The organism is Pseudomonas sp. MPDS (assembly GCF_013283895.1).
Classification (GTDB): domain Bacteria; phylum Pseudomonadota; class Gammaproteobacteria; order Pseudomonadales; family Pseudomonadaceae; genus Aquipseudomonas; species Aquipseudomonas rhizophila.
Window position 1 is genome coordinate 229,478 of the sequence record NZ_CP054128.1, and the last position, 461,373, is coordinate 690,850.

Below are 461,373 nucleotides of genomic sequence, written 5' to 3' on the forward strand. Positions count from 1 at the left end.
GCGCTGCAGGTACGCTTCGAATTCATGTTGGCCGGTGTCGGTAATTGCCAGCATGAGTACGGCAAGATCGTCGAGAATTGGCAGTAATTCATACCAGTTCAAGCCATTTTGCAGCCGTTCGCGCATGGCCTCGGCCTGGGGACGGTGACGCTCGGGCAGGGTCAGATCGCCCAGCAGGCCCAACAGGGTGTCTTCTATATGCCTGGCCACCGAACTGTAGGACGGCTCCGGTGAGTCGGGCAGTTCATAATGGTCGTCCTCCGGCTCAGACGCTGCCGGCTCGACCGCGGCCGAGGGTTCGACGGGCTCTTCCGGGAGGGGCAGCGACTCGTCCAGCGCTTGCGGCGGCTCCTCGGGCATCAGCTCATCAGGGTTCCCAAGGGCGGGTACCGGCACCGCCTGTTCCGTGGGAATCGGTGCCGGCTCGGTTGACTCCTCCTGCTCGGTAGCTTCATCTCGCTCCAGAGTCGGCTCGGCAGCTTCGGATACCGGCGACGGAGAGCGTTCTGGATCGGGATCGACCATTGGCGGAATGAACGCGACCGGTTCAGGCGCTTCATCGACTGTTGCCGCGGGTCCGGCTAACACTGCCGGGGCTGGAGTTGGGGTTATGACAGGCGCAGCGTCAGTCGCTAACTGTGCCGGTGCCGGCGGTGTCGTTTCCAAAACCGGTACCGCGCTGCGCTGGGCAGGTTCGTGCGGCTGAGGCGCCGCTTCTTCCTGGCCGTGGCCACCAAACAACCGTTGCAGCAGGCCGGGACGATTCGGTTCAGTGGGTGCTTCCAGCACACTCAGCGCCTGGCCCTGCAAGCTGCTCAGTTCACTGAGCAGCAAAGGAATCTCCCGAGCCTGGTCCACCCGGTCTTCCAACTGCTTGGAAAACTTTTTCAAGGGCCGGCTGACTTCCTTTGGCAGCGGCAAGGTTTGCAACTGAGCGACCAGGGAAGTCAATGCGGCGCTCACCTGTTCGACCCGAGTCTCGCGACGCTGCTCGGAATCAAGCACAGCTTTTTCCAGGCGGGGCAAAAGAGCGGCGAGGGCGGCATCCATGTCATCGCTGCGCACCACTTCGCGCATTTCTTTCATGCACTGATCGACCGCCCGGTCAGTGCCTTCGGCGGCCAGCGTACTGCGCACCAGGCCGCGACGCAGCAAGTCGAGCCGAGCCGCCCAGCGGCGCTCGAGCTTTTCTTGCTGTTCGATGCTCTTGAAGTACTTCTCTCTCCAGCGTTCGGCTTCGTCGCTCATTCATGGGATCCGCGAGGGGCAGGACTCAGTGCGGGGAATGCATCCGCCGTGAGCGAACCCGGCAGACGAATTTCGACCGCGACAGGCAGGTGGTCGGAAATGGGGTGAGCCAGCACCTCGAACCGTTCGAGGGTCAAGGTGGGGCTCAACAGAATATGGTCCAGACAGCGCTGGGGGCGCCAGCTGGGGAATGTGGCTTCGAGTTGGGGGGCGAGCAGCCCAAGATCACGCAACGGCGAATTTTGCAGCAAGTCGTTGGCATGGGTATTCATGTCGCCCATCAATACCTGGTGCTTGTAGTCACCAATCAGCTCGCGGATGTAGGCCAGTTGCATCGTTCGGGTACGAGCCCCAAGGGCCAGGTGCATCATGACCACGATCAACGCCTCCGGACCTTCGCCAAAGCGCGCCAGGATCGCTCCGCGTCCCTTGGGACCGGGTAACGGGTGGTCTTCTATCGCCCACGGCCGCAGGCGGCTCAACACACCATTGCTGTGCTGGCCCAGGCGTCCGAGGTTGCGATTGAGTTGTTGGTACCAGTAGGGGAAAGCACCCAGTTGAGCCAGATGCTCCACCTGATTGACGTAGCCCGATCTCAGGCTCCCACCGTCGGCCTCTTGCAAGGCCACCAGGTCGAAATCTTTCAGCAGGTCGCCGATCTTCTGCAGGTTGACGGCGCGTCCGGTGTGCGGCAGCAGATGTTGCCAGCCACGGGTCAGGTAATGCCGGTAACGCTCTGTGCTGATGCCCACCTGAATATTGAAACTGAGCAGCCGCAGACAGTTGTCGGCAGGCAGGCCCGTGGAGGCGATATGATGCTCATTGACCCGCGGTTCATGCAGGCCAACGACGCGTTCGGTGCTCCAGCGGGCCATGGTCAGCGCCGCGCTTAGTTGGCGGCGGCCTTGGTTGCCGCTCGTTCTTTGGCAATCAGCTGGTCGGCCAGCTCCAGCGCCTGGTTAGCACCACCGGCCGAACCGATATCAAAGCGGTATTTGCCGTTGACGACCATGGTGGGTACGCCAGTGATCTCGTATTTCTTGGCAAGTTCTTTGGCTTTGTTGATCTGGCCCTTGATGGCGAAGGAGTTGAACGTCGCCAGAAACTTGTCCTTGTCCACACCTTGGGTGGCGAGGAATTCAGCCATTTCTTCAGGATCGGTCAGACGCTTCTTCTCAACCTGGATCTCATTGAACACTGCAGCGTGAACCTTGTGCTCGACGCCCATGGCTTCGAGGGTCAGGAACATCTGGCCGTGGGCGTCCCATGGGCCGCCGAACATGGCCGGAATGCGTACGAAATTAACGTCCGAAGGCAGTTTCTCGACCCATGGGTTGATGACCGGCTCGAACGCGTAGCAATGCGGGCAGCCGTACCAGAACAGTTCCACCACTTCGATCTTGCCAGGCACGGCCACCGGAACGGGATTGCTCAATTCGACGTAAGGGGCTTTCGATTCCTCGGCGTTGGCTTGGGCGGCCATGCCGAACAGGCTGACAGCGGCGAGCGCGGCGCTGATGATCAGATTACGCATGCTTTACTCCTGGACAATGAGGTGACCTCGCGAGGCGTGTTTTTCAGACAGGCCGTGACGGGTTCAAGTTCGCTAGTGTAACGGTAGCGGCCACAAAAAAGGGCGGCCAAAGCCACCCTTTTGATGTTCGCATCGACAGATTAATCGAGCGTTAACGTTGCAAGAGATGTAAACCCTCACAACGCCCGGCCAACGGTCTTAGTGCAGGCCCTGGATGTAGCTGGCCACCGCCGCGATCTCTTCGTCGCTCAGCTTGCGGGCAATGGTGCGCATCATCGCCTCGCCATCATTGTTACGACCGTCTGCTTCCTTGCGGAAGTCAGTCAGCTGCTTGGCAATGTACTGAGCGTGCTGGCCCCCAAGGTGCGGGAAGCCGGCCGCTGCGTTACCTTTGCCGTCAGGCGAGTGGCAACCGGTGCAAGCTGGAAGCCCCTTTTCCAGGTTGCCTCCGCGAAACAGCGCTTCACCACGTGCGACCAGTTTTGGATCGGCGGCGCCAACGCTGCCCTTCTGGCTGGCGAAATAAGCCGCCATGTCCGCCAGGTCCTGATCGTTCAGGTTGGTCAGCAGGCCGGTCATTTCCAGCACGACACGCTTGCCGTCCTTGATGTCCTTCAACTGCTTGGTCAGGTAACGCTCGCCCTGGCCCGCCAGTTTTGGAAAGTTTGGTGCCATGCTGTTGCCATCCGGACCATGGCAGGCCCCACATACGGCGGCTTTCGCCTGGCCGGCGGCGGCATCGCCAGCGGCATGGGCTACGCCGGATATCCCCAATGTCAACAGCAGACTCACGATCAGTTTGTTCATCAGCTAATCCAACTACGGCTAAGGGTTAAAGAGTTATGGACCGGGTTTACTCGCTCATCCACTGGATGATGGCTCGGTAATCCTCGGCACTGCAGTCCATGCACAAACCACGCGGCGGCATCGCCTTGAAACCCTGGGTCACGTGTTGCACCAGCGTCTCCATACCTTTCGCCAACCTCGGCGTCCAAGCTTCCTGATCACCCTTGCGGGGTGCCATGGGGAGTTGGCCGGAATGACAGGCACCACAAACACGGTTGTACACAGCTTCCGGATCCTGTGTAGCCTGAGCGCTGTAAAGCGGCATCAAGACACCGGCAGCTAGCAGCCATTTCGTCATAAAACGACCTTTTCAGGGTTGAGAGCGAGCTGCGTTCTAGTGCGCAATTTCAGTCGGTCGCTCCCGTGAGCTTCATCCTACGCTGGGACAAAGCGCACACAAAATCTGCGGCATTATATACTGGCGTCACTGAAACGGAAACGACACAGCTTGCCGCGTCCATTCCCGACGCCACCCACATCGGAAATCCCATGCAACTGAAGAACCCCATCCTTGGCCTGTGCCAACAGTCCACCTTCATGCTCAGCGCCGCCAAAGTCGATCAATGCCCCGACGACGAAGGCTTTGAAGTGGCTTTCGCCGGGCGTTCCAATGCCGGTAAATCCAGCGCGCTGAACACCCTGACCCATGCAAGCCTGGCACGCACCTCGAAAACTCCGGGCCGCACGCAGCTCTTGAACTTCTTCAAGCTAGACGATGAACGCCGTTTGGTCGACCTGCCCGGCTACGGCTACGCGAAAGTACCGATTCCGCTCAAGCAGCATTGGCAGCGCCATTTGGAAGCCTATCTGGGCAGCCGCGAGAGTTTGAAAGGCTTGATTCTGATGATGGACATCCGCCATCCGATGACCGACTTCGATCTGCTGATGCTCGACTGGGCTGTCGCCAGCGGCATGCCGATGCACATCCTGCTGACCAAGGCAGACAAGCTCACCTACGGCGCAGCCAAGAACACCCTGCTCAAAGTGCAGTCGGAAATTCGCAAAGGGTGGGGCGAGACGATCACCATCCAGTTGTTCTCGGCGCCCAAGCGCATGGGCCTGGAAGAGGCCTACACTGTATTGGCCGACTGGATGGAATTGGCAGACAAGGGCAGCGAAGAGGCGGAATAAGCCAAATCGCGGGCAAAAAAAACCCCGGACTTCGTATGGGGAGGGGGAAGTTCGGGGTCCAAGTTCCGGACCGCTAGGGCGGGGTCCAGATATCTGCCAACACTTAACACAACATAGGAGCATTGAAGGGCTTCACCAGCCTTTCAGAAACTCTGAGTAGCAATTCACGGTTTTAGTTCAGATTATTTTTGGAAATAACCTTAGGAATTTTCCGAACTAATGAGGCCAGGATTCGATTTGGCGAGGGGATTTCCCTCGCCACAGGGCCTACCATATCTCCCTGACCCACACAGGTCCCCGCAATTTCAGCAGTTGAGACTCAGTGCGCCTCATCCCAGTTATTGCCCACGCCCACTTCCACCAGGAGCGGCACATCCAGCGTGGCGGCGGCACTCATGTGCTGGCGAATTTCCTCGCGCACCTGGTCGACCAGATCCTCGCGCACCTCCAGCACCAATTCGTCGTGGACCTGCAGGATGACCTTGGCATCCAGCCCCGACGCAGTCAGCCAGCGATCAACCGCCACCATGGCTTTCTTGATGATATCTGCCGCAGTGCCCTGCATCGGCGCGTTGATGGCCGTGCGTTCTGCGCCTTTGCGCAAAGCCGGATTTTTCGCGTTGATATCCGGCAGGTACAACCGACGCCCGAAAATGGTTTCGACGTAACCTTGCTCGGCTGCCTGGGCACGAGTGCGCTCCATGTAGGCCAGTACGCCTGGGTAGCGGGCAAAGTAGCGGTCGATGTAAGCCTGGGACTGCTTGCGATCCACACCGATCTGCTTGGCCAGACCGAAAGCACTCATGCCGTAGATCAGGCCGAAGTTGATCGCCTTGGCGCTGCGGCGCTGGTCATGAGTGACGGCGTCCAGCTCTACGCCGAAAACCTCGGCGGCGGTGGCCCGGTGCACATCCAGATTATTGCGGAAGGCGTGGAGCAGGCCTTCATCCTTGGCCAGGTGCGCCATGATCCGCAGTTCGATCTGCGAGTAGTCCGCCGCCAGCAGCTTGTAGCCTTTCGGCGCAACGAATGCCTGACGAATCCTGCGGCCTTCGGCGGTGCGAATCGGAATGTTCTGCAGGTTGGGGTCGATCGAGGACAGTCGCCCGGTAGCGGCGACCGCTTGCTGATAATTGGTATGGACGCGGCCCGTGCGGCTGTTGATCTGCTCTGGCAGGCGGTCGGTGTAGGTGCTCTTGAGCTTGCTCAGCGAGCGGTACTGCATCAATACCTTGGGCAGCGGATAATCCTGCTCGGCCAGCTCGGCCAGCACCGCTTCGGCGGTAGACGCCTGGCCCTTGGCGGTTTTGCTGAGCACCGGTAAGCCAAGTTTTTCGTAGAGGATCACCCCCAGTTGCTTGGGTGAACCCAGGTTGAATTCCTCCCCGGCGATGGCAAATGCCTCGCGTTCCAGAGCCACGAGCTTCTCGCCCAACTCAACGCTCTGCACCCCCAGCAGGTTGGCATCGACCAGCGCACCCTGGCGCTCAATGCGTGCCAGGACCGGCATCAGCGGCATTTCGATTTCGTTGAGCACCTTGCCCAGACTTGGCGTGGCAGCCAGTTTTTCCTGCAAGGCCTGGTGCAGGCGGAAAGTCACGTCCGCATCTTCGGCGGCGTAAGGGCCGGCCAGTTCCAGGGCAATCTGGTCAAAGGTCAGCTGTTTGACGCCTTTGCCGGCGATGTCCTGGATATCGGTCTTGCTTTGTCCCAGGTACTTGAGCGCCAGGCTGTCCATGTCGTGACGGGTTGCTGTGGAGTCCAGTACGTAGGACTCAAGCATGGTGTCGAAGGCAATGCCTTGCACAAGAATGCCGTTGTTTTGATCACCACCGATGGCGCAGTTGGCCAGGATGTTGGTTTCGAATTTGGCATGCTGGCCGACCTTGAGCTTGTTCGGGTTCTCCAGCAATGGCTTGAGCGCCTTGAGCACCGTGTCGCGATCCAGTTGCTCCGGCACGCCCATGTAGGAATGGGTCAAGGGAACGTAGGCCGCCTCAAAGGGCGCGACGGCAAACGACAACCCTACGAGTTGCGCATGCTGGGCGTCGTTACCATTGGTTTCGGTGACGAAAGCAAACAGCGGCGCCTGTTCAAGCTTGGCGAGCCAGGCGTCGAAACGTGCCTGGTCGAGAATGATCTCGTACTTGGCCTCAGCGGCGCCGGGTTGTTCGTCGGCAGCTTCGACGATCTCCTGACCGGCACGCTTGGCATCGCGCTGGTTTTCTTCGAACCAGCTCTTGAACTCCAGCAACGTATACAGCTCGGCGAGTTTCTCGTGATCCGGCTGGCCCATTTGCAGGTCGTCGAGACCGACATCCAACGGCACGTCGGTCTTGATGGTCGCCAGCTCGTAGGAGAGGAGGGCCATTTCCTTGTGTTCTTCGAGTTTGGCGGCCAGGGTCTTGGCGCCACGAATCGGCAAGGTGGCGACGATGTCCAGTTGCGCATACAGCTCGGTCAGGCCGCCATTGACGCCCACCAGCAGGCCCGAGGCGGTCTTCGGACCGATTCCCGGAACACCGGGAATGTTGTCGGAAGAATCGCCCATCAGTGCCAGATAATCGATGATCTGCTCCGGAGCGACGCCAAACTTCTCCTTCACGCCAGCCACGTCCAGGGCGCTACCGGTCATGGTGTTGACCAAGGTAATGTGCCCGTCAACCAGTTGCGCCATGTCTTTGTCGCCGGTGGAGATCACCACCGGACGGTCGGCTGCGGCGCTGCTGCGGGCCAGGGTGCCGATCACGTCATCGGCTTCGACGTTGTCCACGCACAGCAGCGGGAAGCCCAGGGCCTTGACGCTGGCATGCAGCGGCTCAATCTGCACGCGCATGTCGTCGGGCATGCTGGGGCGGTTGGCCTTGTATTCGGCGTACAGCTCATCGCGAAAGGTCCCACCCTTGGCATCGAACACCACGGCGAACGGGCTGTCCGGATACTGTTTGCGCAGGCTCTTGAGCATGTTCAGCACGCCCTTGACCGCGCCTGTCGGCAGGCCTTTGGAGGTGGTCAACGGTGGTAGCGCGTGAAAGGCGCGATAAAGATAAGAAGAACCGTCCACCAGGACGAGGGGGGCTTGGCTCATGAGCAGGATCAACCTTTTCGGCGGGTCCGGGGCTAGAATAGCGGGACCGTTGACGACAAAGGGACAAGGTTATCATGCGTACACTAAATCGCCTGTTACTGGCTGGCTTGTTTGCAATCACCCCGCTGGCCGTCATGGCGGCGGACGACGCCCCCTCGGCGGACCCGGATGTCACCATCCGCACCGAAGGCGATAGGACCATTCAGGAGTACCGGCAAAACGGCTTTCTGTACGCGATCAAGGTCACGCCCAAGAACGGCAAGCCTTATTTCCTGGTCCGTGCCGATGGCAGCGACGGGAATTTCATCCGCTCGGATCAGCCGGATATGCTGATTCCATCGTGGAAAATCTTTGAGTGGTAATACCGCTCTCGACTTCAACCGGCGCTCGCTGATGGGCGCCCGTACTGGCAGTTTTTAACCATGTCTGTGTTCACTCCCCTGGCTCGGCCCGAGCTGGAAACCTTTCTCGCCCCTTATGGGCTCGGCCGCCTGCTTGATTTCCAGGGGATCGCCGCCGGCAGCGAAAACACCAATTTTTTTATCAGCCTGGAGCAGGGTGAATTTGTCCTGACCCTGGTGGAACGCGGCCCGGTGCAGGAAATGCCCTTCTTCATCGAGCTGTTGGATGTACTGCATGACGCCGACCTGCCGGTGCCTTACGCCTTGCGTACCACCGACGGCGTTGCGCTGCGAGAACTGGCTGGCAAGCCGGCGCTGCTGCAACCGCGCCTGGCCGGCAAGCACATCAAGCAGGCCAACGCACAGCATTGCGCCCAGGTGGGGGAGTTACTGGCCCATCTGCACCTGGCGACCAAGAACAACATGATCAAGCGCAAGACTGATCGCGGCCTGGACTGGATGCAGGAGGAGGGCGCGAAGCTGTTGTCGCACCTGGATGCCGAACCCCGTCGGTTGCTGGAGGCTGCGCTGGATGAAATCGCCCAACAGAAGGAAAAAATTCTGGCGCTGCCCCGGGCCAACATCCACGCGGACCTGTTCCGCGACAATGCGATGTTCGAGGGCACACACCTGACCGGGCTGATCGACTTTTATAACGCCTGCTCCGGGCCAATGCTGTATGACGTTGCCATCGCCCTGAACGACTGGTGTTCGGATGACAACGGTGTGCTCGATGGCCCACGGACGCGGGCCTTGTTGGGGGCTTATGCTGCGCTGCGCCCATTCACCGCTGCCGAGGCCGAGTCATGGCCGACGATGCTGCGCGTGGCATGCGTGCGCTTCTGGCTGTCACGGTTGATCGCCGCCGAGTCTTTTGCCGGGCAGGATGTACTGATCCACGATCCAATGGAGTTTCAGCAGCGCCTGGCGCAGCGGCAGACGGTCAGTGCGATGTTGCCGTTCGCCCTCTGACGCAACTGAATGCCTCTGTGGCGAGGGAGCTTGCTCCCGCTGGGGTGCGCTGCAGCCCTAAGATTTTGCGGTCGCTGCGCAACCGAGCGGGAGCAAGCTCCCTCGCCACAGGGTTTGCGCTCGGCAGTTATAGCGACTCCAGACACCCCGCCAGATCATTCCCCAACTTCTCCAGCAACTGCTCATACCCTTGCGCCGTCGCAGGGGTATAGCCGCCCAGCGCATCCAGCTCCGCCAATTTCACCGGTAACCCGGCCACCAGGGTTTCGGCCAGGCGCGGGCGCAGGGGCGGTTCGCTGAAGACGCACGTCTTGCCCACGGCCTGCAAGCGATTGCGCATCGCCGCCACGTGTTGGGCGCCGGGCTGGACTTCGGTGGCCACGGCAAAAACTCCGGCGTGCTTGAGGCCGTAGTGGTCTTCGAAATAGTCGAACGCTTCGTGGAACACGAAATACGGCTTGCCCGCGACGCCGGCCAGACGGGTCTTCAAACGCGCATCCAGCGCATCGAGACGCTGGTTGAAACCCTTGAGGTTGCTTTGATAGCGGCTGGCATTGGCCGGATCGGCCGCGCTGAGGTCGGCAGCCATCTTGGCGGCAATCACCCGGGCATTGGTTGGCGAGAGCCACAGATGGGCATCGATGGTGCCGGGGCGATGGTCGTGATCATGCTCATCGGCGTCATGCTCATCTTCGGCGTGGGAATGACTGTCCTGGGCGAAGTGACGCAACTTGAGTCCCGGCACATCCTGCACCGCGACGGACGGCAACGTACGACCGTTCAGCACGCGCGGCAGGAAACTTTCCATGTCGGGGCCAATCCAGTAGAGCAAATCCACCGACTGCACCTTCCGTACGTCGGAAGGCCGCAGGGCGTAATGGTGAGGTGAAGCGCCGGGCGGCAGCAGGACCTCAGGAACAGCCACGCCGTCCTGCACCGCGGCGGCAATCAGTTGCAATGGCTTGATGCTGGTAAGCACTTTGACTTCGGCCTGGGCCGGGCCGATCAGCAGAAAACTGGCGACAAAAGCGACAAAGATCGAAAAATTTCGGGACACGATGACCACTCGAAGAGGCGAGAACGGGTAACATAATAACGTCTCTCACTAAAATCGTCGCTGCCCATGCCTATTACGCCCCTTGCCAGTCGTCCCCATGACCATTCTCACTGCGTGCACACCGCGCTGTCCGAGGCCGACGCCATCTGCGCGCGCCAAGGGTTGCGCCTGACCGCTTTGCGTCGACGCGTGCTGGAGCTGGTCTGGCAAAGCCACAAGCCGCTGGGCGCCTACGACATACTCGCGGTGCTCAGTGAGCAGGACGGCCGCCGCGCCGCGCCGCCCACGGTTTATCGGGCGCTGGATTTCCTGCTGGAAAACGGCCTGGTGCATCGCATCTCGTCGTTGAATGCCTTTGTTGGCTGCAATCATCCGGAACACGCGCACCAGGGCCAGTTCCTGATCTGTCGCGAATGCCACGCAGCCATCGAGCTGGAGCAGAAGTCCATCAGCGATGCCATCGTTGCCAGCGCCAAAGAAGTGGGTTTCGTGGTTGATACCCAGACCGTCGAAGTGGTCGGGCTCTGCTCCGGTTGCCAGGGGGCCTGATGAGCAATGCGTTGATCCGTCTCGAGCACGTAGGCGTGACGTTCGCCGGCCAGAGCGTGCTGGATAACATCCACCTGAGCGTCGAGCCGGGGCAGATCGTCACCCTGATCGGCCCCAACGGCGCCGGCAAGACGACCCTGGTGCGTGCCGTGCTGGGGTTGCTCAAACCCGACAGCGGCAGCGTCTGGCGCAAGCCGAAGCTGCGGGTCGGTTACATGCCGCAAAAGCTTCATGTCGACCCGACGCTGCCCCTGTCGGTACTGCGCTTCTTGCGCCTGGTGCCTGGCGTGGATCGCGCACGGGCCCTGGCGGCGCTCAACGAAGTCGGTGCCGAACAGGTGATCGACAGTCCGGTACAAAGTGTTTCCGGCGGTGAAATGCAGCGCGTGTTGCTGGCTCGCGCTCTGCTGCGCGAACCCGAGTTGCTGGTGCTCGACGAGCCCGTGCAAGGGGTCGACGTGGCCGGTCAGGCCGAGCTGTACAGCCTGATCACCCGCCTGCGCGACCGTCACCGCTGCGGCGTGCTGATGGTTTCCCATGACCTTCACCTGGTCATGAGCACCACTGACCAGGTGGTCTGCCTCAATCGCCACGTCTGCTGTTCCGGGCATCCCGAGCAGGTCAGCGGCGATCCGGCATTCGTCGAACTGTTCGGAAAGAACGCACAAAGCCTGGCGATTTATCACCACCATCACGACCACGCCCATGACCTGCATGGTTCGGTGGTCAGCGACTCGTCTGTTTCTACCCATGTTCATGGAGATGGCTGCAAGCATGGCTGATTTTCTGTTGTACGCCCTGCTCGCAGGCTTGGCCCTCGCGATGGTGGCCGGCCCCCTGGGCTCGTTCGTGGTCTGGCGGCGCATGGCCTATTTCGGCGATACCTTGTCCCACGCGGCCTTGCTGGGCGTGGCCCTGGGCTTTTTGCTGGACGTCAGCCCCGCAGTGGCGGTGACCGTCGGCTGCCTGTTGCTGGCGGTGCTACTGGTGACGCTGCAACAGCGTCAACCGCTGGCGTCCGACACGCTGCTGGGCATTCTGGCGCCCAGCACCCTGTCTCTCGGGCTGGTGGTACTAAGCTTCATGCATGACGTGCGGATTGATCTGATGGCCTACCTGTTTGGTGATCTGCTTGCCATCAGCCCCATGGATCTTTCGTGGATCCTGGGTGGCAGCGCGGCCGTCCTGCTGCTGCTGGTAGCGCTCTGGCGCCCGTTGCTGGCGGTTACTGTGCACGAGGAACTGGCGCGGGTCGAAGGCTTGCCCGTGGTGGGTTTGCGGCTGGCGTTGATGCTGTTGATTGCGGTAGTCATTGCCGTGGCGATGAAAATCGTCGGTGTATTGCTGATTACTTCTTTGCTGATTATCCCGGCGGCCGCAGCACAGCGGCACGCCCGCTCCCCGGAGCAGATGGCCCTGGGCGCCAGCCTGCTGGGCATGCTCGCAGTGTGCGGTGGGCTGGCGCTATCGTGGTTCAAGGACACCCCGGCCGGGCCGTCGATTGTGGTCAGCGCCGCCGCGCTATTTCTGCTGAGTTTTGTCCTGCCCCGCCGAGGGGTGTAGACTTGCTCGCTTTTTGCGCAAATAGAGAGTCGCAGGAATGAAGCCGTTCGCCTCCCGTTATCTGCTCCTTGTCGCATTTTCCCTGCTGCTGGGCGCCTGCCAGAGTTCGCCGCCAGTCGCCGAAGCCCCCGACACCCGGGGCCCGGCCCTCGTGCAGTTTGAACAAAGTCTGGCCGGCAATGAGCTGGCCACTGCTGAAGACCAACTGGCCGCTTTGCAGGCCCAGTCGCCGGAAGACCCGGCGCTGGAACCCTACCAACGGCAACTGGCCGAGGCGTATCTGCGCCGCAGCCAAATTGACCTGCAAAAAGGCGATGTAAACGCCGCCGCCACCGCCCTGAGCCGAGCCCGAGCCTTGATGCCCAAGGCGCCGGCGCTCTCCGGTGAGGTCAACAGCGCCATTGCCGAGGCCCGCAAGGTCGAGCTGGAAAAAGCCGAGGCCGCCCTCAAGGCCGCCGAAGCCAAACCGGTCGCCAAAGTGATCGACCCGAGTGCTGAAAGCACGACAGTTGCGCTGAATATCGGCGATATCCAGAAAATGCGTCGACAACTGGATGCCATTGCCGCCGACGTGGTGAATTTTCAATGTGACGTCAGCATCCAGGCGCCGCGCACCGACGATTATCCGTGGTTGGCGACTTTGCTGACCAAGCGGGTCAAGAAACTGGACCCGGGGTTTGATTTGAAACTGCAGAAGCAGATTCTGCGCAACGTGCCGGCGCAAATGGTGCTGACACCGCGCAATCCCTAAAAAGCATCGCGAGCAGGCTCGCTCCCACATGAGGCTTTGTGATCGACACAAAACCACTGTGGGAGCGAGCCTGCTCGCGATAGCGTCCTACCAACAAAAGCTCTGTCAGCCGCCCATCAAGCCGGAATCGCCTTGGCCTTAGGCTCCCGCGCCCACACCCGATGTTGGGCAATAGCGTCGAAGAATGCCGGGAACTGGCTGGCATCCGCGTCAGGAATCAGCCCCGCATCCGCCTCCAGCTTCAACAGCACCAGCAATTGCCGGGCCTCGCCGTTGAGCGCGATGGCTTTCAGGTGCTTGTAGGCTTCCAGTACGTAATGCAACGCCACACCGTCCGCACTCAAGGCTTTGATCGATTCCGCGCCACCTGGGACGAACACCGCATCAAAGGCAATGGACGGCATACCTTCCATGGACGCATCCACCGGCAGCTTTTGCCCAGCGGCTGTGGTGACCGGTGCGGAGGTTGGCCCCAGCACTTTGGCGTGAGCCCCCTTGGCTTCCAGGGCTTGCGTGAGCGCATCGATAATCGCTCCATCGACACCGTTGGCCACCAGCACAGCCACCTTACGGGTCTTGATGTCCCCGGACAGCAGGTTCGCCTGACTCAAGGCGGGGGATTGTTCCAACGAAGGTTTCGGTACGTCCACGGTGCAGGCGGTCGGTGCTGGCAGCCCGAGGTTTATTGCCACCCGCTCGGCCAACTTCAGATCAATGTTGGCGAGGATTTCATTGACCTGTCGTGCCCGAATGAACTCCCGCTCCACCTTGCCCAGTTCGAAACTGTAGGCGGCGATGATGTGTTCCTGCTCGTGGGGGCTCATGCTGTTGTAGAACAGCCGCGCTTGGGAAAAGTGATCGCCAAACGACTCGCTGCGTTGACGAATCTTGTGGGCATCAATGCGCTCTGGATAACTTTCGAAGCCGCCGTCCTGCGGGCCGGGCGGGGTTTCCTTCGGCCAGCCGCCATCGATGGAGTTCGGCTCGTAGGAAGCGCGGCCCTTGTCGATGGTGGTGCGGTGCATGGCGTCACGCTGGCCGTTATGCACCGGAGTAATCGCCCGGTTGATCGGCAGCTCATGAAAATTCGGCCCACCGAGTCGGCTGATTTGCGTATCGGTGTAGGAAAACAGCCGGCCTTGCAGCAGCGGATCATTGGTGAAATCGATGCCCGGCACGATATGCCCAGGGCAGAACGCGACTTGCTCGACCTCGGCAAAGAAGTTATCCGGGTTGCGGTTCAATACCATCTTGCCCAGGGGCGTGATAGGAACGAGCTCTTCGGGAATGAGCTTGGTGGGGTCGAGGAGGTCGAAGTCGAACTTATGCTCGTCTTCCTCGGGGACAATTTGTACGCCAAATTCCCATTCCGGGTAGTCCCCCATCTCGATCGATTCCCAAAGATCGCGACGGTGGTAGTCGGTATCTTTACCGGCGAGCTTCTGCGCTTCGTCCCACACCAGCGAACAGGTGCCGACTGTGGGGCGCCAGTGGAATTTAACGAAGCTGCTCCGGCCCTCGGCGTTGATCATGCGGAAGGTGTGTACGCCGAAACCCTGCATGGACCGCAGGCTTTTGGGAATGGCCCTGTCAGACATGGCCCAAATCACCATATGGGCCGACTCCGGCACCAGCGAGACAAAATCCCAGAAGGTGTCGTGGGCCGAACCGCCCGTGGGAATTTCATTGTGGGGTTCGGGTTTCACCGCATGGACGAAATCTGGAAACTTCACCGCATCCTGGATGAAAAACACCGGCATGTTGTTGCCCACCAGGTCGAAGTTGCCTTCGTCGGTAAAGAACTTCACCGCAAAGCCCCGCACATCTCGCACGGTGTCGCCGGATCCTCGTGGACCTTGCACCGTGGAAAAGCGCACGAATACCGGCGTTTTTTTGCTCGGGTCCTGTAGGAAGCCGGCCTTGGTCAGCGCCGAATGTGCTTCATAGCTCTGAAAGTAGCCATGGGCGCCGGTGCCGCGGGCGTGGACAATGCGCTCCGGAATGCGCTCATGGTCAAAGTGCGTGATCTTCTCACGCATGATGAAGTCTTCCAGCAGGGAAGGCCCGCGCGCCCCGACCCGGAGGGTGTTCTGGTTGTCGGCAATCTTCACGCCCTGATTGGTGCGCAGCGCCTGCTCGGTGGCGTCGGAGCGAAACTGTTCCAGGCTTTCAAGCTTGGCGTTGGTGTTGCCGCGATCCAGCGTGTCGGTCCCGGCCAGTTGGCTTTCGGTGCCGGTGGGCTTGTTGGTACTCATCAGACATAACTCCTCGTTGCGATCCCCGCCGTGGCCAGGACTCTTGAGTTCGATGCCGCAGGCACGGTACCCGGGCATTTTCGAGTTGCTTAGTGAGTGACCGATACCGGTTCGCCGCGTTCCTTTTTTATGTCCTTTGATCGCCTTATTGCCAAATGGCTGGTTCAATCGCAAATAAATGCTAAGAACCTCTATACGGACAGGCTAAAATGCGCGCCCGGCTAACCGCTGATCCTTTTCCAACGCGCCCCACAAGGTTCGCTACGTGATCGAGTTTCAAAACGTCCATAAAACCTACCGGGTCGCCGGTAGGGATATCCCCGCCCTGCACCCGACCAGTCTGACGATTGAGAACGGTCAGGTCTTCGGCCTGATTGGCCATTCCGGTGCGGGAAAAAGTACCCTGTTGCGCCTGATCAATCGCCTGGAAGACTCCAGCGGCGGCAAGATCATCGTCGACGGCGAGGAAGTCACTGCCCTGGACGCCAGCGGCTTGCGGCGTTTCCGTCAGCAGGTCGGGATGATTTTCCAGCACTTCAATTTGCTGGCGTCCAAGACCGTGGCCGACAACGTGGCGCTGCCACTGACGCTGGCGGGCGAATTGTCCCGCAGCGAAATCGACCAGCGCGTCGCCGAATTGCTGGCGCGGGTGGGCTTGTCCGAACACGCCAAAAAATACCCGGCGCAGTTGTCCGGTGGCCAGAAGCAGCGCGTCGGCATCGCCCGCGCTCTGGCGACCAAGCCCAAGATCCTGCTGTGCGACGAAGCCACCAGCGCACTGGACCCACAAACCACCGCATCGGTGTTGCAACTGCTGGCGGAAATCAACCGCGAGCTGAAGCTGACCATCGTGCTGATCACCCATGAAATGGACGTGATCCGCCGCGTCTGCGATGAAGTGGCGGTGATGGACGCCGGCGTGATCGTCGAGCAAGGACCCGTGGCCGAGGTCTTCTTGCATCCCAAGCACCCGACCACCAAGCGTTTCGTCCAGGAAGACGAGCAGATCGACGAAAGCGAACAGCGCGACGACTTTGCCCACGTACCAGGGCGCATCGTGCGTCTGACGTTCCAGGGCGAAGCGACCTACGCGCCATTGCTCGGCACCGTCGCCCGGGAAACCGGCGTGGACTACAGCATTCTGGCCGGTCGTATCGACCGCATCAAAGACACCCCCTACGGGCAACTGACCCTCGCCGTCACCGGCGGTGACATGGAGGCGGCATTCGCCCGCTTCACCGCGGCTGACGTCCACATGGAGGTGCTGCGCTGATGGAACTGTTGAATTCATTCTTCGCCAACATCGATTGGCTGGAAATCTGGCTGGCGACCGGCGACACCCTGCTGATGCTCTTCGGCTCGCTGCTTTTCACCGTGCTACTCGGCCTGCCGCTGGGCGTGTTGTTATTCCTCTGCAGCCCGCGCCAGTTGCTCGAAGCCCGCGGCGTTTATGCGCTGCTGTCGCTGATCGTCAACATCTTGCGCTCGCTGCCGTTCATCATCCTGTTGATCGTGATGATCCCGTTCACGGTATTGATCACCGGCACCTCCCTGGGCGTGGCCGGCGCGATTCCGCCACTGGTGGTCGGCGCAACACCGTTCTTCGCCCGCCTGGTGGAAACCGCCTTGCGCGAAGTCGATCGCGGCATCATCGAAGCGACCCAGGCCATGGGCGCGACCACGCGCCAGATCATCGTCAACGCCTTGCTGCCGGAAGCCCGTCCAGGCATTTTTGCCGCGATTACGGTGACAGCGATTACGCTGGTGTCCTACACGGCCATGGCCGGTGTGGTCGGTGCCGGTGGTTTGGGTGACCTGGCGATCCGTTTCGGTTACCAGCGCTTCCAGACCGATGTGATGGTGGTCACGGTGGTGTTGCTGCTGGTGCTGGTCCAGGTCCTGCAAACCGTGGGCGACAAACTGGTTGTGCATTTCTCTAGAAAGTAAGGCCTCGCGGCCAATAAACCATGAGCCGGCCATTCGCTGGCAGGCGCCAAGAGCGGGCGCCCCACAAGGAGTTAGCTGAATGAAAAAACTACTGGTTGCCTTCGCTGCCGCCGCAGCATTTTCCGTCCACGCCGCCGACACCCTGACCGTCGCGGCGACGCCGGTGCCGCACGCGGAAATCCTCGAATTCGTCAAACCGGCCCTGGCCAAAGAAGGCGTGGACCTCAAGGTCAAAGTCTTCACCGACTACATCCAGCCGAACGTCCAAGTCGCCGAAAAGCGCCTGGACGCCAACTTCTTCCAGCACCAGCCGTACCTGGATGAGTTCAACAAAGCCAAGGGCACCCACCTGGTGAGCGTGACCGGCGTGCACCTGGAACCTTTGGGCGCGTACTCCAGCAAGTTCAAGACACTGGCAGAAGTACCAGGCGGTGCCAACGTGGTCATCCCTAACGACGCCACCAACGGCGGCCGTGCGCTGTTGCTGCTGGCGAAGCACGGGGTGATCACGCTGAAGGATTCCAACAACATCCTGTCGACGACCAAGGACATTGTTGAGAACCCGAAGGATTTGAAGTTCCGTGAGCTGGAAGCCGCGACCATTCCGCGGGTGCTGACTCAGGTGGATCTGGCGTTGATCAATACCAACTATGCGTTGGAGGCCAAGCTTGATCCGTCCAAGGATGCGTTGGTGATTGAAGGGAACGACTCGCCGTATGTGAATATTCTGGTTGCCCGTGAGGACGACAAGAACAGTGAGGCGATGAAGAAGCTGGCGGCGGCGCTGCATACGCCGGAAGTGAAGGCTTTTATTCTTGAGAAGTACAAAGGGGCGGTTTTGCCGGCGTTTTGATCTGATCGGGTGGTAAAAAAAAACGGGGCTGCGTGGGAATGCAGGCCCGTTTTTTGGTTTGGAATGTCGATGGGACGATGGGCAGGAAGTTTACTTCCACTCAGTGAGAGGAATAGATCAAGTAGTTACGCGGGTGGTGGAAAAATTCCATACCAGGCACTTGCAACCCAAAATACGCCTGATGCAAGACCCGTTAGTCCAGCTGTTACTCGGGTGAATTTATCCGGCGCTCGTATATTATCTCCTGGCTTTGGAGGTGAAAAATACTCACTAGCGACACACATAATAGCAAGTATAGCCAATAAGCCTGCCCCGAGATTTAACCAAGCAGCGGTTACACTTGAGAGAGGAAATGATTTAAAACAGACCCAAGTTAAAGCAAAAGAAGATAAAGCAATTGAAAGCAACGCTACTTTTTTTGAGTTTCTCATAAGCGATCCTTGCGACATCGTTTATTGCAGTTCGAATGAGGCAAAGTATAAATACAATTCCCCCACCACAATCTACCTGTTCCATTTTCATCGATAATCAGAAATCGGACAGGCAACATTTTTCCAACTTATTTAATTATCGGCTATAGACCATTTCTCTATTTGCTTGTACCCCACATACATAAGTAGCCCCACAAAGGTCGAAGTGAGAAAAGCAATCCAGATAAACCAAGCTGTCCTTCGTGCAGCCTCATAGAAGCTCATCGTATCTGTGTAGTCGCGCTGGTTCAAAATAATATTTGATAACAGATTAGTCGCAAGACCAGCCGTGAAGAACGGAATAACATAAAGCGCTACTTGATACTCACTTTTTAAATCTCTATCGCTAATTGTGTCCTCTGGCAAAATATTAAAAATAGACTGTACCAAGCCTAAAAAAAGTGCCGCCAATAGCAGTAGGGTAATTGCAACTGCAACATCTAACCACTTCGGTGTTTTTGGATCACGTATAAGAAACATTAAGGATACGGAGCAGATGCCCACACCAACAGTTGCATATATATGAAATGCATTGACTGAACCCCACGACATTTTGTACTCCCTATGTGATTTTTCGTTCGTTATGCAACTATATAAAGCTCACGCAAAATATCGGCTGCTTTGTGTATAGCTTTAGTCCGAAACACCAAAAAGTGCGATAAACTTAACAATACAAACCATCGCGGCTCCGGCTTACTTTATTATGAAGGTAGTACCTGTCGGGACTTACTTGATTTGGACAAGTACTTTGCAAACATGATGGTCTTCGAATTTGGTAGTCATCCTCGGTATTAAAATAATGCTCTACGGATCTTAGAAGAAGTAAACAGTCCTGAGATTATCGAGGCTGCGCGGCTGAGCCTCGGCAACTTTAGGAAAGTTACAGTGCGCTAGTTGCCGGCCCGAAGCGGAACGTAGACCCCCGAGGACAAGGCGCATAAACGGGCGGATGCTGGCGTAGTTGTAGGCAAAGGCGCAAGGTTGGGTAGCCTGGCGGACGGGGAGTGGTGGTTGCTTGTCTTTCGGGTCCGCTTTGCAGTCGCAGGGGTGGAGGGGGCTACGGGCGCGCCGACTTTGGTCGGGACAGTCGCATCGGTGAGGGCGGCGAGAGCTACGCAGCCTTTTTCAGCAATCACTTGCTCCCGACCGCCTAGCAGCATTTGCCCGTTGTTCAGGCCGAATACGCCCTAGGATCTGCTTCATTGTTCTACAACCCTCATGATAAATTCCCCGCCGCGACCTCTAATGAATAGAGGGCATTCAGGGAGTGAAGTGAGTGATCAAGTCTTTGTTGGTTGGGACATTGCTGGCAATGGCATCGGCATCGGCATCTGCGATGAGTTGCGATAACCCTAGAAACGCCTATGACAGGACCTATTGCGCGTCGCTGAAAATGGTTCAGTCGGATCAGGAAATCAACGAGCAATACAAGAAGACGATGAGTGCTCTGAACCCGGAGCAAAAGAAAAAAGTGAAAGCCGCTCAAATCCAGTGGATCAAAATCCGTGACAACGCCTGTTCCAACGATGGCCTGCTCTACCTGGACTGTGCCAATGAGAAGACCGAGGCGCGTATCGTCATACTCAAGGCTGTCGAGCGCGAGTGCCGTGCTGCCGGTTGCGACGACGCTAAGCTGTCGCAAGTCGAGTGACCCGTAAACAAGGCTTGCTCGTGCTCTTTCAAGATTACGCTCCACCCCTTTTCCACCCGTGACTCACTTGCGGGTCGGAATATCCAGGAAAAACCCGACCTAAAGCGTCGGGTTTTTCTTTGGCGGGTTTACCCACTATCGCGGCTCAACGCCACGCTCGACCATGGCACGCCATGTCTGCACGCTGGGACGTTCCTGCATCCTGGCATGCCATGCGCGCAATGCGACACATTCTTCAGGAACGGAGAGCTGCACCAGCGAGGCGAAGATCATGCCGCCCAGCACCGCAATATCGGCCATCGAGAACTTGTCACCCGCTACAAAAGGCCGGTCTTTGAGCAGGTTGTCGAAATAGCGCATGCCTCTGATCGCCTTATCGCCCATTCGGCCGCCCCATTCTGCATTCTGGTACAGCTCGACCTTTGGGCCCAGGCCCGGCGTTGCATGGTGGAAGTACATGCTGACCGCATCGAGAAACTCGATCTCGGCGCGCTTGGTCATCATGTGGATGAGGCCTTTTTCAACAGGTGTTTCGCCCGTCAGCGTCGGTTCGCCGACCAGGCTATCCAGGTATTGGGTAATCGCCGTGCACTCGGCAATCAGCGTCCCATCGCTCAGCTCCAGCACGGGCAGTGTCCCGGAGTAATTGAGGGCCAGGAACTCGGGTTGCTTATGTTCGCCGCTCCAGAGATTCACCGACACGAATTCGATTTTCGAGAGCAATCCCTTCTCCGCCAGCGCTATGCGCACTCGGGCGGGGTAAGGGCCGTTGAACCAATCGTAAATTTTCATCGTAGGAACGGTGTAAACATCAGCGCTCTGTTGTGAAGAAGTCATGATTCGGTTACCTGCCTGTCAATTGGTAGGTAAAAGATTGAGCTGGAGATCGGGCGCTGTCAATCCCCTACCTGACAATTGGCAGGTAAGCAAATCCGGGCGTAGAATCGCGACGACATGAGTGAATCGAATTTCGAAACGAGGCCAAAACGTGAACGAAAATGCTCGAGAAGCCATCTTGGCGGCAGCGAAATCCGCTGCACAACTGCACGGTTACAATGGGATAAATTTCCGTAACATTGCCGAAGAGGTGGGCATCAAGAACGCCAGCATTTATTACCACTTCCCGAGCAAGGCCGGCCTGGCCGCGGCGGTTGCTGAACGCTACTGGCAGGACACGCAGCGGGTGCTTGAAGGGATCCGGGCCGGCAATACCGATCCTAAGGAGTGCGTGCAGCTGTACGCCGCCATTTTTCGAACGTCGCTTCAGGACGGCAACAAACTTTGTCTGTCCAGCTTCATGGCAGCCGAATACGAAGACCTTCCCGATGAGGTGTCACGAGAGATCAGGACCTTTGTGGACGGTAACGTAACGTGGCTTGCCCAGGTATTGGCAGATGCCGGAACTGGCGGCACGCAAGAATGTGAACGCCGAGCCCTCGCTATTTACACCGCTGTGGCGGGTGCTCAGTTAATCGCGCGAACTCGGGCGGATGTGAGCCTGTTCGATGATTTGATATCGAGCTATCAGGAGGCGGGATTGATGCCTGCCTGATCCGGTAAAGCAGACGATGCGATTTGTCTGTAGGAATGGTTGGCGCTGCTTCGCCGCCCAGCGGGAACAAGCTCCCTCGCCACGGGGTTCGGTTTAATCGGGATATCGGGACTGTGGGTGTAATTCAGTTGTTCGCCTTACTGGCAGGGTGCCACAATCGCTCTCTTTCAGTTGCGTCACGATCAGGTGGATCACATGGATTGCCCAGGATCTCGGAATGACCAGGCTTTCTTCATAGCCGAGCAGGTGCGAACTGACCGACTGCAGCAACTGTTTCGCCAATCGGTTTCTGCGGTGTTCGGGAGCTACCTCGCTGCCATCATGCTGTGTTGGCTGTGCTGGGATCGCTTTGAACACAGCGTCATCTTTTGGTGGTTGGCCATCTTGACTGGCTCGACGCTGTTGCGCATTTCGTTGTTCGTTGCCTATGTTCGCAGCGACGAAAGCGAGCGCACCCCCCAACGCTGGGAGCGCAAATACTGGATCACACTGGTATTGTCCGCCAGCATCTGGGGAGGAGGCGCATTAGCGGTCATGCCGGCGGACGATCTGTTGTCCCAGGCATTGGTCATGCTTTTTACTGTCGGCATGTCCGTCAGCGCGGTGTCCTGCTACTCCGCCTACCGTGATATGACCCTCGTCTCCATTGGCCTGGTGCTGTTGCCGTGCACCGCCTGGCTGCTGTTTCAACCGTCGCCGATTCAAGTGGGCATCGCACTCTCGATTTTGGTGTTCGCAGCATTTGCCGCCCGCGCTACACACAAAATGTCCCAGGCACTGGAAACCGCTTTTCGACTCACCCGCGAAATGGAACAGGCCAACAGCATTTCAACTCGCGCAGCCCAAACCGATGAATTGACCGGCCTGAAGAGCCGTCGGGCTTTTTTCGAGCATGCCCAACAGCTCTACGACGAATGCAAGGCCAAGCGGGTAGGGTTGTGCGCCGTCATGCTGGACATGGATCACTTCAAGCACATCAACGACACCTACGGCCATCAGGTGGGGGATCAGGTTCTGCGCCAGATGGGGGCGGTCATCAGTTCGTCGTTTCGGGGAACGGATATTCATGGTCGGCTAGGCGGGGAAGAGTTCGCCATCCTGCTTCCGGACACTTCCATCGAAGTCGCTACCCAAATTGCAGAACAGCTCATCGATACGATTGCGGGTTTGATGATCGAGCCTGTTCACTGCATATCAGCCAGCCTCGGCGTCGCGTCGACGGAGGCTTGTAATAAGGACCTTCACAGCCTGATGAACGATGCGGACAAAGCTCTGTATCGAGCAAAGGCCTTGGGGCGTAATCGAGTGGCTGTTGCTTAGTCGGATTGGCTTACATCATCAGTTGGAATTTGATCGTGTCCACGCTCTGCATCACCTTCCAAAAGCGGAACGCGGAGCGTCCCTGGCGGCATTCCCACGCAGGAGCGTGGGAATGATCGAGAAGCCCATCATTCTACTTTGAACGCCCTTTCTCCGAAGGTCTGCAATTGCGCTGGCCCTGCTGATACCCCCTAGCACCTCCTTCCCCTTGAATCACTTCGCGGCCCACACGCTCTGTCGACACGGCGGCGCTTAAAAATAAATTTCCTTTCGGATCAACTGGTTAATTCAAATTCGGCAAATTTTCAAAAATTTATATTGCGCGCAAACTATTTGTCCGTTAATTTTATCTCAACTGGTTAGCGCACAAACATTTAGCGCAAACAAAATCGGTCAAACCAATCAGCAAGCGAGGAAACACCATGAACGTTCTCTATACCGCAGTCGCAACCTCCACTGGTGGCCGTGATGGCCGTGCTGTTTCCAGCGACAAGATTCTCGACGTGAAACTGGCCACACCAAAAGCCCTGGGCGGCGCCGGTGGTGAAGCCACCAACCCTGAGCAGTTGTTCGCCGCCGGTTACTCGGCCTGCTTCATCGGCGCATTGAAGTTTGTCGCCAGCCAAAGCAAACGCAGCATCCCTGCTGACGCCTCAATCACGGCACACGTCGGCATCGGCCAGATCCCTGGCGGTTTCGGTCTGGACATTGACCTGCACATCAATCTGCCGGGTCTGGATCAAGCCGATGCTCAAGCGCTGGTCGACGCGGCTCACCAGGTCTGCCCGTACTCCAACGCGACACGCGGCAACGTCGACGTCCGTTTGCACGTCACCGTCTAACTCACTTCATCTACGAATAAAAAGGATCAGGACATGAACACTTTCAACAAAACGCTTGTTGGCTCGCTTCTCGCACTGGCGCTCGGCAATGCATTCGCAACTTCTTTTGTTCAACCTACGGTCGCTGAGGGCGGCTCGGACCGGCTGATCGAAAAACGTGTCGCTGAAGGTGGTTCGGATCGGCTGATCGATAAACGTGTCGCCGAAGGCGGTTCGGATCGACTGATCGATAAACGTGTCGCCGAAGGCGGCTCGGACCGGCTGATCGATAAACGTGTCGCCGAAGGCGGCTCGGACCGGCTGATCGATAAACGTGTCGCTGAAGGTGGTTCGGATCGGCTGATCGATAAACGTGTCGCCGAAGGTGGTTCGGATCGGCTGATCGAAAAACGTGTCGCTGAAGGCGGTTCGGATCGGCTGATCGATAAACGTGTCGCTGAAGGTGGTTCGGATCGGCTGATCGATAAACGTGTCGCCGAAGGTGGTTCGGATCGGCTGATCGAAAAACGTGTAGCCGAAGGCGGTTCGGATCGGCTGATCGATAAACGTGTCGCTGAAGGTGGTTCAGATCGGCTGATCGAAAAACGTGTCGCTGAAGGTGGTTCGGATCGACTGATCGAAAAACGTTTAGCCGAAGGCGGCTCGGATCGCTTGATCGAAAACCGGGTAGGCTGAACAAACCCTTCAACGCTCCGAAAACGGGTCAAATCAACCCATGTTGCTTCCAAAAGAAAAAACGCCGCTTATCTCTCATGAGGAAGCGGCGTTTTTTTGCAACGTGTCATAGGGCCCTAAACGATGCTATCCACCACCCCACCATCCACACGCAACGCCGCACCGGTGGTGGCCGAGGCCTGTTCCGAGCTGGCATAGATGATCATGTTGGCGACTTCCTCGACGCGCGCCGCACGCTGGATGATCGAGGTGCTACGGTGCTGGTTGACGAAATCCGCCGCGACCTTTTCCAGGCTTTCCCCGCTACGCTCAACGTCTGCCTGGAGCATCTGGGCAACTCCTTCGGAAAGCGTCGGCCCAGGCAGTACCGAATTCACCGTAACGCCGGTGCCGGCGAGGCGCTTGGCCAGGCCGCGAGCAATGGACAGTTGGGCGGTTTTGGTAAAGCCGTAGTGGATCATGTCGGCGGGGATGTTCAGACCCGATTCCGACGAGACAAACACAATCCGCCCCCAACCGCGCTCGACCATGCCCGGCGCGTAGGCCCTGGAAACCCGCACGCCCGACATCACGTTGGTTTCGAAAAAGCGCTGCCATTCGCTGTCCGGCGTTTCGAAAAAGTCTTCCTGTTTGAAAATGCCCAGGTTGTTGATGACGATATCGAAGCTTGGGTGCTTGGCGATCAGTGCCTGGCAGCCAGCCTCATGACTAAGGTCACCCACAAAGCCAGCGGCATTTGAAGCAAGGTCGCCCAACCGCTGCAACGCGTCCTCCACGCTGCTCTCGCTGCGACCATTGATGACCACGTGGGCGCCGGACTCGAGGAAGCCTTTGGCTGTGGCGAAACCAATGCCGCTGGAGGAGCCGGTGACTAAGACGTGGCGTCCGGTGAAGTCGATTTTCATGAGGGGACTCCTTGATTAATGAACCAGAGGAAGTGCGATATTTCTGAACGGACGGTAATCCGACGGATTTAGAGATGGCTTTGCCATTCCAACGTCACCGATATCGCAGGTCCTTAATCATGGACACGATTGAGGCTTTGCGCCTCCTCGTGATCAATCAGCCATCAGGAAGCCGACCACACCGCCAGCTCATAGCCATCCGGATCGATAAAGTGAAAACGTCGGCCACCGGGGAAATCGAACACTTCACGGCTGATGATCGCCCCAGCGGCCTTGAGTCTGAGTTGGGTGCCTTCAAGGTCATCCGCGTACAGGATGATTAACGGGCCGCCTGGGCGCACAGGTTCACCGGTCGTGAAGCCACCGGTCAGACGACCGTCGCTGAATTCGGTGTAGGTCGGGCCGTAGTCGACGAAACTCCAGCCGAATGCGCTCGCATAGAAGGCTTTGCTTCGGGCGATGTCGCTGACATTGAGCTCGATGTTGTCGATCTGGCGGTCATTACCTCGAATGCCCATTGACGCGTCCTTGGCTGATTGGGGATAGGCGAGCTTAGGACATTCAGCCCGCACTGTGCTTGGAAAAATAGACCTCTGTGCCTGAAAGAATGTGTCAGCTTGGTTGGGGCTGCTGCGCAGCCCAGCGGGAGCTAGCTCCCTCGCCACAGGGTGAGCCGTTCGGTTGGATATGTGTTGTCTGTCAGGCTCGCTCCCACAGTTTTTCCGGGTTGTTCACAGATATCGCATCCATCACAAATCCCCGTGGGAACTGAGCTTGCTCGCCATAGCGGTGGTTCAGCTTGCACTGATGTTGAATGGGCCGCCGTCATCGCGAGCAAGCTCGGCTCCCACATGGGTTCTTGGGTGTTCGCATATCCTGCATTCACCACAAATCCCTGTGTCACTCATATGCAGCAACAGGCCTTCAGTACCACCGCGCCTCGCCTGGCGGGCGTTTTTTGAAGCGTTTCATGCTCCACATGTACTGGCTCGGGTAGGCGCGTACATAACGCTCCACAACCTGGCTCATGGCGGCGCAGGCGGTTTCGGTGTCGGTGCTGTACATGGCGTCTGGGGCGGCTTCGAGGATGACTTTGTAGCCGGAGCCGTCCGGCAGGCGCAGGGCGTGGAGGAATACGCCGACGGCCTTGCCACCGGCGAGCATGTTCGGTACGAACTTGCTGGTCAGGGCCTGGGTGGCGAAGAAGGGGACGAAGATACCGGCAGACTCGGCCGGTTCCGGGTCGGCGGGAATGCCCACTTGACCGCCCTTTCGGACCTCTTTGATGACGCTGAGGATACCTTCCTTAGTCGACGCCGCGACTTTGTTGCCCAGTTGCACGCGCTGTTTGCGCAGCAATTCATCCACCGCTTTGAGCTTGGGCGGACGGTAGAAAATGATCGGTTTGCACTGGCTGCAATAGAAGTGGTTAAGCACTTCCCAGTTGCCCAGGTGGCTGGTGATGCCCACCACGCCTTTGCCGGAAGCGAGCGCTTCTTTTAATACGTCCAGGCCTTCGACTTCCCGCACCAGGTCGATGGAACGCTGGGCCGGCCAGATCCAGGCGCAGGCGCTTTCAGTCAGGGATTTGCCGATGTCCTTGAGGCTTTGGCCCACCAGACGTTCGCGCTCGGCCGGGTCCATCTCGGGGAAACACTTGGCGAGGTTGATCCGCACCACGTCGCGGGAACGATTGGGCAGCTTCCACATGAGCCAGCCGATGGCCGAACCCGACGCCTGCACCGCGCGCCAAGGCAGCATCGCAAACAACCGCAGAGCGCCGACCAGCAAGGCGCCTTTCAACTTATCCACAGGTCACTCCTGAATTCATGGGCGTGTTGCGAGCCGGCTATTCTAACCGCCGTTTGCCAGCTCCGCGTAGCGGTCGCAGTCCTGGGTATGGTCCATGACCATTCCCGAGGCCTGCATCAAGGCGTAACAAATGGTCGGCCCGACAAAGGTGAAGCCGGCTTTTTTCAGGCCCTTGCTCATCTGCACGGCCTGGGGCGTGATGGCCGGCACTTCGGAGCGGTCCTTGAAGTGGTTGATGACCGGCTTGCCGTCCACGAACGACCAGAGGAACGCCACCGGATCCTCCAGGGCCAGCCAGGCTTGGGCATTGCGCCGGGCCGCATTGAGCTTGAGGCGGTTGCGGATGATGCCGGGGTCGAGCATCAGCTCATCGATTTCTGCATCGCTCATCTGCGCCACGCGCTGGACGTCAAAGCCGAACAGCACTTGCCGGTAGCGCTCGCGTTTGCGCAAAACGGTGATCCAGGACAGCCCGGCCTGGAACCCTTCGAGCAAAAGCAACTCGAACAAACCCTGCGCATCGCGCAGCGGCGTGCCCCACTCCTGATCGTGATAAGCCATGTACAAAGGATCGTCAGAACACCAAAAGCAGCGTGGCATAAGGCTCCAGGGGGCGTGCGCACGAACGAATCGGGTATACTCCCGCTCTTTAAATCGCAGCCCAAGAAACAGGTGAATTTCGTGAGCCAGCCTACGCCAGCCGTGCGTACCTTCCAAGACTTGATCCTCGCCCTCCAGCAATACTGGGCCGAGCAAGGTTGCGTGGTACTTCAGCCCTACGATATGGAAGTAGGCGCCGGCACTTTCCACACTGCCACGTTTCTGCGTGCCATCGGCCCGGAAACCTGGAACGCCGCTTATGTGCAGCCCAGCCGCCGCCCGACTGACGGCCGCTACGGCGAAAACCCGAACCGTCTGCAGCACTACTACCAGTTCCAGGTGGTCCTGAAACCGAACCCGGAAAACTTCCAGGAGCTGTACTTGGGCTCGCTCAAGCACGTCGGCCTCGACCCGCTGGTGCACGACATTCGTTTCGTTGAAGACAACTGGGAATCGCCAACCCTGGGCGCCTGGGGCCTGGGCTGGGAAGTCTGGCTCAACGGCATGGAAGTGACCCAGTTCACATATTTCCAGCAAGCGGGTGGCATCGAGTGCTACCCGGTGACCGGCGAAATCACCTATGGCCTGGAACGTCTGGCCATGTACCTGCAAGGCGTGGACTCGGTCTACGACCTGGTATGGGCCGACGGCCCGTTCGGCAAAGTGACCTACGGCGACGTGTTCCACCAGAACGAAGTGGAGCAATCGACCTACAACTTCGAACACGCCAACGTCGACAAGCTGTTCGAGTTGTTCGATTTCTATGAAAGCGAAGCCAAGCGCCTGATCGAACTGGACCAGCCGCTGCCGTTGCCGAGCTATGAAATGGTGTTGAAGGCGTCCCACACCTTCAACCTGCTGGACGCACGCCGGGCGATTTCCGTGACTGCGCGCCAGCAATACATCCTGCGTGTACGCACCCTGGCGCGTTCCGTTGCGCAAGCCTACCTGCTGGCCCGTGCCAAGCTGGGCTTCCCGATGGCGACCCCGGATTTGCGTGATGAAGTGTTGGCTAAGCTGGAGGCTGCACAATGAGTGCTCAAGATTTTCTGGTTGAACTGGGCACCGAAGAACTGCCACCCAAAGCCCTGAACACCCTGGCCGATGCGTTCCTGGCCGGTATCGAGAAGGGCCTGCAAGCCGCTGGCCTGAACTTCGAAGCCAAGCATGTCTACGCCGCACCGCGTCGTTTGGCCGTGCTGATCACCGCCCTGGCGACCCAGCAGCCGGACCGCAGCATCAACCTCGACGGCCCGCCACGCCAGGCCGCGTTCGATGCCGACGGCAACCCAACCCAAGCCGCCCTCGGTTTCGCCAAGAAATGTGGCGTGGACCTGAGCGAAATCGACCAGAGCGGGCCGAAGCTGCGCTACAGCCAGAGCATCAAGGGCAAGCCGACCGCCAGCCTGTTGCCGACCATCATCGAAGATTCCCTGAACGACCTGCCGATTCCCAAGCGCATGCGCTGGGCCGCGCGCAAGGAAGAGTTCGTGCGTCCGACCCAATGGCTGGTGATGCTGCTCGGTGACCAAGTCATCGACTGCACGATCCTGGCCCAGAAGGCCGGTCGCGATTCCCGCGGTCACCGCTTCCATCATCCGCAGAGCGTGCGCATCACCTCGCCGGCCAATTACCTGGCCGACCTGCGTTCCGCCTACGTATTGGCTGACGCCAACGAGCGTCGCGAACTGATCAGCAGGCGCACCGAAGAGTTGGCCACCCAGCAGGAAGGCACCGCCATCGTGCCGCCAAGTCTGCTGGACGAAGTGACCGCGCTGGTGGAATGGCCAGTGCCGCTGGTGTGCTCGTTCGAGGAACGTTTCCTTGAAGTGCCGCAGGAAGCGCTTATCACCACCATGCAGGACAACCAGAAGTATTTCTGCCTGCTGGACGCTGAAGGCAAGTTGCTGCCGCGCTTCATCACCGTCGCCAACATCGAAAGCAAGGACCCGCAGCAGATCATCGCCGGTAACGAGAAAGTCGTTCGCCCGCGCCTGACGGACGCCGAGTTCTTCTTCAAGCAGGACAAGAAGCAACCGCTGGAAAGCTTCAACGAACGCCTGCAGAACGTGGTGTTCCAGGAAAAACTCGGCAGCGTCTACGACAAGGCCGAGCGCGTTTCGAAACTGGCTGCTTTCATCGCTCCACGCATTGGCGGCGACGCCCAGCGCGCCGCCCGTGCCGGCATCCTGTCCAAGTGCGACCTGTCCACAGAAATGGTCGGTGAGTTCCCGGAGATGCAAGGCGTTGCCGGTTACTACTACGCCCTCAACGACGGCGAGCCGCAAGACGTGGCCCTGGCGCTGAACGAGCAGTACATGCCCCGCGGTGCCGGCGCTGAACTGCCGACCACCCTGACCGGTGCGGCCGTGGCCATCGCCGACAAGCTCGACACCCTGGTGGGTATCTTCGGCATCGGCATGTTGCCTACCGGCAGCAAAGACCCGTACGCCCTGCGTCGCGCGGCGTTGGGTGTGCTGCGGATCCTGATCGACAAGCAACTGGACCTGGACCTGAACGACGCTGTGGCGTTCGCCGTCAATGCGTTCGGCAGCAAGGTCAAGTCTGCCGGTCTGGCCGACGCGGTGCTGGAATTCATCTTCGACCGCCTGCGTGCGCGTTATGAAGACGAAGGCGTCGATGTCGCCACCTATCTGTCGGTGCGTGCCCTCAAGCCCGGTTCGGCCCTGGACTTCGACCAGCGCGTCCAAGCGGTGCAGGCTTTCCGCCAACTGCCGGAAGCAGCAGCGCTGGCGGCGGTGAACAAGCGGGTGTCGAATCTGCTGAGCAAGGCCGAGCCTACAATTTTCGCCGTACCTGAGGCGCGGTACTTTGATAACGCCGTGGAGTTCTCACTCAACTCGGCTATCCAGCAGGCGTCTACGTCCGTGCAACCGCTGATGGAAAAGCGCGAGTATGCCGAAGCGCTGGCACGCCTGGCAGCACTGCGCGATCCTGTCGATGCGTTCTTTGAAGCCGTGATGGTGAATGCGGACAACGAAGATGTTCGCAAGAATCGCTATGCACTGCTGGCGCGCCTGCGGGGCCTGTTCCTCAATATTGCCGACATTTCCATGCTGGGTTGAGGGGCTGCTGTTGAAACTGCTGATTCTCGATCGGGACGGAGTGATCAACCACGACTCCGACGCTTATATCAAATCGGTGGAGGAGTGGTTGCCGCTCCCCGGTTCGATCGAAGCCATCGCGCAGTTGAGCAAGGCCGGCTGGACGGTGGCGGTTGCCACCAACCAGTCGGGCATTGCCCGCGGTTACTACGACCTCGCGGTCCTTGAGGCCATGCATGAGCGCTTGCGCGCATTGGTGGCCGAGCAGGGCGGTGAAGTCGGGCTGATCGTCTACTGCCCGCACGGGCCGGACGAAGGTTGTGATTGCCGCAAGCCCAAGCCGGGCATGTTGAAAACCATTGCCGCTCACTACGATGTAACGCTGGCGGGAGTGTGGTTCGTCGGCGACAGCCTGGGTGACCTGGAGGCGGCCAAGGCCGTCGATTGTCAGCCCGTTTTGGTAAAGACCGGCAAAGGCGAGAAGACTCTGGGCAAGACCCTGCCGGTGGGCACCCTGATTTTTGAAGACTTGGCGGCGATTGCCGCTGAACTTATCCACAATTAGAGCTCCCAAGACATCCTGATCAAGGACTGTTCGGGAAGCGCTTAAACAGTCGGGCACTGCCCGCAACGGTAAATGCCGCTATGTCGATATTGCAGGCCATCAGAACCTTTCTCTTTTACCTGCTGCTGGGCACCAGTTCGTTGTTGTGGTGCACGTTGAGTTTTTTTGTAGCGCCTTTCATGTCGTTCAGGACGCGCTACCGTTTTATCAATGTGTACTGGTGCCGTTGCGCGCTGTGGCTGAGCAAGGTTTTTCTGGGGATACGGTATGAAGTAAAAGGCGCCGAAAACGTGCCTGAGCGGCCGTGCGTGATCCAGTCCAACCACCAGAGCACCTGGGAGACTTTCTTCCTTTCGGCTTACTTCGAGCCCCTGAGCCAAGTGCTCAAACGTGAGCTGCTGTTCGTACCTTTCTTCGGCTGGGCCATGGCAATGCTGCGCCCCATCGCCATTGACCGGGACAACCCCAAGGTTGCTCTCAAGCAAGTGGCGAAAAAAGGTGATGAGCTGCTCAAGGACAAGGTTTGGGTTTTGATCTTTCCAGAGGGTACCCGTGTTCCCTACGGGACGATCGGCAAATTCTCCCGCAGTGGCAGCGCATTGGCGGTAAACGCTGACCTGCCGGTGCTGCCGATTGCACACAATGCCGGCAAGTTCTGGCCCAAGGGTGGCTGGCTCCGGACACCGGGCGTCATCACCGTGGTGATCGGCAAGCCCATGTATGCCGAAGGTAGCGGGCCCCGCGCCATTGCCGAGCTCAATGAACGCGTACAAACCTGGAACGAACAGACCCAACGGGAGATGGGTTCGCTTCCACCCGGTCCTGTCGCGGAAGTGCCCACGGAACAAGCCGCTGTTTGATATCTGTGGATAACCTGTGCACCGTTTTTTCGAAATTCGTAACTTTTCTGTTTTATGTCTTTGTTTTTAATACATATTTCATAAAAACATAAAAGCCGCCGACAGGTGCATAAGTTTTTTATAGCACCAAGATCGTCCGAAGGCTCGGGCCCCGTTCGGACGATCTTTACTCCGCCAACAACGGGAATCGCAGGCTGAACGTCGTGCCTTTGCCTACCACGCTATGGCATTCGATTTTCCCCTCATGATGGTCCACCACGGCCTTGACCATCGACAGTCCCAAGCCAATGCCATCCACACCGTGAGCCGAGGAAAACCGTCGATACTGGCTGAACAGGTCCGGTAGTTCTTCGGCGCTGATGCCCTTGCCCTGGTCGGCGACGTTGCAGGTCAACCAACCCGACGTGCAATGAACCTGCAGGGAAATGCAGGCGTCGGGCGGGCTGTACTTGATGGCATTTTCCAGCAGATTGAACAGGGCACGGGTCAGCAATGATTGATCCGCGCTCACCATCGCCTCTTCATCCTCTATTTCATGAATCAACTGGATGCGTTTTGCCTGGGCGATGGGCAGCGCCTGGTCAAGTACATCCAGGACCAACATGGCGAACAGCGTCGGTTGGAATTGATACGCCTCAGACTCGGCCTTGGCCAGTTGCACAAAGCCGTCGGTCAATTCCAAGGCGCGACGCACCTGCCGCTCGATCTGATCGAAGAGCGGATTATTCGCTCCGTTCTGATGCCGCTGCACATCCAGCAGGGCCAGGATCGCCGAGTGGGGCGCGCGCAAATCATGGGACAAAAAACGCAGCATGACGCTGCGCTGCTCTTCGGCTTCGCGCTCCGCGCTCAGGTCGATGAGGCTCAGTAACCAGCCTATCGGCGCCTCACCATCAACCGGCAATAGCGGGGCTCGTTCCAGACGCAGGCTGCGCTCCCGGCTGTCGCGAAACTCCACCAGGGGCAATGTGGATAATCGGTGAGGCACCCCGCGCTCCAGTCCTGGGTAACCCAGCTGCGCGAGATGCTCCAATACATCGCCCCCCGCCAAGCCATGGCCGAAGAGATCACGCGCTTTGCGGTTACCCAGCAATATCTTGCCTTGGGGATCGCTGATCATTGTTGCCACCGGCAGGTATTCGAGGCCATCGGCAATAAAGCGACGGGTGTCCCGGGTTCTCCCCATGGCTTGCTCCAGGGCCATGATCTGGCCCTGCAAGCGGTCGCTGCCCGTGTAGGGCGCACGACGCCGTTCGGGGAACACCTTGGGCTCCGCATCCAGGCGCGCCAGTTCCCAGCCAAAGTAGGCCAGCACCACGCTCAGCCGCCGCCAATTCCAGATCAGATAGCCAAACACGATGCCCAGCACGCTCGCCATGGGCGACCACCACCAACCTTCAGCCGCAAGTACGACACTGATCAGCAGGGCCATGCTCATGCCACCCACTGTCGTCCACAGCGCCAGGCGAGGGCGCAGCAATAGCAACCCCAGCACAACAGCGACCACAAACACCGACAACAACGCCGCTTCTGGCCCGTGGCGTGTTGGCTGGGTACTGAACGACAACAACGCGGTGAGCGGTAATAGAAGAAGACTTATCCACAACCATTCCCGTACCAATTGGCGAAACATGCGTTGGACTTGGGTCGGTTCACGGCTTTCACGACGACGCTGGTTGCTCATAAGCACCCTGACAGAACATAGGAACGGGGGATTTTTTTCATGGGGGGTCGCGTGTCGCACCAGCAGGCTGAAGACCAAAGACTATAGCGGACTCGATAGGTGGCGCGCTGCTACCTTTCCCTGCGCGTCATGAGCCGGTATTGTCACTGCCAGCGACAGGGGACCTGCAACCCGACAACTTATCGGCCCGCCGAGGTTACATCGGGCAAGTGGAATATTTGTTCAGATTGCAGGCCACCCTGATGATGTCCGTTACTCTCGAGATCAAGGAATCGCATCCCATGCGTGTCGCCATACTGGATGACGAACCGGCCGAGCTGCGCCGGGTGGAACAGACACTGCAACAAATCCCCGGCAGGGGCGAGCAAGCCTGGACCTTGCACAGTTTTGAGCGCGGCGAAGACCTGTTGCGGCAGCTGCGCCGGGAAACCTTCGACCTCTTGATCCTCGACTGGCAATTGCCCGACATCAGCGGGTTGTCGCTGCTGCGCTGGACGCGGGAGCACATGGACTCGCCCCCGGCCGCCATCATGCTCACCAGCCGCGACGGCGAGCACGATGTGGTCCAGGCCCTCAACGCCGGGGCCGACGACTACGTGAGCAAACCCTTCAGGCCTAACGAACTCAAGGCCCGGGTCACAGCCGTGTTGCGACGCCATAACCTGCAACGTGCTCCAGCCAGCGACGTGCTGGTATTCAACGACCTGGAATTCGACGACGCCGAACTGACCGTCACCCGCGCCGGTATCCCCATCAGCCTGACCGAACGGGAATACCGCCTGGCCCGCTGCCTGTTCGCCAACCTGGGCCGTCCACTGTCCCGGGAGTATTTCTACGAGCGCTTCTGGACCCACGAGGAAATGACCTCGTCGCGCCCGCTCGACACCCACATCTACCGTCTGCGCAACAAACTCGGGCTGACGGCGGATCGGGGTTGGCAGTTGCTGACGATTTATGGGTATGGGTATCGGTTGGAGAGTGTGGCGGCGGGGAGTGAAGCTTCGGTGGCGAGTTAGGGTTAGGGCCAACGGGCGAAAAAAAAGGCCAACGCATATGCGTTGGCCTTTTTCGTTGGCGCAGGGTGTGTGGATCAGAAATCCAGGTTAGACACCGCCAACGCATTGCTCTCGATGAAGTCACGACGAGGCTCGACCGCATCACCCATCAGGGTGTTGAAGATCTGGTCCGCGCCGATGGCGTCTTCGATGGTGACTTTCAGCATCCGGCGCGAGCCTGGGTCCATGGTGGTTTCCCACAGCTGGTCCGGGTTCATTTCACCCAGACCTTTATAGCGCTGGATGGTGTGGCGCTTGGTGCTTTCGGCCATCAGCCACTCAAGGGCTTCCTTGAACTCGGTAACGGCTTTCTTGCGCTCACCACGCTGGATGTACGCGCCTTCGTCCAGCAGGGTGCTCAGTTGCGCGCCCAGGGAGACGACAGTCTTGTAGTCGTTGCTGCCGAAGAAGTCGCGGTTGAAAGTGACGTAGTTGGACAGGCCGTGGGAGATCAGTTCGACCTCTGGCAGCCAGACGTTACGCTCACGGTCTTCACGCAGGCTGGCTTTGTACACCAGGCCAGACTTCTCTACGGTGCGCAGACGAACTTCGTACTGGGCCAGCCAATCCTGCATTGCAGCGTGATCGGAGAGCTGTTCCATGCTGACAGCCGGCAGGTAGATGAAGTGCTCGGTCAGCTCCTGTGGGTACAGGCGCGACAGGCGCTTGAGAGTCTTCATCACCAGGCGGAAGTCGTTGACCAGGCGCTCAAGGGCTTCGCCGGAAATGCCTGGGGCCTCTTCGTTCAGGTGCAGGCTCGCATCTTCCAGGGCCGACTGCGTCATGTACTCTTCCATGGCGTCGTCGTCTTTGATGTATTGCTCTTGCTTGCCTTTCTTGACCTTGTACAGCGGAGGCTGGGCGATATAGATGTAGCCGCGCTCGATCAGCTCCGGCAACTGACGGAAGAAGAACGTCAGCAACAGGGTGCGGATGTGCGAACCGTCGACGTCGGCGTCGGTCATGATGATGATGTTGTGATAACGCAGCTTGTCGATGTTGTACTCATCGCGGCCGATGCCACAGCCCAGCGCAGTGATGAGCGTGCCGACTTCCTGGGAGGAGATCATCTTGTCGAAGCGCGCCTTCTCGACGTTCAGGATCTTGCCCTTGAGCGGCAGGATGGCCTGGGTGCGGCGGTTGCGGCCCTGCTTGGCGGAACCGCCAGCAGAGTCACCTTCCACGAGGTACAGTTCGGACAAGGCAGGGTCTTTTTCCTGGCAGTCGGCCAGTTTGCCCGGCAAACCGGCGATGTCCAGCGCGCCTTTGCGGCGGGTCATCTCACGGGCCTTGCGCGCTGCTTCACGGGCACGGGCGGCGTCGATCATCTTGCCGACCACCAGCTTGGCTTCGTTGGGGTTTTCCAGCAGGAAGTCGGAGAAGTATTTGCCCATTTCCTGTTCGACTGCGGTCTTCACTTCGGAAGAAACCAGCTTGTCCTTGGTCTGGGAACTGAACTTCGGATCCGGCACTTTCACCGAAATGATCGCCGTCAGGCCTTCACGGGCATCGTCACCGGTGGTGGCGACTTTATGCTTCTTCGCCAGACCTTCCTGTTCGATGTAGTTGTTCAGGTTACGGGTCAGCGCCGAACGGAAACCCACCAGGTGAGTACCGCCATCGCGCTGTGGAATGTTGTTGGTGAAGCACAACAGGTTCTCGTTGAAGCTGTCGTTCCACTGCAGGGCGATTTCCACGCCGATGCCATCTTCGCGCTGGACGTTGAAGTGGAACACCTGGTTGACCGCAGTCTTGTTGGTGTTCAGGTATTCAACGAATGCACGCAGGCCCCCTTCGTACTTGAACAGCTCTTCCTTGCCGCTGCGCTCGTCCTTGAGGACGATACCGACACCGGAGTTGAGGAAGGACAGTTCACGAATCCGCTTGGCCAGGATGTCCCAGCTGAAGTGGATGTTCTTGAAGGTTTCGCTGGAAGCCTTGAAGTGAATCTGGGTGCCGGTGGTTTCGCTGTCGCCTACGATCGCCATTGGCGCCTGAGGCACACCGTGGACGTAGGTTTGTTCCCAGATCTTGCCACTGCGGCGAACGGTAAGAACAAGCTCTTCGGACAGTGCGTTCACGACCGATACACCTACGCCGTGCAGACCGCCGGAAACCTTGTAGGAGTTGTCATCGAACTTACCGCCGGCGTGCAGCACGGTCATGATGACCTCGGCTGCGGAAACGCCTTCTTCCTTGTGTACGTCTACCGGGATGCCACGACCGTTGTCACGAACAGTGATGGACTCATCCGGGTGGATGATGATGCTGATGTCATCGCAATGACCGGCGAGGGCTTCGTCGATGGAGTTGTCGACCACCTCGAACACCATGTGGTGCAGACCGCTGCCATCGTCGGTGTCACCAATGTACATACCGGGACGTTTGCGTACGGCATCCAGGCCTTTCAGCACTTTAATGCTCGTTGAGTCGTACGTATTTTCTTCGCTCAATGCCTTCACTCCCGATGGTCGTGGGTCTGGGTGATACGGCCCTGTTCCACGTGGAACAGAGCGACTGGCGTTTCCGTCTGCCAGCCTTCCCTCAATAATTCGTGATCTACACAGGTGATAAAAACCTGGCAGCGTAAGTCTTCCAGCAAGCGGCAGAGTGCGCGGCGGTGGGCTTCGTCCAATTCGGACGGCAAGTCATCCACCAGATAAATACACTGACCGCGTCGAGCCTGGCTGACCAAATGGCCTTGGGCAATCCGCAATGCACACACCACCAACTTCTGCTGCCCCCGGGACAAGATGTCCGCGGCATTATGTGCGCCCAATCTAAGGCGCAAGTCAGCGCGTTGCGGTCCAGCCTGGGTATGGCCCATCTGCTGGTCCCGCTGCAGCGAGCCAGCCAGTACGGTGCTCAGTTCCCGGTCCTTGTCCCAGCCTCGGTAATAGCTGAGCGTCAGGCCCTCAAGCTCAACCAGTTCGCTCAAGGTCTGCTCGAAGACCGGTTTCAAGGCTTTGATGTAAGCGCGGCGGTATTCATCTATTTCAGCGCTGGCCTGGCACAGTTCCCTGTCCCAAACCGCTTGCGAAACGGCGTCAAGTGTACCATGCCGCAGCCAGGAATTTCGCTGGCGCAGCGCCTTCTGCAAGCGCTGCCAAGTGGCCATGAACCGCGGTTCCACGTGGAACACGCCCCAGTCGAGAAACTGTCGACGAATCTTCGGCGCGCCTTCCAGCAAACGGAAACTGTCCGGGTTGATCAACTGCAACGGCAGGATCTCCGCCAGTTGCGCGGCGCTGCGGGCATTCTGCCCATCGATGCGGATCTGGAATTCGCCTTGCCGGTCCCGTGATATCCCCAAGGCACTGTGACCGCCTTGCGCCAACTCCACCTGTCCGAACACGGTGCAGGCCAACTGATCGTATTGGATGACCGGTAACAGACGGGTGCTACGAAACGAACGAGCAAGCCCCAGCAGGTGAACAGCTTCCAGAACACTGGTTTTGCCGCTGCCGTTAGCGCCGTAAAGGATATTGATGCGGGGGGAAGGGGAGAAGGTCACCGGGTGCAGATTGCGCACCGCGGTGACCGAGACGCGACTTAAGGACATCTAGCTGATTACAGACGCATCGGCATGACAACGTAGGCCGAGTCGTCGTTATCGGATTCCTGCACCAGCGCACTGCTGTTGGAGTCCGACAGGATCAGACGCACTTGCTCAGTGGTCATCACGCCCAGTACGTCGAGCAGGTAGCTGACGTTGAAGCCGATTTCCAGAGAGCCGCCGTTGTATTCAACGCCCACTTCTTCTTCCGCCTCTTCCTGCTCCGGGTTGTTCGCCTGGATTTTCAGCTGACCGTTGGCCAATTGCAGACGAATGCCGCGGTACTTCTCGTTGGACAGGATCGCGGTACGGCTGAACGCCTCGCGCAGCGCCTGGCGGTCACCCAAGACCAGTTTGTCACCGCCTTTGGGCAGCACGCGCTCGTAGTCAGGGAATTTGCCGTCCACCAGCTTCGAGGTGAAGGTGAACTCACCCGTGGTGGCGCGGATATGGTGCTGGCCCAACACGATACTGACATTGCCGTCCGGCTCGGTCAGTAGGCGCGCGAGCTCCAGGATACCTTTGCGCGGGACGATGACTTGGTGGCGGTCTGGCTGACCGATATCGGCCTGCATCGAGCACATGGCCAGACGGTGACCGTCGGTGGCGACGGCGCGGATGATACCGGCGGACACTTCCAGGAGCATGCCGTTGAGGTAGTAACGCACGTCCTGCTGCGCCATGGCGAAGCTGGTGCGTTCGATCAAACGGCGCAATTTGCTTTGCTCGAGGCTGCAGGTCAGCGAGCCTGGGCCTTCTTCCACCGTCGGGAAGTCGTTGGCCGGCAGCGTCGACAAGGTGAAACGGCTGCGACCGGCCTTGACCACGAGCTTCTGCTCATCGACCTTGATGTCGATCAGCGCATCGTTGGGCAGGCTTTTGCAGATGTCCATCAGCTTGCGCGCCGGCACGGTGATGGAACCTGGATCGGCCGGTTCTTCAAGCTGTACACGACCGACCAGCTCGACTTCCAGGTCGGTACCGGTCAGCGACAATTGCTGGCCTTCGACAACCAGCAGCACGTTGGAAAGTACCGGCAAGGTCTGGCGGCGTTCGACGACGCCTGCGACCAGTTGCAGGGGTTTCAACAGGGCTTCGCGTTGAATGGTGAAATGCATGGTCTAGTCCCTTGCCTTAATAAGCTGCGCTGGTGGTCATCAAGTGGTCAGTGTTCGCAGCAGGTTCTTGTAGTCCTCGCGGATGTCCGCGTCGGATTCCTTAAGTTCGTTGATCTTACGACAGGCGTGCAACACCGTGGTGTGGTCGCGTCCGCCAAACACATCGCCAATTTCCGGCAGACTGTGGTTGGTCAGCTCCTTGGACAAGGCCATCGCCACCTGACGCGGGCGAGCCACCGAACGCGATCGGCGTTTGGACAGCAGGTCGGATATCTTGATTTTGTAGTATTCAGCGACAGTGCGCTGAATGTTATCCACAGAAACCAGCTTGTCCTGGAGCGCTAACAAATCCTTCAAGGACTCGCGAATCAACTCGATGGTGATGTCGCGGCCCATGAAGTGCGAATGAGCGATGACCCGCTTGAGGGCGCCTTCGAGCTCACGTACGTTCGAGCGGATACGTTGGGCAATGAAGAATGCGGCGTCGTGAGGCAGTTCGACCTTGGCCTGATCAGCCTTCTTCATCAGGATCGCCACCCGGGTTTCCAGCTCCGGCGGCTCGACGGCAACCGTCAGGCCCCAGCCAAAACGCGACTTGAGACGTTCTTCCAGACCTTCGATTTCTTTCGGGTAGCGGTCACTGGTAAGAATGACCTGCTGCCCGCCTTCAAGCAATGCGTTGAAGGTGTGGAAAAACTCTTCCTGGGAACGCTCCTTGCGGGCGAAGAACTGAATATCGTCGATCAGCAAGGCGTCCACCGAACGGTAGAAGCGCTTGAACTCGTTGATCGCGTTCAGCTGCAGCGCCTTGACCATGTCGGCCACGAAACGCTCGGAATGCAGGTACACGACCTTGGCATTCGGGTTCTTCTTTAATAGGTGGTTACCCACCGCGTGCATCAAGTGGGTTTTACCCAAGCCTACGCCACCATAAAGGAAGAGTGGGTTGTAGCCATGCTTTGGGTTGTCCGCGACCTGCCAGGCTGCCGCTCGCGCCAGTTGGTTGGACTTGCCCTCAACGAAGTTCTCAAAGGTAAAGGTGCGGTTCAGGTAACTGGTGTGCTTGAGCGCGCCTTCGACCTGGACGGTGCGCTGTTCGGCGCGTACCGGAGCTTGTTGGGAGCTGGCGCCGGCCATTGGGTCGAAGCTGTCCCGCGAGGGCTCTTCGCTGACCTCGGCCACTTTTTGTGCATTACGCTTGCTCGGTGCCGGCGTGGGGGCGGGTGCGGCATGGTTAACCGGCGCCGCGACAGCCTGGGCCTGGGAGGCCGCAGCGGCCAACGGGGCGTTGGGGGCGGCGCGCGGCGCAGAGCTGCGTTTGCTGCCTATTAATAAGGACAGCGCAGGCGCCATGCCATTGCCATGCTCATCGAGCAGTTCCATGACCCGTCCCAGGTACTTTTCGTTGACCCAGTCAAGAACGAAACGGTTCGGTGCATAGACGCGCAACTCGTCGCCTTCGGCTTCGACCTGTAGCGGACGGATCCAAGTGTTGAATTGTTGGGCAGGCAGCTCATCGCGCAAAAGCTCCACGCACTGCTGCCAAAGTTCCACTGACACGGATATCCCCTAAGTTGAAAGCCGGTGAGGCAAAAACAAGCGGCCATTGTAGCGAGCGGACGCCCACTTATCCACATGCAGGTTGCTCATCCACCATGATTTATCAATGCCTTAACAACGAGCAAGACGACAGGCGGTCGGTGGATAAGCTCTGTGGATAACCGCCCGTGAGGTCGTTGCACAAGTGGGGATTGAAGTCGGTGGATAACCTCCCTGTGGATAAGTAGCCATTCCACACACAGCTTATCCGACAGCGCAGCACAGGCTGAACACCGCTTTCCCCTGTAGTTGTCATTCTCTGTACATGGCGGACTACAAGGCCTAGGCATGGTTATCCACAGATAGGTGCCAGCCTTGCTTTTATAAGCTTTACAGAAAAGCTTTAAATAATTCCCTTCTTTTTATTTCTATATCTGGAGTCCTGCGATGAAGCCGCTATCCAGGCGCGATATCTATTTGAAGTAAACGCTGGTTGGAAATTGACCTAGAGGCTTGCTTTCTCTAGAATCCCCGGTCTCTTAAAACGGGGGCCATTCCGGCCCGTTGTGGACGAACCCAGGTAACACGACATGAAACGTACTTTCCAACCAAGCACTATCAAACGCGCTCGTACCCACGGTTTCCGTGCTCGCATGGCTACCAAGAACGGTCGTGCCGTCCTGTCGCGTCGTCGCGCCAAAGGTCGTGCGCGTCTGGCAGTTTGATAATCCGGCACTGGAGGTGAGTCAGGACTTCAGTCGGGAAAAGCGTCTGCTTACACCCCGGCATTTCAAGGCAGTCTTTGACTCCCCTACCGGCAAGGTTCCGGGGAAAAATCTCCTGCTCCTTGCGCGCAGCAACGATCTTGATCACCCCCGACTAGGGCTGGTTATCGGGAAAAAGAGCGTCAAGCTCTCCGTTCAGCGCAATCGCCTCAAACGTCTGATGCGCGAATCGTTTCGCCTGAACCAGGATTCTCTGGTCGGTTGGGACATTGTTATCGTCGCGCGCAAAGGTTTGGGTGACGTAGAAAACCCCGAATTGATTCAGCATTTCGGCAAACTCTGGAAGCGCTTGGCTCGTAACAAGCCAGCACCGCCAGCAGTCAACACCGAAACTGTAGGGGTAGACAGTCCCGATGCGTAAACTGGCACTCGTTCCGATCCAGTTTTATCGCTACGCCATTAGTCCCCTGATGGCCAGTCACTGTCGTTTCTACCCCAGTTGTTCTTGCTACGCGTATGAAGCCATAGAAAATCATGGCCTTCTGCGCGGTGGCTGGCTGACCTTTCGTCGTTTAGGTCGCTGTCATCCGTGGAATCCCGGCGGTTATGACCCGGTTCCGCCTATCCCTACCTCCCGTTCTTCTTCGATGGCCGAGTAATCATGGATATCAAACGCACGATCCTGATCGTCGCCCTGGCAATCGTGTCCTACGTAATGGTTCTTAAATGGAACCAGGACTATGGCCAGGCTGCCCTGCCGACTCAGAATGTTGCAGCCAGCAATACCGCACCGAGCTTGCCGGACACCACGACTGGCAATAGCACCGCCAGTAATGACGACATCCCCCGCGCGGCAAACGATACCACTGCTCCTGCCGAAGCCCCTGTGGCTGCAAGCAAGGATCTGATCCAGATCAAGACTGACGTGCTTGAGCTGGCAATCGATCCACAAGGTGGTGACGTCGCTCAGTTGAAGCTGCCGTTGTATCCGCGCCGCCAGGACCATCCGGAAATTCCATTCCAGTTGTTCGATAACGGCAATGAGCGGACCTATCTGGCCCAAAGTGGTCTGATCGGCACCAACGGCCCGGATGCAAACCCGGCCGGCCGCCCGGTTTACTCCTCCGAGAAGAAGACTTATCAACTGGCTGACGGTCAGGACCAATTGGTCGTGGACCTGAAGTTCAGCAAGGACGGCGTCAATTACATCAAGCGTTTCACTTTGAAACGTGGCCTGTATGACGTGACTGTTTCCTATCTGATCGACAACCAGAGCGCACAGCCCTGGTCTGGTGCGATGTTCGCGCAGCTCAAGCGTGACGCCAGCGATGATCCTTCCTCCAGCACCGCCACCGGTACCGCGACTTACCTGGGCGCTGCCCTGTGGACAAGTTCGGAGCCGTACAAGAAAGTGTCCATGAAAGACATGGACAAGGCGCAGCTCAAGGAAACCGTACAAGGTGGCTGGGTTGCCTGGTTGCAGCACTATTTTGTAACCGCCTGGATCCCGCAGAAAGGCGAGAACAACGTCGTCCAGACGCGTAAAGACAGCAAAGGCAACTACATCGTCGGTTATACCGGCCCGGCATTGACCGCTGCACCAGGTGCAAAAGTCGAGACCAGCGCGATTCTGTATGCCGGTCCAAAAAGCCAAGCGGTGTTGAAAGAGTTGTCCCCAGGTCTGGAACTGACCGTGGACTACGGGTTCCTGTGGTTCATTGCCCAGCCAATCTTCTGGCTGCTGCAACATATCCACAGCATCGTCGGTAACTGGGGCTGGTCGATCATCTTCCTGACCATGCTGATCAAGGGGATCTTCTTCCCATTGTCGGCAGCCAGCTACAAATCCATGGCTCGCATGCGCGCAGTGGCACCGAAACTGGCCGCCCTGAAAGAACAACATGGCGATGACCGGCAGAAAATGTCCCAGGCCATGATGGAGCTGTACAAGAAAGAGAAGATCAACCCGTTGGGTGGTTGCTTGCCGATTCTTGTCCAAATGCCTGTGTTCCTGGCGCTGTACTGGGTGCTGCTGGAAAGCGTCGAGATGCGCCAGGCACCGTTCATGCTGTGGATTACCGACCTGTCGATCAAGGATCCGTTCTTCATCCTGCCGATCATCATGGGCGCGACCATGTTCATTCAGCAGCAGCTGAACCCAACGCCTCCGGACCCTATGCAGGCGAAGGTCATGAAGATGATGCCGATCATCTTCACCTTCTTCTTCCTGTGGTTCCCTGCGGGCCTGGTGCTGTACTGGGTTGTGAACAACGTGTTGTCGATTACCCAGCAGTGGTACATCACGCGTAAGATCGAAGCGGCTACGAAAAAAGCCGAGGCGTAACTTGCTCTGTGGATAACCACACAAAACGCCCCCTAGTGGGGCGTTTTGCTATCTGCCACTTTTGTCTGGATACCGGTTTATGAGCGCACCTCGTGAAACCATCGCCGCCGTTGCTACTGCCCAAGGTCGCGGCGGAGTCGGCATCGTCCGTATTTCGGGACCGTTGGCCAGCGTCGCGGCAAAGGCCATCAGCGGTCGAGAACTCAAACCTCGGTTTGCTCACTACGGCCCTTTTTTCAGTGATGACCAGCAGGTGCTCGATGAAGGCCTGGCTTTGTATTTTCCTGGTCCCAACTCGTTCACCGGCGAAGATGTGCTGGAACTGCAAGGCCATGGTGGTCCGATCGTCCTGGACATGTTGCTCAAGCGTTGCCTCGAACTGGGGTGTCGTCTTGCGCGACCAGGCGAGTTCAGCGAACGTGCATTCCTCAATGACAAGCTCGACCTGGCCCAGGCCGAAGCCATTGCTGATCTGATCGAAGCCAGTTCCGCACAGGCCGCGCGCAATGCCTTGCGATCCCTGCAGGGCGCTTTTTCCCAGCGTGTGCATAACCTCACCGAGCAACTGATCGGCCTGCGGATCTACGTCGAGGCCGCGATCGACTTTCCCGAGGAAGAGATCGACTTTCTCGCCGATGGTCACGTGCTCAGCATGCTCGACAAGGTCCGCGATGAGTTATCCACAGTACTGCGCGAAGCCGGGCAGGGTGCTTTGTTGCGCGATGGGATGACGGTGGTGATCGCCGGAAGGCCAAATGCCGGCAAATCCAGCCTCCTCAACGCCTTGGCAGGCCGTGAGGCCGCGATTGTCACCGAGATCGCCGGCACCACCCGGGATATTCTGCGCGAACATATCCACATCGATGGCATGCCCCTGCATGTGGTCGACACGGCCGGCCTGCGGGATACCGACGACCATGTGGAAAAAATCGGCGTGGAGCGTGCGCTCAAAGCCATCGGCGAGGCTGACCGCGTGTTGTTGGTGGTCGATGCCACGGCCCCGGAAGCGGATGATCCTTTCGCTTTGTGGCCAGAGTTTCTGGAAACCCGGCCTGACCCTTCGAAAGTCACGCTGATTCGAAACAAGGCCGACCTGACCGGGGAACCCGTGACCCTGGAGGTCAGCGCTGATGGCCATGTCACCATTAGCCTCAGTGCGAAATCCGCGGATATGGGACTGGAGTTGCTGCGCGAACATTTAAAGGCCTGCATGGGTTACGAGCAGACTTCGGAAAGCAGCTTCAGCGCCCGTCGTCGGCACCTTGAGGCGCTGCGCCATGCCAGCGCGGCGCTTGAGCACGGTCGCGCGCAACTGACCCTTGCCGGAGCCGGTGAGCTACTGGCCGAAGATTTACGTCAGGCCCAGCAAGCTCTCGGGGAAATTACCGGGGCCTTCAGCTCTGATGACCTGCTTGGTCGAATCTTCTCCAGCTTCTGCATCGGTAAATAACCCATTCCTTAAGAACCCGGCCGCTATCGACCCTACAACGAGTCCATGCAGCCGGTTTTTTCCCTTTTCTGGAACGATTGCCCTGCATGGCGGCTTGCCTGTGGGCGGTGTCTGGATCAAAAGCCAGTTTTCCTGTGGATTAAGCCCTGTGAATAACTGGCCCTGAGCTCGGTTGATAAACCCCCTTCAAAACTGAAGATAACCACCTCTGTGGATAACCACCCCATTCATCCACAGGCTTACACCGGTTATCCAAGCCCCTCAGCCGCACCTGACCACAGGGTTTTGAATCTCTGTACATATTGAATATAAAGGCCTTCAGATCTTTATCCACAGAAGTGAGGCTCAGTAAGAATAAACATAAAAACAAAGGTTTTATAAATTTCTTTCTTTTTAATTTCTTTAACCTCGACTTCTCCACAGCTGGTTAAATTTTGTGCAAAGGGTTCTTTAGGAAAGGGGAAGTCCCTATACTTGCCGACCTGGCTCGAAAAACGCCCAAAGCCAGGCTCAAACCTATTTTCCGAATTACCTGAATTAAGCAGGCACGAGGTGCGTGGTGGATTTCCCTTCCCGTTTTGAAGTGATCGTCATCGGCGGCGGTCATGCCGGTACCGAGGCAGCACTTGCATCAGCACGCATGGGGGCTAAAACCCTGTTGCTGACGCATAACGTGGAAACCCTCGGCGCCATGAGCTGCAACCCCGCCATTGGTGGGATTGGCAAAAGCCATCTGGTCAAGGAAATCGATGCCCTCGGTGGCGCGATGGCCATGGCCACGGATAAAGGTGGCATTCAGTTTCGTGTATTGAACAGCCGTAAAGGCCCGGCCGTGCGGGCTACTCGTGCCCAGGCCGACCGTGTCCTGTACAAGGCCGCTGTCCGCGAAATCCTGGAAAACCAGCCGAACCTGTGGATATTTCAACAGGCAGCCGATGACCTGATCGTCGAGCAGGACCAGGTGCGTGGTGTTGTGACCCAGATGGGCCTTCGCTTCTTCGCTGATTCCGTGGTGCTGACCACCGGGACCTTCCTCGGTGGACTTATCCACATCGGCATGCAGAACTATTCCGGCGGTCGCGCAGGTGATCCACCCTCAATCGCACTGGCTCAGCGCCTGCGTGAGTTGCCGTTGCGTGTCGGTCGCTTGAAAACCGGTACGCCACCGCGCATCGATGGCCGCTCTGTGGATTTCTCGGTGATGACCGAGCAGCCGGGCGATACGCCGATTCCGGTCATGTCGTTCATGGGCTCTAAAGCGCAGCACCCGAAACAGGTGAGCTGCTGGATCACCCATACCAATGCCCGCACTCACGAAATCATTGCCGCCAACCTGGATCGCTCGCCCATGTATTCCGGCGTGATCGAAGGTATCGGCCCGCGTTATTGCCCATCGATCGAAGACAAGATCCATCGGTTTGCCGACAAGGAAAGCCATCAGGTCTTCATCGAACCCGAAGGCCTGACGACGCACGAGCTGTACCCGAACGGGATTTCCACTTCCCTGCCGTTCGACGTGCAACTGCAGATCGTCCAATCGATTCGCGGCATGGAAAACGCCCACATCGTTCGTCCGGGCTATGCCATCGAATACGATTACTTCGACCCGCGGGACCTCAAGTACAGCCTGGAAACCAAAGTCATCGGCGGCCTGTTCTTTGCCGGACAAATCAACGGCACCACCGGTTACGAAGAGGCCGGTGCCCAAGGCCTGCTGGCTGGTGCCAACGCAGCGCTGCGCGCCCAGGGCAAAGACGCCTGGTGCCCGCGCCGCGATGAGGCGTATATCGGTGTGCTTGTGGATGATTTGATTACGCTGGGTACCCAGGAACCGTATCGGATGTTCACCTCCCGTGCCGAATATCGTCTGATCCTGCGTGAAGACAACGCTGACCTGCGCCTGACCGAGAAAGGTCGCGAGCTGGGGCTGGTCGATGACGTTCGCTGGGCCGCGTTCTGCAAGAAACGCGAGAGTATCGAGCTGGAAGAACAGCGCCTGAAAAGCACTTGGGTTCGTCCTGGTACCGAGCAGGGCGATGCCATCGCGACCAAATTCGGCACACCGCTGACCCACGAATACAACTTGCTCAACTTGTTGAGCCGCCCGGAAATCGATTATGCCGGGCTGGTGGAAGTGACCGGTCAGGGTGCGGAAGATCCGCAGGTGGCCGAGCAGGTCGAGATCAAGACCAAATACGCCGGTTACATCGACCGTCAGCAAGACGAGATCGCCCGTCTGCGCGCCAGTGAAGACACCAAACTGCCTGTGGATATCGATTACACCGGCATTTCCGGGTTGTCGAAGGAAATCCAGAGCAAGCTCGGTGCAACTCGTCCCGAGACCCTGGGCCAGGCTTCGCGCATTCCCGGTGTGACCCCGGCGGCCATTTCCCTGTTGATGATTCATTTGAAAAAACGCGGCGCGGGCCGTCAGTTGGAGCAAAGCGCTTGAGTTCGATGGTCACCTCGCAACACGCCGAAGAGTTATCCACAGGTGCCCGTCAGCTCGGCGTCAGCCTGACCGAAGCCCAGCACGCGCAGTTGCTGGGCTATCTGGCCCTGTTGATCAAATGGAACAAGGCCTACAACCTGACCGCGGTGCGCGATCCGGATGAAATGGTCTCGCGGCATCTGCTCGACAGCCTCAGCGTCATGTCCTTCATCGAAGACGGCCGCTGGCTCGATGTCGGCAGTGGCGGTGGCATGCCGGGTATCCCGCTGGCGATCCTGTTTCCTGGCTCGCAAGTGACCTGCCTGGACAGCAACGGCAAGAAAACCCGCTTCCTGACGCAGGTCAAACTCGAACTCAAACTGGATAACCTGCAAGTTATCCACAGCCGCGTCGAAGCGTTCCAGCCTGCCCAGCCTTTCAACGGGATCATCTCCCGGGCGTTCAGCAGCATGGAAAACTTCAGCAACTGGACTCGCCACCTGGGCGATGCCGATACGCGCTGGCTGGCAATGAAGGGCGTTCATCCGGCCGATGAGCTGGTAGCATTGCCGGCAGACTTCCACCTCGATAGCGAACACGCCCTGGCCGTACCCGGTTGCCAAGGCCAACGCCATCTGCTGATACTGCGCCGCACGGCATGATTGGGAATACAAGCAACAATGGCTAAGGTATTCGCGATAGCGAACCAGAAGGGTGGTGTGGGTAAAACCACCACCTGCATCAACCTCGCAGCATCCCTGGTCGCGACCAAGCGCCGGGTGTTGCTGATCGATCTCGATCCACAGGGCAACGCCACCATGGGTAGCGGTGTGGATAAACATGGCCTGGAAAACTCCATTTACGATGTCCTGATCGGCGAATGCGATCTGGGCCAGGCCATGCATTTCTCCGAACACGGCGGTTATCAACTGCTGCCGGCCAACCGTGACCTGACGGCGGCCGAAGTGGTTCTGCTGGAAATGCAGATGAAGGAAAGCCGCCTGCGCAGCGCCTTGGCGCCGATTCGGGAAAATTACGATTACATCCTGATCGACTGCCCACCGTCGCTTTCGATGCTGACTCTCAACGCCCTGGTGGCCGCTGATGGGGTGATTATTCCCATGCAGTGCGAGTACTTTGCCCTCGAAGGGTTGAGCGACCTTGTGGATAACATCAAGCGCATTGCCGAACTGCTGAACCCGGAGCTGAAAGTCGAGGGCCTGCTGCGGACCATGTATGACCCGCGCCTGAGCCTGATGAACGACGTATCGGCCCAGCTCAAGGAACACTTCGGCGAGCAGCTCTACGATACGGTCATTCCGCGTAACATCCGTTTGGCCGAAGCACCGAGCTACGGCATGCCGGCCCTGGCCTACGACAAACAATCCCGAGGCGCGCTGGCCTACCTGGCCCTGGCGGGCGAGATGGTTCGCCGCCAGCGCCGAAACCCACGCACCGCTGCTGCCCAGCCAACTTAAGGAAACCCCATGGCCGTCAAGAAACGAGGTCTCGGACGTGGACTGGATGCACTGCTCAGTGGCCCCACTGTCAGTTCGCTGGAAGAGCAGGCCGTACAAGTCGATCAGCGCGAGCTGCAACACTTGCCCCTGGACCTGATCCAGCGCGGCAAGTATCAGCCGCGTCGGGACATGGATCCGCAGGCACTGGAAGAGCTGGCCCAGTCGATCAAGAGCCAGGGCGTGATGCAGCCGATCGTGGTTCGGCCGATCGCCAACGGGCGCTTCGAGATCATCGCCGGCGAACGCCGCTGGCGTGCCAGCCAGCAGGCGGGTCAGGAAACCATTCCGGCGATGGTCCGCGATGTACCGGATGAAACCGCCATCGCCATGGCGCTGATCGAGAATATCCAGCGCGAAGACCTCAACCCGATCGAAGAGGCTGTGGCCCTGCAGCGTTTGCAGCAGGAGTTCCAGTTGACTCAACAGCAGGTCGCCGAAGCGGTGGGCAAGTCCCGCGTGACCGTGGCCAACCTGTTGCGCCTGATTGCGTTGCCGGAAGTCATCAAGACCATGCTGTCCCATGGTGATCTGGAAATGGGGCATGCCCGGGCGTTGCTCGGTTTGCCGGAAAATCAACAGGTTGAAGGGGCGCGACATGTTGTCGCACGAGGCCTGACTGTGCGCCAAACCGAGGCACTGGTTCGTCAGTGGCTCAGTGGTAAACCGGCACCTGTCGAAGCACCGAAAACCGATCCGGATATCGCACGCCTGGAACAGCGCCTGGCCGAGCGCCTAGGCTCTGCGGTGCAGATTCGCCACGGCAAGAAGGGCAAAGGGCAATTGGTGATCGGTTATAACTCCCTCGATGAGCTGCAAGGTGTCCTTGCGCACATTCGCTGAAACAATTGCTCTTGTAGCGCGCAGTCGGAAATCACTACCTGGCAGTTGAATAGGGGCAGAACCGCCCCTATACTCTGCGCGCATTTTGTCGGCACAAATTATGCCAAGTTATTGAATTATGGCGGCCGATCATTGGAGAGCAAAAGCGATGGAAACACGCACGCCAAACCGCTTGCCGTTCCATCGTCTGGCTGTTTTCCCGGTGTTGATGACCCAATTCGTCGTTGTACTGATCGCTGCTTTGGCGCTCTGGCAATGGAAGGGAGTCGTCGCCGGATACTCAGGGCTTTGCGGAGGCCTGATAGCCTTGCTTCCCAATATTTATTTCGCTCACAGGGCATTTCGGTTTTCCGGCGCCCGAGCAGCCCAAGCCATCGTCCGGTCTTTTTATGCCGGTGAGGCGGGGAAACTGATTTTGACGGCAGTGCTGTTTGCATTGACGTTCGCAGGTGTGAAGCCACTGTCGCCGCTGGCTGTATTCAGCGTCTTCGTGCTGACCCAACTGGTTAGCTGGTTCGCTCCCCTGCTAATGAGAACAAGACTTTCGAGACCTTAGGGCGTTTGAGGCAACCATGGCAGAGACAACCGCTTCGGGCTATATCCAGCACCACTTGCAGAACCTGACCTTCGGGCAGCTACCCAATGGCGGCTGGGGCTTTGCTCACACCGCAGCAGAAGCCAAGGAAATGGGCTTCTGGGCCTTCCACGTCGATACGCTCGGCTGGTCGGTCGCACTGGGTCTGATCTTCGTGCTTCTTTTCCGCATGGCGGCGAAGAAGGCGACTTCCGGTCAGCCTGGTGCACTGCAGAACTTCGTTGAAGTATTGGTCGAATTCGTCGATGGCAGCGTGAAAGACAGCTTCCATGGCCGTAGCCCGGTGATCGCACCGCTGGCACTGACCATCTTCGTCTGGGTGTTCCTGATGAACGCCATCGACCTGGTACCGGTCGACTGGATTCCTCAGCTGGCCATCCTGATCTCCGGCGATTCGCACATCCCGTTCCGCGCCGTGTCGACTACCGACCCGAACGCGACCCTGGGCATGGCGTTCTCGGTTTTCGCACTGATCATTTTCTATAGCATCAAGGTCAAGGGCATCGGCGGCTTCATCGGCGAACTGACCCTGCACCCGTTCGGCAGCAAGAACATTCTCGTTCAGGCCCTGCTGATCCCGGTGAACTTCCTTCTGGAGTTCGTGACCCTGATCGCCAAACCGATCTCCCTGGCCCTGCGTCTGTTCGGCAACATGTATGCCGGCGAGCTGGTGTTCATCCTGATCGCCGTGATGTTCGGCAGCGGTCTGCTCTGGCTCAGCGGCCTGGGTGTAGTTCTGCAGTGGGCGTGGGCTGTGTTCCACATCCTGATCATCACCCTGCAGGCGTTCATCTTCATGATGCTGACCATCGTCTACCTGTCGATGGCGCACGAAGAAAACCATTAAGGCCAGTCTCGACTAGTCTGATGTCCTTCCCGGTCACACGGAAAGGGGCCCGAACGGGCTTGATGAAACGATTTGTTTTACCGCTTTAATCTAAAAAACCTAAACCATACGACGTAAAAGTCGGGAGGAAAGATGGAAACTGTAGTTGGTCTAACCGCTATCGCTGTTGCACTGTTGATCGGCCTGGGCGCACTGGGTACCGCAATTGGTTTCGGCCTGCTGGGCGGCAAGTTCCTGGAAGGCGCCGCGCGTCAGCCAGAAATGGTTCCAATGCTGCAAGTTAAAATGTTCATCGTGGCTGGTCTGCTCGACGCCGTGACCATGATCGGTGTTGGTATCGCTCTGTTCTTCACCTTTGCGAACCCGTTCGTTGGTCAAATCGCTGGCTAATTACTCGGATGTCTCGAGTAGATTGGTGTGATGGACAACGTAACTGCGAGGTGTTGGCGTGAACATTAATGCGACCCTGATTGGCCAGTCCGTTGCGTTCCTGATTTTTGTACTGTTCTGCATGAAGTTCGTATGGCCTCCGGTCATTGCGGCATTGCACGAACGTCAAAAGAAGATCGCGGATGGTCTGGACGCTGCCAGCCGTGCAGCTCGCGACCTGGAGTTGGCCCATGAGAAAGTGGGTCAGCAACTGCGCGAAGCGAAAGCTCAGGCAGCTGAAATCATCGAGCAAGCCAAGAAACGCGGTACCCAGATTGTCGACGAAGCCCGTGAACAGGCTCGCGTCGAAGCTGACCGTGTGAAGGCTCAGGCTCAAGCCGAGATCGAACAGGAACTGAACAGTGTCAAAGACGCCCTGCGTGCCCAAGTGGGTGCCCTGGCTGTTGGCGGTGCTTCGAAGATCCTGGGTGCCACAATCGATCAAAACGCGCACGCAGAGCTGGTAAACAAACTGGCTGCTGAAATTTAAGCGAGGGCGATCATGGCAGAACTGACCACGTTGGCCCGACCTTACGCTAAGGCGGCCTTCGAGCACGCTCAGGCCCACCAGCAACTGGCCAATTGGTCAGCCATGCTCGGCCTGGCAGCAGCGGTGTCGCAAGACGACACCATGCAGCGCGTGCTCAAGGCCCCGCGACTGACGAGCGCAGAAAAGGCCGCCACGTTCATTGACGTGTGCGGCGACAAGTTCGATGCCAAGGCACAGAATTTCATTCACGTCGTTGCCGAAAACGACCGTCTCCCGCTTCTGCCGGAGATCGCCGCATTGTTCGACCTGTACAAGGCTGAGCAAGAGAAGTCGGTAGACGTGGAAGTGACCAGTGCTTTTGCATTGAACCAAGAACAGCAAGACAAACTCGCCAAGGTTCTCAGTGCACGACTCAACCGGGAAGTGCGTCTGGACGTTACGGAAGACCCTGCCTTGATTGGTGGTGTCGTTATCCGCGCCGGTGACCTGGTTATCGATGGCTCGATTCGCGGCAAAATCGCGAAACTTGCCGAAGCATTGAAATCTTGAGTTTGAAGGGGCAGCAGAGCAATGCAGCAACTCAATCCTTCCGAAATAAGTGAAATTATCAAGGGCCGCATCGACAAGCTCGATGTGACCTCCCAAGCCCGTAACGAAGGCACTGTCGTCAGCGTATCTGACGGCATCGTGCGGATTCACGGTCTGGCCGACGTCATGTACGGCGAGATGATCGAGTTTCCGGGCGGCGTCTACGGTATGGCCCTCAACCTGGAGCAAGACTCTGTAGGTGCCGTGGTATTGGGCGCGTACACGTCTCTGGCTGAAGGCATGAGCGCCAAGTGCACCGGCCGCATCCTCGAAGTTCCGGTTGGTAAGGAACTGCTGGGTCGCGTAGTCGACGCACTGGGTAACCCAGTTGACGGCAAAGGTCCGCTGAACAACACCGAGACCGATGCGGTCGAGAAAGTTGCTCCAGGCGTGATCTGGCGTAAGTCGGTAGACCAGCCTGTACAGACTGGCTACAAGGCTGTCGATGCCATGATCCCTGTCGGCCGTGGCCAGCGTGAGCTGATCATCGGTGACCGTCAGATCGGTAAAACCGCTCTGGCGATCGACGCGATCATCAACCAGAAGAACAGCGGCATTTTCTGCGTCTACGTGGCAATCGGTCAGAAGCAATCGACCATCGCCAACGTGGTTCGCAAGCTGGAAGAAAACGGCGCCCTGGCCAACACGATCATCGTGGCTGCCAGTGCTTCGGAATCTCCTGCGTTGCAGTTCCTGGCACCGTACTCCGGTTGCACCATGGGCGAATACTTCCGCGACCGCGGTGAAGACGCGCTGATCGTTTATGACGATCTGTCCAAGCAGGCAGTGGCTTACCGCCAGATCTCCCTGCTGCTGCGCCGTCCACCAGGCCGTGAAGCTTACCCAGGCGACGTGTTCTATCTCCACTCCCGTCTGCTGGAGCGCGCATCCCGCGTTTCGGAAGAGTACGTAGAGAAGTTCACCAACGGCGCAGTGACCGGCAAAACCGGTTCCCTGACCGCACTGCCGATCATCGAAACCCAGGCTGGCGACGTTTCCGCGTTCGTTCCGACCAACGTGATTTCCATCACCGACGGTCAGATCTTCCTGGAATCGGCCATGTTCAACTCCGGGATCCGTCCTGCTGTGAACGCCGGTGTTTCGGTATCCCGTGTGGGTGGTGCCGCTCAGACCAAGATCATCAAGAAGCTCTCCGGTGGTATCCGTACCGCTCTGGCTCAGTACCGTGAACTGGCGGCATTCGCCCAATTCGCGTCTGACCTGGACGAAGCGACCCGTAAGCAACTTGAGCATGGTCAGCGCGTTACCGAGCTGATGAAGCAGAAGCAATACGCTCCGATGTCGATCGCTGACATGGCGTTGTCGCTGTATGCCGCTGAACGTGGGTTCCTGACTGACGTCGAAATCGCCAAGGTCGGCAGCTTTGAACAAGCGCTGATTGCTTACTTCAACCGCGATCACGCCGATTTGATGGCGAAGATCAACGTGAAGGGTGACTTCAATGACGAAATCGACGCTGGCATGAAAGCCGGTATCGAGAAGTTCAAGGCCACCCAAACCTGGTAAGCCGCAGCGGGAGTCGCAAGGCTCCCGCTTGCTAACCTGATAGGTGTTACATGGCAGGCGCAAAAGAGATTCGCAGTAAGATTGCGAGCATCAAAAGCACGCAAAAGATTACCAGCGCCATGGAAAAAGTGGCGGTCAGCAAAATGCGCAAGGCACAAATGCGCATGGCTGCTAGCCGTCCCTACGCGGAGCGCATCCGCCAGGTAATTGGTCATCTGGCCAACGCCAACCCGGAATATCGCCACCCGTTCATGATCGACCGCGCCATCAAGCGCGTCGGTTACGTTGTGGTGAGCAGTGACCGTGGTCTGTGCGGTGGCTTGAACACCAACCTGTTCAAGGCCCTGGTCAAGGACATGGCTGTAAACCGTGAACAAGGCGTCGAGATCGATCTGTGCGTGATTGGTAGCAAAGGTGCGGCTTTTTTCCGCAACTTCGGCGGTAACGTCGTCGCTGCTATCAGCCACCTGGGTGAAGAGCCGTCGATCAATGATCTGATCGGCAGCGTCAAGGTGATGCTGGATGCTTACCTGGAAGGCCGTATTGACCGCCTGTCCGTGGTATCCAACAAATTCATCAACACCATGACGCAACAGCCTACCGTGGAGCAGTTGATTCCACTGGTGGCGACCCCGGAACAGGAACTCAAGCACCACTGGGACTACCTCTACGAACCGGATGCCAAAGAGCTGCTTGACGGCTTGATGGTCCGCTACGTGGAATCGCAGGTTTACCAGGCGGTGGTCGAGAACAACGCAGCTGAACAAGCGGCGCGGATGATCGCGATGAAGAACGCTACCGACAACGCCGGTGATCTGATCAGTGATTTGCAACTGATCTACAACAAGGCGCGTCAGGCTGCGATCACCCAAGAGATCTCGGAAATCGTCGGCGGCGCTGCCGCGGTTTAACGGTTCAAATATTCAGAGGATCCAGCTATGAGTAGCGGACGTATCGTTCAAATCATCGGCGCCGTTATCGACGTGGAATTTCCACGCGACAGCGTACCGAGCATCTACAACGCGCTGAAAGTACAAGGCGCGGAAACCACTCTGGAAGTTCAGCAGCAGCTGGGCGACGGCGTGGTACGTACCATTGCGATGGGCTCCACCGAAGGCTTGAAGCGCGGTCTGGATGTTGTCGACTCTGGCGCAGCCATCTCCGTACCGGTCGGTAAAGCGACCCTGGGCCGGATCATGGACGTACTGGGCAACCCGATCGACGAAGCAGGTCCGATCGCCACCGAAGAGCGCTGGGGCATTCACCGTCCTGCGCCATCCTTCGCTGAACAGGCAGGCGGCAACGACCTGCTGGAAACCGGCATCAAGGTTATCGACCTGGTTTGCCCGTTCGCCAAGGGCGGTAAAGTCGGTCTGTTCGGTGGTGCCGGTGTGGGCAAGACCGTAAACATGATGGAACTGATCCGTAACATCGCCATCGAGCACAGCGGTTATTCCGTGTTCGCCGGTGTGGGTGAGCGTACTCGTGAGGGTAACGACTTCTACCACGAGATGAAGGACTCCAACGTTCTGGACAAAGTGGCACTGGTTTACGGTCAGATGAACGAGCCGCCGGGAAACCGTCTGCGCGTAGCCCTGACTGGCCTGACCATGGCCGAGAAGTTCCGTGACGAAGGTAACGACGTACTGTTGTTCGTCGACAACATCTACCGTTACACCCTGGCCGGTACTGAAGTATCCGCACTGCTGGGCCGTATGCCTTCGGCAGTAGGTTACCAGCCGACCCTGGCTGAAGAGATGGGCGTGCTGCAAGAGCGCATCACTTCGACCAAGGAAGGTTCGATCACCTCGATCCAGGCGGTATACGTACCGGCGGACGACTTGACCGACCCGTCGCCAGCGACCACCTTCGCCCACTTGGACGCCACCGTCGTTCTGTCCCGTGACATCGCTTCCCTGGGTATCTACCCAGCGGTAGACCCACTGGACTCGACTTCGCGTCAGCTGGACCCGAACGTGATCGGCCAGGAGCACTACGACACCGCTCGCGGCGTTCAGTACGTGCTGCAGCGTTACAAAGAGCTGAAGGACATCATTGCGATCCTGGGTATGGACGAGCTGTCGGAAACCGACAAGCAGTTGGTATCCCGCGCTCGTAAGATCCAGCGCTTCTTGTCGCAGCCGTTCTTCGTGGCTGAAGTCTTCACCGGTGCCTCGGGTAAATACGTTTCCCTGAAAGACACCATTGCTGGCTTCAAAGGCATCCTCAACGGTGACTACGACCACCTGCCAGAACAAGCGTTCTACATGGTCGGCGGCATCGAAGAAGCGATCGAGAAAGCCAAGAAACTGTAATCCCGGCGCCCGGCAACGGGCGCTAATTTAGGTTGAGGCAATCAGATGGCTATGACAGTCCATTGCGATATCGTCAGTGCGGAAGGGGAAATTTTCTCCGGTCTGGTCGAGATGGTGGTTGCGCATGGTGAGCTGGGCGATCTTGGTATCGCTCTGGGTCACGCACCGCTGATCACTAATCTGAAACCAGGTCCGATCCGCTTGATCAAGCAGGGCGGGGAATCCGAGGTGTATTACATCTCCGGTGGTTTCCTCGAGGTTCAGCCGAACATGGTCAAGGTCCTTGCCGACACCGTGCAACGTGCTGCCGACCTGGACGAAGCCTCCGCTCAGGAAGCCGTCAAGGCTGCTGAGAAGGCCTTGCATGAGCGCGGCGCCGAGTTCGATTACGGCTCTGCTGCTGCACGTCTGGCCGAGGCCGCAGCTCAGCTGCGCACCGTCCAGCAGATCCGCAAGAAGTTCGGCGGTTAAGCCGTCTGCTTTCTGTGCGATTGATTAAAAAGGGTAGCCTCGGCTACCCTTTTTTCTTTTTCCGACACTCATCATCTGGTCGCAGCCGCTGACCACCCAGGATTGGTAGCCAGTCATGTCTCTCGAAATCGTTATCCTCGCGGCGGGTCAAGGCACTCGCATGCGTTCGGCGCTGCCCAAGGTATTGCACCCGGTGGCCGGCAATTCCATGCTCGGTCATGTTATCCACAGCGCCCGGCAACTTGATCCACAGCGCATTCACGTGGTGATCGGCCACGGGGCGGATGCTGTGCGTGAGCGTTTGGCGGCGGATGACCTTAATTTTGTCCTGCAGGATAAACAACTGGGGACCGGCCACGCGGTGGCCCAGGCGGTGCCATTTATTACTGCCGATACGGTACTGATTCTCTACGGCGACGTGCCGCTGATCGAAGTCGATACCTTGCAGCGCCTGCTCAAGCATGCTGCTCCACAGCAATTGGGCCTGCTGACCGTCGAGCTGGATGACCCCACTGGTTACGGCCGCATTGTGCGCAACGCCGACGGCCAGGTGACAGCGATTGTCGAGCAAAAGGACGCCAACGAAGCCCAGCGCGCGATCACCGAAGGCAACACCGGCATTCTTGCCGTACCGGCTGAACGCCTGGGCGACTGGATGAGTCGTTTGTCGAACAACAATGCCCAGGGCGAGTACTACCTGACCGACGTGATTGCCATGGCGGTCAGCGACGGGCTGGTGGTCGCCACTGAGCAGCCGCTGGATGCCATGGAAGTGCAGGGCGCCAACGATCGCCGGCAACTGGCCGAACTGGAGCGTCACTATCAATTGCGCGCCGCCCGCCGCCTGATGGCTCAGGGCGTGACCCTGCGCGACCCGGCCCGTTTCGATGTGCGCGGTGAAGTCAGCGTCGGCCGCGATGTGGTCATCGACATCAACGTTATCCTTGAAGGCAAGGTCATCATCGAAGACGACGTGGTCATCGGCCCGAACTGTGTGATCAAGGACAGCACCCTGCGAAAAGGCGTGGTGATCAAAGCCAACAGTCACCTCGATGGCGCCGTCATGGGCGAAGGCAGCGACGCGGGCCCATTTGCTCGCCTGCGTCCGGGTACCGTGCTGGAAGCCCACGCCCATGTGGGTAACTTCGTCGAGCTCAAGAATGCCCACATGGGCGAAGGCGCCAAGGCCGGTCACCTGACCTATTTGGGTGACGCTGAAATCGGTGCACGCACCAACATTGGCGCCGGTACCATCACCTGCAATTACGACGGCGCCAATAAGTATCAGACGACTATTGGTGAGGACGTGTTCATCGGCTCCAATAATTCGCTGGTTGCACCGGTGACCATTGGTGATGGATCAAACACCGCAGCAGGTTCAACCATCAATCAGGATGTGGATAAGTCTCAACTGGCTGTGGCCCGTGCGCGGCAGCGCAACATCGATGGCTGGAAGCGCCCAGTCAAAATCCAGAAAACCTGAGTTATCCACAACTCCGGTCGCCGCCATCGCGAGCAGGCTCGCTCCCACACTGAATTCTCGGCTGACACGGGCCCCGTGGACGCTGCAATCAATGTGGGAGCGAGCCTGCTCGCGATGGCGTTCATGTTCACCCAGTTTCTGAATTTTTCTGCTCTTGTCTTGACGACATGCTTCCAATAGGTTTTGATTACTTACGTTATCTTTCGAATCGAAACTTATCCTTATGTCCAAGCGCAACACACCACAGCGCCGCCACAACATCCTTGCCTTGCTTCAAGAGCAGGGCGAAGTCAGTGTCGATGAGTTGGCCAAGCGCTTCGAAACCTCGGAAGTTACGATTCGCAAGGATCTCGCCGCGTTGGAAACCAATGGTTTGCTGCTGCGTCGTTACGGTGGAGCGGTCCCCATGCCGCAGGAACTGGTCGCCGATAACGGGCAAGCCGTCTCCAAATACAAACAAGCCATTGCCCGGGCCGCGGTGAAGCGGGTCCGCGAACATGCGCGGATTATCATCGACAGCGGCAGCACCACCGCGGCAATGATTCCTCAGCTCGGACTGCAGCCGGGGTTGGTGGTGATGACCAATTCCCTGCATGTCGCCAGTGCCCTGAGCGAGCTGGAGCATGAACCGGTGCTGTTGATGACCGGCGGTACCTGGGATCCTCATTCCGAGTCGTTCCAGGGCCAAGTCGCGGAGCAGGTCCTGCGCTCCTACGATTTCGACCAGTTGTTTATCGGCGCCGACGGCATCGATCTGGTCCGAGGCACCACCACCTTTAACGAACTGTTGGGCCTGAGCCGTGTGATGGCTGAGGTTGCCCGCGAAGTGATCGTGATGGTGGAGGCCGACAAGATCGGCCGAAAAATTCCCAACCTGGAACTGCCGTGGAGCAGCGTCCATACCCTCATTACCGATGATCGCCTGCCCGTGGAGGCCCGCGATCAGATTCAGGCCCGTGGAATCAATGTGATCTGCGCGTCTGCCAGCCAGGAGAAATAGCATGTGTGGAATTGTCGGCGCCGTTGCTGAGCGCAACATCACTGCAATCTTGCTCGAAGGCCTCAAGCGCCTCGAATACCGTGGTTATGACAGTGCCGGTGTGGCGGTGTTTACCAACGACGAGAAGCTTGAGCGCATGCGACGCCCAGGCAAAGTCAGTGAGCTGGAGCAAGCGCTGGACGCCGAGCCGCTGGTGGGGCGCCTGGGCATCGCCCACACCCGCTGGGCCACTCACGGCGCGCCGTGCGAGCGTAACGCCCACCCGCATTTCTCCGACAACCTGGCGGTTGTGCACAACGGCATTATCGAGAATCACGAAGCGCTACGTGAGCAACTCAAGGCACTCGGCTATGTGTTCACCTCCGACACTGACACCGAAGTCATTGCCCACCTGCTCAATCACAAGCTCAAGGAGTTGATGGACCTGACTGCGGCGCTCAAGGCCACCGTCAAGGAGCTCCACGGTGCCTATGGCTTGGCGGTGATCAGTGCCGAACAGCCGGATCGACTGGTTGCTGCCCGCAGCGGCAGCCCGTTGGTGATCGGTCTGGGCCTGGGGGAAAATTTCCTGGCTTCCGATCAGTTGGCGCTGCGTCAGGTCACTGACCGCTTCATGTACCTGGAAGAGGGCGATATCGCCGAAATTCGCCGCGACAGCGTGCAGATCTGGGACATCGACGGCAAAGCCGTGGAGCGCGAGACCGTTCAATACCGTGACGGCGCCGAAGCCGCCGACAAGGGCGAGTTCCGGCACTTCATGCTCAAGGAGATCCACGAACAACCGGCCGTGGTGCAACGCACCCTGGAAGGCCGCATGAGCCAGAGCCAGGTGCTGGTCCAGGCGTTCGGGCCACAGGCCGCCGAGCTGTTCGCCAAGGTTCGCAACGTGCAGATCGTTGCCTGTGGCACCAGCTACCACGCCGGTATGGTGGCTCGTTACTGGCTGGAAGAGTTGGCCGGTATTCCGTGCCAGGTCGAAGTCGCCAGCGAATTCCGTTACCGCAAAGTGGTGGTGCAACCCGACACCCTGTTCGTGACCATTTCCCAGTCCGGTGAAACCGCCGACACCTTGGCCGCCCTGCGTAACGCCAAGGAGCTGGGTTTCCTCGCCAGCCTGGCGATCTGCAATGTGGGCATCAGCTCGTTGGTGCGCGAATCCGACCTGACCCTGCTGACCCAGGCTGGCCGTGAAATCGGTGTGGCGTCGACCAAGGCGTTCACCACGCAGTTGGTGGGCCTGCTGTTGCTGACCCTGTCTCTGGGACAGGTGCGCGGGACCTTGGGCGAGGGTGTTGAGGCAACATTGGTGGAAGAACTGCGCCGCCTGCCGACCCGTCTGGGCGAAGCCCTGGCGATGGACAGCACCGTGGAAAAAATCGCCGAGTTGTTCGCCGAGAAGAACCACACCCTGTTCCTGGGACGTGGCGCGCAATTCCCGGTGGCGATGGAAGGCGCCCTGAAGCTCAAGGAAATTTCCTATATCCACGCTGAAGCCTATCCGGCCGGTGAACTCAAGCACGGCCCGCTGGCCCTGGTGGATAACGATATGCCCGTGGTCACCGTGGCGCCGAACAACGAGCTGCTGGAAAAGCTCAAGTCCAACCTGCAGGAAGTGCGCGCCCGTGGCGGCCAGCTGATTGTCTTTGCTGATGAGAAGGCCGGCATGACCAATGGTGAAGGTACTCACGTGGTGCACATGCCGCACATCCACGACATCCTGTCGCCGATCCTCTACACGATCCCGCTGCAGTTGTTGTCGTACTATGTCGCCGTACTCAAGGGCACTGACGTCGACCAGCCACGAAACCTGGCCAAGTCCGTGACAGTGGAGTAAGCCTTGGCAGCCGGGGTCGCGGATGGTTTTGAACAATATAGATTGACACTAAACAATAAAGGTTGACACACGGAAACATAGATTGACACAAGGCTTAAACCTCCGTATCTACGGGGGTTTTTTCTTTCCAGGCTTTCCCTTTGGTCTGGATTCATCGCTTCAGTTTTCAGCGGGTGTAGTCTAGGAATGCTCTGAATATGGTCGGTACGGTGGTCATGTTCTTCTACGGCTCTTTCTCGGCGAGAGGTGAAGCGGTCCGCATCAACTGAGGAGGCGTGGGTTGCGAGGTCGTAAGTTTGCATCACAGCAGGACATTGAACGGCACATTGCAAATGGATTTGGCGCAGGCGCCGGGGCAAGCTATGTGCCTTGGTTGCGGGTACAAGATGTCCCTTCGATAGGTCGCTCGCACAAAATCCAAGGTGTGAAGGTCGACAGGATTCATCACCTACTGTCAGATCTCGAGCGTTCGTACTTCCTAGTGTGTGAATTTTCTGAAGACGTCGTGGATATCCGTGAGCAATACCCGCTACTACCCACAGAGCGTGCACGAGCGATAGCGTCGTCAATAGATGTACGTTATCCCAGATACCCAAGAACAACACTGCCTTATGTGATGACGACAGACTTCCTACTAACAGTTAAAGACTTGAACGGAAATTTCAAGTCGGTAGCTAGAACAGTTAAGTATCGTTCGGATTTGTTTGATAAAGGCAGTAAACGCACGCTTGAGAAACTTGAAATTGAAAAGCGCTTTTGGCAAAGCCAAGGTGTCGATTGGAAAATCGTTACAGACGAGTTTTTTACACGAGATCTTATAAAAAACCTTGGATTAATCAGAAAATACTCAGTGTTACATCGTGACTTGATGAAAATGCAGCTGCATTCGAATTTCATCGAGTGTCTGGAAAACAGCCGGGAATATTCATGGACCTTGGCCACATGCCTTAGGAAAATAGCGTCCCATCTTTCAATTTCCTATGTCGACGCACAAGCAGTATTTTTTTATCTCATTTGGAACAAGGTACTGAAAATCGACTTGGCTAGCACTCCTCTCCACCTTACTGGTCTTGTTCCCGAATTCGAAGTTTTTCAAGTCCCCGCCCAAGTATCGTGGAAGGAGAACATGTCATGACCGTTTTCGTTAATGACGTATTTGAGCCAGTCACCGATTTGTCGGTCATTGCTACGATGGTCAGGCTCATTTACCTAGATGAAACGCAAGACTTAGCAGTTGTGATAGACCTAGCTGACCCTCCTCGGCAACCGCACGCGATTGGCCTTGAGGAGCTGCGTCGCTCGTTAGCGTCTGGTCACACGAAACCAGCAACCATCACCACGCCCGAGTTCATGCTGGTGCTTGAGGATCAGTTGGATGAAGCAACCAAGCGGGAGCGAGACAAAAAATGGGACGTCATCGCCCCCCTGCTAGATTCTGACTATCCGGGGCAAATATTCGCACGGGGGGAATCCGGCAAGTTGATCAGCGCTAGAGCGTCAGAGTTAGGGATTCAGCGCAAAACGATTTATCGACTTCTTTACCGTTATTGGTTTTACGGTCAAGTTCGAAACGCATTGCTGAACAATTATTCGGCGGTAGGCGTTGCCGATAGGAAATATGATCCGAGTAGACCACCAGGCCGAAAGCCTAAATTTCAAGGAGTTCTTACCCATACTTCCAAGATGCTCAATACGGTTGATAAACGGTGCATTCGAGTTGGGTACGCCCTTTATGTAAAGGATAAGAAATCCTCTATTTCAAGTGCTTATGATGAGATGTTGAGGAGATTCTATTCGGTTCGAGATATCTCTAAGAACAGCGAAGAAGAGCTGCGTTTACTTCCTAGTTTAGAGATCCCCAGCTTGAGACAATTTAGTTATTGGGGTCGAGTTTTTTTCGACGAAATTGAAACTGAGCGTGGTCGTAAAGGGTTAAGAAGATGGCTCAAAGACTGCCGACCGCTTTCAGGTACCGTTCGCGACTGGCTGCGCGGGCCATGTCACCAGTTCGAAATCGATGCGACCATTGCCGATATTTATTTGGTCAACAGTTATTCCAGACGGATGCTCATAGGTCGGCCCGTAGTTTACATAGTCGTGGATAGTTTTTCCGGAATGATTGTCGGGCTCTATGTAGGGTTGGAAGGCCCCAGCTGGAATGGGGCGAGGCAAGCGCTGTTCAACGCATTTACTTCTAAAGTCGATTTTTGTCGTCAGAACGGCGTCGAACTCAACCCAGATGATTGGAATTGTCACCACTTGTCCCATCAGATTTACGCCGATAGGGGGGAGATGTTGTCACTGGCAGCAGAAGGGCTTTCGTCAGGATTGGGAATTGAAATGGGTACTGCTCCGCCTTACCGGCCAGATTGGAAGCCGATGGTAGAAAGCAGGTTCGGTATTTTGAATGATCTAACGGGGATCAGATGGCTACCTGGCGGGGTCGCTGCTCGCGACAAAGAGCGAGGCGAGCGAGATTACCGGCTCGACGCCACGCTGAACTTAAAAGAGTTCACACAAATCCTCATCAGATGCGTACTTCACTACAACCGGCATCATCGACAGCCTGACCGGCTAACTCAGGCGATGATGAACGATGGTGTTGAACCTACACCCAACGGAATATGGAAGTGGGCTTGCGAGAACGACCTGATCGAGCCCAACAAACGCCCCGACGAGTTGGTTTATCTGCACCTCTTGCCCCGGGAGCGCGCGACCGTTCAAAAGGGAGGAGTGGCATTCCGTGGCATGCACTATGTCTGTGATATGGCTGTAGACAAAGACTGGTTCGCCAAGGCTCGCAAAGGCGGAGCTTGGTCAATAGAGTGTTGGTACGATCCGAACTCTGCGGCGCACATCTGGATACAGGGTGATAACAAGCAATTTGTCCGTTGCGATCTTCGGCAGTCGGATGCCAGTTACGCGGATTATCGCTCGGACGAGATCTTTGATCTGCTCGAAGCCTATCGCCAAAAACCACCTACTCACCGGCGAGCTGAACTGGAGAGCCGTGTGCAGCTTAGCGATGAGGTCCATCAGATCATCACTAATGCCGTCTCTGAAAGAAAACTGGAACCTGCTCCATCCACCAAGGCCGAGGCAACAGGAAACATCCGCGAAAACCGCGCGGAAGAACGTCTCCTCGAGCGTGAAAATTCGGTCGTACCCGAAGGCGTTAGGACAAAGCCAGGTTCACGGCAATCTGAATCAATATCCAAAGCGCCAGACTCATATGCCGGCGAGCGCACTGCGCAGGTTATTGATCTGCTCAAGAGAATTCGACCAGGACGGGCACAATGAAAGGTGCGCAGACGTTTGCAAATTACGTAAAACAGGACATACGCGAGTATGTAGGTAATCCGCTTATCGAAGCTTTACCTCCAATTTTGTCGGACGTGGCGGCTATAGAGCTGATCTCGAATTTTCCTCAGCCGGTAGATCCGGAAGAGCTGGCCCTTGAGGGGGCCACACGAATTCACTGCATCGACCGTTTAAGAACCGTGGTACAGCCGTTTTTGTTGCACTTGGAACTGGAGGCTCTGTTCTCGCTGCTCATCCGTCGGGGGTATGTTGGGCGTAACCCGATGTCGCCCGCTACCGTCCGGCATTTGCATTCTTTATCAGGGGCTCAGCGTTATCACGATGCCTTCAAGTCCACTGCAGAAACGTTCACCGTGGTCGGCCTGAGTGGCATTGGGAAGTCGACGGCACTTCACGCCATTTTGAGCCTTTATCCACAGACAATCCGGCATGAGCGCTATGAGGGGAAGCAATTTGTTCATACCCAAATCACTTGGCTGAAGCTTGATTGCCCACGGGATGGATCGCTGGCTGGATTTTGTCAGCAATTTTTTTATGCAGTTGGAGATGCCCTAGGGGACAAGGATTATCACAAGCGCTACAGACACCGGAACATCAACGATGCGCTGCAACAGATGGAGCAGGTGGCTAGTACGTTTTTCATCGGGGCGTTGTTGATCGACGAGCTGCAAAACCTTCACTTGGCGAAAACCGGTGGTAAGGAGAGCATGCTGAATTTTTTCCTGCACTTGGTGAACAACATTGGTATTCCGGTCGTTTTCAGTGGCACGAACTCGATGATTAGCCTGTTCTCAGAGGTCATGCGAACGGCCCGTCGAGTGTGTGGTGCCGGTACGCTCGAATTCAAACGCTTCGAGAAAGATGATGAGGAGTGGCGGCTGTTAGTTGAAAACCTTTGGAGTTATCAGTGGTGCAAGCAGACTGCGGAGCTGACCGACGAGATTTTCGACACACTGTACGAGCAGACTCAAGGCGTCACAGATTTCCTTGTCAAGCTGCTGGTCTTGAGTCAGCGATATGCTGTCCAAAGTGGATCGGAATGTTTGACCGCTGAGATCATTGTGAAGGTTAGCAACTCGAAAATGCAGATTCTAAAGCCTGCTCTTTCAGCTCTGCGTAGCCGGGATCCGAAGCGGATGCGACAGTTCGACGATTTGCTGCCAATTGAAGAGCAACTGAACGAAATGATGGTGTTCGATGGGTTGGCACGAGCGGATCGCCTCTCTTTACTCCGAGGTGTTTTTTCCCGTGAAAAGCCGACAGACACGTCTCCAGCAGTTTCCGCCAACGAGCACCAATCGCCAATTGCTGTTGCGGTAGAAGAATCAGCGGCTAGAGCGCTGAGTGAACACGATGCCCCACTCGATGCTCTACGGGAGGCAGGTTGGCTCAACGAGGATTTATTTGAGTTTTCACCGATGTATCACAAACAGTGAGACGCGGGTGGTGAAGTGCACCTTAAACTCCATTTCTTTCCCATGGCGTTCCCAGACGAGACGCTGCACAGCGTGATTTCTCGATACGCACGCCTTTGCGGTGTTCGTAGCTGCCAGGCCGCGTTTGCAGGAATGAGATCGGCGGCGGCTTTTTCGCAAAATATGGCCTTCCCGAGCCATATAGGGGATCTCGTCGCGGTACTACCCAGTGGTACTGACCTGTCGGTGGCCACGATCCTTAAGCACCACACGTTATTACCCTACTATGCGACGTTTTTGAGCCAGAGCCAGGTAGAACATGCTCGGGCGATGATGACCTCGGATGCGAAAGGCCTGATGTTGAAGCTGGGGGTCAACGCGAGCCGTATTGGCTTCGCCTCCAGAGTGCGGTTATGCGCAGATTGTATGGCGCAAGATCAGGTGCAATGGGGAGTCGCTTACTGGCATAGGGTTCACATGCTTCCAGGCGTGCTGGTCTGTCCGCATCACGGCACGTCGCTTAGGGTTCTTGATCATCGCTGGTCCAGCCGCAACTCCCGCCAACTCAATCTGCCAAGCGACGAGGATGTGCAAGCACACTCGGTACTTCTTGATATCCCGCCCCTCTGCATGCTGCCCCTCCGCGAAATAGCTTTGCGCTCACTTCAGGTCATCGAATCTGAAGTCAATGCTTTGTCGGCAGATGCGGTGCGCTCCACACTTTTGCAAAGGGCAACACAGCTCAATCTTGCGTCTGGAAACCATCGCTTGCATCTGCAAGTGCTTGCACGTCACATGGCCAACTTTTTTGCAGCACTTCCGCGCAATTGGGAATTTTCTGTACTCGGAGAGGTTCGTGGGGCTACACCTGCCTCATGGGTCACGAAGCTACTTCGTAAGTCGGTCACCTCACACCATCCGCTCAAATACATTTTGTTGGGTGCAGCATTGGACGTCGACATGGCGAGCTTGCTGCGTGTCCATCGCCAATTTGAGCTGGAGCTGGAGGTGGCCTCCGGTCCGAAAGCTCACATCCCGCAAGCCAGGACGGTTCCACCGTTGATGTCCAATGAAGACCTGGACAGTTCGTCTGCCACTGTGTGGAAACATGCTCTGGAGGGAGCTGATGCCAAAGAGATTGCCGTGGTTCTAGGCGTTTCATTGGCGTATGTCTATCGTCACATCCGCAACGTCGCCGGCGGGAAAAATGCTTGGAGGGAGGCCAGGCTCCAAACGGAGCTATGTGCAAGGCGCAGGGCTTTCGAGGCTGATTATCGCATTTACAAAGCCCATGCATGCAGGGGATATGCTTGGTTGTATCGCCACGATAGGCAGTGGCTTTCAAAATCAACTGTAAACCCAAGTATCCATCGTACACCTCGTATAAATAGCTCCCGGATGTTCGCTACCCTCGACGAGAGACTGGCCGGGGAAGTCCGGCAATGTGCTGAAGCCCTTTACGCTTTGCCAGATAAGCCTGTACGTATCTCGCGAACCAAGATTGGTCGGGAGCTTCATGTTCTGTCTCGCTTCGAAAAGCAGCTCTTCAAGCTTCCTCTCTGCGCAGCTGCGCTCAACAAAGTTTGTGAGTCTGTCGAAGGCTTCCACGACCGGCGTTTGCGGTGGGCTAAGCACAAATTGCTCTCGGAGGGTAAGCCTATTTCACGCTCTTCACTCTACAGGGTTGCGAGCATTCGGCCCAAGCCGTAGTCCAGGCAGCAATACCTTTATCTAAAAAGTTCTCCTCAACCCTTCGTGCACATAGTTTCGATGAGTGAAAAAACTGCGCCCCTTCTAATTAGCATTGAGATACGTTTGAAGGCTGATTTCCTAACAATTTGATAGTTTCTAAATGGCGACCAGACCAACACAGTATCTAAGTCGCCACAGCCTGAATTTCCGTTCGGCGGATATCGATACGTGTTTTGGATTGAAGGCGTACCGCCATTATACGGTAAGATGAATTCACTGCCATCCAAGGTAAGTGGCGCCTCAGGGTGTGTAATTTTCAAGATCCTGTCCCCGGTACAGAAATGAATGAGTTAGATATATACTCCACCTCGAACGCGTTCTCTGAGCCTTATTTTGTAAGTCGGTAAATGATGTCTGATCTACTATTTTTCCCCGTGTCGATGCCGGATGAAATGCTTCACTCTCGTATCACCCGCTATCATTATCTGTCAGGCAATAGAACCCCGGCAGAAACCTACCGCGATTTATTCGCATCCAAACCATTTTGCATCGGTGGCATCGTACCCAGGCAGATCGAGAGGCTCGCCGACAGACTGCCTGGGCAGTCGGAGAGCAATCTCACAGAGCTGATCAGTAACAACACTACTTTTCCCGCTTACAGGCCCTTCCTAGGTGTTAAGCAAGGACCGGAGGACAACGTAGGACCGCTCGGGTACGACGGGGTGGTACGGGTGCCCCGCAGAGAAGAGTCGACACATGGCAAAGCCAAGCTTTGCCCAGCCTGCGTTCAGGAGGATTTGATAGACCGGGGTTCTGCTTATTGGCATCGATCACACCAAATACCTGGTGTCGGGGTCTGTTGGCGTCACGGTGACGCTTTGATCCATGCGTGCCCCAAGTGCTCCCACCCCTTCTATCGAAAGTTGAAGCTACTTCCCAATCTGACTGAGCCATGCGCATGCGGCTGGAGCCCATTAAACGAGACAACAAATCAAAAAGGCTCAAATTTAGAAAAGAAAGTCGCGCTATTTGCACACGATATCCTGATACGCAACCTTCCGCCCATAGGCAGTACGGTATTAAGTTCTTGCTACGTGCGCCAGTGCAAGAAACGTGGATTCATTTTTGGAAAAAATGCGGGTATCGCAAAACTATTTTCGAGCATCCAAAATGCTTACGGCGATGAGCTTTTATCAAAGATTGATCCAGCCTATAACACAGGGAAACATGAGCAATGGATCCGGCTAAAATCAGACAAAGGTCAGCTAAATATGCCGCTTGCACGGCATTTGATCATTGCTCAACATTTATTTTCCAGTGCAGATCACTTTGAGGAGGCACTAAAGAATGAGTCCATTCTGCTGAGTGCCTCTAGTTCTCCGTCCACTCCCAAAGGTGAAGAGCCGCATTCAAATAGAAAAACTAGGTACCGCCAAAAAATTGAGTTGCTCTTAGCGCTACGTTCCGACGCCAATGTAGAGTACCTCTGGAAGAAGGCGTATAAGCCTACGCAATGGATTATAGAAAATGATAACGCATGGTTAATGGCAAAACTCCGTGCACCTAAACAGGTTGTAGTTAAAGTCGAAAAGTCTGTCGACTCAAGAGATGCTGCCTATGCAGCCCTTATCGAAGAGGGGGTGAATGAGCTTTATAGGCTTACAAAAGATCCGAAGAGGGTGAACATTCGAAACTTGCAAACGCTGCTCCCAGGATCGCTGCCTCATGAATTAGACCTGCGTAAACAGAGGTTTCCACTCACCTATCAACAGATCAAACTCCATCAAGAGTCTGTGTGGCATTTCCGGTTAAGGAGCTTGGTCTGGACCATCTCCGAACTCATCAGGATGAAGCTACCTGTCAACTACTCGACTGTAAGATTGACCTCAGCGGTAGCAAGCAAGGTTTTCCTAGTTTTTTCCAGTTTTTTTGAATGGGATCTGGATAGCTTGGCAAAAACAGGCGTGGATGCAGAGGCTTTGCTCAAGTCGACAGGCGTAGCGAGGAATTGGGAAGGACCACCGGTTGCGATTAGCTTCTAATGCTATCTTTCTTGCCGGGATGATTGTGTTAATCACGATCAACCGTCATCACTTGGTACGGTCACATCGGGGATATTCTGTAGTGGTCAATGCTCAGCACCGTAGCACGCCCCTAAAATTACAGCGGCAATGGTCATAATCTCCTTGTTGCACGATCATGCACTTTGAGCTCAGAGATTGGATGAGCCTGGTAAGAAGTTGGTCGGATGCTGATGAAGGTGGCGAAAAGATATACGAAAGTCAGCTGGGTCGATTTTCTCCATGATCGCTACCTGCGACGTCTAATGGGACGTGGATTTGCGAACGACACGGGAGTCGTCAGTCCCGTAATTGACTCGATAATAGCGGACCAAACTGAGCAGTAAAAAATCTGGCTTCAGTCAGATTTTCTCGCAGACAAATCTTTATGCCACGTTAACTACGATTCGACAGAGATTCAATGATACGACATTGCTCTATAACACCTCCTTGGCAGCAAACACTCAATCGCGTCAGTTCGGCTTCTAACCCTCGTAAGTCTTGAATACGGATTCGTACCTGTTGTAGCTGCCCTTGCACCTTCGCATCCACCGCAGCGCAGGAAGCATCGCGTCGATCAGCAAGGCCCAACAGGTCACGAATGTCATCCACGCTGAACCCCAGCGCTCGGCTGCGGCGAATAAACAACAACCGATTGCGCTCTTCGTCCGTGTAAAAGCGGTAGCCCGATGAAGACCTTCCAGCAGAAGGCAGCAGCCCCGACTGTTCGTAATAGCGGATGGTTACGGCTTTGGTATCGGTCAGCTTCGCCAAGGCACCGATCGTGTACGTGGGCGCATTCATTTCTCTTGACCTTATAGTTGCTAGAACCCTCATTGTACTCGCGCTAGGCGACAAGCAAATCCATGCTCAGCCTCCGAACGCTACATAGGGCTCTGATTCGATGACAACCACACATCAAGTACGTCGGTCCGAAGTATGGCCGCTTCTGCTCTGCGCATGGCTGCTTGCCCTTATAGCAACGCTGTCAGTGTTGTTCGTTGGGGAGATTATGGGGCAGGTGCCCTGTGTGCTCTGCTGGTTTCAGCGTGCATTCATCTTCCCCCTCGTTCTGGTGCTGGGCGTAGCTTGCTACCAATCGGACGCGGGTGTCTGGCGTTATGCGATGCCATTAGCCGTTATGGGGTGGTTCATCGCGCTGTATCACAATTTGCTGTATTTCGGACTGATTCCTGAAAGCATCAAGCCCTGTGGGGCCGGCCCATCCTGCTCTGGCGCTGACATGACTATCCTCAGTGGGGTTCCGTTGCCACTGTTATCACTCGGCGTGTTCAGCATTCTGATCGTTCTTTTTGCCTTCATCCGTCGGAGATTTACCGTATGAGCAGACGCATCGCTGTTCTCGCCGTCAGCGTGCTAGCCATTGTTGGCTTTGCCGCCGCCGCTTTTTTTTATAACCGCGCCGTTACGGTTCCTCAGGCCACGGCACCGGTGCCGCAAAACAGCGCGCTGGAACGGTTCAACTCGCCAAGTTTCGGCCCAGCCAACGCGCCGGTGACTATTGTCGAGTTCTTCGATCCATCGTGTGAAAGCTGCCGTGCCTTCTACCCTATCGTCAAAAAGATGATGTCTCAGCACCCCGCCGATACCCGCTTGGTGTTGCGCTATGTGAGGCTTCACGTAGGGTCAGAAGAAGCTATTCGTATTCTTGAGACTGCCCGTAAACAAGGCGTATTTGTGCCGGTACTTGAAGCAGTCTTGGCGGCCCAACCGCAGTGGCATGATGATGCGCAAGCTTCAGCCGCATGGGATGCAGCGGCTCAGGCAGGCCTGGACGTAACTAAGGCTCGTGCGGACATGATGTCGTCAGATATCACCGCCACGATAGAAAGAGATGCCGTTGATGCCAAAACTGTAGGCGTAAGCGGAACACCAACATTTTTCGTCAATGGCAAGCCACTGACCAATTTCGGTGCTCAGCAGCTCTATGATCTGATCTGGAGCGAGGTCAATCAGTCACGTTGAACAGGACTGGTCGCGCTGGGAAATGCTTCAGAGCATCGAATCAGCGCTTGACCTTATAGTGGCTATAGGGTGTTCACTCCTCACCATGAATAGTGGAGAGCGTTCTCATGAAAACCTGTTGCGATGACAAGCAAGCACCCGAAAATCACACCGGCGTGGACGTTTTTGATCCTGTCGCGTCCAAGAGCTGCTGTGCGACTTCCGCAACATCGGGTGAGAGCGAGACAGTTCGAGATCAAGCCACCAGTTGCTGTTCTTCAAAGACCTTAGACGTGAATCCGGCGCTTTCAACGACCAAAAGTGCGGACTGCTGCTCTGCTGGTGGGAATCTCAGCAAGACAAGCTGCGCCACTACAGCTCCGACATCTTCTTTACATGCACTTTCCGAACCGACCGAACCCGCCACTTCGGTTGTTAACGATGCGTGCTGTTCGCCGTCTGGAGTGGGTGGCCCAAGCGCGTCCGCACCCAAAGTGTCTTCAGCCGCTGCCAGCGACACGGCTCGCTTCAGTAGTTTCCGGATTGGACAAATGTGCTGTCCTACCGAGCAAGGGATGATTGAAGGCAAGCTTGCGAAGATGGGCGGAATTCAAAAACTGGAATTCAACATGATGAACCGCACTTTAGGCGTCTGGCATGAACTGGCGGACACCTTGGGAATTGAAGCGGCGGTGTCATCGCTTGGTATGCACGCTGAACCGTTGACTGCTGAGGGCAAGGTGGCCAACGCAGATACTCCGCAAGCCCATTCTGACGCTACATCACCGCGTAAAAGCAGTTGGTGGCCACTAGCGGTGTCTGGTGTTGCAGCGGTAGGCGCGGAAGTCTTGCACTTCACCCAGTCAGCCCCAGAATGGGCGGTTGCTGCCGTCGCGTTAATCGGCATCACACTCTGCGGACCCACAACTTACAAGAAAGGTTGGATCTCGCTCAGAAACCTTAATCTGAACATCAATGCCTTGATGAGCATTGCGGTGACGGGCGCAGTTCTGATTGGACAGTGGCCAGAAGCGGCGATGGTCATGTTCTTGTTTACGGTTGCCGAAATGGTCGAGGCCAAGTCGCTGGATCGTGCGCGTAATGCGATCAAGGGATTGATGGACTTGACTCCGGAGCGTGCAACCGTGCGCCAGGCAGACGGTAGTTGGCTGGAGGTCGATGTTAAAGCCATCCAGATCGGCTCCTTGGTTCGAGTACGCCCCGGCGAACGTATTGGTCTGGATGGCGATGTTTCCTCCGGCAACTCTACCGTCAACCAAGCCCCTATCACGGGGGAAAGCCTGCCCATCGAGAAAGCTGTCGATGATCCGGTGTATGCCGGCTCGATCAATGAGTCCGGTTCCTTCGAGTACCACGTGACGGCTGAAGCCAGCAATACGACATTGGCCCGGATCATTCATGCGGTTGAAGAAGCCCAAGGTTCACGCGCCCCGATTCAGCGAGTCGTCGATAAGTTCGCCAAGGTGTATACGCCATCGGTGTTCTTTTTCGCCCTTGCCATTGCGATATTCCCGCCACTGTTTATGGGCGGATTATGGACCGACTGGATCTATCGAGCGTTGGTACTTCTGGTAGTAGCCTGTCCTTGCGCGCTGGTGATCTCGACCCCAGTTACCATTGTAAGTGGCTTGGCGGCAGCGGCGCGAAAGGGCATCCTGATCAAGGGGGGGGTGTACCTGGAAAACGGCCGCAAGATCACCCATCTGGCGCTGGATAAAACCGGGACAATTACTCACGGCAAACCGGTACAAACCGATTTCCTGCCCTTGGCTGATGGAGTTCCCGGAGATTATCGCGTTGCCGCCGCGAGCCTTGCCCAACGCTCGGATCATCCCGTTTCGCAGGCCATTGCCAAACAAACGGCCCAGCAATCGTTGCATTTGCGCGAAGTGGAAAACTTTGAAGCGCTACTGGGTCACGGCGTCCGCGGCGTAATTGAGGGCAAGCGCTACCAATTGGGTAACCACCGTTTGTTGGAAGAGTTGGGGTTCTGCACGCCCGACACCGAGGTAGCCCTGGACCACCTTGAGCGGCAAGGGAAAACTGTCGTCATCCTGTCCGATGACACACGGGCGCTGGCATTGTTTGCAGTCGCCGATACGGTAAAGGACACCAGCCGGGTCGCAATCGAGGAACTTCACGCATTAGGTGTGAAGACGTTGATGTTGACGGGCGACAACCCACACACAGCGCAGGCGATCGCCACGCAGGTAGGCATCGACGAGGCCAAAGGCAACCTCCTGCCGATCGATAAGCTTAAAGCCATCGAAGCCTTGATCGAACATCATGGCACCGTCGGTATGGTGGGCGATGGCATAAACGATGCCCCGGCGCTTGCTCGGTCCGATGTAGGCTTCGCCATGGGCGCTGCAGGCACCGATACGGCGATCGAGACCGCTGACGTGGCAATCATGGACGATGATTTGCGCAAAATTCCTGCCTTTATTCGCCTATCCCGCCAGACCGGAGCGGTACTTACGCAAAATATTGCCCTCGCGCTGGGCATTAAAGTCATTTTCTTAGCCGTCACGCTCACCGGCCATGCCACGATGTGGATGGCGGTGTTCGCGGATATGGGGGTGAGCCTGTTGGTCGTCCTGAACGGCCTGCGCTTACTGCGTAAATGAGACGAACATGAACCACGATTTGCGAGCGGCAATCGACGAGTCCTTCCTGAATGCCAGGCAGGCCCTGGGGGAATAATCCCCTCAGCGGGCTTATCCGTGGCTGGAAAGGGCTCACATCCTTACTCAGCGAATCCCTCCGCTCCATGCTTACAGCCATTGGCTAATATTTCTGGCTGGTTGGGAGGATAGGTATTATCGAGAGATGCTTGGCCAAGCGGCGCGTTTTCCGGCTGCTTTGCTGTTCTTTGGATATGGGTGCCATAGGGCATGCTGGTCGTGCCCGGCTCAGTGCCTTTCAGGTGATGCCACTTTCTCAAGAGCTGGAAACTCTTCTTAATGAAGATTGATCCCTATGCGCGGTCTGAGTCGTTGTCCCATCCGCTAACACATCTTTGGAGAGATATATGAGCGCTGGTCATAGTCACGGTCAAGCACGTGCAGGACACGAGAAAAAACTGTGGATCGCTCTCGCCTTAACAACGAGTTTTATGATCTCAGAGGTCATTGGGGCATTCATTACCGGCAGCTTGGCGTTGTTATCGGACGCAGCTCATATGCTGACCGATTCCACCGCATTAGCTATTTCATTGGTCGCTATTCAGATCGCCAAGCGCGCTGCAGATAAAAAACGGACATTTGGATATGCACGATTTGAGATTCTAGCAGCTGCTTTCAACGCGATTCTGTTGTTCATGGTGGCGGTGTACATCCTGTACGAGGCCTACGAGCGGTTTAAGACTCCGACAGAAATAGAATCGATGGGCATGCTGATCGTGGCAGTGATCGGGCTAGTTGTGAACCTTGTCTCAATGCGCTTGCTGATGTCTGCCAGTGACGAAAGTCTTAACGTCAAAGGTGCTTATCTGGAGGTTTGGAGTGACATGCTAGGCTCCATAGGCGTGATAGGAGCCGCATTGATCATTCGCTTTACCGGATGGACTTGGGTTGACGCGATCGTTGCCGCAGCTATTGGGTTATGGGTCCTTCCCAGAACTTGGATCTTGCTAAAAGAAAGCATGAATATCCTGTTGCAAGGGGTTCCAGAGGGCATCGATATCGCTGAAGTGGAGCTAAGAATAAGGGCGGTTGAAGGCGTTGAAGATATTCATGATTTGCATATCTGGGCTTTGACCAGCGGCAAGAATGTCATGAGTGCACACCTTGTCGTCCAACGTTTCTCCCGCACTGAGCAGGAAATATTGGCTGAAGTGACGCACCTCATGAGCGAAGCGTTCCATATTAGCCATACGACGCTTCAATTAGAAAATTCGCGATTCCATGAAGGGCTCGAAGAAAACGAAGGTATGCAGCACTAGTAAGATACGTCGCGAACAGCCCATGTCAATGGTAGGGCACGTAAGGGGAAGCCCCCTACACCACCAGAGCATTTCTAGAGGTATGGGGGGATTTGAGTGCGGATTATGCAAGCTTGATATTGAAACTCACCCCTGAACCCGTCTTGCCTGCTGCCAGGAAGTTTGTCCTTCGAGGTTTGGAAAATTCAGCCTGAAAACAGTAATGCTACCAGGCATGCTCTGAACCTCCGCTGTTCCCTGATGAAGACTCATGATCGATCTGACAATCGCCAAGCCAAGACCAGTCCCACCTTCCGCACGGGAGCGACTGGTGTCGACTCTATAAAAACGGTCGAACAAGTGCGTCAGATGCTGAGGTTCGATCCCTGCGCCTGGATTGCCTACAAGTAGCGAGACTCGTTCGGCATGGCTTTCAATAACAATTGAAATAGATTGGCCGGCCGGGCAGTGGCGTATAGCGTTCGACAGCAGATTCGATATTGCTCGCTGAATCATCAGCCTGTCGCCAATGGTCTTGCCATTTCCGGCGACGCTTAGGCTGATCCGCTTTTCTTCCGCCGACAGTGAAAACAGATCTACGACCTTCAATGCTTCATCTTCTAAGGTAATTGTCTCGAACGGGACGAGCGCCGCTGGATGACTGACTTGAGCGAGGAAGAGCATATCCGAGACGATCCGGGTGACTCGGCCCAACTCTTCGGTGCAAGACTCCAACACCGCTTTGTACTCTTCTGCAGGTCGCTCCCGAGATAGTGTCACTTGTGCCTTTCCCATCAAATTGGTGATTGGGGAACGTAATTCATGGGCCAAGTCATCGGAAAACTGCGACAGCTGCTGAATACCACTGTCGAGCCGGTGGAGCATGAAATTGATACCATGGGCCAGTTCACTCAGTTCCTGAGGCATTTTTACCACTGAAAGACGATGACTGAGATCTTGGGCAGAGATCATGGCGGCGACCTTTCGAAATTCTCTCAGGGGAGAGAGCCCTCGTTGCACCACGGCCCAAGCGCTAATTCCAATGAGTATCAGTAAAAGCGGTAGAGCAATAATCGTCGACCGAAGATACGCGCTGAGCAATGCTTCATCGTTCGCACTATCCATGGACAGCAATACGGCGACATTTTTACCATTCTTCAATCGGATGAGTTTGGATGCGGTGAGGAAGTGTCGACCATCGCTGTCGGAATTTGAGGAATATGAAAGATTGTCGATGGCGGCGTTAGCAGCTTTCAATTCGATTCGTGGATCCGACAAACCAGTTCCGAATTTTAGTACTGGGGTCCTGAGGTTTGTCAGGTCATAGATGGACAAATTTAAATTATCGTGCCCCATGACTTGATCCAGCAAGGAGTGCGGTTTCGAGTTCACCTCCGCCATATCCTCGTAAAATGAGAGGCTGTGTTCCACCTGCTCCATTTTCTTTTCCAGACTATGTTTCGCCAATTTATCCAGCTCATGTGTTAGCGCGAAAAAGGCCAATATAGCCAGGAACACCACTAACAACGCCCCCAAGATACTCACCGTCAAACCAAGTCGCATTGACAGGCTCGCCGGCTTCATTCGCGTGCCTCCAATACGTAACCAACCCCGCGAAGGGTGTGGATCAATTTGTTATCAAAGGGATCGTCAATTTTGGCCCTCAATCTACGGATTGAAACCTCTACAACGTTGGTGTCGCAATCAAAATTCATGTCCCACACCAAGGAAATGATTTGGGTTCGTGAGAGTACCTCTCCAGTCTGACGCATCAGCAGATGCAGAAGCGCGAACTCCTTGGTCGTCAAATCTATACGCTGCGCGCCACGAAAGGCACGGTGGCGCCCTTGGTCAAGCTCCAGATCGGCTACTTTGAGTACCTGCGGCACAGGAATGTGCTCACTTCGACGCATAAGGGTTCGTACTCGGGCAAGCAGCTCCGGGAACTCAAATGGTTTGACCAGATAGTCATCAGCACCTAAATCGAGCCCGCGAATTTTGTCCGCAAGCCGTCCCCGGGCCGTCAACATCATCACCCTGGTATTGCTGCTTTGGCGCAGATGTTCAAGAACACCCCAGCCATCAAGTTCAGGAAGATTAACGTCGAGTATCACCAAATCATAGACATGTTGACGTGCAAGATGAAGTCCATCTGCTCCGGTTACCGCACGGTCGACTATATAGCCACTTTCTGTCAGCCCTTGATGCAAGTATTCGGCAGTTTTAGGCTCGTCCTCAATTACAAGGATTCGCATGATATTTCGCCCTCTTCAATAGGAAACTAGTTGGGTCAGAAGTGTTGTTGTTTTATTTTCTGAGAAGAATTATATAATTTGAAACCATTTAGTTTTTTGCGCTTACCGATGTCCGGCACTGGTATTAAATAATAATATTAAAGCCTGTAGCTGCTACAGGGTCAAGCTTGAACCCCCGGTCTTGAGCCATCACAGCGACTCCTTGCGACAACGTGTCGCACTTTGGCGTTTGAATCGAACAATGAGGCAAGCGCCACACATGGTTAACCAAAATCGACAAGTGCTGTTGGGCAGATACCAGGTTGGGATTTGTTTCGGCATATTGCTGCCCTTACGCTCGAGTCTTTCATTCCTCCTATGCTAGTGCAAAAAAAATAGCTGCATCGTTGGATAACGTATTTGTAATTTTTCAGTCACCTTGCTGATAAGTGCGAAACTTTACATTTACGTATAGAGAATAGGCGTTGAAGGAACTATGAAATTGCGTCCGCATAGAAAGTTAACTGCACCCTTAAACATAAAAAAGACCTTACTAGTTGTAGGCTTGAGTTGTATGTTCTTAATGGCAGACACCAGTTTTGCCGCAGTTTCGTCTTCTCAGACGCTGACCATGGATCAGGCACTGGAATCGGCCTTTGCTAACAATCCCGAATTGGCGGCAGCACAATGGGAAATTGGTATCAGCCAAGGAGATCGAAAACAAGCGGGTTTGATTCCCAACCCCGAGCTTTCTTGGGAAGCTGAAGATACCCGACGGAGCTCGCGCACTACGACGGTGATGATCAACCAACCGATTGAGCTTGGCGGCAAGCGCGGAGCTAGGATAGAAGTTGCCAGTCGAGCCCAAGACGCGGCTGGTATTGAATTGGAGCGTAAACGCAATATTCTACGTGCAGAGGTCATCCAGGCCTTTTCTAGCGCCTCGACGGCCCAGCAGAGATTGCTCTTATCGCGTCAGTCTCTTGCGCTTGCCGAGCGCGGTGTTCGTGTTGCTCAAGGACGGATTAATAGTGGTAAATCATCCCCCATCGAAGGTACACGAGCAGAGGTCCAGTTATCTGAAGTGCGCCTAGAACTGCGCCGTGCTGAGCGCGACGAAGCAAATGCTTATCAGCAGCTTGCGCGAGTAATGGGCGCACCGTTGCCTTCATTCACATCCGTCGGTGAGTCAGACCGGCCAATGCCCAACGTTCCGGAACCGTCACTGCTGCTCAACCGCATCGGTGAAACTGCTGAATTACGATTGGCAAAACTACAAATTGATCAGCGTGAAGCTTCTCTTGATCTGGAGAAGTCTCAGCGTGTTCCAGATCTCACCGTAAGTGTGGGCAGTCAATACGATGAACGAGAACGCGAGCGCGTGAACGTTGTAGGGCTGTCGATGCCCATTCCGTTGTTCAATCGTAATCAAGGCAATGTACTGGCCGCAGCCCGCCGAGCCGATCAGGCCCGCGACCTTCGCAATTCAAGCGAGTCACGCCTGCGCACAGAAATCCAGATCGCTCTGGATCAGTGGATGACGGCGAACACCGAAGTTACCTCTTTCAATCAAACCATCCTGCCTGCCGCGCAAAATGCCGTCGACACCGCGACCCGAGGTTTCGAAATGGGCAAGTTCAACTTCCTGGATGTGCTCGATGCACAGCGCACGTTGATCAGCGCACGTAACCAATACATCCAGGCCATTGCAGAGGCAACAGACGCCTGGGTGCGCATTGAGCGAGTTTTCGGTGATGTCACTCAGTTAACTCGTTCCCAGTGAATTTCATATAACGCTTTTGTACCGCTGCTCAGCACTGCATTGTCACGCTAATCCGTGACTGCCCGATTGAGCTGCGTAGGGAGTTTTCATGGATAAAAAACAAATTTTTGTGATCGCGCTGACCCTGACGGTGGGCATGGGAATCGGCTCATTCTGGGTTGGTAAAACGTCTGCACCGTCCGCCGAAGCTCCGCCTCATGAGGAGCATGGCCACGATGACGACGGCAACAAGGATGCCGGTGGGTCAAAAGCTGTAGGCGAACATGCCGAGGGCGAAGAGGAAGAAGGTCACCTGACACTTAGCGAGGAGCAGATTAGCGCGGCTGGCATCCAGTTGGTCGAAGCAAAGGCACACAGCATCAGCCTGTCATTGCCCTTCCCAGGAGAAGTCCGGTTCGATGACGACCGGACTTCCCATGTCGTGCCCCGAGTGCCTGGCGTCGTCGAGTCGGTACATGTCAATCTTGGCCAGCCGGTGAAAAAAGGCCAGCTACTAGCCGTCATCGCCAGCCAGCAAATTTCTGATCAGCGTAGTGAGCAAGCCGCAGCGCAACGTCGTCTGGAGTTGGCGCGTACCACCTACGAGCGTGAGCGACAGTTATGGCAAGACAAAATCTCTGCCGAACAAGATTTCCTTCAAGCCCGTCAGGCTCTGCAAGAAGCTGAAATCGCCCTCAGCAATGCCCGTCAAAAAATCAGCGTACTCAGTGGCAGCTCGGTAGCCAGCGGCGGCAACCGGTATGAGCTGCGTGCGCCGTTCGATGGCGTCGTGGTTGAGAAACACTTGGGCCTTGGTGAGGTTGTCAGCGAAACCACCAATGCCTTCACTCTCTCGGACTTGTCGCGTGTGTGGGTAACTTTTGGCGTCTCCCCCAAGGATTTGAACAAGGTGCTGGTGGGCAAGTCCGTCACCGTCAATGCCCCAGAGTTGAGTGCCGAAGTCACCGGCACCGTGGCCTACGTAGGAAGTTTGTTGGGCGAGCAGACCCGTACCGCCACGGTCCGCGTGACCCTACCCAATCCGAAAGGCGCCTGGCGTCCCGGACTGTTCGTTACCGTGCTGGTAGATACCGATACCCGGCAGACGAAAGTCGCGGTGCCAGAAGTGGCGATCCAGACGGTCGAGGATAAACCGACAGTTTTCGTTCGAACTGATGACGGATTTAAGGCGCAGCCGGTGGAAATAGGCAGTCGTGCGGCGGGTCTGGTTGAGATCACAGAGGGCCTGGAGCCCGGTGTTCAAGTCGCTGCTGCCGGCAGCTTCATTCTGAAATCAGAGCTGGGTAAAGCCTCGGCTGAACACTCCCACTGATCCGCCATTTCCACGAGAAGGTTCTTATGTTCGAACGCCTGATCCAATTTGCAATCGAGCAACGCATCATCGTGCTGCTCGCGGTTCTTCTCATGGCTGGCCTCGGCATCGCCAGCTATCAGAAACTTCCGATCGACGCAGTACCCGACATTACAAACGTCCAGGTGCAGATCAACACGGGTGCCGCAGGTTTCTCGCCACTGGAGACAGAACAGCGAATCACCTTCCCCATCGAAACCGCCATGGCCGGCTTGCCAGCTCTTGAGCAAACGCGTTCGCTCTCACGCTCAGGTCTGTCGCAAGTCACCGTGATATTCAAGGAAGGCACCGACCTGTTTTTCGCCCGGCAATTGGTCAATGAGCGACTGCAGGTGGCCAAGGAGCAATTACCCGAGGGCGTGGAAGCGGTCATGGGGCCGATCTCTACCGGCCTGGGTGAGATTTTCCTATGGACAGTCGAGGCAAAAGAAGGCGCCGTTAAAGAGGACGGCAGCCCTTACACCCCGACCGACTTGAGGGTGATCCAGGATTGGATTATCAAACCTCAGTTGCGCAACGTTTCCGGCGTCGCCGAAATCAACACCATTGGTGGTTTCGCCAAAGAATATCAAATTGCTCCCGATCCAAAACGCTTGGCCGCGTACAAGCTAACTCTGACTGATCTTGTGACGGCGCTGGAACGGAATAATGCCAACGTCGGTGCCGGATACATTGAACGCAGTGGTGAACAACTCCTGATTCGTGCTCCCGGGCAGGTGGCAACCACCGACGACATTGCCAACATCGTGATGGCCAACGTCGATGGCACGCCGATCCGCATCAAGAATGTGGCAACAGTTGATATCGGCCGTGAGCTGCGCACGGGGGCCGCTACCGAAAACGGTCGTGAAGTCGTGCTTGGCACTGTGTTCATGTTGATCGGTGAAAATAGCCGAACCGTCTCTCAGGCCGTTGCCGCCAAACTGGAGCAAGTCAATCGGTCACTACCGGAGGGGGTGGTGGCGGTCACGGTATACGACCGTACCAATCTCGTGGACAAGGCGATTGCCACGGTCAAAAAGAACCTGATTGAAGGTGCGATCCTGGTCATCGCAATTCTGTTCCTGTTCTTGGGCAACATTCGCGCCGCATTGATCACTGCCATGGTTATTCCTTTGGCAATGCTGTTCACATTCACCGGTATGTTCACCAACAAAGTCAGCGCCAACCTGATGAGTCTCGGCGCGTTGGACTTCGGCATCATTGTTGACGGAGCGGTGGTGATTGTCGAAAACGCGATCCGGCGCTTGGCTCATGCACAACAGCACCATGGACGTATCCTCACACGTTCCGAACGGATGCATGAAGTGTTTGCAGCGGCAAAGGAAGCGCGCCGCCCACTGATTTTCGGTCAGTTGATCATCATGGTCGTGTATCTCCCGATTTTTGCCCTGACCGGTGTTGAAGGGAAAATGTTCCACCCCATGGCGTTTACAGTCGTAATCGCCCTGCTGGGCGCCATGCTGCTGTCCGTTACCTTTGTTCCTGCGGCGATTGCCATGTTCGTAACTGGCAAGGTCAAGGAAGAAGAGAACGTGATCATGCGTGGCGCGCGTCGGATGTATGCACCTGCGCTGGATTGGGTCATGAACCACCGATCAGTGGCCTTTGTCATGGCACTTGGCCTCATTGCAGTGTGCGGGGTTGTCGCCAGTCGAATGGGAAGTGAGTTTGTACCGAGCCTCAGCGAAGGGGATTTTGCCCTGCAAGCACTACGCGTGCCGGGCACCAGTCTGACGCAATCGGTAGAAATGCAGCAGCGTTTGGAAAAGCTAGTGCTGGCAAAAGTGCCTGAAGTCGAACGAGTTTTTGCTCGTACCGGTACCGCAGAGATTGCCTCCGATCCAATGCCGCCGAATATCTCTGACAGCTATGTGATGCTTAAGCCTAAGGATCAATGGCCTGATCCGAACAAATCCCGGGATGAGTTAGTCGCGGATATTCAAAAGGCTACGGCCGCGATGCCCGGCAGCAACTATGAGCTTTCGCAGCCTATTCAATTGCGTTTCAACGAGCTGATATCAGGCGTGCGCAGTGACGTAGCCGTTAAGGTCTTCGGTGATGACATGGCAGTGCTTAACAGCACAGCTGCGAAAATCGCTGCCTCTATGCAGAAGGTCGAAGGAGCTTCAGAGGTCAAAGTCGAGCAGACCACAGGGCTACCAGTACTTACCATTAACATCGACCGTGACAAGGCCGCGCGTTATGGCCTGAATGTTGGTGATGTACAGGACACCATAGCGGTAGCGGTTGGTGGTCGCCAAGCGGGTACGATGTATGAAGGAGACCGTCGTTTCGATATGGTTGTGCGTTTATCTGATGCCATGCGCAAGGACATTGAAGGGTTGTCTACGTTGCTGATTCCAGTACCGGCGCTGGTCAATGGCAATGCAGAACAGATTGGTTTCATTGCTCTCTCAGAAGTAGCAACTCTCGATCTGGTGCTTGGGCCGAATCAGGTCAGTCGCGAAAATGGTAAGCGTCTGGTAATCGTAAGCGCTAACGTGCGAGGTCGGGATATAGGCTCTTTTGTTCAAGAGGCCAGCAGTGCTATTGATCGAGAGGTACAGGTGCCGGCTGGTTATTGGACTAACTGGGGTGGGCAATTTGAGCAACTCCAGTCGGCTGCGAAACGTCTCCAAATCGTTGTCCCGGTGGCCCTGCTCCTTGTATTTGCCCTGCTTTTCATGATGTTCAACAATCTCAAGGACGGCCTCCTGGTATTCACCGGTATTCCATTCGCGTTGACTGGAGGGGTCATGGCTTTGTGGCTACGTGACATCCCGCTGTCGATCTCGGCGGGTGTTGGTTTCATTGCTTTGTCGGGGGTTGCGGTGCTGAACGGTTTGGTGATGATAGCGTTCATTCGCAATCTTCGAGAGCAGGGGTATTCGTTAAATTCTGCTATCAATGAAGGAGCCCTCACGCGGCTTCGTCCGGTATTGATGACAGCTTTGGTGGCTTCCCTCGGCTTTATACCTATGGCTCTGGCCACTGGCACCGGGGCAGAGGTTCAACGACCACTGGCTACCGTTGTGATTGGGGGCATCCTGTCCTCGACTGCATTAACGCTGTTAATACTGCCTGCGCTCTATCAATGGGTGCACCGCCACGATGAGGATGAACCCGCAGAAGGCAGAATAACAACCCAATAGTTCTTTTGGTTTTGAGCCCGCTGCTGTTGTTCACCAGCGGGTTTTTTACACCAGGAACGATTACGAATATGTAATCTGAGTGCCACCGTGATGATAGGTTCGAATTGATACCCTAATAGCGTTATCTATATGAGGTGTCAGAATGAAACTTACTAAAATCTTTGCTGTTGCGGGTGCTTTGGCCCTTTCTTCATTCGCTATGGCGGAAGGCGGCGGAGACAGAACATTCGAGAAGATGATGGCGGCAAAAGATCTGGCAATGGAGAAGTATGTAGCGAAACAAAATGCCTCAATGGTGTCAAGTGACGAAAAGAATGAGAAGGCTAAGTAAGCGTAGCCATGCAGTCTGGAATCAGCGCCCCTAGGCTCCTAGTGGCGGGTTTTTTTGCCGGTTTGATTACATACTTGTAATTTTAGCGCCACCCGGTCGCAATCATTAGCCTGATATCCTCTTGACTGTATTAGTTAAGGTGCTGAATATGAAATCTATTAACATTTTAGCTTTGTTCGGACTTTTAGCTTTCTCGTCAAGCGTGTTTGCAGAGGGGGGAGGAGATAAGGCTTTTGAAAAAATGATGGCTGCCAACACTAAAGCTATGGAGAAATACGCAGTCAGCCAAGGAAAAAGCGCGCCGGTACCGAAGCAATATGAATATGGAATGAAGGTGGATGTGGTAAAGGTGATCAGTGTGGTGCGCCCTGCGAAAGTCTGCGCAGTAGTGCCGGCCGCAATGACTTATGAAGACTCCGTAGGGCAACTAAACACGATCACTTACACGGTGGCTGGAGACTGCCGTAGGCGAGGCGGTTAATACCTGCGCTGTCATAACAATTAAACGCGCGACCCGCTTCGTTAGTCGAAGGTGTCGGGCGTTTTTGTTTGTTCGAGTTTTGAAAGGCAAAAAAAGACGTCCCGAAGGACGTCTCAAAATTCACCTTACCAAAGGAGCAAAGGAGCTTCCAAAGGTGAATGGATATGACAACTGAACAGCATTGAGTTTGGATTTTCACAATCTAGCTACTCATCCTTAGAACCCCAGCCAGATGCGCTAGCTAAAATTCTATCAACTCACGATAAGTATAAAGAATATAACCTAACGTGAAGATGATTGAAAAATGACATTTCTGTAACTTTTCGGGGGACGGGACGCTCGCAGGGCGAGTCATCCCGTTCGATGTCACAGGACAGCTAATGGATACTCGACAATCACACGTACTTCATCAAGGTCAGATTCAAATGCTGTTGCACGAGTGTTTGCTTGGCGCAGGCGGAAAGACATGTCCTTCAAAGACCCGGTCTGAACTACATATTTCACCTCAATATCGCGTTCCCAGCGTTTCTGATCGGTCAGCGGATTTCCCTCTGCATCCCGTCGCATATAGGTTCCATTAGCGTTGGAGTAATCGGCATCGGTGCCACGGGCGTAACGTGTCATAAACGACAGTCCTGGCACGCCATATGTCGTCATATCCAAGTCGTATCGGACCATCCATGAACGCTCTTTAGGCGAGTTGAAATCGCTGTATTGGATTGAGTTGTCAAGAAAAATGGAATCCGATTGGCGCAGGTAGTCGAAGTCGTCGTTACCATTGTTTCGTTGGTGAGACAACGCGACAGAGTGTGCGCCATACTTCACGCCGACTTTAGCACTCCAAATATTATTGTTGAATTCACCTAGCAGTTTTTTGCCTTCATCGACGGCTTTGTAGTAGTTCAAGCCGCCGAATACGGAGAGTTCGTCCGAAAGCGAGTAGTTTAATCCCGTGCCGGCATAATATTGATTCCAGGCGTCTTTGAGGCGGCTGGAGTAGAGGCTGACAATCACATTCTTGTTTAGATTGTAGTCACCGCCAAAGTAACCGACCCAAGGTGAGTTAACAGGTCCGGCATAGAATGTCGCGAAATTGTCGCGCATATTGCTAGAAGTTGGCTGGCTCATAGCGTGAAGGCGGCCCGCCTGAACAGTCAATCCGTCAAAGCTGGTGTTTGTCGCCGTTACGCCTGTGAAGCTTTCTGGCAGAAGTCTGGAGTCACCGGCGGCAACGACTGGGTTAGCTGGGAATACGTCGCCGATCTTTACTACCGTGTCAAAGGCGCGAATTTTTGCTGCACCTCCAATTTTAGTATATTCGTCTCTAGCCTGCCCATCACTATTGACCGGTAGTACATCGAACGAACTACGGCCACCATTACGCCCGTCACCTGTGTCGAGTTTCAATCCGATCATGGCGAACGCGTCAACACCGACACCCACAGTGCCCTGAGTAAACCCGGATTCGAATTTACTAATGATGGCATGTGCCCAAGCCTCTGAGTAACCGTTGCCCGTTGCACTCGATTCACCGTTGCGATGATCACGATTGAAGTAATAGTTTCGGTTGAGAACAGTAAGGCTGCTGCCTTCTACAAATCCTTCGGCCTTTTCTTCCGCAAATACCGTGGAAGGGCCAGAACTGACAACGATCGCCAACGCGGCCATCGAAAATTTCGTGTTGTTATTCATACATCACTCCTTAGGTTCGGCAGAACTAGAAAGCTCTTCGGCTGGAATTATTGTTTACAGAAAGCAGGATGTGCCTTCCGCATCGTCGCCGAGCTGTATCGTTGCAATCTGGAGATAACGTGGACATGATCAGAAAATTACAATTTTGTAATGTATCTCTGCTTTTTAAGATTGGCTTTATTTGGGGCGTGTCAGCTGATGTGCAGATCTTGTTTGCTACGTTACAGTTTATGAGAGCCTTATGATCCGCAGCTCAAGCGGGGTATTCACACACGATTTGCGCTCAGATCGTATCCGTCCAACGAAACGCCTTTTTTGACGCAACTGCGGAGCTAATGATGTCCACCGAGCCAATACGTGGGTAGCTGTATTCGCGGTGATGGGGAGGCTGTTGGTAATTCAGAATGGCTTACGCTTACTGCGTAGATGAGAGTGAGACGAATCATGGCTTGCCAGCGGCTATCGACGAATACTATCCGAGTGACATTTATCTACTAGAAACGAAATCGTCTAAGGTTATCTATGGCAGGGAACGGCTCAAAAACCTTACTCAGCCCGTGCCTAAGCTCCATTCTTACAGCTATGGCTGATAATTTGGACGGCCGGGAGAGAGCGACTGATGCGTTGATCAAGCGGCGCGTAATACGGCTGCTTTGCTTTTCTCGAATCGTGAGGGAAAAATCGGACGAGCACGAGTCAGCGCCATACAAACGGTGCGGGAAGCGGACGAATGAAAGTTTTATTACGGGGCAGTCAATGATCACGTACCTTACGACCAGGCGGGCTTCCAGGCCTGGGCTTTGGTGGGGAATCGCAGCTGCCTTGGCGTTGCTCGATCAGGGGCTTAAGTTCACTATCGAACACCTCTATGAGCTGGGCTCCTCGGTCGCCGTAAGCTCATTCTTCAACATAGTGCATGCCCGTAATACTGGCGCCTCATTCAGCTTCTTGGCTGACGCCGGAGGCTGGCAGCGTTACTTTTTTGTTGTTATTGCGCTGACCGTAGCATTGACGCTCATCGCGGTACTTCGACGAGAACGTCCCTGGAGCGAAGCCTTGGGCTATTGTCTCGTCTTGGGTGGTGCCGTGGGAAATCTCATCGACCGGTCTGTCCGAGGCTTTGTCGTGGACTATCTGGATTTTCACTATCAAGGCTGGCACTGGCCAGCGTTCAATGCCGCGGATATCGCCATCGTGGGCGGGGTATCGCTTTTATTGATCTCGAGCGTGAAAAGCCCAGCGCCCTTAAGTAAGCGCTGACGATGGAGCGCCACCTTCCAATTGGTTCCGTCAGGTGGTCTGGTCGCGCGTGGCTAACGACTGGGTTGGCGGTCTTCGCTGGCCGTGCTGGTCATCAGGATTGGCATCACCATCAGGCTCATCAGATAACGATAGGTCTGGACGCGCCCATAACAGTTGAGTGCCTGCAAAGTCAGCACACCGAGTTCGCAGTGTTTATTCCTGCCGGAGTTCGGCATCGAATCAGCGGAGCCCTCATTGTTTCAGTCTACTTGGATGTTTTGGCAGAAGAGGCTCAGGTCTTGCCGAAGAGTATGTGGCCGACTTCAATCAAGATTGCTCCGGGTGACGCCGCGGAAATTGCGAATTCCCTGACGGGAGGCCCGGGAGACACTCGGTCCGCAGTGCGAAAAGCTTTACAGATAGGTGATGTACTTCCCGCCGAAGATCAGCGCCTGGCGGTAGTCAGCACGGCCATTTATCAGGGCAAGGTACGACGCGAAGAGTTGGCCGCGTTGGTCCACCTGTCCCCAACTCGATTCTCGCATTGGTTCGTGGAGCAGACGGGTTTGCCGCTGCGTAGTTATGCGAAGTGGCTAAGGCTGACCCAGGCAGTTCGGTATCTGGCGTGCGGGCAACCTATCACCACTGCCGCTCACGAGTCAGGATTCTCCGACTCTGCCCACTTCTCCAGAACCTTTCGCTCGCTGTTGGGTATAGATCCCTCATCGGCACTCGCCGAGGTGAACCTGCACGAAGCGAGTGTCTCGCCAGCTTTGCGGCCTTAGCTACAGGCCGCTTGCCGATTCGAATAGTTATGCTTTCAGCGCCAGGATTCGACGTGCGCCGTTCAGCACGATCAGGCCAACGACCGTACCAATCACCAAGTCTGGGTACGAAGACCCTGTCCACGCGACCAATGCCCCCGCAGCGATTACGCCAACGTTCGCGATCACATCGTTGGCTGAGAAAATCCAACTCGCTTTCATGTGGGCGCCACCTTCGCGGTGGCGATAGATCAGCCATAGGCAAGTGACGTTCGCCACCAGCGCCACGGCGCCTATCCCAATCATCAACATCGATTCAGGTTCGCTGCCATAGAGAAAGCGTCGACCAACTTCAAAAAGCACACCCAAGGCTAAGATGATCTGAAACATACCCGCCAAATGCGCCGCACGTACCTGCATCCCGGCGCTGCGACCGACCGCATAGAGAGCCAGCCCGTAGACGGCCGCATCGGCAAACATGTCCAGCGAGTCGGCAATCAGCCCAGTCGATTGAGCAATGAGGCCAGCACTCATTTCTGCGACAAACATCGCGCCATTGATGCCTAGCAAGATTTTTAGAGTGCTGGCTTCCTTTGAAGCATTCAGCTCTTCACTGGCACTGTTAGCCGATATGGACTCAGGGCTGACTGGCTGCGTACCCAGGAGCGTTGCTCCCAAGCCAAGTGACTCCAGCTTGATAGCAATCTGATCTACGGGCCCTTCGTGAAATACACTTACCTGTCTACCGGGTAGATCAAAAGATAATGAAGCAATCTCCTGCAAGCCATTCAGTGCGAGTCTGATCATCCTTTCTTCGGAAGGACAGTCCATTTTTGGCACCGAAAACTTACTGATCCAGGTCCCTTCATTCAATGGTTTTGCTGCTGCTTCTGGGCCTTTCGAAGCGGGGCCACAGCCACAGGATTTGTCACAAGAACTCATGGACCGCTCCTCCAAATGCATTTAGTCCTTTCGATTACAAACCTTATAGCCATTATAAGGTCAAGCGGAAAAGCTGATTCCTCGATTGTAGCTCTTTCATTCAATTCAAACTCCAGCCGCTGACATATCGTCTTCGCTTCCTTCAGGAGGTGAAAGATGATTATTATTATCCGATACGCCATACGCTGGATGAGCTATCCGCTCATATTTGGTGGCAGCGCTGCCTTTATGATCTGGGCGCTCTACACCGGCATTCCGCCATGGCCGACTACGCTCCTGATCGTCATGGTGAGCTTGTTCGCGATCGCCGGATTGGAACGATTCCAACCTTTTCGTAGGTCTTGGCTCGAAGATCATCAAGACACCACCACCGACGCATTGCATATGCTGGTCAACCTTTCCGTCATTCAGTTCACTGCTGAAGTCCTGGCCAAGCTTGGAGATGCGGTGCCGGCATCAGTTCGCCTTTTTCCCAGCGAGAGTCCCCTCTGGTTACAGCTGGTTCTGGTCGCAACCGTCCTCGATTTAAGCCTGTATGTCATGCATCGCATCAGCCATCGGGTGCATTGGCTGTGGCGTATGCACATGATTCATCACAGCGCAGATAGACTGTATTGGATGAATGGGGAGCGCAGACATCCTCTACATGCGGCGCTAATGGCCGGACCGGGATTAGTGATTCTGCTCGCATCAGGCGCGCCGTCGGCGGTTGTCGCAACTTGGTTCAGCATCTTGACCGTTCACTTGGCCTTTCAGCATTCAAACCTCGATTACTCGCTGGGTTGGCTACGCAACGTGATGGCAGTCGCGGAGTCACATCGCTGGCACCATAAGCGGGAGTTCGAGGATGCCCAGGTAAACTTTGGGGAGTTCTTCCTTTTATGGGATCACCTATTCGGAACCTTCTATGAGGGAGCGGAGAAGCTCGGTGATGCCCAAGTAGGTCTCCAAGAGCGGGACTATCCGACTGGGTATCGAGCGCAACTGATCGCACCGTTTCGGCGCTAGCTTTGGAAACGTACGACTATAATGATCACTCAGCTAATTCTTCTGTTAGCGGCCCTTCGTGAGCGGCTGTAGAGTCGCCTTGAGATCGAATTCATGTGGTTTTGAGCAGATATGTAACGATATTAGCGAGTTTATGTCTTTTGCATAAATTCGCTAATTTCGATACATACGCTGCGGCTAGCGCTCTTACTCAATCGCATTTGCCAGAAAACGACGCCGCCATTATTCCCTTTCGGTTGGTCAAATCGACCTCGGTGTTAAGAATCGATTCAGCATCCGCCACTCTCAGATCTTTCTTGTAATTGGGGTGAATGACCTTAAGATGATTTTATCTGGCCATCATCGGTTTTTTTCATGGATGTTTCTCGGGGGTAGGTCGAAATGGCAGAGCAAGAAGACGCTAAAGTCGCCGGCGGGCGCTTTAACACGAATGATGAGACGAAGCGGATCGTATGGATACAGGCCGCTGGTCATTGTGAACTGTGTGGTACAGATCTAACGTTCGACTATCGTGTCGGCAAACCGATGAAATGGGGCGAAGTGGCGCATATCCTACCCGCCAGTCCGAAGGGGCCTCGGGGCCGCGCAGATCATGACGCTGAGGCTCATACCAACGATACCGCTAACCTGATGCTCCTGTGCCCAGGCTGTCATGACAAAATTGATCGTGACGCAGATGGTTACCCTGAAAATGATTTGAGTGGTTTACACCAAGCGTACCTGGAACGCATCCGACTCGCCGCAACGACCCCCGATGGTGGCAGAGCCATTCCTCTCATCGTCCAAAGTCAGCATTTCCAGACGATCACCGATATTCCCGTTCGCGATCTGTTGACTGCGATGTCTGCTGAGGGATTAACCGCCTTCGATCAAGGCATCAAAATCACCTTCGCTGCGCCCGGACCACGCGGCAGAGACACCACTTATTGGCAGAACGTCAAAGACAATGTGCAGTATGAGCTTGAGCAGCAACTCAAGCGTCGCGGCGGCACCTATGGCGACTCGCCCGCGCTAGCAGTGGTAGGCTTGGCCGACATTCCGGCTTTGATGATGTTGGGCCAGAGTATCGGCGACCGTTCCAAGCGCTTGATCTTCTCCTTTCACCGCGAGCATCTTTTGCGCTGGCCCGATCAGTCCGCTGAGCCGCCCGTTTTTTTGTTTACACCTCCCTCCGACGGCGAAGGGGCACTGGCGCTTGTGCTCTCCATTTCTGCGCAAGTTCCAGTTCGAGACGTGATCGACGCTCTGCCCGGTGCACGTATAGCAGAGCTGTCGATCCCGGAGCCAAGCTATGCGATGGTACAAAACCGTCGGGTGATTCATGCCTTTCGTGACGCACTTCAAATACGACTGAGCCAGCTTGAAGCTCTGACTCCTACCCCTATCCACGTCTTCGCTGCTATTCCTGCGGCATTGGCCATCGAGTTTGGCGCGTTGCTCACAACGCAGCACCAACATACGTACCTGATCTTCGATCGGGACAAAGAAAATCAAGATCGGTTTACGCAAACACTGCAATTGGGCTCGGTGGCCCAGGAGGCTAGGTAAATGCTATTGAACAACGAACATACCAAGCGCAGCAGTTGGGAGTATTTTCTGCTTCGCGCCGCGCGGGAAATCTCGCTGTCGGAAGCGCAGTACGAAAAAATAAATGACCGCTACTCTCAACTGGAAAAAATCCTCTCGGCTTCCGACAACCCGCTGCTCGCTGAGGCACATATCTTTGTTCAAGGCTCGATGCGGCTGAAAACGACCATCAAGCCAATCCCCGGTGCGCCTGCGGATCTGGACACCATTGATGCGGACGCGATTATCTGGCTCCCTCACGCTCAAGGCGCTAGTGCGATCGAAGTTCTAGAAGCGATTGAGCAGCGTTTTAGGGAAGGCTCTCGCGTTCAGGAAGAAGTTAAACAATTACGTCGTGGCATCCGGATCGTTTATGCCGACGAAAATCCGGGTTTCCACATCGATGTCACGCCTGCCCGCGCGATCAATGGAAATGGCGAAGCAAACGGCGAGGGTAAGCTGGAGGTCCCGGATCGGGTCACAGGGTGGAAAGCAAGCAGCCCTATCCCTTACTCGAATTGGTTACAGGTTGCTTCTGCCCAGGAAATCTCTCTGGAAAGCTTGGTGGTTGCCAAAAGCCAGCGGATGCTCGATGCCGCGACACAGGATCCTTTACCGCATTATCAGGATTACATTGAGCAAGATCCGCTGCGTGCGACCATAAAGCTGCTCAAGCGTCATCGCGATGAATGGGCCATCAACACAAGGAGCGCTGATACTCGCCCCATATCTGCGGTCATCACCACCCTGGCCACTCACGCATACCTGGATGTCGTGAAGGAATCGCAGTCGAAGCCTTTGGCTCCGCTCGATGCAATTCTGGAAATCGTTCGCAGAATGCCGCAGCACATCGCGCATAGAGGTAGCGATTGCTTTGTCTGCAACCCTGCCGATAACGGCGAAAACTTTGCAGAGAAATGGAATCGACCGGGCGAGGGGCAAGGCTTTCGCCAAGCGTTTGCCAAGTGGCATGCGGACGCCAGTGCATCCGTCTCCTTGGGTTTGGAAAGTTTTGAATCCAATGATTCTTTTGCCGAGGCAGTGAAAAAGAATTTCGGTATTGCACCGGCATTCATTACGACAGTGAACAATGAGATCCCTGCGAATTGGACGATGCCCGGCCGACCGGATGGCACCACTCGAAACTCTGCTTCGATGGGGTCGCTCTTCGGAGGGGCCAGCGGTGGCGGAACCTCTCAGTCGAGCGTAAAGCCAGTTGGACGCCTTGGTTGATCCTATTAAGACGCCATTGCAGCGCGGAATCGCCGCACTGCGAAATACCTTAGGTCAGGATGCCGCCGATGCATTGCTCCAGCCCGCACCCATGCGGGCTGACGAAGCGGCGTCCTTTCACTTTCCCTTGCCCATCGATTACACGGGGCAGGAGCGGCGACTGCGTATTGGTTTCCCCTCCAACTTTCCCCGTGGCCTCTTGCGGCTGAATGTCGAACCCTCTCCATGGTTGGTTTGGCCGCATGCCACCAAGTCAGGGCTTTGCCTTCATGGCTTTCAGGAACGCCCCATTATGGGCTCCCCGGAGGTCGTGGTAGAGGACAGCCTTGCTCGTTTGGCCCAGATCGTTTCGTTGTCCAAGATGGGATCAAGTCAGGCAACGCGCGATATCGAATTTCAGAATGAGATCACTACCTACTGGTCTTTTCAGCACGGACAGTCGTACCAGAACCTTTTACTTTTGGGTCGACCTCAGGCTGCCTCGCAGTTGTTTGCTCTCAGCGATCCGCGCCGGGCTCTGCCATCCGGACAGGAAACGGTTTGGCTAGCATCGAACATAGCTGCACTCAAAGGGCATTACCGACGGGTTGTCGGGCGCTCCGCTGTCATTCGCGCGGCCGAAACTCCTGGCTTTTACGTCAAGCTTCAGACTTATCCGGATATCCGCACCTCGGATCCAGAAGATTTATTGCTATGGCTCACGCCACACCTTCAACCAGACGATGCCGAGCAATTGCTGGCATGGTTTGAGCTGCATGGAACGTTGGCGAGTCGATGGATTGTCCTGGAGCTTCCCGGGGGGACGGATGCTCCAACTTATTGCCTCAATGTGCGCTCGCTTGGCGTACAGCAAGAGCGGGGGGCAAAGTTTGGCTTGCGCACAGCGCGCCGCCGGCCAGCCAACGCAAATGCACATCCTCCGGCACTTGTCCGCGCAACTCCCCTAGACGTGCTTGATCGTGCGTCTATTCTGTCCCGCGATATAAGCGGCACTGCAAAGCACCTTGAAAATGCTCGGGTCGTTTGTGTTGGCGTTGGCTCGTTAGGCAGTGCGGTGGCAATACAATTGGCACGCTCCGGTGTCGGCCACCTTACCCTCATCGATCCTGACACTCTGGTGTCAGCCAATCTGGGTAGGCACGTTCTGGGAGCGGATAGCCTAGGGAGGCTGAAAGCCTCAGCGTTGAGGGACAAGATTCTGTTAGATCTTCCGACTACAGAATGCACCGCTTATTCGACTTTCGCCGAAGTAGTTATGAGCAGCAAACCAGAAGTGTTCGATAACGCAGATCTTGTGGTGATTACGACAGCAGACTGGCAGTCGGAGGTCACTGTATGGCGAGCCAAATCCAGCGGCGTTTCTTGGGGACTTTTACAAGCCTGGAGCGAACCGTATACCCAGGTAGGCCACGCGCTATTCGCACCAGCCGGTACCTTTGATGGCCGTCATTTATTCACGGAGATCGGCGATTTTCTTCATAAGTTTACAGAGTGGCCGGGAGGAGGTGTGGTTCCACTGCCGGCTTGTGGGGAGAGCTTTATTCCAGGCGGATCACTGGGGATGACCAATATTGCCTCTATGGTGTCGCACACGGCTTTACGCGCATTGACCGGCAACATTGCCACTGCATCTTGGGTCAGCAGTATTTACAGGCCTGAAGATGTGCCGAGCCTAGGAGGCCAATACCACGGGCCCAAACTGCCAGAGGGGGCGCAGCAACTCCTACTCGAGCGCGGATGGCCGGAACCTAAGGATGAAATGGTATGACGGATATCGCTTGGCGCTGGAGATGGGCGGAGGTGGATTCCGAGCTATTGGTGTCGCAAGCTGTCGCGGACATTTTGGATAGTCATCGGCAGGGCCTCTTTGGCGTGGAGCTAGGGGGACAGTTATTCGTCAACCCGGTTAATCCGAAAGGGTTGCTGCTGGCCTTGGCCACGTTGCCTCATCGCGCCGATCAGTCAGGCTGGTCTTGGCTAGAGTTGGATGCGGAGCGGTGCTGCCAGGAGATCCAAGCTGCTAACGAACAAGGGTTACGTCTGGTGGGCTATTGGCATACGCATCCCCAATCTGTTCCGGTGATTTCTCCGGCAGACATAGGAAGTTTCTCCAGATTTGCTGCGCGTTACACGCAGGATCTGCCGCACCCAATAGCCGTTATCGTTGGCAAGTCCGAAAAACCAGAAGGCATCAAGGCGTGGTCGTTCAGGGGCGGCAGATATGTTGAGGCAACCTGGCTCAGATAAGCTTCAAGTCGGTGCCATGGGAGGCACGTCAGAGGTTACCTTTACCCGCCAGCATTAGTGCGAAGAGCTCTGCCTGAAAGCGAGCATCATCCAATGCGTTATGGTTCGGTTCGCTGAGCGGCTTCAGCGCAGCGGTCATCTTGGATGATTTTGTTTCCTGCCAGCTGCAACCTACAGCTCCCATGAAGTAGGCCTTCATGTCGATAGCGGTAAAACCAAAGGGGTTGGTTTCCAAGTATTTATGGAAGTAGTAGTTGACGAATGACCAGTCAAACGGTGCATTGAGTCCTACGAAAATGACCTTCTGCCCCGTTTGGCAGGAAGATTTCAGCCATTCACCAAATGTCAGCATCGCCTGTTGCGGAGTGAGTCCTTCGCGCTCCAGCTTCTCCAGACTCAGCCCCGATACTGCCAGTGCTTCTGGGTCGTGTTTTGGGCTGTCAGGCCGTAGCTCAAGATAGATGGATGTGGCAGGTTGATCTACAAGGCAGGCTCCAATGGAAAGCAGACTGTATTCGCCTGGTATAGGTCCAGAAGTCTCGACGTCGACGGAAACATAAAGCTCAACAGGGTTCATGTCATATCCTTTTCGTGTAGTTGCCAGATCAAGCTCGTAACCATGTGACGGTGGAAAGGCGGCAAAGCCATTGACCCATTTTTTGCTGTTTTACTCGCTATCCGGCGTTCGAGCAGCGGCAGTGCATGTCTACTAGAGGAGTGCACGTTCCTTTGGTCAGCTCTGCGCCCGAGCATAATGATGTGTGTCATTCTCTAATCGCGGATGAGGGCCGGACAATCATGAGCGAGCGTTGGATAGTTAAGTGCCAGAATACTGAGGACGGTACTGGCGACATCATCATTGACCTACCTCCAGAATTGCTTGACCAAATGGGGTTAGGTGTTGGGGACGACCTGGAGCTAACGGTAGCGAATGGCACATTAGTGCTGATGCCCCTGGACAACGCAACATCAGTGCGGCCAATGTTTGCTGGCGTCCTGCGTCATGATGTCTATCATGCTTACCGCACGCGTCTGGAGGCGCTTCTTCATATCTCGGTCAATGCTTCGGATCTGGACATTCACGACGTGATTGTAGCTGGCTTCTCGGCCAGCCTGATCAATGTGCTCTGTGATGATGGAACCCTAAGCGACGAAGAACGCGACAGAATCATTCAACCCAAAACGCTCAAAAAAAAATTGGCAGCCAATCAGCTCTTAACGTTGCATGAGAGCGACCGCCTGTTCCGGTTTGGACACATTACTGCAATGGCCGAGGTGATCTTCGGTGACAAAGAGAAGGCCAAACGATGGCTTTCAAAACCCAAAGCCCGTTTTGTGGGAGAGAGCCCATCGGCGATGCTCACTACAACTATTGGCACACATCTAGTCGAAGAAATGCTGATTCAGGTGGCTGAGGGCATGTCATCGTAATCCAGCCGCAGCCGATTCGTGAGAATCGCTTTTCCCTGAAGATAGGGCGTCTTGCGTCAAAACAAAATAACGCAGGCTTAATGCTGATGGGCTTATATCGCGCGTTATCAAGCGGCTTGCATGCGCTAGCTGAAAGCCTGTGTCTAATTAATTGTTCGCGCCAATTCTGACGGCTACACTCCAACCCCATGAAACGCTACCTGCGGTTTTGTCTTATTTTTGTGATCAGCCTGGCGCTTCCCCTCAGCGGGATGGCGGGGGTGCAGGCACCGACAGAACCGTGCCCGATGAAAGCCACGGGCATGGTGATGATGGACGACATGGGCATGGATTGCGGATTCCATGACCATCCGGACACCCATTCCACCAACATCCGGACACTGATTCCACGCTGATCCGGACACTCATTCCACAAGCATCCGGACACCGATTCCACGGCCATCCGGACACTTTGAGGCAGGCAGCAACGCAGGATTATTCACTACCATCGGCCTCTTTTATCGAAGCGAAGAGGTCGTCGTGGAGCGTTTATCCATGCGTAAAATCCGAGAGGTACTACGCCTAAAGTTCGACGCCGGCCTGTCCGTGCGCAAGATCGCCGCCAGCTTATCCATCGGCCATTCGAGTGCAGGAGATTACCTTTGCCGGTTCGCCGCAAGTGGGCTTCAGTGGCCCATCGATATTTCTGATGCGGAGCTGAATCGACGGCTGTTTCCACCGGCAGTGCCGGTGCCCACCGACCAGCGCCCGATGCCTGACTGGGCGTGGGTACACGCGGAGTTGCGCCGCCCCGGCGTCACTCTGGCCTTGCTCTGGCAGGAATATCGACTCGCTCACCCGCAAGGCTTCCAATACAGCTGGTTCTGCGAGCACTACCGCCTTTGGGCCGCCAAGGTCGACGTGGTCATGCGCCAGGAGCATCGTGCTGGCGAAAAGCTGTTCGTCGATTACTCCGGGCAAACAGCGCCGGTCATCGACCGGCAAACCGGCGAGATCCGCCAGGCGCAGATCTTCGTCGCCGTTCTCGGCGCGTCCAGCTACACCTTTGCCGAGGCCACCTGGTCGCAGAAACTGCCCGACTGGCTGGGCTCGCACGTCCGATGTTTTGCTTTTTTCGGCGGCACAACGCAGATCTTGGTGCCCGATAATCTGCGCAGTGGCGTGACTAAAGCGCACCGTTACGAGCCGGATATCAACCCCAGCTACCGCGATCTGGCCGAGCATTACGGCGTCGCCGTCTTGCCTGCTCGCTCGCGCAAGCCCAAGGACAAAGCCAAGGTCGAAGTCGGCGTGCAAGTGGTCGAACGCTGGATCCTGGCGGTGCTGCGCAACCGGCAGTTCTTCTCGTTGGGCGAACTCAACACAGCCATCGCGCTGCTGCTGGATCGCCTCAACCACAAGCCCTTCAAAAAGCTGCCCGGCTCACGCCGGTCAGCCTTCGAGGCCCTCGACCAACCGGCCCTGCAAGGGCTGCCGGAACACCCTTACGTCTATGCCGAATGGAAAAAAGTGCGCGTCCACATCGACTATCACGTCGAGGTCGATGGCCACTTCTACTCGGTGCCGTACCAACTAGTGAAGCACCAACTCGAAGTACGACTCACCGCCCAGACCGTCGAGTGCTTCCACGCCAACCAGCGCGTGGCCAGCCACCTTCGCTCACAGCACAAAGGCCGCCACACCACCCAAACCGAGCACATGCCCAAGAGCCACCGCGAGCACGCCGAATGGACTCCACAACGGTTGATCCGCTGGGCCGAGCAGACAGGGCCGAACACCGCTGGCGTTATCGCCTACATCCTCGAACGCCGAATCCATCCGCAGCACGGCTTCCGCGCCTGCCTGGGCATCCTGCGCCTGAGCAAACAGCACGGCGAAGAGCGGCTGGAAGCCGCTTGCCAGCGTGCGCTAGCACTGGGAGCGTGCAGTTACAAGAGCCTTGAATCGATCCTGCGCCAAGGGCTGGAGCGGCTGCCGCTGGCCCAGCAAAACCTGCCGCTGCTGCCCGACGAGCACATCAACCTGCGCGGCCCCGGCTACTACCACTGACCTGAAAAAGGAGCATCAAAATGCTACCGAACCCGACCCTGGACAAGCTACAAACCCTGCGCCTGCACGGCATGATCAAGTCGCTGGGCGAGCAACACGCAACGCCCGATATCAATGATCTCAGCTTCGACGAACGCTTCGGTCTGATGGTCGATCGCGAGCTGACCGAGCGCGAAGACGCCCGCCTGACCACTCGCCTCAAAGCAGCGCGGTTGCGCCATAACGCCTGCCTGGAAGACATCGACTACCGCAGCCCTCGTGGCCTGGACAAGGCGCTGATCCTGCAACTGGGCAGCGGCCAGTGGCTGCGCGACGGCCTGAACCTGATCATCGGCGGCCCAACCGGCGTAGGCAAAACCTGGCTCGCCTGCGCGCTGGCCCACAAGGCCTGCCGCGACGGCTACAGCGTGCGCTACCTGCGCCTGCCACGCTTGTTGGAGGAACTGGGCCTGGCCCACGGCGACGGCCGCTTCGCCAAACTGATGGCCGGCTATGCCAAGACTGACCTGCTGATCTTGGACGACTGGGGCCTGGCACCGTTTACCGCCGCGCAACGCCGCGACATGCTTGAGCTGCTGGACGACCGCTACGGCAACCGCTCGACACTGGTGACCAGCCAGATGCCGGTGGACAAATGGCATGCGCTGATCGGTGATCCGACCTTAGGCGATGCGATCCTCGACCGGCTGGTGCACAACGCATATAGGATCGAACTGAAGGGCGAATCGATGCGCAGGCGCGCAACGAAATTGACTGCAACCGGGACTTCAGACTAACAATGCGAACCTGCGTCGCTGCGCTCCGACTGCCTGTCCGAATGAGCGTGGAACGAGTGTCCGGATGTTCGTGGGCTGAGTGTCCGAATGGCGTGGAATCCGCACATGGATTGTTGCAATGACATGAAGAGCCCGACCGAGCATGGGAAACCCTGCAAACCGGGTCAGGAGTGCAAGACGGGCGGGATGCTGCAGGTTTCGATCGTCAAGCCGCCCGTGACTCTGTTCAGCCCCGTCGTGCTGGCCTTTTCCAGCGATTCCGTTCCTTTGCCCACCCCATCCGGGGTATGGCGACCACCCCGCGTCTGATTCTTGTCCGTTATTGAACCTCATCCTGTTTTAACGGGATGGCTTGGCTGTGCGCAGGCCTTTTGACGCGCTCAGCGGATCATCACAGGAATCGCAAACATGAACCCCAAGTGCTTTTGCACAGGTTGGTCCCTAGTGGTCGGCCTGGCGGCAAGCGTACTGGCCTTGCCGAGCTTCGCTACCTCGCTGACGCTCGACGAAGCCTTGCGGCTGGCCGAAAACACCGCGCCGTCGCTGTCTGCACATGACGCAAAGATTCTGGCTGCCAGCAGTGCGGCCATTCCAGCGGGTGAGCTACCTGACCCGAAGTTGCTCGCCGGTCTGCAGAACTATCCCATAGGCGGCCCAGATCGCTGGAGCGTCAATGATGACTTCATGACCATGCAAATGGTCGGGGTCAGGCAAGACATGCCCAATAGTGACAAGCGCAGGGCGCGGATCGAGGTGGCCAAAGCAGGGGTTGAACGTGCCGCTGCCGAGCGTCAGGTCGAACGCCTGAACGTGCGCCAAGCCACCGCGCTGGCCTGGATCAGCAGCTATTCAATCGAACGCAAAGACGCGCTGTTCCAGGACTTCTACAAGGAGAACCGCCTGCTGAGCGACACCGTCCGTGCGCAAATTGCCGGCGGTCGCGCACAACCGGCCGATGCCGTGACACCGAAGCAGGAAGCGGCGCAACTGGCCGAGCAGCAGGACGATCTGATACGCCAGCGTGCTCAGGCGCGCGCGGCGTTGAAACGCTGGATTGGTCCGGCCGCCAACGCAACGCCGGCGGGAAGTCTTCCGCAGTGGCCGATCGATACGCCAGGCTTGCCCCATAAGCTGCAACACCATCCCGAGCTGGCCGCGTACGGGCCGATGACCCGTGAAGCACAAGCCAAGGTGCGCGAGGCGCAGGCGGAGAAAAAGTCCGATTGGAGTTGGGAGGTGGATTATCAGCACCGTGATCGGCAGTTCGGCGACATGGTCAGCGTGCAACTTTCCTGGGATCTGCCGCTTTCTCCGCAGACCCGGCAGAACCCCAAAATTGCCGCCCGGGAAGCCGAAGTCAACCAACTCGAATCCGAGCGCGAAGCCTTGTCACGCGAGCATACCGAACAACTGGAAAGTGAACTGGCTGACTATGAACGGCTCAATCGTGCGGTCCAGCGCAATGCGCAAAGTCTGCTGCCGCTGGCCAAAGAAAAAGTCGAACTCAGCATGGCTAGCTATCGCGCCGGTAAAGGCGATTTGAATGCGGTTGTCGCCGCCCGACGTGAACTCATCGAGGCTCGCCTCAAACAAGTCGAAGTGGAGGAACAGCGAGCACTGACCAATGCACGACTGTATTTTGCGTATGGAGAGGCCAGCCAATGAGCCTTAAAAAGAGTGGGGTGTTGTTGGCAGGCGTTGCCATGGCAGTGGGCATCGCCGGTGGTTACTGGCTGGCGCTTCAACGCGTCAGCGAAGTGAAGGGCGCTTCGCCTGAGCAAAATCTAAACGCACCAAATGAACGCAAAGCACTGTATTGGTATGACCCGATGTATCCCCAACAGAAGTTCGACAAACCGGGTAAATCGCCTTTCATGGACATGCAGCTGGTTCCACAATACGCCAGTGGCGGCAACGATCAAGCGACGGTCAGCATCGATCCGAGCGTGGCGCAGAATCTCGGTCTGCGCTCGGCGATGGTCAGCCGTGGAGTGTTTGCGTCCAGCCTTGATGTGAGTGGCATCCTCGCCTTTAACGAACGGGATGTCGCGGTTATCCAAGCCCGTACTCCAGGCTTTGTAGAGCGGGTCTACGCCCATGCACCCGGTGATCTGCTCAAAGCCAATGCGGCGCTGGCGGATATTCTGGTGCCCGAGTGGGCGGCGGCTCAGACTGAGTTCCTGGCCCTGAAAAACAACGGTGATCGCGACTTGCTCGCCGCCGCGCGGCAGCGCTTACGGCTCAGTGGAATGCCGCCGGGAGTGATTGCCCAGGTCGAACGTAGCGGTAAGATCCAACCTTATCTGACGTTGACCAGCCCGATTGGCGGGGTGCTGCAAGAGCTCAACCTGCGCATAGGCATGACCGTCGCGGCGGGCGAGACGCTGGCGCGAGTCAATGGTCTGAGCAGTATCTGGCTGGCGGTGTCCGTTCCTGAATCCGACGCGGGCACCATCGCCGAGGGGCAAAAGGTCGAGGCGCAGTTGCCGGCCTTCCCTGGGACCAAGGTCAATGGCACTGTCAGCACAATTCTGCCGGACACCAATGCGGACAGCCGTACCCTGCGCGTACGGGTCGAACTACCCAATCCAGACGGCCGCCTAAGGCCCGGTTTGACGGCGCAAGTGCGCTTGAGCAGCTCAACTGAGCAGAGTGTGTTGTGGGTGCCGAGCGAGGCGGTCATTCGCACGGGTCGACGTGCCTTGGTGATGCTAGCCGAAGATGCTGGCCGTTATCGCCCCGTTGAAGTGCAGCTCGGGCAGGAAAGCAGTGGCAAGACAGTAATCGTTAAAGGTCTGGATGAAGGTCAGAAGGTAGTTACCTCGGGGCAATTTCTGCTCGACTCGGAGGCCAGTCTCAAGGGTATCGTGGCCAGTTCAGCAGACGAACCACCTCGTATCGCAGCAGCCTTAAGTTTGCATGAGGCAGATGGGCAGATCGTCGAAATCGACGATAAAGAAGTCACACTCGCCCACGGCCCCTTCAAGACACTGGGCATGCCGGGCATGACGATGACGTTTCCACTTGCCAATCCGACCCTGATTCAGGGTCTGAAAACGGGCGACAAGGTTCGGGTCGCGGTGAGCCAAACCGACGATGGATTGCGTGTCGAGCGTCTAGATAAAACGGGAGGTCAGCCATGATCGCTGCCCTCATCCGTTGGTCTGTTGCCAACCGCTTTTTGGTGCTGTTGGCGACACTTTTCGTCACAGCTTTGGGCATCTGGTCAGTTCAGAATACGCCCATCGATGCCCTACCGGATCTCTCCGATGTACAGGTGATCATCCGTACCCCTTATCCGGGACAAGCACCGCAGATTGTCGAGAATCAGGTCACCTATCCGCTGGCCACTACCATGCTTTCAGTACCTGGAGCCAAGACCGTGCGCGGGTACTCCTTCTTCGGCGACAGCTTTGTTTACGTGCTGTTCGAAGACGGTACGGACTTGTACTGGGCTCGCTCTCGGGTGCTGGAGTATTTGAGTCAAATACAAAGCCGGTTGCCAGCTAGCGCAAAGCCCGCATTGGGGCCGGATGCTACGGGAGTGGGCTGGATCTATCAGTACGCACTGGTGGATCGCACTGGTGGGCACGATCTCGCGCAACTTCGTGCGCTTCAAGATTGGTTCCTGAAATTTGAACTCAAGACGCTGCCCAATGTTGCGGAAGTGGCCACCGTGGGCGGCATGGTCAAGCAATACCAAGTACAGCTCGATCCGCTCAAGATGGCCAATCTCGGGATCACTCAGGCACAGGTGACTGAAGCCATCGGCAAGGCCAATCAGGAAACCGGTGGTGCCGTGCTGGAAATGGCCGAAACCGAGTTTATCGTGCGAGCTTCGGGTTATCTAAAGACGCTCAACGATTTTCGGACGATCCCGCTGAAGTTGGAGTCAGACGGTGTGCCTGTAAGCCTTGGCGATGTCGCCACGATTCAGCTTGGGCCGGAAATGAGACGAGGCATCACTGAACTTGACGGGGAAGGCGAGACCGTCGGTGGGGTGGTGATTTTGCGCAGCGGTAAGAATGCTCGCGAGACCATTACGGCGGTGAAGAGCAAACTGGATGAGCTGAAAAGCAGTCTCCCAGCAGGCGTAGAAATCGTCACAACCTACGATCGCAGCAAGCTGATCGACCGCGCAGTAGACAACCTCAGTTACAAGCTGATGGAAGAGTTCATCGTCGTTGCCCTGGTGTGCGGGATCTTCCTCTGGCACCTGCGCTCATCCTTGGTGGCAATCATTTCGCTACCTGTGGGGGTGTTGATTGCATTCATTGTCATGCGATACCAGGGCATCAACGCCAACATCATGTCCTTGGGTGGGATCGCTATCGCTATCGGTGCCATGGTCGATGCCGCAGTGGTGATGATTGAAAACGCACACAAAAAAATAGAATCCTGGCACACCTCTCATCCTGGGCAGGAGTTGAAGGGTGAGCAGCATTGGCATGTGATGACCGATGCAGCGGCCGAGGTCGGCCCCGCGCTTTTCTTTTGTCTGTTGATCATCACTCTGTCGTTCATTCCGGTGTTCACGTTGGAGGCTCAGGAAGGAAGATTGTTTGGCCCACTGGCGTTTACCAAGACCTACGCCATGGCGGCAGCTGCGGGATTGTCGGTCACGTTGGTGCCGGTGTTGATGGGTTACTGGATTCGGGGACGAATTCCGAGTGAGCAACAGAACCCATTAAACCGCTGGTTGATACGGATCTACCAACCCGCGTTGGACGCAGTTCTGCGTCGTCCGAAAACCACTCTGCTGGTGGCGCTGTTGGTATTTGTCAGTGCGCTATGGCCAATGTTTCGCTTGGGTGGGGAGTTCCTTCCACCACTGGACGAAGGGGATCTGCTCTACATGCCTTCAGCCCTGCCGGGGTTGTCGGCACAGAAGGCTGCACAACTGCTGCAACAGACCGATCGCCTAATCAAAACAGTCCCTGAAGTTGAACACGTTTTCGGTAAGGCCGGTCGTGCTGAGACCGCTACCGATCCAGCGCCGTTGGAAATGTTTGAAACCACAATTCAGTTCAAACCCCAAGAGCAATGGCGCCCAGGCATGACCCAGGAAAAATTGGTGGAGGAGCTGGACCGCGTGGTACGCGTGCCTGGCCTGACCAATATATGGATACCCCCGATTCGCAACCGCATCGACATGCTGGCCACAGGGATCAAAAGTCCCATCGGGGTGAAAGTTGCCGGCACTAACCTGACGGAAATCGATTCGGTCACACAGGCGGTTGAAAAGGCAGCCAAGAATGTGCCGGGTGTCAGCTCCGCGTTGGCCGAGCGCCTGACCGGTGGCCGCTACATCGATGTGGATATCGATCGTAATGCAGCCGCCCGCTACGGCATGAATATCGCTGATGTGCAGTCCATCGTGGCCGGTGCTATCGGAGGCGAAAATATCGGGGAGACCGTTGAGGGGCTCGCACGTTTTCCGATCAGCGTCCGTTATCCGCGAGAGTGGCGTGACTCACCGGGAGCCTTGGAACAATTGCCCATCTACACATCGTCAGGCATCCAGATCACCCTCGGTACTGTGGCAAAAATCAAGATCACTGACGGTCCACCAATGCTCAAGAGCGAGAACGCGCGGCCTTCGGGCTGGGTGTACATCGATGTGCGTGGTCGTGACATTGCCTCCGTGGTCGCCGATCTTCGTCAGGTCGTCAATCAACAGGTCAAGTTGCAGCCTGGTATGAGCCTGAGCTACTCGGGGCAGTTCGAGTTTCTCGAAAGAGCTAACGCACGACTCAAACTGGTCGTACCGGCCACGCTATTGATCATCTTCGTGCTGCTTTACCTGACATTCGCTCGATTCGATGAGGCCTTGTTGATCATGGCCACACTCCCTTTTGCTCTCACCGGAGGGGCATGGTTCCTCTATTTGCTAGGTTTCAATCTGTCGGTGGCAACGGGGGTCGGCTTCATCGCACTAGCCGGAGTTTCTGCGGAGTTTGGCGTGATTATGCTGCTCTACCTGAAGAATGCTTGGGCCGAACGTTTAGACATTGGCGATAACTCTGAACGTGCACTAGTGGCGTCGATTCGTGAAGGCGCTGTGCAGCGGGTGCGTCCCAAAGCTATGACTGTGGCTGTCATCATCGCGGGCCTGTTGCCCATACTGTTGGGCAGTGGGACCGGCAGCGAAGTGATGAGCCGAATTGCCGCGCCAATGGTCGGCGGCATGGTAACCGCGCCCTTGCTTTCCCTGTTTGTCATCCCGGCGGCCTATCGCTTAATGCGTCGTCGAAATCTACCTAGCAAACCCGTAACTCTGAAAGGAAATGTCGTATGAAACTGACCCTTATTACAGTTGCCAGCACTGCGGTTGTGCTCTCTTTCGCTGCCCATGCACAAGATACGTCAGCAATGAAAATGGACGGTATGGAAGGCATGGAAATGAAGCAGGAGTCAAAGCAGATGGCTGTCGCCAATGCCGAGGGCACGATCAAGGCCATTGATCCTGCGAAACATACCGTGACACTCGCTCACGGTGCCGTTCCAGCTGTTCAATGGCCGCCGATGACCATGGCCTTTTCCGTATCGGATGATCAGTTGGCAGGGTTGAAGGTAGGAGATCGTGTGTCATTCACCTTTCGGGTCGAGGGAGGTAAAGGAACGATTGTCTCCATAAAGAAATGAGTTACTAATGCTGTCGGTGACCGGCAAGCATCGTGGTGCCGGTCACCGACCATCATTTCATCAACGTACCCTGAGTGTTTATTTGATAGATGTTTAAATGGAGCGCTGATTTACCCGTTTCGACAGCTCTTCAGCCGACTCTTTGCGTTCCGAGTAACGGTCTACCAAGTAATCCTGACGGTCACGTAATAGCAGGGTGAACTTCATCAGTTCCTCCATTACGTCGACCAGGCGATCATAGTAGGACGAAGGCTTCATACGCCCATCCTCGTCGAATTCGGTAAACGCTTTGGGCACTGAGGACTGATTGGGGATTGTCACCATGCGCATCCAGCGACCCAGTACCCGCAACTGATTCACCACGTTAAAAGACTGAGAGCCGCCGCAAACCTGCATGACTGCCAAGGTTTTACCTTGGGTCGGACGTACCGCGCCCATCGCCAAAGGCACCCAGTCGATCTGAGCTTTAAAGACGGCGCTCATTGACCCATGACGCTCAGGTGAACACCACACCTGTCCTTCCGACCACTGCATCAGCTCGCGGAGTTCCGCGACTTTGGGGTGGGTATCCGGAGCATCATCAGGCAGTGGTAATCCTGACGGGTTGAAGATTCGTGTTTCCGCACCGAAGTGCTCCAGCAATCGAGCTGCTTCTTGGGTAACCAACCGGCTGAACGAACGCTCGCGGGTCGACCCGTAGATCAGAAGGATGCGCGGTTTATGCGTGGACGGCTCACGAGGAGTGAGTCGTTCCATGCTTGGGACGTCGATGAGATCTGCTTCGATGTTTGGGAAATGGTCTTTCATAGTGACTCCTGGCACCAGCGGGACATGGCCTACAACGTGCCGATGCGGGCTAGCTCAGTTTTAAGGTCTTCAGTACTCAAGGTATCGATAGGCAACGAAATGAAGGCGTTTACCCGCTCCTGGATTTTGCTCAGGGTTTGCTGGAATGCCGCCTCGACTTGCGCTTCCGAACCCGTAGCTTCGGATGGATCAGCCAACCCCCAGTGGGCTTTGAGCGCCGGGCCGAAGAAAATCGGGCACGCTTCGCCGGCAGCGCGATCGCAGACGGTGATCACGATGTCTGGTGGCGACCCTTCAAATGCATCGGATGCTTTGCTGCTAAGGCCTTCAGTAGGGATACCAGCAGCTTTGAGCGTTTGAATCGCTCGCGTATTTACCCGGCCACTTGGGAAGCTTCCGGAGCTGACGGCTTCCATTCCTTCAGGGGCAAGGTGATTGAACACCGCCTCGGACAAGATGCTCCGGCAGCTGTTGTGGGTGCACATGAATAGGACTTTCATCGTGATCTCCTGGAATCAAAAGCTGAGGCGCAAAGCCAACGCGCTCAGGGTGGCAATGAGGATTGGAAGCGTGAGCACCACACCGGTCTTGAAGTAGTAACCCCAACTGATGGTGATGTCCTTTTTAGCCAACACGTGTAGCCAGAGCAGTGTGGCTAGGCTACCGATAGGTGTGATTTTCGGACCAAGATCGCAGCCAAGGATGTTCGCGTAGACCATGGCTTGATGAACTACGCCAGTCGCTTCCGTTGCATGGATCGAGAGCGCTCCGATGAGCACTGTTGGCATGTTGTTCATGATCGAAGAAAGCACGGCGGTCAGAAGTCCTGTACCCAGCGATGCCCCCCAAATGCCATATCCAGCGAATACGTTGAGCAATTGAGCAATGTGGTCAGTCAGTCCTGCGTTCTTCAAGCCATACACCACCAGGTACATGCCCAGCGAGAAGATCACGACTTGCCATGGGGCGCCCTTGAGCACCTTGCTGGTGTTGATGGCGTGACCTTTGGCGGCGATGACGTAGAGCACCAATGCGCAGGCGGCGGCGATGGCACTGATGGGGATACCCAGTGGCTCGACAACGAAGAAGCCGACCAATAACGCGAGCAGCACCCACCATCCAGCCACGAAGGTTGCACGATCGCGGATCGCATCCTCTGGGGCATGCAGTTGTGCTAGGTCATAAGTCTTGGGCAAGTCCTTTCGGAAGAACCACAAGAGCATCCCCAACGTTGCAGCGATGCTGACCAGGTTGACCGGCACCATGATTGCGGCGTACTCGCTGAAGCCAATGTTGAAGTAATCGGCCGAAACGATATTCACAAGGTTGGAAACCACCAGCGGCAGACTCGCGGTGTCAGCAATGAATCCTGCGGCCATCACAAATGCCACAGTCGCGGCCGGAGAAAAACGTAAAGCCAGCAGCATCGCAATCACGATGGGAGTAAGGATTAGCGCTGCACCGTCATTGGCGAACAGTGCTGACACAGCAGCTCCCAACAAAATGATGAAGGCAAACAACTTGCGGCTGCTGCCACCTCCCCACCGAGCGACATGCAAGGCGGCCCACTCGAAGAAACCAGCCTCATCGAGCAACAGGCTAATGATGATCACCGCGATGAACGTGGCCGTCGCGTTCCAAACGATATTCCATACCACCGGGATGTCGCCGACGCTGACCACCCCGCTCAACAATGCTAGTGCGGCACCCAATGAAGCACTCCAGCCGACACCCAGCCCTTTGGGCTGCCAGATGACCAGAACGATGGTGACGATGAAAATAAGTAGAGCGATTAGCATGCGAGCGGCTCGTTTCGAAAGGTTGGATCAGCCGCACACGGTCTGATTGACTGGACGATCGTTCATTTCAAAGAGCCGTTTGGTTTCTGTGTCCAACCACTGCTGGTTGGCATCAACAACACCCTTAAGCATTTCGGTGACCCAGGTCGGCAGTTCGGGATGGAGTCGGTAGTAAACCCATTGGCCTTGGCGCCGATCCGCCAGTAACCCTGAGGATCTCAGCAGTGCGAGATGTCGAGATATTTTTGGTTGGCTCTGCTCAAGAGCGGCGGTCAGTTCGCATACACAGAGTTCTCCCTCGCGGGCGATGAGTAGCGTTATTTTGGTTCGAGTGTCATCTGCCAGGCTCTTGAACAAAACGGTAGGAGTGATTGGCTCGTTCATGAGGCCTCCAGGTGTTTGGTTTTCACTAATACAAATAATTTGATGCGTTCGTGGATGTCGTGAAGTGCGTGCTTGAACGCATCGGGATGGGAACTGTTCACCGGATCTTCGAAATCCCATGCAATCAATTCACCGGCCGAGGGCATCGCCCGACATTCACGCGCAGATTTGTCACAGAGGGTGATCACGTAGTCGAAGTGCTCGTCACGAAACTCTTCGATGGACTTACTGCGTAGCCCTTCTGCATCAACGCCGACGTGTTCCAGTGCAGCAAGGGCCCGTGAATCAATTTCAGTGGCTTCGGTACCAGCGCTGAACGCTTGAAAACGCGCGTCGCTGTTTCTCAGCAATGCTTCAGCCAACTGGGATCGAGCTGAATTGGCAACGCAGACAAAAAGTACTTTGATGGGGGCACTCATGATCACATCTCCCGCATATGGGAAATCGAATATATGATAATTCGAATATGCGGTAAAGCGAATGTGTTGGGGAGAGCGCGCTTAACCCTGTCCGCGAGGTTAGCGAGACGCCGGGACCCGCGCACGTCGTCGAGAAAGGCATCCGTAAGCCCGGCCTGCTGACCCACGTCACGCTGGCTAAGTTAGCCTACGCAGTGCGCGATTAAGATTACCGATTTGTTACCGCACAGTAGAATGATCGTTTGATCACACAAAGTATTTTTGGCTAACGCTTAACTACCCATTTAGATTTTGCGCCAGACCAAAGCAGGAATTGCCCGGATGTAAATTAACTCGCTAACTAGCTCAATCAGCGTTTGGTGATGACTGCCGCCGCCGCTAGCCCTCTGATTTCCTCGGGTAAAGCAAGCGCCAAGGGCAGAACGACCAATGAATTGCGCGTCGAGCTACTGAACGCCACTGATCTTGCAGTGATGGCCGGCAATTTGAATGCTCGCGCAACCAGCGCACCAACCAGGGGTGCCAAGATCATGAAACCTATGTAGACGGGAATCACGGGCAACAGCTTGTCCATGTCTCTGACCACCGCTGAAATCTGAGAGCCGATCACTACGACCATCACAGCCGCCATAGCTGGTACAGGCATCCAAGCCCAAGCATTGTTCCAACCCTCAACGACGCGTGACTTTTTTGCACAGGCAACTGTTGCTACCGCTAGGAGCAAGGGCAAAGCGATCAGCACTACGAAGGCCTCGACAAATGGGCCGACAGATATAACCACTGTCGAGTCATTACCTAGCATGAATGCCAGATACAGAGGCAGCAGCACAAGCTGTAGCAAGAGTAGTAATGGCGTTGCAGCTAGAGTCAATTTGGAGTCGCCCTTACCAATATGGGTAAACACCACCACATAGTCGATACAAGGCGTCAGCAAGACCAACAATGCGCCCACCAAAATAGCCGGGTGATCGGTTAGGCCCATGGTCAACGCCCAAACCAGCAGGGGGATGGTGACGAAGTTCGCCGTCAGCAGCGCCGTCATGAAGCGCTTGTTGGAAAGCCCTTCACGGAGATCCAGGAACGGGATCTGTAGAAACATGGCGTACATCAGCACAGCGATGGCCGGTGTCACCAACGCACCTAACACTTGAGAGGCATCAGGTGCGAGCAGACCTCCGACTGCCGCGATAATGACCGCGACGAAGTAAACGGGAATCTGGTTCTTCTCTAGCTGTTCTCTGTCCACGAAATGCCCTTAAAACACGTGAAATCATTTTTCGATTGAGCAGGTTAATATCTGTAGTTACTACAGGTTCAAGAAAATGCTGGGGGAATTCGCATGTCAGGAATCGGGGCGTTGTCTAAATCAACGAGGGGGGGCCACATTGAAACGATTCGCTACTACGAAAAGATAGGTCTTTTACCTCCGGCCCTGCGGTCGACCGGCAGGCACCGAATCTACACGGAAAAGCATCGTTCAAGACTCGTCTTCATACGGCAGAATCGTGAATTAGGCTTCCCGCTTGACGATATCCGAGAACTCATCGCGCTTGCAGCAGATGCTGATCGTCCATGCGCTGACGCTTTGGCGGTGGTCAAGAAGCACTTGGCAGAAGTAGAGTCGAAGGTTGCTCAGCTCCAGCAGATCCGGATAGAGCTGCTCTCGATGGCAGGCACGTGTGAGTCATCATGCTTAGGATCGAACACCCCAGATTGCACGATTGTTGAGTCACTGTTCGAACCCGCTGCTGGGGCTCGCTCCGGTTGCTGCTCTTAGGCCAGTCGGAAAACCATAGTAGAAGCCAACAGCCATCAAAATTGAAGAACACGAAAATCTCACCGAGCTGTGTTGGGCGTCCGCTTAAGGTGATTTTGCTCTGAAACGTCTTCAACGGACAATCGGAAAAAACTTGAGGAAGAGGTGCAGCAATGTACTAATTCAGCAGCATTTTCTTGGTGGTAAAGCCGTCGTCGGGGTTATCCCCCAGCTTGGTCTCCACTAGCAGAAGCTCCCCAGTTCAGTGATGAACGGTGCCCTCCGCGGTTCGTGGATGCGGTGAGGGCTTGATGAGAGCACGCGGATTCGATGCGACCTTTTGAAGGGTGAGTCATAAGTGCCTCAGCCCTTAAAATAATACATTTACGGGGGCAGCAGGGAGGACATGAATTACAGAGTGAGGGTTGCAACGCCCGCGGATGCCTCTGACATCCAGGCAATCTATGCGCCAATGGTTTTGGACACGGTCATCTCTTTTGAGCTGACGCCTCCGACTGTCGATGAGATGACAGCACGAATATCTACGACACTACCGACTTATCCCTATCTGGTAGCCGAGATGGAAAACAAGGTCGTTGGATACGCTTATGCAAGCCAGCATCGAGCGAGAGAGGCCTATCGTTGGTCGGTGGATGTCACCGTGTATGTGGCCCCGGTTGTGCAACGAAAGGGGGTTGGCCGCGCGCTTTATAAGCAGCTTCTATCAGTCTTAGAGAAACAGGGGTTTCATGCAGCCTATGCCGGCATTGCCTTACCCAACGCAGGAAGCATAGGTATCCATGAAGCGCTCGGGTTCACCCACATTGGCACCTACCCGGAGGTTGGGTACAAGCAAGGCCAATGGCACAGCGTGGGTTATTGGCGTAAACCGCTTTGTGCTGTGACGCCGCCAATAGAAATCATCCCGTTCAATGAGATAAAGGGAGAGCAGAGGAATGAGAGTATGAGATGACTCGACTAACTATTCGTCGCCATCAGTACCAGGCTGTTCGCTGAGAGCTATGCTTAGGAATGATTTACGTTCGAGTCGGTTTACCGACCGGCGGGAGGAATGAATGAACCTGGCGGCGTTTACCTCGCTGCTTTCCGCAGGCGAGAATCTAAACGGGTTCCCACTCACTGACTCAGATGCAGTGGCACTCGCAAATCGGCATTTTCCTTCTCGTGCCTATTGCCTTGTTGCTGATTGGGTAATCCTGGACCTGGAAGTTACTACACGTCAGCGAACAGCCATCACCGATAGAGGGCTTATCCCGGCCCTGGTTTACGCATTGACCGTTATTCAAGATAGTAAAGGTCGCTTTGCACCGGGTGATTGGGTTAGATCGACGTTGGAGGTTTCCTTCTCCCAAAACTGCTTATTTGAGACGAAAAACACGGTTTATGTGCTTATGAGAGCCGGCCGTAGGTTGCGCACAGATTTAGGCATCGCACTGAGCTTGTGCTGAGACCGCAGCTCATGTACCACTTCTTCCTGACTGCTTACTCAAGCTGTTCGTGTCAAACTATGTTGTGAAAAATTGGACGCTGCATTTGGAGCGCAGCCCATTTGAGTCAATCTATGTTGCCGTTGTTGTTATCCCGGATCATCCTACAGGCCCCTATTTACGCGAGGGACTGTGTCAAACTATGTTGTTGGTAACCAGCGGAGGTGGTTTCGTCTCCTCTGCACCCTGGCGTCACCGGTTGCTGCCCTCCACCCCCCGGCTCCTGAGCGGCACCGCTGATCGCCGCTCGTCTGATCGTCACCCCCCGCATTTCTCCTCATGAGCGTAAACATGAGGCCACGTCTTCCCTCTCTCACCGATTCAACGAATATCCGCGTTGACAAAAATTATTTTAGGTGACGATAATCGGTCAAGTCGTACGACAACGTATGACATAAAATAATAAAATCGACGCAGGCCCTGCTATGCCATTCGCTCCGACGGCTCATCAGCATCGCTCTCTGCCCTTTCTGCATAACCGTAGAAGGGCGCATCTCTTCTCGCTTATGCATCCCAGCCAAGCGGGCCATGGCTTTCCAGACAGCCATACTTGTTCGACTCAACCAGATTCCTTGCATCGTTCGCTTCCTGCTGCGCCCCAGTACGGCATTGCCACTGCGCGCGGGTTGGCAATACGCCCGATTCATCCTCGCGACACCCATACCCAACTCCCTACCAACACCTTCTACGGCAGCATCTCTGGAGAACAATAATGAGAAAAACACTATGCGCCTCTCTCGTCGCTTCCTTCTTGAGCCTTACCGCCGGAGCGGCCGTTGCCGCTGATGCGAGCGACTGGCCGACACGTCCGGTGCAGGTGGTGGTCATTGCCAACGCCGGCGGCGATACCGACTTCAACGCACGGATGATGGCCAAGTACTTCACCAAGCTGACCGGCAAGTCCATGGTCGTCACCAACATGGCCGGCGGGGGCGGCACCATCGCTGCCGACGCGGTCAAGAGCGCGGCGCCAGATGGCAACACCATTCTGTTCACCCACACCGGTCAGATGATCGTTAACGAAGTGGCAGGGTTGTCCGAAGATCGCTTCGATGCGTTCGATGTCTCCTGCATCGCGGGCGTCGATAAAGGCGCTGTTTTCGTCTCTGCCAAAAGCTCGGGCATCGACACCCTCGATCAGTTGATTTCACAGGCCAAGGCCAAGCCAGGCACCATCACCTACGGCACCGAGATGGGTAACTTCTCGCACCTGCAAGGCTTGATGTTCGAGAAGCTCGCCGGCGTCAAACTGAAGATGGTCGACAGCGGCACCGTTTCGGAAAAAGTGGTGGCCTTGCTGGGCAAGCGCATTGACCTGGGTGCTATCAGCTATGGTTCGGTTCAGGACTACATTGCCAGCGGCAAGATGACCGCTCTGGGGCAGCCTAACGCAGAGCGCAACCCGCTGCTGGGTGACGTCAAGACGTTCAAGGAGCAAGGCGTGGACCTGGTCCTGGACAAGCCTTACATCGTCGCTTTCCCGAAAGGCACAGACCCGGCCATCGTCAAGAAAATGGCTGACACCATGAAGAAAATCACCGAAGAACCTGAATACGCTGAAGAGCTCAAGAAGTCCTTCAAGCAGCCTGTCAGCTTCCAGGGCACCGAAGAAGCCATTGCTACGCTGACCAAGACCCGTGACGACTTCATGCAGTTCAAGGACGAAATGCGTAAAGCCAAGTAAATCCTGGGAAACAGGATGGGGCGCTTACCGAATTGGCCAGCGCCCCTTTGCTCGGCCCTTCAAGTGAAAGAGGATCCTGTATGGATACCTACAAAAGAAATGAATTGTTCGCCGGCCTGGCGATGCTCGGTGCTGGTGTGGCGTACATGTTGTTGACCGCGAATCTGCCGCGTCGCGGTTTTGTCGACGCCGCTTTTGTGCCCTGGATTCTTTCCGGCGCGCTGTGCCTGTTGGGCGTGTTGCAGTTGCTGGCCTGGAGAAAACTGCCCCAGCAACGTGCCGAGCCTGTCGAGCCGGCCGAAGCCGCTGAATCGATCGATTACCCGACGGTTATCAAATCCATCGCCCTGGTGACGCTCTTCACCGCGCTGCTGGAAGTTGTCGGTTTCGTGATCATGACCACGCTTTACCTCTACGCCCAATTCATCGTGTTGACCCCCGCGGATCAGAAGGTCAAGCACGGGCTGTATGCCGTGATCGCGGTCGTTTCAGCAGCGTTGATTTTTGTGATCTTCCGTGAGGGCTTCGATTTGATGCTGCCCACCGGTCTATTGGATTTCTAGGGGACGGTGATGATTGAGCTCCTGCAACAAGGCTTCGGTGCCGTATTCTCGCCCTACGTATTTGTCCTGATCACCCTCGGCGTTGCAGTGGGGATCGTCTTTGGTGCGGTGCCCGGCCTTTCGGCCACCATGGCCATCGCCCTGTGCTTGCCGCTGACCTATTCGATGGGCCCGGCCACGGGTCTGTCACTGCTGGTTGCTCTGTTTGTCGGCGCCACCTCGGGGGGGCTGATTTCAGCGATATTGCTCAACATACCGGGTACGCCGGCCTCCATCGCCACGACGTTCGATGGTTCGCCGATGATGAAAAAGGGCCAGGGCGTCAAAGCCCTGGGCATTGGCGTGGTGTTCTCGTTCCTGGGCACGATTTTCAGCATTGCGGCGTTGATGTTTATCGCCCCGATCCTGGCGGACGTGGCCTTGAGTTTCGGTCCCCATGAATATTTCTCCATTGCCGTTTTTTCGCTGACCCTGATTGCCACACTGTCCACCGGTTCGCTGGTCAAAGGGCTGTTCGCCGGCGCCTTGGGCTTTGCCTTTTCAACCGTCGGGATCGCCCCGGTCGACGCCATTCGGCGTTTCACGTTCGACCTGCCGAGTCTTAACGGTGGCTTCGCCATGCTTACCGTCATGATCGGCATGTTTGCGGTCTCCGAAGTGCTGAAATTCGCCGAGAGCGCCCGCTCAAGCCACCGTGCCAAGCCACAGAACATCAGCATGAAAGGCGTGAAAGGGTTTGGTTTTTCCATCAAGGAGTTCATCAGCCAATTGCCGAACGCGACCCGCTCGGCGTTCATCGGCCTGGGCATCGGGATCCTGCCGGGCATCGGCGCTGGTACCTCGAACATTGTTTCCTACATCGCGGCAAAAAAGCGCTCAAAGCACCCGGAAGAATTCGGTAAAGGCTCCATCGAGGGCGTGGTTGCCAGTGAAACCGCGAACAACGCCGGTATTGGCGGTGCGATGATCCCGCTGCTGACCCTGGGTATTCCCGGAGACACCACCACGGCGGTGATGCTTGGCGGCTTCATGATTCACGGCATCCAGCCTGGCCCGCTGTTGTTCATCAGTCAGGGATCGCTGGTCTACACCATCTTTGCCGCGCTGATTCTGGCTTCGTTGCTGATGTTGGTGCTGGAGTTCTACGGACTGCGCATCTTCATCAAGTTGCTGGCGGTGCCCAAGCACATTCTGTTGCCGATCATCCTGGTGCTCTGCGTAGTCGGTGCGTTCGGCCTCAACAGCCGCATCTTCGACGTCTGGGCGGTGCTGCTGTTCGGCCTGATGGGCTATGGCTTCGTCAAAGGTGGACTGCCGATTGCGCCGTTCATCATTGGCTTCATCCTCGGCCCTATGGCTGAAACCAACCTGCGGCGCGGTCTGATGCTCTCGGATGGCAACTTCAGTGGTTTCCTCACCACGCCGATCTCGGCGGTCTTCCTGGCCCTCGCAGCGGCGTCTGTCTCCTGGCACCTGGTGACGGTGATCCGTCACAAGAAAAGTGCCGCCATTGAGCTGATGCGCAGCTAGTTCATCTCAATCGGTCGCTTCCACTGCTGCAACGCACGATGTGCGCTGCAGCAGCCGAATTCAAACGCCGGAGACAGTCATGCAAAACCTCAATTCTCTCTCTTCGGCCGATCTCGACCCGATGGCCTGGGAGACGTTGATCCAAAGCGTCGAGCAAGTGGTCGGCGCGGCGGGGCTGGTGCGTGATCCTGAACTTATGCACAGCTACCTGACTGACTGGCGTAACGCTTACCAAGGCCGGGCCGCACTGGTGGTGCGCCCGGCCACAACCGAAGAAGTGGCGGCGGTGGTGCGGCTTTGCCATGACGCCGGGGTTGCCTTGGTGCCGCAGGGCGGCAATACCGGATTGTGCGGCGGCTCGATCCCGGATTCGTCTGGTCGTCAGGTGGTGCTGTCCTTGACTCGGATGAAGCGCATCCGCGAAATCGACCTGGCCAATGAAACCATAACGGTCGAGGCCGGGGTGATTCTGCGGCAGTTGCAAGAAGCCGCTAGCCAGGCCGGTCGCTTGTTCCCGCTGTCACTGGGGGCCGAAGGCAGTTGCACGGTGGGCGGCAATCTGGCCACCAATGCCGGCGGCACGGCCGTGCTGCGTTACGGCAACATGCGCGAGCTGACCCTTGGGCTTGAGGTGGTATTGCCGGATGGACGTGTCTGGCACGGCTTGCGAGGTTTGCGCAAAGACAACACCGGCTACGACCTCAAGCATCTATTCATTGGCTCGGAAGGTACGCTTGGGATTATCACGGCGGCGGTACTCAAGTTGTTTCCGGCCACCCATAGCACGGCCACCGCTTGGGTCGCACTGCCCACGCCGCAGGCCGCGGTGGACTTGATCGGGCATGTTCGCAGCCTCTGCGCCGACCGTCTGACGGGCTTTGAGATGATGTCGCGCCAGAGCCTGGAGTTCGTCCTGGATCATGTGGCCGGTTGCAGTGACCCCTTGCAAGGGCCGCACCCGTGGTACGCCCTGATCGAATTGCGCGACACGGTGCCCGACGCACCTTTGGACCTGTTGCTGGAAAGCGGCCTGGGCCATGCATTTGAGACCGGGTGGGTGATCGATGCCGTGATCGCCAGCAACCAGACTCAGGCTGCGGCATTGTGGGCTCTGCGCGAAGGTATTTCCGAGGCGCAGAATCATGAAGGTCCAAGCCTCAAGCATGACATCAGCGTGCCCGTCAGCCAGATTCCGGCGTTCATCGAGCGTACCGATAGCGCCTTGCAACAGGCGTTTCCCGGCGTTCGCATTGTTTCTTACGGTCACATGGGTGATGGCAACCTGCACTACAACATCAGCAAGCCGCTGGGGCATGCCGATGCCCCGTTCAAGGCCCAGGAACAAGCGATCATGCAGGTCATCTACCAGATGACGAGCGCTTTCAATGGCAGCATCAGTGCCGAACATGGTCTGGGGCAAGCCAAGCCGGACGCGGCGGCCCATTTCAAGGATCCGCTGGAGATCGAGTTGATGCGTGCCATCAAGCGCACGCTGGATCCGACCGGGTTGATGAACCCCGGCAAGGTGTTTGCCACCGGGCTGGAGTGATCGATCCTGCCTCTGCTAGCCTGCCTCAACCATGGCAGGCCGTCGGCCTTTAGGGCCACTCTGCCGCTTTCAGACACTGGACATGGAACGGCTGAATGACACAGGCAAACACCAAAGATCGCGTGCGCATCAAGAAAGTCGAAGTGCTCTCGGACAACTGGTACGTGCTGCGCAAAACCACCTACGACTACCTCGGCCGCGATGGCCAGTGGCGCGAACTGGCCCGCGAGACCTACGATCGGGGCAACGGCGCGACCATCCTGCTGTACAGCAAGGCCAAGCAAACCGTGGTGCTGACCCGGCAGTTCCGCTTCCCGGCCTTCGTCAATGACCACGATGGTCTGTTGATCGAAACCTGTGCCGGCCTGCTGGATAACGACGACCCGCACACCTGCATCCGCAAGGAAACCCAAGAGGAAACCGGCTATATCGTCCAGGATGTACGCAAGGTGTTCGAGGCATTCATGAGCCCAGGGTCGGTGACAGAACGCCTGCATTTTTTCGTCGGCGAATACTTCGACGAAGATAAACAGCATGAGGGCGGCGGGCTGGAAGCCGAGGGCGAGGAGATCGAAGTGTTGGAGATGTCTCTCGACAAGGCGCTGGGCATGATCGAAACCGGGGATATCTGCGACGGCAAGACCATCATGCTGTTGCAGTACGCCAAGCTGCATGGGTTGCTGGATTAGCCTGCTTCATTGATCAATTCAGCCCAGGACGATGTAAGGCGCAGCGTAGGTCATTGGCTGCGCGATTTCATTCAACTGGACTGGGCGTCACTGTCTTCCTGGACGAGGTTCAGGTAATCCGAGGGTTCTGTCTGCTCCGGCAGTTCGGTCACGACACTGAAGTCACTGATTTCGATGGCGCCCACCCCGTGCCCCAGCAGATGGAAAGAGAAGGCCTTGCGGGGTTGCGGGTTATCGAAACGGATATTCATCACCAGCGGCTGTTCGGGCGTCACCGCCACTTCCGTCGGCAGGTCGATCGCTACATCCTGCTCGAACTCTTTGGCCTTGAGGGAAATATAGGCCGCATTGTCCGGACCCAGGGCGCGGATGGTCAGGCTGACGCGGGTCTGTGAGCCCTTGGGCATCTCCAGGTATTGGGCACCGATCAGGTTGTCGGTCCAGTCGTTGGTGATCTGGGCCGGAAGCGGGATTTGATCGGCGCTGCCAAACTGATAATGCTGGTTGAGCGGTGTATGGAGCAGGGTGCGGTCCAGGGCCGTGGCCCGTGCGCTGATCAACCTGGCCCGTTGACCGCTGTATTGCCCGCCGTAAGTGGCGCGCTCCGTGATGAAACCTTCGCTGGTGTAATAGCGGCAGCGCTGCAGGAAATCGCATTCGGTGAAAGTGCTCTTGCCATCGTGGTAGCGCAGCTTGCCGTTGGTGAACGACATGATTTCCCGGCCCGTTGCGTAGTCCCGGAACAACGAGCGACCGGACAATGACTTGGGCACTTTGAAACCGAAGTAATCGAGGACCGAGGCGCTCAGGTCCACATGACCGTAGACTCCCGACTTGACCTGGGGCAATGGCTCTGGTGCCAACGTCAGGTTGAAACCCCAGGATGACGCCAGGCGTACATCGTCGATGCCGTGGGATTCGTCCGAGGTGATGATCACCAGGGTGTCTTTCAGCACGCCTTGGCGTTCCAGCCCCGACATGAAGCTGTCCAGTGCGTCATCCAGGTAACCGACGGCCGCCTGCTTGGTGGTGTCGTAGCGTTGCAGGTAGTCATCCGGCGCTGAGTAGGGCTGGTGCGTGCCCACCGTCAGCAGCGTAAGCATCCAGGGCTTCTTTGCCTTTTGCAGTTGCCCGACGTAATCCAGCGCGCCCTCGAAGAATGTCTTGTCGTCCTTGCCCCAAGGGAATTCCAGATAGGCAGGTTTGATGAACCAGTCCATGCCCAGGGTGGTGTCGAAGCCGATGTGCGGCATGATCCGGTCCTTGGCCATGAACCGCAGGCCCGCACCTTGCAGGAAGTGCGTGGAGAACCCGTTGCGGCGCAACTGGGCCGGCAGGCAGGCCTGGTTGCGCCGGCTCAGGTTCAACATCTCGACGCCTTTGGGCGTGCCGTCGTCGAATTTGTCGTAGTCGCCACACAGCATCGAATACAGACCACGAATGGTCTGATGGTTGTGCAGGACGTAATCGGGTGTATTCATGCCGCGCTTGGCCCAGGCACTGAGGTGCGGCATCAGGTCCTCCTGATAGCTGCTTTTCAGGGCCTGACGGTTGACGCCCACGTAGGCGCCAGGAACGCCTTCCAGGGTGATGATCAGGACGTTGCGGGCCCGGCCCGGTGCAGGCAGGATTTTCTGGCCTTCAAGATCGAGCCGGGTAAGACCCTCCATGGGCGGGGCTTGAACCACTGCATCATCTTCAAGCCATAGCTGGGTACGATCCTGCCCGGCGGCAACGGCCGCCGTGACGAGTTGGTGGGGAAGATTGAACAGGTTCCATTGGTCTGCCTCACTGGGGCGCCAGGTTTGCACCACACTGTGGCTCAGCAAAAGCACTACCGGCAGCGCCCAGGCGTGGCGCGGCAAGCGAGGCGCCATATACAACCGGCGGGGCCATTGGACGATCAGCCAGACCATCAACGCGGCCAGTTGCACCCCTGCCAGCCAGGGATGGGCGAAGCCGCCGCTGGTGGAGTTTTCGACGAATTGCGGGTCGGTCAGGTAATGCAGGTCCGATGGGGTGGGCATGCGCCCGACAGCGCTGACCAGTTCGATGCTGGCCAGCGTCAGCATGCTCCAGATCAGCAAAATGGGTAATGCCACCCACCAGGGACGACGGTAAAGCAGCACGATCAGCAACCCGCCCATGCCCAGGTCAGACAGATAGCCCAGCGGATCGGACCATCCCAGCGAGAGGCGCAGGCCCATGGGGATGATTAATACACATCCGGCCAGGGCGATGAGAGGGGCAAGGGGGTGCGTGAAGCCGCGGTAAAAAACATTCACAAAAAGGGGCCTTCCGATGGACGCCAGTCAGGCACGCATCTTGTGGACACGGGCTTGCGAGCAAGCCCGTGTCCACAAGACCTACGCCATGGTTCGAGTCATTAAGTTGTCATGAAAGTATGCTCAATGGTACCAAGCATAGTCGCAATTGACCGGGTCGATGTGCCGATGCCCGATCGCGTTGCGCTGTGGTTCGCTGGCGCAGCCCCCTACAATGGCGGTGCGGCGCTGATTTGAGGTGCGCAGCCAACTTGTATCAAGGTTTCTCATCGGGGGATGAATGGACAGGTTTCAGGAAATGCAGGTTTTTGTCGCCGTGGCCCAGGACTCCGGTTTCTCGGCGGCGGCGCGACGCCTGGGCCTGTCGGCGGCCAGCGTCACACGCGCCGTGGCGGCGTTGGAGCAGCGTATCGGTACGCCCTTGCTGGTGCGCACCACCCGCAACGTATACCTGAGCGAAGCGGGTCAGCGCTTTCTCGAGGACTGCCGCCGAATTCTGGCTGACTTGCAGGAAGCCGAGGATTCAGCGGTCGGCAGTCACGCCCAGCCTCGCGGGCAATTGACGATTACCGCCCCGGTGCTGTTTGGTCAGTTGTTTGTCACGCCGGTGCTGGTCGATTACCTGCAGCAATTCCCCGAGGTGGGCATCAATGCCTTATTGCTGGACCGTATCGTCAGCATGGTCGAGGAGGGCATCGACATTGCCATACGCATTGGCGAGTTGCCCGACAGCAGCCAGCACGCGGTGCGTGTGGGTGAAGTACGACGGGTGGTTTGCGGTTCCCCTGATCTCTTCGCTCGCCATGGCCGACCCGCACACCCGCAGGATCTGGAGCACATGCCGGTAGTCGCCTCATCGGCCACCGGTCAGATCAGAAACTGGACGTTCATCGACGCAGGGCAACCGCTCTCTGTGCGACCCGCGCCCAGACTGGTGGTCACGGCCAACCAGGCCGCAATCACGGCGGCCTGTCAGGGGTTGGGGTTGACTCGGGTCTTGTCTTATCAGGTGGCGGGCAACGTTGCCAACGGGGAACTGGAGATCGTTCTGGCTGACTTCGAACTGCCGCCCCTGCCGATCCATGTGGTGTACCAAGGTGGACGCAAAGCGCCGGCGCGAGTACGCAGTTTTGTTGACTTTACCGTCCGTGCATTGCGTGAGCACCCGGACTTGAAAGGCTGAGACATTGTTTCGCTGTTTGAAACAATGGATTGCATATTCGGGTGATTCTCTAGTCTTCAGTCGAAGCGGAAGATGACCCCATCGACGCCGTTCTGCTGATGGCGTCACTTGCAACGGAGTCGACCATGAATCCCATCAAGCTTTATCACTTTCCGCTTTCCGGCCACGCGCATCGCGTTCAGTTGATGCTTTCCTTGCTCGGGTTGCCCGTCGAGGTGGTTTTTGTTGACCTGGCCAAAGGCGAACAAAAACAGGCAGATTTCCTGGCCATTAATGCCTTTGGCCAAGTCCCGGTCATTGACGATGACGGTATGGTGCTGGCCGATTCCAACGCCATCCTGGTGTACCTGGCAAGCAAGTATGGCAAGGGCCACTGGCTGCCAACGGATCCGGTCGGCGTCGCCCGGGTGCAGCGCTGGTTGTCGGTGGCGGCCGGGCCGCTCCATGCGGGGCCGGCCGCGGCGCGATTGATTACGGTATTCGGCGCGCCTTACAACGCAGAGGAGGTGATCGCCCGTTCCCACAGCCTGCTCAAGGTCATTGATCAACACTTGAGCAGCAGCGCGTATCTGACAGGTGACGTTGCGACGATTGCCGATGTTGCCGGCTACAGCTACATCGCCCATGCCCCGGAGGGCAATGTGTCGCTGGAAGACTACCCCCACGTACGTGCATGGCTGGGGCGGATCGAGGCCTTGCCCGGGTTCGTCGGTATGCCGCGTACGGTTGCCGGGTTGCAACAGCACGTCTGAAATGCACTGAGCCGCCTTGAGGCGAGGGGATTTATCCACTCGCCTCATCGGCGAGTGTTACGCGTAGGAAAGCGCCTTTTGCTCCAGCAACGCCTCATACAGTTGCAGCCATTTGCGGCCCATCTCCTCGGAGGTGAACAACTGCCGGTAACGCTCTTCGGCCCTGATGCCCATTTCCCTGGCCTGTGCCGGGTTGTCCCACAGGGTACGCATCGCTTCCCGGAAAGCTTCGGGGTTGCTGGGGGGCACCACCAGGCCGGTTTCATTGTGGATATTGATGTAGCTGGTGCCGGTGCCGATCTCGCTGGAAATCATCGGTTTACCATACATCGCGCCTTCGAGCAGGGAGATGCCAAACGCTTCAGAGCGCAGGTGTGAAGGGAACACGATGGCGTAGCTCAGCTCCAGCAATGCCACCTTGTCTTCATCGTCCAGGCGTCCGAGGAAGTGCAGGTTGCGCAGGCCCAGCGCCTGTGCCTGGGCATGAAGTTCTTTCTCCAGCGGGCCTGCACCGACGATGACCACCGGATAATCCACGCCTTTGAGGGCGTCGAGCAGAATGTGCAGGCCCTTGTAATAACGCATCACCCCCACGAACAGAAAGAAGCGCTCGCCCAATTTCGCCTTCCACTGCGCGATGCGTTCAGCGTCACGCTGTGGATAACTGGCTTTGTTCAAGCCATAGGTAATGATCTGGGTCTTATCGCGGTACTCCTTGAGCACGTCGCTGGTATGCACATAGTTAGGTGATGCCGCGACGATGCGATCCGCGCCGTTCAAGAAGCGTCGCATAAGGGGGCGATACAGTTTCAGCAGGTGCCGCTGACGCACGATGTCCGAATGGTAGGTGACCACATAGGGTTTTTTCAGGGCGCTGCAAAAATGCACCAGGTCCATGAATGGCCAGGGGAAGTGGTAGTTGATTACGTCTGCTTCGGCAGCCAGCTCGCGGAATTTCTTGAAAACACTGTAGGAAAACCCGGTGGAGGCCAGTTGGAAGTCCATCCGGGCCTGATGAACCTTATGCTGTCGGATGCTGATCGGACCCGGCGCTGGATCGTTGCTCAGCGTCAGCACGGTGTTATCGATGCCCAATCGGTCACTGCTGTCGCACAGCTGGAAAATAACCTGTTCGATGCCGCCCATGGAGTCAGGCAGATAGGTTTTGTAAAAGTGCAGGACTCGCATTCAACCTCCCAGAACCTGGCGATACGCCTGGGCGGTCACCTGTGCACACCGTTGCCAGGAAAAAAGCGCTGCTTGTTGCAACCCGGCTTCACGACACGCCTGCCAATGCAGGCGATCTTCGATCAACTGGCCCATGGCTTCGCGCATGCCTTGGGGATCGTCGGGGTCGCAATAATTGCCGGCCGCCCCGGCCACTTCCGGCATCGCCGAGCAGCGGGTGGTAATCACCGGGGTGCCGCTGGCCATGGCTTCGAGCACCGGCAGGCCAAAGCCTTCATAGCGCGACGGAAAAATCAGTGCACGTGCCCCTGCCAATAGCTGGGCAACCTGTTCGTCGGGCAAGTAGCCCGCGAGACAAACATGACCTCCGGCCAGGGCATTTTTCAACTCGTCGCTGAGTTGTGCGCGCTGCCATCCGCTCATTCCTACGATGAACAAAGGGAAAGTCTGACGGACGGATTCGGGTAGCCTGGCGTGGGCGCGCAGGGCCAGCGACAGGTTCTTGCGTGGCTCCAGGGTGCCGACACACAGAAAATATCGGCCCGCTTCCAGCCCATGGGCTTTGAGAACCCCATCGATGGCTTCGGGTTCGCGTGGATGGAAACGTGCAGCAGCCCCCAGCGGGGCGACTCTCAAGCGTTCCGCGCAAAGGCCGAAGTGTTCTCGGGCTTCATCGGCGATGAACTGCGAGTCCGTCAGAATCAGCTGCGACTGCTCTACCGCACGGCTGAGCCGACGCTCGATTTCCCTCAGTCGTGCCGGTGGTTGCGTCTCGGGGTAGCGCAGGTGCGTCAGGTCATGCAGCGTCATCACCGTCGGCCCTTCGAAGGCCAGGGGCCACAGGCTCGGTTCGTGATACAGGTCGATGGCGCGGGAACGGCCCTGATCGAAGCGTTTCTGTTCCAGCCAGCGCCGCGCCCGATAGGCCCCCGGTACTTGGCGCAGCAAAGGTGTAAGCCGCGAGTAACCTGGCGTGGCCGCTTGCGGCAACTGCGAGCTCCAGCCCCAGCCGTGGAACAATGACAGCTGTACATCCGGCTCCTGGGCCAGGGCAGTAGCCAGTTCCGCCACGTAATGGCCGATGCCGGTGCGTGGCGCCTGGAGAATCCGGGCGTTCAGAGCTATTCGCATGCGGTTTCCCTGTCGAGGATCACTTCATCGATGTGTCGCTCGATTCGCTCCACCAATTGCGCACTGGCCTGGCGCCAGCTCAGCCAGTGCCATTTATCGAGGGGACGACTGGCCGGGAAAACCCCGCTGTTTTCCATACCGGTCACCAGGTCTGCCAGGCTCTGGGGATCTTCGAGATTGAAATAGGCCATGAATTCACCGCCGATTTCTCGAAATACCTCAATGTCGCTGCCCATCGCCGGCAAGCCGCGTTGCATGGCCTCCACCAGCGGCAGACCAAAGCCTTCAACGTAGGAGGGGAACACCAGCGCAGTGGCATTTTGGTAAGCGTGTTCCAGGCTATGGTCCGAAAGATTGTTGAACATAAACAGGCGGCTGTTGAGTTGCGGGTGACGCTTTATGCGCTCGATCAAGTCCTCACATTTCCAGCCAATTTTTCCGACGATGCATAACCTTGCCTTTGAGCCGGCAGCCCAGGCGCGTTCGAACGCATCGAGCAGGTAAGCGTGGTTCTTGCGTGGTTCGATGGTGCTGACCATCAGGAACACTGGTTCGGGCTGGGTGAATACTCGCAGCAGTTTGCTGTCGATGGCGCTGGTGGCATCCACTAAATCCAGTTCACTGCCCAAGTGGAAATAGTCGAACCAACGTTCACTGACCTGCTGTTCGCCAACGCGCTGCTCCATCTCCAGCCGAACCTGATCACGGATGGTGCTGGAGATCGCGATGTAACCGTCAGCGGTGCGGGCAATCCAGTCGAACCAATGATTGAATACCTTGACCAGGCCGGCGTCGCAGAACTGCGGATGGGTCAGGGGAATCAGGTCGTAGATCACCGATACAATCCCGACCCCATCGCGCTTGAGCTGTTCGGCCAGAGGAAAGAAATCGGCGTGCCAGGAAGAGTCCAGCAACACCAGCTGATCGCCGGGCCGGTGCTGCAATGGTACGCAGCGCGTCGGGACGTGCTGGCGTTTGAGCAAGCGATCGAGCACCCGGATCGGAATGCTCAGAAAGCCCAGGGCAAACAACCGGCAGCCGAAGTACAACACCTGGCGCGCCCATCGCGATTGGCTGAAGGGGCGTCGCCGTTCGAGCGTTCGATGCCTGAGCCAGAACAGGCTGGCGAATTGCTCCAGCCGTACCCGCAGGCTGACCAGATCCAGCCCCCTGGAGGGCAACGGGGCGAGGCTCTTCACTTCGTACAACTTGCCCCGCAGTATCACAACGGGGATGCATTCGTGCTCTGCCTCTCTGGCCGGCAGTTCGCGGATAACGTTGCGCACTACTCGCTGAATCCCGGAATTGGCTCTGGGATGTTCATACACGTAGGTGCATTCCATCAGCAGGCGAGTCATGGCAGTTCCTTTTGCGTCAGTTCCTCAACCGCTGGTAATGCCGTGCGCTGGATGCTGGTGCGGGCCTGCAGCCACGAACAGCCAACGAAATCTTCCTGGCGATTGTTGATGACGTGGAACACCAGCCCGTAGTCGCGCCATTCGAAGTTGCGGTCCAGGTGCGAATCCAGTCGGGACAGGCTCAGCGCGACAGAGTAATTGCCCTTGCCCAGGCGCATGTCGAAACTGAAACGGAAGGTGACGTGTTCGCCGGCCTTGAGGTCGGTCACGGCTTTATCCTGGCGATGGGTGTTGATGCCGTACATGGGCTGGCCGAGGCGGTCCTTGATCAGGAAACCCAGCACCAGCCGCTCGATGTCCTGGCGGATTTCGACCCGCACCTGCAACACCATCGGCTGGCCGATTTCGGCCACTTCCACCGGCTGGCCCTGACTGTTCAACAGCTGTACATCAACAATGCCGGCCTCGCCGGTGCCGGAGATGGTACGGACCTGGCCGTTGGCGAGCATTTCCTGGCGGACGATCTGGCCCTCGCGCTGGGCCAGCATTGCGTTGTAATAATCCATCACCTCTTCCGGCTTGCCGCGCATGGCCATGCGCCCGTGCTCCAGCAGGATGGCGGTGTCGCAGATCGACTGAATCGCCGAGCGGTCGTGGGACACGATCAGCAGCGTCGTACCGGCCTTGCGAAAACTGCGGATGCGCTCAAAGCTTTTATGCTGGAAGTAGGCGTCACCCACCGACAGGGCTTCATCGACGATCAGGATATCCGGGCGGCGGGCCGTGGCGACGCTGAAGGCCAGGCGCATTTGCATGCCACTGGAATAGGTGCGTACCGGCTGGTCGATGGCCGCGCCGATTTCGGCAAAACCTTCGATCTGCGGCATCAACGATTCGATTTCCTCCACCTGCATGCCCAGCAACTGCCCGGCCATGAAAGCGTTCTGGCGGCCGGTGAAGTCCGGGTGGAACCCCATGCCCAGCTCCAGCAACGCCGCGACGCGGCCACGCAATTGAATGTGGCCGCAGGTGGGTTGGGTGGTGCCGGTGATCATTTTGAGCAACGTGCTTTTGCCCGCGCCGTTGACCCCGACGATGCCGACGGCTTCACCGGGCTGGATCTCGAAATCGACGCCCTGCAGGACCCAGTGCAATTGATGACGCGGGCGGGAAAAGGGAATCAGCCATTCGAACAACCGGCTCCAACGGTTCGGATACTGCTTGTAGGCCTTGCCCAGGCCACTGACGCGTAAATGCCCCATCAGAGTTCATCCACCATTTCACCGCCGCGGCGTCGAAACATCCGCAAACCGGTGACGCACATCAGTAGGCCGATGACCAACAGCGGTGTCAGCGAACTCCAGACCGGCCACTGGTTGTAGAGAAACAGATTCTGGTAACTCTGCATCAGCGCTGTCATGGGGTTGAGGGCCAGCAGTTGCTGGATCGACGGCGGAAGGATGGTCATCGGGTAAACAATGGGCGTCAGCCAGAACCAGAATTGCAGGCAAATGCCGAACAGTTGCCCGACATCGCGAAAGAACACATTGAGAATCCCCAGCAACATGCCCAGCCCGGCGGCGAACATCACCTGCAGGGCCAGCAATGGCACCAGCGCCAGCAACGTCATCCCTGGCCAGCGGCCGGTGATCAACAGGAAACCGAGAAAAAGGCCGAGGATGATCGCGAAGTTGATCCCGGCGTTGAACAGCACAATCACCGGCAGGCAGATCCTGGGAAAGCTGATCTTCTTCAGCAGATTGGCGTTTTCCAGAAACATGCCCTGACTGCGGGTCGTGATCTCGGCGAAGAACCCCCAGGTCAGCAGCCCAGCGCAGAGGTAAACGCTGTAGGCCATGCCATCGTCCACCCCCGGCAGGCGGGCGCGCATGATGTGGGAAAAAATCACGGTGTAGACGAGGATCATCGACAGCGGGTTGAGCACGGTCCACAACGCGCCGAACAAAGAGTTGCGATAACGCGCCTGGAATTCGCGCTTGACGCTGCCGAGGACAAAACCGCGGTAGCTCCACAGCGCACGGTGCAAGGTCAGCAACATCAGACGGCCCTGCCGTAGTGATCCTCGAAGCGCACGATGTCGTCTTCTCCCAGGTACTCACCGCTCTGGACTTCGATGATCACCAGGTCGATGACACCGGGGTTCTCCAGCCGATGGCGGTGCCCGGCGGGGATGAACGTCGATTCGTTCTTGGCCACCAGATGAGCCTCCGAGCCATTGTTGGTGACCTTGGCCATGCCTTCGACGACCACCCAATGTTCGTTGCGATGATGATGCATTTGCAGGGACAGCGCCGCGCCTGGCTTGACCACGATGCGCTTGATCTTGAAGCGCGGGCCTTGTTCCAGCACGGTGTAGCTGCCCCATGGACGGCTGACCGTGCGATGCAGGCGATAGGCTTCGTGTTCCTTGTCCTTGAGCTGGCGCGCGACGCGGCGCACATCCTGGGCCCGGTCGGAATGGGCGACGAGGATGGCGTCGGCGGTGTCGATGATGATCAGGTTTTCCACACCCAGCGCGGCCACCAACCGTCCCTCACTCTGGACATAGTTGTTCTGGCTGTCGATGAACAACGCCTCACCGCTGACGCGGTTGTTCTGTGCATCGGCGGGCACCAGATCGGCGACGGCACTCCAGGAGCCGATGTCGCTCCAGTCGAATGCGGCAGGGACCACCACCACATTACTGGAGCGCTCCATCAAGGCGTAGTCGATGGAGATGTCCGGCATTTCGGAAAAATGCGCGGCGGACAGTTCCTGTTGTACGCAACCTGATGTCTCCACGGCCGTGCTCGCGGCTATGCAGGCGCGAGCCTGTTCCAGCAACGCCGGGGCGTGGTTCTGCAATTCCGCCAACAGGGTTTTGACTGAAAAACAGAACATGCCCGAGTTCCACAGGAAACGGCCGCTTTCCAGATAGTGTGTTGCGGTTTGCAGGTCGGGTTTTTCGACGAAGCGCACGACCTTGGCAGCGCCCTGGGTATCCAGGGGTTTACCCCGTTCTATATAACCGAAGCCGGTTTCGGGTGTCGTGGGCAGTACACCGAAGGTCACCAGATAACCGCTTTTGGCCAGTTGCGTGGCATGCTCCACGCTAGCCTTGAAGGCCGCCTCGTTCTGGATCAGGTGGTCTGCGGGCATCACCATCAGGATGGCATCGTCACCGTGCAGGGCTTGCACCGCGAGCGTCGCCGTAGCGATGGCCGGCGCGGTGTTGCGGCCTGTCGGTTCAAGTACGAAATGGCCGCGATGGCGTGCCAGATGTGCGCTTTGGTAGTGGTCGCGGCTCTGAAAGTAATACTCGCGATTGGTCACGGTAACGATGTCGCCGCGGCCGTCGAACAACCCGGCGGCGCGTCGGTAGGTCTTGCTCAGCAGCGACTGGCCGTCAGGCAGGATCATGAAGGGTTTGGGATGGCCCTCGCGGGACATCGGCCACAACCTCGTGCCGGCACCGCCGGAGAGAATCATGGGAATCAGCATGGCCTACTCCTTGGCGACGCGTTTCATGTCCGCATCCATCATCATGCGGATCAGGGTGTCGAGGTCGGTCCGGGGTTTCCAGCCAAGAACCCGTTGGGCCTTGGCCGGGTTGCCGAGCAACACGTCCACCTCAGCCGGGCGGAAAAACGCCGGGTCGATCTTCACGAAGTCACGGTAGTCCAGGCCCACATGCTCGAAGGCTATCCTGCACATCTCGCGCACAGTGGTGGTCACGCCTGTGGCAACCACGTAATCGTCGGGTTTGTCCTGTTGCAACATCAGCCACATGGCTTCGACATAATCGCCGGCAAAACCCCAGTCGCGCTTGGTGTCGATATTGCCCAGGCGTAACTCCTGCTGTTTGCCTTGCTTGATGCGCGCAGCAGCGTCGGTGACTTTGCGCGTCACGAATTCGATGCCGCGCAGGGGCGATTCATGATTGAAAAGAATGCCGCTGCTGGCGTGCAGACCGAAGCTTTCGCGGTAATTGACGGTGATCCAGTGGCCGTACAGTTTCGCCACGCCATAGGGGCTGCGTGGGTAGAACGGGGTGTGCTCATCTTGCTGCTCGGCCTGGATAAGGCCAAACATTTCGCTGGTGGACGCCTGGTAGAAACGGGTTTGAGGGCTGAACTGGCGAATGCCTTCGAGCAGGTGGGTCACCCCGAGGCCATCGACGATTCCCGTGGTCACCGGCTGGTTCCAGGAAGCGGCGACGAAACTCTGCGCGGCCAGGTTATACACCTCGTCCGGCGCTGACTTGATCACGGCGCGTTGTACCGAGCAGGCATCGGCCATGTCGCCGTCCAGGTAAACAATGTCGTTCTCGATCCCGGTCTCGCGTAGCCGCCAGCGCGAATCGCTGCTTCGCCGGGCTACCAGGCCATGGACTTTGTAACCCTTGTCGAGCAGTAACTTGGCCAGATACGCGCCGTCCTGGCCGGTGATCCCTGTGATCAATGCACTTTTCATTCTTGTTGTACCCGTATCTCCCAGTCGGACAGGATCGCCCGCAAGGATTGTTGTGTTGTTGTTTCAGGCGTCCATCCCGTGGCCTGGCGTAGCTTGGCAGGGCTACCGCAGACGCGACGCTGTTCTGCGCGGCGAAGACGCGCAGGGTCCTGGATCAATTGCACATCGACCTGGGCGATGTCGCCCAATTGTTCGATCAGGCTGCGAATGCTTTGCTCGTGACCCGAGCAGATGTTGTAGGTCTGCCCCGGCGCGCCGTGATCCAGCAACGCCAGGTAGGCTGAAATCACATCGTCTACGTCAAGAAAGTCGCGGGTGACATCGATATCGCCCACTTGCAACTGGGCCGATTGCAGGCCCAGCTTGATGCGGCTGATCTGCCGGGCCGCGCTGGCGATGACGAAGCTGTCTTTCTGACCGGTGCCGATGTGGTTGAAAGGGCGGGCTACCAGTACCGGCCAGCCTTCGCTCATGCCCCATTGCAGGCTCAGCAGTTCGGCTGACAGCTTGCTGACGGCATAGGGGTTGCGCGGGGCAGGGGCGTGCAGTTCGGTAATGGGGAGCTGGGTTTCATTGACCTGGCCATACACATCACCAGAGCTGACATACAGAAATGTTCCGGTGAACCCCCGGGCCTTGAGGGCCTGGAGAAGATTCAAGGTGCCAAGCAGGTTGATTTGCAGGGTGCGGGCCGGATCTCGAAAGGCTTCGGGAACGAATGTCTGGCCTGCCAGGTGGATCACGGCATCGGGGATCTCGGGCCAGAGACCTTCCAGGGATCTACCGTCTGTCAGGTCATAACGGCTTGGGACGGACATCACCTGCCAACTGGAATTGGGGGCATCCAGGCGAGATTTGATGTGGCGTCCTACGAAACCGCCGAGGCCTGTTACGAACAGACGTTTTTTCAAGCACCAGCCCTCTCGATGCAAACTTCGTCTGGTGCGGATCTGAGTAGGATATTTCCGTAAGTTCGGAGAAACCCAGTTGAAAGTCAGCCCAGATGAAGCGTTTGTTGTAGTTGTTTGGTTGCCAATCTGTGCCAATTTCGAAGCAATTTCAACCATGTAAATCGTGACCGGTCAGTTCTCATATTTATAGCCGGTTTATTCTCATTCGCCTGTTCACGAACCCTTGGTTGATGTGGTTAGAATGCCCCTTGTCACGATCCCTGCGATGTCGATTTCAAGTCGAACCACGGGGCAAGGGCCACTAAAAACAAGAACGAGACGGGTACGCAGACAATCGACGAGCAACGGCCTCCTGGCCGGGCCGGTTCGTGAGTCGACCGTCATGAGGTGGAGTCGCCGGGATGGCCGCTCCATGATGGGATGCCATGAATTTCATTCTTTACTCGGACGTAAACGATCACTCCATCAGCCAGAGCCTCGGCCGCCCTGAGTACAGTTATTACTTCGTGCTCAAGGCTTATCGCCCCGTGCTGGAAAGCCTGGGCCGGGTGCATGTGGTGTCATCGGTCGCCGAGGTCGATCCGCTCTATCAAACGTTGCAGCAGGCGGGGCAGGACTGTCTGTTTCTCTCGTTTTCACCTCCCCACAAGACGCCCGTCGATCTGTTGTGCCCCATGGTCTGCGTGGTGGCCTGGGAGTTCGACTCGATCCCGGCCGAGCACTGGGATGACGACCTGCGCCATGACTGGAGCCGCACGCTGGCGCGCCATGGCCGGGTGATTACCCTGTCCAGCCACACGGCCGAGGCGATCCGTCGTACGTTGGGCGAGGATTTCCCGGTGCTGGTCTTGCCCACGCCGCTGTGGGAACGCTTCGCTGCGGTTCGTGAGCAATATCCCATCACACCGGTCAATCCGGGCACGCTCCTGCAGATCAAGGGCTGCATCATCGACAGCCGCCCCCTTGGGCTGTCGGCAGATGGCTTGATCGCTCCGCTTGCCGAAGGGGCATCGGGGAGGGCGTCCAGCGAACCTGCGGCCCTGACGTGGCGGCGCCGCGCTTTCATCTCCCGGCATTACCTGCGCGAAGTGCTGCGCGCCTTGACCGCAAAGGCTACCCAAGGGCCGTTGTGGCTGATCAAGCACAATCTGTTGTGCTGGTATCGCGAAGCGGTTCGCGACCTGGTGCCAGTGCCGGTGCGCATTTTGGTGAGCCGACTGATGAGAGGCCCGACGCGGCCTGTGCCAGGTGTCGTCGAGTCCACTCCAGAGTCGGCGTCACCGGAACATCCCCAAGCGGTGCTGCCGGATACCCATCGGGTGGTGGAAACCCAAGTCAGCGGGGTGGTCTATGTCAGCGTGTTCAACCCCGATGACGGTCGCAAGAACTGGCATCACTTGATCACGGCATTTTGTTGGGCGCTGCGGGACGTCGAGGACGCCACGCTGGTGCTGAAAATGACCCAGAACGACCTGTCGACCTACTACGTCGAGTTGCTCACGCTGCTGTCCCAGCTATCGCCGTTCAGCTGTCGGGTAGTGGTGATGCATGGCTATTTGGAGGACGAACAATTCGCCCGGTTGTACGGTGCGGCGAGTTTTTACGTCAATGCTTCGCGCTGCGAAGGCTTGTGCCTGCCGCTGATGGAGTTCATGTCTTGCGCGCGCCCGGCCATCGCGCCGGACCACACGGCGATGCGTGACTACATCGATAGCGAGGTGGCCTTTATCGTCAAATCCAGCCATGAACCCACCATCTGGCCGGAAGATTCGCGCATTTTGTACCGCACCCTGCGCCATCGGCCCGACTGGGGATCGCTGAAACTTGCTTACCAACAGAGCTACGCCATGGCCCGGCATCAGCCGCAGGCCTACCAGGCCATGGCGGTGGCGGCGAATGAGCGCATGCGTCGCTATTGCGGTTTTACCCCGGTGCAGCAGCGCCTGGTGGATTTCCTGGCCCCGCAAGGCCGTGCCGAGAATGCGCCGCTGCTGGCCCAGGTGGGCTCCACATCATGCTGATCATCGTTTATTCGGAAACCAATCAGAGCAACATTCTGGCGAACCTCGGCAAACCCGAATACAGCTATTACTTCGTGCTCAAGGAGTTTCGCCCGGTACTGGAGCGGCTGGGACACGTCATTGAAGTGACCCGGCCGGAAGAAGAAGTCGATCAGCTATATGCCGATTGCCTGGGGCGCGGCGAGGATTGTGTCTTCCTGTCCTTTTCCCCGCCCCATCGCACAGATGCCCACTACGCCTGCCCGACGATTCCCGTCTTCGCCTGGGAGTTCAGCACCATTCCAACCGAAAGCTGGCAGGGTGAGCCGCGGCACGACTGGCGAGTGGTCCTTGGCGCGACCGGCATGGCGATTACCCATTCCAGCTTCACCGTCCACGCCGTGCGGGAGGTAATGGGGGCGGACTTCCCCATCGTTGCCATTGCCGCTCCGGTATGGGACCGGTTTTACGCGCGCGGTGCGGTGCTGGCCCAGCGACCTACGGTCGATCACATGCGCCTGCAGTTGCGCGGGCTGTTGATCGACAGCCGCACCGTCGACCTGCGGCCCTACGGCCCGCCAGCGCACCAGGCCGGTACGGCGCTGGTTTTTGATGCGCCGGCCCAGGATTGCGAGCTGCTTCTGGACGGAGTGGTGTATACGTCGGTCTTCAACCCTTACGATGGACGCAAGAACTGGAAGGACATGATAAGCGCATTTTGCGCGACGTTCCGCGACGTTCCTGACGCAACGCTGGTACTCAAGCTGACCCACCACGACGTCACCGCCGCTCTCAACGACATGCTGCACCATGTCTACAAGAACCAGTCATACCGTTGCCGCATCGTGCTGATCCACGGTTACCTGGCGGACGCGGACTACGAGCGGTTGGTGGAGGCCACTCGCTATGTGGTCAACTGCTCTTACGGCGAAGGCCAATGCTTGCCCCTGATGGAGTTCATGTCCTGCGGCCGGCCGGCGATTGCACCCGTGAACACGGCGATGGCCGATTACATCGACCACGACAATGCCTTCGTCGTCGAGTGCACCGAGGAACTGACTGCCTGGCCCCACGACCCGCGTGCAGCGTTTCGAACCCTGCGCTATGTCACCGATTGGGACTCGCTGTGCTCGGCCTATCGCGCCAGCTACGACGTGGCCAAAAACGACCCCGAGCGTTATCGCCGCATGTCGGCCCATGCCGTGCGCAGTCTGGAAACATTCTGCAGCCAGGCCAACGCCGAGCAGCGTCTGCGGGTGTTTTTTGAACAGGTATTGGAGCGTCGCCGGAACGCGCAGCAGCCATGATCGGGCGGTTGCTGGCGTGGCTCAGGCCGCCCGTCGTACCTGCCGCGCTGCCATCGACTGGCGCCGTGTCGCCCCGTGACGTGGGCCTCTACGATGCAATGCTCGACGGCTGGTTTCTCAACGACAGCGGCGAGCTGCTCAAAGGCTTTGCTATCACCGCCCAGGACACCTTGTTGGACGTTGGTTGCGGGGAGGGCGTGGCGACCTTGTTTGCAGTACGCCAAGGCGCTTCAGTGATTTTTACCGACAGCGAGCACGACAAGGTGCGCAGCCTGGCCCGTCAGGTCGAGGCCCAGACCCGCGCGCCGTTTCTGGGTCTGGTCAGCAATAGCCTGCCGCTGCCGCTGGCCGATGGCTGCGCTGACAAAATCGTGTGCATGGAAGTGCTCGAGCATGTCGACCAACCCGAGCCGTTCTTGGCCGAACTGGTGCGCATGGGCCGGCCAGGGGCGCAGTACCTGCTCAGCGTGCCGGCCCCGGTGGGCGAGCATTTACAGCAGGGCATCGCACCGCCGGGTTACTTCCAGTCTCCCAACCATGTGCAGATTTTCAGTGCCGAACGATTCGCTGCATTGGTGGAGGACGCGGGGCTGGTCATCGAGCATCGCCAGGCCAGCGGCTTTTTCTGGGTCATGGGCATGATTTTTTTCTGGGCCAGCGAACGCGCGGCCGGACGAGCCCTCGAGGGGGCGGTGCGTGACCGGATCCAGGCGCCTTATCCGCCGCTGATGGAGAGCTGGGCGAGTCTCTGGCAGGGCGTGCTGACACGACCCGATGGCCTGGCGATCAAGCAGGTCCTCGATCAATTCATGCCCAAGAGCCAAGTCATCATTGCCCGCAAACCTGATCCTGCCACCCGGAGCTCAGCATGAGCAGCAAGCGAATCATGGACATCGAGTTGTTGCGCGCCGTTGCGGTGATGGGCGTGTTGTTTCATCACGTACAAGGCATGCCGTTTCCCGGCGGATGGCCGCGTCTGTCGGCTCTTTCCGGTAGCTTCCAACTATGGTGGGGCGTGGATCTGTTCTTCGCGATATCGGGCTTTGTCATTGGCCGCAGTCTGATCCCGCAACTGCGCGGTTGTGACAATTCTCGGCAGTTCTGGGCCACCGCCCGCGAATTCTGGATTCGCCGGGCGTTTCGCCTGCTGCCGTCGGCGTGGCTCTGGTTGCTGCTGATGCTGCTGGCTGCGTTGTTTTTTAATCGTTCCGGTGCGTTTGGCAGTGTGCAAGCCAACGTACAGGCGACCCTGGCCGGTTTTCTGCAATTCGCCAATTTGCGTTTTGCCGATGCATTCATGCGGTATGAATATGGTGCGAGCTTTGTTTACTGGACGCTCTCGCTGGAAGAGCAGTTCTATTTGATTCTGCCGCTGCTGGTGTTCGTCTCGCGCCGGTATCTGGTCTGGGTGTTGCTGGCGGTGGTGCTGGTACAGTTTTTCACCTGGCGTGCGGTATGGCTCTCGGTGATCCGCACCGACGCCCTGGCCCTCGGCGTGCTGCTGTCGATCTGGAGCTGGCGGCACGGGTACGGGCGGTTCGAGCCCAAGTGGCTGCGCTGGCCCGGAGCGGGGATGTTGCTGATCGTCGTTTTGGGGGGCGTGATGGCGTGGATTGCCACTGAACACTTCAATCTGTCGTTCTACCGTCTTGGGGTCATCGCGCTGCTCAGTGCCGTGCTGGTATGGGTGGCCTCCTATGACCGGGACTATCTGCTGCCTCGCAGCCCTTTGAAAACCGCGTTGACCTGGGTTGGCAGCCGCTCCTACGGGATTTATCTGATCCACATCCCGGTGTTTTTCCTGCTGCGCGAGCTGTGGTTTCGTTTCGCCCCGTTGGGGTCGCCGGACGTGGCGAGTGATCCCTGGCTGGCCCTTGCCTGTGCCTTGACGCTGATCGGGCTGTTGAGCGAACTCAACTACCGGATGGTTGAAATGCCCATGCGCCAGCGCGGAACTCAACTGGTTGAACGCCTGCGTGCCGCCCGTCCCGTCCTTCCCGTCTCTGGAGCCCCTTCATGCTGAGCCTTTTGAAGAAACTCACCACGGGTACGCCCGCGCCCGCAACACCAGCGGCCGACAAGGTCGATCCCTATATGCTCGGGCTGCACGATGCGATGCTCAGCGGCTGGTTCAATCAGCAAACCGGAGAGCTGTTCAGCGGTTTCCCGGTTGCGCCTGAGGACACATTGCTGGACGTTGGCTGCGGCGACGGTGGCAACGTGCATTTTTGTGGCATGCGCGGGGCGAAGATCATCATCGCCGACATCGACGCGGCCAAGGTCGAGGCCACCCGTCAGCGCTTGAGCGACACTCCGGCGCGTGACGTCGAATGCCATGTGACCGACTGCAACCCGCTGCCCATTGCCGATGGTACGGTCACCCGCGTGGTGTCCACGGAAGTTATTGAGCATGTCGACGACCCGGCGCAGTTTCTCGCCGAGCTGGTCCGGGTCGGCCGGCCCGGCGCGCTGTACCTGTTGAGCGTGCCGCACCCCAGCTCCGAAGATCTGCAAAAAGACATCGCCGCGCCGGAGTATTTCCAGAAGCCCAACCACATTCGCATCATCAGTGAAGAGCAGTTCAAGGCGATGGTCAGCGAGGCCGGGCTGGAGGTGTTGAGCCACAGCCAGTACGGTTTCTACTGGTCGATGTGGATGCTGTTGTTCTGGGAAGCGAAAGTCGATTTCAGCAATGCCGACCACCCGTTGCTCAACCATTGGGCCGACACCTGGCAAGCGGTGCTCAATTCGCCACGCGGCGCGCAGATCAAGCAGGCGCTGGACGCGGTGGTGGCCAAGAGTCAGGTGATTATTGCGCGTAAGCCTGGATGACAGGGACTGAGGATGAATTCATTTGTGGCTGGCGCGGGAGGGGTTAATCTGCCAGCCTTTTTTGGGTGCTGAAACTCCATGGCTTTTCTTTTCCGGCTATCGCTGATCCTTGCCGCAGTGCTGTTAAGCGGCTGTGAACAGTCCCCGCCACCGGCTCTCGATCAACAACTCTATGTCTGGCAGCGCCAGTGGACGCCGGCTCACGTGCCGGCGCTGCAACAAAGCCACAGGGATTTTTCCAGCCTGCGCATTCTTGCCTTGCAGGCCTTTCCCCAGGCCGGCTGGAGCCGCGCGCGGATCGATGCGCAACTGCTCAAGGCTGACGGTCGACCGCTGATCGCAGTGATACGCCTGGACGGTCAGCTCAAATTTCTGGATCAGGACGATGTGATCGCGCAGATCCAGCAGCTGCTGAGCGACTGGCAAGCGCAAGGCCTGGCCCCAGTAGGGATCGAGATCGACCACGACGCCGGTAGTGCGCGACTGCCTGCCTATGGCGCATTTTTGAACCGCTTGCGGCAAGCCCTGCCCGCCACGCTGGGGCTGAGCATCACGGCATTACCTGCCTGGCTCGACAGCCCTGCGTTGCCAGGGCTGCTGCGGACGGTGGACAGCAGCGTGTTGCAGGTCCATGCGGTCAGTGATCCCCGGCAGGGGCTGTTCGACCCGAAACAGGCTTTGCGCTGGGCCGAACGCTGGAGCGGTGTTACCACGCGACAGTTCTATCTGGCCCTGCCAGCCTACGGCATGGCGCTGTTGACTCAGGAGAGTGGTGTGCCGGTGGTTGAAAGCGAAGTGCCGATCGATCAAGGCGGCGAGCGTCGTGAGCTGCTGGCTGACCCGCAGCAAGTGGCCGGACTGGTGACAGAACTGCGGGCCGACCCGCCGACACATCTGGCCGGGCTGATCTGGTTTCGTCTGCCGCTGGCGGATGACCGACGTGCCTGGAGCTTGACCACCCTCGGTGCCGTTGCGCGGGGGGAACGCCTGGACAGTCGGTTGGCCTTGCGTGTGCGTGAACAGGACGGGCTTTACGATATTGAGTTGGTTAACCAGGGCAATCTCGACAGCCCCTGGCCCCAACGCCTGACCTTGGTCGTTGGCGCCTGCGACGGTGCCGATGCGCTGGCGGGGTACACGTTGCAACAAACTCCCGGACTGCTTACCTTCACCCGCATTCAGGAAGGCCGCCTGGCCGCCGGCGCCCAGCGTGCCGTTGGCTGGGCGCGCTGTACGAAAATTGACCAAGGAGGTTTCAATGTTCACCCGTAAGTGGCCCAGTCATCTGCTCTGTCTGAGCCTCAGCCTGCCGTTGGGCCAGGTGCTGGCCTGCGGACCGGATTTCCCGATGCGCCTGCTGGATAACCGCAGCCAATCGCTGGCGGATCTGCCCGAAGGCAGCTTTCGCTTCGAGATCAGTCGCCTCGGCCACGCCATAGCCGGGCTCAAGTCGGCCTCCGATGCGACGGCCAACCCGGATCAGCGTTATGGTGATGTGCCTGCCTACGTCGAACAACGCAACAAGGCCGAACGGCTTGGCCTGACCCCGCCGCAGCAAGCGGTGGTGGAGCGGGTGCGGGCGCTGACCGACGTTCAGCAGGTCATCACCGAAGCGGCGAATCTGCCTGCCGAACTGCGGCTGTACGCGATCGGCGCGGCAGCCTTCAACGCCGGCGAGCATGCGCTGGCGGTCGATTCGTTCCGTCAGTTGCTCGCGTTGCCATCGCACGAGCGCCGGTTGCGCAGCACATGGGCCGCGTATTCCCTGGGACGAGCCTTGTTCGCCATGAGCAGCGAGGCGGGCAACGGTGAACCGGCCGTATTGCTGGAGCAGGCTCAAGAGGCGTTCCGTCAGGCTCGTCAGTTGAGCATCAGTGGCTTCAGTGACCCGTTGGAGTTGGGTGTCGCCAGCCTCGGCGAAGAAGCCCGGGTTGCCTACACCCGTGACGATTGGAACAGTGCCATTGAACTCTACGCCAGCCAGAACCTGCTGGGCTCCGAGGTCGGCTACAGTTCGTTGAAACAATTGGTCGGTGACCTGAGCGAGCTGCCGGACGAGCAGTTGATGCGCCAGCTCAAAGGCAAAGCAGTGCAGCAACTGCTCACCGCTTCGTTGCTCAGCCGTATCGGTTGGTCATTCGGTGAGCAACCGGCCGGCGAGAAGCGGCTGGTCAAGTTGCTGCAAGCCAGCACCCGTGACAGCCTCGATAATGCCGACCGTCTGGCGGCGGTGAACTATCAGCAAGGCGATTATGCCGCCGCCAAGGCGTTCCTGGAAAAGGCCGGGGATAGCGGGCTGGCCTGGTGGCTGCGGGCCAAACTGGCGGTGCGCGAGGGTGACAAAGGCGCCGCGGCGGCGGCCTATGCCAAAGCCGCCCAGGCGTTTCCCAAAGACGAGTCGTGGGGCGAGCGACGCACGCCGGATTGGAATTACGAGTCCGTGCAACCCAAGTGCCGGGTCGAAGGCGAAAGCGCGATCCTGGCCTTGCAAAGGGGCGATTACCTTCAAGCCTTCGATCAGCTCTACCGCAGCCAGAGCATTTATTGGTATGACGCCGCTACGGTCGCTGAGCGGGTGCTGACCGTCGACGAGCTCAAGCAGTACGTCGATGCTCAAGTCCCGGCGGTGCCGCCGTTGAGCCAGCAGGATCGCGACAATTACGTGCAACTGCCGGTGGCCGCGAACCTGCGCAATCTGCTGGGGCGTCGCTTGCTGCGAGAAGGACGTTACGACGAGGCGCCGGACTACTTCGACAACGTCGAGCTACAGAACCAGGCCCGAGCGTATGGGCAGTTGCGCCAGGAGGCCGAGTCCAGGTGGTGGCCCACTCGACGGGCCGAGGCGTATTTCAATGCATCCTGGTTCGCGCGTACCCACGGTATGGAACTGCTCGGTTACGAGATGGCGCCGGACTACGCCACCTTTGGCGGCAACTATAGCCTTGAACCCGCCGACCTGAAGGTTGGACCGCTGATCAGCGAAGGCGAGTGGCAACGCCAGCAGGCCAGCGCCGCGCAACCGGACGCGCGTTATCATTACCGTTTTGTCGCCACGGCGTTGGCGAGCCAGGCGGCCGACAACCTGCCCCATACCAGCCATGCGTTTGCGGCGGTGCTGTGCGCCGCGGTGGGGTACAACTCCAACCTGGCGGAGCAACGTGCGTTGTATCAACGTTATGTGCAGCACGGCCCTTACGTGGAGTGGGCCTGGGATTTTGGCCGCCACTGCCCTTATCCTGATTTTCGTAACGCGGACAAACGCTACGTTACCCAGGCGCTGGAGCCGATTCGTTCGGTGTTGCGGCCCTATAAGGTTTGGCTGCAAATAGCCGGTGGCCTGCTGGTGGTGGCGCTGGGGCTGGGATTGATCAGCCGTCGCCAGCGCAAGGCCCGGATTTCGGCTCGTTAAGCTTTGTAGACATCCAGATACGCGGGGAGCAAGCCTTGCTCCCCGCGTGTTGTGGATAAGTTCACGCATTACATCTGTGTCGCCATCCCTTCCACATTCATCGCCGCCTGGCGCAAGGCTTCCGAGCGGGTAGGGTGCGGATGGCAAGTCAGCGCGATGTCCTGGGCTGAGGCGCTGAACTCCATGGCGACGCAGTATTCCCCGATCATCTCGCTGACGCTCGGCCCCACCAGGTGTACGCCGAGGATTTCATCGGTCCGTTCATCGGCCAGTACTTTGGCGAAACCTTCGGTCTGGTGGTTGATCTTCGCCCGGCTGTTGGCCGTGAACGGAAACTTCCCGACCTTGTAGGCGCGGCCTTCAGCCTTGAGCTGTTCTTCGGTCTTGCCGACGCTGGCCAGTTCTGGACGGGTGTAGATAACGTTGGGGATCAGGTCATAGTTGACCTCGCCGGCCTTGCCGACGATCTGTTCGATGCAGGCCATGGCCTCGTCTTCCGCCTTGTGGGCCAGCATCGGACCGGATGTCACGTCGCCGATCACCCACACGCCGGGCGCTTCGGTGCGGTGGCCCTTGTTGGCGAGCAGGCCGCGTTTGTCGGTGCTGAGGCCGACGTTCTCAAGCCCCAGCCCCTGGGTATACGGCCGACGGCCAATGGCGACCAGCACATAATCTGCATCCAAGAGCTGCGTCTCGCCGCCCGCTGCAGGCTCAACCTGCAATTGCACGCCGCTGGCCGAAGACGTGGCGCCGGTGACTTTGGAACTCAGTTTGAACTGGATGCCTTGTTTGCCCAGGGCCCGTTGCAAGGTCTTGCCGGCCTCGCCATCCACGCCAGGACAGACGCGATCGAGGTATTCCACCACCGTGACCTCAGCGCCCAGGCGCCGCCAGACCGAACCCAATTCGAGGCCGATGACGCCTGCGCCGATCACCACCAGATGACGCGGCACTTCACTCAAGGACAATGCACCGGTGGAGTCGAGGATGCGCTGGTTATCGATCGCCACACCCGGCAGGGGAGTGGGCTCGGAACCGGTGGCGATGACGATGTCCTTGGCGCTCAGTGTGGTCTTGCCGCCGTCTTCACCAGTGACCGTCACTTTGCCGGGCCCGTCGATGTGGCCCCAGCCCTTGATCCATTCGACCTTGTTCTTGCGAAACAGGAACTCGATACCCTTGGTCAGGCCTGCCACGCTCTCGTCCTTCTGCTTCATCATTTGAGCGAGGTTGAGGGTGGGGCTGACTTCGATGCCCAGATTGGCGAATGGCGTTCCCATGGCCGCTTCGTACAGCTCCGAGGCGTGGAGCAATGCTTTGGAGGGCATGCAACCGACGTTCAGGCAGGTGCCGCCCAAGGTGGCTCGGCCCTCGACACAGGCGGCCTTCAAGCCCAACTGTCCGGCGCGAATCGCCGCGTTATACCCACCGGGGCCACCGCCCAGAATGATCACGTCGTAGTTGCTCATGGCGCTTCTCCCGCTCTGCTTGAGAAAAATTATGATCGTAATATGTGCGTTCTCGAATATCTCGGTCAAGGGCCAGGGTCGAGAATTTGCGAGAAGGTGCTCAAACATAAATTTCACAAGAGTCGTTATAAGGTAACGATATGTAACAGAGCCGCGTCGGGGTGGTATGCAAATCGATCTTGATGTCGAGGGGGCAGAGGTAGCCCAGTTGCCGCGGTTCCAGCAGGCGCTCTTTCAGGGGCGTCGCTTGAGGCGGATCGCCTTCGGGTTGGGTGGCGTAGCGAGCCTGGGTCTGGTGGTGGCGTTTTTCATCGGGTTGTTCTCGCCGCAGTCGATGTGGCCGCCGCTGCTGGTCAGTCAAAGTGCCGGAGTATGGGTGCTGGTGGCGGGTCTGCAATCGGCCTGGTGGATCACCCAGTGGCGGGGCATGGCGCTGATGCCGGTTATGGATATCCCGGTTTCTGAAACCCCGCCAGTGGATGACCATGGCTGGTATGAGCGCCTGCTGGATCGACTCAGTCTCCGTTGGATCGCCCTGCTCAAGCACATCGGCGGCCCCACATTGTGGCTGCTCGGTTGGGCACTCCTGGTGCTGTTCAGTCTGGAGCAAACCTGGAACCTGGAATTACCTGCGACCGAGCTCGGCGTGTCGGCCAGTGTGGGAGCGGTGCTCTCTTTGCTGCTGGCGTTCGGGTTGTTGGTGTTGGAGCGTCAGTGGGTCCAGCAATCCCCTCAGCAATGGCCGGAGGCCCAGGCGCTGGCTCAGCTGACCCGGGTGGCGATTGTCGTACTGGTGCTGGGCGCCTTGTGCGTGCTGTTCGCCGCACAAACGTCCATCTGGCCAGTGCGCCTGGCCGTGCTGATGGGGGTGCTGCCGGCTCTGGTGGCGGCGGAATTGTTACTGCGCGCATTGCTGTCGTTGTTCAGCCCGCGCCGGGATTCCCAAGAGCCATCATTGCTGGGCCGAAGTGTCATCGCCGAGTTGCTGCGCTGGCCACCACGGCCGTTGTCGGCGCTGCAACATGAGCTGCACAGCCATTTCGGGGTCGACTTGCGTCAGATCTGGGCGTTCAGCTACATGCGTCGCGCCTTTTTGCCGGTGGTGGCGCTAGTGTCCTTGGTGGGGTGGCTGCTGACTGGTGTGCATGAGGTTGCGTTGCAAGGGCGGGGCATCTACGAGCGCTTTGGTAAACCGGTGGAAGTATTCGGCCCTGGCCTGCAAGTCGGCTTGCCGTGGCCGTTGGGCAGGGTGTTGAACGTCGAGAACGGCGTCGTGCATGAACTGGCCACCAGCGTCGGCGGCAACCGGATGGTTACCGAGGCTGATTCAGCGGAAGGACCGGCACCCGCGGCTGCCAATCGATTGTGGGACGCCAGTCATGTGAACGAAAAATCCCAAGTCATTGCCAGCCGCCGAGCCGACCAGCAGAGCTTCCAGATCGTCAATATGGACGTACGTTTCATTTATCGCATCGGCCTTACCGACGCGGCGGCACTGGCGGCCACCTACAACAGTGCCGATGTGCCCGCGCTGATCGGCAGCACCGCCAGCCGCGTTCTGGTGCATGAGTTCGCCTCGCGGACGCTCGATGGTTTGCTGGGTGTCGATCGGGTCAGTCTGGCGGATGAAATCGGCCGTGCAGTACAGGCTGACTTGCAGAGGCTCGACAGCGGTGTGGAAATTCTGGCAACGGTGGTCGAAGCGATTCATCCGCCGGCCGGCGCCGCCAATGCCTATCACGGCGTGCAAGCGGCGCAGATTGGCGCCCAGGCCCTGATCGCCCGGGAGCGTGGTGCCGCAGCGCAGCAGACTAACCAGGCGCAGTTGCAAGCCAGCATCATCCATGACCAGGCTCAAGCCACCGCCCGAGAAATCAATGCGACCGCCCAAGCCGCCGACTTGCGCTTCAACGCCGAACGCCAAGCCTACGCAACGGCTGGCCATGCTTTTGTGCTGGAGCAATACCTCAGCCAGCTAAGCCAGGGACTTGGCAATGCAAAGCTGCTGATTCTCGATCATCGCCTGGGGGCTGGGAGCAACGCGCCCACCCTCGATTTGCGTACGTTCACGCTGCCGGCGGATCCCGCCTCGCCGCCTAACCCGGTCCAGCCAGGAGCTGCCCATTGAGCCAGTCTTCTTCACATGATCACCATGATCATCCCGGTCACGCTCATGCCGGCCACCACCATCACCATGGGCATCATCACCATCATGACGATCCACATGTGGCCGGCCCGTTTCCTTGGGGCCGGGTGGGCTGGGCGGCGCTGCTGGTGGCGTTTGCTATCGCTGCCGCCAGCCTGGTGCAAGTGCGCTCGGGAGAGGCGACGGTCATTACCCGTTTCGGCAATCCGGCGCGGGTGCTGCTGCAACCAGGTTTGAACTGGCACTGGCCGGCACCGTTCGAAGCGGCGATCCCGGTGGACCTGCGATTACGCACCACCTCCAGCGGGCTTCAGGACGTGGGTACCCGCGACGGATTGCGGATCATTGTTCAGGCCTACGTGGCGTGGCAGGTGCAGGGTGACCCGCAAAACGTTCAGCGCTTTATGCGTGCGGTGCAGAATCAACCGGATGAAGCTGCACGGCAGATTCGCACGTTCGTTGGTTCAGCCTTGGAAACCACCGCCGCCAGTTTTGATTTGGCCAGCCTGGTCAACACCGATGCCAGCCAAGTGCGCATCGCCGATTTTGAAGCTCAGTTGCGGCAGCAGATTGATCAACAATTGCTCAGCACCTACGGCGTTCGGGTGCTGCAAGTTGGCATCGAGCGCTTGACCTTACCGTCGGTGACGCTGACTGCGACGGTGGACCGCATGCGCGCTGAGCGTGAAACCATTGCTACTGAGCGCACCGCCATTGGCAAGCGTGAAGCGGCGCAGATTCGTTCTGCCGCAGAGCGTGATGCGAGGATTCTTCAGGCCGATGCAAAGGTGAAAGCGGCTGAGATCGAGGCGCAGTCCCGTGTTGAAGCTGCCGGGATCTATAGCAAGGCATACGCCGGGTCCCCCCAGCTCTACAACCTTCTGCGCTCGCTGGACACCTTGGGAACGATTGTTTCCCCGGGTACGAAACTGATTTTGCGCACCGACGCCGCACCGTTTCGCGCCTTGGTAGAGGGCCCACCATCCGTGGAACGTTTAGGTGGAACACGGCCATGAGTTTGGTTCCACGTGGAACAAATACCTCCGTCAGCCCCTGGATTCAGGCCGGACGGCTAGCCTTTCTGGCGCTCTATGCCGTCACGGTTTTAGCCGCGCTGGCCTGGGCATTTTCAAATGTGCGACAGATTGATCCGCAGAGTCGTGCAGTGATCCTGCGTTTCGGCGCCCTGGATCGAGTCCAGAATGCCGGCCTTTTGCTTGCTTGGCCTCGTCCGGTGGAACACGTGATCTTGCTGCCGGCGGCGGATCGGGTCCTGGAGCGGCGGGTGGAAAACCTGCTGCGTTCGGACGCGGCTCTGCAGGCTGACCGCGTCGCCAGTTTTGCCTCCCCGGTCAGCGATGCACTGGCCGGTTCTGGCTATCTATTGACCGGTGACGCGGGAGTGGTGCAGCTGGATGTGCGGGTGTTCTACAAAGTCAGCGAGCCCTATGCCTTCGTTGTACAGGGCGAGCATGTGTTGCCGGCGCTGGACCGGTTGGTCACCCGCAGCGCCATAAGCCTTACTGCAGCACGGGACCTGGATACGATTCTCGTGGCTCGTCCCGAATTGATCGGCCGCGATAACCAGGCGGCCGAACGTCGTGAACGCTTGCGCAGTGATCTGCTCCAGGGCATCAATCGACGCTTGGCCGATCTTGCCGCGACAGGGCAGGGGCTAGGGATCGAGGTGGTGCGCGTCGATGTGCAATCGAGCCTTCCGGGCCCTGCGGTGAGTGCGTTCAATGCGGTACTGACCGCTAGCCAGCAGGCAGACCAAGCCGTGGCGAACGCCCGCACCGAAGCCGAGAAACTGACCCAGACCGCCCGCGAGGACGCCGACCGTGCCCTTCAGATTGCCCATGCTCAGGCCAGTGAACGGCTCGCCAAAGCCTCGGCTGACACTGCTACGGTCCTCAGCCTGGCGAAGACTCAGGAGAGCGATCCTCAGATGTTGCTACGTCTTTATCGTGAACGTATCCCCGGGATTCTTCGCCAGGCCGGTTCAGTGACAACGGTCGATCCGCAAGACGATTCCCGCCTGATCATTCAGGGAGCTGAGCAATGAACGCCGAAACCCTCACCGCGCCCATGTTGTCTTCCAGTGAACAGCGTACGGTTGCGCGGCAACTGACGCTGGCGATGATTGCCCTCGGTCTGCTCGCGTTGGGTCTGGTATGGCGCGGATGGGCACCAGAGCAGAATGCTGTCAGTCAATTACTGTGGGGATTGGCCTCCGTGCTGGTGGCTGTACCGGTGATGCGTTCGGCCTGGTACAGCCTGCGATATCCGAGCCTGCATGGCGTCACCGATCAACTGATTGCCCTGGCCATGCTCGGCGCTTGGGCCACGGGGGATTTGCTGACGGCTGCGCTGTTGCCGATCATCATGACCTTTGGTCACGTGCTGGAGGAGCGCAGCGTCCTCGGTTCCCAGGAAGCCATCGATGCCCTCGCCCAACTGACCCGAAGCCAGGGGCGCAAGGTTCAGGCCGACGGCTCGATAATCGAAGTCGACAACGCCACGCTCCAACCCGGCGATGTGGTGGAGGTGCGCGCCGGTGATCGGGTGCCGGTGGATGGTCGGGTCCTGTCTGGCCAGGCCAGTCTCGACACCGCGCCCATTACGGGTGAATCGGTGCCGTTGGAGGCGCTGGTGGGCACTGAGGTTTTTGGGGGCGCGATCAACCTCGATGGCCTGCTACGCCTGGAAGTGACTCGCACGGGGGATGAGTCGACGCTGGGCAGAGTCATTGCCCTGATGCAAAACGCCGAGCGTTCCAAGCCGCCCATCACCCGGTTGCTTGAACGGTACGCCGCCAGCTATCTGGTGCTGGTGTTGCTGTTGGCGGCGGTGACCTGGTTCGTTACAAACGACGCCCAGGCGATGCTGGCGGTGTTGGTGGCAGCGTGTCCTTGCGCACTGGTCCTGTCAGCTCCGGCGACGGCGGTTGCCGGCATCGCAGTCGCGGCGCGTCATGGAATCCTGATCCGTAGTGCGGCCTTCCTGGAGGAACTGGCGGACCTGACCTCGCTGGTCGTCGACAAAACGGGCACGCTCACCCACGGCATCCTTCGCCTGCAATCCATCGACAGCGTCCGCGAGCATGAATCCTTTCTGCTGCCATTGGCCGCCAGCCTCGGTTCGGCCAGCAGCCATCCGGTCAGTCGTGCGTTGGCTGGGTTGGTGGCGCCGGAAAAATATCTGCCGCTGACCGAAATCCACGAACACCAAGGGTTGGGTGTGGTGGCGATGACCGACCAAGGTGAGGCGGCTCTTGGTCGGGCTGAGTTGTTCGCCCGGTTGAGGATCGAGACTTCGCCGATCCCTGACCATGACGGACCTATTGCCGGCCTGGCCTTGGGGGGAACGTTCATCGCCTGGCTGTTGTTGGCCGACAGCACCAAGCCGGAAGCGCGCCAGGCCATGGCTGAGTTGCGGGCGCTGGGCCTGGGGCGCCAGTTGTTGCTGACCGGGGACCGCCAGAGCGTAGCCAACAGACTGGCGCGGGAAATCGGTATTGGCGAAGTGCAGGCTCACGCTTTGCCTGAAGACAAACTTAAACGGGTCATGGCCGAGATCGACCACGGCTTGCGACCCATGGTGGTGGGGGATGGCATCAATGATTCCCTGGCGCTCAAGGCCGGAGTAGTGGGCATAGCGATGGGGGCGGGTGGCTCGGACATCGCGCTTGCGTCGGCGGACATTGTATTGATCGGCAGTGACCTGCGCCGCCTCGGCACCTGCGTGCGCCTGAGTCGTCGATGCAGGCGCACGTTGCAGGTCAACGTGATCATCGGGTTGGGCTGGACGCTGGCGATCATCGCTTTCGCCGCGTTTGGTTGGCTTGGCGCGGCTGGGGCGATGATCGCGGCATTGCTGCATAACGTGAGCACGTTGCTGGTCTTGGGTAATGCCGGGCGTCTTTTGCGGTTTCAGGAACCGCTGTTGAAAATCGAGACCCTCGACCAAAGGGGAATTTCGGCGAACTGTAGGCCATACTCATAGTCAGCTACGCAGAGGGTGTACCCCTTCAGGGAGTTACTGGTTAGAACAGTAGATGTGGAAGGCGATAGAAAAAGGCTATAAATTCGATAGCCTGCTATTTTTCTAGGATGGTCTACCCTCATTTCAGTCGTCTGAAACAAGGGGGATATCTCATGCTCGCGCAACTTCCACCGGCCTTACAGAATCTGCATTTACCGCTTCGGCTGCGGCTCTGGGACGGCCATGAGTTTACGTTGGGTGCCGACCCCAGCGTCACGATCGTGGTCAAGGACCCACAAATGGTCGCGCAATTCACCCACCCCAGTCTGAACGCGCTGGGTGCGGCGTTTGTAGAAGGCAAGCTGGAACTCGAAGGTTCGATCAACGAAGTCATTCGCGTCTGTGATGAACTGAGTCAGGCGCTGATGGAAGACGATGGCGCGAATCAACCCGTGCGTTCAGTTCACGACAAGGAAACCGACGCCAAGGCGATTTCCTATCATTACGACCTTTCCAACGCGTTCTATCAGCTGTGGCTCGACAGCGACATGGCTTATTCCTGTGCCTATTTCGAGACCGGTAGCGAAACCCTCGAACAAGCCCAGCAAGCCAAATTCCGCCATCTGTGTCGCAAACTGCGTCTGCAACCCGGTGATTATCTGCTGGATGTGGGGTGCGGATGGGGTGGTTTGGCCCGTTACGCTGCCCGGGAATTCGGCGCCAGGGTCTTCGGCATTACCCTCAGCCAGGCGCAACTGACCCTCGCTCGGGAACGGGTCAAGGCGCAGGGGTTGGAGGATCAAGTGGAGTTGCAGTTGCTCGACTATCGGGACCTGCCCCAGGACGGTCGCTTCGACAAGGTGGTCAGCGTCGGCATGTTCGAGCATGTCGGTCATGCCAATCTCCAGCAGTACTGCAAAACGCTTTTCGGCGCGGTTCGCGAGGGTGGCTTGGTGATGAACCATGGCATCACCGCCAAGCACACTGATGGCCGCCCGGTCGGACGTGGCGCGGGCGAGTTCATTGAGAAGTATGTGTTCCCCAATGGCGAGCTGCCGCACCTGTCGATGATTTCCGCCCAGATCAGCGAAGCGGGGTTGGAGATTGTCGATGTGGAAAGCCTGCGCATGCATTACGCCCGCACGCTCGATCATTGGAGTGAGCGGCTGGAAGACAACCTTGAGGCCGCCGCCAAAGAAGTGCCGGAGCAAGCGCTGCGGATCTGGCGGCTTTATCTGGCCGGATGCGCCTACGCATTCGCCAAGGGGTGGATCAACCTGCACCAGATCCTGGCGGTGAAGACGCACGCCGATGGCAGCCATGAATTGCCCTGGACTCGCGACGACATCTATACCCCTTGATCAGATGTGTGCCACTTAGAGTATCGGGGAAATAAGCCGGGCGATCCGCATGCCGATCTTCTGCAGGCGGTGGGTCTCCCGGCTTTCCTGTTTGTCTATTTCCAGCGCTTGGGCGAAGTCGTCCTCGAGCATCTGCTCGACCTGAGTGGCGAACGAAATATCCACGGTCAGTAGCATCACCTCGAAGTTGAGCCGGAACGAACGATTGTCCAGGTTGGCGCTGCCGATGGCGCTGATTTCCCGGTCAATCAGCACGACTTTCTGGTGCAGGAAGCCCGGCTCATAACGAAACACCCGCACGCCGGCCCGTACGGCTTCGAACGCGTACAGGCTCGACGCCGCGTAGACGACCTTATGGTCCGGGCGTGAGGGCAGCAAGATGCGCACGTCTACCCCGCGCAATACCGCCAGGCGCAACGCAGCGAATACCGCTTCATCAGGAATGAAGTACGGCGTGGTGATCCAGACACGTTCGCTGGCCGCATGGATCGCTTCGACAAAAAACAGTGAACAGGTTTCGTACGCGTCGGCCGGGCCGCTGGCCAGCAACTGGCAGAGTACGCCATCATCCGGGTACGCGTCCGGCAGGATGAGCGGCGGCAATGAGCGGGCCGCCCAGAACCAGTCTTCAGCAAACGACTCTTGCATGCTCGCCACGACGGGCCCGCGTACTTCCACATGGGTATCGCGCCATGGCGCCAAGGGCGGCTTTTCACCCATGTACTCATCGCCCACGTTATGGCCGCCAACGAAACCCAAGACGCCGTCCACCGCGACGATTTTGCGATGGTTGCGAAAATTGACCTGGAATCGGTTGAGCCAGCCGCTACGGGTGGCGAAGGCTTTGACATGGACCCCACCATCACGCAAAGCCTGGACGTAGCGGTGGGGCAGGGAATGGCTGCCAATGCGGTCATACAGCAGATACACCGCAACACCTTCGGCGGCTTTCTTCAGGAGCAGCGTTTTCAGACGTTGACCGAGGCGGTCGTCGTGGATGATGAAAAACTGAATCAGCACGGCTTCCCGGGCACTCTCAATGGCCTCGAAAATCGCCTCGAATGTGGCGAAGCCATTGATGAGCAAGCGCACCTGGTTGTTCGCCAGGCACGGCGTGCGGCCCAGCTTGGGCATCGCCCGTAACGAGGCGTAGGCCTCAGAGGCGCGGGCGGCGAGGGCTTCTTCGACCCATGGCCGCCAGTTCAGCTCGGAAACCGCTTTGCGCATTTCTTCGTTGGCTTGCCGGCGCGCCTTGATATAGCCGTCGAACGTGCTCCGGCCGAAAACCAGGTAGGGAATCAATGTCAGGTAGGGGATAAATACCAACGACAGGGCCCAGGCGATGGAACCCTGAGCGGTACGCACCGTAAGCACCGCGTGAACGGCGGCGATGGAACCCAGAGTGTGAAGCAGTGCGATCAGGTAACCGAAAACATGCGGGCCGAAGTAATCCATGGGGCAGCCTTGCTCCTGAAGTTTCAATGCTTAACAGACCATGTTCCACGACGGATGTCGCTAATTAATTCACTCCTGCCGAGCCTGAACCGAAGCCTGTGGGAGACGTCTAACGGCCACCTGTCCTCTGGAGTGCTTGTGATGAAAGTTTGCCTGCTGGGTTTGGCCCTGACGATTGGTTTGTCGGTTTCTGTGGCGGCTCAGGCGCAGATGCTTCAACCAGGGTTGTGGGAACTGACTACAAGCAATATGAAGGTCGACAACCAGAATCTGCCGGACCTGCAACTGATTCTTGGCCAACTGCAAAACCAGATCACCCCGGAGCAACGGGCGATGCTGGAAAAGCAGGGCATCACCATGGGTGGCAAGGGTATTCGCGTATGCCTGACCCCGGAGCAGGTCCAGACCAATGACATTCCGCTGCAAGACCCGCAATCGGGGTGCAAGCAGCAGATCACCGAGCGCACCGGCAATCAGTGGAAGTTTCGTTTCAGTTGTCCGAAAGCCCAAGGCAATGGGGTGGCAACATTCCAGAGTGATCGGGAATTCACTACGGCGGTGAACGGCACATTCAATGCCACCGGTATCCAGCAGAACGGCAGCCTGGACACTCGCGCCGTGTGGCTGGGGCAGGATTGCGGGACGGTCAAGCCGAGGGCTTGAATCCAGCTCTGGCGTACATGACCTGGTTGATCTGTGGCAGCAAGGCTCGTGCGCGTCGCGAGCAAGCTTTGCTCCCACGGAAGTTCGTTCAAGGGCGCTTGCAAATCATGGCCGGCGCAACGCGTCGTACAACGTATTCAGGTTGTACTCGAACAGCCCGATGAAAGAACTAGCCGGTCCGCTGGCCGCCAGCGCATCGGAGTACAGCGTGCCGCCGATGTGCGCACCGCTTTCAGCCGCTATCTGCTTGAGCAGGCGCGCGTCCTTGATGTTCTCCATGAACACGGCTTTTACTTTTGCTTGGCGTATCTGGGTAATCAGCGCCGCGACATCGGCGGCCGAGGGCTCCCGTTCAGTGGACAGCCCCTGGGGCGCGATAAACTCAATGCCATAGGCCTGTCCCAGGTAGCCGAAGGCATCGTGGGACGTCACGATCCTGCGATTGCCCGGTGGCAAGGCACCAAGCTTGGCCTTGGCATCGGCGAGCAGCGCATAGATCTTTTTCAGATACGCCTGGCTGTTACGTTCGTAGTCGGCCTGGTGGGCCGGGTCGGCGGTCTCCAGCGCCTTGGTGATGTTCCTGACGTACAGCTCGGCGTTTGCCAGGTTATGCCAGGCATGCGGGTCGGGGACGGTCTCGCCCTCTTCATCCAGCGAACGAGGAATAACGCCGCGACTGGCGCTGATCACCGGTGCGCTGGTTTCGGTGCTGGTGACCAGGCGATCCAGCCACGGTTCAAAACCCAGACCATTCTTGATGATCAGTTTGGCGCTGAGCAACGCCTTGGCGTCGTCTGGGGTGGGTTCGTAAGTGTGAGCATCCGCGTCCGGCCCCACCAGGTTGGTGATCTGGATATGCTCGCCGCCGACCTCTTGGGTCATGTCGGCAAGGATGCTGAAGCTGGTCACCACTTGGAGCTTTTCGGCTGCAGACGTGGATAAGGACAGCATCAGACTGAACAGCACGAGCAGAACGCGCATCGGGAAACACCTCATTGGGATGTGAGTAAAGGCGGGCGACGCAGCAAACCGTGCACCGGACCGAACACTACGGACAGCAGATACAACGCGCCCGCCACCAGTACGATGGCCGGCCCGCTGGGTAGCGAGAAGTGGAATGACAACAGCAGTCCGAGCCACACCGACACACATCCAAGCAGCGCCGCGACTCCCATCAGAACCGGCAAACGGCGGCTCCAGAATCGTGAAGCGGCAGCCGGCAACATCATCAAACCGACCACCATCAGTGCACCGATGGCCTGGAAGCCGATGACCAGATTCAGCACGACCAAGGTCAGAAATACGCCATGGGCCAGTGGGCCCAGCCGACTGACGGTTTGCAGGAAAAGAGGGTCCAGGGTGTCGAGCAACAGCGGTCGGTAAATCAGCGCCATCGCGAGCAGGCTGACCCCCGAAACCCAGAGCATGCCGGTAAGTGTCGGGCCATCTACCGCCAGCGCGGAGCCGAACAACAGGTGCAGCAAGTCCAGGCGTTTGCCGGCCATACCAAGAATCAACACACCGGCGGCCAGGGAAATGGGATAGATCGCCGCAAGGCTGGCGTCTTCCCGCAGACCGGTGCGACGGGTAATCCAGGCTGCCACCCCGGCCATGCTCAAGCCTGCACCGAGTCCGCCCAGCGTCAGGGCTGGCAGGCTCAGCCCGGCAAACCAGAAACCCAGTGCGGCTCCGGGCAAGATGCCATGAGCGACGGCGTCGCCTATCAGGCTCATGCGTCGCAGAATCAAAAACACCCCAAGCGGTGCCGTGCTGCACGCCAATACCAGGCCGCCCAGCAGCGCCCGGCGCATGAAGACAAATTCCTGAAAGGGTTGCCAGAGATGGGTGGCCGCGAGCATCAGGCCACCTGCGTGAGGGGTTGTTGGGAAATCAAATCGACACTGCGGCCCAGCGTGCAACCGGCCTGGCTGACCAATAGTGTATGAGGAATATGTTGGCGCACCGCAGCGAGATCATGACAAACCACCACCAGGGTGCGGCCTTCGGCATGCCAGCCGTGAAGGTGTTTCCACAGTAGCGCCTGGCCTTGTTCGTCGAGGGCGGCGTGGGGTTCGTCGAGCAACAGCAGGGGCGCTTCAGCCAAACTCAAACGGGCGAGAAGGGCGCGTTGCAACTCGCCTCCCGACAACGCCATTAACGAGCGATGCTCCAGGCCATCCAACGCCCAGTCTTGCAGTACGGCTTTCAAGCGATGGCGGCGCATCGCTGGCGTGTGCCTGCTCCCCCAGGATCCCGCCGCCACCAGCTCTTGCAAGCTGATTGGAAATTGCCGATCCAGATGTTGCTGTTGCGCCAGAAACGAGACGCTGCCGCGACGTGGAACATCCAGCACGACTTTGCCGGATAGGGGTTTTTGCAGGCCCGCCAGCACTTTCAGCAGGCTGCTTTTGCCCGCACCGTTGGCTCCGACGATGGCCGTCAGGCTTCCCGCCGGCCGCTCTATGTTCAACGGGGGTGTGAGGGGGTGGCCCGGGGCGCCCCAGCGCAATGACTGGCAACGAATCACAGTGCCTCCCTGACCCAACGGCTTTGTGCCACAGCGTCATGGGCATGCAAACTTTCGGCGTGCACCACTCGCACATCGAGGGAGGCGATATCGGGGGATCGCCTCAAAGCCATGCTCAGCCGCCGCGCGGCGTCTTCACAGAACATTAGGTTTTGACCATTGGCGAGGGCGAAGGCTTGTTCGTCTGCCCGTTTCACGGCGGTTTGTACGGCCGTGCCGAGGGCTGCTTCGGCTTCGTTGATGAGCGACAGCAGCGGCAATTCGTCGACGTCGCTGTTCAGTCTCAGCTTCACCGTGGCCGTGCTGCGTTGACTGTGAGGCGTGGCGAGGATGCCTTTTGATGAGCCTAGCCAGGCCAGGACTCCGGCGTGCTCGAGCGCTTTATTGGCAAAGTCGTCTACAAATTGCTGCTGGATTAACTGACGAGCGAGCGCGGCCGAGCAAGGGCAGGTGGACGAGTAGGCAATCTGAATGGTCAGTTCCACGTGGAACACATCATTTTTCAGGTGGGCCTCGATGCTGACCGGATAGCGCTTCCAGCCAGCCAGTGGGCTGACTAGCGCAGGGCGCTTGAACAGTAGATCGGTACAAATGCTCAGCGAGGCGGCGTCGGACAGACCGGCGTGACTGTCGAGGAATTGCTGGAGGATTCGGCGTAACAGCATGGGAGACAGCGCTGCGCTTTCGAGCAGCTCCAGCGCCAGGTACAAGCGTGACATATGGATGCCTCGGGCTTCACCGTCGTCAAGGCTGACACCGGCATCAGCGATCGCGTTAAGACGCTGACCGTCGATCAATACGGGTACCGCGATGCCGCACATGCCTACCCAGTCAAGGGCCAAGGCCTGGCGCGAAGCCTGCGCGGCAACGTCCGGCAGAGTGAACGCATTCATATTCAAGGTCCGTCATAGGTACACAACAAACGTTATACTATAACAGTGTGCTCGACGAGCACTAGTTCATGAACGCAGTTTCATTTTGCTGGGTGTGAGGGCTTTTCGTACCGTTCCACGTGAAACATCAGCGTGGTGCGTCCTGGCAACCGCTTATGCGTCCGCATAAAAATTTCCCAGTGCTTCCACCCGAGCTCGAGAAACGGTTGAGTGTCGTCCAACCTACGCGCCGGCTGTATCCCACCCAGGTCTCTCCGTCAGAAGCTATTCCGGTAAAGAACGTCAGCTGGCCATAGCGGCTAGTGGTTTGTGCCCAATAGCGGCGGCCATTTACTTCAAATCCACGGAGATACAGGGTGTTTCCGGCCGTCATGACGCTGTAGGCATTACCTTGCCCATCGACACAGGCCAGTAAATTCGCGCTGCGAGTGCAGTTTGCCAACATAGGGCTCTGGGCTGAAGCATCTAGCGCCAATAGCAGCATCGGGCTTGCGAATACGAATTTCAGAAAACTGCGCATGTTTTTTACTTCAGACCGGTGGAGCCGAGAGGCTGGTTAAATGTTGTTGTTATACTATAACATTAAAAAGGCTTAGACCTTGAACCGAACCCAAGCCTGAAGAAAAGAGCCGCGACATGCATTCAACCGCATCAGCGCGGCCCGCCCGATGAGGATATACCTGGTGCCCAATCGTCTCCCTGTAACCGTGCTGTCCGGATTTCTCGGCGCCGGTAAAAGCACACTGCTCAATTACGTCCTGCGCAATCGCGACAACCTGCGCGTCGCGGTGATCGTCAACGATATGAGCGAGATCAACATCGATGGCAGCGAAGTCCAGCGAGATGTCACCCTAAGCCGGTCTGAAGAGAAACTGGTGGAGATGAGTAACGGCTGCATTTGCTGCACGTTGCGTGAAGACCTGCTGGAAGAAGTCGGCCAGCTCGCCAGGGAAGGCCGTTTCGACTATCTGCTGATCGAGTCCACGGGGATTTCCGAACCCTTGCCGGTGGCGGAAACCTTTACTTTTCGTGATGAACAAGGCCGCAGCCTGGCGGATGTGGCACGGCTGGACACGATGGTAACGGTGGTCGATGGGGTCAATTTCCTGCTGGATTTCCAGGCGGCCGAAAGCCTCGCTTCACGCGGCGAAACCCTGGGGGAGGAGGATGAGCGTTCCATTACTGATCTGTTGATTGAGCAGATCGAGTTCGCCGATGTGATTCTGATCAGCAAAATCGACCTGATTGGCCGTCACGAACGGGAGGAGTTGATCGCGATTCTGGAACGGCTCAACGCCCAGGCGCAGATCATTCCCATGGTCATGGGCCAAGTACCGCTGGAAAAGATCCTCGACACAGGCCTTTTCGACTTCGAGCGCGCGGCTCAAGCACCGGGCTGGCTGCAGGAGCTGCGCGGTGAGCACGTGCCCGAAACAGAAGAATACGGCATCGCTTCGGCAGCTTACCGGGCGCGCAGGCCGTTTCATCCCCAGCGTTTTTTCAGTTTTATCGACCGTCCGTGGACCAATGGCAAGCTCCTGCGCTCCAAGGGCTTCTTCTGGCTGGCCAGCAAACATGAGGAAGCGGGCAGTTGGTCCCAGGCCGGCGGCTTGATGCGACATGGATTCGCTGGGCGCTGGTGGCGGTTCGTGCCGAAAAGCCAATGGCCGCAAGATGAGGAAAGCACCGCAGCCATCCTGAAAAACTGGCTTCCCGCCACCGGTGATTGCCGGCAGGAGCTGGTATTCATCGGCCAGAATATCGACTTCACGCAACTGACCGCCGAGCTGGACGCTTGCCTGCTCAGTGACGCGGAAATGGCCCTGGGTGTCGACAGTTGGCGTTTGCTGCCGGATCCGTTCGGCCCTTGGCATGACGAGGCCGCAGCGTGATGCTGGCGCCCAGTCCGAAGCGGGAAGTGCCGGTACGCCAGGTTCAGGGCGATACCCCGCGGATCCTGACGCAAATTCTGGACGACGATACCAACCTGGCGGTCTGGCAACGTCAACTGCCGGCGCACATCAGTGATTTTGCGGCAATGGTGCTTTCCATGGATCAGCCTCTGGCCGAATCGCGGGTGCTCGACCTGCCGCACGAGGACGCGCAACCGGCACTGGACGGTCTCGCCGCAGGCTTTGGCGATCTGCACGGCTATGAAGGCTTCATCACCGATGTCTCCTGGCTGGTCAGTGCGTTTGCCTGCCTGCTGGGCGCCAAACGTGTCGGTCTGCGCCTGCGAACGCTGGACAAGGCCATGTGCCCGCGTTTTCACGTCGACCATGTGCCGGTACGGCTGATCACCACGTACGCTGGCGCGGGCAGCCAGTGGCTAAAGGAAGGTGTGATGGATCGTCGATGTCTGGGGCAACCTGACGCTGAACCGGGTGACCCGCATGCGGTTCAGCAGTTTGCCTGTGGCGATGTGGCGCTGCTCAAAGGCGAGAAGTGGCATGGTAATGAGGGCATGGGCATGATCCATCGCTCGCCGCAGCTGGCGCCGGGGGAGCGGCGATTGATCCTGACTCTGGACTGGCTCGCTTAAGGTTTGAGCCAGTTGCCCTGACTTTGTCCTTCACAGAACGGCTGCAAATAGGCCGCATCGCTGGCTACGCCGTAATAGTGAATATCCTGGCGGTAGGGCATATTGGCGACCTGGGCATTGCTGCAGATGCCAAACGCGCCGCCAGGGCATTGATCGACGTACTGTACCTCGACTTTTTGTCCGGCAAGGTTTGGCTGGCAGAAGCCGTCGGCGAACAGTTTCTGCGGAATATTGCGGTTCTGCTGGCAGACTTTTACATCGAGCCGTTCTGCCTGGCTATGCACGACACAAGCCTGGGCCAGCGCCTGGTTCGACGTCAGCGCCAATAAAAAACAGCCAATCAACCGCATGTTCACCTCCCTCGAAAGCCGCCGATTATGTTGCAGAACATTCCCACCCACGTCATCGCAGGCCCTTTGGGGGCTGGCAAGACCAGCCTGATCAAGCAATTGCTGGCGCAGCGCCCGGCGAATGAGCGCTGGGCGGTGCTGATCAACGAGTTTGGTCAAATCGGCCTGGACGCGGCGTTGCTGACCCAGACTGCCGATGGTATCGCACTGGGCGAAGTGGCCGGGGGCTGTTTGTGTTGCGTCAACGGCGCGCCATTTCAGATCGGCCTCGCTCGTTTACTGCGCAAGGCGCGCCCGGATCGACTGTTTATCGAGCCCTCCGGCCTGGGCCATCCGGCGCAGTTGATGCGGCAACTGAACGAAACGCCATGGCTCGGCGTGCTGGCGGTTCAGCCTTGCGTGTTGGTGCTCGATGCCCGAGCGATGGCGGATGGCACGCCGTTGCCCGACGCCCAACGGCAAACTCTGGCCGATGCAGGGTTGGTGGTGCTGAACAAATCCGAGCACTTGAGCGAAACCGAACGCCTGGGCATCACCGCGCAACTGCCGGAGATTGCCCTGTACTGGACCCGACAGGCAGCCTTGCCGATCGATCGACTGCCAGGTCTTGCGGCTCGCGGAAGCGGGGCTGTGGCTAACGTGAGTCTGCCCAGGGAGGTGGGACAGATGCCGGCCGTCTGGACCGACCCGACATCGCCCATCTGCCTGTATCAGCAACAGGAAGGCGGCTGGAGTATTGGCTGGCGCTGGCATCCGAGTCAGCGACTGGACACGGCGACGTTGACGCGCTGGCTGCAAGGCTGGGGCTGGAAGCGGGCGAAGATGGTTATCCACAGCGCCGATGGCTGGGTTTCAGCCAATGCGCTGGAGGGCGCGACGCTGCGGTGGCAGGCCAGCGAGTGGCGCCAGGACTCACGAATCGAATTGATTTTTGATGAGCCTCAAGACGTGGCAGCGCTGCAAGCCGGCCTGGCGAACTGTCGGTGCCCGTGAGTCAGCCTTGCTTCAAGGCTTCCACTTGTTGTGTTCCTGGCGCCACTGACTCAACTCGATGACTTCGGCCCTGGGCCTGGTCTGGACCGGTTCGATCGGTGTCGGCGCTGACTCTTCGAACGGCATTGGGTAAGGCGCCAGCTCGATTTGCGCGCTGTGGGCCCCGAACTGGGTAATGGTGCCCGAGTGGCGCGATTCACCCGTAACGGTGAATTCGAAGTTATAGATACGGGCCAGGCGCCGGCGTCCGCTGGCGTCTTTGACGAACCCAATCTTTTTCAGTGCCACGTTGCCGTCCAGCAGCTCGATCTTGAGGTTGGCGCAATGTTGCATGACCCTCGCCAACGCTCGTTCGCGCAAACCATGGTTGTGCCACAGCCAGGCGCCGGCGGTAGCCAACAGCATCAGCACGAAAATATTTCCAAGGGTCAGCATGAACGAAGTGCTCCTACAAGTTGCTGTCAGCTTAACTGTGTCCCCGGTCTGTCGTACAGGTTGCGTTTAGTCGCATACTGCGCGGCTTGAATTTCATTCGTTTTACGGAAACATCCCGCATGAAACGTACCCCTCATCTGCTTGCCATCCAGTCCCACGTGGTCTTCGGTCACGCCGGTAACAGCGCTTCAGTCTTTCCGATGCAACGGGTGGGGGTGAACGTGTGGCCGCTCAACACCGTACAATTTTCCAATCACACTCAGTACGGACAGTGGACCGGCGACGTGCTTGCCTCTGAGCAGATACCGGCATTGGTAGAGGGGATCGCCGCAATCGGCGAGCTGGGCAATTGTGACGCGGTGTTGTCCGGTTACCTGGGCAGCGCCGCCCAAGGGCAGGCGATTCTGGCGGGCGTGGCGCGAATCAAGGCGTGCAATCCCAAGGCAATTTATTTGTGTGATCCGGTCATGGGGCATCCGGAGAAGGGTTGCATCGTGGCGCCCGAGGTGAGCGATTTTCTCCTGGAGGAAGCGGCTGGTGTGGCGGACATCATGTGCCCGAACCAGCTGGAGCTGGACAGTTTTTCGGGACGCAAGGCGCAGTCGCTGCTGGACTGCCTGGCCATGGCTCGCGCGCTCCTGACCCGCGGACCCAAAGCGATACTCGTCAAACACCTGGCCTATCCGGGCAAGCCCGAGGACAGCTTCGAAATGTTGTTGGTAACCGCCGACGATAGCTGGCACCTGCGTCGTCCATTACTCGCATTCCCTCGTCAGCCGGTGGGGGTGGGAGACTTGACCTCGGGGCTGTTCCTGGCGCGAGTGGTGCTGGGAGACAGCCTGGTGGCGGCGCTCGAATTCACTGCCGCAGCCGTACATGAAGTACTGCTGGAAACCCAGGCGTGTGCCAGTTACGAGCTGGAACTGGTACGCGCCCAGGACCGGATCACCCATCCGAGGGTAGGGTTCGAAGCTGTACCGATCAGCCTCTGATCAACGCGAATCCCTGTGGGTGCGAGCCGGGCGGATCTGTTAAGGGCCGTCGGCTTTGATTTCCTGATAGCGCCTCTCCAGCTCCTGGCGAATTTGCCGACGCTGCTGGGCTTGTTCGTAACGACGTTTTTCTTCGCTGTTCTGCGGTTGCAATGGCGGGACGGCGGCGGGTTTGCGCTGATCGTCCACCGCAACCATGGTGAAGAAGCAGCTGTTGGTGTGGCGCACCGAGCGTTCACGAATGTTTTCGGTCACGACTTTGATGCCCACTTCCATTGACGTGTTACCGGTGTAGTTCACCGACGCCAGAAACGTCACCAGCTCGCCGACATGAATCGGCTCGCGGAAAATCACCTGGTCAACCGACAGCGTCACTACATAGCGCCCGGCGTAGCGGCTGGCGCAGGCGTAGGCGACTTCGTCGAGGTACTTGAGCAGGGTGCCGCCATGCACATTGCCAGAGAAGTTGGCCATATCGGGGGTCATCAGCACCGTCATCGACAGCTGGGCGTTTCCGGGTTCCATAACGTACTCACGGTTCAAGGCAGCAATTTCGGGAGTGCACCTCTGCGGGTGCTGGAAGGTTTTCAAACTACCAGTATCGGGACGCTGCGCCTGTGGCTGCCGTCACGCCCCGGTGGATCTGTTTCCATATATTGCACTGTCTTTTTGTCGGAAGTCGCGGTGGTACCCTTCAAAAGCCCCTTGCGAGGGTATTTCCTACAAAGGAAACGGACTCGTCCAGCTCTGTGATGAGTCATATGAACAGGGAGCCCCACCATGCATGCCATCAGTTTTATTCAAGACCTGGCGATCATCATGATGGCAGCGGGGCTGGTCACGGTACTCTTTCATCGTTTCAAACAACCCGTGGTGCTGGGTTACATCGTTGCAGGCTTCATCATCGGCCCGCATACGCCGCCTTTCGGTTTTATCCACGACGAAGAGACGATCAGGACCCTGGCCGAGTTGGGGGTCATCTTCCTCATGTTTTATCTGGGCCTGGAGTTCAGCCTGCGCAAGTTGTTCAAGGTGGGCGCCACGGCGTTCATCGCGGCGTTTCTCGAAATTGTGTTGATGATCTGGATCGGCTACGAAATCGGGCGCTGGTTCGACTGGAACACCATGGACTCGTTGTTCCTCGGGGCGATCCTGGCTATCTCCTCGACCACCATCATCGTCAAGGCTCTCAATGACCTGAAGATGAAGAACGAGCGCTTTGCGCAACTGATCTTCGGGGTCCTGATCGTCGAAGACATCCTGGGCATCGGCATTATCGCCTTGCTGTCGAGCATCGCTGTCAGCGGGACGGTCAGCTCCGGCGAAGTGTTCTCCACGGTCGGCAAATTGTCGTTATTCATGATTGTCGCCCTGGTGATCGGCATATTGCTGGTGCCCAGGCTGCTGGCTTACGTGGCGAAGTTCGACAGCGACGAGATGTTGCTGATCACCGTGCTGGGCCTGTGTTTCGGCTTTTGCCTGCTGGTGGTCAAGCTGGAATACAGCATGGTGCTGGGAGCGTTTCTGATCGGCGCGATCATGGCCGAGTCGCGGCAGTTGCTGAAAATCGAACGGCTGGTGGAGCCGGTACGCGACTTGTTCAGCGCAATCTTCTTCGTCGCCATCGGCCTGATGCTCGATCCGGTCATATTGCTCCAATACGCTTGGCCGATTGCCGTGATTACCGCCGCAGTGGTGCTGGGCAAGATGCTCTCTTGCGGCCTCGGTGCTTTTATTGCCGGCAACGACGGGAGGACCTCGCTGCGAGTCGGGATGGGCCTTTCGCAGATCGGCGAATTTTCCTTCATCATCGCATCGCTGGGGATGACCTTGCAGGTCACCAGCGATTTCCTTTATCCGGTAGCGGTCGCGGTTTCGGTACTGACCACTCTGCTGACCCCGTACCTGATCCGGGCCGCCGACCCTTTATCGGTCAGGCTGGCTGCCGTTATGCCACAACGGCTGTCGAGGGTACTGGGAATGTATGGCGAGTGGCTTCGCAGCATTCAACCCCAAGGGGAGGGGGCGCTGGTGGCCGCCATGATCCGGCGGATTTTGCTGCAGGTGGGCATCAATCTGGCGCTGGTCATCGCGATTTTTATCGCCGGTGGCTACTTTGCCGAACAGATGTCGGCCTACCTGCAAGCCTGGATCAGCGACCCGAGTTGGCACAAAGCACTGATCTGGGGCGGGGCGTTGTTGTTGTCGCTGCCGTTTTTGATTGCCGCGTATCGCAAGCTCAAGGCGTTGTCGATGCTGCTGGCGGAAATGGGCGTGAAGCCGGAGATGGCCGGCCGTCACACCCAGCGCGTGCGTCGAGTGATCGCAGAAGTGATCCCGATCCTCTCGCTGCTGATGATTTTCCTGCTCTTGGCAGCCTTGTCGGCCAGTATTCTGCCGACCAACAAGTTGCTGGTACTGATCGCGGTGGTGGCCACGGTCGTGGCGGCATTGCTCTGGCGCTGGTTCGTCCGCCTGCATACGCGGATGCAGGTGGCCTTGCTGGAGACCCTGGACAATCACAAGGAATCGTCCGGGCATTGACCGGCGGCGGGCGTGCGGCGGATCAGCTTTCCAGCCAGACGTCCCGGGCCCAGTGCCAGACCGATTCCCAGGTTTCTTCGGCAATCAGCTCTTCTTCGGCCTGCCACAACACCACGGTCCCGTCTTCTTCGACGCAGTAATAGTCGTCGCCGTCCTGGCAGATCGGGATCAGGCTACGGTCGACACCGGCATCCCAGGCGTTGGCGGCCACATCTGGCAGATAGGTGTGGGACTGCGGATCGGTGACGGTCACGGGTTCCAGGCTGCCGTAGACAACATCGCTGACTGTCAGCAAAAACTCTCTGAATACGAACGGAATATCGATGAACAGCTGCTCTTCGATCTCCACCAGCAAGTCTTCGTCAGGTAACTCCAGTGGAACCGGCACGGGTTCGTTGGCTTCACGCAATTGTTCGATGATTTCTTCCACGTCCGGGATCCTCTTTCTCGATGGCGCGGTTTATATGGAGCGGTTTATACAGTAGCTCGCTATAGATGCAACCGCGAAATAGAAAACCCCGGCCTGAGCCGGGGTTCTTTTATTTCAACATGCAAAACGCGCAGAGGTTCAACCGTTCTGGCGGATACCGGCCACCAGCCAAGGCTGGTCATCGCCCTGGGGACGTTCCATGTTCCAGCTTTCGCTGAACGCTTCGCCTTTGTCGAAGCGCGAGTCCTTCGACACACCGCTGAAGGTCAGGGTGGCGATGGTCTTGTCGGCGCGATCATCGACACCGTCCAGCTGTACTTGCAGATTGTCGATGTAGGTCGACTGGAAGCCATCGCCCAGTTCGGCCCGCTCGCGCTTGAGGAATTCCAGCAGTTGCGGGGTCACGAACTCAGAGATCTTGTCCATTTCGTTCGCATCCCAGTGTTGCTGCAGGGACATGAAATGGTTGCGCGCCGCTTCGATGAAGCGCTCTTCGTTGAACCAGGCTGGCGCATTGATCACCGGTCGAGCAGCCACCGGTGCTGCCGAACCGCCGAAGATCGAACCACTGGCCGGTTGCTGGTTGAACACCTCACGTTGCATCGGCGCATGACCGGCCGGAGCCAGTTGCTCCTGCTGCTTGCGACGACGGGCGGCAATGAAGCGGAAGACCAGGAAGGCGATGACCGCCATGATCAGGATGTCGAAGATTTGCATGCCCTGGAAGCCGTCGCCCATGAACATGGAGGCGAGCAGGCCACCGGCGGCGATGCCGGCCAGGGGGCCGAGCCAGCGCGAAGCACCGCTGGCTTTGGTGGCGGCGCCAGCCGCACCGGCCGCGCCCGCAGTAGCCGCGGTAGAGCCGGCCGCAGAGGACGGCGCCATCTGGCTGGTCTGGTGGGTCGGGGCAGCGCCCGAACTTTTACCACCGCCAAAGCGCTTGGCGGCATTGGCGTCGATGGCCATCGTCAGGCCGATGCATAACGCCATGGCGATGCTAAGAAAACGTTTCATATAAGGGCATTCCCATTTGTGGATAGCACGCGCGCCATGTTGCACAGGTGAACTGTTGCTGGCTAGCGGCAGAGTGTTTCGGGCTTTTGCGTGACAGGTTAGGTTCAGCTTCAGCCGCGCAAGAGGGCTTGTTGGCTTTTGGCTGTAGGAAAGGGGGACAAGTTCTATCGGAAAGGCAGCAGGCGTGAGCAATCCGACCTGTGGGAGCGAGCCTGCTCGCGATCGCGGTGGGTCAGTCACTGTCAATGTTGCCTGATCCACTGCTATCGCGAGCAGGCTCGCTCCCACATAAAAAGCTTTCAGAACGCCTAGATCGCTTCCAACTTGGCATACCCCAGCATCAGCCACTTGCTGCCTTCGCTGAAGTTCACCTGAACCCGGGCCTGGGCGCCGGCGCCTTCGAAGTTGAGGATCACGCCATCGCCGAACACCGAATGTCGCACGGTCTGGCCGAGACTGAAGCCGGTTTCCGGGATGTCGCTGCCGCCAAACAGACTGCTGGTGCTTTGCTGCTGGCCGCCGCCGAACGGACGGCTGACGCTGTTGGACAGCCGCACCTCCTGAATCAGGCCTTTGGGCACTTCACGGACGAAGCGCGACACCTTGTTGTAGGTTTCGCTGCCGTACAGGCGTCGGGTCTCGGCGTACGTCAACACCAGGTTCTGCATGGCGCGGGTGATGCCAACGTAGGCCAGGCGTCGTTCCTCTTCCAAGCGTCCCGGCTCTTCCAGGCTCATCTTGTGCGGGAACAGGCCTTCTTCCATTCCCACCAGGAACACGTAGGGGAATTCCAGACCCTTGGCACTGTGCAGGGTCATCAACTGGATGCTGTCTTCATGCTCGTCGGCCTGGGTGTCGCCGGCCTCCAGAGAGGCGTGGCCCAGAAAGGCCGACAGTGGCGAAAGCTCTTCGTCTTCCTCGGTGTTCTCGAAGTTGCGTGCGGCGCTGACCAGTTCCTCGAGGTTTTCCACCCGGGCCTGGCCTTTCTCGCCCTTTTCCGCCTCGTGGTAGGCGATAAGGCCGGACTGCTCGATAACGGTCTGAGTCATCAAATGCAGCGGCATGTCCGTGCACTTGGTGGCCAGGTCGTCGATCAGGTCCATGAACGCCTTCAGCGCACCGGCGGCGCGGCCGGTCATGCCCTTGTTGGTGACCAACTGGCGCATGGCTTCCCACATCGACACATGGCTGTGGCGCGCGTGGTCGCGAATCGCCTCGACGGTTTTCTCGCCAATGCCCCGGGTCGGCACGTTGATCACCCGCTCCAGGGCCGCGTCATTACCGCGTCCTTCGAGCAGGCGCAGGTAGGCCATGGCGTTCTTGATTTCGGCGCGCTCGAAGAAGCGCTGGCCGCCATAGATGCGGTACGGGATACGTTCGCGCAACAGGGCTTCTTCCAACACCCGGGATTGGGCGTTGGAGCGATACAGGATGGCGATGTCGCTGCGGGCCAGACCGGTTTTCAGTGCGCTTTCGATGGTTTCCACCACGTAGCGGGCTTCATCGTGTTCGTTGAAGGCGGCATAGAGGTTGATCGCTTCGCCTTCGCCGCCGTCGGTCCACAGCTCTTTACCCAGGCGCCCGGTATTGTTGGCGATCAGGGCGTTGGCGGCTTTGAGAATGCCGGCGGTGGAGCGGTAGTTCTGTTCCAGGCGGATCACTTGGGCGTCAGGAAAGTCCGCCGAATACTGATGAATATTCTCGATTTTGGCGCCGCGCCAGCCGTAGATCGACTGGTCGTCATCGCCCACCACCATCAGGCTGTCGCCGCCCTTGGCCAGCAGGCGCAACCAGGCGTATTGCACGGCGTTGGTGTCCTGGAACTCGTCCACCAGCACATGCCGGAAGCGCTTCTGATAGTGCGCCAGCAGGCCTGGGTGATCGCGCCACAGGTCCAGTGCGCGCAGCAGCAGCTCGGAGAAGTCGATCACGCCAGCCCGCTGACACGCCGCCTCGTAGGCTTCATAGATGCTGCGCATGGTCGCCAGGAACAGATCGCCGCTGGCCTGGATGTGTTGCGGACGTAGGCCTTCGTCTTTCTGGCCGTTGATGAACCACTGGGCCTGGCGGGCCGGCCAGCGCTGTTCATCCAGGCCCAGCTCACGGATCACCCGCTTGACCAGCCGCTGCTGGTCGTCGCTGTCGAGAATCTGGAAAGTCTGGCTCAGGCCGGCTTCCTGCCAATGCGCCCGCAACAAGCGGTGCGCCAGGCCGTGGAAGGTGCCGACCCACATGCCGGCCGGGTTGATGCCCATCAGTTGCTCGATGCGATGGCGCATCTCGGCAGCGGCCTTGTTGGTGAACGTCACCGACAGGATCGAATGGGGCGAGGCGTTCTCGACCTGGATCAACCAGGCGATACGGTGCACCAGCACCCGGGTTTTACCGGAGCCGGCACCGGCCAGGACTAACTGACGACCCACGGAGGCCGCTACGGCCTGGCGTTGGGCATCGTTGAGGGAGTTCAGCAGAAGGGAGAGATCATCGCGCATCGGGGCATTCTAGGGTGCGGCGGCAGCCCGGGCAAACCGAGCTTTGCCCCAGCCGATAAAAGACCGGTCGGTGATGACCGGTCGGTCATGGGCCACAGGCATTGGCCGGGCTCGCTTGAAGGGCTCGCGACCCAATGAAATAGCGACTTTTTCAGCATTTTTATGAGCTTGGGCAGTGTGGGATGGCCGTTGCCTTGTGTATGCTCGCTGCATGTTTCGGGTTCTCCATGCTCCGCTGAATAAGAACAAGAACAGTGCCTATGACCCTAAATTCCGATCTGGCGGGCCCCTGTGTGGAGCCACGGATCATCTGCAAGCAGTACGCCACGGAAATGGCGGTCGAACGCACAAGGCTGTTGTATCAGGGTTCGCTGCTGCCCACGCTGTTCATGTTGGTCAACGGCCTGGTTTGCGCCGCGTTGTTGTGGGGGCCTTCGCGTCATTTTCAGGTCAGCGTCTGGCTGGTCTGGTTGCTCTCGCTGGTAGCGCTACGAGTCATTCAGGTGGCAGCCTTCGATTCGGCGATACCCAGCCGCCAGGCGCACCCGATATGGTTGCGAATGTTTTTGCTCGGCTCGGCGATGACCGGGCTGACATTGGCCGGAGCAGGTATTGCACTGGTACCGGCCGACAGCTTTCAGCAACAGGCCTGGGTATTCGGCCTGATTGGCGCGGCCACCTTGTCAGCCAGCGTTGCCTATGCCGTGAGCCTTCCGGCGTTTTTGTCCTTTACCTTACCGTGCCTGTTGCCGGCCATCGGTTATCTGTTCTGGGGCGGCGATGAGCAACAGCGCGGATGGGGTTGGCTCGGACTGGTCGTACTCGTCTCGCTCAGCGTGGTGGCCTGGCAGGTCAACCGGTTGATACAAAGTGGCATGCTGCGAAGGTTCCAGAATCAGGCGCTGATCGAGCATTTGCAGCAGGCGCAAGCGCGTAGCGCACAGCTCAACGAGGCACTCGGCCGGGAAGTCGAACAACGCCGCAGCGCCGAGGAAAAACTGCGGTCGGCCCAGGTAGGGCTGGAGGCGCGCGTGGTACAGCGCAGCCTCGAGTTGGAGGCGACCAGCCAGGCCCTGAGCAAGAGCGAAGCCCGTCTTGACCTGGCGCTCAAGGCCAGTGAGTTGGGGCTCTGGGACTGGAACCTGCAAACCGACGAAGTCCATCACACCCAGCTCAAGGAACTGTTCGGCCTGGAGCCTGAGTACATCACAGCGATGCTCAGTCACCTGACCCCGCGTCTGCATCCTCAAGACGTGCCGGCCCTCAAACGCGCCCTCGTTGAGCACCTCAAAGGCCGCAGCGAGGACTACCAGATCGAATACCGCGTACGTCACGGCGATGGCCATTGGGTCTGGATCGAAGACCGCGGTCGGGCCGTGGAGCGCAGCCCGAGTGGCCGCGTGCTGCGCATGGTCGGCACCCGGCGAGACATCAGCACCAGCAAGGAACTCGAGCAACAGCGCCAATTGGCGGCCACGGTTTTCGAGGCCGCCAGCGAAGGCATTGTGATTTTTGACCCGCATTACGCACTGCTGGCCGCCAACCAGGCGTTCACGCGGGTCACCGGTTTTAATATCGATGACATGCTGGGACGCAATGTCGTCGACCTGCCGTGCAGTCGTGATGCCCGCCGGCACTACCCGATTATCCGCCAGGCGCTCAAGCAGCACGGCACCTGGCAAGGTGAACTGGTGGAGGCCCGGGCCAATGGCGAGTTGTATCCCCAGTGGCTGCAACTGAACGTGGTGCGCGATGCGCGGGGAAATGTGAGCCATATCGTGGGCTTCTTCGCCGATCTTTCGGCCCGGCGCGAGTCCGAAGAGCGAATGCGCTACCTGACCCATTACGACGAACTCACCGGGCTGGCGAACCGCTCGTTATTCCGTGAGCGCCTGCACGAAGCCCACCAGCGGGTGCGTCAGGGCGGACGACGCAGCCTGGCACTGCTGCATATCGACCTGGACCGTTTCAAGCTCCTCAACGATAGCCTCGGCCATGATGTTGCTGACCAACTGTTGCAGAAGATGGCCCGCCGCCTGATCAATGCGTTGCCCGAAGCGGACACCATCGCCCGCTTGTCTGGCGATGAGTTCGGGGTGCTGTTCGACGCCTACGGCAACCTTTCCAGCCTGGCGCGGGTGGCGACCCGCCTGTCCGCCAAGCTGCGCCTGCCGCTCACCATCGAGGGCCACGAACTGGTGGTCAGCGCCTCGATCGGCATCAGCATGTTGCCCGACAATGCGAGGGAAATTTCCACGCTGGTCAGTCAGGCGAACATGGCCATGCAACATGCCAAGCATCTGGGCGGCAACAATTTCCAGTTCTATACCGACAGCCTTCAGGCCAGCACGTTGGAGCGCCTGCAACTGGAGAATCAGCTGCGCAAGGCCCTTGAAGAGCAGCAGTTGAAGGTTTTCTATCAACCCAAATTGTGCCTGGCGACCGGCCGCCTTAACGCCGCCGAGGCGTTGGTGCGTTGGGATCATCCGGTCATGGGCCGAGTTCCGCCGGGAGACTTCATCAGCCTGGCCGAAGAGACCGGGCTGATCGGGCCGATCGGCGAGTTCGTGTTGCGCCAGGCCTGTTGGCAGGCGTGCCAATGGCAGCGTGAGGGGCTGGCGCCGATCAGGGTGTCGGTCAACCTGTCGGTTCATCAGTTGCGCCAAGGCAAGCTGGTCAGCCTGGTTCGGCAAGTGCTGGAGGAAACCGGTCTGGCGCCGCAATACCTGGAACTGGAACTGACTGAAAGCCAGTTGCTCGACAGCGTTGAGCACATCATCGCGACGTTCCAGCAATTGCGCGACCTCGGGGTCAAGCTGGCGATCGATGACTTTGGTACCGGCTATTCGTCTCTGAGTTATCTCAAACGCATCCCTGTGGATTACGTGAAAATCGATCAGGCGTTCATTCGTGGGCTGACGGAGGGTAGCGAAGACGCGGCCATTACCCGGGCAATCATTGCAATGGCCCATGGGTTGTCGCTCAAAGTGGTGGCCGAAGGCGTCGAGCGGCCAGAGCAGCTCGAGTTTCTGAAAGCCGAACAATGTGATGAGGTTCAGGGCTATCTCATCAGCCGACCGGTTGAAGCACAAGGGTTGGCCGCGCTGTTATGGGCTAATCGGGATGATTGCTAGCCCGCCGTTGCTACATGGCGTGCATGCGGCATGAAACCGGGAGATTGAGTTACGGATTGGGCGGGCAAAAAGCCGATTCTTGTAGTATAACTACAAGCTTGCTACATCCCGGCTTCTGCCAATAACAAGAGTCCAATCCCTTGAACCTGTTGCAACACATCGCCCAGTCACGCCATCTGCTGCGCAAGTCGGAGCTGAAAGTCGCCGATCACGTATTGCTTGATCCTGCGGCCGTGATGCACAGCTCCATGGCCGATCTTGCCCACAGCGTCGGCATCAGCGAACCGACCATTGTGCGTTTCTGCCGAGCCATCGGTTGTTCGGGTTTCCAGGACCTGAAACTCAAGCTGGCGCAAAGCCTCGCCGCGGGTGCGAGCTTCGGCCAGTTTGCGATCCATGAAGACGATTCGGTCGCCGACTACAGCCTGAAAATCTTCGACACGACCCTGCATACGCTGATGGAGGTTCGCGAGAAGCTTGATCCGGTGGCGTTGCAAAAAGCCGTCACGGCCATGTCCCAGGCCCAGCGTGTCGAGTTCTATGGTTTCGGTGCTTCGGGCGCGGTGGCGGCCGATGCCCAGCACAAGTTCTTCCGGTTGCTGCTGACGGCCGCGGCTTATTCCGACCCGCACATGCAGGCGATGTCGGCGGTCACGCTGAAGCCCACCGACGTGGCGATCTGCATTTCCCAGTCGGGCCGTTCCAAGGATCTGCTGATCACCGCCAACCTGGTGCGCGAAAGCGGCGCCTCGTTGATCACCTTGTGCCCGAGCCAGACGCCATTGGCCGAACTGTCCACGGTGAACCTGGCCATCGACGTGCATGAAGACACGGAGATCTACACGCCGTTGACCTCGCGCATCGCCCATCTGGTGGTGATCGATGTGCTGGCGATGGGCGTCGCCATGGCGCGCGGCCCAAGTTTGGTCAATCACCTCAAGAGCGTGAAACGCAGCCTGCGCAGCTTGCGGTTGTCACCCAAGTCGGTGAAAGCGCTGGACGATTGACCGCTGGTCTTGAAGTTGAGGGCATCTGTGGCGAGGGGATCTGCGAATTCATCGTTCTGTAACGCTCGCGCCGCCAAACCGTCATCGCGCGCCTTCATCGTAAAGCTCCCGTATACGTCTTGGGAGTCTCGACATGACCCAGTCCTACGAAGAACGCAGCGCCGTCAAAACCCGTCGTCAGCAGGAAGACCAGCGCCGCATGGCGTTTCGTCGTGCCATCGAAGACCGCTGTGAGCAGCGCCAGCTGCTGGCCGAAATCAGCGAGTTTCCGGACGCAGCAGAATTCAACTATTGGCAGGCAACATCGGCGGCTTCCCGTCGAAACGCTCAACCAGGCCAATGATCTGAGCACGCTCGCCGCGAACGAACGCCAGGAAGGCGTGAGCCACCGGTGACAGGCGCTTAGCCCTGGCCTGCACCAGGCACCAGCTGCGGTACAGCGGCAGCTCCTCCACCGGCAACTCGATGAGAGCGCCGGACACCATCTCCCGGCTTACGGCGTGGCGCGTCAACAGTGCCACGCCCAGCCCTGCGAGAACGCATTCGCGTTGGGCCTCCGCCGACGCCACTTCCAGTGTCTGGGTGAAATGCACCCGTTTCTCCTTGAAATACTCCTCGCAGGCCAGCCGCGTACCTGACCCCGGCTCGCGCAGCAGCAGCGTATACGGCTCAAGGTCTTGCAAGCGCAACGGGCCCATGTGGCACAGCGGATGGTCGGGCGGCGCCACAGCGACGATTGGATTGTTGAGAAATGGCAGGAATTCCAGGCCCATGTCCTGAGGCACCATGGACATGATCACCAGATCGTCCCGGTTGTCCGAGAGCCTTCGGATCACTTGGCCGCGGTTGACCACCGTGAGGTTCAGGTTGACCTCCGGGTGCTGGCGCTTGAAGGCGGCGAACAGATGCGGCACGAAGTACTTGGCGCTGGATTCCACCGCCAGCTTCAGTTGGCCTTGCAGCGAGCCCTGCATGTCCGACAACTGCATGTCGAGGTTTTCCAGGCGCCCGAAGATGTCCCGGCTGGCGCGTTGAAGGGCTTCGGCGGCTTCGGTCATGTAGAGTTTTTTGCCAACGTACTCAAACAGCGGCTGGCCAATCAGCTCCTCAAGTGATCGAATCTGTAGGCTAACGGCCGGTTGTGTGAGAGACATTTCGTCGGCTGCGCGGCTGTAGGACCTCAGGTCGCACACCTCATTGAAAATCTGCAGTTGACGCAATGTCATACGCATCAATGACTTACGCATTTTCTATAGGCTCTCGAGCGGGGCGGATGAGTCAACTATAAGTCTTTGCTTATGCACGACCCAATAAATATTCATTTTTGTTAATCAACAGCCAGGACTAGTGTGGTGCTGCGACCGATTGTTACATCTGGTCACGCGTCGACCTGAAGCTCCAGGTCGTGGTACCACCGGCTCAAGGGAACCTCCAATTGATAACAAAGATCCTGATCGCCAACCGTGGTGAGATTGCCGTCCGCATCGTGCGCGCTTGCGCCGAGATGGGCATTCGCTCGGTCGCGGTCTATTCCGACGCTGACCGTCATGCGTTGCATGTCAAGCGTGCGGACGAGGCCCACAGCATCGGCGCCGATCCGCTGGCCGGCTATCTCAACCCGCGCAAACTGGTGAACCTGGCCGTGGAAACCGGTTGCGATGCGTTGCATCCCGGTTATGGCTTTCTCTCGGAAAACGCCGAGCTGGCGGACATCTGCGCCGAGCGCGGGATCAAATTCATCGGTCCGTCGGCTGAAGTCATTCGCCGCATGGGCGACAAGACCGAAGCGCGTCGCAGCATGATCAAGGCCGGCGTACCGGTCACGCCGGGCACCGAAGGCAACGTATCGGGCATCGAAGAGGCCCTGACCGAAGGCGACCGCATTGGTTACCCGGTGATGCTCAAGGCTACGTCCGGTGGTGGCGGTCGGGGTATCCGTCGCTGCAACAGCCGCGAAGAACTCGAACAGGCTTTCCCGCGGGTCATTTCCGAAGCCACCAAGGCCTTTGGTTCGGCGGAAGTGTTCCTGGAAAAATGCATCGTCAATCCCAAGCACATCGAAGCGCAGATCCTGGGTGACAGTTTTGGCAACGTGGTGCATCTGTTCGAGCGTGATTGCTCGATCCAGCGTCGCAACCAGAAGCTGATCGAGATCGCCCCCAGCCCGCAACTGACGCCTGAGCAGCGCGCCTACATTGGTGACCTGTCGGTGCGCGCCGCCAAGGCTGTGGGCTACGAGAACGCCGGCACCGTGGAGTTCCTGCTCGCCGAGGGCGAGGTGTACTTCATGGAGATGAACACCCGGGTGCAGGTGGAACACACCATCACCGAAGAAATCACCGGCATCGACATTGTTCGTGAACAGATTCGCATCGCCTCCGGCCTTCCGTTGTCGGTCAAGCAGGAAGACATTCATCACCGTGGCTTCGCGCTGCAGTTTCGGATCAACGCCGAAGACCCGAAAAACAACTTCCTGCCCAGTTTCGGCAAGATCACCCGCTACTACGCCCCGGGCGGCCCGGGCGTGCGCACCGACACAGCGATCTATACCGGCTACACCATTCCGCCCTTCTACGATTCGATGTGCCTGAAGCTGGTGGTCTGGGCGCTGACCTGGGAAGAAGCAATGGACCGTGGCCTGCGGGCCCTGGACGACATGCGTCTGCAAGGGGTCAAGACCACCGCGGCGTATTACCAGGAAATCCTGCGCAACCCGGAATTCCGTAGTGGCCAGTTCAATACCAGCTTCGTTGAAAGCCATCCTGAGCTGACCAACTACTCGATCAAGCGCAAACCCGAAGAGCTGGCCCTGGCCATCGCCGCCGCCATTGCCGCCCACGCAGGCCTGTAAGGAAAATAACAATGTCCAAGAAGATTCACGTAACCGATACGATCCTGCGCGACGCTCACCAATCGCTGCTCGCTACCCGCATGCGCACCGAAGACATGCTGCCGATCTGCGACAAGCTCGACAAAGTCGGCTATTGGTCGTTGGAAGTCTGGGGCGGCGCAACATTCGACGCCTGCGTGCGCTTCCTGAAGGAAGACCCGTGGGAGCGCTTGCGCCAACTGCGTGCGGCGCTGCCCAACACTCGCCTGCAAATGCTGCTGCGTGGTCAGAACCTGCTGGGCTATCGCCATTACAGCGATGACGTGGTCAAGGCGTTCGTGGCCAAGGCTGCGGTCAACGGCATCGATGTGTTCCGTATTTTCGATGCGATGAACGACGTGCGTAACCTGCGGGTCGCCATCGAGGCGGTGAAAGCCGCCGGCAAGCACGCCCAGGGCACCATCGCCTACACCACCAGCCCGGTGCACACCATTGAGGCTTTCGTAGCCCAGGCCAAGCAAATGGAAGCCATGGGTTGCGACTCGGTGGCGATCAAGGACATGGCCGGTTTGCTGACTCCGTACGCCACTGGCGAGCTGGTGAAGGCATTGAAGACCGAGCAGTCGTTGCCGGTATTCATCCATTCCCATGACACCGCTGGCCTGGCCGCGATGTGCCAGCTCAAGGCGATCGAAAACGGCGCCGATCACATCGACACCGCGATCTCCAGCTTCGCCTGGGGCACCAGCCATCCGGGCACCGAATCGATGGTTGCAGCCCTTAAGGGCAGCGAGTTCGACACTGGTCTGAACCTGGAATTGCTGCAGGAAATCGGCCTGTATTTCTATGCGGTGCGCAAAAAATACCACCAGTTCGAAAGCGAGTTCACGGCGGTGGACACCCGGGTCCAGGTCAATCAGGTGCCGGGCGGGATGATTTCCAACCTGGCCAACCAGCTCAAAGAGCAGGGCGCGTTGAATCGCATGAACGAGGTGCTGGCAGAGATTCCACGGGTGCGCGAAGACCTTGGCTTCCCGCCGCTGGTGACCCCGACCTCGCAGATCGTCGGCACCCAGGCGTTCTTCAACGTGCTGGCTGGTGAGCGCTACAAGACCATCACCAACGAAGTGAAGCTCTATTTGCAGGGTGGCTACGGCAAGGCTCCGGGTTCGGTGAATGAGAAGCTGCGCCGCCAGGCCATCGGCAGCGAAGACGTGATCGATGTGCGTCCGGCCGACCTGCTCAAGCCGGAAATGACCAAGCTGCGTGGCGAAATCGGCGCACTGGCCAAATCCGAAGAAGACGTACTGACTTACGCCATGTTCCCGGACATCGGGCGCAAGTTCCTCGAAGAACGCGAAGCCGGCACCCTGACCCCGGAAGTGCTGTTGCCAATCCCTGAGGCGGGCAGTGTGAGCTCGGCGGGTGGTGAAGGCGTGCCGACCGAGTTCGTCATCGATGTTCACGGCGAAACCTACCGCGTCGACATCACCGGCGTGGGCGTCAAGGCTGAAGGCAAGCGTCACTTCTACCTGTCCATCGATGGCATGCCCGAAGAGGTCGTGTTCGAACCGCTCAATGAGTTTGTCGGCGGCGGCAGCAGCAAGCGCAAACAAGCCACTGCGCCGGGCCATGTCAGCACCACCATGCCGGGCAACATCGTCGATGTGCTGGTCAAGGAGGGCGATGTGGTGAAGGCCGGCCAAGCGGTGCTTATTACCGAAGCCATGAAGATGGAAACCGAAGTGCAGGCGGCTATCGCCGGCAAGGTCACCGCCATTCATGTCGCCAAGGGCGACCGGGTCAATCCGGGCGAGATCCTGATCGAGATCGAAGGCTGAGCTAACAGCCTCGATACAACCGTTTAACCTCGGGGGGGCATGTGCTCCCCTTTTTTTTGCCTGTCAGAACATCATTCGCCATTGGCCCATCAACGCCCCGTTACGGTTGTCCTGACCGGTTTCACCCTTATAACTCACCCCCAGGGTATGCCTGGGCGAAACGGCCAGGTCCAGCCCTGTTTCGAAGAGCAGGCTGTCACGGTCCAGTTCGACGCCTTCGACGGTATACGACTTGCCTGCGCCGACCAGGCCCTGGCGGGAAGCGCCTCGGGTCTCGCCGTAGAGATGTTTCCAACCGAGACTCAAGCGCGGCGTCAGTCGTATGCCCTGGTCAAGAGAGAATGACCGGGCGAGGTGCAGGCCCAGGTTGCTGTGGAAATAGTCCTGGGCCTGACCGTTGAACTGCAACGCTGCGTCGCCACCGTTCTCCGAATAGCGATCGCGTTGGTAGCGTTGGTAGCCAAGGTCGATATAAGGCTCGACATCGAAGTGACCGATGTTCAGGTTGTAACCGAGCTGGCCAAAGACCTGCTGCGTATTGGCATCGTAGCGACCTTTGAGGCGATCCCTGAAACCGTTGAAGAGCACATGACGCTTGGTACTGCCGTCATGATTGCCGTAAACGGCGCCCAGGCGCAGCGCCCATGGCCCGTCCTGGCGCAAGGCGTAGGCGCCCAGGTGCCAACTGTCGAGCCGACCATCGAACTGCTGGCCGTCCAGCCGGGTTTGCGTCTTGCCGCCGATTATCCCCAGGCGCCAATCAGGGCTGATGGCCCAGTCGGTTCCCAGCATCACACCTCTGGTCGAGTGTTTCAGGGCATAGCTGCCCAATTGTTTGCCGATACTGCCGCTGTTACCAATGGCCTGGACCCAGACTTGACCGTCAGCATGCACGTTCCCCGGGTTTTTCTGGCCCATGGCCGAAAGCATTCCGCTGCAGATCGGCGCGATGCTGCTCAAGGTGGCGTTGCCCAGATCCGCAGTGTTGTAGCCACTCAGTTGGTCGATGGCGCTGGCGGCGGTCATCATATCGCTGCCGAGCAAGGCGTTGATGGCGGCGTTGGGTTTTGCGACTGGCTGGGTGGTTTGCAATTGGCCGGCGGGTTTGGGAGCGGTGCTGGTGATTTTGGGTGGCTCGACGGGTTTGATTGCTGAGGCTTCGATCCCTGGTCGGGCACCAGCTGCCTGTGCAACGGTAGGCACGTCGATGGGGGCGGGCGTTGTTGGTTTGACCGGTTGCAGCGCTTCGATATGGGCGGCAAATTCTTGCCCGTTTTCGGTAGTTGCTGCTTGCGTGATGGGAACATCGTTGCGCGCGTAAGTCAGGTTGACTTGCGTATCGGTGGGGCTCAGCGTCGCCGTCATGAAGGCCAGATTGCTGGAGACCGTGCCGAACGCTCCTTCGATCTTCCCCGCGCGGATGACCGTGTGCTCGCGCGCCTCAATGTATTCGCCCGGCACGGCAGCGACGGTCAGCGTCGCGTTGTTGAGGAGCGCGGTGCCTTCAACGTTGATCGTGGAGCTACCACCATCTGCATTGACCCCGTAGATCAGTTCGGCACTCTCCGCCAACGAGAAGTCCTGAGTAATGGAGGGTGCGCCTATTTCGGGGCCGACTTCCAACTGGCCCGCGACACTCAAGAACTCCACAGTGCCATTGCCGCTGAAGCTGGCCCTTTCGCGTACATGAACCTGTCCATTGACCACGCCGGAGTTCGTCATGCTGGCACCTGGCTCGACAGTCACGCGATTGGCGACCACGCCCTGGTTGTCCAGCTTGCCGAGAACCCCTACCTGGCCGTCGATTCGGCCAGTATTGAGCAACGTGGCCTCTGGCTCGATCACCCCCCAGCCTGCGAAATGCCCGGTGTGTTGCCATTCACCTTGCGCAACCTGCAAAGCCATGAAGTTTCGGGTTTCAGCCAATATCGGATGCTTGGCGGCGTCCAGGCGCAGAACGTTTTTTCCACCGCCACCATCAATGATCCCGGGGAATTTTGCGTTTGCGCTGATGATGACCCAGTCATTTTTGCCCGTCCATTTCGCGTCGCCTTTACGGGAGGTGTTGGCATTTTGCCGCTTGGTATCCTTAGCTTCGGCGAAGGCCCTGAGGTGCCCTTGTTGCTCGGCGGTTGTGAGAATATCGGCTGATGGCTGAGCCATCGAAACATCGGCGCAGCCGAGCGCCAAGGCGATTGCCAGGGCAAGGTGTTGGGGTGGGTGTAAATGTTGGATAGACATCGAGTGCGGCCTCTCTTGAAAGAAGTCCGCACTTTAAAAATTCCACCCCCGGTCACGCTGCCAGCTAACGCCGCGCCTTGGGCAAGCCACAGCAGATGGAATCTGTAGGCCGGTCGTGTTGCGATCCAGAGATCGTCGTGTTGGCTTCCATGACCTGAAGCGTCGCCCTACAAGATCCTCGGAACTGTCCTGTCAGCTGCGCTTGAGATAAGCCTTCCCATAATGCCGCTCCATCCGCGCCTGGATCAGCTCCAACGCGATGGACATCAACCAGTAAATGATCGCCGCCGTGGTGAGCATTTCGATGTAGCGGTAGCTGGAGCGACCATAGGATTGCGCCAGGAACATCACTTCCCAGACGCCCATCACCGAGATCAGGGACGAGTCCTTGAGCATGGAGATGAATTGGTTGGTGCTCGGTGGAATGATGGTGCGCATGGCCTGGGGCAGGGTGACACGCCAGAAGATCACGGTTTCACCCATGCCCAGCGCAAGGGAGGCTTCGCGCTGGCCATGGGGGACGCCAAGGATGCCGGCGCGGAAGATTTCGCTCAGGTAGGCGCCGTAGTTCAGCGACAGGGCGATGATCCCGGCGGCAATCGCGCCCGGCACCAGCCCCAGTTGTGGCAGGCCCAGGTAGATCAGCAGAATCTGGATCAGCAGCGGTGTGCCGCGAAAGAACGACGCGTAGAAACTGGCAATGCCGAAGGCTACCGCGCTGCTGGACAGCCGCGCCAGGGCGGTGATGAAACCCAGCAAGGACGAAGCGACGATCGAACACAGGCATAGAAACAGCGTCAGCGCCGCGCCCTGCAGAAAGCCGTTGGGTGCCAGGTGCACGCCCAGCAGATTCGGCAGCTTGTCGAGGATGATGGAGAATTTCAGGTCGAAGCTCAGGAAAAAACTCGCGAACAACACCAGCATGGCTGCCCAGGTCAGGTACAACCGTGTGCGAAAACCGAAGATCTTTTTCAGGCGCGACTCGGCCACCGGTTGCGGTGGCCGAGAAGGGGATGGAAAGGAAGTCATTGGCTGATGTCGGCGCCGATCCACTTTTGGGAAAGCTTGCTCAAGGTGCCGTCCTGTTTCAACTGGGCGAACACTTCACGCACCTTGCTGTTCCACTCGGCGTCGCCTTTTTCGATGGCCACCGAGTTCGGCTCGGAATAGAGCGCCTCGCCCGCCAGTTTGAAGCGTTTGTCTTCGCTCAGGCGCGGCTGCGCAGTCACCAGATTGGTTAGCACCGCGTCCAGCCGCACCCCGGCACCCAGCCCCAAATCCTGGAAGGCCACGTTGTCGGTGTCGTACGGGGCGATCTGCACGTCCTCGAAGGGGTAGCTCAAACGGGTGTCTTCGGCGCCTTCGATCACCAGGTTCTTGTTCAGGTAGCTCTCGTAGCTGGAGGCGCTGGTGAGGCCGACTTTCTTGCCGCTCAGGTCACTGGCGCCATGGATGCTGTCGTCCTTGGCGTTGACTACGATCACCGCTGGCGAGGCGTAATACTGGACCGGGAAATCGAACACCTCGGCGCGGGCCTTGCTTGGCGTCATGGAGCAGATACAGATGTCATAGCGCCCGCTCCAGCGCCCGGCGGCAATCACGTCCCAGGAGGGGGTTTCCAGGCGCAGCTTCACGCCCAGTTTTTCAGCGACCGCTTTGGCAACATCCACGTCAAAACCGTCGAGCTGGTTCTGATCGTTGAGGAATGAGAAGGGCGGATAGCTTTCCATCAGCACGCCGACCAGTTCTTTTTTCTGCTCGATGCGATCCAGCGTGGCGCCTGCGAGCGCTTGTGACGAAACGGCCAGTAGAGTCAGGCCGAGGGCCAGCAGCGGTTGAAATTTCACGAGAGATCCCTGGCTGAAAAATAAGTTGTGGTTAACCGATGGGTGCGTATTAAATAGTTATAAGAAGGACTCCGGTAGTGAGTATTTTTCATAAGCTTATGAGTGAATCGCATATGGGCGCAGCAACGATAGTCATCCTTGATGGCGGCATGGGCCGCGAACTGCAACGCCGGGGCGCCCCGTTCCGGCAGCCCGAGTGGTCGGCGCTGGCCTTGAGCGAAGCACCCCAGGCGGTCGAAGCGGTACACGCGGCCTACATCGCCAGCGGCGCCAACGTGATTACCAGCAACAGCTACGCCGTAGTACCGTTTCACATCGGAGAGGAGCGCTTTGCAGCCGAGGGCCAGGCATTGGCGGCGCTGGCTGGGGAGCTGGCGCAGCGGGCGGTACAGGCCTCAGGCAAATCAGTACGGATTGCCGGGTCGCTGCCACCGTTGTTCGGTTCCTATCGACCCGATTTGTTCGATGCTTGCCGTGCCAATGAATTGTTGGCGCCGCTGGTGACAGGCCTGGCGCCTCATGTTGACCTGTGGCTGGCCGAAACCCAAAGCTCGACGGTTGAAGCGCGAGCGATCCACGCCGGGCTGCCGAAGGACGGCAAGCCGTTCTGGCTGTCATTCACCCTGAAAGATGAAGACACCGATGAAGTGCCGCGCCTGCGTTCCGGTGAGCCGGTGGCGGACGCGGCGGCAGTGGCCGCCGAGCTCGGCGTCGAAACGCTGCTGTTCAATTGCAGCCAACCAGAAGTGATCGGCGCAGCAATCGATGCCGCGCGGGACACCTTCGAGCGCCTGGGGGTGAAGATCCACATTGGAGCCTACGCCAACGCGTTCCCACCGCAGCCGAAGGAGGCGACGGCCAACGACGGGTTGGACCCGCTGCGCGAAGACCTTGATCCACCAGGGTACCTTCAGTGGGCGGCTGACTGGCGCAAGCGCGGGGCAAGCCATCTGGGCGGTTGCTGCGGGATTGGGCCGGAGCATATTGCGGTGCTGGCGCAAAAGCTGGTCTGAGCCTGGTTCATCGTTCTGTGGAATAACCCTGTGGCGCGGGGCTGCGCAGCGGCCCTAAGAACTTGCGGTTGCTGCGCAACCGAGCGCAAGCAAGCGCCTTCGCCACGGAGTCGTGAGATTCTGCTGACATTTGGACTTACGCTTTTCCCCGAACCCTCTAACCCCTCCATACATATGTATGTCATTTCCGCTCGAACGGCGCGATAGGGTCCCAGCCCTGATCACAACCGGACACTGAAATGACTGTTTTCTCTGAAAATGAACGTGGTGTGCCTTCTTTCGCGCGCTTGAAACCCATCAGCCTTTTACCCAACGGGAGCCGATTTCAACCCCATACATTTGCCGATCAATGGTTAGCCCAATGGGGCCTTACCGGCGACGCGCAGGTTCAGGTCACTTATCAGGAGGTCGAGACTGTCGATTCGGCCGCTGAACGCAAAACCGCCGCGGTGGCGTTGCGGGACGCCGTGACACAAGGCTTTCTGAGAGCCCATCAAAGCCGGGCTTCCTCCTCCGCCTTGTCCCCGCGAGAGGGCTGGGTTTATCCCCACCGAAGTCAGATGTCCCTGGACTTTTCGTCACTGCGGGCCAACGGTAAAGCACTCTCGCAAGACGTCCTGCAGCAATTGCGAGCCGGCATCGAGCCCGGTTATCAGGGCACTGGACAGCCCCTCATCACCGAGGTGGATGCTCACGGCAATCTGCTCGGCGCCCGTGAAAAAGAGCAGCTCCGGCAATTGGGGCTTCTGGATGCCAATCAGGTGAAGCTGGCCCGGTTGCTCGCCGCGCTTCCAACGTTCGACACGGTACTCAAGAGTCTGCTGGTCGGCAGAATCAAGGCAAAGCTTGCGCAAGGGAAATTCCGTGCCTCGGCGTTTGAGCACCTGGACCCGGATCACTGCTACGTGAACCACTTTAGCGTCGACTCGATGGGTAAGCGTGCGTTGATCTCCTCGCAGCGCTTTACCGACGTCATGTTGAGCTGCCTGACAACGGACACACGGCCCACCTACACGGTCGATGGCGTGGGATTCTTCAGTCGTGCGGATACGGTGGAAGAGGCTGACAGCCTATTTGTCAGCCCATTGGATCGGAAAACTGCAGCGATCATGGAGTCGGCATTCTATGTCGCTCAACCGGCCACCAACGAAAGTCTCAAGCGGCAGTTTCAGGATGACCTCCTTGCGTTTCGCACGGGTAAGTACGTAGCGGACTGGCTCGATACACCAAGCCCATCCACAGCTGAAGCGGCGCTTGCTTTTTTGCTGTCCCGGCGCTTCTTGTATTTGTTCGATCTGTACAAGGCTGATCGGGATCCGGCCCTCCAATTGACTCTGAGTGAGCGCAACCTGCAGAACGATGAGGATCGCCTGCTGGACCTCATCACGACCCATCCTCGCATGACGGACAGAAACCGCCTGTTGCGGGCGCCCATTCCCCATGTTTATGCCGTCATGCTCGACATGGGTGCCGCAGAGCCCCGCAAGTGGCCCGCTGCAATGACCATCAAGCGGGCCGATCAGTCCGCATTGTTCCTGTACTCGCTGGAAGGAGGAATCCAGAAATTCCGTTCCTTCAAGGATCTGGTCAATAAGGTCAGCCCTGTCTATGAGGGACAAAAACGCAGGATTCGGGATATCGCCTCTGAATTGTCTGGACACGCCTTTGAAATCGCCGCAGATGACCTGCTGTGGTTTCAAAGTGCCGCGCTGGAAACGTTTCTGAATGCGCCTGTAAACGAAACACTCGCCTTGCCTGCCTTTGCCCTGAATGTCGAAAATGCGCTGGACCTGCCCATGCTGTCCCTTGCCGGGCCACTGGCTGCGCGCCAGGAAACCCTGGTTGAAGACAATCGCCCTGATTTCTTTAAAACGGCGACCTCTGCGGAAAAATCGCATTATCGCGGTCTGGAGCTGCTGGTATTGGAAGCCGCCTATAAATCGGCAGCCAGTGATATCCAGACGTTGTTGCAGTTCACCCGCCAGAAGATCAGGCAATATCTGCAAAAGGTCGTGCACGCGGACATAGACCCCGATCCGGACCTGTCCATGGTTACGTTTTTCTATGGGAAGAGGGCCAACCCGGGGCAGGCCCGTGTCAGCAGCCTGACCCAGTTGCTATTGGATAACCTGCGACCATCTCAGCACCCGAATGCAATGAGGGAGGTACTGAGCGCTTACCTGATCGATTCCGACGGCGAACGTATCCGCAACCCGGCCAACGGCTATTTCATTACGTTGAGCGGGCGCGAACTGGCCAAGATGGTGACGAGCATCGATGCCGGTGGCAGTTATGAGGCCATGCTCAGGGAGCAAATGAATAAACCGGCCTACAAGAAGGCCTGGCAGACAGCGTACCTGGCCAATCTGAAATTCAAAGGCTATGAGGCCTCGCTCAAGGGCGACACAGTGTTCAAGGCCCTGGTGGTCGATAAGACCTTCAACCCACCCAAATCAACGAAGAAACTCGCCCTCTGGCTGGACGCTGTCCTGAGCTCGCCGTCGGTAGAGGCCCGCGCCTCCGTCATGGGGCGCAGCGTGCATGTGTACGGTCTGATGTTGGGTGGAAGCATGGCCGTCGGCGGCCGACACGCCCATATGGGCAATGCGGTCAGCATCAATGGTGTGCTGGTGTTTTCCGATCAGGAAGGGCCGGATATCAAGGGCACCGTGGGGGTTTATTTTCCCGACAGTCCCGAGGGCGAGGACTTCCACGAGTTTGCCGATCTGAGCGAGGGCGTTGCCGAGCTGTTGTCACGGGAGGATTGGCAGGCGTATTTCCGTTCGCGTATCTCCACGCGTAACCCTTCCGAGATAAAACGCACGCTGGGGCAGCAAGGGGGGCGTCCGCTGATTCGCGGTTCGTTGATCACCGGCGACCTTCTTGAAGCCCTCCACCGGGCGCACATCAACTTTCACAGTGCCCATGCCGATCAACGCTCCAACAGTAACCGCGATGTCCGTCATCAAACCTATGGCAGGTTCGGGCAGATGGCGATCGAGGTTGTCATGGAGTTGGCCGGTATGTTCCTGGCGCCGGGTTTCCAGATGCTCAAGAGCGCCGTCAAGACCGGCTTGCTGGTGTACAGGACCGGGGCTATTCCGCTGAACCTGAAGACTCTGGCGCTTGTGCATGCGGTAGCGAACCATGGCGGATCGCGTCTTGCCCGAGGCACCGTGCCCTCCCGGGGCCAATCTTTTTTCCGCGCGGTGACCGCGCGCCAGAGTCAGGATGAAGCGCTGTCCGGGTTGCCATTGGACATGGCGATCTATGCTCCTTATGCGGTGAAGGATGTCTCGGTGATCCGTGGGCTGACCGCGGACGCGCGAGGCTTTTATCGTGCAACGATCAACAATGTGGCCACCGGCAGTGTGACGGCTCGCCCCGTGTATGTGCGACAACCCGACGGGACGGTGTTCCGTGTGCATGACCACACGAAGCTGGATGCAACCGAAGCCACCCTGGTCAACCCGATGACGGGGCTGGACATCCGCTCCAGTGGGGTGATGCGCAGCACCGTGGCGCGCATGTCCGATGGGCAGTGGCGTGCCGTGGGCTTTGGCCGGGGCGGCGGCAAACGGCCGGCGCAGACGCCTGCCCAACCGGGCCCGTCAAAGAAGCCTGCCCTATCGGTTTCCGCTGTTTCCAATTCGATACGCACGCCGGGCAGTTGGAACAATCGGATCATAGACCTGGTGCCGTCAATCATGACGCGCCTGGCGATCTGGCCACAAAACCGCAGCTTGCTGATCATTGATGAAATATCCGCACAACGTGCCTGGTCGGTGCGTTTTACCCCGGGGCAACATGAAACGATTTATCCGGTGGCCGAGCATCCGGATAGAGCAGATACAGATGTCGTTTTGAGACGAACCGGTCATGACCATTACAGTTTGCTCTTGGGTGAGCGCGTGGTGGATATCGATGCCGATGGTGATTGCCTATTCAAGGCCTTGGCGGCTGGGTTGAATGAAGGGCAGGCCCAGGAGACGTTCACGATGCAGGGGCTGCGTGATGCGGCAGCCGATCATGTCGACCAACATCCGGAGTTGAGTCAATACGTGGCGCCGCCAGTCTCCAGAGTGCAGCAAGCGCTTTTTGAGAATGCGCCATCGCTGGTCAATCTTCTGGACAATGCGGCGATGCTCGATCTCACCCGGATCGTCTACGGAACGCCCAACCCGCAGCGCTTGTTCCAACCGACCTTGGATTACTTGGACCTGCATGCAAACAGAACTGTTCGTATGGCAATTACTGGGGCGCCAGGGACTAAGTTACCCCCTGAGATCCTGCAGGAAGTCGGCCGCATGTTATCGCCCCGGTCTCCGGCGAACCTGACGGCGGGCACCAGCGGCCCTTTTTCCGCGCAGGAAAAAGTCACCATGAAGCAACTGTTCGAGGACATTCTGCTGCCGCCTGTCGATGATCAGAACATTCTCCGGCTGCTCGATGACAAGTACCTGCTGGTTTCCAAAGACGTGGCCCATATCATGTTGGAGTATGGGGTCACCGCCCGGCAGTTGGTCGGTCATCATCCCCGCAATAGCCTGGCCTATGTCAGGCATGAGGAGGCACTGCATAATCATCTGGACCCGGATGAGCTTGAAAGGCTGCTGGACGGTGCCCGTCTCGTGGATCGCAATGATTTGGATGACGTAAAAGACCAGCTGATGCGCGTTCGGGACAAGTTCGTCGATGACGATGCTGAGCTGTTTGATCAGTTCATGTATGCCGACATGGTCGAGCGGACCGTTGATTTATTCAGAACGGCCCTTGGGCGCTTCCCTGATCTGCTGCGGCGGGCCAACATTATCCTGAGATCCCGCGTTATCGCTCACAACCTCGGTGGCATGTTGTCCGTGAGTGACGTCGCGAGGTGGATCCGTAACCCGGCGCTGTCCGACAGGCGCTTTGAACTCATTGCCGCGTATGCAGACGCCCGTTATGCCGAACTGGAGCGTACGGGACGCATCGACCTTGACTGGATGCAGGTGTTCAATGATCAGAACCTGCAAAACATTCTCGTTTATCGACTTAATTTGATGGCGTTCATGAAGTTCCTGGGCGGGGCGCGGAAGAACGTTGAGAGCATAGACGTACCTGCCGTCGCGAAGTTGTTTAGCCCTCCAGGGGAGTCGCCGTCCAATAATCGGGTGGCCATCTTGTTAAATACCCCGGGGTTAGTGGGGAACCTTATGCGTCTGCAAGCCGATTACGCCATGCAGATCTGGCTTGACCTGATTGGGCCGCATTTTAGCGATGCGACTATTCGGCAGGCGCTTGGACGACCGGGGTCGCTGCGTACTGGACTGGAATTTGGATTGGCATTAAGAGAAAGCCTGGGGGCAGAAGAAGCCCGTGCGAATCGAATCATCCAGACCCTGTTCGCCATCGGCCAACGACGGGCCCAGCTCTATCTCTACAACTTTAACTTCCCAACTAACCGCTTGGGGCATAGCCGTCTGGATTTTGCCGTGTACCTGGAAAGTCATCTGAGCATCCCGGAGTGGGCCTGGCAGTATGCACGACGGGGCGTGACCCCTGACTCGCTCAAGCAGTTTGGTGAGGTGAAGAGGTTGGAGTGATTTGACGGTGGGCAGGCGACGAATGTGTCGACTGCCCACTAGCCATCGCGAGCAGGCTCGCTCCCACAAGGGATTGGCGGCGAATACAGATTCTGCATTCGCCCTGGGCTCCTGTGGGAGCGAGCCTGCTCGCGATAGCTGACTGTCAGGCGAAACAATTCAAGAGCGACACTCCACCAACCCAAGCACCTGCCCACCCGCGCTCTGGTTCTCCTCACTCAGCCAGCGCTCGAATCCTGCCCGGATCGCCGGCCACTCCGAATCCAGCATCGAGTACCACGCGGTGTCGCGGTTCTGGCCCTTGACCACCATATGCTGGCGGAACACCCCTTCAAAGGTGAAGCCCAGCCGCTCGGCAGCGTATTTGGAACGGGCATTGGCGTTGTTGCACTTCCATTCCAGACGCCGATAACCCAGAGCGAAAGATTCCTTGGCCAACAGATAAATCGCCTCGGTGCTTTTCGGCGAGCGCTGCATCGGCGCGCCGAAGGTCACATGGCCGATCTCGATGCGGCCTTGTGCTGGCACGATCGACATCAGGCTGAGGATGCCCTGCACCTCGCCACTGGCGCGGTCGATCACGCTGAAGAAATACGGGTCGACGTTGGCGGCGTGATTGGCCAGCCACGCATCGAACGCGCTGCGATCCTTGAACGGGCCGTAGGGCAAGTAATCCCAGAGTTTCGGGTCGGCACCGGGCCCTTCGAGGGCTTGCCACAGGCCGTCGGCGTGACGCGCCGGATCGAGTTTTTCCAGGCGGATGAAGCGCCCTTCGAGCAACTGCGTAGACGGCGCCGGAGCGCCTTTCCAATCGGCGAGGGAAATCGACATGCTGTGCTCCTTACAGGGCTTTGCGAAATTGAATGTAACCCGGGCGCTCGGCGATGCGCTCATAAAGCTGGATCGCCGTCGCGTTGGTTTCGTGGGTCAGCCAATGCACCTTGCAGCAACCATCGGCCTTGGCGGTGGTGTAGACAAATTCGATGAGCTGGCGACCGACCCCGGTGCCGCGGCTGTGCTCTGTCACCAGCAGGTCTTGCAGGTAGCAGGAGTTTTCGATGCTCCAGTTCGACCGGTGATAAATGAAATGCACCAGGCCTACCGCCGTGTCGCCGTTCCAGGCGAGGGCGCCGTGGGTCGGTTCGCGGTCATCGAGCAGACGTTGCCAGGTGCTTTGGCTCACGGCCTGCGGCAGTTCGGTGTTGTAGAAACGCAGGTAGGCCTGCCACAACGGCAACCAGGCGGCGTGATCGTCAGCGCTGACGAGGCGGATCTGGGGATGGCTCATGTTCACTCCTTGGACGATAGGTCATGCATCAGGTGTGCGAGGGCCTGGTCCTGCGGGTCCAGGCTGGCGGCAAGACCGTGACGTACCCCGCTGATGTCCGCGGGGCTGCGGTTCTGGCTGAGTTTGCGTTTGCCTTCCAGGCGCTGGATGGGCAGGGTGAAACCGACGATGGCCTTGAGCATGCTGTCAATGTACTGCGCCGGTGCATCATCGATTTTCCAGGGCTGGGCGCGGCCGGCTTCGTGACGGTCGGTCAGGGCGCCCACCAGGTTACGCAGGCGATGGGGATCGCTGAACACCTCTGCGCGGCCATAGGCGTGTACGGCCAGATAGTTCCAGGTCGGCACGACTTTGCCGTGTTCGGCCTTGCTGGGATAGAAACCGGGACTGGCGTAGGCGTCGGCCCCGGCGAAAACCACCAATGCTTCGGCACCGGCTTCCAGGTCATGCCATTGTGGATTGGCCCGGGCCATGTGGCCGTAGAGGCTGCCATTGGGGCCTTGTTGCGGGTCCAGCAACAGTGGCAAATGACTGGCCTGCAAGCCGTATTCACCGTGAGTGATCAATACAGCCAGGCGGCAATCACCCATCATGGCATGCAGTTGGGGCAGGTCTTCGACGACAAAGGCTTGTGGGTTGTACATGACGATTTTCCTTGGCGAATGCGAGCATCCTAGGCAGGCTATTGGTCTGTTGTAAGAGCCACTTATGACCAATTCGATAGGTCCATTTGCGAGGGCGCTCATGAACAATGCCGTGCCGCCACTGTCGTTCAACCCCGCAGGCATTGAGCTGGACCGCCGCCAGGGGCTCAGTCGCCAGCTTTACCAGGCTTTGCGTATGCGGGTGCTGGATGGGCGGTTGGCCAGCGGTACGCGTCTGCCGGCCAGTCGCGATCTGGCGGCGGCCTTGGCGATTTCCCGCAATAGCGTGGTGCGGGCCTATGACCAGCTCTACGCCGAGGGTTTCATCGAGGGACGGGTCGGTGACGGCACTTATGTGGCAAAACTGTCGTCGACGGCCCTGCCGCTGAAAAACATATCCACAAAAGTATCCACAGGCTTTTCAACAGGCTTATCCACTGGTTTATCCACAGATTGGCTGGATTTACCTGTGGGTCCATCCAGTAAAGTTATCCACAGTGGTGCATGGGAACGGGTCGAAAAGCACCATTTGCCCCAACCACCCCTGGGTCCGCCAAGGGCATTTCGGGTCGGTGTTCCGGCGTTCGATCTGTTTCCTTTCGAGGTTTGGGCCAAGCTGAATGCGGCTTTCTGGCGCAAGCCGGATCTGCAACAACTGTGCTATGGCGATTCCCAAGGGGATATGCGCTTGCGTGGTCTTATCGCAGCGTATCTGCGCAGCTCCCGAGGCCTGCACTGCACAGCTGAACAAATTGTGATCACCAGCGGAGCTCAGCAGGGCATTAGCCTTTGTGCACAGCTACTGGTGGACCCGGGTGACGTCGTGGCTGTGGAAAACCCCGGCTATCGCGCCGCCGGGCATGCGTTCTCTGTCGCCGGTGCCGAGGTCAGAGGGGTGCCCGTGGATGGCGATGGTCTGGATTGCGCGGCGCTGGGTACGTTGAACCACTGTCGGCTGGCTTATGTCACGCCGTCCCATCAATACCCGACCGGGGTCGTCATGAGCCTTGCGCGGCGCTTGGAGCTGCTGACTTGGGCCGAGCGCAATAATGGCTGGATCGTCGAGGATGACTATGACGGCGAGTATCGCTACAGCGGTGCGCCGCTGGCGCCTCTGGCTGCACTGGATCGCCAGGGGCGGGTTCTTTATGTCGGGACGTTCGGCAAAGTCGCGTTCCCGGCCTTGCGCCTGGGTTATCTCGTGTTGCCACCCGGCCTGGTAGACGCCTTCGCCCGACGTCGCGCGGTGGATGTACGCCACTCTGAAGTCAGTACCCAGGCGGTGATGGCCGAATTCATGGCCGCCGGGCATTTCCAGCGGCACATCAGGCGTATGCGCCGGGCCGCCCTGGCCCGGCGTGACGCGCTGCTGGCCGGCTGGCCGAAGGCGGTTCCAGGGGTTGGCGCCATGCCCACGGTGGTGGCGGGCCTGCACGTCACTGTGCCGGTGGACAGCGTCGAGCGTGAGCAAGAGCTAATAGCCCGAGCGACCCATGCCGGTGTCGAAATCAATGGCTTGAGTGGCTATTGGTTGCCCACCACAACGACGCCAGTGCGAGCCGGGCTGGTGCTGGGGTTCGCGGCCGTCCCGCCAGCAGCGATTGGCACCGCGCTGGCGAGCCTGGCCAAGGCCTGGAGAACAGGAGGCTGAGCGCCTGGCACAATCCCTGTGGGAGCGAGCCTGCTCGCGAAGACGTGGGCGCATCCAACATGGCGGCTGGCTGATCCACCGCTTTCGCGAGCAAGCCCGCTCCCACAGATTCAGACCCTGACCGTTATGAGGGCCGCTTTGGAAAGAACACTTCCCTGGCCTGATCCACCGCAATTTCGCTGCGGTAAAGATCGATCAATTGACGCTGGGTGAGATCCTGGGTGGCGTCGGCGCGTGCTCCCTTGTTGACTTGTTCCGGTGTTTTCAAGCGACCGGAAAGGTAGGCGTGGGCGGGGACCCAGTCGGTGGAGTAACGGAAATCGGCAAACCAAAGCGTTTTGTTTTCCTTCACGTCCCTGATCTCATACCGGTCGAGATAGCCGCGAAGAGGGCCTTTGTTTTTTTGTCGGTTCTTTAGTTTGGTGATGGAAATACGGTTGCGGCTTTTAAGCCAAATGACGCCATCCATGGTCGGAGGGCGATGTTTGATGACATTCAGTACGGCATCGAAGGCTTCCTCGTACAGGGCCTTCGCTTGCGTCTTGAGTGCCATGCGCAGGGCTTCGGCGGTACGCTTTTGTTTTACTGACACTTCAACGGTTTCGTTCGAGGCACTGTCCACTGCCTTTTTGATTGCAATGCCGACTTTCTCCATCCTGTTTGCATGGGCGTTCAGGATCATTCCGAGACCGGTGGGCGATCGGCCTGGCGCATTCATGTGCTCCTCGACCTGCGCCTGGAACGCCTCCAGCCCATCGATCAGGGCTTGGCCCTTTGCGAGGCTGGTTGCCAGTGGCGGGACGATCTGCGGCGTGTCGGCGAGCGCATGGGGCACCCACTCACCGGTTCCCTTGCGGTGGAAGGTGGCGATGATCTTGTCCGTGACCGGGTTCTTCACATCGACCCAATCGGTTTCTTCCTGCATTTTCGTTAAACGAGGCTCACCACTGACAAGGCCCCAAAAGCGTGCCCTGATGAACTTCTTCCTGAACCTGGGGCGTGGCTCGTAAGGGTTGCCCATGCTGCGCCGGTTGCTTCTCTCATCCAGGGCCTGGGCCAAATGTTGCAGTGCCCGTTTTTTCAGGCCGCCGATCTGCTTGTTCAGCCGATTGAGTTCGGCCGGCCGGGCGCTGTCCTTGTATTCAGTGCCCACGTATTCGAGTTGTTCTTCAAGGGCGGTGAACTGTTCCGTGAGACTGCCAAATGCATCGATTTGCTCATCCAGCCGGATCACGCTGCGTTCCTCGATGGCGTCGTGCAGGCTTTGGAAGGCGATCGTGGCGCTATCAACCAGTTGGTTAATGACGGCCCAACCTTCGGGCACTGTATTGATGCTGTCGAGCGACAGGCAGAGGTGGCGATACATGTCCAACTGGATAAGACGAATACCGTCGCTCTTGTAGGTCGGCATTCTTCCACGGTGCTGCCGGATAAACTCAAAACCTTCACGCCCCAGTATCTTGAGCCTGGAAAAACGGGTCTCCATGTAATCCAGGCGCTCGTTCATATCCTCGCCGACCCGGATCATGCTTTCGGCTGCATCGACGTGCTGCTGCTCCACGACCGCGACGCCGGTGGTGGCCATGTCCATGGCTGTTCTCAGGGCAGGGGTAAACCGCTCTTTCAGCGCGTCTATCTCTTCGAACGTGAAGTTGATCTGTGCGTTCAGGTAGCCAAGCCTGGCTTTAGGCGCGTCGGGTCTTGATTGGAAGACGGGCCATTGCGTCAGTATGTTCAGCGCTTCTTCATAGCTTTCGCGCTGGGTTTTCAAGGTGCTCAAGTAAACGTTGCGCTTGGTCTCCTTGGCGGAGCCCGAGGCGCTGTTCAATTCTTGCGCATTCATTGTCAGCAGTGCCTGGTGCTCCGGTTTTTTTTCTTCGAAGCGGTTCAGTTCGGCCAGCAGTTGAACGCTGCGGCGGTGAGTGTCGGCGATGACTTTTTCCATCGCACCTTTTGAGCCCGTTCCGCGCAGGCGCAGACGGATGTCGATATGCCAATTGCCGTGTACATCCAGCCTCAGGGGAGGGCCCAGGCGCGAGGGATTCTTCCCGTCGACGACGCAGACCTTATCGCCCACCATCAGCACGTTGAACCATTTTTCTCCCACTTTGGCGTACCACCGCCCCTGTCGTTGATAGAGCCCTTTGGACATGCCATCGGTATGGGCCTGCCCTGGTGTTTCGGGCGCGTCGACACTGAAACTCTCAAGGAGCTTGGCACCCTCTCCCGATTTGCCTGTCAAGGCACCGCTGGAATGGATGGACTCATAGTGTTCGGGGTGCGGTTGCTTAGCGGTGGAGGGCGCGAGTTTTTCGATAATGAGCTTGGGTTTAACCAGCTTGACCGGCTCCTCTAACACCTCCGGCGCCGCTGCCCTGCGACTGCGTGTGCCTTCTCTGGCATGGTCGATAGCGTGGGTGGTGATCGCCATGGCCAGGTTCAGCAGCAGGTCGACGAATGCCTCCCATGTGGCTTGGTCGTTGGCGTGTTCGCTGTCCTGCATCAGCGTTTCAATGTCATCCAGAATTTGCCAGAGCCAGACGGCGGTGCCCACGGCAGCGCCCAGATAAGGCAGGGCCAAGTTGAAAATCAGCCAGCCTGCCTGCTTGAACGTACTCCAGCGGGTTTCGCTGTTCGAGACCGATTGCCGGTCTGCAAGCTCGACCAGGGCATTGGCATTGGCCTTGAACAACAGTGGCAGGAAATCGGGGCCCAGGTTTTTTTCGCTCAAACCGACGGGGGCGCTATCGAGCCATGATGTAAAAGGGTCCGTCGCAAACTCAACGATGACCCAGGGTGAGGGCAGCGGGCCCGAGAAAATGTATCGGCTGTAATTGCTGCGCACCTCATCGGGCAGCCAGGCCAGGACCGATTGGCGCAATTCAGGGATTTGCCTGATCGCATACAACAGGTTGCTGGAGGAGGGGTACTGGCACAACTGCGGCTCAAGCAGCGGTCGATAAAGCAGGCAGGGACCGGCGTCTGGATTCTTCGGACCGATCACGAACATATTGGTCACGATGTCTTCCGAGGGGATCAGTTTCTGTTGGGATATGAAGGCCAGCCTGCGCAAGACGATGGGTTGTCCGTCGACCTTGCGATCGGCTTCCTCCGGCTCCATCAGTGCGGCGACATAACGGTAACCTCGTTCGTCGATGTTCCCACGCCCTCGGATCTTTCCCTCCAGCGCCAGCATGGGCAGTTGAATGCGCAACTGGGAGGTGTACAACTCTTCGCGGCGGGCCGATTCGGTCGGATCGTCGAGCAGTTTGCTCTTCACCAGATCGGGATAGACGCGACCGATATCGATTTTGGTGATCAGGGTTTCGATGTAGTCGGTCGTCATCCAGGTGGGCAACACCTTGCCGGTGAGGGACCTGACGGTTTTGTTGCCCAGGGGCAGTGCAATCAGGTTTTGCAAGGCCAGCTCAACGAGATTGAACCGGGTGGTCTCGAATTTGCCCGGAACGATAAAAGACCCCCAGGCCACGAGGCTGCGAATCTGGATCTCGATTTTTTCCGGATCGAGTGTCGCAGCGTCGGCATGGTCCGCTTGCATCTGCTTCTTGAGGGCGTTCAAGGCAAACTCCTTGATAGGAGCAATATCGTCCAGGTAGGTCTTGCCGGCATGGGAACTGCTCAACGCCGAAAGGTTTTTCATGTGCTGGGCGAACAGAATCTGATCGGATATCGACGCTGCCAGCAGCCAGTCGGGGATCTTTTTATCGAACCACGTCGCGCCAAGACCTTTTTCTGCGTCCAGCCCGCTGGTCACTGGCTGTTCGTCTTCGATGGATGCAATTTTTTTCAGAAAGCTGGGGGAACCGAGGATCTTGACCTGCATGGCGATCAGGCCGCAGGCCTTTTGATCGAAGATGTTGCCGGTGGGCTCATACAGCCGCCACTGGATTTTCTTGCGGAACGTGGTGTCCAGTTGCGTCGGGAGAAATTGCCCCAGCGCTTGCTGTGAATCGAATTTTTTATAGCTGTCGCGCAGCGAGTACGTAAGGATGACCTCTTTGCTGGCGATGGTTCCGATCAGTACCACCAACGAGTTTTCATTCAGGCGGCTCACTTTGGTCCCGTCAACTTCATCGATGTCGATCAGGTACGCGTGAGTGTCGTAGCGATCATGTTGCTTGCGGTCCTCCGGGTTGGGGTAAAGGAACAATTGCCTGGCCATGTCGCACTCAGTCGCGGTCCAGCCATTGACCTCTTTGACGTCCCAGATCTTGCGCAGCGTTCTGGAGAGCTCATGCCAGCGTGGTCCGGATGTGCCCACTGGCGCGTTCCAGTACGCCAGTTGTTGTTCCTGGCAGGCGGACAACATGACGGGCTCCAGTTCGTTGATCAGGGCTCCGATCTGTTCGATACGTACCGGCAGATGCACCTCCGGGGTGCTGATCGGTAGCTGAGTCAAAAAGTGCACGCCTTCGATCAGCATGGTCGAATCGCTCGCGCCTACTCGTTCGGCCACCATATCGCTGAGGGTTTCGTAACGGGTGGGCAGTTCCAGGATTTCGCCGTCGACAATGTCCCAGCGAGGCTCGCCAACGACTGTGTTGAGCGGATCGAGGTCCAGTGTCGGATACATTTTCTTGAGGGCCCTGCGCAGGAGCACGGCGGCAACTTCCGGGGAGGTAGGCCCTGCGAGTAGCTGGTTGAGCACAGCATTCTTGAGGCTGGCTTCAGGTGTAGTGTTCGTGGTTGTAGAGGTTCTGGTCATCTGACGCTCCCTGTCTTGCGATAGGTGGAATCCCCGCCGCTGAATGCTTCGGGGATTCCATGCTAGGGAGGTACAAGACAGGGAAGGTGGTAACTATGTATAGGCCGCCTGACAATGCCCGGTTGGGAATAAACCCCTTGCCGCAGAGCCTTTACTGGCCGGATTTAATCCGGGTCCAGGCCCGCGTCCGCGCGCGCTCGGCGTCCCTGGGCAACGGTTGCAAGGTGTAGAGCGTAGCCATCGCCGCCTCGGTCGGATACAGGTTGGGGTTGCTGCGGATCGCCGGGTCGACCATTTCGGTGGCGTCCTTGTTGGGGTTCGGATAGCCAACGAAATCGCTGACCGGTGCGATTACCTCCGGTTGCAGCAAATAATTGATGAAGGTGTAAGCGTCGTCCGGATTTTTCGCCCCTTTAGGGATGGCGAGCATGTCGAACCAGATCGGCGCGCCTTCCTTGGGCAGGCGCATGTCCACGGTCACGCCGTTCTTGGCATCCTTGGCGCGGTTGGCCGCCTGGGAGAAGCTACCGGAGTAACCGACCGCCACGCAGATATCGCCGTTGGCGATGTCGGCCATGTACTTGGACGAGTGGAAATAGGTGATGTGCGGGCGGATCTTCATCAGCAGCGCTTCGGCCTTGGCATAGTCCGCCGGTTGCTTGCTGTTGGGGTCCAGGCCCAGGTGCTGCAAGGCCAGGGGCAGGATCTCCGACGGTGAGTCGAGCAGCGCCACGCCGCACTGCTTGAGCTTGCTGATGTTCTCTTCCTTGAAGATCAGGTCCCAGCTGTCCACCGGCGCGTTGTCACCCAGGGCAGCTTTGATTTTGTCCGGATTGAAACCGATCAGGATGGTGCCGTACATGTAGGGCACGGCGAATTTGTTGCCGGGGTCGTTGGCTTCGATCAGCTTCATCAGCTTGGGATCGAGGTGGTTCCAGTTTGGCAGTTTGCTGCGGTCCAGGGGCTGGAACACCCCGGCCTCGATCTGCTTGGCCAGGAACACGTTGGACGGCACCACCACGTCGTAGCCGGAATTGCCGGTCAGCAGCTTGGCCTCCAGCGCTTCGTTGGTGTCGAAGATGTCGTAGACCAGCTTGACCTGGCTGTTCTGCGCCTTGAAATCGTCCAGGGCCTTGGGCGTGATGTAGTCGAACCAGTTGTAGACACGCAGGGTGCGCTCTTCGGCCTGGGCAGCGCCGCACAGCAGCGCGGCGCACAGGCTGGGAACCATCAAACGCTTGAGTCTGTTCATGCTGTTATTTCCTCATTGGGCGCTTTGAAAACCTTCGAGAACGTTCACGGCATTGATGCCGATTTCTGCCACCGCGTAGCCGCCTTCCATCACGAACAGCGTCGGCTTGCCGAGCGCCGCGATGCGTTTGCCCATCGCCAGGTAATCCGGGCTGTCGAGCTTGAACTGCGAGATCGGGTCGTCCTTGAAGGTGTCCACGCCCAGGGACACCACGATGACATCGGCGTCGTAGCCTTGGATCTGCCCGCATGCCTGTTCCAGCGCCGCGCTCCATGTGTCCCAGCCTGAACCGGCCGGCAGAGGATAGTTGAAGTTGAAGCCCTCACCGGCGCCTTCACCGTACTCGTCGGCGTAACCGAGGAAGAACGGAAACTCGGCTTCCGGGTGGCCGTGAATTGAAGCGAACAGCACGTCGCTGCGCTCGTAGAAAATCGACTGAGTGCCGTTGCCGTGGTGGTAATCCACATCAAGGATCGCGACCTTCTTATGGCCCTGGTCGAGAAAAGCCTGGGCGGCGATGGCGGCGTTGTTGAGGTAGCAATAGCCGCCCATCAAGTCGCCGGCGGCGTGGTGCCCCGGTGGACGGCACAAGGCAAAGGCACTGCGGGCGCCGCGCTGGATCTCGGCCTGGGCGGTGAGGGCGACTTGCGCGGCGCTGTAGGCTGCCTGCCAAGTGCCGGCGGTAATCGGCGCGCCGGCGTCGAAACTGTAATAACCCAACTGGCCGTGCAGGCTCGTGGGTATGACCGTGCGAAAGGTCCGCGCCGGCCAGGTGAAGGGCAACAAATCGCCCTCGCGGTTGTACTTGGCCCAGCGGTCCCAAGCACCTTTGAAAAATTCCAGATACGCCGCGCTGTGGATGCGCTGGATCGGCCCCAGGCCAAAATCCTGCGGCGCCTCCACCGGCCCCAGTCCCCGCGCCTTGACCCGCTCCAACACATGATCGGCCCGGGACGGCATCTCGAAGCAGGGCATCAATTGCCCGTCCATCAACTCGCAACGCCCGTGGTGCAGGTGGTGATCGTCTGAATAGATCGTCAGCATTTTTTTGTTCTCCGCAAGGCTGGTCGGTTTGAACACAGTCTTGCGGTGTGCGGCGTTTCAGAGAACGGCAGGAGAGGCCAAAAGGGGATCGAAATGGCCAAAAGGTTTGACCGTAAATCGCCCCTTGGTGGCGCGGGTGTGCGCGGGGTTGGGGCATGGAACCCCTGTGGGAGCGAGCTTGCTCGCGATGGCGGCGGCACATTGCAGCCTGGTCTAACGGATGTAAGAGGTCCGTGGCGAGGGAGCTTGCTCCCGCTCGGCGGCGCAGCCGTCGTAGACCGGTTGTTGCGGTCTGCCTGGCGTCAGCCTTTAGGACGCCGGATGTGTCTGAGCGGACGCCATCGCGGGCAAGCCTTGCTCCCACAGGGTTAGGTGTTGTGCGTGAAAGCGGCGATTAACGAAAGCTCAGGACCTGAACTGACTCGGCGCCACCCCACTCCAGCGCACAAAGGCATGTCGAAAACTGGCGGTTTCGCTGAAGCCGAGCATTTCGGCAATCTGATAGATCGGCAATTTATCCTCGCACAGCATCTGCTTGGCCCGTTCGAAGCGCAGTTCGTCGAGCAGTTCTTGATAGCTGCAGCCCATATTTTTGAGGTGACGACGCAAGGTGCGCGACGAGCAGTTCATTTGTTCTGCCAAGCCTTCCAGGCCAGGAGCGGCGTTCAATTGTGCACTGAGCAGTTGGCGAATCCGCCCCAGCCAGGCCTGGCGACCGGTGAACTCGGTGTTCTGCCGACGGCAGCGTTCGGCCATGGCGTGGTGGGTGATGGGGTCGGCCAGGGGCAGCGGTTGTTCCAGCCAGTGACGGTCGAAGGCGAACGCGTTATCGATGCTGTCGAAACGCACCGGGCAGTCGAAAAGCGCTGCGTAGCGCGCCTGGTAATCGGGCGCCGAATGTTCGAAGCGCGCCGCGCGCAGGGGCAGCGTCTGGCCGAGCAGGTCGTTGCAGATGACTTTGAGCGAAACCATGCAGAACTCGGCGTTGAACACCGCCAGGGCCGGGTTCTCCCGATAATCGCTGGCGCTGAGCCAGACCGTTTCATGGCCTTCTTCCAGATGCAGGTCGAAGAGTGTTCCCAATAGCGCCGGATAGCGCAGCGCCAAACGCAAAGCGTCACCCAAAGTGGCACTGCTGAGCAGGGCATACCCCAGCATCCCGTAGGACGACACGTGCATGCGCAAGCCCAGTTCCAGGCCGATGTCGCGCTTGAGGGCCACGGCATTGGCGCAGACCTGCATCTCCTGATTGGTGGTGATGCGCGTGTCGGCCCGGCTCAGATCCGCCGCGCTGATGCCGCTGCCGGTCAGCAATGCATCACTGGGCAGGCCTTCGTGCTTGAAGGTATTGAGTACCAGGGAGACGGCGTTGAGTGTGGTCAGGTGGGAGTGAAGCATGTTCGTTTCCGGCCGGAGGAGGCTGGAAATGGAGCAAGTTGTGTGCCGGGCGGTTTTTCAGCATGAACCACAGCGGCAAAGGAATTTATCTGTGGCGAGGGGGATTTATCCCCGTTGGGCCGCGCAGCGGCCCCCCTGAGTTCTATCTGATAAAGCGCGGCGTTGAGGCAGTGGGGGCGCTCCGCACCCCAGCGGGGATAAATCCCCTCGCCACAAGTTGATGCCCGGCTTGAATTAGGTGAGTTCGCCACACAGATCCAGCTCAACCAGCCGGCGAACCTCATCCACCGGCAGCCCGGCGCCGATCAACGCCTGCAACTTGCCGAGCGCGGCTTCGCGGGTCATGCCGCCGCCGGACAGCACGCCAGCGCCCCGCAAACGGCTGCCGGCCTCGTATATATCCAGCTCGACGCCACCTTCATGGCATTGAGTCACGGCCACGACCACCACGCCGCTGTCCCGCGCCCGCTCGAGGCTGGCGAGGAAGGCCGGGTTGTCGCTCGGGCCGGTGCCGCTGCCGTAGCATTCCAGCACCAGGCCCTGGATGCCGCTGCCCAGCAGGCCATCGAGAATTTCGGCGCTGATGCCGGGAAACAGCGGCAGCGCCGCGACGTTCGCCAGTTGCTTGGGCTGGTCGTAATTGAGCTGTGCCGGCAGCGAGGTTGCCTTGATGCCACCGCCCTGACGCTCCAGGCGTTTGAACGGATGGCGACCGAAGCTGCGCACCTTGGCGCAACGGGTCGGGGCCAATAGCTCGCCGTGGAAATACAGATGCACACCCGGCGCCAGCCCCTGGCCGAGGGCGACCAGCGCGCCACTGAGGTTTTCCCAGGCATCGCTGTCGGTCACGCCGGCGGGCAACATGGAGCCGGTGAAACACACCCGCGCATGCAGGCCGAGTAACTGGAAGCTCATGGCGGCCGCGCTGTAGGCCAGCGTATCGGTGCCGTGCAGGATCAATACGCTGTCGCAGCCCTGTACATCCACGGCGTCGACCACTGCTTCGCGCAGTTGCTGCCAGTAGGCCGGGGTCATGTTGGCGCTGTCGATCAGCGGCGACATTTCCCGAAAACGCCATTGCGGGATGACGAGTTCGGGTTGGCTGTGCAGGTAATCGCGCATCCGTGCTTCGAAACCGGATGCCGGGGCCAGACCATGGGCGCTGGCCTGCATGCCGATGGTGCCACCGGTGTAGAGCACCATGACGTGCTGGGCGGCAGGGTAGGTCGAGAAATTCATGGGTGTTCTCCGAGGACGAAAGCGACAGCTCATCGGGCTGTCACAACATAAGGTCGAGCATGACGCCGACCTTACGCTGTGTCACGCCGGGCGCAGAGGGTGCGCCCGGCTTTTTCCAATCAGCCTACCGATCAGCGTTGCGCGGCGGCCACGCCTGCCGAAGCCTTTCCAGGCGCGGCTACCGGTGCCGAAGGGTTGGCTGGCCAGGCCTTGCGGTCCAGATCCAGGTCCGGGAACTTGCTGGAATCGAAAACCGGAACCTTGATGCCGGCCGAACGCTGGTCATCGTAGTCACGCAGGATGCGCATGCCGACCTTGAACAGCAGGAACAGCGCGATCAGGTTCACGAACGCCAGCAGGGTCATGGTGATGTCGGCGAAGGCGAACACGGTGCCGAGGTTCTCGATGGCACCCCAGAAGATCAACACCAGTACCAGGGTGCGGTAGCCGATCAGCACCTTGCGGTTTTCGCCGACCATGAAGCGCAGGTTGTTCTCGCCCAGGTAGTAGTTGTAGAGGATCGAGGTAAACACGAACAGCGATAGGGCCACGGAGATGAATACCCGCCCCCAGTCACCCACCACGGCGGCGAGGGAGTTCTGGGTCAGGGCAATGCCGTCACCTTCGAAGCCCGGGGTGTAGAAGCCCGACAGCAGGATCAGCAGCGCGGTGCAGGTGCAGATCAGAAAGGTGTCGAGGAACACGCTGAACGCCTGAATCACACCCTGAGCCACCGGGTGCTCGACCGAGGCCACGGCTGCGACGTTTGGCGCACTGCCCAGGCCCGCTTCGTTGGCGAACACGCCACGCTTGACGCCCATGACGATGGCGCTGCCGATCAGGCCGCCAAAGGCCTGGTCAAGGCCGAAGGCGCTTTTGACGATGGTGGTCAGCATGGCCGGCACCTGATCGAACTGCAGCACGATCACGTAGAGGGTGACGCCGATGTACGCCAGGGTTTTGACCGGCACCAGCAGGTCAGCAACCTTGGCGATGCGCTTGATCCCACCGATGAACACCAGGCCCAACAGCACCGCCAGGCCAATGCCTGTGTAGGTGGTGTCGAAACCGAAAGCGTTGTTCAGCGAGTGAGTCACGGCATGGGCCTGCAGGCCGTTGAAGGCGAAGCCGAAGGTGATCAGCAGCAGGAACGCCATGATCATGCCCAGCCAGCGCTTCTGCAGGCCGTGCTGGATGTAATAGGACGGGCCACCACGGAATTGGCCTTCGGCGTCGCAGCGCTTGTAGAGCTGGCCGAGGGAACATTCGAAGAAGCTGCTGGACATGCCGACCAGCGCGGTCACCCACATCCAGAACACCGCGCCGGGCCCGCCGAGGGTGACGGCGATGCCGACACCGGCGATGTTGCCCGCGCCGACACGACCGGCCAGGCTGAGCATCAGGGCCTGAAAGGAACTGAGCTGACCGGCGCTGCTTTTGAGGCTGTCACGGAACACCGCGAACATGTGAAAGAAGTGGCGGAACTGGACGAAACGCGAGCGGATCGTGAAGTAGCTACCGAGCCCGACAATGAGCACGATCAGCACTTTCCCTGAGAGGAAGTCGTTGATGACTTCGAGCATGAGTATTCCTCGCTGTTTTTTGTTTAAGCAAATGCTGGCCATTTGGAAACATCGTGTTACATCGGTCGGCGCGCGGCACAACAGGTGAGGCGATGTTTCGTCCCGGTCCATATTGCGGGTTTGTTATTAGTTCGGTTTTCGCATGTGTTGGGGGTCTCGTTTCTGACGACCGCTCACGCGAAGAGGGGCGGCACTATACCTACCAGTGCGGCGCCCGTCTGCACGATTGTGGTGCGTGCGACGAAACGGACCTTTGAATCACCTGGCCTCGCGGTCAGGTTCTTGCGGGGGCGAGCCTGCTCGCGATGGCTGGCGACGCGGTTTTTTCAAACGGCAGCGCGTCATCGTTTATCGCGAGCAGGCTCGCTCCTACAGGTTCTCTAATCGTTTGTAGCTATCAGTTAAAAAAAAGGGCTTGGGGAATAAATCCCCAAGCCCTCAAAAGGTGAGAGGTGTCTAGTCCCTCGACCTGGTGAGCAGTCATTGCGTCGATCACGCCTTCAGCGGGACGAGACGCGGAGCAATCATGTTTTCGGGGCGCAGGATGTCGTCGAGCATGGCATCGTCGAGCAAGCCTTCTTCGCGCACCAGTTCCAGTACGCCGCGGCCGCTTTCCAGCGCAACACGGGCGATACGGGTGGCATTTTCATAGCCGATGTACGGGTTCAGGGCGGTGACCAGGCCGATCGAGTGCTCGACCAGTTCGCGGCAGCGCGCTTCGTTGGCGGTGATGCCGACGATGCAGTGTTCGCGCAGCATGTCCATGGCCCGTTGCAGCAGGCGGATCGAGTCGAAGATCTTGAAGGCGATCAACGGCTCCATCACGTTCAATTGCAGTTGCCCGCCTTCGGCCGCGATGGTCAGGGCCAGGTCGTTGCCGATGATCTGGAACGCTACCTGGTTGACCGCTTCGGGGATCACCGGGTTGACCTTGCCCGGCATGATCGAGCTGCCTGGCTGGCGAGCCGGCAGGTTGATCTCGTTGATGCCGGTGCGAGGACCGCTGGACAGCAGGCGCAGGTCGTTGCAAATCTTCGACAGCTTGACCGCGGTGCGCTTGAGCATGCCGGAGAACAGTACGAAGGCACCCATGTCGGACGTGGCTTCGATCAGGTCGGCGGCCGGTACCAGCGGCTGGCCGCTGATGGTTGCCAGGCGCTGTACGGCCAGGGCCTGATAGCGCGGATCGGCGTTGATGCCGGTGCCGATGGCGGTGCCGCCCAGGTTTACTTCGGTGAGCAGTTCAGGCGCCAGGGTTTTGAGGCGTGCCAGGTCTTCGCTCAGGGTGGTGGCGAAGGCGCGGAATTCCTGGCCGAGGGTCATCGGCACAGCGTCCTGCAGTTGGGTGCGGCCCATTTTCAGGACGTGGCTGAACTCTTCACCCTTGGCGGCAAAGGCTTGGATCAGGCTGTCGAGGCTGGCCAGCAACGCGTCGTGACCCAACAGCAGACCCAGGCGAATCGCGGTCGGGTAGGCGTCGTTGGTGGACTGCGCCATGTTCACGTCGTTGTTGGGGTGCAGGTACTGGTATTCGCCTTTGTTGTGGCCCATGGCCTCCAACGCAATGTTGGCGATGACTTCGTTGGCATTCATGTTGGTTGAAGTGCCAGCGCCGCCCTGGATCATGTCCACCACGAACTCTTCGTGGAAATCGCCGCGGATCAGTCGTGCACAGGCTTCGCTGATAGCGGCGTGCTTGGCTTCGCTGAGTTGGCCCAGCTCGCGGTTGGCATCAGCGGCGGCCTGTTTGACCATTGCCAGACCGACCACCAGCTTGGGGTAATGCGAGATCGGGACGCCGGAGAGACGGAAGTTATTCACCGCTCGCAGGGTCTGGATGCCGTAATACGCTTGCGCCGGTACTTCAAGTACGCCAAGCAGGTCTTTTTCTGTGCGGAATGATGCAGCGGAAGACATGATAGAAATCATCTCGATAAGGACCCGGTCTGAGCCGGAACGCTGTGAATCCTAGGCTTTCAGAAAAATTAGGGCCAATGCTGTTAAACACTGGCCTATGCACATTCGGCATAATGCGGGTGTGACGCCGACGGTACGGCGAGCGTGTGACCTGTTTTGGTGCGTGCCTTGGGAGGACGTGATGAATCTAGAAAGCAAATGGCTCGAGGACTTCAGTGCCCTGGCCGCGACTCGCAGTTTTTCCCAGGCGGCCGAACGGCGCTTCGTGACGCAACCGGCCTTCAGCCGACGCATCCGCAGCCTCGAAGCGGCGCTGGGGCTGACCCTGGTCAACCGCTCTCGCACACCGATCGAACTGACAGCAGCGGGGCAGTTGTTCCTGGTGACGGCGCGCACCGTGGTCGAGCAACTGGGTGAAGTGCTGCGTCATCTGCACCATCTGGAAGGCGGGCAGGGCGAAGTGATGCAAGTGGCGGCCGCGCACTCCCTGGCGCTGGGCTTCTTCCCGCGCTGGATTGCACAACTGCGCAACGAAGGCTTGAACATCGCCACGCGGCTGGTGGCGACCAACGTCGGCGACGCCGTGCATGCGTTGCGTGAAGGGGGTTGCGATCTGATGCTGGCCTTCTATGACCCGGATTCGGCCATGCAAATGGACCCGGAGATTTTCCCCTCGCTGCACTTGGGTCAGACCGAAATGCTGCCGGTGTGTGCCGCCGATGCTGAGGGCAAACCGCTGTTCGACCTTGAAGGCGAGGCCAGCGTGCCCTTGCTGGCCTACAGCGCCGGTGCATTTCTCGGACGCTCGGTGAACCAGTTGCTGCGCCAGCGTGCCCTGCGTTTCACCACGGTTTACGAAACGGCCATGGCCGACAGCCTCAAAAGCATGGCGCTGGAGGGCCTGGGTATCGCCTGGGTGCCACAACTGAGCGTGCGCGCCGAACTGGCTCGGGGCGAACTGGTGGTCTGCGGCGGCGCGCAATGGCACGTGCCCCTGGAAATCCGCCTGTACCGCTGCGCGCTGGTGCGCAAGGCCAACGTGCGCTTGTTGTGGCGCAAGCTCGAGGGCGGCGCGGCGCAAGGCGTGACTGGCACCTGATACCACGAAGATCTTCTGTGGGAGCGAGCTTGCTCGCGATAGCGGTGTGTCAGGCAACGATGATGTTAAATGTCAGTCCGCTATCGCGAGCAGGCTCGCTCCCACAGGGGAATTGTGGTGCTTTTTCGCTGACCTGAGAGTCAATAAAACCGCCGTTTAACCACAAATGACAGATGGTCGCGACAGGGGCTGTTTATCTATTTCATTGAGGTATACTGCGCGGCCTTCGGCCGGTCCAGATCGGCCATAATTCGTACAACAAGCCACGCCGGTTTCCTGCGTGGCTTGTTGTTTTTTGACGCGCCTGCGGGCGCCCAGAGAGAAGAGGCACGACGATGAGTGCACTGGTTGGCGTGATCATGGGCTCCAAGTCCGATTGGTCCACCCTTAGCCACACCGCCGATATGCTGGAAAAGCTCGGCATCCCTTACGAGGTGAAAGTGGTCTCCGCCCACCGCACCCCGGACCTGCTGTTCCAGTACGCCGAAGAGGCTGAGGCGCGTGGCATCGAGGTGATCATCGCCGGTGCCGGTGGCGCGGCCCACCTGCCAGGCATGTGTGCGGCCAAGACCCACCTGCCGGTGCTGGGCGTGCCGGTGCAGTCGTCGATGCTCTCGGGCGTCGATTCGCTGCTGTCGATCGTGCAGATGCCGGCCGGCATTCCGGTCGCGACCCTGGCCATCGGCAAGGCCGGTGCGATCAACGCGGCGCTGCTGTCGGCGAGCATCCTGGGCGCCAAGCACCCACAATTTCATACCGTGCTGAAAAAATTCCGTGCTGAGCAGACAGACAGCGTCCTGGACAATCCAGACCCACGCATTGCCTGAGGTGGTTGACGAATGAAGATCGGTGTAATCGGTGGCGGCCAGTTGGGTCGCATGTTGGCCCTGGCGGGAACGCCGCTGGGAATGAACTTCGCTTTCCTCGATCCGGCGCCGGACGCCTGCGCCAGCGCGCTGGGTGAACACCTGCGGGCCGACTACGGTGATCAGGACCATTTGCGCCAACTGGCCGATGAAGTCGATCTGGTGACCTTCGAGTTCGAGAGCGTCCCTGCCGAAACCGTTGCCTTCCTGTCCCAGTTCGTCCCGGTCTACCCGAGTGCCGAAGCCTTGCGCATCGCCCGCGACCGCTGGTTCGAAAAGAACATGTTCAAGGACCTGGGCATCCCTACACCCGCGTTCGCCGACATCCAGTCCCAGGCCGACCTGGAAGCCGCCGTTGCTTCCATCGGTCTGCCGGCCGTCCTCAAGACTCGCACCCTGGGCTACGACGGCAAGGGCCAGAAAGTCCTGCGCAATCCTGAGGATGTGGCCGGTACGTTCGCCGAGCTGGGCAGCGTGGCCTGCCTGCTGGAAGGTTTTGTACCGTTCACCGGGGAAGTCTCGTTGATCGCCGTGCGGGCCCGTGACGGGGAAATCCGTTTCTATCCGCTGGTGCACAACACCCACAAGGACGGCATTCTCAAGCTGTCCGTCGCCAGCACCGATCATCCGCTGCAGGCCCTGGCCGAGGACTACTCCAGCCGGGTGCTCAAGCAACTGGACTATGTCGGCGTGATGGCGTTCGAGTTCTTTGAAGTGGACGGCGGCCTCAAGGCCAATGAAATCGCCCCGCGCGTGCACAACTCCGGGCACTGGACCACCGAAGGCGCCGAATGCAGCCAGTTTGAAAACCACCTGCGGGCGGTGGCCGGGCTGCCGCTGGGCTCGACCGCCAAAGTCGGCGAAAGCGCGATGCTCAACTTCATCGGCAAGGTGCCGGACAGCGAGAAAGTCCTGGCGATTGCCGATTGCCACCTGCATCACTATGGCAAGGCGTTCAAGGCCGGGCGCAAGGTCGGTCACGCCAACCTGCGCTGCGCTGACCGGGCCACGCTGGCCCAGCAGATCATCAAGGTCGAGACACTGATCGCCGAACAATAGTCTTCAGTGTCGGTGGAACCATTGGTCGGCTAACTTCTCTGATGGCTAGGTGCCAAAGCCCGAACGGGCTTTGGTCTAGCGACTTACCTCAGAGGGAAATGCCATGGGAATCATTGGAACCATCTTTATCGGCTTGATCGTGGGCCTGCTGGCGCGCTTCCTGAAACCGGGCGATGACAGCATGGGCTGGATCATGACCATCCTGCTCGGTATCGGCGGTTCGTTGGCAGCCACTTACGGCGGCCAGGCCCTGGGCATCTACCAGGCTGGCGAAGGCGCCGGTTTCATCGGTGCCCTGGTGGGCGCGGTGGTGTTGCTGGTGATCTACGGTCTGATCAAAAGAAACTGATTCTGTGACAAAGCCCCCTCTGCGTTGGCGCGCAGGGAGGGCTAGAATGCCCGGCGTCGTACTTCCTACTTATTGCCGAGCTCATTCATGCGCCGTTTAGTCTTGACCCTCCTTCTGCTGGGCAGCGGCCTGGCCCACGCCGCCGAACTGCCGGAAACCGACTGGCTCGAACTGATGCCCAAGTCGGATCAGAAAGCCCTCGAGGCCATGCCCGAGATTGACCACAACACCCCCGAAGCCAGCGGCACCTTCACCGAAAAAGGTGGCTTGAAACAAAGCAAGGGCTTACCGGCGGTGATGTATTCGAGCAAGACCGTGGCGTCGATGAACGACCAGCATATCCGCCTGGGCGGCTACCCGGTGCCGCTGGAGTCCGACGCCAAGGGCCGCAGCACGTTGTTCTTCCTGGTGCCTTACCCCGGCGCCTGCATTCACGTCCCGCCACCACCGCCCAATCAACTGGTGCTGGTGCGCTATCCCAAGGGTTTGAAGCTGGACGACATCTACACACCGCTCTGGGTGACCGGCACGCTGAAGATCGAAAAGGTCGACAACGACCTGGCCAGTGCGGCGTACGCGATGGAAGCGGAAAAGGTGAGGGTGGTGCAGGAGGCGGATCTGTAACGGCCGGCTGGCCTGATACAAATCCCAATGTGGGAGCGAGCCTGCTCGCGAAGCGGTGGGTCAGTCTCAACGATATTGACGGTCAGTCCGCTATCGCGAGCAGGCTCGTTCCACAAAGTTTTGTGGTGTGGCTTAGAGCGGCTTGCTACCGATGCTCACCCCGAGGGTATGACTGGCCTGCGGCAACAGCGTTACCACATCGTCCATCACGTTCGCCGTCTCGATACACAGCATGCGCTGCCAGCCATCGTCGGCCATGTCGCTGAAGGCCTTGGCGCGTTCGGTCCAGGGGTTCCAGATCACCGCCGAGCGTGAACCGCTGCTGGTCAGTTCGATGCGTCGTTCCCAGTGCGGGTCAACGATGCTCAGCTTCGCTGGGGTATCGAGATAGATGCGATCAGTCTCGCCGGCAAAGTGCAGATCGCCGGCCTGGGTCACGGTATTCCAGTCGTCCAGTGTTTCGATATAACGCAAGCCATCCACGCCTTCGACATGCACGTTGCGCACGTCACTGACAGCGAAGTAACTGTGCAGCGCCTGGCTCAGGCTGACGGTTTCGCTGCCGCGGTTATGGCTGGTGAGGTGGATGTGCAACTGCTCGTCCATCACGATAGTCAGCGTCAGGTCCACCTGATGGGGCCAGCCCGAGAGGCCGTTTTCGGGGTAGGGCAGCACGAATTCCACTTTCAGGCTCTCGCCCTGGGCTTCGATGCCCTTGAGCTCCCAATCCATGGCCCGCACCAGGCCGTGAGCGGTGGCCGGATCGTTGCTCACGCGCATGGCCTGCACGCTGTCGGGGTTGCGCGTCAGGTTGCCGAACCACGGCCAGCACACCGGCACCCCGGCACGGATGCTCTTGCCCGCCTTGAACGTTGCCTGGTCGTTGAGCCAGATCAGCGGCGGCTGGCCGTCGACCTGATAGCTGAGGATGTGCGCGCCTTGCTGGGCCACCAGCAACTCGGCCTGACCGTGGCGGATGCGCCAGCCGTTCAGTTCATCCAGTTTGACGGCTTCGACATGGGGCGTAGGCATACTGCAAGTCTCGCTCAGGAACATGAACTGCAATGGACCGCAAAACGGCCCCCGTGTTTAACGGGCGCGCGGCGGAACCGAGCGGGTACGGCCACTGCCATCGATGGCGACGAACACAAACACCGCCTCGGTGACCTTGCGCCATTCGCTGGACAGCGGATCGTCACTCCAGACCTCGACCATCATCTGGATCGAACTGCGGCCGATCTCCAGCGCTTGGGTATAAAAAGACAGCTGGGCACCCACGGCCACCGGCACCAGAAATGCCATGCGGTCGATCGCCACGGTGGCCACGCGTCCACCGGCCACTTTGCTGGCCATGGCCGTGCCGGCCAAGTCCATCTGGGAAACCAGCCAGCCGCCGAAAATATCGCCAAAGCCGTTGGTTTCGCGGGGAAGCGCGGTGATTTGCAGGGCCAGGTCGCCTTGCGGGATTGGATCTTCCTGTTCGAGCTCTATCATGCCGGGGGTGCCTCTGACCCGTAACTCTGTCTTATGTATCAGGTGAATAGCCGTCTTTGAAAAAAACGATTCAGCCCGAACATGCGTTCGTCACGTTTTTCGTAAAGGCGTGCCAAAGGGAAACTCTGCGAAACCGGCTGGCAGGTTACTACGCCACCAACGACGTTTTCGCACAGCAACCCCTTACAGAGTGTTGCAAGGTTGCGAGTATATCGAGCGATAGACGTCGAGACGACCACCCGGTTCCGATTTTGACTGTCAATTACGCACCTCTATGTGCTTTTTTGAACAATTTGCTATCGTGCCGAGCCTGCCCACCGTTGTCCGGGGTTGCAGAACTGACTATAAGAGAAGCCCTTGCCATGACCACTGCGCCTTCGAGCACGGCGACACCCGTTCAATCGGCTCGTCCGTTGACCCGTAACGATTACAAGACCCTGTCGCTTTCTGCCTTGGGCGGTGCGCTGGAGTTCTACGATTTCATCATTTTCGTGTTCTTCGCCACCGTGGTTGGCAAATTGTTCTTCCCCGCCGAAATGCCTGAGTGGCTGCGCTTGATGCAGACGTTCGGCATTTTTGCCGCCGGTTATCTGGCCCGGCCGCTGGGCGGGATCATCATGGCTCACTTCGGTGACCTGCTGGGACGCAAGAAAATGTTCACCTTGAGCATTTTCATGATGGCCGTGCCGACCCTCATCATGGGGTTGCTGCCGACCTATGCCCAGATAGGCATGTGGGCGCCGATTCTGCTGTTGCTGATGCGCGTGATCCAGGGCGCGGCCATTGGTGGTGAGGTGCCGGGAGCCTGGGTGTTCGTTTCCGAGCACGTTCCGGCGCGCCACATCGGCTACGCCTGCGGCACGCTGACGTGTGGCCTGACCGTGGGGATTTTGCTGGGTTCGTTGGTGGCCACGGCCATCAACAGCATCTATACGCCGGTGGAGGTCGCGGATTACGCCTGGCGGATTCCGTTCCTGATGGGGGGTGTGTTCGGCCTGTTCTCGGTGTACCTGCGCCGTTGGCTGCACGAAACCCCGATATTCGCCGAGCTGCAACTGCGCAAGGCCCTGGCTGCGGAAGTACCGTTGCGAGCGGTGCTGCGTGATCATCGTGGCGCCATTGCCCTTTCGATGTTGCTGACCTGGCTGCTGTCGGCCGGCATCATCGTGATCATCCTGATGACCCCGACCGTGCTGCAAACGGTGTATCACTTCAGCCCGACCACCGCGTTGCAGGCCAACAGCCTGGCGATCGTATCCCTGAGCTTTGGCTGCATCGGCTCGGGCGTGCTGGCCGACCGCTTCGGTGCCGGGCGAGTGTTCGTGTTCGGCAGCGCGTTGCTGTTGATCACCTCCTGGACCTTCTACCACAGCCTGTTCAACCACCCCGACTGGCTCTTTCCGCTCTATGCCCTGAGCGGGCTGCTGGTGGGCACCATCGGCGCGGTGCCCTATGTCATGGTCAAGGCGTTTCCGGCCGTGGTGCGCTTCAGCGGCCTGTCGTTCTCCTACAACCTGGCCTATGCAATCTTCGGCGGCCTGACTCCGATGATCGTCACTTTGCTGCTCAAGGAAAGCCCGATGGGGCCGGCCTATTACGTGGCGGTTATCTGCGGTATCGGGATTGCGGTGGGGGCGTATCTCTGGAAGGAAGGTCGTTAAGCAGTTATTGACTGTATTGACTTCATCGCGAGCAGGCTCGCTCCCACACCGGATCTGCGTTCACCGCACATCCCCTGTGGGAGCAAGCCTGCTCGCGATTGGGCCTGCTCGATCGTCTTTTAAATCTCAATAATGGCCTTTCATCCAATTGTCATATTTCAGCCATAGAGTGTTCACACGGCTTACCGATACTTGGCCGACTTAACACACCTATCTGCTAGGAGTAAGGCATGAAACTGAAGCGTTTGATGACGGCAATGACCTTTGTCGCCGCTGGCGTTGCGACCGCCCACGCGGTTGCCGCTGTCGACCCAGCCATCCCGAGCTACACCAAGACCACCGGTGTGTCGGGCAACCTGTCCAGCGTCGGCTCCGATACTCTGGCCAACCTGATGACCCTGTGGGCCGAGAACTACAAGAAAGAATACCCGAACGTAAATATCCAGATTCAGGCCGCCGGTTCTTCCACTGCGCCACCTGCTCTGACCGAAGGCACCTCCAACCTGGGCCCGATGAGCCGCAAGATGAAGGACAACGAGCTGCAGGCCTTCGAAACCAAATACGGTTACAAGCCTACTGCTGTTCCAGTGGCCGTGGACGCCCTGGCTGTGTTCGTACACAAGGACAACCCGATCAAAGGCCTGACCATGGCTCAGGTCGATGCAATTTTCTCGTCGACCCGCCTGTGCGGCGCCAAGGCTGACGTCAAGACCTGGGGTGACCTGGGCGTGACCGGTGACCTGGCCAACAAGCCAATCCAGCTGTTCGGTCGTAACTCGGTATCCGGCACCTACGGCTACTTCAAAGAAGAAGCCCTGTGCAAAGGCGACTACAAGTCCAACGTCAATGAACAGCCTGGTTCGGCGTCGGTTGTACAGTCCATCAGCAGCTCGCTCAACGGCGTTGGCTACTCGGGCATCGGCTACAAGACCGCCAGCGTGAAAACCGTTGCTCTTGCCAAGAAAGAAGGCGGCGAGTTCATCGAAGACACCGAAGAAAACACCCTGAACGGCAAGTACCCACTGTCGCGTTTCCTCTACGTTTACATCAACAAGGCTCCGAACAAGCCTCTGGCCCCGCTGGAAGCCGAGTTCCTGAAGCTGGTTCTGTCCAAGCAAGGTCAGGAAGTTGTGGTCAAGGACGGCTACATCCCACTGCCAGCCAAGGTTGCCGCCAAGGCCCTGGCTGACCTGGGTCTGTCCGAAGGCGAAGGCTCCAACGTCGCCAAGAAGTAATACCTGAGCCCGGGCCACACCCGGGCTTTTGTGGGAGCGAGCTTGCTCGCGATAGCGGTAGGTCAGTCAACATTGAGGTTTGAATGTGATGACCCCATCCCGAGCAAGCCCCCCACACCCCAATTTCTGTCCGCTGCCGGTATTCACGGGCGGCGGATTTGTTGCGTCACTGCATTGTCATCTTTCTGTCATACAGGATCGCTAGGGTGTGCGCATGAATGATCTGGCCAATTCCACAATGACTACGACTTCCCCTCCCAAGCGCATTGACTTCAATACGCCTGAACTGCAACGCAAGCGCCGTATCCGCGCGCTCAAGGATCGCCTGACCCGCTGGTACGTTCTGGTCGGCGGGCTCGCCGTGCTGGCGGCCATTACCCTGATTTTCTTCTTCCTGGCGTATGTGGTCCTCCCGCTGTTCCAGGGCGCGGACCTGACCTCCAAGGACTCGATTACTCCTGCCTGGATGCAGGACGCCGGCAAACCGCTGATGATCGCCATCGAAGAGCAGAACCAGGTGGCGATGCGGATTTCCGACAAGGGCCAGGCGCTGTTCTTTGATGTAGACACCGGGGCAGAGCTGCGTCGTGTCGACCTGCCGGTGCCGGCGGGTGCAAGCGTGACCTCCATCGGCGAAGACCAACCCGGCAGCCCGCTGGTGGTGATCGGTCTGTCCAACGGCCAGGCACTGGTGGTGCGTCATACCTATAAAGTCAGCTATCCGGACGGCAAGAAAACCATTTCGCCGGCCATCGAGTACCCGTACGGCGAAACGCCGATTGTGCTCAACGAGCAGGGCGCGCCGCTGGAGCACGTATCGCTCAACGCCACTGATTCGACCCTGTTGCTCGCCGGTTCCACGGGCGCGCAACTGCAGGTGCTGTCGATCACCAGCGAAGAAAACATGATGACCGGTGAAGTCACCAGCGAGCAGACGCGTATCGAGCTGCCGCAGATGACCGAGCCGGTCAAAAACATCTTCGTCGACCCGCGTCAGCAATGGCTGTATGTAGTCAACGGGCGTGCCCAGGCCGATGTGTTCAGCCTGCGGGACAAGAGCCTCAACGGCCGCTACAAGCTGCTTGAGAACGGCGACGCCCAGGTCACCGCCAGCACCCAGTTGGTAGGCGGGATTTCCCTGATCATTGGTGACTCCACAGGTGGCCTGGCTCAGTGGTTCATGGCCCGCGATGCGGACGGTGAGCAACGCCTGAAACAGATTCGTACGTTCCAGATGGGCACTGCGCCGATCGTTGAGATCACCGCCGAGGAACGGCGTAAAGGTTTCGTGGCCTTGGACGCTTCCGGCAAACTCGGCGTGTTCCACAGTACCGCTCACCGCACCTTGCTGGTGGACCAGGTGGTCGATGGCCAGGGCCTGTTCGGCATGTCGCCCCGGGCCAACCGTCTGATCGTGGAGCAAGGCGGCAAGTTGCAACCGTTGCTGCTGGATAACCCGCACCCGGAAGTCTCGTGGAGCGCGTTGTGGGGCAAGGTCTGGTACGAAAACTACGACGAGCCTAAATACGTCTGGCAATCGACCGCGGCCAACACCGATTTCGAACCCAAGATGAGCCTTTCGCCGCTGACCTTCGGCACCCTGAAAGCGGCGTTCTACGCGATGCTGCTGGCTGCGCCGCTGGCGATTGCTGCCGCGATCTACACCGCGTACTTCATGGCCCCGGGCATGCGCCGCAAGGTCAAGCCGGTGATCGAACTGATGGAAGCGATGCCGACGGTGATCCTCGGTTTCTTCGCCGGCCTGTTCCTGGCGCCCTACGTCGAAGGGCACCTGCCAGGTATCTTCAGCCTGCTGATGTTGTTGCCCGTTGGCATCCTGGTGGCCGGTTTCGTCTTCAGCCGCTTGCCTGAGTCCGTGCGCCTGAAGGTGCCAGAGGGCTGGGAAAGCGCGATGCTGATCCCGGTGATCCTGTTTGTGGGCTGGCTCTCGCTGTACATGAGCCCGTACATGGAAGCCTGGTTCTTCGGTGGCGACATGCGCATGTGGATCTCCCATGATCTGGGCATCACCTACGACCAGCGCAACGCCCTGGTAGTCGGTCTGGCGATGGGTTTTGCGGTCATCCCGAACATCTACTCCATCGCTGAAGACGCCGTGTTCAGTGTGCCGCGTGGCCTGACCCTGGGCTCGCTGGCCCTCGGTGCCACGCCGTGGCAGACCATGACCCGCGTGGTGATTCTCACCGCCAGCCCCGGCATCTTCTCGGCGCTGATGATCGGCATGGGCCGTGCGGTCGGTGAAACCATGATCGTGCTGATGGCCACCGGTAACACGCCGGTCATGGAAATGAACCTGTTCGAAGGTCTGCGCACCCTGGCGGCCAACGTGGCGGTGGAAATGCCTGAGTCGGAAGTCGGCGGCAGCCATTACCGCGTGCTGTTCCTGTCGGCGCTGGTGCTGCTGCTGTTCACCTTCATCATGAACACCCTCGCCGAGCTGATCCGTCAGCGTCTGCGCAAGAAATATTCGTCGCTTTAAGAAAGGTAGAAGTCTGTGAAACAGAACTCCCTGAAAGGATGGTTCAAGAGCGGCGCCCCCGGCGTCTGGATCAGCGGTGGTGCGGTGTCCATCGCGGTCATCATGACCATTGGCCTGCTGGCAGTGATTGCCGTGCGCGGTCTGGGCCATTTCTGGCCGGCGGACCTGATCCACGCCAGCTACAACGTGCCGGGCATGCCCGCGCATCTGGTTGTAGGCGAAGTGGTGCAGAAGGAATCAGTGCCCCGCGAGCGTCTGAAAAGCGCTGGCCTGCCGGTGCCGGACGAAGGCCCCGAGTTCATGACCCGCGAGTTGATCAAGGTCGGCAACCGGGACCTCAACGGAACGGATTTCACCTGGATCGTCGGTGACTGGCTGACCAACCAGACCACGCCGCCGGAGCTGATGGCCATCGAGCGTCGTGAGTGGGGTAATTTCTACGGCTACCTGGTCAACGTCAAAGAGAACGGCAAGGTCATCGCCGAAGGCGAAGCGGCCTGGCCGGAACTGCAAGCTCGCGTGGCCCGGGTCAACAAACTCGCGGCTGAGCTCAAGACCCTGGAAAAATCCGACATCGGCGCAATCAACGCAGGGCTTGAGCGCATTCGTCTCAAAGGCCGCAAGCTGGAGCTGGAAGGCAAGCTGGACGCTGCTGCACAAGCGGACCTGGACGCTGACCGCGCCGAGCTCGATGCCCGCTACAAAGACATCGAAGCGCGTCTGGGCGACCTGCATTCGCAGTTCAACCGCGACAGCCTGACCGCCCGCGATGCCAATGGCAAAGAACTGGAAATCGAGATCGGCAAAGTGGTGCATGCCTACCAGCCGAACGGCATGGGGACTTTCACCAAGATCGGTTTCTATTTCAGCAAGGTCTGGGAATTCCTCAGCGACGATCCTCGTGAAGCCAACACCGAAGGCGGGATCTTCCCGGCGATTTTCGGCACCGTCATGATGACCCTGATCATGGCAATGGTGGTGACGCCATTCGGTGTGCTGGCAGCGGTGTACCTGCGCGAATACGCTCGCCAGGGACCGATGACCCGCCTGATCCGCATCGCGGTGAACAACCTGGCGGGCGTACCGGCCATCGTCTACGGTGTGTTCGGCCTGGGCTTCTTCGTTTATGTGTTAGGTGGTTCGGTTGACCGGTTGTTCTTCCCCGAAGCCCTGCCGGCACCGACATTCGGTACCCCGGGCCTGCTCTGGGCGTCCCTGACCCTGGCGCTGCTGGCGGTGCCGGTGGTGATCGTCGCCACTGAAGAAGGCCTGGCGCGTATCCCGCGTACTGTGCGCGAAGGCTCCCTGGCCCTGGGCGCGACCAAGGCTGAGACACTGTGGAAAATCGTGCTGCCCATGGCGAGCCCGGCGATGATGACCGGCATGATCCTCGCGGTGGCTCGCGCCGCGGGTGAAGTGGCGCCATTGATGCTGGTAGGCGTGGTGAAACTGGCCCCGTCGCTGCCGCTGGACGGCAACTACCCGTACCTGCACTTGGACCAGAAGATCATGCACCTGGGCTTTCACATCTATGACGTAGGCTTCCAGAGCCCGAACGTCGAAGCGGCGCGACCGCTGGTATACGCCACGGCGCTGTTGCTGGTGCTGGTGATTGCCACGCTCAACCTGTCGGCGGTGTGGATCCGTAACCACCTGCGCGAGAAGTACAAAGCACTCGATAGCTGATTTCACACTGATCTTTTGTGGGAGCGAGCCTGCTCGCGATGGCATCACCTCGGTTTTAAAGCCAAACCGAGTTGCCTGAATCGCGAGCAGGCTCGCTCCCAGACAACCGAACCGAATTTGTTAGCACAGGGAGCCTCCCATGCAACACGAGACACAAGCACGCGGCATCAACATGTCGGCCCTGGGCCGCGACAAGCAGAGCCTGGACCTGGCTCAGGAAACCGTCGCCATCGAAGTGCCCGGTCTGAACCTGTTTTACGGCCAGAAGCAGGCGCTGTACGACGTCAGCCTGAACATCCCGAAGCAGCGCGTCACCGCGTTCATCGGTCCGTCGGGCTGTGGCAAGTCGACCTTGTTGCGCACCTTCAACCGTATGAACGATCTGGTGGACGGCTGCCGCGTCGAGGGCGAAATCAACCTCTACGGCAACGACATCTACCGCAAGGGCGAAGATGTGGCCGAGCTGCGTCGTCGTGTGGGCATGGTGTTCCAGAAGCCTAACCCGTTCCCCAAAACCATCTACGAGAACGTGGTCTACGGCCTGCGCATCCAGGGCATCAACAAAAAGCGCATTCTTGACGAAGCCGTGGAATGGGCGCTCAAGGGCGCGGCGCTGTGGGACGAGGTCAAGGATCGTCTGCACGAATCGGCACTGGGCCTGTCCGGTGGTCAACAGCAACGTCTGGTGATTGCCCGTACCATCGCCGTTGAGCCGGAAGTCTTGTTGCTCGACGAACCTTGCTCGGCCCTGGACCCGATTTCGACCCTGAAAGTCGAAGAGCTGATCTACGAGCTCAAATCCAAATTCACCATCGTCATCGTGACCCACAACATGCAACAGGCGGCGCGGGTTTCCGACTACACCGCCTTCATGTACATGGGCAAACTGGTGGAATTCGGCGACACCGACACCCTGTTTACCAACCCGGCCAAGAAGCAGACCGAAGACTACATCACCGGTCGTTATGGCTAGTCGAGGCCGCTGCAAGCCGCACGTTTGACGCGGCGATACAGAAGCGGTGCGGTATCAGGATCAACATTCAACTGCTTGAAGCTTGCAGCTTGAAGCTTGCAACTTTCGCGGAGCGCACAAGATGATTTCGAAGGAAGGCCTTACTCACCACATTTCCGCACAGTTCAACGCCGAGCTGGAGGAAGTACGCAGTCACCTGCTGGCCATGGGCGGGCTGGTGGAAAAGCAGGTCAACGACGCGGTGACCGCGCTGATCGAGGCCGACTCCGGCCTGGCCCAGCAAGTGCGCGAGATCGACGACCAGATCAACCAGATGGAGCGCAACATCGACGAAGAGTGCCTGCGCATCCTGGCCCGTCGTCAACCGGCCGCTTCCGACCTTCGCCTGATCATCAGCATCTCCAAGTCGGTGATCGATCTGGAACGAATCGGCGACGAAAGCACCAAGATCGCCCGTCGCGCCATTCAGCTGTGCGAAGAAGGCGAGGCGCCGCGCGGTTACGTCGAAGTTCGTCACATTGGCGACCAGGTGCGCAACATGGTGCGCGACGCACTGGATGCCTTCGCCCGTTTCGACGCCGACCTGGCACTGTCGGTGGCCCAGTACGACAAGATCATCGACCGCGAATACAAGACCGCGCTGCGTGAGCTGGCGACCTACATGATGGAAGACCCGCGCTCCATCTCCCGGGTGCTGAGCATCATCTGGGTGCTGCGTTCTTTGGAGCGTATCGGCGATCATGCGCGCAACATCTCGGAACTTGTGATCTACCTGGTGCGCGGCACCGACGTGCGGCACTTGGGGCTCAAGCGCATGAAGGCCGAAGTGGAGGGCACCTCGTCCGAAACCGCTAATGTTCCGGGCGAAACTGACGATAAGTAAGATTGCCCAAGAAAAGCGCCCGGCCTTCTGGTCGGGCTTTTTTTTGCGGCTTTTTTAATCGATAGCAGCACCCCGCGAACGAAGAGTCCCGGCGTGACTGAAGGTTTTTTGGCAATATGCCATCAGTAAAAGCGGTATGCTTGCCGGGATTTTTTAGAGGTGTATCTGGATGAGTAAGGTCAGTGTGTTGGTCGTGGACGACGCTTCGTTCATTCGTGACCTGGTGAAGAAGTGCCTGCGCAACTACTTCCCGGGCATCCGCATCGAAGATGCGGTGAACGGTAAGAAAGCCCAATCCCTGCTGGCCCGTGAGGCGTTCGACCTGGTGCTGTGCGATTGGGAAATGCCGGAAATGTCGGGCCTGGAGCTGCTGACCTGGTGCCGCCAGCAGGACAATCTCAAGGGCATGCCGTTTGTGATGGTCACCAGCCGCGGCGACAAGGAAAACGTGGTCCAGGCGATCCAGGCCGGCGTTTCCGGCTACGTCAGCAAGCCGTTCACCAACGAGCAACTGCTGACCAAGGTCAAGCAGGCCCTGCACAAGGTTGGCAAGCTCGACACCCTGATGAACAGCGCTCCGACCAAGATGAACTCGGCGTTCGGCAATGATTCGCTCAGCGCGCTTACCGGCGGCAAGGCGGCTCCAGTTGCTGCGGCGGCTCCGGCGGTCAATCCGTTTGCCAAGCCTGCTGTCGTTGCAGCTGCCGCGCCTGCCGCTGTTGCTGCTCCAGCCCGCGGCATGCTCAACAGCCCGCCGGTCAAGGCGCCTTCAGCCTCCACCGCCCCGGCTGGCGCCAACCGTGGTCAGGGCCAGTTGCGCCTCTCCAGCGGCACCCAGCAATGCGTGATCAAGGCCCTGAGCCTCAAGGAAGCGCTGCTGCTGGTCAAACGCACCGACACCCTGCCACAGGTGCTGGAAAGCGCCGTGCTGGACATGGAGCAGGGCGACAACGCCGAAACCGCTCGCCTCAACGGTTACTTGCACGCCATCGTTGCTCACGAGCAGACCCCCGACAGCGAATGGCTGCAACTGACCTTCCGTTTTGTCGATAAAGACCCACAGAAGCTCGACTACATCTCCCGCCTGATTGCCCGCGGTACAGCGCAGAAGCACTTCGTACCTGGCGCCTGATTCGGCGGCGTCCTTCTGTCAGTCATCGCGAGCAGGCTCGCTCCCACAGTGATCTCTGTTGTTCACAAAATTTGTGTCCACAGCAGATCCAGTGTGGGAGCGAGCCTGCTCGCGATGGGGTCACCAGCGGCACTAGAGCCCTATCGGCCAACCCATTTTGAAACATCCGTCGACTACGCTGGTCCATCCAGCTGCTAGGCTGCTGTACAGGCCTTCATTTCGACAGAATTTTTGCCCATGTTTTTGCCCCTGCTGTTTGCCTGTGGTCTTGTCCTGGCCTCCACCTCGGCCGTGGCCATGACGATCTACAAATCCACCGATGCCAATGGCGTGGTGTCCTACAGCGATCGCCCCAGCAAGGGCGCGCAGGTGTTCGTGTTCCGTGATCGCATGGTCGAACGTCTCGAGCGCCAGGTGTTTCTCGATATCAAGAAACAGAAGGGCGCGGACGCGGTGTTCGTGCGCAACGACTTGTACGCGCCGGTGGAGATCGAATTGAGTTTTGCCGGGCTACGCAACGTCAGTGGGGCGCCGAGCCGGCCGATCCGGCGGGTGCTGCCGGCGCGCAGTAACCTGCGTCTGGCGCTGCTCACGGCCACGCGCCCCGGGAAGCCTTTGGTGTACACCCCACGGTTCGAATACTCCCTGGGCGACCCTGCAGGCACGGCGCAGGCTTATCGCTACCCGCTGCCGTGGCGTGGTGGTCCGTTTCGGCTGAGCCAGGGGGCCAACGGTCAATACAGCCACTATGGCCCCAAAAACCGTTATGCCATGGACATCGCCATGCCCGAGGGCACGCCGATCATCGCGGCGCGCGGCGGCGTGGTGGTCAAGACGGAAAACCACCAGACCGGCCGTGGCACCGACCCGTCGGGCAACTTCGTGCGGGTGCTGCACGATGACGGGACCATGGGCGTGTACCTGCACCTGCAAAAAGGCTCGGTGAGCGTGCGGGAAGGGCAACGGGTGATGGTGGGAACGCCGTTGGCGCTGTCGGGCAATACCGGCAACAGTTCAGGTCCGCACCTGCATTTCGTGGTGCAGCGCAATACCGGGTTGGGGCTGGTGTCGATTCCCTACCAGTTCAATCAACCGGTGGGCGACTTGCCCAACTTTGCGTTGGGCAAGCAGTAAGCGGCTGGCGCCGATCTACTGTGGCGAGGGAGCTTGCTCCCGCTGGGTCGCGAAGCGCCCCCAAAAGCGACGACTGCTTCGCAGCCGAGCGGGAGCAAGCTCCCTCGCCACAGAGATTGTGCATGCCTTGTAGAAAGGTGGGGCTCAATCGAGCATCAACACCTTCGCCAGAATAATCTTCGGTCCTTTCATCTTCTTGATGATGATCCGCAGGCCTTCGACTTCCAGCACTTCTTCCTCTTCCGGCACGCGCTTGAGGGTTTCATAGACCAGCCCGGCGAGGGTCTCGGCCTCGATGTGGTCCAGGTCGATACCCAGCAGGCGCTCGACCTTGAACAACGGCGTGTCACCGCGCACCAGCAGCTTGCCCGGCTGATAGGCCAGGATGCCGCGCTCGGCCTTGCGGTGTTCGTCCTGGATGTCGCCCACCAGCACTTCGAGCACGTCTTCCATGGTCAGATAACCGATGATGTTGCCGTCGGCTTCTTCAACCAGGGCGAAGTGCGAGCCGCCCTTGCGGAACTGCTCCAGCAGCTGCGAGAGCGGCATGTGCCGCGACACGCGCTCCAGTGGGCGGGTGAGTTCGGCCAGGTTGAACGACTCGGGAATGTGATCCAGGGCCGCCAGTTCCAGCAGCAGATCCTTGATGTGCAGCAGGCCGACGAACTCCTGGCGATCGCTGTCGTACACCGGATAGCGGCTGAACTTGTGGCGACGGAACATCGCCAGGATCTCCTTGAGCGGCGCATTGAACTCCAGCGTCACCAGGTCTTCCCGGGAGTTGGCCCAGTCCACCACTTCCAGCTCGCCCATTTCCACAGCCGAGGCCAGCACACGCATGCCCTGGTCGCTTGGGTCCTGGCCACGGCTGGAGTGCAGGATCAGTTTCAGTTCTTCACGGCTGTAATGGTGCTCGTGATGCGGGCCGGGTTCGCCTTGGCCGGCGATACGCAGGATGGCGTTGGCGCTGGCATTGAGCAGGTAGATCGCCGGGTACATGGCCCAGTAGAACAGGTACAGCGGCACGGCGGTCCACAGCGACAGCAGCTCGGGCTTGCGGATCGCCCAGGATTTGGGCGCCAGCTCACCGACCACGATGTGCAGGTACGAAATGATGAAGAACGCGGTGAAGAACGACACGCCCTTGATCACTTCCGGTGACTCGACGCCGACCGCGCCCAGCAGCGGCTCCAGAACGTGGGCGAACGCCGGCTCACCGACCCAGCCCAGGCCCAGGGAGGCCAGGGTGATACCCAGTTGACAGGCCGACAGGTAAGCATCGAGCTGGCTGTGAACGGTACGCAGGATATGCCCGCGCCAGCCGTTTTTCTCAGCGATGGCCTCGACCCGGGTCGAGCGCAGTTTGACCATGGCAAATTCGGCCGCAACGAAAAAGCCGTTGAGCAGAACCAGGATCAGAGCAAAAAGAATCATGCCGAATTCGGCGAAGAGTGTTGCCAGGGACAAGCCAGGGGAAGGGTCCATGATGGAGTTTTGCGGGTTCCGTATATTCGAAAGGATTGGAAATGAGTGCCTGAAAAGGCAGGCACAAGTCAGCCAATGTAGCGGCTGACTGGGCCGTTGCCTAGTGGCGAGTGCTGGCCGGTCTCAATCGGCGGCGCGGGTGAGGCGCGCGCGAACCGTCTGTGCCGGGGCAAAATGGCAGGTAAACGTACTGCCATGGCCGGGCACGCTGCTGATTTCCATGCGCCCGCGATGCCGCAGTAACACGTGCTTGACGATCGCCAGGCCCAGCCCGGTGCCGCCGGTATTGGAGTTGCGGCTGGAATCGACGCGGTAGAAACGTTCGGTCAGGCGCGGCAGGTGTTTGCTGTCGATGCCGATGCCCGAATCCTGCACGCTCAGGTGTGCGCCTTGGCCGTCGCCCCACCAGCGAACGTGAATCCGGCCTTGTTCCGGCGTGTACTTGACGGCATTGAACACCAGATTGGAGAAGGCACTGCGCAATTCGGCCTCGCTGCCCTTGAGCTGCACGTTCGGGTCGGCTTCAAGGGTGATGGTCTGCTGCTTGGGCCCGGAGAGTTCCTGGGCATCCTCAACAATGATTTGCAGCAAGTCGTCGACAGGCACCGGCTGGTTGTCCGAGGGGTAATCGGTGGCTTCAAGTTTGGCCAGCAGCAGCAGGTCATTGAGCAGGGTCTGCATACGCCCGCTTTGCTGGTGCATCTGCTGCAAGGCCCGGCTCCAGCGTGGGTTCACTTCCTCGACATTGTCCAGCAGGGTTTCCAGATACCCGCAGATCACGGTCAACGGCGTGCGCAACTCATGGGAGACATTGGCGACGAAGTCTTTGCGCATCTGTTCCAACTGATGGATGCGCGTCACGTCACGCACCAGCATCAAGTGCTCGTTGTTGCCGTAGCGCGTGAGGTACAGCTGAATGCGCACCCGGTCATTGGTGGGTGAAGGAATCTCCAGCGGCTCGGCGTAGTTTTCCTGTTCGAAGTATTCCTTGAAGCGAGGATGGCGCACCAGGTTGGTCACCGGCTGGCCGCTGTCCTGGGGGGTCTTGAGGCCCAGCAGGGTTTCGGCGGCGCGGTTCCACCATTCCAGGTTGCCATCGCTGTCGAGCATGATCACGGCGTCCTTGAGCGCCGCAGTGGACTCCTGGACCCGGTCGATCACCGCTTGCAAACGGCCACGCACGCGCTGGTCGCGCCGTTGCAGGTGATAGATGCTGTCGAATACCTCACCCCACAGGCCATAGCCGTCAGGCGGGGCCTCGTCGGGTTTATGCAGGCGCAACCACTCATGCATGCGCAGCAATTGCTTGAGCGTCCAGGCCAGGTACAGCGCCAGGCCCGCCGCCAGACTCCAGCCGTAGAAGCCGGTGATCAGGCCCACGACCAGACAGCCGGTCACTAGCAACAACATGTGGCGAATCAGGGTGCCATGCCAGTTTTGATTCAATTGAACGCGCGTCCTTGTCAGCTTGTCGGGCGGTAAGGGCTCGGGTCAGGCCTTGGTCGAAAAACGGTAACCGGTGCCGCGCACAGTTTGTACCAGATTCTCATAGGCATCGCCGAGGGCTTTGCGCAGGCGACGAATGTGCACGTCCACGGTGCGCTCCTCGACATAAACATTACCGCCCCAGACCTGGTCCAGCAGTTGCCCACGGGTATAGGCGCGCTCCTGGTGGGTCATGAAAAATTGCAGCAGGCGGTATTCGGTCGGGCCCATCTCGGCGGGTTTGCCGTCGATGGTCACGCGGTGGCTGATGGGGTCCAGCAGCAGGCCGCCGACTTCAATCGGTGCCTCGCCGTCGGTCGGGCCGGCGCGCCGCAACACGGCCTTCAGGCGTGCCACCAGCTCCCGAGGGGAAAACGGCTTGGTGATGTAGTCGTCGGCGCCGACTTCCAGGCCCTGGATCTTGTTGTCTTCTTCGCCCTTGGCGGTGAGCATGATGATCGGGATATCACCGGTCAGCTCATCGCGCTTGAGGCGTCGCGCCAGTTCAATGCCAGACGTACCGGGAAGCATCCAGTCCAGCAGAATCAAGTCGGGCTTGCGGTCGACGATGATGGCGTGGGCCTGTTGGGAGTTTTCTGCTTCCATGCAGTCATAGCCGGCCATCTCCAACGCAACGGCGATCATCTCGCGGATGGGCGCTTCGTCGTCGACGATCAGAATGCTCCTGCCAACCATGGGGTAATCCTCTTGTCATTTAACTGTCTTGCGCCGCATTAGATAACGGAATTATTGCAGTCGTGTGACACTTGTCTCGGCACCCGGCAGTGTAGAGGATCCTGGACTAAGCTTTTGAGTCCGATTCCTGACAACTGCAAAAGAAGGTTTCCATGACTTACCTTACCCAATCCATCAAGGCTCTGGGCCTGGCGGTTGCCTTGGTGCTGCCGGCGCTGGCGTACGCGGCTGACGAACCGGCGATGATCAAAGATGGCATGCTGACCGACCACAAGGGCATGACGTTGTATACCTTTGAAAAAGACCAAGGCGGCAAGTCAGCGTGCGTTGCCAAATGTGCCGAGAACTGGCCACCGCTCAAGGCTGAAAGCGCTGCCATGCCCATGGGTAAATGGACCGTGATTACGCGCGACGACGGGTCGTCGCAGTGGGCCTACGACGGCAAGCCGCTGTACACCTTCGTGAAGGACAAGAAAGCCGGAGACAAGACCGGTGACGGCGTGATGGGCGGTGCCTGGAAGGTTGCCAAGCCCAAATAGCTGATCGGTGCTAAAACGCTTTTGTGGCAGGGGAGCAATCTCCCCGCCACAAAGACTTTCATGACCGTGGGTTCAGCGTTGGGTCAGCGGTCTCACCGCAACGCGTAATCCAGCACAATCCCCACGAAAATCGCCAAACCGGCCCAATGGTTGTGCAAAAAAGCCTTGAAGCAGCGCATCCGGTCTCTGCTGCGGGTGTACCAGAATTCCCAGGCAAAACACCCGGCAGCGGCCACCAGCCCCAAGTGGAACCAGCCGCCCAAGTGGAATTTCGACCCGGCCAGCAGCAGACAACCCAAGGCCAAGCCCTGCAGCGTCAGGATGATCACGCGGTCGGCATCGCCAAACAGAATGGCCGTGGACTTGACGCCGATCCGCAAGTCATCGTCCCGGTCAGTCATCGCGTAATAGGTGTCGTAGCCCACCGTCCACAGCAGGTTGGCGATGTACAGCAGCCAAGCCGCCGCCGGCAAATGCCCGGTTTCGGCAGTGAACGCCATCGGCATGCCCCAGGAGAACGCTGCCCCCAGCACCACTTGCGGATAGTAGGTGTAGCGCTTCATGAACGGGTAACTGAACGCCAGCGCCAGCCCGCCGAGGGACAGCAAGATGGTCGGTGCATTGGTACACAGCACCAGCAGGAAGCTCACGCCCATCAGCACCGCGAAGAACACCAGCGCCTCTTTCGAACTGATCTTGCCGCTCACCAGCGGGCGCTGTTCGGTGCGTTTGACGTGGCCGTCCACCTTGCGGTCGGCCCAGTCGTTGATCACACAACCACCGGCGCGAGTCAGAACCACGCCAAGCACGAAAATCACGATGTTGGCCAGGGACGGCGAACCTTCCCCGGCAATCCACAAAGCCCACAACGTCGGCCATAACAGCAGATAGATGCCGATGGGCTTGTCCAGGCGCGTCAGTTGCACGAAGTCCCACGCCCGCGGGTTCAGGCGGTTCAAGGATTTGAGCAGTTGCACGTACATCAGCAGTTCTCCGAATAGGCGCGGGCGACGGTCCACAGGCGCGGCAGGAAAATTTCCGCCACCAGCACACTCAACGTTCCGCGATCAAAACGCGAACGGCGGCCCCACAGTTCACGAGCGCGCACCTCAGCCGGCAACCATTGTTCGGGGTAATGGCAAACCTCGATGGCCCGGCGCTGGAACGCCTGGTCGCAAAACAGCAACTCACCCAGAGAGCGACTGCCCAGCTCGTCCATCTGCAAACCGTCGCCCTGCAACGCGCTACGCGCCGCCACACTGCGGGCAAACACCCAGGCCTCGCCATGGCCGCGCAGATACACCTCGCGTACCCAGCCTTCGCTGCCCTCGGCCAGATCCAGCGCGGCACATTCATCGGCACGCAAGGGTTGCCAACCTTCGAACAGCGGCGTCACGCTGAAACGCTCATCCGACAGCCGCGTCAGGCGCCGGGTCAGGGACCCTTCGTCGAACAGCCAGTCGAGCACACAGGCGTCAGGGCGAGGCGACAGCAGGGGCTGGGGCAACCATTGGAGTGTAGGAAATATCGAATTTGTATGCGGCACAGAGGTCTTGAATGGCAGCAAATGAGGCCGCGAGCTTACCATGTCGGTTGGCGAATTTGATTCAGCGGGGCGGTCTTAGCGTCGATCATGCTTGCATCTCTCGCGACCGATCAGTACAAAACGCCCTGAGCCGGAAGGGGCAGCTTTACATCGACCCAACCATACCGGCAAATGCCGACACCTGAGGAAGTACCTGAATGAAAAAGTGGCAATGTATTGTCTGCGGCCTGATCTACGATGAAGCCCTTGGCTGGCCGGATGACGGCATCGCGCCCGGCACTGCCTGGCAAGACGTACCCGAAGACTGGCTCTGCCCGGACTGCGGCGTGGGTAAATCGGATTTCGAAATGATCGCTATCTGATCGTTTCCTGCATGGAGAGCTACATGGAGAGCAACATGAGTGCACCTGTCGTCATCGTCGGTACGGGCCTTGCCGGTTACAACCTGGCCCGGGAGTTTCGCAAACTCGACAGCGAAACTCCGCTGCTGCTGATCAGCGCCGATGACGGTCGCTCCTACTCCAAGCCGATGCTCTCCACAGGCTTTGGCAAAAACAAAGACGCCGACGGCCTGAGCATGGCCGAGCCGGGCGCCATGGCCGAGCAACTGAACGCCGAAGTGCGCACCCACACCCGCATCAGCGGCATCGATCCGGGCCACAAACGCTTGTGGATCGGCGAAGAAACGGTGAACTACCGCGACCTGATCCTGGCCTGGGGCGCAGAAACCGTGCGCGTGCCGGTGCAGGGTGATGCCTCGGACCTGATCTTCCCCATCAACGATCTGGAAGACTACGCACGCTTTCGCGCAGCTGCTGCCGGCAAGCGCCGGGTACTCTTGCTCGGTGCCGGGCTGATTGGCTGCGAATTCGCCAACGACCTGATCCTGGGCGGTTACGAAGTGCAACTGGTCGCGCCGTGCGAGCAAGTCATGCCGACCCTGCTGCACCCTGCGGCCGCTGCGGCGGTACAGGCCGGGCTGGAAAGCCTCGGCGCGCGTTTCCACCTGGGGCCGGTGCTCAATCGCCTGCAACGGGTGGCCGACGGGCTGGAGGCGCACCTGTCCGACGGCCAGGTGATCGCCTGCGACCTGGTGGTCTCGGCCATCGGCCTGCGCCCCCGCATCGACCTGGCCGCCGCTGCCGGCTTGGTGGTCAATCGCGGCGTGGTGGTCGACCGCCACCTGAAAACCTCCCACGCCAACATCTACGCCCTGGGCGACTGCGCCGAGGTCGACGGCCTGAACCTGCTGTACGTCATGCCGCTGATGAGCTGCGCCCGCGCCCTGGCCCAAACCCTGGCCGGCAACCCGACCGCCGTGCGCTACGGTGCCATGCCAATTACCGTGAAAACCCCGGTGTGCCCACTCGTGGTTTCGCCACCACCACGGGGCAGCGAAGGCGTGTGGAGCGTTGAAGGGCAGGGCAGCGACATCAAGGCCCTGTGCCGCGACGCCAACGGCAACCTGCTGGGCTACGCCCTGACCGGCGCGGCGGTGATGGAAAAACTGGCACTGAACAAAGAGCTTCCAGCGCTGCTGGCGTAAATGCCAGTCCTTCTGTCGTAAATACCCTGCTTTCGGCGCGACAAAGGCCACCCTGACACTGGCGCCGCCTGCGGCCCCGTGCCATCCTCACTCCCGTCTGCCGCAGAGTAGAGCCTGCGGCGCCTTAGGGGCTGTTTCCATGAGTACAGCCCAGACATAACAACAAAAAAACCGTCAAAAGGGGCTTCATTCATGCGTAAACCAGAACTCGCCGCCGCCATCGCGGAAAAGGCTGACCTCACTAAAGAGCAAGCCAACCGCGTCCTCAACGCCGTTCTCGAAGAAATCACCGGCGCCCTGCACCGCAAGGACAGCGTCACCCTGGTAGGCTTCGGCACCTTCCTGCAGCGCCACCGCGGCGCGCGTACCGGCAAAAACCCACAGACCGGTGAGCCGGTGAAGATCAAGGCCAGCAACACCGTCGCCTTCAAGCCGGGCAAAATGTTGAAGGCCAGCGTCAATCCATAATCGCCGCGGGTTCCCCGATTAGGGGGCAAGCGGTAGAAAAAAAGGGCATGCCGATTGAGTCGGATGCCCTTTTTTTATGGCTTTTTCCCGAACGTCGAAGGCCCCAAACCGCCAATGTGGGAGCGAGCCTGCTCGCGATAGGCCGCCTGTTGGTTGGGCGAGGGGATTTATCCCCGCTCGGTGGCGCAACCCAGATTAACGCCCGTATACCTTCTGCAACTGCGCCTCTGTCAGCGCATCCTCGAACGGCACCGGCACTGATTTCACCGCGCCGTAGAGGTTGCGATAACGCCAGTAACTGCCGTTGTGGGCCAGTTGATAACCGCGCTCGACCACGCGCTGACCATCGAGCACATAACGCAAGGTTTCCTGGGCGGCTGGCGGTGGGGTCGGCAGCATCAGGTCGGTGGTCAGCACGCGCATCGATTCGTCGATGCACTCGTCCAGCACCGCCGTGACTTGCGTCAGATCCAGGCTGCCATCATCAATGCAGCGGCTGCCGCAACGCCGAATCGGCTGGCTGGTGACTTCGATGCGCATGCGGTACAGCGCCGAACCGGCAATATCCTGGACCTGCACCTGATTGATCAGCACGAAACTGCCGCGATCGGGGGTGAGCATCAGTTTAGGTTCCACCAGTAGGCGCGCGGTCACGGGCCCCATTCCCTGCTTGAGGCCGGCCGCCAGCGAAGCCTGCTGGAAACGCTGTTGCAGACGTTCCTGCAACGGCACGCCCGCCAACAGATCGGCCAGCGGGCGCGACTCCTTGGCGGCAGCGTTTTCCGCATCCCGCTGCAAGCTGCCGCCGCCCATCTGGGTATTGATCAGGCTGGCGACCAGCAAACCGGCAAGACCGGCGGTGTTGCCGGAACTGGCGATCAGATTATGGCTCGACGACGCGGCCTGCTGCGCGGCCTTGGCGTCGACCACAGTGCTGGCCCCCACGAACGCCGGCGGCAGTTGTACATCCACCTTGACCCCATGGGCCTGGACGTAAGTCACCGCCTCTTGCGACTTGAAACCGGCCGGCGGCGCAGGCTTCTGCGCGCAACCGGCCAGCACCAGCAGGGCCAGCGTGCCGGCCGCTAACAGCGCCCGTTTCATTGTTGTTCGAACGGGGTGATCATTTGCTGGCGGCTGGTATCCATCGCCTGGTAGAAGGCGTTGGTCAGATTTGCGTAGTTAGGCTCGTCCCACTCACCTTGAGCGGCCTGCACAACGGCAAAAGGTTTGAACCACAGCAGCTTGTTGTCGGCCAGATCAACCACCATGCCTTGCCCGCCCACCTGCGCCATCGGCACGCTGGTCGGCACGACGCTGTAATAGCTGCGAGTGGCGCCGGTAGCCAGAATGTTGACCAACAACAGGCGATCCACCCCGTAAGTCGCCTTGAGCGGCGTCAGGTCGCGGACCGTGTAGCCTTCGCGGAAACTGACTTCCTTATAGACCTTCAGATCCACCGGCTCGTCGATTCGTTTGGCCTTGTAACCCTTGGCCTGCAACTTGGCGACGATGGCGTCCGGCAGCGTGTTGAGGTCCTTGACTTGCCATTTCTCGACATTGTCGCTGAGCGTGCTGTTAACGCCCTTGTTGATGGCCAAATCCAGAAGGCCCTGATTGCCGGTCAGCGCCAGCACAGGCTCCGGCACCACAGTAATCGCCACGCCGATAGTCGGCTCCTTGGCGTCCCAGAATTGATGATCCAGCGGTACTGGTGGTTGAACGTGGGCGCAGCCGGTGAGGGTGAGGCAGGCGAGTAACGTCAGTGCAGCGAGGGTGCGGAAGGTGTGAAAAGACATGCATCAAGTCCTTATGATTTAAAAACGATGCTGCCTGTGTCGGCAGCATTGGGCAGAACAATAGTGGCATATTGATATTTTTTTCTGCTGGGTTACAAGACGCTCGGCCCCGGCCCTGCACTCTGTAGTTGGGGAACGATAGGGCGATCAAGGCGCGTAGAGGTGATTTGCGTGGATCTATAACGTGCGTACGGACTTGAGCGTTTCATCGCCACAGGCAGCTATCAGCCAGAAGCGGTCTCTTTGGCGCGGCCGCAAATACGTCAGTTCAATTAAGAATTGGATGAAGGAAACTGCGCTCATAGCTCAGGATGAATTTTTGCTCGGTAGCCTGCGCCACCAATTGGATGCACTCAGGATCTACTCCGGCCTCCCTACGATACTGCTCATAATCTGCCAGGCTGGAAAAGCTGAATAGACAGTAAGCTATGTTGTTGGCGCCTTCGGCTGGTAGAAAGTAGCCGTGGTGGTTTCCTCCCATACGGGTCACCACACGAATCCAATGGCGAGAATAGCTTTCGAAAGCCGGGATCTGGTAGGGATCGATTACATACCTGACGTGGCAAGTGATCACTGGTTCATTCCTTTGAAAATGGGGAAACCGCTATTTTACACATGCCATAAGCTGAGTCGGCGATGGCAGTTCTGGGTCGTTTTTTGCTTGTCGTGACCGGCTGAAAACGACCCATAGAAGCCGGTGACGAGTAACTGAACTTAAAGCTGTAGGCTGGTCGTAGACACCGCGTCCGTAACTCCGTAATGTGCGCAAAAGTCATGTCGCTTCTACCTCCCTGCTATATGTCGCGTTTGCTAGCACGCTACTCAAGCTGATCAAGGAGTTATGCATGAACAAGGAACGTTACCAGACACAAATGGCGCAAAACATTACCCCATTTATGTCGCCTACTTAATAGTTAGGGTTAAAATGCAAAGCTACTGGGCACCATCAAGAGTTATCGGTCTTTTCGGTACTGCGTTTATTATCTTGGCGGTAATTACAAGCTATGTAGGCACAAACAATCCAATATTAAAATTGAACGAGAACCAAATTCTTTATCTGTTTTCAACTTCAGCACAAGTGCTAGCTGGGGTCTATGGGTTAACTCTCACAGGTTTCATATTTTTCCGCAATGAGCTTAGTCGTGAAGAACTTGAGGATGAAACTTTAGTCGAGGCTGTAGAGAGCCTTAAAAACAGATATTTTACTTTATTAATATTTGTAACTCTATCTTCCGTTGTTACGTTGTTACTCTCAAACCTGGCTATATCCTACGAGAGCACAGGAACATCGCTTAGTACGATAATTATAAACTCAGCACAATCTGCATTTGTAACCACTTTACTGGCTGTCACCTATTTCATTTTTGAAGTTATATCCCCCAAACGAATTGAAAGAGAAAGCAGGAAGCTTCAAAGCCAGGTGGACCCTGTAAGAGAGGAAACAAACAAAGGAAGCCTTGAAGAATTCTTGAAAAACTACAATCAAATTGAAGAAATCATTGCTAAGTATGGATCAATATATCAAACAACATCTTCGATAGAGCACACCAGTAGACCTCGCCGGCATATTTCCAATGCAAAATTATCCGAAATGCTCTTCCGAAACGAGAAAATTACCGAGTCGCTATATGGTGAGATCAGAGCTTTAATAACTCTTCGCAACTCGATTATTCATGGCGCCGAGCCGGTTGTTAGCGAGCACATTGTGATTAACTCATCCACTATTTTGAGTGAGCTACGGAAAGCACTGGATCTAGGTAATTGACCCCTAACCAATAGCTCAAGTCGTTCGCTTCGCTCACTCGGGGCCGGCTAAAGTCAACCCCTTAACGAAACTTTATATGTCATAGCCGTCACCGAGTTTAATATGCAACCAAAGTACGAAGAAAAAACATTCGAGAGCTATTTCAATACCGAACTTGATCGTAGAGCTTCAATTTACTTCCCATTTGGACAGGTGCAAGAAGGAGGTATTGGTGCAGATGCCTCAGGTTTCTCTCGAAATCGTTGGCTTTGGTGGCGTCTTGGCTATCCTTATTTTTTACGCATGCCATTTGAAGGAGTAGATATCCGTGAAGCTGCCGACGAGATGGAAATCCATATTGGTCGAGAAATTAACAATATCCCCAATATTAAAGCGAATCTTTTCTTTCAATACAAAAGACCAGAATTTATTACCTCAAAACTTGGCTCGGAGTGGCCGCACTGGCACCAAAAATATTTCAGATACGACATTTATCAAGAACAACAAGAGCTACTAGTACATTTAGCATTAAAGTTTGGAGCCAAGGCGCTTGTTCTTTATGCGTCTCCTGCTCTAGAGAATGTGAACGACCTTGTAGATGCTAAGCGGCGTAAATGCCTGATCGAAAATACAAATTTTAGACCCGCAGCTGAATTAACTGGGCATCATCGAAACACCTATATTAAAGCAGGAACATATTCCATTGCTTGTAGCGAGCCAGAGGGTATGGGGCGATTTGATTTGCTACAGCAGCTTGAAGCCCTTAAGGACAATAAAAGTGTTAACGGAAAAGAGAGCGTAATCGAAGCTGCAAATACAGTACGGAATATCGCCAAGCAGGATTCAGTTTTTGGCACAGCATATAGGCGTGAGTTAAATATTTATTCCGAGGCAGGCCTTAATAGATTTCCACTGCTATTTTCTATTGTCTCCATGAGTGTGTTCAGGGAGCTGAGCGGTATTCAATGGGTTCTCGCCATAGATAATCAATGATACATGACAAAGCGCTCAAGCCTCTCGTCTTACTCGCTGGGACTGGCTAGCCGGCCGAAGCTGGCCACCGTCGGCCTAGAAACGTTGTGAACGCTTGCGTTGTTCTAAGGCTTAGGTCGGTCAACCTAAGCGCTGCTTTATAAAGCATGAGATTAAAAAAAGTGGCCGCGAGATTAACAGTTGACACGAGAGCCGCGTCGCTAGGAATACAGCGGGGAAGCTGCATCGTATTCGGGACACGACCTCATCGCGTTCTAGACCTTAGGCTCCGTTAATACGCTTGAGCTCCTGTATCCAATCAAACAGGCTTTCTTGAGCTAAATTTTGCTGGAACTCGAACCCTTCATCGTCAAAATAACCTTCCATCTCGATGGCGTATTCATGTTCTCGAAGTTCATGGGTAACGCTAAGCGCTACACCTTCTAGCGCACAAATGCTGTTGCTAAGGGAGGTTATGAAGACACCGCGAGCCAACACTCCATTGCTGTAGGCTGCCAGCGAGTCCTCCAGCCGACTGAGAATCGATAGGTTTGACATAACTCTCCTTGTGCCTCCTCTAGAGTGAATATAACGCGACCGTCCGCTTCTGGCTGAAAGCTGCCATCCAGAAAGGCCGTTCGCCCAGAAGGGGTCCTTCAACTGAGTCTAAGAGATGACGCGCGACTCATCGCTGGTTTCGAACAGGCTGTTCTTTGTAAAATTACGTGGTCCGCAATGATTATTGCCTTGAGTAAATAGGAATGGCCGAAGGCTGATGGGCGATGGCTTATCGATAAGTGTGAAGTCTAATAAATGAGCCTTCTTCCTTTATAGACGAAATAATATCTCTCCTATCTAGAGACTCTGCAAAGCGTCTATTTCGCTCGGTTCCTTCCAGCTTCGGTCGCTTCTTACTTTGTGATAAATCCGAGTACGGATAGTCCAAGCCTGACAATACTTCAATAATTATCTCGATGGATAATATATCAACAAAGTTATATAAAATATCTTTGCGCTTTGACGTCTCTTTGGAGTGAGTTAGGCAGTGTGAGATTGTCGAAATATCAAATGTTCTATCGCTGAGGTCTTCTCGACCAAGTAAATTTCCGGCGCGCTGAGTGAGCGATGCGCTTGAGTTAAGTTCGTCCATGGTTAAACTCTTCAGCAAAAAGCACTTTTGGTCTAATGGCAGATTAGAAGCCAGAAGTAGCGCTTTTAGTTCGGGGCTTAGAGGGTATTGGTCTATGCAGCTTTTATAAGAGCCAAAGTTTTGGATGATCAAAGCTATTCTGAGTGTTGTTGAGGTTTCGGTTGCGGCAAAAGACTTTTCATTTAGGCGAACAATACCTAAATTTACTAGGATTAATCGCCTCTCCTCAGGAATATCATCTGGAAAGCTCGCGTAATTATAAGGGACGCTTCGACAAAGGTGCTGGTAGCTTGCATCATTAATCGTCGCATTGGAAATTATGAACCTGCTCAGATTATCGGTTTGATCGGCACTTAATTGTGGAATTTTATTTTCAGAAAGAGTGCGAAAAACTGTTTCACGATTAAGAACTTCGTTGAGTAGCTCTTCATCGAGCCCTTCAAGAGTTTGAAAGCATAGGATGTTATCCCACGTGATGGCAATGTGCTCGCTGTAAACGAGGTCATTCCAAAGATAAGCTGGCAACCCATCAAAGGTCGAAAAAATATGATCTTGCTGTAACGTGAATTGAATTGCCAAGCCTTCGTCAACTTTCGGATGATTGACCAAGCTCAGTATCGCCTGGGGAGACTCTTGTACATTGGCCTCTATAGCGCAAGCAACATCACGCAAATAGGTATTGATCTCTCTATCGACGTAAGCCTTTAATGGAGCACTTCCAAAAGTACTGATTGCAGTGTAGTTCGACCTATCAGAGTCGAACCGAGCAGTGATTTCTTCATGTTCAGTGGTGGTTGTAAAAGTATGAGTCAGCAAAAGCTTTACATTGGCTACGGAGAGTCGATATAGATCTTTCTGATGAACATATTCAAATAGCTCGATGAGGCTGGAAACGTCGCTGAGTTGTTCAACTTTTACGTTCAGTAGCCGAAGCGCGTCGAACCCTTTTTCGAAAATCAAGTTCTCAGAAAATATTACTGCGGCGTGGGCGGAGATGTACTTGGTCAGCGCTGAGTCGGCGTTCATTTGGTTAGATATATACGATGGATCTATATAGGCTATGATCCGAGCGACGTGCTGTATTGCTATGGTCGTCTCAATTGCTTTTGCTCCGTAGCCTGACCAATGTGTAGCTATGACCTGAGTTAACGACGATGGGTACTTACCGATGAGCCAATAAGCCTCGAAGAACTGATTGGTTTCCGGGAGGTGTCTGGATAGGTAGTTGATGACTAGCTGAGTCCTTGGGGAAACTGGAAGTGCATCATTGAGTTGGTAATCGATGAGATCGACGTTTAAAGTATTTCCTGTACCAAAATCCTCTTCGCGAAGTTCATCTATTACTTCTGAAGGATTATCGACCGTTAGAGTCGGATCAGATGCCCTGAAGTCGCGGATTGCTAAAATGAAATCCCAATCGTTACGAGACATCCGGCCTTCGTGAAACATGGATATGTAGAGATAATACGTCTCGTCAAGATAACCGTTTCTGACTAAATAGTTCAGTAGGCGGGCATCTACAATCTGGTGTGGCTCCGTTATATCACCTATCTGGAATCCTGCTAGGTTTAGCAGGTGATGCAATGGCTGTCGTGTTAAAGAAGATTTTTCCTCTTTCAATGTCTCGATTTGGGAGTTGATCTCGAGTCTGTTTTTGACAGTCTTGCTGACGATGTTTTTGTGGCGTTCGCTAAAGGTAATGCCGGGTGAGATAATTTCCTCAAGCGCTCTGAATGACATCGACAGAGGGATCTTTTGCTCGTTGCCATAATGGTTATTCCTGATCCTTGCGCGGACAGCTAAATTCTTCTCTTGGAATATCTGCTCAAAATTACTCCATTCAAGTATTTGGTCGGCTGAAAAGTTGGCTCCTCCTGCATAAATGCCTATGATGTCGTATTCAGTGTAAGAACTACACAAGTGCCCCCAAAAAATTTTTACTAACTCTGTGATATTGTTGCAATGTTCTTCGTTAGACTTTGTAATGAGCTCCCTCAAATATTCAATTTCACTATCTATTTTTTTTGCCGACTGAACCAATATGCTTGTCCGTTTCTGAACAATTTCGTGCAGCGCGCCATTTCCATGATGTAGGCTTTCAAAGTCTTTTGGATAAGAGTTTTTGTAAATAATGGCCGCTAGAAGCTTGCTGAAATTCAGCTTGCTTGATCCAATTTTCTTCTCGTAGATTAAAAACTCATTGCTTATATTTTTGATTAAGCGCATGTCATCTAAGTAGAGCGCTACTTCTCCAATGAACCTGTCATTTATTTCCTCGGTATACCCCGCAGCATGAAAGCACTGCTTAAGAATTTCCCTGGAGTTGGAGTTGTTTATTATCGGGATGATGGGGACGATGAAATCGAAAAACTTAGCTCTGTCCTTATTGAAGAATATGTCGTCTTTGATTGCATAAATAAATTTTAGTGGCTGAGTTCTTCTGAGAGAAAGAAATCGGGACGCCCGCTTTGGTCGGTCATTTATTATTTTGTTTATTTCCCGTAGTTTTATAAAAATCTCGGGATTCCCGAATCTATCCAGATCTTCAAAAACCACCAAATCGTAATCATTCTCTTCGAAAAAATAGATAATCTCGTCAAGATGTTTGTTGAGTATCGAACTCTCAGGTATCCCGTCCAGTTCGACCGCTCCACTCTGTAGAGACAACTTTTTTACTGAAAGCGAGTGTGAAGTTTCCAAGGCTTTTGAGATAAGTCTTGCAAGATATAACAAGGTATAGGCAATGGTGAAAATCCAAGGCCAACCCAATGCGTCGGTGCTGAACGCCTTTAGCAACTTGTCATGATGTTGGTACAGTAGGCCTATCGCGACTGCCCAGCCAACAAACAAAATAGCGTTGAGATCGACCCACTGAGGTTTGGAAATTCTTTTGAATCGTGAGTAGGGTAAGGTTCCCGCAGCTGCCCCGTACAGCATTTGTTGGAGAATGCTGCGTTCGACCCTTACAGTCACATCCTTTTCTGGGTCTTGGTCTTTATCCTGAGCGTTCAATTCGTTGGGATCACTAAATGTAGCTAGAGAGACGTTCAGAAAACGGTAGCAAGAGTTTTTTTCGAAGGTCTTGATGACACTGGTCTTGCCTGACCCATAAGGGCCCGTGATGGCGATGTTTCGCACCGATGGATTGCGCAAGGCAAACTCAAGCGCTGCTTGGTAAAGACCACTTTGGTCTGCGGCGTCAATAGGAGCTAAATCAAAAAAACCGGTGCTAAGAGGTCGTTCAGGTTGAAAGCGGCGTGTCATTTTTTTAACAAATGAGGTGCCTTTGAGCAGTGCGAGTATCGATTCCAATAGCTTCATTTCTACCCTCATCGACCCCTGTTGAGTTTCCATCAGATGCCACTTAAGCCATCCGTTTAGTATCTCAGTGGCATTATGCCTTCTGAAATCAGCGTAGCAATGTGCTTTTTGCAGACTGTATCCAATCGTCGAACTATTTGGCCTCTCTAGCCCAGTTTTCATCCTCTGAGGCAGTGAATTAGGCAGAACGGTTGCTTTTGGCCGATACCAGACGAGGGTCAAGAGTCAGTATTCGAACTGTTGGCTTGATGTCGGCACGTGATGCATCGAAACGAAAGCGCAGCTCCGAGTTATCGCCGAATGCGCATGGAGTAAGCTAGCTGGGGAGAGCATAGCCTAGTGATGAATGAGACTCGCTCGTTAGGAAAGTTGCGGTCAGATACAGATACATCAAACCCGACGCAATACGTCGGGTTTGATATCGGATGGTTTGCTATCGCGGATCAACGTTATCCAGCACCCGGTTCGCCAGCAATGAACTCAGTTCGATCAGTTGCTGGACGCCGAGGGCGATGTGGCGGCGTGGGCCTTCGAGGTCGAACGCCAGATTGCTGATCATCGCGTCGGCGGATGCCAGGTTTTCGCTGAGGTTGGCGAGCAGGCATTCGTTGTCGGCGTTTTTTGCCACGGTGAACAGTTGGCCCGGTTTGGATGCATCTTCGGACTTTTCCGGTTTTGGTAGCAGGTAGTGGTCCAAGGCGCGTTTGGCGGCTTCGTCGTGCTTTTTATTTTTGCTACTGGAATGAGTAGAGGTTGCGCCTGTTTCTGGAGGATTCGGAGTTATCTTGAACATATGCATTTTTCCTTCTAGTAGGCCGCAACCATCTCGCTACTAAACGAAGGGGTGGCAGCTGTGCGCAAGTTAGTAGACCGGTGGAAAATACATAAAAGCCCGGCGCGCCCGAAGGCGCCATGCGCACAGCCACCATCAAATGCAGGCGACGCCTGACTGATGAGACTCATGCAACCATTATGTATTTCCAACCAGGGCTACTAAACCCGACCACTGATGGGCAGTGGCAGGAAGACAATAGAACCTGGGGACAAGGCGCACAAGCGGGCGGATTCTGGCGTAGTTGTAGGCAAAGGCGCAAGGATGCGTAGTTTGATGGAAAAGCGGTGCTAAATAGATGGGGAGGGTAGCCATGCCCCGAATTCCGCCTTAGCCAATGCGTCTCCTTCGATGGCATCGGGCGAGTATCGTGTCAGCGACTACCGCAAATACTCGCAGGTCGCTATCGCCTAGAACGCCTGCTCGGAGCAGGAGGTATGGGGGTCGTGTATCGCGTACGGGACCTGCTACACGAACAATACGGTGATCCCGATCCATACGTTGCGTTGAAAATGCTCAGTGAGCAATTCGATGGCTCGCCTGACGCGAGCGCGCTGCTCTACAGTGAGTTCGCCTTGAGTAGGCGATTACATCACCCGAACGTGTTGCGTCCATACACCTTCGAAGTGGACGCTGACCATCGACGGGCTTTTATCACCATGGAACTGATGCGTGGCTTGACCTTGGACCAACTGCTTTGCGAGCGGCCGCTGGGTTTGCCCTGGCATGAACTGCACGCCATCGCCGCGCCTCTGCTCGACGCCTTGGCGTATGCCCACAGCAGGGGCGTGCTGCACGGGGACATGAAGCCGAGCAACGTCATGCTCAGTGAGGAGGGGGTGCGTTTGTTCGATTTCGGCTTGGGTCTGGCGCAAGAGGGCCCGTTGAAGAGCCTGCCAAACCTGAGTCGAGATCGCCTCAACGCCTGGACCCCGAGCTACGCCGCCCCTGAGTTGCTTGACGGCGCACCGTTGTCAGAGGGGACCGATGCCTATGGGGTGGCTTGCTTACTGTATGAACTGGCGAGCGGCAAACACCCGTTCCGCCGTTTACCTTCAACCCAAGCTCGAGACGCCCGCATGGAGCGCGAACTCAAAGCTCCGCGCAATTTGCCCAGGCGTTGCTGGGCGGCGTTGCGCTTGGCGCTGACGTTTGATCCGGGACAGCGCCGCATTACTGCGGCGCAGTTGCGTGACGCCTTGGGTGCTGAGTCGTCCTGGTGGTGAACTGGTTGCGAGCATGGCGCGATCGGGCAATTCCAGAACATGAGAAGCATGGTGGGCGCTCTGACCAACAGAGGTAACTCGGATGTCGAAGGCTTCTACACCGGCCACTTGAGCGGCTTTATCGCCGACGACCTTCGGGCCATTCCGTCCCGTTAGGCATGCTCGCATATTAAAAATCTCGTGGTCGTTAACCCGAACCACAAGTGCCTCGCGTCTGACCCTGTGAACGGATCATTCATTCACGAGGTTCAACCCATGTCCTGTCCTCCTTCATTCCTACGTCCTGCTGCCCAGGGCTTCGCCGTGACCTTGCTGGTGGCATTGGCCGGCTGTGGGTTGTCTTCGTCCCGGGAGGCTGCCAAGCCGGCCGAACCGCCGTCTGCGTCCCCCGCCCCGGTACGGCAAAGCGAAGTTGCTAACGTGCGCGAGCCTCTGGTCAAGCGTATGGCCGCTCCGGCTTCGATGCCCTCGCCAAGGGTGAGGACCGATGCTGTCGCGGGGGATTACCGCGCCGAGCCCCGCGAGCAGTATGAAAAATTGCCGGACAACCCCATTCATAGCGTTGCCCAAACGCCGGTCTCGACCTTCAGCGTCGATGTCGATACCGGCAGCTACGCCAATGTGCGACGTTTCCTCAATCAAGGTAGCCTGCCGCCCGAAGGCGCCGTGCGACTGGAGGAAATGGTCAACTATTTCCCTTACGACTATGCCTTGCCCACCGACGGTTCTCCCTTCGGCGTGACCACTGAAGTGGCCCCGTCGCCATGGAACCCTCACACGCGCCTGTTGCGTATCGGCATCAAGGCGAGCGATCGCGCCGTGGCGGACCTGGCGCCGGCCAACCTGGTGTTTTTGGTGGATGTTTCCGGCTCCATGGACCGACGCGAGGGCCTGCCGCTAGTCAAGAGCACCCTGAAGTTGTTGGTGGAGCAATTGCGCGAGCAGGACCGGGTGTCTCTGGTGGTGTACGCCGGCGAATCCCGGGTGGTGCTCAAGCCGACCTCGGGCCGCGACAAGGTCAAGATCCGCAACGCAATCGATCAGTTGGACGCCGGCGGTTCCACCGCAGGTGCGTCGGGGATCGAGCTGGCCTATCAGATGGCTCAGGAAAGCTTTATCGACAAAGGCATCAATCGCATCCTGCTGGCCACCGATGGCGACTTCAATGTCGGCGTCAGTGACTTCGACAGCCTCAAGCAAATGGCGGTGGACCGGCGTAAAAGCGGTGTATCCCTGACCACGCTGGGCTTCGGTGTGGATAACTACAATGAGCATCTGATGGAGCAATTGGCCGATGCCGGTGACGGCAACTACGCCTACATCGACAACTTGCTTGAAGCGCGCAAGGTATTGGTCGACCAGCTCAGCTCCACCCTGGCGGTGGTGGCGCGGGATGTGAAGTTGCAGGTGGAGTTCAACCCCGCTCAGGTCAGTGAGTATCGGCTGTTGGGGTATGAGAACCGCGCGCTCAAGCGTGAGGATTTCAACAACGACAAGGTTGATGCGGGCGAAATAGGCGCCGGACACACGGTGACCGCCTTGTATGAAATTGTTCCGAAAGGCGAGCAGGGCTGGTTGGAACCGTTGCGTTATGCGAGCACACCCAAGCTGGAGGGCAAGGCAGGGGAGTTGGCGATGCTGCGCGTGCGCTACAAGCCCGTTGAAGGTGGGAGCAGCCGATTGATCGAGCATCCTGTCGGCAGCACGCAAAAAAATGACAAGGCCAGCGATGACTTGCGCTTCTCGGCCGCTGTGGCCGCCTTCGCCCAACAGCTCAAGGGGGATGGCCGCTACACTGGGACGATGAGCTTGAAGGACACCGCGCAATTGGCCCGTTCCGCCCGGGGCGATGATCCGTTTGGGCTGCGTGCCGAATTTGTCCAGTTAGTGGAACTCGCGCAGAGCCTTGAGCGCTGATCCTGACCACGACGAGGATCAAATGTGGGAGCGAGCCTGTTCGCGATAGCGGTGGATCGATCACGATCATTATTGACTGATCCGACGCAATCGCGAGCAGGCTCGCTCCCACGGTACTCTCTTGTCGCCTGCCAGAACTGTGTTAACCGCAAAGGAGTTCGTCACCAACATGCCCGCTCCGCATGATTGTCCCAGCGACGAATCGCTGCTGGCCCGCTACCGCGATGGCGACGGGGCGTGTTTTGAAGTCCTGTACGCCCGCCATCGACAGGGGCTATATCGTTTTCTGGTGTCCTTGAGCAACAAAGCCGAACTGGCCGAGGAAGTCTTCCAGGACACTTGGCTCAGCCTGATCCGCAGCACTACCCAGCCACAAGGACGGGCGAGTTTTCGTACATGGTTGTTCCAGATTGCCCGCAACCGCTTGATTGATCACTGGCGCAAACACGGTGTCCGCAACCCGCTGCACGACAGTTACGACGAACAGGTTCATGTCCAGCCCGACGACACCAGCAACCCCGAACAGCAGTTGAGCCTGAGTCGCGATCAGGCCCGCCTGGACGCCGCGTTGCAAGCCTTGCCCGAAGACCAGAGGGAAGTCTTCCTGCTGCGACTACACGGCGACCTGGAGCTGCCGCAGATCGCCGCCCTGACCGGCGCCCCGCTGGAAACGGTAAAAAGCCGCTTGCGTTACGCCCAGCAGAAATTGCATCGACTGCTGGCCGAGGAGGTACCCGCATGATTGATTCCAAACACACCCCGGACCCCGACGACGAAATGCTGATCGAGCATTTTCGCCAACACACCAGCGGCGAACCGCCCGTGTCCCTGGACGCTTTCATCCTGGCTGCCGCCCGTCGCGAAGCCCCGACGCCTACGCCCAGTCTGTGGAAACGCTGGCTACAGGCCTGCCAATGGCCGCGCTGGCAGATGGCATTCGCCACGGTTGCCGGGGTCGCGTTGATGATCGGTCTGGTGGTTCGCTCGCCAGTACCTCAGAGCGACCTGTCCGCGCCAGCTCCGATGGAGTTTTCCGCCAATCGACAGGAGTCCGCAGTCGCCGCCGCACCGCCGCCCGCCATGTCCGCTCCCGCGCCGATAGCCCGCATGGCAGCACCCCAGGGCGAAATCGCTCAAGCCCCGGCAAGCGCTGACCACGCCTTGGCGGAAAAGCCTGCGGCGAAAATGAGCAAACGCGTGCCCGCTGCACGGCTGTCGCTGGAGCAGGAACTGCTGGAAATCCTGCGCTTGCGCGAGGCGGGTGAGGACAAGGCTGCTGATGAAAAGCTGCTGGCGCTGCATCAGCGCTTTCCCGAGGAGGACTTGCCGGCGCGGTTGGAGGCGTTGCGCAAGCGTTGAGTGAAATCAGCGTCCACAAAAAAGCCCCAGGTCGCAAGACCTGGGGCTTTTGATTCTGCAGATGGTGCACCAGGCGGGATTCGAACCCACGACCCCTGCCTTCGGAGGGCAGTACTCTATCCAGCTGAGCTACTGGTGCGACGCGGGCGCCATGATACTCATATGCAATGCGGGCGTCCATGCTGCTGATTTGCCGGTGTTTTCATAAGCATAGGTGGGTATGGGCTACGCTGATCAGAAAAAGCAGGCAAATTCAGGTTTTTTGTTCTTTTTTTCGAACAGCCTATTGTCCTTCCCCCCCATCGGCCCTAGGATTCGTTTGAGATTTCAAACGCTCTTGTCTGGGTGCTGAACCGCACGTCTGTGCTTATGTGCGTTATTTCTGTGCTTCAGCCCGGTGGATGATTTCCCTGACGGCAGCCCCTGAGGCGCCTTTCTACAAATCTAATTCGCTCCGCGCGCGCGCGGTGCTGTTAAGGAAAGCCGACATGCAGCTTAAAGACACCCAGTTGTTCCGCCAGCAAGCCTTTATCGATGGCGCTTGGGTCGACGCGGACAATGGTCAGACGATCAAGGTTACCAACCCGGCAACGGGTGAAGTGCTGGGCACGGTGCCGAAGATGGGCGCTGCCGAAACCCGGCGGGCGATTGAAGCCGCCGACAAGGCGTTGCCGGCCTGGCGCGCCCTCACCGCCAAAGAGCGCGCCAACAAGCTGCGCCGCTGGTACGAATTGCTGATCGAAAACCAGGACGACCTCGGCCGCCTGATGACGATGGAACAAGGCAAGCCGCTTGCCGAAGCCAAGGGCGAAATTGTTTACGCCGCCTCGTTTATCGAATGGTTCGCCGAAGAAGCCAAGCGCATCTACGGTGATGTGATTCCTGGCCACCAGCCCGACAAGCGCCTGATCGTGATCAAGCAGCCAATCGGTGTGACTGCTGCCATTACCCCATGGAATTTCCCGGCTGCGATGATCACCCGCAAGGCCGGCCCGGCTCTGGCCGCGGGCTGCACCATGGTCATCAAGCCGGCTTCGCAAACCCCGTTCTCGGCGCTGGCGCTGGTTGAACTGGCCCACCGTGCCGGCATCCCGCAGGGCGTGCTGAGCGTGGTTACCGGCAGTGCCGGCGACATCGGCGGCGAGCTGACCAGCAACCCGATCGTGCGCAAGCTGTCGTTCACCGGCTCGACCGAAATCGGTCGTCAGTTGATGGCCGAATGTGCCAAGGACATCAAGAAAGTCTCCCTGGAACTGGGCGGCAACGCGCCGTTCATCGTGTTCGACGACGCGGACCTGGATAAGGCCGTCGAAGGCGCAATCATTTCCAAATACCGCAACAACGGTCAGACCTGCGTCTGCGCCAACCGTCTGTACATCCAGGATTCGGTGTACGACGCCTTCGCTGAAAAACTCAAAGTGGCAGTCGCCAAGCTCAAGATCGGCAATGGTCTGGAAGACGGCACCACCACCGGTCCGTTGATCGACGAGAAAGCGGTTGCCAAGGTGCAAGAGCACATCGCTGATGCGGTCAGCAAAGGCGCGACCGTGCTGGCTGGTGGCAAGGCCATGGAAGGCAACTTCTTCGAGCCGACTATCCTGACCAACGTACCCTCGAGTGCCGCCGTGGCGAAGGAAGAAACCTTCGGCCCGTTGGCGCCGCTGTTCCGCTTCAAAGACGAAGCCGAAGTGATCGCGATGTCCAACGACACCGAGTTCGGCCTGGCCTCGTACTTCTATGCCCGCGACCTGGGCCGTGTGTTCCGCGTGGCCGAAGCCCTGGAATACGGCATGGTTGGCGTCAACACCGGGTTGATTTCCAACGAAGTCGCGCCGTTCGGCGGCATCAAGGCCTCCGGCCTGGGCCGTGAAGGCTCCAAATACGGCATCGAGGATTACCTGGAAATCAAATACCTCTGCCTCGGTATCTGATTCTGCTGCAAGCGCAAAGGGCACGAGAGCGCTGTCCCTTTGCGCGTTTCACCCGTTCTGTTTCTTGTGGCCGGAACGCTGTGACAGTCGATCATCGCATGCTGTCGCAGTTGCCTCCCGTCCATGTACGCCTTGACCCACGCCGACCGATGAGCGGCGAATGAGGACATATTCAATGAGCAACAAGACCAACGCTTCCCTGATGAAACGCCGCGAAGCCGCTGTACCACGCGGTGTTGGCCAGATTCACCCGATCTTCGCCGAATCGGCGAAGAATGCCACGGTAACCGACGTTGAAGGCCGTGAATTCATCGACTTCGCGGGCGGTATCGCGGTGCTGAACACCGGCCACGTACATCCGAAAATCATCGCCGCCGTGACCGAACAGCTGAACAAGCTGACCCACACTTGCTTCCAGGTGCTGGCTTACGAGCCGTATGTGGAGCTGTGCGAAAAAATCAACGCGAAGGTGCCGGGTGATTTCGCCAAGAAAACCCTGCTGGTGACCACCGGTTCCGAAGCGGTGGAGAACGCGGTAAAAATCGCTCGCGCCGCCACGGGTCGCGCCGGTGTAATTGCCTTCACCGGTGCCTACCACGGCCGCACCATGATGACCCTGGGCCTGACCGGTAAAGTCGTGCCGTATTCGGCCGGCATGGGCTTGATGCCCGGCGGCATCTTCCGCGCGCTGTACCCGAACGAACTGCACGGCGTGAGCATCGACGACTCCATTGCCAGCATCGAGCGTATTTTCAAGAACGACGCCGAACCACGTGACATCGCGGCAATCATCATCGAGCCAGTACAGGGCGAGGGTGGTTTCTACGTGGCGCCCAAGGAATTCATGAAGCGCCTGCGCGCCCTCTGTGATCAGCACGGCATTCTGCTGATCGCTGACGAAGTACAGACCGGCGCCGGTCGTACTGGCACCTTCTTCGCCATGGAGCAAATGGGTGTTGCCGCCGACCTGACGACTTTCGCTAAATCCATCGCCGGCGGTTTCCCGTTGGCCGGTGTCTGCGGGAAGGCCGAGTACATGGACGCTATTGCCCCTGGTGGCCTGGGTGGCACCTACGCCGGCAGCCCGATTGCCTGCGCTGCTGCGCTGGCGGTGATGGAGGTGTTTGAGGAAGAGCACTTGCTGGATCGCTGCAAGGCGGTGGGCGAGCGTCTGGTGACTGGCCTCAAGGCCATCCAGAAGAAATACCCGGTCATCGGCGAAGTCCGTGCCCTGGGTGCGATGATCGCCGTGGAGTTGTTCGAAAATGGCGATACCCACAAGCCGAACGCGGCGGCCGTGGCTCAGGTTGTGGCCAAGGCCCGCGACAAGGGCTTGATCCTGCTGTCCTGCGGCACCTACGGCAACGTCCTGCGGGTGCTGGTACCGCTTACCTCGCCAGACGAGCAATTGGACAAAGGCTTGGCAATTATCGAAGAGTGCTTCTCCGAGCTCTGATTTTACGAGCCCTGAGCTGTGCGCTGACCCACAAAAAACCCGCTTCGCAGCGGGTTTTTTCATATTCGGGAACATATTCCCAGGGGTGGAGCTGTCTGCAACGGCCACCATTGGCTAAGGTGCAAGTATTGCGAGGGAGCGATGCTGCATGACTGCCGTGGATTTACCCGCTGTACCCCGTGTGTTGATCGCCGAGGCCGATCCGGTGTCTCGGGAGCTGCTTGAGCAGGTGCTATCGGGCATACGCTGCGATGCCCGGGTGGATACGTGCGGCGAGGGCCAGCAGGCTCTGTATCTGCTTGCGCACAACGCCTATGACCTGGTGATCGCCGATTGGGAATTGCCGGGCGTCGATGGCCTGAGCATCCTGCGGGGCCTTCGCCAGCAGCATCGAAAACCGGTGTTGCCGTTCATTCTCATGAGCCGGCGCAACGACAGCGCCAGCGTACGTGAGGTCTTGCCGCTGGCGCCTGCGGCCTACCTGACCAAACCCTTGAACCGGGAAGACCTGACCCAGCGTTTGCAGGGGCTACTGTTGAGCAGCGCAGAGGATTGCTCCACCGCCGTGTCAGCCCCGGAGCAGACCCTGACAACCTTTCTGGAGCGTCGACGTGATTCTTCCGAAGGCGCGCCGCTGATGACCGATGTGCAAGTGGCAGTCAAGCGCAGCCTCAACCCCGGCGGTCTGGACCTGAAACTGCTGGAAGAAGAAATCCGCACCGACCCGCAAATTACCGCCGTGCTGATTGCTGCGGCCAACAGCGCTGCGCAGCATCAGGGCGGCGGCCTGGTGCAGACGGTCGCGCAGTCGCTGCATCAGCTTGGTACCGGGCAGAGCATGAACCTGATTCTGGGGCTGACCCTCAAGCGCTGTGCCCGACTCAGTGTCCCGTGCCTGGCAGACTATGCCGAGCGTTACTGGGAGTTGTCGCTGCACACCGGTGAGTACGCCCGGATGCTGGCGCGGCTGCTGGATCTGGAGCAGGAGCGCTGCTATTGCGCCGGGTTGTTGCATCGCTTGGGGGACTTGGCGTTGTTGCGATGCCTGGAGGAATGGACGCAGGCCGGCGGCGAGCTCGACGAATCGGAGGAGGTGGGCAATTTGCTCGATCAGTTCGGTGCCAGCTTCGGTTCCGCGCTGCGCACCCGCTGGCGTCTGCCGCTGGAGCTGCGGGAGTTGATTGCGGCGGCCTATGGCCTGGGCGGCGGGGTTTACTCCCGCGAGGCACTGGTGATGAACATGGCGGCGCAAATGGCCCATCTGACCGAGCATGAAGGGCTGGAAGAGCTGGCCCGTGGGCGCACGGCGCGTTTGCTGAAGATCGGATTGCCGGAGTTGATGCGATTGCGCCGCAAGTAAGGCCGCTGACCAACCCTGTGGGAGCGAGCCTGCTCGCGATGAGGGGTGTGCCATTCACCGATGCGCTGGCTGTCAGTCCGCCATCGCGAGCAGGCTCGCTCCCACAGGGGGTATGACTGGAGTTTTGCTGACGCCTTGGCGACGAGATTGCTCAAGCCGCAATGATGCGATTTTTCCCCTGGCGCTTGGCTTCGTACATGGCCGCATCGGCGCGGGAGAACAGGGTGTCGAGGCTCTGATCTTCGGCGGTAAGGCTGGTCAAGCCTTGGCTGACGGTGATGCCGAAGCCTTTCTCCCCGCTGCGGAAAGCCAGGCGCTGAATCTCGCGCTGCAGACGCTCGGCGACTTGCAGTGCCATGTCCGGGGCACAGCCAGGGAACACCGCGGCGAATTCTTCACCACCGATTCGTCCAAACAGATCACCGCGTCTGAGAACGGAACGTCCGCTTTCGGCGATTTTCTGCAGCACGTTATCGCCTTCCTGATGACCGTAGGTGTCGTTGATCACTTTGAAATCATCGATGTCCAGCAACAGGAACGCCATGGGTGTGCCCTGCAGTCGTGCCTGCTCGAATTCACGGTGAGCGCATTCGAAGAAGTGGCGGCGATTGCTGCTCTGGGTCAGCACGTCGGTGGTTGCCAGTCGTTGCAGTTCGCTTTCCAGCAGCTTCTTTTCAGTGATGTCTTCGGCAATGCCCACCACGATCACCGGTTGCCCCGACTCAGCCTTACGGTTGATGAAGCATTTGTCGCTCAGCCAGCGGATCTGGCCATTGGCAGCGATGATGCGGTACTCACGATCCTCCACGGCACCTTTGACCAGCACTTCGGCCAGGCTGCGCTCCGCGTATTCGAGGTCGTCGGGGTAGATTGCGTCGCGCCATTCATTGAAATCAGCCAGCACCAGACCTGCCGGCCGACCGAAGATTCGTTCATAGGCGGGGCTGACATACAGGACCTGTCGGGTTTCCCAGTTGAACGCCCAGAGCACCGCGTTGACGCTGACCAGCAATGAGCTGAATAGCTGCTCACGCTCGCTCAGGCGCGCGACTTCGCCCTGGGCGTGCATCAGCGCCATGAGCGTCTGGGCCGCTTCGGGCCAGTGAGGTTGGGACGAATCCTGTAGGTTCTTGTCGACCATCGGCACAAATCTCAAAGAACGTGCACTGCTGTGGATTGGCACGCGCTTGCTCCAAAGCCCGCCAGTATGGCGAAGTGCTCTTTGAGATAAGGGATTCGGGGCGAAGTTCCTTTTCAGGCGACGAAGGGCGGGGTGCAGTGTCGGAGTTGCCGAAGGCTGCGATCTTTTGATCCTGATCTTTCGTTCACCTGGATGCGCCACCTGCGATCAAGACCACGGCGCAGGTTTGTTGCTGCCGGGTTGCCGTGAAGGCAACGAACTCTTGTTTCAGGCTCATGGCGTCTCTCGTAGGCCAAAGCATGAGGGCTTTCCGGCGAAATTCTTAGGGGGTAGAGGCCATCGCGGGGTGACGTTCTCCAACACGCTACTGGCGTATCAGGGCATGCTCATCAAGGCCATTCTCAGACGCTTGATCAGTTTCGGGGTCTTGAGACAATCGGCCGGGCGTTTGTTACCCAGGGCGGGCACGGTCTGTTCCAGCCACCAGAACCCTTCCTTGAGCCCCCTTTTTCCGTAGAGCACCACTGCCATGTCGAGGTTGTCATCCATGGCCTTGGCCAGCGTGCGGGCGTTGTCGTCGAGGTAGTCCTCTTCGTACAACCGCACGAAAGTTTGCCAATCGGCATCGCCGACGTATTCGTCTTCCAGTCCCATTTTAAAAACCTGCAAAGGAAATCAAGTTGCTGCCGGTCGGGTTTCGCGCCGACGGTGCCAGGATCCCATCATAACCATTGGCCTTGGCCCAGGCGCCTATTTGATGAGTCTGGGTGTATTTGTTGCCGGTAATGCTCTTTAGCGAAACCCCCAGTTGTTTACGCACATCAGCCCGGGTCAGATCCAGAACGTTGTTGAGTTGCACTTTCTTGCTTACCAACACCCGGGTGGAAAGGTCCACACCCCAGTGGTTGACCTCGCCCATGGCGGTCTTGCGTGAGTTGGCGCCATAGACACCACCCAGTCCGGGGGCGGTGTAACGATGTCTGGAGGCAACGTTCCACTTGTGCGCCGTCCAGGTTGTGCTGATCCGTCCTGGCTCTTCAAAGCGATAAACCGTCCGGTTGACCTTGCGGCCCTTAGGTGGCGTCGAGCACTTCATCAGACCCGAGGGGTCGATCCAGCTCACCGGGTTTGGCGCGTACTGGTAGAGGTTCAGCCCACCGGCCAAACCGATGGGGTCCGGTGTGGTAAAGCGACCGATGTCCGGGTCGTAGAAGCGCAAGGTGTTGTAGTGCAGCCCGGTTTCCCGGTCCAGGTATTGGCCCTGGAAACGCAGGTTCTGCTCTTCGATGTAATACGGTTCGCGTAGCTCTTCTACGGTGTTGCCCCACACCTGGTAACGGGCCCGCCAAAGAGTGTGTCCGTCGGCTTCCGAGAGTTGTTCGGGCAGGCCGTTGGAGTCGTTGTGGTAGTAACGGATTTTCTGGTGGTCACCCAGGCCGTCGACCCTTGCCAACGGTTCGTGGCTGTCGTCGGCGTAGATGTACAGGCTGGTTTGGTTGTCGCGGTGTTCCTGCAACAGTTGCAGTGCATCCCAGGTGAAGCGGGTGCGGCTAAGCAGGGTGGCATGGCGGTCGTATTCGGCTTTTTCGATGCGCCGGCCCAGCGGGTCGTAGGTCATTTTCACGACCGAGCCATTATCGTTACTCACCTCCACCAAACGCTGTTCGGCGTCGTAGCGCATGCGCTGGACACCCCGCCGGGCGCTGCGCTTTTCTACCATGCGGCCGAAGCCGTCATAGCGGTAGCGCTTGTCCTGATAGGTCAGCAAACGGTTATGAGCGACCCGTCCGGTGCCCAGGCTATCGAGCAAGTTGGCGGCCGGATCATAGGCGAAGCCTTCACGCTGGCCCTGGAGGTTGTCCTGGCTGGCGAGAATGCGTCCGGTGGCGTCGTAGTGCAGCAGATGGCGATGAGGGGCGTCAGGCTGGCTGTCGAAGCGTTCTACCAGTTGATCACTGCTGTCATAGCCAAACAGTGATTGCGCCGCCGGTGGTAACAGCGCGGACTGGCCCTGTTGCCGACGTTGGCGTGCGCGCAGGCGACCGCTGCGGTCGTATTCGCTGCGGGTGCTGAGGTGCCCTTGGGTGCGCAGCACTTCACGGTGCAGGCGGTCGCGTTCGAAGTCGCTGATGACCTGGCCGTCAAGGTTGATCTGGTGCAGGTGGCCGCTGCCGTAATGCAGTCGGTTTAGCCAGCGACCATCGGGGAGCCGCGTCTGGGTCAGATTGCCCAGCTCATCGTAGCGATGCTCCAGGCGTCCGGCCCAGCCTTGCTCGGCGATCAGTTGCCCAAGAGCGTCGTAGTTCAAGCCGATGCTTTGCTGCTCACCGGTAAGCGCGGTGAAGGTGATGGCGTTGACCTGATCGAGCGCGTCATAGCGGTACTCGGTGCGCCCGTCTGTAGTGACTTTGGCCACCAGCCGACCCATTGCGTCGCGCTCCAGCTCATGGGTGATCGATGCTTGCGGCGCGAGGTCCAGGTCGGTGCTGTCCGCAACCGCGAGCACTTCCATGCGGGTGACGTTGTCCAGTGGGTCGTAGGCGTAGCGTTTGAGGCTGCCGTCCAGGCTGTGCTGGGCGGTCAAACGGTCGCCAGCGTCCCAGGCAAACCGGTAGCATTCACCGTTTTCGTTGGTCAGCGCCAGCAGGCGGCCGTAGTTGTCGTAGCTCAGCTCTACCCGTCGACCATGCGCGTCGGTACGCACGCGCAGTTGCCCATTGAGGGTGTGCTGGAAATGCGTAGTGTGCCCGGCGGGGTCGCTGTAGCCGATCAACTGGCCGCTCGCATCGCGCTGATATTGCTCAGTACGTCCGTCTGGTAATTGCTTGGTCAGCAGCCTGCCTTGGTCGTCATAGCTGAAAAGCGTCCGTTCCCCCAGTGCGTCGGTGCTGCTGAGCAACGTCCCGCGCTCGCAATAACTGAACCGTGTGGTGTAGCCGGAACAATCAGTGTGCTCGCTGAGCTGGCCAAGGGGCGTCCAACGCATGGTTTTGCGTTTGCCGATGGCGTCGACAACTTCCACCACCTGACCGTGGGCGTCATGGCGATAGCGGGTGACGTTGCCCAACGGATCGGTTTCGCGAATGCGGTTGCCACGCGAGTCATAGCGGTACTGCCAGGTATTGCCCGCGGCATCGGTTTCGGTCAGGGGCAGCGCCCAGTGTTCGAGCCACAGTGTTGACTCGCTGCGTCCGAGTGGGTCAGACGTCTGGCAAAGGTTACCCGCCTCGTCATAACTGAATTGATGTTGTCCGCCGTTGGGGGCCGTTGCCGCCACCAACTGGCTTTCGTCGTTCCACTGGAAGACCCAGGTACGGTCCAGGGCATCGGTGGCTTCGGTGATCTGATACCGCCTATCCCAGCGACGGGTGCTGATGCGATTCAAACCGTCGGTGATGCGCGTAGTCCCGGCAGCCAGGTCGTAGTCAAAGGCGTAAGTGTCGCCCGCGTCGGTCCAGTGGCGAACAACCCGCCATTCTCGCTTTTCGATTAAGGCCCATTCGTAAAAGCAGCGCAGCCCGGTGGGCAGTTGGTGCTCTACCATGCGCCGTCCGGCATCGTAGGCGTAGCGGCGTTTCACGTAACCGTTGGATTGACGGACCTCGGTCAGATCACCCCGGGCGTCGTAATCGTAGTGCATCAGCACTTCACGGCGTTGATCGGCGTAAAGCCGGTCTATCCGGCTGACCCGTTGCTGCCAGCGTTTGTGGTACGCCAGCGCGATGCTGGTCAGGTCAAAGGTGTCTCGCAGCTGTACCAACCGACCTGTGTCGTCGTAGTCGAGGTAGATGCGGTTGTCATTGCGGTCGCCCAGCTGACTCAGGCGCAGCAGCGATGCATGGCCCGGGGTGGGTTCGAACAGCCGGTACAGGCCGTCTGAGCTGTCGATCAGCAATTGGCCATTGGCATGCCGTCGTACGCTGAGCCCTTCACCAGGACTGAACACGGCGCCGCCCAGAGGGATGGAACCCATGTCGATGCGCCGGCCCTGTTCATCGGTGTAGACCAGCGTTTCACCGCCCTCGGGGTGAGGCAGGATCTCGACGCGCACCTCGTAGGCCACGCTCCAGCCCGCACCGAACATACCTTCGCGGCGCTCGTCGCGGCTGTTGTAGAAGCGTTGCCAGTCGATTGGCAAGATGCCGGGCAGGACGAAGTCCATCTCCTCGACATCGCCCAGAACTTTGGCCCCGGTGGCGGCATGCACCGGGTTCGACGAACCCATAGTAGCGTTGGCCGCGGCGCCCATCGCGCTGCTGACCGCCATCGACGCCGCGCCGCCCACCAGCATGCACGGCAGGTTACTCAGGAACTTGCCTTTGCCGCCCTTGAGCATCAGCAGCGCGGTGACTGCCAGACCGACGCCCGGAGTCTTGCCGCTGCGAATCTCGCGCACCACCACCGAGCCGCCGCCAATGGTGACATCGGGTGAAATCAGCCCGGATGACACGACCTTGGCATCGCAGGTGCTGCGGTCGCCGCTGCGCACTGCTGGCTGGCCGTTGATGGTGACTTTGTCCGACCCTTCGGCCAAAAGCTGCGGCGGCATCGGCGGATGTTTCATGCACGCGATCATATCCAGCGGCTTGGGTACGGCGCCGGGCGCGGGTGTTGCAACAGTGGGGCGCCACATCTGCGAGAAAAAGTTCTCGGCCATGTCCAGATAGCTGGGCTCGGCTTGCGGCTCAGGTGCCTCAAGCTCGGTGCCTGCTGGTGCGACATGGGATTGAATCGCCCCAGCGGCGCGAGCGGCTGGGATGTTGTTGGTCAGGGTGTTGGTTGAGCCGGTGAGGATGTTCGCTTGCACCGTGGGCGGGAACAGCGCGTTGCCAATGCCTTCGCAGATATTGCTCAGCCCTTCGTCGGCCCCGGTCTTGCTCATGGCAAGGCCAACGACGGCGCCCACCACGGCGCCGAGCAGGAAGCAACCTAACCCGCCTGTGGCGACTGTGATGCCCGTAGCCGCCACCACCGCAGCCGTCGCTAGGGCGGTAATCGCAATGTTGGCTGCTACCTCCAGCACGCCTCCAAGAATGTCAGCCATCATTGAGGTGTGGTCCAGCGCATCGCCCAGCCGGGCGGCCCAGAGAGCGTCAGACATGCAGTTCGCTCATCAAGCCGGAACGTCAAACAACAACGAGCCCTTGATCGTCGCCCAATGCGCTGCTTCAGCATCACCGAGCTTCTCGGCTTTGACGTAGCTCAAGGCAAGCATCTTGCGCGTGCCGGGCAGTACCAGGGCGAGCTGAAACTGGAAGACCTTTTCGTTGCCCTTGTTGAACTGGCTGCGCAGCTCGATGCCTTCGACTTCCTGATTGGCGCCCAGGCGCACGGCGACGCCCGGTTGAGCGCGCAGGTCCTGGACCTGTTTTTCCAGGCGTTTGAGCTGCTCGTCGAGGTTGCTCTGCAGGGTTTCGCCGTCGGCCAGCAAGCTGCGGCTGACGATCAAGGAGGTGCCCAGTTCAGGGAACTTGAGGATGTTGATCGTTGCATCCAGCAACTCGCTGGGCGGCAGCTGGAACTGGAATTCATTGATGCGGTAAGTCATGGCGCATAAATCTCGAGGTTAACCCTTGGGGAACGCGGCAGCGATGTTGGCGTCGATGCTGGCCTTGACGCCCTGGCCGTCGGGCGTGGCACCGGGACCGCCGCCGTTGTTCAGGTGCAGCACGCCGCCGGTGTTGAATTCGGCATCGCCGCTGGCGTAGAAGCTGATTTGCACGCCGGTCAGATTGATCTGGCCGCTGGCGTTGAGCTCCAGAATGCTTTCGCCGCAGACCAGGCGCAGGTTCTCGCCCACTTCAATGACGTAGCTCTGGCTGATGCTGTCGGTCTTGCGCAGGCCCACCGACAGGATGTCTTCCTGCTTGACGATGCGCAGGCGGTTGTTGCCGATGGTCACCGTCTCGTTGTGGCCGATGCTCTTGTTGCGGTCGTGACCCACCGAGTGGCTTTCATCGACCTCCACCACAATGTCCTGGTTGCGCTCGGCATGGATGTACAACTGCTCGGCGCCTTTTTTGTCTTCCATGCGGATTTCGTTGAAATTCGCTGGCGTGCCGCCCTTGCTCGAACGGCTTTTCATGCCGCTCTGGGTGGCGTTTGCGGGCAGGTCATAAGGCACGGTCTGTTCGGCGTTGTAGACACGACCGGTGATGATCGGCCGGTCGGGGTCGCCTTCGAGGAAGCTGACAATCACTTCCTGGCCAATGCGCGGGATCTGCATCGAGCCCCAGTTTTTCCCGGCCCAGGACTGTGACACGCGAATCCAGCACGAGCTGTTTTCGTTGGACTGGTCGTGACGGTCCCAGTAGAAATGCACCTTCACCCGGCCGAACTGATCGGTCCAGATTTCCTCGCCCTTGGGGCCGACCACCAACGCGGTCTGCGGGCCTTTGACGATGGGGCGATGGGTCGTGGGCAGCGGCCGGTAGCTTTGTTGGGCGACGATGCAGGTCAGGCTGCTTTCGAACTGGGCCGAAGGCGCGCCGCCGCCGGTTTCACCGCTTTCCTGGGACACGTAATAGCGGGCGCCGACGATCAGGTATTCGCGGTTCTGGTCCTGGCGGGTGAAGCCGGTGAGGCTGAACAGGTGGCCCGAGCCCAGACCGCGAGCGTTGCCGGCCAGCTCCACTTGCTCGTGCAGGGTTTGCAAGGCTTCGATGCGGGTGCGGGCGTAGTGTTCGCCGTCTTGGCTCTGGACATAGGTGCCGGGGTAGTCGTACAGCGGATAGTCGCCGGCGGTGTGCGGGCGCGGCATGGCCGAACGCACGTCGATGCGCGCGCTGGGGCGCTGGAAGTCGTAGTCGTTGAGTTCCAGCGAGCCGGGCTGCACTTCCTGGGCCAGGTGCCAGTCGTGGATATGGTCGCGCTCGCGCTGCTGTTCGTTCTTGGGGTAGTAGGGCACTGAACCGTAGCCGGGCACCGTGGTGTGGGCGCCATAGGCGTCGGCCAGCACCAATACATGACGGCCCTGTTCGTGACGGAAGAAGTAGTAGATCCCTTCCTGTTCCATCAGGCGACTGACGAAATCGAAGCTGGTTTCGCGATACTGCACGCAGTATTCCCACTCGCGATAGGGGCGACTGAGGGCGTCTTCGAAGTCGGAGAAACCCAGGTCGCGAAACACCTGCTTGATGATCTGCGGGATGGTCAGGTTCTGGAAAATCCGGCAATCGGAGGTACGGGTCAGCAGCCATAGCCAGGGGCGCAAGGTCGCCTGGTAACTGGCGAACTGGCCCTGGTCAACGTTCTGGCTGAAGCGCGAAACGATGCCGTGGAAATGCCGCTCGCCGCCGCCGTCCAGTTGCAGGCTCACGCACATGGGTTTGCCGAGCACCTGGTTGAGGTCGATGGCGTTGTCCAGCGAGTGCAACTGCAACTCGTAGTTGAACAGCCGCCCCAGCTCTTCGCCGCCGCCCATGTCCTTGAGCAACAGCACCTCAGGTCCCAGGGGGCTGGTGATTTTGGCCAGGCGTGAGGCTTGGTTGAATAACATCGAGTGTCCCGTGCAAGTTGTAATAGCTGAAGGAACGCAACCCCCACTGTGGAAGATGCCACTGTGGGAGCGAGCTTGCTCGCGATGGCGGCGTATCAGTCAACATTGATGTTGAAGGTACTTGCGCTATCGCGAGCAAGCTCGCTCCCACAGGGTTTTACGGTGTTCCTTACCGTCAGGCCGCGTCGCTGAAATCGTACTGCAATTCGTTATCCCGGGCGCTGATCCGCACGCCGGCCAGCGCCTTGCCTTCGAGCATGCGGGTCAGGAACTCGCGGCTCATGTCCGGCAGCAGGCTGTTGGTCAGGATGGCGTCAATCATGCGTCCGCCGCTTTCGGTTTCGGTGCAGCGCGAGACGATCAGGTCGATCACCGCGTCGTCGTAGTCGAAGGCGACTTTGTGGGTGTTCTCTACGCGCTTCTTGATGCGGTTGAGTTGCAGGCGGGTGATGGCCTTGAGCATCTCGTCGCTGAGCGGGTAGTACGGAATTGTCACCAGGCGACCCAGCAGGGCCGGCGGGAAAATCTCCAGCAGCGGCTGGCGTAGGGCCTTGGCGATGTCCTCGGGCTCGGGCACGTTCTGCGGGTCTTTGCAGACCTGGGCAATCAGTTCGGTACCGGCGTTGGTGGTCAACAGAATCAAGGTGTTCTTGAAGTCGATCACCCGGCCTTCACCGTCCTCCATCACACCTTTGTCGAACACCTGGAAGAAAATCTCATGCACGTCCGGGTGGGCTTTTTCCACCTCGTCCAGCAGCACCACGCTGTACGGTTTGCGCCGCACGGCTTCGGTCAGTACGCCGCCTTCGCCATAGCCGATGTAGCCCGGTGGCGCGCCCTTGAGGGTGGACACGGTGTGGGCTTCCTGGAACTCGCTCATGTTGATGGTGATGACGTTCTGCTCGCCGCCATACATGGCTTCGGCCAGGGCCAGGGCGGTTTCGGTCTTGCCCACGCCGGAGGTGCCGGCGAGCATGAACACGCCAATGGGTTTGCTCGGATTGTCCAGGCCGGCGCGGGAGGTTTGGATGCGCTTGGCGATCATCTGCAAGGCGTGGTCCTGGCCGATGATGCGTTTTTTCAGGTGCTGGTCGAGGTTGAGCACCGTTTCCAGTTCGTTGCGAGCCATGCGGCCCACCGGGATACCGGTCCAGTCGGCGACCACCGAGGCCACGGCCTGGTAGTCCACGGTCGGCAGAATCAATGGGGTTTCGCCTTGCAGCGCGGTCAGGCGCTGTTGCAGGTCCACCAGTTGCTCGCGCAGGGCGTGGCTTTCGTTGTCGCAAGCTTCGCTGTTGTCTTCGCTGTCCACCACGCCGACGCGCTCGCGCAGGGTGGCGCGGGTGGCGAGCAACTCGTCCACCAGGGCTTTCTCTTCGGCCCAGCGGCCTTCCAGCTCGGCCAGGCGTTCGCGTTCGGCGCTCAGCAGGTTTTCGCTCTGGGTCTGACGGCTGCCAATGGCAATGCCGATGGCGTGTTCACGGGCGATGATTTGCAGCTCGGTTTCCAGCGCTTCGATGCGCCGACGGCTGTCGTCCACTTCGGCCGGCACCGCGTGCAGGCTGATGGCGACACGGGCGCAGGCGGTATCCAGCAGGCTCACGGATTTGTCCGGTAACTGGCGCGCCGGGATGTAGCGGTGGGACAGTTTGACCGAGGCTTCCAGAGCCTCGTCGAGGATCTGCACCTGATGGTGTTTTTCCATGGTCGAGGCCACGCCGCGCATCATCAGCAGCGCCTTGTCTTCGGACGGCTCGGCCACTTGCACCACTTGGAAACGCCGGGTCAGGGCCGGGTCTTTTTCGATGTGTTTCTTGTACTCGGCCCAGGTCGTGGCCGCTACCGTACGCAGGGTGCCGCGGGCCAGGGCCGGCTTGAGCAGGTTGGCCGCGTCACCCGTGCCGGCAGCGCCACCGGCGCCCACCAGGGTGTGGGCTTCGTCGATGAACAAAATGATCGGTTTGGGCGACGCCTGGACATCTTCGATGACCTGGCGCAGGCGCTGTTCGAACTCGCCTTTCATGCTCGCGCCGGCCTGCAACAGGCCGACATCGAGGCTGCGCAGTTCCACGTCCTTGAGCGATGGCGGCACGTCGCCGGCGACGATGCGCAGGGCAAAGCCTTCGACCACGGCGGTCTTGCCCACGCCGGCTTCACCGGTGAGGATCGGGTTGTTCTGCCGGCGGCGCATGAGGATGTCCACCAGTTGGCGGATCTCTTCGTCGCGACCGACGATGGGGTCGAGCTTGCCGCTGCGGGCCTGTTCGGTGAGGTCGACGGTGAAGCGTTTGAGGGCTTCCAGTTTGCCCATGGCGCTGGGGGCCATGGCGCCACTGGCCTCGCCCGGCACGGCACCGGCGTTGAAACCGTCGCTGGCGGTCAGGGCGTTTTCCGGGGAGTCGCCGACGTATTCGTCAAAGCGCTCGCTCAAGGCCTCGACCTTGACCTTGTCGAACTCCGACGACAGCCCCAGCAACGCATGGCGCAGGCTTGGCGTCTTGAGAATACCCAGCACCAGGTAACCGGTGCGCACCTGGCTTTCGCCAAACATCAGGCTGCCGTAGACCCAACCGCGTTCAACGGCTTCTTCCACGTGGGAAGACAGGTCGGTGATGGAGGTCGAGCCCCGTGGCAGGCGGTCCAGGGCTTCGGTCAGGTCGCGGGCCAGGCGTGCCGGCTCGATATTGAACTGGCGGATGATGCGGTGCAGGTCCGAGTCCTGCAGTTGCAGCAACTGATGAAACCAGTGGGCCAGTTCCACGTAGGGGTTACCGCGCAACTTGCAGAACACGGTGGCGGCTTCGATGGCTTTGTAGGCCACGCTGTTGAGTTTGCCGAACAACGCGGCGCGACTGATTTCACCCATGCTCATGGCTCCTTGAGGTCTGTGAGGTGTTGGCCTGTTCGGCGTAATGCCGGGCCAGTATTAAATCCTTGGCATCTGTTTCGGGGCGTCCCAACCAGGTGTTGAACCCCAGGCGCAAACTGCCGTTGAGTTGCAGCGCCGGTACTTCGGGTTGTTCCAGGATCAGGTTCAGGTCCCAGTCCAGTTCATGGCCCAGGTATTCGGCGACCCAGGCCACCAGCTCGTTGAAGGGTTGGCTGCCGGGCAACATGCCCATGTAGTCGTCGAGCTTGAGTGGCCCCAGGCGAATGCGGAATTTGTGCTGGCGATCCCACACGTAGCGGCCCAGGCAAAAGTCCACACCCAACTGATGGGCGCTGACGCCCACGCGGCTGCGTTCTGGCAGTTCCAGCCATTGGCCGACGTATTCTTCGATCTCCACCGGCAGGCCGAAGTACTCGCTGATGATGGCCTTCAGGCCGTCCGGGTAGCGGGTTTGCGCCGACAAGTGGCCGCTGTAATGCAGCTTCGCCGTGTCGGGGATCAGCCCCTGCTTGAGCAGGCTCGGCATGCCCCGACCACTGAGGGCGGCCAGGCGCGCCGACCAGTAGTCATCGTCCGGGCGATCATGGCTGACCGTTGGCCGCGCTTCGGCCCAGGCCCGGTAGAACAGGCTGAGCAGGCGATGGTGGAACACATCCAGGAACCGTTTGCTGGTGCTGTCGGCGTTGTTGCGCTGACGTTCGCGCACGTATTCGGTGATGTGCAGCGGCAGCGGGCCGTTGGGGCCGCCGAGGCCGAAGAAGAACTGCTCCAGGCGTGCCGGCGCACCGTCGAGGCCCGGTTGCACCGAGGCCAGGGTCGCCGGGGCGAAGGTGCATTCGGCCTGTTGCCCCAGGCGCAGCGGGTCATCGGCCAGGCGCAATGAATGGCCCAGGCGCGGCAGCTCGGGGGATTCGCACTCGATACGGCGCAAGGCCTGGAAGAAGTCGTATTCCCAGGGCTCCTGGTGCATCGCGTCCAGGGTACTCAAAGGGTCGGACGACGTCCGGGCTTGGCTTTCCATCGCATGATCTCGCCGCGTTCGGTGGTACGGATCACCGTCTCGGTAAAACTGTTGATCGACACGTAGCGTGCCAGGAAGCGCTCGAACACCGCGCCGAGCAAAAACACCCCGGTGCCGCGAAACGCGTTTTCATCGAATTCCAGGGTGATTTCCAGGCCCCGACCAAACACGATCGGGCCGGGCATCGGCAAGCGTCGGGTGCAGGCCTTGCTGCTGACTTCGCGCAGGCCTTCGATCTGCAACTGCACCGCCGCATCGTTGCTGTCGCCGTACAGGCGCAGCAGTTCGCGCAGGGCGGCGGCGCCCTGGCCTTGCTCGCTCAGGGACAGGTAATTGAGCGAGAGCTGGCTGATCAAACGCCAGGCCTTGGCGTCGTGGGCATGGCTGGCCCGTGGTCGACTGGGGCCGGCGACGCAACGAATTGCGCCGACGGGCGCGCTGTCGGCCAACGTGAAATCAGTCTTGCCGTTGCCCACACTCATGAACAGCGGTAGGTCGCGGTTGGTGCACAGCGCCGTCACGCCCAGTTGGCGCAGGTCGTGGCGATAGGGCGCCTGCTGGCTGTCCACCAGGCTGACGAAGGTTTCGCTGCCCACGTAGGTCGAGCGCGGGCCGTTGCGTCGTTGGTCGCTGGACAATACTCGTGGCTCACGCCGTATTGTGTAATAGGCCTGGTCGCGGCCATAACGGGACGGATCGCGCACGGCATAGAACGGCAGGAACGGCTGCTCCGGCCCGGTGCCGTGGCCGGTGAGGGCGGTCAGCGAATGCACTTCGAAATCCATCGGTCGGGTGCGGTCGGCGATGACGTGATGTTCGTTGACCCGCTCCGAGAGGTGGATGCGATCCAGGCGCTTGGGGAACAGGTTGATCGCCGGGGTGCAGAACGGCAGGAACTGCGCGGCGCCGACGCTGCCCTCCAGGCTCGGGTCGTGCCGGTCGAACAGCACGATCAGCTCCAGCTCCTGACCGTCGCAGCGCTTGACCGCGCGGCTCAATTGGGTGAAGTCGACGAACAGGAACCGATGGGGCAGGGCGAAGTATTCCTGCAACAGGCGATAGCCCTGGAAGGCGCGCGAGACCACGGGCAGCGCGGCATCGGCATCGTCGAAACCCCGCGAGCACAGCGCGTCCTGAGGCAAGCGTTCAACCCAATCGCCGCCGGGCTTGCGGGCGAACACCGCGCAAGCATTGCTCAGCAGTTGTTCGTAGAGACGGAAGGGCTGTTCGTCGGCACCGCTGAGGTACAGCGGCAGGTTGTCCAGGGGCAGGCTGTTGAACGGCAGTTCGGCGCCTGTACGCAGGGTCAGGCGCAGGCCGGCCTTGGCCTTCGGTTCGCTGGCGGCCAGGCGTCCGAGCACGGCGGACGGGTTGCCGAAGTACTCGGCCTGGCTGACCTGCAACGGCCACAACGTCACCGCGTGGGCGGTGCGGTACTCGCAGCAGGTCTGGGTTTCACGCCCCAGGGCGGCGCGCAGGACGGTGTCCCGGGGCAGCGCAAAGCCGCCGCTCAGCGAGCCCTCATCGGGGTCGGTCTGCAGTTGCACCACGGTCATCGACGGCGTGGGCGCCAGATAGTGGGGGTAGGCGATTTCCAGCAGGTTATGGGTGAAGGTCGGGTACTCGGCATCGAGCTTGAGCTGCACCCGCGCCGTCAGGTAGGCGAAGCCTTCCAGCAAACGTTCGACGTACGGGTCGGCGCAGTCCATCCCGGACAGCGTCAGCCGACTGGCGATCTTGGGGTATTCCTTGGCGAACTCCGCCGCGCTTTCGCGCACGTGGTGCAGTTCCTGGTTGTACAGCTCCAGCAGGCGCGGATTCATGGGCGTCTCCGCTGGTCGGCTTGGACCACGCGCACGTGGCCGGTTTCCAGGTCCAGGTCGGTTTGCAGCATCAGGCGCAGCGGCACGGGCTGCGCCCAGAGGTCACCCTCGATCTCGAAACTCAAGGCGTTGTGGTTCATCTCGGCGGTTGCTCGGGCTCGCACCCTCAGGGTGTGGCGCAAGATGCGCGGTTCGAACGTGGCGATGGCTTGGTGGATCAACGCTTCCAAGGCCGGAAGGTCGACGTTCGATGCGCTGTTGCCGGCCAGCGCCGGCAACCCGAAATTGACCACAGACGTGCCTGCCGGGGTGTGCAGCGTGGCGTCGGTATCGAGCAACGATGTGGTGTTGAGCAACCACGCCAGGTCACGCAGCACCGAGGCTTTCAACTGGGTGAGCGACAACACGCGCTTGTCGGCGCTTTCCTTGGGGTTGCTCGGATCGTCGTCGGTCAACCGGTCCAACAGGGACGGTTGCAGGCGATCGCGGGTGGCGATTTCGGTTACCACCGAAAGAGCGCCGTATACATTTTTTGATCCCATTGGCCAGGGCCGCAGGAGGCGAATTGGCTCACATCCGAGACCTCCAATGTTTCCTTGACCAGGCGTACTGCTTGAATTTTGGTCAAGCAATCGCGGCTGGGAGCGGGCATGTGTTCGCTGCGTTCGACCAAGAAAATCGGCACTTGGTTGAAGGTCTCCACACGCAGTTGCTTGTCCGGGCCCAGGCTGAACTGGCAAGGCCATTCCATATCGAGCGTCAGGTGGCTCTGGTCAGGTTTAACGAGCGTGCAGCGACCTTGAACGTCGATCAGGCTCACCGGATGTCCGACGAAAACTGCTTGCGTCAGGGCTGCCGGAGCGACTGTTTCCTGCCCGGCGCACGCGCTTAGACTGACGAGGCTTGCCGCCAGCGCCGAAAGAAACAAAGGGCTGCGCATCACGAAAGCTCCCAGAACCAGATGGCCTTGGATCTTGAGAACAGATCACCGCTCTTGGTCAGGCCACGGTTCCACAGGTCGATGTGATCACCAGTAGGTCGACCGGCAGTGTCGCTGTTCTGTTGGTAGCAGTCTTTGAAGAAGATGATTCCGGTTTTGCCCATCAGTGTTGTGCGGTCTGCCACGCTGGTGGTGTAGACCTTCGGTGGGCCTAGGCGGTTCTTCCTCCATAGCCAGTTGGCCAATGACTCCGCGCCGCGGGCATGTCCATGGGCGCATTTGGGATCCAGCGTATAAGTCGATGAGTTGACCGGTAAGGTCTTTTCTCCGCACAAGGCGATGCTCATACGAATAGCGCACTGGTTGACATAGGGACCGTCGCAAGCCGGACTGGCGGACGGGTAGGGCGGATAGCTGTTCCACAAATTGATAAACGAAGGCTTGGCCATGACTCAGATACCGGGTGGGAAAGGATTGGATTCGAGCAAGCACCAAACACCCCCGGCGCCTGGCACCGGGGGCGTGTTCGATCACACCTTGACGTTCTGACGGATGTTCCAGCCGAACTTGACCGGACCGCCTTCCTTGGTGCCGTCGGCTTTTTGCGGCTGATAGTCGACCATCACCTTGGCGAAGTTCAGGGTGACGTTTTCGGTCAGGCGATCATCGTTGCCCGAGCCACCGGTGCTCAGGGACGTGATCAGCACTTCTTCAAGATTGATGATCATGTACTCGACCTGGCTTTCACCACCGGCCTTGCGCACGGTCAGCTTGACCTTGTCGATGTGCTTGCCGCTGGCGCAATGCATCATCAGGTTGGGCGATGCCTTGTCGACGAACTTGGTCAGCGACAGGTCCTGCACGTTGACCTTGCCCGCGCCACCGCCACTGCCCACGTGCATGTTGCCGGACTGGGACATGCCCCAGCTCCAGTTCAGGACATCGATCTCGTCCTTGTGGGCCTTGTCCATGGACTCGCCCTTGATGTCGCCGATCTTGATGAAAATATCAACAGCCATGTTTTCTCCCTGTGTGGTCTCTACCACATTGTTTGATTGACGCCGACCTTGCGAAATCTGTTCTGCTGAACGCTACGAAGGCGATCTCTAACCCACTGAAGATCCCCTGTGGGAGCGAGCCTGCTCGCGATGACGGCGTGTCAGGCAACGCAGGTGGCGACGGATCCACCGCTATCGCGAGCAGGCTCGCTCCCACATGTTTACCGCGTACCGTTCAGCAGGTTTTTACGCACCCTTGGCCGAAGGCAGTTTCGATACCAGGCGCAGCGACACAGTCAGCCCTTCGAGCTGATAGTGCGGGCGCAGGTAGAACTTGGAGTTGTAGTACCCCGGGTTGCCTTCGACCTCCTCGACGATGACCTCGGCGGCGGCCAGTGGGTGCTGGGCCTTGGTGGTCTCGGTGGAGTGCGCCGGGTCACCGTCGACGTAGTTGAGGATCCAGTCCTGCAACCAGCGCTGCATCTCGTCCTTCTCTTTGAAGGAGCCGATCTTGTCGCGCACGATGCACTTGAGGTAATGGGCGAAACGGCAGGTGGCGAACAGGTACGGCAGGCGCGCGGCCAGGTTGGCGTTGGCGGTGGCGTCCGGGTCGTCGTATTCGGCCGGTTTCTGCAACGACTGGGCGCCGATGAACGCGGCGAAGTCGGTGTTTTTCTTGTGCAGCAGCGGCATGAAACCGTTCTTCGCCAGCTCCGCTTCACGGCGGTCCGAAATGGCGATTTCGGTCGGGCACTTCATGTCCACGCCACCGTCATCGGTAGGGAAGGTGTGGGCTGGCAGGTTTTCCACTTCACCGCCGGATTCCACGCCACGGATGCGCGAGCACCAGCCGAAGTGTTTGAACGAACGGTTGATGTTCACCGCCATCGCATAAGCGGCGTTGGCCCAGGTGTACTTGGAGCTGTCGGCGCCGTCGGTGTTTTCTTCGAAGGCGAAGGCTTCCACCGGGTCGGTCTTGGCGCCGTACGGCAGGCGCGCCAGGAAACGCGGCATGGTCAGGCCGATGTAACGCGAGTCTTCCGATTCACGCAGCGAACGCCAGCCGGCATATTCCGGCGTGGTGAAGATCTTGGTCAGGTCGCGCGGGTTCGACAGTTCCTGCCACGAGCCCATGCCCATCACGGTCGGCGATGCGGCGGCAATGAACGGCGAGTGCATGGCGGCGCAGACCTTCGACAGCTCGCCCAGCAGCTCCACGTCCGGTGGCGACTGGTCGAAGTAGTAGTCGCCCACCAGGCAACCGTACGGTTCACCGCCGAACTGGCCGTATTCTTCTTCGTACATCTTCTTGAAGATCGGGCTCTGGTCCCACGCGGTGCCCTTGAATTTCTTCAGGGTCTTGTGCAGGTCGGTCTTGGAGATGTTGAGCACGCGGATCTTGAGCTGCTCGTCACTCTCGGTGTTGTTGACCAGGTAGTGCAGGCCACGCCAGGCGCTTTCCAGCTGCTGGAAGTCGGGGTGGTGGATGACCTGGTTGACCTGGGCGGTGAGCTTGGCGTCGATGGCGGCGATGATTGATTCGATCGACTTGATGGCGTCGTTGGACACCAGGTCAGTCTGCGCCAGGGCCTGCTCGGCCAGCGTGCGCACGGCGGTTTCGACGGCTTCGCGAGCGCGCTCGGTCTTGGGCTTGAATTCTTGCATCAGCAGCGAGGCGAACTCGCTGGGTACTTCGGTGGTGCCCAGGGCCTGGGACTGATTTTCACGTGCTGATTCGTTCATGATCATTCGTCCTGATTAAGCCTTGGGCTCGTTGTCGGCGGGCTTGGGCGCGCTGGCCAGGGCCTGCAACAGGGCAGGGTCCTTGATCGCTTTCATGATGATTTCTTCGGCGCCAGTCTTGCCGTCCATGTAGGTCAGCAGGTTGGCCAGTTGGGTGCGCGCTTCGAGCAGCTTGTTCAGCGAGTCGACCTTGCGGGCCACGGCCGCCGGGCTGAAGTCGTCCATGCTTTCGAAAGTCAGGTCCAGGCTCAGGTTGCCTTCGCCGGTCAGTTCGTTGGGAACATGGAACGCCACGCGAGGCTGCATGGCCTTGAGGCGCGAGTCGAAATTGTCGACATCGATTTCAAGGAATTTGCGATCGGCCACAGGTGCCAGAGGCTCGGCGGGCTTGCCAGCCAGGTCCGCCATCACCCCCATGACAAAGGGCAACTGGACCTTTTTCTCGGCGCCGTAGAGCTCGACGTCGTACTCGATCTGCACTCGAGGCGCACGGTTGCGCGCGATGAATTTCTGAGAACTTTGCTTCGCCACGTTGCTGCTCCTGGTCGCTTGAGCGACGGTGTTGGCGTCATCGGGGGTGCCGGTGACGTGACTGCGTGATCCGTTCGCTTTTATTCGCTGTCTGGGCCGCGCAGGTTTTCAAATTGACTCATGCCGTCGGGAATCAGGTTGCGCACGATGGTCGCAAAGTCGGCGTTCACCAGAATCTTGGCCCGATTCAACAGCACCGGCAGGGGGCTGGAGGGCTCTTGACGGGCGTAGTACGCGAGAATCCGGTCCAGGCTGCGCAGCACGTCGTCGCGGCTGTTGATTTCGCCAGGGGCGGTGCTGCGTGGCGCGCCCGCGCTCGGCGCGGTGGCGTGTTCAACCGGCGCGGTGTTGTCGTCGCCGCTGCTGATGACTTCGGGCAGGGCGCTGTCGCCGCTCTGTGGGGCGAACTGGCCGAGAATCTGCAGGGCCATCTTGAGCGGTTGCTTCAGCGGGCCAAGGTCCACGCCTTGGGCGGAACCGACTTGATCGCTGACGTGTTGCTCGATGGCTTCGGCGGCGCTGCGGGCTTCCAGCAGGGCGGCGCGGGTGATTTCCAGCTGCTCGGGATCACTGTCGAGCAGGGCTCCGGCGAGCTGTTCAGCGCCGAGGCTTTCATTCGGGAAACTTTGCAGGCCGCTGGCATTGGCGGCGGCGCGCAGGCTCACGGCACCGAAGGTGCGCGAGCGGGCCAGAATGCTTTCGCGCAGCAGGCCAATGGTGATATCGGATGTCAGGCCGGCGAGGGCGTTGATGCGCACGGTGGGATCGTTGTCGTCCTCGGCGTCCAGGCGCGGATGCAGCTCGGCCCAGTACTGCTTGAGCAATTCGCTGGTCAGCGTCAACACACGGGCCAGGCCCGGTATGCCTTCCAGGGCCAGGGAACTTTGCAGCAGGAAATGGGTGATGCGCAGGTCTTTGCTGCGTTGCAGCAGGTCCAGGCTTTGCTGCTGGATGCTGCGCCACTCAGGGGGTTCGGCAGGCAATATCGAATCGCCCATGCTGCGCTCGGGCTGACCTTGGGAATCGCGTTCCAGGCGCAAGAAATCCGCGTCATATTCCAAATCTTCACCGCACGGCGAAGTCGCGGATACGGCGGCGAGCAGCAGAGGCACATCCACTTCGTTCGATCTCCCTATCGCCCGCTGAATAACTCGGGCAGTGCACACGCAAGTTCCGAATGGAACTCCACATGTTCCTTGAGGCTAATGGCTCTTTAGATGCTTAATGATCTTAAAGTGCCATCACGTATATTCAAGAAGTTGTGCATTTTTGGTGTAGTACTTATGGCTTGTCAAGGTAAGCTATTTCCCCTGTGTGACAGTTGTGAGGCGCTTAACAACCTGCGCGACCAGTAGGTCAAGGCAGGCACTGATGCAGGTTTTTTGTCATGCAGGCGGGTTAATATCAGCAATCATGCTGGCAAAAAGCCGTTTCGCAGTCGGTTGCAAAGGTTTGTCGGCGAGTCGTTCGGGCGTAGATCCCGGCACTCGATCGCATGCGCAAGTGTTCAGCAAGGAGGCAAGATGGCGCTGTGTTTGACTATCACTAGTTATCACAAGATTACCCCGGGCCAGTGTTCTGAAAAGTCCATGGACCAGGGAGTGATGGCAATTGGCCGTAATTCCGATAATGACTGGGTATTACCGGACCCTGAGCGCCTGGTTTCCGGCAAACATTGCGTTATTCAATACAAAGACGGGCGTTATTACTTAACCGATAACAGCACTAATGGTGTGGAATTGGTCAAGGCCGGTGTCCGTTTGCGCAAGGGCAACAGTGAGCCGCTGCAAGACGGCGAAGTTATCCGCATTGGCGATTATGAAATCCAGGCGCGGGTGGATTTCAACCTGCCAGTCTCCGACAGCAATCCGTTCGCTGAGGCGCCCAGCAGCTTCGAAGCCTTGATGGGACATCAGGGTGCCGGCTTGAATACACCTACGCCGATGCCCGTGGCTCCCCCGGCCCATTTCCAGGGCGCCTCGGCCATGGACACCTTGCCCGACCTGTTCGACTTCCTGAGCCCGGGCAGTGTCCCGCCGGCCACCCAGCCTGACCATGTGCCGGCCCAACAGCATGATTTCCGTCCACCGACGCCCATTGCTGCTCCCAGCCCGCCGCCGGTGATCGAGCCTGTGGCGCAGGCCTCGGCCTCGGTGATACCGGAGGACTGGGACCCGTTCAGCGACAAGCCCGCGCCCGTGGCAGTTGCTCCGATTCCTGTCGCTGCGCCACCGGTTGCGCCACCGCCCGTTGTCGAGCGGCCTGTCGTAGAGCCGCCTGTCGTAGAGCCGGTGCCGACACCCCCGCCTCAGGTCCACGCCACCGCCGAACCTGCGCCGCTGCGCGAGGCGCCGGTGACCAGCGTTCAAACCCCGGCCACGCCGCCCAAGCCGCTCGACGCCGCCCAGCCCGACCTGTTGCAAGCCTTCCTGCGCGGCGCCGGGCTGGATCAGTTGCGCCTGGACCAGGCCCAGGCCGAGGCGCAGATGGAAAGCATCGGGCGCAGCTATCGGCTGATGGTCGAAGGCTTGATCGATGTCTTGCGTGCCCGCAGCAGCCTCAAGGGCGAGTTCCGCATTCAGCAAACGATGATCCAGCCGGTGGAAAACAACCCGCTGAAGTTCGCCCCCAATGTCGAGGAGGCCATGTTGTTGCTGCTGCGCCATGGCAATCAGGCGTTCATGGCGCCGGATGTGGCGGTGCGTGACAGCTTCGACGACCTGCGCGCTCACCAACTGGCAGTGATGGCCGGCGTGGAAGCGGCCATCAAGCATTTGCTGGCGCGCTTTGAGCCGGCGCAACTGGAAGAGCGCATGGGCAAACCCGCTGGTCTGTCGAGCATTTTCAACGGCTCGCGACAGGCTCAGTACTGGCAGCAATTCACCGAGCTCTACAGCAACATTTCCCGGGAAGCCCAGGAGGATTTCCAGGACCTGTTCGGACGCGAATTCAGTCGCGCCTACGAAGAGCACAGCGCGCGACAGCGCCGCCTATAACACTTTTAAAAGCAATCAACGGATAGCTCAAACGTCATTGAGGACGCAGGATGATTTTCAGGTTTTTACTCGCAGTCGCCACCGTGCTTCTGCTGACGGCATGCGCCAAGGATGCGGCCGATCCACAGTCCGAAGAGGCTGACACCGCCGCCGTCGAACTGCACTTTCACGCCATTGCCGGCCTCAACCCCGGCGCCACCGGCCATCCGGCGCCGGTCCGGGTGCGAATTTTCGAACTGAAAAATGCCGCCACCTTCGCCCGCTCCGATTATTTCGCCCTGGCCGAACGGGCCCAGGCGACCCTCGGTGCCGACCTGATCGATCAGGACGAAGTGCTGGTCCAGCCCGGTCAGCAGTTGAGCCTGCAACGCGATCTCGATCCGGCTACCCGCCATATCGGCGTGCTGGTGGGCTATCGCGAACTGGACCGGTCACTGTGGCGCACGGTGATGAATGTCCCGCCGCGCCAATACACCGAATACCAGATCAGCCTCGACGTGCGCGCCGTGCGCAGCGCCGTCGTCGTTCCCCCATCCAGCCCTGCCCAATAAGCAATCGGAGCCCCCATGTCCTGGAACAATCGCGTGGTCTGGTCGGAAGGCATGTTCATTGGAACGCAGCACTTCCAGCAGCATGACCGTTACCTGGAAAACCTCATCGACGCCCGTAGCCGTCCGCTGTCGGCCGGCGCCTGGGGTTTTTCCCAATTGCTGATCGACCAGGGCCTGCTGGCCCAGGGCAAGCTGGCGATCGTTTCGGCGCGGGGCCTGCTGCCGGACGGCACACCGTTCAACATCCCCGAGGATGACCTGGCGCCGACTCCGCTGAACGTCGATGACAACCTGCGCGATGGTCTGGTGTATCTGGCTTTGCCGCTCAAGCGTGCCGGTGCGCGTGACACCGTTGACGAAGGTGAAGCCCTCGGCGCTGCGCGCTACGTGAGCCAAGTGTGCGAAGTGCGTGACGATAACGCACCGTTCGAGAACCGCGCGCCGGTTGCCTTGGGTTCGCGGGCCTTGCGCCTGTTGACCGCGCAGGACGGCATCAGTGACTACGCCGCCATCGGCCTGGTACGCATCAAGGAGAAACGCGCCGACCGCGCCCTGGTGCTGGACGACAGCTACATCCCGCCGCTGCTGGATGTGGCCGCCTCCAAACCGTTGGCCGCGTTTCGCAGCGAACTGTTGGGCCTGCTCCATCAACGCGGCGAAGCCCTCGCCGGGCGGGTGGTGGCGTCCGGTGCCGGGGGCGCCTCGGAGATCGCCGATTTCATGCTGCTGCAATTGGTCAACCGCGCGCAGCCGCTGATCCAGCACCTGAGCCAGTTGAGCCCGTTGCACCCCGAACGGTTCTACAGCGAGCTGGTCAGCCTGGCCGGTGAGTTCTCGACCTTCACCGCCTCGGGGCGTCGGCCGCAAGAATATCCGCAATACCAGCATGATGACCTGGCGCTCAGCTACGCGCCGGTCATGCAAGCCCTGCGTGAGGCCCTGTCGATGCTGATCGACAGCAAGGCCACGCCGATTCCGATTGTCGAGAAAGCCTACGGCATCCACGTGGCGATGCTGGCCGACAAGACCCTGCTCGAGAGCGCCAGTTTCATCCTGGTGGTGCGTGCCGATGTCCCGGCCGAAACCCTGCGCGGTCGCTTCGGCCAGCAGAGCAAGGTCGGTTCGGTGGAGCACATTCGCGATCTGGTCAACCTGCAGCTGCCGGGCATCGGCCTGCTGCCGTTGCCGGTGGCGCCACGCCAGCTTCCGTACCACGCCGGCTCCACTTACTACGAACTCGACCGCGGTAGCGATCACTGGCAGCAATTGAGCAACTCCGGCGGGTTCGCGTTCCACATCGCCGGCCAGTTCCCGGGGCTGAATCTGGCTTTCTGGGCGATCCGAGGATAAACCGCGATGAGCAACGACGATCGTACTCAGTTCATGCCGACGCCCGGTGGCCGTGGCGCCGACCCATTCCGCCCGGACTCTGGCCGTCCGGACCCTGGTCGTCCACAGCCGGCGCCCGCACCGCTATCGATGCCGGCCGCCCCGGTCCTGACCGGCAAGGCCCAAGGCCTCAACCCGCTGGAAAGCGCGGCCGGTCCGCTGCTGGCGCTGTTGACGCGCCTGCGCAACACCATTGCCCATCCGGCTCCGGCCAGTCTGCGGGCGCAACTGTTGGCGTACCTGCGTCAATTCGAGGAGCGCGCCGAAGCCGCCGGCGTGGTGCGCAATGACGTGCTGCTGGCTCGTTACGCCCTGTGCACCGCCCTGGATGAAGCCGTGTTGAGTACCCCCTGGGGCGGCACCAGCGACTGGGGCAAACAGAGCCTGCTGATCACCGTGCACAACGAAGCCTGGGGCGGTGAGAAGGTGTTCCAGCTTCTGGAGCATTGCCTGCAAAGTCCACGGGAACGCTTGTACCTACTGGAGCTTCTGTACCTGTGCATGTGCCTGGGTTTCGAAGGGCGCTACCGGGTGATGAACGACGGGCGCAGCCAACTGGAAGCCTTGCGCGAGCGCACCAGCGCGGTGATCCGCAGCGCCCGTGGCGACTACGAGCGTGAGCTGTCGCCGCACTGGCGCGGCGTCACCGTGGCCCGGGATCGGCTGGCGCAATTCATGCCGCCGTGGATCGCCGTAGCCATCGGCGCGGCCTTGTTGCTAGCGCTGCTGTTCGGTCTGCGCATGAAACTGGCTTCCGATGCCGAGCCGGTGTTCAAGAACATCCATGCCCTGGGAGAAATCCCGGTGCAGGCCATCGACCGCCCCGTGGTGCAGCCCAATGTAATCGAGCGACCACGCCTGGCCGGTTTCCTGGCCGATGAAATCCGGGCCGGTCGGGTCGCGGTGGAAGATGCCGTGGATCGCTCGGTGGTGACCATCCGTGGCGATGAACTGTTCGCCTCGGGCAGCGCCAGCATCTCCGACGATCTTGAGCCGCTGATGCTGCGCATCGCCGATGCCATTCGCAAGGTCAAGGGCCAGGTCCTGGTGACCGGCCACAGCGACAATCGCCCGATTGCCACCCTCAGGTTCCCATCCAACTGGGCGTTGTCCGAAGCGCGGGCCAAGTCGGTGCTGCAAATCCTTTCGGCCAAGACCGGCCAGGCCGAGCGCTTCAGCGCCGAAGGCCGCAGCGACACCGAGCCGTTGGCTTCCAACGCCACCGCAGGGGGGCGTGCGCGCAATCGTCGGGTTGAAATCACAGTATTGGCGGAGGGGGTCGAGTGAAGGCGTTTTTCAGTTTTATGATCCGCTGGGTCATCCCGCTGCTGGGGCTGATCGCCCTGAGCCTGATCATCTGGTTCGTCGGCCCGTTGCTGGACTGGCTGGTGCCCGAAGGCCGTCGTTGGGCGTTGATCATCCTGGTGTTTGCGGTGTGGATCGCCTACCGGGTGTTTCGCATCATCCAGGCGCGCCGGCAGGCCGCCGAAGTCATGCGCAGCCTGGCCGCACAAACCCCGCCCGACCCTACCAGCATCGCGACGGCCGAAGAACTCGAAACCCTGCGCCAGCGCATGGACGAAGCCTTGGCGCTGTTGAAGAAAGCCAAGCTGGGTGGGGACGAGCGCCGCAACCTCTACGAACTGCCGTGGTACGTGATCATCGGCCCGCCGGGTTCGGGCAAGACCACTGCGCTGGTCAACTCCGGGCTGCATTTCCCGTTGGCCGCGCAACTGGGCGCCGGCGCGGTACGGGGCGTGGGCGGCACGCGCAACTGCGATTGGTGGTTTACTGACCAGGCGGTGCTGCTCGACACCGCTGGCCGCTACACCACTCAGGACAGCGACGCGACTGTCGACAAGGCCGCGTGGCTGGGCTTTCTCGGGCTGCTGAAAAAACAACGCGCCCGTCGCCCGATTGACGGTGCGTTCATTGCCATCAGTCTGTCGGACCTGCTGCTGGGCAGCGACGCCGAGCGCGCGGCTCATGCTGCGGCGATTCGCTTGCGCATCCAGGAGCTGTACACCCAACTGGGCGTACGCTTCCCGATCTACCTGATGCTGACCAAGCTCGACCTGGTGCCCGGGTTCATGGAGTTCTTCGACAGCCTGAGCAAGGAAGAGCGCGCCCAGGTCTGGGGCATGACCTTCGCCCTGGACGATGGCAAGAGCAACGACAGCCCGTTGGCGCATCTGCAAAGCGAATTCGCCGGCCTTGAGCAGCGCCTCAACGACCGCCTGGTGGAACGCTTGCAGCAAGAGCGCGACCCGGCGCGGCGCGACTTGATCTACGGTTTCCCGCAACAGTTCGGCGCGCTGAAAGATTGTCTGCAAAGTTTCCTCGAAGGCGTGTTCAAACCCAATGCCTTCGAAGAGCGTGTGCTGCTGCGCGGGGTGTATTTCACCAGCGGCACCCAGGAAGGCAGCCCGATCGATCGCTTGATCGGCTCCATGGCCCAGAGCATGAATCTGGACCGTCAGCACCTGGCACGCCAGACCGGCACCGGGCGCAGTTACTTCATCGAAAAACTCTTCACCGCCGTGGCGTTCGCCGAGCGTGGGTTGGTGGGCGTCGATCCCAAGGTCGAGCGTCGACGCAAGTGGATCGCCCGGGGCGTATTGGCCTCCACTGTGGCTTTGGTGCTGGTGGTTTCGACGTTGTGGTGGATCAGCTGTCGGGCCAACCAGGCGTACATCACCCAGGTCGATCAGAAAGTCGCGCCGCTGGGTCAGGCCGTGCAGAGCCTCAGTCCGGCACAACGCGATGTCCTCGCCGTATTGCCATTGCTCAACGCCGTGAAGCACCTGGCCGACGACGCGCCCGATTGGGCCGAGGGCCTGGGTCTGTATCAGGGCGACATGCTCGAAGCCGAGTCCGGCAGTGTCTATCGCAAGTTGCTGATCGCCGTGTTCGCGCCACGCTTGCTGACACGTATCGAAGAGCAACTGCACAGCGGCGGCAGTTCGGATTTCCTCTATGAAGGATTGAAGGCCTACCTGATGCTCGCTGACAACGAGCACTACGATGCCGACTTCATCAAGGCCTGGGTTGCTCTGGATTGGGACCGCAGCCTGCCGCGTGACCTGCCGGCCGATCAACGTCTGGCCCTGGGCGAGCATTTACAGGCGCTGTTCGAGCGTCGTCCGCCCACCGCCCGCCTGGACCCGCGCTTGATCGAAGACCTGCGCCGGCAATTGCAGCAACTGCCCGTGGCCCAGCGCGTCTATGACCGGGTCAAGCGCCAGAAACTGCCCGAGGGCATCGCCGATTTTCGCCTCAACGAAGCCGCCGGGCGCGACGCTGCGCTGGTGTTCAGCCGCAAGAGCGGCAAACCCTTGGGCGAGCCACTAAGCGGGTTCTTCACGGTCAAGGGCTACCGTCAGGGCTTTTTGCTCACCAGCTTGAACCAGGCTGGAACGCTGGCTGAAGAGCAATGGGTGTTGGGTCGCGACGAGGCCGGGCAGCAGGACGTCGCCAGCCTGGCCGCCGAAGTGCGCCGCCTGTATTTCCAGGACTATCAGCGCCAATGGGACGCCTTGCTGGCCGACATCGACTTTGTGCCGATCACCAGCGTGGCCCAGGCCGCCGATGTCTTGCGGGTCCTGTCCGGGCCAAGTTCGCCGTTGAAAAAACTGCTGGTGGCGGTGGCGAAAGAGACCGACCTGCAACAGGAGGAACGCTTGCTGGCGGCCCAAGGCGAGCAGGTCGAAGGCGGTGTGGACAAGCTCAAGGAGCGCCTGGGCAGCTTGCTCGGCCAGGAGCAAGCGGCGCAAAACGCACCCCAGGCCAGCGTTGATCCGGTCACTGCGCATTTCGCCGAGCTCAACAGCATCGTCAGCAAAAATGAAGGCGAACCGGCGGCTATCGATGGCCTGCTCGCCGACATGAATGCCTTGTACGTGCAGGTCAGCGCCATGGTCGGCGCCAGCGGCGACGCCCTGCTCGGCGAAGCCAAGAACCAGGCCCAGGCTGCTGCCACACGGGTCAGCCTCAACGCCGAACGCCAGCCGCCGCTGGTGCAAGGCCTGGTCAAATCGGTGGTCAACTCCACCACCAACAGCATGATGGGCGGGGTGCGCAATCAACTGAACGCCGCCTGGACCAGCGAAGTGGTGAACATCTACCGCCAGTCCCTGGCCGGTCGTTATCCCATGTCGCCGGGCAGTGCGCGGGACGCAACCCTGGACGACTTCGGTCAGTTCTTCGGCGTCGGCGGGGTGATGGACAACTACTTCCGCAAATACCTGCAGCCCTACGTCGACACCTCGACCCCGGCCTGGCGCTGGCAGCCGGGTGCGGCACAGAAGCTCGGTATCGCCCCTGGCGTGCTGCAAACCTTCCAGCGTGCGGCCACCATCCGCGATGCGTTTTTCCGTTCCGGCGGCACCCAGCCGATGGTGCGCTTCGAGCTCAAGCCGGTGGCGATGGACTCGACCATCACCCAGTTTTTGCTCGACCTCGACGGCCAGCAACTGAGCTACGACCACGGCCCGAGTCGTCCGACCGCCATGCAGTGGCCCAACCCCGGCAGCATCGGCGTGGTACGGATCTCGATCCTGCCGCCCTCGACCAATGGTCGTTCTGGTATCACTCTGGACGGCCCGTGGGCCTGGTTCCGCCTGTTGGAACAATCGGACCTGACCGCCGGCAACTCGCCAGACCGCTTCAACCTGCGGCTGCGGGTCGACGGCGCCAGCGCCTCTTACGAGCTGCGGGCCAACAGTGCCTTCAACCCGTTCAAGAGCCGCGTGCTCAGCGGCTTCAGCCTGCCGGAGCGTCTATGAGTACACCGGGCTTCTATGGAAAGTTGGCCAGCCGCGGGGACTTCGTCAGCCGGGGCTTGCCCCAGAGTTTTATCGGCCCGTGGGATTCGTGGCTGGCGGCGGGATTGCTCGCCAGCCAGACCGGCCTGGGCGAGCGTTGGCTGGATGCCTATCTGGTCAGCCCGCTGTGGCGCTTCATGGTCGCGCCCGGGGTCTGTGGGCCCGACGCCGCCGTGGGCGTGGTGATGCCGAGTATCGATCGGGTCGGCCGTTATTTTCCGCTGACCGTCGCGGTGTTGCTGGACCCCGACGCGGACCCGGCGTCCGTGGTGGGCGGTGCGGACGAGTGGTTTGAGCGGGTGGAGAACCTGTTGCTGAGCACGTTGAGTGTGGAGGCCAGTTTCGAAGCGTTCAACGAACAGTTGGAGACCCTCGGCAGCCCGATGTATCTGCCGCGCACGCCGGGCAGCCGCTTTGCCAGCCTGCATCGCTTCGACGCCACCGACCCGCAGCGGCGCATGAGCGCCCTGGCCGAAGCGGCCTGCGAAGGCGTGAGCGTGTGGTGGGGCCAGGGTTCGGAACGTATCGCGCCCGGTCTGATGCGCTGCCAGGGTTTGCCGGCCGCCGCTGATTTTGCGCAATTTTTGCTCGGCCAAGAAGGTGTTGTGTAGATGCGTCCAAGTGCTGGGAAAGCCTTCAAGTCTGCAAGCAAGAGCCATGTCGGCATGGTTCGCCAGGTCAACGAAGACGCGTGCCTGGAACTGCCGGAAAACGGCCTGTGGGTGGTCGCCGATGGCATGGGTGGGCACGCGGCGGGCGACTACGTCAGCAGTCTGATCGTCGACAGCCTGCGCGGCATTGCCGCGGGCCGTTCGCTGGACGAATACGTCGCCGCGCTGCACAGCGACTTGCTGCGGGTCAACGCCGCCGTGCGTGAAGAAACCGCCAACCGTGGCGTGACCATGATGGGCAGCACTGTGGTGGTGCTGGTTGCGCGGGACCTGCGCGGCATGTGCCTGTGGGCCGGTGACAGTCGTTTGTATCGCCTGCGCGACGGCAAGCTCGACAGCATCTCCCGCGATCACAGCTACGTCCAGGACCTGCAGGACAGTGGCCTGCTCAGCGAAGCCGAAGCCCGGGTGCATCCACGGGCCAACATCGTTACCCGTGCCATCGGGGTCGAGGCGCAACTGAATCTGGCGATGGTCGAGTTGCTGCTGGTGCCCGGCGACAGCTACCTGCTGTGCAGCGACGGCCTGACCAAGACCGTCGAGGACGATGAAATCCGTGAAGTCCTGAACCACGACGATCCCGGTGAGATCGCCAGCAGCCTGGTGTCCCTGGGCCTGATGCGTGGCGCGCCGGACAACATCACTGTGGTTGTCGTGAAGGTGCCGTCATGAGCTTGACCTTGAACATTGTCATCCCTGGCTACGACATCGAAGGGCCGATCGGTGAAGGCGCGATGGCCAGCGTCTACCTGGCGACCCAGCGCTCGCTGGAGCGCAAGGTGGCGCTGAAAGTCATGGCGGCCGCGTTGGCGGCCGACCCGACGTTCTGCGAGCGCTTCCTGCGCGAAGGCAAGACCCTGGCGCGTCTGTCCCATCCGCACACGGTCACCATCCATGACATCGGCAACGTCGGTGAGCTGTATTACATGGCCATGGAATACCTGCCCAACGGCACGCTCAAGGAGCGCATCGCCGCCGGCCTGTCGCCGGAGCAGGGCCTGATCTACATCCGCCAGATTGCCTCGGCCCTGGGCTACGCCCATGGCTTGGGCCTGGTGCACCGTGACGTCAAGCCGGCCAACATCCTGTTCCGCGCTGACGGTACGGCGGTGCTCTCGGACTTCGGCATCGCCAAGTCCCTGGACGACCGCACCCAATTCACCCAGGCCGGTTTCGCCGTCGGCACGCCCAGCTACATGAGCCCGGAACAGGCCCGTGGGCAAGACATCGACGGTCGGGCCGACCTGTATGCCCTGGGCGTGGTGCTCTACGAAATCCTTGTCGGCAAACTGCCGTATACCGGCAACGACGCGCTGTCCACGGCCCTGGCGCACTTGACCGAACCGCTGCCGGAGTTGCCGGTGCATCACGGTCATTACCAGGACGTACTGCGCAAACTGCTGGCCAAAGACCCGGCGGAGCGTTTCCCGGATGCAGCGGCTCTCTTGCGGGCGCTGGACAATCTGCCCGAGGAGTCGGCGCAAGCGACGCTGATCCGGCCGTTGCCGCTGCCCGTGTCGACGCCACCGAGCGGCGATGACCTGGCTGGATTGACTCCGGTGTCCATCGATATTCCGACAGGGCCGGCACAGCCGCAATCCCAGCCCAAGCCAACCCCGCCGCCGGTGAGCCCGACTCAACGCTCTAGCGTTTCGTCGCAGCCCAAGACCCCGCTATTCGCCCTGGCCGCCGTCGCGGTGGCCGTGGCGCTGGCGTTGGGGGGTGGGGCTTATTGGTGGCTGTCGGGCGATGGTGGAGAAGCCACGAAGCCGCCGATTGTCTCGACGCCGCCGGTAAATCCACCACCGGTGAAAACTCCGGAAGTGCCCCCGGCAAAACCGCCTGTGGCAACGCAGGCCGATGGCGGCCAGCGTCCATTGTTGATGGCTGGCAAGAAAACCCTGTTCCAGCGAGTGCTGAGCAAACCGGGCGCCAAGCTCACTGAAGAAGCGGGCGCTGCGCCGGGCAAGGCGTTGCCGGCGTTTTCCGTGCTGTACGTGTATGAGCGTAAAGACCTCGATGGCAGCCCCTGGTTGCGGGTCGGCGCGGCCACGGACGGGCGCAGCGACGGCTGGTTGCCGGCCACGCAGGTCAGCGACTGGAAGCAAAGCCTGGTGCTCAAGTTCACCGAGCGTTCCGGCCGTGCGCCGGTAATGTTCCTGCGCCAGCCCGGCGAAGTGGAAAAGCTGCTGGCCGACCCTTCGGCGGCCAGGAATGTCTTGCTCAAGGCCCAGCAGAACCGTGAAGACAATCAGCAAGTGCTGGCCCTGGAACCGGCCGCCAGCGCCGTGCCGCAGAATCAGTTCTACCTGTTGCCGATCTTCGATTCCCGCGAAAGCTTCGATGAGACCGGCCAACCGGTGCAGCTGCTGAACGTGGCCTCCATCGATCCCGGCAACACGCCGAAGGCTACCCCCAACACGCCCATCAGCACCGCCAGCGCCGACGCGTTCCGTACCGCCGTGGTGCTGGTGGTGGACACCACCGTGTCGATGCAGCCCTACATCGATCAGGTCCGCGACGTGGTCCACGAGCTGCAAAGCCGCATCGCCGAGCGTGGCGAGCTGGACAGTGTCAGCTTCGGCATGGTGGGTTTTCGCAGCAGCACCCAGAAAACCCCCGGCCTGGAATACGTCGCCAAGACCCTGATCACCTTGGAGCAGGGCCGCGACCCGCAACGCTTCATGGAGATGGCGCGACAGGTCAAGGCGTCCACGGTGTCGAGCCATTCGTTCAACGAGGATGCGTTTGCCGGCGTCATGGAAGCGGTGGAGGGCATGGACTGGTCCGGTTATGGCGGGCGCTTGATTCTGTTGGTCACCGACGCTGGCGCCCTGCGCAAGAACGATCCGTTTGCCGCCACGCAAATGAACGAGGCCGAAGTGCGGCAGGCGGCGCTGGGTAAACAGATCAAGATCTACGCCCTGCACCTGCTCAGCGACGCTGGCAAGAAAACACACGGCGGTGCGCAGAGCCAATATCGCACCCTGACCGCCGACGCCAACCCGCAGATCGGTGACCTGTACATTCCGGTGCCGGGCGCCGATGTGCGCAAGTTGGGTGAGCGCGTCGACGAGATCGGCTCGGTGTTCGCCGACCTGGTGCACCAGGTGCGCAGCAACAAACCGCAAAGCGTGCCGCAGTTGGGCGCGGCGCCGAGCCTGAGCGATAAATCGGCGGCGGTGGGCTACGCGATGCACATGGACTTTTTGGGACGCAAATCCGCCAGCCAGGCCCCGCAATTGGTCAGCGCCTGGACTGCCGACCGTGACCTGACCAACCCGGCGCTGCCGGCGTTCCAGGTGTGCGTGATGCTGACCAAACTGCAACTCAACGACTTGCAGCAGTCGCTGAAGCTGATCGTCGATGCGGCGCGCAAGACCCAGACTTCGCCCAAGGATTTCTTCCAGGAAATCGCCAGCGCCAGTGCCTACATGAGCCGTGATCCTTCGGCGTTGCGCAAGGGCGGCAACCTGGCTGATGGCGGGATTCTCGGTGAGTACCTCGAAGGGCTGCCGTACCGCAGCAAGTCGCTGAACATGACCCAGGATTTGTGGCTGTCCCTGAGCGTGGCCGAGCAGGAAGATTTCATCGACGAGCTGGATTCGAAAATCCGCCTCTACGAGACCTTCCACAACGATCTGGCCAACTGGGTGCGGTTCGGCGATGCCGAGCCGGGCGATGCCCTGTACCGCGTTCCATTGTCGACGCTGCCGTGATGCTGAATATGAGCGCCGTACACAAAAGCCGGGGCGTCGGCAGCCAGCGCTACAGCCTGGTGATTCCACGGCTGCAATTGCGTGCCGGCGAACAACTGGCGGTGGTCGGCCCCAGCGGTTGCGGCAAGAGCACTTTGCTGGATCTGCTGGCCTTGGTGCTGGCGCCGGATCAGGCCGGGCAGTTTGACTTCATACCGGCCAACACGCCGTTGGACATCGCCGCGCTGTGGCGTGCGGGGCAGCAGGGCACCTTGGCGGACCTGCGCAGCCGGCATTTGGGTTATGTGCTGCAAACCGGTGGTTTGCTGGGTTTTCTGGACGTGCGCGGCAACATCGAGTTGTCGCGCAAACTGCTTGGCATGGCGGATGACGGCAGCGTCACGCGCCTGGTCGGTCAACTGGACATCGCCGACCAACTGGGCAAGAAGCCGGCGGATTTGTCCGTCGGCCAGCGCCAGCGGGTCAGTTGCGCCCGCGCCTTGGCGCATGGGCCGCGCCTGTTGCTGGCGGATGAACCCACCGCAGCCCTCGACCCACTGAACGCTGAGCGGGTCATGCAGTTGCTGGTGGCCCAGGCCCGCGATCACGGTGTGTGTTGTGTGGTCGCCACCCACGATGAGTCACTGGCCCGCGCCAGCGGTTTGCAGGTGCGGCGCATCAGTTGTCGTCGCGACGCCGATGGTGGCGTCACCGCAACCCTCGGGGAGGCTTGCTGATGCGCGGCGCGCTGGTGGCTTCCCTGGCCTGGCAGGATTACCGCAACGACGCCTGGCTGTCGGCCTGTTCGGTGCTGGCGCTGGTGGCGGTGGTCGCGCCGTTGCTGGTGTTGTTCGGCCTGAAATTCGGTCTGGTCAGCAGCCTCACCGAGCGCCTCGAGAATGATCCGGCTACCCGGGAAATCATCCCGTTGGGTGGCGGCCGGTTCAGCGCTGAGTTCGTCGAGCAATTGGGCCGGCGCAACGACGTGGCGTTTGCCCTGGCCCGCACGCGGCAGATTGCGGCCACTGCGGATTTGAGCCGCGAGGCTGAGCCCGTCACCGTCGAGATGATCCCCACGGCGGCCAATGATCCTTTGTTTGAGCGCCTGCCGGTGCCGCAAGGCCTGGATCAAGTGGTGCTCAGCCACACCGCCGCCGAAAAACTCGGCGCCAGGGCCGGTGATTGGCTGCAGGCCAGTTTCGGTCGGCAGGTGGCCGGTCGTAGCGAGGCGCAGCGCACGCGCGTGCAGGTGTTGCACGTACTGCCGCTGCAAGCCTTTGCCCGGGATGGTTTGTTCGCGCCGCTGGCGCTGCTGGAAGCGGCCGAGGATTACCGCGACGGTCGCGCCGTGCCCGCGTTCGGCTGGCCGGGCGACGCGGTGGGGCAGAGCGCGCAGCGGGTCTACCCGGCGTTTCGCCTGTACGCCCGCAACCTGGGTGATGTGGAGCCGCTGCGCGAGTATTTCGCGGCGCAGAACCTGCTGGTGTCCACCCAGGCCCAGACCATCGCACAGGTGCAATCGCTGAGCCGCAACCTGTCGATTGTGTTCTGGATCATCGCTGGGTTGGCGTTGGCGGGAGCGTTCGCGGCGATTTTTGCCGGTGCCCTGGCGGCGGTCGAGCGTAAGCGCCGGGAACTGTCGGTGTTGCGCCTGCTGGGGGTTTCTACGGCGGCGCTGTTGTTGTTCGTGGTGTTGCAGGCGCTCTACAGCGCCGCACTGGCGGCCTTGTTGAGTGCCGGACTGTATGGCCTGGCGCAGTCGGGCCTCAATTATTTATTTGCGCAGTTGCCGGGCGAGTACGCCAGCCATCTGTTGCCGCGTCACTACACCTTGGCTCTGGTGGCCGTGCTCGGCGTCAGCGCCGTGGCGGCGGCTTGTGGTGGCTGGCGGGTGGCGCGCATCCAGGCGTGTGAAGGAATTCGCGATGTATAAGTTATTGGGCGCCGCCGTGGCGCTGAGCCTGGCCGGTTTAACCTGGGCCGACGAAAGCACCGACAAACTGGACAACCCCAAACCGCTGCCCGGTGACGTCAGCCTGCCGCTGCCGTGCGAAGGGCAAATGGTGTTCCGTTACGTCTACATCCTCGCCCAAGGCACCCTGGATGATCGGGAGATCAGCCTTGGCTACCCGTTCAGCGAGGGCGAGGCCGGCTATAAGCAGTCGTTCATTTCCGGTTACCGTCGGGACTTCATCAACGGCCAGTTCACCCTCAAGGACCTGCCCAAGGACTGGAACAAAACCATCGCGCCGTTGATGCCCAAGGCTGACGCCAAGACCCCGCTCAAACCGATGCTGTACTTCATCGGCAAATACGAGGTCACCGCTCGCCAATACGTCCAGGTCATGGCCCAGGCGCAGTCGTTGGCCAGCGGCGAACCCGCGCCGGCCTGCGAGACCCTCAAAACCGAGCTGCCCCAAGGCATGGCCGGGCGTTTGCCCAAGGTGAAACTGTCCAAGTTCGAGGCCGAACGTTTTGCGGCGGTGTACAGCGCCTGGCTGATGAAATACCACAAGGATCTGCTGCCGGTGAGCGGTCGCGGCACCTCCGCCGAAGACGGCGGGCTGGGCTTCGTGCGTTTGCCCACCGAAGTCGAGTGGGAATTCGCCGCCCGTGGCGGGCAAGCCGTCAGCCGCCAGGACTTGGAGGGGCGCTTGTTTCCCCGACGTCTGGAAGGCAGTGAAAGCGATGGGCCACTGGCCGACTGGGCGGTGTTCAATCAGGTCGCTGGCGGCACCGGCCAGGCGGCGCGGCTGATGCCCGTCGGGATCAAACTGCCAAATCCCATCGGCTTGTTCGACGTGATCGGCAACGCCGCCGAGATGGTTCAGGAGTCCTTCCAACTGGTGCATGCCGGTCGCCGCCAGGGCGCCTACGGTGGCTTCGTGGTCAAGGGCGGTAACTACCTGGAAGGCGAAGGCACGCTGTTCACCGGAATGCGCCGCGAGTATCCGTTGTTCGCCGCCGACGGCACCGAGCAAAGCAACGAAACCACCGGGTTCCGCGTGGCGGTCGGGGCATTGTCGGCGCCGCGCTCACGTTACAAAGAGCTGTTCGCCCAATGGGAGAAAGAAGGCCGCCTCGCATCCCTGACTGATGCCATCGATGAAGCCGAAGACCCGACCAAGCGCCTGGACAGCATCATCGCCGCCAGCGTCGACCCACGCCTGCAGGCCGAGCTAGGGCTGGTCAACGAAGAGCTCAAGCGCAACGTCTCGCTCATCGCCCAGCAGCGCGAGGAAGCGGCGGGCAACCTGATCCAGTCGGCGGCCCTGGTGGTCGAGACCATCAATAACTACAACATTCGCCTGACCAATTTGCAGAACAGTCGCCAGCAGGCCTTGGACGCCAAGGACGAGGCCAGCGCCAAGCTGTTCGCCACGGCCATCAACAACGGCCGCAGCGCGCTCGAGGGCGCCGTGGCGATTTACATCGACAACCTGGCCACCGGCACGCGTTACACCGATGCCGTGATCCAGGCGCAGTTTCAACGCATCAAGGAGGAATTGGAGCGCAAGCCGGTGCTGGGCAAGAGCCTGGTGGCGCGCGCAACGTTATTCGTTCGCCATGTCGGTCAGTATCGTCAGCAAAAACGAGCCGACCCGGCGGCGATATTGAAGGAACTGCTCGCATCGAGCAGTCAGCGGTCTTGATCGTTGATTGTCAGCGAGCTTGGAAGGGACTCAGACGGCGGTGGGCCGTGCTGAGCTGGTCAACACTTAAAAAGAGAACACAATCATGCTTTTCTCCCGTAAACCTTTTGCTTCGGTTTCCAAGCGTCACCTGCTGATGGTCGCTGTCGGCTTCAGCACCGTCCTGACCGGCTGCGCTACGTCGCCGACTTCCAAGGTCGCGTCGAGCACCAAGGTCGAGTACTACCCTAACTGCTACGAGCCGGTGCAGCACTTGCGCTCCACCGAGGGGAACATGACCAAATCGGTACTCACCGGCGCAGCCGTCGGTGCGGTCGGTGGTGCCCTGTTGGGTGCGCTGACCGATTCGGAAAACCGTGGCCGCAACGCCGCCATCGGCGCCGCCGGTGGTGCCTTGGCCGGTGGCGCAACCGGTTACTACACCGAGCGTCAGAAGCAGATCGCCGATGACAACCAGCGCATCGCCTCCTACGCCGCTGACGTCAACAAAAGCGCCGCCGATATCGATCGCAGCACCGCGTACGCCAAGGCTTCGCAGCAGTGCTACCAGAGCGCGTTCACCAAGCTGGTGGCCGACCGCAAGGCCAAGACCGTCAACGAAACTGAAGGCCGCAAGCGCTTGGCAGAAATCGTCTCCGGCCTGAAAGAGTCCAACGACCTGATCGTCGCAGTCAACGGCAAAGCCGCCGAAGACCTGAACAACTACACCCAGGCCTATGAAAAAGACCTGCAACAAGTGGGTGTGCAGCGTACTGACGTGGTGACCGTAGCGACCGCCGAAACCAAGCCGGTTGTGGCTTCGACCAAGACCAAAAAAGCGGTGAAACCGGCGAAAAAACCGGTGTTGCCAACCGTGCCGAAAGAAGCGGTAACCACCGAGAAAACCCTGCAGACCGCCAAGGCCAAGCAGGATGAAAGCAAGCAGGTCGCCAGCGCCGGCACCAGCCAGGTCAACAGCATGTGCAAAAACCCGGACCTGGGTGACTGGGCACCGGTGCCTTGCCCGAATGTTTGATTGACTGTTGCTGATCATTCCCTCGAGGGAGTGATCAATGCACAAAAACCTGTGGGAGCGAGGCTGCTCGCGATAGCGGTGGTTCAGTTGGCATCAATGTGGACTGATACGCCGCCATCGCGAGCAGGCTCGCTCCCACATTTGTTTTGTGTTGGTTTGAATATCCGCGACTGCTCTCAATCCCCTGTGGGAGCAAAGCTTGCTCGCGAGGCGGCCTGACAGCCGGCCTGGCTCTCTCGGTTGTACGTCGATCAAACTGTGGGAGCGAGCCTGCTCGCGATGGCGGCCTGATAGCCGGCCAGGATTTGGTTGACTGGGTACATATCCGTTGCTGCGGTAGCGGCTGCTGGCGGTTCCGCCCTTACGGCGGGTCACTTTTGGCAAACGCCCCAAAAGTAACCAAAAGGTCTTGCCCCACCACTCGGTGCCTCGCCTAGGCTCGGCATGCCCGAACGCAGGCATTGCTCCGTGGGCCCGCCGCGAAGGGCCATCCATGGCCCAGCGCGGCTATCCCGGCATCCATGCCGGGATGCCCACTACGCAATACCTGCGTTCGGCCAGCGTGGTTAACGGGGCCCCCAGATCAAAATCAAAAGCGAGGCGGCCTGACAGCCGACCTATCTCATGCGGCTGTGCATCAATCGGACCTGTTTGAGCAGGCACTTGTGGGAGCAAAGCTTGCTCGCGAGGCGGCCTGACAGCCGGCCTGGTTCTCCCGGTCGTACTCCAATCCAATTGTGGGAGCGAGCCTGCTCGCGATGGCGTCGGCACAGTTTGCATCAAAGCAAAGCTCTACCCCTTGGTCCCAGGCGCCGCCATCTCCTTCGTTTCCAAATGATCCAACGCCCGTTCAACCAACAACTGAACCCCATCGGCCATGCGGCTGATCGCCAGGGCTACACAGCGGCGTGAGTCATCGACATCGTCAGCCAGGTCGGCGGCGATGGTGCTGATGGAGAGCAGGTCTTCTGAGGCGTTGGCGAGCAGGGTTTCGGTGTCGATGTGGGGGGCGACAATGAAGAGCTGGTTTTTGTCAGGTTCGGACGGTGAGGAAGGCTGGGGTTTGAGGTAGTAATCGAGGGCGCGGGTGGCGGCGTCTTCGAGCTTTTTTTCTTCGAGGGCTTCGACGCGGGATTTATGGCCGCTTTGCGGCGGATTCGGTGTTGCTTTGAACATAATGATTTCCCTGGAGGTGGAGCTGACACCCATCGATTGCACTTCGAAAAAGGTGGCAGCTGTACGTAGGTGTGCAAGACCGGTCCAGGAACCCGGCAGACCCGAAAGTCTCCCACGCGCAGCCGCCATAACAGTCGGCGAGCATAGAAAAATGCTCGGCGAATAGCCATAACGAATGCGTTCCTAGATCGGACTTGCACGTCCGTGTCACCGTTTTTTGCGATGACGGACAAAGGTTAGCGGCGCTCGAAATCGCTGCCTAGTTCATGAACAACGCTGCGTATTGAAGGAAATGTCCGAGGGTTTGGCGGGGAAAAGATCAAAGGATCGCAGTCTTCGGTAGCTCCTACAGAAGTGGATGTAGGAGCTACCGAAGACTGCGATCCTTTGATCTTTCGCTTGGAATTCCATGCCCTGCGCAATTGATCAAGACTTGTTGGGCGACAACTCCGCCATCCCCTTGAGCAACTCGATCGGCAGCGGAAAAACGATGGTGGAGGTCTTGTCCCCGGCAATGGAGCCCAGTGTCTGCATGTAGCGCAGTTGCATGGCGCCAGGCTGGCGACCGAGCATTTCGGCGGCTTGCATGAGTTTTTCCGAGGCTTGCAACTCGCCTTCGGCGTGGATCACCTTGGCCCGTCGTTCCCGCTCTGCTTCGGCTTGCCGGGCGATGGCGCGGATCATCGATTCATTGAGATCCACGTGCTTGATTTCCACGTTGGCCACTTTGATACCCCAGGCGTCGGTCTGGGCGTCCAGCACTTGCTGAATGTCGCTGTTCAGTTGCTCGCGCTCGGCCAGCAATTGGTCCAGGTCATGTTTGCCGAGAACGGCGCGCAAGGTGGTCTGGGCCAGTTGGCTGGTCGCCATGAGGAAGTTTTCGACCTGGATAATCGCCTTCTGTGGATCGAGCACGCGAAAGTACAACACCGCGTTGACCTTCACCGAGACGTTGTCGCGGGTGATCACGTCCTGCGCCGGTACGTCGAGGACAATGGTGCGCAAGTCGACGCGGATCATCTGCTGCACCACGGGAATCAGCAGGATCAGCCCGGGCCCTTTGACCTGCCAGAACCGGCCGAGCTGAAAAACCACCCCGCGTTCGTATTCGCGCAGGATCCGGAACGTTGAAGCCGCCAGTGCTATTAACAGCAACAACAGCATCGTGAAACCGATTTGCATACCCATATCAGGCTCCTTGTGAATCAGCGGCGGCCACTTCCAGTAGCAGACCCTTGCGTGCGATGACCCGCACGGCCTGGCCAGGCCGCAGCGGCATCGCGCTTGTCACCTGCCAGCGTTCGCCTTCCAGCTGGATCCAGCCATGATGGTTATTGCCGGCCTGTAACGCTGTCACCGCCGTGACGCTGCCCAACAACGCGGCATCGCCGCTGACGGGTTGGCGCGGTCGGGTTTTCAATGCGCGGACCAGGAGGGCTATCAGCAAAAAGCCACTGATCAGACCCAGGACGATCATCAGTGGGACCGGTATATCGGCGTTGGTCAGGATGATCGCGCCAATGACGCACAGAATGATGCCGCCCAACCCGGCGACTCCGTAGTTGGGCAGGGCGGCCTCGGCGATCAGCAAGGCCACGCCCGCGGCAATCAGCCAGAAACCCAAGGGATTGGCCGTCAGTAGCGCGAGTCCGTCAGCCGCCAATGCGGGCCCGCTCATGGCCAGCAATGCGACCATCAAACAGCGAATGTTCACTGGATCCTCCGCGATGTGATTGGGAACTCTATCTAGAGTCTAGTTCACGCGTGGTTTGATCGAATTTTGATCAGTCTGGCGGTCGTCAAGAGGCTAGACTGCGGGGAGTAACCCAGCCATCCGATCTATGCTCAGGAGTCCCGCATGCAATCCCCGATCCACAGCCTGCCCGCGCTGTTCAAACAATTGGGCCTGTCTGACGACCCCGTTGATATCGACAAATTCATCACGACCCATTCACCCCTCAAGCCTGAACTGCACTTGGCTGACGCGTTTTTCTGGAGCACAAGCCAGCAGCAGTTACTGCGTGAAGAAATCCTTGAGGACGCGGACTGGGCGGAAGTGGTGGACCAGTTGAATGTGTTGCTGCGCAAGGGACGCAACGAGTGACACGGAAGCAGAACCTGTGGGAGCGGGCTTGCTCGCGAATGCGTCGTATCAGCCAGCATCACCGACAACTGGCCCAGCGCTTTCGCGAGCAAGCCCGCTCCCACAGAGAAAGGTTGTTATTCTTTACTGTTATTAATAAATAGCTTCTTATTCCTTAATCAATCTGGCTCACCTCCCTATACTCGCCTGCAACAGACACGCGGGAGAGCACCCATGCGCAACGAATCGATTCGCTACCTGATTGTGCCGGGCTGGCAAGGATCGCCGCAAAACCACTGGCAAACCCATTGGCAGAACAGCCTGCCCAACAGTGCCCGGGTCGAGCAGGCCGACTGGTTGACCCCTCGGCGTGAAGACTGGGTGGCGGCGCTGGCCCAAGCCATTGCCGCCGACAGCAGGCCGGTGATCCTCATTGCCCATAGCCTGGGTTGCATCACGGTTGCCCATTGGGCGGCCAGCGCGCCGGTGCAGTTTCTGCAGCAGGTGCGCGGGGCGTTACTGGTGGCGCCGGCGGATGTCGAACGGCCGGCCTGCGCGCCTGCGTTGCGCAATTTCGCGCCGATTCCCACCGATCTGCTGCCATTTGCGAGCCAGGTGGTCAGTTCCGACAATGACCCCGCCGTAAGCGTTGAGCGCGCGCTTGAACTGGCGCGTCATTGGGGCGCCGAGGCCGGGATTCTGGCCGGGGCGGGGCATATCAATGTCAAGTCTGGCCATCAGCGTTGGGAGCAGGGGTTCGCCTATCTCTATCGTCTGCAAACCCGCATGGAGCACCACGCCCTGCGTCGCGCCTGAATTTTTTTGCCCTCCCGTCTCCCGGCGGTTGGGGCGGGAGTCTGCCATGAGCTTGCATGAAACACTGGGTCAGCCGTTGCTGACGTTTCCCGACGCACAAAAAAGCCCCCTGAGCATTCGCGCCAAGGCGTTGGTGTTCGTCGACCCGCGTTCGCGGCAACTACGCCACGCATTGGAGCAACTGGCGCCGCGCTCGATCGCGGTACTGATTCGCGGCCAAACCGGTACGGGCAAGGAGTTGCTTGCCCGTTACCTGCATCGTGAAAGCGCTCGCGGTGGGCTGTTCGTTTCGGTCAATTGCGCTGCGATCAGCCCGACTTACGCCGACGCCGAATTGTTCGGTTATGCCGTCGGCAGCCACAACGGCTCGGCCAGTAGCCGCGCCGGCTGGTTCGGCTCGGCCAATGGCGGCACCCTTTATCTGGATGAGATCGGCGATTTACCGCTGCCGATCCAGCTAAAATTGTTGGCGGCTCTGGAGAACCACGAAGTCATCCGCGTCGGCGCCCACCAGCCCAGCCCTGTGGATGTGCGCCTGGTTGCGGCCACCAGCATCGATCTGGCGCAAGCAGTGGCTGCCGGTAAATTCCACCAACGGCTCTATGACTATCTCAGTGAAGGTCAACTCGAGTTGCCGGCTTTGCGCGAGCGGGTGGGCGATATCCTGTCCCTGGCCGAGTACTTCCTGGGCATCTACAGCCAGCGCCTCGGCCTGGCGGTGCCGCTGATCAGCGAAGCCGCGCAGCACGCGCTGGAACGGCACGACTGGCCGGGCAATACCCGCGAGTTGGAGAACGTCATTCATTTTGCGTTGCTGGTGAGCACCGGCGATCAAATATTGCCAGAACATCTCAATTTACCGCATCAACCGACACCCGCAACGGTGATTGAGCAAATGGTTCTTGAGTTGATCAGGCAAGGTGACCGGCAACAACTTGAGCGATTAAAGACATGGATCGCCGGGATCTGATGCCTGCGTCAATAATGTTACTGAATCATTTGAGTACTGATGATTTTTATATTGTCGGCGTTGTTGTTGCGCGGATCCCGTAAATGTTGGGGCTGTTTCATTTTGCGGCCAGTTATAAGTTGTCATTCAAATAATTTGTCTGGGTTTTGATCTTGATTGGTGGCGCCGTAGTGATGGTTAATTAAATGGCGCAAGCAATGTGGCGACAAAACTGGAAGGCTGCCACTTATCAATCAAGTAACGGACTAAGGATTTGAAAATGGAACTTAAGAATAATGAACCTGGCGTGGCGACATGGTCGGACCTGAAAACCTTTAAGATTTTTTCAGTCTCGGGCGGTAATCAGTTGTACCGCAACGGTTATCAGCAATTGAAGGTTAAAGTGGTTGTCGAGGTCGAAGACTGGCTCTGGGGCAGTGTCGCTCTAAGCCAGTCCGAGCTGGACTCCATTGTTCTGGTCGATGCATTGACCGGATTGGCATTGACCAAAGACCGGCACCGCGAAGACATCAAAGACTGGAGGTACACCGAGCGGGAGGACAGCCGTTTTCGCCAGCTTCCTCCGAATGGCCCTATCCAAGGCTCGGTGCCGTCGGGTGAGTTTGTTTACACCAAAGATTTTTATGTCACGACCCGTTCCGACACACCGATAGATTTACAGCTGTGCATCACGCGGGCCGATGGCAAAAGATTTCTATCTTCCAAGGCCAGCGAGTTTGGCTCTCTGGTATTGATTCCACTGGCGCCCGCTGTTTACCGAAGTGAGCAGTACTCTGTTCGCGCCATCCCCGCCTACTATTCCAGCCAATCGCCTGATATCGCGAAAGTCGAGGGTTTTGTCCTGGAGTTGATCGTTGACCAGCAGCGAATGGAATTTGTGGCGGACTTTTATATGAGGACGCATCTTCAGATAGGAAGCTCGGACAATCGATACTCGGGTTATTACGTGGTGGGCTATGGCGATGGCCGCGCAATACGAACGTCAGCCTATTTGAGTTGGGAACGGCCGGATGCGGTAGGAAGGAATTTAAGCGAAAAGGGCGCGGTTGCATTCGTTCTCGCGTTCGGAAAAAAGGGTGGGCCGGTGTGGGTCCGAGAGAATAGAAACAGTGCTGCACTGGAAATGCGTGATGTATTTGGAAATTTCCATCAACTGCGCGTCGGGATAACTGAAGAGACGTTGGCGGTCTGGGTCGCCCGGTAAATCAGAAACCATGTTCAAGGAAGAATAGATGAGTCGCTCAGTTCCATTCAAAGAGCAGTTAACTTCGGCTGCCTTCAGGTTTGATAGTTTCATTCGCTCGGGTGTTGATCCTCGTACCGGTAGTTATAGTTGCAGCGTGGCGCTGGATGCAGCGCCCACTGACGCAGCCGGCGGGTCGAAGGTGCCGCTTACCCTTTCATATGATTCCTTCAATAATCAAAACATGGGTTTAGGCATCGGCTGGTCCCTGCGCACCTGCAGCTATGAGCAACGCCGACGCAAGCTGACACTGTCGAACGGCGTGACCTATCAGCTTCTGGTCAGCGAAGGCCAGGCCACGTTCAAGGATAAAAAGCTCGATAACCTGAACGTTACGGTGCAAGGCGATGAACTTGTCATTGAGCACATCGATGGGCGGACCGAAATACTCTCGCGCCCCTCTGCAACGGCTGAGGAGTGGCTGCTGACGCATGCGTATTGCCCCAATGGCAAGCAAACGCGCTATGCCTACAGGCTCATCTCCGGACAGCGACGTCTGACGGAGGTTTATCACCAACATCACCGCCTGTTGAGTATCGACTATGCCCAGAACGGAGGAACGCCACCGACCATTACCTTGTGGCCGGATATGCCTTCAAAAAGACTCCAATACCGGTTCGCGCTCAACAATGAACTACTCCAGCGCATCATTCTGGTCACGGCCGAAAATAATCAGTTGATGTGGTCCTTTGGTTATCGGCGAATCAATGGTTTTTTGCTGATGACCAACGTCCAACAGCCAAGCGGCGCGCAGGAAACGCTCAGTTACAGGCCTGAGGGACATCGCTTGCCTACGGGGGCGCCGGTCTCTTCGTTGCCGGTTGTCGTCCAGTCGGTCATGTCCCCCGGCGGGGGGCAGCCGGCCATGATGAGCCAATATGAATACTCGCGCAGAAACTTTCTCGGGTTCGATTCGCGCGCGCTCTGGACCGCTGACAGTGATGTGCTTTATGGCTTGAGCGGGCAGTACGAGTACGCTTGCACCCAGATACAGATCGCCCTGGATGAAGGTGGTCAGCGTGAGGCGTCTCGCGTCACGCGTACCTACAACCGCTTTCACTCGATGATTTCGCAAAGAACGATCAGTGGCGGCAAGATGCAACTGCGGGAGATCGAATACCACGATGTCCCCAATAGGGCTTTCGAGGATCAGCCCCCACAGTTCCAGATGCAACGCGTGGTGCGCGACAGCTTCTTTGACAGCAGCGATGCCGCGGATGCGGGGCGCAGTAGAATCAGAAGCGAGGTCACCCGCACGTCCTATGATGAACATGGGAATCTGCTGGAAAAGACCAGTCCGAGCGGAGTGCGTGAAGTCTATGAATACTTCCCCGCACAAGGGGATGCTGACTGCCCTGCCAGTCCATTGGGCGTGCCGTCCTTTCTCAAACAGAAGTCCATTTTCGCTTCCCCTGACTTCGCTGCCGCGCCTACAACGGTGGTCCGTTACACCTACGCTGAGCTGCCCTCGTTACGTCCCGGTGGCGGCCGCTGTGTGCAGCTCGCCAGTGAAACACTGTACGAAGACGGCGTCAGCGAGCCACGGGTGGACTGTCGATTAAAGTACGTCAATGACGTCAATGACGTCTTCCATGCGAGGCTGCAAAGCAAAGTTGAAACGGTAGGCGGTGTGCGGACTGAATACCATTATGCCTACCAGCGTGAAAACGGGCATGTCCGCACCGACCAGACCTTTAGCGCCGAAGGCGTGAGGCACTTGCGACAGAGCTGGCATGACGAGTGTGACTGGCTGATCAAGACCCGTGAATCCGGGGGCAGCAGCGTCAGCATGAAATACGATTCGCTGGGGCAACTGATCCGTGAAACGGTGATGCCAGGCACCGACAGCGCAGCGTCGCGTCAATTCACCTATCAACCGTTCACACCCGAAGATCCGTTTGTCACGGTCATCGTCACGGATTCGCGGGGTGTCCAGACAGCGACCCGCAGTGACGGCGTCGGCCGCACCATCAGCGTCCAGAAGCAGGATGTCGATATGCCTGGCGCGCCCATGCGCCTGATCTATCAGGCCGAATACGACAGCCTCGGGCGCCTGAAGGCGGATGAAGAAACCGACTGGTTCGAGGGCCAGGCGAAATCACTGAAAACCCTGTACGAGTATGACCCGTGGGGACATCAGAGCCGCGTCCGTCGCCGTGGACAGGTGATCGTGCATGATGAGGTCGACCCGGTAGCGCTCACTCGCACACAGTGGATGGAAGGCGCCGGCAAGACGCGTACGTTCACGAACGTTTTTGGCAAACCGTCGCGCATCGAACGGGTGGACCTGTCAGGCGTTATTCGAGAGGTCACCGCCTACGAATACGATGGGCTGGGACGGTGCATCAGGCAAAGGGCTTCTGACGGGGCGGTGACTCGCTTCAGCTACGATCTGGCGGGGAGGGTTCTGAGTACGGTTTTGCCCGACGGTACGGTCATCAAGAAGCAGTACGCGGTACACAGCCAGGGTGACCATCCCACGCAAATCAGCGCCAATGACTACGTGGTGGGTAGCCGAACCTACGATGGGCTGATGCGTATTACGCTCAATCGCTCAGGTGGTCGCACTGAACGATTGGTCTATGAAGGCTCCAGCAGGAACGCTTCGCAGAGGATCACTGCGGCCGGCAAAGTCCTGCGGTTCACCCTTGATCCGTTGCTCGATGATTGTGTCACCGAGCGCGCAGGCAGCCAGGCGCCGGTTTCGACAAGGCATCGTTTTGATCCGCGCACCGGCCTGCTCCAGGAGTCGGCCAACGCGCTGGTGCAGCGACGCATGGAATATTCTGCGTCCGGTCGGCTCAAGCAGGAGAAATGGGTAACTGCGCTCGACCGGTTCGAAAGTTCGCAAACCCACTCGTTGATGGGAAAGCCGATTTGCCATACAGACGTCAACGGCGCGGATCGCACCTGTCTTTATGACGAGACAGGACGGTTGTCGGGCATCACCCAAGGCCGAGTCTGCGTCGCCTACTCGTACAACGCTCAAGAGCAACTCAGTTGTATCACCGTCACCGACGCTCAATCGGGCCTGTCGATGGTCACCGACCTGGTGTACGACGAGTTTGGCCGCGAGGTTCTTCGACGTTCCTCCTCCCAGGAAAAAGACGTCCTGGAGTTGGCCCAGTCGTTCGGCCCCGGCGATAAGCTCAGCCAGCGCACGCTCAAGGTCGGGAACGTTCTCCTGCGCCTGGAATCGTTCACCTATGATCTGCGTGGCCGCTTGGAGCGTTACGCCTGCAAGGGTGAGCAGGCGCCCGTGGATACGCAGGGAAAAGTTATCGTTTCCCAGGATTTCACTTACGACTATCTCGATAACATTCGTCAGGTCACCACCCGTTTCGTAGGTGGCGAGAACATTGCGAACTATCGGTATGACCTGGCTGACAAAACGCAACTCAGTGCCGTCATCCACAGTCATCCCGACTATGTGGCGGGCAATACAACCTTCAGTTATGACGCGGACGGCAATCTGCTCAACGATGGGCAAGGGCGCAGGCTGCTTTATGACGAGTTGGGCCGCCTGGAAAGCGTGACGTCGGCGGACTCCAGATCGACGTTGGCCCGCTATCGGTATGACGCCGCGGATTGGCTCCATGCCTTTGAGCTGACGGGGGAGAAGGCATACCGGCGTTTCCACCATCAAGAGCAGTTGTGCAGCGAAGTGGCGGGTGACGAGAGGCGCAGCATCGTGCGCGAAGGGCGGCAGTTGCTGGCCCTGTTGCAAGGCCAGGAGACGGCGCTGTTTTGCACCGACGCTTACGGCAACGTCCTGCAGGCACTTTCCGGTGCAGACACCACCACGCAGGCTTATTCACCCTATGGGCAACGCCCGGTGTCCGACGGGTTGGGTAGCCTGTTCGGTTTCAATGGCGAGCCGCTGGACCCCGTGACGGGATGTTACCTGCTGGGTAATGGCTACCGGGCTTACGATCCGGTACTGATGCGATTCCACCGGCCCGACAGTTGGAGCCCGTTCGATGGCGGCGGCCTCAATCCTTATGCCTATTGTCTGGGAGACCCGATCAATCTCAGCGACCCGACAGGCCATATTTCTGCCTGGGGTTGGGTCAAGATAGGTCTTACTGCTGCTTTTGCTGTGGCTTCCGTCGCATTGACCCTTGCGACCCTTGGCGCATCCGCACCTTTGGTCGGGGTGTCATTTTCGGCTGCGGCGGCGTTGACGCTGGAAGTGGTGTCAGGCGCGGCATCGATTGCATCGGTGGTGTTGACGGAGGCAGCCCCGGATGCCGTCGCCACGCAGATTCTCAGTTACACCAGTATTGCGCTGGGTGTCGTGTCTGGCGGGGCTTCCCTGGCGGGCAAGGTATTGGGCAAAGGCACAAGCGTCGCGTTGCAGAAAACCGTCGAGGCACTCGGTGATACCGTGACATTGAATCGTGGCAATGCCTTGCGTGCGGTACGTGTTGGGGAATATGCCAAGGCCGCGAGCCGTCTGGTTCCTGAAGGCGGGCGGCGTAACTTCATCGCTGTGCAAAACGACCTGAGGAATGTACTGACAGCCAAGGATGTGGTCGGTTACGTCAAGTATCCGGTTGACGGCGTCAGGTACACGATCGATAGAGACCGGTACATCGAAAAAGCCAAAGAGTATCTCCAGCGCGCGGACGAATTTTTCGGCAGCCAGTCGCTTTGGCAGGCACAGGACGAAATCTATGGTGACGTCAGGAAGCGAAGCGCCGATATCCGATTTGCCTGACGAGGAAATTACGCCTGCTCATTTATGGCTTATGGGTATAAGCACCTCAATAAAAGATATTGTTAAGGCATAAAAAATATCGGTATCGTCCACATCACGCCAGCGATAGCACTTCGCTGGCACTTCCATTGTTTGACCGTGGTCCATGACGACGGTGATCTTCGATAAGGACACTGCATGAAAAAGGTTCTGTTATTCACCGCGTTGGCAGCAGCCCTGACCTCGGGTCTGGCCCAGGCGGCGGAGAAACTCGTCGTGGCGGCCACCCCGGTGCCCCACGCTGAAATCCTTGAGCTGATCAAGCCGGCCCTGGCCAAAGAAGGCGTGGACCTGCAAATCAAGGTGTTCACCGACTACGTTCAACCCAACGTACAGGTTGATCAGAAGCGCCTGGACGCCAACTACTTCCAGACCCTGCCGTATCTCAAGAGCTTCAACGAAGGCAAAGGCACCGATCTGGTGACCGTGATCGGCGTGCATGTGGAACCGTTCGGTGGTTACTCGAAGAAAGTCAAAAGCCTGGCCGAACTCAAGGACGGCGCGACCATCGCCATCCCCAACGAAGGCAGCAACAGTGGTCGTGCCCTGATCCTGTTGCAGAAGGCGGGCCTGATCGAGCTCAAGGACCCGAAAAACGCCCTGGCCACGCCCAAGGACATCGCCAAGAACCCGAAAAACTTTCAGTTCAAGGAGCTGGAATCGGCCATGCTGCCGCGTGTGCTGGATCAGGTCGACCTGGACATGATCAACACCAACTACGCCCTGGAAGCGGGTCTTAACCCGGCCAAGGATGCGCTGGTGATCGAAGGTTCGGATTCGCCCTACGTGAACTTCCTGGTGGCCCGCCCGGACAACAAGGACAGCCCGGCCATGCAGAAACTGGCCAAGGCCCTGACCAGCCCGGAAGTGAAGGCATTTATCGAGAAGAAATACAGCGGCGCGGTACTGCCGGCGTTCTGATCGAACAGCAAGGATTTTAAGTTTCAACGCCGACGGCTTTGCCAGCGTCGGCGTTTTTTTTGTGCCGACGCTCAGAACCCGTCTTGATCGATGTAGCTATGCAGGCGGTTTTTTCAATGCGCGGCGCAGGGCCACGAGCAGTTTGACGATGTCGCGTGGGTCGAGGTGTTGCGGGGCTTTCACGTCAGCCATTGTGATCTTCCTTGTGATGGGGGCCAGGCAGTCTGGCCATAAGCTGCGGTTCCTTGGAGAGGTCCGTCGAGAAATAGACCCGTCCTACAGCCAGTGGAAAAATAGCCTTCTTACTTGGCCCCTGCAAATACCGTCGATCAATCCGGCCAGCTCCAGGCCGGCGCATCCAGTATTCCCTGGCCGACGATCCCGGTCTGGCCCAGATCTTTCTCCAGCACGATGCAATTGCAGTCGTTGTCCTGCTGCAAGGCGGTGATCAAGCGCCGGGCATGGGAGACCACCCAGACCTGACAGTGCGCTGAAGCGCGGATGATCAACCGCGCCAGGGCCGGCAACAGGTCCGGGTGCAGGCTGGTTTCCGGTTCGTTGAGCACCATCAGCGAGGGTGGGCGCGGGGTGAGCAGTGCGGCTATCAGCAGCAGATAGCGCAGGGTCCCGTCGGAAAGTTCGGCAGCCGACAGCGGGCGCAGCAAGCCATGCTGATGAAACTCGATGCCGAAACGCCCGCCTTGCAGTTTCTCGATATGCAGCCGGGCACCGGGGAATGCGTCGCTGATGGACGAGTGCAGGGCTTGATCGTCGCCGATCTCAAGAATGGTTTGCAGGGCAGCGGCCAGGTCACGCCCGTCGTGGTGCAGCACCGGCGTGCGGGTGCCCAGTTGCGGCTGGCGCGCCGGGGCGTCGGCGTCGCTGCGAAAGTGGTCATAGAAGCGCCAGCGACGAATGAACTCGCGCATCTGCAGCACCTCCGGTGAGGTGCGCAGGCTGCCGACCTGGTCGAACAAACTGTCAAAGGTGGGCGTGTACTGAGCCAGGACGTCCCAGGTGCGACCGTCCCGGGCACGGATCATGGGCCCGTTGCGATCCACCAGCAGGCTGGCGGGACGAAACACCGGGCCGGCCCAGATGCATTCGCGCTTGATTTCAGGGTCCAGCGAAAACGCGGACAAACTCGGTTCCGGCAGGCCGAGGGAAATCGAATAGCTGAAATCTTCCCCGGCAAAACCCAGGCGCAGACGTTTCGTGCTGAGCCGCACCGTAGCTCCGATGGGCACCTCGCCGTTGCGCATACGCCGGCTGATCACTTCCGGCCCGGCCCAGAAGGTCGAGTCCAGCCCGCCTTCGCGGGCCAGGGCGTTGACCACGCCACCCTGGGCGGTCTCCGCCAACAGGCGCAGGGCACGATACAGATTGGATTTGCCACTGCCGTTGGGGCCGGTGATCAGGTTCAGCCGGCCCAGGGGGATCACCAGTTTGTTGATCGAGCGGTAGTTGGCCACCGCCAGTGTCTTGAGCATGTGCAAATTTTTCCCGCTGCCGCAAAGGCACTAGTCTGCCTGATGGGTGTATCCATTGTGATCCTGTGGCAGGTGTTGAACCCTGTTCTAAGCTCACAGTCGTATCGTCACTGGTACGTCCGTACAACGCAAAGGAGTCTGCATGGCTGGTCCTCGAAGTAAAGTTCTGGTTGGCCTTGGCTTGTGTGTGGTGTTGGCCGGATGCGGTGATGAAAAAACCGAGGAAAAGGCCCTGCCGAGGGTTTTCGTGCAACAGGCCGTGCCCACCGAATATGCCGCCTCGGTGACCCTCACCGGTGACGTCCAGGCTCGGGTGCAGACCGATCTGTCGTTCCGCGTGGCCGGCAAGATCGTCGAGCGCAAGGTGGATGTCGGTGATCGGGTTTCGGCCCGACAGGTGCTCGCCCGGCTCGACCCCCAGGATCTGCAGACTCGTGTCGACTCCGCCCAGGCTCAGGTGGCTGCCGAACAGGCGCGGGTCAAGCAGAGTGCGGCGGCGTTCGTGCGCCAGCAAAAACTCTTGCCCAAGGGTTATACCAGCCAGAGCGAATATGACACGGCCCAGGCGCAACTGCGCAGCAGCCAGAGTGCGCTGACCGCTGCCCAGGCCCAGTTGGCCAACGCCCGCGAACAACTGAGCTATACCGCGCTGATCGCCGAGGCTCCGGGCATCATCACGGCACGGCAGGCGGAGGTCGGCCAGGTGGTGCAGGCCACGGAACCGATCTTCAGCCTGGCCCAGGACGGAGAGCGCGACGCCGTGTTCAATATCTACGAGTCACTGTTGCGCGAACCGCCCTCGGATCCCGCCATCGTCATCAGCCTGCTGGACAACCCGGCCATCAAGACCACCGGTACGGTGCGCGAGATCACCCCGGCGGTTTCCGCTGAAACCGGCACCGTGCAGGTCAAGGTGACGCTCAGTGAGTTACCCGAAGGCATGCGCCTGGGTTCGGTGGTCAGTGCCACCGCCAAGTCTGCCGGCAAGACCGCCGTGGAACTGCCCTGGTCGGCGCTGACCAAGAACCTTCACGATCCGGCGGTGTGGCTGGTGGACGATGCAGGCAAGGCGCAGTTGCACAATGTCATCGTCGGCCGGTATCTCACCGGAAAGGTCATCATCAGCGACGGGCTCAAGGGGGGTGAGACAGTGGTCACCGCGGGTGGGCAATTGCTGCATCCCGGCGTGCGCGTAGAGATCGCTGAAAATACCCATGAGAAATCCCCGACGGGAGTCCAGCCATGAAGCGTTTATGGATGGTCTCGACTGGCCTGTTGCTGGCGGCGTGCTCGAAGGAAGAGCCGCCACCTGAGCCGGTGCGCCCGGTGTTGTCCATCGAGGTTCGCGCGCTCGACCAGCAAGCCCTTGGGCGCTTCGCGGGCAGCATCCAGGCCCGTTACGAGACCAATGTGGGGTTCCGCGTGCCGGGACGGATCGCCAGCCGCAACGTCGATGTCGGCGCCGAAGTGAAGAAGGGTGATTTGCTCGCTACCCTCGACCCCACCGATCAACAGAACCAGTTGCGCGCCGCCCAGGGCGACCTGGCGCGGATCGAGGCGCAGTACATCAATGCCCAGGCTAATGCCCGTCGCCAGCAGCAGTTGTTCGACCGTGGTGTCGGCGCGCAGGCGCAACTGGACATTGCCCAGACCGATCTGAAAACCACCGCGGCTTCCCTGGAACAGGCCCGTGCATCGGTGGAGCAGGCTCGCGACCAACTCAACTACAGCCAGTTGCACACCGACCACGATGCCGTCGTCACGGCCTGGAATGCCGAGGCCGGGCAGGTGGTCACTGCCGGCCAGCAAGTGGTGACCCTGGCGCGCCCGGACATCAAGGAAGCGGTGATCGACCTGCCGGCCGGCCTGGCTGAGCGCCTGCCCGCCGATGTCGTGTTCGAGGTTGCCGGGGAACTGGACCCGAGCATCCGCACGACCGCCACCGTGCGCGAGATCGAACCCCAGGCCCAAAGCGCCACCCGCACGCGCCGCGCACGGCTGACCCTGGGCGATACACCGCCAGGCTTTCGCCTGGGCACGGCCATCAGCGTGACCCTGAGCTCAACCATCGAGCCGCGCATCGAGCTGCCGCTCAGTGCCTTGCAAGAGGTTGATGGCACAACGCGGATCTGGCTTGTCGATCCGCAGAGTCAGACCGTTTCCCCCCGAGAGGTGAGGATTCTCAGCCGCTCCACCGACTCGGTGCTGGTGGCCAATGGCATCAAGCCCGGCGACCGTGTGGTCAGCGCCGGTGTGAACAGCCTCCAGCCGGGGCAGAAAGTGAAACTCGACGAGGACGTACGATGAAAGGGCCTTTCAACTTATCCGAATGGGCCCTGCGGCATCAGTCGTTTGTTTGGTACTTAATGTTCGTCGCCCTGTTGATGGGGGTGTTTTCCTACATGAACCTGGGGCGCGAAGAAGACCCCTCGTTCACCATCAAGACCATGGTCATCCAGACTCGTTGGCCTGGCGCGACCCAGGAGGAAACCCTCAAGCAGGTCACCGACCGCATCGAGAAAAAACTCGAAGAGCTCGACTCTCTCGACTATGTCAAAAGCTATACCCGACCAGGGGAGTCGACGGTGTTCGTGTACCTGCGCGATACCACCGACGCCGAGGAAATCCCCGGGATCTGGTATCAGGTTCGCAAGAAGATCGACGACATCCGTGGTGACTTCCCCCAGGGCCTGCAGGGCCCGGGATTCAACGACGAATTCGGCGATGTGTACGGGTCGGTCTATGCCTTCACCGGCGACGGGCTTTCGATGCGTCAGTTGCGCGATTATGTGGAGCAAGTGCGCGCCGAAATCCGTGAGGTACCGGGCCTGGGCAAGGTCGAGATGGTGGGCGAGCAGGATGAAGTCCTGTACCTGAATTTTTCGACCCGCAAGCTCGCCGCGCTGGGTATTGATCAGCGCCAGGTGGTGCAGAGCCTGCAATCCCAGAACGCTGTGACTCCCGCCGGGGTGATCGACGCCGGGCCGGAGCGGATTTCCGTACGCACTTCCGGGCAGTTCCAGTCGGAAAAGGACCTGGCCAACGTCAATCTGCGGCTCAATGATCGTTTTTATCGCCTGGCCGACATCGCTGACATCAGTCGCGGTTATGTCGACCCCGCGACCCCAATGTTTCGCTTCAATGGCACGCCGGCCATTGGCCTGGCCATTGCGATGAAGAAGGGCGGCAACATCCAGGAATTCGGCAAGGCACTGCACGCGCGCATGAACGAACTGACCGCCGATCTGCCAGTGGGCGTCGACGTGCATACCGTGTCGGACCAGGCCGAAGTGGTGGAGGAAGCGGTCGGCGGTTTCACCAGCGCGTTGTTCGAGGCGGTGATTATCGTGCTGGTGGTCAGCTTTATCAGCCTTGGCTTACGGGCCGGGCTGGTGGTGGCCTGCTCGATTCCGCTGGTATTGGCGATGGTCTTTGTGTTCATGGAATACAGCGGCATCACCATGCAGCGGATTTCCCTCGGTGCGCTGATCATCGCCCTCGGTCTGCTGGTGGACGACGCGATGATCACCGTGGAAATGATGGTCACGCGCCTGGAGAAAGGTGAAACCAAGGAGCAGGCCGCGACCTTCGCCTACACCTCAACGGCCTTCCCGATGCTCACCGGGACCCTGGTGACCGTGGCCGGGTTCGTGCCCATCGGCCTGAACGCCAGCTCCGCCGGCGAGTACACCTTTACCCTGTTTGCAGTCATTGCCGTGGCGATGCTGGTGTCGTGGATCGTCGCGGTGTTGTTCGCCCCGGTGATCGGCGTGCACATCCTCAGTACCAATGTGAAACCCCACAGCAACGAGCCAGGACGGATCGGCCGGGCTTTCAACGGCGGCTTGCTGTGGGCGATGCGCAATCGCTGGTGGGCCATTGGCATCACCGTGCTGCTGTTTGCGTTGTCGGTGTTTTGCATGCGTTTTGTGCAGAACCAGTTCTTCCCGTCTTCGGACCGCCCGGAAATTCTGGTGGACTTGAACCTGCCGCAGAACGCTTCGATGGACGAGACCCGCAAGGCGGTCGATCGCCTGGAGGCGACGCTCAAGGGCGACCCGGACATCGAGCGCTGGAGCACCTACATCGGTGAGGGCGCGATTCGTTTCTACCTGCCGCTGGACCAGCAGTTGCAGAATCCGTACTACGCGCAACTGGTGATCGTCAGCAAAGGCCTGGAATCGCGCACGGCCCTCACCGAACGCCTGCAAAAGCGTCTGCGCGAGGACTTCGTCGGCATTGGCAGCTACGTGCAGGCCCTGGAAATGGGCCCGCCGGTGGGGCGGCCGATCCAGTACCGGGTCAGCGGCAAGGACATCGACCAGGTGCGCAAGCACGCCATCGAACTTGCCAGCGAACTGGACAAGAACACCCACATTGGCGAAATCATTTATGACTGGAACGAGCCGGGCAAGGTGCTGCGTATCGACATTGCCCAAGACCGGGCGCGGCAACTGGGCTTGTCTTCGGAGGACGTGGCCAGGCTGATGAACAGTATCGTCAGCGGTTCGCCGGTGACCCAGGTCAATGACGACATATACCTGATCAACGTGGTTGGTCGTGCCGAAGACGCCGAGCGCGGTTCGCCGCAGACCCTGCAGAACTTGCAGATCGTCACGCCGAGCGGCACCTCCATCCCGCTGCTGGCGTTCGCCACAGTGCGCTATGAACTGGAACAACCCCTGGTGTGGCGTCGCGACCGCAAGCCCACCATTACCATCAAGGCCGCGGTGCGCGATGAAATCCAGCCCACCGATCTGGTGAAGCAACTGCAACCGGCCATCGATCAATTCGCTGCCGGTCTGCCGGCGGGCTACAAGGTCGCCACCGGGGGGACGGTGGAAGAAAGCAGCAAAGCCCAAGGGCCGATCGCCAGCGTCGTGCCGCTGATGCTGTTTTTGATGGCGACCTTCCTGATGATCCAGCTGCACAGTGTGCAGAAGATGTTCCTGGTGGCCAGCGTCGCGCCCCTTGGGTTGATCGGCGTGGTGCTGGCGCTGGTGCCGACGGGCACGCCCATGGGTTTTGTGGCGATCCTCGGGATACTGGCACTGATCGGCATCATCATCCGCAACTCGGTGATCCTGGTGACCCAGATCGATGAGTATGAACGTGACGGGTACGAGCCCTGGGATGCGGTGGTGCAAGCCACCGAACATCGGCGTCGGCCGATTCTGCTCACCGCGGCCGCCGCGAGCCTGGGGATGATCCCGATTGCCCGGGAAGTGTTCTGGGGGCCGATGGCCTACGCGATGATCGGCGGGATCATCATCGCCACCCTGCTGACGTTGTTGTTCCTGCCGGCGCTGTATGTGGCCTGGTACAAGATTCGCGAGCCCAAGCGCGACTGAACAGGCGGTGAATCATTGGGGCTGCGGTGCAGCCCCATCGCGAGCAGGCTCGCTCCCACAGTAGATCTCAGCGGTCACACGTGGTGTACAACCGAGATCCAATGTGGGAGCGAGCCTGCTCGCGATGCGGGTGCCTCATCACCTCTATTTACGCAACAACCGCAACCCATTGAACACCACCAGCAAACTCACCCCCATGTCGGCAAACACCGCCATCCACATGGTGGCAAACCCGGCAAAGGTGAATCCCAGAAAGATCGCCTTGATGACCAGCGCCAAAGCGATGTTCTGTTTCAGGATGCTCGAAGTCTGCCGCGACAGGCGGATGAACGCCGGGATCTTGCGCAAGTCATCGTCCATCAGGGCGACATCGGCGGTCTCAATGGCGGTGTCGGTGCCCGCCGCCGCCATGGCGAAGCCGATCTCCGAGCGCGCCAGGGCAGGGGCGTCGTTGATGCCGTCGCCCACCATGCCGACCCGGTGACCCAAGGCATACAGATCCTCGATGGCTTGCAGTTTGTCGCCTGGCAACAGATCGCCTCGCGCCTGATCCATGCCCACCTGTGCGGCAATCGCTTCGGCGGTATGGGCGTTGTCGCCGGTGAGCATCAGGGTCTTGATACCCAGCTCATGCAGTTGCTGGATAGCTTCGCGGCTGGAGTCCTTCACCGTGTCGGCGACGGCAAACAGCGCCAAGGGGCCTGAGTGGTCGAGCAACAGCACCACGGACTTGCCTTGTTTTTCCAGGGCGAAGAGCTTCTCTTCCAGCTCGGCAGAGCACAGGCCCAGGTCTTCCACCAGACGGTGATTGCCCAAATGATAGGTCTGGCCGTTGATATCGCCGCGCACCCCGCGTCCCGGCAGCGCTGCAAAGTTATCCACAGCGTGCGGCGCCTGCTGTTTATCCACAGCTGCGTTGGCGATTGCGTGGGAGACCGGATGGTCGGAACGGGCGGCAAGACTGGCGGCCAAAGCGGGTGCCGTCGCTTCCACTGTCGGGTCGAGTGGAACGTAGTCGGTCTGCACCGGCTTGCCATGGGTGATCGTGCCGGTCTTGTCCAGGGCCAGATAGTCGAGCTTGTGGCCGCCCTCCAGATACACGCCGCCCTTGATCAGAATGCCTTTGCGCGCCGCTGCGGCGAGGCCGCTGACAATAGTCACCGGGGTGGAAATCACCAGCGCACACGGGCAGGCCACGACCAGTAACACCAGCGCCCGGTAGATCCAGTCGAACCAGGTTGCCCCCATGAACAGCGGCGGGATCACTGCCACGGCCAACGCCAGGGCGAACACCGCCGGGGTGTAGATTTTCGAGAACTGATCGACGAAGCGTTGGGTCGGGGCGCGGGAGCCCTGGGCCTGTTCCACGGCGTGGATGATTCGCGCCAGGGTGGAGTGGTCGGCTGCGGCGGTCACGGTGTACTCCAGTTCACCGGCCTGGTTGATGGTGCCGGCGAAAACCTTGTCGCCCACGGTTTTTTCCACCGGCAGGCTCTCGCCGGTAATGGGCGCCTGATCGATGGTGGAGCGACCGGCGACGACGTCCCCGTCCAGACCCACCCGTTCGCCTGGGCGAACCCGCACCCGTGCGCCGAGGTTGATGGCCTTGACCGCTTGCACCTGCCAGGTGCCATCGGCCTGTTGCACGGTGGCCTGTTCCGGGGCCATCTGCATCAGGCCGCTGATGGCGTTGCGCGCCCGGTCCAGGGACTTGGCCTCGATCAATTCAGCCACCGTGAACAGGAACATCACCATCGCCGCTTCCGGCCATTGGCCGATCAGCACCGCACCGGTCACCGCGATGCTCATCAGTGCGTTGATGTTCAGGTTGCGGTTTTTCAGAGCGATCCAGCCCTTCTTGTAGGTACCGAGACCGCCGCTGAGGATCGACACCAACGCCATTAGCGCGACCACCCACTCCGGCGCGGCGCTGGTGAAGTGGATCACCTCGGCACCCAGTGCGGTGACACCCGACAGCGCCAGCGGCCACCAGGGCTTGGCCGGGGCGGGCAATTCGCTGGTTTCTTTTTCCTGGCCCGGGGCCAACGGCTCGGCCTGCATGCCCAGGGACTGGATCGCATCAATGATCGGCGAGTCGTTGGGCAAGTCGTGAGTCACGCCCAGCACGCGATTGATCAGGTTGAATTCCAGTTGTTGCACGCCTTCAAGTTTGCCGAGCTTGTTCTGGATCAGCGTCTGTTCGGTGGGGCAGTCCATGGCCTGGATGCGAAAACTGCTCAGCCGAGCGCCGTCCGTCGGCGCCTTGCCGAGGTTGACCACCGACGGTGCCGCTTTGGCTGAGCAGCAGGAATGCCCGTGGTCATGGCCGTGGTCGGGCTTGTGGGTATGAATGGAATCGCTCATCGGGTTACGTCCGTGAAAAGTGCCTGTTGCACAGTAAAGACCCTGTAGCCACTATAGGGTCAAGCACCTGTTTTGGAGGTAACGCCATGAAGATCGGCGAACTGGCAAAAATCACCGACTGCCAGGTCGAAACCATTCGCTACTACGAGCGCGAAGGCTTGCTGCCGGAGCCGGCCCGCAGTGATGGTAATTATCGGGTCTACACCCAGGCTCATGCCGAGCGGCTGACGTTCATCCGCAACTGCCGCACCCTGGACATGACCCTGGAAGAAATCCGCAGCCTCCTGGCCCTGCGCGACAGCCCTCAGGATCAGTGCGAAAACGTCAACGCGCTGATCGACGAACACATCCACCACGTCAAGGCGCGCATCGACGGTCTGCTGGCCTTGCAGACACAACTGATCGACCTGCGCCATCGTTGTGGCGAAGGGCCGGACCCGGATCAATGCGGGATTTTGCAGCGCCTGGAAGTGAGTGGCGCGGTGGCGCCGGAGGTGGAGCATTCACATGTGGGCAGGAGTCATGGGCATTGAGCCGATCTTGAACATATGAAGATCCAATGTGGGAGCGAGCCTGCTCGCGATAGCGCAGTGTCAGTCACATGGATTTCGCATGTGAAGACGCTATCGCGAGCAGGCTCGCTCCCACAGGGGGAGAGGTGGTGTGGCTTAGACCGCCATCGGCGCCGTCATCGGCGCGTGGTGCTGGTAGCCCTCGAGGGAGAAGTCGCTCGGCTCTACTAGCTCCAGCCACTCAGGCTGGTACACACCGGTCTTGGCGAACTCCGGCACGCGCTCGGAAATCACCAGTTTGGGCATCGGGAACGGCTCGCGCTTGAGCTGCTCGTTGAGCATGTCCAGGTGGTTTTCGTAGACGTGGGCGTCGCCGATGAAATAGGTGAACCAGCGTGGCGTGTAGCCGGTCAGGCGACCGATCAGGCTCAGCAGCGCGGCGCCTTCGGTGAGGTTGAACGGTGTGCCCAGGCCCAGGTCGTTGGAACGGATGTAGAGGGTCAGGGAGATTTCCTTGGTCTCGACATTCGGGTGGAACTGGTAGAGCAAATGGCAGGGCGGCAGGGCCATTTCATCGAGCTGGGCGCAGTTCCAGCCGTGGAACAGGATCCGTCGGCTGCCCGGGTCCTTGATGATGGTGTCGACGCACTGGCGCACCTGATCGATGGCTTTGTACAGCACCACGTAGGCCTGACCGTTTTCTTCGCCCTCGGCGATTTGTCGGTAGCCCTGGGCCAGGGTTTGCTCGATGGCGGCCGGGTTGCTCAACGGGATCTGCTTGTAGGCTGGCCACTTGCGCCATTGCACACCATAGATCTCACCCAGGTCATCTTCGCCCTGGCGAAACGGGTTGGCCAGCCATTGGGCGTTTTCGTTGGCGTTCTGATCCCAGACCTTGCAGCCCAGGGCACGGAATTCGGCGGCGTTGTTGACCCCACGGAGGAAACCGCACATCTCACCGATGGCTGACTTGAAGGCCATTTTGCGCGTGGTGATGGCCGGGAATCCGTCCTTCAGGTCATAGCGCAACGTGGCGCCGGGAAAGCTGATGGTGTTTACACCCGTGCGGTTGGCTTGCTTGGTGCCGTTCTTGATGACGTGGGCCACCAGATCGAGATATTGCTTCATGGGTTACCTGTGTCCTTGAACCCGGGGCCAGCGCCCCGGGGTTCGAATTTAAATCTTGGCCGCCGCAGCCGGCGCACGATGATAGGCCAGCCAGATCAGCGCCAGGCCACCAATGATCATTGGCAGGCACAGCAACTGGCCCATGGTCAGCCAGTTCCACGCCAGATAGCCGAGTTGGGCGTCTGGTACGCGGACGAATTCAACGATGAAACGGAAGATCCCGTAGAACAGCGCGAACATGCCCGACACGGCCATGGTCGGCCGTGGCTTGCGCGAGAACAGCCACAGGATGGCAAACAGTGCCACGCCTTCGAGCGCGAACTGGTACAGCTGCGAAGGATGACGGGGCAGCTGCGCCGGGTCGCTGAACGGCGGGAAGACCATCGCCCATGGCACGTCGGTGGCCTTGCCCCACAATTCGGCGTTGATGAAGTTGCCGATGCGCCCGGCCCCCAGGCCAATCGGCACCATTGGCGCGACGAAGTCCATCAGCTCGAAAAACGACTTGTTGTTGCGTTTACCGAACCACAGCGCTGCCAGCATCACGCCGATGAACCCGCCGTGGAACGACATGCCGCCCTTCCAGACTTCGAAGATCAGCGTCGGATTGGCCAGGTACGCGCTCAGGTCGTAGAACAAGACGTAACCCAGGCGTCCGCCAACGATCACGCCCATGGATAGCCAGAACACCAGGTCCGAGAGCTTTTCCTTGTTCCAGGTTGGATCGAAGCGGTTGAGCCGGCGCGACGCCAGCAGCCAGGCGCCGCCGATGCCGATCAGGTACATCAGGCCGTACCAGTGGATTTTCAGCGGGCCGATGGCCAGGGCCACCGGATCGATCTGCGGGTAAGGCAGCATTGATATTCCTCGTAAACGTCAAAAATATCCGGGCGACGCTGCCACCTCGGGATTAAGCCAGGATTGCGTCAGAGCAGAAAACTCAAGCCCACGCTGAACAGCAAAGCGGCGAACAGCCGTTTGAGCAAGCGCGGTGACAGGCGATGGGCCAGTCGCGCGCCGAAGCGGGCGAAGACCATGCTCGTCAGGGCAATGCCCAGTAGCGCCGGCAAATAAACAAAACCGAGACTATGAGCCGGCAGCCGCGGCTCTTGCCAGCCCAGAATCATGAAACTTAATGCACTGACCAGGGCAATCGGCAAACCGCAGGCCGATGACGTCGCCACCGCCTGTTGCATCGGCACGCTGCGCCAGGTCAGGAACGGCACGGTCAGCGAGCCGCCGCCGATGCCGAAAATCGCCGAGGCCCAGCCGATCACCGTCCCCGCCACCGTCAACCCGACCTTGCCCGGAACTGTGCGGCTGGCCTTGGGCCTCAAGTCCAGGCCCAGTTGTACGGCGACAATCAGGGCGAACACGCCGATGATTTTTTGCAGGTTCGGACCGGAAATCGCTTCGGCAGTGACGGCTCCGAAACCGGCACCGATCAGGATTCCAACGGTCATCCAGGCAAAAATCGGCCAGCGCACCGCGCCTTTGCGCTGATGCTCGCGCACGGCATTGACCGAAGTGAAGATGATCGATGCCAGGGACGTGCCGACCGCCAGGTGCGTCAACACCAGTGGGTCGAAGCCCTGCAAGGTAAAACTGAATACCAGCACCGGGACGATGATGATCCCGCCACCCACGCCGAACAGTCCGGCCAGCACGCCGGCACAGGCGCCGAGCAGCAGATAGAGCACAAATTCCACCAGCGTCCCTCGCCCATCCTAGAAACAAGAGCGGCATGGTAACGGATCCATGGCCTTGGGCTCCACTCAAGGCGATGGATGCCGGGGCGATGTCTGGGTAGAGTGAAACCCACAACAGCTGTGCTCGGCTTTATTTTTAATGGGACTATCTGATGTGCCTGATCGTATTTGCCTGGCGCCCCGGCCACGCCCGGCCGCTGATCGTGGCGGCCAACCGCGATGAGTTCTACGCGCGCCCGACCTTGCCCCTGGGGCAATGGCCTGACGCCCCTGATGTCCATGCCGGCCGCGATCTGGAAGCCGGGGGGACCTGGCTTGGCGTCGGCGCCGATGGCCGCTTCGCTGCCCTGACCAACATTCGCGACCCGGCCCAGCCGCCCGGCTTCAAGTCCCGTGGTGAACTGGTGGCGCGATTTTTGAGCGGAAATCTTTCAATTGCCGATTATTTGAGCGAAGTGGTGCCCCGTGCCGGTGAGTACGGCGGGTTCAACTTGCTGTTGGGCGATGGCACCGAACTGTGGCACCACAATGCCCGCGATGCCCGGCCACAGCGACTGGCCGAGGGTGTCTACGGTTTGTCGAACGCCGGGCTGAACACGCCATGGCCCAAGCTGCTCAAGGCCCGGGCGGCGCTGGTCGAGGTACTGGACGACCCGCAGCCCCAGGCCTTGTTGGCGCTGCTGAACGACCCGCAGCCGGCCCCGGTAGCCGAACTGCCGAACACCGGCGTAGGGCTGGCGACCGAGACACTGTTGTCGAGTGTGTTCATCGCCAGCCCTGCTTACGGGACGCGAGCGAGTACGGCGCTGATTGTCCATGCCGATGGGACGCGGCATCTGGTCGAGCGCAGTTATGGGCCGCTTGGGGGGCATTTGGGGGAGGTGGAGTTTAAGGTTTGATTTTGTGCTGTCATTTCTGGCCCCATCGCGAGCAGGCTCGCTCCCACAGTAGATCTTCAGTGAACACAAACGTTGTGAACAACCGAGATCCCCTGTGGGAGCGAGCCTGCTCGCGATGAGGTCGCTAAAGATTCAGAGCGTCTTGTTCGAAGCCGGATTGATCATCCGCGCCAACCCAAGGTTCTTCAGCGCCAGTTGCAAGGAGCTGTGGATCACCTGCGGATTATCGATCGTCATCACTTCGGCCAGCAGTTCCTGGGCCTTGCTGAGGTTGATCTGACGCAGCATCCATTTCACTTTCGGCAGGTTGGTGGCGTTCATCGACAGGCTGTCAAAGCCCATCGCCATCAGCAGCACCGCCGCCGCCGGGTCCCCGGCCATTTCACCGCAGATGCTCACTGGCTTGCCTTCGGCATGGGCGTCGCGGACCACATTCTGCAGGGCTTGCAGCACCGCTGGGTGCAGATAGTCGTACAGGTCGGCGACCCGCGGGTTGTTGCGGTCCACGGCCAGCAAATACTGGGTCAGGTCGTTGGAGCCGACCGACAGGAAGTCAACCTGGCGCGCCAGTTCCTTGGTCTGGTACACCGCCGCCGGAATCTCGATCATCACCCCCACCGGCGGCATCGGCACGTCGGTGCCTTCATCGCGCACTTCGCCCCACGCCCGGTGGATCAGGTGCAAGGCTTCTTCCAGCTCATGGGTGCCGGAAATCATCGGCAACAGGATGCGCAGGTTGTTCAGACCCTCGCTGGCCTTGAGCATGGCGCGGGCCTGGACCAGGAAGATTTCCGGATGGTCGAGCGTCACGCGTATCCCGCGCCAGCCAAGGAAGGGGTTGTCTTCCTTGATGGGGAAGTAGGACAGGGATTTGTCCCCGCCGATGTCCAGGCTGCGCATGGTCACCGGTTGCGGATGGAAAGCGGCCAACTGTTCGCGATAGATCGCCAGCTGTTCCTTTTCGCTGGGGAAGCGCTGGTTGATCATGAAGGGCACTTCGGTGCGGTACAGGCCCACACCCTCGGCGCCGCGTTTCTGCGCCCGGGCCACGTCGGCCAGCAGGCCGGTGTTGACCCACAGCGGCATGCGGTGGCCGTCGAGCGTCACGCAAGGCAGGTCCCGCAGCGCATCCAGGCCCAGGGACAGTTGCTTTTCTTCCTCCACCACATCGGCAAACTGCTTGCGCAGCAATTCGGTGGGGTTGGTGTAGACCTCGCCGTGGTAGCCATCGACGATCATCTGGATGCCGTCGACCTTTGAATACGGCAGGTCCACCACGCCCATGACCGTCGGAATGCCCATGGCGCGGGCCAGGATCGCGACGTGGGAGTTGCCCGAACCCAATACCGAGACCAGCCCCGCGAGCTTGCCTTCAGGCACCTCGCCGAGCATGGCCGGGGTCAGTTCTTCGCTGATCAGGATGGTGTTATCGGGATAGACCAGGGTCTGCTGGCGTTCCTGTTGCAAGTAGGCCAGCAGCCGGCGGCCGAGGTCCTTGACGTCGGAGGCACGCTCGCGCAGGTAGGCGTCGTCCATCAGTTCGAAACGGTTGACGTGGTCGGTCACCACCTGGCGCAACGCACCCTGGGCCCACTGGCCGGTCTTGATGACTGTGGTGACCTCGCTGCCCAGGGAGGCGTCGTCGAGCATCATCAGGTAAACGTCGAACAGCGCGCGCTCTTCGGGGCGCAGTTGCGTCGCCAGTTTCGCCGACAGGGCGCGCATGTCGGCCCGCACGCCCTCGATGGCTGTCTTGAACAGGCCCAGTTCGGCGGGGATGTCGACGATGGTCTTGTCCGGCACTACGTCGAGGTCGGCGGGCGGCAACATGACCACCGCTGTACCCACTGCCGCGCCGGGTGAGCCTGGCACGCCGACGAACTTGGCTTCCTGGATGCCCTTGCCCTGGCGGCCCAGGCCGCTGATCGACCCGGTGGCTTCGGCGTGGGCGATAACCCCGGCCAATTGCGCGCTCATGGTCACGAGGAAGGCTTCTTCACCTTCGTCGAACTGGCGACGCTCCTTCTGCTGGATGACCAACACGCCGACGACACGGCGGTGGTGGATGATCGGCGCGCCGAGGAACGAGGCGTAGCGTTCTTCGCCGGTCTCGGCAAAATAACGATAGCGCGGGTGATCCGCGGCATTTTCGAGGTTCAGCGGTTCTTCGCGCGTGCCGACCAGGCCGACCAGACCTTCATTGGGCGCCATGCTGACCTTGCCGATCGAGCGCTTGTTCAAGCCCTCGGTGGCCATCAGCACAAAACGGTTGGTCTCGGGGTCCAGCAGATAGACCGAGCAGACTTGGCTGCCCATGGCCTCTTTGACGCGCAATACAATAATCCCCAACGCCGCCTTGAGATCCTTGGCGGAGTTAACTTCCTGGACGATCTTGCGCAGCGTATTGAGCATGGCTCGGGGTCGAACTCCGTCGTCAGTCGCGCGTCAGCAGGCGCGGGGCAAGCTCTTTGAGGGCGCGTCGGTATACCTCGCGCTTGAATGTCACCACCTGGCCCAACGGATACCAATAGCTGACCCAGCGCCAGCCATCGAACTCCGGTTTACCGGTCAAATCCATCCGCACCCGCTGCTCGTTGGAGATCAGGCGCAGGAGAAACCATTTCTGCTTCTGGCCGATGCACAGCGGTTGGCTATGCGTTCTGACCAGGCGTTGCGGCAAACGATAGCGCAACCAGCCCCGGGTGCAGGCGAGTATTTCGACATCTTCTCGCTCAAGCCCCACTTCTTCGTTCAACTCGCGGTACAAGGCCTCTTCGGGCGTCTCCTGAGGGTTGATCCCACCCTGGGGAAACTGCCAGGCGTCTTGATTGATACGGCGAGCCCATAGCACCTGCCCTGCATCATTCGTAAGAATGATCCCCACATTGGGTCGGAAACCATCGGGATCGATCACGGCAACAACCTCGCAAACGCATGTCGCCGCATTGTTCCACAAAGGTTGTGAAAGCAGCAACGAGCCTTCCTACCTTATGTGCACTCTTGTGAAAAGTCCGTATTCTGGACGCCTTTCTTCAGATTCTTCAGCGAGTAACTGCAATGCGGCTGGCTTTATTCGACTTGGACAACACCTTGCTGGGCGGCGACAGTGACCACGCCTGGGGCGATTACCTGTGTGAGCGCGGTTTCCTCGACGCCGTTACGTACAAGGCGCGCAATGACGAGTTCTATCAGGATTACCTGGCCGGCAAGCTCGACAACGCCGAGTACCTGAATTTTTGCCTGGAAATCCTTGGCCGCACGGAGATGGAGGTGCTGGCACAGTGGCATCTGGACTACATGCGCGACTGCATCGAACCGATTGTGTTGCCCCAGGCGATCGAGCTGTTGAGTAAACACCGTGAGGCCGGTGACAAGCTGGTGATCATCACCGCTACCAATCGCTTCGTCACCGCACCGATCGCCGAGCGCTTGGGAGTCGAGACCCTGATCGCCACCGAGTGCGAAATGATCGACGGGCGCTACAGCGGGCGCAGTACCGACATTCCGTGTTTTCGTGAGGGCAAGGTGATGCGGCTCAATCGTTGGCTGGAGGAGACCGGCCATTCGCTGGACGGCAGTTACTTCTACAGTGACTCGATGAATGACCTGTCGCTGCTGGAAGTGGTGACCCATCCGGTGGCCGTGGATCCAGACCCGAACCTCAGGGCCGAAGCCCAGAAGCGGGGTTGGCCGGTGATTTCGTTGCGCGGCTGATATCTTCATCGCGAGCAGGCTCGCTCCCACACTGGATGTGCATCGTTCACAAACCCCTGTGGGAGCGAGCCTGCTCGCGATAGGGTCGACGCGGTCTAACGCCTTAAACCGGCTTGGCCCCCATCAACCCCGCAATGGCGATAAAGCAGACAAAACTGAACAGCGCCAAGGCAAACGTAAACTTCCCAGCGCCCGCCGCCGGCAGCTTGCGCAGTTTGTTCAACCGTACCAACAGCCAGAACCCCGCCAGCGCCGCCACGGTGTAGAGCACACTGGAAGCCAGCAACCAGGTCTGCCCCAGTGGCCAGCCGATCTGATGCACCATCCACCACCCCGTGAATGGCAAGCTCACCAGCGCCAGGGCCATCACCAGCCAGACAAACACCCGCGGGCGTTGCAATGTGCGCGCGGCCGCCGTGGCATCGCCGTTGCGGCGCGTCCTCCAGACCCAGATGGCCAGCCCCAAGGCGCCCGCCAAGAGCAATACTGTGGCGACGACATGGGCGATCTTCAGCGCGGTTAACGTTTCCATCGTTGGATTTCCTTGAGTCTTGCCGGGCAGTCTAGCTCTGCTTTAGCCCAGGAACAGCTGATACGCCGGGTTATCGCTTTCATCCCAGTACGGATAGCCGATTTCTTCCAGGGCTGCCGGTACCAGATGACGTTCATCGTGCGGTACCTGCAGGCCCGCAACCACACGACCATCCGCCGCACCATGGTTGCGGTAGTGGAACATCGAGATATTCCAGCGTCCGCCCAGCTTGTTGAGGAAGTTGAACAGCGCCCCCGGACGTTCCGGGAATTCGAAGCGCAGCACGACCTCGTCGATGACGTGGGCCGCATGCCCGCCCACCATGTGGCGAATGTGCAGTTTGGCCAGTTCGTTGTCGGTCAGGTCCACCACCGGGAAGCCTTGCTCGGTCAGGCTGGCGATCAGCGCGCTGCGCGGGTCGTTTTCCGGGTGCGTCTGCACGCCCACGAAGATGTGCGCTTCGCTGCCCGTGTTGTAGCGATAGTTGAATTCGGTGATCTGGCGCTTGCCGACGGCTTCGCAGAAGGCCTTGAAGCTGCCTGGCTTCTCGGGAATGGTCACTGCGATGATCGCCTCGCGGCCTTCGCCCAGCTCGGCACGCTCGGCCACGTGACGCAGACGGTCGAAATTGACGTTGGCGCCGGAGTCGATGGCCACCAGGGTCTGCCCGCTGACGCCGCGCGATTCCACATACTTCTTGATCCCGGCCACGCCCAAGGCGCCGGCAGGTTCGGTGATCGAGCGGGTATCGTCGTAGATATCCTTGATGGCCGCACAGATCTCGTCGGTACTGACGGTGATGACTTCATCCACGTAGTGCTTGCAGATGTCGAACGTGTGCTGGCCGATCTGAGCCACGGCAACGCCGTCGGCAAAGAGCCCCACGGTCGGCAGCACCACCCGCTCGCCAGCGGCCAGGGCGGCTTGCAGGCAATTGGAATCGTCCGGCTCGACGCCGATCACCTTGATGTCAGGCCGCAGGTATTTCACATAGGCCGCGATCCCGGCAATCAGCCCGCCGCCGCCCACCGGGACGAAAATCGCATCCATACGCCCCGGATGTTGGCGCAGGATCTCCATCGCCACCGTGCCCTGCCCGGCAATGGTGTGGGGATCGTCATAGGGGTGAATGTAGACGTAGCCCTTTTCGTCGACCAGTTTCAGCGAATAGGCCAGGGCTTCGGGGAACGAATCACCGTGCAACACCACTTTGCCGCCTCGGGAACGTACGCCTTCGACTTTGATTTCCGGAGTGGTCTTGGGCATCACGATGGTGGCTTTGACGCCCAGCACCTTGGCCGCCAGGGCCAGGCCCTGGGCGTGGTTGCCCGCCGAAGCCGTGACCACGCCGCGTGCGCGCTCTTCGTCGCTGAGCTGGGTCAGCTTGTTGTAGGCGCCGCGAATCTTGAACGAGAACACCGGCTGCAAGTCTTCGCGCTTGAGCCAGATGTTGTTGCCCAGCCGCTCGGAGAGCTGGCGGGCAGTCTGCAATGGGGTTTCCACGGCAACGTCGTAAACGCGCGAGGTGAGGATCTTTTTGACGTACTGTTCAAGCATCGGAAAGCATCACTGAGCGGGTTGGGCAGGGCCAAGGAGTCTAACCCGGCTTTTGGCTGGGCGACCACACGAATCCCAAGGTTTTGTTGGGTTATACTCGCGTCCCTCTTTACTCCCCGTCCGCTTTCGGAGCCCGCATGACCCAGGATCAACTCAAACAGGCCGTGGCCCAGGCCGCTGTCGACCTCATCCTCCCGAAACTGGATGACAAGAGCATCGTTGGGGTCGGCACCGGCTCGACGGCCAATTGCTTCATCGACGCACTGGCGCAGCACAAAGGTGCGTTCGACGGCGCGGTCGCCAGCTCCGAAGCCACCGCCGCGCGCCTGAAGGGCCACGGGATTCCGGTCTATGAGCTCAATACCGTGAGCGACCTGGAGTTCTATATCGACGGCGCCGATGAAAGCGACGCGCACCTGAACCTGATCAAGGGCGGCGGCGCGGCCCTGACCCGCGAGAAGATTGTCGCGGCCGTGGCCAAGACCTTCATCTGCATCGCCGACGCCAGCAAACTGGTGCCAGTCCTCGGCGCGTTCCCGCTGCCGGTGGAAGTCATTCCGATGGCCCGCAGCCATGTGGCCCGCCAACTGGTGAAACTGGGCGGTGACCCGGTGTACCGCGAAGGCGTGCTGACCGATAACGGCAACATCATCCTGGATGTCCATAACCTGCAGATCACCAACCCGGTGGAACTGGAAAGCCAGATCAACGCCATCGTCGGTGTGGTCACCAATGGCTTGTTCGCGGCTCGCCCGGCGGATGTGTTGTTGCTGGGGACGCCTGAAGGGGTGAAGACCCTGCGGGCTGAGTAAGCCGGCCAGATAACCTGCTCTTTCAGTGATTCAGCCCCTGTGGGAGCGAGCCTGCTCGCGATAGCGGTCTACCCGACACATCCATGTTGGCTGACGCACCGCCATCGCGAGCAGGCTCGCTCCCACATCAGGTTTTTTGGGGATCAAGGCTGCGGTTTCTTGAAGACGTAGAACAGGTTCGGTTCGCTCACCACATACAAGTTGCCATCATCGTCCATGGCAACGCCCTCGGCCTGAGGGACGGTTTTTTGCAGCCCTTGACGGCCCTTGCTCAACGACAGCGTGCTCAACGGCCGGCCGTCGATGTCCAGCTCGATAATCAATCGCGACTCATCGGACAGCGCCAGTAAATGGCCGCTGCGCTCGTCGTATTGCAGGCTAGAAAGATCGCGTACGAACAGTCCGGCATCGCGCTTGGGGTTGTTGATTACATGGACAGCGTAGGATTTGTCCGGTTTGTGATGGGGAAAGCCCCGCACTTCATAAATCAGCATCGGATCGCGCTCCTTGGCCACGAACAACCGTTTGCCCACTGAGTCGTAGGCCAACCCTTCAAACCCTTTGTTACCGTTCAGGTGCAGGCCAAGCGTCATTTGCTCTGCGTCGGCGGCGTCGAGGAATTGGGTATCGTCGTCCAAGTGAATCTTGATCAGCCGCTGCTGACGCTCGTCGGTGATGACGTAAATGTCCTCGCTGATGAACTCCACCGCCTCCGGGTCGCCGAAGCCAATCAGGGCGATGCGCCTAAGAATCTTGCCGTCCAATGACAGCTCGATCAGTTCGGCATTCTTGTTGGTAACGGTAAAGAGGCTCTTGCGGATCGGATCGTACGTCAGCGCCGAAACGTCATTGTCCAGGCCTTCAATCACCCGCGCCTCGACCGTCACCCGATAGTGGTCCAGGGCAATGGCCTGTTCGCTGGGGGGCTGCCAGAGAGTGTTGAAGTTGAACCAGGCGCGCTCGAACAGGCGCAGGTATTGAGCTGCTGCGATCAAAGCGATCAGTACGATCATGATCAGCAGCAGGATCAAGGGCTTCGGGCGGGCAAGTCGACGCATGTGGGTGGGCTCGGATGAGAACAGGTGGTTGGAAATACCACGGCTGCCTGAACTGAAGCTTAATGGCCGGATGCCACACCCTACGGCGAAGGATGAATTACCTTACAGAGTTGCGCTATCAGCGTTGTTTTTCGAAACGATAGAACAGGTTCGGCTCGCTGACCATGTACAGGTTGCCGGACTCATCGAGGGCTACGCCTTCTGCGCGGGGGATCGTATCTTTGATGCCGTTGAAACCGCCCAGCAAGGTCATGAAGCTGACCTGTTCCCCTGCATCGTCCAGCTCCAGCAACAGATGGGAGTCGGCCGACAGCAGCAGCGAGTGCCCCGTGCGAGGATCGATCGCCAGCGCCGACAGGTTGCGCAGGTCCAGCTCGTCGCTGGAATGGATCTGTTTGTCGCCCTTGAGCAGTTGGCTGCCGTCGCTTTTCCAGGTGAACAACGCTGGCGGACGCTCTTCACCCAAGGCCAATTGCTGGTTGCGTGGATCCCAGGCGACGCCTTCGAAGCCCTTGTTCTGGTTCTTGGACGGGCCGAGATCGTAGTGGGGGAAATCCGTGCTGTTCAGTTCGCGAGTATCGGCATCGACCTGGATGATCGACAGCGTGTGTTTTCGTTCATCGGTAATAGCCATCAGGCCATTCTCCATGTAGGCCACGCCTTCAGGATTGCTCCAGCCCACCAACGGCATTTTGCGCAGCACGTCACCCTGCAGGGTGAGTTCCACCAGAAACGGATGCTTACCCATGATCGCGAACAGGGTTTTGGTCTGTGGGTTATAGGTCAGGTCGGACGCTTCATCCTCTTCCATTCCTGGCAGGACCTTGGCATCAATCACCGCGTGGTAGTCCGGCAGCCAGATGCTTTCCTGGCGCTGGGCGGGGCTCTCGAGACGTTCCGATGCCCACAGCAGGCCCCGGTCATCCCAGTGCATGGCATACGCCAGCCAGTAAAAGGCCCCGGCTGCTAACAGCGACCAGGCATACCAGGGCAGCGAGAAGCGAGCGCGGCGGACGGGGCTGGAGGAGGGCCGAGCTAGAGGAGTGGCCATCAGGGGATGTGTTCCAGGTATTCGGGTTAGGAAAATGAATGGCTCAGACGCCGTATTCCCTGGAATTATCCGGATGGCATGTGAAAAAAATGGTAAATGGCGAGAGCCGTCCATCCATGTGGACACGAGCCGGCTCGCGCCCACGCGGGACAGCGCCTTGCGGTTAACGAACGCTGCTTTCGAAACGGCTCGCGCCTGGCAATTCCAGTACCAGTTCATCCCCGACGTTCAACGGTCCTACGCCCGCCGGAGTGCCAGTGAGGATTACGTCGCCGGCCTGCAATGAGAAGCAGCCAGCCATGTATTGGATCATCGGCACGATGGGGTTGAGCATCAGGCTGCTGTTGCCGTCCTGGCGCACTTCACCGTTGATGGTCAGGCGAACCGGGATGTCGGTCAGGTCGGCAAAGGTGCCGCTGGACACGAAAGGTGCCAGCACCGCCGCACCGTCGAAGGATTTGGCGACTTCCCAGGGCAAGCCCTTGGCCTTGAGCTCGGCTTGCTTGTCCCGCAGGGTCAGATCCAGGGCCGGGGCGAAGCCGGAGATGGCATCCAGCACTTCCTCGGCACTGGGCCGGGTCGACAGTGGCTTGCCGATCAGCACGGCAATTTCAGCTTCGTAGTGCACCGCACCACGGTCGGCGGGGATGCTGAAACCGCCTTCCAGCGGCACCGCGCAGCTGCCGGGCTTGATGAACAGCAGGGGTTCGGTAGGTACCGGGTTATCCAGTTCCTTGGCGTGTTCGGCGTAGTTGCGGCCAATGCACACGATTTTTCCCACCGGGAAATGAATACGGGTACCGTCGACATACTGGTGCTGATAGCTCATTACCGACTCCTGCTTCTGGGATTCATCAGGTATTTTTTGCATTAAACCGCGAAAATCTTGCCCGGGTTCATGATGCCGTTCGGGTCGAACACTGCCTTGACGGCCTTCATGTATTCAATTTCTACCGGCGAGCGACTGTAGGTCAGGTAATCGCGTTTGGTCATGCCTACGCCGTGTTCGGCGGAGATCGAGCCGTTGTATTTCTCGACGGTTTCAAAGACCCATTTGTTCACGGTCGCGCACTTGGCGAAGAATTCGTCCTTGCTCAGGTTCTCTGGCTTGAGGATGTTCAAGTGCAAGTTGCCGTCGCCGATGTGGCCAAACCAGACGATCTCGAAATCCGGGTAATGTTGGCCGACGATAGTGTCGATGTCGCGCAAGAAGCCCGGGACTTTCGAAACGGTGACCGAGATGTCGTTCTTGTACGGTGTCCAGTGGGAGATGGTTTCCGAGATGTACTCGCGCAACTTCCACAGGTTTTGCAGTTGGGTTTCGCTTTGGCTCATCACCCCATCGAGCACCCAGCCCTGTTCGACACAGTGTTCGAACGTTTCCAGGGCGTGGTTGGCGACTTCTTCGGTGGTGGCTTCGAACTCCAGCAGGGCGTAGAAGGGGCACTCGGTTTCGAATGGCGCCGGTACGTCGCCCCGATCCAGGACCTTGGCCAGGGCCTTGTCGGAGAAGAATTCGAACGCCGTCAGGTCCAGCTTGCCCTGGAAGGCATGCAGTACGGGCATGATCGAATCAAAATCGGCGGTGCCCAGGACCATGGCGGTGAGGTTCTTCGGAGCCCGGTCCAGGCGCATGGTGGCTTCGACCACGAACCCGAGGGTGCCTTCGGCGCCGATGAACAACTGCCGCAGATCGTAGCCAGTGGCGTTCTTGATCAGGTCCTTGTTCAGTTCCAGCAGGTCACCTTTACCGGTGACGACTTTCATGCCGGCTACCCAGTTGCGGGTCATGCCATAACGAATGACCTTGATTCCGCCGGCATTGGTGCCGATGTTGCCGCCAATCTGACTGGAACCGGCCGAGGCGAAGTCCACTGGGTAGTACAGACCGTGCTCTTCAGCCTTGTTCTGCAGTTGTTCAGTGACCACACCTGGCTGGCAGACGGCTGTGCGATCGGTGAGGTTCACGTCGAGAATCTGGTTCATGTAGTCGAATGACACGACCACTTCGCCGTTGGCCGCCACGGCCGCGGCGGAAAGCCCGGTACGCCCGCCCGATGGCACCAGCGCGACCTTGTGCTCATTGGCCCAGCGCACAATGGCCTGAACCTGTTCGGTGGTCTTGGGGAAGACGATGGCGCTCGGCGCCGGGGCGAAGTGCTTGGTCCAATCCTTGCCATAAGCGTTCAGGGAGTCGGCATCGGTCAAGACTTTGCCAGGCTCAACCAGGGTCTTCAGCTCATCTATCACGGCAGGATTGGTCATCGACAGAACTCTCGAACAATTCATGGTCATCCTGAGAACGCTTCACGTCGCAGGAATGAGTGTTTAGCGGGGTGCGTATGCTAGCATACCGACCCCGCAGCGTAGTGCCCATTGGCTGTTCTGCGGCGACGGCTGTCATGCCGGTCGGACCAGCATGCGCTGTCCGATTCCCTGCCATTTTTCTCCGGGACACAGGTTTACGCAGATGAGCAAGACTTCTCTCGATAAGAGCAAGATCAAGTTCCTTCTTCTCGAAGGCGTCCACCAATCGGCTGTCGACGTCCTCAAGTCGGCGGGCTACACCAGCATCGAGTACATCACCAGTTCTCTGCCGGAAGCCCAGCTCAAGGAAAAGATCGCCGATGCTCACTTCATCGGTATTCGCTCCCGTACCCAATTGACCGAAGAGATCTTCGACCACGCCAAGAAACTGGTGGCGGTCGGCTGCTTCTGCATCGGCACCAATCAGGTGGACCTCAATGCGGCGCGCGAGCGCGGTATCGCGGTGTTCAACGCGCCATACTCCAACACCCGTTCCGTTGCTGAACTGGTGCTGGCCGAAGCGATCCTGCTGCTGCGCGGCATTCCCGAGAAGAACGCTTCCTGCCACCGTGGCGGCTGGATCAAGAGCGCGGCCAACTCCTTCGAAATCCGTGGCAAGAAGCTGGGTATCGTCGGTTACGGCTCGATCGGCACGCAGTTGTCGGTGCTGGCTGAAGGCCTTGGCATGCAGGTGTTTTTCTACGACACCGTGACCAAGTTGCCGCTGGGCAATGCCACCCAGGTCAACGACCTGCACGAGCTGTTGGGCATGTCCGACATCGTGACGCTGCACGTTCCGGAAACCGCCGCCACCCAGTGGATGATCGGCGAGAAGGAAATCCGTGCCATCAAGAAAGGCGGGATCCTGATCAACGCCGCTCGTGGCACCGTGGTCAAGCTCGACGCCCTGGCCGAAGCGATCAAGGACAAACACCTGATCGGCGCCGCCATCGACGTATTCCCGGTGGAGCCGCGCTCCAATGACGATATCTTCGAAAGCCCGCTGCGCGGCCTGGACAACGTGATCCTGACCCCGCACATCGGCGGTTCTACTGCCGAAGCCCAGGCCAACATCGGCCTGGAAGTGGCGGAAAAGCTGGTCAAGTACAGCGACAACGGTACTTCGGTATCGTCCGTGAACTTCCCGGAAGTGGCCCTGCCGGCTCACCCTGGCAAGCACCGCCTGTTGCACATCCACGAGAACATCCCGGGTGTGATGAGCGAGATCAACAAGGTCTTCGCCGAAAACGGCATCAACATTTCCGGTCAGTTCCTGCAGACCAACGAGAAAGTCGGCTACGTCGTGATCGACGTCGATGCCGAATACTCCGATCTGGCGCAAGAGAAACTGCAGCACATCAACGGCACTATTCGTAGCCGGGTGTTGTTCTAAGCAGACCTGGCGTGCAACAAAAAAACGGGAGCCTCGCAGGGGGCTCCCGTTTTTTTCTGTCGAACACATAACCTGTGGGAGGGTTTTGTGTTGTGTCGACCTGTGCCGGTTTATTTCACGTTTACCGTGATCTTCTCGGACACGATCGTCGGATCGAACGGCATATGGCCGCTGTCGCCCAGGATCAGCTGCAAGGTGTGCTTGCCCGGTGCCAGTTTGATCGTAGCCTCGGTTTGCGCCTTGCCGAAATGCATGTGGTTGGCATCGGTGGGAATCGGCGCGCCTGCGGCAGGCAGTTTGTCGACATCAATCAGCAAATGATGGTGCCCGGTATTTTTGGTTACATCACCCGCCGGGGCCAGCGCGATGTTCTTGACGCCGAACTTGACCTTGAACTCCTGGCCAACGGTGGCACCGTCTTCCGGGGAAACGATGAATACCTCTGCACCCTGGGGAGCAGGGGTTGCGGCGGATGCCAGCATCGAAGCTCCCAGCAACAGGCCGGCCAAGGCGGCACGTGACATAAAGCTTTTCATTTTTTTCTCCAGTTTTTCCATGAAATCCGCGTGGTCATGACAACTTCATGACCATTCGTTGTCGAAGCCTGCAACAACCATAGCAAAGCGAACCTGAAACGAGCGTCGCTTGTAACAATACAAAGGAGTGACCATGCGTTTTCTGCCTGGGCTGATCTGCCTGCTACCCCTCTTGAGCCCTCTGGCCCATGCCGAACTGATCGACGACATCAACGACCGTGGCGAATTGCGCATCGCTCTGGAAGCCAACACCAGCCCTTTCAACTTCAAGGAAGACGGCAAGCTCACCGGCTTCGAAGTGGAACTGGGTCAGATGCTGGCCGGCGAGCTCGATGTTCGCGCCGACTTTGTGGTCACCGATGCCAGCGATCTGCTGGCCGGCGTGGAAAGTGGCAAGTACGACGTTGCCATCAACCACATAGCAATGACCCCGGAACTGGCCGAACGTTTCGACACAAGCACCGCTTATAGCCAACCGGATGCGCAACTGTTGGCGCGCAAGGACGACTCGCAACGCCCGATGGTCATGGCACAGTCGTTCCAGCCGGAAGAAAAGAGCGGCCCGCCGCCGAGCCTGGTGATTCCGTTCCAGAAGGGCAATCCGGCGTTCAAGGCCAGCCTGGACAACGCTTTGGCGCGTATCAAGGACGACGGGCGGCTTGAGCAGTTGTCACAGAAGTGGTTGGTCAAGCAGGAGTAACAATGGGGCGGTGGGCGACGGCGGTGTGTCAGTCGCATCAATGTTGCTGATCCGCCGTCATCGCGAGCAGGCTCGCTCCCACATTTGGATCATTGATGGTTCGCCATTTATGTTCGCAGTTGACCCGTGTGGGAGCGAGCTTGCTCGCGATGGCGCCCTCAAATCCTAAGCAGGTCTACGCCAGACACTCGCCAACCAAGGCTGCTGCTCTCGCGGCAGCCCAGCCGGTCGGTAGTAATGCTCAAGCTCTACAAAGCCCGCTTCTGTGAGCAAGGTGCGCCAGGCCGCAAGGTCGTGGTAGGCGCCGAAGCGCTGGCCGTTCCAGCCTTCCTGGTTTTCGCCCCGGGGGTTGGAACTGAACAGCACGCCGCCGGGCTTGAGGGTGGCGTGCAATTGCTTGAGCACCCGTGGCAGTTCCTGGACGGGGACATGAAACAGCACCGCGTTGGCGAAAATCCCGTCAAAGCGTTCGACCGGCAGGTCGAGTTCCAGGAAGTCCTGCTGCCACACCTCACAACCGCTGTCCTGGCGCGCCATTCGGGCAAATTCCTCCGAGCCGTCGAGGCCGACCGCGACATGGCCCATGGCCGTGAATGTGCGCAGGTCGCGCCCCGGGCCGCAGCCGAAATCCAGGATGTGCAGCGGTGCCTGGCCCTGGATATGGCGCAGCAGGGCGTCGATGTTCTGGCTGACATCGTGGTCGCGGGTGCCGTCGCGAAAGCTCTCTGCCACGGCGTTGTAATGGCCCAGGGTCGTGGCGGTGATGGCGTGCAGGTCGTCGGTGGTGTGTTTCATGGGTGTGGGTTTGGGTGAGGAGTGTCAGCCGACTATACCGCAAGCCCGCTGATCTGCCTGTGGGAGCAAAGCTTGCTCGCGACTGCAGTCGTCCAGTTGGTATCCATGTTGGATGGAATACTGCTATCGCGAGCAAGCTTTGCTCCCACAGGTCAACTGCTCCCACAGGTCAACTGCTCCCATAGGTCAGCGTTTATTCAAGACGCGCGCCAGGCGGTCACCACCCAATTGGATCACGGCGACCAATGCCACCAGCAACACGATCACCGTGAGCATGATCTGGCTGTCGAAACGTTGGTAGCCGTAGCGGTAGGCGATGTCGCCCAGGCCGCCGGCGCCGATCGCTCCGGCCATGGCCGAGGAGTTGATCATGGTCACCAAGGTGATGGTAAAACCGCCAACGATGCCCGGCAGGGCTTCGGGCAGCAGCACATGCCAGACAATGTGCCAGCGTCGGCAACCCATGGCCTGGGCCGCTTCGATCAGGCCATGGTCGACCTCGCGCAGGCTGACTTCGGCGATGCGGGCAAAGAACGGCGTGGCGGCAATGGTCAGCGGTACTACCGCTGCCCACACGCCATAGGTGGTGCCGACGATCAGCCGGGTGAATGGGATCAACGCCACCATCAGAATCAGGAACGGTATCGAGCGGAACAGGTTCACGAACGCGCCCAGGGCCCGGTTCAAGGCCGGCGCTTCATAAATTCCACCCTTGCCGCTCGTGACCAGGATCACCGCCAGCGGTATGCCCGCCAGCAAGGCGATCAGCGACGACACGCCAACCATCAGGAACGTATCGATAAAACCCTGCAACAACCGGTCAAACCACATAACCCAGCACCTCTACCCGTTGTGCCCAATTGCCCGCCCGTTGACGCAATTCCTCGGCGGCCCATGACGAACCGCTCACGGCCAGCAGCAATTGCCCCAGCCCGTGGCCCTGAATGCGCTCGATGCCGCCGTGCAGCAGCCGCACCCGTCCACCGAGGGCACTGAACAAGGCGGCGAGATCCGGTTCTTCTCGATCTATGCCGCTGAATTGCAGGCGCAGCACGGTAGCCGCATCCGCCGATGCCGGCTGCCCCTGCAAGCGACTTTGCAGCTCTTGCGGTATGGCGTGTTGCAACGGCGCCAGCAGCGTCCGACTGACCTCGTGTTGCGGGTTGCCGAATACTTCCCAGACCGGGCCCTGCTCGACCATGCGTCCTTGCTCGAGCACCACCACCCGGTCGCAGACTTCACGGATCACCGCCATCTCGTGGGTGATCAACACGATGGTCAGGCCCAGTCGCTGATTGATCTCGCGTAGCAAACCGAGGATCGATTGGGTGGTCTCCGGGTCAAGGGCCGATGTGGCTTCATCGCACAACAGGATCTGCGGGTCATGGACCAGTGCCCGGGCAATCCCCACCCGCTGCTTCTGACCGCCCGAAAGTTGCGCCGGATAGGCCTTGTGCTTGCCTTGCAGGCCGACCAGCTCCAGCAGCCCGCGGACTTTGCGCTGGCGCTGTTCCTTGGGCACGCCGGCGACTTTCAGCGGCAGCTCAACGTTCTGCCAGACGGTCTTGGCCGACATCAGGTTGAAGTGCTGGAAGATCATGCCGATGCGCCGGCGCAATTCCACCAGGCGGTCCTCATCGAACTCGCCGATGTCTATCTGATCAATCAACACCCTGCCGCTGGTGGGTTGTTCGAGGCGGTTGATGGTGCGGATCAGCGACGACTTGCCGGCGCCGCTGCGGCCGATGATGCCGAACACCTCGCCGCGCTGGATCGCCAGGTCGATCCCTTGCAGCGCGGCCACCGGACCCTGGGCACCGTTGTAGGTCTTGCCCAGGCCGATGAAGCGCACAAGGGCGCGGTTCAACTCCGGATGCAGCTCGGTCTGGTCGGCGCTTTGGGGCGTGGGAGCTTCGTGTCTGAGTCGAGCATTGACGGCGTTCATGGTCAGCCTTCCCATCCGGCCTGGTAGAGCTTGCCATGGGCCTTGTCCAGGGCAGCGCGCACGACAGGTGAGTGCTGATAGATGTCGACGAATTTGATCAGCCTTGGGTCGGTTTTGCTCTTGGGTTGGATCACGAACTGGATGACGTACTCCTTGTGATCGAGGCCGTCGAACAGCAAGGCAGACGTGGCGTCGAAGGTCTTCGCCAAGCGGATGTAGGCGGGATAGCCCTGTACCAAGTCGGCGTCGTCATAGGCGCGCACCAGTTGCACGGCTTCGACTTGCAGGATTTTGATTTTTTTCGGGTTGGCGACGATATCGTCTTCGGTGGCCTTGTAACCCACTCCCGGCTTGAGGGTGATCAGCCCGGCTTTGGCCAGCAGTTGCAGGCCGCGACCGCTGTTGATCGGGTCGTTGGCAATGGCGACGCTCGCGCCTTCGGGCAGCTCGTCGAAGTTTTTGTATTTTTTCGAATAGAGCCCGACGTTGTTGATGATCCCCGGCGCAAAGGGCACCAGGTCGAACCCGGCGGCGGCCTTGGCATTTTCCAGGAACGGAATGTGCTGGAAGTAATTCACGTCGATATCACCGGAGGCCAGGCTGACGTTGGGCGCGATCCAGTCGCTGAACTCCACCAACTCGACCTTCAAGCCTTGCTTGCCGGCTTCTTCTACGGCGGCTTCCAGGGGAATGGCAAACGCGGCGGTGGTGCCGATCTTCAACGGTGCGTCGGCGGCAAACAGCGTCGAGCTGAACAGGCCGAGGGCCAGGGCCAGTGCTTTGACTGGCAGGGTCAGGAGTTGCTTGGTCATGTCGGATATTCCAGTCATTAATGGGCGGTGCATATTTTTTGTGGCGAACAGAGCTCTGTGGGAGCAAGGCTTGCCCGCGATGAAGTTGATGCGGTCTCTCAAAAACCGAGGTGTCTGCATCTCGAGCAAGCTTTGCTCCCACAGGGTCAGTGTCGGTAGGTCGAACCGGTGTGTCGTTCGGGCAAATGGGCCTCTGCGTGAAACAGCTTTTCGCGCAGGGTGCCGTTGTCGTATTCGGTCTTGTACGAACCGCGTCGCTGCAACTCGGGGATCACCAGGTCGATGAAGTCCACGTAGCTTTGCGGCGTGACGATGCGGGTCAGGTTGAAGCCGTCGAGGCCGGTTTCGGCGATCCACGCCTCCAGTTCATCGGCCACCTGTTCGGGCGAGCCGATCAGGGTGATGTAGCGACCGCCCAGGGCGTGCTGGTCCAGCAATTTGCGCCGGGTCCAGTCGTTGTTCTGCAGGATCTTGGTGGCAGACTGGATGGCGTTGCTCTTCACGTACTGGATCGGTTCGTCCAGTTCGTACGCGGAAAAATCGATTCCTGTCGAGGCGGAAAAATGCGCCACCCCGGCTTCGGCGCTGGCGTAGCTCAGGTACTCGGCATGCTTGGCCCAGGCGGCCGCTTCGGTCTCGCCGACGATCACGTTAAGGCCCATGAACACTTTGATGTCCCCGGGGTTTCGTCCGGCCCGGGCGGCGCTGGCGCGAACCTTGTCCACCTGGGCCTTGGTCGCGGGTTTGTTCTGGCCGCTGATGAACACGCACTCGGCATGCCGCCCGGCAAACAGCAGGCCGCGCTCGGAACTACCGGCCTGGAACAGCACCGGCGTGCGCTGGGGCGAGGGTTCGCAGAGGTGATAGCCCTCGACCTGGTAGAACTCGCCCTGGTGCCGAACCTTGTGCACTTTCTCCGGCCGGGCATAGATCCGCTGCTCGCGGTCGTTGAGCACCGCGTCGTTTTCCCAACTGCCTTCCCACAATTTGTAGAGCACTTGCAGGTATTCATCGGCCTGGTCGTAGCGGCGGTCATGCTCGACCTGCGCGGTAAGCCCCATGGCTTTGGCGGCGCTGTCCAGATAGCCGGTGACGATGTTCCAGCCGACCCGGCCGCGACTCAGATGGTCGAGGGTGCTCATGCGTCGGGCAAACAGGTAGGGTGGTTCGTAGGTCAGGTTGGCGGTGAGCCCGAAGCCGAGGTTTTTCGTCACGGCGGCCATCGCCGAGACCAGCAGCAACGGGTCGTTGACCGGCAGTTGGATCGACTCCTTGAGCGTGACGTCCACCGACTGTTGGTACACGTCGTAGACCCCGACGATGTCGGCGATGAACAGCCCGTCGAACAATCCACGCTCGAGCAACTGCGCCAGGGCGGTCCAGTATTCAATCGTGTTGTACTGGGTCGAGGTGTCCTGGGGATGAGCCCACAAACCATGGTTGATGTGCCCGATGCAGTTCATGTTGAACGCGTTGAGCAGGATCTTTTTCCTGTCGGCCGCCATCAGATAGTCCCCCGCAGCGGCGGTTTTTCATCGTTGAGGTAGAAATTGCCCACCGCGTGGTATTTCCAGCGCACCGGGTCATGCAGGGTGTGCACCCGGGCGTTGCGCCAGTGGCGGTCGAGGCCATGTTCGGCCAGGGTCGCCTGACTGCCGGCCAATTCGAACAGGGTGCTGCCGGCGGCCAGGGAAATCTCGGTGCTGATGGCGCGGGCTTCGGCTACGGCAATCGAGGCGGCGGCGACCGTGTCGGCCTGGGTGTCGGCCTGGGCCCGGTCGAGAAACTCACCGGCACGTTCCAGCAGGGCTTCGGCGGCGTGCAGGCGGATGCTCAGTTGGCCGAAACTCTTGAGGGTGTGCGGGTCTTCGGTGGCGACGTCGCTGGCGGCGTCGATCCAGGGCCGGGTTTTGCTACGGACAAAATGCAAGGCGTCCTCATAGGCGGCGCGAGCGATGCCGGTGTCGATGGCGGCGTGAAGAATCTGCGCCAGCGGCCCCACCGGCGTTGGGCGTTCGAAGGCGCTCTGGAAGGGCACGACGTCTTCGGCGGTGACATAAACGTCCTCGAACACCACCGATCCACTGCCGGTGGTGCGCTGGCCGAAACCGCTCCAGTCGTCGATCACCGTCAGGCCTCGGCTGTTGCGCGGGACGAATGCCAGTTGTTGCACGCCGTTTTCATCCACCACCGACGTGGGGATGCGCTGGGCGTAGATCGCCCCCGTGGCGTAGAACTTGCGACCGCTGATGCGGTAGCTCTCACCGTCGCGGCGCAGTTGCGTGATGCGGTCGTGGGCGGTCTTGGTGCCGAGCTCCGCCAATGCATTACCAAAACGTTGGCCGGCCAGGACTTCGGCATACAGGCGTTGTTTTTGCGCTTGGCTGCCGTTTACCCGTAGCACTTCCAGGGCGTAGAAATGATTTTGCGGAATCTGCCCCAGCGAGCCGTCGGCCTGAGCAATCAGCGCGATGACTTTGGCCAGGGTGACGTTGGACACACCGGCGCCGCCATAGGCCTTGGGCACGCTAATGCCCCACAGGCCAGAGCGGGAGAAGGCCTCCAGTTCCGGGTACGGCAAGCGGCGCTCACGGTCGCGCAGGGCGCTGTCGCGCTTGAAGTCATCGGCCAGGTCGCTGGCCACGATCAGGGCTTGTTCATCGCTGGTGATCACCGCGACGTGTTGAGAAAACGTCATGTACTGCTCCAGAGGTCGGGTCGTCAGATCCAGGAATGCCGGGCCGGCAAGGTGCCGTTCAGGTGGTAGGCGCCTACCGCGTGATACTTCCAGCGCACCGGGTCGTGCAGGGTATGGACCCGTGCGTTGCGCCAGTGGCGGTCGAGATTGAATTCGGCGAGGGTGGCGCGGCTGCCGGCCAGTTCGAACAGTTTTTCGCTGGCTTGCAGGGCGATCTCGGTGGTGAGCACCTTGGCCTCGGCCACGGCAATCGAGGCGCGGGCAGCCGATTGCGCGGTGATGGGCGCGGCGCTGACCTGGTCCAGCACTTGTCCGGCCTTGCGCAACAACGCTTCGGCGGCGTGCAGTTCGATTTTCAGCTTGCCGATGTCGGCGATCACATAGAGGTCGTCACTGGCCCGGTCGACCTTGGCATCGATCCAGGGCCGGGCTCGTTCTCGGACGAAGGCGATGGCATCGTCGATGGCGCCACGGGCGATGCCTGCATCGATGGCGGCTTGGATCAGTTGGGAAATCGCGCCTTGCACGCCGGGCGTTTCGTTGATGCGCCAGTTCTCCAGCACCAAGTCGGCATCCACTCGCACATTGTTCAGCAACACGGTGCCGCTGGCCGTGGTGCGCTGGCCGAACCCTGACCAGTCGTCGACGATCCGCAGGCCCGGGGTGCCGCGCCGCACGAACGCCAGCACCTGCCGACCCTCGTCATTCAGCGCCTTGACCGCGACCCAGTGGGCAAACAGCGCGCCGGTGGAATAGAACTTCTGACCATTGATGACAAACCCGTCACCGTCAGCGGTGATCCGGGCCTTGAGTTCAAGGGTATTGCGAGTGCCACGTTCCGGCCCTGCGTTGCCGATGCGCCAGCCTTCGAGCACGCTCTGCAGCAGGATTTTTTTCTGCCGTTCGGTGCCGGTGCCGAGAATCAGTTGGAGTACGCCGAATTGGTTTTGCGGGATCTGCCCGAGGGCCGGGTCAGCGGCGGAAATGATCGCGAACACCTCGGCCAGGGTGACGAAAGAAACCTGCGGGCCGCCGTATGCCCGGGGAATGGCGATGCTGCCCAGTCCGCTACGGGTGAATTGCTCGATTTCTGCCCAGGGTAGCTTGCGTTGCTGGTCACGACGCGCGGCCTGCTGACGGGCGACCTGCGCCAGTTCATGGGCGGCTTTGATGGCCTCGGCATCGTTGCGCAACACCTGTGCGGGCAACAGCTGCGGTGCGATGTCCAGGTCGCTCTGGATCTTTGCTTGCGCCAAATCCGACATTACAGCCACTCCGTGGCTGCAGGTAGTGCCCTGGCATACTGCGCTGGGGTGATTGTGTTCCGTTCCATACCCACCTCACATCTCAAGAAACGCCGCGATGAATGCGGCGAGCGAAAATCAAGAATGTCCGGTGGTCCGGTTTATATACCCTAAACGTGTGTAATTTATTTTTGAACTAACTTTTAGGAATATCAATAGAGGGCTTTGTGCCGAGCGATGTTGTGGCGAGGGGATTTATCCCCGTTGGGCTGCGCAGCAGCCCCAAAGCAGTCAACACAGCAACCTGCTGCACCGCGATTGCATAGTGGGGGCTGCTTCGCAGCCCAGCGGGGATAAATCCCCTCGCCACAACAGCTTGCTCAGAGTATTCATGTTCGGCGGCGCGTTTCGGCGGCCATGAGCGCCTCTTTCGGTGAAGTGCTCAGGTAGGGGTTGGCGCAACCGATCTTCAACGTTCGCGGCGGCGCCCAGTGGGAGTTGTTGCCCACGCGGTCGAGGATGCAGTAGGTCACTTCCAGGCGCAGGTCTTCTCCCGCCTCCAGAATGATCTGCGGCGGTACCCAGATGTTGATCGGCAGGCCAACCTCGCAGGGCTTGATGCGGGGCAGGTCCATGCGCACGTCGCCCCAGCGCAAGGTAATCGCATCGTCAGCAGCCATGTTCAGATAGGGCTCTATGGTCAGTGGTACACCGCGTTTGACCTGACTCGGGTTCACGCCCTTGCGGCGAATCGCATCAGGAATCCGCACTGGCGCCAGGCCTTGGTTTTCATCACCGCTCAGGGCCGACGGTTGGCCACCCGGACAATCGAGCTTGACCTGCACCCGTTGCGGTGCTGACAGCGCCGGGCCGCGCCCCACTTGCATCACGCGGTAATGGATGCGCGAAGTCCCATTGACGATGAAGCTCTCGGGTACCCGCAACGTAACGCTAGTTTGCACGTCGGCCTGGGACAACAGACGGGAGCCGACGTAGCAGTTGTCCCAGAACAGCTCGATCAGATCGCCCGCGTCCATGCCGGGGTAAGGGGCAATTGCCACTTGCAGGTGCGCAGCGCTGGTGATGTTGATGCGGGTACGCAGAGCGTTGACCAGGGTAGGCGCAGCCAGTTCAGGAATATTCGACGTACATGTCATGGTGTTCTCCTTGATGCTTTAAAACGAAGTCCGTTTCGGGAAGATCAAAAGCGCTTAATCATCGCGATATATTTTTATTGCGCAGCATGGACCCTGTCTGCGGTTCATCGCGCAGAACTAAAATAGTTCGCATCGCCTGTGGGTCACTAGATAAGGGTTCAGCAGTTTCAGTGTCAATAGAGGAACTTGCTTAATAATTAATTGTATAAGGCTTCAGAAATGTCCTACGCATCGAAGTTAAGAATACGTTGCGTTGTGCGCCATTTTCCTCGGGTTCATTGGTTTGGAAGGGAGGTGCGGCAGGAAGTCGGATAAATAGCGTAGCCCAAAGAGAAGTGTTGCCCGAGATATGTATATACCGCACGTCAACGGGGTGGCTGTGTTAAGTCAACTGGAAGTTTCAGTTTGTTACGCTGGGCTGTTAGTTGTTCCACTTCCATCCTTGGAAGTGGGGACAATATCAATAATTTACTGGTCGCCGTGTCCGGCCGAGAGGAACTTGCTGAGGAACTGTCGAGTGCGTTCCTCCCGGGGGGCTGCAAACAAGGCCTTGGCTTCGCCTTGCTCGACGATCACACCTTTGTCGAAAAACACCACGCGGTTCGCTACGTCCCGGGCGAAGCCCATTTCGTGAGTCACAATGACCATGGTGCGCTTTTCTTCGGCCAGGTCACGAATCGTCGCCAGCACCTCGCCCACCAGCTCCGGGTCCAGGGCCGACGTTGGCTCGTCGAACAGAATCACCTCGGGCTCCATCGCCAGCGCCCTGGCAATCGCCACGCGCTGTTGCTGGCCACCGGAAAGACGCCGCGGGTAGGCGTCCTCCTTGCCCGCCAGCCCGACCTTGGCCAGCAGTTTACGGCCTAAAACCTCAGCGTCGGCACGGGGGATCTTCTTCACCACCAGTGGGCCTTCGATGACGTTCTCCAGCGCGGTGCGATGGGGGAACAGATTGAAGTTCTGGAACACAAAACCCACTTGCTGGCGCAAACGACGCACCAGGTTCTGTTGCTGGTTCAGCGGGCGACTGCCATCGATTTCGATGTCGCCGACCTTGATCCGGCCACTGCTGGGTTCTTCGAGGAAGTTCAGGCAGCGCAGGAAGGTGGTCTTGCCCGAACCGCTGGGGCCGATGATCGCCACCACTTCGCCTTCTTCGATCTCCAGGTCGATGCCATTGAGCACCACTTGACCCTTGAACTGCTTTGTCAGTTTTTCCACGACAATCATGGGTCAGGACTCCTGGTCATGCCGATTGACCCGGGCTTCCAGGACGTTCTGCAGGTGCGCCAGCACGCTGGCCAGAATCCAGTAGATCAGCGCGGCGGCAAGGTACATGGTGAAGATTTCGAAAGTGCGGGCAGTGATCAACTGCGCCTGACGGAACAGCTCCGGCACCTGGATGGTCGCCGCCAGTGCGGTGTCCTTGACCAGGGAAATGAAGCTGTTGCCCAGAGGAGGCAAGGCCGTTCGCGCCGCTTGCGGCAGGATGGCCCGGCGCAGGGTCTGGGCGCGGGTCATGCCGATACTGGCCGCGGCTTCCCACTGGCCGCGCTCGATGGAGCTGATGGCGGCCCGCAGGATTTCACACGCATAGGCCGCCATGTTCAGCGAGAAGCCGATCAGCGCCGCCGGCAATGGATCCAGCTCGATGCCCAGTTGGGGCAGCCCGTAATAGATCACGAACAACTGCACCAGCAGCGGCGTGCCGCGAAAAAACGACACGTAGATGCGGGCGATCCAGCTCACCAGTTTGAAGCGCGACAGGCGCATCAACGCCAGGCCGAAGCCCAGCAGCAAGCCGAAGAACATGCCGCCCAAACTGAGGATGACCGTGTAATACGCGCCCTTGAGCAAGAAGGGCGCGGAGTCCAGCGCGAGTTGAAAAGCCTCTTCCATTATTGGGTGACGTCAGCGTTGAAGTACTTCTGCGAGATTTTCGCCAGGGTGCCGTCGGCCCGCAGTTTGTCGATGGCCTTGTTGATTGCGTCCAGCAGCTCAGGCTCGCCTTTGCGCAGGGCGATACCGGCTTCCTGGCGGGAGAACGGCTCGCCGGCTACAGCGGTGTCCTTGGCCTTGGCGGTCAGCTCCAGAGCAGCCAGCCGGTCTACCAGAATGGCGTCGATGCGGCCTACACGCAGGTCCTGGTATTTGGTTGGGTCATCGTCGTAGGTGCGGATAATAGCCTTTGGCTGGTTTTCCTTGAGCCATTGCTCATAGTTGGTGCCCAGGCCAACGCCGACTTTTTTGCCGGCCAGGTCATCGGCGGTCTTGATGGCGTCTTTGTTCTTGGTCAGAACCAGCGCCTGGATGCCGGAAACGGTGTAAGGCTGGGAGAAGTCATACTTCTTCTTGCGCTCCTCGGAGATGGTGACCTGGTTGATCACCGCGTCCAGGCGCTTGGATTCCAGCGCTGCGAGAATGCCGTCCCATTTGGTCGGTTGCAGTTTGACCTTCACGCCCAGCTCCTTGGCCAGGGCTTCGGAAAACTCCACTTCGAAACCGGCCAGCTTGCCGTCGGCGTCCACGAAACTGAACGGTGGGTAAGTGCCTTCCAGGCCGACGTTGATCACGCCCGCGTCCTTGATCTTTTGCAGCTGCTCACCGGCAACGGCCTGGCCCAGCAGGCCGGCGCTCAATGCCAGGCCCAGCGAACCCACCAACAGGTTGCGACGTAATGCGGAAAAATTCATGACAAGCCCCTGTGTTTTCTTATGAAGAGGTTATTTTGGCTGAGATAAGGCGTAGCCGCGATCCGAAAAGATTGCCACATCCTGCCTTAAAGCAGCCTGGGCGTCTCGCAGCAAATGCGCCTGTGGCGAGACTATAGGGTGGTGTTTATAGATTGGAAAATAATATTAAATCATTCAAATATTCGAGTATGGAATGAAAAAAGTCCCCTGTGGGAGCGAGCCTGCTCGCGATAACCAGTCAATATTGTTTTGGCTGACACGGCGCTATCGCGAGCAGGCTCGCTCCCACATCGAGAACTTCACTACGCCTGGAACGCCGCGTTATACGCAAACAACGCCGGTGCGCCGCCGGTATGCAGGAAGATGATCGGGCCCTCGTCGAAGCGGTCGCGACCCACCCCATCGAGCAGGCCGGCCATCGCCTTGCCGGTGTAGACCGGGTCCAGCAACAGGCCCTCCAGGCCAGCCAGCAATTTGACTGCCGCCAACGTACCGGCATTGGGTTCGCCGTAGCGGGGGCCGAAGTATTCGTCCCACAGGTTCACCTTGAAGGCCTCTGGAAGCGATACATCGAGCAACTGGGCGGTGCGTTCGGCCAAGCCCTGGACCTTGGGGCGCTGGTCTTCTTCGCTGCGAGACACAGTTATGCCAATCACGGGAAGTTGCCCCAGCGTTTCACTGAGCGCCAGCGTCAGGCCGCTGTGCGTCCCGGCGCTGCCCGAAGCCAGCACCACGGCAGCGAAATTCAGGCCGGTGTCCTTGATTTGCTCGGCCAGCTCAAGCCCGGCGCGTACATACCCCAGCGCACCCAGAGCGTTCGAACCGCCAATCGGTACCAGATAGGGCTTCTTCCCGTTGCTGCGCAGGCGTGCGGCGAGGGCTTGCAACTGCTCGTCGGCGTTATCCAGGTTTTCTACCAATTCGACCTTGGCGTCGAACAGCTCCAGCAGCAGCCGGTTGCCGTTGCTCAGGTAGTTGCTGTCTTCGGTGCCGATGGGGTTTTCCAGCAGGGCCACACAGCCCAGGCCCAGCTTTGCCGCCAGCGCGGCAGTCTGGCGCACATGATTGGACTGGATCGCCCCGGCGGTGATGAGGGTGTCGGCACCTTGAGCCAGGGCGTCGGCGGCCAGGTATTCGAGCTTGCGCAGCTTGTTGCCGCCCAGCGCCAGAGGCGTCAGGTCATCGCGCTTGATATAGATATCGCGACCGAGCCAGGAGGAAAGACGGTCGAGTTTTTCCAGGGGAGTTGGATGACCGAGCAGGTCGAGACGGTTAAAGCGCGCCAGCTGTTGTTTGATCATGGGGTCGTACTGGTTGCAGGAAATCCATGGACTATAGGCACGCCGATATTGATGGGCAACCGCCAATCGTTTGCCGGGGCGTAAATGGGGACGCATGAGAGATGAGCAGCGAAAACCTGTGGGAGCGAGCCTGCTCGCGATCGCGGTGTGTCAGCGAATGGATGTACCCACTGAACCACCGCGATCGCGAGCAGGCTCGCTCCCACAGGGGCTGTGTTATGTCTGTTGAACACTGAACGAATGCTCTCCAGGCAACGTCATACCCTCCCGTAGGCTAGCGTAGGAAACATGCCATCCAGCCGTGCGATTAGTCCTTAGCTACCTATTCATGTTTAACTTGAACGTTCATTCAAGTTAAACCGTCGGTTTGCTGCCCGCTCACAACAGGAGGCTTGCCTTTGCCGAGTCCGTTTTCGATTTTCACGATTCCGCTTTCCGGGGTACATCGCTCATGAGTGCCTCGTCCCTTCCACCCAGCGGCCTGGTCCGCATGAATCCGCCGGTTTTTTACTTTGCCGCGACCTTCATTCTGCTGTTCGGCCTGGTGGTCATCGCCGTGCCGGAGCAGGCGGGTGCCTGGCTGCTGGCGGCGCAGAACTGGGCGGCCAATACGGTCGGCTGGTATTACATGTTGGCGATGACCCTGTATCTGGTCTTCGTGGTGGTCACCGCCTTGTCCGGCTACGGCAAGATCAAGCTCGGTGCCGACCACGACGAGCCCGAATTCAGTTACCTGTCCTGGGCTGGCATGCTGTTCGCTGCCGGTATCAGCATCACGCTGTTTTTTTTCTGTGTCTCCGAACCGCTGACCCATCTGGTTCAGCCACCGCAAGGCGAGGCCGGTACCGCAGATGCCGCGCGCCAGGCCATGCAGATCCTGTTTCTGCACTGGGGCCTGCACGGCTGGGGCGTGTTTGCTTTCGTCGGCATGGCCCTGGCGTACTTTGCCTACCGGCACAATTTGCCGCTGGCCCTGCGTTCAGCGCTGTACCCGCTGATCGGTAAACGTATTAACGGTCCCATCGGCTACGCGGTGGACGGCTTCGGCATCATCGCGACCGTGTTCGGCCTCGGCGCGGACATGGGGTTTGGGGTGCTGCATCTCAATTCCGGGCTCGATTACCTGTTCGGCATCGCCCATACCCAGTGGATTCAGGTCGGCCTGATCGTGCTGATGATGGGCGCGGCAATCATTGTGGCGGTGGCCGGTGTCGATAAAGGCGTGCGGGTCATGTCCGACATCAACATGCTGCTGGCCTGCGCATTGCTGCTGTTCGTGCTGTTTGCCGGACCTACCCAACATTTGCTCAACACGTTGATCCAGAACATCGGCGATTATCTCGGCGCCCTGCCGATGAAGAGTTTTGACGTGTATGCCTACGACGAGCCCAGCGACTGGCTGGGCGGCTGGACGGTGTTCTACTGGGCCTGGTGGATTGCGTGGTCGCCGTTCGTGGGGTTGTTCATTGCGCGCATTTCCCGTGGGCGCACTATCCGTGAGTTCGTGTTTGGCGTGCTGCTGATTCCCCTTGGCTTCACCCTGGCGTGGATGTCGATCTTCGGTAACAGCGCCATTGACCAAGTGCTGAACCACGGCATGAGTGCCCTGGGTATGTCGGCCCTGGAAAACCCGTCGATGAGCCTTTATTTGCTGCTGGAAACCTATCCATGGAGCAAGACCGTCATCGCGGTCACCGTGTTTATCAGTTTTGTGTTCTTCGTCACGTCAGCCGACTCCGGCACCGTGGTGCTTTCCACGTTGTCGGCCAAGGGCGGCAACCCCGATGAAGACGGGCCCAAATGGCTGCGGGTGTTCTGGGGGGCGATGACTGCCCTGGTGACCAGCGCATTGCTGTTCTCCGGCAGTATCGATGCCTTGAAGTCGGCAGTGGTGCTGACGTCCTTGCCGTTCTCGCTGATTCTGCTGCTGATGATGTGGGGCCTGCACAAGGCGTTTTACCTCGAGTCCCAGAAGCAGATTGCGCAGTTGCATTCGCTGGCGCCGGTGTCAGCTTCTCGACGGGGTACGGGCGGCTGGCGACAGCGCTTGAGTCAGGCGGTGCATTTCCCGTCCCGCGATGAGGTGTACCGTTTTCTCGACACCACGGTGCGCCCGGCCATCGAAGAGGTGAAGGCGGTGTTCGCCGAGAAAGGTCTGACAGTGGTGACCCAGCCAGACCCGGCCAACGACAGCGTCAGCCTGGAAATCGGCCACGGCGAGCAGCATCCGTTCATCTACCAGGTGCAGATGCGCGGCTACTTCACGCCGTCCTTCGCCCGCGGCGGCATGGGCTCCAAGGAACTCAACAACCGCCGTTACTACCGCGCCGAAGTGCACCTGAGCGAAGGCAGCCAGGACTACGATCTGGTGGGTTATACCAAGGAGCAGGTCATCAACGACATCCTCGACCAATACGAGCGGCACATGCAGTTCCTGCATCTGGTGCGCTGATCGGGCGAAACCTCAGACCAGGCCGCCGTTGGCTCGCAGAATTTGCCCGTTCACCCAGCCGGCGGCCGGGCTGACCAGGAAGGATATGATGCTGGCGATGTCCTCCGGCTGGCCGAGGCGTTCCAGGGGCGGCATTTTGGCGAAGTTCTGGATCTGTTCTTCGCTCTTGCCATGCAGGAACAGTTCGGTAGCAACCGGGCCGGGCGCCACGGCGTTGACCGTGATCTGGCGGCCGCGCAGTTCCTTGGCAAACACCTGTGTCAGTGACTCGACGGCGGCCTTGCTGGCGATGTACACCGAATAACCGGGCAGGTTCAGGCCAACGGTGCTGCTGGAAAAATTCACGATCCGGCCACCGTCGTTCAAACGGGTTGCGGCTTCGCGCAGGGTGTTGAAGGTGCCGCGGGTGTTGATGGCGAACGTCTGGTCGAACAACTCGTCACTGTGCTGGGCCAAGGGCATCACTTGCAGGGTACCCGCGTTATTGATCAGCACATCCACCTTGCCCAGTTGCGCTTCGGTTTCATCGAACATCCGCCGGACGTCGACGGCAGAGGACACATCTGCCTTGATCGCTATGGCTTGGTGACCGGCCTGGCGCAATTGCACCACCAGCTTCGAGGCTTCGGCGGCGCTGTTGGCGTAGTTAATGGCGACGGCATAGCCATCGAGAGCCAATTGCTTGGCGATTTCGGCACCGATGCCGCGGGAGGCGCCGGTTACGATGGCAACTTTGGCGGTTGGAGAGGGCATAAGAGGGCTCCTTTTGAAGTGGATGACGCCAGATTCACATGTTTACCCTCAGCGATAAATGCCCGACGGCTGCCTTGACTGTTCAGTAATTACAAACAATAAGCGCGCTGCATGACGCCTCGTTGATTGGCCGATGCGTGGCCAATCTGCGGCAGATCACCTGCGCCGGCATCCAGCCCCCACACCTGATATGCGAACTTTCGGCCTGACGAATGCGTCTGTGAGGTGTTAGCTTGCCCCTTGTACCAGCCACCCGAACAGAGAGCCTTTCGATGACCTACACCGCTGCCGAAAACCGCTACGAGTCCATTCCTTACCGCCGTGTCGGTCGCAGCGGGCTGGTGCTGCCGGCGCTGTCGTTGGGGTTGTGGCACAACTTCGGCGACAGCACGCCGATCGACACGCAGCGTTCGCTGCTGCGTACGGCGTTTGATCTGGGTATCAATCACTTCGACCTGGCCAACAACTACGGCCCGCCCTACGGCAGCGCCGAGATCAATTTTGGTCGGTTGCTGCGCGAAGACTTCAAGCAGTATCGCGATGAGTTGATCATCTCCAGCAAGGCCGGTTGGGACATGTGGCCGGGTCCTTACGGCCAGGGTGGTGGTTCGCGCAAGTACGTGTTGGCCAGTCTGGACCAGAGCCTGCAACGCCTGGGCCTGGACTATGTGGATATCTTCTATTCCCACCGCTTCGACCCCGACACCCCGCTGGAAGAAACCGCTAGCGCGCTGGCCACGGCTGTGCAGCAGGGCAAGGCGTTGTACATTGGCATCTCTTCGTATTCCGGGGTGAAGACTCGAGAAATGGCTGCGCTACTCAAAGAGTGGAAGGTCCCACTGCTGATCCATCAACCGGCCTACAACCTGCTTAATCGCTGGGTGGAAAAGGACCTGCTGGACGCCACCGATGAACTGGGCACGGGTGTGATTGCCTTTACGCCGTTGGCCCAGGGCCTGCTGACCGACAAGTACCTCAAAGGCATTCCGGCCGATGCGCGGGTCAATCGCCCGGGTGGTGGTTCGTTGCAGGCTTCGCACCTGTCGCAGGAGAACATCGCCCATGTACGCGCCCTCAATGAAATTGCCCAGCGTCGCGGGCAAAGCCTGGCGCAAATGGCCCTGGCCTGGACCCTGCGCGACGCACGGGTAACCTCTGCGCTGATCGGCGCCAGTCGGCCGGAGCAGATTATCGAGAACGTCGGGGCGTTGAAGAACCTGAGTTTTAGCGCTGAAGAACTGGCGCAGATCGACCGGTTTGCCCAGGAGGGCGGGATCAATCTGTGGGAGAAGCCTTCGTCGGCGGAGTAGTGACTTGAGCCAATCAGCCGATCCGCCAGAAATGGCCGGCTGTACACAAAACCCTGTGGGAGGGAGCTTGCTCCCTCCCACAGGTGTTCGCTCGTCGGCGAGGTGTGCCTAGTTACTGATCGCCAGGATGCTCGCCTGGTACGCCCCTACAAACACATCGAAATCCCCCACTTCGTTCTGCTCAAGCTCGGCTTGCTGAGCCAGGGATTGACGAGCGTTTTCTTCGAATGCGCTCTGTTCCTGGGCAGGCAACGGCTCGGCGCGGAAGAATTCGGCGTGGGCCTTGCTCTGGCGCAGGGAGAACTGGGCGAAACTTTCCTGGTGTTCTGCCATGGCCGCCAGCACTTGGGCGGAGGGGGTCAGTGACGGGTCCCGCACCTTCGCCAATTGCGCGTCCAGTGCCTGGCGGTGGGCGTCGCCCCCCTGGCTCTCGTCGAGCAGCGAGGCCAATGGCGCGATCTTTTCCAGAAGCTCGATAGCCCAGGCTTGCATGTCCACCGATTGCCCTTGGCGTTGCAATTGCAAACCTGGCCGACGGCCTTCCTTGACCACGGTCAGGAAGTTGTTCGTCGCATTGCTGCATTCGTTGTTTTCCAGGAGCGGACTGTCGTTCAGACCGCAATACAGCAGGAACGCATCGAGGAAGCGCGATTCGGTGAGGTCGATGCCCATCGGCAGGAAGGGGTTGATGTCCAGGCAACGGACTTCGACGTACTGGATGCCTCGAGCCATCAACGCCTGGATCGGGCGCTCGCCGGTATAGGTCACGCGTTTTGGGCGGATGTTGGAGTAGTACTCGTTTTCGATCTGCAAAATATTGGTGTTGAGCTGCACCCACTCACCATTCTTATGCGTGCCGACTTCGACGTAGGGCGCGTACGGTGTCGCCACCGCCTTGCGCAGGCTGTCGGTATAGCTTGCCAGGTCGTTGTAGCAGGGGGTCAGGCCGGCCTGGGCGTTGCTTTGGTAACCCAGGTCGCTCATGCGCAGGCTGGTGGCGTACGGCAGGTACAAGGTGTCCGGATCCAATTGTTCCAACTGGTGCGGACGGCCGCGCAGAAAGCCGGCATCCAGAGCCGGCGAGGCACCGAACAGGTACATCAGCAACCAGCTGTAGCGACGGAAATTACGGATCAGCGCGATGTAGGCCGATGACTGGAAATCACGATCGCTCGCTTCAACGGCTTCGGCCTGACGCAGCAGCGGCCAGAGTTTTTCCGGCAGGGAAAAGTTGTAGTGGATCCCGGCGATGCATTGCATGGTCTTGCCATAGCGCAGGGCCAGACCCTGGCGGTAGACATACTTGAGCCGACCAATGTTCGAGGTGCCGTAATACGCGATCGGGATGTCTTCCTCCGCTGGCAGCGGGCACGGCATCGAAGGGCTCCACAGGTACTCGTTGCCGAGCTTGCTGTAGGCAAACCGGTGGATCTTGTCGAGGCTTCGCAAGGTATCGGCCACGTCAGCCTGGGCCGGGGTGATGAACTCCAGCAGCGACTCGGAATAGTCGGTGGTGATCTGCTCGTTGGTCAGCGCCGAGCCCAGGGCTTCGGGGTGCGGGGTCTGCGCCAGATGCCCTGTGTCCGTGACGCGCAGGCATTCACGTTCGATGCCGTGCAGGCACTGCTCGAGCAGGGAGAGGTTGGCGCGCTCGCCGAGCAGAGCCAGGCGGCGGTTTAAAAGGTCGCTCAAGTTGAATTCCTTCACGCGTCAGTCGCCCCAATATGGGGGTGGTCACGACGGTCTACAAGGGTGAAGTTAAAACTGGCGTTTTCGCCTGGTTTTTGTGTGGCCAAAGACAATTCGTCGCGGCCCCTCTGTGGGAGCGAGCCTGCTCGCGATAGCGGTATGTCGGTCAACTTTACATTGACTGCTCCACCGCTATCGCGAGCAGGCTCGCTCCCACAGGGGATATCGATGCCGCATTCGCAGCGCCGAAATTAACCCAAATCGATGACAGGGAGCTATAGGACTGCGAACGTGCCTTGTGCTTTTGCGACCAGTTTGTCGCCTTGCATCACCTCGGCCTCAACCACCAGCGTGCGCCGACCCGGGTGGATGACCCGGGCCGTCGCACTCTGCTGGTCAAAGCCGTGGACACTGGAACAAGCCAGGCCCATGGCGATGTCCACCAGGCTGAACAGCGCGCCGCCGTGCAGCTTGCCGCCACGGTTGCGCAGCGGTGGCTCAAGGCTCAGGGCGACTTGCGCCACCCCGTCCCCCAGGCTGTGCAGACGGCAGCCGAGCAGCTTGAAAAACGCGCTTTCCACCAACCCGGCTGGCGCGTCCATCAGCGTTTCTTCAACTGCTTGGCGTTGGCGAACAGCGAGGCCATGGCGTTGTTCGCCGGGGCCGCAGTGGCGGTTTCCTTGCGCGGCGCGGTGTTCTGCGACTGGCGCGGTGTCGAGCCCGGACGAGCGCCGCGGGCACCGTCGACCTTCTCGCCCGGTGTGTCACTCATGCGCATCGACAGACCGACGCGTTTGCGCGGGATGTCGACTTCCATGACCTTCACTTTCACCACATCACCGGCCTTCACCGCTTCGCGCGGATCCTTGATGAACTTCTCCGACAAGGCGGAGATGTGCACCAGACCATCCTGATGCACGCCGATGTCGACGAAGGCACCGAAATTGGTGACATTGGTCACCACGCCTTCGAGGATCATGCCCGGCTGCAGGTCCTTGAGGTCTTCGACGCCGTCCTGGAACTCGGCGGTCTTGAACTCGGGGCGTGGGTCGCGGCCGGGTTTCTCCAGTTCCTGAAGAATGTCGGTCACGGTGGGCAGGCCGAAGGTTTCGTCGGTGAATTTTTTCGGGTCCAGGCGCTTGAGAAACGCGGCGTCACCGATCAGCGAACGGATGTCGCGGTCGGTCTGGGCGGCGATGCGTTGCACCAGCGGATAGGCCTCAGGGTGGACAGCCGACGAATCCAGCGGGTTGTCGCCGTTCATGACCCGCAGGAAGCCGGCGGCCTGTTCGAAGGTTTTTTCACCCAGGCGCGGGACTTTCTTCAATGCGGCGCGGGTCTTGAACGCACCGTGTTCGTCGCGGTGGGTGACGATGTTCTGCGCCAGCGTGGCGTTGAGGCCCGAGATGCGCGCCAGCAGCGCTACCGAAGCGGTGTTCACATCCACGCCCACGGCGTTCACGCAATCCTCCACGACGGCGTCCAGGCCCCGGGCCAGTTTCAACTGGGAAACGTCGTGCTGGTACTGGCCGACACCGATGGATTTCGGATCGATCTTCACCAGTTCCGCCAGCGGGTCCTGCAGGCGACGGGCGATGGACACCGCCCCGCGAATCGACACGTCCAGGTCCGGGAACTCCTTGGAGGCCAGTTCCGACGCCGAATAAACCGAAGCGCCGGCCTCGGAAACCATGACCTTGGTCATCTTCATGGTCGGGTATTTCTTGATCAGTTCGGCGGCCAGTTTGTCGGTCTCCCGGCTGGCGGTGCCGTTGCCGATGGCGATCAGGTCCACCGAATGCTTGGCGCATAGCGCGGCGAGCACGGCGAGGGTCTGGTCCCACTTGTTATGCGGCACATGGGGGTAGACCGTGGCATGGTCCAGCAGCTTGCCGGTGGAGTCCACCACGGCCACTTTGCAACCGGTACGCAGGCCCGGGTCCAGGCCCAGGGTGGCGCGCGGCCCGGCCGGTGCGGCCAGCAGCAGGTCGTGCAGGTTGTGAGCGAAGACGTTGATCGCTTCTGTCTCAGCGTTGTCGCGCAGCTCGCCCAGCAGATCGGTTTCCAGGTGGGTGTAGAGCTTGACCTTCCAGGTCCAGCGCACCACTTCGGCCAGCCATTTGTCGGCGGCGCGGTTCTGGTTCTGGATGCCGAACTGCTGGCCGATCATGCCTTCGCACGGGTGCATGGTGCCGGGCAACTCATCGCCCACCTTCAGCGCGGAGCTGAGAATGCCTTCGTTGCGGCCGCGGAAAATTGCCAGGGCGCGGTGGGACGGCATGCTCTTGAGCGGTTCGTCGTGCTCGAAGTAGTCGCGGAACTTGGCGCCTTCCTCTTCCTTGCCGGCGATCACGCGGGCGCTGAGGGTAGCCTCCTGCTTGAGGTAATTGCGCAGTTTTTCCAGCAGGTTGGCGTCTTCGGCGAAGCGTTCCATAAGGATGTACTTGGCACCTTCCAGCGCGGCTTTCACGTCCGCCACACCTTTTTCGGCATCGACGAAACGCGCGGCTTCGGTTTCCGGGGACAGGGTCGGGTCGTTGAACAGGCCGTCGGCCAGCTCGCCGAGGCCGGCCTCCAGGGCGATCTGGCCCTTGGTGCGGCGTTTTTGCTTGTAGGGCAGGTACAGGTCTTCGAGACGGGTCTTGGTGTCGGCCAGCTTGATGTCACGCTCAAGTTGCGGGGTCAGCTTGCCCTGTTCCTGAATGCTGGCCAGGATGCTGACGCGCCGCTCGTCGAGTTCTCGCAAGTAGCGCAGGCGCTCTTCCAGATGACGCAATTGAGTGTCATCGAGGCTGCCGGTCACTTCTTTGCGGTAACGGGCGATAAAGGGCACCGTGGAGCCCTCATCCAGTAGCGCGACGGCCGCTTCGACCTGTTGTGGGCGTACGCCGAGTTCCTCGGCGATGCGGCTGTTGATGCTGTCCATAAAACCACCTGAAAAATTGTGAAATCAGACTCGTCACCGCAGAAACCGGGCTCGGCGAGACTGGTTGAGCGGCCTGGCGTGCGCCGCTGCCTGGGTCAAAAGGCTGCCTGTTGACCCGCGAAATTCAGAAAGTGCTGCCTGGCAAGGGAAAAAACGATGGGTCGGGATCACGATCCGACATTCCCTGGCACAAAAGGCCGCGCATTATAACCAGCGTTGCGTTCTTAGGGGGCGTCGTGGTCTGTAGGCTCGATACCCGGATGACTGGAGATAGAGGAAAAATCTGCTAACAATGCACACGGTGCGTATAACGGCAGCTAGGCCATAATGCGCGCCGAGATCAAAGGAGCTTCCTATGAGCAGCACTGCACAAACTGCTGAAGGCGAAAAAATTCTTATTGTTGACGACGATCCGGGGCTGAGCAGCCTGCTGGAGCGCTTTTTCGTCAGCAAGGGCTACCGTGCCCGCACCGTACCGAACACCGAGCAAATGGATCGGCTGCTGGCCCGTGAGGTCTTCAACCTGGTGGTCCTCGACCTGATGCTGCCAGGTGAAGACGGTTTGACAGCCTGCCGTCGCCTGCGTGGCGCGAACAACCAGATCCCGATCATCATGCTCACGGCCAAGGGCGATGAGCTGAGCCGTATCAAGGGTCTGGAACTGGGCGCTGACGATTACCTGGCCAAGCCGTTCAACCCGGACGAGCTGATGGCCCGGGTCAAGGCGGTGTTGCGTCGTCAGTCGGCCCCGGTGCCTGGCGCCCCGGGCAGCGAAGATGAAAGCGTGACCTTCGGCGACTATGAACTGTCCCTGGCCACTCGCGAGCTCAAGCGCGGCGATGAAATACACATGCTCACCACCGGTGAGTTCGCCGTGCTCAAGGCCCTGGTGATGAACGCCCGTCAGCCGCTGACCCGCGACAAGCTGATGAACCTGGCCCGTGGCCGTGAATGGGATGCGCTGGAGCGATCCATCGACGTGCAGATTTCCCGTCTGCGCCGGATGATCGAGCCTGATCCTTCCAAGCCGCGATATATCCAGACTGTCTGGGGCGTGGGTTATGTATTCGTGCCGGATGGCGCCGCCAGCAAGTGATCGGTGATTTGTAGGAGCGGGTGGCCTGGCGGGTTGAATTTCTTCCTGCAGGCGACTCGCGGTCCGTTATTGTGCGAGCATCGCTCGCTCCTGCAAGTGTGTAGCGGCTATTCATGAAAACCCCCGTTTGGTTCCCCCAGAGCTTCTTCTCCCGCACCCTCTGGCTGGTGCTGATTGTCGTGCTCTTTTCCAAGGCACTGACGCTCGTCTACTTGCTGATGAACGAAGATGTGCTGGTGGACCGGCAGTACAGCCACGGCGTTGCCTTGACCCTTCGAGCCTATTGGGCCGCCGACGAAGCCAACCGGGAGAAGATCGCCGAAGCGGCGACCCTGATCCGGGTGGTTGGCGCTGGCGTGCCGGAAGGCGAACAACACTGGCCTTACAGCGAGATCTATCAACGGCAGATGCAGGACGAACTCGGCGCCGATACCGAAGTGCGCTTGCGTATGCACTCGCCTCCGGCGCTGTGGGTCCGTGCGCCGAGCCTGGGGGATGGCTGGTTGAAGGTACCGTTGTACCCCCACCCGTTGCGCGGCCAGAAAATCTGGAACGTGCTTGGCTGGTTCCTGGCCATCGGCCTGTTGTCGACCGCTTCGGCGTGGATCTTCGTCAGCCAGCTCAATCAGCCGCTCAAGCGTCTGGTCTACGCGGCCCGACAATTGGGCCAGGGCCGTAGCGTGCGATTGCCCATCAGCGACACTCCCAGTGAAATGACCGAGGTGTACCGCGCTTTCAACCAGATGGCCGAGGACGTCGAGCAGGCCGGACGCGAGCGTGAACTGATGCTTGCGGGCGTCTCCCACGACCTGCGCACACCGTTGACCCGTTTACGGCTGTCGCTGGAGTTGATGGGCGAGCACACCGACCTGACCGATGAAATGGTCCGCGATATCGAAGACATGGACGCGATTCTCGATCAGTTCCTGGCGTTCATTCGCGACGGTCGGGACGAGTCCGTGGAAGAAGTCGATCTCAGCGAGCTGGTACGGGAAGTGGCCGCGCCCTATAACCAGAACTGCGAAAAAGTGCACCTGCGCCTGGAGCCGATCCAGCCGTTCCCGCTGCGCCGGGTGTCGATGAAGCGATTGCTGAACAACCTGATCGGCAATGCCTTGAATCACGCCGGCACGGGCGTCGAAGTGGCGGCTTATGTTTCCGGTGATACCAGCGCACCTTATGTGGTGCTCAGCGTCATGGACCGTGGTGCCGGGATCGATCCGTCGGAACTGGAAGCCATTTTCAACCCCTTCACCCGGGGCGACCGTGCCCGGGGCGGAAAAGGCACGGGATTGGGCCTGGCCATTGTCAAGCGCATCGCTTCGATGCACGGCGGCAATGTCGAATTGCGCAACCGCGCCGGCGGTGGTCTGGAAGCGCGGGTGAGGTTGCCGTTGGGGCTGTTGTTGCCTAGGGATGCGGTATAGGGATACACCCGTTTGCTCAAGAACTGATGTGGGAGCGAGCCTGCTCGCGATAGCAGTGGATCAGCAGCATTGATGTTGACTGACACGCCGCCATCGCGAGCAGGCTCGCTCCCACCTATGAGTTAACCCTTACCCTTGGTCCGGGTCATGTTCGGCCCGCCGTTTTTTTCCAGATGCTCGATGATGATCCCCGCCACGTTCTTGCTCGTGGTGGTTTCGATCCCTTCCAGGCCCGGCGAGGAGTTGACCTCCATCACCAGCGGCCCGTGATTGGAACGCAGGATGTCTACACCCGCCACGGCCAGGCCCATGACTTTAGCGGCGCGCAGGGCAGTCATGCGCTCTTGCGGCGTGATCTTGATCAGGCTCGCGCTACCGCCGCGATGCAGGTTGGAGCGAAATTCCCCGGGTTTGGCCTGGCGCTTCATCGAAGCGATCACCTTGTCGCCGACCACGAAGCAGCGAATGTCCGCGCCGCCGGCTTCCTTGATGTATTCCTGGACCATGATGTTCTGCTTCAGGCCCATGAACGCTTCGATCACCGACTCGGCGGCCGTCGCGGTTTCACACAGCACTACGCCGATACCCTGGGTGCCTTCCAGCACCTTGATGACCAGTGGCGCGCCGTTGACCATGGCAATCAGGTCGGGAATGTCGTCGGGAGAGTGGGCAAAACCGGTCACCGGCAAGCCGATCCCACGGCGCGACAACAATTGCAGCGAGCGCAACTTGTCCCGGGAGCGGGCGATGGCCACGGACTCATTGAGGGGAAATACTCCCATCATTTCGAACTGGCGCAACACGGCGCAACCATAGAACGTTACCGACGCACCGATGCGCGGGATCACCGCATCGAACCCTTCCAGCGGCTTGCCACGGTAGTGGATCTGCGGCTTGTGGCTGGCAATGTTCATGTAGGCGCGCAGGGTATCGATCACCACCATTTCATGGCCACGTTCGGTCCCGGCTTCAACCAGGCGACGAGTGGAATACAGACGCGGATTACGCGACAGCACAGCGATCTTCATGCAACACCTGTGGCAGAGGTAGTGGACACCGGGAACACCGGCTTGTCTTGAACGTATTTGATGCCCGGATTGACCACCAACTGGCCGTCGATCAAGGCTTTGGAACCCAATAACAGGCGATATCGCATGGACTTGCGGCAGGCAAGCGTGAACTCGACTCGCCAGATCCGATCCCCCAGTGCCAGCGTCGTGCTGATCACGTAGCGAACCTGGGCGTGGCCGTTGGAGCTTTTTATCGTTTTGCGCGCCACCAATGGGGCTTCGCAGCGACGATGGCGCAACTGCACCACCGTTCCCAGATGCGCGGTGAAGCGCACCCATTTTTCACCGTCGCGCTCGAACGGCTCGATGTCGGTGGCGTGCAGGCTGGAGGTGCTGGCGCCGGTGTCGATTTTTGCCCGCAGGCCCGCGACACCCAGATCCGGGAGCGCCACCCACTCGCGTAGACCGACAACGGTCAGATGGTCAAAAGTCTTCAATAAAAAAACCTGCGATCAGTACATCGGATCGTGGAGCCCGCGAATCGCGGTATTCACGCAGAATAATCACAAAATGGCGACAGTTATCTACACACCTGTTTCCGCTCGTAACCGATACCGGCCCGCATCGTGCCGCAAGTCAGTTCGGCCGACATTCTATCTGTCGGACCGAATTCGTGCGCTCGACAAAAACGGTAGTACAGTTCTGACTATTGGCTGAAAGAGGAATTGCAGTGGCACAAAAAAAGGAAGAAGACGACAAGGTCCGTCTCGATAAATGGTTGTGGGCAGCGCGATTCTATAAAACCCGCGCCCTGGCCAAGACCGCCATCGAAAGCGGCAAGGTCCATCACCGGGGCGAACGTTGCAAGCCGGGCAAGGAGCCTCGCATCGGCGACGAATATGTCATTCGCACCGGGTTCGACGAAAAAACCGTGGTTGTCCAAGCCCTGTCGATCGTGCGCCGCGGCGCGCCGGAAGCGCAGGCGCTGTATCGCGAGACCGAAGCCAGTATCGCCCGGCGCGAAACCGCAGCCGCCCAGCGCAAGGCCGGCGCCTTGGGGGTCAGCACCGATGGCAAGCCCAGCAAGAAGCAGCGTCGGGATCTGTTCAAGTTTCATGGCAGCAATAGCGAATAAAAGATCGGCAATTTGAGGCCGCAGTGCCTGTGGCTCGGATGCGCAGTCAGCCCCATCCCGTCCGACAAACCCTGGCCTTGCTTGGAACCCACCCGGAATGTCCATAAAATGCCCGTCATCCTTTGTCATCACCTCAGATACCAGACCCTATGACTGATTTGCCGGATACCGACTACACCCAACGCTTCATCTTCGATGACAGCGACACTCGTGGCGAACTGGTGGCGTTGGAGCGTAGCTACGCCGAAGTTCTTGCCAAGCATCCCTATCCGGAACCGGTCGCCCAACTGCTCGGTGAACTGATGGCGGCTGCGGCGCTGCTGGTCGGCACCTTGAAATTCGATGGCTTGCTGATTCTCCAGGCCCGTTCCGAAGGCCCGGTGCCATTGTTGATGATCGAATGCTCCAGCGAACGCGAGATCCGTGGCCTGGCCCGTTATCACGCCGAGCAGATCGCCCCCGACGCGACCCTGGCCGACATGATGCCCGATGGCGTGCTGGCGCTGACGGTCGATCCAACCCACGGCAAGCGCTACCAGGGTATTGTCGATCTCGATGGCACGTCTCTGGCTGAATGCTTCACCAACTACTTCGTCATGTCGCAACAGACCAACACTTGCTTCTGGCTCTATGCCGACGGGCGGCGTGCCCGTGGTTTGCTGCTGCAGCAGTTGCCCGCCGATCGCCTTCGCGACCCGCAAGAACGTGACGCCAGCTGGCAGCACATCACCGCTCTGGCCAGCACCCTGAGCGCCGATGAGCTATTGAGCCTGGACAACGAAACCGTGTTGCATCGTCTCTACCATCAAGAGCAGGTCCGCCTGTTCGACGTTCAGCCGTTGCGCTTCCAATGCAGCTGCTCTCGTGAACGTTCCGGCAATGCGCTGGTCAGTCTGGGTCTGGAAGATGCGCAGCAATTGGTGATCGAGCATGGTGGCGCCATCGAGATCGATTGCCAGTTTTGCAACGAGCGCTACCTGTTCGACGCTGCGGACATCGCCCAATTGTTCGCCGGTGCGGGTGTCGACACACCGTCAGATACTCGTCACTAAAACGGTTCAGCGCAGGTAAATCTCCTGGCAAACGCCGGATTTACGCCGTACTGACGGGAGGGCCCTACTTTTTTTGGGCTTTTCTGGCATAATCCGGCCCACTTTTTTCGGGTAGTAGTGCGCGACTTCCTACTACAAAACGTTTGGAGCACTCGGCCACAGGCCGACGGGGAATCTCATGACGCAAGCCAATAACGCCGTGTACACCGATCTGAGTGTCGATGATCTGGTCAAAGAAGCCCTCAGTCGCGGTGAAGGCGAGCTTGCCGATACTGGCGCGCTGGTTGTTCGCACCGGTCATCGTACCGGTCGTTCACCGGTTGACCGTTTCATCGTTGAAGAGCCGACCACCCAGGACGCCATTGCCTGGGGCCCGATCAACCGCAAGTTCCCGGCCGACAAGTTCGACGCCCTGTGGGACCGCGTAGCAGCCTATCTGGGCGAGCGTGAGCGTTTTGTCTCCCATGTTCATGTAGGTTCCGACCCTGCGCACTACCTGCCGGTCAAGATGACCACCGAGACTGCCTGGCACAACCTGTTCGGCCGCTGCCTGTTCATCAACCCCGAGCAGTACAACGCCGGTGGCAAGGATGAATGGCAGATTCTCAACGCGCCGAACTTCGTCTGCGAGCCTGAGCGCGACGGCACCAATTCCGACGGCACCGTGATCATCAACTTCGCGGCCAGGAAAGTACTGATCGCCGGCATGCGTTACGCCGGTGAAATGAAGAAAGCGCTGTTCTCCGTCCAGAACTTCCTGCTGCCAGCGGTTGACGTACTGCCTATGCACTGCGCCGCCAACATGGGCGAAGAGGGCGATGTAACCCTGTTCTTCGGTCTGTCGGGCACGGGCAAAACCACGCTGTCCGCCGATGAAAGCCGTTACCTGATCGGTGATGACGAGCACGGCTGGGGTGTTGGCGTGGTCTTCAACATTGAAGGCGGTTGCTATGCCAAGTGCATCGACCTGTCCGAGAAGAACGAGCCGGTTATCTGGAAAGCCATCCAGCACGGCGCCGTACTGGAAAACGTCGTCCTGGACCCGGTCACCAAGAAAGCCGATTACGCCGACGACAGCCTGACCCAGAACAGCCGCGCCGCGTACCCGCGTGAACTGATCGAAAAACGCGCACCGAAAAACCTTGGTGGCGAGCCAAACGCAGTGATCTTCCTGACTTGCGACCTGACCGGCGTACTGCCGCCGGTGTCGATCCTCAGTGAAGAACAAGCGGCCTACCACTTCCTGTCCGGTTACACCGCACTGGTGGGCTCGACTGAAATGGGTTCGGGCAGCGGCATCAAGTCGACGTTCTCCACCTGCTTCGGCGCTCCATTCTTCCCACGTCCTGCCGGTGAATACGCTGAGCTACTGATCAAGCGTATCCGCGGCTTCGGCTCCAAGGTCTACCTGGTCAACACCGGCTGGACCGGCGGTGGCTACGGCGTCGGCAAGCGCTTCAACATCCCGACCACCCGTGCGGTGATCGCGGCAATTCAGAGCGGCGCGCTGATCGGTGCTGAAACCGAGCACCTGGACATCATCAACCTGGACGTGCCGTTGGCTGTTCCGGGCGTTGAGACTGGCCTGTTGAACCCACGCAACACCTGGACCGACAAGGCTGCCTACGACGAAGCCGCCAAAGCATTGGCTGGCTTGTTCATCGAGAACTTCAAGAAGTTTGAAGTGAGCGACGCGATCAAGGCCGCTGGGCCGCAGCTGTAAGGCTTGGTTCGCGAATGAAAAAAACCGCCCTTTTCAGGGCGGTTTTTTTATGGACGGGTTTTGAGGGGGCGGATGCAATGCTGTGCTGCTCCCGGCTCGAAAGCAGCCATTATTCCACCTGGAATCACGGTAAACAGCCAGAATAATGCCACTTAATGCGTGCCGTTCGGCTACACCCCTTCCACTTCCTGCGTCTCCCAGCGCTGAGCCTTGATTGCCTTGTAGAGCATCCCAATGGTCAGTGGCACCTTGCTGCCACGGCCCTTGGCCCTGCGCTTTTGAAACACATCAAATCCTTCCGGCTGAAAGTAGCGGTACGCGTCGTAGTCAATGAGGTCAAGGGCGAACCGCTCCTCCAATGCTTCCATCAGATGCCGAGCGTCCGCGCCGTCACAGCCCAAGTCGAGATTGATGGCGGTGTCCAGACGGATTGTCTTGCGCTCCGGCAGGCCGATTTCTTCATGGAGCAGTTCCATGAGCTGGCGCATGGCGTGGTCGTCAGGAAAATCTGGGGCGAGGTACATGAAAAAATGTCCGGGGTGAGGGTGGCGTCTGTATAGGTGGAAAGTTTAGGGCGAAATCTTTGCCCGTTGGAAAAAGAAGAAATATCCCACGACCGTCTAGGAACTGTCCGGGAGGCTTCGACAGCCGCGAGCGGTAGCGGCTCCTGATTCAGTCAGCCAGCGGTCCTGGGGCGCGTCGTGAGGCCGCCTCAAGGTCCATCAACCCTCTGCCGTAGGCTTCGCTGTTGGCGTAGATGCCAGTGCGGTTGGCTGTCGCCAGCAGATGTTCGCGCACTTGCTGTGCGTTGAGCTGCGGGTAGAGGCTTTGCAGCGCGGCCAGTGCGCCACTGACCAACGCGGCGGCCGGGGATGTGCCGGCGGTTTGCACGTAACGGCCATCCTTGCCCACGGTAAGCAGGCCTGCCTGTGGACCTGCGTCGCCGCCGGGTACGGCGATGCACCAGGCGGCTGCGACGCCGCAATAGTTGGATTTTCCATTGATGGTACTGCCATCGTTTTTCAACGCCACGACCGCGATCCAGCCTTTCTCCAGTTCCGGCAATGCTGCCGGTAACCCAGGTTCGGCCAAGGGCTCGCGCTTGAGCTCATTGCCGGTCGGGAAGACAAATACGGCGCCGTCTTCCACCAGTTTTCGGGCAGCGGTCAGGGAGTCGGGCATCACCTGGTTGTAACGTGCTTCAGTGATTTCGGTGGCGGGGATGGCGTTGGCCCACGAGTTATTGAACAGGCGCGCGCCCTTGTCGAAACCGCTTTGCCAGGACTGTGCGATTTCGCTGTCGAAAAAAAACGGTTCGTTGTCGTCGCCGAAACGGAAGGGGATCAACCTGGCCTCAAACGCGATGCCATGCATGCCCTGATCGTCCTTGTTGGCGGCGAGGATACCGGCCATTTGCGTGCCGTGCCCGACCCGGTCAAGGGTACCGGGACGGTTTTCGACATGGTCGAATCCGGGGTCACCCAGCCTGCCCTCGAACTCCGTCAGCCTGCTGTTCAGTCCAGAGTCGATCAGCGCCACGGTCACGTTCCGGCCGGTGCCACCCCGGGCATACAGAGCTGAGGCTTTGACGATGGCCAGACCTTGCTGGGCGCGGTATTCCGGTGTTTCGAACACGGTGGTTCGCATGTCGGGTTGTGCTGGGATGGTCAAGCAACCGGCCAGGAGTGAGGCCGACGTTAGCGCCAGGGTGCGTAGCGCGGAAAATGGATGTGACATGGTTCAGTCCTTGAACGGAGTCTTGAGCGCCAGGCTTCCAGGCCTGTAACGCATGAGTGGATGGCGCACCTTACCTTGCAAGCGAAACGGGAACGAGGCATCAAAGTGCCTGGATTTGTATCGCCTCATGGCAAAGCACAAAGGCGCTGAGGCTGTATCATCCGGTATCGCTTTCCCCCCAAACCTTTTCTCGACTCCCTGCGCCGTCCGGCTAGGCTTTTGGCATCGCAGCAGTCAAGGAGTGACCGCCTATGCACAGCACCCTGGAACAGGTTTTCGGTTATCCGCAGTTTCGCCCCGGTCAGGAAGCTGCCGTCAGCGCAGTACTTGCCGGTCGGTCGGCAGCGGCCATTTTTCCTACCGGCTCGGGCAAGTCCCTGTGCTATCAATTGCCGGCCCTGCTATTACCGCATCTGACCCTGGTGGTCTCGCCGCTGCTGGCACTGATGCAGGACCAACTGGCGTTCCTGCATCGCCATGGCATTGCGGCGGCGAGTATCGATTCAGTCCAGCGTCGTGACGAAGCCAGCGAGGTCATGGCACGGGCCCGTTCGGGCGAGTTGAAGATTCTGATGATTTCGGTGGAGCGGCTGAAGAACGAGCGCTTTCGCAATTTCCTGCAGCAGGTACCGATCTCGTTGCTGGTGGTAGATGAAGCCCACTGCATCTCCGAATGGGGGCATAACTTTCGTCCCGACTACCTCAAGCTCCCCGACTACCAGCGTCAGTTCGACATTCCCCAGGTGTTGCTGTTGACGGCCACCGCAACGCCCAAAGTCATCGCGGACATGCAGGCGAAGTTCGCCATCGCCCCCGACGATGTGGTCACCACCGGCTTCTATCGACCTAACCTCAACCTGCTGGTGGAACCGGTGCGCGGCGCGGATAAACGGCGGCGACTGGTGCAATGGCTGGGCGAGCGAGCCGGGCAGCCGAGCATCGTCTATGTCACCTTGCAGCGAACCGCCGAGCAGATTGCCGAGCACCTGAGCCAGCATGGGATTGAGGCCCAGGCTTATCACGCCGGCTTACCTCATGAACAACGCGAAGCCATCCAGCGCCGGTTCATGGGCGGGCAGTGCAATTGCATCGTTGCGACCATCGCCTTCGGCATGGGTATCGACAAGAGTGATATCCGCAACGTGGCGCATTTCGACCTGCCTAAATCCATCGAGAACTACAGCCAGGAGATCGGCCGGGCGGGGCGTGACGGGTTACCGTCCGATTGTCTGGTCCTGGCCAACCGTGACAGCCTCAACGTGCTGGAAAACTTTGTTTATGGCGATACGCCGGAGCTGGCGGGTATTCGGTGCGTGCTTGATGAGTTGAAGGCTGCAGCTGCCGATGGCCAATGGGAGTTTTTGCTGGGGCCGCTGGCGGACAAGAGCAACATCCGGCAACTGCCGCTCAAGACGCTGCTGGTGCAATTGGAACTGCGCCGGCTGATCGCGCCGCGTTATGCCTATTTCGCGGAGTATCGCTTCAAGTTTCTGATCGAGCCGCAGGCATTGCTCGAGCACTTCGAAGGGGAGCGTCAGGCGTTCGTCTCGGCCATCATCCAGACCTCCAGCCGTGCTCGTACCTGGGCCACGGTGGATTTCGACGGGATGTACCAGCTGTATCACGCCGAGCGGAACCGCGTGGTCAAGGCGCTGGATTACTTTCAGGAAAAGGGCTGGATCGAGCTGGAAAGCAAACAGATGACCGAGGTGTATAACGTGCTTGAAGCAGGGTTCGACGTTCAGGCACTGAGTGCAGAGTTGCACGACTATTTCACCCGGCACGAGCGTGGGGAGATCGCGCGGATCCACGCGATGCTCGAACTGTTCGCCACCGATCATTGCCTCGGTTATCGGTTGGCCCAGTATTTCGGCGATGAAAGTGCACCGCAGCGCTGTGGTCATTGTTCGGTGTGCCATGGACACGTTGCCCGTCTGCCGGAGCCACCACCATTACCAGTACTGGTGGACAGAGACTTCAACGCACTGTGTGGCGACTTTATCAACAGGCACGAGCAGCATACCGGCAGTGCACCCTCTGCGGAGCGGGTGACCCGGTTCCTCTGCGGCATCAGCGTGCCGTTGTTCACCAAACTGAAGGCACGGACGATTCCAGGATATGCGCAGCTGGAGGATTACCCGTACGCCGAAGTTCGCCGCTGGGTTCAAGCGGCTTTGTAATCCGCATCCATCCGATGAATGCCCGCCATCACACGAATAAATTTCAAAAATATTCTGCGGCTGACTAAGGTGAGGGCTGTCTTTGGATCGCCAACAAGAGAGCAAACATGAGCCAGACACCCTTCGATATTCAGCGCGCCGCCGTAGTCGGTGCAGGCACTATGGGGCGGGGCATCGTGATGTGCCTGGCCAACGCCGGCGTGACGGTGCAGTGGGTCGACAACAACCCGCAGATGCTGGAACAGGCGTTGGCTGCCGTGGCCGATACTTATGCCCACAACGTGCGCCAGGGCCGTGTCGACCAGGGTGAGGCCGATGCCCGAATCGCCAGGGTGACGCGGGCAGATGACTACGCGGCGATCCGCAATGTGGATCTGGTCATCGAGGCGGTTTACGAGAACCTTGAGCTCAAGCAGAAGATCTTCCGCGAGCTGGACGGCTTGCTCAAGCCGCAAGCCATTCTGGCGAGCAACACCTCGGCGCTGGACATCGATGCGATTGCCGCCGTCACCCGCCGCCCCACCCAGGTGTTGGGTCTGCACTTCTTCAGCCCGGCGCACATCATGAAGTTGCTGGAAATCGTTCGTGGTGCGCAAACCTCCAAAGCGGTGCTGGACGCAGCCCTGGTATTGGGCAAGCGCATGGGCAAGGTCAGCGTGGTGTCGGGCAATTGCCACGGGTTCATCGGCAACCGGATGCTTCATCCCTATGTGCTGGAGGCGCGCAAGATGCTGCTGGAAGGGGCGTTTCCCCATCAGGTTGACGCGGCATTGCAGGGTTTCGGCTTCGCCATGGGGCCGTTTCGCATGTACGACGTCGTCGGCATCGACCTGGAGTGGCGCGCTCGGGAACTGGCGGGCAAAGGTCAGGATGCACCCGAGGTGCAAGTGGACAACCGTTTGTGCGAACTGGGTCGGTTCGGCCAGAAAAGCGGCGACGGGTACTATCACTACGAAGCCGGCAGTCGCCAGGCCGAGCATGATGTAGAGGTCGATGCGCTGGTGCAGCGAGTCAGTGAAACGTTGGGTTTTCAGCGTCGCGAGATCTGCCCCGAGGAAGTCCTCGAGCGTTGCTTGCTGGCGCTGGTCAATGAGGGCGCGAAAATCCTGCAGGAAGGTATTGCCGAGTCGGCTCACGACATCGACCTGGTGTATCTCAACGGCTACGGCTTCCCCGCGGACAAGGGCGGCCCGATGGCCTGGGCCGACCATCAGGGACTTGAAGACATCCATGCACGGCTGCTGGAACTCGAAACGAAGCAGGGGGACCACTGGAAGCCCGCGCGTCTGATCGGGGAGCTGGCGGCCCAGGGCAAGGGATTCGCACAACACCAGGCCTCAAAATCCTGAACAACGCATGAACCATTGAGCAACCGTAAAGGACACCTGATGCCCCAACGTAGCGAATACCCGCACCTGCAACCGATCACCACACGCTGGCACGACAACGACGTGTACGGTCACGTCAACAACGTGACTTATTACAGTTTTTTCGACACGGCGGTGAACACTTATCTGATCGAGGTCGGCGGCCTCGATATCCACGATGGGGAGGTGGTGGGGTTCGTGGTGAGTTCGGCTTGCGACTACTTTGCCTCGATCGCCTTTCCCGACCGGATTGAAATCGGTCTGCGGGTGGGGAAGCTGGGCAGCAGTTCAGTGCAGTATGAGCTGGCGGTGTTCAAGGCGGGGGAGGAGGAGGCCTGCGCGGCGGGGCGCTTTGTGCATGTTTTTGTGGAGCGGTCTTCGAATCGGCCAGTGGCGATTCCGGATCGGTTGCGCGCCGCTTTGGAGCGGCTGGTGATTTAAACGAAAAATCGCAGTCTCCTGTCAGACGCTTGAGAAGCGCTGACGAAGACTGCGATTTTCTATCGACTACTGGTTAGAGCCAGTGATCAATCGTCGTGATAGCGATGTTTGTGCTTGTGCTTGCGATGCCCGTAGGCATGGCCACGACCTGGATGGCCGTCACGGTAGTAGCGGCGATCACCACGGCGACCGTCATAACGACGATCGTCGTCATCGTCCTTGCCCATATAGTTGCCCAGTGCACCGCCAGCGCCGCCGCCTGCTGCTGCACCGATCAGGCTGCCGGTGGTGCCGCCTACGCTACGGCCGACTACGTTACCGCCGGCTGCGCCCAGCGCACCGCCAATCGCTGCTTCGCCGCGGCTGCGTTTGTCCGCACCGACCGCACTGCCACCCGCGCCACCCAAGGCTGCGCCGATGGTGGACCCGGTGTTGCCGCCCAAGGACTGGCCGACCACAGAACCCAGAACCCCGCCCAATGCGCCGCCCACGCCTGCTTCGGTGGTGCCACCGGCAGAGGCTGCGCCACTGATCAGGCCAAGGGACAACAAGAGAATCGAGGAGAACTTCATAGAGGAGCCTCAAAGGGATGACGGCGCGATCCTGAGGCTGGCTTCGCTTGGTTACAATCGAAATCCGACGAGTAACACGACTTGTGCACAATTCGATAAGTTATTGTTTTTTGAGCGGAACTTAACAGATTTTCGCCGGTCTTTAGCTACTTCGGACAGGCCGTTTTCTATGGAAAACGGCCTTTTTTGTGGGCGATTGAAAAGCAGGATTGTGGGGAGCCAAGCCTTGCTCCCACACAACCTAATCGCCTGGCACGTTGTGTCAGGCCGACTTGGCCAGAATCAGCCCATTCTCGCTCGCTGCTTCCAGACGGATCGCCACGAATTTCGAAGTCGGGGTATGGCTGCCGTCGCCGGTGCTCTCCAACGGCACCAACGGATTCACTTCAGGGTAATAGGCGGCGGCCTGTCCGGCGGGAATGTCGAATGCCAACAGGGTAAAGCCTTTGACCCGTCGCTCGCGGCCGTCATCCCAGAGCGAGACGATGTCGGCCTTCTGCCCAGGTTTGAAGCCCAGTCGAATGATGTCCGCTTCGTTGACGAACAACACGTCACGCTGGCCCTTCACGCCGCGATAGCGGTCATCGAGGCCATAGATGGTGGTGTTGTACTGATCGTGGGAGCGCATGGACTGCATGATCAGGTCAGGCAACTGCCCGGTGGCGCGGGTGCGTTCATGCACCAGGTCGGTCGGCAGCCGGTTGGGCTTGAAGTTGGCGCGGCCTGAGGCGGTGTTCCAGCGACGTGCACCGGCGCTGTTGCCCAGATAGAAGCCGCCGGGGTTCTGGAGCTTTTCGTTGAAGTCTTTGAACCCCGGGATGGTATCGGCGATCAGGTCGCGGATGCGGTTGTAGTCCGCCACCAGCCAGTTCCAGTCCACCGGGTGGTGGCCCAGTGTGGCGGCGGCGATGCCGGCAATGATCCAAGGCTCGGAACGCATCTGGTTCGACAGCGGCTGCAATTGGCCATTGGATGCATGGACCATGCTGAAGGAGTCTTCCACGGTCACCGCTTGTGCGCCTTCGACTTGCAGGTCGATATCGGTACGGCCCAGGCACGGTAGGATCAGCGCCTCTTTTCCATGAGCCAGATGGCTGCGGTTGAGCTTGGTGCTGATCTGCACAGTCAGGTCGCAATTGCCCAAGGCCTGGAACGTCCGATCACTGTCCGGGGTGGCCTGGGCGAAGTTGCCGCCCAGAGCGATGAAGACCTTCGCCCGGCCGTCAGCCATGGCGTGGATCGCTTCGACCACGTTGTGGCCATTCTCGCGCGGCACCTTAAACTGGAAGCGACGCTCCAGCGAGTCAAGGAACGCCGCCGGCGGACGCTCGTTGATGCCCATGGTCCGGTCGCCCTGCACGTTACTGTGGCCGCGAACCGGGCACAGACCGGCGCCCGGCCGGCCGATGTTGCCGCGCAGCAGCATCAGGTTGGCGATTTCCTGGATGGTCGCCACCGAATGGCGGTGTTGGGTGATGCCCATCGCCCAGCACATGATCACGTTCTTGCTGATGGCGTACATGCGCGCCGCTTGTTCGATCTCGACCAGGGTCAAGCCCGACTGCTCAACGATCTGCTCCCATGGCGTGTCATCGACCACGGCCAGGTAATCCAGTACGTCGATGCTGTGTTCGTTCAGGAACGCGTGGTCGAACACTGCAGCAGCGCCGGTGTTTTGCGCCTCACGTTCCCATTGCAGCAGGAACTTGGCCATGCCCCGCAGCACGGCCATGTCGCCACCCAGGGCCGGACGGAAATAGGCGGAGTTGGTCGGTTTGTCCCCGTTGGTAAGCATCTCGATCGGGTTTTGTGGGTGCTGGAAACGCTCCAGGCCACGCTCCTTGAGCGGGTTGATGCACACCACCTGGGCGCCGCGTTTCACTGCTTCGCGCAGCGGTTCGAGCATGCGTGGATGGTTGGTGCCCGGGTTCTGGCCCCAGACGAAAATCGCGTCGGCGTGTTCGAAATCGTCGAAAGTCACGGTGCCTTTGCCTACGCCGACACTCTGAGACAGCGCCACGCCACTGGCTTCATGGCACATGTTCGAGCAGTCGGGAAAGTTGTTGGTGCCGTAGGCGCGCACGAACAACTGATAGAGGTAGGCTGCTTCGTTGCTGGCCCGGCCCGAGGTATAGAACTCAGCCTGGTTCGGGCTGGAGAGCCCCTGCAAGTGTTTGCCGATCAGGGCAAATGCCGCTTCCCAACTGATGGGTTTGTAGCGGTCGGTTTCGGCGTCGTAGCTCAGTGGCTCGGTCAGGCGCCCCTGGTATTCCAGCCAATAGTCGCTCTGCTCCAGCAGCGACGTCACACTGTGTTTGGCGAAGAATGCGCCATCGACACGGCGCTTGGTCGCTTCCCAGTTCACCGCTTTGGCGCCGTTCTCGCAGAACTTGACCATGCCGCTTTCCGGCGAGTCGCCCCAGGCACAGCCTGGGCAGTCAAAGCCGCCGTTCTGGTTGGTCTTGAGCATCATGCGCAGGTTCTTCAGCGCATTGTCGCTGGTCAGCCAGGCCTGGGCGACGCTGATCAGCGCGCCCCAACCACCGGCCGGACCCTTGTAGGGCTTGTAGCGCGGTACGGGTTTCTGATCGGCTTGTTGATGATTGCTCACGCTTGATTCTCCATCGCAGGGCTATAGACCCGCGGCGCACTTTTCTGCGGCAGGTGGATGAGATTGAGGTTGTGCTGGCGGGCCCACTGCACGGCAAGGCCGGTGGGTGACGACAGGCTGACCAGGGTCTGGATGCCGGCGCGCAACACTTTCTGGATCAATTCGAGGCTGCAACGACTGGTGACGATCGCCACGCCTCCGTTCACCGGGATCTGTTGCCGGATCAGCGCGCCGATCAGTTTGTCGAGCGCGTTGTGCCGGCCGATATCTTCGCGTCCCAGCAGCAATTGGCCTTGGGCGTTCATGAACAGGGCCGCGTGGACCGCGCCGCAATGCTGGCCCAGGGGCTGGAACTGGCCGATGCGTTGACGCAGGCCTTCGAGCCACTGGGCCGGTGGCAGTGGCGTGCCGGGCAGTGCCTTGAGGTTCGGTAATGCCTGCTCCACCGCTTCCACCCCGCAAAGCCCGCAGCCGCTGGTGCCGGCCAGTTGTCGGCGTTGTTGCTTGAGGTTCCAGAAGGCGCGGTTGGCGATGGTTACCTGGGCGTATTGCGCAGAACCGTCGCCGCTCAGTTGCACGTCATAGATGTCCGCAGGGTCTTCAATGATGCCGCTACCTAGGCTGAAGCCGACGATGAAGTCTTCAAGGTCAGACGGCGTGACCAGCATGACGGCCTGACTGATGCCGTTATAGGCGATCGCCAGCGCCACTTCCTCGGCCAGCGCGGTGCTGTCCGATTGGGAATGGTCCAGGTTGCAGTAGCGATAGCTCTGGCTGGCGGCTGGCGCGGGTATTTTCTCCGCAGGCGCAGAACAGACCGGAGGCTTGTCGTTCATAGGCATCACTGACAGTGGGAATAGTGATAAGACTAAATGCGGCAATCTGCCACGTCTAATCGCTATTACTGATCTATCAATAGATGACGTCGATCAAGATGTCGTTGATGATTTCTGATAGAGGGCGAAACAAGCTTCCGCCAAAGCCGAGCGTGGAGCGCCGCGGCGCATGATCAGACCCAGCGGGACCAGAGTTTGCGCGTCTTCGATGGGCTGGATGCGCAAGTCTCGGGTCAGCATACCCAGGCCACTGTTCAGCGGCATCACGGCGCAACACAGTCCGCCGTGTACGGCTTGTAACAATTGATGCACCGCGTCGGTTTGCAGCAGAGGGCGGGGTGTGAGGCCCCGACTGTGGAAGTTGTGGTCGATGGACTGACGAAAATGCATGCCGCTGGTGAGCATGCCCAGGGGCAACTCGATCAGCGCTTCCCAGCTCAGCGGCTGCTCGCCGAAATAGAAGTATCGCTGGTCAAAGAGCAAGCCCATGCGCGTATGGTTGAAGGGCAGGGCGTCGAAGCGCTCGGTGTCCAGGCGCTCCAGATAGGAAATGCCCAGGTCGATGCGGTTGTTCGCCAGTTGTTCGAGGATGCGTTCGGAGCTTAAGGATGACAATTCGAAATGCAGGTTAGGGTGCTCGCTGTGCAGGCGCTGCATCATCGACAACGGATCGAAGTCCGACAATGGCACCACACCCAGGCGCAGGGTACCCACCAGGTTGCCACGGCAGGCCGCCGCTTCGGCCTGTAGACCGTCATAGGCCGCCATGACCGTGCGTGCCCAGGCCAACACCCGCTCCCCCGGAGCGGTGAAACCTTCAAAGCGCTGGCCTCGATTGACCAGTGGCAGGCCCAGCTCTTCTTCAAGGCTGCGCAGGCGCATTGACAGGGTCGGTTGGGTGATGTGGCAGCGCGCGGCCGCCTGGCCGAAGTGGCGGGTTTCGTCGAGCGCGATGAGAAATTTCAGCTGCTTGATGTCCATCTTCGTTCCAGGGCGCGGGAAGGTTGGGATTCTAGCGCTTTGTGCGCGGCAGGGTCATTGGTCGGCTGGGAACCGGGTTCGTTTGGCTTGGTCTAGGCTTTTGCGTCTGGACACTTAAACCCAAGGAGCGTGCACCATGAGTATTTTTAGTTTTGTGAAGGAGGCCGGCGAAAAACTGATCGATCTGCTGACTCCCGGTAATGCCAACGCCAGTGAGCAACTGAAAGAACACATCAGCAAGGTTGGTCTTGGTAACCCGAATGTTCAGGCGACCATTGAGGGCGATAAAGTTACTGTTATTGGTGAGGTGGGTAGTCAGGAGGAGAAGGAGAAAATCCTGCTGGCGGTAGGCAACATCGCAGGTGTGGGCAGTGTTGATGATCAGATCACGGTAACCGGGCCAGTCGCCCAGGCCGCTCGCTTTGTTACCGTAAAAAAGGGCGACACACTCAGCGCGATCTCCAAAGCCGAATATGGTGATGCGAACAAGTACAACAAGATTTTTGAAGCCAACAAACCGATGCTGTCGCATCCGGACAAGATCTATCCGGGGCAGGTGCTGCGCATTCCCGAATAAAGCTTGAGGACCGCATTGTCTTCATCGCGAGCAGGCTCGCTCCCACACTGGATCTGTGGCGAACAAGGAACCCTTGTGGGAGCGAACCTGCTCGCGGTGCAAACTGCCGGCTATCAAAGCCCGGCAATCAAATCCCGATAATCCCCCAACGCCTCGAACTCCCCCGTATCCTTCGGCCCTTTGCGGCTGTCCGGTACGCTGACCGCCAGCAGGTGTGCCACGCCGAATTCCCGGGCGCTGCGCAGCACTGGCAAGGTGTCGTCGATAAACAGGCCGCGGGCCGGGTCGAAGTTCAGATCGGCTTGCAGGGCATCCCAGAACTGCGGGCTTTCCTTGGGAAAACCGTAGTCGTGAGAGCTGATCAAACGTTCGAAGTAAGGGGCCAGTTCGATGCGTTCCAGCTTCAGGGACAATGAGTCGCGATGGGCGTTGGTGATCATTACCACCCGTTTACCCGCCCGCTGGATCGCCGCCAGGAACGTGTCGGCGTCCGGGCGCAGGGCAATCAGGTGCGCGGTTTCCAGCTTCAGTTCGCGCACCGGCAGTTTCAGCTCGGTGCTCCAGAAGTCCAGGCAATACCACTGCAATTGGCCGGCGTTGCGCTCGAACAGCGGCTGCAACTCCAGCTCCGCCATGGCCCGGCTCACGCCATGCAGTTCGGCGTAGCGTTGGGGCAAGTGTTCCATCCAGAAATGGTTGTCGTAATGCAGGTCCAGCAGGGTGCCGTCCATGTCCAGCAGCACCGTATCGATCTCGTGCCAGGGCAGCAAGGCCATAAAACTTCTCCAGCGGTAATCGGATATCCGACACAAACAATCAGAATAGGCCGGGTATAGTAGCCCGCTATCGCCCAGGGAGCCGTTTATGCGCCAGAAACCCACCATACTCGATCGACGGATCGTCGCCACCAGCCGCCTGTTTTGCGTGGAAGAACTGAAACTGCGGTTTTCCAACGGCGTGGAGCGCACCTATGAGCGTTTGGCGGGCAAGGGCGCAGGTTACGGCGCGGTAATGATCGTGGCGATGCTCGACGCCGATCACGCCGTGTTGGTGGAAGAATACTGCGGCGGCACCGATGCCTACGAATTGTCCCTGCCCAAGGGGTTGATCGAGCCGGGTGAAGACGTGTTGGCGGCGGCTGAGCGGGAGCTTAAAGAAGAGGCCGGCTATGGTGCACGTCAGTTGGAACACCTGACTGAACTGTCCCTGTCCCCCGGCTACATGAGCCAGAAGATCCAGGTGGTGCTGGCGACCGATCTCTATGAAGAGCGGCTGGAAGGCGACGAGCCTGAGCCGATGCGCGTGGACAAGGTCAACCTGCGTGAGTTGTCGGCCTTGGCGCAAAACCCTCAATTCACGGAGGGCCGGGCCTTGGCGGCGCTGTACCTGGCCCGTGACCTGCTGACCCAGCGCGGAGCGTTCCTGTCATGAATTTCCCCCACCCTCTAATGGCCCCTGTGGTCGAGCTGGCGCTCAAGGCCGGTGAGGCGATCCTGCCGTTCTGGCGAGCCAATGTGCAGGTCAACCATAAGGCCGACGCATCGCCGGTGACCGCCGCGGACATGGCCGCTCACGATGTGATCGTGGCCGGGCTGACCGCGTTGGCGCCGGATATTGCAATCCTCTCCGAAGAGGACGCCAATATTGCGCAAAGCGTGCGCGCCGGCTGGCAACGCTGGTGGCTGGTGGACCCGCTGGACGGCACCAAGGAGTTCATTTCCGGCAGCGAAGAGTTCACCGTCAATATCGCACTGATCGAGCAGGGGCGGGTGGTGTTTGGCGTAGTGTCGATGCCCACCAATGGTCGCTTTTACGTCGGTGGCGCGGGGTTCGGCGCCTGGCGTGGCGACAAGGGGGGCGAGCCTTTGCCGATCGAAGTGCGTAACGTGCCGGCGCCGGGTGATGCTTTTACGGTGGTCGCCAGCCGTCGCCATACCAGCCCGGAGCAAGAGCGTCTCTTGGGCGGCTTGAGCGAGAGCCTGGGTGAGTTGCAACTGACCAGCATCGGCAGTTCGTTGAAATTCTGCCTGCTGGCCGAGGGCGCGGCGGATTGCTATCCGCGACTGGCGCCGACGTCCCAGTGGGACACCGCCGCCGCCCAAGGCGTGTTGGAGGGGGCAGGCGGCGAGGTGCTGGACCTACGCGGCGAGCCGTTCTGCTATCCGCCGCGGGAGTCGCTGTTGAATGAATCCTTCCTGGCGTTGCCGGCAAAGGCGGCGTGGCGTGGGAAACTGCTGGAACTGGCCCGCTCCTGAATCGACTGCCCCTTGCTGGACCTGGGACAGTTGTTGTGGCGAGGGAGCTTGCTCCCGCTGGGCTGCGAAGCGGCCCCAATGCGTCTGCTGCGCAGCCGAGCGGGAGCAAGCTCCCTCGCCACAGGGGTTTTTGTGATGCTCGGGGGTCAGCGGTGCAACACGTACTGCCCCACAAATTGCACCGCTGGAGCTTCGCTCCCGGCATTTATCACCTGGGTCTGCAAGGTCAGTCGTGCGCGTCCGTAGCGCCGGTAGGTGGCCAGGAAGCGTTTCCAGACGTTTTCTTCGGGAGCCTGGCAAATGACTGTGGCGTCCCTCGTGACTGGCAGTGGATAGCTGATCTGCCCTTCCTGAATGACGATATGCCCGTCCTCAATGCCCTCTTCGCGCAGGGCCAGGTGCAGCCAGCCCCAGCCACCCAGCACCGCGCCGCAGTACAGGCTGCCGCCGAACATGGTGCTCTTGTGGTTGACGTTGGCCTCCAGCGGTAAAAACAGGCGCAGTTGCCGGGCCTGCCAGTCGAGCACCTTCAGGCCCATGTCCCGCGTCAACGGGATGTCGTGGTGCAGGATCGATTCCAGGTAGCGGCTGTCGCGGTTCATGCTGGGCCTCTTTTGAAAGGGAAGATGGCAATCACTCAAGCAGACTCAATCGGACTCATCGGCATGGCCCTGGCTATCGCCGAAGTTCAGCCCATGCTTGCGTAACTTGTCGTGCAAGGTCTTGCGCGGAATGCCCAGGGCTTCGGCGAGGCTGCGCACCGAGCTGTGAGGGCGGGCCAGTTCGGCGGCGATCAGGGTTTTCTCGAAGTTCTCCACCTGCTCGCTCAAGCCGCCGCTGATCACTTCGACCGGGGCACCGGGGCTACCGTCGGGCGCGCTGTTGTCCAGGGCCAGTTCTAGACCCAGGGCGAACCGTTCGGCGGCGTTCTGCAATTCTCGCACGTTGCCCGGCCAGCTATGGCGCAGCAGCAATGCCCGTTGGGCCGGTTGCAACTCGTGGGGCGGCAGGCCGTGACGGGCGCTGGCTTCGTCGGCGAAATGCTGGAACAGCATCAGGGCATCCTCACCGCGTTCACGCAGCGGGGGGATACGCAACGGCGCGACGTTCAGGCGGTAATACAGGTCGGCGCGAAAACGACCCTGATCAGCGGCCTGACGCAGGTCTTCCTTGGTGGCGGCGATGACGCGGATGTCCAGCGGGATCTGTTGATTGCCCCCCAGTCGTTCCACTACCCGCTCTTGCAGCAGCCGCAGCAGTTTGACCTGAACGTCCAGGCTCATGCTTTCGATTTCATCGAGAAACAGCGTACCGCCGTTGGCGAACTCGAACTTGCCGATGCGGCGCTTCTGCGCGCCGGTGAAAGCGCCGGGCTCATGACCGAACAGCTCGCTCTCCACCACCGACTCGGCCAGGGCTCCGGCGTTGATCGCGACGAAGGGGCCGTTGCGCCGGCCCGACAGATCGTGCAGGGCTCGGGCGACTACCTCCTTGCCGGCCCCGGTTTCTCCGAGGATCAGCACATCGGCGCGGGTCGCCGCTAACGCACCGATCTGCTCGCGCAGGCGCAGTATCGAGGGTGATTGGCCGACGAGCCGGGCGCTGAGTTCATGGCGGTCGCTCAGGGCCAGGCGCAGGCTGCGGTTGTCCAGTACCAGGCGCCGCAAGGCCAGGGCCCGGCGCACGCTGTCGAGCAGGTGATCGCTGGGGAAAGGTTTCTCAAGGAAGTCATAGGCTCCGGCGCGCATGGCCTGGACTGCCAGCGGCACGTCGCCATGGCCGGTGATCAGCAACACCGGCAGCTCCGGGTCCTGGGCATGGAGTTCGCTCAGCAACTCAAGGCCGTCGATGCCCGGCATGCGAATGTCACTGACCACCACACCCGGCCAGTCGCGAGACAGTTGCCCGGCCACGCCTTTGGCCTCGGCCAGGGACAGGACCTTCAGGCCGGCCAGGTCGAGGGTCTGGCTCAAGGCCTGACGCAAGTGGGGATCGTCGTCGATCAACACCACCTCAATCCGGTTATCGATGGTCATACGCTACGGTCCTCGGACGGTTGCAGGCTCACACCGGGCGCGCCAGCGCGCAACTTCAGGGTAATCAGGGCGCCGCCTTCCTTGTGATTGGCGAACGACAGTTCACCGCCGAAGGCGCGCATCAGGGTGTCGCAAATCGCCAGCCCCAGGCCAAGGCCCTGGGTGCGGGTCTTGGTGGTGTAGAAGGGCTCGCCCGCGCGACCAAGGGCTTCCATGCAAAACCCCGGGCCGTTATCGCGGATGTACAGGTTGACGCCGGTTTCGGTGGCTTCGGCACTGAGCCAGAGTTTGCGCGGCGGGCCTTTTTCAGTCAGGGCGTCGAGAGCGTTGGCCAGCAGGTTGCCGAGCACCTGGCGCAAGCGCGTTTCCCCGGCCTCGACCCACAAAGTGGCGGCCGGCAGGTCGCGGATCAGTTCCACTTCCATGCTGCGCCGGCGCTTGGCGAGCAGTGCCAGGGCATCGTCCAGCGCCGGTTGCAGGGCGACACTTTCCGGGGCGTGACGGTCGCGGCGGGCGAAGGCGCGCAAGTGGGCAATGATCGAGGCCATGCGAGCGGTCAGCTCACTGATCAGCTTGAGGTTGCCTCGGGCGTCCTCGGTACGCTGGTGATCGAGCAATATTTCGGCGTTTTCGGCATAGCTGCGGATCGCCGCCAGCGGCTGGTTGAGTTCGTGGCTGATGCTGGCCGACATGGTGCCCAGGGCTGACAGCTTGCCGGCTTGCACCAGGTCATCCTGGGCGCGGACCAGTTCCTGCTGGGCCTGCTCGCGTTCCAGCACCTCTTGCTTGAGTCGCCGGTTCAGGCCTTCCAGGTCACTGGTGCGCTCGGCTACCCGGCCTTCCAGCTCCTGACGGGCCTTGCCTTCGAAGGCGATGCGGTCCAGGTAATGCCGCCGGCGCTGCATCATCAACCCGAGCAACAGCATCAGGACCAGCAAGGCCGCACCGCCGATGACCACCACGGTGCGCACCGGACGGTCGATCAGGGTACGCGGGGCGAGAATGCTCACGCTCCAGCGGGTCTCCTCAATGGACTGGGTCTGGATCAGCCAGGCGTTCGCATCCAGATTCAGCGGCTTGGGGTCGCGGGTCGGGTAGGGCTGTACGGCGCTGATGGACTGGCGCTCCTCGTCACTTAAGGGGCGGGTCGCGCGAAATCGCCATTCTTGTCGCGAAGTGAGGATCACCACGCCGTTGTGGTCGGTCACCAGCAGTTGTTCGGGGGTTTTGCCCCAGAGGCTTTCGGTGTGGTCCAGATCCACCTTGACCACCAGTACGCCGATCACTTTTTCCCGGTCGCGCACGGCAGCGGCGAAGAAGTAGCCGCGCTTGGCCGAGGTGGTGCCCAAGCCGAAGAAGCGTCCCAGCCGCCCGGCCATCGCCTCGATGTAATACGGCCGGAAGGCAAAATTGCGTCCGACGAAACTGTCGTGTTTATCCCAGTTCGATGCCGCGAGGGTCTTGCCGGTGGGGTCCATCAGGTACATGACTTCTGCGCCGGTCTGGGCGCTGATGTTTTTCAGCAGTCGATTGGCATTGCCCTGGATGATGCCGTCGTCCGGTGCCAGTAAAGTGGCGCGCAGGGCCGGCAGCTCACCGAGAATCTGTGGCAGCACTTCATAGCGATGCAGGGTGCCCAACAGGTTGGCGACGTAGAGATCGAGGGTCTGGCGGTTCTGCCCAGCCAGTTCACTGCGGTAGTAACGCTCGGCCAGATGTTCCAGCGGCCACAGCAACGGCGCCAGGCACAGCGCAAGCAAGGCCAGGCTGCGCCAGCGGGGTCTGCGGGGAAGAGTGGAATTCATGAGCATCAGGCGCCTGTGGGGACAGGCGCATTATGCCTAGTGTCCGGCGGCAAGGCACTGGTGCAGCGCGCTTTGCCAGTCTGGCTGACTTACACCCCATTGCTGAAGCAGGCGTGTGCAATCCAGACGCGAGTTCAGCGGGCGTGGGGCCGGGGTCGGGTAAGCACTGGAGGGGATGGGCTCAAGCACCGCGCAGGGTTTGTGCTGCTCGATCAGGTGCTCGCCGATGGCCTGGGCAAAGCCGAACCAGGACGTTTCACCCTGCGCCGTCAGGTGGTAAGTCCCCCAGGCGCCGCACCGGCCGGCCTGCCAACGTTCAATCAAGTGGGCGGTGCTGTCGGCGATAGTCCCGGCCCAGGTCGGTGCGCCGATCTGATCGTCCACCACCCGCAGGTGCGATTTTTCCTGCAGCAGGCGTTGCATGGTCAACAGGAAGTTGCGGCCTTCGTTGGAGTACACCCAACTGGTGCGCAAAATCAGGTGCTGCCCGGCGACGTGGCGAATGGCGTCCTCGCCGGCCAGCTTGCTGCGCCCATAGACACTCAGCGGGTTGGGCGGGTCGGTCTCGGTGTAGGGCTCGGGCTTGCGACCATCGAAGACGTAATCGGTGGAGTAGTGGATCAGCGGGACACCCAACTCGACTGCCACTTGAGCCAGGACGCCCGGCGCCGTGGCATTGATGGCGAAGGCCCGTTCCGGTTCGCTCTCGGCCTGGTCGACGGCGGTGTGGGCGGCGGCGTTGATGATCAGGTCAGGCCGCAGCGCAGTGATGGGCGAACGAAGGTGATCGGGGCGCGCCAGGTCGATTTGGTCGCTGCCGCGCACGATCAACTCAGCCATGCCGGCCAGGCGCGACTGGAGTGCTCGGGAAACCTGGCCGTTCTGGCCGATGATCAGGATGCGCAAGGAGGTACTCATGGGAACAGGTCGGCCTCGTGCAGAGCCTTGCCGGCCTGGTCCTTGGGTGAGAGGAACGGCGCACTCTCCAGTTCCCAGTCGATGGCCAGGTCCGGGTCGTCCCAGCGAATGCAGCGCTCGGCAGAGGGCGCGTAGTAGTCGGTGGTCTTGTAGAGGAAATCAGCGCAATCGCTGAGCACGACGAAGCCATGGGCGAAGCCTGGCGGGACCCACAGTTGCCGATGGTTCTGCGCTGACAGGCGTACGCCCACCCATTGCCCGAAAGTGGCCGAACTGCGACGAATGTCCACCGCCACGTCGAGCACTTCCCCGGCAATGACCCGCACCAGTTTTCCCTGGGCCTGTTCGATTTGATAATGCAGGCCGCGCAACACGCCCCTGGCCGAGCGCGAGTGGTTATCCTGGACGAACTGCAACGCGCAGCCGGTGGCCTCGGCGAACGCCCGAGCGTTGAAACTCTCATAGAAAAAGCCGCGATCATCACCGAAAACCTTCGGTTCGATGATCAGGACTTCAGGCAGGCGGGTGGCGATGACGTTCAACGTGTCTCTCCAGCGATCTGGAACAGGTATTGGCCGTAGCCGGTCTTGCCAAAGTACTGGGCGCGCTCAAGGATGTGCTCGCGGCTGACCCAGCCCTGTTGGTAGGCAATTTCTTCCAGGCACGCGACTTTCAAACCTTGGCGGTGCTCGATGGTTTGCACATATTGCGAAGCCTCCAGCAGGCTGTCGTGGGTGCCGGTGTCCAGCCAGGCGAAACCACGGCCGAAACGCTCGACGTGCAGGTCGCCGCGGTGCAGGTAGGCGTTGTTGACGTCGGTGATTTCCAGTTCGCCTCGTTTGGAGGGTTTGATGGTCTTGGCGATCTGGATCACGTCGTTATCGTAGAAATACAGGCCGGTTACCGCGTAGCTGGATTTGGGCGCGGTAGGTTTTTCTTCAATGGAAATGGCCCGCCCTTGAGCATCGAAATCGATCACGCCAAAACGCTCAGGGTCTTTGACCCAGTAACCGAATACCGTTGCGCCCGTCTGCCGGGTGGCGGCCGTCTGCAGTTGTTCGCCGAAATGCTGCCCGTGAAAAATGTTGTCGCCCAGGATCAGGCACACCGGATCGTTGCCGATAAATTGCTCGCCGATCAGAAACGCCTGGGCCAGGCCATCGGGCGATGGCTGCTCGGCGTAGTGAAATTGCACGCCAAACTGACTGCCGTCGCCCAACAGATTGCGGTATTGCGGCAAGTCCTGAGGGGTGGAAATCACCAGGATGTCCTTGATGCCGGCGAGCATCAGCACCGAAATCGGGTAATAGATCATCGGCTTGTCGTAAACCGGTAGTAACTGCTTGGAAACCCCAAGGGTAATCGGGTGCAGTCGGGTGCCGGAGCCGCCGGCCAGAACAATGCCTTTCATCATGCAATCGCATCCTTGTTGTCGAGCGAGCCCAGGCGCTCGCCCTGATAGCTACCGTCCTGGACACGTCGGCACCACAGCAGGTTTTCGAGGTACCACTGCACGGTTTTACGCAGGCCGGTCTCGAAGGTTTCCTGGGGCGTCCAGCCCAGTTCACGCTCGATCTTGCCGGCATCGATGGCGTAGCGCAGGTCGTGACCGGGGCGGTCTTTGACGAAGGTGATCAGGTCGGCATAGTGCTCCACGCCGTCGGGCTTGTGGGGCGCCAGTTCTTCGAGCAGGGCGCAGATGCCGCGCACCACGTCGATGTTCTTCTGTTCATTATGGCCGCCGATGTTGTAGGTCTCGCCCACGGCACCTTCGGTCACGACCTTGAGCAGCGCCCGGGCATGGTCTTCGACGTACAGCCAGTCGCGCACTTGCTGGCCGTCGCCGTATACCGGCAACGGCTTGCCGGCCAGGGCATTGAGGATCACCAGCGGAATCAGCTTCTCGGGAAAGTGAAACGGCCCATAGTTGTTGGAGCAGTTGGTCAGCAGCACGGGCAAGCCGTAAGTGCGTTGCCAGGCGCGTACCAGATGGTCGGAAGCCGCCTTGCTCGCCGAGTACGGCGAGCTGGGGGCGTAGGCGGTGGTTTCGGTGAACAAATCATCCACGCCGTGCAGGTCGCCATACACTTCGTCGGTGGAAATGTGATGGAAACGAAACGCGCGCTTCTGCGGCTCGGCCAGGGTCTGCCAATAGGCGCGGGTGGCTTCCAGCAGGCTGTAGGTGCCCACGATATTGGTCTGGATGAAGTCCGCCGGGCCGTCGATGGAGCGGTCGACGTGGGACTCGGCCGCCAGATGCATGATGGCCTCAGGTTTGAACCTTGCCAGTATCGCGCTGACCGTCGGTTGATCGACGATATCGGCCTGGACGAACTCGTAGCGGCTGTCGTGCTTGATGCTGCTCAGCGATTCGAGATTGCCGGCATAGGTCAGCTTGTCGAGGTTCAGGACCTGATGTCCGGTATCCAGGATCAAGTGCCGTATAAGCGCCGAGCCGATAAAACCGGCACCGCCAGTGATGAGAATGCGCATCCGATCAAGCCTTTTTCCGTGGAACAACAAAGCATTGGAGCATAGCTTGTCGGCATGGCGAGGGCGGTGCAAGCAGGATATTTCCGGGCACGCTCACGCGCTTGGCAATTCACCTGCGGCAAAGGGGTTGCTTATCCCCCGACTCAATGGCGAGATAGACATCCGATAAAACCACCTCAGGGGTCGTTGTATGCCACTCGCTACGTTGGTTCACCGTGCCAGTTTGCCAAGCCCACAGATCAGTGCCGAACAGGCGCTGGTGCTGCTGCGCTCGAATTACGGACTCAGCGGTGACCTGCGACCCTTGGGCAGCCAGCAGGACCTCAACTATCGCGTCGACAGCGAGCGCGGACGGTTTGTGCTGAAGATTTGCCATGGTGACTATGCCGTCCAGGAACTCCAGGCCCAGCATGCCGCCCTCAAGCACCTGGCCGAGCACGGCGCGGTAAAAGTGCCGCGGGTGATCGCCGCCAATAATGGCCAGGATCTGTTGACCCTGGAGCTCGCAGGGCAAGCGGTTCATGTACGACTGCTGGAGTACATCGACGGCCAGTCGCTCACCCAGCTTAACCATTGGGGACCTGAACTGGTCACGGGGCTGGGGCGCTTGTGCGCACAAATCGACCTGGCGCTGGCCACGTTCGATCACCCTGGCCTGGAGCGCACCCTGCAATGGGACGCCCGCCACGCCAATGCACTGGTCGGCCATCTGCTGCCCGTCATCGACGATGATCAAGAACGCAACCTGATCGCCGAGGCGGCGCAACAGGCCGAACGCCGCTTGCAGCCGCTCAAGGCCAGCCTGCCGGTGCAGGCGATCCACATGGACATCACCGATGACAACGTGGTCTGGCAGCGCGATGCCCAGCGCCAATGGCAATTGCAGGGCGTCATCGACTTCGGCGACCTGATCCGCACCTGGCGCGTTACCGATCTGTCGGTGACCTGTGCAGCCTTGTTGCACCATGCCGACGGCGATCCGTTTTTCATCCTGCCGGCGATCAAGGCTTACAACGCGCTCAACCCGCTGCAATATGAGGAGCTGCTGGCGCTTTGGCCGCTGATCGTTGCCCGCGCTGCCGTGCTGGTGCTCAGCGGTGAACAGCAGGTATCCATTGACCCGGAAAATCAATACAGCCGCGACAACCTGGACCATGAGTGGGAGATTTTCCGGATTGCTCAGTCGGTCCCGTTCGAACTGATGGAAGCGGCGATCCTCACGTCCGTGGGCCACCATCTGCCACCCGTTGCCAGTGAAGGCTTTGTGCCGCTGTTGCCGACCTTGGTGGGCCGCGAGTTCGCCCTGATCGACCTGGGTGTCCTGAGCCCGCATTTCGAAGCCGGTAACTGGGAGCAGGAGGGGATCGACCAGCGTCTGCTGAGCGAAGCCGCCGCGGTCCATGGATTGGCCGCCAGCCGCTACGGGCAGTACCGATTGTCTCGGACCCGGCCGGACAGCGCCGTTGAACCGGATACTTATCCATTACACGTAGAGTTGCAGGTGCCGCGGGGCACGCCGCTGGAATCGCCGTTCGCCGGGGTGGTGCACAAAGCCGCCGACGGCATGTTGCAACTGGACAGCGTGCAACTGAGCATTCGGCTGTGGGGCGTGACATCGCCGCTGCATTCCGGGGCTGCGCTGGTCAAGGGCCAGGTCTTGGGCGAAGTCGATGGACCGTTGCGGGTGCAGTTGTGTCGTGGCGCTCAGCTCAATCCGCCGTTGTTCTGCACGCCATCCAGGGCGCCGGCCTGGCAGGCGCTCTGCCCCTCACCAGCGGTGCTGCTGGGACTGGCCTGCGATGCCGAGCCAGAGATCGACCCCCAGCAGTTGCTGGCCCGTCGCGATGCGAGCTTTGCCCGTTCGCAGAAGCACTACTACGTTGATCCGCCGCGCATTGAGCGCGGCTGGCGCAATCACCTGATCGACATGCAGGGCCGCTCCTACCTGGACATGCTCAACAACGTCGCGGTACTGGGGCACGGGCATCCGCGTATGGCGGCGGTGGCCGCCCGGCAGTGGTCGCTGCTCAACACCAACTCCCGCTTTCACTATGCCGCGATTGCCGAATTTTCCGAGCGCTTGCTGGCGCTGGCGCCGTCCGGCATGGATCGGGTATTTCTGGTCAACAGTGGCACCGAGGCCAACGACCTGGCGATCCGCCTGGCCTGGGCCTACAGCGGCGGCCGGGACATGCTCAGTGTGCTGGAGGCCTATCACGGCTGGTCGGTAGCGGCCGATGCGGTCTCGACGTCCATTGCCGACAACCCTCAGGCCCTGAGCAGTCGCCCGGATTGGGTGCATCCGGTGACCGCGCCAAACACTTATCGCGGTGAATTCCGCGGCCCCAACAGCGCGCCGGACTACCTGCGCAGCGTCGAGCACAACCTGGCAAAAATCGCCGAACACAAGCGCCAGCTCGCCGGCTTCATCTGCGAACCGGTGTACGGCAATGCTGGCGGGATCGCACTGCCGCCGGGGTATCTGAAGCAGGTCTACGCGCTGGTGCGCGAGCGCGGCGGCGTCTGCATCGCTGACGAAGTGCAAGTCGGCTACGGGCGCATGGGAGAATTTTTCTGGGGCTTCGAAGAACAGGATGTAGTACCGGACATCATCACCATGGCCAAGGGCATGGGTAACGGCCAGCCGCTGGGAGCGGTCATCACCCGCCGGGAAATCGCCGAGGCGCTGGAAGCAGAAGGGTATTTTTTCTCGTCAGCCGGCGGCAGCCCGGTCAGTTGCCAGATCGGCATGGCCGTGCTGGACGTCATGGAAGAAGAAAAACTGTGGGAAAACGCCCGGGCAGTGGGTGGGCATTTCAAGGCCCGCCTGCAAGCTTTGATCGACCGATATCCGTTGGTCGGTGCGGTGCATGGCTCCGGTTTTTACCTGGGCGTGGAACTGATCCGCAACCGCGACACCCTCGAGCCGGCCACCGAAGAAACCACGGCGCTGTGCAATCGCCTGCGGGAGCTGGGTATTTTCATGCAACCGACCGGCGACTACCTGAACATCCTCAAGATCAAACCGCCGATGGTCACCACCCGCCAGAGCGTGGATTTCTTTGTCGATATGTTGGCGAAGGTGTTGGACGAGGGGCTTTGACTAACTGAGGCAAACGCTTTCCCTGTGGGAGCGGGCTTGCTCGCGATAGTGGTGAACCCGTCTGCAGCGATGTCAGATGGGGGATCGCATTGCGAGCAGGCTCGCTCCCACAAGGTTTTGCGTGGTTAATAGTTCGATTTTTGTCGGTATTTTTTGCGACTGGCGTGTGGTTTTAAATCTGTATCGCTTCTAAAGTCGATTTTTATCGGTTATAAAGTCGGCACCACACATGCTCTGGAGCTCCCTTCATGAGTCGTATCGTCACCGTTGCCGCCACCCAGATGGCCTGTTCCTGGGATCTGGAGGCCAATATCGAGATCGCTGAACAGCAGGTTCGCGAGGCCGCCGCCAAAGGGGCGCAGATCATCTTGCTCCAGGAGTTGTTCGAGACGCCGTACTTTTGCCAGAAGCCCAACCCGGACTACCTGCAATTGGCGACTCCGGTCGAAGATAACGTCGCCATCAGGCATTTTCAGAAAGTTGCCAGGGAGCTTCAGGTCGTCTTGCCCATCAGCTTTTTTGAACGGGCCGGTCGTGCGCGTTTCAACAGTATTGCGATCATTGATGCCGACGGCCGTAACCTGGGGGTATACCGCAAGAGTCACATCCCGGACGGTCCTGGCTACCATGAGAAGTACTATTTCAACCCTGGCGATACCGGTTTCAAGGTCTGGAATACCCGCTACGCCAGGATCGGCGTGGGCATCTGCTGGGACCAGTGGTTTCCCGAGTGCGCCCGCAGCATGGCGCTGCAAGGTGCGGAAATCCTGTTTTACCCGACCGCCATTGGCAGCGAGCCGCACGACAAGAGCATTTCGTCCCGCGATCACTGGCAGCGCGTGCAACAAGGCCATGCCGGCGCGAACGTAATGCCGCTGGTGGCCAGCAACCGCATCGGCAACGAAGAGCAGGATGGCTACGACATCACGTTCTACGGCTCCTCGTTCATCGCCAATCAGTTCGGTGAAAAGGTCCAGGAATTGAACGAAACCGAAGAAGGCGTGCTGGTGCACAGCTTTGACCTGGACGAGCTGGAACACATTCGCAGTGCCTGGGGCACTTTCCGTGATCGTCGTGCGGACCTGTACGGCTCGATCAAAACCCTCGATGGCTCACTGGAGTCCTGATTTATGACAACGTTGAACAGCACTCCCCGCGCGGATGGTTTCCACATGCCTGCCGAGTGGGCACCCCAGACCCAGGTCTGGATGGTCTGGCCCGAGCGCCCTGACAACTGGCGCCTGGGCGGCAAGCCCGCGCAGGCCGCTCATGTGGCGGTCGCCAAAGCCATCGCCCGCTTCGAACCGGTAACCGTGGCGGTGTCCGCGAACCAATACGAAAATGCCCGGGCTCATCTCGACGTGCCGAATATCCGCGTGGTGGAAATGTCCAGCGACGATGCCTGGGTCCGGGACACCGGCCCGACGTTTGTCATCAATGATAGTGGCGAAGTGCGCGGCGTCGACTGGGATTTCAACGCCTGGGGTGGGTTTGACGGTGGCCTGTATGCGCCGTGGAACCGGGATTCGCAAGTGGCCAGCAAGATTCTCGAGATTGAACGCAGCCCGCGTTACCGCACCGAAGGCTTCGTGCTTGAGGGCGGCTCAATCCACGTCGATGGCGAGGGCACCCTGATCACCACCGAGGAATGCCTGCTCAACCGCAATCGCAACCCGCACTTGAGCCGCGAAGACATCCAGGCTGTGCTCAGCGCGCAGTTGGCGGTGGACAAGATCATCTGGCTGCCGGACGGCCTGTTCAACGACGAAACCGACGGGCATGTGGATAACTTCTGCTGCTACGTGCGCCCTGGCGAAGTATTGCTGGCCTGGACCGATGACCCGCAGGACCCGAACTACGCCCGCTGCCACGCCGCGATGGACGTCCTGCAAAACAGCACTGACGCCAAGGGACGCCCGTTCACAGTGCACAAAATGCCAATTCCGGGGCCGTTGTATGCCACTGAAGAGGAATGCGCCGGCGTGGACGCGGTGCAGGGTTCCCAGGAGCGCAATCCGACCGTGCGGTTGGCCGGTTCCTACGTGAATTTCCTGATCGTCAACGGCGGCATCATCGCACCGAGTTTCGACGATCCACTGGATGGCCCGGCGAAGGCGCTTCTGCAAGGGCTTTTTCCAGAGCACGAAGTGGTCATGGTGCCGGGGCGCGAACTGTTACTGGGGGGCGGAAACATCCACTGCCTTACCCAACAACAGCCTGCGCCGCGCACAAAATGAGTGGTGATGTAACAGCCAGGTAATAGCGCTGGCGGCAGCTCTGCGCCGGGCTTTTTGGATCCATTTTGCTTTGGCCCGCGGCCTGATTGGGGATGCGGGCTTTTTTATGTCTGCAGATCGGCAGTGCAGGCACATTGGCATAGCTCTTGTATCTGTATCCCGGCAGTTCTGGGGAGCGGAGCTGAGTTGTTTTGTCATAAACCTTGGATAAATTGGCCGCTCATCAACCAGGAGAGGGCGCTGGAATGAATATGATAAGCGAGCGCACATACCATCCCTTGGCCGTTGTCAATGGTGAGTCGCTTAAAGCTTTGGCACAGTGGTTGAAGTCCAACGGAACGCGTCAGACCAGAGAACCCGACCCGCGTCGGATGATCATGGAACGCTACCCGGATGGCCTGTTCAGTGAGGCTGAGCTGGAAGCACTGTGGGACGTGATGCAAGGATAGAATTCGACGGATTGAGAAAAGGCGCTGGCCAGGATGGCAGCGCTTTTTTTGTGGCTGATGGTTCTGTGTTGAACACTGAGCCCATTTGAAGGTTGTTTTTAGAAGTTTTTCGCCTGATTACAGACGATTCACGAAATTGACACATCATTGAAGGCGGGACTAGGATTCGTCCACGCCTGTGGCTAACAGCCATGACTCTTAAATAATAAAAAGGCCCGCCACGATCATTCGTGGGCGGGCCTTTTCATTATTTTCAGGAGCAAGAGTCCGAAAAAGAGCGCAAAAGCGCCGTTTCGGCTGCCGTCGCAGTGCGTATCAACCCGTATAAGGAAAATAATCATGTTGAACAAGCGCATTGCTCTGATCGCACTGGGGATTTTAAACACGACATATGCCATGGCCAGCGACCAGGCTGAGTCCAAGGGGTTCGTTGAGGACAGCAGCCTGAACGTGCTGTTACGCAACGCCTATATCAATCGCGACTACAAAAACGGTAATGAAGACAAAGCCGAATGGGGGCAGGCCGCCATCGGAACGTTCTCGTCCGGCTTTACCCAAGGCACTGTCGGTGTAGGGGTGGACGCCTTCGGACTGTACGCGCTGCGTCTGGATGGCGGCAAAGGTCGCAGCGGTGCGGGCGGCATCGACTTCTTCAAGCAAGGCGACAGCGGCAACGCGGCCGATGACCTGTCCAAGTTTGGTGCGGCGGTCAAATTCCGTGTTTCCAATACCGTGTTGGCCTACGGTGACCAGATGCCGGCGTTGCCGGTGCTGAGCTACGACAACTCGCGCCTGCTGCCGGAAAGCTATACCGGCACGCTGATCACCTCCAAAGAGATCAAGGGCCTGGAGCTGAACGCTGGACGTTTCACCGCCGAGTCGCGCAAGAGCGCCGAGGGTCGTGACAGCGGTGGCCTGAAGTCGATCAACGTATTGGGCGGCAGCTATCAGTTCACCGAGCAGTTCAAGGCTTCGCTCTACGCCTCGGATGTCGAGGACGTGTTGAAGAAGCAGTACGTGAACGCCAACTACGTATTCCCGCTGGCCAAGGATCAATCCCTGACCCTGGACTTCAACGGCTATCGCACCAAGCTGGACAACAGCTATGTTCGCGAAAACAACGTTACCGGCGACGACAACAAGATCTGGAGCCTGGCCGCCACCTTCGCCACCGGCCCGCACAGTTTCACCCTCGCTCACCAGCGCAGCACTGGTGACAGCAACCTGGGCTACGCCTATGGCGGTTATCAGCGCGGGCAGAATCGTGTAGGGGACGGCGGCAATACGATCTACCTGGCCAACTCCTACTGGTCCGACTTCAATGCTGAAGACGAGCGCAGCTGGCAACTGGGTTATGGCCTGGATTTCACCACGTTCGGGGTTCCCGGTCTGACGTATAACGTGGCTTATGTGCGTGGCGATAACATCACCACCTCCACCAGCGAAGGTGGCACCGAGCGCGAGATCTTCAACCAGTTCAAGTACGTAGTCCAGAACGGTCCCGCCAAAGACCTGAGCGTGCGGTTGCGCAGTTCCTTCCTGCGTGTTTCGCAGAAATCCAGCGAGTACAACGTCAGCGGCAATGAGCTGCGGGTGTTCGTGGATTATCCGATCAGCGTCTTCTGATGCCTGATCACGTTACAAGCGTCTGATGAAAAACCCCGAGCGCAAACTCGGGGTTTTTTCTTTGGACGGCAAAAAAAACGTTGGAACAGTCTGTTTTCCCGAGAAAAAGTCGTACTAATGAAACATTGTCCACCGTTTCAAGCATGGCTTGAAATGCCTCAAATACTTTCTCATGGACGTAAATCCTGTACCTACTAGATTAGGCTGCTCAATGCAGTGGAGACCTATGAAAAATGATCGTTCTGAACAGGGAAGTAGGCGAAGCGCTGAGGCGTGACAAATACGTCAACGTCCGCGGTGGAGACTTCAATCTCTACGGTCATTTCGGCGACTTTGTCCGGCTGACCAAGAGCTGGGAAAACATGGAGCCCGACAGCTACTACGGCCAGGCCGAGTCAGGCATGCGTTTTCGCCGCTATAGCGACTTCGAATACAACCCCAGGACCCGCGACCTTACGCAGCTCGAGCATCGGGCCTACATTCAGTCCAAGGCCAACAACAGCTATGTCGGTGGACTGGAGCGGCACTTCCAGGACTTTTCCAACGAAGTGATCAACTCACCGGTGATGCGCAGTCTGATCGACACGGACTTTGAGGTGTACAAGAACGTCCTTCCCCAGGAGCTGCACGAGGAAATCTGGCAGTGCCAGATCCACCAGATCCGTATCGAGATCAAGCCGGGCAAGCAACTGGAAATCACCCCTGAAGGGATCCATTGCGACGGGTATCCGTTCAGCGGCGTGCACTTCTGGGGCCGTCATAATGTGGCCGGCGCAGAGAGTCGTCTGTACACCGCCCAGGAAGAACAACTGGCGGCGATTACCTACGAGGACATTCTCGACACCACGTTTTTCCTCGACCGCGACATGCGCCATTACGTCACCCCGGCCCGGAACGTCCACAGCCATGAAATGGCTTTCAGGCAGATCCTGGCGATTTCCTTCTCGCGGCCCGGGACCGCTTTCGACATTGTTCGCTGAACAGCTCGAACCCATGGACGATCTGGAGCAACAGGTTCTGTTGCGCCGGGCAATGGTCAGGGACGCCGAACGACTGGAGCAGTTTTTTCGCGGTTTCGACGAAGTGTCGTTCTGCGAGTGGCAGGATGCCCGATTCTTGCGCGGGGTATTGTTGCAGGACACCACCACCGCGTACCTGGCCGTCGATGTCAGCGGTGAAGTGGTGGGGGCGGTGATTGGCGGCATGCTCGGCACCCGTGGCACCATCAATCACCTGGCCGTCAGCCCGGGGCATAGAACCCGAGGCTTGGGCCAGCGTCTGGTGGAGGCTGCATCGGCCGACATGAAACGGGTCGGCGTACTGCGCATGTTCCTGTTCGTCGACGATGCTAATCTGGCCGGCAAACGGTTTTGGGCAGCCCAAGGCTTTTGTGAGCCTCGGGGTGAAATCACTTTCGAGAGGGATCTATGAGCAAGACTTCCAGCCAGCCGCTGGTGGTCGAACCACAAGCCTCGCGTACCTTTGCTGAAGCCAGTCCGGTGGTAGCGGGTTATTTTACGGTTTCGTTTGTGTTCGGTCTGATGGCGGTCAACGCCGGGTTGCCCTTGTGGCTGCCGGTGGCGATGTGCCTGTTCGTTTACGCGGGCGCTTCGCAATTTGCGGCGCTGGCGTTGATTTCCAGTGGAGCATCGCTGACCACTATCGTGCTCACCACCTTCCTGATCAACGCGCGACACATGCTGATGTCGGTCTACATGGCCAAGGCATTGCGTGCGCTGGGGCTCAGTCGTTTCGAGCGCTGGTGCTACGCGGCGGGGCTCACGGACGAGTCATTCGCTTTCCACAGCGTCAAGCTCGGCACCGGTGCGCCGGTCAGCGTGCGTTACCTGATCGGCTTCAACCTCTTTTGCCACACCTCCTGGGTGCTGGGTGGCCTGTTGGGAGCGGTGTGTGCGCAATACGCGGCGCACCTGATCAAATACCAGCTCGACTACGCCTTGACCGCGATGATGCTCTACGTGCTGGTTTCGCTGTGCAATACCCGTAACAAACTGATCGCTGCCCTGGCGGCGGTCGTCTGCATGGGCGGGCTGAGCCTGCTGGGCAGCTCGCCGTTCAATGTCTTCATTGCCACGTTCGTTGGCTGCGGGGTGGGCGTATGCCTGACCAAACGTTCCTGATCCTGGTCGTGGCCCTGATGATGGCGGTGACCTTTCTGCCACGGGCCCTGCCGCTGCAGGTCAATACTGAAAACTGGCCACCGTTCGTCGCCCGCGCCCTGGAATACCTGCCGGTGGCGATCGTCGCTGCCATCAGCCTCACCCCGTTGTTGATCAAGGATCAGCAGATACAACTCGACCGCCCGGAATTCTATGCCGCGATTCCGACGCTGTTATGTGCGTATTTCAGCCGCAACCTGTTTCTCAGTGTGGCGGTGGGCACGGCGGCGTACATCGCGCTCGGTTCGTTCCTTTAGCGTCAGGTCCACAACATCGTGCAGCGCCTGGCCGGACAACTCTGGATTATTCACCGCCAGGCGGACCTCGAGGAAATCCTCGAAGTCCGGGAAAATCGTCAAGTCGTTACGCAGTGCCGCTTCCCGGGACACCAGCCCCAGGCCATCGAGTTGGGTAATCAACGACAATGTCAGCGTTTCACTGCAGGAATACACCATCCGCTGACTCGAGCCGTACTCGCCCAGGCCGGCATCCAGGAAGCGAAGGAAACTGTGGGAATACGGACATTCCTCGGCCGGACGCACCTGAAACTTATCGCCGAGCAAGCCGAGGGAGTCGTCCTCTTCGCCGCAATGGGCGCCGACCACCTGCACCTGGACGTCCGGCATTGTGATGCTGGAAAAGCCGCTCTGCTGCGGACCGATCAGGATCGCCAGGTCAAAATCTTCGTTCTTGAGCTTGCTCAGGTTCTCCATCGACTCGGCGTAGCTGAACTCCAACTGATACTGGGGAAACACGGCGATCAGCCGATCGATCATCCGCCGGTTGAACTCCGCCGGCAGCGTGGTATTGAGCGCCACTCTCAGCGTGCGCTGCCGAGGCGTCTTCAGCGCCGCGACCTTCTCTTCCAACTGCCGCGTGGCAACCAGCACCTGATCCATGAACGGCGTCAGTTCCGAGCCTTGGCTCGTCAACGTCAGGCCCTTGTTCGACCGCCGGAACAACCGGAAGCCGAACTGCTCCTCAACTTTGTTCAACTGTGCCGCCAATGCCTGCACCGTGAGGCACGAATGTTCCGCCGCCGCCGACAAGGAGCCGGTCTGCACGATGCGCATGAGGTTGCGTAAGGTTCTGCTATCCATGAGGTAATGCCCTCTGCTTAAGTGGGCTCGCTATTGTTGTGCACCTGGCCCGGTCAGGCAGTGCATGCCGGCTATCATCATGTACCTTGCCACGGTTGTCGCGGTTTTGTGGCGAAAAGCTCCGGCAGACGATGGTTGGAGCTTATGCGGGATTTGGGTTTTTTGCCTGATCAACGGTAATCGGGGCGGTCAGCGAGTCCGTAAGTGGCTGGAGCAGAGAAAATTCCTGCACACAGCTTGCTGAATGGTTCAGGTAGAGGGTGGTAAAAATCCGTTTGCGAATAAAAAATAATAATTTATCCGTATTTGTACTACTCTCTAGGTGTCACCCCCTACCAATGGAGCCCAAATTTTATGGCAACCTCCTCCATCACCCTCAACGCGCAGCAACAATTGGACTCCCCGGACGCGGGTCGGGTCGCGTTGAAGTTTTTCTTCAATCTTATGGCGTTGTGGGGCTGCAGTGTCGAGCAGCAGCGCACATTGCTGGGCAAGGTAGGCAACACGACTTTCTATAAGTACAAGCAATTACCGGAAAACGTCAGGCTGCCTCACGACACACTGGAGCGCATTTCCTACCTCATGGGTATTCACAAGGCGCTGAGCATCATCTTCAGCAACAGCCGGGACCGCGCTTACCAGTGGGTCAACAGCCCTAATACCGCTGCGCCCTTCAACGGCCAGTCGGCACTGGCCTACATGCTTGCCGGGCGGGTGGTGGACATTGCCGACGTGCGGCGTTACCTCGACGGAGTGCGCGGTTGATGACGCCACCACTGGCGGACCCGCAATGGAAGCGTGCCTACCGGATCGTCAACAGCAGCTTCCCACCGATTGCGCTGTTCGAAGACGTGCTCGATCCCGAGGACTTGCCCACCGCGTATGCCCTGGAAGCACTGACCAACGATAGGCTCATGGAAGAAGCCGGGGTGCTGTCCCGGGTACGCCCCGAGGACCGCATTTCCGGGCCCGGCTCCTCGCCGGTGATGGCCGCGTTTACCCATATCGGCAAAAGCAGCCGCTTCAGTGACGGCACCTTCGGCGTCTACTACGCCGCCAGCAGCCAGGAAGCGGCCATTGCCGAGACCTGCTACCACCAGGCGCGATTCCTCGGAGCGACCAACGAGCCGGATCTGGAACTGACCATGCGCACTTACGTCAACAAGGTCATTAAGCCGCTGCACGACATCCGCCAGGACTACCCGCACCTGCACGACCCGGACCCCACCGCCTACGGTCCGTCCCAGGTGTTCGCCCGGCAACTGCGCGAAACCTTGTCCTGGGGCTTGCTGTACAACAGCGTCCGCCTGCCCGGCCACGAATGCGTGGCGGCGTTTCGCCCACCGGCGGTTTCGATTCCGGTGCAGGGCAAGCATATCCGTTACGTCTGGAGCGCCCAGAAGCGGGAGATTTCGTTTGTGTTTGAGGTGAGCGAGGTGTGAGTCAGGTTTTTAGCGTGTTTTATGGCTGGGCAATAATTATTGCCCAGCCGAAATTTTCAATAATTCGCGAGTATTGAAAGCACAGGCTGCTACACAGCCGAGCGGGAGCAAGCGGCCTCGCCACAAAAGTGGGTCCGGCCGACTGATCAAATCTTGAACTGCTGCACCGAAGACTGCATCGACCCCGCCGCATCGTTCAATTGATCCGCTGTTTGCGTCAGGTTGTGAATCGAGCGGGTGTTCTCGCGGGACTGCGCGGCAATCGACTCCACCCTCTGAGCCATTTCATCGCTGGCCTTCGATTGTTCGGCAATGGTCTGGGAAATTTCCTCCACCACTTCTGCCGCGTGCCGGGCGCCGGTGCGGATTTCGCTGATGGACACCCCGGCCTGCTGGGCCAGTGAGACGCCTTCGTCCACGCGGCTGACGCAAGCCTGCATGTTCGCCACCGCATCCCGGGCGCTGGTCTGAATGCGCTCGATCATTGCGGTGATTTCCTGAGTGGACTGGGTGGTGCGCGCTGCCAGGTTACGCACCTCATCGGCCACCACCGCAAAGCCCCGCCCCGCCTCACCGGCGCGGGCGGCTTCGATGGCGGCGTTGAGGGCCAGCAGGTTGGTTTGCTCGGCGATGCTCTTGATCACCTGAATGATGGAATGAATGTCTTCGGACGACGCATCCAGCGCGGTGATCTTGCTGGACGACTGATTGACCACCTCGGCGATCCGGCTCATGCCCTCTACCACCCCAAGAATCACTTGCCCGCCGCTGCTGGCCAGTTGTTCGGACTGCGCTGAAATCGTCCGGGCGCTGTCGGCGTGCTGATGGATCTGGCTGATGTTCGCCATCATCTGCTCCATGCTCGCCGCCATGCTGGTGGCGCTCTGAGCCTGCTGATCGGCGCTGGACACAATCTGCCGCGCCGTATCGCCCAATACGCGCGACGTGCCATGCAACTCGTCACTCTGGCTGCGGATCGTGGCGATCATTTGCCGCAGATTGACCTGCATCTGCTCGATCACACCCTGCAACTGACCCAGCTCATCCTTGCTTTGAGCCCCCATCGAGCGCTGCAAATCCCCTTGGGAAATAGCCTGGGTATTGAGGATGATCTTGTTCAGCGGCGTAAGCACCGCCTTGAGCAGGCTCCAGGACAACAGCGCCAACGCCACACAGGTGGCCAGCAATGTGAAAACCAACCAGCGCTCCGACGTTTGAATGCTGTGGTCCTGATGCTCGCGGGTGGCATGGGCCTGGCTCTCGATCAACTCACTCACCGCCTCGTTACGCTCCTCCAGCGCCGAAAACGCCCCGTCGAACTCCGTCCGCAGCGCCCGGCCATCCTGGGCACCCTCCAACGCCTTAGCGATCACCTGCTGAGCCGATGCAATATAGGTTTCCACTTGCGGCTTCAGCTCGGTAATAGCCTGAGCGATCGCTTGCGGCAACTGGGCCTCGGCATTCTCGGCGATGACTTTGCGCATCCGTTGCGCATGCTCATCGAGCGCCTCTCTCACCTCCTTGGCTCCCGCGGCATCCCCCGGCGCCACCAGCAAAGCGGCCAACACATCGCCACGAATGGCGTCGTGCATCATGTCCGCCTCCATGTGCTTGCGCATGGCCGAAATACTGGTCTCGCTACGCGCCAGGGCGCTGGTCATGCTGATATAGCCCCACAACCCGATACCGCCGAGCACGAGGGCAAAGAAAAGGCTGATCAACCCCGAGCCTATGATCTTGGTCCTGATCTTCATCGCCTACTACTCCAGAGGGGGCGGGATTTCAGGGCAAGTGTAGTTGAGGGCCGGCGGAGCGCTCGGAGGTTCGCTTTGATTGCTTCGGGCGCTCACGCCCGCTTGCCGATAACGCCAACGACCTGCGGGCCCGAAGACAAGCGATGGGAGCGATTGCACAATGGATGATCAATGCCAGCAGGTGTTTCTCGACGCCGGGCATCGAAATACCCCGTATGAATAAGGAGATCCTGATGGCCACTGCACATGTTTTCATCGCCACCAGCCTGGATGGCTTCATCGCCAGGCCCGACGGTGACATCGACTGGCTTTTACAGCGCGATGATCAAACCGAGGACCATGGATACTCAGACTTCATCGCTGACAAGGACGTGATCGTGATGGGGCGCGGAACCTATGAGAAGGTCCGGACCTTCGACACCTGGTTCTACGAGCGCCCCGTGGTGGTGCTGTCTGAAAGCCTGTTGGATGCGCCAGTGCCCGAAGCGCTGAAGGGCAAGCTCCGGTTCTCTAGCCTCGCGCCCAAGGACGTGATGGAGGAACTGACGAGACAAGGCGTACGTCGGGTCTATGTCGATGGCGGACAGGTGGTGCAGTCATTCCTGCGCGATGGTTTAATCACCGACATGGTGATTACCACTGTACCTGTGCTGATCGGCTCCGGAAGGCCATTGTTCGGGGCTCTTGGGCAGGACGTAGATCTGAAACTGGTATCCAGCCGCTGGTTTGCTTCGGGGTTGGTGCAGTCTACCTATCGCTTGGCGACATGATGCGCTTGCGTGGGTATTAGGCCCGCAGCGCCAGAGCGTTCTCGTAGGAAAACGGGGGACAGACCATGGTTGATTTAGTGTCCGCCTACTCATTGCAGCCGGTAATCGTGCTCTGTCCGTAGCCCCCGTGGCGAGGGAGCTTGCTCCCGCTGGGCTGCGAAGCTGCCCTTCTTTAATCCGCTCCTGCAAATACAATTCAATGCTGCCCCCTTGGAGCAGCATTGCCCCCGCGGCTCTTAAGCAGAATGACTCCCCGGCGCCTCCAGCACCTTCACCACGTCATCGATGACGGCTTTGCTCATATCCTGCAAATAACACGACGCCCAGGCGTACCGATCCGTGCTGCGAATCATCGCCGCGTCCTCGGCCAAGAGCTTGGCAACGTGGAGCAGGTCGGAGGCGTGGGATAAGGCTTCGCCGATGGGAATGCCGCTGTTGACGCGGAAGAGGGGACGGTCGGAGTGGTAGGAGAAGGGGGTTAGGCCTGGGGTTTTGAGGTCTTGCGGGTTTGGCATTGTCTGGCTCCTTGACTGTGAGAGCCGCAACCTTCCTTTCCTACGGGATTGGGTGGCGGCCATGCACGGGGTAGGAAAACCGGGAATCAAGGCACCCGGCACACCCGAAGGTGTCCCGCGCACAGCCGCCATAACGCATATCGCAGACACAAAAAAAGCGCCTGCAATAGTAAGCGAGGCGCAGCTGATACGCCTTGATTTACTTCGGGTTTCCTACGCCCGGTCGCTGAATTGGCAGCGATAGTTGGAGGGTAGCGGTCGATTGGATAGGGGACAATCGTGGCGCCATGCTGGCGGGGCTAGAAATTATGTGTCTGGGATTAACGCATCTGGGGCGGACGGAGCGAGCTTGCGCATGTATGGCAGAGTGCTAGCTTTACTGGCGTTGCCGTAAACGATCACGCTTAGCGCCGAGCCAACACTCTCCAAGGAAAGCTCGTAATGGACCTACATAACGAATTCGAAAACAGCAAATTCTTCCACCGCGCCCGTATTGATCGACGCGCTGCTGACGCATTGGTCGGGCTGGCTGCCGGGATTGCTGCAGATGGTGTGGTGAATACCACTGAAGCGGTGTTCCTGAAGCAATGGTTGGAAAGCAATCTGGCGCACCTGAACGATCCAGTGATTAATCTGCTGTATTCGCGTTTGGCGTGCATGCTTCAGGACGATGTTCTGGACCCGGATGAGTCTCTTGAGCTGCTTAATATCCTGCATGGTTTTTCTGGATTGGACATAGAGAGGCCAACGGCCGGCGGTGCTGTTGCCGTTGCGCCTACGGATCTTCCATTCAACACGCCGGCTCCTGAATTGGTTTGGGACGGCCGGATGTTTGTGTTTACGGGGGTCATGGCCTTTGGGCCGCGCAAAGATTGCCAGGCGTTAGTCGAGGAACGGGGTGGTTTGATTGGGGGCGGTGTGAGTAAGAAGGTGCATTACCTGGTGGTCGGTAGCGTGGGTAATGAGCAGTGGCGCCACAGTACCTACGGAACGAAGATCATGAAGGCAGTGGAATTGCGGGAGGCGGGCGCTTCGATCGCCATTGTGGGTGAGGATCATTGGCTAAAGGTTTTGTTTGGTTGAGGTTGCTTCGGTCGTGGTGCTTTAGGACGGACAGCTCCCAACCTGGCCAGCTAAGTGTCCGTGATGGCCTCATCGCGAGCAGGCTCGCTCCCACAGTATTCAGTGTGTGGATTGAAAGTGGACGTGCAGAAACAACAAAGCCCTCGCATTTCTGCGAGGGCTTCGTTTTTGTATGGTGCGGCACCAGGAGTAAAACACAATGCGCAGAACCCTTTAAAATAAAGGATCAAGCGTGTTCAGAATAAAAAGAAGGTACTCGAATAGGTCCTGGGTCCCTCCGTCGCGCGGGGGGCGTCTGCCTGGAAGCTCAGGCCGCGATGATCTGAAATTCCGTGGCCTTGGCAATCGGCCTGACGTGATTATTCTCGCGCTTCATTTCAACCAGCCCGTAACCAGACATGGTTTTTAGCGTCCGCGACAGGTTGCTTACCTTTCGCCCAGTAGCCTCGGCCAACGAGGTCAGAGATTCTGGCTGAGTTTCTTTGATGAGCTTGAGCAGCGCCCGGTTTTCGTCACTCAGCACCTCGGCCAGCGACTTCATGGACGGGAACCAAATTTTGGGCTCGGTTGCCTTGGGCTTGTACTCGCCACAGGCAATCGCCAATACACGGGCACGCATCTGCGCTTGCGACATGATGCCAATCTTTAATGTTTTCATTTCTTCACCTGCTCCAACACACGGTCAACGTCTGCGAAAAAATCCTGTAGCAACTGCTGAGCGTCTTTGAATTCATAGGGCACGCCCTTATCCGTACTCGACCGATGCTTATGGTCGTAGGGTAGGACCTGGCCCGCATATTTGAACTTGGCGGGCTTCACCAAGTGGGCATTGTCATAACCAAGCACCCTGGTTCCACCTCGATCATGCAGGGTGAGCGAGTATTTAATCCCATGCGGGATATGCTCAGAAGGCTCAACTTGGTAGGCCTCGATCTTGGCCCAGTAGCCACCCTCCTGAGCTAAAATTTCTTGGTGCAGGCTCAGTAACGTGTCGAGCCCATAGTCCCTTTGCATGTCACAAACCTTATCATCTGTTGATAAAACGTCAAGGGAGGAAGCAGGTTCACTCAGTCCTCTCGTCGCAACCCTCTAGGCTGCCCACGCAGCCTGCCTTGCGGAATCCCTGCATTGGCAGCGCAGGCGCCCCAGGAAGGTAAAACGGGGACAGATCACGATTAATTTGGCGTCTGCATATTCATTTCAGCCAAGAATCGTGGCCTGTCCCCGTACTTGTCCGGGATTGGGTGGCGGCCATGCACGGGGAGGAAAACCGGGAATCAAGGCTCCCGCACACTCGAAGGCGTCCCGCACAAAGCCGCCATAACGCATATCGCAGACACAAAAAAACGCCAGCATTAGTAAGCGAGGCGCAGCTGATACGCCTTGATGTACTTCGGGTTTCTTACGCCCGGTCGCTGAGTTGGCAGCGACAGTTGGAAGGTAGCGGTCGATTGGATAGGGGACAATCGTGGCGCCATGCTGGCGGGGTTAGAAATTGTGTGTCCGGGATTAACGCATCTGGGGCGGACGGAGCGAGCTTGCGTCTGTATGGCAGAGTGTCGGTGGCGGTGATGGCCTCATCGCGAGCAGGCTCGCTCCCACAGAATTCAGTATCTGGACAGAAAGTGGGCGTGCAGAAACAACAAAGCCCTCGCATTTCTGCGAGGGCTTTGTTTTGTATGGTGCGGCACCAGGAGTCAAATCGTATTCCAATATATTGATTTCATTCAATAAATGCTCGTAATAAAAATGACGCTATCTCTAAAAGTACCCTGGTTTCAGTCAAAAGACCTTTATCTGGTGAGTCTGTCAGTCGGACTTATGCGGCTAACTGTAGATGGAGCTTGTAGCGTGAAGTGGTTGCAATGGACTAAGAGCAATATTCGCAATCTACATTTCTCTGGACAGAAAATGCACCAAAATCAAAATCTTTAAGGTTAAATTCTAGACGCTTATTAATCACGCCCATAAATTCTAACGGGACTCCAAAAATTAATTTTATTGCTTCTGTAGCTGTAATCGATGCAGAAATGCTGCACAGAGGCCCCAGACTTCCTATTTTTCTGTACTTCCTGTTAAGCTTTTTGACACCAAATAGCTCTGCGGCATTGATTGGAGTGAGGACCTTATCAAAGCAATGAAAGCAAGCTGTAACTCCGGGGATTACGACTTGGCCGACTAGCGTTAGATGCAGATTATAACCTCCTCCAATGATATGCGATATTCTATTCTTCAGGCAGAAGTCGGAAACAATCTTGGACGTGTGGTCAACGCTTGGATAATCTGCGCAATTTATAATCATGTCAGGTATACATGGAAGTTGCTCCAAGTCTTCAATGGACTGCATTTTTTTGATATGTGTATATAGTCCGGTTCCATACGAGGTTTTTATATTGTTATAAGCGGCGGACACCTTTGGAGTCCCAATATCTGCCTCAAAAAAAAGATCCTGTCTATGGAGGTTGGATTCCTCAACAATATCATCATCCATAACAGTAATGTTCTTTACGCCTGCCTTGACCAAGCTATGTAAAACCCATGTGCCTACTGCACCAAGCCCCACAATTAGCACATTTCCACCCCATCCTTTCCGGAGTGAATTGTTGATGGCTGAAGTAGAGTGGAAATAACTCTCAAGTGTATTTATTAGTCTGGGAAATGAGTGCAGGCTCGACTGTTCATATTCTTCATCAATCTCAATCAGTACATATTTTGAATGAAGAAATTCAACTAGATCACTAAGCTCGTTAAGCAGTACTTCGGGGTATAGAGCACCGATTGACGCCACTGTCATCAAGCCATCAAATTGCTGAAGTAATTCAACGATGTTTGAGTACTTGAGGTCGAGTGAAAATCCAACTCTTAGATTACTATCGAAAAACTCAATAAGCGCACCGCGACGCACTAATGCAATGCAGCTTCTAAGCCTATAAACTTTATTTTCCACAGACATCGCAAACATCCCTAGCTGGAATTTCAATCCATTCAATTTCACCTTTTCCCGTCATAAACTCTCCTCGCTTAGAAAGTCTCGACTTATAGGCATTGCCGCCAGCAATGTAATTCAGTAGTTGCACGCAGCCGTACGACGCTGAAAAGAGAGACATGCTGTAAAGCCCACCACTACCTCCGATAACATGAGTTTTCGTGATGCTAGATTCATGTATCTTATAGGACGGCTTCCAATCCGCTAACGCTACGGTAAAGAAATTAGTAGAGCAATCAACACAATTGGACTCGCCGGGAATATAAAAGTCTCCCGTGCTCATTAGGTGCGCGTCAAAGCCTCCCGCTACATAGAGAGGAATGTTTTTTCTCCACAAATATCGCCCGAGCTTGGCTGATGTATGGCCGATATACGGTTCGTCTGCCGTATTAACAACTAACGAGGCGTCATCTACAAGGCCAGAAAGATCAGTGAGCGGCAGTAGTTTGTCCTGTATGCCAATTACATCAATTTCTGAATTTATTCTGAGAAGGTAGCGTTTTAGGGCATGAACTTTCGGCTGCCCTAATTCCGACTTTGAAAAATACGGATGTCTTTCGGAAGAGTGCTGTTCAAGTTTTTTATCGTCTACAAGCGTGAGCTTTGAAACGCCTGCTCTGGCTAAGCTGATGGCAATTGAAGAGCCAATTGCACCAATCCCAAAAATAACGCAGTGGGTATCCAAAATTCGCTTATGAGCAACTTCTGCAGGCACTCCAAAAATCCAATCCGACAGAAAATTAATCTGCCTTGAGTATCGAGAGTTCTGGTCTATATGAGATGGATGCTCTAGCACGCCATTGTCGATCAAGTATTGCAACGTCGATTTTAATTCGTCGGCATCCAACTCAAAATCAAGGCGTTCTAAATGGGTGGAAAGCGAATGAATTCCATCAAAGACTGACAATAATTCGCTGAAAGCAGGATCAATCTGGATAGATAGCTTTTGCCTAGTGTTAATATGATAAAACTGAATGGTACAAACATCAGTTTCAGTCATAGACACGTAAACATCCACGCTGTCTTTTATCTTTAAGACAGGATTCAGTGTGAAAGCGTCCATTCTTCATCCTACCGAGAGGGAATGGGTGCCAAAATGTTGGCACCACTCCATAATCAATATTGCAGTACGCCAGCATTCGCCTCGAGGTACTCATCCCACGAATCCAAGCTGCCATCGTCGGACCCGATATCTGGGCGAGTGCATACCCTAGTGCAGCAATCGCTTCTGCTGCCGGAACAAGTAGTAGTGTACTTTGTCCCAGCTTCAGGATGTTGATTTACCTCAGAAAACTTTAAACTTACCTTCTTTTTGACCATTGCTAACTCCGTTTACGTTATGGACACAGAGCAAAAACAATACCATAATGGCACAGTCATGTCACTCGCGGATTTTTAATACTGGAGTCACTCATGCACGGAAGTTCAAAAGAGAGGCTATTTGTCGTTAATGGTGCAAAGACCAATAATCTGAAAAGTCTAAATGTGACGATCAGATTGAACTCCATAACAGCTATAACTGGTATTAGCGGAGGGGGGAAATCATCATTAGCGTACGGTACATTGTACTCGATTTGTAAGCAACAGTTTAGCCAGCTTGAGTCCGGGACGTACGATCATGCGGTATACAATGTCGATGAGTTTCATGGTGCGCTTCCAGCAATAGCGCTAACGCAAAACAATTTTAACTCCAATCCCAGATCCACAATTTATTCGTATTTAGATATACCAAGCTATCTTTATTCAATCACTCCTAGTAATGACACGAATATTGACCAGTCAATTCTTCGCTTGAACAAGCCCGGAAATGAGTGCCCTCATTGTGGAGGAAGCCGAGAGACGCTTTCACTGAGTGAGAACCTCTTAATCGACGACTCAAAATCTTTGAAGGATACGCCATTTAAATGCTGGACAGGCGCCAATCTCTCCAAATATGGGGCTCTCCTTAGTGCTTTTTGTGAGGATGAGGGAATCGACATAAGGAAGACCGTGCGAGAGCTACCAGCGGCTCACAAAAAAAAGATATTGGAGGGGGAATCCGCTAAAAAATATAAAATAAGTTTTACCTTTTCCGGCAAGAGAAGAAGTAGAGAGGAACGGTATGTCGGACCAATGAGAACTTTGCAAGAATTCTCTCAAAGCAAAAACATATCTCAATACGATGCTTATAGAAAGTTTTCCACTCCTTCCCCCTGCATGATGTGTGATTCTACGGGAGTTGATCGTGAAAAGTTCAAACGAAGCAAAATTGGCGAAATGTCACTTTTTGATATTTTAAGACTTCCAATTTCAGAATGCCTTGAAATTTTGAAGGTGTCTTGTCAAAATTTTTCTCCCGCTCTCGACTCCCTGATTCATCAACTGGACACGTTGATGCAGCTTGAACTTGGATATCTGACGTTAGCTCGCCAGATCCCAAGCCTGTCCGGTGGAGAATTACAGAAACTCCGGTTCGCCCAAATATGCAACACTCAAATTTCAGGCGTATTATTTGTCCTTGATGAAATATCTTCACAGGTCTCCAAAAACCATCACGAACTTCTCATCCAAAAAATGAAGGAGATTTGTGATCGCGGGAACACGATTGTACTGATTGAGCACAACGATTACTTCATCGCGTCTGCAGATCAGGTAATCTGTGTAGGACCAGGTCCAGGAGAGGAGGGCGGATATATAGTACCGTACCTACCTCCTCAACGCATAGAACCTCGAAATCATAAAGTATTAGAAAAAAGAGATTTTTTTCAACTCCCTAAAGTATCTAATAACAATGTCGTAGGTGTGTCTGCTTCAGTACCGAGGGGCTCTATCACAGGCGTATGTGGTGTTTCAGGTTCAGGTAAGTCTTCATTCGCGTCCGCTATATCCCAATCCTTGCCACAAGTTAATTACGTATCGCAAAAACAAATGCGCGGAAATATTAGATCAACAATTTCAACCGCGTTAGATTTGAGTAGCACGATTGCAAACATTTACTCAAAGAATACGGGTGCGTCCAAAGAGTTATTCCTCCTGCAGCCAGGTAAACCCGGTTGCTGCGATGAGTGTGGAGGCACAGGCGTTATTGAGTTCACGAGAACCTTCGAAAAAACCGTAAAAATTTCATGCCCGACTTGTGAAGGTGCGTTGTTCTCAAATGAAGTTGATGATATCTGTATATCAGGATTGAATATTAAGGATTTCTATTTTAGTGCTCTTCATTCTTTGCCAAAGGAGCTTGTAGGGCAAAGTAAGAAAATTGCAAGCATTGTAGGAATATCCGAAGCGTTAGGAATATCTCATCTAAGCGTAAGCAGAAAAATTGGGAGCTTGTCCGGTGGCGAATCTCGCCGAGTTAAACTATTACAGGCGTTAGTCTCACCAAATAAAGAGAAAACTCTAATTATAGATGAGCCTGGAGCAGGCCTTGACAGGCTATCCGCAATAAATGCTATACGCCATATACATCAGTATGCCGAACGCTTTAAGGCGATTTTGGTCATTGACCATAAGCCTGAAATCCTGAATGAATGTGATTATCTACTGGAATTTGGACCGGGAGCGGGGCCTGATGGCGGAAAAATAGTATATTTTGGGCCTCCGGTGTACAACAGATTAATAGGCGGCCAACAAGACTGAATAAATAGATCTGCGGGGCCTAATCAGCCCCGCAGAGCTCGACTTTCAGTTTCCTGCGCTTTACAGTTTTTGAAAACCCATGAAGCTTTTAGACGCCTTGCGAGCAGCCGAATGGTAAGTAGATAGTAATAACTCGTCGATTCACTACGCCCGTATAGGCGATTGTTGAGAAACCATACCATATGCTTTTTCTGCCAAGCCCAAGGCGTATCTCGCTGCCAGCGCTCTGCGATTTCAGATTGAATCAGTTTCGCCTGACGCAAATGGCGTTTGCGCGTTGCGTGCGATCCGGTCAGGACGCCGGTCAGAAACAATTCCATATCGAAGGGCTTACTCATGTCAGTCCTCCGATGTAGGCAGCGACCACATCAATCCTACCGTGCCCCAGCTCATAGCCGATTTGGCTTCGTGCTTCATAATCAAGACGCGGATCCATCTGGCGGCATTGACCACCGTTGATAGGGGCGCCGTGTTGGGTGATTTGCTCGTAGTGCTCACATGTGTAAGTCGCTCGTAATTCATGGAAGCCTTTGAGGTTGTATGCGTGGAGAATGTCCCGCGCAGGGCGGACTATTTCCTGTAGAACGTTGAAGTAACTTTCGTGTGGCGCAATCAGGTTGCGGCTACCCGCAGGCGACACCTGCTTCGCAAATCCAAGCGATACTCGAACTTGCTCGTCCATCGTAATCCAGCGGGGTGCCGATGCACCGACACGGCCGCCTTTGGTGCCGTCTTGGATGTTGATCTTGCCGAATTCTCTAGCCTCCCGACTTAGCCGTGGTAGATCCGCCAAGATGGCCTCACGCAAGCGCATGCGGTGGCTCGCGCCAATAGAACGATAGCGGCGGCCCTCAGCTGATGATGGCTGCAAAGCGCATCGACGATCTGTTGAACCTGTCCGTGGTCCTGGCCCTGCGGCACCGAGTGTCGAACCCCGGTGCGCTGCATACCCAACGCCTTGCTCGGACTTGGCAATTCACGCACTGATCACCGCGAAGCGCCGCCATGGTCCTGTTAACGCTGGATAGCCGATTTTGCACAGTGCTGATGGCGAGGTCACCGAGTCCAACTAGGTTACGGAGATACGCTGCATAGTTAGCCAACACCTTCCGATCAATCTTCCGCGCATCATTGATACCGGGCCCCTGTTCGGATCGGCACCACTTCACAAATGCCTGCAACCGATCAGAATGCGCCTTGACCGTGCCGTAATGGCCACCGCCGAACATGTCTTTCAATGCCTGCGGCCCTGCGTAGCTCAATTGCCTGCCGTAGCCGAAGTTGCGGCCATCGCGCCTACCCACTAATGCCATGTCGGTTACCTCATCGACTTTTCTCCGATCCTCGCCCCACGTCATCCCGCCAAGAATGTTGAGTGTTATCAGGGATCAAGGCCCCTGCGACCTGTGAGGGTTGTCCACTAACGCGGGACTGACGGCTCTTTACGACCGGGAGCTTGGGCATCTCATGATCTGGCCTCCTGAGCACTTCCGAGGAAGTGGGCGGGTGGAGGCTGCGCTGGCCGACGAGACCTGCGCCGCGGGATCCTGAGTCGGGTGAAGGCAGGGATACGATGACCGGGGCGTGCCTGACTGTCAGTCAGGTGTAGTCCATTCCATGGGCTGCGGCACCATCATCTGCATCGCTGTTGCTGGTGACTTCGGTGTTTGGCACGCCGATTGTCACGAGGGGAAATGCCGCAAAGCCTTGTACGAGGTGGGCTGCAGCAGCGGTAGGAGCGCTCGTCTCTTTCCGGAAGAAGAGACGGGCGCAGGTTGGCGCAAGGAAATGGCCAAGCGGATAGGTTGCTGCAGGGCAGCTATGAAAGGGGGTGAGTTGCCGCAGTGGGCACACTGGTAAAAGTAGGCATCCATCACATCGCTGTGACCGTGCGAGCCGCCGGACGCTAATCGCACTTTGGGAGAGCCACCACTGTGTGGCGTAGCCCTAAAGGTTCTGGGAATTTGTTGGGGCCGACCACGATTTTTGGCTGGAATGATGAAACAGGGAATTAACCGCAGTCTGTTTCTAGTTTCTCTACGCTAGGCGCCATTGCTGTTGATCTTTCCAATCATTTGGAAATCCCATGAGCCTCAAATAATCCAGTTCCTGCTGATCCATGATTTCGGCCAGGCGAAGCTTCCACTGGCTGTCTGGGCTGATCAAGTCGGTTAGGTAGGCCAGCATCGTCAATACGACGTAGAGCCGCTGTTTGGGCTGAGGCTGGTCGGCGGGGGCAGTGGGAATGGCCCATTCTTTAGGTAAGGATGGTCGAATCGAGAGTTCTCGGTTCCATAGCCGTGAGTGGTGGGCACAGCAGTTGCGAATGAAGGTCAGCGTGTGGAGCCAGGAGGCCAATACTTCGAAGGGCAAGCTGAATCTGGTGGCGATAGCTTTCTTGTCGGCGCTTTTGCCTATGGCATTGAAGAGGGTAGATACCGTCCCAAGGCTGAGCTCTTCCAGGACCGCCCAAGCGGGTGGCAGCTCAGGGGAGGCATAGGTTGCACCGTAATATCGGAAGTAGTTGTCACGCATGCGGTTTTCTATCCGCTGTTGTTGGAGCCCATCGGCTTGCCGACCCTTTTTGATGCGGTCGATATCACGTCTGAGTTTGCTGCGTTCCTTAATCAATTGCTCCCGCAACGGACGCAACAGATCGGGGTGTGAGTATGACGAGGAGAAGACTGACGCGTCAGCTATCCAGTCAGGCCCGTACTTAGGGCACATATGATTGCTGATAGTCGCTCGTATGGCGACTTCGACACGTTCGATGGCATCCATGGCGATGCGCCGCAACGAACCATCGAAGCGGTAGATATCGACGATTGCCTTCAGTGTGCTGCCAGGCTTGAAAGTATGTTCAGGGTCTGGCTCCTGAAAGGGGCGCATGTAGGGACTCAGACGAAACAGCGTGACCACTTCGAGAAAACGCATGGCCCGATCATCGTTGGCGATGTGCAAACCTCGTTGCTTTAGCAGTTCCAATTGCTGTTCTACGCTGAGGGCCGGCTTGTCGAAGGGCCTCATGTAGTTTTCTCCAGGCAAAAAAAACCCGCACGATTTGAGCTTGCTGACTGGGTCAACCTAGGCTTGGCGGGTGTGTTGGGGTGCATTATAGGTCGGTGCAAGCGACCGTCAACGTTGTACTGACGTGAAATTGTAACGAGTAGGAGCGCAGGCAAGGTTTGGTCTGTGGATGCTGATAAGGCGATATTGGTCTTATCCAGCTCCTAGGAAGGTTCAACCTCCAGAAACAACAAAGCCCTCGCATTTCTGCGAGGGCTTCGTTTTGTATGGTGCCGGCACCAGGAGTCGAACCCGGGACCTACTGATTACAAGTCAGTTGCTCTACCAACTGAGCTATACCGGCGTGTGGGCGACGATTATAGCGATTGGGTGCGTTCTGTAAACCCCTGAATTCTGACTATTTTTGCAGGGCCTCGGCTCAGGCGCGGCGCACGAGGTTGCGCACTTTCTGCAAGGTTCGCCAGGTACGGCTGTTTTGCAGGGCATGGAGTTGGGCTTCGGCCCGTTCGGCGCGTTGCAGGGCGGCGGTGAGTTGCTGGTCGGGTTCGCTCAGGGGGTGGCTGAATTTGTGGCCTTTGCAGAACTGGAACCCGTCGAGGTTGCACGGGGGGATGTCGAAAGCGGGTTTGAGCGCCAGGTGTTCTTCGGCGAGGTAAAAGGTGTTGAGGCCGTCGAACAGGATGGAGTGGTAGCCGGCGTCGGTGACGAGGGTTTCCCAGGTCTGGTCGCGGGCCCATGGGGTTTCGATGAGGATGATCCAGGGGCGCCAGCGGGTGAAGTCCATGCCGCGCAGCACGGTTTCTTCGTGGCCTTCGACGTCGATTTTCAGAAAGTGGATGGGGCGGTCCTGGGCGTATTGTTCGCAGATCGAAGTCAGGGTGCGGGACTGGACGGTCTGCTTGCTTACCTTCATGCCCGCGTCGCGGTGCTGTTGGGCGACGCTGGCTTCGACGGTGGACAGGCCCGTGTCGGCGATGGTGTAGAAGGTCAGGCTGGCGGCGTTTTCGCCGGCTACGCATTGCAGGTTGATGTCGTTTGGCCGTTCTTGGCAGAGAGCGTCGTAGTAGGCCTGCACCGGTTCGATGTTGATCCCGTGCCAGCCGTGATCGTAGAACGCCCGGGTCACGGAATCATCTGTTGGATGATTGGCGCCTATGTCCAGATAAAAGCCGTTTTCCACCGATTGAAGGGCGCGCCACAGGCGTATGTCTTCGAAGTTCTGTGCGTAGGAAATGAACGTCACGGCCAGTCCTTGTGTGTGTCGGCATTGTGTCAATCACGATACGAAAGGCTGTTGTACTGCACAGGCGCGATGGGCGCAATTGCTGGCGTGTGGGAGCACTGAGTTCGGCGGTTATGTCGTTTTGCTTGAACGCTTATGCACAACGGGCGGGGTGGGGCGACTGCCATCTTGCGATTTTGTGACAGTTTTCTCGTTTGCTCGCAAATGCCTGTTTTAATGGTTTTTTATCCATATGAATAAAAAATGACCAGCCTCGCTTCCAGCAGAAAATCGCGGATTAATTGGATCCAAGACAATTTCATCAACAGAGTTATCCACAGGCTGTTTCATGTCAGCGACGTTCGGCCAGCAGCATCAGATTTCGCGGCGTGAGGGGCGTTTCGCAGAAGGTGCCGAGGCGGACGTGGTAGTTTTTCTGGCTGAGGAAAAGCGCCCGATCCAGCACCAGCCACAGCTCAAGAGGCCGCCGGAAAAGGCCGCGGACCAATTCCAGGTTGCGCACTTGGGCCAGGCGTTGATGGCCGGCCGCTTCCAGTGCCGACCAGTCAGGCGAGCCGACTGTGGATAAGTCTTTCAGGGCTGCCAGATCGGTGCAGTACTCGATGAAGGATTTTTCCAGCCAGGCGCTGGGGAGCGAGAGGGTGGGCAGATAGTCGTCGCGGCCCCGGATCTGTCGTTGCAGCAGGTCAAAGCTCAGGCGCCGAGCCATGGAGTGGTCCCGTTGCCGCCGGATGCGGGCGCCGGCGGTGACGGTTTCGGTCAGTGGCAGGCTGAGATCATCGAGCGTTAGCTGTAGGACCGAACCCTTGGCGGCGTCGGACAGCGGTTGATAGCGTTCAGCACTGATGCGGTTGTAGCAGCACGGGGCGATTGCCAGTTGCGTGCAACCAGCGGCGCTCGCCAATTGCATCAGGCGCACATGCAGGTCGCCGCAGGCGTGCAGGGCTACCGGTGTGTGTTCAGGGCGGATCGCCAGGACTGCCTCTGCCGCCAGCACGTCTTGCTGCAAGTGCGTGGCGGGCAGACGGTTGCGTTGGCTTAGTTGCTGGCCGCTGGCGACCAGGGCTGGGTCGTATTCCAGGCAAGTCAGCTGTTGTTCAGCCTGCAGCAAGCGTCGGCCAAGATGACCTTTGCCGGCGCACCAATCGAGCCAGTGGGTCGGTTTGGTAGCGAAGTGCAGGCGACTGGCGAAGGCTTCGATTTGCTGCCATTTGCGCCCTGGCACGTCGACGCTGAGGCGATGGGCGGCGGTTTCGAGCTCTTTGCCCGGCAGTTCTGCGACGACGCTCAACGCATGGGAAATGCCCGCCAGTTCTGGAAATGGCGCGGGTGCATGTTGAATCAGCCAGGGTTGGTGATGGTCGTTTTCCGCGTCTTCCAGCGAACGCTGGCGTAGCCATTGGGCCAGCTCAGGGTAGGACCGTTCCCATGGCAGCTGCAGATGGGTGAACGGACGCGGTTTCCACAATGCCTGGTGCGTTGTGAGAAAAGCATCCAGCGCGGTGAAACGGGCGAGTAACGCCTCGCCCGTCAACACGCCGCTGTCAGCGTCCTTGGCAGGCATCGACGCGCAACCAGCGTTCCAGCTGTTTGAAGCCCTGCACCAGCACGAACGCCATCAGCAGGTAGAACATGCCGGCCGCGAAGAAGATTTCCACCGGCAGGTAGGTCCGAGCAATGATGGTCCGGGCCATACCGGTCAGCTCCAGCAGGGTCACGGTGCTCGCCAGGGCGCTGGCCTTGAGCATCAGGATCACTTCGTTGCTGTAGGCCGGCAGGCCGATGCGCGCGGCGCGAGGCAGGATGATGTAGAACAACGCCTTGGGTCGGGACATGCCCAGGGCTCGCGCGGCCTCGATTTCACCACGGGGGATGGCCTGGATCGCGCCGCGCAGGATCTCGGCGATGTAGGCGGCGGTGTGCAGGGTCATGGTGGCCGTGGCGCACCAGAACGGATCCCGCAGATAGGGCCACAGCGAACTGCTGCGCACGGCGTCGAACTGCGCCAGACCGTAGTAGACCAGGAACAGCTGAACCAATAACGGCGTGCCACGGAAAAAGAAAATGTAGGCGTAGGGTAACGCCCGCACGTACCACAGGCGTGAGGAGCGGGCGATGCCCAGCGGAATCGCCAGCAGCAGACCGGCGATCACGGCGATGGCGACCAGCTCCAGGGTCAGTGTCGCGCCTTGGGCCAGTTTCGGCAGCCACTTGATGATGACTTCCCAGTTCATTGGGTGCTCCTGGCAAAGCCGCGAGCGGCACGTCGTTCCAGAAAATGCATGCCGATCATGGCCAGCACGGTAAGGCCCAGGTACATGAACGCGGCCACCATATAGAAGGTGAACGGTTGCTTGGACACGGTCACGCCGATTTGCGCGTGCCGCATGATTTCTTCCAGGCCGATCACCGACACCAGCGCGGTGTCTTTCATCAGGATCATGAACAGGTTGCCCAGCCCGGGCAGGGCGATGCGCCACATCTGCGGCATGATCAGCCGAGTGAAGATCCGCCACTTGGACAACCCCAGCGCCACGCCAGCTTCGCGATGGCCCTTGGGAATGGCCAGGATCGCGCCGCGAAATACTTCCGTGGCGTAGGCGCCAAAGCACAGGCCCAGGGCGATGACGCCAGCGGCGAAGGCGTTGAGGGAAAGGTCCGGGTTACCGAAGTATTCGCCCAGGGCACGCATGAGATTGACGGTGCCGAAGTAGATCAGCAGCACCCAGAGCAATTCGGGGATGCCGCGAACCAGTGTCGAATAAGTGCCGCCCAGCCATTGCAGCGGCTTGTACGGGGAAGTCTTGGCCAAGGCGCCGAGCAAGCCGAGCACCAGCCCCAGGCAGAGGGCCGAGAGCGCCAGTTTGACGGTCATCAGCGCGCCAGCGGCGAGCGCCGGGCCGAATCCGTAGAGATCGATCATCATGGGTGTGTGTTCATATCGCGGCAGGCTTTGCTAAGGGCCGGCGCCGCAATGAAGCGGCGCCGGCCAGGCACGTCAGTATCAATAGATGCTGAACGGGAAGTACTTGTCGTTGATCTTTTTATAGGTGCCGTCGGCAACGATTTCCTTGAGCGCGGCGTTCAGCTTGTTGCGCAGTTCGTCGTCACCCTTGCGCACGGCGATACCGATCTTGTCGCTTTCCACCACTGGGTCGCCTTTGAATTCGAAGGCGGCGCCGTCTTTGCTCTTGAGCCATTCGTATTGCACGTATTTGTCCGCCAGGATGGCGTCAACGCGGCCCGAGAGCAGGTCCAGGTAAGCGTTTTCCTGGGTATCGTAGAGCGTGACCTTTACGTTGTAGTCATCTTCCATGTTGCGGTCTTCCAGCCAGGTGCCGGCCAGCGTGGCGCGTTGTGCGCCAATGGTCTTGCCGCTCAGGTAGGCCTTGTCGGTCTTGAAGTCTTCGGTGGCCTTCGGTGCGATGAATTGCAGCTTGTTGGAGTAGTACGGTTCGGTGAAGTCCACGGCCTGCTTGCGTTCCTCGGTAATCGACAGCGAGGAGATCAGGAAGTCGAACTTCTTGGCGTTCAGGGCCGGAATGATGCCGTCCCAGTCGGAGGTCACCACGCTGCATTCGACTTTCATCTTGGCGCACAGGGCGTCGCCAATGTCCTTGTCGAAGCCGACCACGTTGCCGCTGGCATCTTTGTTATTGAACGGCGGGTAGGCCGCTTCGATGCCCATCTTCAGTGTTTCCGCGGCCATGGCGCTGGCCGAGAAGACCAGACTGGCGGCAGCGGCCAGGAGAAATTTCTTGTAGGTCTGCATATGTACTGCTCCGTTAGCGGTTGCTGGACATGAATTGTTTGCAGCGCGCCGAAAGCGGGTTTTCGAAGACCTGCTGTGGCGATCCTTGCTCCTCGACCAAGCCTTGATGAAGGAACACCACTTCGCTGGAAACCTGACGGGCGAAGCCCATTTCGTGAGTCACCAGCAGCATGGTGCGGCCTTCTTCGGCCAGGGCGCGGATCACACTAAGTACTTCCTGGACCATTTCCGGGTCAAGGGCAGAGGTGGGTTCGTCGAACAGAATCACTTTAGGCTGCATCGCCAGAGTGCGGGCGATGGCGGCGCGCTGCTGCTGACCACCGGAAAGCTCGGCAGGGTAGGCATGACGCTTGTCGGCGATGCCGACCTTGGCCAGCAGGGCTTCAGCCACTTCCACGGCCTCGGCCTTGCTCTGGCCGAGCACCCGGCGCGGGGCTTCGATGATGTTGTCGAGCACGCTCATGTGCGGCCAGAGGTTAAAGTTTTGAAACACAAAACCGATTTCGCTGCGCATGCGGTTGATCTGTTTGCCATCGGCGGCCACCAGTTCACCGTTTTTCGCGGCCTTGAGCTTGAGTTCTTCGCCGGCCACCAGGATCTGGCCCTGGTTGGGATTTTCCAGCAGGTTGATGCAGCGCAGGAATGTGGACTTGCCGGAACCGGAGGAACCCAGGATCGAGATCACATCGCCGTCGCGGGCGGTCAGCGAGACGCCTTTGAGCACCTCCAGCTTTCCGTAGCGTTTGTGCAGGTTGCGGATTTCAAGCGCGGGCGTGGCCTGGGCCATGTGCGGTCCTCATGGTGTGTGCTCCCTTGCTGTTGGCGGCCTTCCTGGCGAGGCGGCCAAGCTAGCATAGCGTCCGAATGGCAGCCAACAGCGCTACGGGTGGTAAACCGCGAATGTGCGGCAGGTTGTCGCATCGGCGCAGCAGACTGTCGCGCCATCAACAACCGAACGGCCGTTCGAACTCTGTTTACCGGTAAAAATCCCGGGGAGTCGCGTAAAAAAAGGCGCGATGGTGCCAGCTTTGGCTGGGGGTTGGAAGGGTTAATCGGATGAGTGTTGCCGTTGTGCGTTTTTATCGTCCATAGGAAGTTTTAGCTGGCTGTCCTCTTCTCCGTGAGGCTGATCGCGTTCTATTCGCTGGCGGGCTCTTCCATCAACTGACGATAACGATCCAGCGCCTCGCTGAAGTCCTTGATGAACTCCGGGGTGCTGAGCCAGCGCTGGGCCGTCTCGCGATCCATGTCGTCGGCCCACATGCGGTAGTCGACCAGCATGTCCGCGGCCAGGTTGGTGGCGGCCATGCTTTCGTTCTCGGCGTTTTTCAGGTCCAGCAGGCCGGGGCGTTCGCTGATCATCACGCTCAGGGACGCGAGCAGCGTGTCGAGCATTTCGCTACGGCTGATGGCCTCGGCTTCGCGTAGCTTGGCGAACAGCTCGAGCACGTAGACCGGTGGCTGGGCGGTGGCGTGGGCCGGGTCGCCATACATGGGGATGGATTTACGCCCGCTCATGCGGATTTGCTTGGCTTTGTCTTTGGCACGCTTGGCGCGTTTTTGCTGTTTGTTCAGTGAGGCCATTGGGCTTCGGTTTCCAGTTTGTTAGGGGGCGATGCCCGGCTCAGTTGATTTTCGGCACGGTAAAGCTGAATTCGCTGCCCTTGCCTGGCTGGCTTTCGGCGTGCAGTTTACCGCCATGGGCCTGGACAATCCCCTTGGAAATATACAAACCCAGTCCGGTGCCGTTCGGGTTGCCTTCCTTGACTGTCCAGTAGCGGTCAAACACGTGAGGCAACTGCTCCGGTTTGATTCCTTCGCCGGTATCACGAACGCTGAACACGATCTCGTCACCCACCGACATCGCGCTGATGCCCACGCTACCTTGCTGGGGGGTGAACTTGATGGCGTTTCCGATCAGGTTCGACAGCACCTGGAACAACCGCTCGGGGTCGGCATTGATCTTGAGATTGGGTTCGGCGTGGAACGAAATATCGATGGCCTTGGCGGTTGCCAGCGGCGTCAGCAGCGAGCAGGCGTCTTCGAATATCTGGCTGACGTCCAGCGGCTGGGGATGGATGGTGTAGCGCCCGGCGTCGATGCGCGAAGTGTCCAGCAGGTCTTCGAGCAGAACGTTCATGCGGCTGGCGGCCTGTTGCATGGTGTCGATGGCTGAAGCAATTCGCTTGGAGCTATGGGAGCCGTCGGAGCTGAAGGACTTTTGCATCATGCCGCAGAGCATGGATATGACCGTCATCGGGTTGCGCAGGTCATGGGACACCACCGCCACCAGCTCATCACGCGCCTGCACCGCCTGACGCTCCTTGTGGACTTGCCGGGCCAGATCGTTTTCCAGCGCTGAGCGGCGCAGGTCGTTGGCGGCAAACAGATCGCCGTGGGTCCATTTGGTACTGATGCCGGCCATTTCGACTTTCCAGATTTCGAAAGACGTTCGCGGTCGCAGGCGCAAACCTGTCTCGCTGCTTTCCAGGTCCAGAGGTTTTTGCGGGTCGCCGCTCCACTGGATGGTTTGCTTCACCTCGGGGCGGAACCACAGCACGCCATTTTCCACAGGCTTGGGCAGGTGGATCGCCAGCACACCGCTCGCCACGTCCTGATAGGCCTGGGCTGGAGCGAAAACGCTGCTCAGGTTGTGGTGGGAGAAAACGGGCTGGTCGGTCTCCAGCATCCATTTATGCAGCTCGCGGATCTGCTCCGCTTCCGGGCACTGGCCATGGCGGTGCAGCTTGTTGTCCTCGAGGATCGCGACGCCGGTGGCGCCGGTCAGGTCCATCAGCCTTTGGGGTTCGCGGGACAAGCCGTCAAAGACATTGTCGCTGGACTCGGCCATGGCCGTGGCGAGAACCTTGAGGTCCTCAAGCTTGGCATCCCGTTGACGGGTCAGATCCAGTGCTTCCATGGCGCTGATCTGCAGCGACAGCACTTGGCCGATGGTCTGGCAGGCCATGCGCATTTCATGGGGCACGAGCAGGGGGTGACGGTTGCCGCAGCTGATCAGGCCCCACAGTCGGTCGCCTTCCATCAGGGAAATGCTCATGGACGACAGCACACCCATGTTTTTCATGTATTGGCGGTGGATCGGCGAGACGCTACGCAGGGTGGAAAAGCTCAGGTCCAGGGGTGTCTGAGTGTCGGGGCGCAACTGCGGGACCAGCGGTACCGGCGTGTAGTCAGCGTTGGGGATGATCCGCAGCCAGTTGGTGCGATACAGCTCCCGGGCCTGTTCAGGGATATCCGATGCCGGAAAAAACAGGCCTTTGTAGAGCTCCATCGACGGCGCGCTGGCCTCGGCGATCACCTGGCCATGGCCTTCTTCTTCGAAGCGATAGATCAGCACCCGGTCGTAACCGGTCATGGCCTGAATTTCCCGAACGCTGATTTCGTACAGAGCCTGGAGGCTTTTCGCGCTTTGCAGGCGTTGCAGCATGCGCCCCAGGTTGGCTTCGCCGCTGACACCTTCGGGACGGTAGTCGCTCAGGTGCTGTTCCAGTTCGACGATCAGGGCGCCTTGATGGCGGTGGACCAGGGCGTCAAAACGCAACTGGTTCACGACAATCTCCACGGGCGCGTTGTCCCCGTCCGCATCGGCGCGACAGGCCTTGAGGACGGCTTGGGCCTGCTGCTGCCCGAACAGTGCGTCCAGCGTCTGGCCGGGGAGACCGTGAGAATCGTGCCCCATCAATTGCAATACGTTGGCGCTGACCTGTCGGATGACGAAGTCGGGTTCGGACAGCATCAGTAGCACGCCATGAGGCTGGATGGCCCCGGGGAAGCGAATCGGTTCGTCTGCACAATTGGCCAGCAGTTCTTCGAAGGCTTCCTGGTTTTCCGGGGTCATAACAATACCTTTTGGCTGTCCAGCCAGTGTTCAAAATGAGTAAACGTCGCTTTGGCGGCACGTGTGACTTCGAGCGTTTGGGCGTCGCCAAGGTTCCTGTCGCCCAAATACTGAAGGAAGTCCTTCCAACGCCGACCGGTGAGTTCGCCATACACATTGAGAAACGCCGCGCCGCTGGAGGCATCAAGGCCGAGCTGTTCGGCGACTCTGCGCCGCAGGATCTGCCCCCCGAGGGTTGCACCTTCCAGCACATAGGAAACCCCCAGGGCGGCGGCACGGGAATCGATCTGCGGCAGATCCCGGCAGGTGGGCAGTGCCTCGATAGCGTGGTCATCCAGGCCCAGTGCCGTGAGATCCGCCCGCAGTACGGGAAGCTTGATCCGCAGGGATTGGTCCAACCCCGTCGGTGTCAGCGTCAGGACATGAAGTCGCTGTTCCAGCGGTTTATAAAAACCGTAGTAGGCGGCCATCAGGCGCCGGTACAGGTCGAGGTCCAACTGTTCGGAGAAAAACGGCAAGCGTTTTTCCAGGGCGACGTGCAGCTCAGCGGTTTCGGTCCGCAATGCCTGAATCAGAGAAGGGGGAGGCGCGGCCGGTGACATGCGGGATAGAGCTCGTTGACTGGAGCGTTGCTGGAAAAAAAGCGCATCAATCTTACACAGATTTTTCGGCCAGAGCGGCCATCAGCCGTTGGCTTTCAGTTCGCCCGTCGTCAGGCTTGGTTGTCGAGCCTCAAGGCTTGTTCCAGGTCGGTCTCCAGCAAAGCGCCGGCATTGGGCATTCCGAGGAACTCCAAAACTACGGGATCCCTGACGATGTCCCTCGGGCTGAGATTGAGCCTTTCAATATGGCTGGTCGCTTCCTGTTTCACCGCCGGGCGGTCTTGGCTGGCCAGCGGACGTTCGTAGTAGAGGGTGCCGATCTGACGTTCCAGGGCGCGGGTGGACCAGTTTTGGATGGCTACCTCGTTCATGTACCAATGGCGGGCGTTTGGGGCTTCTACCCGCAGAAGTGTGCGGTAATGGGTCCAGCTCAATTCGGAACGCACTGCGTTCCAAATTGGAAACGATTGATAAAAGTCCCGCATGTGGCGCAGGTTGCGTTCATCAAAGCCTTTCCCAAACGGGAGGACCAAAAGGATGCTCTGGACGACGTTTCGATGATGCAGGGCGAGTCTGATTAGGTGGGAGGAAAGCCGTCCGATTCTTGCAGGACGGGTTTGACGCCGCCTGATCTTGGCTGACCCTGGCTTGTAGGAGCTATCCCGGGATGGCGTCATCCACTGCCGACGTCCTCATAGTGAGGACGATCATCAGATCGGATCTTGGGCTAGCGCCTTGGACGCGGCGACATAATCGGCCTGGAACTGCTCACTCTCCACCCAATCCAGCGCGGTCTGCTCATCGACGCCTTTGGTCAGGCGACGGTATTCGATCAATGCAGTAATGATGAAGTCGGTTGCTTCGTCCTCACCTTCCTGTTCCAGCACCAGCGTCAACAATGGATAGGCCAGGAACGCTTCGCACATCGCCTTCTGGCTGACCTTTTCAGCTGAGCTCATGATTTGGAACAGCTCCGTCAGGTCCACGGATTCCAGATCGATGCGCTCATCGTTCGGGTCCAGGAAATCGTTCGGCGCAGCAGCACGCTGAATGCGGTTCTTCTTGGCTTTCGCCTTGGCGCGCTGGTTTCGTTTCTGCTGTTTGTTTGCCGATGACATGGGGGGGCAGACTCCTGGCATGAAAATAAGGCGATCTATCCTACAGCTTCAGGGCAACCACTTCGAATCTCAATCCACCACAAACAATGTGGCACCCAATGAGGTTGAAGAACTCGCCGCGCTGTCACAGCTCCCGTAAATCCCAGGCAATAAAAAACCCCGATCAATTTCTTGATCGGGGTTTTCGGTATTTGGTGCCCAGAGACGGAATCGAACCGCCGACACGGGGATTTTCAATCCCCTGCTCTACCGACTGAGCTATCTGGGCAACGGGGCGCATTAAACGGGTTTTTCAGGGGGTCGTCAAGCACGTTATCAAAAAATATTTAATTATTACCGTCGCTTACGATCCGCCCCGGTTCTGGGTGGCCTATTCGGACGGCGGCACGTAGCCTTCGGCCTTGGCGTATTCTTCGCCGGAAAAGAACTTTTCCATTTCGCCCTGAAGGTATTTGCGGTCTTCGGCGTTCATCATGTTCAGGCGTTTTTCGTTGATCAGCAGGGTCTGGTGTTTTTGCCAGTCCGCCCAGGCCTTGGCCGAGACATTGTCGTAGATGTCCTGGCCTTTGACGCCCGGGAACGGCGCGCGCTCCAGGCCTTCCAGTTGTTCTTTGTACTTGCGGCACATCACGGTGCGGATCATTGCAACTCTCCTGCGTTCAATACGGCGGCCGCGCGTTCGAGCAAGGTCTTGACCGGGGCGGCGAGGCCCAGGCGCGGCGGGGTGGCGAGGTTATACCAGAGCCAGTCGGCCTCGGCCACGTGATGGCCGGTTTCCCGGACCCGGACCAGCCAGGGGTCGATCGCCAACTGAAAGTGGCTGAAAGTATGCACCAGGCTCGGCATCTGCTGATGATTGCCCAGCTCCAGCGAGTGTTGCAGGGCCAGGTGTTGCAGGTCGTCGAGGTCGTCGAGTTCCGGCAGGCTCCATAAACCGCCCCACAGGCCCGTGGAGGGGCGACGATAAAGCAGAATCGCGCCTTCGCGGTTAGCCAGCATCGGCATCAGGGTGCGTTTTTTGGGCACGTCCTTGCGTGGCTTGGGGATCGGGTAGCGGGTCTCCAGGCCAAGCATGTGGGCTTGGCAGCCTTTTTTAAGCGGGCACAGCAGGCAGCTGGGTTTGCTGCGGGTACAGAGCGTGGCGCCCAGGTCCATCATCGCCTGGGTGTAGGCGTTGACCCGGTCTTGAGGCGTGAAGCGCTCGGCAGTCGCCCACAGTTGCTTCGCGACCTTCGGTTCGCCCGGGTAACCTTCCTGGGCGGTGAAGCGCGCCAGCACCCGCTTGACGTTGCCATCGAGGATCGGTGCCCGCAGGCCCATGCTGATGCTGGCGATGGCGCCGGCTGTGGACAGGCCGATCCCCGGTAATTCGGTGAGTTTTTCCACGTCGCGGGGGAATTCACCGCCATATTGGTCGACTACGATCTTCGCGGTTTTCTGCAGATTACGGGCGCGGGTGTAGTAGCCCAGGCCGGTCCACAGGTGCAGCACTTCGTCTTCCGGCGCGGCGGCCAGGGCTTGCACGGTGGGCAGCGAGGCCATGAACCGGTCGAAATAATTGAGCACGGTGCTGACCTGGGTCTGCTGCAGCATGATTTCCGAGACCCACACCCGATACGCCGTGATGTCTTGCTGCCAAGGCAAGTCGTGGCGCCCGTGGCGGTCGAACCAGTCCAGTACGGCGCTGGAAAACTGCTCGGCTGTCATCGCTTGAACAACCCCTTGAGCGCGTCCTTCAGCTCGGGGCTGACCTTGTCGCCGAGCTTCTCGTCGATCTTCTCATTGAGCTTGTCACCGAGGCGGTCGCCGGCCAGTTTCGCGGCGACTTTGCCCAGACCCTCGTTGTCCAGCCGGCATGCCTTCGCGCCCAGCTCCAGCGGACCGCGGCAGCGTAACGGCCATTCGACATCGACGTAACGTTCGTTGACCTGGCAAGCCGGGTCGGGCATGTCGCTCTTGTCGCCTTCGATGATGATGCCGACGCGGTAGTCCATGCCCAGCACACGCAGGTCGATATCGCCGTTGCCGTTGACGGTCATGCCAGGGATACGGACCTTCAGGTCCGGGTTGCTGGCCACGCCGCTGCGGAAGGTGAGATTGCCGTTGAGTTGCTCGAATGGGGTGTCCTTGCCCCGGGGCTCGCCACTGAGGGTTTTACGATTGAGGGTGGCGATGCCCCTGCACAACTGCTGCTCGAGGTTGGCATTGAGCAGGACGCCGTCGTTGATGACGAACCCGGCAGTACCGTTGAGGCTGTCGATCAGGGCCTTTTGGCTGTTGCCACTGGCGGTCACGGCGCTGTTGAGTGTCACCAGGCCTTTGACGGGCGGATTCTTGCCCTGGCTTTCGATGATTTTCTCGGCCGGTACCCGGTTGATGCGAGTTTGCAGGCTCAACTGCGGCGTGGGCTGGCGCACGTCCAGCGTGCCTTTGACTTCGAAGTTGCCGTTGTACAAATCGCCCCGCAGGTTTTCCAGGGTCAGCAGGCCGCCCTGGCCGGTGGCCTTGAGCGCGGCATTCTGGATCGGCAGTTTATCGAGGGTCAGTTGGCCGAAGGTCAGGTCGGCATCCAGGTCCAGTTTGCCCAGGCGTTCGACCGGAAACAGCCGGTCGTTGCTCCAGGCGCCCTGGGTGGGCGCGCTCGGCAACGGTGTGCTGCCGGCGCCCGCCATGGCACTGGCTTCGGTGTTGCTGACCTCCGCCTCTCGGGCCGCCTTGGAACTGTCGGCCTCGGCGGATTTTGGCGGCAGGTAGCGGTCAACGTTGAAGGTATCGGCCTTGAGCTGCGCACGCAGTGACTGCTTGGCAAAGTCTTCCACGGCGATACGACCGCTGAAGGTGCTGTCGTCGATTTTCAGATTGATACTATTGAATTCGGCGCTGGTCGGCGTGGCCGCAATACGGGTGACCAGTTCGACTTTGCTCAAGCTGCCTTCGGCCATGGCCGGCAGTTTCTGACCGACGCCGTCGACGAATTTCGCCAGGTCGAATTGGGCGATCGACATGCCGCCGCTCAGTTGCGGGGTCTTGTCCAGATCATTGACCTTCAGTTCGCCCAACGCCCGCAGTTGATTGATGGAAAGCTTGATGCCGGTCCATTCGGCGACGTTCGCCGCTTTATCCAGGAGTAGCTGCCCGTGTGCCGCGAACGTCACGGTCTTGCCTTGCAAAGGGTCGCCCGTGGCTTCGCCGGACAGCTTCAGGTCTTCGAACTTGTAGCGCTGCAAGGCGCGCTCGAAGCGCAGCTCGCCCGTGACCTCGGTGCGCACCCGCACGGCTGGCTGGTTGCTGGCCAGGAATGCGGTGAGAGTGACCGGAATGTTGGTGGAATCATGGATCGGGCCAGTGCTCAGTTGGATGCTTTCGGCGGTGAACTGCCGGCCGGCCTGCTCGTCGGTGTATTCGACCCGGGCGTTGTTCACGGTCAGGCTGTCGATGTCCAGGCGGGTTGGCTGGGCCGGTTTCTGGGCCGGGGCGCTGTCCCCAGGGGCAGGCTGTTCGGCCGGTGCCGGGGCGTTTGCCGTGGTTTTAGAGGCGGGTGCCTTGCCGATGTCTTCCCAATTGCCGTGGCCGTTCTTGTCACGGTTGAGTCGCAGGTTCAGGCCTTCGACGCGCACGTCGCTCATCTGCACTTCGCGGCGCAGCAGTGGAATCACGCGCACGGAAAGGCCGAGCATCTGCAGGTCGGCGAACGGTTGTGTCGGGTTTGCCAGGGTGGCGACACTGGCTTCGTGCAATTCCAGACCCAGCCACGGGAAAAGGCTCCAGCCGATGTCGCCATTGAGGGTCAGCTCAATGTGGGCCTTGTCGCGGGCTATCTGGCGGATCTCTTCTTTATAGTCGTTGGGATCGAAGAGGTGGGTCAGGGCAAAGCCCAAGGCCACAATGACCAGCAACAGCCCGAGAAGTACCAGACCCAGGATTTTGCCGAACGCTTTCATGGGCGAGTCCTTGTAGGTTGAGTTCAAAATTTAGCCTGGGAGTATAACGCCCTGACCTGATGGCGCGTTGGGTGATCGTTCTTTCTGACAGGCCTGTGGGCCATGGAACCGTGGCGAGGGCCGCGCTGAGCTCCCGGATCTAGGCCTGCTCCAGTGCCAGTTTCAATTTGGCCGCCAGCGCCTGGGCTTCCAGATGACCGGATGGGGCCAAGAGCTTCAGTTCGGCACCGTGTTGCGTAGCCATTTTCCGGGCTTCGCTGACCAATCGTTCCGCCACCCCACGACGACGGGTGACGTTTCGCACGCACATTTGGGACAAGTGCCAGACGTCCTGGTGCCGTTGCAGCCGTGCGGCACCGAGCAACCGGTCATTGAAGCGGGCTGCGATCAACGCGCCGTCCTCCAGGCATTTGTGTATCAATTGTGTGCCGTCAGTGAACGGCTCGAACAGCCAGGCCGGGGCATCCTGGTAGATTTTGTGCAGGTCCTGCCGGTCCCGACAGGTGGCGTCATTCAACTGCTCGACAACGATGGGCATATAAATTCCTGAAAAATAAACGATTCACGCCCTACAGAAAACGTGCAATGGCGCGATAAGACAGAAGATGTAAAAAAGGTGATAGCACTTTGGCTTTTCTGTCATAAGCAAATGGTAACCTTTACCCGTTCGCCCGTCCTTCTGCGACTCAATGTCGCACCAAAATGAAGCTTCACCAGAAAATACAGTCGCGCTTTGCGTGCAATAAGGCTGAGGGTGATGCATGGCTGGCGAGCCATACCAATAACTGGGGGATACATAATGAGCACGAGCATCACGGCGGACGGCTTTGCCGCCCAGCCTGCGTTCCTCTCCAAGGAACGCATTATCGCCAAGCCCGGATTCAACCGGTGGCTGGTTCCACCGGCCGCACTGGCCATCCACCTTTGCATCGGCATGGCCTACGGCTTTTCGGTGTTCTGGTTGCCGTTGTCCAAGGCACTGGGCGTCACCAAGCCTGTAGCCTGTGCACCGGACATGAGCTTCATCGCACAAGTCTTTTCATCCCAATGTGACTGGCCGATCTCGATGCTCGGCTGGATCTACACCCTGTTCTTCATCTTCCTGGGTTGCTCGGCAGCCATCTGGGGCGGCTGGCTGGAACACGCCGGGCCACGTAAGGCTGGCGTTGTATCGGCCTTGTGCTGGTGCGGCGGTCTGCTGATTTCCGCGCTGGGTATTTACACTCACCAGATATGGCTGATGTGGGTCGGCTCCGGGGTAATCGGTGGTATCGGCTTGGGGCTGGGCTACATCTCCCCGGTTTCGACGCTGATCAAGTGGTTCCCGGACAAGCGTGGCATGGCCACCGGCATGGCGATCATGGGCTTCGGCGGCGGCGCGATGGTAGGTGCACCGCTGGCTGCAGCGCTGATGAGCCATTTCTCTTCGCCGACTGAAGTGGGCGTATGGCAAAGCTTCCTGGTCATGGCCGCGATCTACTTCGTGTTCATGGTCGGTGGCGCCCTGTCGTACCGCGTCCCGCCGACCGGCTGGAAGCCTGAAGGCTGGACCCCTGCACCGAAGAAAGCTGCGAACGCGATGATCACCCATCGTCACGTTCACGTGAACGTGGCCTGGAAAACCCCGCAGTTCCGTCTGGTATGGCTGGTGCTGTGCCTGAACGTATCCGCCGGTATCGGCATCATCGGCATGGCATCGCCACTGTTGCAGGAAGTGTTCGGCGGCAAGTTGCTCGGCAATGACTTGCCTTTCGGTCAGTTGGATGCTGCGCAACTGGGTCAGATCGCGGCCATTGCGGCCGGTTTCACTGGTCTACTGAGCCTGTTCAACATCGGTGGGCGGTTCTTCTGGGCATCCTGCTCGGATTACCTGGGTCGCAAGAACACCTACTTCGTGTTCTTCGCCCTGGGCTTTGCCCTGTACGCGCTGATCCCGAACCTGGGTCATCTGGGCAGCGTCGCGCTGTTCGTGGCGGCGTTCTGCATCATCCTGTCGATGTACGGCGGCGGTTTTGCCACCGTGCCGGCCTACCTGGCGGACCTGTTCGGTACGCAAATGGTCGGCGCGATCCACGGTCGGCTGTTGACCGCCTGGGCCGCGGCAGGCGTGCTGGGTCCGGTACTGGTGAACTACCTGCGTGAATATCAGTTGAGCATCGGCGTTGAACGCGCTGCGGCCTATGACATCACCTTGTACATCCTCGCCGGCCTGCTGGTGCTGGGCTTCCTGTGCAACCTGATGGTTCGTCCGGTCGCCGACAAGTACTTCATGACCGACGCCGAACTGGCCGCCGAACAGGCACTGGGCCATGACAAGGGCGCTGACAGCACCACTTCGCTGGAGTGGAAAGCCGCGCCGGGCACCAAGCCTTTGGCGATCGCCGCCTGGTTGGTGGTGGGCATTCCGTTGGCGTGGGGTGTCTGGGTAACCCTGCAGAAGACGGCGGTGTTGTTCCAGTAATGCGCTAGCCCGAACCCGCTGGGGTGAGGGCGAATCTTGTGGGAGCGAGCCTGCTCGCGATGAGGGAGGGTCAGCCGGCATCATTGTCGGCTGATCCACCGCTATCGCGAGCAGGCTCGCTCCCACATTTGTTTTGGGTGATGGCCACAATTGCTTGTACGGACATGTCTATCGCCGACAACCCGTCAGGGATATCACCTCCCGTGTTTCTGTTTGCCGCTCGCGCCCCTATAATGGCTGCCTTTTTCGCCCAATGATTTTGCGGAGCTGGTGATGGCCGAACGTAAGGCGTCTGTCGAGCGCGACACTCTGGAAACCCAGATCAAAGCCTCGATCAACCTGGATGGCACCGGAAAGGCCCGGTTTGATATCGGCGTGCCTTTTCTTGAGCACATGCTGGACCAGATCGCCCGTCATGGGCTGATCGACCTGGATATCGTCAGCAAGGGCGACCTGCACATCGACGACCACCACACGGTGGAAGACGTCGGTATCACCCTGGGGCAGGCCTTCACCAAAGCCATCGGCGACAAGAAAGGCATCCGTCGCTACGGCCACGCCTACGTGCCGCTCGATGAGGCACTGTCGCGTGTGGTCATCGACTTCTCCGGTCGTCCGGGCCTGCAAATGCATGTGCCGTACACCCGTGCCACCGTTGGCGGCTTCGACGTGGACCTGTTCCAGGAATTTTTCCAGGGCTTCGTCAACCACGCCAATGTGACCCTGCACATCGACAACCTGCGCGGGCACAACACCCACCACCAGATCGAAACCGTGTTCAAGGCTTTCGGCCGCGCGCTGCGCATGGCCGTGGAGCTCGATGACCGCATGGCCGGGCAAATGCCCTCCACCAAGGGCGTCCTGTAATGCAGACGGTCGCGGTTATCGATTACGGCATGGGCAACCTGCACTCGGTGGCCAAGGCCCTCGAGCACGTGGGCGCCGGCAAGGTACTGATCACCAGCGATGCCGACGTGATTCGCGAAGCCGACCGGGTGGTCTTTCCCGGTGTTGGTGCGATTCGTGACTGCATGGCCGAGATCCGTCGCCTGGGCTTCGATTCGCTTGTGCATGAAGTCAGTCAGGATCGTCCGTTCCTTGGCATTTGCGTGGGCATGCAGGCCTTGCTCGAGAGCAGCGAGGAGAACGACGGCGTCGATTGCATCGCGATGTTTCCAGGCCAGGTGAAGTTTTTCGGCAAGGATCTGCACGAAGACGGCGAGCACCTGAAAGTCCCGCACATGGGCTGGAACGAGGTGAAGCAGACGGTGGATCACCCGCTGTGGCACAACATTCCGGACCTGGCGCGCTTCTACTTCGTGCACAGCTACTACATCGCGGCCGGTAACGCCCGGCAGGTGGTGGGCGGCGGTCACTATGGCGTCGACTTCGCCGCGGCCCTGGCCGACGGTTCGCGCTTCGCCGTGCAGTTCCATCCGGAGAAGAGCCATACCCATGGCCTGCAGTTGCTGCAGAACTTCGCCGCGTGGGACGGGCGCTGGTAATGGCCCGCAAGAAACCGCCGATCCTCACCCTCACGCCCGAGCAGGAAAGTGAGGCGAACCTCAAGATCCAACGGTTCATGGAGGATCGTTTCGAACTGGACCTGGGTTCGTTCGAGGCGGCGGAAATTCTTGAGCTGTTTACCCGCGAAATTGCTCCGCACTATTACAACAGGGCGATTTTCGATGTGCAGACGCACCTTAAAGAAAGGTTCGAAAGTATCGAAAGCGACTTGTGGGCGCTCGAGAAAAACTGATTTCCGAGCCAAGCTGAACATTCGAATTTGAAGGTTTGCCAGATGCTGATTATCCCCGCTATCGATCTCAAGGACGGCGCTTGCGTACGTCTGCGTCAGGGCCGGATGGAAGACTCCACGGTGTTCTCCGATGACCCGGTGAGCATGGCCGCCAAGTGGGTGGAGGGTGGCTGCCGTCGCCTGCATCTGGTTGACCTGAACGGTGCCTTCGAAGGGCAGCCGGTGAACGGCGAAGTGGTCACAGCCATTGCCAAGCGCTACCCGAACCTGCCGATCCAGATCGGCGGCGGTATCCGCTCGCTGGAAACCATCGAACACTACGTCAAGGCTGGCGTGAGCTATGTGATCATCGGCACCAAGGCAGTGAAAGACCCGGCGTTTGTCGCTGAAGCTTGCCGCGCCTTCCCGGGCAAGGTCATCGTTGGCCTGGATGCCAAGGACGGTTTCGTCGCCACTGACGGTTGGGCTGAAGTCAGCACCGTGCAGGTGATTGACCTGGCCAAGCGTTTCGAGGCCGACGGGGTGTCTGCCATCGTGTACACCGACATCGCCAAAGACGGCATGATGCAGGGTTGCAACGTTCCGTTCACCGCCGCCCTGGCCGCCGCCACGAAGATTCCGGTGATCGCCTCCGGCGGTATCCATAACCTGGGCGACATCAAGGCGCTGCTCGACGCCAAGGCGCCAGGCATCATCGGCGCGATCACCGGTCGCGCGATCTACGAAGGCACGCTGGATGTCGCTGAGGCCCAGGCCTTCTGCGATTCCTACAAAGGCTGAGGACTGACCATGGCGCTGGCCAAACGCATCATCCCTTGCCTGGACGTGGACAACGGCCGGGTGGTCAAGGGCGTCAAGTTCGAGAACATCCGCGACGCCGGCGACCCGGTGGAAATCGCCCGTCGCTATGACGAGCAGGGCGCGGACGAGATTACCTTCCTCGACATCACGGCCAGCGTCGACGGCCGCGATACCACGCTGCATACCGTCGAGCGCATGGCCAGCCAGGTGTTCATCCCGCTGACCGTGGGCGGTGGCGTGCGCACCGTGCAGGACATCCGCAACCTGCTCAACGCCGGTGCGGACAAGGTGTCGATCAACACCGCCGCGGTGTTCAACCCGGAATTCGTCGGCGAAGCGGCCCAGCGTTTTGGTTCGCAGTGCATTGTCGTGGCCATCGATGCCAAGAAAGTGTCCGGCCCGGGCGAAACCCCGCGCTGGGAGATCTTCACCCACGGTGGGCGCAAACCCACCGGCCTGGACGCCGTGGAATGGGCGAAGAAGATGGAAGGCCTGGGGGCCGGTGAGATCTTGCTGACCAGCATGGACCAGGACGGCATGAAAAACGGTTTCGACCTGGGCGTCACCCGCGCCATCAGCGATGCCTTGGGCATTCCGGTCATCGCCTCCGGCGGCGTCGGCAACCTGCAGCACCTGGCCGATGGCATCCTTGAAGGCCATGCCAGTGCGGTACTGGCGGCGAGCATTTTCCACTTCGGCGAATACACCGTGCCGGAAGCCAAGGCTTACATGGCGCAGCGCGGAATCGTCATTCGATAAGCGCGCACAACCGAGCCCCGATGCTCACCTCAGGGGGCGACGGGGGGTGTGTTCTGCGCCCCTGTCGCAGGGCTCAGTACGTCAATCCTCGGCTCGGATGCCTGGCCTGATTTGTCGTAGGCGATTGTGCAGAATTTCAGCGGCAGTTCTGCATCCGGAAACCAGAAATCCATGTAGGTGTGGGTCAGATACTGCTCATCCCTTGAGCAATCTGTGGTGTCCAGCGGGCCAAATTTGACGGCGTAGGTCCGGTACTCGCTACCGCGTGCCAGCTCCACGCCGACTCCGCTACTGATCGACAAATCAGGCTGCGCCGTCGGCGTGTCATCAAGGACTTCCACCACAAGGGACAGTCCATTCTTGATGAGTCCGACCTGCGCTCCTTGAGTCGCGGAATCAACGCCAAGAATGCAAAGGAAATAGAAACCGGGCTGGGCGCCGATCTCGCTGTTGATAAACGCGTCGTTAGAACTTATTGCGTCGCTGTAATAATGGCCACTTTCGCAGTCCTTCGCAGTGCGCACGGTCTTGTGGCGATAAAAAGCGGTGCTGATGGAGAAATGGTAATCCCATGTCGGAATTTCCATCGTCCCGTCATCCCGTTTTTTGAGCCTCTTGTACCTTGCGGGCTCGTTGGCATCAGCACTCACGGTAAACGCTGGATAAAGCGGACAAGAGGAAGTTGCCTCATTGGCAATGTGGCCTTGTACAAAGCATCCATTGAGAAAGATCGTCGGGTTCCCATAAACGTTTTTGGGAATGGCCTTATAGACATCCCCAACCCGCGTACAGGGTGCATGTTCGTCGCATGGAGCGAAACCGGCCGCCAGGTTACCGGTGCCTATTACGCCTATTATCTCGTTGGAGTAACGATCAAGAATCGGCCCCCCTGAACTGCCGCCGGCTATATCCTGACAGCGCGTCATCACGTTGTTTCGCCACACCCATGGGCCTTCCACTATTTCCCGAGCAGGCTGCAAAGTGCAGGCAGCCATGCGCAATGTGGCTTTGTCGAAACCCTGCGGGGCACTCACGATCAGCACATCAGTCCCGTCGGCAGGCTTTTGTCGGGCCAGCTCCAGGGGCTGTATACCTTCCTCAATGAGTTTCTGAAGGCTGACGTCCAATTCTATGATCGCCAGATCAACGCCTTGCATACTGCGCCATGCCACCTTTTTCAGCGCGTAGGTTTTGAATAACTCGGTGTCGGCGAAGTAATCGAACTGCATGACCCCGCTGACCGGTTTATCCGTCACGATGTTGCCGTTGCCTTTTTCGATACAGTGTCCTGAAGTGAGTACATAGGCGGGTGTTGGTTGGGGTACCGAGGCATCCTGAGTGTCGAGGAGCGTCGCGGTACAAGAGCCGTCGATAAACAGGCGTCCGACGCCCCGCCAGTGGTTGTGTGATCCATCCGCGTTTTCAAGGACCTTAGAGGCCGTAAAATTTTGCATGCCTTCGCCAAAGTCCTGGCTGTGGGCGATACCCTGCAAACTCAGCGAGCAGAGCAGGCCGGTCAGCAGAAAGGAGATCGATTTCATCGAGTAGTACCTTTGGTTAGTTGAATGAAAACCGGCAGTGGCCGGTGTTCTCCAATTAATCAGGTAGGGGCTGACGGTTGGCGGTAAATAGTTACCTCAACGGTGAGAGTGCTGTTTTATATTTTGAGTCGTTGAGCCGCCTGGGCAGCAAAGGGCTGTGGACATGCTCGCAGGCCCGAGGCACTCTTGGGCACGCCATGGATTCGGGTAGCAGACATGTTCAGACGCATTCTTTTGGTTATTGCCAGTGCCTCTTTGTTGTTCGTCAACGGGGCACAAGCTCAAGATCGCCGTGACGTCGGCCTGGTGTTGCTGACGGAAAACTTCCCGCCCTACAACATGGCCAAGAATGGCAAAAACTTCGCTCAGGACGAGAACATCAATGGCATCGCGGTGGATATTGTCCGCGAGATATTCAAACGTGCCGATATCAGCTACAGCCTGACACTGCGTTTCCCGTGGGAGCGAATTTATAAACTGGCCCTGGATAATCCCGGGTACGGCGTGTTTGTCACGGCGCGATTGCCCGAGCGTGAAAAGCTCTTCAAATGGGTCGGCCCGATTGGCCCGGACGACTGGATCATGCTCGCCAAGGCTGACAGCAAGATTTCCCTGGACTCGTTGGAGCAGGCGCGTCAATACAGGATCGGGGCTTACAAGGGTGACGCGATTGCCGAGACCTTGGCCAAGCAAGGGCTGAACCCGATTGTCGTGTTGCGCGATCAGGACAACGCCAGGAAGCTGGTCAATGGTCAAATCGATCTGTGGGCCACCGGGGATCCGGCCGGGCGCTATCTGGCGCGTGAGGAAGGGGTGAGCGATCTCAAGACCGTGCTACGGTTCAACAGTGCCGAGTTGTACCTGGCGTTGAACAAAAACGTGCCCGACGACGTGGTCGCCCGCCTTCAAGCGGCCCTGGATGAACTGCGCAAGGAAGGTGCGGTGGACGCGATCATGGCGCGGTATCTCTGAAGACTGCGCCACCGCCATCGCGAGCAGGCTCGCTCCCACACTGGATCTGCGGTGGGCACATGACTTGCGAACAACCCGAGACCCTGTGGGAGCGAGCCTGCTCGCGATAGCGGCGGCGCGGTTTAACCGCTACCGATAAACCCCATCTTTGCCATGCCCAGCCATCGCCCGATTGCTGCGCAAGCTGATCATCGACTTGATGTCGATCCATTCGATGCCCTGGGCCTTGAGCCTGGGCAGTTCGCGTTCGAGCACGGCCAGGGTCTGCGGATAGGGATGGCCAATCATCACCGCAGAACCCTGCTGGCGAGCCAGCTCTATGGCGACCTGAAGCTGATGGGCGATGGCCGCTTCGGTGCGCTCATCGTCCAGGAACACATCGCGTGACACGCTGGCGAGGCCGATTTTTTGCGCCTCGGCGGCGGCGACTGTCTGGGCGCTGGTGCGGCTGTCGACAAAGAACTTGTGTCGCTGCTGCAAGTTCGCCATCAACCACGCCATGGCCCGCGGCTGGGAAGTCATGCGGCTGCCCATGTGGTTATTGATCCCGCTGGTGAAGGGCACGGCGGCGAATGCGGCGTCGAGGCGTTTTCCCAACTCTTCAAGGGGCAGTTCCGGATGCCAGGCGAACGGCCCGGTGGCCGGGTCCATGGGCATGTGCAGCATGACGACCTTGCCGGCGCGATGGGCTTCGCGGGCGAGTTCGGCAGCGTGTGGCGTGTCGGGCATGATCGCCGCAGTGACCGGGCCGGGCAGGGCCAGCACGCGGCGATCCCGGGGCAGGTTCTGCCCCAGGTCATCGATGATCAGGCTCAGGTAGGCCTTGTGCGGTGCCGGTGCCGGTGTGGCGGGCGCGGCAAAGGCCGCGCCAGCCAGGCAGCACACCAGGCCCACCAGGATGAAGCGCAGGCCCATCTCAGCGGCCGGAGGTGATGTTCAGTCCTTTGAGCAGGCTCAGGGCCTGAGCCAACTGATAATCATCATCCTGCGGCATGGGCTTGGCCTTGGCGCCGGAACCGGTCGGTTTGTCGGCGCCGCCGTTGCCATTGCCCAAGTGACCCTGCAAGTCAGCTTCCTTGAAGTACTCGCTGTCCTGCTCGCTGGTGATCTTGGCCTTGCGCACCTCGATGTCCGGGACGATGCCCTGGGCCTGGATGGATCGGCCGTTAGGGGTGTAGTACAGCGCAGTAGTGATCTTCAGGGCGCGGTCATTGTTGAGCGGCAAGACGGTCTGCACCGAGCCTTTGCCAAAACTGGTGGTGCCCATGACGACACCGCGTTTCTGGTCCTGCAGGGCGCCGGCGACGATTTCCGATGCCGAAGCGCTGCCACCGTTGATCAGTACCACCAGCGGCACGGCTTCGCTCAGGTCGTTGCCGGTGGCCGAAAAGCGCAGCTCGGAATTGGCGATGCGGCCCTTGGTGTAGACGATCAGGCCCTTGGTGATGAAATGGTCCACCACCTCCACGGCCGATTGCAGCACGCCGCCGGGGTTGTTACGCAGGTCCAGGACCATGCCGTTGAGCTTCTTGCCGTTGTCCTTGCGCAGCTTGGCCAGGGCCTTGGCGACTTCTTCGCCGGTCTTGACCTGGAACTGGGTGATGCGGATGTAGCCGTAGCCCGACTCCAGCAACTGGCTCTTCACGCTTTTGACCTGGATGATCGCGCGGGTCAGGGTCACGTCGAACGGCGTGCCGCCATCGCGCACCAGGGTCAGGGTAATCTTCTGGCCGATCTTGCCGCGCATCTTGTCCACGGCTTCGGTCATGCTCTGGCCGCGAGTCGGCTGGCCGTTGATCTTGACGATGAAGTCACCGGCCTGGATGCCGGCCTTGGAAGCAGGCGTGTCGTCGATGGGCGAAACCACTTTGACGAAGCCGTCTTCGCTGCCGACCTCGATGCCCAGGCCGCCGAACTCGCCGCTGGTGCTTTCCTGCAGCTCGGCGAAATCTTCCGGCCCCAGGTAGGCCGAGTGGGGGTCAAGGTTGCTGAGCATGCCCTTGATGGCGTTCTCCAGCAGCAGCTTGTCGTCCACCGGTTCCACGTAGGCGGCCTTGATCCGGTCCATGACTTCGGCAAAGGTGCGCAGTTCGTCCAGCGGCAGCGGGGCCTTGGTGGTCGCGGCCGTAGCGGCGGTCGACGAGGGGGCCGGTTCAGCGGCGAACGCCAGGGGCGCACCGATCACCAGGGCGATCGTCAGGGCCAGCGAGGTGAGGCGGGACAAATGCAGCATGTCGAACGAACTCCTGAGTTGGATGGGCGCGCTTATCCTTGCGCACGACACCATTGGGTCGGGTCACTGGGGCGACCCTGCTGACGAATAGCGAAATACAGCGCTGGCGTATCCTGCCCGCCACTGTTACCAACCGTAGAGATGGACTCGCCGGCCTTGACCACATCGCCGGCCGCCTTGAGCAGCGTCTGGTTATGGCCGTACAGGCTCAAATAGCCGTTACCATGATCCAGGATCACCAGCAGGCCGGCGCCGCGAAGCCAGTCGGCGAACACCACACGACCGCCATGCACGGCATGCACCTGGCTGCCGGCAGTGGCGCTGATCATCACGCCGTCCCATTTGGTGCGGGTATCATCGCCGCGGGTTTGGCCGAAGCGTGCAAGCAATCGACCATTGACCGGCCATGGAAGTTTGCCCCGTGCCGAAGCAAAGGCGCCGCCGAAGGTTTCACCCCCTGCCGAAACCAGGGGGCCAGGGCTTGATCGGGCAGGTTTGCGCGGTGCATCGCTGGCGTCGGCCTGGGCCTCACGCAAGCGCTTTTTTTCGGCTTCCTGCTGGGCGATCAGCGCCTTCTGGCGCGCTTCTTCCGCCTCTCGAGCCTGGCGTGCCAGGGTTTCTTCGATGGTCTTCAAGACTTTTGCCAGTTGAGCCTGGTCCTGCTCGCGAGCCTTGAGCTTGCTGTCGCGGGCCTTCACGTCCTCATTGAGCTTGGCCAGGGCGACCTGACGCTCCTTGCGAACCTTCTCGAGTTCTTCGCGCTGGGTGTCGAGGCTGCTTTTCTGCACCAGCAACTGGGCCTGCTGCAATTCAATCTCTTTTTCGACATTGGCCAGCTGGCGCAGGGTTTCGTTAAAGCTCTTGAGTTGCTCCAGGCGTGCCTGGCTCAGGTAATCGTAGTACGTGAGTGTGCGAGCGAATTTCTCGGGGTTCTGCTGGTTGAGCAACAGCTTGAGGTACTCCTGACGGCCGTTCTGGTAGGCCGCGCGGGCCTGGATGGCGATCAGCTTTTGCTGTTCAGTGCGCGCGCTCTGGAGTTTTTTTTTCTCCGTATCGAGTCGCTGCAACTCGGATTCACTTTTCTTCAGCTCTTGTTGCAGGGCGTCGACCTGCTTTTCCAGCTTGCCCATCTCGGTCTCGGTACCGCGCAGATCTTTCTGCACGCCGGACTTCTCTTCCTGCAACTTGCCCAGCAGCTTTTTCAGCTCGGCAATGTCCTGACGCGTGGCGTCCAACTGCTGTTGGGTTTGTGCGCGCTCGTCAGCGAAGGCCGGTTGGAGCAGGCAGGTCAGAGCGAGGGCTATCAGAACGCGAAGCATAGAGGCGGGCGACACCAGGGAAAGGGACGGCCTAGTATGCCCGCCCCACGCTGCAAAAAAAACGCCCATTTGGGGCTGTGTGATAACTGGCCCAAAAAACACCTTGACCCTGTGGGAGCGAGCCTGCTCGCGATGAGGCCATAACATCCAACATAGATGTTGACTGTAATACCGCTATCGCGAGCAGGCTCGCTCCCACATTGGTAAGTGTTGGGTCAGACCAGGATCGACGTCCCGGTCATCTCCGCCGGCTTCTCCATCCCCAGCAACATCAGCATCGTCGGCGCCACGTCAGCCAGTACGCCGCCATCGCGGACCTTGAAGTCACGCTTGCCGACATAGATAAATGGCACCGGCTCGGTGGTGTGGGCGGTGTGGGCCTGGCCGGTGGACTCGTCGGACATCTGCTCGACATTCCCGTGGTCGGCGGTGATCAGCGCTTCACCGCCGACTTTTTCCAGCGCCTCGACGATGCGCCCGACGCAGGTGTCCAGGCATTCCACCGCTTTGACCGCGGCGTCGAACACCCCGCTGTGGCCGACCATGTCGCCGTTGGCGTAGTTGACCACGATCACGTCGTAGCGCTGGTGCTCGATGGCATCGACGATGCGGTCGGTGACCTCCGGTGCGCTCATCTCCGGTTGCAGGTCATAGGTGGCGACTTTCGGCGACGGGATCAGGATGCGTTCTTCGCCGGGGAAGGGCTCTTCACGGCCACCGGAGAAGAAGAACGTCACGTGGGCATACTTCTCGGTTTCAGCGATGCGCAGTTGGGTCTTGCCGTTCTTCGCCAGGTAGTCGCCCAGCACGTTTTCCAGGCTGCCGGCGGCGAAGGCCGACGGCGCGGGGATGCTGGCGGCGTATTGGGTCAGCATCACGAAGCCGGCCAGTTTCGGCTGGCGGGCGCGTTCGAACTCCTTGAAATCGTCTTCGACAAACACGCGGGTCAGCTCGCGGGCACGGTCGGCGCGGAAGTTCATGAACACCACGGCATCGCCGTCCTCGACTTTGACCGGTTCACCGATGGTGGTGGCCTTGACGAATTCGTCGCTTTCACCCCGCTCGTAGGCGGCTTGCAGGCCTTCCTGGGCCGTGGCGGCGTTGAACTCGGCGTTGCCGTCGACGATCAGGTTGTAGGCCTGGGACACCCGGTCCCAGCGGTTATCGCGGTCCATGGCGTAGTAACGGCCGACGATGCTGGCGATACGGCCCTTGCCGAGAGCCTGGAAGGTGCTGTCGAGCAGTTCGATCGACGAAGTGGCGCTTTTTGGTGGAGTGTCGCGGCCATCGAGGAACGCGTGCAGGTAGATTTTTTCGGCACCGCGCTTGAAGGCCAGTTCGGCCATGGCGATCAGGTGGTCCTGATGGCTGTGCACGCCGCCATCGGACAGCAGACCCATGAAGTGCACGGCTTTGCCAGCAGCTACGGCTTTATCCACAGCAGCGCAGATGGTCGGGTTTTCAAAGAATTCGCCGTCGCGGATCGCTTTGGTCACGCGGGTGAAGTCCTGATACACCACGCGGCCCGCGCCGAGGTTCATGTGGCCGACTTCGGAGTTGCCCATCTGTCCGTCGGGCAGGCCGACGTCCATGCCGCTGCCGGAGATCAGGCCGTTCGGCACGGTGGCCCACAGACGGTCCAGCACAGGCTTGCGGGCCGCGTACACGGCATTGGATTCGTGGCTGTCACTGTGACCGAAGCCGTCGAGAATCATCAGGACCAAAGGTTTAGGCGTGGTAGTCATGGAATCCACTCGTGGCTGATTAAAAGAAGGCGATGGAAAAGGGACGGGCAGTTTAAAGGTAAGTTCCGGTGCCGTCACCGCCGGGCGGGGTTTGGCCGGCCTTGTGTGCTGTGTATACTGGCCGACATTTTAACGCCCTGGAACCTCCTTCGATGGTTGCTCACCTGATTGAATTTGCCACTAACCACTACCTTCTCGTCGGTATCTTCGTCGTACTGCTGGCGTTGCTGGTTGCCCATACGATGCAGGGCGGCGGTCGCAGCCTCAGTACTGGCGAGCTGACGGCACTGGTCAACAAGGACACCGGCGTGGTGGTAGACATCCGCCCGAGCAAGGATTTCGCCGCTGGTCACATTGTCGGCGCGGTGAACATTCCCCAGGACAAACTGATCGCTCGTATCGGTGAACTGGAAAAACACAAGGCCAAGACGCTGATCCTGGTGGATGCTCAGGGCCAGCACGCAGGTACTCATGCCCGCGAGCTGATGAAGTCCGGCTTTACCGCCGCCAAACTGTCCGGTGGCGTTGCAAGCTGGAAAGCCGACAATCTGCCCCTGGTGAAGTGATATGACCCACGTTGTTGTCTATTCCAGCGATTACTGCCCCTATTGCTCCCGAGCCAAGTTCCTGCTCAAGAACAAAGGTGTGGCTTTCGAAGAGATCAAGGTCGACGGCAAGCCGCAACTGCGCGCCGAAATGACTCAAAAGGCCGGACGTACCTCCGTGCCGCAGATCTGGATCGGCAGCACCCACGTGGGCGGTTGCGATGATCTGTTTGCCCTGGATCGCGCCGGCAAGCTCGATGCGATGCTCAAGGCCTGAATTCCCCACTAAGAACCTGAAAGTAAGAAGGATCTGCGATGACTGACCAACAGAACACAGCTGCCAGCGAAGAAGAAACCGCACCGCAATTCTCCTTGCAGCGTATTTATGTGCGTGACCTGTCCTTCGAAGCCCCGAAAAGCCCGGCGATCTTTCGCCAGCAGTGGGAGCCGAGCGTAGGCCTGGACCTGAACACTCGCCAGAAAGCCCTGGAAGATGATTTCCACGAAGTGGTGCTGACCCTGTCGGTGACCGTGAAGAACGGTGACGAAGTGGCGTTCATTGCCGAAGTGCAGCAAGCCGGGATCTTCCTGATCAAGAACCTGGATGCCGCTTCGATGAGCCACACCCTGGGTGCCTTCTGCCCCAACATCCTGTTCCCGTACGCCCGCGAAACTCTGGACAGCCTGGTGACCCGCGGTTCGTTCCCGGCCCTGATGCTGGCCCCGGTGAACTTCGATGCCCTGTACGCGCAAGAACTGCAGCGCATGCAGCAAGAAGGCGCCGCGACCGTTCAGTAAGCGGTATCGCGGCTGTAGCACAAGGTATAAACCTGTGGGAGCGAGCCTGCTCGCGATAGCGTCATGTCAGTCAGTATTGAGTTGACTGGTACAGCGCTATCGCGAGCAGGCTCGCTCCCACAGAAGTTTCTGGCCAGGGTTACCGGAAACCGTTCTGCCGCCAGGCCTCGTAAACGGCCACTGCCACGGTGTTGGACAGGTTCAGGCTGCGACAGCCTTCGCGCATCGGCAGGCGCAGACGCTGGTCGGCGGGCAGGGCGTCCAGTACCTCGGCCGGCAGGCCACGGCTTTCCGGGCCGAACAGGAACGCATCGCCCGCGACGAAGCTGGCATCATGGAATGGCCTCGACCCCTTGGTGGTGAAGGCAAACAAGCGCGGATGCCCCAGGCTCTCCAGACAGCTGGCGAGATCGGCATGGCGTTGCAGGGTGGCATACTCGTGGTAGTCGAGACCGGCACGGCGCAGGCGCTTGTCGTCCATCTCGAAGCCCAGTGGTTCGATCAGATGCAGGTGGCAGCCGCTGTTGGCGCACAGCCTGATGACGTTGCCGGTGTTCGGCGGAATTTCCGGTTGAAAAAGGATGACGTGAAACATGCACGGCTCCGCAGATAAAGATGAGCGGCATTCTACGCCGCAAACCGATCAGCGTTCGAAGCTATTACCTCGAGTGATGGGGTCTTTGGCGATCTTCGGTCTGATGGTCGGCCTGATGATCGGTCGCCTGACCACGCCCGAGCCGAGCGTGCTGCAACAGGTCGAAGTGATCGACGGGACGCTGGTGGCCTGGTTCAACAACGAGCCCAAGCTGCACGGGGAAATCATCGACGGCTCAGTGGCGCTGTTGCTCCAGGCAGAGGGCCGTCCGCAGAAGGGCCAGCTCAAACTCAATGGCAAGGACGTGAACTGGCGGGTGCGTTTGAGTGACAAAGGGTTGTTGCTGACGCTGGTGGCGGCGCGTCCATTGCGGGGGGAGTGGGCCGGTAGCGAGGTCGATGACCGCTGGCGGCTGGAGATCCGTCTCCAAGAGCAATAAAAGAGGGAATCCCCGGCCTGCCTGTACCAAGGTCCCCAAACGGGAGGGGCTTGCGTTAAACGCGCAGCCCAGGTGTAAAGAAGGGAAACCTTGACCTGCCTGTATCAAGGCCCCCAAAACAGTGGGCTCGATGAGCCCGATATAAAATGGGGAATCCCCGGCCTGCCTGTACCAAGGTCCCCGAAACTGGGTAGTGATTGAGTTATTGCAGGGGGCGTGCCAGTTTTAAATGGCTTGTCACAAAAAATCTGCTGATGATGCGCAAAGCCCCGTATTTCGGGGCTTTTGCTTTTGTTTGTGCGGTTTCTTCGAGTTGGGCTGATTGGTTTTGACGGGGGGGCGCATGTGCCATTGCGGTTCTCAGTGCATCGATGCGGTGCATCAAGCCTTCAAAAGCATCGCGAGCAGGCTCGCTCCCACAAGATAGTCGCGACACCGCAAACCTTTGTGGGAGCGAGCCTGCTCGCGATTGGCCTTCAAGATCAGTGAAGGGCTAAAGGCTGCTCAGCCCTCATCCCCCTCATCATCATCCCCGCCATCAACCTTCATCCCCAATTCCTTGATCTTGCGGGTCAAGGTATTGCGGCCCCAGCCCAGCAGCACCGCGGCGTCGCGACGGCGGCCGGCGGTGTGCTTGAGGGCGGTCTCGATCATGATGCGTTCGAAACTCGGTACGGCGCTGTCCAGCAGGTTCGATTGGCCGCGGGCCAGGGCCTGGTCGGCCCACTGGCGCAGGGCCTGTTCCCAGTTGGTCACCGGGGCCGAGTCCTGCGGCAGGCTGAGCAGCTCCGGTGGAAGATCGCTGATGTGCACTTCGCGACCGGACGCCATCACCGTGATCCAGCGGCAGGTGTTCTCCAGCTGGCGCACGTTGCCGGGCCACGGCAGGTTCTTGAGGTATTCCTCGGTTTCGCTCTTGAGCAGTTTGGGCTCTACCGCCAGCTCCTGGGCCGCGCGGCTGAGGAAGTGCCGGGCCAGGGTCGGGATGTCTTCGCGACGGTCCGCCAGGCGCGGGATATGAATGCGGATCACATTCAGGCGATGGAACAAGTCTTCGCGGAATTTGCCCGCGTGGACCAGGGTTTCCAGGTTCTGGTGGGTCGCGGCGATGATGCGTACATCGACCTTGACCGGTGTATGACCGCCCACCCGATAGAACTCGCCGTCCGCCAGCACGCGCAACAGCCGGGTCTGGGTGTCAGCCGGCATGTCGCCGATTTCGTCGAGGAACAAGGTGCCGCCGTCGGCTTGTTCGAAGCGCCCGCGCCGCAGGTTGGCGGCGCCGGTGAACGCGCCTTTCTCGTGACCGAACAGCTCGGACTCCATCAGGTCCTTGGGAATCGCCGCCATGTTCAGCGCAATGAACGGTGAGGCCGCCCGTGGACTGTGGCGGTGCAGGGCATGGGCGACCAGTTCTTTACCGGTGCCCGATTCGCCGTTGATCAGCACGGTAATGTTGGAGTGGCTCAAGCGCCCAATGGCGCGAAACACTTCCTGCATTGCCGGCGCTTCACCGATGATTTCCGGGGTGCGTGCCAGCGCTGGCACCTCTTCCATACCCTGTTGCTCCTGGGCGTGCTGGTTGGCGCGCTTGACCAGTGACACGGCCTCATCGACGTCGAAGGGCTTGGGCAGGTATTCGAAGGCGCCGCCCTGGTAGGACGCCACAGCGCTGTCCAGGTCCGAATGGGCGGTCATGATGATCACCGGCAGCCGTGGGTGCTGCTCGCGAATCCGCGCCAGCAGGTCCAGACCGCTAGCGCCGGGCATGCGGATGTCGGAGATGATGACGTCCGGTTGCTGACGGGCCAGGCGGCTCATCACTCCGTCGGCGCTGTCGAAGCTCTGGGTGGTCATGCCTTCCTGTTGCAAGGCTTTTTCCAGGACCCAACGGATAGAACGGTCGTCATCGACGATCCACACGGTTTCACTACGGCTCATGTCGATGTGGCTCCTTGTTCCAGTGGCAGGAAGATCGAAAAGGTGGTGTGGCCGGGATGGCTCTCACATTCGATCAAGCCCTGATGCTGACTGATGATGTTTTGGGTAATGGACAGGCCCAGCCCGGTACCGTCAGGGCGGCCGCTGACCATGGGAAAGAAGATGGTTTCCTGCAACTCCGCGGGAATGCCTGGTCCGTTGTCGATGATTTCGATCTTGGTCACCAGGCGATGACGCACATGGCCGATGGTGAACTGGCGCATGGCGCGGGTGCGCAGGCTGATGCGGCCCAGGCGCAGCTCGTTCTGGCTGCTGATGGCCTGCATGGCGTTGCGCACGATGTTCAGCACCGCCTGGATCATCTGCTCGCGATCGATCAAAACATCGGGAATGCTCGGGTCGTAGTCGCGCACCAAGGTGATGCACCCCTGGCTCTCGGCTTCCACCAGGCTGCTGACGCGCTCCAGCACTTCGTGAACGTTGCACATCGCCAGGGACGGCAGCTTGTTGGAGCCGAGCATGCGATCCACCAGATTGCGCAAGCGGTCGGCTTCTTCAATGATGACGTTGGTGTAGTCCTTGAGACTTTCTTCGGGCAGCTCCCGGGCCAACAGTTGCGCCGCGCCGCGAATCCCGCCGAGGGGGTTCTTGATCTCATGGGCCAGGCCGCGCACCAGCATCTTGCTGGTTTCCTGCTTGGACAACTGAGCCTCTTCCTTGGTGATGCGCAGCAGGCGATCACGGGGATGCACCTCCAGCAGCAACAGCGTGGCACCGTTGTTCAGGATCGGTGTTACCGCGTAATCCACGGTCAGTGTCTGGCCAGTCAGGGCGGTGAGCATCGCTTCGCGCTTGGTGAACGGGTGCGCCTGTTCCACTGCCTGGCGCAAGGAGTTGAGCGCCTCGGCCGATTCGGTGAACAGCTCGCTGATGAACTGCCCGTGGCTGCGCTGGCCGCTGACGGCCAGCAGCATCTCTGCCGCCGGGTTCATGTACTCGAGCCGCAGTTCGGCATCGAGCAGGATGGTTGCGGTGGTGAGGTTATCGAGTAGCAAGCGGTGTAGTGCGTCGCTAATGGTCATCAGGACCTCTTTTGGAGCGTAAGCAAGCACGCGTATGACGCGCCGATACAAGGAAAATGCAAAAACCAAACCAAGGCTCCGAAAAGAAGCGTTTAGAGCCTCAAACGAACCTTTTTCGCCCGATTGCGTAGCGTTCTGCCAGCTTTTTCGGGTACTTTCGAACCAAAATGGGCTGGAATTTGAGTAGGGTGCAGACACTTGCACCAATATAGTGCGCCATCCAGGCGGGCGTTAGAAGAACGGCAGGATGCTGCTTTGCTCTTCTGCGGGCTTGTCGGTGAGGGGGCATTCGGGACGCTGGCCGTAGTCGGCGGTGGCGCAGGGTTTGATGCGGCGTTTCTGCGCCAGGGAAATGCGCTGCATGTGGAAGGGCTGGTTGGCGGTACGTTCGACGATGCGGCCCTGCTCATCGAGAATCTCTACCGCCAGATGATGGCTGCCCCGATCAATGTTGCTCAGCGCGAACACTGGGCTGGGTCCAGGTTCGCCTGTGGGGTTGCCATCCAGTAGCAGTCGGTAGCGGTGGCCTTTTTGCAAACCGGGTTCGCTGGTGACCGTGACGATCAGTTCCCCCGCTGTGCTGCGTATCGTGGCATCCGGTTCAGGGATCAACAGTCGCAGCATTTCGTAACGGAACATGGGATCGGGCTTTTTTGCAGGCGCCGACGCCGAGGCTGCGCCGGAGGGCGGTGTCGCCATCCGGTTGGCGGGCGGCAGTTGCACTTTCTGTGCGTTACCGGGACGCGGTTGATCGGTGAAGACGCGATTGCCCTGGGCGTCGATGTAGGTATAGACCTGCGCTGCCCCCAGCCCTGGCAGCACGGCCAGGCACAGCACGAGCAGCCAGCGGATCATGGGCGGTGCACCCGTTGCACGGTGAAGATGACGGTTTCGCTCTGTTGCACAAGATGTTCGCCGTCGATGACCTGTACCGCCAGGCTGTGCTCGCCCCGGTCGATATTCACCAATTGCAGGCGCGGCACGTTGCTCGGCTGGCCATAGGGCTGGCCGTCCAGCAACAACCTGAACAGATGGGGGCTTTGCAGACGCGGCCGAGCCAGGACGCCAACGGTGAAGGTGCCGTTGTTGGCGCGCAGGGCCTCTTCGCTGGGGATGTCTGTCAGCTCCAGAGTTTCGTAGGCGTTGCCTGGCTCGTCCCGGTTCGCGGCGGGCGCAGCAGCGTTCGGGTTGGTCGGGGGCTGGGGTTCGACACTGTTGAGTGGCGGCAGCTCCACTGCCTGGGCCGGTATGCCATCGGGCGGCTGGTTGCTATAGGCGGTGTTACCGTCGGCGTCGGTGTATTTGTAGATCTGTGCGGCGGCTGGCAGCGCCAACAGCAACAACAGTATTCCTGGAAAGCCACGACCCATAAAATCAACCGAAAACCGAAAGTGTTGGATTGCAGCATAGGTCAGGGGAGGCGGTTGGCCCAAGTTGTTGCACGCCATCCCTTGTGGGGGCGGTGTTCACAGCCTCCAGGTTCGACACTGGACCCCTGTGGGAGCGAGCCTGCTCGCGATGGCGGAGTGTCAGTCACACAAGTGGTAGATGGGCTGGCCTCATCGCGAGCAGGCTCGCTCCCACAGGGGAAAGATGTGTGGGCTCAGGATTTTGTGAGGACGCACAGCTCTGCGGTCGCCCGAACCAGCGCCATTTGCCGCAACGGGTCGTTACTGACGGTATGGGTGGCCTGGGCCAGCCATTGCGGGCATTGCGGGTCGGTGCGGTAGGGGCTGAAGTCGGCCAGTTGTTGCAGCAGGCGTTTTTGCAGTTGATCCAGCTGCGGGCGGATCTGCCTAACCAGGTCCGGGCGCGGTGCGTCCGGGGCTTTGCCTTGCAGTTGCCAGTCGGACAGATGCGCGTATTGCACCAGTTTGTTGGCTTCTATTTGTGCGGCGAAAAACGCCTCTACCGCTTCACTGCTCAGTTTGTAAGCTGGTGCCTGGGCGACGGCAGCGGCGATCACCTCGCGTTCGCGCTGGCGGTCTTCCACCGGTTTGCGGCTGTCCCACTTGCTCAGGGCGACCTGATCGGCAATGGCCAGGCGCTCGCCTATGGTGCCGAGCAGTGGGGCGAGGGTGGTGGGTGCGGTGGCGGCCTGGGCGGCGGTGCCCAACAACGCGGCAGACAGAGCAAGGCAGAATGAAACGCGCGAAGTCATGGGTGATCTCGTCTTCGAATCGTGGAGGGCGCAGACAATCATGCACGTAACCTGCGCCCATAAAAAAGGCCTCCCGAAGGAGGCCTCTTTTTATTCACGCCCCGTGGGGCGACGCTACCGGATCAGCAGCTGTAGTACAGCTCATATTCCAGTGGGTGTACGAAGGTGCGAACCTTGATTTCTTCTTCGCTTTTCAGTGCGATGTAAGCGTCGATGAAGTCATCGCTGAATACGCCGCCCTTGGTCAGGAACGCACGGCCCTTGTCCAGCTCTTCCAGGGCTTCTTTCAGGCTGCCACAAACCTGTGGGATTTCCTTGGCCTCTTCAGGCGGCAGGTCATACAGGTTTTTGTCGGCGGCATCGCCAGGGTGGATCTTGTTCTGGATACCGTCCAGACCGGCCATCATCAGTGCAGCGAAGGCCAGGTACGGGTTGGCAGCCGGATCCGGGAAGCGAGCTTCGATACGGCGAGCCTTAGGGCTGTTGACGTAAGGAATACGGATCGAGGCGGAACGGTTACGAGCCGAGTAGGCCAGCATGACCGGTGCTTCGAAGCCTGGTACCAGACGCTTGTAGGAGTTGGTCGACGGGTTGGTGAAGCCGTTCAGGGCCTTACCGTGCTTGATGATACCGCCGATGAAGTACAGGGCAGTGTCCGACAGGCCGGCATAACCTTCGCCGGCGAAGGTGTTCTTGCCGTCTTTGGAGATCGACATGTGCACGTGCATGCCCGAACCGTTGTCGCCGTACAGAGGCTTCGGCATGAAGGTCGCGGTGCGGCCGTATGCATCAGCAACGTTGTGTACGCAGTACTTCAGGGTCTGGACTTCGTCAGCCTTCTTGACCAGCGTGTTGAATTTCACGCCGATTTCGTTCTGGCCGGCAGTCGCCACTTCGTGGTGGTGAACTTCGACGGTCTGGCCCATCTCTTCCAGTGCGTTGCACATGGAGGTACGGATCTCGTGGTCGAAGTCGAACGGTGGAACTGGGAAGTAGCCGCCCTTGATACCAGGACGGTGGCCTTTGTTACCGCCTTCCACGTCCTGATCGGACATCCACGAACCTTGTTCGGAGAAGATCTTGAACATGGAACCGGAGATGTCGGACTTGAACTTGACCGAGTCGAAGATGAAGAACTCAGGCTCAGGGCCGAAGAAAGCGGTGTCGCCGATACCGGTGGACTTCAGGTATTCCTCGGCACGGTGGGCGATGGCGCGTGGGTCGCGGTCATAGCCTTGCATGGTCGAAGGTTCGATGATGTCGCAGACCAGGATCAGGGTCGGCTCTTCGGTGAACGGGTCCAGGACGGCAGTTTCGTCGTCCGGCATCAGGATCATGTCGGAGGCTTCGATGCCTTTCCAGCCAGAGATGGAGGAACCGTCGAACATCTTTCCGATTTCAAAGAATTCGTCGTCCAGCGCATCACGGGCCGGCATGGTCACGTGATGTTGAGTGCCTTTGGTGTCAGTGAAGCGCAGATCAATCCACTTGACGTCATGATCTTTGATGAGTTGAACCGACTTCGACATATGTCCTCCGGGTGGCTTCGGGCGGGTAATGGTGTGCCCTTAGATATGGGTGATGCCGGCGCGAATACTCTGCCAAGGCAACCTGCCTCACAAGGGAGCAATTTGCATGCCAGTGCCCCAGCATGGGTTTTTTGCACCAAATCCACGCTTTTATAGCCTGTATTCGCGGATTGTCGAACAATTGCGCACTGCAATGTGGCGTAACTTGCGAGAGATGACCTGTTTTGGTGCGCTGAAAACCGAGTGCACATTAACTGGTTAAACCTTGAGCAATTTCCGCTATAATCCGCGCCCCCCTTTTTCGGCTGGCCGTTCGCGCGCTGTTTTCATGAAACTAATCGTAAAAGTCTTCCCCGAGATCACCATCAAGAGCCGCCCGGTACGGATGCGTTTCATCCGCCAGTTGGCCAAGAACATCCGTGCCGTGCTCCGCGATCTGGACCCGGCTGTGGTGGTGAACGGCGTGTGGGACAACCTCGAGCTGGAAACCCGCGTCAGCGAACCCAAGATTCTCAAGGAAATGACCGAGCGCCTGAGCTGCATGCCGGGCATCGCGCATTTCCTGCAGGTCGACGAATACCCGCTGGGGGATTTCGACGACATCCTCGCCAAGTGCAAGCTGCATTATGGTGATGCCCTGGCCGGCAAGATTTTCTCGGTGCGCTGCAAGCGCGCCGGCAAACACCCGTTCAGCTCGATGGACGTGGAGAGATACGTCGGCAGCCAGTTGCGCAAGCAGTGTGGCGCCGCCGGAATTTCATTGAAAGACCCGCAAATTGAAGTGCGCATCGAAATTCGCGACCAGCGGTTGTTCGTGATCCACAGTCAGCACGACAGCATTGGCGGGTATCCGCTGGGTTCGCTGGAACAGACCCTGGTGCTGATGTCCGGCGGCTTCGATTCCACGGTCGCGGCCTACCAGATCATGCGGCGCGGGCTGATGAGCCATTTCTGCTTCTTCAATCTTGGCGGGCGCGCCCATGAACTGGGCGTAATGGAAGTGGCGCACTTCATCTGGAAGAAGTATGGCAGCTCCCAACGCGTGTTATTTGTGAGCGTACCGTTCGAGGAAGTCCTGGGCGAGATTCTCGGCAAAGTCGATAACAGTCATATGGGCGTCATTTTGAAGCGTATGATGTTGCGTGCCGCATCCAGCATCGCCGATCGGCTGCACATCGATGCGCTGGTCACCGGCGAGGCTATCTCCCAGGTGTCGAGCCAGACGCTGCCGAACCTGTCAGTGATCGACTGCGTGACCGAAAAGCTGGTGCTGCGCCCGCTGATCGCCAGCCACAAGCAGGACATCATCGACACGGCCAACGAGATCGGCACCGCCGATTTTGCCCGGCACATGCCGGAATACTGCGGGGTCATCTCGGTCAATCCGAAGACTGCGGCCAAGCGCGGGCGTGTGGAGCATGAAGAGAAAGAATTCGACATGGCGGTGCTCGAGCGTGCGCTCGAAAACGCCAGGCTGGTGCCAATCGATCGGGTGATCGATGAATTGGGCCAGGACATACAGATTGAAGAAGTCGGCGAAGCGCTGGCCGGTCAGATCATCATCGACATCCGTCACCCGGACGACGCTGAAGACGACCCGCTGAGTATCGCCGGTATCGAGGTACAAACGATGCCGTTCTATGCAGTGAACGCGCGTTTCAAGGAACTGGACCCTACTCGCCAGTACCTGTTGTATTGCGACAAAGGCGTGATGAGTCGCCTGCATGCCCACCATTTGCTCAGTGAGGGGCATGCCAATGTGCGCGTTTATCGACCGAGCTAAGTGCCCGGGGCTGTTTGCCTGTGGCCTGCGTCACCGGCCCCCCGACGCCGCCGACAGGCTGTAACGGCTTTGTCGGACTCAACGTAAATCGCTGCCACGACCTGTCAGCACACCGAATCCTCTGATCGAGATACACAAGTGATCGAAAATCTACGCAACATCGCCATCATTGCTCACGTTGACCATGGTAAGACCACCCTGGTAGACAAACTCTTGCGTCAATCCGGCACTCTGGAGCGCAACGAGCTCAACGACGAGCGCGTGATGGACTCCAACGACCAGGAAAAAGAGCGCGGTATTACCATCCTGGCGAAAAACACCGCCATCAACTGGAATGGCTACCACATCAACATCGTGGACACCCCGGGCCACGCCGACTTCGGTGGTGAAGTAGAGCGCGTAATGTCGATGGTCGACTCCGTGCTGCTGCTGGTCGATGCCCAGGACGGCCCTATGCCGCAAACCCGTTTCGTGACCAAGAAGGCTTTCGAAGCCGGCCTGCGTCCGATCGTGGTCATCAACAAGGTTGACCGTCCAGGCGCGCGTCCGGACTGGGTTCTGGACCAGATTTTCGACCTGTTCGACAACCTGGGCGCCACCGAAGAACAGCTGGACTTCAAAGTCGTCTACGCCTCGGCCCTGAACGGTATTGCCGGTCTGGACCACACCAACATGGCCGAAGACATGACCCCGCTGTACCAGTCGATCGTCGACGACGTACCTGCGCCGAAAGTCGACCGTGACGGTCCGTTCCAGATGCAAATCTCGGCCCTGGACTACAACAGCTTCCTGGGTGTTATCGGTGTTGGCCGTATCGCCCGTGGTCGCATCAAGCCGAACACGCCGGTCGTGGCTATCGACGCCGACGGCAAGAAGCGCAACGGTCGTATTCTCAAGCTGATGGGTCACCACGGCCTGCACCGTATCGACGTTGAAGAAGCAGCTGCCGGCGACATCGTCTGCATCAGCGGCTTCGAGCAACTGTTCATCTCCGACACTCTGTGCGACCCACTGAACGTCGAAGCGATGAAGCCGTTGACCGTCGATGAGCCAACCGTTTCCATGACCTTCCAGGTCAACGACTCGCCATTCTGCGGTAAAGAAGGCAAGTTCGTGACCAGCCGTAACATCAAGGAGCGTCTGGACAAGGAGCTGCTCTACAACGTGGCACTGCGCGTTGAAGAAGGCGACTCGGCCGACAAGTTCAAGGTTTCCGGCCGTGGTGAGCTGCACCTCTCGGTTCTGATCGAAACCATGCGTCGCGAAGGCTTCGAAATGGGCGTAGGTCGTCCTGAAGTGATCATCCGTATGGTTGATGGCGTCAAGCACGAACCGTACGAAAACGTGACCATCGACCTACCGGAAGAATCCCAGGGCGCGATCATGGAACAAATGGGCCTGCGCAAAGGCGACCTGACCAACATGGTTCCGGATGGCAAGGGCCGTGTGCGCCTTGAGTACAACATCCCGGCCCGTGGCCTGATCGGTTTCCGTAACGAGTTCCTGACCCTGACCTCCGGTGGCGGCATCCTGACTTCGATCTTCGATCGTTATGACGTGATGAAGTCCGGCGACATGTCCGGCCGTCAGAACGGTGTTCTGGTATCGGTTGCGACCGGCAAGGCACTGACCTACTCGCTGGAAACCCTGCAAGCGCGCGGCAAGCTGTTCGTCGAGCACGGCCAGGACATCTACGAAGGTCAAATCGTCGGCCTCAACAGCCGTGACAACGACCTGGGCGTGAACCCGACCAAAGGCAAGAAGCTCGACAACATGCGTGCTTCGGGCAAAGACGAAACCATCGCATTGGTTCCGCCGGTCAAGTTCACCCTGGAGCAAGCGCTGGAGTTCGTGCAGGAAGACGAACTGTGCGAAGTGACGCCTAAGTCGATTCGCCTGCGTAAGAAGATCCTTGGCGAAAGCGAGCGTACCCGCGCTGCCAAGAAAAGCGGTAACTGAGTTTCGACTTAGTTAATGGCTGAAAAAAACGCCCCTGATTGTGAGATCAGGGGCGTTAATGAGATGGTCACCCCCACACCCTGCGAGGGCTACGCTTTCGCAGGGTGTTTTGTTTTCGGAGGCCATCATTATGAGCGAGTCAGCGCTGATCGGGATCGATCTCGGTAAACACAGTTTCCACCTGCACGGCCAAGACAAATTGGGCCGAGAGGTGTTTCGCAAGAAGTTCTCGCGTCAACAGATGATGACGCTCTTCGGCAATCTGCCGGCCTGTACCGTGGTGATGGAAGCTTGTGCCGGGGCGCATTTCGTCGCTCGCCAGCTGATGGCCATGGGGCATGAAGCCAAACTGATTTCCCCGCAATTCGTCCGCCCCTTCGTCAAAGGCAACAAAAATGACTTCGTGGATGCCGAAGCCATTTGCGAGGCGGCTTCGCGTCCATCGATGCGCTTCGTTTCGCCTAAAACCGAGGCACAGCAGACGCTTTCCGTTCTGCATCGCCTGCGCGAGTCGCTGGTACGCGATCGCACCAAAACCGCCAATCAAATGCATGGTTTCCTACTGGAGTTCGGCATCAGCCTGCCCAAGGGCCTGGCGATCATGAAGCGGTTGGCGAGTATTTTGGCTGAGCATGAGTTGCCCGTTCGGTTGACAGTGCTGTTACAGCGCTTGCATGAGCATTTCTGTTATCTGGATGAACAGATCAAGGCGCTGGATAAAGAGCTGGCAAGCCAACTGGCCGACGATGATCTCGGCAGCCGCTTGCTGAGCTTGCCGTGTGTCGGGCCGATCACCGCCAGCCTGCTGGCTGTAGAGATGGGGGACGGCAGGCAGTACCGATGCAGCCGTGACTTCGCCGCCTCCGTGGGCTTGGTACCCAGGCAGTACAGCACCGGCGGCAGGGCTAATTTGCTGGGTATCAGCAAGCGCGGCGACAAGCACCTCAGGCAGTTGCTGGTTCAATGTGCTCGGGTCTATATGCAGAGGCTAGAACACCAGAAAGGGGCTCTGGCCGACTGGGTGCGCTCATTGCTTGGGCGACGACACTCGAACGTGGTGGCCTGCGCCCTGGCTAACAAGCTGGCGCGGATCGCGTGGGCGCTAGCGGCTCACCATACGCAATATGAAGCAGGGCCAGACGCGCTGAACGCCTGACCCTGCGGTTGTTGCAGTACCACGAATCACCCTTCAGGTTTTGCGATAGCTGAACAACGGATGACGTGAACGGCCCACCGGCCTGACGAAGAACCTGACATAAAAATCGGCTTCAGAAGCCGCGGCATTTTTCAGGATCGTCAGGCGCGACTCTCATCGTGGCGCGGGGCATGCCCTGGATCGACGCCGGATAGATTTAAGCAAGCCAACCACTTCACCCATTAATCAGTATTGCAAAAATGGGGGTGACCATAGATTTTTTATGCCCGGAATTTGTGCGTCGCTTCTTAGGGCCCTATCGCGAGCAGGCTCGCTCCCACAGTGGATTTTCAGCGGATACAGATGTTGTGTCCGGCATCAATCCAGTGTGGGAGCGAGCCTGCTCGCGATGACAGTGGTTCAGGCACCGCTGAACCATCTGTAGATCAAAACTTGTCCAACGTCCGCGGATTACGCTCGCGCTCCACTTCCTTGGGCTTGTAGGCGCAGTACCCCGGGCGCGGCCCGACCCGCGGATGGTTGCGGCAGGTATCCGGGCGTTTCTCATAAATGGTGCACAACCGGCTCTTGCGATCCAGATAAAGGCAATCATTGTTGCTCATGCGCTGGAGCGTGAAGATTTCGGATTTCTGGTTATAGCGCTCGACGATCCCTTCCTTTTGCAGGCGCTTGGCGATGTTTTTCGGCGGGTCCCCCAGTTCGAATTCATCGACGATACCGATTCGGATCAGGTCCTTGATCTTGACCTCCACCGGCAGTGTGCAGCAGCTCGACACGCAGGAACCGCACATTGGCGCGGAGTACTTGGCCCAGGTATCGATTCGGTCGATCTCCGCGGCGGCGATCAGGTTGGGCTTCATCATCAAGGTTTACCAGCATGCATCAGGGCGCGCGATCATACCGGGACTGGTGAAATTTTGAACGACCATCTGCCGGTTTTTTTTCGAGCCCGGTAAAACTCTCCCAGGACCGGCACGGCCCCTGCATTCATTCGCCCATACGGCAATTCCCTGGCGGCGATTCTCCGTCGCCATGGAAAAACCAACGAACCTGCGCCTGTAGTGCCTGTCAGACCGTCTAGGCTCAGACAATTTCATGCTCGTTCGAGGTCTCATCAATGACTCAAGAACCACTTGTTCGCGAAGCCGAAGTGGCTGCATTTCGCGATGCCGTGTTGACCAAACTCACTTACGCCGTCGGCAAGGACCCGGATCATGCGTTTGATCACGACTGGTTCGAAGCCATTGCCCTGGCCGCCCGCGACCATATGGTCGAGCACTGGATGGACCACACGCGGCAGATTTACCGCAAGGGCCAGAAGCGCGTTTATTACCTCTCCCTGGAATTTCTCATCGGCCGCTTGCTCTATGACAGCCTGAGCAACCTCGGCCTGCTGGACACTGCGCGCGAAGCCTTGACCGAACTGGGCGTGGATCTGGAGCGCATTCGCCTGCTCGAACCCGATGCGGCGTTGGGCAACGGCGGCCTCGGCCGGTTGGCGGCATGTTTCATGGAAAGCATGTCCACCTTGGGCATTGCCGGCCATGGCTACGGCATTCGTTACGAGCACGGCCTGTTTCGCCAGGCCATCGTTGATGGCTGGCAGCAGGAGCAAACCGAACACTGGCTGGATTTCGGCAACCCTTGGGAGTTCGAGCGGCCGGAAGTGGTTTACCCGATCGGCTTCGGCGGCAGCGTCGAGACCGTGACCGACGCCTCCGGCAATACCAAGCAAGTCTGGTCTCCGGGCGAAACCGTGCGAGCCATCGCCTATGACACCCCCGTGGTGGGTTGGCGCGGTGCCAGCGTCAACACCCTGCGTCTGTGGCGCGCCCGTGCCATGGAAGAGCTGCACCTGGAACGCTTCAACGCCGGCGACCATTTGGGTGCCGTGGCGGAAGTGGCCCGGGCCGAGAGTATCTCCCGCGTGCTGTACCCGGCCGACAGCACCGAGGCGGGCCAGGAATTGCGCCTGCGCCAGGAGTATTTCTTCGTCGCCGCCTCGCTGCAGGATTTGTTGCGCCGTCATCGCAACATGCACACCTCGGTATTGACCTTGGGCGATCACGCGGCGATCCAGCTCAACGACACTCACCCGTCGATCGCCGTGGCCGAATTGATGCGCCAATTGGTGGACGTCTACGACGTGGCCTGGGACGCCGCCTGGCAGATCACCCAGGACACGCTCTCCTACACCAACCACACGCTGCTGCCCGAAGCCCTGGAAACCTGGCCAGTGGGGCTGATGGAGCGCATGTTGCCCCGGCACATGCAGATCATTTACCTGATCAACGCCCAGCACATCGATGCTCTGCGGTCCAAGGGGGTGCACGATTTCGACGTGCTGCGCGCGGTGTCGCTGATCGAAGAAGACAATGGCCGCCGGGTGCGCATGGGCAACCTCGCCTTTCTCGGTTCCCACAGCGTCAACGGTGTGTCCGGGTTGCACACGCAACTGATGCGCAGCACGGTGTTCTCCGAGCTGCACAAGCTCTATCCCGAGCGGATCAACAACAAAACCAACGGCATCACGTTCCGCCGCTGGCTGTTTCAGGCCAACGCTGAACTGACCTCGATGATGGTCGATGCCCTGGGCCCGAGCGTGCTCGACAACCCCGAGGAACGCCTGATCGAGCTGGAGCCGTTCGCGGATCAGCCGGCGTTCCGCAAACAGTTCGCCGAACAGCGCCTGCACAGCAAAAAGGCCTTGGCGCATCTGATTCACGAGCGTTTGGGGGTTGCCGTGAACCCGGCGGCGATGTTCGACGTGCAGGTCAAACGGATCCATGAATACAAGCGCCAGTTGCTCAACCTGATGCACACGGTGGCGCTGTACCAGGCGATCCGCGCCGAACCGGAAGTGGACTGGGTGCCACGGGTGAAAATCTTCGCTGGCAAGGCCGCCGCCAGTTATCACCAGGCCAAGTTGATCATCAAGCTGACCAACGATATCGCCCGTGTGGTGAACAACGACCCGACCGTGCGTGGCCTGCTCAAAGTGGTGTTCCTGCCCAACTACAACGTCAGCCTGGCCGAGAGCATCATCCCGGCGGCGGACCTTTCCGAGCAGATATCCACGGCCGGTTTTGAAGCGTCAGGCACCAGTAACATGAAGTTCGGTCTTAACGGTGCGCTGACTATCGGCACCATGGACGGCGCCAACGTGGAGATGCATGAGCGCGTGGGCGGTGAGCACATGTTCATCTTCGGCCTGACGGCCGAGCAGGTGGAGGCCCGCAAGCAGAACGGCGAGTTCAGTGCCGCGCCGGACATTGCCGCGTCCCATCGCCTCAACGATGTGTTGCAGGCTATTCGCGGCGGGGTGTTTTCGCCGGACGATCCGATGCGCTACACCGGGCTTGTCGATTCGCTGGTGGATTACGATCGCTTTCTGGTCTGCGCCGACTTCGACTCTTACTGGGATGCCCAGGCCAGGGTCGAAGAACGTTGGCACGACGCCCAGCACTGGTGGCGTTCGGCGGTGCTCAACACCGCGCGCATGGGCTGGTTTTCCTCCGACCGGACCATTCGGGAATACGCCACCGACATCTGGAAAGCCCTGGAGTAGCAGTTGCAGGAAATGTGAGCGAAGCCCAACGGTGGTTGGGCTTGGTAGATATACTAAGCGCCAGTTTCGCCGGGCTGTGTGGCCGGTTTAGTGCTTGAGGCGCCAGCAATCCATTGTGGGAGCGAGCCTGCTCGCGATAACGGTGTGTCAGCCAACCTGTTTGGTAACTGACGGACCGCTATCGCGAGCAGGCTCGCTCCCACAAGGTTTGTGTGGTTCCACTAGACTGAACCAGACACCGCTTCACCCCGGTTACGCCCGCAAAGGGCCGCTTAGGGATATCGACCATGCAATGGATTTTGATGCTGTTGGGCCTGGCATTTGGCTGGGTGGTGGATGAGTCGTTCGCCGATGCGCTGATAGGCGCGTTACTGGGCCTTGGCATCGCTCAGGGGATTGGTCTGCGTCGCCTCGGCGCCCACGCCGCCGAACAGCAGAACCAGTTGCAAACGGCCCAGCGCACCTTGAGCGCACTGGAGCAGCGGCTGATCGCGCTTGAGCGCAGCACGGTCGCAGCCTCCGAACCGCCGCCATCGCCCGAGATCGTCGTGGCCCAGGCACCGGAATCCGAAATCCCACCTGAGCCGGAGCTGGTTTGGGAACTGCCGCCTGACCTTGAAGCCCTTCCGGCGATGACCACACAAGCCAGTCAGCCGTTGCCCGACGACGTATGGAAGTCTGCGCCGGCCGCCCCCAAACCGGTCCAGCCGGAACCGGCTGCCCCTCGTGGTCCGAATCTGTTCGAGCGTGCCGTCGCGGGGGCGCGTAACTGGCTGTTTGGCGGTAATACCGTATTGCGGGTCGGGGTGGTGCTGTTGTTCCTCGGCCTGGCGTTTCTGCTGCGCTATGCCACTGAAGGCATGGTCGTGCCCATCGAGTTGCGTTATGCCGGCGTCGCGGCCAGTGCGTTGGGCCTGTTAGGCCTAGGCTGGTGGCTGCGCCAGCGCAACAGCAACTACGCGCTGATGTTGCAGGGCACCGGGATCGCCGTGCTGTACCTGACCGTGTTCGCCGCCATGCGCCTGCATCCGCTGCTCGACTCGAAAGCGGCCTTGGGCTTGCTGGTGGCGGTCACGGTGTTCTCGGCGATTCTGGCGGTCACCCAAAATGCCCTCGGCCTGGCTGCGGTGGCAGCGTTGGGCGGGTTTGCCGCGCCGATCCTGACTTCCACCGGCAGCGGTAACCATGTCGCGCTGTTCAGCTACTTCATCCTGCTCAATGCCGGCATTCTGGCGATTGCCTGGTTCAAGGCCTGGCGCCTGCTCAACCTGATTGGTTTTGTCGGCACCTTCGGCATCGGTTTCGCCTGGGGCTTGCGCTCTTATGGGCCGGAACTGCTCTGGAGCACCGAGCCGTTCCTGATTGTTTTCTTCCTGATGTACCTGGCGATCGGCTTGTTGTTTACCCGACGCAAGCTGCTGGAAATGGGCGACGGGCCCGAGGACGAAGGCCGCGATGCGCTATTGCGCTGGTCGGCCCGCAAGGGCGACTACGTGGACGGCACCCTGTTGTTCGGCCCGCCCCTGGTGGGGTTCGGTCTGCAGTTCGCGCTGGTGCAGCATCTGGAGTTCGCCGCAGCGTTCAGCGCCCTGGCCCTGGGCATCATCTACATGGGGCTGGCGCGGGTATTGATGGGGGGGCGCGCCGTCCTGTTGGCCGAAACCTGCCTGGCCTTGGGGGTGATTTTTGCCAGCCTGGCGATTCCCCTGGGCCTCGATGCTCGGTGGACCGCGGCGGCATGGGCCGTGGAAGGGGCGGGGATTTTCTGGCTGGGCCTGCGTCAGCAGCGGCCTTTGGCTCGGGCTTTTGCCTTGCTGCTGCAACTGGGCTCGGCGCTGGCTTTTGTCAGCGAGTTGCGTCAGGGCGACAGCAGCCTGATCGATGGCGCCCCGCTGGGGGCGTTGATGCTGGGTGGCGCCTTGCTGTTCAGTTTCTACCAGTTGCGCAAGACCGCGCCTGAGCACGCCACACGCTGGGAGCGCCAAGGCCTGCCGGTGCTGGCAGTGCTGGGCTTGAGTTTTCTCTATCTGCTGGCGCCGTTGTTCTTCTTCACTCACGGCACTGCCATCGCCTGGGCCTTGGCCGGTCTGGTGACGCTGTTCGCGGGCCTGCGCCTGCAATCGCGCAGCTTCCTGTTTACCGCGTTCGCAGTACAACTGCTGGGTGGCGCGTTGTTTCTGTTGCGTTTGCAGGGGGCCGAAGGGGATTCGACCGCCGTGTTCAGCGCTGGCTGGAGCGGTTTGCTCAGCGCCTCCCTGATCGGCCTGGCGCTGATTGGCGGCATGCTGCTGGCGGCACGCGATGACATGGTGCGCAACGATGTCCGATTGCTGCGCGGGCTGTCGGTGGTGCTGCTGGCAGGGTTGGTGCTGATCAACCTCGCCGTGCTCTTCGTCCTGCCCTGGCAAACGGCGAGCGGTGTATGGGCGGCCAGCGGCCTGTTGATCATCTGGCTGAGCCTGTACCTGAAGCAGCGCGTGAGTTTCGTGTTTGGCCTGTTGTTGCAGTTGATCGGCGGCGCGGCGTTTCTTGCCGCCGGGTCGGCGCTGCTTGGGCCGCTGAGTGCCGAGGATCTGCGGCCCCTGGCTCACAGCGGGTTCTGGACGCCGCTGGTGCTGGGACTGGCGGCGCTGGTAGGCGCCTGGCGATTGCAGCGCGGTCATCCGTCGGTGGTGTTCCAGGCCTTGAGCTTGCAGCGGTTGTCCGAGTTGCTGCTGGTCTGGGGCGCAGGCTGGTGGGCGCTGGCGTGGGGCAGCGAAGTGCTGCGCTTTGCACCGCAGCACCTGCAAGGTCATTTGATGCTGATCGTCGCGGCAATCAGTGTGGCGCTGTGGGCATTGCTGGCGCTGCGTTTGAAATGGCCGGCGATGGGGTTGCTATGCACCTTGCTGATACCTGTGGCCGGCTGTGTGCTGGTCGCGACCGGGCACAACCGTTATCACCCGGCGGCGGATTTCGGCTGGCTGGCCTGGTTGGCCGTGTTCGCCGTGCATTTGCTTTCCCTGAAACGTCTGGCACCGCTGCTACCGGCCCGGGCGCGCAGCACCGCCCATGTGCTCGGTTGCTGGCTGCTGATCGGTGTGCTGGCGCTGGAGGTGCGTTACGGCCTGCTGTTGTTGTCCGAGCAGTACAACGCCTGGCGCTGGCTGGGTTGGGCGATGCTGCCGAGCCTGTACCTGGTGCTGATGGCCGCGCCGCGGGCCTGGCCGTGGCCGGTCTCGGCCCATCCACGCGAATATCGTGTGTACGCGGCGGCACCCCTGGCCCTGTTGATGCTGGGCTGGTTCTGGCTGGCCAACACCTTCAGCGACGGCAGCGCCGAGCCGTTGCCCTATGTGCCGTTGCTCAACCCGTTGGAGCTGGGCTTGCTGTTCGCCTTGTTTGGCGTCTACGCATGGACCCGCAGCGCGGTGGCGCAACTGGCAATCCGATGGGGTCATGCCGGACACGTCGCCCAGTTGATCGCCGGCGTGTCGCTGTTCGCGTTCTTCACCGCCGTGGTGATGCGCAGTGCCCACCACTGGATCGGCGTGCCGTTCGAGCTGGATGCGTTGCTCGAATCCATGTTTGTGCAGGCCGGGCTGTCCATCGTCTGGACCCTGATTGCCCTGGGCCTGATGATCGGCGGGCATCTGCGCCATCGTCGTGAGGTCTGGCTGATCGGTGCGGCGTTGATCGCCGTGGTGGTGGCCAAGCTGTTCTTTGTCGAATTGAGCAACCGTGGCGGTCTGGCGCGGATCGTGTCGTTTATCGGCGTGGGTGTATTGCTGTTGGTGGTGGGCTACTTCGCGCCGCTGCCGCCAAAACGCCCGGAAGGGGGCTCGCGGACCGAGCCGCCAATACCTGTCAGTGAGGGAGTGTCGTCTTGAGTCACAAGTTGAGTCGCATCGGGTTGGGCGTGGTGGGGTTGTGGGTGGCCTTGTCGGTGACGGCCCAGGAACAGCCGGCGGACTTTGCCCATCAGGTGCCATTGGCCTTGAGCGGCGAGGGGCCCTGGTATCGCCTGGCGTTGCCCCTGGAGATTCAGTTGCAAGCGCGCCAGACCGATCTGAGCGACCTGCGGGTGTTCAACGCCGCCGGGCAGGCACAGGCCTACGCATTGGTTCGCGAGACGGCCCGGAGCCGGGAAAACAGCACCACCGACGTGAAGTGGTTCCCGTTGTACAACGCCGCCGATGACAACGAGCGCGCGCCCAGCGTACGGGTGCAATCGAGCGCCAACGGCACGCTGGTGCAGGTGCAACCGTCCAGCCGGCTCGAGGCGGGGGAGGAGGAACTGCGCGGCTGGCTGCTGGATGCCAGTGCGATCAAGGCGCCCTTGCAACAGTTGATCCTCGACTGGACCAGCGAGCGCGACGGCTTCCAGCGCTTCACCATCGAAGCCAGTGACGACCTGCAGCACTGGCAGGCATGGGGCGAAGGCCAGGTGGCGCGGCTGACCTTTGCTGATGAGCGGGTGGAGCAACATGAGGTCAGCTTGCCAGGACAGCCGGCGCGTTATCTGCGGTTGTTGTGGGAATCGCCGTCATCGGCGCCGGTGTTGACCTCGGCCCAGTTGCAGAGCGGCAGTCGCGAGAGCCTGCCGTTGCCGTTGGTCTGGTCGCAGCCTTTGGCCGGTAGCACCACGAAGGCTGGACAATACACCTGGCAGTTGCCCATGGGGTTGAATGTCGAACAGGTGCAGGTCGAACTGAGCCAGGCCAACAGCCTGGCACCAGTGACCCTGGCCGGACGGCGTGAAAGCAGCCAGCCGTGGCAATCGCTGGGCAGCGGCTTGCTGTATCGCCTGACCCAGAACGGCCAGGATGTGTTGCAGAACCAACTGCAGCTGTCGGGGCAGACCGTGCAGCAATTGAAGCTGACGGTGGACGAACGTGGCGGTGGCCTCGGTGCCCAAGCGCCAGCCTTGCGTTTTGCCGTGCGCCCGACCCAAGTGGTGTTCCTGGCGCGGGGCGAGGGGCCCTACAGCCTGGCGCTGGGCAATGCGACGGCGAAAGCGGCCAGCCTGCCACTGGCCACGCTGGTGCCCGATTACAAGCCGTCACGCCTGGCGACCTTGGGTACGGCGACGCTGAGCGGTGCGGCCACCTCGACACCGGTTACCGCCGCCACGCCTGCGACCGTCGAGACCAACTGGAAGAAGATCGGCTTGTGGGCGGTGTTGCTGATCAGCGTACTGGTCCTCGCGGCGATGGCATTGAGCTTGCTGCGCAAGCCGCCGGTCAAAAACTGAGGTGCTGCGCACCCATCGCGAGCAGGCTCGCTCCCACACTGGATTTATGGCGTATACAAAAACTGTGTCCGCAGAAGATCAAATGTGGGAGCGAGCCTGCTCGCGATAGCGTCCTCTCGACAACAGAAATACCCAAGCGAGGCGCGACCCCGTGAACTCAATCCTCCATTCCCCGTCTCATAGGAGGAATTAAGTCCCGACTCGCGCTAAACTGCGCAGGTTTTTCCGCCCCCTATTCTTCGGAGCCGTCCATGTCCCGCGTTACCTTGAGTCGCTATTTGATTGAGCAGACCCGCAGCAACAACACCCCTGCCGATCTGCGCTTTTTGATCGAAGTGGTGGCGCGTGCATGCAAGGAGATCAGCCACGCCGTATCCAAAGGCGCCCTGGGTGGTGTCCTGGGCAGCATGGGCACCGAAAACGTGCAGGGTGAAGTGCAGAAGAAGCTCGACGTGCTCTCTAACGAAATCCTGCTCGAAGCCAACGAATGGGGCGGCCACCTGGCCGGCATGGCGTCCGAGGAAATGGACAACGCCTACCAGATCCCAGGCAAATACCCCAAGGGTGCCTACCTGCTGGTGTTCGACCCACTGGACGGTTCGTCGAACATCGATATCAACGCGCCAGTGGGCACCATCTTCTCGGTACTGCGTTGCCCGAACGAATACCTGAGCCAGAATGAAGCCTTGAATGAAAAGGCGTTCCTGCAGCCAGGCACCGAACAAGTCGCCGCCGGTTATGCCATCTATGGCCCGCAGACCATGCTGGTGCTGACCCTGGGCGACGGCGTCAAGGGCTTCACGCTGGACCGTGAGATGGGCAGCTTCGTCCTGACCCACGAAGACATCACCATTCCTGAAACCACCCAGGAATTCGCCATCAACATGTCCAATCAGCGTCACTGGGAAGCCCCGGTACAACGCTACGTGGGCGAATTGCTGGCCGGTGAAGAAGGTCCGCTGAAAAAGAACTACAACATGCGCTGGGTCGCCGCGATGGTCGCGGACGTACACCGCATCCTGACCCGTGGCGGTCTGTTCATGTACCCGCGCGACAGCCGCGAGCCGTCCAAGCCGGGCAAACTGCGTCTGATGTACGAAGCCAACCCGATGTCGTTCCTGGTGGAACAGGCTGGCGGTGCGTCCACTGACGGTCACCAGCGTATTCTCGACATCCAGCCCGAAGGCCTGCACCAGCGTGTGGCGGTGTTCCTTGGCTCGAAGGAAGAGGTCGCCCGCGCCACGGCCTACCACAAGGAATAAATCATGGCCCCACCTTGGCAGCCGTTGCTCGATTGGTGGTTTGGCTCAGCCAGATCGCCGGACGAAATAGCCGCTGACAAGGGCAAGCTGTGGTTCGGCAAACGGCATGATCGCCAAGCGCAAGAGCGCTTCGGCGATCAGGTCGAGCAGGCACTGGCCGGCGGATTGACCGACTGGGCGCAACGCCCCGAAGGCTGGCTGGCTCTGGTGCTGCTGCTTGATCAGCTCCCGCGGATGATCTTTCGCGACTCTCCCAAGGCTTTTTCCGGTGACCTGCGTGCCCAAGCGCTGGTGGCCCAAGGCATGGCGGCGGGTTTCGACCGGCAACTCGAACCTATCCAGCGGGTGTTCATCTACCTGGTGCTCGAACATTGCGAAAACCTGGCGGTGCAGAATGAAGCGGTGTCCCGTTTCATCGAACTGACCCGCGAGCAGCCCGAGGCGGATCGGGCGGTGTTCGAAGACAACCTGGATTACGCCGAGCGGCATCAGAAGATCATTGCGCGGTTTGGACGTTTCCCCCATCGCAATGCGGTGTTGGGGCGTGAGTCCACGGCTGATGAAATCGAGTTTTTGAACAGGCCTGGGTCCAGGTTCTAGATTGCGTCGCGGCTACTATCGCCATCGCGAGCAGGCTCGCTCCCACAGTTGATCTTTGGTGATCGCGGATTTTGTGTCCGACAGAGATCGGTGTGGGAGCGAGCCTGCTCGCGATGGGCCCGCCCGGGCACTAGATTCGGAAACTACCCACCAACTGCTTCAACCGCGCCGCTTGCTGTTCAAGGTCGGCACAGGCCCGCAATGTCGCTTGCAGGTTTTCCACGCCTTCCTGGTTCAGCGTGTTGATTTCGGTGATGTCGACGTTGATCGATTCCACCACGGCGGTCTGCTCTTCTGTGGCGGTGGCCACGGACTGGTTCATGCCGTCGATTTCACCGATGCGCTGGGTCACGCTGCCCAGGCGTTCGCCGGCCTGGTTGGCGATGCCGACGCTGCTTTCGCTCTGGCGCTGGCTGTCGGTCATGGTCAGGACCGCTTCCCGGGCGCCGACTTGCAGCTCCTCGATCATCTTCTGCACCTGCTGCGCCGAATCCTGGGTGCGATGAGCCAGGTTGCGCACTTCATCGGCCACCACCGCGAAGCCGCGACCGGCTTCACCGGCCCGGGCGGCTTCGATGGCGGCGTTCAGGGCGAGCAGGTTGGTCTGCTGGGAAATGCTGGTAATCACCTCAAGGATCTGGCCGATGTTCACCGTATTGTTGTTCAGGGTTTCGATGTTGCCGCACGAATCGCTGATCTTGGCGGACAATTGCTGCATGGCGGTGATGGTTTTATCCACCACGTGTTGACCGTCTTCGGCCAGGCTGCGGGCATCGCTGGAATGTTGCGAGGCGAGGGCGGCGTTCTGGGCGATTTCCTGGGCGGCGGCACCGAGCTGGTTGATCGCCGCGGCCACGCTGCTGGTGCGTGAAGCCTGCTGATCGGAATTGACCATCGACGAGTTTGACGCGCTGACCACACGCAGCGCGACTTCGTTGACCAGACCGGTGGCCGAGGCCACTTCGCGGATCGACGTGTGAATACGCTCCACGAAACGGTTGAAGGACGTGCCCAGAGCGCCGAATTCGTCCTGGCCATGGATGGTCAGACGGCGTGTCAGGTCGCCTTCGCCTTCGGCGATGTCATGCATGGCGCGGCCCATGGTCAGCAGCGGTTGCATCAGCACGCGGATCAGCATGCCCAGCAGGGCAATGATGAATACCACGGCAATCACCATGGCGATCAGCGCCGAAGTACGGAACTCGCTGAGCATCGCCAGGGCAGTGTTCTTGTCGAGCACCAGCGCCACGTACCAGTCGGCCCCCGGTACGCCATTGACCCGCGTGAAGGAGAGGTATTGAGTCTTGCCGTCGAGCTCGACTTCTTTCATGCCTGGGCTGACGTGCAGTGCACCGTCAGGGTAGGCCTCGGCCAGGGTCTTGAGTACGCGCTTGCTGTCGGGGTGGATGAGGATCTTGCCGTCGGCGCTGACGATGAACGCATGGCCGTGGCCGCCGAAATTCAGCGAGTTGATGATGGCGCTGACGCTGGACAGGTCGATGTCCGCACCGGCCACGCCGATCATCTGGTTCTGATGTTGTACCGGGGTGGCGACGGTTATTACCAGTTTGCCCGACGAGGCGGCGATGTAGGGTTCGGTGACGATGGTTTGTTGGGCGCTGTTGGCGGCCTTGTACCAGCCACGGGCGCGGGGATCGTAGTCGGCCGCACGATTGCCGGCCGGTACCGAGAACATCACGCCGTCGGTGCCACCGAAATAGCTGAGCTGGAAGTTGCCGGTGTAGGCCGGTAGGCCCACGGCGCGCTTGAGACTATCGGCACTGCTGCCGTCCACGGCAATCTGCTGGGCCAACGATTGCAGCAATTGGGTGCGGCCTTCGACCCAGGTTTGAATGTTGCGGCTGGTCAGGCTGCCGAGCTCCTGCATGGAGGTCTCGGTGCTGGCTTGCAAGCCCTGGCGCTGACGGTAGTCGTTGAACAGGATGAAGCAAGCGAATGCAACGGCTACCACGAGCGCAGCAGCCAGCAGGATTTTGTGGCTGAATTTCATGTTTCTGGTCATTAAGAACGCTACCGCAGAGGAGCTGGTCAGGAAGGGGCGTCAATTTGCCATAACACCTGGCATCGCGCTGCTCTTTTTATCGGCTCCACAGCGCTTTGAATCAGGTGCGCGCAGGCTAAACCCGACGAAATACACGACGGCGTCACAAACGGGTTGATTCATCCATGAAACACCTGCCCAAAGCCCAACAAATACTGGGTCTGTCGGGGAACCAGATAGGGGTTTTCTCTTCTAAGGTTCTGGTTGGCACCCTGCCACCCCCTTCCGTTCCAGGAGTTACACCATGTCGCTGCGATCTATCGCCCTGTTGTCCTTGTGCGTCTTGTTGACGGCATGCAGCAAGGTCAACCAGGAAAACTATTCGAAACTGTCTGCCGGCATGCCCAAGGCCGAAGTCGAAGCGTTGTTGGGGAAACCGACCGATTGTTCGGGCGCGCTCGGCATGTCCAGTTGCACCTGGGGCGACCAGAAGAGCTTTATCAGCGTGCAGTACGCCGGTGACAAAGTGTTGATGTTTTCCGGCCAAGGCCTGAAGTAAACCGGGGCCACCGGCCCGCGGGAGAAAAATAATGATGCGGTTATTGTTAGTGCTTTTTGCCGGCCTGGTATTGGCTGGCTGTGCCACTTCTGGCGAAGACCCGTTGGCGCCAAAGACTGTCAACAGCGTCGACCTCAAGCGTTACCAAGGGACCTGGTACGAGTTGGCCCGTCTACCGATGTACTTCCAGCGCAACTGCGCGCAATCCGAAGCCCACTACACCCTCAAGCCTGACGGCAATGTGGATGTGTTCAACCGCTGCCTGACCTCGGACTGGCAGTGGGAAGAAGCCAGGGGCACTGCAACGCCTCAAGTGCCGGGCAAGACCGACAAGCTCTGGGTCGAGTTTGATAACTGGTTTTCGCGGATCGTGCCGGGTGTAGCGAAGGGGCAATACTGGGTCCTGTATGTCAGCGATGATTACAAGACCGCCATCGTCGGTGACCCGAGTCGTCGCTACATGTGGTTGCTGTCCCGAACCCCGACGGTCAATGGCGTTGTGCGCGAAGAACTGCTGAGCAAGGCGCGCCAGCAGGGTTACGACACAACACGGTTGATCTGGCGTGCCTCGGATCGGCAGATGGCCAAGACTTCGGATTGATAGTCACCGATCAAATGTGGGAGCGAGCCTGCTCGCGATGAGGTCGTCACATTCAACACAGATGTTGACTGATAGACCGCCATCGCGAGCAGGCTCGCTCCCACAGTTTTTGTGGTCAACCCAACAGTTCGCGCAAGACTTGAGTAAACGCCCGCGCACTGTCCTCCTCCCCGGCATGATGCCCGTCACGCACGACCCATTGCCCGCCAACCATCACATCCCGCACCTGACGATCTGCGCCGGCAAACAGCCAGCGATTGAGAATCCCATCGCCGTTGGCGCTGGCCAGGTACGGATCGTTGCCATCGAGCACCAGCCAGTCGGCGCGCTTGCCCACTTCGAGGGCGCCGACCGGTTGTCCCAACGCCTGGGCACCCCCTTGCAGCGCGGCATCGAACAAGGTGCGCCCGATCATCGGTTGATCGGTCCGATACAAGCGGTTGCGCCGTTGATCTCGCAGGCGCTGGCCGTATTCCAGCCAGCGCAGCTCTTCCACCACGCTCAACGACACATGGCTGTCGGAACCGATCCCAAGACGTCCGCCCTGGGCGAGGAAATCCACCGCCGGGAAAATCCCATCACCCAGGTTGGCTTCGGTGGTCAGGCACAGGCCGGCAATCGCTTGGCTCCTGGCCATGAGGCTGACTTCGTGAGCATTGGCGTGGGTGGCGTGGACCAGGCACCAGCGCTGATCCACCTCGGTGTTTTCGTACAGCCATTGCAGCGGTCGGGCGCCACTCCAGCTCAGGCAGTCGTCGACTTCCTTTTGCTGCTCGGCAATGTGGATGTGCACCGGGCAATGGCGGTCGCTGGCGGCCAGCACTTCCTGGATTTGCCCGGGGGTCACGGCGCGCAGCGAGTGGAAACACAAACCCAGCGCCTGGGCTGGTTGCCCGGCCAGGATCGGCTGCAAGCGTGACTGAAGTTTCAAGTAGTTTTCGGTGCTGTTGATGAATCGACGTTGCCCGTCATTGGGGGCCTGGCCACCGAAACCGGAATGGCTGTAGAGCACCGGCAGCAGGGTCAGGCCGATGCCGGCGGCGCTGGCGGCCTGGCTGATGCGCAGGGCCAGTTCCGCCGGGTCGGCGTAAGGCGTGCCGTCGGTGTCGTGGTGTACATAATGGAATTCGGCGACCGAGGTGTAACCGGCCTTGAGCATTTCGATGTACAGCTGTCGGGCGATGATGCCGAGCTGATCGGGGCTGATTTTTCCGACGAGGCTGTACATCAGGTCGCGCCAGGTCCAGAAACTGTCGTTGGGGTTGCCCGCCACTTCCGCCAGCCCGGCCATGGCCCGCTGGAAGGCGTGGGAGTGCAGGTTCGGCATGCCAGGCAACAGTGGCCCGCCCAGCCGTTCGGCGCCGTTTGCCTGGGAATCGGCCTGGATATGAGTCAAGACGCCGCTGGCGTCGACTTCAAAACGTACATCATGGGCCCATCCACTAGGCAGCAGCGCGCGTTCGGCAAAGAAGGCGGACATGGTTCAACCTCATCGTGCGTAATTTGTATATACATATACAGACGTTTGCCTGCCCGGTAAACTCCGGCAAGCTAGCACCCTTCTTTTGCAGAACAAGGAACCGCCGTGCCGACTCCGCCTGCCAAACCGCCGCTGGCCGCAAACATGGGCGACAGTCCGGCGCCCTTGTACGCCCGCGTCAAACAGATGATCACCCAGCAGATCGACAGTGGAAACTGGCCGCCGCATTACCGCGTGCCATCGGAAAGCGAACTGGTCAGCCAACTGGGTTTCAGCCGCATGACCATCAACCGTGCCCTGCGTGAGATGACCGCCGACGGCCTGTTGGTGCGCATGCAGGGCGTCGGCACCTTCGTGGCCGAGCCCAAGAGCCAGTCGGCGTTGTTCGAAGTGCATAACATTGCCGACGAGATCGCCTCCCGAGGCCATCGCCATACGTGCAAGGTCATCACACTGGAGGAAGAGGCCGCCGGTTCCGAGCGCGCCCTGGCCCTGGACATGCGCGAAGGCCAGAAGGTATTCCATTCGCTGATCGTTCATTTCGAAAACGACATCCCCGTGCAAATCGAGGACCGTTTCGTCAATGCCCTGGTGGCCCCGGACTACCTCAAGCAGGACTTCACCCTGCAAACGCCCTACGCCTACCTCAATCAGGTTGCGCCGCTGACCGAAGGCGAGCACGTGGTTGAAGCGATTCTCGCTGAGGCGAGCGAGTGCAAGCTGCTGCAGATCGAACGGGGCGAGCCATGCCTGTTGATTCGCCGCCGCACCTGGTCGGGGCGTCAGCCGGTAACCGCCGCGCGCCTGATTCACCCCGGTTCCCGTCATCGTCTGGAAGGACGCTTTCATAAATGATCAAGCAGATGAAAGTTCTGCGCGCCGCCGATTATCCACGCATGCCATGGAAAAACGGCGGCGGCAGCACCGAAGAAATTACCCGTGATGCGGGTACCGGCCTGGACGGTTTCGGCTGGCGCCTGTCGATTGCCGATATTGCTGAGTCGGGTGGCTTTTCCAGCTTCGCCGGTTACGAGCGGGTCATCAGTGTCTTGCAGGGTGACGGCATGACGCTGAACGTCGATGGTCAGGTTACGCGGGCTTTGCATCCGCTGGACCCTTTTGCATTCAACGGCGAGAGCCATGTGCACTGTACGTTGCTGGGCGGGCCGATTCGTGATTTCAACCTGATCTACGCGCCACTGCGTTACCGCGCGCGGTTGCAGTGGATGGGCGGCCAGCAGCGGTTTTTCAGTGAGGCGGGGACGGTGTTGGTGTTCAGTGCGGCTCCGACGCTGAGGGTCAAGATTGATACGGCTGTCGAGGCACTGGGGCTTTACGACTGCCTGCAACTGAGCGGTAACACCGGATTGCTGGAGATATCAACTGCTGGCCAGTGCTGTGTGATCGAGCTGACTGCTCACTGACCTCAGACGTGTAGGCCATTGTGGCGAGGGAGCTTGCTCCCGCTCGACTGCGCAGCAGTCGCAAAAAATATAGGGCTGCTTCGCACCCCAGCGGGAGCAAGCCCCCTCGCCACAAAAGCCTGATCGTTGTTCCTTCTACTCGCACCAACTTGTTACCGAATGCCCCAGCGTGGCGCAACGCCACGCTTTATTGGCCCTTCCTTCCAGTACCAAAAATCCCCTTCAGAAATTTCATTTTCCGCTAGAGCCCTTTAATTACGGGACTCACAACCATGCTCGTCGTTTTCCTTGGGCGCGCATTCATCAAGTTGGCCGCCTGATTGCATATGCTTGTACATACAAGTAAAGACGTATGCGTATGAGTCACCATTGCTCAACGTAACGTGCCTGGAAATCGCGCCCATTGCCTGGGCTGGTCTGGATTGATCGCTGAGGAGTTCTTGCTGTGACCGACGCTACCCGCAAACCCGAAAAATACCGTGACGTTGAAATCCGTGCCCCACGCGGTAACACCCTGACCGCCAAGAGCTGGCTGACCGAAGCGCCGCTGCGCATGTTGATGAACAACCTCGACCCCGAAGTGGCCGAGAACCCCAAGGAACTGGTGGTTTACGGTGGCATCGGCCGTGCGGCGCGTAACTGGGAGTGCTACGACAAGATCGTCGAAAGCCTGACCAACCTCAACGACGACGAAACCCTGCTGGTGCAATCCGGCAAGCCGGTGGGCGTGTTCAAAACCCACAGCAACGCTCCTCGCGTGTTGATCGCCAACTCCAACCTGGTGCCGCACTGGGCCAGTTGGGAACACTTCAACGAACTGGACGCCAAGGGCCTGGCCATGTACGGCCAGATGACCGCCGGCAGCTGGATCTACATCGGCAGCCAGGGCATCGTCCAAG

395 protein-coding genes, 3 tRNA genes and 7 pseudogenes (2 of these 405 only partly in view) are annotated in these 461,373 nt (G+C 59.1%); 214 read left to right on the forward strand and 191 right to left on the reverse strand.

Going from position 1 to position 461,373, the window contains the following annotated elements; translation table 11 throughout:
• The 5 genes from HQ912_RS00965 to HQ912_RS00985 all read right to left on the reverse strand — a co-directional run.
• Window positions 1-1,248: the 5' portion of a GGDEF domain-containing protein gene (locus HQ912_RS00965; protein ID WP_173406350.1), read on the reverse strand. It extends 825 nt beyond the left edge of the window; 1,248 of the gene's 2,073 nt are visible here — the first part of the coding sequence; it begins with the start codon at window positions 1,246-1,248; the stop codon falls past the left edge of the window.
• Entirely contained in the window at window positions 1,245-2,123 is an 879-nt protein-coding gene (locus HQ912_RS00970) for an endonuclease/exonuclease/phosphatase family protein (RefSeq protein WP_047229789.1), read from the reverse strand. The genes HQ912_RS00965 and HQ912_RS00970 overlap by 4 nt, the downstream gene beginning before the upstream one ends.
• A 14-nt stretch (window positions 2,124-2,137) precedes the next feature.
• The gene (locus tag HQ912_RS00975; protein ID WP_047229788.1) at window positions 2,138-2,782 is read right to left on the reverse strand and encodes a thiol:disulfide interchange protein DsbA/DsbL; all 645 of its coding nucleotides are present in this window, start codon (window positions 2,780-2,782) and stop codon (window positions 2,138-2,140) included.
• A gap of 198 nt (window positions 2,783-2,980) precedes the next feature.
• Window positions 2,981-3,589 carry a c-type cytochrome gene (locus HQ912_RS00980; protein ID WP_047229787.1) on the reverse strand — a complete coding sequence of 203 codons (609 nt, stop codon included), beginning with the start codon at window positions 3,587-3,589 and terminating at the stop codon, window positions 2,981-2,983.
• Between the two features lie 46 nt (window positions 3,590-3,635).
• Entirely contained in the window at window positions 3,636-3,926 is a 291-nt protein-coding gene (locus HQ912_RS00985) for a c-type cytochrome (RefSeq protein WP_003196231.1), read from the reverse strand.
• A gap of 191 nt (window positions 3,927-4,117) precedes the next feature.
• Here HQ912_RS00985 and yihA point away from each other — a divergent pair, with 191 nt between their 5' ends.
• Window positions 4,118-4,759 (forward strand): ribosome biogenesis GTP-binding protein YihA/YsxC, encoded by a 642-nt coding sequence (yihA, locus tag HQ912_RS00990; RefSeq protein ID WP_047229786.1) that lies wholly within the window; start codon window positions 4,118-4,120, stop codon window positions 4,757-4,759.
• Between the two features lie 319 nt (window positions 4,760-5,078).
• Here yihA and polA read toward each other — a convergent pair whose 3' ends face one another.
• Window positions 5,079-7,847 carry a DNA polymerase I gene (gene polA / locus HQ912_RS00995; RefSeq protein WP_076383148.1) on the reverse strand — a complete coding sequence of 923 codons (2,769 nt, stop codon included), beginning with the start codon at window positions 7,845-7,847 and terminating at the stop codon, window positions 5,079-5,081.
• A 74-nt stretch (window positions 7,848-7,921) separates the two neighbouring features.
• Between polA and HQ912_RS01000 the strand changes: the two genes are divergently transcribed.
• On the forward strand, window positions 7,922-8,209 hold the full coding sequence (locus HQ912_RS01000) for a DUF2782 domain-containing protein (RefSeq protein WP_047229784.1): 288 nt from the start codon (window positions 7,922-7,924) through the stop codon (window positions 8,207-8,209).
• A 60-nt stretch (window positions 8,210-8,269) separates the two neighbouring features.
• Window positions 8,270-9,220: a homoserine kinase gene (locus tag HQ912_RS01005; RefSeq protein ID WP_076383149.1), complete on the forward strand. Its 951-nt coding sequence runs from the start codon at window positions 8,270-8,272 to the stop codon at window positions 9,218-9,220.
• Window positions 9,221-9,347: 127 nt separating this feature from the next.
• Here HQ912_RS01005 and znuA read toward each other — a convergent pair whose 3' ends face one another.
• Window positions 9,348-10,277 carry a zinc ABC transporter substrate-binding protein ZnuA gene (gene znuA / locus HQ912_RS01010; RefSeq protein ID WP_107323309.1) on the reverse strand — a complete coding sequence of 310 codons (930 nt, stop codon included), beginning with the start codon at window positions 10,275-10,277 and terminating at the stop codon, window positions 9,348-9,350.
• Between the two features lie 66 nt (window positions 10,278-10,343).
• Here znuA and zur point away from each other — a divergent pair, with 66 nt between their 5' ends.
• Genes zur through HQ912_RS01030 form a run of 4 tightly spaced genes read left to right on the forward strand, consistent with a single transcriptional unit; the run spans window position 10,344 to window position 13,140 of the window.
• The gene (gene zur / locus HQ912_RS01015) at window positions 10,344-10,826 is read left to right on the forward strand and encodes a zinc uptake transcriptional repressor Zur (RefSeq protein WP_047229782.1); all 483 of its coding nucleotides are present in this window, start codon (window positions 10,344-10,346) and stop codon (window positions 10,824-10,826) included.
• On the forward strand, window positions 10,826-11,608 hold the full coding sequence (gene znuC, locus HQ912_RS01020) for a zinc ABC transporter ATP-binding protein ZnuC (protein ID WP_173406351.1): 783 nt from the start codon (window positions 10,826-10,828) through the stop codon (window positions 11,606-11,608). Before zur ends, znuC begins: the two co-directional genes overlap by 1 nt.
• The gene (gene znuB, locus HQ912_RS01025) at window positions 11,601-12,389 is read left to right on the forward strand and encodes a zinc ABC transporter permease subunit ZnuB (protein ID WP_047229780.1); all 789 of its coding nucleotides are present in this window, start codon (window positions 11,601-11,603) and stop codon (window positions 12,387-12,389) included. The genes znuC and znuB overlap by 8 nt, the downstream gene beginning before the upstream one ends.
• Before the next feature lie 37 nt (window positions 12,390-12,426).
• Window positions 12,427-13,140 (forward strand): PA5502 family lipoprotein, encoded by a 714-nt coding sequence (locus HQ912_RS01030; RefSeq protein ID WP_160891453.1) that lies wholly within the window; start codon window positions 12,427-12,429, stop codon window positions 13,138-13,140.
• Between the two features lie 116 nt (window positions 13,141-13,256).
• Here HQ912_RS01030 and katE read toward each other — a convergent pair whose 3' ends face one another.
• Window positions 13,257-15,395, reverse strand: a complete 2,139-nt coding sequence (gene katE / locus HQ912_RS01035; protein ID WP_173406352.1) for a catalase HPII — start codon at window positions 15,393-15,395, stop codon at window positions 13,257-13,259.
• Window positions 15,396-15,660: 265 nt separating this feature from the next.
• Between katE and HQ912_RS01040 the strand changes: the two genes are divergently transcribed.
• The 3 genes from HQ912_RS01040 to HQ912_RS01050 all read left to right on the forward strand — a co-directional run bounded on the left by HQ912_RS01040 (window position 15,661) and on the right by HQ912_RS01050 (window position 18,195).
• On the forward strand, window positions 15,661-16,668 hold the full coding sequence (locus tag HQ912_RS01040) for a methionine ABC transporter ATP-binding protein (RefSeq protein ID WP_076383152.1): 1,008 nt from the start codon (window positions 15,661-15,663) through the stop codon (window positions 16,666-16,668).
• Window positions 16,668-17,342 (forward strand): methionine ABC transporter permease, encoded by a 675-nt coding sequence (locus tag HQ912_RS01045; protein ID WP_047229776.1) that lies wholly within the window; start codon window positions 16,668-16,670, stop codon window positions 17,340-17,342. Before HQ912_RS01040 ends, HQ912_RS01045 begins: the two co-directional genes overlap by 1 nt.
• Window positions 17,343-17,421: 79 nt before the next feature.
• On the forward strand, window positions 17,422-18,195 hold the full coding sequence (locus HQ912_RS01050) for a MetQ/NlpA family ABC transporter substrate-binding protein (protein ID WP_076383153.1): 774 nt from the start codon (window positions 17,422-17,424) through the stop codon (window positions 18,193-18,195).
• A 125-nt stretch (window positions 18,196-18,320) separates the two neighbouring features.
• Here HQ912_RS01050 and HQ912_RS01055 read toward each other — a convergent pair whose 3' ends face one another.
• Window positions 18,321-18,626 carry a hypothetical protein gene (locus HQ912_RS01055; RefSeq protein ID WP_156893483.1) on the reverse strand — a complete coding sequence of 102 codons (306 nt, stop codon included), beginning with the start codon at window positions 18,624-18,626 and terminating at the stop codon, window positions 18,321-18,323.
• Window positions 18,627-18,758: 132 nt separating this feature from the next.
• Window positions 18,759-19,217 (reverse strand): hypothetical protein, encoded by a 459-nt coding sequence (locus HQ912_RS01060; RefSeq protein WP_173406353.1) that lies wholly within the window; start codon window positions 19,215-19,217, stop codon window positions 18,759-18,761.
• Between the two features lie 724 nt (window positions 19,218-19,941).
• On the opposite strand from HQ912_RS01060, the gene HQ912_RS01065 reads away from it, so the two are divergent.
• A complete protein-coding gene (locus tag HQ912_RS01065; RefSeq protein ID WP_080962942.1) occupies window positions 19,942-20,316 on the forward strand; it encodes a lysozyme inhibitor LprI family protein in 375 nt (124 codons plus the stop codon).
• Between the two features lie 135 nt (window positions 20,317-20,451).
• Here the strand turns inward: HQ912_RS01065 and HQ912_RS01070 are convergent, their stop codons facing one another.
• Complete coding sequence (locus tag HQ912_RS01070) at window positions 20,452-21,153, reverse strand: glutathione S-transferase (protein ID WP_076383155.1); 702 nt, start codon at window positions 21,151-21,153, stop codon at window positions 20,452-20,454.
• Window positions 21,154-21,304: 151 nt separating this feature from the next.
• On the opposite strand from HQ912_RS01070, the gene HQ912_RS01075 reads away from it, so the two are divergent.
• The 4 genes and pseudogenes from HQ912_RS01075 to HQ912_RS01090 form a co-directional block, all read left to right on the forward strand.
• The gene (locus tag HQ912_RS01075) at window positions 21,305-21,868 is read left to right on the forward strand and encodes a TetR/AcrR family transcriptional regulator (protein WP_173406354.1); all 564 of its coding nucleotides are present in this window, start codon (window positions 21,305-21,307) and stop codon (window positions 21,866-21,868) included.
• A 195-nt stretch (window positions 21,869-22,063) separates the two neighbouring features.
• Window positions 22,064-23,188 (forward strand): sensor domain-containing diguanylate cyclase, encoded by a 1,125-nt coding sequence (locus HQ912_RS01080; RefSeq protein ID WP_047230115.1) that lies wholly within the window; start codon window positions 22,064-22,066, stop codon window positions 23,186-23,188.
• 422 nt (window positions 23,189-23,610) lie between these two features.
• Window positions 23,611-24,030, forward strand: coding sequence for an organic hydroperoxide resistance protein (locus tag HQ912_RS01085; protein ID WP_003196182.1), 420 nt, complete (start codon window positions 23,611-23,613; stop codon window positions 24,028-24,030).
• A gap of 33 nt (window positions 24,031-24,063) precedes the next feature.
• Window positions 24,064-24,546, forward strand: a pseudogene (locus tag HQ912_RS01090) (phage infection protein); the annotation flags it as partial.
• A 275-nt stretch (window positions 24,547-24,821) separates the two neighbouring features.
• Here HQ912_RS01090 and HQ912_RS01095 read toward each other — a convergent pair.
• The 4 genes from HQ912_RS01095 to tag all read right to left on the reverse strand — a co-directional run bounded on the left by HQ912_RS01095 (window position 24,822) and on the right by tag (window position 28,022).
• A complete protein-coding gene (locus tag HQ912_RS01095; RefSeq protein ID WP_076383157.1) occupies window positions 24,822-25,610 on the reverse strand; it encodes an SDR family NAD(P)-dependent oxidoreductase in 789 nt (262 codons plus the stop codon).
• 164 nt (window positions 25,611-25,774) lie between these two features.
• Window positions 25,775-26,128: a VOC family protein gene (locus HQ912_RS01100; RefSeq protein ID WP_076383158.1), complete on the reverse strand. Its 354-nt coding sequence runs from the start codon at window positions 26,126-26,128 to the stop codon at window positions 25,775-25,777.
• Between the two features lie 406 nt (window positions 26,129-26,534).
• On the reverse strand, window positions 26,535-27,422 hold the full coding sequence (locus HQ912_RS01105; RefSeq protein ID WP_047230111.1) for a lysophospholipid acyltransferase: 888 nt from the start codon (window positions 27,420-27,422) through the stop codon (window positions 26,535-26,537).
• A 42-nt stretch (window positions 27,423-27,464) separates the two neighbouring features.
• Window positions 27,465-28,022, reverse strand: a complete 558-nt coding sequence (gene tag / locus HQ912_RS01110) for a DNA-3-methyladenine glycosylase I (RefSeq protein WP_076383159.1) — start codon at window positions 28,020-28,022, stop codon at window positions 27,465-27,467.
• Between the two features lie 81 nt (window positions 28,023-28,103).
• On the opposite strand from tag, the gene glyQ reads away from it, so the two are divergent.
• The 4 genes from glyQ to HQ912_RS01130 all read left to right on the forward strand — a co-directional run bounded on the left by glyQ (window position 28,104) and on the right by HQ912_RS01130 (window position 32,512).
• The gene (gene glyQ, locus HQ912_RS01115) at window positions 28,104-29,057 is read left to right on the forward strand and encodes a glycine--tRNA ligase subunit alpha (protein WP_022641565.1); all 954 of its coding nucleotides are present in this window, start codon (window positions 28,104-28,106) and stop codon (window positions 29,055-29,057) included.
• Complete coding sequence (glyS, locus tag HQ912_RS01120; RefSeq protein WP_173406355.1) at window positions 29,054-31,108, forward strand: glycine--tRNA ligase subunit beta; 2,055 nt, start codon at window positions 29,054-29,056, stop codon at window positions 31,106-31,108. Before glyQ ends, glyS begins: the two co-directional genes overlap by 4 nt.
• A gap of 4 nt (window positions 31,109-31,112) precedes the next feature.
• Window positions 31,113-31,652: a D-glycero-beta-D-manno-heptose 1,7-bisphosphate 7-phosphatase gene (gene gmhB, locus HQ912_RS01125; RefSeq protein WP_171061292.1), complete on the forward strand. Its 540-nt coding sequence runs from the start codon at window positions 31,113-31,115 to the stop codon at window positions 31,650-31,652.
• 80 nt (window positions 31,653-31,732) lie between these two features.
• Complete coding sequence (locus HQ912_RS01130; RefSeq protein ID WP_047230107.1) at window positions 31,733-32,512, forward strand: lysophospholipid acyltransferase family protein; 780 nt, start codon at window positions 31,733-31,735, stop codon at window positions 32,510-32,512.
• A gap of 166 nt (window positions 32,513-32,678) precedes the next feature.
• Here the strand turns inward: HQ912_RS01130 and HQ912_RS01135 are convergent, their stop codons facing one another.
• The gene (locus tag HQ912_RS01135; RefSeq protein ID WP_107323178.1) at window positions 32,679-34,196 is read right to left on the reverse strand and encodes a sensor histidine kinase; all 1,518 of its coding nucleotides are present in this window, start codon (window positions 34,194-34,196) and stop codon (window positions 32,679-32,681) included.
• A 281-nt stretch (window positions 34,197-34,477) separates the two neighbouring features.
• Here HQ912_RS01135 and HQ912_RS01140 point away from each other — a divergent pair, with 281 nt between their 5' ends.
• A complete protein-coding gene (locus HQ912_RS01140) occupies window positions 34,478-35,212 on the forward strand; it encodes a response regulator transcription factor (protein WP_076386511.1) in 735 nt (244 codons plus the stop codon).
• A 74-nt stretch (window positions 35,213-35,286) separates the two neighbouring features.
• Here HQ912_RS01140 and gyrB read toward each other — a convergent pair whose 3' ends face one another.
• From gyrB to dnaA, 4 genes are read right to left on the reverse strand one after another with little or no spacing between them, the layout of a single operon-like run.
• On the reverse strand, window positions 35,287-37,704 hold the full coding sequence (gyrB, locus tag HQ912_RS01145; protein ID WP_047230120.1) for a DNA topoisomerase (ATP-hydrolyzing) subunit B: 2,418 nt from the start codon (window positions 37,702-37,704) through the stop codon (window positions 35,287-35,289).
• 5 nt (window positions 37,705-37,709) lie between these two features.
• Window positions 37,710-38,813, reverse strand: a complete 1,104-nt coding sequence (recF, locus tag HQ912_RS01150) for a DNA replication/repair protein RecF (protein WP_047230105.1) — start codon at window positions 38,811-38,813, stop codon at window positions 37,710-37,712.
• 8 nt (window positions 38,814-38,821) lie between these two features.
• Window positions 38,822-39,925, reverse strand: coding sequence for a DNA polymerase III subunit beta (gene dnaN / locus HQ912_RS01155; protein ID WP_007903001.1), 1,104 nt, complete (start codon window positions 39,923-39,925; stop codon window positions 38,822-38,824).
• Between the two features lie 39 nt (window positions 39,926-39,964).
• On the reverse strand, window positions 39,965-41,485 hold the full coding sequence (gene dnaA, locus HQ912_RS01160; RefSeq protein WP_047230104.1) for a chromosomal replication initiator protein DnaA: 1,521 nt from the start codon (window positions 41,483-41,485) through the stop codon (window positions 39,965-39,967).
• Window positions 41,486-42,054: 569 nt separating this feature from the next.
• Here dnaA and rpmH point away from each other — a divergent pair.
• The 27 genes and pseudogenes from rpmH to HQ912_RS27690 all read left to right on the forward strand — a co-directional run bounded on the left by rpmH (window position 42,055) and on the right by HQ912_RS27690 (window position 70,823).
• On the forward strand, window positions 42,055-42,189 hold the full coding sequence (gene rpmH / locus HQ912_RS01165; protein ID WP_003213577.1) for a 50S ribosomal protein L34: 135 nt from the start codon (window positions 42,055-42,057) through the stop codon (window positions 42,187-42,189).
• Between the two features lie 16 nt (window positions 42,190-42,205).
• Window positions 42,206-42,610: a ribonuclease P protein component gene (rnpA, locus tag HQ912_RS01170; protein WP_047230119.1), complete on the forward strand. Its 405-nt coding sequence runs from the start codon at window positions 42,206-42,208 to the stop codon at window positions 42,608-42,610.
• Window positions 42,603-42,848, forward strand: coding sequence for a membrane protein insertion efficiency factor YidD (gene yidD / locus HQ912_RS01175; RefSeq protein WP_010465488.1), 246 nt, complete (start codon window positions 42,603-42,605; stop codon window positions 42,846-42,848). The genes rnpA and yidD overlap by 8 nt, the downstream gene beginning before the upstream one ends.
• A 2-nt stretch (window positions 42,849-42,850) precedes the next feature.
• Window positions 42,851-44,533, forward strand: a complete 1,683-nt coding sequence (gene yidC, locus HQ912_RS01180) for a membrane protein insertase YidC (RefSeq protein ID WP_047230103.1) — start codon at window positions 42,851-42,853, stop codon at window positions 44,531-44,533.
• 79 nt (window positions 44,534-44,612) lie between these two features.
• A complete protein-coding gene (gene mnmE, locus HQ912_RS01185) occupies window positions 44,613-45,983 on the forward strand; it encodes a tRNA uridine-5-carboxymethylaminomethyl(34) synthesis GTPase MnmE (RefSeq protein WP_107323176.1) in 1,371 nt (456 codons plus the stop codon).
• Window positions 45,984-46,542: 559 nt separating this feature from the next.
• Complete coding sequence (gene mnmG / locus HQ912_RS01190; protein ID WP_160891447.1) at window positions 46,543-48,435, forward strand: tRNA uridine-5-carboxymethylaminomethyl(34) synthesis enzyme MnmG; 1,893 nt, start codon at window positions 46,543-46,545, stop codon at window positions 48,433-48,435.
• 5 nt (window positions 48,436-48,440) lie between these two features.
• On the forward strand, window positions 48,441-49,076 hold the full coding sequence (gene rsmG, locus HQ912_RS01195; RefSeq protein ID WP_171061291.1) for a 16S rRNA (guanine(527)-N(7))-methyltransferase RsmG: 636 nt from the start codon (window positions 48,441-48,443) through the stop codon (window positions 49,074-49,076).
• Between the two features lie 18 nt (window positions 49,077-49,094).
• A complete protein-coding gene (locus HQ912_RS01200) occupies window positions 49,095-49,892 on the forward strand; it encodes a ParA family protein (protein ID WP_003187199.1) in 798 nt (265 codons plus the stop codon).
• Window positions 49,893-49,901: 9 nt separating this feature from the next.
• Window positions 49,902-50,774 carry a ParB/RepB/Spo0J family partition protein gene (locus tag HQ912_RS01205; RefSeq protein WP_003207098.1) on the forward strand — a complete coding sequence of 291 codons (873 nt, stop codon included), beginning with the start codon at window positions 49,902-49,904 and terminating at the stop codon, window positions 50,772-50,774.
• Between the two features lie 148 nt (window positions 50,775-50,922).
• Window positions 50,923-51,330 carry a F0F1 ATP synthase subunit I gene (locus HQ912_RS01210; RefSeq protein ID WP_173406356.1) on the forward strand — a complete coding sequence of 136 codons (408 nt, stop codon included), beginning with the start codon at window positions 50,923-50,925 and terminating at the stop codon, window positions 51,328-51,330.
• 16 nt (window positions 51,331-51,346) lie between these two features.
• Window positions 51,347-52,216 (forward strand): F0F1 ATP synthase subunit A, encoded by an 870-nt coding sequence (gene atpB / locus HQ912_RS01215; protein WP_047230098.1) that lies wholly within the window; start codon window positions 51,347-51,349, stop codon window positions 52,214-52,216.
• Between the two features lie 132 nt (window positions 52,217-52,348).
• Window positions 52,349-52,606 (forward strand): F0F1 ATP synthase subunit C, encoded by a 258-nt coding sequence (atpE, locus tag HQ912_RS01220; protein WP_003097235.1) that lies wholly within the window; start codon window positions 52,349-52,351, stop codon window positions 52,604-52,606.
• Between the two features lie 58 nt (window positions 52,607-52,664).
• A complete protein-coding gene (locus tag HQ912_RS01225; RefSeq protein WP_047230097.1) occupies window positions 52,665-53,135 on the forward strand; it encodes a F0F1 ATP synthase subunit B in 471 nt (156 codons plus the stop codon).
• Between the two features lie 12 nt (window positions 53,136-53,147).
• Window positions 53,148-53,684: a F0F1 ATP synthase subunit delta gene (locus tag HQ912_RS01230; protein ID WP_047230096.1), complete on the forward strand. Its 537-nt coding sequence runs from the start codon at window positions 53,148-53,150 to the stop codon at window positions 53,682-53,684.
• A gap of 21 nt (window positions 53,685-53,705) precedes the next feature.
• Window positions 53,706-55,250 carry a F0F1 ATP synthase subunit alpha gene (gene atpA / locus HQ912_RS01235; protein WP_025216279.1) on the forward strand — a complete coding sequence of 515 codons (1,545 nt, stop codon included), beginning with the start codon at window positions 53,706-53,708 and terminating at the stop codon, window positions 55,248-55,250.
• Window positions 55,251-55,300: 50 nt separating this feature from the next.
• The gene (atpG, locus tag HQ912_RS01240) at window positions 55,301-56,161 is read left to right on the forward strand and encodes a F0F1 ATP synthase subunit gamma (protein ID WP_003207090.1); all 861 of its coding nucleotides are present in this window, start codon (window positions 55,301-55,303) and stop codon (window positions 56,159-56,161) included.
• 27 nt (window positions 56,162-56,188) lie between these two features.
• Window positions 56,189-57,565, forward strand: coding sequence for a F0F1 ATP synthase subunit beta (atpD, locus tag HQ912_RS01245; protein WP_047230095.1), 1,377 nt, complete (start codon window positions 56,189-56,191; stop codon window positions 57,563-57,565).
• Window positions 57,566-57,610: 45 nt separating this feature from the next.
• The gene (locus HQ912_RS01250) at window positions 57,611-58,036 is read left to right on the forward strand and encodes a F0F1 ATP synthase subunit epsilon (protein ID WP_047230094.1); all 426 of its coding nucleotides are present in this window, start codon (window positions 57,611-57,613) and stop codon (window positions 58,034-58,036) included.
• Between the two features lie 115 nt (window positions 58,037-58,151).
• Complete coding sequence (gene glmU / locus HQ912_RS01255; protein WP_107323173.1) at window positions 58,152-59,519, forward strand: bifunctional UDP-N-acetylglucosamine diphosphorylase/glucosamine-1-phosphate N-acetyltransferase GlmU; 1,368 nt, start codon at window positions 58,152-58,154, stop codon at window positions 59,517-59,519.
• A 223-nt stretch (window positions 59,520-59,742) separates the two neighbouring features.
• Window positions 59,743-60,519, forward strand: coding sequence for a DeoR/GlpR family DNA-binding transcription regulator (locus HQ912_RS01260; protein WP_107323172.1), 777 nt, complete (start codon window positions 59,743-59,745; stop codon window positions 60,517-60,519).
• Between the two features lies 1 nt (window position 60,520).
• Window positions 60,521-62,353, forward strand: coding sequence for a glutamine--fructose-6-phosphate transaminase (isomerizing) (glmS, locus tag HQ912_RS01265; RefSeq protein WP_107323171.1), 1,833 nt, complete (start codon window positions 60,521-60,523; stop codon window positions 62,351-62,353).
• A gap of 280 nt (window positions 62,354-62,633) precedes the next feature.
• Window positions 62,634-63,488 (forward strand): TnsA endonuclease N-terminal domain-containing protein, encoded by an 855-nt coding sequence (locus HQ912_RS01270; RefSeq protein WP_122612859.1) that lies wholly within the window; start codon window positions 62,634-62,636, stop codon window positions 63,486-63,488.
• Window positions 63,485-65,653, forward strand: coding sequence for a Mu transposase C-terminal domain-containing protein (locus tag HQ912_RS01275; RefSeq protein WP_173406357.1), 2,169 nt, complete (start codon window positions 63,485-63,487; stop codon window positions 65,651-65,653). Before HQ912_RS01270 ends, HQ912_RS01275 begins: the two co-directional genes overlap by 4 nt.
• Window positions 65,650-67,110, forward strand: a complete 1,461-nt coding sequence (locus HQ912_RS01280; RefSeq protein ID WP_122612857.1) for an ATP-binding protein — start codon at window positions 65,650-65,652, stop codon at window positions 67,108-67,110. The genes HQ912_RS01275 and HQ912_RS01280 overlap by 4 nt, the downstream gene beginning before the upstream one ends.
• A gap of 15 nt (window positions 67,111-67,125) precedes the next feature.
• Window positions 67,126-68,799 carry a TnsD family Tn7-like transposition protein gene (locus tag HQ912_RS01285; RefSeq protein ID WP_173406358.1) on the forward strand — a complete coding sequence of 558 codons (1,674 nt, stop codon included), beginning with the start codon at window positions 67,126-67,128 and terminating at the stop codon, window positions 68,797-68,799.
• A 392-nt stretch (window positions 68,800-69,191) separates the two neighbouring features.
• Window positions 69,192-69,641, forward strand: a pseudogene (locus HQ912_RS27685) (TniQ family protein); the annotation flags it as partial.
• A 234-nt stretch (window positions 69,642-69,875) separates the two neighbouring features.
• Window positions 69,876-70,823 carry a transposase gene (locus HQ912_RS27690; RefSeq protein WP_260990083.1) on the forward strand — a complete coding sequence of 316 codons (948 nt, stop codon included), beginning with the start codon at window positions 69,876-69,878 and terminating at the stop codon, window positions 70,821-70,823.
• Between the two features lie 414 nt (window positions 70,824-71,237).
• Here HQ912_RS27690 and HQ912_RS01295 read toward each other — a convergent pair whose 3' ends face one another.
• Window positions 71,238-71,645: a MerR family transcriptional regulator gene (locus HQ912_RS01295; RefSeq protein ID WP_122612854.1), complete on the reverse strand. Its 408-nt coding sequence runs from the start codon at window positions 71,643-71,645 to the stop codon at window positions 71,238-71,240.
• A 100-nt stretch (window positions 71,646-71,745) separates the two neighbouring features.
• On the opposite strand from HQ912_RS01295, the gene HQ912_RS01300 reads away from it, so the two are divergent.
• Window positions 71,746-72,186, forward strand: a complete 441-nt coding sequence (locus HQ912_RS01300) for a disulfide bond formation protein B (RefSeq protein ID WP_122612853.1) — start codon at window positions 71,746-71,748, stop codon at window positions 72,184-72,186.
• Window positions 72,183-72,827, forward strand: a complete 645-nt coding sequence (locus HQ912_RS01305) for a DsbA family protein (RefSeq protein WP_173406359.1) — start codon at window positions 72,183-72,185, stop codon at window positions 72,825-72,827. Before HQ912_RS01300 ends, HQ912_RS01305 begins: the two co-directional genes overlap by 4 nt.
• A gap of 235 nt (window positions 72,828-73,062) precedes the next feature.
• On the opposite strand, the gene HQ912_RS01310 is transcribed toward HQ912_RS01305, so the two are convergent.
• Window positions 73,063-73,326 (reverse strand): hypothetical protein, encoded by a 264-nt coding sequence (locus HQ912_RS01310; RefSeq protein WP_162999866.1) that lies wholly within the window; start codon window positions 73,324-73,326, stop codon window positions 73,063-73,065.
• Between the two features lie 31 nt (window positions 73,327-73,357).
• Between HQ912_RS01310 and HQ912_RS01315 the strand changes: the two genes are divergently transcribed.
• The 3 genes from HQ912_RS01315 (at window position 73,358) to HQ912_RS01325 (ending at window position 76,770) form a co-directional block, all read left to right on the forward strand.
• The gene (locus tag HQ912_RS01315; RefSeq protein ID WP_173407505.1) at window positions 73,358-75,454 is read left to right on the forward strand and encodes a heavy metal translocating P-type ATPase; all 2,097 of its coding nucleotides are present in this window, start codon (window positions 73,358-73,360) and stop codon (window positions 75,452-75,454) included.
• A gap of 130 nt (window positions 75,455-75,584) precedes the next feature.
• Window positions 75,585-75,791: a DUF3703 domain-containing protein gene (locus tag HQ912_RS27985; protein ID WP_313959891.1), complete on the forward strand. Its 207-nt coding sequence runs from the start codon at window positions 75,585-75,587 to the stop codon at window positions 75,789-75,791.
• 67 nt (window positions 75,792-75,858) lie between these two features.
• Window positions 75,859-76,770 carry a cation diffusion facilitator family transporter gene (locus HQ912_RS01325; RefSeq protein ID WP_122612850.1) on the forward strand — a complete coding sequence of 304 codons (912 nt, stop codon included), beginning with the start codon at window positions 75,859-75,861 and terminating at the stop codon, window positions 76,768-76,770.
• Window positions 76,771-76,896: 126 nt separating this feature from the next.
• Here HQ912_RS01325 and HQ912_RS01330 read toward each other — a convergent pair whose 3' ends face one another.
• Together HQ912_RS01330 and HQ912_RS01335 are read right to left on the reverse strand one after the other, a co-directional pair.
• A complete protein-coding gene (locus HQ912_RS01330) occupies window positions 76,897-78,333 on the reverse strand; it encodes a heavy metal sensor histidine kinase (RefSeq protein ID WP_122612849.1) in 1,437 nt (478 codons plus the stop codon).
• Window positions 78,330-79,004 carry a heavy metal response regulator transcription factor gene (locus HQ912_RS01335; RefSeq protein WP_039593197.1) on the reverse strand — a complete coding sequence of 225 codons (675 nt, stop codon included), beginning with the start codon at window positions 79,002-79,004 and terminating at the stop codon, window positions 78,330-78,332. The genes HQ912_RS01330 and HQ912_RS01335 overlap by 4 nt, the downstream gene beginning before the upstream one ends.
• Window positions 79,005-79,479: 475 nt before the next feature.
• On the opposite strand from HQ912_RS01335, the gene HQ912_RS01340 reads away from it, so the two are divergent.
• From HQ912_RS01340 to HQ912_RS01360, 5 genes are all read left to right on the forward strand, one after another.
• Window positions 79,480-80,766: a TolC family protein gene (locus HQ912_RS01340; RefSeq protein WP_162999870.1), complete on the forward strand. Its 1,287-nt coding sequence runs from the start codon at window positions 79,480-79,482 to the stop codon at window positions 80,764-80,766.
• Window positions 80,767-80,854: 88 nt separating this feature from the next.
• Entirely contained in the window at window positions 80,855-82,078 is a 1,224-nt protein-coding gene (locus HQ912_RS01345; RefSeq protein WP_122612848.1) for an efflux RND transporter periplasmic adaptor subunit, read from the forward strand.
• Window positions 82,079-82,104: 26 nt separating this feature from the next.
• Complete coding sequence (locus tag HQ912_RS01350) at window positions 82,105-85,272, forward strand: CusA/CzcA family heavy metal efflux RND transporter (RefSeq protein WP_122612847.1); 3,168 nt, start codon at window positions 82,105-82,107, stop codon at window positions 85,270-85,272.
• A gap of 142 nt (window positions 85,273-85,414) precedes the next feature.
• Window positions 85,415-85,603, forward strand: a complete 189-nt coding sequence (locus HQ912_RS01355; protein ID WP_122612846.1) for a co-regulatory protein PtrA N-terminal domain-containing protein — start codon at window positions 85,415-85,417, stop codon at window positions 85,601-85,603.
• Between the two features lie 148 nt (window positions 85,604-85,751).
• Window positions 85,752-86,084 carry a DUF2790 domain-containing protein gene (locus HQ912_RS01360; protein WP_122612845.1) on the forward strand — a complete coding sequence of 111 codons (333 nt, stop codon included), beginning with the start codon at window positions 85,752-85,754 and terminating at the stop codon, window positions 86,082-86,084.
• A 366-nt stretch (window positions 86,085-86,450) separates the two neighbouring features.
• Here the strand turns inward: HQ912_RS01360 and HQ912_RS01365 are convergent, their stop codons facing one another.
• On the reverse strand, window positions 86,451-87,776 hold the full coding sequence (locus tag HQ912_RS01365; RefSeq protein ID WP_122612844.1) for an OprD family porin: 1,326 nt from the start codon (window positions 87,774-87,776) through the stop codon (window positions 86,451-86,453).
• Window positions 87,777-88,532: 756 nt separating this feature from the next.
• Here HQ912_RS01365 and lspA point away from each other — a divergent pair.
• Window positions 88,533-89,036, forward strand: a complete 504-nt coding sequence (gene lspA / locus HQ912_RS01370) for a signal peptidase II (RefSeq protein WP_122612916.1) — start codon at window positions 88,533-88,535, stop codon at window positions 89,034-89,036.
• Window positions 89,037-89,089: 53 nt separating this feature from the next.
• On the opposite strand, the gene HQ912_RS27695 is transcribed toward lspA, so the two are convergent.
• Window positions 89,090-89,215, reverse strand: coding sequence for a hypothetical protein (locus HQ912_RS27695; protein ID WP_260990060.1), 126 nt, complete (start codon window positions 89,213-89,215; stop codon window positions 89,090-89,092).
• Window positions 89,216-89,569: 354 nt separating this feature from the next.
• Between HQ912_RS27695 and HQ912_RS27700 the strand changes: the two genes are divergently transcribed.
• Complete coding sequence (locus HQ912_RS27700; RefSeq protein ID WP_260990084.1) at window positions 89,570-89,803, forward strand: helix-turn-helix domain-containing protein; 234 nt, start codon at window positions 89,570-89,572, stop codon at window positions 89,801-89,803.
• Between the two features lie 27 nt (window positions 89,804-89,830).
• Here the strand turns inward: HQ912_RS27700 and HQ912_RS01380 are convergent, their stop codons facing one another.
• The gene (locus HQ912_RS01380; RefSeq protein ID WP_173406360.1) at window positions 89,831-90,724 is read right to left on the reverse strand and encodes a cation transporter; all 894 of its coding nucleotides are present in this window, start codon (window positions 90,722-90,724) and stop codon (window positions 89,831-89,833) included.
• Window positions 90,725-90,880: 156 nt separating this feature from the next.
• Between HQ912_RS01380 and HQ912_RS01385 the strand changes: the two genes are divergently transcribed.
• The 5 genes from HQ912_RS01385 to HQ912_RS01405 all read left to right on the forward strand — a co-directional run bounded on the left by HQ912_RS01385 (window position 90,881) and on the right by HQ912_RS01405 (window position 96,778).
• Window positions 90,881-91,732, forward strand: coding sequence for a sterol desaturase family protein (locus HQ912_RS01385; protein WP_122612842.1), 852 nt, complete (start codon window positions 90,881-90,883; stop codon window positions 91,730-91,732).
• Window positions 91,733-92,113: 381 nt separating this feature from the next.
• A complete protein-coding gene (locus tag HQ912_RS01390; protein WP_122612841.1) occupies window positions 92,114-93,280 on the forward strand; it encodes an HNH endonuclease in 1,167 nt (388 codons plus the stop codon).
• Window positions 93,281-94,531 (forward strand): nucleotidyltransferase, encoded by a 1,251-nt coding sequence (locus HQ912_RS01395; RefSeq protein ID WP_122612840.1) that lies wholly within the window; start codon window positions 93,281-93,283, stop codon window positions 94,529-94,531.
• Window positions 94,515-96,299, forward strand: coding sequence for a ThiF family adenylyltransferase (locus tag HQ912_RS01400; protein ID WP_122612839.1), 1,785 nt, complete (start codon window positions 94,515-94,517; stop codon window positions 96,297-96,299). The genes HQ912_RS01395 and HQ912_RS01400 overlap by 17 nt, the downstream gene beginning before the upstream one ends.
• Window positions 96,296-96,778: a Mov34/MPN/PAD-1 family protein gene (locus HQ912_RS01405; protein WP_122612838.1), complete on the forward strand. Its 483-nt coding sequence runs from the start codon at window positions 96,296-96,298 to the stop codon at window positions 96,776-96,778. The genes HQ912_RS01400 and HQ912_RS01405 overlap by 4 nt, the downstream gene beginning before the upstream one ends.
• A 28-nt stretch (window positions 96,779-96,806) precedes the next feature.
• Here the strand turns inward: HQ912_RS01405 and HQ912_RS01410 are convergent, their stop codons facing one another.
• Window positions 96,807-97,355 carry a 3'-5' exonuclease gene (locus tag HQ912_RS01410; RefSeq protein WP_122612837.1) on the reverse strand — a complete coding sequence of 183 codons (549 nt, stop codon included), beginning with the start codon at window positions 97,353-97,355 and terminating at the stop codon, window positions 96,807-96,809.
• Between the two features lie 221 nt (window positions 97,356-97,576).
• On the opposite strand from HQ912_RS01410, the gene HQ912_RS01415 reads away from it, so the two are divergent.
• From HQ912_RS01415 to HQ912_RS01450, 9 genes and pseudogenes are all read left to right on the forward strand, one after another.
• Window positions 97,577-98,209 carry an antitoxin Xre/MbcA/ParS toxin-binding domain-containing protein gene (locus HQ912_RS01415; protein WP_240997442.1) on the forward strand — a complete coding sequence of 211 codons (633 nt, stop codon included), beginning with the start codon at window positions 97,577-97,579 and terminating at the stop codon, window positions 98,207-98,209.
• Window positions 98,210-98,397: 188 nt separating this feature from the next.
• Window positions 98,398-98,604, forward strand: coding sequence for a hypothetical protein (locus HQ912_RS01420; protein ID WP_173406315.1), 207 nt, complete (start codon window positions 98,398-98,400; stop codon window positions 98,602-98,604).
• Between the two features lie 139 nt (window positions 98,605-98,743).
• Window positions 98,744-100,258, forward strand: a complete 1,515-nt coding sequence (gene istA, locus HQ912_RS01425; RefSeq protein ID WP_173406361.1) for an IS21-like element ISPsy14 family transposase — start codon at window positions 98,744-98,746, stop codon at window positions 100,256-100,258.
• A 20-nt stretch (window positions 100,259-100,278) separates the two neighbouring features.
• A complete protein-coding gene (gene istB, locus HQ912_RS01430) occupies window positions 100,279-101,034 on the forward strand; it encodes an IS21-like element ISPsy14 family helper ATPase IstB (protein WP_173406362.1) in 756 nt (251 codons plus the stop codon).
• 102 nt (window positions 101,035-101,136) lie between these two features.
• A pseudogene (locus tag HQ912_RS27705) lies at window positions 101,137-101,343 on the forward strand (hypothetical protein); the annotation flags it as partial.
• A gap of 99 nt (window positions 101,344-101,442) precedes the next feature.
• Complete coding sequence (locus HQ912_RS01435) at window positions 101,443-102,699, forward strand: TolC family protein (RefSeq protein WP_173406363.1); 1,257 nt, start codon at window positions 101,443-101,445, stop codon at window positions 102,697-102,699.
• Window positions 102,696-104,177 (forward strand): efflux RND transporter periplasmic adaptor subunit, encoded by a 1,482-nt coding sequence (locus HQ912_RS01440; protein WP_122612834.1) that lies wholly within the window; start codon window positions 102,696-102,698, stop codon window positions 104,175-104,177. The genes HQ912_RS01435 and HQ912_RS01440 overlap by 4 nt, the downstream gene beginning before the upstream one ends.
• Window positions 104,174-107,332 (forward strand): efflux RND transporter permease subunit, encoded by a 3,159-nt coding sequence (locus tag HQ912_RS01445; protein ID WP_122612833.1) that lies wholly within the window; start codon window positions 104,174-104,176, stop codon window positions 107,330-107,332. Before HQ912_RS01440 ends, HQ912_RS01445 begins: the two co-directional genes overlap by 4 nt.
• The gene (locus tag HQ912_RS01450; protein WP_122612832.1) at window positions 107,329-107,679 is read left to right on the forward strand and encodes a copper-binding protein; all 351 of its coding nucleotides are present in this window, start codon (window positions 107,329-107,331) and stop codon (window positions 107,677-107,679) included. The genes HQ912_RS01445 and HQ912_RS01450 overlap by 4 nt, the downstream gene beginning before the upstream one ends.
• 93 nt (window positions 107,680-107,772) lie before the next feature.
• Here HQ912_RS01450 and arsH read toward each other — a convergent pair whose 3' ends face one another.
• From arsH to HQ912_RS01480, 6 genes and pseudogenes are all read right to left on the reverse strand, one after another.
• Window positions 107,773-108,486, reverse strand: coding sequence for an arsenical resistance protein ArsH (gene arsH, locus HQ912_RS01455; RefSeq protein WP_122612831.1), 714 nt, complete (start codon window positions 108,484-108,486; stop codon window positions 107,773-107,775).
• A 29-nt stretch (window positions 108,487-108,515) separates the two neighbouring features.
• Complete coding sequence (locus HQ912_RS01460; protein ID WP_122612830.1) at window positions 108,516-108,986, reverse strand: arsenate reductase ArsC; 471 nt, start codon at window positions 108,984-108,986, stop codon at window positions 108,516-108,518.
• A 15-nt stretch (window positions 108,987-109,001) separates the two neighbouring features.
• Window positions 109,002-110,285, reverse strand: a complete 1,284-nt coding sequence (locus HQ912_RS01465) for an arsenic transporter (RefSeq protein WP_173406364.1) — start codon at window positions 110,283-110,285, stop codon at window positions 109,002-109,004.
• Between the two features lie 27 nt (window positions 110,286-110,312).
• Window positions 110,313-110,669 (reverse strand): metalloregulator ArsR/SmtB family transcription factor, encoded by a 357-nt coding sequence (locus HQ912_RS01470; protein WP_122612828.1) that lies wholly within the window; start codon window positions 110,667-110,669, stop codon window positions 110,313-110,315.
• Window positions 110,666-111,088, reverse strand: coding sequence for an arsenate reductase ArsC (locus tag HQ912_RS01475; protein ID WP_122612827.1), 423 nt, complete (start codon window positions 111,086-111,088; stop codon window positions 110,666-110,668). The genes HQ912_RS01470 and HQ912_RS01475 overlap by 4 nt, the downstream gene beginning before the upstream one ends.
• 284 nt (window positions 111,089-111,372) lie before the next feature.
• Window positions 111,373-112,334: pseudogene (locus tag HQ912_RS01480) on the reverse strand (arsenic resistance protein).
• 93 nt (window positions 112,335-112,427) lie between these two features.
• Here HQ912_RS01480 and HQ912_RS28040 point away from each other — a divergent pair.
• The 8 genes from HQ912_RS28040 to nudK all read left to right on the forward strand — a co-directional run bounded on the left by HQ912_RS28040 (window position 112,428) and on the right by nudK (window position 120,367).
• Entirely contained in the window at window positions 112,428-112,865 is a 438-nt protein-coding gene (locus tag HQ912_RS28040; RefSeq protein ID WP_122612825.1) for a MerR family transcriptional regulator, read from the forward strand.
• A gap of 385 nt (window positions 112,866-113,250) precedes the next feature.
• A complete protein-coding gene (locus HQ912_RS01490; protein WP_173406366.1) occupies window positions 113,251-113,817 on the forward strand; it encodes an arsinothricin resistance N-acetyltransferase ArsN1 family B in 567 nt (188 codons plus the stop codon).
• Window positions 113,818-113,920: 103 nt separating this feature from the next.
• A complete protein-coding gene (locus tag HQ912_RS01495) occupies window positions 113,921-114,313 on the forward strand; it encodes a DUF6957 family protein (RefSeq protein ID WP_122612823.1) in 393 nt (130 codons plus the stop codon).
• A 751-nt stretch (window positions 114,314-115,064) separates the two neighbouring features.
• On the forward strand, window positions 115,065-116,036 hold the full coding sequence (locus HQ912_RS01500) for a tripartite tricarboxylate transporter substrate binding protein (RefSeq protein WP_076383165.1): 972 nt from the start codon (window positions 115,065-115,067) through the stop codon (window positions 116,034-116,036).
• An 80-nt stretch (window positions 116,037-116,116) separates the two neighbouring features.
• Window positions 116,117-116,599 (forward strand): tripartite tricarboxylate transporter TctB family protein, encoded by a 483-nt coding sequence (locus HQ912_RS01505; protein ID WP_107323169.1) that lies wholly within the window; start codon window positions 116,117-116,119, stop codon window positions 116,597-116,599.
• Window positions 116,600-116,608: 9 nt separating this feature from the next.
• Entirely contained in the window at window positions 116,609-118,129 is a 1,521-nt protein-coding gene (locus tag HQ912_RS01510) for a tripartite tricarboxylate transporter permease (RefSeq protein ID WP_076383167.1), read from the forward strand.
• 121 nt (window positions 118,130-118,250) lie between these two features.
• Window positions 118,251-119,678 carry an FAD-binding oxidoreductase gene (locus HQ912_RS01515; protein ID WP_107323307.1) on the forward strand — a complete coding sequence of 476 codons (1,428 nt, stop codon included), beginning with the start codon at window positions 118,251-118,253 and terminating at the stop codon, window positions 119,676-119,678.
• A 95-nt stretch (window positions 119,679-119,773) separates the two neighbouring features.
• Window positions 119,774-120,367 carry a GDP-mannose pyrophosphatase NudK gene (nudK, locus tag HQ912_RS01520; RefSeq protein ID WP_076383168.1) on the forward strand — a complete coding sequence of 198 codons (594 nt, stop codon included), beginning with the start codon at window positions 119,774-119,776 and terminating at the stop codon, window positions 120,365-120,367.
• A gap of 71 nt (window positions 120,368-120,438) precedes the next feature.
• Here the strand turns inward: nudK and HQ912_RS01525 are convergent, their stop codons facing one another.
• A complete protein-coding gene (locus HQ912_RS01525; RefSeq protein ID WP_173406367.1) occupies window positions 120,439-122,652 on the reverse strand; it encodes an LTA synthase family protein in 2,214 nt (737 codons plus the stop codon).
• Between the two features lie 280 nt (window positions 122,653-122,932).
• Here HQ912_RS01525 and HQ912_RS01530 point away from each other — a divergent pair, with 280 nt between their 5' ends.
• Complete coding sequence (locus HQ912_RS01530; RefSeq protein ID WP_076383170.1) at window positions 122,933-123,835, forward strand: LysR family transcriptional regulator; 903 nt, start codon at window positions 122,933-122,935, stop codon at window positions 123,833-123,835.
• 125 nt (window positions 123,836-123,960) lie between these two features.
• On the forward strand, window positions 123,961-124,587 hold the full coding sequence (locus tag HQ912_RS01535; protein ID WP_076383171.1) for a glutathione S-transferase family protein: 627 nt from the start codon (window positions 123,961-123,963) through the stop codon (window positions 124,585-124,587).
• A gap of 57 nt (window positions 124,588-124,644) precedes the next feature.
• Here HQ912_RS01535 and HQ912_RS01540 read toward each other — a convergent pair whose 3' ends face one another.
• From HQ912_RS01540 to HQ912_RS01575, 8 genes are read right to left on the reverse strand one after another with little or no spacing between them, the layout of a single operon-like run.
• A complete protein-coding gene (locus tag HQ912_RS01540) occupies window positions 124,645-125,775 on the reverse strand; it encodes a glycosyltransferase family 4 protein (protein ID WP_047226659.1) in 1,131 nt (376 codons plus the stop codon).
• Window positions 125,776-126,906, reverse strand: coding sequence for a glycosyltransferase family 4 protein (locus tag HQ912_RS01545; RefSeq protein ID WP_076383173.1), 1,131 nt, complete (start codon window positions 126,904-126,906; stop codon window positions 125,776-125,778).
• Entirely contained in the window at window positions 126,897-128,264 is a 1,368-nt protein-coding gene (locus HQ912_RS01550) for a glycosyltransferase family 4 protein (protein ID WP_173406368.1), read from the reverse strand. The genes HQ912_RS01545 and HQ912_RS01550 overlap by 10 nt, the downstream gene beginning before the upstream one ends.
• On the reverse strand, window positions 128,261-129,526 hold the full coding sequence (locus HQ912_RS01555) for an ABC transporter ATP-binding protein (RefSeq protein ID WP_173406369.1): 1,266 nt from the start codon (window positions 129,524-129,526) through the stop codon (window positions 128,261-128,263). The genes HQ912_RS01550 and HQ912_RS01555 overlap by 4 nt, the downstream gene beginning before the upstream one ends.
• Window positions 129,526-130,323, reverse strand: coding sequence for an ABC transporter permease (locus HQ912_RS01560; protein ID WP_047226663.1), 798 nt, complete (start codon window positions 130,321-130,323; stop codon window positions 129,526-129,528). The genes HQ912_RS01555 and HQ912_RS01560 overlap by 1 nt, the downstream gene beginning before the upstream one ends.
• Window positions 130,323-131,765 carry a mannose-1-phosphate guanylyltransferase/mannose-6-phosphate isomerase gene (locus HQ912_RS01565; protein ID WP_076383175.1) on the reverse strand — a complete coding sequence of 481 codons (1,443 nt, stop codon included), beginning with the start codon at window positions 131,763-131,765 and terminating at the stop codon, window positions 130,323-130,325. The genes HQ912_RS01560 and HQ912_RS01565 overlap by 1 nt, the downstream gene beginning before the upstream one ends.
• Before the next feature lie 3 nt (window positions 131,766-131,768).
• Window positions 131,769-132,737, reverse strand: a complete 969-nt coding sequence (gmd, locus tag HQ912_RS01570; protein ID WP_047226665.1) for a GDP-mannose 4,6-dehydratase — start codon at window positions 132,735-132,737, stop codon at window positions 131,769-131,771.
• The gene (locus HQ912_RS01575; RefSeq protein WP_173406370.1) at window positions 132,734-133,648 is read right to left on the reverse strand and encodes a GDP-mannose 4,6-dehydratase; all 915 of its coding nucleotides are present in this window, start codon (window positions 133,646-133,648) and stop codon (window positions 132,734-132,736) included. Before HQ912_RS01575 ends, gmd begins: the two co-directional genes overlap by 4 nt.
• A gap of 425 nt (window positions 133,649-134,073) precedes the next feature.
• Between HQ912_RS01575 and HQ912_RS01580 the strand changes: the two genes are divergently transcribed.
• From HQ912_RS01580 to HQ912_RS01610, 7 genes are all read left to right on the forward strand, one after another.
• Window positions 134,074-135,669: a glycosyltransferase gene (locus tag HQ912_RS01580; RefSeq protein WP_076383177.1), complete on the forward strand. Its 1,596-nt coding sequence runs from the start codon at window positions 134,074-134,076 to the stop codon at window positions 135,667-135,669.
• On the forward strand, window positions 135,663-136,955 hold the full coding sequence (locus HQ912_RS01585) for a glycosyltransferase (protein ID WP_107323165.1): 1,293 nt from the start codon (window positions 135,663-135,665) through the stop codon (window positions 136,953-136,955). The genes HQ912_RS01580 and HQ912_RS01585 overlap by 7 nt, the downstream gene beginning before the upstream one ends.
• The gene (locus HQ912_RS01590; protein WP_173406371.1) at window positions 136,952-137,827 is read left to right on the forward strand and encodes a bifunctional 2-polyprenyl-6-hydroxyphenol methylase/3-demethylubiquinol 3-O-methyltransferase UbiG; all 876 of its coding nucleotides are present in this window, start codon (window positions 136,952-136,954) and stop codon (window positions 137,825-137,827) included. Before HQ912_RS01585 ends, HQ912_RS01590 begins: the two co-directional genes overlap by 4 nt.
• Window positions 137,824-138,978, forward strand: a complete 1,155-nt coding sequence (locus HQ912_RS01595; RefSeq protein WP_173406372.1) for an acyltransferase family protein — start codon at window positions 137,824-137,826, stop codon at window positions 138,976-138,978. Before HQ912_RS01590 ends, HQ912_RS01595 begins: the two co-directional genes overlap by 4 nt.
• The gene (locus HQ912_RS01600; RefSeq protein ID WP_076383181.1) at window positions 138,972-139,787 is read left to right on the forward strand and encodes a class I SAM-dependent methyltransferase; all 816 of its coding nucleotides are present in this window, start codon (window positions 138,972-138,974) and stop codon (window positions 139,785-139,787) included. The genes HQ912_RS01595 and HQ912_RS01600 overlap by 7 nt, the downstream gene beginning before the upstream one ends.
• A 78-nt stretch (window positions 139,788-139,865) precedes the next feature.
• Window positions 139,866-141,059: a DUF3142 domain-containing protein gene (locus HQ912_RS01605; protein WP_173406373.1), complete on the forward strand. Its 1,194-nt coding sequence runs from the start codon at window positions 139,866-139,868 to the stop codon at window positions 141,057-141,059.
• Entirely contained in the window at window positions 141,046-143,196 is a 2,151-nt protein-coding gene (locus HQ912_RS01610; protein WP_173406374.1) for a hypothetical protein, read from the forward strand. The genes HQ912_RS01605 and HQ912_RS01610 overlap by 14 nt, the downstream gene beginning before the upstream one ends.
• A gap of 68 nt (window positions 143,197-143,264) precedes the next feature.
• On the opposite strand, the gene lpdA is transcribed toward HQ912_RS01610, so the two are convergent.
• Window positions 143,265-144,665, reverse strand: a complete 1,401-nt coding sequence (lpdA, locus tag HQ912_RS01615; protein ID WP_173406375.1) for a dihydrolipoyl dehydrogenase — start codon at window positions 144,663-144,665, stop codon at window positions 143,265-143,267.
• 166 nt (window positions 144,666-144,831) lie between these two features.
• Between lpdA and hflK (HQ912_RS01620) the strand changes: the two genes are divergently transcribed.
• The 5 genes from hflK (HQ912_RS01620) to cfaB all read left to right on the forward strand — a co-directional run bounded on the left by hflK (HQ912_RS01620) (window position 144,832) and on the right by cfaB (window position 152,156).
• A complete protein-coding gene (gene hflK / locus HQ912_RS01620) occupies window positions 144,832-146,793 on the forward strand; it encodes a protease modulator HflK (RefSeq protein ID WP_173406376.1) in 1,962 nt (653 codons plus the stop codon).
• Window positions 146,790-147,827: a protease modulator HflC gene (gene hflC / locus HQ912_RS01625; RefSeq protein WP_076383186.1), complete on the forward strand. Its 1,038-nt coding sequence runs from the start codon at window positions 146,790-146,792 to the stop codon at window positions 147,825-147,827. The genes hflK (HQ912_RS01620) and hflC overlap by 4 nt, the downstream gene beginning before the upstream one ends.
• A complete protein-coding gene (hflK, locus tag HQ912_RS01630; RefSeq protein ID WP_173406377.1) occupies window positions 147,824-148,876 on the forward strand; it encodes a protease modulator HflK in 1,053 nt (350 codons plus the stop codon). Before hflC ends, hflK (HQ912_RS01630) begins: the two co-directional genes overlap by 4 nt.
• A complete protein-coding gene (locus HQ912_RS01635) occupies window positions 148,873-150,816 on the forward strand; it encodes a cation-translocating P-type ATPase (protein ID WP_173406378.1) in 1,944 nt (647 codons plus the stop codon). The genes hflK (HQ912_RS01630) and HQ912_RS01635 overlap by 4 nt, the downstream gene beginning before the upstream one ends.
• 152 nt (window positions 150,817-150,968) lie before the next feature.
• Entirely contained in the window at window positions 150,969-152,156 is a 1,188-nt protein-coding gene (cfaB, locus tag HQ912_RS01640; RefSeq protein ID WP_047226679.1) for a C17 cyclopropane fatty acid synthase CfaB, read from the forward strand.
• A gap of 15 nt (window positions 152,157-152,171) precedes the next feature.
• Here cfaB and cls read toward each other — a convergent pair whose 3' ends face one another.
• Window positions 152,172-153,611: a cardiolipin synthase gene (cls, locus tag HQ912_RS01645; protein WP_047226680.1), complete on the reverse strand. Its 1,440-nt coding sequence runs from the start codon at window positions 153,609-153,611 to the stop codon at window positions 152,172-152,174.
• A 141-nt stretch (window positions 153,612-153,752) separates the two neighbouring features.
• On the opposite strand from cls, the gene HQ912_RS01650 reads away from it, so the two are divergent.
• Entirely contained in the window at window positions 153,753-154,274 is a 522-nt protein-coding gene (locus tag HQ912_RS01650; protein ID WP_047226681.1) for a DUF3617 domain-containing protein, read from the forward strand.
• A gap of 105 nt (window positions 154,275-154,379) precedes the next feature.
• On the opposite strand, the gene HQ912_RS01655 is transcribed toward HQ912_RS01650, so the two are convergent.
• From HQ912_RS01655 to HQ912_RS27710, 5 genes are all read right to left on the reverse strand, one after another.
• Window positions 154,380-155,255: a metal ABC transporter substrate-binding protein gene (locus tag HQ912_RS01655; protein ID WP_173406379.1), complete on the reverse strand. Its 876-nt coding sequence runs from the start codon at window positions 155,253-155,255 to the stop codon at window positions 154,380-154,382.
• A gap of 11 nt (window positions 155,256-155,266) precedes the next feature.
• Complete coding sequence (locus HQ912_RS01660; RefSeq protein ID WP_047226683.1) at window positions 155,267-156,133, reverse strand: metal ABC transporter permease; 867 nt, start codon at window positions 156,131-156,133, stop codon at window positions 155,267-155,269.
• Complete coding sequence (locus HQ912_RS01665; protein WP_076383190.1) at window positions 156,133-156,801, reverse strand: metal ABC transporter ATP-binding protein; 669 nt, start codon at window positions 156,799-156,801, stop codon at window positions 156,133-156,135. Before HQ912_RS01665 ends, HQ912_RS01660 begins: the two co-directional genes overlap by 1 nt.
• Window positions 156,798-157,694: a GTP cyclohydrolase FolE2 gene (gene folE2 / locus HQ912_RS01670; RefSeq protein WP_076383191.1), complete on the reverse strand. Its 897-nt coding sequence runs from the start codon at window positions 157,692-157,694 to the stop codon at window positions 156,798-156,800. The genes HQ912_RS01665 and folE2 overlap by 4 nt, the downstream gene beginning before the upstream one ends.
• A 127-nt stretch (window positions 157,695-157,821) precedes the next feature.
• Window positions 157,822-158,214: a glutamine synthetase gene (locus HQ912_RS27710; protein ID WP_076383192.1), complete on the reverse strand. Its 393-nt coding sequence runs from the start codon at window positions 158,212-158,214 to the stop codon at window positions 157,822-157,824.
• Window positions 158,215-158,377: 163 nt separating this feature from the next.
• On the opposite strand from HQ912_RS27710, the gene zigA reads away from it, so the two are divergent.
• Together zigA and HQ912_RS01680 are read left to right on the forward strand one after the other, a co-directional pair.
• Window positions 158,378-159,586: a zinc metallochaperone GTPase ZigA gene (gene zigA, locus HQ912_RS01675; RefSeq protein ID WP_076383193.1), complete on the forward strand. Its 1,209-nt coding sequence runs from the start codon at window positions 158,378-158,380 to the stop codon at window positions 159,584-159,586.
• Window positions 159,586-160,236: a DUF1826 domain-containing protein gene (locus HQ912_RS01680; protein WP_173407506.1), complete on the forward strand. Its 651-nt coding sequence runs from the start codon at window positions 159,586-159,588 to the stop codon at window positions 160,234-160,236. Before zigA ends, HQ912_RS01680 begins: the two co-directional genes overlap by 1 nt.
• On the opposite strand, the gene HQ912_RS01685 is transcribed toward HQ912_RS01680, so the two are convergent.
• Window positions 160,233-160,586, reverse strand: a complete 354-nt coding sequence (locus HQ912_RS01685; protein ID WP_047226688.1) for a hypothetical protein — start codon at window positions 160,584-160,586, stop codon at window positions 160,233-160,235. The two genes, HQ912_RS01680 and HQ912_RS01685, sit on opposite strands and share 4 nt — an antisense overlap.
• Before the next feature lie 27 nt (window positions 160,587-160,613).
• On the opposite strand from HQ912_RS01685, the gene HQ912_RS01690 reads away from it, so the two are divergent.
• The gene (locus HQ912_RS01690; protein WP_173406380.1) at window positions 160,614-161,579 is read left to right on the forward strand and encodes a CobW family GTP-binding protein; all 966 of its coding nucleotides are present in this window, start codon (window positions 160,614-160,616) and stop codon (window positions 161,577-161,579) included.
• A 12-nt stretch (window positions 161,580-161,591) separates the two neighbouring features.
• On the opposite strand, the gene HQ912_RS01695 is transcribed toward HQ912_RS01690, so the two are convergent.
• Window positions 161,592-162,014, reverse strand: a complete 423-nt coding sequence (locus HQ912_RS01695; protein WP_047226690.1) for a DUF3301 domain-containing protein — start codon at window positions 162,012-162,014, stop codon at window positions 161,592-161,594.
• 119 nt (window positions 162,015-162,133) lie between these two features.
• Here HQ912_RS01695 and pdxY point away from each other — a divergent pair, with 119 nt between their 5' ends.
• A complete protein-coding gene (gene pdxY / locus HQ912_RS01700; protein ID WP_173406381.1) occupies window positions 162,134-163,006 on the forward strand; it encodes a pyridoxal kinase PdxY in 873 nt (290 codons plus the stop codon).
• Window positions 163,007-163,045: 39 nt separating this feature from the next.
• On the opposite strand, the gene HQ912_RS01705 is transcribed toward pdxY, so the two are convergent.
• On the reverse strand, window positions 163,046-163,531 hold the full coding sequence (locus tag HQ912_RS01705; RefSeq protein WP_047226692.1) for an acyl-CoA thioesterase: 486 nt from the start codon (window positions 163,529-163,531) through the stop codon (window positions 163,046-163,048).
• Window positions 163,532-163,786: 255 nt separating this feature from the next.
• Between HQ912_RS01705 and HQ912_RS01710 the strand changes: the two genes are divergently transcribed.
• A complete protein-coding gene (locus tag HQ912_RS01710) occupies window positions 163,787-165,550 on the forward strand; it encodes a cation:proton antiporter (protein ID WP_173406382.1) in 1,764 nt (587 codons plus the stop codon).
• A 22-nt stretch (window positions 165,551-165,572) separates the two neighbouring features.
• Here HQ912_RS01710 and HQ912_RS01715 read toward each other — a convergent pair whose 3' ends face one another.
• The 3 genes from HQ912_RS01715 to uvrD all read right to left on the reverse strand — a co-directional run bounded on the left by HQ912_RS01715 (window position 165,573) and on the right by uvrD (window position 169,486).
• Window positions 165,573-165,980, reverse strand: coding sequence for an SMI1/KNR4 family protein (locus HQ912_RS01715; protein WP_003187120.1), 408 nt, complete (start codon window positions 165,978-165,980; stop codon window positions 165,573-165,575).
• 138 nt (window positions 165,981-166,118) lie between these two features.
• Window positions 166,119-166,994 (reverse strand): Tim44 domain-containing protein, encoded by an 876-nt coding sequence (locus HQ912_RS01720; protein WP_047226694.1) that lies wholly within the window; start codon window positions 166,992-166,994, stop codon window positions 166,119-166,121.
• 308 nt (window positions 166,995-167,302) lie between these two features.
• Window positions 167,303-169,486, reverse strand: coding sequence for a DNA helicase II (gene uvrD / locus HQ912_RS01725; RefSeq protein WP_047226695.1), 2,184 nt, complete (start codon window positions 169,484-169,486; stop codon window positions 167,303-167,305).
• Between the two features lie 260 nt (window positions 169,487-169,746).
• Between uvrD and HQ912_RS01730 the strand changes: the two genes are divergently transcribed.
• The 3 genes from HQ912_RS01730 (at window position 169,747) to HQ912_RS01740 (ending at window position 173,970) form a co-directional block, all read left to right on the forward strand.
• Window positions 169,747-172,620, forward strand: coding sequence for a bifunctional diguanylate cyclase/phosphodiesterase (locus tag HQ912_RS01730; RefSeq protein ID WP_173406383.1), 2,874 nt, complete (start codon window positions 169,747-169,749; stop codon window positions 172,618-172,620).
• A 140-nt stretch (window positions 172,621-172,760) separates the two neighbouring features.
• Entirely contained in the window at window positions 172,761-173,627 is an 867-nt protein-coding gene (gene hexR, locus HQ912_RS01735; RefSeq protein WP_003187110.1) for a transcriptional regulator HexR, read from the forward strand.
• A gap of 133 nt (window positions 173,628-173,760) precedes the next feature.
• The gene (locus tag HQ912_RS01740; RefSeq protein WP_047226697.1) at window positions 173,761-173,970 is read left to right on the forward strand and encodes a PA3496 family putative envelope integrity protein; all 210 of its coding nucleotides are present in this window, start codon (window positions 173,761-173,763) and stop codon (window positions 173,968-173,970) included.
• On the opposite strand, the gene HQ912_RS01745 is transcribed toward HQ912_RS01740, so the two are convergent.
• Window positions 173,912-174,874, reverse strand: a complete 963-nt coding sequence (locus HQ912_RS01745) for a LysR family transcriptional regulator (RefSeq protein ID WP_047226698.1) — start codon at window positions 174,872-174,874, stop codon at window positions 173,912-173,914. The genes HQ912_RS01740 and HQ912_RS01745 overlap by 59 nt on opposite strands.
• Window positions 174,875-175,062: 188 nt before the next feature.
• Between HQ912_RS01745 and HQ912_RS01750 the strand changes: the two genes are divergently transcribed.
• Complete coding sequence (locus HQ912_RS01750) at window positions 175,063-176,478, forward strand: acetyl-CoA carboxylase biotin carboxylase subunit (RefSeq protein ID WP_047226699.1); 1,416 nt, start codon at window positions 175,063-175,065, stop codon at window positions 176,476-176,478.
• An 11-nt stretch (window positions 176,479-176,489) separates the two neighbouring features.
• Window positions 176,490-178,298, forward strand: a complete 1,809-nt coding sequence (oadA, locus tag HQ912_RS01755; protein ID WP_047226700.1) for a sodium-extruding oxaloacetate decarboxylase subunit alpha — start codon at window positions 176,490-176,492, stop codon at window positions 178,296-178,298.
• Window positions 178,299-178,361: 63 nt separating this feature from the next.
• Here oadA and HQ912_RS01760 read toward each other — a convergent pair whose 3' ends face one another.
• Window positions 178,362-180,203 (reverse strand): autotransporter domain-containing protein, encoded by a 1,842-nt coding sequence (locus HQ912_RS01760; RefSeq protein ID WP_230682606.1) that lies wholly within the window; start codon window positions 180,201-180,203, stop codon window positions 178,362-178,364.
• Here HQ912_RS01760 and HQ912_RS27715 point away from each other — a divergent pair.
• Complete coding sequence (locus tag HQ912_RS27715; RefSeq protein WP_230682607.1) at window positions 180,183-180,449, forward strand: hypothetical protein; 267 nt, start codon at window positions 180,183-180,185, stop codon at window positions 180,447-180,449. The two genes, HQ912_RS01760 and HQ912_RS27715, sit on opposite strands and share 21 nt — an antisense overlap.
• 282 nt (window positions 180,450-180,731) lie before the next feature.
• Here the strand turns inward: HQ912_RS27715 and HQ912_RS01765 are convergent, their stop codons facing one another.
• Window positions 180,732-181,568, reverse strand: coding sequence for an amino acid ABC transporter permease (locus HQ912_RS01765; protein ID WP_173406384.1), 837 nt, complete (start codon window positions 181,566-181,568; stop codon window positions 180,732-180,734).
• Window positions 181,565-182,386, reverse strand: coding sequence for an ABC transporter substrate-binding protein (locus tag HQ912_RS01770; RefSeq protein WP_047226703.1), 822 nt, complete (start codon window positions 182,384-182,386; stop codon window positions 181,565-181,567). The genes HQ912_RS01765 and HQ912_RS01770 overlap by 4 nt, the downstream gene beginning before the upstream one ends.
• Before the next feature lie 113 nt (window positions 182,387-182,499).
• Between HQ912_RS01770 and HQ912_RS01775 the strand changes: the two genes are divergently transcribed.
• Both HQ912_RS01775 and HQ912_RS01780 read left to right on the forward strand, forming a co-directional pair.
• Entirely contained in the window at window positions 182,500-183,399 is a 900-nt protein-coding gene (locus tag HQ912_RS01775) for a homocysteine S-methyltransferase family protein (RefSeq protein ID WP_047226704.1), read from the forward strand.
• Between the two features lie 239 nt (window positions 183,400-183,638).
• The gene (locus HQ912_RS01780) at window positions 183,639-188,984 is read left to right on the forward strand and encodes a dermonecrotic toxin domain-containing protein (RefSeq protein WP_173406385.1); all 5,346 of its coding nucleotides are present in this window, start codon (window positions 183,639-183,641) and stop codon (window positions 188,982-188,984) included.
• Window positions 188,985-189,143: 159 nt separating this feature from the next.
• Here the strand turns inward: HQ912_RS01780 and HQ912_RS01785 are convergent, their stop codons facing one another.
• From HQ912_RS01785 to HQ912_RS01795, 3 genes are read right to left on the reverse strand one after another with little or no spacing between them, the layout of a single operon-like run.
• Window positions 189,144-189,815, reverse strand: coding sequence for a GNAT family N-acetyltransferase (locus HQ912_RS01785; protein ID WP_047226706.1), 672 nt, complete (start codon window positions 189,813-189,815; stop codon window positions 189,144-189,146).
• 10 nt (window positions 189,816-189,825) lie between these two features.
• Window positions 189,826-190,272: a GNAT family N-acetyltransferase gene (locus tag HQ912_RS01790; protein ID WP_047226707.1), complete on the reverse strand. Its 447-nt coding sequence runs from the start codon at window positions 190,270-190,272 to the stop codon at window positions 189,826-189,828.
• 2 nt (window positions 190,273-190,274) lie between these two features.
• Window positions 190,275-190,916, reverse strand: coding sequence for an FMN-binding negative transcriptional regulator (locus HQ912_RS01795; protein ID WP_173406386.1), 642 nt, complete (start codon window positions 190,914-190,916; stop codon window positions 190,275-190,277).
• A 100-nt stretch (window positions 190,917-191,016) separates the two neighbouring features.
• On the opposite strand from HQ912_RS01795, the gene HQ912_RS01800 reads away from it, so the two are divergent.
• The gene (locus HQ912_RS01800) at window positions 191,017-192,567 is read left to right on the forward strand and encodes a PLP-dependent aminotransferase family protein (RefSeq protein WP_173406387.1); all 1,551 of its coding nucleotides are present in this window, start codon (window positions 191,017-191,019) and stop codon (window positions 192,565-192,567) included.
• Window positions 192,568-192,691: 124 nt separating this feature from the next.
• Here HQ912_RS01800 and HQ912_RS01805 read toward each other — a convergent pair whose 3' ends face one another.
• The 7 genes from HQ912_RS01805 to aspA form a co-directional block, all read right to left on the reverse strand.
• The gene (locus tag HQ912_RS01805; RefSeq protein WP_260990061.1) at window positions 192,692-197,011 is read right to left on the reverse strand and encodes a dermonecrotic toxin domain-containing protein; all 4,320 of its coding nucleotides are present in this window, start codon (window positions 197,009-197,011) and stop codon (window positions 192,692-192,694) included.
• A gap of 433 nt (window positions 197,012-197,444) precedes the next feature.
• Window positions 197,445-198,545, reverse strand: a complete 1,101-nt coding sequence (locus tag HQ912_RS01810) for a polyamine ABC transporter substrate-binding protein (RefSeq protein WP_173406389.1) — start codon at window positions 198,543-198,545, stop codon at window positions 197,445-197,447.
• A 12-nt stretch (window positions 198,546-198,557) separates the two neighbouring features.
• Complete coding sequence (locus HQ912_RS01815; RefSeq protein WP_173406390.1) at window positions 198,558-199,589, reverse strand: histone deacetylase family protein; 1,032 nt, start codon at window positions 199,587-199,589, stop codon at window positions 198,558-198,560.
• A 405-nt stretch (window positions 199,590-199,994) separates the two neighbouring features.
• Window positions 199,995-200,987, reverse strand: coding sequence for an AraC family transcriptional regulator (locus HQ912_RS01820; protein ID WP_047226713.1), 993 nt, complete (start codon window positions 200,985-200,987; stop codon window positions 199,995-199,997).
• Window positions 200,988-201,221: 234 nt separating this feature from the next.
• Window positions 201,222-202,226, reverse strand: a complete 1,005-nt coding sequence (locus HQ912_RS01825; RefSeq protein WP_047226714.1) for an asparaginase — start codon at window positions 202,224-202,226, stop codon at window positions 201,222-201,224.
• Between the two features lie 131 nt (window positions 202,227-202,357).
• A complete protein-coding gene (locus tag HQ912_RS01830) occupies window positions 202,358-203,809 on the reverse strand; it encodes an alanine/glycine:cation symporter family protein (protein WP_047226715.1) in 1,452 nt (483 codons plus the stop codon).
• 492 nt (window positions 203,810-204,301) lie between these two features.
• Complete coding sequence (gene aspA, locus HQ912_RS01835; protein ID WP_025216214.1) at window positions 204,302-205,726, reverse strand: aspartate ammonia-lyase; 1,425 nt, start codon at window positions 205,724-205,726, stop codon at window positions 204,302-204,304.
• Window positions 205,727-205,907: 181 nt separating this feature from the next.
• Here aspA and HQ912_RS01840 point away from each other — a divergent pair, with 181 nt between their 5' ends.
• The 5 genes from HQ912_RS01840 (at window position 205,908) to HQ912_RS01860 (ending at window position 209,723) form a co-directional block, all read left to right on the forward strand.
• Window positions 205,908-206,825, forward strand: a complete 918-nt coding sequence (locus tag HQ912_RS01840; protein WP_047226716.1) for a LysR substrate-binding domain-containing protein — start codon at window positions 205,908-205,910, stop codon at window positions 206,823-206,825.
• A gap of 335 nt (window positions 206,826-207,160) precedes the next feature.
• Window positions 207,161-207,652, forward strand: a complete 492-nt coding sequence (purE, locus tag HQ912_RS01845) for a 5-(carboxyamino)imidazole ribonucleotide mutase (protein ID WP_003196369.1) — start codon at window positions 207,161-207,163, stop codon at window positions 207,650-207,652.
• 12 nt (window positions 207,653-207,664) lie between these two features.
• Window positions 207,665-208,750 carry a 5-(carboxyamino)imidazole ribonucleotide synthase gene (locus tag HQ912_RS01850; RefSeq protein WP_047226717.1) on the forward strand — a complete coding sequence of 362 codons (1,086 nt, stop codon included), beginning with the start codon at window positions 207,665-207,667 and terminating at the stop codon, window positions 208,748-208,750.
• A 103-nt stretch (window positions 208,751-208,853) separates the two neighbouring features.
• Window positions 208,854-209,099 (forward strand): GlsB/YeaQ/YmgE family stress response membrane protein, encoded by a 246-nt coding sequence (locus tag HQ912_RS01855; RefSeq protein ID WP_039593587.1) that lies wholly within the window; start codon window positions 208,854-208,856, stop codon window positions 209,097-209,099.
• Between the two features lie 87 nt (window positions 209,100-209,186).
• Complete coding sequence (locus HQ912_RS01860) at window positions 209,187-209,723, forward strand: DUF3299 domain-containing protein (RefSeq protein ID WP_047226718.1); 537 nt, start codon at window positions 209,187-209,189, stop codon at window positions 209,721-209,723.
• Between the two features lie 132 nt (window positions 209,724-209,855).
• On the opposite strand, the gene HQ912_RS01865 is transcribed toward HQ912_RS01860, so the two are convergent.
• A complete protein-coding gene (locus HQ912_RS01865; RefSeq protein WP_047226719.1) occupies window positions 209,856-210,755 on the reverse strand; it encodes a D-hexose-6-phosphate mutarotase in 900 nt (299 codons plus the stop codon).
• A gap of 57 nt (window positions 210,756-210,812) precedes the next feature.
• The gene (locus HQ912_RS01870) at window positions 210,813-211,217 is read right to left on the reverse strand and encodes an acyl-CoA thioesterase (protein WP_003177184.1); all 405 of its coding nucleotides are present in this window, start codon (window positions 211,215-211,217) and stop codon (window positions 210,813-210,815) included.
• 362 nt (window positions 211,218-211,579) lie between these two features.
• Here HQ912_RS01870 and HQ912_RS01875 point away from each other — a divergent pair, with 362 nt between their 5' ends.
• The 8 genes from HQ912_RS01875 to HQ912_RS01910 all read left to right on the forward strand — a co-directional run bounded on the left by HQ912_RS01875 (window position 211,580) and on the right by HQ912_RS01910 (window position 222,421).
• Entirely contained in the window at window positions 211,580-212,878 is a 1,299-nt protein-coding gene (locus HQ912_RS01875; RefSeq protein ID WP_173406391.1) for an MFS transporter, read from the forward strand.
• A 230-nt stretch (window positions 212,879-213,108) separates the two neighbouring features.
• Window positions 213,109-214,113, forward strand: coding sequence for a phosphate ABC transporter substrate-binding protein PstS family protein (locus tag HQ912_RS01880; protein ID WP_047226721.1), 1,005 nt, complete (start codon window positions 213,109-213,111; stop codon window positions 214,111-214,113).
• 466 nt (window positions 214,114-214,579) lie between these two features.
• Window positions 214,580-216,613: an ABC transporter permease subunit gene (locus HQ912_RS01885; RefSeq protein WP_173407507.1), complete on the forward strand. Its 2,034-nt coding sequence runs from the start codon at window positions 214,580-214,582 to the stop codon at window positions 216,611-216,613.
• 15 nt (window positions 216,614-216,628) lie between these two features.
• Window positions 216,629-218,299, forward strand: coding sequence for a phosphate ABC transporter permease PstA (gene pstA / locus HQ912_RS01890; protein ID WP_047226723.1), 1,671 nt, complete (start codon window positions 216,629-216,631; stop codon window positions 218,297-218,299).
• Window positions 218,300-218,438: 139 nt separating this feature from the next.
• Window positions 218,439-219,272 (forward strand): phosphate ABC transporter ATP-binding protein PstB, encoded by an 834-nt coding sequence (gene pstB / locus HQ912_RS01895; protein ID WP_047226724.1) that lies wholly within the window; start codon window positions 218,439-218,441, stop codon window positions 219,270-219,272.
• A gap of 121 nt (window positions 219,273-219,393) precedes the next feature.
• Window positions 219,394-220,155, forward strand: coding sequence for a phosphate signaling complex protein PhoU (gene phoU, locus HQ912_RS01900; RefSeq protein ID WP_047226725.1), 762 nt, complete (start codon window positions 219,394-219,396; stop codon window positions 220,153-220,155).
• A gap of 169 nt (window positions 220,156-220,324) precedes the next feature.
• A complete protein-coding gene (locus tag HQ912_RS01905; RefSeq protein WP_047226726.1) occupies window positions 220,325-221,287 on the forward strand; it encodes a response regulator in 963 nt (320 codons plus the stop codon).
• A gap of 237 nt (window positions 221,288-221,524) precedes the next feature.
• Entirely contained in the window at window positions 221,525-222,421 is an 897-nt protein-coding gene (locus HQ912_RS01910) for a peptidoglycan DD-metalloendopeptidase family protein (RefSeq protein WP_047226727.1), read from the forward strand.
• Window positions 222,422-222,565: 144 nt separating this feature from the next.
• Here the strand turns inward: HQ912_RS01910 and HQ912_RS01915 are convergent, their stop codons facing one another.
• The 3 genes from HQ912_RS01915 to phoB all read right to left on the reverse strand — a co-directional run bounded on the left by HQ912_RS01915 (window position 222,566) and on the right by phoB (window position 226,087).
• Window positions 222,566-223,906, reverse strand: coding sequence for a hemolysin family protein (locus HQ912_RS01915; protein ID WP_076383211.1), 1,341 nt, complete (start codon window positions 223,904-223,906; stop codon window positions 222,566-222,568).
• Between the two features lie 123 nt (window positions 223,907-224,029).
• On the reverse strand, window positions 224,030-225,316 hold the full coding sequence (gene phoR, locus HQ912_RS01920) for a phosphate regulon sensor histidine kinase PhoR (protein ID WP_230682609.1): 1,287 nt from the start codon (window positions 225,314-225,316) through the stop codon (window positions 224,030-224,032).
• Between the two features lie 81 nt (window positions 225,317-225,397).
• Window positions 225,398-226,087, reverse strand: coding sequence for a phosphate regulon transcriptional regulator PhoB (gene phoB, locus HQ912_RS01925; RefSeq protein ID WP_003177195.1), 690 nt, complete (start codon window positions 226,085-226,087; stop codon window positions 225,398-225,400).
• 152 nt (window positions 226,088-226,239) lie between these two features.
• On the opposite strand from phoB, the gene HQ912_RS01930 reads away from it, so the two are divergent.
• Window positions 226,240-226,626 carry a hypothetical protein gene (locus HQ912_RS01930; protein WP_173406392.1) on the forward strand — a complete coding sequence of 129 codons (387 nt, stop codon included), beginning with the start codon at window positions 226,240-226,242 and terminating at the stop codon, window positions 226,624-226,626.
• Between the two features lie 92 nt (window positions 226,627-226,718).
• Here HQ912_RS01930 and ubiA read toward each other — a convergent pair whose 3' ends face one another.
• Together ubiA and HQ912_RS01940 are read right to left on the reverse strand one after the other, a co-directional pair.
• Window positions 226,719-227,609, reverse strand: coding sequence for a 4-hydroxybenzoate octaprenyltransferase (gene ubiA, locus HQ912_RS01935; RefSeq protein WP_173406393.1), 891 nt, complete (start codon window positions 227,607-227,609; stop codon window positions 226,719-226,721).
• A complete protein-coding gene (locus tag HQ912_RS01940) occupies window positions 227,609-228,172 on the reverse strand; it encodes a chorismate--pyruvate lyase family protein (protein WP_047226791.1) in 564 nt (187 codons plus the stop codon). The genes ubiA and HQ912_RS01940 overlap by 1 nt, the downstream gene beginning before the upstream one ends.
• Before the next feature lie 197 nt (window positions 228,173-228,369).
• On the opposite strand from HQ912_RS01940, the gene HQ912_RS01945 reads away from it, so the two are divergent.
• The 3 genes from HQ912_RS01945 (at window position 228,370) to HQ912_RS01955 (ending at window position 230,186) form a co-directional block, all read left to right on the forward strand.
• Window positions 228,370-228,534, forward strand: a complete 165-nt coding sequence (locus HQ912_RS01945; RefSeq protein ID WP_047226732.1) for a rubredoxin — start codon at window positions 228,370-228,372, stop codon at window positions 228,532-228,534.
• A gap of 35 nt (window positions 228,535-228,569) precedes the next feature.
• Window positions 228,570-229,718, forward strand: a complete 1,149-nt coding sequence (locus HQ912_RS01950; RefSeq protein WP_047226792.1) for an NAD(P)/FAD-dependent oxidoreductase — start codon at window positions 228,570-228,572, stop codon at window positions 229,716-229,718.
• Window positions 229,719-229,910: 192 nt separating this feature from the next.
• Window positions 229,911-230,186 carry an HU family DNA-binding protein gene (locus HQ912_RS01955; protein WP_047226733.1) on the forward strand — a complete coding sequence of 92 codons (276 nt, stop codon included), beginning with the start codon at window positions 229,911-229,913 and terminating at the stop codon, window positions 230,184-230,186.
• A 195-nt stretch (window positions 230,187-230,381) separates the two neighbouring features.
• Here HQ912_RS01955 and HQ912_RS01960 read toward each other — a convergent pair whose 3' ends face one another.
• The 3 genes from HQ912_RS01960 to HQ912_RS01970 form a co-directional block, all read right to left on the reverse strand.
• Window positions 230,382-231,290 (reverse strand): hypothetical protein, encoded by a 909-nt coding sequence (locus HQ912_RS01960; protein ID WP_173406394.1) that lies wholly within the window; start codon window positions 231,288-231,290, stop codon window positions 230,382-230,384.
• The gene (locus HQ912_RS01965) at window positions 231,287-231,985 is read right to left on the reverse strand and encodes a hypothetical protein (RefSeq protein WP_047226735.1); all 699 of its coding nucleotides are present in this window, start codon (window positions 231,983-231,985) and stop codon (window positions 231,287-231,289) included. Before HQ912_RS01965 ends, HQ912_RS01960 begins: the two co-directional genes overlap by 4 nt.
• Before the next feature lie 268 nt (window positions 231,986-232,253).
• On the reverse strand, window positions 232,254-232,559 hold the full coding sequence (locus tag HQ912_RS01970) for an NIPSNAP family protein (RefSeq protein WP_173406395.1): 306 nt from the start codon (window positions 232,557-232,559) through the stop codon (window positions 232,254-232,256).
• Between the two features lie 267 nt (window positions 232,560-232,826).
• Between HQ912_RS01970 and HQ912_RS01975 the strand changes: the two genes are divergently transcribed.
• A complete protein-coding gene (locus HQ912_RS01975) occupies window positions 232,827-233,750 on the forward strand; it encodes a hypothetical protein (protein ID WP_173406396.1) in 924 nt (307 codons plus the stop codon).
• 102 nt (window positions 233,751-233,852) lie between these two features.
• The gene (locus HQ912_RS01980) at window positions 233,853-234,722 is read left to right on the forward strand and encodes a hypothetical protein (protein WP_173406397.1); all 870 of its coding nucleotides are present in this window, start codon (window positions 233,853-233,855) and stop codon (window positions 234,720-234,722) included.
• Between the two features lie 261 nt (window positions 234,723-234,983).
• Here the strand turns inward: HQ912_RS01980 and HQ912_RS01985 are convergent, their stop codons facing one another.
• From HQ912_RS01985 to HQ912_RS01995, 3 genes are all read right to left on the reverse strand, one after another.
• The gene (locus tag HQ912_RS01985) at window positions 234,984-235,259 is read right to left on the reverse strand and encodes a hypothetical protein (protein WP_173406398.1); all 276 of its coding nucleotides are present in this window, start codon (window positions 235,257-235,259) and stop codon (window positions 234,984-234,986) included.
• 229 nt (window positions 235,260-235,488) lie between these two features.
• Window positions 235,489-239,172 carry a hypothetical protein gene (locus HQ912_RS01990; RefSeq protein WP_173406399.1) on the reverse strand — a complete coding sequence of 1,228 codons (3,684 nt, stop codon included), beginning with the start codon at window positions 239,170-239,172 and terminating at the stop codon, window positions 235,489-235,491.
• Window positions 239,173-239,605: 433 nt separating this feature from the next.
• Entirely contained in the window at window positions 239,606-239,965 is a 360-nt protein-coding gene (locus tag HQ912_RS01995; protein WP_173406400.1) for a DUF6124 family protein, read from the reverse strand.
• A gap of 419 nt (window positions 239,966-240,384) precedes the next feature.
• On the opposite strand from HQ912_RS01995, the pseudogene HQ912_RS02000 reads away from it, so the two are divergent.
• From HQ912_RS02000 to HQ912_RS02015, 4 genes and pseudogenes are all read left to right on the forward strand, one after another.
• Window positions 240,385-241,230, forward strand: a pseudogene (locus HQ912_RS02000) (serine/threonine-protein kinase); the annotation flags it as partial.
• A 255-nt stretch (window positions 241,231-241,485) separates the two neighbouring features.
• Window positions 241,486-243,147, forward strand: coding sequence for a vWA domain-containing protein (locus tag HQ912_RS02005; RefSeq protein WP_173406402.1), 1,662 nt, complete (start codon window positions 241,486-241,488; stop codon window positions 243,145-243,147).
• A gap of 169 nt (window positions 243,148-243,316) precedes the next feature.
• The gene (locus HQ912_RS02010) at window positions 243,317-243,889 is read left to right on the forward strand and encodes an RNA polymerase sigma factor (protein WP_047226755.1); all 573 of its coding nucleotides are present in this window, start codon (window positions 243,317-243,319) and stop codon (window positions 243,887-243,889) included.
• A complete protein-coding gene (locus HQ912_RS02015; protein WP_173406403.1) occupies window positions 243,886-244,506 on the forward strand; it encodes a hypothetical protein in 621 nt (206 codons plus the stop codon). Before HQ912_RS02010 ends, HQ912_RS02015 begins: the two co-directional genes overlap by 4 nt.
• A 62-nt stretch (window positions 244,507-244,568) precedes the next feature.
• Here HQ912_RS02015 and HQ912_RS02020 read toward each other — a convergent pair.
• Window positions 244,569-244,645, reverse strand: a tRNA-Arg gene (locus HQ912_RS02020).
• A 349-nt stretch (window positions 244,646-244,994) separates the two neighbouring features.
• Here HQ912_RS02020 and gabD point away from each other — a divergent pair.
• The 3 genes from gabD (at window position 244,995) to HQ912_RS02035 (ending at window position 249,253) form a co-directional block, all read left to right on the forward strand.
• Window positions 244,995-246,437 carry an NADP-dependent succinate-semialdehyde dehydrogenase gene (gabD, locus tag HQ912_RS02025; RefSeq protein ID WP_139048765.1) on the forward strand — a complete coding sequence of 481 codons (1,443 nt, stop codon included), beginning with the start codon at window positions 244,995-244,997 and terminating at the stop codon, window positions 246,435-246,437.
• Window positions 246,438-246,612: 175 nt separating this feature from the next.
• Window positions 246,613-247,893 (forward strand): 4-aminobutyrate--2-oxoglutarate transaminase, encoded by a 1,281-nt coding sequence (gene gabT / locus HQ912_RS02030; protein ID WP_047226758.1) that lies wholly within the window; start codon window positions 246,613-246,615, stop codon window positions 247,891-247,893.
• Between the two features lie 148 nt (window positions 247,894-248,041).
• Window positions 248,042-249,253, forward strand: coding sequence for an HDOD domain-containing protein (locus HQ912_RS02035; protein ID WP_107323123.1), 1,212 nt, complete (start codon window positions 248,042-248,044; stop codon window positions 249,251-249,253).
• A gap of 151 nt (window positions 249,254-249,404) precedes the next feature.
• On the opposite strand, the gene HQ912_RS02040 is transcribed toward HQ912_RS02035, so the two are convergent.
• The 15 genes from HQ912_RS02040 to tssA all read right to left on the reverse strand — a co-directional run bounded on the left by HQ912_RS02040 (window position 249,405) and on the right by tssA (window position 268,956).
• Window positions 249,405-250,394, reverse strand: coding sequence for a GGDEF domain-containing protein (locus HQ912_RS02040; protein WP_047226760.1), 990 nt, complete (start codon window positions 250,392-250,394; stop codon window positions 249,405-249,407).
• Window positions 250,395-250,769: 375 nt separating this feature from the next.
• The gene (locus HQ912_RS02045) at window positions 250,770-251,048 is read right to left on the reverse strand and encodes a hypothetical protein (protein ID WP_047226761.1); all 279 of its coding nucleotides are present in this window, start codon (window positions 251,046-251,048) and stop codon (window positions 250,770-250,772) included.
• Window position 251,049: 1 nt separating this feature from the next.
• A complete protein-coding gene (locus HQ912_RS02050; protein WP_047226762.1) occupies window positions 251,050-255,495 on the reverse strand; it encodes an RHS repeat-associated core domain-containing protein in 4,446 nt (1,481 codons plus the stop codon).
• 12 nt (window positions 255,496-255,507) lie between these two features.
• On the reverse strand, window positions 255,508-255,942 hold the full coding sequence (locus HQ912_RS02055; protein ID WP_047226763.1) for a DcrB-related protein: 435 nt from the start codon (window positions 255,940-255,942) through the stop codon (window positions 255,508-255,510).
• An 18-nt stretch (window positions 255,943-255,960) separates the two neighbouring features.
• Window positions 255,961-257,892, reverse strand: coding sequence for a type VI secretion system tip protein TssI/VgrG (gene tssI, locus HQ912_RS02060; protein ID WP_047226764.1), 1,932 nt, complete (start codon window positions 257,890-257,892; stop codon window positions 255,961-255,963).
• Window positions 257,893-258,067: 175 nt separating this feature from the next.
• Entirely contained in the window at window positions 258,068-260,758 is a 2,691-nt protein-coding gene (tssH, locus tag HQ912_RS02065; RefSeq protein WP_047226765.1) for a type VI secretion system ATPase TssH, read from the reverse strand.
• Window positions 260,751-261,803, reverse strand: a complete 1,053-nt coding sequence (gene tssG / locus HQ912_RS02070; protein WP_047226766.1) for a type VI secretion system baseplate subunit TssG — start codon at window positions 261,801-261,803, stop codon at window positions 260,751-260,753. The genes tssH and tssG overlap by 8 nt, the downstream gene beginning before the upstream one ends.
• A complete protein-coding gene (gene tssF / locus HQ912_RS02075) occupies window positions 261,767-263,626 on the reverse strand; it encodes a type VI secretion system baseplate subunit TssF (protein ID WP_173406404.1) in 1,860 nt (619 codons plus the stop codon). Before tssF ends, tssG begins: the two co-directional genes overlap by 37 nt.
• Window positions 263,623-264,135 (reverse strand): type VI secretion system baseplate subunit TssE, encoded by a 513-nt coding sequence (gene tssE / locus HQ912_RS02080; RefSeq protein WP_047226768.1) that lies wholly within the window; start codon window positions 264,133-264,135, stop codon window positions 263,623-263,625. Before tssE ends, tssF begins: the two co-directional genes overlap by 4 nt.
• Window positions 264,129-264,566 (reverse strand): hypothetical protein, encoded by a 438-nt coding sequence (locus HQ912_RS02085; protein WP_047226769.1) that lies wholly within the window; start codon window positions 264,564-264,566, stop codon window positions 264,129-264,131. Before HQ912_RS02085 ends, tssE begins: the two co-directional genes overlap by 7 nt.
• Window positions 264,566-265,015, reverse strand: a complete 450-nt coding sequence (locus HQ912_RS02090) for a type VI secretion system amidase effector protein Tae4 (protein ID WP_047226770.1) — start codon at window positions 265,013-265,015, stop codon at window positions 264,566-264,568. Before HQ912_RS02090 ends, HQ912_RS02085 begins: the two co-directional genes overlap by 1 nt.
• 81 nt (window positions 265,016-265,096) lie before the next feature.
• Window positions 265,097-265,585, reverse strand: coding sequence for an Hcp family type VI secretion system effector (locus HQ912_RS02095; RefSeq protein ID WP_047226771.1), 489 nt, complete (start codon window positions 265,583-265,585; stop codon window positions 265,097-265,099).
• A gap of 225 nt (window positions 265,586-265,810) precedes the next feature.
• Window positions 265,811-267,307, reverse strand: a complete 1,497-nt coding sequence (gene tssC / locus HQ912_RS02100; RefSeq protein ID WP_047226772.1) for a type VI secretion system contractile sheath large subunit — start codon at window positions 267,305-267,307, stop codon at window positions 265,811-265,813.
• A 15-nt stretch (window positions 267,308-267,322) separates the two neighbouring features.
• Window positions 267,323-267,838: a type VI secretion system contractile sheath small subunit gene (gene tssB / locus HQ912_RS02105; RefSeq protein WP_047226773.1), complete on the reverse strand. Its 516-nt coding sequence runs from the start codon at window positions 267,836-267,838 to the stop codon at window positions 267,323-267,325.
• Between the two features lie 80 nt (window positions 267,839-267,918).
• Window positions 267,919-268,956, reverse strand: a complete 1,038-nt coding sequence (gene tssA / locus HQ912_RS02110) for a type VI secretion system protein TssA (protein ID WP_107323118.1) — start codon at window positions 268,954-268,956, stop codon at window positions 267,919-267,921.
• A 405-nt stretch (window positions 268,957-269,361) separates the two neighbouring features.
• Here tssA and tagH point away from each other — a divergent pair, with 405 nt between their 5' ends.
• From tagH to tagQ, 12 genes are all read left to right on the forward strand, one after another.
• Window positions 269,362-270,834, forward strand: a complete 1,473-nt coding sequence (gene tagH, locus HQ912_RS02115; protein WP_173406405.1) for a type VI secretion system-associated FHA domain protein TagH — start codon at window positions 269,362-269,364, stop codon at window positions 270,832-270,834.
• Between the two features lie 50 nt (window positions 270,835-270,884).
• On the forward strand, window positions 270,885-271,385 hold the full coding sequence (gene tssJ / locus HQ912_RS02120) for a type VI secretion system lipoprotein TssJ (protein WP_047226776.1): 501 nt from the start codon (window positions 270,885-270,887) through the stop codon (window positions 271,383-271,385).
• A gap of 15 nt (window positions 271,386-271,400) precedes the next feature.
• Window positions 271,401-272,735 (forward strand): type VI secretion system baseplate subunit TssK, encoded by a 1,335-nt coding sequence (gene tssK, locus HQ912_RS02125; RefSeq protein WP_107323116.1) that lies wholly within the window; start codon window positions 271,401-271,403, stop codon window positions 272,733-272,735.
• A gap of 6 nt (window positions 272,736-272,741) precedes the next feature.
• Entirely contained in the window at window positions 272,742-274,061 is a 1,320-nt protein-coding gene (locus HQ912_RS02130; RefSeq protein ID WP_173406406.1) for a DotU family type VI secretion system protein, read from the forward strand.
• Window positions 274,058-277,558, forward strand: coding sequence for a type VI secretion system membrane subunit TssM (gene tssM / locus HQ912_RS02135; RefSeq protein WP_173406407.1), 3,501 nt, complete (start codon window positions 274,058-274,060; stop codon window positions 277,556-277,558). Before HQ912_RS02130 ends, tssM begins: the two co-directional genes overlap by 4 nt.
• Window positions 277,555-278,208 carry a type VI secretion system-associated protein TagF gene (gene tagF, locus HQ912_RS02140; protein WP_173406408.1) on the forward strand — a complete coding sequence of 218 codons (654 nt, stop codon included), beginning with the start codon at window positions 277,555-277,557 and terminating at the stop codon, window positions 278,206-278,208. The genes tssM and tagF overlap by 4 nt, the downstream gene beginning before the upstream one ends.
• Window positions 278,209-278,940 carry a PP2C family protein-serine/threonine phosphatase gene (locus HQ912_RS02145; protein ID WP_047226781.1) on the forward strand — a complete coding sequence of 244 codons (732 nt, stop codon included), beginning with the start codon at window positions 278,209-278,211 and terminating at the stop codon, window positions 278,938-278,940.
• Window positions 278,937-281,987 carry a serine/threonine-protein kinase gene (locus HQ912_RS02150; protein ID WP_173406409.1) on the forward strand — a complete coding sequence of 1,017 codons (3,051 nt, stop codon included), beginning with the start codon at window positions 278,937-278,939 and terminating at the stop codon, window positions 281,985-281,987. Before HQ912_RS02145 ends, HQ912_RS02150 begins: the two co-directional genes overlap by 4 nt.
• Entirely contained in the window at window positions 281,987-282,703 is a 717-nt protein-coding gene (locus tag HQ912_RS02155) for an ABC transporter ATP-binding protein (protein WP_047226783.1), read from the forward strand. The genes HQ912_RS02150 and HQ912_RS02155 overlap by 1 nt, the downstream gene beginning before the upstream one ends.
• Complete coding sequence (locus HQ912_RS02160) at window positions 282,703-283,899, forward strand: FtsX-like permease family protein (RefSeq protein ID WP_047226784.1); 1,197 nt, start codon at window positions 282,703-282,705, stop codon at window positions 283,897-283,899. The genes HQ912_RS02155 and HQ912_RS02160 overlap by 1 nt, the downstream gene beginning before the upstream one ends.
• On the forward strand, window positions 283,892-285,619 hold the full coding sequence (locus HQ912_RS02165) for a formylglycine-generating enzyme family protein (RefSeq protein ID WP_173406410.1): 1,728 nt from the start codon (window positions 283,892-283,894) through the stop codon (window positions 285,617-285,619). The genes HQ912_RS02160 and HQ912_RS02165 overlap by 8 nt, the downstream gene beginning before the upstream one ends.
• A gap of 85 nt (window positions 285,620-285,704) precedes the next feature.
• Window positions 285,705-286,634: a type VI secretion system-associated lipoprotein TagQ gene (gene tagQ, locus HQ912_RS02170; RefSeq protein ID WP_047226786.1), complete on the forward strand. Its 930-nt coding sequence runs from the start codon at window positions 285,705-285,707 to the stop codon at window positions 286,632-286,634.
• Window positions 286,635-287,426: 792 nt separating this feature from the next.
• Here tagQ and HQ912_RS02175 read toward each other — a convergent pair.
• From HQ912_RS02175 to HQ912_RS02185, 3 genes are all read right to left on the reverse strand, one after another.
• Window positions 287,427-287,810, reverse strand: coding sequence for a DUF6124 family protein (locus tag HQ912_RS02175; RefSeq protein WP_047226795.1), 384 nt, complete (start codon window positions 287,808-287,810; stop codon window positions 287,427-287,429).
• Window positions 287,811-288,236: 426 nt separating this feature from the next.
• A complete protein-coding gene (locus tag HQ912_RS02180) occupies window positions 288,237-288,998 on the reverse strand; it encodes a slipin family protein (protein ID WP_047226796.1) in 762 nt (253 codons plus the stop codon).
• A 1-nt stretch (window position 288,999) separates the two neighbouring features.
• Window positions 289,000-289,524: an NfeD family protein gene (locus HQ912_RS02185; protein WP_047226797.1), complete on the reverse strand. Its 525-nt coding sequence runs from the start codon at window positions 289,522-289,524 to the stop codon at window positions 289,000-289,002.
• Between the two features lie 144 nt (window positions 289,525-289,668).
• On the opposite strand from HQ912_RS02185, the gene HQ912_RS02190 reads away from it, so the two are divergent.
• The 6 genes from HQ912_RS02190 to HQ912_RS02215 all read left to right on the forward strand — a co-directional run bounded on the left by HQ912_RS02190 (window position 289,669) and on the right by HQ912_RS02215 (window position 298,602).
• Complete coding sequence (locus HQ912_RS02190; RefSeq protein ID WP_047226798.1) at window positions 289,669-289,914, forward strand: DUF2789 domain-containing protein; 246 nt, start codon at window positions 289,669-289,671, stop codon at window positions 289,912-289,914.
• A gap of 213 nt (window positions 289,915-290,127) precedes the next feature.
• A complete protein-coding gene (locus tag HQ912_RS02195) occupies window positions 290,128-290,709 on the forward strand; it encodes an alpha/beta hydrolase (protein ID WP_173406411.1) in 582 nt (193 codons plus the stop codon).
• A gap of 46 nt (window positions 290,710-290,755) precedes the next feature.
• Complete coding sequence (locus tag HQ912_RS02200) at window positions 290,756-291,679, forward strand: sigma 54-interacting transcriptional regulator (protein WP_076383250.1); 924 nt, start codon at window positions 290,756-290,758, stop codon at window positions 291,677-291,679.
• Between the two features lie 259 nt (window positions 291,680-291,938).
• Entirely contained in the window at window positions 291,939-292,883 is a 945-nt protein-coding gene (locus HQ912_RS02205) for a hypothetical protein (protein WP_173406412.1), read from the forward strand.
• Window positions 292,884-292,911: 28 nt separating this feature from the next.
• A complete protein-coding gene (locus HQ912_RS02210; protein ID WP_173406413.1) occupies window positions 292,912-297,642 on the forward strand; it encodes an RHS repeat domain-containing protein in 4,731 nt (1,576 codons plus the stop codon).
• A 177-nt stretch (window positions 297,643-297,819) separates the two neighbouring features.
• Window positions 297,820-298,602, forward strand: coding sequence for a MetQ/NlpA family ABC transporter substrate-binding protein (locus HQ912_RS02215; RefSeq protein WP_047226803.1), 783 nt, complete (start codon window positions 297,820-297,822; stop codon window positions 298,600-298,602).
• Window positions 298,603-298,931: 329 nt separating this feature from the next.
• On the opposite strand, the gene HQ912_RS02220 is transcribed toward HQ912_RS02215, so the two are convergent.
• Entirely contained in the window at window positions 298,932-300,092 is a 1,161-nt protein-coding gene (locus tag HQ912_RS02220) for an AAA family ATPase (RefSeq protein ID WP_047226804.1), read from the reverse strand.
• A 142-nt stretch (window positions 300,093-300,234) separates the two neighbouring features.
• Between HQ912_RS02220 and HQ912_RS02225 the strand changes: the two genes are divergently transcribed.
• From HQ912_RS02225 to HQ912_RS02235, 3 genes are read left to right on the forward strand one after another with little or no spacing between them, the layout of a single operon-like run.
• Window positions 300,235-301,338 (forward strand): efflux RND transporter periplasmic adaptor subunit, encoded by a 1,104-nt coding sequence (locus tag HQ912_RS02225; RefSeq protein WP_173406414.1) that lies wholly within the window; start codon window positions 300,235-300,237, stop codon window positions 301,336-301,338.
• Window positions 301,335-302,399 carry an efflux RND transporter periplasmic adaptor subunit gene (locus HQ912_RS02230; protein WP_173406415.1) on the forward strand — a complete coding sequence of 355 codons (1,065 nt, stop codon included), beginning with the start codon at window positions 301,335-301,337 and terminating at the stop codon, window positions 302,397-302,399. The genes HQ912_RS02225 and HQ912_RS02230 overlap by 4 nt, the downstream gene beginning before the upstream one ends.
• Window positions 302,396-305,443 (forward strand): efflux RND transporter permease subunit, encoded by a 3,048-nt coding sequence (locus HQ912_RS02235; protein ID WP_047226807.1) that lies wholly within the window; start codon window positions 302,396-302,398, stop codon window positions 305,441-305,443. Before HQ912_RS02230 ends, HQ912_RS02235 begins: the two co-directional genes overlap by 4 nt.
• Window positions 305,444-305,587: 144 nt before the next feature.
• Here HQ912_RS02235 and HQ912_RS02240 read toward each other — a convergent pair whose 3' ends face one another.
• Window positions 305,588-307,807: a heavy metal translocating P-type ATPase gene (locus tag HQ912_RS02240; protein ID WP_173406416.1), complete on the reverse strand. Its 2,220-nt coding sequence runs from the start codon at window positions 307,805-307,807 to the stop codon at window positions 305,588-305,590.
• An 86-nt stretch (window positions 307,808-307,893) separates the two neighbouring features.
• Here HQ912_RS02240 and cadR point away from each other — a divergent pair, with 86 nt between their 5' ends.
• Window positions 307,894-308,340: a Cd(II)/Pb(II)-responsive transcriptional regulator gene (cadR, locus tag HQ912_RS02245; protein ID WP_173406417.1), complete on the forward strand. Its 447-nt coding sequence runs from the start codon at window positions 307,894-307,896 to the stop codon at window positions 308,338-308,340.
• Window positions 308,341-308,475: 135 nt separating this feature from the next.
• Here cadR and HQ912_RS02250 read toward each other — a convergent pair whose 3' ends face one another.
• The 3 genes from HQ912_RS02250 to HQ912_RS02260 form a co-directional block, all read right to left on the reverse strand.
• On the reverse strand, window positions 308,476-309,447 hold the full coding sequence (locus HQ912_RS02250) for a thymidylate synthase (RefSeq protein ID WP_173406418.1): 972 nt from the start codon (window positions 309,445-309,447) through the stop codon (window positions 308,476-308,478).
• Window positions 309,448-309,495: 48 nt separating this feature from the next.
• On the reverse strand, window positions 309,496-310,305 hold the full coding sequence (lgt, locus tag HQ912_RS02255) for a prolipoprotein diacylglyceryl transferase (RefSeq protein ID WP_076383259.1): 810 nt from the start codon (window positions 310,303-310,305) through the stop codon (window positions 309,496-309,498).
• Window positions 310,306-310,373: 68 nt separating this feature from the next.
• Window positions 310,374-311,156 carry a sulfite exporter TauE/SafE family protein gene (locus HQ912_RS02260; protein WP_047226812.1) on the reverse strand — a complete coding sequence of 261 codons (783 nt, stop codon included), beginning with the start codon at window positions 311,154-311,156 and terminating at the stop codon, window positions 310,374-310,376.
• 152 nt (window positions 311,157-311,308) lie between these two features.
• Here HQ912_RS02260 and HQ912_RS02265 point away from each other — a divergent pair, with 152 nt between their 5' ends.
• Window positions 311,309-312,055, forward strand: a complete 747-nt coding sequence (locus HQ912_RS02265) for an NRDE family protein (protein ID WP_160894066.1) — start codon at window positions 311,309-311,311, stop codon at window positions 312,053-312,055.
• A 132-nt stretch (window positions 312,056-312,187) separates the two neighbouring features.
• Here HQ912_RS02265 and ptsP read toward each other — a convergent pair whose 3' ends face one another.
• Window positions 312,188-314,467: a phosphoenolpyruvate--protein phosphotransferase gene (gene ptsP / locus HQ912_RS02270; protein ID WP_047226814.1), complete on the reverse strand. Its 2,280-nt coding sequence runs from the start codon at window positions 314,465-314,467 to the stop codon at window positions 312,188-312,190.
• A 22-nt stretch (window positions 314,468-314,489) separates the two neighbouring features.
• Entirely contained in the window at window positions 314,490-314,969 is a 480-nt protein-coding gene (locus tag HQ912_RS02275) for an RNA pyrophosphohydrolase (protein WP_003186867.1), read from the reverse strand.
• Window positions 314,970-315,112: 143 nt separating this feature from the next.
• On the opposite strand from HQ912_RS02275, the gene HQ912_RS02280 reads away from it, so the two are divergent.
• Window positions 315,113-315,769, forward strand: coding sequence for an HAD family hydrolase (locus HQ912_RS02280; RefSeq protein WP_076383262.1), 657 nt, complete (start codon window positions 315,113-315,115; stop codon window positions 315,767-315,769).
• Between the two features lie 103 nt (window positions 315,770-315,872).
• Here the strand turns inward: HQ912_RS02280 and HQ912_RS02285 are convergent, their stop codons facing one another.
• Both HQ912_RS02285 and ilvA read right to left on the reverse strand, forming a co-directional pair.
• Window positions 315,873-316,301, reverse strand: coding sequence for a DUF2269 family protein (locus HQ912_RS02285; RefSeq protein WP_173406419.1), 429 nt, complete (start codon window positions 316,299-316,301; stop codon window positions 315,873-315,875).
• A 42-nt stretch (window positions 316,302-316,343) separates the two neighbouring features.
• Window positions 316,344-317,858: a threonine ammonia-lyase, biosynthetic gene (ilvA, locus tag HQ912_RS02290; RefSeq protein ID WP_173406420.1), complete on the reverse strand. Its 1,515-nt coding sequence runs from the start codon at window positions 317,856-317,858 to the stop codon at window positions 316,344-316,346.
• A gap of 137 nt (window positions 317,859-317,995) precedes the next feature.
• Here ilvA and rpiA point away from each other — a divergent pair, with 137 nt between their 5' ends.
• Window positions 317,996-318,670, forward strand: coding sequence for a ribose-5-phosphate isomerase RpiA (gene rpiA, locus HQ912_RS02295; RefSeq protein ID WP_047226818.1), 675 nt, complete (start codon window positions 317,996-317,998; stop codon window positions 318,668-318,670).
• Between the two features lie 143 nt (window positions 318,671-318,813).
• Here the strand turns inward: rpiA and HQ912_RS02300 are convergent, their stop codons facing one another.
• The 4 genes from HQ912_RS02300 to HQ912_RS02315 all read right to left on the reverse strand — a co-directional run bounded on the left by HQ912_RS02300 (window position 318,814) and on the right by HQ912_RS02315 (window position 323,044).
• Entirely contained in the window at window positions 318,814-319,728 is a 915-nt protein-coding gene (locus HQ912_RS02300) for an SdiA-regulated domain-containing protein (RefSeq protein WP_047226819.1), read from the reverse strand.
• A 118-nt stretch (window positions 319,729-319,846) separates the two neighbouring features.
• The gene (locus HQ912_RS02305) at window positions 319,847-320,779 is read right to left on the reverse strand and encodes an SdiA-regulated domain-containing protein (RefSeq protein ID WP_173406421.1); all 933 of its coding nucleotides are present in this window, start codon (window positions 320,777-320,779) and stop codon (window positions 319,847-319,849) included.
• Between the two features lie 163 nt (window positions 320,780-320,942).
• Window positions 320,943-321,608, reverse strand: coding sequence for a fumarylacetoacetate hydrolase family protein (locus HQ912_RS02310; RefSeq protein ID WP_047226821.1), 666 nt, complete (start codon window positions 321,606-321,608; stop codon window positions 320,943-320,945).
• 41 nt (window positions 321,609-321,649) lie between these two features.
• Window positions 321,650-323,044 (reverse strand): FAD-binding oxidoreductase, encoded by a 1,395-nt coding sequence (locus HQ912_RS02315; protein ID WP_107323098.1) that lies wholly within the window; start codon window positions 323,042-323,044, stop codon window positions 321,650-321,652.
• A gap of 205 nt (window positions 323,045-323,249) precedes the next feature.
• On the opposite strand from HQ912_RS02315, the gene serA reads away from it, so the two are divergent.
• Window positions 323,250-324,479 (forward strand): phosphoglycerate dehydrogenase, encoded by a 1,230-nt coding sequence (gene serA, locus HQ912_RS02320; protein WP_047226823.1) that lies wholly within the window; start codon window positions 323,250-323,252, stop codon window positions 324,477-324,479.
• 110 nt (window positions 324,480-324,589) lie between these two features.
• Here serA and HQ912_RS02325 read toward each other — a convergent pair whose 3' ends face one another.
• Window positions 324,590-325,015, reverse strand: coding sequence for a DUF4399 domain-containing protein (locus tag HQ912_RS02325; RefSeq protein WP_173406422.1), 426 nt, complete (start codon window positions 325,013-325,015; stop codon window positions 324,590-324,592).
• A gap of 133 nt (window positions 325,016-325,148) precedes the next feature.
• Here HQ912_RS02325 and HQ912_RS02330 point away from each other — a divergent pair, with 133 nt between their 5' ends.
• Entirely contained in the window at window positions 325,149-325,715 is a 567-nt protein-coding gene (locus HQ912_RS02330; protein WP_047226824.1) for a transporter substrate-binding domain-containing protein, read from the forward strand.
• A gap of 165 nt (window positions 325,716-325,880) precedes the next feature.
• On the opposite strand, the gene HQ912_RS02335 is transcribed toward HQ912_RS02330, so the two are convergent.
• From HQ912_RS02335 to HQ912_RS02390, 12 genes are all read right to left on the reverse strand, one after another.
• Window positions 325,881-326,510, reverse strand: a complete 630-nt coding sequence (locus HQ912_RS02335) for a class I SAM-dependent methyltransferase (protein WP_047226825.1) — start codon at window positions 326,508-326,510, stop codon at window positions 325,881-325,883.
• A gap of 186 nt (window positions 326,511-326,696) precedes the next feature.
• The gene (locus HQ912_RS02340) at window positions 326,697-327,341 is read right to left on the reverse strand and encodes a methionine ABC transporter permease (RefSeq protein WP_173406423.1); all 645 of its coding nucleotides are present in this window, start codon (window positions 327,339-327,341) and stop codon (window positions 326,697-326,699) included.
• Window positions 327,331-328,455 (reverse strand): methionine ABC transporter ATP-binding protein, encoded by a 1,125-nt coding sequence (locus HQ912_RS02345; RefSeq protein ID WP_173406424.1) that lies wholly within the window; start codon window positions 328,453-328,455, stop codon window positions 327,331-327,333. Before HQ912_RS02345 ends, HQ912_RS02340 begins: the two co-directional genes overlap by 11 nt.
• A gap of 2 nt (window positions 328,456-328,457) precedes the next feature.
• Window positions 328,458-329,267, reverse strand: a complete 810-nt coding sequence (locus HQ912_RS02350; protein ID WP_160894048.1) for a MetQ/NlpA family ABC transporter substrate-binding protein — start codon at window positions 329,265-329,267, stop codon at window positions 328,458-328,460.
• Window positions 329,268-329,413: 146 nt separating this feature from the next.
• The gene (locus HQ912_RS02355; protein WP_160894046.1) at window positions 329,414-330,772 is read right to left on the reverse strand and encodes an LLM class flavin-dependent oxidoreductase; all 1,359 of its coding nucleotides are present in this window, start codon (window positions 330,770-330,772) and stop codon (window positions 329,414-329,416) included.
• Entirely contained in the window at window positions 330,772-331,965 is a 1,194-nt protein-coding gene (locus HQ912_RS02360) for an SfnB family sulfur acquisition oxidoreductase (protein WP_173406425.1), read from the reverse strand. Before HQ912_RS02360 ends, HQ912_RS02355 begins: the two co-directional genes overlap by 1 nt.
• A gap of 23 nt (window positions 331,966-331,988) precedes the next feature.
• Complete coding sequence (locus HQ912_RS02365) at window positions 331,989-333,230, reverse strand: SfnB family sulfur acquisition oxidoreductase (protein WP_160894044.1); 1,242 nt, start codon at window positions 333,228-333,230, stop codon at window positions 331,989-331,991.
• A gap of 368 nt (window positions 333,231-333,598) precedes the next feature.
• Entirely contained in the window at window positions 333,599-334,366 is a 768-nt protein-coding gene (locus HQ912_RS02370; RefSeq protein WP_173406426.1) for a hypothetical protein, read from the reverse strand.
• Window positions 334,367-334,834: 468 nt separating this feature from the next.
• Window positions 334,835-335,596, reverse strand: coding sequence for an L-cystine ABC transporter ATP-binding protein TcyN (gene tcyN / locus HQ912_RS02375; protein WP_173406427.1), 762 nt, complete (start codon window positions 335,594-335,596; stop codon window positions 334,835-334,837).
• 3 nt (window positions 335,597-335,599) lie between these two features.
• Window positions 335,600-336,265, reverse strand: coding sequence for a cystine ABC transporter permease (tcyL, locus tag HQ912_RS02380; RefSeq protein WP_047226833.1), 666 nt, complete (start codon window positions 336,263-336,265; stop codon window positions 335,600-335,602).
• On the reverse strand, window positions 336,265-337,059 hold the full coding sequence (tcyJ, locus tag HQ912_RS02385; protein WP_047226834.1) for a cystine ABC transporter substrate-binding protein: 795 nt from the start codon (window positions 337,057-337,059) through the stop codon (window positions 336,265-336,267). Before tcyJ ends, tcyL begins: the two co-directional genes overlap by 1 nt.
• Before the next feature lie 302 nt (window positions 337,060-337,361).
• Entirely contained in the window at window positions 337,362-338,360 is a 999-nt protein-coding gene (locus HQ912_RS02390) for a D-cysteine desulfhydrase (RefSeq protein ID WP_107323094.1), read from the reverse strand.
• Window positions 338,361-338,850: 490 nt separating this feature from the next.
• On the opposite strand from HQ912_RS02390, the gene betT reads away from it, so the two are divergent.
• Window positions 338,851-340,812, forward strand: coding sequence for a choline transporter BetT (gene betT, locus HQ912_RS02395; RefSeq protein WP_171061300.1), 1,962 nt, complete (start codon window positions 338,851-338,853; stop codon window positions 340,810-340,812).
• A gap of 12 nt (window positions 340,813-340,824) precedes the next feature.
• Here betT and HQ912_RS02400 read toward each other — a convergent pair whose 3' ends face one another.
• The gene (locus HQ912_RS02400; RefSeq protein ID WP_047226837.1) at window positions 340,825-341,565 is read right to left on the reverse strand and encodes an SDR family oxidoreductase; all 741 of its coding nucleotides are present in this window, start codon (window positions 341,563-341,565) and stop codon (window positions 340,825-340,827) included.
• A 272-nt stretch (window positions 341,566-341,837) separates the two neighbouring features.
• Here HQ912_RS02400 and mgrA point away from each other — a divergent pair, with 272 nt between their 5' ends.
• Entirely contained in the window at window positions 341,838-342,875 is a 1,038-nt protein-coding gene (gene mgrA, locus HQ912_RS02405) for an L-glyceraldehyde 3-phosphate reductase (protein ID WP_047226838.1), read from the forward strand.
• A gap of 108 nt (window positions 342,876-342,983) precedes the next feature.
• On the opposite strand, the gene gshA is transcribed toward mgrA, so the two are convergent.
• From gshA to HQ912_RS02420, 3 genes are all read right to left on the reverse strand, one after another.
• Window positions 342,984-344,567 (reverse strand): glutamate--cysteine ligase, encoded by a 1,584-nt coding sequence (gene gshA / locus HQ912_RS02410; protein WP_047226839.1) that lies wholly within the window; start codon window positions 344,565-344,567, stop codon window positions 342,984-342,986.
• Between the two features lie 272 nt (window positions 344,568-344,839).
• Window positions 344,840-345,166, reverse strand: coding sequence for a PaaI family thioesterase (locus tag HQ912_RS02415; protein ID WP_173406428.1), 327 nt, complete (start codon window positions 345,164-345,166; stop codon window positions 344,840-344,842).
• The gene (locus tag HQ912_RS02420) at window positions 345,166-347,490 is read right to left on the reverse strand and encodes a Tex family protein (RefSeq protein WP_107323092.1); all 2,325 of its coding nucleotides are present in this window, start codon (window positions 347,488-347,490) and stop codon (window positions 345,166-345,168) included. The genes HQ912_RS02415 and HQ912_RS02420 overlap by 1 nt, the downstream gene beginning before the upstream one ends.
• A gap of 355 nt (window positions 347,491-347,845) precedes the next feature.
• On the opposite strand from HQ912_RS02420, the gene ompR reads away from it, so the two are divergent.
• Window positions 347,846-348,586: a two-component system response regulator OmpR gene (gene ompR, locus HQ912_RS02425; RefSeq protein ID WP_025211284.1), complete on the forward strand. Its 741-nt coding sequence runs from the start codon at window positions 347,846-347,848 to the stop codon at window positions 348,584-348,586.
• A gap of 113 nt (window positions 348,587-348,699) precedes the next feature.
• Window positions 348,700-350,013 (forward strand): ATP-binding protein, encoded by a 1,314-nt coding sequence (locus tag HQ912_RS02430; RefSeq protein WP_047226842.1) that lies wholly within the window; start codon window positions 348,700-348,702, stop codon window positions 350,011-350,013.
• 122 nt (window positions 350,014-350,135) lie between these two features.
• On the opposite strand, the gene rimK is transcribed toward HQ912_RS02430, so the two are convergent.
• On the reverse strand, window positions 350,136-351,041 hold the full coding sequence (rimK, locus tag HQ912_RS02435) for a 30S ribosomal protein S6--L-glutamate ligase (RefSeq protein WP_047226843.1): 906 nt from the start codon (window positions 351,039-351,041) through the stop codon (window positions 350,136-350,138).
• A complete protein-coding gene (locus HQ912_RS02440; RefSeq protein ID WP_171061301.1) occupies window positions 351,038-351,502 on the reverse strand; it encodes an ATP-dependent zinc protease in 465 nt (154 codons plus the stop codon). Before HQ912_RS02440 ends, rimK begins: the two co-directional genes overlap by 4 nt.
• Window positions 351,503-351,753: 251 nt before the next feature.
• Between HQ912_RS02440 and HQ912_RS02445 the strand changes: the two genes are divergently transcribed.
• The 3 genes from HQ912_RS02445 to HQ912_RS02455 all read left to right on the forward strand — a co-directional run bounded on the left by HQ912_RS02445 (window position 351,754) and on the right by HQ912_RS02455 (window position 354,933).
• Window positions 351,754-352,158 carry an RNA-binding S4 domain-containing protein gene (locus HQ912_RS02445; protein WP_047226844.1) on the forward strand — a complete coding sequence of 135 codons (405 nt, stop codon included), beginning with the start codon at window positions 351,754-351,756 and terminating at the stop codon, window positions 352,156-352,158.
• 149 nt (window positions 352,159-352,307) lie between these two features.
• Window positions 352,308-353,210: an Hsp33 family molecular chaperone HslO gene (hslO, locus tag HQ912_RS02450; RefSeq protein ID WP_173406429.1), complete on the forward strand. Its 903-nt coding sequence runs from the start codon at window positions 352,308-352,310 to the stop codon at window positions 353,208-353,210.
• 178 nt (window positions 353,211-353,388) lie between these two features.
• Complete coding sequence (locus tag HQ912_RS02455) at window positions 353,389-354,933, forward strand: phosphoenolpyruvate carboxykinase (protein WP_047226846.1); 1,545 nt, start codon at window positions 353,389-353,391, stop codon at window positions 354,931-354,933.
• 170 nt (window positions 354,934-355,103) lie between these two features.
• On the opposite strand, the gene HQ912_RS02460 is transcribed toward HQ912_RS02455, so the two are convergent.
• Window positions 355,104-355,457, reverse strand: a complete 354-nt coding sequence (locus HQ912_RS02460; RefSeq protein ID WP_047226847.1) for a DUF1493 family protein — start codon at window positions 355,455-355,457, stop codon at window positions 355,104-355,106.
• A gap of 148 nt (window positions 355,458-355,605) precedes the next feature.
• On the reverse strand, window positions 355,606-356,670 hold the full coding sequence (locus HQ912_RS02465) for a S8 family peptidase (RefSeq protein WP_173406430.1): 1,065 nt from the start codon (window positions 356,668-356,670) through the stop codon (window positions 355,606-355,608).
• Between the two features lie 251 nt (window positions 356,671-356,921).
• Between HQ912_RS02465 and HQ912_RS02470 the strand changes: the two genes are divergently transcribed.
• The 3 genes from HQ912_RS02470 (at window position 356,922) to HQ912_RS02480 (ending at window position 360,658) form a co-directional block, all read left to right on the forward strand.
• Window positions 356,922-358,850, forward strand: a complete 1,929-nt coding sequence (locus HQ912_RS02470; RefSeq protein WP_173406431.1) for an ATP-dependent DNA helicase RecQ — start codon at window positions 356,922-356,924, stop codon at window positions 358,848-358,850.
• A gap of 107 nt (window positions 358,851-358,957) precedes the next feature.
• A complete protein-coding gene (locus HQ912_RS02475; RefSeq protein WP_173406432.1) occupies window positions 358,958-360,199 on the forward strand; it encodes a 3-hydroxyacyl-CoA dehydrogenase in 1,242 nt (413 codons plus the stop codon).
• A 39-nt stretch (window positions 360,200-360,238) separates the two neighbouring features.
• Window positions 360,239-360,658 carry an acyl-CoA thioesterase gene (locus tag HQ912_RS02480; RefSeq protein WP_047226851.1) on the forward strand — a complete coding sequence of 140 codons (420 nt, stop codon included), beginning with the start codon at window positions 360,239-360,241 and terminating at the stop codon, window positions 360,656-360,658.
• A gap of 86 nt (window positions 360,659-360,744) precedes the next feature.
• Here HQ912_RS02480 and HQ912_RS02485 read toward each other — a convergent pair whose 3' ends face one another.
• From HQ912_RS02485 to HQ912_RS02500, 4 genes are all read right to left on the reverse strand, one after another.
• Window positions 360,745-361,230: a glycine zipper domain-containing protein gene (locus HQ912_RS02485; protein ID WP_047226852.1), complete on the reverse strand. Its 486-nt coding sequence runs from the start codon at window positions 361,228-361,230 to the stop codon at window positions 360,745-360,747.
• Between the two features lie 262 nt (window positions 361,231-361,492).
• Window positions 361,493-363,841: an FdhF/YdeP family oxidoreductase gene (locus tag HQ912_RS02490; protein WP_047226853.1), complete on the reverse strand. Its 2,349-nt coding sequence runs from the start codon at window positions 363,839-363,841 to the stop codon at window positions 361,493-361,495.
• Window positions 363,838-364,677, reverse strand: coding sequence for a formate dehydrogenase accessory sulfurtransferase FdhD (fdhD, locus tag HQ912_RS02495; RefSeq protein ID WP_173406433.1), 840 nt, complete (start codon window positions 364,675-364,677; stop codon window positions 363,838-363,840). The genes HQ912_RS02490 and fdhD overlap by 4 nt, the downstream gene beginning before the upstream one ends.
• Before the next feature lie 93 nt (window positions 364,678-364,770).
• Window positions 364,771-365,658: a LysR family transcriptional regulator gene (locus HQ912_RS02500; RefSeq protein WP_076383281.1), complete on the reverse strand. Its 888-nt coding sequence runs from the start codon at window positions 365,656-365,658 to the stop codon at window positions 364,771-364,773.
• A gap of 136 nt (window positions 365,659-365,794) precedes the next feature.
• Between HQ912_RS02500 and lysM the strand changes: the two genes are divergently transcribed.
• Window positions 365,795-366,235: a peptidoglycan-binding protein LysM gene (gene lysM, locus HQ912_RS02505; protein WP_107323084.1), complete on the forward strand. Its 441-nt coding sequence runs from the start codon at window positions 365,795-365,797 to the stop codon at window positions 366,233-366,235.
• A 113-nt stretch (window positions 366,236-366,348) separates the two neighbouring features.
• Here lysM and yrfG read toward each other — a convergent pair whose 3' ends face one another.
• Window positions 366,349-367,011: a GMP/IMP nucleotidase gene (yrfG, locus tag HQ912_RS02510; RefSeq protein ID WP_173406434.1), complete on the reverse strand. Its 663-nt coding sequence runs from the start codon at window positions 367,009-367,011 to the stop codon at window positions 366,349-366,351.
• Between the two features lie 88 nt (window positions 367,012-367,099).
• On the opposite strand from yrfG, the gene nudE reads away from it, so the two are divergent.
• Window positions 367,100-367,666: an ADP compounds hydrolase NudE gene (nudE, locus tag HQ912_RS02515; protein WP_047226858.1), complete on the forward strand. Its 567-nt coding sequence runs from the start codon at window positions 367,100-367,102 to the stop codon at window positions 367,664-367,666.
• Window positions 367,663-368,490: a 3'(2'),5'-bisphosphate nucleotidase CysQ gene (cysQ, locus tag HQ912_RS02520; RefSeq protein WP_173406435.1), complete on the forward strand. Its 828-nt coding sequence runs from the start codon at window positions 367,663-367,665 to the stop codon at window positions 368,488-368,490. Before nudE ends, cysQ begins: the two co-directional genes overlap by 4 nt.
• A gap of 146 nt (window positions 368,491-368,636) precedes the next feature.
• On the opposite strand, the gene HQ912_RS02525 is transcribed toward cysQ, so the two are convergent.
• The 7 genes from HQ912_RS02525 to rfbB are packed head-to-tail and all read right to left on the reverse strand — an operon-like array spanning window position 368,637 to window position 375,742.
• Window positions 368,637-369,092, reverse strand: a complete 456-nt coding sequence (locus HQ912_RS02525) for a YiiD C-terminal domain-containing protein (RefSeq protein WP_173406436.1) — start codon at window positions 369,090-369,092, stop codon at window positions 368,637-368,639.
• Window positions 369,093-369,137: 45 nt separating this feature from the next.
• Window positions 369,138-370,526 carry a sigma-54-dependent transcriptional regulator gene (locus tag HQ912_RS02530; RefSeq protein ID WP_047226861.1) on the reverse strand — a complete coding sequence of 463 codons (1,389 nt, stop codon included), beginning with the start codon at window positions 370,524-370,526 and terminating at the stop codon, window positions 369,138-369,140.
• Window positions 370,523-372,331 (reverse strand): ATP-binding protein, encoded by a 1,809-nt coding sequence (locus tag HQ912_RS02535; RefSeq protein ID WP_047226961.1) that lies wholly within the window; start codon window positions 372,329-372,331, stop codon window positions 370,523-370,525. Before HQ912_RS02535 ends, HQ912_RS02530 begins: the two co-directional genes overlap by 4 nt.
• Window positions 372,332-372,367: 36 nt before the next feature.
• The gene (rfbD, locus tag HQ912_RS02540; RefSeq protein ID WP_173406437.1) at window positions 372,368-373,249 is read right to left on the reverse strand and encodes a dTDP-4-dehydrorhamnose reductase; all 882 of its coding nucleotides are present in this window, start codon (window positions 373,247-373,249) and stop codon (window positions 372,368-372,370) included.
• Window positions 373,246-373,791 carry a dTDP-4-dehydrorhamnose 3,5-epimerase gene (gene rfbC / locus HQ912_RS02545; protein ID WP_173406438.1) on the reverse strand — a complete coding sequence of 182 codons (546 nt, stop codon included), beginning with the start codon at window positions 373,789-373,791 and terminating at the stop codon, window positions 373,246-373,248. The genes rfbD and rfbC overlap by 4 nt, the downstream gene beginning before the upstream one ends.
• On the reverse strand, window positions 373,788-374,663 hold the full coding sequence (gene rfbA, locus HQ912_RS02550) for a glucose-1-phosphate thymidylyltransferase RfbA (protein WP_047226864.1): 876 nt from the start codon (window positions 374,661-374,663) through the stop codon (window positions 373,788-373,790). Before rfbA ends, rfbC begins: the two co-directional genes overlap by 4 nt.
• Window positions 374,660-375,742, reverse strand: a complete 1,083-nt coding sequence (rfbB, locus tag HQ912_RS02555; RefSeq protein WP_173406439.1) for a dTDP-glucose 4,6-dehydratase — start codon at window positions 375,740-375,742, stop codon at window positions 374,660-374,662. The genes rfbA and rfbB overlap by 4 nt, the downstream gene beginning before the upstream one ends.
• Before the next feature lie 190 nt (window positions 375,743-375,932).
• On the opposite strand from rfbB, the gene HQ912_RS02560 reads away from it, so the two are divergent.
• From HQ912_RS02560 to HQ912_RS02600, 9 genes are all read left to right on the forward strand, one after another.
• Window positions 375,933-378,845, forward strand: coding sequence for an aminotransferase (locus tag HQ912_RS02560; RefSeq protein ID WP_047226866.1), 2,913 nt, complete (start codon window positions 375,933-375,935; stop codon window positions 378,843-378,845).
• A gap of 248 nt (window positions 378,846-379,093) precedes the next feature.
• Complete coding sequence (gene aguB / locus HQ912_RS02565) at window positions 379,094-379,972, forward strand: N-carbamoylputrescine amidase (protein ID WP_076383287.1); 879 nt, start codon at window positions 379,094-379,096, stop codon at window positions 379,970-379,972.
• A 3-nt stretch (window positions 379,973-379,975) separates the two neighbouring features.
• A complete protein-coding gene (gene aguA / locus HQ912_RS02570; protein ID WP_173406440.1) occupies window positions 379,976-381,082 on the forward strand; it encodes an agmatine deiminase in 1,107 nt (368 codons plus the stop codon).
• Between the two features lie 245 nt (window positions 381,083-381,327).
• Window positions 381,328-381,531, forward strand: a complete 204-nt coding sequence (locus HQ912_RS02575) for a hypothetical protein (protein ID WP_047226869.1) — start codon at window positions 381,328-381,330, stop codon at window positions 381,529-381,531.
• Window positions 381,532-381,870: 339 nt separating this feature from the next.
• Window positions 381,871-383,157 (forward strand): OprD family porin, encoded by a 1,287-nt coding sequence (locus HQ912_RS02580; protein ID WP_047226870.1) that lies wholly within the window; start codon window positions 381,871-381,873, stop codon window positions 383,155-383,157.
• A gap of 233 nt (window positions 383,158-383,390) precedes the next feature.
• Complete coding sequence (locus HQ912_RS02585; protein ID WP_047226871.1) at window positions 383,391-384,137, forward strand: 2OG-Fe dioxygenase family protein; 747 nt, start codon at window positions 383,391-383,393, stop codon at window positions 384,135-384,137.
• Window positions 384,138-384,150: 13 nt separating this feature from the next.
• Window positions 384,151-384,588 carry a GNAT family N-acetyltransferase gene (locus HQ912_RS02590; protein WP_171061302.1) on the forward strand — a complete coding sequence of 146 codons (438 nt, stop codon included), beginning with the start codon at window positions 384,151-384,153 and terminating at the stop codon, window positions 384,586-384,588.
• Entirely contained in the window at window positions 384,585-385,298 is a 714-nt protein-coding gene (locus HQ912_RS02595; protein WP_047226872.1) for an AzlC family ABC transporter permease, read from the forward strand. Before HQ912_RS02590 ends, HQ912_RS02595 begins: the two co-directional genes overlap by 4 nt.
• Window positions 385,277-385,594, forward strand: a complete 318-nt coding sequence (locus tag HQ912_RS02600) for an AzlD domain-containing protein (RefSeq protein ID WP_047226873.1) — start codon at window positions 385,277-385,279, stop codon at window positions 385,592-385,594. The genes HQ912_RS02595 and HQ912_RS02600 overlap by 22 nt, the downstream gene beginning before the upstream one ends.
• On the opposite strand, the gene HQ912_RS02605 is transcribed toward HQ912_RS02600, so the two are convergent.
• Window positions 385,511-386,437, reverse strand: coding sequence for a LysR family transcriptional regulator (locus tag HQ912_RS02605; RefSeq protein WP_047226874.1), 927 nt, complete (start codon window positions 386,435-386,437; stop codon window positions 385,511-385,513). The genes HQ912_RS02600 and HQ912_RS02605 overlap by 84 nt on opposite strands.
• 354 nt (window positions 386,438-386,791) lie before the next feature.
• On the opposite strand from HQ912_RS02605, the gene HQ912_RS02610 reads away from it, so the two are divergent.
• Window positions 386,792-387,202 carry an MbcA/ParS/Xre antitoxin family protein gene (locus HQ912_RS02610; RefSeq protein ID WP_047226875.1) on the forward strand — a complete coding sequence of 137 codons (411 nt, stop codon included), beginning with the start codon at window positions 386,792-386,794 and terminating at the stop codon, window positions 387,200-387,202.
• Entirely contained in the window at window positions 387,202-387,879 is a 678-nt protein-coding gene (locus HQ912_RS02615; protein WP_047226876.1) for an RES family NAD+ phosphorylase, read from the forward strand. Before HQ912_RS02610 ends, HQ912_RS02615 begins: the two co-directional genes overlap by 1 nt.
• A 146-nt stretch (window positions 387,880-388,025) precedes the next feature.
• On the opposite strand, the gene HQ912_RS02620 is transcribed toward HQ912_RS02615, so the two are convergent.
• Complete coding sequence (locus tag HQ912_RS02620; protein ID WP_107323073.1) at window positions 388,026-389,633, reverse strand: methyl-accepting chemotaxis protein; 1,608 nt, start codon at window positions 389,631-389,633, stop codon at window positions 388,026-388,028.
• A gap of 233 nt (window positions 389,634-389,866) precedes the next feature.
• On the opposite strand from HQ912_RS02620, the gene HQ912_RS02625 reads away from it, so the two are divergent.
• Entirely contained in the window at window positions 389,867-390,403 is a 537-nt protein-coding gene (locus HQ912_RS02625; RefSeq protein ID WP_047226878.1) for a dihydrofolate reductase family protein, read from the forward strand.
• Window positions 390,404-390,639: 236 nt separating this feature from the next.
• Here HQ912_RS02625 and HQ912_RS02630 read toward each other — a convergent pair whose 3' ends face one another.
• Entirely contained in the window at window positions 390,640-390,918 is a 279-nt protein-coding gene (locus HQ912_RS02630) for a DUF3077 domain-containing protein (protein WP_047226879.1), read from the reverse strand.
• Window positions 390,919-391,359: 441 nt separating this feature from the next.
• Between HQ912_RS02630 and HQ912_RS02635 the strand changes: the two genes are divergently transcribed.
• Complete coding sequence (locus tag HQ912_RS02635) at window positions 391,360-392,001, forward strand: BRCT domain-containing protein (protein ID WP_047226880.1); 642 nt, start codon at window positions 391,360-391,362, stop codon at window positions 391,999-392,001.
• A 307-nt stretch (window positions 392,002-392,308) separates the two neighbouring features.
• Here HQ912_RS02635 and HQ912_RS27720 read toward each other — a convergent pair whose 3' ends face one another.
• From HQ912_RS27720 to HQ912_RS02655, 4 genes are all read right to left on the reverse strand, one after another.
• Entirely contained in the window at window positions 392,309-392,659 is a 351-nt protein-coding gene (locus HQ912_RS27720) for a transcriptional regulator (RefSeq protein ID WP_047226881.1), read from the reverse strand.
• Window positions 392,656-393,015, reverse strand: a complete 360-nt coding sequence (locus HQ912_RS02645; protein WP_173406441.1) for a DUF6516 family protein — start codon at window positions 393,013-393,015, stop codon at window positions 392,656-392,658. The genes HQ912_RS27720 and HQ912_RS02645 overlap by 4 nt, the downstream gene beginning before the upstream one ends.
• 856 nt (window positions 393,016-393,871) lie before the next feature.
• Window positions 393,872-394,954, reverse strand: coding sequence for a ThiF family adenylyltransferase (locus HQ912_RS02650; RefSeq protein ID WP_173406442.1), 1,083 nt, complete (start codon window positions 394,952-394,954; stop codon window positions 393,872-393,874).
• Window positions 394,938-396,050: a ThiF family adenylyltransferase gene (locus tag HQ912_RS02655; protein WP_173406443.1), complete on the reverse strand. Its 1,113-nt coding sequence runs from the start codon at window positions 396,048-396,050 to the stop codon at window positions 394,938-394,940. The genes HQ912_RS02650 and HQ912_RS02655 overlap by 17 nt, the downstream gene beginning before the upstream one ends.
• Before the next feature lie 350 nt (window positions 396,051-396,400).
• On the opposite strand from HQ912_RS02655, the gene HQ912_RS02660 reads away from it, so the two are divergent.
• Window positions 396,401-398,605 (forward strand): ATP-binding cassette domain-containing protein, encoded by a 2,205-nt coding sequence (locus HQ912_RS02660; RefSeq protein ID WP_173406444.1) that lies wholly within the window; start codon window positions 396,401-396,403, stop codon window positions 398,603-398,605.
• A 23-nt stretch (window positions 398,606-398,628) separates the two neighbouring features.
• On the opposite strand, the gene HQ912_RS02665 is transcribed toward HQ912_RS02660, so the two are convergent.
• The 20 genes and pseudogenes from HQ912_RS02665 to panM form a co-directional block, all read right to left on the reverse strand.
• Window positions 398,629-398,943, reverse strand: coding sequence for a hypothetical protein (locus HQ912_RS02665; protein ID WP_173406445.1), 315 nt, complete (start codon window positions 398,941-398,943; stop codon window positions 398,629-398,631).
• Window positions 398,940-399,918 (reverse strand): annotated as a pseudogene (locus HQ912_RS02670) (integrase). The gene HQ912_RS02665 and the pseudogene HQ912_RS02670 overlap by 4 nt, the downstream one beginning before the upstream one ends.
• A gap of 724 nt (window positions 399,919-400,642) precedes the next feature.
• Window positions 400,643-401,632, reverse strand: a complete 990-nt coding sequence (locus HQ912_RS02675) for an Abi family protein (RefSeq protein ID WP_173406446.1) — start codon at window positions 401,630-401,632, stop codon at window positions 400,643-400,645.
• A 267-nt stretch (window positions 401,633-401,899) separates the two neighbouring features.
• A tRNA-Thr gene (locus HQ912_RS02680) sits at window positions 401,900-401,975 on the reverse strand.
• A 75-nt stretch (window positions 401,976-402,050) separates the two neighbouring features.
• On the reverse strand, window positions 402,051-402,875 hold the full coding sequence (locus HQ912_RS02685; protein WP_047226883.1) for an FkbM family methyltransferase: 825 nt from the start codon (window positions 402,873-402,875) through the stop codon (window positions 402,051-402,053).
• A gap of 331 nt (window positions 402,876-403,206) precedes the next feature.
• Window positions 403,207-404,439, reverse strand: coding sequence for a methyltransferase (locus tag HQ912_RS02690; RefSeq protein WP_173406447.1), 1,233 nt, complete (start codon window positions 404,437-404,439; stop codon window positions 403,207-403,209).
• Complete coding sequence (locus tag HQ912_RS02695) at window positions 404,420-405,109, reverse strand: ABC transporter permease (protein WP_047226885.1); 690 nt, start codon at window positions 405,107-405,109, stop codon at window positions 404,420-404,422. Before HQ912_RS02695 ends, HQ912_RS02690 begins: the two co-directional genes overlap by 20 nt.
• Entirely contained in the window at window positions 405,106-405,801 is a 696-nt protein-coding gene (locus HQ912_RS02700; protein ID WP_076383342.1) for an ABC transporter permease, read from the reverse strand. Before HQ912_RS02700 ends, HQ912_RS02695 begins: the two co-directional genes overlap by 4 nt.
• A 78-nt stretch (window positions 405,802-405,879) precedes the next feature.
• Complete coding sequence (locus tag HQ912_RS02705) at window positions 405,880-406,647, reverse strand: ABC transporter substrate-binding protein (RefSeq protein WP_047226887.1); 768 nt, start codon at window positions 406,645-406,647, stop codon at window positions 405,880-405,882.
• A 13-nt stretch (window positions 406,648-406,660) separates the two neighbouring features.
• The gene (locus HQ912_RS02710) at window positions 406,661-407,434 is read right to left on the reverse strand and encodes an ABC transporter ATP-binding protein (RefSeq protein WP_047226888.1); all 774 of its coding nucleotides are present in this window, start codon (window positions 407,432-407,434) and stop codon (window positions 406,661-406,663) included.
• Window positions 407,435-407,784: 350 nt separating this feature from the next.
• Window positions 407,785-408,231, reverse strand: a complete 447-nt coding sequence (locus HQ912_RS02715) for a hypothetical protein (RefSeq protein WP_047226889.1) — start codon at window positions 408,229-408,231, stop codon at window positions 407,785-407,787.
• Window positions 408,232-408,271: 40 nt separating this feature from the next.
• Complete coding sequence (locus HQ912_RS02720) at window positions 408,272-410,506, reverse strand: ATP-binding protein (RefSeq protein ID WP_047226890.1); 2,235 nt, start codon at window positions 410,504-410,506, stop codon at window positions 408,272-408,274.
• Window positions 410,503-411,108 carry a biliverdin-producing heme oxygenase gene (locus HQ912_RS02725; protein ID WP_047226891.1) on the reverse strand — a complete coding sequence of 202 codons (606 nt, stop codon included), beginning with the start codon at window positions 411,106-411,108 and terminating at the stop codon, window positions 410,503-410,505. The genes HQ912_RS02720 and HQ912_RS02725 overlap by 4 nt, the downstream gene beginning before the upstream one ends.
• A 131-nt stretch (window positions 411,109-411,239) precedes the next feature.
• A pseudogene (locus tag HQ912_RS02730) lies at window positions 411,240-411,638 on the reverse strand (DUF1016 N-terminal domain-containing protein); the annotation flags it as partial.
• A gap of 180 nt (window positions 411,639-411,818) precedes the next feature.
• Window positions 411,819-412,226, reverse strand: coding sequence for a hypothetical protein (locus HQ912_RS02735; RefSeq protein ID WP_047226892.1), 408 nt, complete (start codon window positions 412,224-412,226; stop codon window positions 411,819-411,821).
• A 192-nt stretch (window positions 412,227-412,418) separates the two neighbouring features.
• Window positions 412,419-412,494: transfer RNA gene (locus tag HQ912_RS02740), tRNA-Phe, on the reverse strand.
• Between the two features lie 102 nt (window positions 412,495-412,596).
• On the reverse strand, window positions 412,597-412,869 hold the full coding sequence (locus HQ912_RS02745) for an oxidative damage protection protein (protein ID WP_047226893.1): 273 nt from the start codon (window positions 412,867-412,869) through the stop codon (window positions 412,597-412,599).
• Window positions 412,866-413,933 carry an A/G-specific adenine glycosylase gene (mutY, locus tag HQ912_RS02750; protein WP_173406448.1) on the reverse strand — a complete coding sequence of 356 codons (1,068 nt, stop codon included), beginning with the start codon at window positions 413,931-413,933 and terminating at the stop codon, window positions 412,866-412,868. Before mutY ends, HQ912_RS02745 begins: the two co-directional genes overlap by 4 nt.
• On the reverse strand, window positions 413,930-416,167 hold the full coding sequence (locus HQ912_RS02755) for an AsmA family protein (protein WP_139048845.1): 2,238 nt from the start codon (window positions 416,165-416,167) through the stop codon (window positions 413,930-413,932). Before HQ912_RS02755 ends, mutY begins: the two co-directional genes overlap by 4 nt.
• 139 nt (window positions 416,168-416,306) lie before the next feature.
• The gene (gene panM, locus HQ912_RS02760) at window positions 416,307-416,705 is read right to left on the reverse strand and encodes an aspartate 1-decarboxylase autocleavage activator PanM (protein ID WP_047226896.1); all 399 of its coding nucleotides are present in this window, start codon (window positions 416,703-416,705) and stop codon (window positions 416,307-416,309) included.
• A gap of 261 nt (window positions 416,706-416,966) precedes the next feature.
• On the opposite strand from panM, the gene HQ912_RS02765 reads away from it, so the two are divergent.
• The 6 genes from HQ912_RS02765 (at window position 416,967) to hisF (ending at window position 421,947) form a co-directional block, all read left to right on the forward strand.
• On the forward strand, window positions 416,967-418,628 hold the full coding sequence (locus HQ912_RS02765) for an OFA family MFS transporter (protein ID WP_047226897.1): 1,662 nt from the start codon (window positions 416,967-416,969) through the stop codon (window positions 418,626-418,628).
• A gap of 273 nt (window positions 418,629-418,901) precedes the next feature.
• The gene (hisB, locus tag HQ912_RS02770; RefSeq protein WP_003186751.1) at window positions 418,902-419,495 is read left to right on the forward strand and encodes an imidazoleglycerol-phosphate dehydratase HisB; all 594 of its coding nucleotides are present in this window, start codon (window positions 418,902-418,904) and stop codon (window positions 419,493-419,495) included.
• The gene (gene hisH / locus HQ912_RS02775; RefSeq protein WP_047226898.1) at window positions 419,495-420,133 is read left to right on the forward strand and encodes an imidazole glycerol phosphate synthase subunit HisH; all 639 of its coding nucleotides are present in this window, start codon (window positions 419,495-419,497) and stop codon (window positions 420,131-420,133) included. The genes hisB and hisH overlap by 1 nt, the downstream gene beginning before the upstream one ends.
• Window positions 420,133-420,387, forward strand: a complete 255-nt coding sequence (locus HQ912_RS02780; RefSeq protein WP_047226899.1) for a DUF2164 domain-containing protein — start codon at window positions 420,133-420,135, stop codon at window positions 420,385-420,387. The genes hisH and HQ912_RS02780 overlap by 1 nt, the downstream gene beginning before the upstream one ends.
• Window positions 420,388-420,429: 42 nt before the next feature.
• A complete protein-coding gene (hisA, locus tag HQ912_RS02785; RefSeq protein ID WP_047226900.1) occupies window positions 420,430-421,167 on the forward strand; it encodes a 1-(5-phosphoribosyl)-5-[(5-phosphoribosylamino)methylideneamino]imidazole-4-carboxamide isomerase in 738 nt (245 codons plus the stop codon).
• A gap of 9 nt (window positions 421,168-421,176) precedes the next feature.
• Window positions 421,177-421,947 (forward strand): imidazole glycerol phosphate synthase subunit HisF, encoded by a 771-nt coding sequence (gene hisF, locus HQ912_RS02790; protein WP_047226901.1) that lies wholly within the window; start codon window positions 421,177-421,179, stop codon window positions 421,945-421,947.
• Window positions 421,948-421,976: 29 nt separating this feature from the next.
• Here hisF and HQ912_RS02795 read toward each other — a convergent pair whose 3' ends face one another.
• Complete coding sequence (locus tag HQ912_RS02795; protein ID WP_173406449.1) at window positions 421,977-423,488, reverse strand: trypsin-like serine peptidase; 1,512 nt, start codon at window positions 423,486-423,488, stop codon at window positions 421,977-421,979.
• Window positions 423,489-423,704: 216 nt separating this feature from the next.
• Between HQ912_RS02795 and HQ912_RS02800 the strand changes: the two genes are divergently transcribed.
• Complete coding sequence (locus tag HQ912_RS02800) at window positions 423,705-424,460, forward strand: substrate-binding periplasmic protein (protein ID WP_076383350.1); 756 nt, start codon at window positions 423,705-423,707, stop codon at window positions 424,458-424,460.
• A 129-nt stretch (window positions 424,461-424,589) separates the two neighbouring features.
• On the opposite strand, the gene HQ912_RS02805 is transcribed toward HQ912_RS02800, so the two are convergent.
• The 4 genes from HQ912_RS02805 to gpmI form a co-directional block, all read right to left on the reverse strand.
• On the reverse strand, window positions 424,590-425,375 hold the full coding sequence (locus HQ912_RS02805; RefSeq protein WP_047226904.1) for a divergent polysaccharide deacetylase family protein: 786 nt from the start codon (window positions 425,373-425,375) through the stop codon (window positions 424,590-424,592).
• Window position 425,376: 1 nt separating this feature from the next.
• Window positions 425,377-426,693: a S41 family peptidase gene (locus HQ912_RS02810; RefSeq protein WP_047226905.1), complete on the reverse strand. Its 1,317-nt coding sequence runs from the start codon at window positions 426,691-426,693 to the stop codon at window positions 425,377-425,379.
• Window positions 426,694-426,725: 32 nt separating this feature from the next.
• Window positions 426,726-428,012, reverse strand: a complete 1,287-nt coding sequence (locus HQ912_RS02815) for a murein hydrolase activator EnvC family protein (RefSeq protein WP_047226906.1) — start codon at window positions 428,010-428,012, stop codon at window positions 426,726-426,728.
• A 215-nt stretch (window positions 428,013-428,227) separates the two neighbouring features.
• Window positions 428,228-429,757 carry a 2,3-bisphosphoglycerate-independent phosphoglycerate mutase gene (gene gpmI, locus HQ912_RS02820; protein WP_076383352.1) on the reverse strand — a complete coding sequence of 510 codons (1,530 nt, stop codon included), beginning with the start codon at window positions 429,755-429,757 and terminating at the stop codon, window positions 428,228-428,230.
• Window positions 429,758-429,909: 152 nt separating this feature from the next.
• Between gpmI and HQ912_RS02825 the strand changes: the two genes are divergently transcribed.
• From HQ912_RS02825 to secB, 3 genes are read left to right on the forward strand one after another with little or no spacing between them, the layout of a single operon-like run.
• Window positions 429,910-430,323 (forward strand): rhodanese-like domain-containing protein, encoded by a 414-nt coding sequence (locus HQ912_RS02825; RefSeq protein WP_047226908.1) that lies wholly within the window; start codon window positions 429,910-429,912, stop codon window positions 430,321-430,323.
• A 1-nt stretch (window position 430,324) separates the two neighbouring features.
• Window positions 430,325-430,579: a glutaredoxin 3 gene (grxC, locus tag HQ912_RS02830; RefSeq protein WP_047226909.1), complete on the forward strand. Its 255-nt coding sequence runs from the start codon at window positions 430,325-430,327 to the stop codon at window positions 430,577-430,579.
• Window positions 430,580-430,617: 38 nt separating this feature from the next.
• Window positions 430,618-431,100 (forward strand): protein-export chaperone SecB, encoded by a 483-nt coding sequence (gene secB, locus HQ912_RS02835; RefSeq protein ID WP_047226910.1) that lies wholly within the window; start codon window positions 430,618-430,620, stop codon window positions 431,098-431,100.
• 139 nt (window positions 431,101-431,239) lie between these two features.
• Here secB and trmL read toward each other — a convergent pair whose 3' ends face one another.
• On the reverse strand, window positions 431,240-431,695 hold the full coding sequence (gene trmL / locus HQ912_RS02840; protein WP_047226911.1) for a tRNA (uridine(34)/cytosine(34)/5-carboxymethylaminomethyluridine(34)-2'-O)-methyltransferase TrmL: 456 nt from the start codon (window positions 431,693-431,695) through the stop codon (window positions 431,240-431,242).
• Here trmL and HQ912_RS02845 point away from each other — a divergent pair.
• On the forward strand, window positions 431,694-432,134 hold the full coding sequence (locus tag HQ912_RS02845; protein ID WP_076383353.1) for a hypothetical protein: 441 nt from the start codon (window positions 431,694-431,696) through the stop codon (window positions 432,132-432,134). The two genes, trmL and HQ912_RS02845, sit on opposite strands and share 2 nt — an antisense overlap.
• 202 nt (window positions 432,135-432,336) lie before the next feature.
• Here HQ912_RS02845 and HQ912_RS02850 read toward each other — a convergent pair whose 3' ends face one another.
• From HQ912_RS02850 to glnA, 7 genes are all read right to left on the reverse strand, one after another.
• Window positions 432,337-432,516, reverse strand: coding sequence for a hypothetical protein (locus HQ912_RS02850; protein WP_173406450.1), 180 nt, complete (start codon window positions 432,514-432,516; stop codon window positions 432,337-432,339).
• 122 nt (window positions 432,517-432,638) lie between these two features.
• Window positions 432,639-434,075 (reverse strand): nitrogen regulation protein NR(I), encoded by a 1,437-nt coding sequence (gene ntrC / locus HQ912_RS02855; RefSeq protein ID WP_047226913.1) that lies wholly within the window; start codon window positions 434,073-434,075, stop codon window positions 432,639-432,641.
• Window positions 434,072-435,157, reverse strand: coding sequence for a nitrogen regulation protein NR(II) (gene glnL / locus HQ912_RS02860; RefSeq protein WP_047226914.1), 1,086 nt, complete (start codon window positions 435,155-435,157; stop codon window positions 434,072-434,074). Before glnL ends, ntrC begins: the two co-directional genes overlap by 4 nt.
• Before the next feature lie 231 nt (window positions 435,158-435,388).
• Window positions 435,389-436,012, reverse strand: a complete 624-nt coding sequence (locus tag HQ912_RS02865; RefSeq protein WP_173406451.1) for a DUF4124 domain-containing protein — start codon at window positions 436,010-436,012, stop codon at window positions 435,389-435,391.
• On the reverse strand, window positions 436,009-436,527 hold the full coding sequence (locus HQ912_RS02870; protein WP_173406452.1) for a DUF4124 domain-containing protein: 519 nt from the start codon (window positions 436,525-436,527) through the stop codon (window positions 436,009-436,011). The genes HQ912_RS02865 and HQ912_RS02870 overlap by 4 nt, the downstream gene beginning before the upstream one ends.
• Before the next feature lie 233 nt (window positions 436,528-436,760).
• Complete coding sequence (locus HQ912_RS02875) at window positions 436,761-437,318, reverse strand: chorismate mutase (RefSeq protein WP_173406453.1); 558 nt, start codon at window positions 437,316-437,318, stop codon at window positions 436,761-436,763.
• Between the two features lie 122 nt (window positions 437,319-437,440).
• The gene (glnA, locus tag HQ912_RS02880) at window positions 437,441-438,847 is read right to left on the reverse strand and encodes a type I glutamate--ammonia ligase (RefSeq protein WP_014336114.1); all 1,407 of its coding nucleotides are present in this window, start codon (window positions 438,845-438,847) and stop codon (window positions 437,441-437,443) included.
• A 328-nt stretch (window positions 438,848-439,175) separates the two neighbouring features.
• Here glnA and thiI point away from each other — a divergent pair, with 328 nt between their 5' ends.
• From thiI to HQ912_RS02895, 3 genes are all read left to right on the forward strand, one after another.
• Entirely contained in the window at window positions 439,176-440,630 is a 1,455-nt protein-coding gene (thiI, locus tag HQ912_RS02885; protein WP_047226917.1) for a tRNA uracil 4-sulfurtransferase ThiI, read from the forward strand.
• A 138-nt stretch (window positions 440,631-440,768) separates the two neighbouring features.
• Window positions 440,769-442,589 carry a translational GTPase TypA gene (gene typA, locus HQ912_RS02890; RefSeq protein ID WP_047226918.1) on the forward strand — a complete coding sequence of 607 codons (1,821 nt, stop codon included), beginning with the start codon at window positions 440,769-440,771 and terminating at the stop codon, window positions 442,587-442,589.
• A gap of 130 nt (window positions 442,590-442,719) precedes the next feature.
• Window positions 442,720-443,745, forward strand: a complete 1,026-nt coding sequence (locus tag HQ912_RS02895; protein ID WP_047230568.1) for an IS110 family transposase — start codon at window positions 442,720-442,722, stop codon at window positions 443,743-443,745.
• A 425-nt stretch (window positions 443,746-444,170) separates the two neighbouring features.
• On the opposite strand, the gene HQ912_RS02900 is transcribed toward HQ912_RS02895, so the two are convergent.
• Window positions 444,171-444,608 (reverse strand): YkgJ family cysteine cluster protein, encoded by a 438-nt coding sequence (locus HQ912_RS02900; protein ID WP_047226919.1) that lies wholly within the window; start codon window positions 444,606-444,608, stop codon window positions 444,171-444,173.
• A gap of 254 nt (window positions 444,609-444,862) precedes the next feature.
• Here HQ912_RS02900 and HQ912_RS02905 point away from each other — a divergent pair, with 254 nt between their 5' ends.
• The 5 genes from HQ912_RS02905 to HQ912_RS02925 all read left to right on the forward strand — a co-directional run bounded on the left by HQ912_RS02905 (window position 444,863) and on the right by HQ912_RS02925 (window position 454,408).
• Window positions 444,863-447,313, forward strand: a complete 2,451-nt coding sequence (locus HQ912_RS02905; RefSeq protein ID WP_076383354.1) for a glycogen/starch/alpha-glucan phosphorylase — start codon at window positions 444,863-444,865, stop codon at window positions 447,311-447,313.
• 287 nt (window positions 447,314-447,600) lie between these two features.
• Window positions 447,601-451,182, forward strand: a complete 3,582-nt coding sequence (locus tag HQ912_RS02910; protein WP_173406454.1) for a DUF2339 domain-containing protein — start codon at window positions 447,601-447,603, stop codon at window positions 451,180-451,182.
• Complete coding sequence (locus HQ912_RS02915) at window positions 451,179-452,546, forward strand: DUF3999 domain-containing protein (protein WP_173406455.1); 1,368 nt, start codon at window positions 451,179-451,181, stop codon at window positions 452,544-452,546. The genes HQ912_RS02910 and HQ912_RS02915 overlap by 4 nt, the downstream gene beginning before the upstream one ends.
• Before the next feature lie 251 nt (window positions 452,547-452,797).
• The gene (locus tag HQ912_RS02920) at window positions 452,798-453,808 is read left to right on the forward strand and encodes a class 1 fructose-bisphosphatase (protein WP_047226923.1); all 1,011 of its coding nucleotides are present in this window, start codon (window positions 452,798-452,800) and stop codon (window positions 453,806-453,808) included.
• Between the two features lie 3 nt (window positions 453,809-453,811).
• A complete protein-coding gene (locus HQ912_RS02925; protein ID WP_173406456.1) occupies window positions 453,812-454,408 on the forward strand; it encodes a DUF924 family protein in 597 nt (198 codons plus the stop codon).
• 130 nt (window positions 454,409-454,538) lie between these two features.
• Here HQ912_RS02925 and HQ912_RS02930 read toward each other — a convergent pair whose 3' ends face one another.
• A complete protein-coding gene (locus HQ912_RS02930; protein WP_197685214.1) occupies window positions 454,539-456,431 on the reverse strand; it encodes a methyl-accepting chemotaxis protein in 1,893 nt (630 codons plus the stop codon).
• A gap of 283 nt (window positions 456,432-456,714) precedes the next feature.
• Here HQ912_RS02930 and HQ912_RS02935 point away from each other — a divergent pair, with 283 nt between their 5' ends.
• Window positions 456,715-456,969 (forward strand): lipoprotein, encoded by a 255-nt coding sequence (locus HQ912_RS02935; RefSeq protein ID WP_047226926.1) that lies wholly within the window; start codon window positions 456,715-456,717, stop codon window positions 456,967-456,969.
• A 31-nt stretch (window positions 456,970-457,000) separates the two neighbouring features.
• A complete protein-coding gene (locus tag HQ912_RS02940) occupies window positions 457,001-457,570 on the forward strand; it encodes a lipocalin family protein (protein ID WP_047226927.1) in 570 nt (189 codons plus the stop codon).
• Window positions 457,571-457,685: 115 nt separating this feature from the next.
• Here HQ912_RS02940 and HQ912_RS02945 read toward each other — a convergent pair whose 3' ends face one another.
• Window positions 457,686-459,050: a formimidoylglutamate deiminase gene (locus HQ912_RS02945; RefSeq protein ID WP_047226928.1), complete on the reverse strand. Its 1,365-nt coding sequence runs from the start codon at window positions 459,048-459,050 to the stop codon at window positions 457,686-457,688.
• Window positions 459,051-459,194: 144 nt separating this feature from the next.
• Here HQ912_RS02945 and hutC point away from each other — a divergent pair, with 144 nt between their 5' ends.
• The 3 genes from hutC to hutU all read left to right on the forward strand — a co-directional run.
• Window positions 459,195-459,905 (forward strand): histidine utilization repressor, encoded by a 711-nt coding sequence (hutC, locus tag HQ912_RS02950; RefSeq protein ID WP_171061303.1) that lies wholly within the window; start codon window positions 459,195-459,197, stop codon window positions 459,903-459,905.
• Entirely contained in the window at window positions 459,905-460,474 is a 570-nt protein-coding gene (locus HQ912_RS02955) for a HutD family protein (RefSeq protein ID WP_107323306.1), read from the forward strand. Before hutC ends, HQ912_RS02955 begins: the two co-directional genes overlap by 1 nt.
• 445 nt (window positions 460,475-460,919) lie before the next feature.
• Window positions 460,920-461,373: the start of a urocanate hydratase gene (gene hutU, locus HQ912_RS02960; RefSeq protein ID WP_173406457.1), read on the forward strand. Its footprint extends 1,235 nt past the window's final position; the window shows 454 of its 1,689 coding nt (coding positions 1-454); it begins with the start codon at window positions 460,920-460,922; its stop codon lies beyond the right edge, outside the window.

What these genes read in the sequence shown, in the direction of transcription:
- atpD (WP_047230095.1), top strand. Translation starts at nt 56,189, where the DNA reads ATGAGTAGCGGACGTATCGTTCAAATCATCGGCGCCGTTATCGACGTG.
- HQ912_RS01860 (WP_047226718.1), top strand. Translation starts at nt 209,187, where the DNA reads ATGCGCCGTTTAGTCTTGACCCTCCTTCTGCTGGGCAGCGGCCTGGCC.
- HQ912_RS01295 (WP_122612854.1), bottom strand. Translation starts at nt 71,645, where the DNA reads ATGAATGCGCCCACGTACACGATCGGTGCCTTGGCGAAGCTGACCGAT.
- HQ912_RS02480 (WP_047226851.1), top strand. Translation starts at nt 360,239, where the DNA reads ATGCCCCAACGTAGCGAATACCCGCACCTGCAACCGATCACCACACGC.
- HQ912_RS01390 (WP_122612841.1), top strand. Translation starts at nt 92,114, where the DNA reads ATGGCAGAGCAAGAAGACGCTAAAGTCGCCGGCGGGCGCTTTAACACG.
- ompR (WP_025211284.1), top strand. Translation starts at nt 347,846, where the DNA reads ATGAGCAGCACTGCACAAACTGCTGAAGGCGAAAAAATTCTTATTGTT.
- hflK (WP_173406377.1), top strand. Translation starts at nt 147,824, where the DNA reads ATGAGTTTGGTTCCACGTGGAACAAATACCTCCGTCAGCCCCTGGATT.
- HQ912_RS02335 (WP_047226825.1), bottom strand. Translation starts at nt 326,510, where the DNA reads ATGAAACACACCACCGACGACCTGCACGCCATCACCGCCACGACCCTG.
- HQ912_RS01030 (WP_160891453.1), top strand. Translation starts at nt 12,427, where the DNA reads ATGAAGCCGTTCGCCTCCCGTTATCTGCTCCTTGTCGCATTTTCCCTG.
- folE2 (WP_076383191.1), bottom strand. Translation starts at nt 157,694, where the DNA reads ATGAATGCGTTCACTCTGCCGGACGTTGCCGCGCAGGCTTCGCGCCAG.
- HQ912_RS02180 (WP_047226796.1), bottom strand. Translation starts at nt 288,998, where the DNA reads ATGGGTATGCAAATCGGTTTCACGATGCTGTTGTTGCTGTTAATAGCA.
- betT (WP_171061300.1), top strand. Translation starts at nt 338,851, where the DNA reads ATGAATCCGCCGGTTTTTTACTTTGCCGCGACCTTCATTCTGCTGTTC.
- HQ912_RS02160 (WP_047226784.1), top strand. Translation starts at nt 282,703, where the DNA reads ATGCGCGGCGCGCTGGTGGCTTCCCTGGCCTGGCAGGATTACCGCAAC.
- HQ912_RS01325 (WP_122612850.1), top strand. Translation starts at nt 75,859, where the DNA reads ATGAGCGCTGGTCATAGTCACGGTCAAGCACGTGCAGGACACGAGAAA.
- HQ912_RS01415 (WP_240997442.1), top strand. Translation starts at nt 97,577, where the DNA reads ATGAGCGAGCGTTGGATAGTTAAGTGCCAGAATACTGAGGACGGTACT.
- HQ912_RS01510 (WP_076383167.1), top strand. Translation starts at nt 116,609, where the DNA reads ATGATTGAGCTCCTGCAACAAGGCTTCGGTGCCGTATTCTCGCCCTAC.
- HQ912_RS01915 (WP_076383211.1), bottom strand. Translation starts at nt 223,906, where the DNA reads ATGGACCCTTCCCCTGGCTTGTCCCTGGCAACACTCTTCGCCGAATTC.
- nudK (WP_076383168.1), top strand. Translation starts at nt 119,774, where the DNA reads ATGACACAGGCAAACACCAAAGATCGCGTGCGCATCAAGAAAGTCGAA.
- glnA (WP_014336114.1), bottom strand. Translation starts at nt 438,847, where the DNA reads ATGTCGAAGTCGGTTCAACTCATCAAAGATCATGACGTCAAGTGGATT.
- HQ912_RS01795 (WP_173406386.1), bottom strand. Translation starts at nt 190,916, where the DNA reads ATGTACAACCCACAAGCCTTTGTCGTCGAAGACCTGCCCCAACTGCAT.
- znuB (WP_047229780.1), top strand. Translation starts at nt 11,601, where the DNA reads ATGGCTGATTTTCTGTTGTACGCCCTGCTCGCAGGCTTGGCCCTCGCG.
- HQ912_RS02015 (WP_173406403.1), top strand. Translation starts at nt 243,886, where the DNA reads ATGATTGATTCCAAACACACCCCGGACCCCGACGACGAAATGCTGATC.
- HQ912_RS01805 (WP_260990061.1), bottom strand. Translation starts at nt 197,011, where the DNA reads ATGCTGATCGAAGGCGTGCACTTTTTGACTCAGCTACCGATCAGCACC.
- HQ912_RS02825 (WP_047226908.1), top strand. Translation starts at nt 429,910, where the DNA reads ATGGTTGCTCACCTGATTGAATTTGCCACTAACCACTACCTTCTCGTC.
- HQ912_RS02350 (WP_160894048.1), bottom strand. Translation starts at nt 329,267, where the DNA reads ATGACCAAGCAACTCCTGACCCTGCCAGTCAAAGCACTGGCCCTGGCC.
- HQ912_RS02475 (WP_173406432.1), top strand. Translation starts at nt 358,958, where the DNA reads ATGAGCCAGACACCCTTCGATATTCAGCGCGCCGCCGTAGTCGGTGCA.
- HQ912_RS01965 (WP_047226735.1), bottom strand. Translation starts at nt 231,985, where the DNA reads ATGTCTTTTCACACCTTCCGCACCCTCGCTGCACTGACGTTACTCGCC.
- rimK (WP_047226843.1), bottom strand. Translation starts at nt 351,041, where the DNA reads ATGAAGATCGCTGTGCTGTCGCGTAATCCGCGTCTGTATTCCACTCGT.
- HQ912_RS02085 (WP_047226769.1), bottom strand. Translation starts at nt 264,566, where the DNA reads ATGCGCAGCCCTTTGTTTCTTTCGGCGCTGGCGGCAAGCCTCGTCAGT.
- hisH (WP_047226898.1), top strand. Translation starts at nt 419,495, where the DNA reads ATGCAGACGGTCGCGGTTATCGATTACGGCATGGGCAACCTGCACTCG.
- HQ912_RS02705 (WP_047226887.1), bottom strand. Translation starts at nt 406,647, where the DNA reads ATGCAGACCTACAAGAAATTTCTCCTGGCCGCTGCCGCCAGTCTGGTC.
- HQ912_RS01380 (WP_173406360.1), bottom strand. Translation starts at nt 90,724, where the DNA reads ATGAGTTCTTGTGACAAATCCTGTGGCTGTGGCCCCGCTTCGAAAGGC.
- hisA (WP_047226900.1), top strand. Translation starts at nt 420,430, where the DNA reads ATGCTGATTATCCCCGCTATCGATCTCAAGGACGGCGCTTGCGTACGT.
- HQ912_RS01005 (WP_076383149.1), top strand. Translation starts at nt 8,270, where the DNA reads ATGTCTGTGTTCACTCCCCTGGCTCGGCCCGAGCTGGAAACCTTTCTC.
- HQ912_RS02500 (WP_076383281.1), bottom strand. Translation starts at nt 365,658, where the DNA reads ATGGACATCAAGCAGCTGAAATTTCTCATCGCGCTCGACGAAACCCGC.
- tssI (WP_047226764.1), bottom strand. Translation starts at nt 257,892, where the DNA reads ATGTTATTCAACCAAGCCTCACGCCTGGCCAAAATCACCAGCCCCCTG.
- HQ912_RS02280 (WP_076383262.1), top strand. Translation starts at nt 315,113, where the DNA reads ATGCGGCTGGCTTTATTCGACTTGGACAACACCTTGCTGGGCGGCGAC.
- HQ912_RS00970 (WP_047229789.1), bottom strand. Translation starts at nt 2,123, where the DNA reads ATGGCCCGCTGGAGCACCGAACGCGTCGTTGGCCTGCATGAACCGCGG.
- HQ912_RS01495 (WP_122612823.1), top strand. Translation starts at nt 113,921, where the DNA reads ATGAACCTGGCGGCGTTTACCTCGCTGCTTTCCGCAGGCGAGAATCTA.
- HQ912_RS01470 (WP_122612828.1), bottom strand. Translation starts at nt 110,669, where the DNA reads ATGAACGAGCCAATCACTCCTACCGTTTTGTTCAAGAGCCTGGCAGAT.
- phoB (WP_003177195.1), bottom strand. Translation starts at nt 226,087, where the DNA reads ATGGTTGGCAGGAGCATTCTGATCGTCGACGACGAAGCGCCCATCCGC.
- HQ912_RS01870 (WP_003177184.1), bottom strand. Translation starts at nt 211,217, where the DNA reads ATGATAGAGCTCGAACAGGAAGATCCAATCCCGCAAGGCGACCTGGCC.
- hutC (WP_171061303.1), top strand. Translation starts at nt 459,195, where the DNA reads ATGGGCGACAGTCCGGCGCCCTTGTACGCCCGCGTCAAACAGATGATC.
- HQ912_RS01435 (WP_173406363.1), top strand. Translation starts at nt 101,443, where the DNA reads ATGAACCCCAAGTGCTTTTGCACAGGTTGGTCCCTAGTGGTCGGCCTG.
- HQ912_RS01730 (WP_173406383.1), top strand. Translation starts at nt 169,747, where the DNA reads ATGACCCTAAATTCCGATCTGGCGGGCCCCTGTGTGGAGCCACGGATC.
- HQ912_RS02460 (WP_047226847.1), bottom strand. Translation starts at nt 355,457, where the DNA reads ATGTACCTCGCCCCAGATTTTCCTGACGACCACGCCATGCGCCAGCTC.
- tagH (WP_173406405.1), top strand. Translation starts at nt 269,362, where the DNA reads ATGGCGCTGTGTTTGACTATCACTAGTTATCACAAGATTACCCCGGGC.
- HQ912_RS01995 (WP_173406400.1), bottom strand. Translation starts at nt 239,965, where the DNA reads ATGTTCAAGATAACTCCGAATCCTCCAGAAACAGGCGCAACCTCTACT.
- istB (WP_173406362.1), top strand. Translation starts at nt 100,279, where the DNA reads ATGCTACCGAACCCGACCCTGGACAAGCTACAAACCCTGCGCCTGCAC.
- HQ912_RS01955 (WP_047226733.1), top strand. Translation starts at nt 229,911, where the DNA reads ATGCGTAAACCAGAACTCGCCGCCGCCATCGCGGAAAAGGCTGACCTC.
- HQ912_RS02035 (WP_107323123.1), top strand. Translation starts at nt 248,042, where the DNA reads ATGACTGCCGTGGATTTACCCGCTGTACCCCGTGTGTTGATCGCCGAG.
- HQ912_RS02360 (WP_173406425.1), bottom strand. Translation starts at nt 331,965, where the DNA reads ATGACGTTTTCTCAACACGTCGCGGTGATCACCAGCGATGAACAAGCC.
- HQ912_RS01540 (WP_047226659.1), bottom strand. Translation starts at nt 125,775, where the DNA reads ATGCGAGTCCTGCACTTTTACAAAACCTATCTGCCTGACTCCATGGGC.
- serA (WP_047226823.1), top strand. Translation starts at nt 323,250, where the DNA reads ATGAGCAAGACTTCTCTCGATAAGAGCAAGATCAAGTTCCTTCTTCTC.
- tcyJ (WP_047226834.1), bottom strand. Translation starts at nt 337,059, where the DNA reads ATGAATTTTTCCGCATTACGTCGCAACCTGTTGGTGGGTTCGCTGGGC.
- HQ912_RS01985 (WP_173406398.1), bottom strand. Translation starts at nt 235,259, where the DNA reads ATGTCAAACCTATCGATTCTCAGTCGGCTGGAGGACTCGCTGGCAGCC.
- aguB (WP_076383287.1), top strand. Translation starts at nt 379,094, where the DNA reads ATGAGTCGTATCGTCACCGTTGCCGCCACCCAGATGGCCTGTTCCTGG.
- HQ912_RS01340 (WP_162999870.1), top strand. Translation starts at nt 79,480, where the DNA reads ATGAAATTGCGTCCGCATAGAAAGTTAACTGCACCCTTAAACATAAAA.
- HQ912_RS02870 (WP_173406452.1), bottom strand. Translation starts at nt 436,527, where the DNA reads ATGGGTCGTGGCTTTCCAGGAATACTGTTGTTGCTGTTGGCGCTGCCA.
- HQ912_RS02420 (WP_107323092.1), bottom strand. Translation starts at nt 347,490, where the DNA reads ATGGACAGCATCAACAGCCGCATCGCCGAGGAACTCGGCGTACGCCCA.
- hslO (WP_173406429.1), top strand. Translation starts at nt 352,308, where the DNA reads ATGACTGATTTGCCGGATACCGACTACACCCAACGCTTCATCTTCGAT.
- HQ912_RS02810 (WP_047226905.1), bottom strand. Translation starts at nt 426,693, where the DNA reads ATGCTGCATTTGTCCCGCCTCACCTCGCTGGCCCTGACGATCGCCCTG.
- gpmI (WP_076383352.1), bottom strand. Translation starts at nt 429,757, where the DNA reads ATGACTACCACGCCTAAACCTTTGGTCCTGATGATTCTCGACGGCTTC.
- HQ912_RS01695 (WP_047226690.1), bottom strand. Translation starts at nt 162,014, where the DNA reads ATGCTGACCCTTGGAAATATTTTCGTGCTGATGCTGTTGGCTACCGCC.
- HQ912_RS01045 (WP_047229776.1), top strand. Translation starts at nt 16,668, where the DNA reads ATGGAACTGTTGAATTCATTCTTCGCCAACATCGATTGGCTGGAAATC.
- HQ912_RS01450 (WP_122612832.1), top strand. Translation starts at nt 107,329, where the DNA reads ATGAAACTGACCCTTATTACAGTTGCCAGCACTGCGGTTGTGCTCTCT.
- tagF (WP_173406408.1), top strand. Translation starts at nt 277,555, where the DNA reads ATGAGTACACCGGGCTTCTATGGAAAGTTGGCCAGCCGCGGGGACTTC.
- HQ912_RS02330 (WP_047226824.1), top strand. Translation starts at nt 325,149, where the DNA reads ATGCGTTTTCTGCCTGGGCTGATCTGCCTGCTACCCCTCTTGAGCCCT.
- HQ912_RS02765 (WP_047226897.1), top strand. Translation starts at nt 416,967, where the DNA reads ATGAGCACGAGCATCACGGCGGACGGCTTTGCCGCCCAGCCTGCGTTC.
- cysQ (WP_173406435.1), top strand. Translation starts at nt 367,663, where the DNA reads ATGAATTTCCCCCACCCTCTAATGGCCCCTGTGGTCGAGCTGGCGCTC.
- HQ912_RS02455 (WP_047226846.1), top strand. Translation starts at nt 353,389, where the DNA reads ATGACGCAAGCCAATAACGCCGTGTACACCGATCTGAGTGTCGATGAT.
- pdxY (WP_173406381.1), top strand. Translation starts at nt 162,134, where the DNA reads ATGAAACGTACCCCTCATCTGCTTGCCATCCAGTCCCACGTGGTCTTC.
- HQ912_RS01440 (WP_122612834.1), top strand. Translation starts at nt 102,696, where the DNA reads ATGAGCCTTAAAAAGAGTGGGGTGTTGTTGGCAGGCGTTGCCATGGCA.
- grxC (WP_047226909.1), top strand. Translation starts at nt 430,325, where the DNA reads ATGACCCACGTTGTTGTCTATTCCAGCGATTACTGCCCCTATTGCTCC.
- secB (WP_047226910.1), top strand. Translation starts at nt 430,618, where the DNA reads ATGACTGACCAACAGAACACAGCTGCCAGCGAAGAAGAAACCGCACCG.
- mutY (WP_173406448.1), bottom strand. Translation starts at nt 413,933, where the DNA reads ATGACAGCCGAGCAGTTTTCCAGCGCCGTACTGGACTGGTTCGACCGC.
- HQ912_RS02745 (WP_047226893.1), bottom strand. Translation starts at nt 412,869, where the DNA reads ATGATCCGCACCGTGATGTGCCGCAAGTACAAAGAACAACTGGAAGGC.
- atpA (WP_025216279.1), top strand. Translation starts at nt 53,706, where the DNA reads ATGCAGCAACTCAATCCTTCCGAAATAAGTGAAATTATCAAGGGCCGC.
- HQ912_RS02190 (WP_047226798.1), top strand. Translation starts at nt 289,669, where the DNA reads ATGCAATCCCCGATCCACAGCCTGCCCGCGCTGTTCAAACAATTGGGC.
- HQ912_RS01280 (WP_122612857.1), top strand. Translation starts at nt 65,650, where the DNA reads ATGAAAGGTGCGCAGACGTTTGCAAATTACGTAAAACAGGACATACGC.
- HQ912_RS02130 (WP_173406406.1), top strand. Translation starts at nt 272,742, where the DNA reads ATGAGCAACGACGATCGTACTCAGTTCATGCCGACGCCCGGTGGCCGT.
- HQ912_RS02315 (WP_107323098.1), bottom strand. Translation starts at nt 323,044, where the DNA reads ATGACCAATCCTGCCGTGATAGATGAGCTGAAGACCCTGGTTGAGCCT.
- HQ912_RS02850 (WP_173406450.1), bottom strand. Translation starts at nt 432,516, where the DNA reads ATGCACCGCATCGATGCACTGAGAACCGCAATGGCACATGCGCCCCCC.
- HQ912_RS02695 (WP_047226885.1), bottom strand. Translation starts at nt 405,109, where the DNA reads ATGAACTGGGAAGTCATCATCAAGTGGCTGCCGAAACTGGCCCAAGGC.
- HQ912_RS02645 (WP_173406441.1), bottom strand. Translation starts at nt 393,015, where the DNA reads ATGCAAAGGGACTATGGGCTCGACACGTTACTGAGCCTGCACCAAGAA.
- HQ912_RS02390 (WP_107323094.1), bottom strand. Translation starts at nt 338,360, where the DNA reads ATGATCAAACAACAGCTGGCGCGCTTTAACCGTCTCGACCTGCTCGGT.
- yidD (WP_010465488.1), top strand. Translation starts at nt 42,603, where the DNA reads ATGCGTAAACTGGCACTCGTTCCGATCCAGTTTTATCGCTACGCCATT.
- HQ912_RS01515 (WP_107323307.1), top strand. Translation starts at nt 118,251, where the DNA reads ATGGCCTGGGAGACGTTGATCCAAAGCGTCGAGCAAGTGGTCGGCGCG.
- pstB (WP_047226724.1), top strand. Translation starts at nt 218,439, where the DNA reads ATGCAACACGAGACACAAGCACGCGGCATCAACATGTCGGCCCTGGGC.
- HQ912_RS01505 (WP_107323169.1), top strand. Translation starts at nt 116,117, where the DNA reads ATGGATACCTACAAAAGAAATGAATTGTTCGCCGGCCTGGCGATGCTC.
- HQ912_RS02780 (WP_047226899.1), top strand. Translation starts at nt 420,133, where the DNA reads ATGGCCCGCAAGAAACCGCCGATCCTCACCCTCACGCCCGAGCAGGAA.
- HQ912_RS01865 (WP_047226719.1), bottom strand. Translation starts at nt 210,755, where the DNA reads ATGCCTACGCCCCATGTCGAAGCCGTCAAACTGGATGAACTGAACGGC.
- HQ912_RS01930 (WP_173406392.1), top strand. Translation starts at nt 226,240, where the DNA reads ATGACTTACCTTACCCAATCCATCAAGGCTCTGGGCCTGGCGGTTGCC.
- HQ912_RS01130 (WP_047230107.1), top strand. Translation starts at nt 31,733, where the DNA reads ATGTCGATATTGCAGGCCATCAGAACCTTTCTCTTTTACCTGCTGCTG.
- lysM (WP_107323084.1), top strand. Translation starts at nt 365,795, where the DNA reads ATGAGTATTTTTAGTTTTGTGAAGGAGGCCGGCGAAAAACTGATCGAT.
- rfbB (WP_173406439.1), bottom strand. Translation starts at nt 375,742, where the DNA reads ATGCGCATTCTCATCACTGGCGGTGCCGGTTTTATCGGCTCGGCGCTT.
- gabD (WP_139048765.1), top strand. Translation starts at nt 244,995, where the DNA reads ATGCAGCTTAAAGACACCCAGTTGTTCCGCCAGCAAGCCTTTATCGAT.
- HQ912_RS01650 (WP_047226681.1), top strand. Translation starts at nt 153,753, where the DNA reads ATGAAAGTTTGCCTGCTGGGTTTGGCCCTGACGATTGGTTTGTCGGTT.
- tag (WP_076383159.1), bottom strand. Translation starts at nt 28,022, where the DNA reads ATGCCACGCTGCTTTTGGTGTTCTGACGATCCTTTGTACATGGCTTAT.
- HQ912_RS02585 (WP_047226871.1), top strand. Translation starts at nt 383,391, where the DNA reads ATGATCGTTCTGAACAGGGAAGTAGGCGAAGCGCTGAGGCGTGACAAA.
- uvrD (WP_047226695.1), bottom strand. Translation starts at nt 169,486, where the DNA reads ATGCGCGATGATCTCTCCCTTCTGCTGAACTCCCTCAACGATGCCCAA.
- HQ912_RS02305 (WP_173406421.1), bottom strand. Translation starts at nt 320,779, where the DNA reads ATGGCCACTCCTCTAGCTCGGCCCTCCTCCAGCCCCGTCCGCCGCGCT.
- phoR (WP_230682609.1), bottom strand. Translation starts at nt 225,316, where the DNA reads ATGTTGTTGCTAGTGACCGGCTGTCTGGTCGTGGGCCTGATCACCGGC.
- HQ912_RS01880 (WP_047226721.1), top strand. Translation starts at nt 213,109, where the DNA reads ATGAAACTGAAGCGTTTGATGACGGCAATGACCTTTGTCGCCGCTGGC.
- HQ912_RS01820 (WP_047226713.1), bottom strand. Translation starts at nt 200,987, where the DNA reads ATGCTTCACTCCCACCTGACCACACTCAACGCCGTCTCCCTGGTACTC.
- HQ912_RS01410 (WP_122612837.1), bottom strand. Translation starts at nt 97,355, where the DNA reads ATGAACCCTGTTGAGCTTTATGTTTCCGTCGACGTCGAGACTTCTGGA.
- HQ912_RS01555 (WP_173406369.1), bottom strand. Translation starts at nt 129,526, where the DNA reads ATGGGGCATTTACGCGTCAGTGGCCTGGGCAAGGCCTACAAGCAGTAT.
- HQ912_RS02165 (WP_173406410.1), top strand. Translation starts at nt 283,892, where the DNA reads ATGTATAAGTTATTGGGCGCCGCCGTGGCGCTGAGCCTGGCCGGTTTA.
- HQ912_RS02725 (WP_047226891.1), bottom strand. Translation starts at nt 411,108, where the DNA reads ATGTCACCGGCCGCGCCTCCCCCTTCTCTGATTCAGGCATTGCGGACC.
- yidC (WP_047230103.1), top strand. Translation starts at nt 42,851, where the DNA reads ATGGATATCAAACGCACGATCCTGATCGTCGCCCTGGCAATCGTGTCC.
- HQ912_RS01960 (WP_173406394.1), bottom strand. Translation starts at nt 231,290, where the DNA reads ATGAAACGGGCGCTGTTAGCGGCCGGCACGCTGGCCCTGCTGGTGCTG.
- nudE (WP_047226858.1), top strand. Translation starts at nt 367,100, where the DNA reads ATGCGCCAGAAACCCACCATACTCGATCGACGGATCGTCGCCACCAGC.
- istA (WP_173406361.1), top strand. Translation starts at nt 98,744, where the DNA reads ATGCGTAAAATCCGAGAGGTACTACGCCTAAAGTTCGACGCCGGCCTG.
- HQ912_RS01635 (WP_173406378.1), top strand. Translation starts at nt 148,873, where the DNA reads ATGAACGCCGAAACCCTCACCGCGCCCATGTTGTCTTCCAGTGAACAG.
- lspA (WP_122612916.1), top strand. Translation starts at nt 88,533, where the DNA reads ATGATCACGTACCTTACGACCAGGCGGGCTTCCAGGCCTGGGCTTTGG.
- yrfG (WP_173406434.1), bottom strand. Translation starts at nt 367,011, where the DNA reads ATGGCCTTGCTGCCCTGGCACGAGATCGATACGGTGCTGCTGGACATG.
- glmU (WP_107323173.1), top strand. Translation starts at nt 58,152, where the DNA reads ATGTCTCTCGAAATCGTTATCCTCGCGGCGGGTCAAGGCACTCGCATG.
- HQ912_RS02430 (WP_047226842.1), top strand. Translation starts at nt 348,700, where the DNA reads ATGAAAACCCCCGTTTGGTTCCCCCAGAGCTTCTTCTCCCGCACCCTC.
- HQ912_RS02620 (WP_107323073.1), bottom strand. Translation starts at nt 389,633, where the DNA reads ATGAAGATCAGGACCAAGATCATAGGCTCGGGGTTGATCAGCCTTTTC.
- tssC (WP_047226772.1), bottom strand. Translation starts at nt 267,307, where the DNA reads ATGAACGAATCAGCACGTGAAAATCAGTCCCAGGCCCTGGGCACCACC.
- HQ912_RS01420 (WP_173406315.1), top strand. Translation starts at nt 98,398, where the DNA reads ATGAAACGCTACCTGCGGTTTTGTCTTATTTTTGTGATCAGCCTGGCG.
- HQ912_RS01355 (WP_122612846.1), top strand. Translation starts at nt 85,415, where the DNA reads ATGAAACTTACTAAAATCTTTGCTGTTGCGGGTGCTTTGGCCCTTTCT.
- HQ912_RS02625 (WP_047226878.1), top strand. Translation starts at nt 389,867, where the DNA reads ATGGCCACTGCACATGTTTTCATCGCCACCAGCCTGGATGGCTTCATC.
- HQ912_RS02250 (WP_173406418.1), bottom strand. Translation starts at nt 309,447, where the DNA reads ATGAAGCAATATCTCGATCTGGTGGCCCACGTCATCAAGAACGGCACC.
- HQ912_RS02710 (WP_047226888.1), bottom strand. Translation starts at nt 407,434, where the DNA reads ATGGCCCAGGCCACGCCCGCGCTTGAAATCCGCAACCTGCACAAACGC.
- HQ912_RS01745 (WP_047226698.1), bottom strand. Translation starts at nt 174,874, where the DNA reads ATGCGTAAGTCATTGATGCGTATGACATTGCGTCAACTGCAGATTTTC.
- HQ912_RS01980 (WP_173406397.1), top strand. Translation starts at nt 233,853, where the DNA reads ATGCAACCAAAGTACGAAGAAAAAACATTCGAGAGCTATTTCAATACC.
- HQ912_RS02755 (WP_139048845.1), bottom strand. Translation starts at nt 416,167, where the DNA reads ATGAAAGCGTTCGGCAAAATCCTGGGTCTGGTACTTCTCGGGCTGTTG.
- HQ912_RS27720 (WP_047226881.1), bottom strand. Translation starts at nt 392,659, where the DNA reads ATGAAAACATTAAAGATTGGCATCATGTCGCAAGCGCAGATGCGTGCC.
- HQ912_RS02875 (WP_173406453.1), bottom strand. Translation starts at nt 437,318, where the DNA reads ATGACTTCGCGCGTTTCATTCTGCCTTGCTCTGTCTGCCGCGTTGTTG.
- HQ912_RS02240 (WP_173406416.1), bottom strand. Translation starts at nt 307,807, where the DNA reads ATGAGCGATTCCATTCATACCCACAAGCCCGACCACGGCCATGACCAC.
- HQ912_RS02610 (WP_047226875.1), top strand. Translation starts at nt 386,792, where the DNA reads ATGGCAACCTCCTCCATCACCCTCAACGCGCAGCAACAATTGGACTCC.
- polA (WP_076383148.1), bottom strand. Translation starts at nt 7,847, where the DNA reads ATGAGCCAAGCCCCCCTCGTCCTGGTGGACGGTTCTTCTTATCTTTAT.
- gmd (WP_047226665.1), bottom strand. Translation starts at nt 132,737, where the DNA reads ATGAAAAGTGCATTGATCACAGGGATCACCGGCCAGGACGGCGCGTAT.
- HQ912_RS02700 (WP_076383342.1), bottom strand. Translation starts at nt 405,801, where the DNA reads ATGATGATCGATCTCTACGGATTCGGCCCGGCGCTCGCCGCTGGCGCG.
- HQ912_RS02200 (WP_076383250.1), top strand. Translation starts at nt 290,756, where the DNA reads ATGAGCTTGCATGAAACACTGGGTCAGCCGTTGCTGACGTTTCCCGAC.
- HQ912_RS01840 (WP_047226716.1), top strand. Translation starts at nt 205,908, where the DNA reads ATGAATCTAGAAAGCAAATGGCTCGAGGACTTCAGTGCCCTGGCCGCG.
- HQ912_RS01100 (WP_076383158.1), bottom strand. Translation starts at nt 26,128, where the DNA reads ATGGGCATTCGAGGTAATGACCGCCAGATCGACAACATCGAGCTCAAT.
- HQ912_RS01490 (WP_173406366.1), top strand. Translation starts at nt 113,251, where the DNA reads ATGAATTACAGAGTGAGGGTTGCAACGCCCGCGGATGCCTCTGACATC.
- HQ912_RS02690 (WP_173406447.1), bottom strand. Translation starts at nt 404,439, where the DNA reads ATGCCTGCCAAGGACGCTGACAGCGGCGTGTTGACGGGCGAGGCGTTA.
- HQ912_RS02300 (WP_047226819.1), bottom strand. Translation starts at nt 319,728, where the DNA reads ATGCGTCGACTTGCCCGCCCGAAGCCCTTGATCCTGCTGCTGATCATG.
- HQ912_RS01590 (WP_173406371.1), top strand. Translation starts at nt 136,952, where the DNA reads ATGATCGGGCGGTTGCTGGCGTGGCTCAGGCCGCCCGTCGTACCTGCC.
- HQ912_RS01885 (WP_173407507.1), top strand. Translation starts at nt 214,580, where the DNA reads ATGCAGGACGCCGGCAAACCGCTGATGATCGCCATCGAAGAGCAGAAC.
- tagQ (WP_047226786.1), top strand. Translation starts at nt 285,705, where the DNA reads ATGCTTTTCTCCCGTAAACCTTTTGCTTCGGTTTCCAAGCGTCACCTG.
- HQ912_RS02345 (WP_173406424.1), bottom strand. Translation starts at nt 328,455, where the DNA reads ATGAACGCCGTCAATGCTCGACTCAGACACGAAGCTCCCACGCCCCAA.
- HQ912_RS02230 (WP_173406415.1), top strand. Translation starts at nt 301,335, where the DNA reads ATGAAGCGTTTATGGATGGTCTCGACTGGCCTGTTGCTGGCGGCGTGC.
- recF (WP_047230105.1), bottom strand. Translation starts at nt 38,813, where the DNA reads ATGTCCTTAAGTCGCGTCTCGGTCACCGCGGTGCGCAATCTGCACCCG.
- aguA (WP_173406440.1), top strand. Translation starts at nt 379,976, where the DNA reads ATGACAACGTTGAACAGCACTCCCCGCGCGGATGGTTTCCACATGCCT.
- HQ912_RS01710 (WP_173406382.1), top strand. Translation starts at nt 163,787, where the DNA reads ATGCATGCCATCAGTTTTATTCAAGACCTGGCGATCATCATGATGGCA.
- HQ912_RS02660 (WP_173406444.1), top strand. Translation starts at nt 396,401, where the DNA reads ATGCACGGAAGTTCAAAAGAGAGGCTATTTGTCGTTAATGGTGCAAAG.
- HQ912_RS02530 (WP_047226861.1), bottom strand. Translation starts at nt 370,526, where the DNA reads ATGACCATCGATAACCGGATTGAGGTGGTGTTGATCGACGACGATCCC.
- HQ912_RS01500 (WP_076383165.1), top strand. Translation starts at nt 115,065, where the DNA reads ATGAGAAAAACACTATGCGCCTCTCTCGTCGCTTCCTTCTTGAGCCTT.
- HQ912_RS01810 (WP_173406389.1), bottom strand. Translation starts at nt 198,545, where the DNA reads ATGAACAGACTCAAGCGTTTGATGGTTCCCAGCCTGTGCGCCGCGCTG.
- HQ912_RS02815 (WP_047226906.1), bottom strand. Translation starts at nt 428,012, where the DNA reads ATGCTTCGCGTTCTGATAGCCCTCGCTCTGACCTGCCTGCTCCAACCG.
- HQ912_RS02560 (WP_047226866.1), top strand. Translation starts at nt 375,933, where the DNA reads ATGCCACTCGCTACGTTGGTTCACCGTGCCAGTTTGCCAAGCCCACAG.
- HQ912_RS02210 (WP_173406413.1), top strand. Translation starts at nt 292,912, where the DNA reads ATGAGTCGCTCAGTTCCATTCAAAGAGCAGTTAACTTCGGCTGCCTTC.
- HQ912_RS01550 (WP_173406368.1), bottom strand. Translation starts at nt 128,264, where the DNA reads ATGACTCGCCTGCTGATGGAATGCACCTACGTGTATGAACATCCCAGA.
- lgt (WP_076383259.1), bottom strand. Translation starts at nt 310,305, where the DNA reads ATGCTGCCTTACCCGCAGATCGATCCGGTGGCCCTGGCCATCGGCCCG.
- HQ912_RS01070 (WP_076383155.1), bottom strand. Translation starts at nt 21,153, where the DNA reads ATGACTTCTTCACAACAGAGCGCTGATGTTTACACCGTTCCTACGATG.
- HQ912_RS02045 (WP_047226761.1), bottom strand. Translation starts at nt 251,048, where the DNA reads ATGGGACTGGAAGACGAATACGTCGGCGATGCCGATTGGCAAACTTTC.
- ntrC (WP_047226913.1), bottom strand. Translation starts at nt 434,075, where the DNA reads ATGAGCCGTAGTGAAACCGTGTGGATCGTCGATGACGACCGTTCTATC.
- HQ912_RS01335 (WP_039593197.1), bottom strand. Translation starts at nt 79,004, where the DNA reads ATGCGAATCCTTGTAATTGAGGACGAGCCTAAAACTGCCGAATACTTG.
- HQ912_RS01785 (WP_047226706.1), bottom strand. Translation starts at nt 189,815, where the DNA reads ATGTCGATTTCCCTCGCCGATTGGAAAGGCGCTCCGGCGCCGTCTACG.
- oadA (WP_047226700.1), top strand. Translation starts at nt 176,490, where the DNA reads ATGTCCAAGAAGATTCACGTAACCGATACGATCCTGCGCGACGCTCAC.
- tssH (WP_047226765.1), bottom strand. Translation starts at nt 260,758, where the DNA reads ATGGGTGAAATCAGTCGCGCCGCGTTGTTCGGCAAACTCAACAGCGTG.
- HQ912_RS02050 (WP_047226762.1), bottom strand. Translation starts at nt 255,495, where the DNA reads ATGTCTGACGCTCTCTGGGCCGCCCGGCTGGGCGATGCGCTGGACCAC.
- HQ912_RS02605 (WP_047226874.1), bottom strand. Translation starts at nt 386,437, where the DNA reads ATGGATAGCAGAACCTTACGCAACCTCATGCGCATCGTGCAGACCGGC.
- lpdA (WP_173406375.1), bottom strand. Translation starts at nt 144,665, where the DNA reads ATGAGCAACTACGACGTGATCATTCTGGGCGGTGGCCCCGGTGGGTAT.
- HQ912_RS02535 (WP_047226961.1), bottom strand. Translation starts at nt 372,331, where the DNA reads ATGAATTCCACTCTTCCCCGCAGACCCCGCTGGCGCAGCCTGGCCTTG.
- HQ912_RS02580 (WP_047226870.1), top strand. Translation starts at nt 381,871, where the DNA reads ATGTTGAACAAGCGCATTGCTCTGATCGCACTGGGGATTTTAAACACG.
- HQ912_RS01705 (WP_047226692.1), bottom strand. Translation starts at nt 163,531, where the DNA reads ATGGAACCCGGAAACGCCCAGCTGTCGATGACGGTGCTGATGACCCCC.
- HQ912_RS01800 (WP_173406387.1), top strand. Translation starts at nt 191,017, where the DNA reads ATGAACAATGCCGTGCCGCCACTGTCGTTCAACCCCGCAGGCATTGAG.
- rsmG (WP_171061291.1), top strand. Translation starts at nt 48,441, where the DNA reads ATGGTCACCTCGCAACACGCCGAAGAGTTATCCACAGGTGCCCGTCAG.
- HQ912_RS27710 (WP_076383192.1), bottom strand. Translation starts at nt 158,214, where the DNA reads ATGCGCAGTTTTCTGAAATTCGTATTCGCAAGCCCGATGCTGCTATTG.
- HQ912_RS02235 (WP_047226807.1), top strand. Translation starts at nt 302,396, where the DNA reads ATGAAAGGGCCTTTCAACTTATCCGAATGGGCCCTGCGGCATCAGTCG.
- HQ912_RS02920 (WP_047226923.1), top strand. Translation starts at nt 452,798, where the DNA reads ATGTCCCGCGTTACCTTGAGTCGCTATTTGATTGAGCAGACCCGCAGC.
- HQ912_RS01580 (WP_076383177.1), top strand. Translation starts at nt 134,074, where the DNA reads ATGAATTTCATTCTTTACTCGGACGTAAACGATCACTCCATCAGCCAG.
- HQ912_RS01610 (WP_173406374.1), top strand. Translation starts at nt 141,046, where the DNA reads ATGTTCACCCGTAAGTGGCCCAGTCATCTGCTCTGTCTGAGCCTCAGC.
- aspA (WP_025216214.1), bottom strand. Translation starts at nt 205,726, where the DNA reads ATGTCTTCCGCTGCATCATTCCGCACAGAAAAAGACCTGCTTGGCGTA.
- HQ912_RS01230 (WP_047230096.1), top strand. Translation starts at nt 53,148, where the DNA reads ATGGCAGAACTGACCACGTTGGCCCGACCTTACGCTAAGGCGGCCTTC.
- HQ912_RS02285 (WP_173406419.1), bottom strand. Translation starts at nt 316,301, where the DNA reads ATGGAAACGTTAACCGCGCTGAAGATCGCCCATGTCGTCGCCACAGTA.
- HQ912_RS02155 (WP_047226783.1), top strand. Translation starts at nt 281,987, where the DNA reads ATGCTGAATATGAGCGCCGTACACAAAAGCCGGGGCGTCGGCAGCCAG.
- rpiA (WP_047226818.1), top strand. Translation starts at nt 317,996, where the DNA reads ATGACCCAGGATCAACTCAAACAGGCCGTGGCCCAGGCCGCTGTCGAC.
- dnaN (WP_007903001.1), bottom strand. Translation starts at nt 39,925, where the DNA reads ATGCATTTCACCATTCAACGCGAAGCCCTGTTGAAACCCCTGCAACTG.
- HQ912_RS01085 (WP_003196182.1), top strand. Translation starts at nt 23,611, where the DNA reads ATGAACGTTCTCTATACCGCAGTCGCAACCTCCACTGGTGGCCGTGAT.
- HQ912_RS01315 (WP_173407505.1), top strand. Translation starts at nt 73,358, where the DNA reads ATGTGCTGTCCTACCGAGCAAGGGATGATTGAAGGCAAGCTTGCGAAG.
- ptsP (WP_047226814.1), bottom strand. Translation starts at nt 314,467, where the DNA reads ATGCTCAATACGCTGCGCAAGATCGTCCAGGAAGTTAACTCCGCCAAG.
- HQ912_RS02845 (WP_076383353.1), top strand. Translation starts at nt 431,694, where the DNA reads ATGCACGGCTCCGCAGATAAAGATGAGCGGCATTCTACGCCGCAAACC.
- HQ912_RS02675 (WP_173406446.1), bottom strand. Translation starts at nt 401,632, where the DNA reads ATGAGGCCCTTCGACAAGCCGGCCCTCAGCGTAGAACAGCAATTGGAA.
- HQ912_RS02145 (WP_047226781.1), top strand. Translation starts at nt 278,209, where the DNA reads ATGCGTCCAAGTGCTGGGAAAGCCTTCAAGTCTGCAAGCAAGAGCCAT.
- HQ912_RS02265 (WP_160894066.1), top strand. Translation starts at nt 311,309, where the DNA reads ATGTGCCTGATCGTATTTGCCTGGCGCCCCGGCCACGCCCGGCCGCTG.
- HQ912_RS02635 (WP_047226880.1), top strand. Translation starts at nt 391,360, where the DNA reads ATGGACCTACATAACGAATTCGAAAACAGCAAATTCTTCCACCGCGCC.
- HQ912_RS01460 (WP_122612830.1), bottom strand. Translation starts at nt 108,986, where the DNA reads ATGAAAGTCCTATTCATGTGCACCCACAACAGCTGCCGGAGCATCTTG.
- HQ912_RS01465 (WP_173406364.1), bottom strand. Translation starts at nt 110,285, where the DNA reads ATGCTAATCGCTCTACTTATTTTCATCGTCACCATCGTTCTGGTCATC.
- HQ912_RS01945 (WP_047226732.1), top strand. Translation starts at nt 228,370, where the DNA reads ATGAAAAAGTGGCAATGTATTGTCTGCGGCCTGATCTACGATGAAGCC.
- gabT (WP_047226758.1), top strand. Translation starts at nt 246,613, where the DNA reads ATGAGCAACAAGACCAACGCTTCCCTGATGAAACGCCGCGAAGCCGCT.
- trmL (WP_047226911.1), bottom strand. Translation starts at nt 431,695, where the DNA reads ATGTTTCACGTCATCCTTTTTCAACCGGAAATTCCGCCGAACACCGGC.
- HQ912_RS02365 (WP_160894044.1), bottom strand. Translation starts at nt 333,230, where the DNA reads ATGTCGGATTTGGCGCAAGCAAAGATCCAGAGCGACCTGGACATCGCA.
- HQ912_RS02220 (WP_047226804.1), bottom strand. Translation starts at nt 300,092, where the DNA reads ATGCTCAAGACACTGGCGGTGGCCAACTACCGCTCGATCAACAAACTG.
- cfaB (WP_047226679.1), top strand. Translation starts at nt 150,969, where the DNA reads ATGCTCGCGCAACTTCCACCGGCCTTACAGAATCTGCATTTACCGCTT.
- HQ912_RS01365 (WP_122612844.1), bottom strand. Translation starts at nt 87,776, where the DNA reads ATGAATAACAACACGAAATTTTCGATGGCCGCGTTGGCGATCGTTGTC.
- HQ912_RS02095 (WP_047226771.1), bottom strand. Translation starts at nt 265,585, where the DNA reads ATGGCTGTTGATATTTTCATCAAGATCGGCGACATCAAGGGCGAGTCC.
- tssJ (WP_047226776.1), top strand. Translation starts at nt 270,885, where the DNA reads ATGATTTTCAGGTTTTTACTCGCAGTCGCCACCGTGCTTCTGCTGACG.
- HQ912_RS01250 (WP_047230094.1), top strand. Translation starts at nt 57,611, where the DNA reads ATGGCTATGACAGTCCATTGCGATATCGTCAGTGCGGAAGGGGAAATT.
- HQ912_RS02630 (WP_047226879.1), bottom strand. Translation starts at nt 390,918, where the DNA reads ATGCCAAACCCGCAAGACCTCAAAACCCCAGGCCTAACCCCCTTCTCC.
- HQ912_RS02225 (WP_173406414.1), top strand. Translation starts at nt 300,235, where the DNA reads ATGGCTGGTCCTCGAAGTAAAGTTCTGGTTGGCCTTGGCTTGTGTGTG.
- HQ912_RS01740 (WP_047226697.1), top strand. Translation starts at nt 173,761, where the DNA reads ATGACCCAGTCCTACGAAGAACGCAGCGCCGTCAAAACCCGTCGTCAG.
- tcyN (WP_173406427.1), bottom strand. Translation starts at nt 335,596, where the DNA reads ATGATTGTCGTGGAAAAACTGACAAAGCAGTTCAAGGGTCAAGTGGTG.
- HQ912_RS02010 (WP_047226755.1), top strand. Translation starts at nt 243,317, where the DNA reads ATGCCCGCTCCGCATGATTGTCCCAGCGACGAATCGCTGCTGGCCCGC.
- fdhD (WP_173406433.1), bottom strand. Translation starts at nt 364,677, where the DNA reads ATGAACGACAAGCCTCCGGTCTGTTCTGCGCCTGCGGAGAAAATACCC.
- HQ912_RS01565 (WP_076383175.1), bottom strand. Translation starts at nt 131,765, where the DNA reads ATGCTGATTCCCATGATTCTCTCCGGCGGTGCCGGCACGAGGTTGTGG.
- HQ912_RS02665 (WP_173406445.1), bottom strand. Translation starts at nt 398,943, where the DNA reads ATGAGTAAGCCCTTCGATATGGAATTGTTTCTGACCGGCGTCCTGACC.
- HQ912_RS02465 (WP_173406430.1), bottom strand. Translation starts at nt 356,670, where the DNA reads ATGTCACATCCATTTTCCGCGCTACGCACCCTGGCGCTAACGTCGGCC.
- katE (WP_173406352.1), bottom strand. Translation starts at nt 15,395, where the DNA reads ATGAGTACCAACAAGCCCACCGGCACCGAAAGCCAACTGGCCGGGACC.
- rpmH (WP_003213577.1), top strand. Translation starts at nt 42,055, where the DNA reads ATGAAACGTACTTTCCAACCAAGCACTATCAAACGCGCTCGTACCCAC.
- HQ912_RS02575 (WP_047226869.1), top strand. Translation starts at nt 381,328, where the DNA reads ATGAATATGATAAGCGAGCGCACATACCATCCCTTGGCCGTTGTCAAT.
- tssK (WP_107323116.1), top strand. Translation starts at nt 271,401, where the DNA reads ATGTCCTGGAACAATCGCGTGGTCTGGTCGGAAGGCATGTTCATTGGA.
- HQ912_RS01080 (WP_047230115.1), top strand. Translation starts at nt 22,064, where the DNA reads ATGGATTGCCCAGGATCTCGGAATGACCAGGCTTTCTTCATAGCCGAG.
- HQ912_RS01685 (WP_047226688.1), bottom strand. Translation starts at nt 160,586, where the DNA reads ATGCGGTTGATTGGCTGTTTTTTATTGGCGCTGACGTCGAACCAGGCG.
- HQ912_RS01405 (WP_122612838.1), top strand. Translation starts at nt 96,296, where the DNA reads ATGACGGATATCGCTTGGCGCTGGAGATGGGCGGAGGTGGATTCCGAG.
- glmS (WP_107323171.1), top strand. Translation starts at nt 60,521, where the DNA reads ATGTGTGGAATTGTCGGCGCCGTTGCTGAGCGCAACATCACTGCAATC.
- purE (WP_003196369.1), top strand. Translation starts at nt 207,161, where the DNA reads ATGAGTGCACTGGTTGGCGTGATCATGGGCTCCAAGTCCGATTGGTCC.
- HQ912_RS01275 (WP_173406357.1), top strand. Translation starts at nt 63,485, where the DNA reads ATGACCGTTTTCGTTAATGACGTATTTGAGCCAGTCACCGATTTGTCG.
- rfbD (WP_173406437.1), bottom strand. Translation starts at nt 373,249, where the DNA reads ATGAGTACCTCCTTGCGCATCCTGATCATCGGCCAGAACGGCCAGGTT.
- ilvA (WP_173406420.1), bottom strand. Translation starts at nt 317,858, where the DNA reads ATGCTTGAACAGTACGTCAAAAAGATCCTCACCTCGCGCGTTTACGAC.
- yihA (WP_047229786.1), top strand. Translation starts at nt 4,118, where the DNA reads ATGCAACTGAAGAACCCCATCCTTGGCCTGTGCCAACAGTCCACCTTC.
- panM (WP_047226896.1), bottom strand. Translation starts at nt 416,705, where the DNA reads ATGCCCATCGTTGTCGAGCAGTTGAATGACGCCACCTGTCGGGACCGG.
- HQ912_RS02355 (WP_160894046.1), bottom strand. Translation starts at nt 330,772, where the DNA reads ATGGCGGCCGACAGGAAAAAGATCCTGCTCAACGCGTTCAACATGAAC.
- HQ912_RS02735 (WP_047226892.1), bottom strand. Translation starts at nt 412,226, where the DNA reads ATGTCATCGGCAAACAAACAGCAGAAACGAAACCAGCGCGCCAAGGCG.
- HQ912_RS02195 (WP_173406411.1), top strand. Translation starts at nt 290,128, where the DNA reads ATGCGCAACGAATCGATTCGCTACCTGATTGTGCCGGGCTGGCAAGGA.
- HQ912_RS01660 (WP_047226683.1), bottom strand. Translation starts at nt 156,133, where the DNA reads ATGCTCGCGGCCACCCATCTCTGGCAACCCTTTCAGGAATTTGTCTTC.
- tssG (WP_047226766.1), bottom strand. Translation starts at nt 261,803, where the DNA reads ATGGAAAGCCAAGCCCGGACGTCGTCCGACCCTTTGAGTACCCTGGAC.
- HQ912_RS01305 (WP_173406359.1), top strand. Translation starts at nt 72,183, where the DNA reads ATGAGCAGACGCATCGCTGTTCTCGCCGTCAGCGTGCTAGCCATTGTT.
- HQ912_RS02400 (WP_047226837.1), bottom strand. Translation starts at nt 341,565, where the DNA reads ATGCCCTCTCCAACCGCCAAAGTTGCCATCGTAACCGGCGCCTCCCGC.
- HQ912_RS01950 (WP_047226792.1), top strand. Translation starts at nt 228,570, where the DNA reads ATGAGTGCACCTGTCGTCATCGTCGGTACGGGCCTTGCCGGTTACAAC.
- HQ912_RS02150 (WP_173406409.1), top strand. Translation starts at nt 278,937, where the DNA reads ATGAGCTTGACCTTGAACATTGTCATCCCTGGCTACGACATCGAAGGG.
- HQ912_RS01780 (WP_173406385.1), top strand. Translation starts at nt 183,639, where the DNA reads ATGACTGTTTTCTCTGAAAATGAACGTGGTGTGCCTTCTTTCGCGCGC.
- HQ912_RS02470 (WP_173406431.1), top strand. Translation starts at nt 356,922, where the DNA reads ATGCACAGCACCCTGGAACAGGTTTTCGGTTATCCGCAGTTTCGCCCC.
- HQ912_RS01680 (WP_173407506.1), top strand. Translation starts at nt 159,586, where the DNA reads ATGCTGGCGCCCAGTCCGAAGCGGGAAGTGCCGGTACGCCAGGTTCAG.
- HQ912_RS02925 (WP_173406456.1), top strand. Translation starts at nt 453,812, where the DNA reads ATGGCCCCACCTTGGCAGCCGTTGCTCGATTGGTGGTTTGGCTCAGCC.
- rfbA (WP_047226864.1), bottom strand. Translation starts at nt 374,663, where the DNA reads ATGATGAAAGGCATTGTTCTGGCCGGCGGCTCCGGCACCCGACTGCAC.
- HQ912_RS01760 (WP_230682606.1), bottom strand. Translation starts at nt 180,203, where the DNA reads ATGGCTTTGCAGGTTGCGCAAGGTGAATGGCAACACACCGGGCATTTC.
- HQ912_RS02175 (WP_047226795.1), bottom strand. Translation starts at nt 287,810, where the DNA reads ATGTTCAAAGCAACACCGAATCCGCCGCAAAGCGGCCATAAATCCCGC.
- HQ912_RS02615 (WP_047226876.1), top strand. Translation starts at nt 387,202, where the DNA reads ATGACGCCACCACTGGCGGACCCGCAATGGAAGCGTGCCTACCGGATC.
- atpB (WP_047230098.1), top strand. Translation starts at nt 51,347, where the DNA reads ATGGCAGAGACAACCGCTTCGGGCTATATCCAGCACCACTTGCAGAAC.
- HQ912_RS01910 (WP_047226727.1), top strand. Translation starts at nt 221,525, where the DNA reads ATGTTTTTGCCCCTGCTGTTTGCCTGTGGTCTTGTCCTGGCCTCCACC.
- HQ912_RS01790 (WP_047226707.1), bottom strand. Translation starts at nt 190,272, where the DNA reads ATGAGCCATCCCCAGATCCGCCTCGTCAGCGCTGACGATCACGCCGCC.
- HQ912_RS02590 (WP_171061302.1), top strand. Translation starts at nt 384,151, where the DNA reads ATGGACGATCTGGAGCAACAGGTTCTGTTGCGCCGGGCAATGGTCAGG.
- arsH (WP_122612831.1), bottom strand. Translation starts at nt 108,486, where the DNA reads ATGAAAGACCATTTCCCAAACATCGAAGCAGATCTCATCGACGTCCCA.
- HQ912_RS01765 (WP_173406384.1), bottom strand. Translation starts at nt 181,568, where the DNA reads ATGACTTCCTTTCCATCCCCTTCTCGGCCACCGCAACCGGTGGCCGAG.
- phoU (WP_047226725.1), top strand. Translation starts at nt 219,394, where the DNA reads ATGATTTCGAAGGAAGGCCTTACTCACCACATTTCCGCACAGTTCAAC.
- HQ912_RS02910 (WP_173406454.1), top strand. Translation starts at nt 447,601, where the DNA reads ATGCAATGGATTTTGATGCTGTTGGGCCTGGCATTTGGCTGGGTGGTG.
- HQ912_RS02715 (WP_047226889.1), bottom strand. Translation starts at nt 408,231, where the DNA reads ATGGCCTCACTGAACAAACAGCAAAAACGCGCCAAGCGTGCCAAAGAC.
- HQ912_RS01000 (WP_047229784.1), top strand. Translation starts at nt 7,922, where the DNA reads ATGCGTACACTAAATCGCCTGTTACTGGCTGGCTTGTTTGCAATCACC.
- HQ912_RS01210 (WP_173406356.1), top strand. Translation starts at nt 50,923, where the DNA reads ATGGAAACACGCACGCCAAACCGCTTGCCGTTCCATCGTCTGGCTGTT.
- HQ912_RS01135 (WP_107323178.1), bottom strand. Translation starts at nt 34,196, where the DNA reads ATGAGCAACCAGCGTCGTCGTGAAAGCCGTGAACCGACCCAAGTCCAA.
- HQ912_RS01545 (WP_076383173.1), bottom strand. Translation starts at nt 126,906, where the DNA reads ATGCGAATAGCTCTGAACGCCCGGATTCTCCAGGCGCCACGCACCGGC.
- HQ912_RS02595 (WP_047226872.1), top strand. Translation starts at nt 384,585, where the DNA reads ATGAGCAAGACTTCCAGCCAGCCGCTGGTGGTCGAACCACAAGCCTCG.
- HQ912_RS02935 (WP_047226926.1), top strand. Translation starts at nt 456,715, where the DNA reads ATGTCGCTGCGATCTATCGCCCTGTTGTCCTTGTGCGTCTTGTTGACG.
- HQ912_RS02895 (WP_047230568.1), top strand. Translation starts at nt 442,720, where the DNA reads ATGAGCGAGTCAGCGCTGATCGGGATCGATCTCGGTAAACACAGTTTC.
- atpG (WP_003207090.1), top strand. Translation starts at nt 55,301, where the DNA reads ATGGCAGGCGCAAAAGAGATTCGCAGTAAGATTGCGAGCATCAAAAGC.
- zur (WP_047229782.1), top strand. Translation starts at nt 10,344, where the DNA reads ATGCCTATTACGCCCCTTGCCAGTCGTCCCCATGACCATTCTCACTGC.
- HQ912_RS02650 (WP_173406442.1), bottom strand. Translation starts at nt 394,954, where the DNA reads ATGTCTGTGGAAAATAAAGTTTATAGGCTTAGAAGCTGCATTGCATTA.
- HQ912_RS01815 (WP_173406390.1), bottom strand. Translation starts at nt 199,589, where the DNA reads ATGCTGACGATCTATTCAGACGATCACCACCTGCACCACGGGCGTTGC.
- HQ912_RS01530 (WP_076383170.1), top strand. Translation starts at nt 122,933, where the DNA reads ATGGACAGGTTTCAGGAAATGCAGGTTTTTGTCGCCGTGGCCCAGGAC.
- HQ912_RS01385 (WP_122612842.1), top strand. Translation starts at nt 90,881, where the DNA reads ATGATTATTATTATCCGATACGCCATACGCTGGATGAGCTATCCGCTC.
- HQ912_RS02800 (WP_076383350.1), top strand. Translation starts at nt 423,705, where the DNA reads ATGTTCAGACGCATTCTTTTGGTTATTGCCAGTGCCTCTTTGTTGTTC.
- HQ912_RS01475 (WP_122612827.1), bottom strand. Translation starts at nt 111,088, where the DNA reads ATGAGTGCCCCCATCAAAGTACTTTTTGTCTGCGTTGCCAATTCAGCT.
- HQ912_RS01300 (WP_122612853.1), top strand. Translation starts at nt 71,746, where the DNA reads ATGACAACCACACATCAAGTACGTCGGTCCGAAGTATGGCCGCTTCTG.
- HQ912_RS02930 (WP_197685214.1), bottom strand. Translation starts at nt 456,431, where the DNA reads ATGACCAGAAACATGAAATTCAGCCACAAAATCCTGCTGGCTGCTGCG.
- HQ912_RS02795 (WP_173406449.1), bottom strand. Translation starts at nt 423,488, where the DNA reads ATGAAATCGATCTCCTTTCTGCTGACCGGCCTGCTCTGCTCGCTGAGT.
- HQ912_RS01990 (WP_173406399.1), bottom strand. Translation starts at nt 239,172, where the DNA reads ATGAAGCTATTGGAATCGATACTCGCACTGCTCAAAGGCACCTCATTT.
- HQ912_RS01825 (WP_047226714.1), bottom strand. Translation starts at nt 202,226, where the DNA reads ATGAATTTCTCGACCTACCCTGCCGCCCAGCACGTCATGGTGCTCTAC.
- HQ912_RS02805 (WP_047226904.1), bottom strand. Translation starts at nt 425,375, where the DNA reads ATGGGCCTGCGCTTCATCCTGGTGGGCCTGGTGTGCTGCCTGGCTGGC.
- HQ912_RS01585 (WP_107323165.1), top strand. Translation starts at nt 135,663, where the DNA reads ATGCTGATCATCGTTTATTCGGAAACCAATCAGAGCAACATTCTGGCG.
- hisB (WP_003186751.1), top strand. Translation starts at nt 418,902, where the DNA reads ATGGCCGAACGTAAGGCGTCTGTCGAGCGCGACACTCTGGAAACCCAG.
- cadR (WP_173406417.1), top strand. Translation starts at nt 307,894, where the DNA reads ATGAAGATCGGCGAACTGGCAAAAATCACCGACTGCCAGGTCGAAACC.
- HQ912_RS02940 (WP_047226927.1), top strand. Translation starts at nt 457,001, where the DNA reads ATGATGCGGTTATTGTTAGTGCTTTTTGCCGGCCTGGTATTGGCTGGC.
- znuC (WP_173406351.1), top strand. Translation starts at nt 10,826, where the DNA reads ATGAGCAATGCGTTGATCCGTCTCGAGCACGTAGGCGTGACGTTCGCC.
- HQ912_RS02040 (WP_047226760.1), bottom strand. Translation starts at nt 250,394, where the DNA reads ATGGTCGACAAGAACCTACAGGATTCGTCCCAACCTCACTGGCCCGAA.
- HQ912_RS00975 (WP_047229788.1), bottom strand. Translation starts at nt 2,782, where the DNA reads ATGCGTAATCTGATCATCAGCGCCGCGCTCGCCGCTGTCAGCCTGTTC.
- HQ912_RS01345 (WP_122612848.1), top strand. Translation starts at nt 80,855, where the DNA reads ATGGATAAAAAACAAATTTTTGTGATCGCGCTGACCCTGACGGTGGGC.
- cls (WP_047226680.1), bottom strand. Translation starts at nt 153,611, where the DNA reads ATGGATTACTTCGGCCCGCATGTTTTCGGTTACCTGATCGCACTGCTT.
- HQ912_RS01655 (WP_173406379.1), bottom strand. Translation starts at nt 155,255, where the DNA reads ATGCGCGTTCTGCTCGTGCTGTTCAGTCTGATGCTGTCCTTATCCACG.
- hisF (WP_047226901.1), top strand. Translation starts at nt 421,177, where the DNA reads ATGGCGCTGGCCAAACGCATCATCCCTTGCCTGGACGTGGACAACGGC.
- HQ912_RS02205 (WP_173406412.1), top strand. Translation starts at nt 291,939, where the DNA reads ATGGAACTTAAGAATAATGAACCTGGCGTGGCGACATGGTCGGACCTG.
- tssF (WP_173406404.1), bottom strand. Translation starts at nt 263,626, where the DNA reads ATGAATCCGCGCCTGCTGGAGCTGTACAACCAGGAACTGCACCACGTG.
- HQ912_RS02325 (WP_173406422.1), bottom strand. Translation starts at nt 325,015, where the DNA reads ATGAAAAGCTTTATGTCACGTGCCGCCTTGGCCGGCCTGTTGCTGGGA.
- HQ912_RS02900 (WP_047226919.1), bottom strand. Translation starts at nt 444,608, where the DNA reads ATGATGAAGCCCAACCTGATCGCCGCCGCGGAGATCGACCGAATCGAT.
- HQ912_RS01595 (WP_173406372.1), top strand. Translation starts at nt 137,824, where the DNA reads ATGAGCAGCAAGCGAATCATGGACATCGAGTTGTTGCGCGCCGTTGCG.
- HQ912_RS28040 (WP_122612825.1), top strand. Translation starts at nt 112,428, where the DNA reads ATGTCAGGAATCGGGGCGTTGTCTAAATCAACGAGGGGGGGCCACATT.
- HQ912_RS01605 (WP_173406373.1), top strand. Translation starts at nt 139,866, where the DNA reads ATGGCTTTTCTTTTCCGGCTATCGCTGATCCTTGCCGCAGTGCTGTTA.
- HQ912_RS01395 (WP_122612840.1), top strand. Translation starts at nt 93,281, where the DNA reads ATGCTATTGAACAACGAACATACCAAGCGCAGCAGTTGGGAGTATTTT.
- HQ912_RS02525 (WP_173406436.1), bottom strand. Translation starts at nt 369,092, where the DNA reads ATGAACCGCGACAGCCGCTACCTGGAATCGATCCTGCACCACGACATC.
- HQ912_RS02865 (WP_173406451.1), bottom strand. Translation starts at nt 436,012, where the DNA reads ATGATCCGCTGGCTGCTCGTGCTGTGCCTGGCCGTGCTGCCAGGGCTG.
- thiI (WP_047226917.1), top strand. Translation starts at nt 439,176, where the DNA reads ATGAAACTAATCGTAAAAGTCTTCCCCGAGATCACCATCAAGAGCCGC.
- HQ912_RS01775 (WP_047226704.1), top strand. Translation starts at nt 182,500, where the DNA reads ATGGGCGCAGCAACGATAGTCATCCTTGATGGCGGCATGGGCCGCGAA.
- HQ912_RS02720 (WP_047226890.1), bottom strand. Translation starts at nt 410,506, where the DNA reads ATGACCCCGGAAAACCAGGAAGCCTTCGAAGAACTGCTGGCCAATTGT.
- HQ912_RS02485 (WP_047226852.1), bottom strand. Translation starts at nt 361,230, where the DNA reads ATGAAGTTCTCCTCGATTCTCTTGTTGTCCCTTGGCCTGATCAGTGGC.
- HQ912_RS02945 (WP_047226928.1), bottom strand. Translation starts at nt 459,050, where the DNA reads ATGTCCGCCTTCTTTGCCGAACGCGCGCTGCTGCCTAGTGGATGGGCC.
- HQ912_RS01875 (WP_173406391.1), top strand. Translation starts at nt 211,580, where the DNA reads ATGACCACTGCGCCTTCGAGCACGGCGACACCCGTTCAATCGGCTCGT.
- HQ912_RS01140 (WP_076386511.1), top strand. Translation starts at nt 34,478, where the DNA reads ATGCGTGTCGCCATACTGGATGACGAACCGGCCGAGCTGCGCCGGGTG.
- HQ912_RS02600 (WP_047226873.1), top strand. Translation starts at nt 385,277, where the DNA reads ATGCCTGACCAAACGTTCCTGATCCTGGTCGTGGCCCTGATGATGGCG.
- HQ912_RS02370 (WP_173406426.1), bottom strand. Translation starts at nt 334,366, where the DNA reads ATGACATGTACGTCGAATATTCCTGAACTGGCTGCGCCTACCCTGGTC.
- mnmE (WP_107323176.1), top strand. Translation starts at nt 44,613, where the DNA reads ATGAGCGCACCTCGTGAAACCATCGCCGCCGTTGCTACTGCCCAAGGT.
- HQ912_RS01975 (WP_173406396.1), top strand. Translation starts at nt 232,827, where the DNA reads ATGCATGAACAAGGAACGTTACCAGACACAAATGGCGCAAAACATTAC.
- HQ912_RS02090 (WP_047226770.1), bottom strand. Translation starts at nt 265,015, where the DNA reads ATGGCCAAGCCTTCGTTTATCAATTTGTGGAACAGCTATCCGCCCTAC.
- glnL (WP_047226914.1), bottom strand. Translation starts at nt 435,157, where the DNA reads ATGACCATTAGCGACGCACTACACCGCTTGCTACTCGATAACCTCACC.
- HQ912_RS01200 (WP_003187199.1), top strand. Translation starts at nt 49,095, where the DNA reads ATGGCTAAGGTATTCGCGATAGCGAACCAGAAGGGTGGTGTGGGTAAA.
- HQ912_RS02340 (WP_173406423.1), bottom strand. Translation starts at nt 327,341, where the DNA reads ATGTGGTTTGACCGGTTGTTGCAGGGTTTTATCGATACGTTCCTGATG.
- HQ912_RS00980 (WP_047229787.1), bottom strand. Translation starts at nt 3,589, where the DNA reads ATGAACAAACTGATCGTGAGTCTGCTGTTGACATTGGGGATATCCGGC.
- HQ912_RS01905 (WP_047226726.1), top strand. Translation starts at nt 220,325, where the DNA reads ATGAGTAAGGTCAGTGTGTTGGTCGTGGACGACGCTTCGTTCATTCGT.
- HQ912_RS02415 (WP_173406428.1), bottom strand. Translation starts at nt 345,166, where the DNA reads ATGGACGCGCCAGCCGGGTTGGTGGAAAGCGCGTTTTTCAAGCTGCTC.
- HQ912_RS02310 (WP_047226821.1), bottom strand. Translation starts at nt 321,608, where the DNA reads ATGAGCTATCAGCACCAGTATGTCGACGGTACCCGTATTCATTTCCCG.
- glyS (WP_173406355.1), top strand. Translation starts at nt 29,054, where the DNA reads ATGAGTGCTCAAGATTTTCTGGTTGAACTGGGCACCGAAGAACTGCCA.
- HQ912_RS02055 (WP_047226763.1), bottom strand. Translation starts at nt 255,942, where the DNA reads ATGACTTACCGCATCAATGAATTCCAGTTCCAGCTGCCGCCCAGCGAG.
- mgrA (WP_047226838.1), top strand. Translation starts at nt 341,838, where the DNA reads ATGACCTACACCGCTGCCGAAAACCGCTACGAGTCCATTCCTTACCGC.
- atpE (WP_003097235.1), top strand. Translation starts at nt 52,349, where the DNA reads ATGGAAACTGTAGTTGGTCTAACCGCTATCGCTGTTGCACTGTTGATC.
- ubiA (WP_173406393.1), bottom strand. Translation starts at nt 227,609, where the DNA reads ATGTACGTGCAACTGCTCAAATCCTTGAACCGCCTGAACCCGCGGGCG.
- HQ912_RS01095 (WP_076383157.1), bottom strand. Translation starts at nt 25,610, where the DNA reads ATGAAAATCGACTTCACCGGACGCCACGTCTTAGTCACCGGCTCCTCC.
- HQ912_RS01560 (WP_047226663.1), bottom strand. Translation starts at nt 130,323, where the DNA reads ATGTTGCTGACCTTGCACCGTGCGCTGTGGAGCTACCGCGGTTTTGTC.
- HQ912_RS01050 (WP_076383153.1), top strand. Translation starts at nt 17,422, where the DNA reads ATGAAAAAACTACTGGTTGCCTTCGCTGCCGCCGCAGCATTTTCCGTC.
- HQ912_RS02905 (WP_076383354.1), top strand. Translation starts at nt 444,863, where the DNA reads ATGACTCAAGAACCACTTGTTCGCGAAGCCGAAGTGGCTGCATTTCGC.
- HQ912_RS01055 (WP_156893483.1), bottom strand. Translation starts at nt 18,626, where the DNA reads ATGAGAAACTCAAAAAAAGTAGCGTTGCTTTCAATTGCTTTATCTTCT.
- HQ912_RS01330 (WP_122612849.1), bottom strand. Translation starts at nt 78,333, where the DNA reads ATGAAGCCGGCGAGCCTGTCAATGCGACTTGGTTTGACGGTGAGTATC.
- tcyL (WP_047226833.1), bottom strand. Translation starts at nt 336,265, where the DNA reads ATGGAAGAGGCTTTTCAACTCGCGCTGGACTCCGCGCCCTTCTTGCTC.
- HQ912_RS01855 (WP_039593587.1), top strand. Translation starts at nt 208,854, where the DNA reads ATGGGAATCATTGGAACCATCTTTATCGGCTTGATCGTGGGCCTGCTG.
- HQ912_RS01720 (WP_047226694.1), bottom strand. Translation starts at nt 166,994, where the DNA reads ATGAAACGTTTTCTTAGCATCGCCATGGCGTTATGCATCGGCCTGACG.
- HQ912_RS01360 (WP_122612845.1), top strand. Translation starts at nt 85,752, where the DNA reads ATGAAATCTATTAACATTTTAGCTTTGTTCGGACTTTTAGCTTTCTCG.
- HQ912_RS02005 (WP_173406402.1), top strand. Translation starts at nt 241,486, where the DNA reads ATGTCCTGTCCTCCTTCATTCCTACGTCCTGCTGCCCAGGGCTTCGCC.
- HQ912_RS01850 (WP_047226717.1), top strand. Translation starts at nt 207,665, where the DNA reads ATGAAGATCGGTGTAATCGGTGGCGGCCAGTTGGGTCGCATGTTGGCC.
- HQ912_RS01600 (WP_076383181.1), top strand. Translation starts at nt 138,972, where the DNA reads ATGCTGAGCCTTTTGAAGAAACTCACCACGGGTACGCCCGCGCCCGCA.
- HQ912_RS00985 (WP_003196231.1), bottom strand. Translation starts at nt 3,926, where the DNA reads ATGACGAAATGGCTGCTAGCTGCCGGTGTCTTGATGCCGCTTTACAGC.
- HQ912_RS02215 (WP_047226803.1), top strand. Translation starts at nt 297,820, where the DNA reads ATGAAAAAGGTTCTGTTATTCACCGCGTTGGCAGCAGCCCTGACCTCG.
- hflK (WP_173406376.1), top strand. Translation starts at nt 144,832, where the DNA reads ATGCAAATCGATCTTGATGTCGAGGGGGCAGAGGTAGCCCAGTTGCCG.
- HQ912_RS01060 (WP_173406353.1), bottom strand. Translation starts at nt 19,217, where the DNA reads ATGTCGTGGGGTTCAGTCAATGCATTTCATATATATGCAACTGTTGGT.
- HQ912_RS01260 (WP_107323172.1), top strand. Translation starts at nt 59,743, where the DNA reads ATGTCCAAGCGCAACACACCACAGCGCCGCCACAACATCCTTGCCTTG.
- HQ912_RS02655 (WP_173406443.1), bottom strand. Translation starts at nt 396,050, where the DNA reads ATGGACGCTTTCACACTGAATCCTGTCTTAAAGATAAAAGACAGCGTG.
- HQ912_RS01445 (WP_122612833.1), top strand. Translation starts at nt 104,174, where the DNA reads ATGATCGCTGCCCTCATCCGTTGGTCTGTTGCCAACCGCTTTTTGGTG.
- HQ912_RS01350 (WP_122612847.1), top strand. Translation starts at nt 82,105, where the DNA reads ATGTTCGAACGCCTGATCCAATTTGCAATCGAGCAACGCATCATCGTG.
- HQ912_RS01830 (WP_047226715.1), bottom strand. Translation starts at nt 203,809, where the DNA reads ATGCTCGAAGTCATCAACGACTTCCTCTCAGGGAAAGTGCTGATCGTG.
- HQ912_RS01535 (WP_076383171.1), top strand. Translation starts at nt 123,961, where the DNA reads ATGAATCCCATCAAGCTTTATCACTTTCCGCTTTCCGGCCACGCGCAT.
- HQ912_RS01690 (WP_173406380.1), top strand. Translation starts at nt 160,614, where the DNA reads ATGTTGCAGAACATTCCCACCCACGTCATCGCAGGCCCTTTGGGGGCT.
- HQ912_RS01205 (WP_003207098.1), top strand. Translation starts at nt 49,902, where the DNA reads ATGGCCGTCAAGAAACGAGGTCTCGGACGTGGACTGGATGCACTGCTC.